This is a genomic window from Clostridium chromiireducens (assembly GCF_003575225.1).
GTDB classification, from domain to species: Bacteria; Bacillota; Clostridia; order Clostridiales; family Clostridiaceae; genus Clostridium; species Clostridium chromiireducens.
In genome coordinates this window covers 309353-770725 of sequence record NZ_QXDJ01000001.1, presented here as the reverse complement: position 1 = coordinate 770725, position 461373 = coordinate 309353, and the positions used below count along the sequence as shown (strand labels likewise).

Here is a 461373-nt window from a genome sequence, read left to right as displayed (position 1 = left end):
TTATGGTTTGTTTATTCAGTGATTGATGGATTATTCCAAATGTTTGTATACCTATTAAATGTAAGAGTATGTGCAACTAATGGAATATTAGATTTTCTAGTAATAAACTTGCCAGCGGGTATAGGCAAAACTCATTGGCCTGTGTATATATTAGTGGGATTAGTTGAAATAGTTGTGATTTTCCTAGTGTTCAAATTTATGATTGAGAAGATGAATTTAAGAACACCTGGAAGAGAAGAGAATGGTACAGATGCTGTAATTGATTTAAATGAAAATGCAGCAAAAGTTAAGCAAGATATGAAATCGGAAAATAAAAATAATAGTAAAGCTAATAACGATGATGAAAAAGCACTAACAATAATTAAAGCATTAGGTGGAAAAGCAAATATAGTAACAGTAGAAAATTGTTTTTCAAGGCTTAGAGTAGATGTTGTAGATAATAGCCTAATTGATGAAGAAGCTTTAAAAGGAACAGGTGCAGCAGGTGTTGTGAAAAAAGGAAATAATATACAAGTTGTATATGGCCTTTCAATTAATAAAATTAGAACAATAGTAGATGAAGCATTAGACAGAGTAGAATAAAATCAAGGAGGAATCATTAAAATGAAAAAATTTAAATTAGTAATAGTAGGTGGAGGAAGCACATATACACCAGGGATTGTAAAGAGTTTACTTTCAAAGAAAGAGGAGTTTAAAATATCAGAATTAAGATTATATGATATAAATGCGGAACGTCAAAATAAAGTAGGAGTGATAGTAAAGAAAGTAGTAGAAATGTTTGATCCAGAGGTAAAACTTGTTCTTGCAACTGATCCAGAAGAAGGATTTAAAGATGCAGATTTTGTTTTTGCTCAAATGCGTGTTGGATTATATAAAATGAGAGAACAAGACGAAAAAATTCCACTAAAATATGATGTGGTTGGTCAAGAAACATGTGGTCCTGGAGGACTAGCGTATGGATTAAGAACAATATATCCCATGGTGGAAATGATAGATTTTTGTGAAAAATATGCAAATAAAAATTATTGGATTGTTAATTATTCTAATCCAGCAGCTATTGTAGCAAAAGCTATGTATAAGTTAAGACCAAATGCAAGGATTTTAAATATCTGTGATATGCCAGTTGCAATTATGAGAAATATGGCTAATATCTTAGATTGTGATAGACATGATATAGAGGCAGATTATTTTGGATTAAATCACTTTGGGTGGTTTACAAAAATTAGAGTTAGTGGTGAAGATAAAACTGAGGAATTAAAAGCATATGTAAAGGAATATGGTTATATTCCTCCAGATTCAAGAAGTGAAGTAAGACATAATGATGCATCATGGCTTCATACATTTGAGAATGCTAAACATATAATGCAAATGTTCCCTAAATATCTTCCAAATACGTATATGCAATATTATCTTTTAGGAGATAGAATTGTAAAAGAAGCAGATAAAAATCATACTAGAGCTAATGAAGTAATGGAAGGAAGAGAGAAGAAGATATTTGATGCTGTAGATCAATATAATGCTACAGGGCAAATTGATCTTACACAATTCTTTACTGGAGTGCATGGAGAATTTATCGTTGAAGTTGCTATGAGCTTAGCTTTTGATTCAAGAAAGAGACATTTAGTTATGGTAGAAAACAATGGGGCAATAAAAAACTTACCTGACGATGCTATGGTAGAAGTACCTGCATATATAACTAAAGATGGACCAGAACCAATACGTGTAGGAGAAATACCAACTTTCTATAAAGGAATAATTGAACAACAAGAAGCATCAGAAAAACTGGTAGTTGAGGCGGCTATTGAAGGCTCATATGAAAAAGCACTTATGGCATTTACTATGAACAAAACAATTCCATCTGCATTTGTAGCAAAACAGATTTTAGATGATATGATTGAGGCTAATAAAGAATATTGGCCAGATTTAAAATAGGAGAATGTATGTTTAATATATTTAGTAAAAAAAAGAATAAAAGGTTGTATGCATTTGCTAATGGTGTAAGTGTAGATTTAAAAGATGTAAAGGATGAAGTATTTTCACAGAAGATGATGGGGGATGGTATAGCAATTAAGCCCAATGACAATAAAATTTTTTCACCATGTGATGGAGATATAGTTACGATAATGAAAGAAAGTAAGCATGCAATAGGAATTAAAACAGATGATAATATGGAAATTCTCATACATGTTGGACTTGATACAGTACATTTAAAAGGGGAAGGATTCATTTTGCACTGTGAAGAAGAAAAACGAGTAAAAAAGGGAGACCTTCTTCTAGAGTTTAACAAGGAGTCACTAAAAGAAAAATCAATAGATGATATTACGATGCTTATCATCACGAACTCCAATGAACATGAAGTCTTAAACTCTCATATTGGAAAAGTTATGAAAGTAGAAGAAAGTATTTTACTAGAATATAAGTAGTTAATTAATAAGCAAGCTCTTCTTTTTTGGGGGGCTTGTTTTTATAAATAGATTTTACATTATATTATTATGTAAAAGTTAAGTTAAAACCTATTAATAGTACGATTAAAGTATTTTAAATAATTTATTTTTTAGCACAAGCAACATAAGCAATAGGTTATATAAGATTGGAGACTATGAAAAATTAACTTTAATTTGCGAAAATAAAACAAGTGAACTTAATTCAAGAAAAAACCATTATAAAAATAATTTCAATATATAAAAAAACAGAAAATATTGAAATAGTTAATAACAATATAGCAAATGATATACAAGAGACGAGTGCAGCATCAGAAAAAATAAGTGCTCCAGCACAAGAGGTAGATCCTGGTATAAACGTATTATCTAATAAAGCATTAGAAGGAAGGAATGTTGCAAGTAAATCAAAGGAAAGAGCCATAGAAGTTAGAAATAAAGGAATTACATGAACAGATGAAACAAAAAAACTATATAGTGAGGAAAAAGAAAAAGGATTAAAATCAATTTAAGATGGAAAGATAATAAATAACATAAAAGTAATAGCTGATACTATTTTTAGAGCGAACTAATCTGTTAGTTCTTAATGCAGCTATTGATGTAGCTAAAGCTGGAGAAAAATATTATGAAGATGCAGATTGTGTTACAAAGATATCTGATGAAATAGCATCTATGACAGAAGAACTTACAGCAACAATGACACAAGTAAGTGAAGCAGTTCAAAATACTGCAGAGACAGCACAAAAGTTTTCTGAGAATACTGAGACAATTAGAGAAAGAATCTGTTAAACAACAAGATCTATAGAGCAAGTATCAAAAATTGCATGAAATCAATCTGAAATTGCTAAGCAGCTAAATCACATTGTAAATAGGTTTAGAATCTAAGAAGATAGTAAATTATTAAAATGTTTTTGTGAAAAATTTAACCTGTTTATGCTAAAAAGATGTATAATATTTTCATGTGGATTAATTATACTAGGAGGGATTTTAGATGGAAATATTGGAGCTAAAAAAGAATCTATACTGGACAGGGGTATTAGATGCTAATTTAAGAGTTTTTGACATTATAATGGAAACAGAATTTGGGACTTCTTATAATTCATATTTACTTAAAACAAGTGAAAAGACAGTGCTATTTGAAACAGCAAAGGTAAAATTCTTTGATGGATATTTAAAAGCGTTAAGTCAATTAGTTGATGTCAAAGATATTGATTATATTGTGGTAAATCATACTGAGCCAGATCATGCAGGAAGCATAGAAAAGCTTATTGAAATAAATCCTAATATCGAGATTATTGGAAGTCAAGTTGCTATAGGATTCTTAAAGAATATAGTAAATAGAGATTTTAAAAACAGAATAGTAAAAGAAAATGAAACATTAGATTTAGGTGATAGGACTTTACGTTTCATGTCAGTACCAAATTTACACTGGCCTGATACAATGTATACATACATAGAAGAAGATAAAACTTTAGTTACGTGTGACTCTTTCGGTTCTCACTATAGTTTTGATGGAATTTTATTAAGTAAGCTTGAAGATAATGATGGATATTTAAGAGCTCTTAAGTATTACTTTGATTGCATTATTGGGCCGTTCAAAAATCCATTTATGATTAAAGCTTTAGATAGAATTAAAGATTTAGAAATTAATATGATTTGTACAGGACACGGTCCAGTAGTTGACTGCAGAATAGATGAAATAATAGAATACTATAAGAAATGGTCTAACGTTCCTAATCCAAATCCAAGAAAAACTGTTATCATCCCATATGTAAGCGCTTATGGATATACGAAGGAATTAGCATTCAAGATAGCTGAAGGAATTAAGGCTAGTGGAGATGTAGATGTTAGACTTTACGATATGGTAGAGTCTGATCAAGAAAAAGTACTTGAAGAACTTGAATTTGCAGATGGTATTTTATTTGGTACTCCAACAATAGTAGGTGAAGCATTAAAGCCAATTTGGGATTTAACTACTTCCATCTTTGCAAGAACTCATGCTAATAAACTTGCAAGTGCTTTTGGAAGCTATGGATGGAGCGGAGAAGGTGTTCCTCATATTATAGAAAGACTAAAACAACTTAGAATGAAGGTTGTTGATGAAGGATTCAGAGTTAAATTTAAACCAAGTGATAATGAATTAACAGAGGCTTATGAGTATGGTTATAATTTTGGATTCTTACTTCTAAATAAGGAGAATCTGAGTAAAAATTAATAGTGATTGCTATTTATGTTAGGACTTATTATATAAGTCCTAATTTTAATTGTGGTAAAATTAAAAAAATATAGAGGTGAAGTTATGTTTGAAATATCATTTCCAGTAAATTATTCTGAAATTGAAACTGTATTAGATAAGCTTATAACAATAGGTTTAGTCTCAACTTATTATGATGCACCTTATCAGGTAACTGTTGATTCTAATGGTTATGGGTTTTATGAAAAAGAAAATGAATTTGTAGACTTAAAGGTTTATCCAGAAATCGAAAGTATAGATGAATGTAATAGATGTATTGATAAAATTAGAGAAGTCCTAGATATAGAAGAAAATATAACTTTATCTGAGTTAAAAGAAGATAATTGGCAGCAGCCTTTTGAGCCTGTTGATTTAAATAATGGATGGATAATTGCTGAACCTAATGAAATTGTTGATGATAATAAGATGAAAATTAATTTTGAGTCTCAAGGGTCCTTTGGTACAGGGTTACATGAAACAACACAGGATTTACTTAGATATATATTAGAAAAAGACTTTTCAGGTAAGACCATACTTGATTTAGGTACAGGATCAGGGATATTAAGTATAGCTGCTGGATTAAAGAATTCAGAACATATAGTAGCGCTGGACATAAGAGATGTGGCTGCTGAGGTTTTACATAATGCACGCCTTAATAATATTGACAATATAGAAGTTGTTGTAGCAGATGTTACTTCCAAGAATTCAGGTGTTAATGATAAATTCGACGTAGTATTTATTAATATTGGTGGAGAGGAAACATTATCATCTATGGAGCTAATTAATAATGTTATAAAAGATAGTGGGACGTTATTTGTATCTGGATTAGTGGAATGGAGCAGTGACAAGGTGCTTCATGAACTTGAAGTTCAAGGATATAATCTTTTAAAGAGTACTAAAACGAATGAATGGGTAACTATGATTCTAAAAAAAGGAGCTTAAAAATGAGTATAGGATACGCATGTTTAACAATTGGAGTTCCAGGTACAAACTTAAAAAGCTGTACCGCTAAAAATGTAACAGAAGAAAAGTTATTAGAAATAATATCATATAATTTAAAATCTATTGAAAATATCATTGATTATAATATTCAAAATAATATAAAACTTTTTAGGATTACTTCTGACTTAATACCATTTGGATCTAGCCCATTAAACAAATTATCTTGGTGGGAAATATTTTCACAAGAATTTTTGGCTATAGGAAAGAAAATTAGAGAGAATAACATAAGGGTATCGATGCATCCAGGTCAATATACAGTTCTTAATTCTCCGAGTGAAGAAGTTGTGAGTAGAGCAATTGAAGATTTGAATTATCATACCAAGGTTTTAGATAGCCTTGGAGTTGAGGGAGAGCATAAAATTATATTACATATTGGTGGAGTCTATAACGATAAAGAACAAGCGGTAAATAGATTTGTTGATAATTATAAGCAGTTAGATGACGCCGTAAAGCAAAGACTTGTTATTGAAAATGATGATAAGTCCTATAATATAAACGATGTTCTTAAAATAGGAACGAAATTAAACATCCCAGTCGTTTTTGATAATCTTCATAATGAAATAAATTGTTATGATAAAGAAAAAAGCGATTTATATTTGATAAATGAATGCAAAAAGACTTGGAAAGAAAAAGATGGGAATCAGAAAATGCACTACTCTCAGCAAGATCCGTTAAAGAAAGCTGGTTCCCATTCAAATACAATAAGAATAAGTAAATTTCTAGATTTCTATGAAAGTATAGAAAGACAAGATATAGATATAATGCTTGAAGTTAAAGATAAAAATCTTTCAGCAGTAAAATGTATAAATTCTGTTAATAAAAATAATAAGATAATAAAACTTGAAGAAGAATGGGGAAGATATAAGTATAAAGTTCTAGAGGATTCTCCTTCACATTATTTAGAGATAAGAAATTTACTTAAAAATAAAAATAAATATCCTGTAGTTCAGTTTTATAATTGTGTTGAGGATGCGATGGAAACTGAAACTAAAGTTGGCAACTCAATAAATGCGGCATTGCATATTTGGGGATATTTTAAAAATGTAGCAGATAATAAGGAAAAAAATAGTTTCTTAAAGAGTATCGAAGATCATAAGCAAGGTAAAGTTTCTATAAATTCAATAAAAAATAAATTATTTAAGATGGCTGTAAAATATAATGAACAATATCTTTTAGATTCTTATTACTTTTTTCTTTAAACAATAATTAAAGTTCTTAGTTATGCGATAACTTACCGAAATTATAAACATTTTTGCTCCGAAAAACTATGAAAATATTTATAATTTCTAGTGAAGATATTAACTTTAAGCTTTAGCAAATTTGTAAATATGCTTATATAATAAAATGATTATTTTTTCTAGCAACCGAGTAACAGAGCACCTTCTCTTTCTGTAAGTTACACATAAGTCTAAGTTACATGCTGTTTATTTAGAATAAAACAATGTATAATATTTTCATATAGATGAAAATTATAGGGAGGAATTTTATATGGAGATATTAGAATTAAAAAAGAGTTTCTATTGGACAGGAGTATTAGATCCAGATTTAAAAGTATTTGATATAGTTATGGAAACAGAATTTGGAACATCATATAATTCTTATTTACTTAAGACAAGTGAAAAAACTGTATTATTTGAAACTGCAAAGGTTAAATTCTTTGATGGATATTTGAAAGCATTAAATAAATTAGTTGATATTAAAGAGATTGACTATATTATAGTAAATCATACAGAACCTGACCATGCAGGAAGTATAGAAAAACTAATCGAAATAAACCCTAATATCAAAATTGTTGGAACTCAAGTTGCTATAGGCTTCTTAAAGAATATTGTTAATCGTGATTTTTATAGTATAGCGGTAAAAGAAAACGATATTTTGGAATTAGGTGACAAAACTTTACGTTTTATGCTTTTACCAAATTTACATTGGCCTGATACAATGTATACATATATTGAGGAAGATAAAACCTTAGTTACTTGTGATTCTTTTGGTTCTCATTATAGTTTTGATGAAGTTTTGTTGAGTAAAGTGACAGATAACGAAGGATATTTAAGAGCAACTAAGTACTATTTTGATTGTATTATAGGGCCTTTTAAGAATCCGTTTATGACTAAGGCTTTAGATAGAATTAAAGATTTAGATATAAATATGATATGTACAGGGCATGGTCCAGTTATAGACTGTAGGATAGATGAAATCATAGAGCTTTATAAGAAATGGTGTACTGTAGTTAATCCAAATCCAAGAAAAACAGTAATTATACCTTATGTAAGTGCCTATGGGTATACAAAGGAATTAGCAAATAAGATAACCGAAGGGATTAAAGACAGTGGAGATATAGATGTAAGATCTTATGATTTAGTTGAAGAAGATAAAGCAAAAGTTATTGAGGAATTAGCATTTGCAGATGGTATCTTATTTGGTACTCCTACTATTGTAGGGGAAGCGTTAGAACCAATTTGGGACTTGACTATAAAAATGTTTGCAAGAACCCATGGCGGAAAACTTGCTAGTGCGTTTGGAAGCTATGGTTGGAGTGGAGAAGGTGTTCCTCATATTATAGAAAGATTAAAACAACTTAAATTGAAGGTCGTTGATGATGGATTCCGTATTAAATTTAAGCCTAGTAACAGTGAATTAAGTGAGGCTTATGATTATGGATATAATTTTGGATGCGTTTTGCAAAATAAAGAAAATGCAAAGAAGAAATCTGCAAAAAGAACATTAGTTAAATGTTTAGTATGTGGTGAAATATTTGATTCTAGTCTTGAAATATGTCCAGTTTGTGGTGTTGGAAAGGAAAATTTCATACCAGTAGAAGTAGATGATTCAGATTACAAGAAAAATACAAATGAAATATATTTGATTCTTGGAAACGGTGCAGCTGGTATTAGTGCCGCAACAGCTATAAGGGAAAGAAATGAGACATGCTCAATAGTTTTAGTTTCAAATGAAAATGTCCTTGGATATAACCGTCCAATGTTAACAAAATCAATGATAGCCAAATTTAATTCTAAGCAAATAGCAGTACATGATGAAGAGTGGTATAAAGAAAATAATATTACAAATGTACTTGATAGAGAATTAATTAAGATTAATACAAGGGAAAAAGAAGCACTTTTTAAAGATGGAATTAGATTAAAATATGATAAATGTATTTATGCATTAGGTGCAGAATGTTTTGTTCCACCAATTCCAGGAAAAGACAAAAAAGAGGTTATAGCAATCCGAAGGATTTCTGATACAGATAAAATTACAGAATTGCTACCAAAAGTAAAAAATGCAGTTATAATAGGTGGAGGAGTTCTTGGGCTTGAAGCTGCATGGGAGTTAGCAAAAGCAAAATGTAAAGTAACAGTGTTAGAATTAGCAGATAAATTAATGGGTCGCCAATTAGATTATGAAGGTGGAAAATTCTTAGAGCAAATAATTAAAGATGCTGGAATTGACGTAAGATTAAATGTGAAAATCGATGAAATAGAAGGTGAAAATTCAGTTACCGGAGTTAGAATTAATGGTGGAGAAGTTATTGCTGCAGATTTAGTTGTTGTATCTTGCGGAATTACGCCTAACTCTAGGATAGCTCAAGAAGCAGGAATTAATATTAATAGAGCGATAGTTGTAAATGAAAATATGGAAACTAATGTATCAGACATCTATGCATGTGGAGACTGTGCAGAGTATAATGGAATAAATTATGGAATATGGCCGCAAGCTTTGGAAATGGGAAAAGTAGCTGGCGCTAATGCAACAGGTGATTCATTAGTTTATGAAACAGTAGATGCAGCATTAACATTTAATGGAGCTAATACTTCATTGTATGCAATTGGTGATAGTGGTAAAAACCCAGAAATTCAATATAAAACAGTAGAACTTAAAGATCCAGTTAAAAAGACATATACAAAATACTATTTTGCAAATAATCGTTTATGTGGAGCTATCTTGATTGGAGATACTAGCAATATTGCTAAGATAACACAAGACGTAAAAGAGAATAGATTATTCAAGGAAATGTTTTAAGTTAAACTTATATAACTAAAAATAAATATATTAAAATAAAGATTAGGGTTTAATTCACAAACCCTAATCTTTATTTTAATATGACATAATGTTGTCTAGTTATATAGATTATAATATATATAAAACAATAAATTATATAAAAAGGAGAAATTTATGGCGGATGCTTTAAAGGATATATATAGTAAAGAATTTTTAGAGAGTTTTGCAGGGAAGGTGCAATCGACTTACAATATTTTTGATGAAAAAGGGTTTGTAGATGATGTTATAGATAATAAATGGCAGGAACTTAAACTGAAAGAAAGAATTAGAAGAATTTCTGAAATACTCGGGAGATATTTGCCAGAAAAATATGGGGATGCTTTAGAAGTATTATTTTCAATTGATGAAGAGTGTATCGGATTTCCTTATCTGTTCTTTCCTGATTTTGTAGTGGTATATGGCAGTAAATTTGAACATTGGGAACTTTCAATGAAAGCAATAGAACGTTTTACAATGAGATCTTCTTCCGAATTTGCGGTTAGACCATTTATAATATCTGATCCAGAATTTATGATGCAGCAAATGCTTAGATGGTCTAAAAGTGATAATGAACACGTAAGAAGATTGGCAAGCGAGGGATGTCGCCCACGACTTCCATGGGGAGAAGGAATTCCAGTATTTAAAAAAGATCCAAAACCAGTGATTTCTGTTTTAGAACAATTAAAAGAAGATCAATCAGTTTATGTTCGGAAGAGTGTCGCTAATAATTTAAATGATATTTCTAAAGATAATCCAGAAACAATTATAGAAATAATAAAAAAATGGAAAGGTAAAAATTCTTATACAGATTGGATATTAAGACATGGAGCTAGGACATTAATTCGTAAGGCTGATCCAGAAGTTATGAGATTATTTGGATATGGAGATGTTCAAGGTAACTCCATTGTAACTAGTGCTAATTTATCCGTAGATCTAAAAACAGTAAAAATAGGAGAAAATTCTACTTTTACATACGAAGTTTATGTTCGTAATGGGGAGCGTGTACATATTAGGATTGAGTATGGAATTGATTTTGTGAAGGCGAGAGGAAATGTTTCGCGTAAATTATTTTTATTGTCTGATAAGACGGTACTAGGTGGCGAGCATATTACTGGAGCTAGAACTCATAGTTGGAAGAATCTCACTACACGCCGTCATTATGAAGGAGAGCATAAAATTGTACTGTTAGTAAATGGCTGTGAAGTTTCTAACACTATCATTAACCTCGAAAAGTAGAGAAAAGTAGCACAAAGTACATTGGCAGCGTATTAGAATCTCAGGCCTCGTTATGCTACGAATCTGTAGACTAATATTATAGACCTATAATTTCGTCTTTTATGGAATCATAAATTTATTAAAAAATAACATAACGATTTTAGAAACCTGCTATTAGTTGCAATAGCAGGTTTCTTTAACGTTTACTAAGTAAATAAGATAAAAATGTAGTAGTATTTGTTTTAGATAATATATTGACTACATGGTCAGTAGGGAGCATAATAACAATATATTGACCTGATGGTCAAAAGTGTAGAGTGGGGGGATTTTAATGAAAGATCCTATTGTTATAGTAAAAGATGTTACAAAGGAATATAACATGGGAGAGGTGACTGTAAAGGCATCTGATGAAATGAATTTTGAAATTTTTGAAGGAGAATTTGTTGTTGTACTAGGGCCCAGTGGATCAGGGAAAAGTACTGTTTTAAATATGGTTGGAGGCATGGACAGGCCGACTTCGGGTGAAGTAATTATAGATGGAGAAAATATAACAAAGTATTCTGATAATGAACTTACTATGTACAGACGAAAAAAAGTAGGTTTTGTGTTTCAATTTTATAACTTAATGTCAAATCTCACAGCTCTTGAAAATGTAGAATTAGTAAGATCTCTTAGTGATAATCCTTTAAATGCTAATGATATTATGAGGGATGTTGGATTAAGTGACAGAGCTCATAATTTTCCAGCGCAGCTATCAGGTGGTGAGCAGCAAAGAGTGGCTATAGCAAGAGCTTTAGTAAAGAATCCACTTCTGCTTTTATGTGATGAACCTACTGGAGCTTTAGACTATGTTACAGGAAAGTTGATTTTAAAATTACTCTATGATATTAATAAAAATTCTAATAAGACAATAGTAGTTATTACTCATAATGCAGCTATAGCTGCGATGGCTGACAGGGTTATAAAAGTAAAAAGTGGTACTGTTGAGTCAATTACAATTAATGAAAACCCTGAGTCACCTGAAAGGATAGAATGGTAATGAAAATTTTATTTAGAAATTTACTTAGAGATTTAAAAAAATCAAAAGGCCAGTTTATTTCTATTTTAATAATTGTTATTCTAGGAGTTGCATTTTATACATCATTAAATTCTGTATTCAAAAATCTATCTAATTCAAGTACTCAATATTACGAGGAATATAGATTAGCTGATATTTGGGTGGATCTTTATAAAGCACCAGCAAGTGCAAAAGACAAGATAGAAATTTTACCATATGTAAAGATGAGTACTGAAAGAATTATTAATGATGCCAGCATAAGCTTATCAGAAGAAAATGCAACCTTGAGGTTTATAACTCTTCCAGATGCAAAGAGAGAGATTGTAAATGATATTGTAATAAAATCAGGAAGATATTTTTCAGAAGAAGATAATAACCAATGTATTCTAGACGAAGATTTTCTAAAGGCTAATAACTTAAATTTAGGAGAATATATTTATCCGGTCATTAATGGAAATAAGGTAAAACTTAAAATTGTTGGTTCAGCCAAAAGTCCTGAATTTGTATATACATTAAAGGATTCAAGCGAGATAATGGTGGATAATAAGAAGTTCGGAATAATTTATATAAAGCAATCTTTTGGAGAAGCAATTTTTGATTCTAAGGGATTTATAAATAATATTTCTATTAATCTTTCTAATGGGACTAGCATAGAAACAGCTAAAGATGACATAAGGAAGATTTTAAAGAATTATGGTGTGAAAAGTGTTATGGATAGAGATGAGCAAATAAGCAGTAAGATGATAAGTGAAGAAATAAAGCAATTGAAGTCTACGGGAGGTAGTTTCCCTATTGTATTTTTTTTGGTTTCTTCAATTATTATATATATTATGATGGGAAGAATGGTAGAAAATCAAAGAGTGCAGATTGGAGTATTAAAGGCTTTGGGATTCACCAATGTTCAAGTACTTACCTATTATATGAGCTTTTCTATGATTATTGCTGTTATTGGCAGCTTAATAGGATCGGTAGTAGGAACATACATGGGGGTAGGGTTAACAAAAATGTATAACCAATATTTCAGTTTACCCCTTAGTGAAATTAGGATTTATGGAGAATTCGTAATTCCAGCCTTCGTATTGACATTAGCTTTTAGTTTGTTTGCTGGGTATAATTCTTGCAAGGTCATTTTTAAAATTATGCCTAGCGAAGCCATGAGAGAGAAATCCCCTGAAGTTGGTAAGAAAATACTTTTTGAGAAAATAGAATTTATATGGAGCAATATCAGTAATTTGGGAAAGATTATACTTCGAAACTTATTTAGATATAAAAGAAGAGCATTATTAACTTCACTAGGAATTATTTTTTCGTCAGCATTACTTTTAGTTGCTTTAAGTATGAGTGATTCCATGAACTTTATGATAGAAGAACAATATGGAAATATTCAAAATTATGATATCAAGGTAAAGTTCCCTAAAATAATGAGTGTAGAGGAATTAAGCAGCGTTAAAAATATTGAGCACGTAACGGAATTAGAGCCAGTATTAGAAACAGGTGTTGAAATATCAAATGGATGGAGAAGTAAAGATGTTGGTTTTACAGCACTTATAGAAGAACCACAAATATATCGAGTTGAAGATACTAGTGGTAATAAAATAAATCTTCCGAACAATGGAATACTTATATCTGAAAAACTTGCCAATGTGCTTGGAGTAAAAGTAAATGATAAAGTTAATATTAAGTTTTTCTTCCCAGGAAAAGAAAAACGGGAAGCAGTTGTTAAGGGAATTATAGTTCAATATATAGGTTTGAGTGCCTATACTTCTATGGATGGATTAAATAATATGCTTGGTGAAGGAATGATTGCAAGTTCTGCTGTATTAAAGCTTGATAATAGTAAATTTGAAAATGAGGTTGAAAATAAACTTAAAGATATGCCTGGAATTACATCTGTAGAATCAAAATCAGATTCACTTAATGCTCTTTTAAAGAATATGGGAGCCATGAAATCGTCCGTGGGAGCAATGATTGTGCTTGCAGCAATTTTGCTTATAGCAGTTTTATATAATATTGCCACAATCAATATATTTGAAAGACAAAGAGAATTAGCTACTTTAAAAGTATTGGGGTTTACAAATAATGAAATTAAAAAACTAATTTTTAATGAAAATTATATAATCTCAACATTTGGTATCATTATTGGCTTACCATTTGGAAAGTGGCTTGGCAGTGCTATGATGGCAAATAGTAGCACAGATTCTTACAGTATACCTTATGTTGTAGAATTTAGGAGTTATATTATAACTGTAATACTTACTCTTATTTTTACGCTTGTAACTAATTTAATGTTAATGAGAAAAATTAAGTTAATTGATATGTTAGAAGTTTTGAAGAATAAAGAATAGAAAGCTGATTGATAAATCTATCTAAGATTTTATAGAGGAGATGTATTATATATGAAAAAGAAGAAATTACTTTGGATAGGAATTATAGCAGTAATAAGCACAATAAGTATATCTGGATACATAGTTACGCAACAGGGACAAGCAGTGGAGACTTCAATAGTTGAAAAGGGAGAAATAAAACAATTTATTGAAGACACAGCTACAGTTCAAAGTACTAAGAAGCAGACAGTCTATGTTGAGGGGACAGGAAAAATCGATAGCATAAAAGTTAAGGTAGGTGACACTGTAAAAAAAGATGATATCTTGCTTACAATGGATAAGAAAGACTTAGAATTAAAACTCCAAGATGCGAATTCTAAAATTAAAGCAGCTCAATCACAGCTTTCAGGTACTGATATCTCTAACTATGTAAATAAGATTGAAATTTCAGAGGCAGAGGTTGATAAGGCTAAAGTTTCCTATGAATCAGCATCAAGAAGTTTGAATAATTCAAAAGTACTCTATGAATCCGGTGCCATAAGTAAACAGGAACTAGATAATGTGGAAGATACTTATAAAAATGCAGAAGCTGTTTTGAAATCTTCAAGTAATCAATTAGAAGAGATAAAAAAGGGAACACCTGATTACGTTAAAAATGGTTATGAAGCTGGTGTTGAACAAGCTGTGATTTTAAGGAACAGTATAATGAGAGAGATTGATAAGCAGCAAGTATTATCACCAATTGATGGAATTGTTGTTGAGAATCTTTTGGAGGAAAATGCTATAGTAGTGCCAGGTACAACAGCATTTCTAATAGATAATACTAAAAATTTAGAATTAGAAGCTAACATATTGTCGGATGATATTTATAAGGTTAAAATAGGTAATGAAGTTGAAGTGAGCGGAAAGGCAATAGGAAACTCACTATTAAAAGGCAAAATTATAAAAATAGCACCAGAGGCTAAAAATATAACTTCTTCTTTAGGTGTAAATCAAAAGCGAGTAATGGTCACTATTGAAATTAATGATGATACAGATTTATTAAAGCCTGGCTATGATTTAGACATTAAAATTATCACTGAAATAAAAAGTGATACTTTAGTAATACCTGATAGTTCTGTATTTGATTATAAAGGAGATCCTTGTGTATTTGCTGTAGTTGACGGAAAAACTGTTATAAGGCAAATCAAAAAAGGTATAGAAAGTGAGAAGACAATTGAAGTATTAGGTGGTTTAGAAGAAGGTGAAAGGATAGTATTAAAACCTGATAACAATACAAAAGAGGGAATGAAAGTCAGGGGTTAGAGAGCTATTATTTTAAAGAAAGTGAGGAACATTAGAGTTGTGATAGATAAGTTTGAAAATTTACCAGAAGATAAGAAAAAAAGAATATTAGATTCTGCCATTGAAGAATTTGCAGTGAATGGATATGATAAAGCATCTACAAATTCCATTGTGAAAAAAGCTGATATTTCCAAGGGAATACTATTTCATTATTTTGGGAGCAAGAAGAATCTATTTTTATATCTCTTTGATTATTGTATAAATACTTTGATTGACAAGTATTATTTACTAGATGATATTGAAGCGGAGGATATATTTGAAAGATTCATGAGAGTGAGCATAAAAAAGATGAAAGTAATTCAAGATGAACCTCTTATGAATAAATTAGTATTTTCAGCTATTACTAATATGCCTAAAGATTTAAAGGAAGAGCTTACAGTGAGACATAATAATTATACTTCTAAATACTTACCAGAGTTTTTTGAGAAGGTAGATACAACAAACTTTAAAGAAGGAATTGATTCACAGAAAGCTATAGAGTTAATGATGATGTGTATGGATGGGCTTTCTAGCAAATACATACAGAGGTATAAGGATGTCTCAATGGATGAGGTTATGAATAATTACGATGAGATTATGGAAGACTTTAATAAGTATCTAGATATTTTGAAATTTGGAATTTATAAAAGCGGCGAATCTAAATAATAATTATTAAACGAAGCTTAATATAACTTATTCTTATTAAAGGAATTATTATAATTTATTTTATGACTGGATGGTAAAAATGAAGATTAATGTTAAGGAACTTATATTATTTGGAATATTAGGAGGATTTATTGCAGCGTCTCAGTTTGCGCTAAGTTTTCTTCCTAATATCGAAGTTGTAAGTCTATTCATTATAGTATTTTCATTAATATATAGGAAAAGAACTCTTTATATTGTTTATACTTATGTAGCCATTATGGGAGTCATTTATGGGTTTGGGCTTTGGTGGTTGGGCTATGCAATAATATGGCCACTTCTTAGTGTAATAACTTTTACTTTTATAAATTTCTTTATGGAAAAATATTTAGCGCTAGCTATTTATTCGGGAATTTTTGGATTATCATTTGGATTATTTTTTGCTATTCCTTATGTGATTTTTAGTGGAGTGAATTCTGGGGTGGCATATTGGACAGCAGGACTTCAATTTGACTTAATTCATGGAATAGGAAATTATTTTATTATGATAATTTTAGGGAAAAAGATATATAATTTATTAAATATGTTAAATCACAAATATTTTTTTACATATGTATAGAAAACTTATTGGACTATAAGTACTCAAGGATGGAAACGGAATGGTAAATGTTTATGAATAATTTGATAATATCTTTTAATGTAATAATGCCTTTATTTATTAATATAATATTAGGATATTTTATAAGGAAAATTGGACATTTTCATGGTGATACTGTAAAGAAAATGAATAATGTTACATTCAAAACATTTTTCCCCATATTATTATTCAATAACGTGTATAGTACAAGCTTTAAAGGAACATTTAATTCTAGGCTGATGATTTTTGCAATTAGTATTGTATTAATAAGTTGCGTTTCTCTATGCATCATTATTCCGTTAATCGAGAAAGATAATAGGAAACGAGGAGTTATAATTCAAACAATATTTAGAAGTAATTTTATTCTATTCGCATTACCAATTACTATATCTTTATTTGGAGAGGAAAGTTCTGGTGTTGCAGCATTATTAATTGCAGTAATAATTCCACTATTTAATTTTTTAGCAGTAGTTGTTTTAGAAATTTTTAGAGGTGGAGATATAAATATTAGAAAGATTATCGTGAGTATAATAACTAATCCTCTTATACTAGGATGTTTCGCGGGGATAATTGCAATGGTTATAGGAATCAAATTACCACAAGTACTGGAAAAAACAATTGATGATCTTTCTAAAGTAGCAACTCCGCTAGCACTTATCATTTTAGGTGCATCGTTTAGATTAAATAAAATTAAGAAATATACAAGACAATTACTAATCGGCGCTATAGGAAGATTAATTTTAATCCCAGGTATATTTTTACCTATTGCAATAGGATTAGGTTTTAGAAACGTAGAACTAGCTAATATAATGGTTTTAGTTTCGGCGCCAACGGCTACATCAGCATTTATAATGGCTGAAGAAATGGGAGGGGATGGTGAATTAGCTGGGCAGCTCATCGTATTTACATCTGCATTTTCAATGCTCACCATGTTTTTATGGATATTTCTAATAAAAGAATGTGGCTACATATAATTTAGTTTCAGAATTTAATTATAGTTCCGATTTTACATAAAATAATGATGTGGTAAATATTACTTTATGGTGTTTTTTTATTTGCCACAGTTATTATAGAAAATACATATAAAATGTTTTTATATAAAAGTTTAAAATTATGAAAAGGATAGAAATCCGACTCAATGTTTCCAAGAGAAATATACTTGACATTAAATTATTATGTGATTTAATATGAAGTAAGCATCGTTAGATATGTGGTATACAGTTATTATTAGATTTAATATTTGAAGGTCATAGAAATATGAAAGGTTACTTGAATACGATATTGTTCACGTTAACAATGATGGGAGTTTGAATATTTAAGGTTAAAAGAATATTTAAAAAGCTATAGTGAAAAATATTATTAATATCAATACTTTATTGTTAAATATAAGGTGTTTTATGAGCAAGAATTTATGTTATGGAGGATGAATAATATGTTTTTATTAGATGAAGCAAATAAATGCTTTTTATGCAAAAATTCAAAGTGCAAGGCGAATTGTCCTATTAGTACTCCAATTCCAGAAATTATAGCACTCTATAAAGATGGAAAACTTAAAGAAGCAGGGGAAATATTATTTAATAATAATCCTCTTTCAGTTGTATGTTCAATAGTTTGTCCTCACGAAAATCAATGCGCAGGAAATTGCATAAGAGGGATAAAGCAAGAACCTGTAAAATTTTATGAGATTGAAAAAGAAGTATCAGAAGCATACTTGGATTCAATAAAATTTGAGAATTTACCAAAGAATAAAGATAGAATTGCTATTATAGGTGGTGGACCAGCGGGAATAACAATTGCTTTTTTATTAGCTAAAAGAGGTTTTAAAATAACAATTTTTGATTCCAATGAAAAAATTGGAGGAGTATTAAGGTATGGAATTCCTGAATATAGATTACCTAAGTATTTAATAGATAAGTTGGAAGACAAGCTTATAGAACTAGGAGTAATGATTAGACCTAATACTTTAATAGGACCTGTTGTTAGTATTGATAGATTATTCGAAGAAGGCTATAAGTCAATATTTATTGGAACAGGAGTATGGAACCCTAAAACTTTAAATATCAAAGGGGAGACCTTAGGAAATGCCCATTTCGCTATAGATTATCTTAAATCGCCAGGCGTGTATAGGTTAGGCAAAAGAGTTGCAGTAATAGGTGCAGGAAATGTTGCCATGGACGCAGCTAGAACAGCAAAAAGAAATGGTTGTGAAGAAGTTACAATTATCTATAGAGGTGACTTTGAAAAGATGAGTGCTACCAATAAAGAAATCGAAGAAGCTAGGGAAGACGGAATTAAGTTTAAGTTGTTTAGGTCTCCAATTGAAATAATAGAAAATGGAGTGAAATTAATTAATAAAGAAGAGCAGAGTGAGGGTGTTGAAGAATTTTTTGAGTGCGATTCTACTATTGTTGCAATAAGTCAAACACCTAAAACAAATATAGTTTCTAATACAACAAAACTTGAAACTAATAACTCAGGACTTATCATTGCCGATGAAAGAGGCAATACTACAAGAGCAGGAGTATTTAGTTCTGGAGATGTAGTTACAGGAGCTAAGACTGTGGTTGAAGCAGTAGCATATGCTAAGATAGTTGCTGATGCTATGGAAGAGTATTGTGAGTCACAAAATTCATAGTTTACTACAATAAGGTATTGAGAAGAACCAGAAATACCTTTGATAATATTTAATTAGGTTATCCATGAAATACTTAAAGTGTCATCAATACAAAGAAAGAGAATACATATATGTGGAGCAGGCATTGAAAAATAAGCTGCTACATATCTTAACAGAAAGTTGTTCCACTTTCGCTTGTCCTGTGCTTGTCACAGGAACATGCAGAAGTGGGCGCAACTTTCTGTTTAGATATGTTCAGCGAAATTTTTCACAGTCCTGAGGAACATATATGCATTCTCTTTCGTTTGCTTATTGCCTCACTTTAAGTTCTTCGCAATACATTTATATAGCTAAATGGACTTATACATATGAAAATTTAAGGAAAAATTAATATTGTTTGCATAATCATTAAATTGTAATTATAAACAAATATTGCTAAAATATAGAATGGAAGGAAGGGATAGTTATTATGTATATTAAAAAGAAGCTTACTACCTTTATTTTTTCTATAGTAATAGTATTGAGTTTATTTACAACTTTAGGTGTACAAGCAGCAACTGATGACATAAGAATAGTATCAGATAGTCAAGTCACTGCAAAGCAAGCTAAAGAGTGGGCAAAGTCTAAGGGATCAACAGAACAATTTGTTGATTTAGCAGATCTTTATTTTAAATATTACTCTAGCCATGGAGGGATTAACCCTGCAATTGCTTATGTGCAAGCAGCGAAAGAGACATGCTATGGTAAATTTGGTGGAGTATTAGATGAAAGCTTTCATAACCCTTGCGGGCTAAAGATAGCAACTGGAGGTTCAGATACTGATAAGAGTGCTCATAAAAAATTTAATAGCTGGGATGAAGGTGTAAAAGCACATTTAGATCATCTAGCATTATATGCAGGAGTTAGCGGATACCCAACAAGTAATTCTTATGATGAAAGGCAATTTATAACTATTAAAGGTAAAGCTGAAACAGTAAACTCATTAGGTGGAAACTGGGCACCAAGTCCAACCTATGGTGAAGAGGTAAATCAGTTATATAATGATTTACTTTCATATTCTGGTATAAAAAGTGCAATTGATGCAACAACACAAAATTCTGTAGCTAATAATTCAGGAAAGACAAGTTCAAGTAACACATCCAATGCAAACCCAGGAGTGCCTGAAGTTAAACCAAGTGCATTGAATGCAATTAAAGCTATTGAAGTAAATAGTGCTGACAATAATACAGTAAATATTATGTCAAACATTGGTTGGAAGAATCAAAATGGAGAATGGTATTATTATAGATCAGATAATACAAAGGCTACTGGATGGATAAAACCTGATAATAATTGGTATTATTTAAAGGATAATGGTTCAATGGCTACAGGTTGGATAAATGATAATGGAACATGGTATTATCTAAATGACTCAGGAGCAATTACTAAGGGATGGCTAAGAACAAATAATGATTGTTATTTCCTTCAAGGTGATGGAAGTATGGTTACTGGTCTTGAAGTAATAGACAACAGAATATATTCATTCAATAATAATGGTAATATGGAAAAGGGATGGAAAAGTATCAATGGACATTCATATTATTTTAGCTTAGATGGAAGTATGGCTACTGGCTGGATAAATGATAGTGGTAATAAGTATTATTTGTATGATACAGGAGCTATGGCTAGAGGTTGGGTTAATCTTGATAGCGCATGGTATTATTTTAAGGAAAGCGGAATTATGGCAACTGGATGGATAACATCTGGAAAGGATACATACTATCTTGATATATCAACTGGAAAAATGCTTACTAGTACCACAATAGAAGGCTATAAGATCGGAGCTGACGGGAAGAGGCAAACCTCGTCTAATCAAAATGATAAATATGATCCAAAATCTAATGGTTCAACAAATAATAATTCGTCAGATGACAAAATAACAATAACAGTAGATGCAGGGCACGATTATGGTACTCATAGTGATGGTGGAACTGTAACTACAATAGACGGAATAACATATAGTGAATCAGATTTAGATATTCAGGTGGCAGTTAAGTTAAAAAATGAACTTAAAAAGAGAGGATATAATGTCGTAATGACAAGGGAAAAAGGAGAGAAACCTGATTATGGTTCGATAAATAATAGCCTTGCTCACAGAGTAGAGGTTGCGAATAAGTCAAATTCAAGTTTCTTTATCAGCATACATCATAATGCAGTAGATGGTATACCAACAGTAAAAGGGGTTGAAACTTATTATAGTGTGAAATCTAAAGATACCGAATATGGTGGAGGCATAGATTATGAGAGATTAGAGAAATCTAAAAAAATGGCTAAGGCAATAAATGACAGTATTGCTGAAAAGATTGATACAAATAATAGAGGAGCTAAAAGTGATGAAAGCTCTGCAGTTGGAACTTTGTTTGTACTTAGAAATACTAATATGCCAGCTGTTTTAGTTGAAACAGGATTTATAACAAATGAAGAGGAAGCAAAAAGATGTGCATCTTCTGATGAACAACAAAAGGTGGCAGAAGCTATCGCAGAAGCTATAGAAAGTAACCTTTCATAAAAAATAGTTTAAATCAATAAAACAGTGGTTAGTTCTTATATTTTAAGAATTAAACCGCTGTTTTGTGTTTAAGATTTCAAACTTGTGGTATATACTATATATTAGAAACGAACTTATAGTAATTTTGTTATTACATAAAAGAAAGGTATTTTAGTATGGATAATAAACAGAAGATATTTTATGTTTTAAAAAAATATTATGGTTTTGATACTTTAAGAAGAGGTCAATTTGAGATTATAAATAGTATTTTAAGTGGCTTAGATACATTTTGCCTTATGCCAACAGGTGCCGGAAAATCTATTTGTTATCAAGTACCGGCTATAATTATGCAAGGTGTAACCATAGTAATATCACCTCTAATATCTCTTATGAAAGATCAAGTGGACAATCTACTTGGAGTTGGAATTAAGGCAGCATACATTAACAGTACTCAAAATATGGATACAATTAAAAATATATTAATGGAAGCCTCTTTAGGGGAATATAAGATAATTTATATTTCACCCGAGCGACTTGAGTCTAGAATATTTAAAGATATGATTAAGGATCTTCATATATGTCAAATTGCAATTGATGAGGCACATTGTGTATCACAGTGGGGTCATGATTTTAGGCAAAGTTATTTAGAAATTTCAAGTTTTTATAAAAGTCTAAAGAACAAGCCGGTGATATCAGCATTTACTGCAACAGCTACAAGTGAGGTTAGAGAAGATTCTATAAAGCTTTTAGGCTTAGAAAATCCATATGTATATAGAGGAGATATTAATAGAGACAATTTAAATATTAATATACTCAAGGAAGTGGATAAGCTTGAAACTCTTAAGGATATAATAAGGGAAAATGAAGGGCAGTCAGGAATAGTCTACTGTGCATCACGAAAAGAAGTGGATTATTTACATTACCATTTAAAAGATTTAGGATATAACGTTGGAAAATATCATGGTGGACTTAAAGACGATGAAAAGGAAAAATTCCAGGAAGAATTTTTATACGAAAATTTAGATATAATAATTGCAACTAATGCTTTTGGCATGGGAATAGATAAGTCTAATATTAGGTTTATTATTCATTTTACTTTTCCTCAAAATATAGAATCTTATTACCAAGAAATAGGTAGAGGTGGCAGAGATGGAGAAAAGTGCGATTGTTATTTATTTTATAGTGAATCTGATATAAGTAGGGTCGAATATATAATTAACAAGAGTTCAACGATGAGTAGAAGAGAAATTCAACTTAGGAAATTTCAACTCATGATTGATTATTGCAACTTAAAAGAGTGTTATAGAAAATATATATTAAATTATTTTGGAAATGACAGGAGATTGAGCTATTGCAATAATTGCAGTAATTGTTTGAATGACGATGAATTAAAAGATTTTACTAAGGAAAGCCAGATGATATTATCTACAGTTTTTAGAACAAAGGAGCAATATGGTGTATCAGTTCTTGTGGATATTCTAAAGGGATTTAAGGGGCCAAAGATAATACAAAATAATCTAGATAAGATAACAACTTACGGACTAATGAAAGAATATGGGAATAACTTCATAAAAGATTTAATCAAAAGCTTATTAAATGAAGGATATGTTGACTTAAAAGAAGGTACTTATTCAATGTTAAAGCTAAATGCTAGGTCAATGAGAGTACTGAAAAGTAAAGAAACAGTATTATTTAAAATATTAGATAGCAGAGAGGATATTTTAAATAAAGAGCTATTTGAAGCACTAAAATCATGGAGAAAAGACAAGGCATATAAAGAAAGAATAAAACCATATATAATATTCTCTGATACAAGTTTAATTTCTATCTCCAATAGCAAGCCAAAAACTTTAGATGAATTATTAGAAATCAGAGGAGTTGGAACTAAAAAGATCGAAGCTTATGGAAAAGAATTATTAAGCATAATAAAAAAATGGTGAAAAGGAAGTTAAGCAGTAAAATGTTTAACTTCCTTTTTATTTTATCTTTAAACAATATCGATATTGTGTTCTAAAACCATGTCTACTTAATTAACTACATCACACTATTTAGTTATATTTAATAAGAGAAATAACAATACAACAACTTGTTATTTTTAATTTAATAAAAAATAAATTACGCTAATATTTTGTGAAATTTGTATTAATTTTAATATAATATAAATAATTTTAATTTATATTAAAATAAAATATTGATAAAAATATACGATCAGTATATAATTTAATCATAAAACATAGGTGTATATAAGGAAATAATGAAAAAATTTGTGGGTTTTATTAGATTAAAGAATTTTGTTAAATTAAGCATACATGATTTTGTTTATGAATTACTAAAATATATAAGGAATTATTATTTATATTATTTTTAGATAAGGAGTTTTTTTATGGCAGAAAAAGGTTATATAAATCCAATAGTTATTCAAAGAGCAGATCCATTTGTACATAAACATACTGATGGATATTATTATTTCACGGCATCAGTTCCAGAATATGATCGCATTGAAATAAGAAGATCAAAAACTTTACAAGGCTTAGGAGATGCAGAAGTTTTTACAGCTTGGACTAAACATAACGAAGGTGAAATGAGTCATTTAATATGGGCGCCAGAAATTCATTTTATTAAAGGTAAGTGGTATATATACTTTGCAGCTGCAGGAAATGGAGAAGTTACTGGAATTACATTTAATCATCGTATGTATGTAATTGAAAATGATAATGCTGACCCATTTACTTATAATTGGGTAGAAAAGGGACAGGTTAAGACTGGTTGGGAAACTTTTTCTCTTGATGCAACAACATTTGAACATAAAGACAAGCTATATTATGTATGGGCGCAAGAAGAAGCAGAAGTAGAACCCAAGTCACATTCTAATTTGTATATTGCTGAAATGGAAAATCCATGGACATTAAAGACAAAACCTGTACTTTTGTCAAGACCAGAATTAGAGTGGGAAATAGCAAGATTTTGGGTTAATGAAGGTCCGGCTATATTAAAGAAAAGTGGGAAGATATTTTTAACTTATTCTGCAAGTGCAACTGATGAAAATTATTGTATGGGAATGCTTACGGCATATGAAAACAGCAATCTACTAGATGCTTCCTCTTGGGCAAAGAACCAAGAACCAGTATTTAAAACAGCTTGGGAAAATGGTCAATATGGGCCAGGCCATAATTGTTTTACAGTTTCAGAAGATGGGACTGAAGATATTATAGTATATCATGCTAGAAACTACACTGAAATTGTAGGTGATCCATTGTATGATCCTAATAGACATGCAAGAGTTGAAGTGATTAAGTGGAATGAAGATGGAACACCAAACTTTGGAGTTCCATCAAAAGATGAAAATATTTCAGAACTTCAAAAGATAACTTGCAGAGAAATGAGTCTAGTATAAATATAAAGGTACTGTGTATCACTGAAATATAAAAATACTTGCAGTAAGAGATTAATTTAAGTTTATTTCTAAAAAACGAAATGGAATAAATGTGTTTGCTTCGGTTCCTTGAAGATTTTGCTGGGTGATTCTAATACCACAAGTTGTACCCAAAATGCTTCCCTCAAAACAAGTTCTGAACAAGCATATTTGGAACAACTTATGGTATAAGAATCACAGCCAGCGAAATCTTCTAATGAACACTCCGCAAAAACATTTATTCCATTTCTTTGTTTAGTGTAACTTTAAAACATATCATACTTAAGCAAATATTTTTATATTTCTCTAGTTAGCAATACTTTTAGTGAAGGGATATTCAGGATACTTAATACAATATACATGTAATTTTTAGGCGGATATCTGTGAAATACTTAAAGTTGTAGCAAAACAAAGAAATAGAATACATATATGTATTCTATTTCGTTTGTTGATTGCCTCACTTTAAGTTCTTAGAAATACCTTTAAAGTTAGTATAAATAAAATAAAAAATGTGATAAAATAGTTACTGTTGTATTCAAAATGGTTTATAATAAACATGTAAAGTGGTAGTCAATACTTAAGTTAACTTAATATTGACTATATTTTATGCTAAAATGCATGAATAATTTTTAGTTTTTATTTAAAGAATTTATGTGATAAGTAAAAGGAGTATACAGTTAATGAAATATTTCAATGAGGATATAGAGTCAGTTCTAAAAAAATTAGATGTTAATTTAGATGATGGCTTAAAAGATTCAACAATTAAAGAGAGAACTGAAAAGTATGGAAAAAATGAGTTTACACATAAAAAAGAGGAAAGTATCTTTGTTAATATAAAGAATGCTTTGTTAGAGCCAATGATGCTTATACTTTTAATTGCCGCTTTGGTTAGTGCAATTATTGGAGAATACTATGATGCTATTGGGATTGTATGTGCAGTAGCAATTGGGATAACAATTGGAATAATTACAGAGGGAAAGTCTAAAAAAGCAGCTGAAGCCTTAGCTAAGATGACAGAAGATATCGTTGTAAAAGTTCTAAGAAATGGTACTGTAACTCAAGTTAGTAAAAGTGATTTAGTTCCGGGAGACGTTGTTTATCTAGAAACAGGAGATATGATACCAGCTGATGGAAGATTTATAGAAACAACAGATTTAAAAGTTAGAGAAGACATGCTAACAGGTGAATCTGATGATGTTAAAAAGGATGCTGAAATCATAGTTAACTTAGAAGAAATACAGATTAGTGAAGGCAAAATGGTTCAAGAGCCAATCCCAGCAAAACAAATTAATATGGGATTTGGAGGAACATTAATTGCTTATGGTAAAGCTGTAATGGTCGTAACAGGTATTGGTGATGATACAGAAATGGGAAAAATAGCCCAAACACTTCAAGTTGAGGAAGAAGAAACCCCTCTTCAAAGAAAATTAGGAGACCTAGGTAAAACAATTACTAAAATATCCAGTGTTATAGCAGGTTTACTGTTCATTTTCATGGTAATGAAAATGGTTTTTTCCAATGAATTAGACATAAATACATCAGGAATAATTTCGTTCTTAAATTCTATAGATCCTATTAAAACGGCGTTTGTTGTTTGTATTGCATTAATAGTGGCGGCTGTACCAGAAGGTTTGCCAACTATGATTAATATGACGTTAGCAATTACAATGCAGAAGATGGCCAAAATCAATGCTTTGGTAACCAAAAAGGAAGCCTGTGAAACTATCGGCTCTGTAAGCGTAATTTGTTCAGATAAAACTGGAACTCTAACACAAAATAGAATGACTGTTGAGAATCTATACTTAAATGGAAAATTCTTTGATGACAAGCAAGACATAGATGACTATTTTATAAAGAATTGTCTTGTAAATTCAACAGCTCACATAAGTTTTGAAGAAGATAAGTGGACCTATCTAGGTAATTCAACAGAATGTGCTTTGCTTTCCTATTTGGAAGAATATGATTATAAACAAGAAAGAAAAGAGAGTGAAGTCATCCATCAAATACCTTTTAACTCTAAGAATAAGTTTATGGCAACTATTATGAAAATTAAAGGTATGAATGTAGTGCTGGTAAAGGGGGCTCCAGAGATTCTTTTATCTAATGCTGCCAGTGAAGTTATAAATGAAAAATTTATTCCTTTAGAAGAGAGTAGAAAAAAGGAAATAATGAAAGAAATACAAAAACTGCAAGCTAAGTCTATGAGAATTCTTGGGTTTGGATTTAGAATAATTGATGAAATAGAAGCGGAAGTGGCAATTACAAGTGAAGTGAGTATCTTAGGATCAAATTCATTAAATAGTGATAATAGTTTTGTGTTTAGTGGATTTGTTGCTATAAGGGATCCATTAAGACCGGATGTGGCTAAGGCTATCAATACAGCTAAAATAGCTGGAATTGAAACGAAGATGCTGACCGGAGATAATATTAATACTGCAATTGCAATAGGTGACGAACTAGGAATGTTGAAGAATGGAAAGAAAGCAGTAGAAGCAACGTATATTGATGGATTAAGCGATGACCAATTGAAAAAGGAAATAAAAGATATAGCTATTGTTGCTAGAAGTAAGCCAGAAACAAAGATGAGAATAGTTGAGGCCCTTCAAAGGAATGGAGAAGTAGTTGGAGTAACCGGTGATGGAATAAATGATGCACCTGCATTGACTAAAGCTGATGTGGGAATTGCAATGGGAATATCGGGGTCAGAAGTTTCTAAAAATGCTGCTGATATAATATTAACAGATGATAATTTTACTACGATTATTCATGGAATTAAATGGGGTAGAGGAGTATATCAAAATTTCCAAAGGTTTATACAGTTCCAAATTACAGTAAATATAGTCGCATTTTTAGTTGCAATAATATCTCAAATATTGAATTTTGAAATGCCGTTTACTACAATTCAGTTATTATGGATTAACATAATTATGGATGGGCCTCCAGCATTAGTTTTAGGTTTAGAACCAATTAGGAATAATGTATTTAATAAAAAACCAGTGGACAGAAACTCAAGTATAATTACAAAAACTATGATAACATCCATAATTTTAAATGCTATATACATAACTTTAATTCTGCTTTTACAAATGAAATTCAATATTTTAGGAGCTTCAACAGAAAAAGTAGGAACAGCTAGTGAAATGGAAACTGTCCTATTCGGATTGTTTGCGTTCAGTGCATTATTTAACGCTTTTAATTGCAGAGAATTTGGTATAGATAGCATGTTGCCTAATTTCTTTAAAAATACAATAGCAATAAAGGTGATAATAATAACAGGTTTAGCACAAATATTATTTACACAAATGTTTACTACTTTTTTCAACTCAGTAGCATTATCACCACTAATGTGGGGGAAGGTATTGGGATTAGCTTTTATAATAATAATAATAAATGAAATTGTAAAATTTGTGTTGAGACTAATAAATAAATAATAAAGATCGTAAAAGTATGATATGCTCCCTTCTAGGTAGACAGTTGAAATAATAAAACTGTTTTACTTAGAAGGGAGTAATTTTATGTCTAGAAATATCTTACCTAAAGAAAAACTTCAGGCAGTAAAAGAACATTTAGATGGAAAAGGTAGCTATGATTCTATTGCAAAGAAATATGGGGTGACCAGCGCACCTTTTAGAAAGTGGATTGCTAAATATCGGACTTTCGGAGAAAGCGCATTTATCCGAACTGGACATAATGCATGCTATAGCTCAGCCTTTAAACATAAGGTTGTTAATGCTTATATTTGTGGAGAAGGTTCATTGCAAGAATTAGCCGTAAAATACAAAATTCCATCAAATGATACTATATCTAAATGGGTTTTGAAGTATAATGGTCATGAGAAGCTGAAAGCTTATGGAGCAGGAGGGAAAACGATCATGATCAAAGGAAGAAAAACCACATTTGAAGAACGAGTTGAAATTGTACAATACTGCATTGCACATGAACATAATTATAAAGAAACATCAGAAAAATACCAGATTTCATATCAACAGGCTAGAGGCTATACTGTGAAATATGAAAAGGTTGGAATAGATGGCCTTCAAGACAGGCGCGGGAAGTGTAAACCCGAAGCTGAGATGAATGAATTGGAAAAATTGCGAGCAGAGAACAAGATTTTACGTGCTGAAAAGGAACGAGCTGAAATGGAGGTTTCCTTCTTAAAAAAACTCGAGGAGATAGAAAGGAGGCGGGGCTAAGCCGAGTTCGCCATGAATATATTTATCAGGCAATCAAAGAAGAAAATGCAAAATATAATTATCCTGTGCAAGCCTTATGCAAACTTGGTCGGGTTTCAAGAGCTGGTTACTATAAGTGGCTAAAAAGAGATGTTACCTTGAATGAAAGTGAAAATAGGCTCATTGCTGACAAGATTGAAAAGATTCACGAGAAGAGTCCAGACAAAGGGTATCGACGAATTCGAGATGACCTAGAACGCTATCATGATATCAAAGTGAATGATAAGCGTGTATTGCGTATTTGTCGTAAACTAGATATTCAATCTACCATAAAATATAAGAATAACGGTTGTACTAGACAGGCTAAGAATCCTCAATATATTGCGGAGAACCTTTTAAATCGAGAATTCAGTGCTTCCGCTCCGAATGAAAAATGGCTTACTGATGTAACAGAATTCAAGTATTATGTTCATGGTGAGAAGCGTAAAGTTTACTTAAGTGCTATTTTGGATCTTTATGATCGCCGAATCGTATCTTATGTTATTCGAGATACTAACAATAACTCATTGGTATTTGATACTATAGATGATGCTATTGCGAAAGAACCGAAGGCTCATCCCCTTTTTCATAGTGACAGGGGTTTTCAATATACCAACCGTGTATTTCATCAAAAGCTTACAGATGCAGGAATGACACAAAGTATGTCAAGAGTTGGAAAATGTATTGATAACGGACCGATGGAAGGTTTTTGGGGAATTATCAAGAGAGAGCGATACTACGGAAAACAATTTACAGATAAGATGTCTTTAGTAAAGATGATTGAAGAATATATCGATTATTACAACAATATACGCTTGCAGAGAAATCTTGGTGTATTAACACCGATGGAAAAGCATGAAATATATTTACATGCAGCATAAAAACTGCCAGCAGGTTAGACCCACTGGCAGAAAATTTTTTTATTTTTTTAATTGTCTACTTGACGGGAAGCAGTTCAGTAGAGGTGTTCTTTTTATGTGATGATGCATAAAAGAACACCTTTATTATTGAAGTCAGGAGTTTTCTAAGAAAAAAGTAATAGGCTAATATAAAAGCCATGTTGATTAATAGAATAAATAAGATATAATATAATTGATAATGATTTTCAGTGCAAGTTTAATTAGGTAATTTTAATATAAATAAGTAATAAGAACTAGAAGTTAGAACTAATTCTAGCTAAAATTAAAAGTGAAAACAGTTTTTAAAAACATTATTTCGTGGAGGGGTAAAAGATGAGTAATATATTTAATAGGGATATTTATCATGACATAATAGAAAGTATGACTGCTGCACTTGATGCAAAAGATATTTATACAGCAGGTCATTCAACTAGGGTCGGAAATATGGCTCATAAGTTAGGAGAATTCCTAGGAATAAAATATGAAAAATTGGAAATATTACATATATCAGGACATTTACATGATATCGGAAAAATTGGAGTTCCTGATAATGTTTTAAATAAAACTGGAAAACTTGATTTAGAAGAGTGGGAACTTATGAAGAAACATCCTGAAATTGGGTATAATATCTTAAGTAAGGTAAAAAGTTTGGAGGATATATCTCAAATAGTGTTACATCATCATGAAAAGTGGAATGGAGAAGGTTATCCTGCTGGGTTAAAAAAAGAAGAGATACCAATGTGTTCTAGAATAATATCTGTTTGTGATTCCATAGATGCAATGAGAAGCGATAGACCTTATAGAAAATTAATAAGTGATAGAGATTGCCGTGGCGAAATTATTAAAAATAGTGGAATAATGTATGACCCTAATATAGTTGATTGTATTATTGAGAATTGGGATAGGATAGTAGTAGTACATTATCCAATGGATGTTCAATATTAAATTAAAAAAACGTTAAGTCAGTGATTAGTTAAAATGATAAATTTAAATACTTATATATTTAATACAAGTAAGATATTAAAATCAGTTTAATTTTAATTAATAGTTGTTTAAACAGTATTGAGATTATGGTAATATATGAAATAAGAAACACAAAATAAGTCAATTAGAGGGTGAAAAGAGATGCTTGAAGAAAAAAATAATGATATACGTAGGGAAATTATAAATAGCATGTTTGCTAAATTGGAAGCAAAGGATCTTTATACATATGGTCATTCTACTAGAGTAGGAGATATGGCGTATAATCTTGGAAAAGTTTTGGGAGTAAAAGAAAGAGATTTAAACATAATTCATATTGCAGGCGACTTGCATGATATAGGAAAGATAGGAATTCCAGATAATGTTTTAAATAAACCAGATAGGTTAGAATCCGATGAATGGGAAATGATGAAAAAACATTCTGATATTGGATATGATATTTTAAGCAAGACAAACGCTTTTGAAATTATATCTAAAATAGTTTTATATCATCATGAAAGATGGGATGGAAAGGGATATCCAGAGGGATTAAAGGAAGAAGAGATACCTTTTGCATCAAGAATATTATTAATTTGCGACTCCATAGATGCAATGAAAAGCGATAGGCCTTATCGAAAATCGATTAATGATGAAATATGCATAGAAGAAATAAGAAAAAACAAAGGAATAATGTATGACGCTAAGATAGCGGAATGTATACTCGAAAATTGGGATAGTATAGTAACGAAGCATTATAATTAGAATTGTAGCTATATATAGATTTATCTATAGTATAGTTACAATTTTTTTTATATTAATTTATTTAATATAATAGATTTTTAAGTTATAATCAAATTATTAAATGTTAAAATTTTGAAGTGTGTATTTATATAATCAAAATACTTTATTTAAATATTAAGAGAGAGGATGAGGGAATTATATGATTGAATTTAAAAAAGAAATAATAAATGGTTCATTTATTAAAATCAATAAGCCAAGCAAAAATAATGACTGCATAAATGTGAAAATTAGGTCAAATGATAAAAATGTTAATATAAAATGTACAGGTAAGGGGATTTGGGCGGCTGGAATTATTGTAGCAGTACCGACTGTTGCATGTGTATTGTGTGCTACGGCATCGGTATATCTAGTAGCCCAAATGATATCAAAAAAGAAAAAAGACAAAGAGGAAGATCAAAGTTTAATTAAATAACTTGGTTATCTTATATTATTAGATATATATTTACAAGATAGTAACAAAGATAATTAGGTTTTACAGGGACTTATAATATTTATTATCACGTAAATATATATCTAATTTTAGTATCATAACTTGAGAAATAATCTTTATACATGTAATAAGTTCCCTTGAACCAAGAAATTTAATATTTCTTGTTCGTTTAGAAATATATCACCTATCATTCCGTGAGCTCTGAAAGGTTCGCTGCAACTATGAAAGTCTGAACCAGCCGTGTAAATCCAATTTCTATTTCTAGCCACTTCTAAGAAGTATTCTGTATCTTCATCTGTATTACTGAAATATTTTGCTTCTAAACCATCAAAATTTAATTTTACTATTTCTTGAAAATGATTTTTAGTTAAAAGGACAGGATGTGCTAATATGACCGTAGCTCCAAAAAACTTTAAAATTTCAATTCCAGTTTCCACAGATAACACATCCTTTTTAGATTCAAAATTTATAGATTTTCCTAATAAGCGTTTGATAGATGAGATTTTGTGCCTCTTAACATTTCTTAATATCTCTATGAGAAGTTCATTTTTATAACTATCATCCTTAAAATATCCTAAAACATGTACTCGAGAGTCATTATATCTAGTAGAAAGTTCTACTCCAGGAATGACTTTTATTCCAAGTTGTTTTCCAGATGAAATAGCTTCGTCTATACCATCAGTATTATTATGATCGGTCAACGCAATAATATCCACATTCCTTTTTTTAGATAACATTACTATTTCTTTAGGATTATGTCCTCCATCTGAGAAAGTGGAGTGGATATGAAAATCACCTTTTTTATACATTATAACTCCTATTCAATATTATCTACCCTTCAGTATATGGATTTTTATATTAATTGTTAAACTATATATTTAGTAGATCTAATTTATTATAGAAATAAAAAACAGTTCGGTTTTTTTGAGATAGGGGGAGGCTAATATAGGATAGTAAATGAGGGAAATAGCATAGGATTTCAGAGAAAAGTATAGTTAATTTAAACTATTACATTGTGAAAAGTGGAAGTGAAGTTGTAAAATGTCGAAAATGTGCTAAAATTGTTATAGGGATAAATGTTATAAGTCTTTTAGAATGTGAAAACAATTTTGAAAGGCAACCTTGAATTAAAACTGTAAAAAAGAATTAAATAACAAGGTAAAGGGGATAAACTAATGAAAAAAGCTTTTTTAACGAAGACAATGAGTGCAATTATTGTTGCTACAATTACTACTATATTACCGTTAGGAGTATCGGCCGAATGGAAACAAAACATTGATAAAACGTGGAGCTATACTGAGAGAAATACAATAGCAAAAGGCTGGAGATATATTTCAGGTGAATGGTATTACTTTAATTCAGATGGAAATATGAAGACAGGATGGACTTATGACAGAGGACAATGGTACTATTTAGATAGTTCAGGTGCAATGGAAGAAGGCTGGGTTAATATTAAAGGCACTTGGTATTATTTTGATAGTACTGGTGCAATGAAGACCGGGTGGATTAAGGAAAATGGATACTGGTATTACTTGGATTATCAGGATGGAATGAAAACAGGGACTGTTGAGCTTGGTAGCAGAACATATTATTTTGATAACTCAGGTAGACTACGAAATTATGCTACTGTAAGTGAAGTAACAACATCAACTACTTCAGGCAGCAATCAGCAGACTACACAAACTAGTAATTCTACTAGTTCAGGAGCGACAATATCAGTAAGTGGATTACCGAATTTACCTAAAAATTATTCAGTAAGTGTACAAGCAGCAGCTGAAAATAAAATTCTTGAATTAATGAATCAAAAAAGGACTGAAGCGGGATTGAAAGCATTAGTTATGGATAATACCTTATTACAGGTTGCGAGGTATAAGAGTAATCACATGATACAGTATAACTATTTTGATCATACAACTCCGCAGGGGAATAACTGGACAAGCTGGTTACAAGCAATTGGGTATAAATATACTGCAACTGGAGAAAATATTGCATACAATACTTATGATGCGGTTTATCTATTTACACAATGGTGGAATTCAACAGGCCATAGAGCAAATATGATGAATCCTTCTTACAATAGAGTGGGTATAGGAGTTTTAAATGGAAATGGTAAGTACATGGGAACACAAACTTTTTCAAATTAAGTATTAAGCAGAATAATACATATAATAAATATAATTAAAAAGGTTTGAGTGAGAGTGAAAACTGCTAATTTTTTAAATTAGCAGTTTTTAATTACTCAAAATATAGTATAAAAAATTAAAATAAATAAAGCAAATCTAAACATTTACAAAAGGGGGAGAGGTATTATATAATGAATTCATGCCAATCAATTCATTATGTGTTTCTAGGAGGGATATGTTATGTTAACAATAAGATTATTTTGTGCAGCAGGAATGTCTACAAGCCTTTTGGTTAGTAAAATGAAAGAGGCTGCAAAAAATAAGGGGATTGAAGTTGATATTGAGGCTTTTCCAGAAAGCCAAATGGATAAACATTTAGATAATGTAGATGTTGCATTATTAGGACCACAGGTTGGATACACAATTGCAAAAGCAAGAAGAGTATGTGAACCTAAAGGAATCCCAGTAGATATTATACCAATGGTTGATTACGGAATGATGAATGGTGCGAAAGTACTAGATTTTGCATTAAAATTAGCTAACAAATAGAAAATAAGAAGAGAAAATTAAAAGCATTATTCAAAACACTTTATGAAGAATTTGCATAATTAATAAGAATTATTGTGCAAGATTCCATGTGGTTATAAAGGTAGTAGTATCAAAACCACATGGAAGATTGTAGCTTAAAAAAATAAAATGAAAATGTTAACCCAATATTTCCAAATGATTTTTGCGAAATATTGGGTTTATTAATACAAAAGTAATATATAACAATGTATATCAAATATTAAGTATTGTTGTTTGTTAGTCAAATGCCTCAGGGACTAGATTTATGATTTTTAGTGAATATATTACCTCAAAGCTTTAGCAGATTTGACAATATGTATGTCTATTAAATTAAATATTTATATTGGTTATATTTCTTTATGAAAAAATTATATAAGTTCTTTAATTAACCAACTTTAAAGGTTGACAATTAAAGTATGAAGTGGTAAATTATAAAACAATATAAAGTGAAATTGAATAATTAATATATTAGAGGATATAAAAAGATAGATATAACTAAATACATTATTTTAAATCGTTGAAAAGGAGATAAAACTATATGCGCACTTACAGAGAATCGACGGTGCTGAAAAGTTGATAGAAAGCGGTATAGTAAAAGTAGCCTTTGAGAGTGTGGGTAAAAGGAATTCATAATGATTTTTCTGAGCAAAATTTTTTGTGTAATGGATAAATATTATTTGAAGTTCTCAGTAATTCACAACGTTTGGATTGCGTTATAAATCCGGAATGTGTTTGCATTCTTATAAAGTGGGTGTATTTTCATCAATTAAGGTGGTACCGCAGGAATTAGAATCCTGTCCTTTGCATTAATCAGAGGACAGGATTCTTTATTTTATAAAAATTAAGGAGGGGAAAATTATGAATTTTAATTATGCTGAAAGAATGTCTAATTTAAAGGCTTCAGAAATTAGAGAAATATTAAAGGTTACTCAAAGACCAGAGGTGATATCTTTTGCCGGAGGTCTTCCAGCACCAGAGTTATTTCCTATTGATGAAATAAAGGAAGTTAATAGAATTGTTCTTGAAGAAGATGGAGAAAGTGTTCTTCAATATACAACAACGGAAGGGTATAATCCTTTAAGAGAATGGTGCGCTGATAGAATGAATAAAAGATTGGGGACAAATTTTGAATATGACCACATATTAATTACCCATGGTTCTCAGCAGGCTTTAGACCTTTCGGGAAAAGTATTTCTAAACAAAGGAGATATCGTTTTATGTGAGAGCCCAACATATCTTGCAGCAATAAGTGCATTTAAAGCTTATGAATGTAATTTTATAGAAGTTCCAACAGATGATGATGGCATGATTATCAGTGAATTAGAAGATTTATTAAAAACTACTAAAAATGTTAAAATGATTTATGTTATTCCGGAATTCCAAAACCCAACAGGTAGAACGTGGAGTATTGCAAGAAGAAAAGCCATTGCTGAACTTGTATCAAAATATAATGTAATTGTCCTTGAAGATAATCCGTATGGAGAATTAAGATTTGAAGGAAAAACTCTACCGTCTATAAAATCTTTTGACAATAGTGGACAAGTATTGTGTATGGGAACATTTTCTAAGATATTCTGTCCAGGATATAGGATTGGATGGATTGCAGGGCATAAAGAATTAATACAAAAATATATACTAGTAAAACAATGCACTGATCTTCAATGCAATACTATAGCTCAAAGAGATATAGCTAAATATCTTGAACTTTATGATATTGATAAACATATAGAAAAAATCCGTGAAGTTTATAGGGAACGATGTGATTTGGCATTTAATACAATGGAAAGAGAATTTCCTAAAGAAGTTAAATTTAAAAAGCCTCAAGGTGGATTATTTATGTGGATTGAGCTTCCAAATAAAATAAATGCGAGAGATGTACTTGAAAAGTGTCTTGAAAGGAATGTTGCTTTTGTTCCGGGAGGTTCATTCTTTCCAAATGGTGGGCATGAAAATACTTTCAGAATTAATTTTTCTAATATGCCTAATGAAAGAATTGTTGAAGGAATAAAATGTATTGGAGAAGTTTTGAAAGAGTATATTTAATTTTATAAATATTTATAGTCTATCTTATTAGGAATCATCTTTAGATAAATTTATAGAACATATTAAGGGTATACTAAATATTGTGTAGCGGTTAAATTTATCTAAATTTAAGACTTACTTATAGTCAGTATAACAAGAAAAGATGTTTTATATATAAGCTTATGTAGGATAATGATTGTATATAAGTATATAAGTATATAAGTATAGAAAATAGAGGTTTTATAATAATGAAAGATTGATATTAAGACTAACTTAGCATTATTGGTTTAATTTTGCTATAATAGATAGTATGGGAAGTTTAATAAAAAAGATCAAGGGGATGATTCCAGATGATAAAACTTATCGCATCAGATATGGATGGGACATTGTTAAATGAAAAACATAAAATAGATAAGGAAACAGTTGAAGCTATAAGGAAGGCAGAAGAGTCAGGCATAGTTTTTGCTATTTCTACAGGAAGAGAATATGATACTGTTGAACCGCTTTTAAAAGAGAATAATATAAGATGCCAATGTGTTCTTATGAATGGTGCTGAGTATAGGGATGAAGATGGTAATATATTAGAAGATATAAATATAGAGCTTGAAACTGCGACTAAAATAATAGGAATACTTCAAAAAGAAAAAGTTTCAGCAAGAATATTTACTAATAAAGGAATATATACTACAGATACTAAAGAAGAAGCATTAAAAGAAATGGTATATAGGACATTATCTTTTGAGCCTAATCTTACTTACGAAGAAGCAGAGAAAATTGCCAAAACTCAGCCATATTTTGTACAGCTTAAGTATATTTCGAATTTGGATGAGTTTTTAAAGAGTGGTATGGAAATTAGAAAATTCGTAGCTTTTCATAAAGATGTAGAACTTATAAATAAGATGAAAAAGGTAATAGGACAAATAGAAAGAATTGCTGTATCATCTTCTTTCAGGGATAATATAGAGGTAACTCATATTACTGCACAAAAGGGAATAATACTTGCTAAAGTATCTGAAAAAATGGGATTTAAAAGAGATGAAGTATTAGTACTAGGGGATAGTTTTAATGACTATTCGATGTTTACAGAATTTACGGAATCAGTGGCCATGGGTAATGCAATCCCAGAAATAAAAGAAATTGCAAAGTACATTACTGATACTAATGATAACCTTGGAGTAGCAAAGGCTATCTACAGAGTTTTAGAGGAACAGAAATAAAAAATATACATTTCACTTAAGCGATAATTAATTTATACTTTATAAAATAGATTATTCAAGGCAACAGATTCTATAGGTTAAATCTGTTGCCTTAATATAGTTACATTTTGTAAGATAAGAATTTGGTGTCAATACCTTTTAAATTTATACTTATCCATTTCGCTTTCTATAAGCTGAGTTTGAGATACCAATTCTTCAGTGGATGCTGCTAGTTCCTCCGCTGTTGCTGAATTTGTTTGAACTACTTGAGATATTTGATCAACTCCAGAAGTCATTTCAGTTATTGCTTCAGTTTGATTTTCGGAGGCTATAGTTATTTGTCTTACTAATTCAGCTGTATCATCAACATTTTTAACTATTGTGTCCAGAGAGGCAGCAGTTTCTTCAGCTAGTTTTTCACCACTAGATATTAGCGATAACGAGCTTTCTATTATCTTTGTAGTATTATATACAGCTTGAGAGGATTGTTCAGCAAGATGTCTTACTTCTTCTGCAACAACTGCAAAACCTTTTCCGGCTTCGCCGGCTCTAGCAGCTTCTATAGCAGCATTTAATGCCAGTAAATTAGTTTGTTCAGAAATTTCCTCGATTGCACTAATAATTTCATAAATTTGCTTTGACGATATACTTATCTGTTTCATAGAACTCATTAGTTCTTGCATCTTACTATTTCCATTTTCTACGATTGATTTTGTGTTTTTTGAAAATTCATTAGCTTTCTCAGCATTTATTGTATTTTTCTTAACTTGACTAAGTATTTCTTTAAAATTCATTAAAAGTTCTTCAACTGTTTCGGCCTGGTCGTTAGAACCCTGAGAAAGTATTTGTGTGGTTAAAGATATTTGTTCTGAGCCGTTAGAGATTGAGGAAATTGATTCGTTCATATTATAAAATATAGAGTTTAAAGAATATATTATATTTTTTATAGATTTTTGAATAGGAGCAAAGTCCCCAACATATTCAATAGATGTATCTAAGTTTACATCAAGAATGCCACTTGATAATTTTTCTAGGGTATTTGTTATGTCGCATATATAAGAAACTAGCATTTCTATAGAGTTAGTCAAATCGTTAGACATCTCTCCCATTTCATCATCTGAGTTGTATGAAGTATCTATTTTGAGATTTCCTGAAGCTATATTTTTAGCTATATCTTTAACATGATTAATACCCTCGAGTAATACATCACTTAATGTTCTAGTTAAGAAAAGTGATATAACAATTAAAAGAAGCATAATAATAATAATAAATACTAATGAAATATTTTTATAAGAGTTTGAACTGGTAACAAAAGATTTAGCATTTTCCTGAGATGCCTTAAAAAGCTTAAGTATACTGTCTTCAGATTGCTTTATTTGTGAAGAATAGGTATCTTGACTTACTTTCATTACTGACTGATTAGTCTTAGATTTAAGCAATTCGCTTAATTTTGCTCTTTTTTCTTCTGAATTTTTCACACTTGATAGAAATTCATCTAATAACCCAGTATCACCCTTATAGATTTCTTTTAAGATTTCTATATTTTTAGTGAGACTTACAGATTCAGTATCGGCTTGTTCTAAATAAACAATTTTTATTTGTGAATCTGTTTCAGTAATAGATCTAAACATGTCCATTTTTATTGATTGTAGATTAACTCTAATATTAGAAATAGTTTCAGAAACTTTATATGGTCCATCATATAGTGAATTTGTACGTGATGAAATAAAAAATATAACACAAATGGCAACTGTCATAAGAAAAAAAGTAAGTCCTAAAATTGATGCAAATGTAATTTTTAATTTATTACGAATTGAACAATTCCTGATAATCTTTGCGAATTTATTATACATATACTCCCTCCTTCGATAGAAAATACCAATGATCGATAAGGCTGTTAAGCTCAAATAGCACTTAAACGTTTTCTTGAATTTAAATATTATAACAATTTAAAAATATGTATAAATTGATACAGTTAACATTTGTTGTTAACTACCAAATTTGTCTTAAAAATATTTTAAAGCAAATTTGGTAGTTGTTTTAAATATCAATCACTAATATTTAAAATATAATAGATATTAGTACATTAAAAGTATATCTTCACTTTTAAATATATAAAGGCTATAAAATAGAGAATTTATAAACTGTTTTGTGATTATATTCTTCACCGGCCTTAAGTATTGGAGATTCAAATTTATCACAATTTATAGAATTCGGGAAATATTGAGTTTCGAGGCAGAAGCCATTTCTAATATTATAGATAGCGCTGTTTTTACCTGCACCTAATCCATCAAGAAAATTTCCGCTATAAAATTGTATACCAGGAGTACTAGTAAATACATCCATTACAATACCTGAATTTTCATCTATTGCTTGAGCAGCTTTTACTTCAAGTGAGCCATTAGCATTTAATACCCAGTTATGATCATAGCCTTTTCCAAAGATAATTTGATCATAGTCGCTATTTATATTTTTACCAATAGGAGTTAATGTTTTAAAGTCCATAGGTGTTCCTGAAACTTCTTTTATTTCTCCCGTAGGAATTGAGTACTGATCATTTACTGTAAATTTATCAGCATTTATCATTAATTTTTGATTAAGAACATCTCCGGAAGAATGTCCAGAAAGGTTAAAATAAGCATGATTTGTAAGGTTTACAACCGTATCTTTATCGGAAGTTGCATTGTAATTTATTTCAATTGCATTATCTTCAGTAAGAACATATGTAACCTTAACATTAAGATTACCAGGATATCCTTCTTCACCATCTTTACTAAAATAAGAAAGTTGTAATTCATTCGAAGAAGCATTAGATATTTCCGCTTCCCATACTACTTTATCAAAACCTTTTATTCCACCATGAAGATGATTTTCACCATCGTTTTGTGCTACAGTATACTCTTGTCCATTAAGAGTGAATTTACCATTTTGTATTCTATTTCCGAAACGGCCTATTAATGCGCCAAAAAACTTATCGCCCTTTAAATAGCCTTCTAAATTATCATATCCTAGCATTACATCAATAAATTCACCATTTTTACTCGGAACTAGTGATGTGACAATTATACCGCCGTAATTAGTGATATCAACTGTCATTCCATTATTATTTTTTAGAGTATAAATATAAATTTCTTTCCCATCAGGCATTGTTCCAAAAACTTTTTTTTCTATTGCCATACTAAACACCTCCAAATTAAATCAAACAATGTCTTATTATTAAGTATACATTTACATATGATTGACATTGTTTTCATGTATGCACAAGTATATTATAATACAATGACGTTGTACATACAATTATTTTGAAAAATAATTCCGAAATATATTGAAATAATATAAATATGTAACTAATATAGTATTATTAGGAAAAGTAACGAATTAAAACATTGGAGATATCACTGAAAGCTAATAAGTATAAAAAATGGAGGGTTTTATGTGGAAATTGGTTGTTGCTGATGATGAACCTAAAATTAGACGAGGAATCGAGAAAGTTTTGGAATGGAGTGGATTTAATATTGAGATTGTAGGAGAGGCAGAAGATGGAGAAATTGCATTAGAAATAATACAGAAGAAAAATCCAGATATTATTTTGTTAGATATAAATATGCCATTTCTAAATGGGCTGAATCTTTTACAGAAATTAAAGGAAATTAACAATAAAAGCATTGTTATAATAATAAGTGGGTATGATGATTTTTCCTATGCACAGAAAGCATTGCAATTTAATGTCTTTGATTACATCTTAAAACCAGTAAGTAAAAAAAATATTGAAGAAGTAATAATCAAAGCAGTTTACAAACTTAATGAAAGAGAAAAGGAAGATAATTATTTAGAATGGGTTAAAGAACAGCTAACTGAAAATAAAGATATGCTTCAAAAGACTTTTTTTAGTGAATGGTTTAATAATAAATTATCTGATGAACAGGTTTTAAAAGAGATAAAGTTTTTCGGTATTGAATTCGGAAAGAACGTTGGAATTATAGTTATAAAGCTTATGGAAAAACTAAATATCGAGAGTATAGGAGAGAAATGGGACTCAGAATTATTGGAATTTGCAATTGCGAATCTATTAAAAGATAAATTCAAAGAATTAAATTCAAATTTTATTTTTTCTGATGAAAAACATAATATAGTACTAATAAGCAAAATAAACGATATGTTGGAATGGGTTGCTGTAAGCAGTAGTATAGAAGCAGATATATCAAAATATTTAAAGTGTAATGTTATAATTGAACAAGCCAATGTCTCTGAGGGTGTATTAAAAATAAAAGCGGAATATATAAAGATTAGAAATAGCGTAAGTGAAAAAAAGAAATGTACTCCTATTGTGTTACTAACAATCAAGCATATAGAAGATAGTTATTATTCTAATGATATAAACATCAACGATATATCAGAAAAATTGGAAGTAACTTCATCATATTTAAGTAAGTTATTAAAAAAAGAAACAGGATTATCTTTTATTGATTATTTAACAAATATAAGAATAAAGAAAGCAATGTATATCATGGAAGATCCAACAATAAAAATTTATGATGTAGCTGAATTAGTTGGGTATAGTAACCAACATTATTTCTGTAGAGCCTTTAAAAAAGTAGTTGGAATATCACCGACAGATTATAAGAGGGGAAAATAGAATGAAAAATAGAAGAAAAACTTTCTATATATCTGTAATTATAATTTTTATATTTATATTAATGTTTTTTTCAGTTTACTTATATAAGACAAGCACTGAAAAGAAGGATACGTTTATAATCGGAATGTCTCAAGCTAATCTATACGAGCCTTGGAGAATATATATGAATAAGGAGATACAAGAGGAGGCTAAAAAACATAGTAATATAAAAATAATTTTCAAAGATGCAGGCGGAGATGTAGAAAAACAGAAAAAGGATATCGAGGATCTAATAAATTTTGGTGCAGATCTACTTATTGTCTCAATTAATGACTCCAAAGAGTTAACATCTACAGTAAGAAAGGCATATAAATCCATTCCGGTAATATTGTTAGATAGGGCGGTAGATGGATACGATTACAGCTTGTATATAGGTGCTGATACAAAATCTATTGGCGTTCAAGCCGGGGAGTTCATAGGAGAATTATCGGGAAATGATAAAGTTAATGTTATTGAAGTTCAGGGAATACTAGATTCAAGTACGGATAAGGAAATAACTAGCGGTTTTAAAGAGGCAATTAGTAAATATAAAAATATTTCTATAGATAGGACTATTGTTGGAAATTGGAAGAAGAATGAGACTCAGGATAAGTTAGAAGAAATTCTGAAGGAAGATAAAAGTGTAAATATAATTTTTGCTCATAGTGATTACATGGCACTTGGAGCATATTATGCAATAGTGAGTACTAACTCAAAGGATATTAAGATAATTGGAGTGGATGGACTTGAAGGACCACAGGGCGGAATAGAATTAGTTAAGAACGGGGTATTACAAGGAACATTTACATGTAGAACTGGAGGGAAAGAGGCAATAGAATATGCCCTAAAAATGTTGAATAAGGAAGACGATATTCCTAAGAAGATAATATTAGAATGTAATAAAATAGTCAAAGATACCTTGAGTAATTAAAAAAAGAATTTCCAAAATTCGTAAAAGTATAAAAAAGTGCTGATTAATGCAAATACAATTTTAAACTGAGGATATATAATGAACTCATGAAAACGAAATCATAAAATACAGGGGGAATTAATTATGAAGTTAAAAAAGATGATCGCATTAATGGCAAGTACAGTTATATGTATTGGAATGCTTGCAGGATGTGGAGGTTCAGCAGGCGGAAATGGATCAGCACAGACATCAAATGAAAAATCTTCAGGTAAAAAGGTAATCGGATTTGCACAAGTTGGTGCAGAAAGTGGTTGGAGAACAGCAGAAACTGATTCCATAAAATCAATTCCAACTTTAGATTCAAATTTTGATTTGAAATTCTCAGATGGTCAACAAAAGCAAGAAAATCAAATAAAAGCAATAAGATCATTTATTGCTCAAAAAGTAGATTTAATAGCTTTAGACCCAGTTGTTGAAACAGGTTGGGATACTGTACTTAAAGAAGCTAAGGATGCTAAAATTCCAGTAGTAATTGTTGATAGAAAAGTTACAGTTTCAGATGATTCACTCTATAAATGTTTCTTAGGTTCAGATATGGTTGCAGAAGGTAAAAAGGCTGCACAAATACTAATAGATCAATTCGGTAAAGATGCAAAGCTTAATATAGCAGAGCTTCAAGGAACAGTTGGATCAACTGCAATGGTTGGAAGACAACAAGGATTTAATGATGCAATAAAAGATTGTCCTAATTATAAGATAATAAAATCACAAACTGGTGACTTTACTCGTGCAAAAGGTAAAGAAGTTATGGAAGCTTTCTTAAAATCTGACGGAGATAAGATAAATGTATTATGGTCTCATAATGATGATATGGCAATGGGAGCTATTCAAGCAATTGAAGAATATGGTAAGAAACCAGGAAAAGATATATTTATACTATCAGTTGATGGAATTAAGGATATATTCCAAGCAATGGTTGATGGAAAAGCTAATGCAACAGTTGAATGTAACCCACTACTAGGACCACAATTGTTAGAAGTTGCTAAAAACATATTAGATGGAAAAGAAGTAGAAAGAACTATAAACTCAAAAGAAAGCCAATTCTTACAAAAGGATGCAGCTGCAGAATTACCAAATAGAAAATACTAGTAGTAACAAACATAAGAGCTTGGTTTTAGTCCATGCTCTTATGTTAAAAAAAAGGTAGTACGTACATGTTTGGAGTTGTGTGAAAACAAGAGGAGTGATATAAATGAGCGATTCTAATATAGTTTTAGAAATGAAAAATATTAGTAAATTCTTTCCTGGTGTTAGAGCTCTCTCAAAGGTTGATTTTACTCTTAGAAAGGGTGAAATTCATACACTGATGGGAGAAAATGGAGCAGGAAAATCAACATTAATAAAAGTACTTACGGGTGTTTATGAAGTAGATGAGGGTACAATTACATTGAGAGGTAAAGACATAAAGATTTCATCTACGCAGGAAGCTCAAAATCATGGTATTAGTACAGTATATCAGGAAGTAAACTTATGTCCCAATTTAACTGTTGCAGAGAACATATATATTGGACGTGAACCTAAGAAAAATGGCGGTATTGATTGGAAAAAGATGAATAGTGATGCAGAAAAGTTATTGGAAGAAAGGTTAAATTTAAAAGTTGATGTAAAAAAAGCTTTAAATAATTATTCAGTCGCAGTTCAACAAATGGTAGCTATTGCACGTGCGGTGGATATCTCACAAGGTATACTAATCCTTGATGAACCTACATCAAGCTTAGATGATAAAGAAGTAAAGCAATTATTTAAAATTATGAAAAAGTTTAGAGAAGAAGGAATGTCAATAATATTTGTTACTCACTTTTTAGATCAGGTATATGAGGTTTCAGATAAACTTACAGTACTTAGAAATGGAGAATTGGTTGGAACATATGATGCTGATAAGCTTTCAAGAATTGAATTGGTTTCTAAAATGATAGGTAAAGATTATGGTGAAATAGAAAAAAGCACTAGAATTAAAAAAGAAACATCTAAGGTAAAGAGAGTAAATTTTATATCCACAAATAAATTCGGTAGATCTGGAACTATTAGTCCGTTTAACATAGAAATTAAAAAGGGCGAAATTCTTGGTTTTGCTGGACTTCTTGGATCTGGAAGAAGTGAATGTGCAAGAGCAATATTTGGCATAGATAAATCTACAAGTGGAAATATAACTATAAATGGAAAGACATATTCATATATTTATCCTAAAAAAGCAATAGAAGAAGGACTGGGGTTCTGCCCTGAAGATAGAAAGATTGAGGGAATAGTTGGAGATTTAACCATAAGAGAGAATATAATATTGGCTCTTCAAGCAAACAAAGGTGTATTTAAATATTTGCCAATGAAAAAACAACAAGAAATCTCACAAAAATATATTGATTTGCTTAGAATTAAAACACCAAGTATGGAGCAGAAAATTAGTAATCTGAGTGGAGGCAATCAACAAAAAGTAATACTATCAAGATGGCTGGCTACAGAACCTGAATTATTAATATTAGATGAACCAACAAGAGGTATTGATATAGGAGCAAAAGGTGAAATAACAGAATTAATTTTAGCTTTAGCTAAGCAAGGTATGACCATTTTATTTATTTCATCTGAACTTCCAGAGGTAGTTAAATGCTGCGATAGAGTAATAGTACTTAGAGATAGAAATGTTATTGGAGAATTAGTTGGAGATGAAATAGAGGAGTCAAATATTATGAAAACTATAGCGGGAGGTGCTAGGTAGTATGGAAAATAGAAAAGAAATAAGTATTTTTCATAAAATTTATAACGCTAAAATATTTTGGCCATTAACAAGCTTAATTATATTGCTGTTATTTAATTTTATAATGACACCAAGCTTCTTAAGCGTAAGTATGAAAGATGGACATTTATTTGGTAATACTATTGATATATTAAATCGTGCAGCACCATTAATCTTAATATCACTTGGAATGACTCTTGTAATAGCAACTCAAGGTATAGATATTTCTGTTGGATCTATAATTGCAATAAGTGCAGCTCTATCAGCAACTGTAATAGTTGATGGAGGCTCTGTTCCATTAGCAGTTGCGATAGGTATAGTTAGTGGATTAGCTTGTGGAATATGGAATGGTTTTTTGGTTTCATATATAGGCGTTCAGCCAATGGTTGGAACACTAATTCTTTATATAGTTGGAAGAGGAATCGCTCAACTTATAACAGGAGGGCAAATACTAACTTTTAATAATAAAGATTTTATTTTTATAGGAACTGGATATATACTACTTCCAGTAGCTATATTCATTGCACTAATAGTAGCTCTTATTATGTATGTTTTAATTAGAAGAACTGCATTAGGATTATTTATTGAGTCAATCGGAGTTAATAATAATTCATGTAGGTTTGCAGGTATTCAGTCAAGGAAAGTTGTATTTTCACTTTATGTTATATGTGGAGTACTTGCTGGAATAGCAGGAATAATATTATGCTCAAATATTAAGAGCGCTGATGCTAATAACGTAGGATTATGGTTAGAGCTTGATGCAATACTTGCAACTGTTATTGGAGGAACTTCTATGTCTGGAGGCAGGTTCTATCTTTCAGGAACTGTTGTTGGAGCGTTATTTATTCAAACATTAACAACAACTATATATAGTTTAGGAGTTGCGCCAGAAATTACACTAGTTGTAAAAGCAATTGTTGTTATTGTTGTATGCATTATTCAATCTCCAGAATTCAGAAAAATGCTGAAAGTAAAGAAAACTGCAAAAGCTCCGGTAAATGAAAAAGAGGTGATTAGAGCATGAATAAATCCATAGAAAAAAAGAATATATTTAAATTAAACAAAGATTATATTGCAATTTATGCGACAATCGCATTGTTTATAGGATTATTTCTGATTGGTTCAGTTTTATATAGAGGATTTTTATCACCTCAAGTATTTACTAACCTATTTATTGATAATGCGTATTTAATAGTAGTAGCAATTGGTGAGGCAGTAGCAATATTAACTGGTGGAATTGATCTTTCAGTGGGCTCCATGATTGCTTTTATAAGCATGATTACTGCAAGTTTACTGCAAAAAGGAGTAAATCCAGTTCTTGTAATCTTAATAGCGCTTTTTGTAGGAATAATTTTTGGAACAGTACAAGGCCTTTTGATTCAAAAGTTTAAGTTACATCCATGGATTGTAACCCTTGCGGGGATGTTTTTTGCAAGAGGAGCAAGTTATATTATAAGCATTGATACAATTACAATTGATAATCCTTTTTTCACGGCCATTTCATCATATAGAATTGCAATATTACCAGATGCATTTATTTCAATTAATGTTGTTGTAAGTCTAATAGTTGTAGCAGCAGCATTTTATATGCTAAAGTTCACAAGATTTGGAAGGACAGTATATGCAATTGGTGGTAATGAAAATTCTGCAAAGTTAATGGGACTACCTGTAGAAAGAACAAAAGTACTTGTATATACATTTTCTGGATTTTGTTCGTCTTTAGGTGGATTGTTATTTACAATATACACGCTTTCAGGTTATGGGCTTCATTGCAACGGAATGGAGATGGATGCTATAGCAGCATGCGTAATTGGCGGGATATTGTTAACTGGAGGATACGGAAGTATCATAGGGCCATTATTTGGAGTACTTACAACAGGAATAATTCAAAGCCTTATAATGTTCGATGGGACATTAAATTCCTGGTGGACTAAAATAGCTGTTGGAATGCTATTATTCCTGTTTATTGTGTTACAAAGGATTATAGTTATTAGAGATGAAAGACGTAAAAGTGTAATATCATAAATATGCAATTTATGGTTTTGGTAGAGTATAGAGTTCCGCAATGAGAACTTGAAGTATGCTTAATCTAGAAATTGGATATATATTTGTGAAATAGGCCTTTAAAATAGGCTAATTAGGTTCTTGATGGATGGTTGTTCCATTTACTGCTTGCCACAATGAAATTGGGAGCATGCAGAAATGGAATAACCATACATTTAGAACCTTTTATCATTATTGCTTTTAAAGTGACTCTTAGAAAGTTTTTATTTAACGGTAAGATCATACAAATTACACTTAACTACTTAATAATCGAGAAATGTAAAATAAACCACATAAAATGACAAAAATTATGAAAAAAATAATTTATTATGTTGATGTAGTGTTAAAATAATGTTAAAATTAAACTATAATTTAATATATTGATAAAAATTAAAAGCCCATTATGTAAATGAAGCTTGAATTACTAAGTTTATGTGTTATCAACATGTGTTTTAGTAAAATTGTAGAGTATATTCATGCGTGTTTAGATGATATTTGTAAGTTACATTAAAAAAGGGCTTTTTTTTTGTTTTTACATGTATTTTAGGAGGAGATTTTTATGGAGAAGAAACTTGCAAAACCAACTACAACGCTTAATAAGGAAGCTAAAAGTGAAAGGGCAGGATCAGTAACTACAAGGAGCAGCACAAAAAGAACTTCACTGGAACATAGTGCTGATGCCATGGAAAAGAAAAGAGAGATAGCAAGAAAGCAAGCTCAAGAAAAGATGAGATCAAGAACTTTGGCAAAACAACAACAAATGGCTGAAAGGATATCAACTGCAACAGAGCAATTGGCAGCAGGTATTGAAGAAGCAAGTGCAGCATCTAGGGAACTTGGAGCTACAATGACTCAAATAGCTGCTGGAGCAGTCCAAGCATCATCAGCTGCAGAAGAATCAAGGGCAGCGGTAAATCAGATAGATAAGGCTTCTATTATAGCTATGGAAAGAGCAAAAGAATCATTGGATAAAATGAATGAGGCTCAGACATTAATAAGAGCAACGGCAAAGGATACAGAACAGCTTATATTAGGGATTAGAGAAGCAGCTAAGACAAATCTTGAATCTGTCAAGTTAATTAATGAGCTTGAAAAACAATCTGATGAGATAGGTAATATTGTACAAGCAGTGGTACGAATAGCTGATCAGACAAATTTACTTGCCCTGAATGCAGCAATTGAGGCAGCAAGAGCAGGGGAACATGGAAGAGGTTTTGCAGTAGTAGCAGATGAAGTGAGAAATTTAGCAGAAATATCTGAAAAATCTGCTCGTAATATAACAGAACTAGTAAACGAAATACAAAAAAATGTTAAAGTTGTTGTAATTGATATAGAAGCTTCAGGAAAGGCAGCAAATGAAGAAGTAGAAAAAGCTAAAAAAATTACTGAGGATTTAGTGAAAGTTGAAGAAGATGTTATTGTAGTACAAAGTGGCATAAATGAAATAGAAGAAAATTCTGCAGATGCAAATAAGGGAGCTTCAGAATTTTTAGAAATATCTGAACAAATAGCTGCAGCAGCAGAAGAGCAAACCAGTGCAGCAGAAGAAGTGGAAAGGTCAATAGAAGAACAAAATAGAGCGTTTGAAGAATTAAATATAGCGTCTTCTGAACTTTCCCAGTTATCAGAAGAATTAAAAGTGTCAACGGATACACAAAAATCATCAGAAATACTTGCATCTACTGCTGAAGAGCTATCTTCAAATGTCGAAGAGGCAAATTCGGTCGCGACAGAGATAATGAGAGCCATTGAGCAAGTTGCAATAGGAGCAGAAGCACAGGCAAACTTGACAGATAAAGCAGCAGCAATTAGTGAAAGATTAGCAGCTGGAGCAACACAGATGAATTCAAGATCAATTGAATCAGCAGAAAAAGTTACAGAACTTCAGAATTTACTTGATGAAAATAAACAAGGAATAGATGTAATGATAGAAGGAATTAGTTCCTCTGCTGAAGCTAGTACTTTAGCTGCAAAGAATATCAAAAATTTAGAGGAAACTACTAGAAAAATTGATAAAATTGTAGATGCCATTGTAAATGTGACAATTCAAACTAATATGTTAGCAGTTAATGGATCAATAGAAGCAGCTAGAGCAGGTGAATTTGGAAGAGGTTTCTCAGTAGTAGCGGGAGATATAAGAACATTAGCAAATGAATCAGCTGAAAATACAGATAAGATAAAAGACCTAGTGAGAGGAATTCAAAGTCAGATCACAAGAGTTGCTACAGACATAGAATTATCTAGTAAGACCTCTTTTGCGGAAGTTGAAAAAGCAAAAACAATAACAGATAATTTAAATTTAATTCAAGATGGAATGAATGTTATTTTAACTGGGACAAACGATATTTCTAGAGGGTCTGAAGAAACTATGGTTGCACTTGAACAAGCTAAAAAGGGAGTTGAACAAATTTCATCTGCAGCTCAAGAAACTTCTGCAGCTACAGAAGAAGCGAGCAATGTGGCAACAGAACAATCTAAAGGAATGCAAGAACTTGCAGAAGCTATAGAGGAGATAGCAGGGCTTGCAGATGAATTACAAAATATGTAATAAATGGAGGGATAGCAAATGGCTCTTATAGAAAACAATTTGAGTTTAGCAGAAAGACAGTTGGTAACCTTCCACCTTGGAAATGATGAGTTCGGAGCAGATATAATGAATGTAAAAGAAATAGTCAGAGTTTTCGAAATTACAAAAGTACCTAATGTACCATTCTATGTAGAAGGTGTATGCAATCTTAGAGGAAATGTACTTCCAATTATAGATGGCAGAACAAGATTTAACATGGAAAAAAAGGACAAAGATGAGAATAGCAGAGTACTTGTAATTGATATAAATGGCAGGGCTACAGGTGTAATAGTAGACAGAGTGTCAGAAGTGATGAGAATAAATTCTTCAGAAATTGAAGCTACTCCAAGTATAATGAGAACAGAAAATATGGATTATTTAAGCGGAGTATTGAAACTTGATAATGGTAATCGTATCATATTACTTTTAGATTTATTAAAAGTTCTAAATGCTCCGGAAGTTCAAAATATTGATCTAAACGATTTTGGTGGAGATTTAGAAAAGTTTGATAATTTAATAGAAAAAGAAAAAATAAATGAGGAACAGCTAGTTTCTTTTATGGTGGATAAAGAAGAATATGCAATAAATATAATGCAAGTAAAAGAAATAATAAGAGTAATTGAAATAGCAAAAGTTCCGAGTACTGAAGATTACATTGAAGGTGTAGTATCTATAAGAAATAATCTGTTACCAATTTTAAATTTACGAAAATATTTTGGATTAGAGGTTTCAGAAATCAATGATCATACTAGAATTTTGATAGTTGATATGGGGAAAATAACTTGTGGAATAATGGTGGACAAAGTTTCTGAGGTGAAAAGAGTTCCAGAAAGCATTATACAGCCACCGCCAAGCATTTTTTCTAATGAAGAAGAGCCTCTTAAGGGTGTAGCTAAATTAGATGATGGAAAAAGACTTGTTATGATTTTAGAACCAACCAAGTTAATAGCTCTAGAAAAACTTGAAAAAATTTCAGGGATAGATACAAACAAAGAAGAAAATTTTAAAACTATCGAAAAACAATTGCTAGATGAAGAACAATTAGTAACTTTTAAAATAGATCGAGAAGAATATGCCATAAAAATAAATTTCGTTCAAGAAATAACACGAATGACAGAAATAACAAGAATTCCAAGAGCTCCATATTTTATTGATGGAATTGTAAATCTAAGAGGAAATATAATACCAGCACTAGATTTAAGAAAATTATTTGAAATGGATGAAAAACAAGTAACAGATTCTACACGAATTATTATTGTAGATCTAAATAATAAAAAAACAGGAATAATTGTTGATGAAGTTTCTGAAGTATTAAGATTTGAAAAGAATCTTATAGAAAGTTCACCAGATATATTAAGTCAGGGTAAAACCAATAAATATATTGATGGGGTTGGAAAGATAGATAATGGAAATAGAATGGTTATAATACTAAAATTGGATCAGATACTGAATTTTAATAATATATAAATTATAAATAGTTCCATTTAGGTGACTCACAGTTCAAAATCTAAATGGAACTTTATAGAATAATTAATTAAGTATTAATTTAATATCTAAAAAGGTGATTATAATGGTGCAAAAAATAAGAGTATTAATAGTTGATGATTCTGCTTTAATGAGAAGAGTAATAAAAGAAATTTTACTTACAGACGACAAATTAGAAGTTGTTGGAATAGCCAAGGATGGAGAAGATGCCATAGAAAAAGTAAGATTATTAAATCCAGATGTAGTAACAATGGATATTAATATGCCTGTAATGGATGGGTTAACTTCTATGCAGTATATTTTAGAAGAATTTTCTGAAGTGGCTGTTCTTATTTTGAGTTCTCTTACACAAGAAGGTGCATTAAAGACATTTGAGGCACTTGAGTTAGGTGCTTTTGATTATGTTAGTAAACCATCTGGAACGGTATCTTCAAACTTGTATATAGTCGGAAAAGAAATAATAGAAAAAGTGAAGGCAGCTTATAAATATATTCAAAAAAGAAATAGACGTAAAAGAATTATGAATAATAATTCTACAGCTATTGGTGAAAGAAGTCAGAGTTTTTATAAAAAATCTGATGTTAATGAAAGAAATATTGTGATGAGTGATAATCTTTCAAAAGTTGTAGTTATTGGGATATCAACGGGAGGGCCAAGTACACTTATGGAGGTACTTCCACAAATACCGAGAAATTTAAAAGCATCTATAATAGTGGTCCAGCATATGCCTCCATCATTTACAAACCAATTTGCTAAAAGAATTGATTCAGCAACTGAAATTAATTTTAAGGAAGCTGAAGCTGGTGACATCATTACTGATGGAAGAGGATTTTTAGCGCCGGGAGGTTATCAGCTTTTAGTAAGAAGCAGCAGTATAAGGGGTGGCAATTTAATAAGATTAACTAAGCAGCCGCAAACTCTTTTTATGCCTTCTGTTAATATAACAATGGAATCAGTGCTTGAATGTTTCGGTCCTAAAAGAACCATAGGAGTCCTAATGACTGGAATGGGAGATGATGGAGCAGATGCAATGGTTAAAATAAAAAAAGCAGGCGGAATAACTATAGCTGAAGATGAATCTACTGCAATTGTATATGGCATGCCAAGAGAAGCTATAGAAAGAGGCGGAGCTGATATAGTAGTTCCTTCACATAATATAGCGAGGGAAATAATAAAAGCAGTAAATATAAGAAAATAATCCAATCCTATTTTTCTAGAAAGGTGCTGATTGAGATAGATTTTTATGAACTTCAAGAAATGGATGAAAGTAATGTTGAGTATCTTATAAGTAAACTTCAAAATGAAAAAGATAAATACACTCAAGAAATGATCGCAAATAGGATTGGGCAATTTAAAACTGAATATACTGCAAATTTAGTAGGAAAAATGCTTGAAATAGATGACACTCGCATCCGAAATATCGCTATAGAAATATTACAAGATATGGGTGAAGTATGTATTAATACTATAAGTAAAATGGTTTATCATGAGGATAAAAATATAAGGAAATTCATATTAGATATAGCAAAGGAAATTAGAACTGAGAAAAGCAGTTTGATTGCTGTAGCAGCTTTGAATGATGTGGAGGACAATATAGTTCAGATAGCTATAGAAATACTAAATTATCATAAATACATTCCTGCTGCTCCTAAGTTATTAAACATTTTAAAAGCATCTAACAATATATGGATAATTGTAGCTTTAATCAATACATTTGCATCCCTTGGGGAAGCCTCTGCTGCGGAGAATATTGAAGATAAATTTAATGAAACTAACTTATCAATATTAGAGAAAAATATTATTATTAATTCTTATATTAAAGCTTTAGGCGATATTGGTTTAATTTCTCATTTAGAGAAAGTTATTACAGTATATAGAATTGGGTTTCAAATTGATGAGAATAATTTAAACTACTGTATTAATGGGATAATTGCTAGAAATGAAGTGAATACGTTATGTACAGAAGTGAAAAACTTGCTTAAAAATTATTATGAAGAAAAAATTGGTTCTAAAAATTTCAAGTCGGATTTAGATAGTATTAGAACAGCAGTAAAATTAGGAGTTATATTTTCAATAAATGATATAGAGCTTTTAAATAAATTAATAATAAATTCTCAAGATGAAGAGTATTTTGAAGATTTATTTGAAATAGTAGTAAATCAAAAGGATATATCGAAAGAGATTATTTCAGAAATTATAAAAGATAATAATATTAAGATAAATATATTTGTTTTACGAATTATTAGAAGAAGGCAGATTTTGGGATTTAACGAATATGTTAATGGTTTTTTATATGGTGAAACAGAGAATACGATAAGAGTAGAAGCACTAAGGATTATTGCAGAAATTGAAAGTTATTATGATAAAAATATTTTAAATCAATTTATAAACTCTAATAACCATGAATTAAGTGAGATTGCAATACAGGGGATAAAACTTGAAAATAATAATGATATCAAGCCTCTGATAAAAATATTTAGAGACCCTAATATTAATTTGAGGAAAATTATTGCACAAAAGTTTATGGAAAATAGTAAATTTATAGATACTAATAATATTATAGAAATAATTAGAGAAGCGAAAGATTTTGTCATAGTAGAAGCATTAGAAATTTTGTTTTACTTAGATAGTAAAAAAGCAGAAGAAATTATTGGTGAAACTTTAGATAATGAAGATAAAGAAGTAAGAAAAGAAATAGTTAAAATAATGAAATTAATTAAAAATGATGATAAATTCTATAGATATATGTATATTATGGCTCAAGATTGCGAGGCAGAAGTAAGAAGAATCGTTATAAGAGAAATATGTAAAGAAAATAAATATGAAGAATTCCTTTTTCTTAAGGGACTTTTAGAAAGCGAAAATGAATTACAAAATAAATATGAAATTATATGCAGTCTTTATAAGTATAAATTTGAGGATTGTTATAAATTAATAGTCCAAAATTTAGATAGCACTACCCTTCTTTTAAAAGTTGCAGCTATTACAAGTTTAGGAGCATACGGTGATAAACGAGCAATAGAGAATTTGAATAAGCTAATTAAGGATATAAATCCTGATGTTAGAGAGTGTGCACAAGAGGCCCTTTATAGATTGGAAGTGGTTAAGTGATATTATCTGAGAGTTTATATGAAAAGTTCACAGAATTAGTTTATAGGAAAACGGGATTATATTATGAACTGAATAAGAAATATTTTGTAGAAAAAAGACTTGAAAGTCGCATTATTGAATTAGGTTTTTCAGACTATAAAGAATATTATAATCTTATAAAGTTTTCTGTTGATGAAACCGAATTTTATAAATTTATTAATGATTTAACAGTAAATGAAACTTATTTTTTTCGTGATTTTCCACAACTTCAGAATTTTGCGGAAGAGGTTTTACCACTTATAGTAAAGGAAAAGGAACAAAACAATGATTATACCTTAAATATATGGAGTGCAGCGTGTTCTAGAGGGGACGAGCCATATACGTTATCTATAATATTATATGAGATGCTAGATGAACCAGAAAAATGGGATATTAAGATAACTGCATCCGATATTAATAATGAAGTTCTTAATTATGCCAAGATAGGAGTATATGACAACAGGTCAGTAAAGGATGTGCCGCCGGAGTATCTTAGCAAATATTTCGTGAAGAGAAATGAGAAATATTTAGTAAATTTAAAGCTTAGAAAGCCATTAGAATTTAAAAAATTAAACTTTTTTGATTTTAATGAAATGAAAAAGATGATAAATTATGATGTTATTTTTTGCAGAAACGCTCTAATTTACTTTAATGACCAATCTAGAAAGACAGTAATAGATAGTTTTTACTATAGCTTAAATCCAGGAGGATTCATATTTCTTGGTCATTCAGAGTCTATAGGGAGAATAAGTTCTGCTTTCAAAGCTCAAAGAATTGGAGGCAGCATAGTTTATTCAAAACCTTTTAGAAAGGATTTGTAAGTATGAAAAAGATATTGATTGTTGATGATTCAGAAATGGTTAGAAATTTTTACAGCTATATTTTAAAAGTTTTTTCTTTTGAATCAGATACGGCAGAAAATGGCTTAGTGGCTTATGAAAAAATATTAAATAATGAGTTCAGTATTATTATTACTGATATAAATATGCCAAAGATGAACGGTTATGAATTAATAGAAGAAATAAGAAAGCTAGGAATAAAGACTCCTATAATAGTAGTATCAACTCAGGATGAGCAAAAAGAAATATCAAAAGGAATGAAAGCTGGCGCAGATATATTTCTCATTAAACCTACAGAACCTGATAAATTTATACTCATAGTTAAAGAAATCCTTAGAAAAGAGAGTGTGTAGATATGAGCTATACGTTTGAAAGTCAAGATTTAGAAATATTAAATTTATTTATAGAAGAAGCTGTTGAGTCTTCAAATCAAGTTGAAAAGGAAATATTGAAGCTTGAAACAAATGCAGAGAAAAGTGAATTAATTAATGATGTTTTTAGAGCTATTCATAGTATAAAAGGTGGTTCATCATTTTTAGGTCTTGTAGGAATTACAAAATTAAGTCACAGTCTGGAGACTGCATTAGATAGTTTAAGGAAAGAAAAAATTGAGATAAGTACTGAATTTGTGGATTGTTTTATAGAAGGCTTAGATTTGTTAAGCAGCTTTATATATGATATACAAGATAAAGTTAATATTATTAATTCTGAAGGAATAGATGGAAAATTTGAAATAGAGTTAAAAGATGAAGATAAAGTTGAAGAAATTCTGGTTAAAGTCCAAAATATTATAGGTAATGAAGAGAAGAAGATTGAAGAAGAAGCAAAAGATAATGAAAATCAAGATGAGTTCTTTTTTGAAATTGATCCTAAAGTTTTAGGTGAATTTAAAGAACAATTTATAACTGAATCGTTAGAACATATAGAAAGAGTAGAGAACGAGTATTTAGTTAAACTAGATAAAAACGGAAATGATGTATCTACAATAAATGAGCTATTTAGAAGTTTCCATAGTATAAAAGGTGTTGCAGGAGTATTACTAGGAGTATTAAAAGAAGATGATCATTGCTTGGCTTGTGCAAAAGACATATCATTAGTATCTCACTCTTTTGAGACGTTATTATCAATTCTTAGAGATAAAAATATAAATTTTAATAAGGAAAATATTGACTTAAGTTATGAAATTGTAGATTATTTAAAAGCTTGTATAAGTGTAATTAGTGGAATTAGTGAAGTCATTATACCTGCTCAGGCAATTCGTGAAAAAATTAATAAAGAAATTGAAAGTTTATCAAATGATTTATTATATAGTGTAAAAGAATGTTCAGAAACGAGAAATATAAAAAGTGACAGTAAACCTGATGTTAATAATGAAATATTAAAGGAAGCACTAAAAAAAGAAACTCAATTGCAGAGCATACGAGTAAACCAAGAAAAATTAGATAAGATGATGAATACTATTGCTGAACTCATGGTGACAAAGAATGCTTTTATGCATGTTGCTAAGAGATTGAGCTTAGAGTATGATATTCCAGATCTTGCGAAAGAAGTAAAGGAAATTGGTGCATCAGTAAATAGAATTTCAGACGAACTTCAAAATTCTATGATGTCTATACGAATGGTAGAAGTAAAAACAGTATTTCAAAAAATGCCAAGAATTATAAGAGATGTATCTCAAATTACTAATAAAAAAGTCAATTTAATAATTGAGGGAGAAAGTACTGAAATAGATAAAACCATAATAGAGAGAATTAGTGATCCATTGGTACATATAATAAGAAATGCTGTAGATCATGGAATTGAGGATCCTAAGACTAGAATTAAAAAAGGTAAAAATGAAATTGGTACAATATATTTGCGTGCTTATAATAAAAATAAAAATGTATATATTGAAGTTCAGGATGATGGTAAAGGCATTGACAGTGAAGAAATAAGAAAAAAAGTTATAGATAAGGGTTTTATAGATCCTGGAATGTTAAATAGTATGAGCAAGAAACAGATATTAAATTTAATTTTTCTACCTGGTTTTAGTACCGCTAAAAAGATAACAGAAGTATCAGGCCGTGGCGTGGGCATGGATATAGTTAAAAGTAACATAAACAAAATAAATGGGATTGTTGATATTGATAGTGAGGTTAATAAAGGCACAAAAATGACAATTCAACTACCTCTTACTTTAGCCGTATCAAGAGGTTTGTTAGTCAAGAGTGTGGAAGAAAATTATATTATACCAATAGATAATATAATTGAAACTGTGAAGATTCCTAAAGATAATGTTTATGAATTTAACAATAAACATTTTGCTCATTTAAGAGGAGAAATAATAGGCATAGAATGGTTAAGTAAATTTTTATTAATAGACAGGTTGGAAAATAATATATCAAAAGCAGAAGAATTAAATATAGTCACAATTACTAACGGAGTTGAAAAGTTAGGATTAGTAGTGGACAAACTATTAAATGAACAAGAATTTGTAATTAAAGCATTAAGTGATTCTCTTGGAGAAATACCTGGAATATCTGGGTCCACTTTGCTTGGAGATGGGAAAGTGGTTTTGATATTAAATTCTGGAGATATAATAAAAATGACAAAGAGATAAAGTTAAGAGTTTTAATTTGAGATAAGTACATAATGAATTAGAATGATTTAGAAGGAAGGGAAAATTATGAATAATATGAATCAGAATGCTAAAATTATAGAAAGTAGAGAAAAAATTTTAGAAAAATGGCTACATGAATTAAATTCGCACAAACTCATAGGCAATGGAATTTTTAGAGAAAAAGAAATAGAAGAAATGGGAAGAAAGATTTTTAATACTTTTCTGACAATGCTGCAGTTAAATAGTGAGATAAACTGGGAGAATGGAGAACTTATGGAAGCGAGTCGGATAGTTGAAGAATTTTCTAAAAAAATGGCTACAAGAGGACAGACTCCAACTGTAGCAACTAATTTTATTTATTCTTTAAAGAGGATTGTATTCGAATTTCTTCAAGACTGCTATAAGGATTCTCAAGACTTATTAAACAAAGAAATTCTTAGGGTATCGGATATATTAGATAAGATTGGTTTGCACTCATTCAATTATTTTGTGCATGAAAGAGAAGAAATTATTAAAGTGCAACAAGAAGATATGATGGAGTTATCTACCCCTGTAATAAAAATATGGGATGGAATATTAGCAGTACCACTTATAGGAACACTAGATAGTAAGAGGACACAGCTAGTAATGGAGAAATTACTAGAAACTATAGTTAATACATCTTCAAAAGTAGCCATTGTTGATATTACAGGTGTTGGAACTGTGGATACGTTAGTTGCAAATCATCTAATAAAAACAGCGGCAGCCACAAAGCTTATTGGTGCAGAGATAATAATTACAGGAATTAGCCCTGTAATAGCTCAAACTGTAGTACATTTAGGTGTTGATTTATCAGGAATTATAACAAGGGCAATTATGGAAGATGGAATAAAACTAGCGATGGAAATGTGTAGTTATAAAGTTGTTAAAGAAATAAATAGTATTTAAATGGAGAGTAGTCATGGGAAAAATTCCAATTATAAAAATAAAAAAATTTTTAATTGTGTCACTTGATAGTGATTTAACAGATAAATCAGCTATTGAACTACAATCTGATATACTTAATAAGGTTTACGAAAATAAAGTGGGGGGTGTTTTAATAGACATCTCAGTATTAGATATGGTGGATTCGTATCTAGGCAAAATTATAGCTGATATGTCAGCTATGATTAGATTATTAGGTGCAGAAACAGTCCTTGTAGGCATGAAGCCCAACGTGGCTATAACTCTTGTAGAGATGGGATTTAATATAGATGGAATTACTACTTCAATGAATGTTGAAACTGGAATAGAGATGTTAGAGAATATAATAAAATCAAATGCAATTCAGGAAGTTTTTAAAGATGAATTGATGAAAGTGAGAAATGATGATATGTAGTGAAATTTCTATTGAGTATGAAAATGATATAGTCATTGCTAGGCAAAAGGCAAGAGAAGTATCCAAACTTCTAGAATTCGGAATTGTAGATCAAACAAGAATTATTACTGCTGTTAGTGAACTCGCAAGAAATATATTTCTATATGCACAAAAAGGGAATGTTTTATTTGAAGAAATTTTTGAAGGAAGAAAACATGGACTGAAAATTTCTTTTAGAGACAATGGACCTGGAATTGAAGATGTAGAATTTGCAATGCAGGGTGGATATTCTAAAGGCCGAAGTATGGGGCTTGGAATGTCAGGAAGTAAAAGGCTGATGGATGAATTTTACGTAACTTCAATATTAGGGAAGGGAACAGAAATCATAATAAAAAAATGGTTATGATATTTATTTGATTTCGCATGGTGAAATATTTAGATGGAGATATTTGAAATAAGAAACGATTGGGATATAGGTCAAGTTAGAAGATACATAGCAGAAAAAAGCAAAGAAATTGGATTTTCTAGTATTGAAATAGGTGAGATATCTATTGTAGTTAATGAACTTTGTACAAATTTAATAAAGCATCATTCAATTGAAGGTAAGATAATATTTAAGAAAATAGAGATGAACGGAAAGAATGGAATTGAAATTATATCTGAGGATAAAGGACCAGGTATTATTAATGTAGATGAAGTTATAAAAGATGGAATATCTACAAAGGGTACAATGGGAGGAGGCCTTGGAGCAATTAAAAGATTAATGGATAGTTTTGAAATTTATTCTAGAACAGGCATTAATTTAGGAAAGCATATCGGATATGGGCATTTGCTTGAAAATAATGGCATTGGAACTATAGTAGTAACGCATAAATGGCTTAAAAGCAGTTTAGATATAGGTAATAAAGAAGTGAAAATAAGTGTGATGAGTAGACCTTATATTGGATGTAAGGTAAATGGAGATTTATATTACATTAAAGAATTTAATAATAAAGTTATTCTTGCACTTATAGATGGGTTAGGACACGGAACAGAGGCTAATAAAGCTGCAATTAAAGCAAAGGAACTTTTGGAGGAAAACAATTATAAACCATTAAAAGAATTACTTTATAGTATTGATTCGGGAATGAAATATACAAGAGGAGCAGTAATTGGTATATGTATAATTGATAAAGAGAGAAAAACATTTGAATATGGAAGTATTGGTAATGTTCAGCTAAGATACATTATAAACAACAAAGACAAAAAATTTATAGCTACTAATGGTACTTTAGGAGTTTCTTTTAATACGAAAGTTAATGTGCAGCAAAGCTCATATGAAAATGGAGGAATTATAGTCATGAACACAGATGGTATATCTAACAAATGGGAATATGATGAGTACTCATGTATACCAACACATAATCCAGCGGTGCTTTCTAATATGATTTTTAGGGATTTTGCAAAAGATAATGATGATGCGACTGTCTTGGTGGCAGTTATTTAGAGGATGTTATATGAGTGAAGAGAAAGAATATTTAATTAGAAGAAACATTGAGTTAGAGGAACAAGTTGGGAATTTGACAAAGGAACTTATTGAGACCAATCACGAAGTACTAAATATTTTACAAGCTTTTGAAGATTTAAATAAAGATATGCTGATTAATGATAAAGAGAAAAATGATTTTTTGGCCAAACTTAAGAGTTCTAACAAAGAACAATTAGAAAAAATTAAAATGCAGGAAAATGCGCTTATTCAAGCTGATAAATTAGCATCCCTAGGCCAGCTTATTGCAGGAATAGCTCATGAAATCAATAATCCTAATACATATATAAGAGCAAATATAGAGCTTTTACAAAAATATTGGAGATTATTAGAAAAGAAAATAAGTGTAGATGAAGGAAATTTTTATGCATCTATTGTAAGTGATATTCCGAGTGTTATGAATTCAATGTACAAAGGAACAGAAAGAATTATGGAAATAATAAGTGCACTTAAGGCTTTTGCGAAGGAAGAAAAGTTATTTTATGAGAAAATAAATATAAATGAATGTATAGAAGAAGCTTACAAATTAGTTAAGGTTGAACTAACAAAGAATAAGATAATATTTCTGAATAAAGTTTCGCAAGTAGGATACGAAATTAATGCATCAAAGCAGAAAGTAGAGCAAGTTCTAATTAACTTATTTTTAAATTCAATTAAAGCAATAAAATTTAAAAGAGAAGAAAATGGTCAAATTGTTATATTTACATCAGAAGATAAAGATAATTTTAATATTTCCATAAAGGACAATGGTTGTGGAATAAAAAAGGAACATTTAGATATGATTTTTAATCCATTTTTCACTACTCATCAAGAGGAGGGGGGAACAGGACTCGGATTATCTATAGTGCATGGAATTATGAAAGAGCATGGGGGAAGTATTAAAGTAATGAGTACTGAAAATGAGGGGACAGAGTTCACACTTGTATTTCCTAAGGGGAGATGATAAAAATATGAATCAAAATGAATTGTTAGAAGTTTATTTTGAAGAAACTAGTGAAAATTTAGAAGAAGCAGAAAGATGTATGATAAGTTTAGAAAAGTCATTTTCGATGGAAGAACTTAACACCCTTTTTAGATGTATTCATACAATTAAAGGTAGTTCAGCAGCTGTAGAATTTAATGAGATTTCAAGTCTAGCTCATAAATTAGAAGATATTTTAAACCATGTGCGTGATGGAAATTTAGAATTTAATACGGACAATTCTAACCTTTGCTTTAATTCTATAGACAAGCTTGTAGAATTATTTCGTTTTCGCAGGCAACATAAAAATAATGATATGGATTATGACATAATAAACAATACTTTAGATATTGAAGTAAACATGGATGAACTAATAAATAGTTTAAAGAAAAATTTTGAAGATATAAAGGAAGAGCAACCAAGTATTGTAGTAAACACGCATAAGGAGGATAATGGTGAATTTTCACAGACATATTTTATAAATATAGTATTTGATGTTGAAGATATAATGCAATCAATAACAAGATTTATGATTATTAATTCAATGAATGAAAGTGGAAATATATGTTACTCGTATCCAAATGTGGATTTTATGATATCAATGGATGTTGCGGATCCGGTTTATGAATATGAATGTTTATTTAAAACAAATCTTGATAGTGAACAATTGTTTAATAAATTAGATATTCCATTTGTTAAAAAAATTAAGGTTACTAATGTGACTAATGAAATATCATCCAAACAAGAATTAAAAGACTGTGTTGAAAAGATAGATGTTTTATTTGAGTTAATAAACAGTTTTTTATCAATAGAAAAATATTATAGGAATGTTTCTTGGAGTCAAGAAGCAAAGAATAATGTAAATAACTTAACTAGAAAAATTGAAAATATTTTAGAATTCGACGAGATTAGCGAAGAGGTATTATTACTGATTAAAGAAATGAGTGGATTTCTAAATGTTCAGGTATCCATGATAGATAATAATGTGCCTATAGAATTATTTCATAGCACTCATAGTTTATATGAATGTTTAATTTATAATATATATTATAATTTTAAGAATAAAATAATTTTTAAATACCTTGAACTTCAAATAGATAAAGAAAATATAGAGAGATTAGATAATATATCTAGTAAACTCAATAAAAAAATCTTTAGATATGTATTTCTTGATGTAAGTAAAGTAGAAATACTCGAAAGTGATGAAATTAAAAAAATTATTAAAGTTAATAATTTCTTGAAAGAAGAAGGTGTTGAGCTGATTATTATCAACGGCGGAAAATATAAAAAAAGATTGTACAATATATTTGAAGCAATAAGAGACTTTAATAATATCAAGCAATGTAATGATGAAATAAACGCAGCTTTACTTCTAAAAAAATAATAAGGAGAGGTATATAAAGTTATGAAGAAAGAATATAAAATACTAATAATAGATGATGAAGAAGAGATTTTATTATCATTAAAAAAGAATCTTATACTTGAAGGATATAATGTAGAGACGTGCAATGATTCAGTAGAAGCACTAGAAATGATAAAAAACAATAAGTTGCATATTGTAATTACTGATATTGTAATGCCTAATATGAATGGTATAGATCTTTTGAAAGCAGCTAAAGCTTATGATGCATTGACACAAGTAATAATGATGACTGGATATTCAACAATGGAAATAACAATACAATCTTTAGAATTTGGAGCAAATGATTATATTCTTAAACCTTTTAAAAGCATTGAATATATTATTGAAATTATAGATTATTCTATACAGAAGTTAGAAAGATGGAGAGAGTCCATAAGAGGTCTTGTATCAAAATAGAATAATAAAAAAATAAAAATCAATTGCAGAGCATAAAGGAGAAGAAATATGACTCAGTTTGATGATGAAGATTTATTAAAATTATTAAAAACTAGTGATACAGAAATGTATACATTGGCAGAAATTCATAAAATAGTATTACAAAACGATATTAAATGCAGGATAGAAGAAATTAGAAAAAGAATTCATACTTTGCTGTGCGATGGATATTTAGGTGTTGAGTTAACAGGTGATGGTATTCAAATGTATTTTATGATTTTTTATCCGGAATATTAATTTTAATAAGTATATTTTTGCAAGGAGGTTATTATGGTTAATGAACCTTTAAAATATGCTGTACTCAATAATAAAGGCGGCGTAGGGAAAAGTACAATTTCTGTACATATTGCACATGGACTTGCCCTTTTAGGGAATAAAGTATTATTAATAGATTTGGATGGACAAAATGATTCGAGTTTATTTCTCGGAATTTATGATCAAGACTATAAAAAGACATTTTATGATTTAATCAATAAGAGAGAGTGTATAGAACTTTCAGAGTGTATTATTAATGCAAGAGAGAATTTGGATTTACTTCCATCAAGGCGCATAGATATTATAAATACAGAATTTTATAGGGAAGCAAGAATTGATTTGATCTTAAAAGAGAGACTAAAAGGAATAGATAATATGAATTATAACTATGTTATCATTGATTGTGGTCCTCAGCGAAGCAAGGTTAATGATGCTGTTTTATGTTTTATTGATAAAATTATAGTTCCGGTTCAAGTAGAATCAGCATCTGTTAGAGCCATTGGAAATATATATGAGTATCTATCTGATTTAAGATTGGATCCAGAGATGATAGAGTTAATAGTGCCTAATATGTATGATCAAAGAACAAGTGAATCTAGGGAGAATATGGAGTTGCTTGAGGAATTGTTTTTAGAAAATAACTCTATGACTGATCCAATCAACAGGAGAGTGAAGATCACAGAAGCTGGAAAATTAGGGAAGACCGTATATGAATATGATAAAGATTCTGCAAAACAATTTTTTAAGATAGTTGAAAGGTTGGTAAGCAGAAATGCCTAGAAGCAAAGTGAATAAAGAGGTAATAAATAGTATTGATAAAATAAAACATGAAATCAATCAAAAAAAACAAAAGGCAATAAAAATGCATAATTCTAAAAAGCTTATATCTGAAAAAGATAAAGATATTAGTGAAGAAAATTTAAGTGACGTAATTGAAAGATTTGATAAAAGTGAAATTGATGAAACTATTAATAAAGCTAAGTATATCGTTTTTATGCTTAACAATGAGGAATACGCAATAGAATTAATCAACGTAAAAGAGATAATTAGGGTGCCAGAAGTTAAGAAAGTACCAAATTCTATGCATATTGAAGGTTTATGTAATCTAAGAGGAGAGCTTGTCACCATAATTGATATTCATAAGAGATACAACATATCTCAAAGTGAACATAACGATAATAGCAGAATTATAGTTATGGAGTTTAATGGGTGTGTTGTAGGAATAATTGTTGATAAAGTTTTACAAGTTTTAGATATCCATAAATCATATATAAAATTAATATGTGAAAATAGTAATGATACTAAAGAAGGATGCATTGATGGCTTTATAATGATTGAAAACGGAAAAAGGCTAATTATGATTATGGATGCACAAAGCATTGTAAATATAAATGGCCTTGGAGGAAGTTTAACAAGTGTACATAAACAAGAACATCGAAAAATATCAGCTTTTATCACTGAGAATGAGGAAAGTACTCAACTGATAATTTTCAGTATAAATGGTGTTGAGTATGCATTTCATATATCTGAAGTCAAAGAAATTATCAGAATTCCAAAGATTGCAAAACCACCAAATGTTTCTAGCTGTATAGAAGGTGTTATTTCATTAAGAGATGAACTCATAGGAGTAATAAATCTTTCTAAAATTATAAATATGAATAGTGAAAGAATAAACGAGGATGGAAGTATTCTAATAGTTGATATAGGAACTTTAGCTTATGGGGTAATCGTTGATAAAGTCTCAGAAGTAAAACTGATCTATAAAAAAGATTTATTAAAGCCCTCACAAGTTGTTGGAAATATTGCTGTGGAAATAGTGAAAGAGTTTGCAAATATAGATAATGGTAAAAGGGTAGTTACAGTATTAGATCCAAATAATCTTATGGATTTAAAGGAATTGCAATGCAATTTCAAGGTTAATAATAAAGAAGAGGTTTTAAATAACCTTGATAAAGACCTGTCGGTTTCTAAAAAAACAACAGAAAGTATTGTGATTTTCAAAATAGAAAATGAAGAATATGGAATTAGAATTGATTTTGTTGAAGAAATAAATACAATCAGTAAAATCACGGGCTTTCCAAATGAAGAAAATTTCGTTGAAGGATTGGTAAATTTAAGAGGAGATATGATTCCAATGATAAATCTGAGAAGATTTTTCGGTTTGGATTTCCAGGATAACGATTCTAATTGTAAAATTTTAATAGTTAGAATAAAGAATAAAAAAGCGGGAATTCGCATTGATTCCGCATCAGAAGTTTTGAGTCTTTCAAAGGATATATTTCAAAAGTATCCTGATGGTTTAAATTCCGAGAATAATAAAAGATGTATAGATGGAATCATAAACCTTAATGATGGCAGCCGAATTGTCCTTTATTTAAATTTGGATGAAATTTTTAATTTCATGTAAAATGGTATAAACTTTATTTATATAGTATTAATTTTAAATTAAAAAAGTATTTTTATTAAAGGGGAAAAATGAAATGAAAAAGGTTTTAATTGTTGATGATGCAGTATATATGAGACTTTCTTTAAAGGAGATTCTTGAAAGAAATGGATTTGAAGTTATAGGTGATGCTGAAAATGGAATTGAAGCGATTAATAAATATAAGATGTTATCACCAGATATAGTAACTATGGATATTACAATGCCAGAAATGGATGGTGTTCAAGCATTAACAGAAATAAAAAAAATAGATTCAAATGCTAAGGTTGTTATGATATCAGCAATGGGTCAAGAATCTATTGTTAGAGAATCAATAATGAATGGCGCTAAAGGTTTTATAGTGAAACCTTTTAAAGAAGAAAATGTTATTAAATCATTAAGTAAGATATAAGATTTTAAGTGCGAAGATAACTAATAAATGCCATTGTATATAGAATTAAAGACTACTATATATAACATATAAATATATTTTTGTATCGTAAGAAAATATATTTATACTAAACAGTTACATAAAATCTGACTATGTCTATTAATTGAAAATAAGCAAGATGTAAAGTGTATGAAATTGGATAGAGGGAAACAGAATGAGAAAAGAAAAGATGGAAATATTTAAGTGCAAACCAGGTATGCTTTTAGCTGAGGATGTAATATGCAATGGTTCTAAATTAGTTTCAAAGAATACAGTATTGAATTCGTATATTATTGATAAGTTAATTAGTTTAGGGGAATATAGCATTTACATATTTGTTTTAGAGAACAATGATTATCTAAATAGGTATGATAATACTAGAGAAAATTTCAAAACTGATTATAAGTTAAATATTAATATGATTAAAAAATTAATAAACAAATTAACTTCTACAAATGAAGTTATGCAGATATCAGAGTCTATAGTTAAGTATTTAGATGAACCTAATGTTATAATAGAATGTCTTAATTCTTTAAAAAAATCAGACGAATATACTTATACACACTGCATAAATGTAGGAATATATTCAATGCTTATAGCAAAGTGGATGAATTTATCTTTGGACTTAATAAGAGAAGCTATTCAATCTGGACTTCTTCATGATATTGGAAAGATAAAAATAGATCTTGAGATTTTAAATAAGCCAGGCAAATTGACAAATGAAGAATTTTATGAAATTAAAAAGCATACTATTTGGGGATATGATTTAGTTAATCAGAATAATAATTTGAGTAAAAATATAAAAGACGCAGTACTTATGCATCACGAAAGAGCTGATGGATCTGGATATCCATTTGGTGTAAATGGAACGGATATTACATTAATCGCAAAGATTGTTTCAGTAGCAGATACATTTGATGCTATGACTTCAAATAGGGTTTATAAAAAAGGCACAACCCCATTTAAAGCTTTCGAAATGTTTATGGTTGAAGGTGTAAAACAATATGATGTTTCTATCATTTTTAGCCTTTTAGAAAATATATATCCATATTATATAGGGATGAATGCAATGCTTGAAGATGGTAGAATAGGTGAAATTGTATATATATCGCCTAATGATTTGATGAATCCTATAATAAAAGTTAATAATGAACTTATTGATATGTCAAAAGAGAACAATTTAAGTATAGTAAATATTTTTGTTTAATTTAAACATAAAAAAATAAATGGATAGATAAATGTAAACTAAATATTGAATAAGCCCTTGATCTTCAACTTTTATAAGTTTGAGAATTGAGGGCTTTGTGATAATATATGCCTATACTTGTTGTGATGTATAGGAATGGAGATTTTAGATTTGGTAGATCAACTTGATAAAAAACAAAATTATTGATTTTATAAGAGTAGAATATATATTTGATTAATAGTAAAATAAAAGTATAAATATAGACAGGCAATACTATATTTGGTTTATATTAGGGAAAATACACTTGTAAAAATTTCTTAAAAACTGGAATAAAAGAATGATTAGTATTTCGGTGAGTGTAATGTCGTAATATTTTACATTATAAGTTTAGCGAGTTCATTGGGGGGAGATCTAATTGAAGAACATAAAGAGATATTTTATGAATAAGAGTATAGGGGACAAGCTTATATTTTATTTTTTTGGAGTAATTTTGGTTGTGACTATCACAATAACTACTCTAGGAAATTTATTATATAAAAATTCAATTAATTTCTCACAAAATGAAAATACAAATCAAATAATAAAGCAAATAAATAGCAATATAGAATCTTATGTTAAAATTACTGAGAATATTATTAATTACATGTCATGTGATCCTAGAATAATAAAGTTCTTAAATGATAATAAGCCAGAAAATAATGATATGGAAGATGAAGCATATAAGTCAATTTATAATTTTATAAAATTTAATCCGGAAATAGCTGGGATAATGGTAGTGAATAATAACGGTGGTTATATAAGCGATGTTATGAATAAAGTATCAAGAGATTCCTTAACTAACGAAGACTGGTATTCTAAGGCATGCAATAAGCCGGAGAATATACACCTATTTACTAAACCGATAGGACGGAATATTGATAACATTTTTAGGTATTCAGCAGATGAAGTTTTCTCAGTATCTAAGGCAGTTATTGATCAATCTACTGGGGAAACAAAAGGCGTGATTCTCATTGATATAAAATTAGATGCTATTAAAAACATTATTGAAAATTCAAAACCGGGAACAGCAGGATTTATTTATATTATGGATAATAATAAAGAAATAGTATACACGCCTGTAAATAATATAGTGTATAAGATTAAAACAGAATGGATTGAAAATAACAATGATGAAAAAATTATAAAAAATATAAATGGAGAAAATTATCAGTTAACAAAGGTAGATTCACAATATACAGGGTGGGAAACTGTTGGGGTGTTCCCAGAAAGTGAAAGCTTACAGGTAATTAAGTATACAAGATACTATTCGCTTGCCGTAGCGATTTTAGCATTAGTAATAGCTCAAATTTTAGTTATTATTTTTACAAGATCTATAGTCAATCCAATTCGAAAATTAAAAAAACTTATGAGGAAAGCTCAAGAAGGTGAGTTGACAGTTTCGTTTAATGCAAAATATAATGATGAAATTGGTGAGCTTGGTAATTCATTTAATACAATGGTAAAAGAAATAGATAACCTAATAAACTTAGTTCAAATAGAAGAAAAAAATAAGCGGATTGCAGAAATGAATGTTCTGCAAGCACAAATAAAACCACACTTTATGTATAATACACTCGATACAATAAGATGGATGGCAGAAGAACACAAGGAAGATAATATAGTAGAAATAATTGAAGCATTTACTAATCTATTAAGGATAAGTTTGAGTAAGGGAAAGGAAATAATAAGCGTTAAAGAAGAGCTAAGCCATGTGCAAAGCTACCTTACAATTCAAAAGATAAGATATGAAGATAAGTTAGATTATGAAATTAACTTTGATGAAAATATGTTAAATTATAAGTTGATAAAACTGATATTACAGCCTTTGGTAGAAAATGCAATTTATCACGGAATAAAAGAAAAAAGGGGAAATGGAAAAATTTTTATTACAGGTAAAATTGAGAATAATTCATTATGTTTTACTGTAGTTGATAATGGAAAGGGAATAGAGGAAGAAAAATTAAATAAAATAAATTGTATGTTGAAAAGTGGATTCGAAAAGAAAAATGAAATAGGTTACGGGATTTTTAATGTAAATGCAAGAATAAAGCTTATTTATGGTGAGGAATATGGATTGACCTATAAAAGTATTTATGAGGAAGGTACAATTGTTGAGCTTAAGCATCCAATAGTTGAGTTTAGCTAAAAATTTAACGCCTATATAAATATTGTTGTGAAAAAAAGATAAAGTCTGGGGAGCAGACTTTATCTTTTTTATTTTAATTAATGAGGGGGAATAGTAAATCTTAGAATTAATAGTGAGGATACTTGTTTTTAGAAATATAACGATTTGCATATTCTAAAATTAATAACTAAGATTTACTATTATATCTATATAAATAAGTTATAAGCATTTAACAATTATTTCCAAGCAGTGCTAGAAAATTTTAATTCATTTTTAAATGTTGAAAGTTTAGTATCATTATTTATTACTACACATTCGATTCCAACCAGATCAGCCCAATCTAATAATTGTTCTTCATCAACTATGAATGAGAAACTAGTATGGTGAGCTCCACCAGCCATGATCCATGCTTTAGCGCCTTCTTTTAATGATGGTTGTGGTTTCCAAAGAACGCTTGCTACTGGTAAGTTTGGCATATCTTCAGTCACTTCAACACAATCAACACTATTAACTATTAAACGGAATCTGTTACCCATATCTATTAATGAAGCAGCAACAGCAGGACCGGAAGCACCTTTAAATACTAAACGAGCTGGATCTTCTTTATCTCCAATTCCAAGTGGGTGCACTTCAATTACTGGTTTTGTTGCAGCAAGTGTTGGGCATATTTCAAGCATATGTGCTCCAAGAATTAATCCATTTTCTGAATCCATATTATAAGTGTAATCTTCCATTAAACCAGTGCCTTTTCCGCCTGCCATGATTTTCATAGCTCTAAGAAGTGCAGCAGTCTTCCAATCTCCTTCAGCACCAAAGCCATAACCTTCAGCCATTAAATGTTGAGCAGCAAGACCAGGAAGTTGTTTCATTCCATGAAGTGCTTGGAAGTTAGTTGTGAAAGCTGTATATCCTTTTGCATCTAAGAAAGTTCTTAGCCCAATTTCGATTTTAGCTTGTTCACGGATAGAGTCTATAGGAGCTTTAGGATCTATATCATATAATTTAGAATATTCAGCCATAAGTTCATCGATTTGACCTTCAGTAACTTTCTCCATTGATTTAACTAGGTCACCAACTCCATAATAATCAACTGTCCAACCAAACTTAATTTGAGCTTCAATTCTATCACCATCAGTAACGGCAACATCTCTCATGTTATCTCCGAAACGAGCCACTTTAATGCTACGTCCTTCGGTAAATGCTACTGCAGGAGCCATCCATTTAGCTATATCAGCAGCAACAGAAGAATCTGTCCAGTGACCAACTACTATTTTACGAGCTATATCAAGTCTAGCTCCAATATATCCAAATTCTCTATCTCCATGAGCTGCTTGGTTTAAGTTCATGAAGTCCATATCAATTGTTCCCCAAGGAATTTCTTTGTTAAATTGAGTATGAAGATGAAGTAATGGCTTTCTAAGTTCAGTTAAACCATGAATCCACATTTTTGCTGGTGAGAATGTATGCATCCAAGTAATTATACCAGCACAGTTCTCATCGTTATTAGCATCATTACATACTTTTCTGATTGAAGGAGAATCAGTAGCAACTGTTTTAAATACAATTTTATAAGGTAGATCTTTGGTATTTAATCCTTCAACGATTATCTTTGAGTTATCAGATACTTGATCTATTACTTCAGGACCATATAGAGGTTGACTTCCTGTAACAAACCAAAATTCATAATTTTTTACTTTTAACATTTAACATTCCTCCTAATATATAAAGTGAAACCTTTTGGGTGGAGTTTTAGCTCCAGCTAAATTTAGTTGAACTTATCCATGAGCGTGCAGCCGTTATCTTCCAGTTCATCTATTGTGGAATGCTACGAATGCTAGCTATCGGATAAATAAAAATACTTATCTAATTTCAGTATACCTTTTCATGAGTACAAACAAGCCTTATTGTATGTACAAGCTTATTATAATACAATAACGTTGTACATACAAGATGTAAAATTAAAAAAAATTAATATTTTTTTTTCCAGACAAATATTATTATGTCCTAAATTAGGTAAGGACACGTTTACAGTAAAATTATCATTTAGGATTAAGATAAAAATTATGAAAGTAGATGATGTGCATTAAGTTTAAAACCTAAATAAATTTAGAAAAAACTATTGATATATATAAGGAATAGATATATAATCAAATCATCAAGTGCGTACAACCCTTAAGAGATTATTTTAGAAGAATTAATTTGTAGATTATTCTTAAGAAGTTGTTGCATAGTAATTTGATGAAAGTAGTTGAGAAAGATGAAAGAAGCTGAAACAAAGCATGAACTAATTGAAAATTATTATATCAGCCTGATAGAAGAAAACAAGGTTTCAGCAGGAGACCAATTACCTTCTGAAAATGAAATAGCCAACTTATTCAATGTAAGTAGGCATACAGTAAGACAAGCTCTTACTTATTTGGTGCAAGAAGGCTGGATATATAAAGAAAGAGGAAAAGGAAGTTTTTACTCTAATAAAAAAGGTAATGAAATTAAAAAAAATGTTGCCGTTCTTACAACTTATATATCAGACTATATTTTTCCTAAAATTATATCAGGTATAGAGGAAGAATTAAGACGCAAGGGATATAATTTATTATTATTTAATAGTAATAACGACATTCAAAACGAAAGAAAATGTTTTGAGGATATCATAAACCAAGATATAGCAGGATTAATAGTTGAACCTGCACAAAGTACAATAAATAATCTGCATCATGACAGCATTAAGAAACTAGAAAAGAACAATATAAAATATATTGCAATAAATGCCAACTGTGATGAAGAAAATTCTGCATATATTGTAGTTGATGATGAACAAGGCGGATATAAGTTGACAAATTACTTATTAGAACTTGGTCATAGGAATATAGCTGCATTATTTAAAGCAGATGATTTACAAGGGGAAAAAAGGAGAAGAGGCTATATAAAGGCTCTTAAAGAATATGATTTGAGTTTTAACAAAAGCATAGTAGGGGAATACATAACTGATAATCAAGAAATGTATATAGATCAGTTTACAAAGAAGATTTTAAATCTTGAAGAAAAACCAACTGCAATTGTTTGCTATAATGATAAAGTTGCCTTGAAGGTAATAGATAATTGCAGAAGAGAAAATATAAAAATACCAAAAGATTTATCAATAGTAAGTTTCGATGATTCTAGTTTAGCAGTTTCATCAGATATTAAACTTACAACAATAAAGCATCCAAAAGAAGACATGGGAATAAGAGCTGCTAAATGTATTATAGATATGATTGAGGGAAGAATAGATAAACCTCAATATACATACAATGCAGAACTTATAGTTAGGGATTCTTGCTATAGAGTTTAAATTTTATCTTTGCTTTAGTGACTTGATTTGAAGTAACTGAAGCAAAGATGAATTTTAATGATATATACAATAAAGTATTTTTTTTATGTGCGCTTGTACGTACATATATACAACAAGGAAGTAGGGGTGTTTAAATGTTAGAGAAATTAAAAGAAAAAGTTTATGAAGCTAATATGGAACTTCAAAGAAAAGGTCTTGTAATCTATACTTGGGGAAATGTTAGTGAGATCGATAGAGAAACTGGATTAGTAGTCATAAAACCAAGTGGTGTTGATTATGATACTATGAAACCAGAAGACATGGTAGTTGTAGACTTAGAAGGAAATGTTGTAGAAGGAAAGTATAAACCTTCAACAGATACTCCAACTCATTTAGTTATGTATAAAACCTACCCTAATGTTGGAGGCGTTGTTCATACTCATTCAGATTGGGCAACAACTTTTGCTCAAGCAGGAATGTCTGTACCAGCTTTTGGTACAACTCATGCAGATTATTTTTATGGGGATATTCCTTGTACTCGTGACTTAACAGATGAAGAAATTAGCGGAGAATATGAAAAAGAAACAGGAAATGTAATAGTTGAAACTATTGGAGAAAAAGATCCATTAGAAATTCCGGCTATTGTTGTTAAAAATCATGGTCCTTTCGCTTGGGGAAAAGATGCTAATTCAGCAGTTTACAACGCAGTAGTACTAGATAAAGTTGCTGAAATGGCATATAAGACAATAACTTTAAATAAAGATGTAAAGGGTGTCAAGCAGCATCTTTTAGATAAACACTATCTTAGAAAACATGGTGCGAATGCATATTATGGTCAATAAGATAGTATGGTATAAACCTATTATATTTTGGAGGAGAATTTCAAAATTATGATTGGAACTCCTATTTTGAAATTCTCTTAAGTGCAAGCAATAGTTTGTTATATAATGACAAACAAAATATATAAAGAGGAGATGTTAAGGAAATGAGATTTTTTTTAGACACAGCAAACGTAGAACACATTAAAGAAGCAAATGAAATGGGAGTTATCTGTGGTGTTACAACTAACCCATCACTAGTAGCAAAAGAAGGAAGAGACTTCAATGAAGTTATTAAAGAAATAACAGAAATAGTTGATGGACCAATAAGTGGAGAAGTTGTAAGTGAAGATGCTGAAGGAATGATTAAAGAAGGAAGAGAAATAGCAGCAATTCATAAAAACATGATAGTAAAAATCCCAATGACAGTTGAAGGCTTAAAAGCTACAAAAGTTTTAGCTAGTGAAGGAATCAAAACAAACGTGACTTTAATATTCTCAGCAACACAAGCATTACTTGCAGCAAATGCAGGAGCAACATATGTAAGCCCATTCCTTGGAAGAGTAGATGATATTTCAATGATAGGTATGGATTTAGTTAGAGATATAGCAGAAATATTTGAAATTCATGGATTAGAAACAGAAATAATAGCAGCAAGCGTAAGAAATCCAATCCATGTAATTGAAGCAGCAAAAGCAGGAGCTCACATATCAACAGTTCCTCATAGCTTAATATTACAAATGGTAAAACATCCATTAACAGATCAAGGACTTGAAAAATTCAAAGCTGACTGGGCAGCAGCATTTGGAAAGTAGAAATAAATATAAAACTATTTAGATATGAAACTAGATAAAAATAAATCCAGGAAACGAGGAAGAAAATGAGTAGAGAATTAGATAAATTATCTATTAATGCAATAAGAGTATTATCAGCAGATGCTATCCAAAAATCAAATTCAGGACATCCAGGGTTACCTCTTGGTTCAGCTACTATGGCATTTACATTATGGTCAAAAATGAATCATAATGGAAAAAATCCAGAGTGGGATAACAGAGATAGATTTGTATTATCAGCAGGACATGGTTCGATGCTTGAATATTCATTATTACACTTATTCGGTTATGGAGTTACTGTTGAAGATATTAAAAACTTCAGACAAATCGGAAGTTTAACACCAGGACATCCAGAGTATGGCCACACTAAAGGTGTTGAAATTACAACAGGACCACTTGGACAAGGTATCTGTAATGCAGTAGGTTTTGCTATGGCAGAAGCGCATCTTGCAGAAAAATTTAACAAGCCAGATTACAGCGTAGTTGACCACTATACATATGCTATAGTTGGAGATGGATGTCTTATGGAAGGTATTTCAGGAGAAGCATCATCCCTTGCTGGAACTTTAGGTCTTGGTAAGTTAGTTGTATTATACGATTCAAATAACATTTCAATTGAAGGGCATACAGATATAGCATTTAGAGAAGATGTAGGAAGAAGATACGAAGCTTATGGATGGCAAGTATTAAATATAGCAGATGGAAATGATATAGATGCAATAGAAGCTGCAATAGAAGCTGCTAAAGCAGAAACTACAAAACCATCTATCATAATAGTTAAAAATCAAATTGGTTTTGGATGTCCTGCAAAACAAGGAAAAGCTTCAGCTCATGGTGAGCCTCTAGGAGCTGAAAATGTACTTGCTATGAAAGAAAACTTAGGTTGGAAAACAGAACCAGCATTCTACGTACCAGACGAAGTGTACACAAATATGGATACACATATAGAAAGTGGTATGGGTAAAGAAGCAGCTTGGAATGAATTATTTAGTAGCTATGAAAAATCTTATCCAGAATTAGCATCAGAATATGCTAAATGGATGAGCGGTGAAATTGATAAAGAAGCATTATTAAATAATGAAGAACTTTGGAGCTTTGACAAAGAAATGGCTACAAGAGATTCTTCAGGAATGATGATAAACAGATTAGCTGCACTTATTCCAAACTTTATTGGAGGATCAGCTGACCTTGCTCCTTCAAATAAAACTTACATGGCTGGAAAAGGAGATTTCTCAGCAGAAGACAGAAGTGGACAAAACCTTCACTTTGGAGTTAGAGAACATGCTATGGCAGCTATAGCCAATGCAATGTATGCTCACGGTGGACTTAAAGTATTCTGTGCAACATTCTTTGTATTCAGCGATTACATGAAAGGTGCCATGAGATTATCAGCTCTTATGAATCTTCCAATAGCTTATGTATTAACACATGACAGTATTGGTGTAGGAGAAGACGGTCCAACTCACCAACCAATAGAACAATTAGCAGCACTTAGAAGTATGCCAAACATGACAGTATTTAGACCAGCAGATTCAAAAGAAACTGCAGCAGCTTGGTATTATGCTGTAACTAACGGAACTACTCCAACATCATTAGTATTAACAAGACAAAAGTTACCACTATATGACGGATGCGCTAAGAGAGCTTTAAAGGGTGGGTATATCCTTAAAGATTCTAAGAAAGAAACTCCAGATGTACTTTTAATGGCATCAGGTTCAGAAGTGGAATTAATCTACAAAGCAGCTGATGAACTAGCAGCTAAAGGAATAGATGCAAGAGTTATAAGTATGCCTGCATTCGAATTATTCGAAGCTCAAGACGAAGCTTACAAAGAATCAGTAATGCCAAAATCAGTTAGAGCTAGAGTTGCAGTTGAAGCATTAACAAGCTTTGGATGGCACAAATATGTAGGTCTTGATGGAGAAGTTATATCATTAGATACTTTTGGAGCATCAGGAAATGCAGAAACATTATTTAAACAATTTGGATTCACAGTAGAAAATGTGGTAGAAAAAGCAGTTAAAGTTGCAGGAAAGTAGTTTAAATAAAAAAAACTAATAAATATAGCGAAGCGGATAATAATAATATAAACTAAGAAAAAGTGTGTGTGTAATAAAGAGAAGATAATATAATTATGAGGGCAAGTTTTGCATTTATTTAAATCATTTGCATGACTTGCTCTCATTAAAAAGTAGATTAATTTATTATTTAGTAAGTAAACGATTTAAAAAGTAGATATATTAATGGAGGTTTTTTTATGAATATAGAAATAAATGATATAAAAGATGCTATCATCAATGGTAAAACAGTGCTTGGGATTGAACTAGGTTCAACTAGAATTAAAGCGGTTTTAATCGATGAGGATAATACACCAATCGCTTCAGGAAGCCATGATTGGGAGAATCAATATATTAATAATATTTGGACTTATAGTTTAGATGATGTCTGGACTGGTGTTCAAGATAGTTACAAGAAGATGGCTGAGGATGTTAAAGAAAAATATGGAGTTACTATTCAAGCAATAGGTGCGATTGGGTTCAGCGCTATGATGCACGGATATATGGCTTTTAATAAAGACGGAGAGCTTTTAGTACCATTCCGTACATGGCGTAACACTATTACTGAAAAAGCATCCGAAGAATTAACAAAATTGTTTAACTACCATATTCCGCAAAGATGGAGTATTGCGCACCTTTATCAAGCTATTTTAAATGGAGAAGAACATGTAACTGATATAGACTTTCAAACAACTTTGGAAGGATATATACATTGGAAATTAACAGGTGAAAAGGTTATAGGTGTTGGAGAAGCATCTGGAATGTTCCCTATTGATATAGATACAAAGAACTATAATGCACATATGATTGAGCAGTTTGATGAATTGGTCGCTTCTAAGAATTTTTCATGGAAACTTGGAGATATTTTACCAAAGGTATTGTTAGCGGGAGAAAATGCAGGAGTACTTACTGAAGAAGGTGCAAAACTTTTAGATGTTACAGGACAATTAAAACCAGGCATTCCATTCTGCCCACCAGAAGGTGATGCAGGAACAGGAATGGTTGCAACTAACAGTATTGCAAAGCGTACTGGTAATGTATCAGCAGGAACATCTGTATTTGCAATGATCGTACTTGAAAAAGACTTGTCAAAAGCGTATGAAGAAATAGATTTAGTTACAACTCCTACTGGTAATCTAGTAGCTATGGTTCACTGTAATAATTGTACTTCTGACCTTAATGCTTGGGTTGGTTTATTTAAAGAATTTGCAGAGTCATTTGGCGTAGAAGTTGATATGAATAAGTTATTTGCAACTTTATATAATAAGGCACTTGAAGGAGATTCAGATTGTGGCGGCTTATTAGCCTATAATTACTTCTCAGGTGAGCATATAACAGGTTTTGAGGAAGGACGTCCACTATTTGTACGTACACCAGAAAGTAAATTTAACTTAGCTAATTTCATGCGTGTGCATTTATTTACATCATTAGGCGCGCTAAAAACAGGTTTAGATCTTCTTCTTAAAGAGGAAGGCGTTAAGGTTGATGAAATGTTAGGTCATGGCGGTTTGTTTAAAACTAAGGGTGTAGGACAAAAGATTATGGCAGCAGCTATAGATGCGCCAGTTTCTGTTATGGAAACAGCAGGAGAAGGCGGAGCATGGGGGATTGCGGTACTTGCGTCTTATATGATAAACAAAGTTGAAAATGAAACATTAGATGATTATCTTACAAATAAAGTATTTGCAGGAAAGATGGGTACAAGAATAGATCCAGATACAAAGGATGTTGAAGGATTTAATGAATTTATCAAACGTTATACTAAGGGACTTGCAATTGAAAGAGCAGCGGTGGATAGCCTTAGATAGAAAGTGTACCCAGGAAGATTGAGTCCGATAAAAAGGACTCAACTTCATTATTTATTTTCCATGAAAAAGGATGTTATAATGATTTTGATTAATATAAATACAAATTGTTATTAGATGTATGCACAACCATGATGAGATGTAACGGTATTGTACATACTATATAATAATAATTGCACATGTAGTACAAAAAAAAACGAAAAACTATAGATATTTTCACAAAAACTATTGATATTTTAATGAAAACGATATATAATAAAAACATCAAGTACGTACAACAAATTAACAAGTGTTATCTAGTAAAGATATAATTCATTAAGAGTTTACAATGATGCTTATGAAATACAAATTAAAAAAACAAGTTATCGCTTAACTTGTACAAGCAGATTAGATATATAAAGAAGGAGCTGGGAGGTTTTCGTGAGGTAAGAAAGAAGAATATTGATGTACTTACAAGATATATATCATAGAGCATATATAGAGAAAATGTATTTTCTATGATATATATTCGGATAATGCGAATATATATCAATTCGATATGAAACAATAATATCTATTAGGATGGGGGGAAGGATTTAATGAATGAAAAGAACATTACTTTATGTAACAAATTATTATATTATCTTATAGCTCCTGGCTTATTATTATATTTTATTTCCATTGATTCTGGGATAATTACTTCATCTTTTGGTGTACTGGCTATATTTGGATTAGCAATTTTGCTAGGGTTTGGAATACCAGCGGTTTATAAGAAGAAAAATCCGGATTATAAGTTCAATATTAGTAGTAAATATGCTAATGCTATGGCTATACTAGTTATTCTTGAATTAACTTATAATATGTCAAAATAAATATGAATGTAACTGAATTTGATGAAAACGTATTAATGAAGTTGGATTCGCGGTGATAAATATATGAACAAAGCTATATTGTCTTCAGTAATTTAGAATATTAGCTTTTAATCGAATTTAATTTATCAGAAGTGATAATTATTTAGTAGGTTAAAAGAAAATATAAATTAATAAAATGGGAAGTTGAAGGGAGAAAATATTATGAAGAAAAAATTAATGGCAATGTTATTATCAATGGCATTAGTAGGTTCCATAGCTGGATGTGGTGTAACAACTACTGCTCCAGGTGGAGATTCAGATGCTTCTAAAACAGAGTCACAAGGCAAAACTGATGGGGGATCAGGAAGCGGAAAAACAATTGGTATTTTAATGCCAACTAAATCATCTGAACGTTGGATAAATGATGGAAATGACATGGTAAAGAGCTTAAAGGAACTTGGATATAATACAGATCTTCAATATGCAGAAGACGTTGTAGAAACTCAAGTATCACAAGCTGAAAACTTAATTACAAAAGGTGTTAGTGGTTTAGTAATTGCAAATATCGACGGTGAATCTTTAACTGATGTTTGTCAAAAAGCTAAAGATGCAGGAATTCCTGTTATAGCTTATGACCGTTTAATTAAAAATACTGCAAATGTAGACTACTATATTTCTTTCGATAATAAACTTGTAGGAAACCAAATGGGTCAATATATAGAAAAGAAATTAGATTTAAAAAATGCACAAAAATCATATAACGTAGAATTATTTGCTGGGTCTCCAGATGACAATAATGCGCATATGTTCTTTGAAGGTGCAATGGAAGTACTTCAACCATATATAGACTCTAAGAAATTAACTGTAGTTTCAGGTCAAACTAAATTTGATGAAATCTGTACATTAAGATGGGATGGTGCTTTAGCACAAGCAAGAATGGAAAATATATTAACTGCTAACTACTCAGGTGGTAAAAAAGTTGATGCTGTATTATCTCCATATGATGGTATAAGCCGTGGTATTGTAGAAGCATTAAGAAGTGTTGGATATGGTTCGGGAGATCTTCCATGGCCAGTAATTACAGGTCAAGATGCCGAAACAGCTTCTATTAAATCTATAATTGCAGGTGAGCAAACATCAACAATCTTTAAAGATACAAGAAAACTATCAGCTCAAGCTGTTAAAACAATTGATGCAGCAATTAAAGGTCAAAAAGCTGAAGTTAATGATGAGAAAACTTACAACAATGGAGTAAAAGTTGTACCATCTTACTTATGTCAACCAGTATCTGTAGATAAATCAAATTACAAAGAAGTCCTAATTGATTCAGGATATTTAAAAGAAGAAAATCTTTCTAAATAAGACTAGTTACAGTAATGATAGTGGGCATACTGTCCGCTATCATTCAAATAAGGAGGGGCGTGGCGTATGTTAAAAGATAATGATATTATCCTTGAAATGATAAATATAACAAAGACATTTCCAGGTGTAAAAGCACTAGATAATGTTAATTTAAGAGTGCAATCAGGAGAAATTCATTCTCTTTGTGGAGAAAACGGAGCAGGTAAATCAACTTTAATGAAAGTACTAAGTGGAATATATCCTCATGGATCATACGAAGGTGCAATTCTATATAATGGGAAGGCATGTAAATACAAAGGCATAAAAGACAGTGAAGCTGATGGAATAGTTATTATACATCAAGAATTGGCTTTAAGTCCATATCTTAGCATAGGAGAAAATATATTTATAGGAAATGAACTTGCAAGTCATGGAGTTATTGACTGGCAAGAAGTAAGAATTAGGACTAAAGAATTACTTAAAAAAGTTGGATTAGATGAAGATCCAGATACTATTGTTAACACACTAGGTGTTGGTAAACAGCAATTAATTGAAATCGCAAAGGCATTATCAAAAAACGTAAAATTATTAATTCTAGACGAACCGACTGCCTCATTAAATGAGGACGATAGTGAGAATTTATTGAAATTAATGTTGGAGTTAAAATCACAAGGAATTACATGTATTTTGATTTCACATAAATTAAATGAGGTTTCAAGAGTATGTGACTCTATAACAGTACTACGTGATGGAGCTACCATTGAAACATTAGATGCCTCTGGAGGGCAAATATCAGAGGATAGAATTGTTAAAGGGATGGTTGGTCGTGAACTTACAGACCGTTATCCAAAAAGAACTCCTAAAATCGGAGATGTGATGTTTGAAATAAAGGATTGGAATGTATATCATCCAGATTATCCAGATAGAAAAATGGTTGATAATGTAAATATAAAAGTTAGAAAAGGCGAAGTACTTGGAATTGCTGGACTTATGGGTGCAGGAAGAACTGAACTTGCAATGAGCATTTTCGGTAGAACATATGGACAAAAGATTTCTGGTAGCATTTTAAAAGAAGGTAAAGAAATTCATCTTAAAACAGTTAAAGATGCTATTAATGCAGGTATTGCTTACGTAACTGAAGATAGAAAAGAAGCAGGTTTAAACCTAATTGATGATATACGTCATAATATTTCGATAGCTTCATTAGGTAAAATATCTAATAATGGTGTTATTAATGAACAAGTTGAGATTTTGGCGGCAGAAGAATTCAGAAAATCAATGAAAATCAAAACTCCGAGTATATTACAGCTTACTGGAAACTTAAGTGGTGGTAATCAACAAAAAGTAGTACTTTCAAGATGGGTTTATGCTGAACCAGATTTATTAATTCTTGATGAACCTACTAGAGGAATTGACGTTGGAGCAAAATATGAAATATATACAATTATAAATGATTTGGTAGCTCAAGGAAAAGCTGTTATTGTAATTTCATCTGAATTACCAGAGGTTCTTGGACTAAGTGACAGAATTTATGTTATGAATGAAGGGAAAATAATTGGAGAACTAGATAAAGAAAATGCAACTCAAGAAGTTATCATGAGTAAAATTGTTGCATCAAAATAGGGGGTAGTAAAATGAGTGAAGCAAAAGTTGTAGCAAACAATAACAACCAAGAAAAGGCAAAAGGTGAAAAAAGTACATTTAACAAATTTATGAAGGACAATGGTATGCTTGTTGCATTATTGGTAGTAGTACTTATATTTTCAGTCTTAACTAAGGGAATTATGTTAAAACCACTTAATATTACAAACCTAATTCAGCAAAATGGTTATGTACTTATTCTTGCTGTAGGTATGCTTTTAGTAGTTATCGTAGGTACTGTTGATCTTGCAGTTGGTTCGGTCTGTGCCTTTGTTGGAGCAATAGCAGGAGTTCTTATGGTTAATAAGGGAATGAATCCTGTGGTATCTGTTGTTTTATCACTTTTAGTAGGTGTAGCTGTTGGTGCAGTACAAGGATATTGGATTTCATATAAAGCAATTCCGGGATTTGTTGTAACATTAGCGGGACAATTAATCTTTAGAGGATTTTCAATGATAATGCTAAATGGTAAGACAATTGCACCATTTCCAAATGAATTTGCAAATCTAGGATCTGGATTTATACCGCCACTATTCTACTTTAAAATGGGAGACGTTTATTTAGTAGGATCAGCAATAATCGTTGGTGTGATACTATCAGTTATAATGGTATTTAACAATATACAAGGAAGAAAGAAACTTCAAAAGTATAATTTTAGTGTTGATAATAACTCAATGTTTTATGCTAAAAATATAATATCAGTTATAGTAATCATGGGTGGAACTTTCGTGCTAGCATCGTATAAAGGTATACCAAATATATTAATAATAGCAGGAATATTAATAGCAATTTACTCATTCATCACTACTAAAACAGTATTTGGTAGACAAGTGTATGCAGTTGGTGGTAATAAAAAAGCAGCAGCTTTATCAGGTGTAAATGTTGATAAAATTACATTCTTAGTATTTGTAAATATGGGATTAATGGCAGCATTAGCTGGATTAGCTTATGCAGCTCGTGTTAACTCAGCACAACCTAAAGCGGGTGTTAACTTCGAATTAGATGCTTTAGCAGCTTGTTACATCGGTGGAGCATCTACAGCAGGTGGTACTGGAAGAATTTTAGGAGCTGTTGTTGGGGGACTTGTAATGGGAGTACTTAATAATGGTATGTCATTAATGGGAGTTGATAATAACTGGCAACAAGCTATTAAAGGATTTGTATTATTATTCGCTGTAGTATTTGACTTATATTCAAAGAAAAAGAAATAACTCATAGTTTAGCTATAACTGCTTACATGCAGCTATAGGATAAGGGTGAAATTAAAACACAATACTTTGAATAATGATGTAAATTAATTAAGACAAGTTCTGTGCTATATAATTTATATATAGCACAGAACTTGTCTTTTATTATATAATATTTCGATATTCTGAATTAGAGGAATAGTTAGGTGTAAATATTAAATAGTGCTATAGTAATTAATTCTAGATGTGCATAGATTAATAAAAAAGAACTATTAATAATAGTAAAATTAATATATAATTTAGTGGATAATTATAATTAACTTAAATAAGTATTGTTAATTGAATAAACTGATAGATAAAATATTAAAACTACAAATGAAATAATATGGGGGAATAAAATGAATACTAGAATAATAGTAGACAGCTGTGTTGATTTTAATACTGAAGTTTTTGGAAATGAAGAGTATATGGAGAGAATTCCTTTCAAAATTATAATTGATGATGAAGAAATCATAGACCGAGAATTAGAGAGAAGCATATTACTTCAGAAAATGAAAAATAGCAAAAATAAGATAAAAACAGCTTGCCCATCTCCATACGATTTTTTAGAAGCTTTAAAAAGGTGTGAAAATAATTTTATAGTTACTATTTCAGGGAAACTAAGTGGTTCTTACAATAGTGCTATGATTGCTAAGGAAATGTTAGAAGAAGAGTTTACAGGTAGATTTGTTCATGTGTTTGACTGTAAGACAGCAGTATCTGGAGCGGATTTAGTTGTTTTAAAAGTAAAACAACTAATTGAAGAAAAAGTGCATAATACTCAAATTGTAGAGCAAGTTACTCAATACATAGAGAATATGAAGACGTTATTTGTTTTAGAAAAGTTGGACAATCTGGTTAAGAACGGAAGGATAAGCAGTGCTAAAGCACTAATGGGATCACTTCTGCAAATTGTTCCAATTATGACTGCAAAGGATGGTGAAATTATTCTCAAGGAACAAGTAAGAGGAAAGAAAAAAGCATTCAATAGGTTGATAGAAATAATAGGTGAAGAAGGTACTGATTTCAAAAATAAAATTCTTGGGATAGGGCATGTAAATGCAAAAGAAAAAGCAGAAAAGCTCAAAGATGAAATAGGAAGTAAGTATAACTTTAAAGATATTATTATCTTTGAAGGGGGCGGACTTAGTACAGTATATGCTGATGATGGCGGGATTGTAGTCTGCTATTAATTTTAATGGTAAAATAGCTGAGTTTATATAAAATAAAATTAGCTATTTTTATTTTTAAAGTAAAAATGATGCCTCACTCTAGATCATCAATTTCGCATCATTTAAAGATGTTAAAACAAGTTGGGATAGTAATTCACATTGATAATTTAAAGTATCATGGTTGTAATAACTATGATACTTTAAATTTTATGACTATTCTAAATAATCTTATTTTTTTGTAGGACGTTGAGAAAGCTTTGCTAAAGCATACCTTTGTGTTAAAATAAAATTATAGTCTGACTTTGAGGAGAATTCCAAGGAGAAAGACTTCAAAGAAATAATCGTTCTGAAATACATGAGGGTTCGTCCCAAATGACAAGGCGGTATTATAAGATAGAGATACACTATCCCTGCGCCTTTTTGGATGCAGGTTTTTATTTTTTCTATAACAATTAGATAGCAATAATTGTTAATTAGTACGTCAAAAACTAGAGATATTTTGTTCTTGAAAGGAATAATTAGCATGGAGACAAGAATTGCATTGATAGGGATTATAGTAGAAGATATGAATTCAACAGATAAGATTAATAGTATTTTGCATGAATATTCACAGTATATGGTTGGAAGAATGGGAATCCCTTATCGAGAGAAGAATGTGGGAATAATAAGTGTCGTAATAGATGCTACAAATGATGTGATCAGTTCATTATCAGGTAAGTTAGGCATGATTCCAGGTATAAATGTGAAAACAATGTATTCAAAAACTGGAAAGTAAAGTTTAGTCCTTGTCTAAGGCATAATGAAAAAAATAACAAGTCAATATTCTAGTCTATTTTGGAGTTGTTATTTTCTTTCATATGCCTAAATTGGATAAATAATCAGAACGAATCAAAATCCAATTAAAGAAAGAAGAGTTGAAAATGTATAATGTTAAGTCAAAAGTAGCAACAGAGTTTATTGATGATGGAGAAATATTAGAAAGTCTTGAATATGCTAAACAAAATAAGAATAATAAGAAACTAATTAATGAAATTTTAGAGAAAGCTAAAGAGTTTAAAGGCCTTTCTCATAGAGAAGCAGCAGTTTTACTTGAATGTGAACTAGATGAGGAAAACGAAAAAATATATAAGCTCGCTAAAGAAATTAAGCAAAAGTTTTATGGAAATAGAATAGTAATGTTTGCTCCTTTATATCTTTCAAATTACTGTGTAAATGGATGTACTTACTGTCCATACCACCATAAGAATAAGCATATAACAAGAAAAAAACTTACTCAGGAAGAAATTGAAAGGGAAGTTATTGCCCTTCAAGATCTTGGTCACAAAAGACTTGCATTAGAAGCAGGAGAAGATCCAGTAAATAATCCACTTGAGTATGTATTAGAAAGTATAAAGACAATTTATAGCATAAAACATAAAAATGGTGCCATACGACGCGTTAATGTAAATATAGCAGCCACAACTGTTGAGAATTATAGAAAACTAAAGGAAGCAGAGATTGGAACATACATCTTATTCCAAGAAACTTATCACAAAAAGACATATGAAGAACTTCACCCAACAGGGCCAAAGCACGATTATGCTTACCATACAGAAGCTATGGATAGAGCTATGGAAGGCGGAATTGATGATGTTGGACTTGGCGTATTGTATGGATTAAATATGTACAGATATGATTTTGTTGGTCTTTTAATGCATGCAGAGCATTTAGAAGCGGCTATGGGGGTTGGACCACATACTATAAGTGTGCCAAGAATAAGGCCAGCTGATGATATAAATCCAGATGAATTTACTAATGCAATTTCAGATGAGATATTTGCTAAAATAGTTGCAGTACTTAGAATTACAGTTCCATATACGGGCCTTATTGTTTCAACAAGAGAATCTCAAAAAACAAGAGAAAAAGTACTTGAATTAGGAGTTTCTCAAATAAGTGGAGGATCATCTACAAGTGTTGGAGGATATGCGGAAAAAGAAAAGGAAGAAGAGAATTCAGCCCAATTTGATGTAAGTGATACTAGAACTTTAGATGAAATAGTAAATTGGCTGCTTGAAAAGGGACATATCCCAAGTTTCTGCACTGCTTGCTACAGAGAAGGAAGAACTGGTGATAGATTTATGCAGCTTGTAAAGTCAGGCCAAATAGCAAACTGTTGTCAGCCTAATGCACTTATGACTTTAAAAGAGTACTTAGAGGATTATGCTTCGGAAGATACAAAGAAAAAAGGCGAAGAAGTAATTAAAAATGAAATCCCTAATATTCCAAATGAAAAAGTTAAAAAGATTGTAATAGAAAATCTTGAAAATTTAAATGAAGGAAAACGTGATTTTAGATTCTAATTTAGAATTTCCTTATCTTAATAAAGACAAGATTATTATAATAATTAGCTAAGAGATTGATTCATTTTTACATAATCACAAGAGTTATGCAAAAATGAATACAATCTCTTTCTTTTTAATTTTATTCATATTCTTAATTTGTATAATACTATCAGGTATGCGAAATACAGTACAATTATATATTGACAAATATATAAACTAAACACCAAAATATTAAGTAGAGTATTATTAAGTTACAATTTATATATAATTTATTCAGGTATATTATGAATTGATTTACACGTATTAATATATATAATATAATGAAATTATATATATTATTCGATTTAATTTTAATAAATGAAAAGTGCTTTTGGAGAAAATAGGCTAAATAATATTTAGTTTATAAAGTTAAATTACTAGGGAGAAGGTTGACAGAAATGAGCTTAAGAAAAAGTGTAAAGCTAAAAATAATCTTATCATTTTTAACTGTCGCAGTAGTTATCTGGATAGTTGGAAGTGTTGGATGTTTATCATTAAAAAAGGTAAATATTAGTGCTGAGGGAATGTATAGTAATAATTTACAAAGTGTTAGACAAAACTTATCCATAAAAGCAAATATGTCTGAAATCAAAGCGCAGATTTTAACTATAATGTATGAAGATGATAAAGCAAAAGTAGAACAGGCGAAGAAAACTGTTAATATATTGGTAGAAGAAGATAATAAGTATATAGAAGAATATGGAAAATTGGCGTCGACACCTGAGGAAGAGAGTGCTCTTTCACAATTTAAAAGTAATGTGGCCAAATACAGAGCAGCTAGAGACGGGATAATAAGGGCTGTAGATATTGATGATTTTAAAGAAGCCCAAAATCAATTTGTTGCAATGCAGCCAATAGAAGATGAGATGATGAATAGCCTTGATAAAATTATAGGGATAAATTTGACGGCGGCAGATGTAGCTAATAATGATATTTATTTAATATATCAAAATTCTAATACAACTATGACAATATTAACAATAGCAGGATTTGCAATTGCAATAGTACTTGGAATGTTTATATCAAAGAATATAACTGTGCCCCTTAATAAAATGAAGGAATATGCAGATAGATTAGCTAAATATGATTTTTCAATGCCAATAATGATTGCTAGAAAAGACGAATTTGGACAAACCGGTATTTCTTTAAATAAAGCTCAAGAAAATGTAAATATATTAGTTAAGGAAATTATGGAAAATTCACAGGATATAAGTGCATCAAGTGAAGAACTTTCAGCTACGGCAGAAGAATTAGCTTCTAAAGCTGTAAGTATAGATGGAGCTATAAATAAAATTGCAGCAGGTATGCAGGAATCAAGTGCGGCATCAGAAGAAATGAGTGCATCAGTGGAAGAAATAAACGCAAGTATAGTTGAACTATCAGAAAGAGCAGTGGAAGGCAGTGGCAATGCCAATAAATCTAAGGAAAAAGCCACTGAGGTTCAGATAGAGAGTAATAAGGCTTTACAACAAACAAAAGAATTATATGCTGAAAAAGAAAATAAGATGTTGCAAGTTATTGAAAATGGAAAAGTAGTAGATAGCATTAAAATCATGGCTGATACTATAGGTGGGATAGCAGAGCAAACTAATTTATTGGCCTTAAACGCTGCTATCGAGGCGGCTAGGGCAGGAGAACAAGGTAAAGGGTTTGCCGTTGTTGCTGAAGAAGTAAGAAAACTGGCAGAACAATCATCGCAAGCAGTTACTGCTATTCAAGAAACAATTGCAAAAGTTCAGGATGCGTTTAATAATAGTATTGACACTGGAAATGATATATTAAGATTTATAAATAATGAAGTTAATGAGCAATTTAATGCTTATAAGGAAACCGGAAATCAATATTATAATGATTCTAGCTTTGTTAGCACAATGTCAGAAGAAATTGCATCTATGTCAGAAGAAATTACGGCAACCATAGGGCAAGTTAGTGAAGTTGTACAGGAAGTTGCTGTTACAGCGCAAAAATCTAATGAACAAGTAGATACTATAAAAGAAAGTATGGATGAGACGACTAAGGGAATAGAGCAAGTGGCAGAAACAGCACATGCTCAAGCGGAACTTGCGCAAAGGCTTAATGAAATGGTACAGAAGTTTAAAGTTTAATAATAAAGATAATTTGAAGTATGAAGTTATCTTTTAAAATAAATATATATAATTATTGAAGAAAATATTGTGCTTTTTTAATTAAGAAAAACGTGATTTTTAGATTTCATATTTTCATATGAACATAATTATAGTTAAATGAATTCGAGACATATTTAGTTCTAAATATGTCTCGAATTCATTTAACTGTATTTGTGAAATTATACCATTTCGCTTTTGCCCTCAAGTTTAGCATACATTCTGTCCTGCTGTTTTGTAGTGAATTGAAAGTATATTTCTGTATTAGATACGGATTTATGTCCAAGCCACCATTGCAGTTCTTTAATATCCATATCGCATTCTGCAAGATGTACGGCTGTAGTGTGTTTTATAGCATGAAAATGATGTTTTGACCTGTCTTCTATTTGAGCCAATGAACAGTATTTTTTAGTAAGATAATCTAGTGTTTGTCGTGAGATTGGATTATCTTTTTGACTTTTAAAAATAGTTTGTGATTCAGACTTAATATTGGATTCATCTATATATTTATCTAAGGCGTTTTTTGTTCTTTTATCAAGTCTTATAGTATTATTTTTACTACCTTTTAATCTTTGGCAGTATATTTCTCCTTTAGGAGTATTGTAATTTTCTAATTTTAATAATGAAATTTCGGAAGCTCTAAGGCCACATCTATAAGCTAATCTAAATATTGCTAAATCACGTGTTGAATGTAGACTACCAGAAGTTTCTATTGCATTAAATAATGATATTGCTTCCTTTTGTGTTAAATATTTTATTTTAGTTTCGTTAGATGATCTCATTTATATTCCCCTTTGAAAAACAATAATACATTATAAATATTTTGTCCAATTTTATTATAATATACATTGCAAGATATGTAAATAATGTATAAAAAAGCGGAACTCGAATGTATGTTGTTAAATAAAGTCATATTTTAACGCTAAAAATGAGTGTAAATATGTCAGTTATGGTTAAAAGAGGAGAAAATCAAGTAGTTAAATTATACAAAATATTTATTATGTTCCAATAATTATTATAGTTGATTAATATAGAGAATCAAGAGGAAAAAAATTACATCAAACGTAGTCTGTTTTACTATTGTGAAATAAATAATATAAGTAAAATGAGGTGATGATTTTAGAACAGCGTACGTGATAATCTTAAATTAAAAGAGGAATTTATTTATGAATAGGGTCAAAGTATTAAATTTAAACAAACAGTATGGTTTTGAGCGAAATAAGGAAATCCTTTGTAAAACAAAAGGGAGAATAAATAATGAAAAAAGTAATATAGAGATAAAATATATTAACATGCTTAATAAATATGATGTACTTACCAAGCTTCCAAATAGCATGTATTTTTTTGAGAAGCTTAATTTAGCGTTAGAGAAGAATAAAATCAACCACAAAAAAGGAGCAGTTATCTACATTGATATTGATAATTGTAAAGTTATTAACGACAATTGGGGGTACAATGTAGGTGACGCAATCTTAAAGCTATTTTCTGAATTACTTTATAATTGCATTGGAAAAGAATCGGATTTAGCAAGACTAAATGGTGATGAGTTCGCGATTATAGTTTATGAATACAATTCAGAAGTAGAAATAGAGAACTTATGCCGAAGAATTTATAGAGAGTTAAAGAAGCCATTCAAAATACTCAATGAAAAAATACAGATTACTGTAAGTATGGGAATAGCAATATTTCCTAATAATAGTTTGAATGCTGATGAACTGCTAAAATTCTGCGATTTTGCAATGTACAAGTCCAAAAATATGGGAAAGTCTACGTATACTTTTTTTAGTAATGAAACATTAGATAGTTATTATAGAGAAGTATTAATAAAGAATGAATTAGAAAATGCAATTAATAAAGGAGAATTAGATATTTTTTACCAACCACAAATTAACATAGTAAGCAATGAGATCATAGGGATAGAAGCACTCTTAAGGTGGAATAATAAAAAACTTGGATCTGTTTCACCAGCAGAGTTTATCCCTATTGCTGAAGAGACCGGATACATAATTAAAATTGGTGATTGGGTAATAGATAAAGCATTGGAACAAGCATCTAAATGGAGAGAGAAAGGTTATAAATTTAATAATATTTCCGTTAATATATCGCCAATTCAAATGAGAGAAATAGATTTTAAAGATACTTTACTAAACTATTGTTTTAAACATAATATTCATCCTAACTTATTTGAAATAGAGATAACAGAAGGAACTTTGATAGATGTCTGCAAAGAAAGAGTACAGGTCTTAGATGAACTTATGAATAGTGGGGTTAATATAGCAATTGACGATTTTGGAACAGGATACTCTTCACTAAGTTACTTAGTTGATATTCCAATTAACACACTAAAAATAGATAAAACATTTATTGACAATATTGAGAACTATAAAAATAAAGTTTTGATAAAAAATATTGTTAACTTATCTAAAGATTTAAAGTATAAGATAATTACTGAAGGTGTGGAAACACGAGAGCAGATGAAGTTATTATTTGAGTTAGGATGCAACATATTTCAAGGGTTTTATTTTAGTAAACCACTTCCCTGGCAGCAAATGGAGGATTTATTGAAAAACCACAATAACTATATAAAGCGATATAGATAACAATTTCAACTAAAGGAGGAAATATTAGATGAACTTATTTAACAAAGTTAAAACTAAACTAGTTTTATCATTTCTAGTAGTAGCTGTGATTATTGGGATAGTGGGTTTAGTTGGAGGAATTTCATTAGGAAAGGTACATAATAATGCTGAAAGTATGTATAGTGATAACTTACAAAGTATTAGACAAAACTTATCTATAAAATCAAATATGTCTGAAATTAAGTCACAAATATTAACTATAATGTATGGAAAGGATAAGAATATAGTATCAGAAGCAGAAAAAAAAATTGCTAAAATGGTAGAGGACGATAATAAATATATCGCTGAGTATGAAAATTTGGCTACTACAGAGGATGAAAAAAAGGTTTTTACAGAATTCAGAAATAATGTGACAAAATATAGAGATGTAAGGCAAAAAATAATAAATGCAGCTAAGTCCAACGATTTTAATGAGGCACAAAACCAATTTGCAAAATTTCAACCAATAGAAAATGAGATGATGAACAGCCTTGATAAAATTATAGAAGCAAATTTTAATTTAGCAGATGAAGCTAATAATAATATTGACTCAATATATGAAAATTCAAGCACAACTATCCTAATATTAACCATATTAGGATTCATAATTGCAATGATGCTTGGTGTGTATATGTCAAGGCATATAAATGCACCTCTTAATAAGATAAAGGAATATGCAGAAAGACTAGCTAAATATGATTTTTCAACCTCAATCATTATTACAAGGAAAGATGAATTCGGACAAACTGGTGTATCTCTAAATAAAGCACAAGAAAATGTAAATATATTAGTTAAAGAAATAATGGGGAATTCACAGGATATAAGTGCATCAAGTGAAGAGCTATCAGCTACAGCAGAAGAACTGGCGTCTAAAGCCGTAAGCATAGATGATGCTATAAACCAAATTGCAGCAGGTATGCAGGAATCAAGCGCGGCATCAGAAGAAATGAGTGCATCAGTAGAAGAAATTAATGCAAGTATTATTGAGCTTTCAGAAAGAGCTATGGAAGGCAGCGGTAGTGCAAATAAATCTAAGGAAAGAGCTACGCAGGTTCAGTTAAAGAGCAAGAATGCACTAGAACAGACAAAAGAGCTATACTCTGAAAAAGAAAATAAGATGATGCAAGTTATTGAAAATGGAAAAGTTGTAGAAAGCATTAAAATTATGGCAGATACTATAGGTGGAATAGCTGAACAAACAAATTTATTAGCCTTAAACGCGGCTATTGAAGCTGCAAGAGCAGGAGAACAAGGTAAAGGCTTTGCGGTAGTTGCTGAAGAAGTAAGAAAACTAGCAGAACAGTCATCTCAGGCGGTAACTGCTATTCAAGAAACAATCGTAAAAGTTAGAGAGACGTTCAATAATAGTATTGATACTGGAAATGATATCTTAAGATTTATAAATAATGAAGTTAACGAGCAATTTAATGCTTATAGAGAGACTGGAAGCCAATACTATAATGATTCAAACTTTGTGAGCACTATGTCTGAAGAGATTGCATCTATGTCAGAAGAAATAACAGCGACTGTGGGGCAAGTTAGTGAAGTTGTACAAGAAGTTGCTACCGCAGCACAAAAATCTAACGAGCAAGCAGATAAAATAAAGGAAAGTATGGATGAAGCTACTATGGCAATAGGACAGGTAGCAGAGACAGCTCATAGCCAGGCTGAACTCGCGCAAAGACTTAATGAAATGGTACAAAAATTTAAAATATAAAGAATAAATTAAGAATAATGGTTAGAGATTTATATAGAGTTACTGAAGAAAGTATGAGCTTCTTAGCTTATGCTTTCTTCTAGGTTTTTAGAATATTTTAATAATTAATTGCTGGATAAAGAGAGGTTATTGGGATGTTTAATTTTAAGGAATTGATAAATATTGCTTCTATAAGAAAAATTGCTGAAAATATTTACGCAGTTGCAGGAATTCCAATAGGTATAATTGGGATAGATGGAAATATTGAAGTTGCAGTAGGATGGCAGGATATATGCACTAAATATCATATGGCACATAAAATAACTTGTAAAAATTGTGCTATTAGTAACGACTATATTAGATCACACATTAATAAAAATGATCATATAGCTTATAAATGTTTGAATAATATGTGGGATATAGCAATACCTATTATTTTATCAGATGTACATATAGCAACACTTTTCTTTGGACAATTTTTTTACGATGATGAAGTTATAAATAAAGAATATTTTCGCAAACAAGCACAAAAATACGGATTTAACGAAGAAGAATACCTAGATGCACTGAGTAGAGTTCCAACTTTTTCAAGAGAAAAAGTTGAACATATAATTGAGTATTATAAAGGACTTATTATGACTATGGTTGAAAGTGGGATGAGGCAACTAGAGTACGAAAATTCTCAAAAAAAGCTTCAAAAGAGTAAGAAATATTTAGATACAATATTTAATTTAGTTAATGATGCAATATATATTGGTGATTTAAATGGAAATATATTAGATGTAAATGAAACTGCCGTATCTATGTCTAGCTACAGCAAAGAAGAATTGCTAAATATAAATGTGGGACAAATTATTTGTTTTCAAGAGTCATGTAATTATGCTAATGTAAGTGAGATAGTTGCTGAGGTTAAGAAATTAGATAAATTGATTTTAGAAGTAATTTGTAGAAGAAAAGATGGCAGCAAATTGTGGGTAGAAGCAAGCGTTAGAGTAATAAATATAGATGGAGATGAGAGGATTTTAGGAACTGTTCGCAATATTACAGAAAGAAAGCAAGCAGAATTGACATTAAAAAATGAAGCTATAGAGCTTGAGAGAATAAGAACAGAATTTTTTGCGAATATTTCTCATGAATTAAAAACACCATTAAATCTCTTGCTTTGTACAACAAAAGTTATTAATATGAATGTACAAGAAAAAGTGATCAATAAGGAGAAAATAACCAATAATCTTAATATTCAAACTCAAAATTGTTATAGATTAATAAGATTAATTAATAATCTTATTGATTTTACGAAGTTGGATTCAGGGTTTCTTGAGATTAATATGGTAAATTGCAATATTATAAATGTAATAGAAGAAATAGTTCTATCTGTAGCAGAATATACGGAGTGTAATAACATAAATATCACATTTGATACTAATATAGAGGAAAAGGTAATAGCCTGTGATTTAGATAAAGTTGAAAGGATAATGCTTAATATTCTATCAAATGCTACAAAATTTACAGAACCTGGTGGGAGTATATTTGTACGCATAAAGGATGGTAAAGAATATATAACAATCTCAGTTGAAGATACTGGAATAGGTATACCACAAGATAAGGTAGACATAATATTTGACAGGTTTAGGCAGGTAGATAAATCATTTACAAGAAATCAGGAGGGAAGTGGAATAGGATTATCTCTTGCAAAATCATTATTAGAGATGCAAGGGGGGAGCATTTCGGCCGAAAGTAAGTACGGGATTGGAACTAAATTTATTTTGAAATTTCCAGTTAATGTTGTAGATAGTAGTAATAGTAGAGAAAATTTAAAATTAATTGATAATAATTTAAGTAATTATATTGAAAAGATAAGAATTGAATTTTCAGATATATATGCAAATTAGAAGAGAAAATAATACTGTTTGATTTTTTTGTTAGATTTCACTACAAATACATAAAATTATAGTTTAAAAGCTGTGGGGTTAGTACCATAGCTTTTTTTATTTATGCATTAGCGTTTAGAAAACCACCTGCTAAGCGCAAGATCATAAATTTAAAGAGATTCGGGGCGTTGTTCTCTTTGTACAAAAAATGTTTAATCCTTAATATATAAAGAGAATTTTAAAATAAGTAGTGTAAATACTTTGCACTAACATAATAAGTTAGGAGGTAATGATATGAGTAATGTAAAATTTATGGTACCTGAAATGTTTGCAGGAATACTTTTGCTATCAGTACTAGGAGTAGTTCTTAATTACTTTTGGTGTGGATTCAAAGGAGAGTAACTTATTGGAAAGGTGATGTTGACAATGCCATCAATGGTTTATTAACAAAGTATATGAAGAACAAGGCAAATAACTTGTAAGAAATAAACTTTTTCATAAATTAGCGAAGATGTTATTATAATTATAGTATATAAAGCATAATAAAAAGTAAGACCATGTAAGACTAGATTTACTAGTGTATATGGTCTTACTTTTTGTAAACACAATGCAACTATGCTTCAATTATAATATAGGTTTTATTAAATTAATTAGGTCAATATATGACATTATTTATATTTAACTATGTGAAAATATATATGTTAGTGTATATGAATTGACATTATGCACTGACCATCATAGAATTATATCATAGCAAACAGATATGAATAATGGATTATACTATTGCCTATTAATAATTAATTTTAAAGTTAATAAATAACGTTTAGAAATATCAGTAGGTTGACCAGAAAGGCTGGAGACTAATTATAAGATAAATAATAAATGCAATTCCGAAGATTTGCATAATAAGAATATTTTGTAATTAGTCTTTTTATTATCTCAAAATGAAAGGAAGATTTAAAATGAAAAAACTATTTACATCAGAATCGGTAACAGAAGGGCATCCAGATAAAATATGCGATCAAGTATCAGATGCTATTTTAGATGCTATTTTATCAGAAGATTCAGAAGGAAGAGTAGCTTGCGAAACATCAACTGGGACAGGCTTCATACATGTGTTTGGGGAAATTTCAACAAAAAGTTATGTAGATATTCCAAAGATAGTAAGAGAGACAATTAAGGAAATAGGATATACAAGTGGAGAATATGGATTTGATTATAAAACTTGTGCAGTTCAAACATCAATAGATGAACAATCAAGTGATATAGCAGTTGGAGTTGATACTGCAAAGGAAGTTAGAGATGGAGAAGATGATACTCTTTCATTAACAGGAGCCGGAGACCAAGGAATGATGTTTGGTTTTGCAACTAATGAAACAGATGAATACTTACCACTTCCAATAACACTCGCACAAAAGCTTGCAAGAAGACTTGCAGAAGTTAGAAAAAATGGTGAATTAGAATATTTAAGACCAGATGGTAAAACACAAGTAACTATAGAATATGAAGATGATAAGCCAGTAAGAGTTGATACGATTGTTATTTCGACACAACATGCACCAGAAGCTACTAATGATCAAATACACAATGACTTAATAGAAAAAGTAGTTAAAGCAGTTGTTCCATCAGAACTATTAGATGAAAATACAAAGTATTTTATTAATCCGACGGGAAGATTTGTTATAGGTGGACCACAAGGGGATGCTGGATTAACTGGTAGGAAGATAATTGTTGATACCTACGGTGGGTATTCAAGACACGGTGGAGGAGCTTTCTCAGGAAAAGATCCAACAAAGGTAGATAGATCAGGAGCTTATGTTTCAAGGTGGATTGCTAAAAATTTAGTTGCAGCAGGAGTTGCCAATAAGTTAGAAATACAAATTTCTTATGCAATTGGAGTTGCAAAGCCAGTATCAATAACTGTAGACACATTTGGAACCGGTAAGATTGACGAAGAAAAGATAGCAGAAATTATAGATAAAGAATTTGATTTAAGACCAGCTGCAATAATTAAGACATTAGATTTAAAGAGACCAATATATAAGCAAACAGCTGCTTATGGACATTTTGGAAGAACAGATCTTGATTTACCTTGGGAAAAATTGAATAAGGTTGATGATATAAAAAAGTATTTATAATTAAAAACTGACTAGATAGCTAGAGGTTTTAAGAAATAAAAAATTATTTCTTAAAGCCTTTTATATTAAGAAAAAGTATTAATAAAAAAGAGGAGGAATTATAATGCCAAATAAAAATAAGGAAATAAGTGAATATTTAGAAAGCAGTAAAACAGCTGTATTAGCAACAGTAGATTCTAATAATAATCCAAATATAAGAACAATTGGAGGCTTTGGTGTAAATGATATTACAATTTATTTTTCAACAGCTAAGAAAAGTAATAAAGTAGAAGAAATTGAAGGCAATAACAATGTGTCACTTTTATTTGAACATGAGAACCAAGAAAGATCTAAATTTGTAAATATTGAAGTAAAAGGAATAGCAGAAGAAGTTAAAGGTGAAGATCAATTTGATGAAGGACTTAAATATATTGCAAAGAGAAGACCTCAATTAAAGTTAGAAGGAGATACTCATAATATTTACAGAGTAGTACCTAAAGAGATAAAAGTTTTAGATTTTTCTAAAGAAAAACCAGAAGAAAGAATACAAAAGATTGAATTTTAGATTATACAAGGAGGTGTTAGTAATGAAAAAAAGACTACTTGGTGTTATTGCTATATTAGGAATATTTACATTGAATATTATAGCATGTGGAAGTAATAAAAAAGCAGAAGTAAAGGAAAAAAGTAGTGTTAATACGGTAAAATTTGGGTTCGTTGATGCTACTGGCACAGGGCAAATAACCGGTACTTTAGGTATTGCAAAAGATAAAGGTTATATTGATGAGGAGTTAAGTAAAATAAATGTAAAAGCAGAATTTGTTCCTATGACAGGTGCAGGACCAGCAATAAATGAATCACTAGCGGGTGGAAACTTAGATGTCGCAAATTTAGGAGATGTGCCAGCTGTTATTGGGAAAGCCGCAGGCATAGATACAGAACTAATAGCTACATCAGGACTTCGTAATGCTGCATCACTTATAGTCCCTAAAAATTCTAATATTAATTCAGTTAAAGATGTGAAAGGTAAGAAAATCGCAACTCAAAAGGGAGCATATATGCACGAGGTATTGCTAAATATATTGCAAAATGATGGACTTACAATAAATGATATTCAGTTTGTGAACATGAATTCTCAAAATTCAGCAGATGCATTAACGTCAGGAAATGTTGATGGAATTGTTATTGGTGGAGTATCTTTAGGAAAATTAGTGTTAAGTGGTTATGCTAAAGAAATAGTAGATTACAGACAAAATCCTCAATGGAATACTTCTTCTTATTATGTTGCAAGAACAGAATTTGCAAAGCAGAATCCAGAAATAATTAAAGCCATATTAAAAGGGTTAGTAAGAGCGAAGAAACTTTCTGAAGAAGATGAGCAAGCAAATTTGCAACAATGGGTTAAAGCTGGAAATTCAGAAGAAACTTATAAGTATTTGTATCCTAAAAATGATTATGTAGATGACATCACTATAAGTGATGAAGTTATTAATAGTGGAAAGTCTACTGTAGAGTTTTTAAAGAAAAATGATTTGATTAAGAATGATATAGATATAAATAAATGGATTAATACTAGTTATTATGATGCAGTAAAAAATAATTAATTATAAATTTAAATAATTTTTTAGATAATGAAGGAGGAAAAAATAAATGAGTAATATTAAAGAAATTCTTTATAAAGAATTAGAGCTTAAGGCAAAAGTAAATGTAGAAGGTGTTAATGCAAATCCAGCTATTTTTAAACATCTTGATTTAGGAGGGGAATATCAAGAGCAGATTCATTCACTTTTTGAAATGGATCATCATGATCATGTTGGAATTAGTTTTCCATGCGGATTTACATCACCAAATGGGTTGAGATATAACTTTAATTGGGATGTTAATTCTAGACTTTCAATTAAATATCATGATGACAAATATTATCTAGCAGAAAATGATAAGGAATTATTCCCAATAGAATTTGATAAAAGGCCTAATTACTATAAATTAAATACTTCTGATGGAACAGAGATGTCGCATGTTGCAAGCTTTACTCCAGGGGGAACTGTAGGTGTGGCTTATAGTAATGAATGTTCACTCAAGGAAAAGGGATTAGATTGCCTATTTTGTAATGCAAATGCAACAAAAGATACCTATGCAGAAAAAGAAAATATAAAATGGAAAAATCCGAAGCAAATAGGAGAAACAGTAGCAGCTGCATATAAGTATGATGGTGGGAAGCATGTTAATATTACAGGTGGATTTATACCTGAGAGAAGAGAAGTTGAATATTATATTGATGTCGCAGAAGCAATTCAAGAACATACAGGATTAGTAGATTTTAATGGTACAGCTGTAATAGGAGCTCCAGATGATTTTAGTGTTATAGATAAATATAAAGAAGCTGGGTATAGAACTATAGCTATCCAATTAGAAATATGGGATAAAAATATTTTTAAAACAATTTGTCCTGGTAAGGAAAAAGAATGCGGTGGATGGCAACATTGGGTAGACTTACTAGAATATGCAGTAAAAGTTTTTGGTTTTGGTAGGGTTAGAACAGGTTTTGTAACGGGAATAGAGCCAAAAGAAAAAACTCTTGAAGGAGTAGAATATTTGGCATCAAAAGGAATTATAAGTTTAACAAATCCTTGGAATCCAAATCCAGGATCTAAATTAGAAGGGCATAGAACACCAACTCCAGAATGGCATCTAGATATGGCTAAAAAAACTTATGCAATATTAAAGAAAGCTGGATTTACTTATGAGCAGTACTTTGATGCTTCACCTTCGCCTGATTTTTTTGTTCATGACATATATAGAATAGAAGAAGAGCGTCTGCCTATATTCAAGAAAAAGAATGATTAGAGAAATATTTTGTGATGATGTGAAAGCAAGAAAGTTATCAATAGATAAGAAATATATATTATTTGGATTTGTAACAATAAATATTTTAACAGGAATGTGCTGTGGGATAATTTCTATGGTATTACCTCTTTTTGCAATAAGTATGGGCGCAAGTACTAGTCAGGTTGGAATTATTAAAGGAATGTCAGGTATAGGTGCTTTGATAATGGTATTACCTTCAGGACTTTTAGTAGATAATTATGGCGCTAAGAGGTTATATGTTTTTGGAAGTATATTTAGTACTCTGACAACATTTATGTTAGCATTATCAACATCGCCAGAGGTAATAATTATTGCTATGGCACTTCAAGGATTCTCAAACTCTTTAAGATTTACATCACTAAATGCAGCATTTTTTAATAAATTAAATGAAATAGGTATTGAAAAATCAGGATGGTATAGGGGTGCAATGTCAATAGGTTTGACGTTTATTGGTCCTTTAGCAGGAGGATATTTAATAAGCATATTTAGTTACATCAACGTATTTAATATAACTGCAATATTAACTTTATTACCTATGATCCCATTATTGTTTTTTATATTTATGGAAAATAATAATGAAAAGAGTGTAAAAATTAAATTTAATATTGTAGAGCAGTTAAAGGAATTTAAGGAACTGTTAAAAGATAGTATTTTGAGGCAAACTGTAATAATTGAGGGTGTAAGTACTGCATGTTTCTCATCATTTGCAACTTTTATAGTTGTATATTTGGTTAATATATTAAATGTAAAAATTCAATATGCTTCATGGTTTTTGATAACAGAAGGAATTGCTTATGTAATAGTAGTATTTCTTGGTGGAGGATTATTATATAGATATAGTAGGAAGAATCTATATTTAACCAGTATTACTATAATGATGTTGGGATTATTAATAATAGCTGTTTACAAAAGTGTTTGGATAATAATATTTGGAACAAGCATACTTGGAGCAGGAACCGGATTATTAAATATAATAACCTATTCTAGCCTAGGGAGTGTTAAAGGTAAAAAGGGGAAAGTGTCAAGTGCGTTATCAGCTTGCACTGGAATGGGGTCAACCTTTGGTCCAATGTTTGGTGGATTTATAGGAGAGATTTTTAGTTATAGTGCAATATTTTTAGGGTATATACCAATACTTCTTATAGTTGGGATATATATATATATTAATATGGATAATAGAGTGTCTGACAATAAGTAAGTTGGTTTATTTATAAAATATTTGTTAGAACCAGCCATGTAATTATATCACAGATAATATTATTTTGAAGGAGGAGGTATCTATTGGAGATGACAAGAGTTTCACAATCGGCAAGGGCACTTTATAAAGAGTTTACCATGTTGGCAATTCCACTTGTGCTTACACGAGTAGTGGATACTTCTGTCAATCTCATCGCTGGTATCTTGGTGGGACAGCTTGGCGAAAAAGCAATTGCTGCGGTAACTTTATGCAACAACTTTTACTTTATGTTCTGTTTGCTTACATTTGGGATTTGCAATGGAACGGCGATTTTTACTGCACAGTATTGGGGAAAAAAGGATTTTAACGGTATCAGGCGAATGCTTTGTCTCAATATTCTTATTGGAGGCTGCATTGGAGTAATTTTTGCTGTTTTTTGTTTACTGTTACCCAAAAGTGTTATGCTTATGTTCACTGATGATAGTGCTGTTATCGATTTGGGGGTGCAGTATTTAAATGCCACGGCTATCAATTACATATTCTCAAGTGCAATATTTACATTTAGCAGCTTGCTCAAAAGTGTGGAACGGTCAAAATTCTCGCTTGTTGCATCCGTTGTATCTATTGGCATCAACATATTCCTTAATTTGGGTTTGATTTATGGTAAATTCGGTATGCCTGTGTTAGGTGTATATGGCTCAGGTATTGCAACAACAATTGCGCGAGGCATCGAGCTTTTACTACTGGTTATTCTCATGTTTGGAAGAATATCGTTTTTGCGTCATAGTTTTGAGGGGTATTTCAGCTGGGAAATTGGATTTATGAAGCATTATCTGAAAACTGTTCTTCCGGTGACTTTCAATCAAGGACTTTATGGTATTGGAACGATGCTGTATAGCACAATTTATGGGCGGATGGGCACATCAGCCGTTGCTGTGGTCAGCATCGTGTCTATAGTACAAAAATGTTCAAATGTATTTATGACGGGAGCTGCGGCATCAGCTAGCGTATTGACGGGTAGGGAAATCGGTGCAGGCAATATGGAGGGTACTTATCATAATTCCCGCAGACTGCACAGAATTGCACCGTTGGTAGGTATTCTTTGCAGTCTTATATTTTTGCTACTTACCCCTGTCATAATAAACTACTACAACGTTGATAATTACGTGAAGGTACAAGCATTCCATCTTACAATATTACTAGCAATATCAATCGTGTTTGAAGCGTGCAATCATATCGGCATCGTTGGAATATTAAACAGTGGTGGTGACACGCTCTACTGTTTTATGCTGGATACTATTGGTGTATGGTTAATTTCACTGCCGCTGCTTTTTATTTCTGGCATCATTTTGCATACAGGGATTGAGGTTGCTTTCGGGCTAACTCTTGTGGAGATAATTATAAAAAGCTTTTTTGTACGGTGGCGGATTAACAAATATGCATGGGCAAAAAATATTGTAAATAAAGTTCAGAAGGCATAAAGATATTATCAATAATATAAAATTTAAGATGAAGGAGAATTTATATGATAAAAATAGCATTAGTTGCCGCAATGGAACAAGAGATTATTCCATTATTCGAACAATTTGCTACGGACAGCGCATGGTATCAAAAAGATGAAAAAATATTTATAAATGATACATTGGGTATTTCTGTTTATGGAAGTGTCTTGGGAGTTGGAAAAGTAAACGCTGCATATCATACGGCTGAGATTTTGCTAGAATTTTCACCAAAGCTAGTTATTAATATTGGTTTTGCAGGTGGTATGCAGCATGGGGTATCAAGGGGAGATATCGTTATAGGAAACGACTATCGTCAAGTCGATTTTCAGGGATTTAATATGGGTAATGAAGCAGGTATAATACCAAAGTCAAAGCCATATGTTATTCCAGAAATTTTTATTAAGATACTTGTAGAAAAGAGTAAGGAATTGGGATATCCATGTCATGTTGGAAGGATTACTACAGGAGATTTTTTCCTGAGTGACAGTAAAAAAAAGCAGGAGATCAATGATAAATTTACACCTGTAGCTTTTGATATGGAGTCGGCAGCAGTAGCACATGTATGTGCTGAAAAGGGAGTTGCATTTGTTGCGGTGCGTACGCTTTCAGACCTTGCGGATGATCAAGCTGAGGCGACTATCAAGACTTCCAGTGATAATATTGAGCAGCGTCCAGTTAAGCTTGTGCTCAATACCCTAACTAGATCTTTAGCATCTATATGAGCAGGAGATACGTAAAAAAGTGTCATAAAATAAAAAACAAGACCATATACACCTATATTTTATTAGAGTATATGGTCCTACTTTTTATTGACACAATGCAATCAAGTCTCAATTAGAAAATTGGATTTTAATAAATATACATTGCTCACCATAAAATAATATAATATGAAACAGATAAGATTAAGAGCATATTATGAAATTATTTATATTTAACCATGTGAAAATATAGGTGTTAACGTATTGTAATTGACATCATAAATTAGTAATTATATGATTAAATCACACTAAACATATATGAATAATAAAATATGTATTTTAACTACTATTTAATTAAATGTTAAGTTAATTTTTTATATAACATTCAAAATAAATCTATAGGAAATAGTCAAAATGATAATACCCCAAAATGGGGTGCTAATGAAATATATATAATACACAAAATTATATTCGAGAGGAAGATTATTATGGGAAAGATAGGAAAACATATAGCGATTTATGGAAAAGGTGGTATTGGTAAATCAACTACTACATCAAATATAAGTGCAGCACTTGCAGAAGCAGGATATAGAGTTATTCAAATAGGATGTGATCCAAAGAGTGATTCAACTAACACACTTAGAGGAAATAGTTATTTGCCAACAGTTTTAGATAGTATGAGAGAAGGTAAAAAAGTTCATTTATCAGATGTATCTGCAACTGGATTTGGAGGAGTGCTTTGTATTGAATCAGGTGGACCAGTGCCAGGAGTAGGATGTGCAGGAAGAGGTATAAATGCAGCAGTAAATTTACTTCAAGATTTAAATCTTTTTGAAGAATATAAACCAGATTATGTTTTATATGATGTTTTAGGAGACGTAGTTTGTGGAGGATTTGCAGTTCCTATAAGAGATGGAATTACAGACAGAGCTTATGTTGTAAGTTCTTCTGACTTTATGGCAATCTATGCAGCAAATAATTTATTTAAAGCAATTAATAAATATGCACCATCAGGAGGAGCGAAGCTTGGGGGAATAATTGCTAATGGATTAACAGCAGGATATTCACAAGCAATAGTTGATGATTTTACATCAAGAACAGGAACTAAGGCAGTTGGATATGTGCCACGTTCATTAGTAGTATCTCAAAGTGAATTATTTGGTAAAACAGTTATAGAAGCAAATCCAACATCTGGGCATGCAGATATATATAGAGAGTTAGCAAAATATATTGCTGAAAGTGAAGATTTAGTTGTACCAAATCCATTAGGAGTAAGTGAACTTAGAGATTGGGCAAGAGAATGGGGAGATAGAATATACGATACTGAAACAGGAGTTGTTCAAGAAAGTCTTGGAATATAGGAAGGAGAGTTTTAATGGGAGCATTTGATGGTATTAAACTTCAGGGGAGAGAAAAGAGATTAAGCACTTTAAGTGCATATTTAGGAACGGCACATAATTTAGCTACAGAAGATCAAGACAGACAAAATATAAGAACATATTCTGAAGCTACATTTGATGAAGTAATATATGCTTTAAAAGCAGTTGGAGATATAGAGGATTCTATCACAGTAGTTCACAGTCCTTTGGGCTGTGGAAATGCGAAACTTCGTTTTTGGGCAGATGGAAGTAAATCAAGTTGGTACACTACTAATTTAAATGAAAGAGACACTATTTTAGGTGGAGATGATAAATTAAGAGAAACAATTCTAGAGGCTTATAAAAAACATGAACCCAAAATAATATTTGTAGTAGCAACGCCAGTTGTAGCAATTAATAATGATGATATAAGCGCGGTAGTATCAGAATTAGAAGAAGAGCTAAATACTAAAATAGTTCCTATTTTTACAGATGGTTTCAAATCCAAAGCTGCAATAAATGGATATGATTTAGTACTTCATGCTATAGGAAGATATTTAGTTAAAGGCGATGCAGAGGAAGAAAAGAGTAATGTTTTAAATTTGATTTCTTTATCAGAAAATAATGAAGATATAAAAGAGATTCTTTTGTTACTTAACGAATTAGAAATAAAAACTAATATTATTCCGAAGTTTGGTACTTATGAAGATATAAAGAATTCTTCAAAGGCAAAAGTATCTATTGCATTAAATCATGATGAAGGGTTTTTCTTAGGAAGAGGATTAGAAGAAAGTTATAATGTTCCATATATAAAAACTAATGTTCCAATAGGAAGTAAAAACACAGCTGAGTGGCTTCAACTAGTAGCAGAAGTATTTAATGTACAAGATAAAGCTGAGAAAATAATAGAAAGAGAAAATTTTAAGAAAAGAAAATTAATTGACAAATCACCTCTTTCAGGATTAAAGATATATATTGATTTAAAAACTTCTAAAGCAACTAGTTTGGTATCTTTGATAAAAAATCTAGGTGGAGAAGTTATAGGGATTACAATAGATGAAGTGGACAAAGTTAATAAAAATAAATTGGAAGAATTAAAATACGATCTTCCAGTTCATGTAGGAAGTGGACAGATATTTGAAATTGCAAATATTTTAAATAAATTAAAGCCAGACATCTATATTGGAGAAGCAAAAAAGACAGCATGGGTATCAAAGCTTGGAATTATACCAATATCTATAGGAAATGTGGCTCTTTATGGTTTTGATGGAGGCAAAAAATTAGTCGATTTAATTAATAAATCTATAAAAAATAGAGAACTAATTGATAGTGTTGCTGCAAATAGTGATTTACAGTATAAAGATGCTTGGTTAAAAAAGAGTACGAATTGGTACATAAAACAGGAGGTGAAATAATATGGCACAAGGAGTAGAAAAATCTCGTAATAGTTGCGCGCTTCAAGGAGCTATTAGTACTATATCAGAAATAAACAGAGTAGTGCCAATAGTTCATTCAACAGCAGGTTGTACAATTCAACAAGCTATGGTAAATAGTGTAAGTGGTTATAATGGCTTTGATATTCCTTCAACTAATGTAGCAGAAAAACATGTTATTTTTGGTGGAGGATCAAGATTAAGAGAACAAATAAAGAATACAGTTAAGGTTGTAGATGGAGACTTATATGTAGCATTAAGTGGATGTGCTCCAGAACTTGTTGGAGATGATGTAATCACAATGACTAATGAGGCTCAGGAACAAGGTGAACCTGTTATATATTATAAGGCACCAGGATTTAAAGGAAGATTTCACTTAGGGTATGAAGGTGTTGTAAATGCAATAATAAATCAACTTTCAACAATAACAGCTGTAAATACATCAAAACAAAATGATTTAGTAAACATATTTGGAATAATTCCTAATCAAGATGTACATTGGAGAGGTAACTTAGAAGAATTAAGAAGAATACTTGAAGGAATCGGATTAAAAGTTAATACTCTATTTGGATTTGGACAAGGAATAGAAGCGTGGAAGGATATTCCTTCAGCAGCACTAAATATAGTATTTTCAAAATGGGGAGTTAGTATTGCGGAAAATTTAAAAAATAAATATGAAACTCCGTTTTTAAACTTAGAATCTATTCCAGTAGGAGCTAAAGATACAACTAGTTTTATTAAAAAAGTTACTAACCTTTTAGTAATTGATTCAGAAGAGATAGAAGAATATATTAATGAAGAAAAAGAGAAAGAAAATTATTATCTTAATAATTTATTAAATTTATATGTTGATTATAATTTTCAAAAGAACTTTGGAATAGTTGGAGATGAAAGCACTGTTAATGGCATAAGTAGCTTTTTATCTAAAACATTTGGATTAATTTCAAAAGTGAATATTTATACAGATCCAATACAAGAAGAAGATGAGGTTCTTGGAGAAAATGTATATCGTACAGATGATTTAAATGAAATTCAAGAAATATTAAAAGACAATAAAGTTGAATTAATTTTAGGAAGTTCATTAGAAAAGGAAGTTTCAGAAGAATTAAATATTCCGCTACAAGTTATTTCATTCCCAGAAGTGGATAAAGTTATTTTAAATAAAAGTTATTTAGGATTTAATGGGGGAATTAATATACTTGAAGACTTAAGTACAGTGCTCTTAAATTATGAAAGAAAACTACAACAAAAAATTAGTGATGATATAAAGTCATTATTAGCAAAATAAGAACTACTAGAAAACTAGAGGTTTTAGGAAACAATTTTTCTTGTTTCTTAAGACCTTATTTATAGCGTTGAAGATGGTGGATATTCCAGCCTTTGAACTAATAATATTTTAGATACAAAGGTAGATGAGATCATTTGTAACCCCATAAAGAAATAAATTCATCAGTTTAATTACAAGTCATTTTAGCCTGTTTTAAATATTAAAAATAAATTGGTGGCCTCAGAATCGAAACAACCACTCTGTTTTTAGTGCCTAAATATATGAAATTATTTAGATATAACCATGTCAAAATATAGGCATTACTATATTTTAATTGACACCAAACAGTTAATAACATATCATGATATCATAGTAAACAGGTAGGGATAATTGGTTATGATTTTATGCAGAAACTAATATGATGAAGCTCGTAATAATATATGTCTAGTTTTTGAGTGATTAAGGTTATAAATTGCCACATCAAGTAAAGTTATAACAATCAACAAATTAAGTGAGGGGGAGTGTAAGATGGAAAAGGTGCAAGAAGGATTAGAGGTAAGAATTAAAAGTGAAAAATCACAAAAAAAGAATATTATTAATATAGGTGGTGAAGGAATAATTAATTATATTAATATTTCAATTTTACCAATATTAATATTAATACTTTGGATTGTAGCCACAAATCTAGAATTATTCTCAGCAGCAATATTACCATCTATATCTACAGTGTTTGATTCTTTAAAAAGTCAATTAAATTCGGGTCAGCTTTGGAAAGATATAAGTATTAGTTTAGTAAGAGTTTTGGAGGGATATTTAATTGCTGCAACTTTAGGAATTACGCTTGGAGTTCTTATGGGTATTAGTGAAAGAATAAATAAATTCTTTTTCTTAACTTTTACGTCTATAAGACAAATACCAATGCTAGCTTGGATTCCATTAATAGTTTTATGGTTTGGAATAGGAGAAAGTTCTAAAATAATAGTAATAGTTATTGCAGCTTATTTTCCAATTTTATTAAATACTATGAATGGAATAAAAAGAACTGATGCAAAATTAATAGAAGTAGGTAATATGTATAAGTTAAGTAAATGGAAGCTATTCACTAAAATATATTTTCCATCAGCATTGCCTTCAATATTTGTTGGATTAAAGCTTGGTCTTGGTATATCATGGATGGCAGTTGTAGGTGCAGAAATAATAGCTTCAAGTTCTGGAATAGGATATAGAATGAATGATGCAAGAAGCTTGATGCAACCAGAAGTTGTGTTTGTTGGAATGTTTGCAATTGCACTTATTGGAATTATAATGGATCAGATTTTATCTAGAATTTCTAAAAAAATTACTCCATGGGAAAATAATAAATAAGGAGGTCTGGTAATATGGGAGAACAAAAATTAACAATTGAACATCTTAATAAGAACTTCGAAGTAGATGGAAAAAGTGTAAATATATTAAATGATATTAATTTAAATATAAATGAAGGAGAATTCGTAGCAATTGTAGGGCACAGTGGATGTGGAAAGAGCACTTTGCTTAAGATTATTGCAGGACTTCTGGATTATGAGGAAGGAAGCGTTATTTTAGATAATAAAAAAATTACTAAACCAGATATTGATAGAGGTATGGTATTTCAAGAGCACAGATTGTTTCCATGGCTTACAATTAAAGAAAATTTAGCTATAGGTTTAGACCAATTAGATAAAAAAGAGAAAGAAGAAATTATATCTGACCATTTAAAGCTAGTTGATTTAGAAGACTTTGGAAATGTATATCCTCATCAGTTATCAGGAGGAATGTCCCAAAGAGCAGCTATAGCAAGAGCACTTGTAAATGCACCTAAGGTATTACTTTTGGATGAACCTTTTGGAGCGCTTGACGCCCTTACTAAGATTACATTGCAGGATGAAATATTAAAAATATGGGAAAAAGAAAAGACAACAATGATTATGGTTACTCATGATATAGAAGAAGCTGTATATTTAGCAGATAGAATTGTGGTCATGTCAGCAAGACCAGGTAGAATTAAAGAAATAGTTAATGTTAATTTAGGAAGAAGCAGAGACAGAGGTAGTGTTGATTTTGCTAGAATAAAAAAGAGAATTTTAGTGCATTTCTTTGAAGATAAAAGTCTTACATTAGAGTACAATATTTAGATAATTTATCGGTATTAATTTTTGTTTGTTTTCCTAGTATTTCGATAATAGAACTGAATAAAATGAATTTATAAATTTGAATTGGAGGGATTTACTTATGAAAAAGAAATTATTGTCAATGTTTTTAGCAGCAACCACGGTGTTTATGTTAGTTGGATGCGGAAATAGTAAACAAGCAGAAAATACAAAGAGCACTGAAAAGGTGGAAAAGGTAGTCAGAATTGGTTTTCCAGGAACTCAAAATTTTATCGGTGGAGTAGCTGGTGTAGCACAAGAAAAGAAGTATATAGATGATGAACTTAGCAAGGCAGGTTATAAAGTTGAGTACAAACCTTTTGCGGCGGCGGGTCCAGCTGTAAATGAAGCATTGACAGCAAAAGAAGTTGATATTGCAATATATGCAGATTTTCCAGGAATTTTAAGTAAATCAAAGGGGGTAGAAACTTCGTTAATAGGGATAGCGGATAATTATATAACTTCTGCAATTATTGTAAAAGCGGATTCAACTATAAGCTCGGTTAAAGATTTAAAAGGTAAAAAAATAGGATTTGCTAAGGGAACTTATATGCAAAAATATTTATATCAGATATTAGATGCTAATGGTATTGCACAAAGTGATGTTGAATTGATTAACACTACTGATTTTGATTCGGCACTTTACGGAGGTGCTATAGATGCATTGGTTGTAACGGATACTCAAGAAGCAATACAAGTTTTAAGTAAAAAGACAGCTAGAACAATTGATACTTCGAAAAATCATCCTGATATTACTGCACAGTCAGTAGTAATAGGAAATAGCAAATTTTTAGCGGAAAATAAGGAGGCAGCAGTCGCATTATTTAAAGCATTAAAAGAAGCTAAAACTTTAATGAAAGAAAATACAGGTGAAGCATATGACGTTTTGACTAAATCAGGCTTAGATAAAGAAGCAACAAAATCACTTTATGGCAAAGACAATGGAAAATTTGATTATGTTTCATTAAAGGTAGATGATGCAGCTAAAAAGAAGATTAATGATAGTAAAAAGTTTATGTTAGATAATAATTTAATTTCAAAGGATTATGATACAGATAAATGGGTAGATAATTCATTTTATGAAGAAGCAAATAAATAAAAGACAAAACAGCTAAGTTTAAAAAGCGTTAATAAATAAAAATATGAAGATATTTTAAGGAGGAAATTATTATGGGACATCCAACTATTTATCCAACAGGAGCAACACTTTATAATCCAAAGAAGGCTTGGAGTGGTTATACTATTTTTCAAGTAAAAGGACTAGGTGCATTATTAATCAATATGAATGGAAAGGAAGTTAAGCTATGGAAAGGCCTTCAAGGCTTTCCTAATAAAATACTTCCGGGTGGTTATGTTTTAGGAAGTACTGGTGAAAGAAATCCTAAATATGGAATGCAGGATATGATTGATTTGGTGCAAGTAGATTGGGACGGAAACATCGTTTGGAAATTTGATCATAACGAATTTATATCTGATGATGGTGAAGAACCTCAATGGATGGCAAGACAACATCATGATTATCAAAGGGAAGGCAGTACTACAGGTTATTATACACCAGGCTCAGAACCATTAGTAGATAAGGGAAATACTTTCATACTTACCCATGAAAATGTTAAAAATTCTAAAATAACTGAAAAATTACTTTTAGATGATAAGATTGTTGAAGTTACCTGGGATGGAAAGATTGTTTGGGAGTGGAGACCTAATGAGCATTTTGATGAACTTGGCTTTGATGAAAGTGCTAAAAATATACTTTATAGAGATCCTAATATGAGACCAGCAGGGGGTGGAATGGGAGATTGGCTCCATATAAATTCTATGTCACTGCTTGGGCCTAATAAGTGGTACGAGAGTGGCGATGAGAGATTTAATCCAGAAAATATTATTTGGGACAGCCGCGAAGCAAATATTTTAGCGATTATAGAAAAGAAGAGTGGCAAAATTGTTTGGAAGGTTGGTCCGTATTATGATCAAAGTGAAGAACTCAAGAAGTTAGACTGGATAATTGGACAACATCATGTACATATGATTCCAAAAGGTTTGCCAGGAGAAGGTAATATATTAATTTTTGATAATGGTGGATGGGCAGGATATGGAAGTCCAAATCCAGTAGCTCCAACAGGAAGACAAAATGCTCATAGAGATTATTCAAGAATATTAGAAATTAATCCAATTACCCTAGAAATAGTATGGCAATATACTCCAAAGGAAGCTGGCCTTATTGAGCCATTAGATTCAAGCAGATTTTATAGTCCATTTGTAAGTAGTGCTCAAAGATTACCAAACGGAAATACTTTAATAACAGAAGGTTCAGATGGTCGAATATTTGAAGTGACAGTAGATCATGAAATAGTTTGGGAATATATAAATCCATATAAAGGTGAGACTGAGATACCAAGTATGAATATGGTTTATAGGGCTTATAGAGTTCCTTATGAATGGATACCACAATTGGAGAAGCAGACTGAAGTTGAAATACAAAAAATTGATGTAAAGAATTTTAGAGTTAATGGATCAGAACCTATAGGAGCAGTAGAGGAAACAGAGGTTAAAGGGGCAAAAGGATATAATCAAAATGATGCTTTTTGCGTTATTTCTAATAGAGAATCACAATAGGTAAGTAAAAATTTAATTAAATTAACTTTAAGTACAAACTTAATTTGCATTTAAAGTTAGTTTTTTCATTAAGTTATTAATATATAGGTCACAATTTGAAATGCACATTTGACAACTCACGTATATCATTTTTAGTCAGTTCTGCTTCTTTTAGTGGACCTGACTATACCAAGTTCTTTAGCAGTTTTCATACTGGTCTATAATTTCCTGTATCATCAATATTTGAACCATCAAACACATAATTAATACCATTATCTAAGGCAATGGTATTAATCTTTGTGTATAGTTCTTTTTTGCAATAATAGCATCTATTTTTAGGATTGGCAGCAAAACCTTCGATTTCTAATCCTTCTGAAGAAATTATTATATGTTTTATTTTTTACAGATGATATTTTAGTCTCAATAGAGGTTATAACTTATTCAATCTTTTCATATTTTTCTCTAATAGCTATAGCAAGCTGATCAGTACAAGATGTACCCTTACTATTACAATTGATTCCTTTGAAGTTTTCTTCAATTTCTTCAACTGTCATTCCTTCAACGATTTTGCAGATAGCTTTAAGATTACCATTGCAGCCGCCTCCAATAAAAGTAACATTGTGAACAACATTATTATCTAAATCAAAGGATATTATTTTAGGACAAATACCGTTTGTTATATATTGATTAGACATATTAAGCCCTCCTAGCTCGTATAATTTAACATGAATATTAATTTTTTATTGAAAATAAGGATGTCTTTAAAATGATTTTTAATCATTTTAAGGCATCCATTTAAAATATAGAAGTGAATTACTTAGTTGTTTCCTCCACCCATATAGTAAAGAAATTCAACAGTATCGCCATCCTTTATAATATGTGTTCCATAATTAGCACTAGGGATGATATCTTCGTTGACTTGGACTGTTACATATTCTTGCATTTCAACGTATTCTTTTTGTAAAAGCTCGTTTACTGATACCTCGTTTTCCAAAACCGTTTCTTTTCCATTAATAATTATTTTCATAATAAATATGTCCTCCTAGAATTATTTCTTTGATTGTGCCTTAATGTACATAAAATAAATAATAGACAAGCATGCTGGCCTATTATTTTTTAATTTCGACTAAAATGTATTTCAATTTAGCCACAAACATTTAACTCATAATCAATTAATTTATTAATAGTTGGTGCTTCACCGCAAATTGCACAATTTTTATCATGATGAATATTAATTGTTCTAAAATTCATTTTTTTTGCATCAAATGTTAGCAGTTTTCCAGCTAATAAATCACCAACACCTGTAATATATTTCAAAGCTTCACTTGCTTGGATAGAACCAATTATACCACCCATAACTCCAAGAACCCCTGCTTGCTGGCAAGTTGGTACTACGTCTGGTGGCGGTGGGGTTTGGAAAACACAACGGTAGCAAGGACCTTGTCCTGGAACGTAGGTCATGGTTTGTCCTTGAAATCTAATGATTCCAGCATGTGAAAATGGTTTTTGAAGCATAACGCAAGCATCATTGATTAAAAATTTAACGGGAAAGTTATCTGTTCCGTCAATAATAAAATCATAATCTTTATCTTTTATAATATCTAAAATATTTGAAGCTGTAGCGCGTTCTTGATATGTAACCACATTAACATCTGGATTTATTGCATTAATAGTTTCTTTTCCAGAAATAACTTTTGGTTTTCCAACATCCTGAGTTGAATGAATAATTTGTCTTTGAAGATTAGATAAATCAACAGTATCAGCATCAACAAGTCCAATAGTTCCAACTCCAGCAGCTCCAAGATACATTGCAGCAGGTGCACCAAGTCCACCTGTACCAATGATTAGAACCTTACTATTTAATATTTTTTCTTGGCCTTTAACACTGACATCATCTAAAATGATTTGCCTTGAATATCTTTCAAGTTGTTCATTAGTAAAATTCATAGTTTACCACTCCTTGTAAATTTTTTACCTTGCTATAATGTTTCTGACTAAAATAGCAAGTTGATGTAAGTTTTCTTTTAAAAGATATGCACAACATCTGTTTTTCATTGCAAATTTAATACTTTCTGGTGAAACATCTTCTGACACAATGATAAAAGGTGTTTTAGGAGAAAGTTCATTTCTTATAAAAAGAGCTTGAATAGCATTAAAGTGAGGTGTTGAATTATCAGATAGAATAATATCAAATTTATTTTCTTTTAATGCATTCCTCATAGCTTCTTCACAGTATATATGCTGGCTATAAACCTCAAATCCCCCTCGTTTTAGTTCAAGAACATTTAAGTCAGCAATATATTTAAATTCTTCAATAATTAGAACACGTATATTTTTCATTATAATCTCCTTTTAGCATTTGAAAGAAAATAACTAGTCAAAGGTATCATGATATTGACTTGCTATTTTTAAATATGCCTTAACTAAATTTTACTGATTGTATTTTCAAAATCAGTAATTAAATCCTCAATATCCTCAAGTCCAACACTAATTCTAATTAAATCATCAAAAACTCCAGTATTTTCTTTGGCCATAGCTCTTATGGTTAAAATTGCACCAAAGTATCCATTAAATTGTTCAAGAGCTAAGCCATTTAAAAATTCATTAAAGGGAATAAGACAGGAACCTAGATTCTTAAATAATCCGCCTCTAAGCTTTGAATGGTAGGAAAACCTGCCAAATTTCTTCGATGTTGCTAAATTAGGATAGTGCTCAAAATCCCATTTGAAATTTCCACTATCAATAATAACTCCGCTAATTGAAATCCCACTTCCATTAATACATTTAGATGAGGAGTGAATTACTATATCAGCTCCTAATTCAGTTGGTCTAATAATAAATGGAGTTGCAAAAGTATTATCAACAATTAAAGGAATATTATAAGAATGGGCAATACGTGCAATTGCATTTATATCTACAACATTAAGTTTTGGATTACCTATGGTTTCAATAAAGATTGTTTTAGTATTTTCATTTATGAATTCTTCAAAATCCTGAAACAAAGCAATTGTTCCACCCAAAATTGCACTGCTTTAAATTATTTCATCGTCACTTTTTAGAATATTTAAATGTAAAAGAGCAGTATTATACTTCAAGCAAGCCACCCTTTACAACTGCAATGGTATATGTTCCATCTTCATTTTTATCTACACTCAAAATTTTATGTTTTTCATTTTTTAAGCTTCGAGGTACATTTTGAATTGGTTCTCCATCATTTAATTTTATTTCAAGAACTTGACCATTATTAAGATCTTCAAGTGCAACTTTTGCTTTTACAAAAGTTACAGGGCAGACTACATCAGTAATATCAACAAAGGAATCAGTTTTTATTTCACTCATTTTATAACCCCCTCTAGTTTTGCTTTAAGTTTGTCTATACCAACTCGGTCTAAAGTAAATTTAAATCTTTCACTTGCATTTCCATTTTCTTTGAAAAATTCCACGGTGGTATCAACAACTTTAAATAAAGTTTCCTTATCTGTGATTAAAGGGAGCAGGCTTTTTCCAGAAGCTATGTTATTTCCAAATAATCCACCAAATGAAATAATATATCCGATTTCTCCATTCCAAGCATCTGTAGGACAAGATTTAACGCATTTTCCGCAATATATACATTTATTTTCATCAAATTTAAGCTCGTTAGTTTCCTTATTAATTTCTATAGCCGTTGCAGGACATACAGCCTTACAAACCCCACAATATGTACAGGAATTTGTATCCCATTTAGGCTTTAATCCACCTTTTATACCTAGATCATTTTCTTCAGCTTTTAAGCAGTTATTTCTACAACCTGTAATGCCGATTTTAAATTTGTGAGGTAAATCCTTAGCAAAATATTTTTCATCAAGTTCCTTTGCTAAATTACTTGTTTCAATTAATCCACTTCCACAAATTGCATTACCTTGGCATGCCGTAATTGTTCGGACACGAGGACCACAAGCCCCTGGCTCTAAATTAACAGTGGCAAGTTCTGCTTTTACAGAATTAATATCCTTAAAATCTATGAATGGGATTTCAATACCTTGTCTTGATGTAAGATGAATGTAACCTTGACCATATTTATCAGCAATTTCACTTACTTTTTGAAGTTGGTTTGCATTAATTTGTCCTCCTACGCTTCGAAGTCTCAAGGAAAACTTTTCATTTTGCACTTGTCTCATAAAGCCGCCTTTTTTTAGTTCCTTATATATCAATTCGTCCATTTCGCTCCTCCTGAAATATTATCTTAGGCTTATGAATGAAAACAATAAGTCTATGATTTTATGAAGACTTATTATTTTTTTATGTGCCTAGTATACTACCAATTATAGAATGTAATAACTTTTAATTACAATAAGACTAAGTTTAGTATTATATTGGAATTTGTTTGGGAATGGATTTTTCTCAATTGACTTTAAATGGTCCTATGGTAAAATCTAATCAAATATTATAGAAAAACACTCACTAATGAACTTTGCACAAAAAAATGTAAGTTTTAGTAAAGAGTTTTTGACTAATAGAATAAATTGGTATATACTAAATTCATAGTAATCCTATTAGATTAATATGAATAAATTCAAAACAAATAATGGGAGGACGTAATTATGATTATATTTTCAAAGGATCAATTTAATGAGATTAGAGAGCATTGCATTAAAGTTTTGCCAAATGAAGCGTGTGGACTTTTGGCGGGAACTATTGATAATAGTAATAATAAAATTATTCAGAAAGTATATTTATTAAGAAATATTGATGAGAGTCCAGAACACTTTTCAATGGATATTAAAGAACAGTTTAAAGTAATAGCTGATATTAGAAGAAACGAATGGAGTTTAATTGGAAATTTTCACAGCCATCCTAAAACACCTTCAAGGCCATCAGAAGAGGATATTAGGTTAGCATTTGATCCAAATTTAAGTTATGCAATATTATCCTTAGCAGATAAAGAAGAAATTATTTTTAACAGTTTTATTATAAAAGATAATATAGTCTCAAAGGAGAAGTTAATAGTAATGGGGGGATAGCTATTAATACATCAAGCAAATCAAATAATATAGATGAGATTAAGGAAAAAACAAAACTACTTGAAAATGCAAATAATGAATTGATAGCTTTTAATTATACAATTTCACATGAGATAAAGGCTCCTGTACGTGCTATAGATGGTTATGCAAGAATTTTCATTGAGGATTATGGAAAAGAAGTTGATAGAGATGGAATTGAATTAATAAAAAGCATCAGACATATTTGTGGTGATACATTGCTGCTCATTAATAAACTTTTAGAATATATAAAGTTTGCAGATATGGAACCTAATAAAGAAACAATAGATTTAGAACAGTTGATACAATCTACCTTCAATGAATTGGTTGTTGGATATAAGGATAAGAAGAATATTCAATTAAAATTTGAGAGTAAGCTGCCAATTATATTAGGTGATAGCATATTAATGAAGCAGGTAATAATTAATTTAATTTCGAACTCACTAAAGTTTACTAGTAACAAGGATTCTGCAATTATTACGGTGGGGTATGATTTAGAAAATAACGAGAATGTATTTTATATTAATGATAATGGAGTTGGGTTTGATATGAAGTTTTCAGAAAATCTTTTTGGAATGTTTAAAAGGATGCATTCTGAAAGCGAGTTTGAAGGCAGTGGAGTTGGACTTGCTATTGTGAAGAAAATAATTCAAAAATTTGGCGGGAGAGTTTGGATTACAGGAGAAGTTGGGAAAGGTGCCTGCACATACTTTACCATCGGTGAAGAAAGCATTTTAAAATAAAATTATTAAGGCACATGAAAATAAATAACAAGTCCAAAGCTACTATGCATATTTTTCATCAGGCAAGGAAGCAAAGTGACATCATAGCAGATCTATTATGACATTTTGCTGACGCAGGATGATGGAAAATAGGCTAGCAGATAGACTTGTTATTTATTTGATTGTGCCTAAGGTAGGAGGTAAATATAAGTTGTATAAAATTCTTGCAGTTGATGATAGAGAAATATTTTTGACAGAATTAAAAAGACTTAAACTATGGGGTGAAAAAGCTGAATTTAAAATTATAGATACGGCTTCAAATGGTAAAGAAGCTCTTGAGTTATTACGTAGGAATTCATATGACCTAGTGCTTACTGATATCAGAATGCCAGTAATTGATGGATTGCAGTTACTTAGGGAAATTCAGAAAGATAAATTATGTCCATGTGTAGTGATTTTAAGTGAATATAGTGAATTTAATTATGCTAGGCAGGGTATTGTATTGGGTGCATTTGATTATCTTGTAAAGCCTGCAAATGAAGAAACTATGACTGAATTGCTTGAACGAACAAAAATATTCTTAGATAATACTAGAAATGAGACACAAAAATCATTAAGAAATATAAGAGATACGGCTGATTTAACAAAAGATAATTCAGAATGGATGTATTTAGCAGCTGATGAGAAGCAAATTATTAAGAAATTAATTAATAAAGAAGATTATGCTCTAAAATTATTTAGCATAACCACAGAAAATATTTATAAAGCTTTATCTAATAATATAATTAAAGCCGATATCATTATAAAAAAAATGTATCACAATATTATTGCAGGAGTATATGAAAATTTTAATTGGTTGAATGATTACATAGGTATTGAATATTTTGAAACAATAGATTATGTAAATGAAGAAGATTCAAGTAATTTTATAGAATTCTATTGCACAAAGATAACATATCTTTTAGATTTCTTAAAAAAATTTTATCTTGAAGCATCTGATGAATTAATAAAAAACATTTGTGAATATATATTAAAAAATCATAACGCAGATTTAAAGCTAAAAGTTATAGCTGAAAAATTTTATATAAATAATACTTATTTAAGTAATAATTTTGCTACAAAAACAGGCACACGATTTAATGATTATGTGACTATGGTTAAGATGGCAAGAGCCAGGTATTTGTTAATTAACACCCAGCTAAAGACTTATGAGGTTGGATATCAGCTTGGTTATCATGATATTAATTATTTCTCAAAATTATTTAAAAAATATTATGGAGAAAATCCATCAGAATATAGAGTTAATCTGAAAGATAAGGAAAATTAAGATAAGGACTAAAATAAGATTATAAGAATATAAATCTTATTTAGTCCTTATTTCTTCAGAAATAATACTAGCATATTAATACAATAAGATAAAATTACTGCTCTTCTAATTTGATTGTGGAAACAAATATCACCAATAATAAAAATGAAGGAATACATTGAAGTAAATCTTCATTTATTGTATTTAGAATACCACCCATTAGAACCAACATCATGAATTTAACCAGATCTGATATAGTTTTCAATGTTTCTAAGATTTTTCTACTAATTTATCCCTATTACTTAAGAAATTCGATAAAAGAGTGAAGAATTTCGTATGGAGACTCTTTAATAAAGTCTTTATAATTAATCATGTAAACGAAAAACAAATAAATCAATTAAATAATCTATTGATTTATTGATATTTGTTTAAGAGGATTTATATGAAATATGGAGGGGTAAAGATGAAAAGGTTTAAAAAATTATTACCAATAGTTATGTCAGTGGTAGTTGTAGCAGCTACAATGGCAGGATGTGGAGCAAGTAAAAGTGGTGGTTCTGGAGCTGATACAAGCAAAAAAGCAGACAGCTCAAAAGTTTTAGTTGGTTCTGCAATCTATAAGTTTGATGATACATTCATGACAGGTGTTCGTACTTCAATGGAAGGACAAGCAAAAGAAAAAGGGTCAACTATTGAATTAGTGGATTCACAAAATAAGCAACCTACTCAAAATGAGCAAGTTGATACATTTATTACAAAAGGTGTAAACGCTTTAGCTATAAATCCAGTTGATAGAACTGCAGCAGGTCCAATTATAGAAAAAGCTAAAGCTAAGAAACTTCCAGTGGTATTCTTAAACCGTGAACCAGAAAAGGCTGATATGGATAGCTATGATAAAGTTTGGTATGTAGGTGCTAAAGCTGAACAATCAGGAACTCAATCAGGTGAAATTATATCTGATTATTTCAAAGCACATCCAGAAGCTGATAAAAATAAAGATGGAGTAGTACAATATGTAATGCTTCAAGGTGAACCAGGACATCAAGATGCAACTCTTCGTACAGAATATTCTATAAAAGCTATAGAAGCTGCTGGACTTAAGACACAAAAGCTTGCAGCAGATACAGCAATGTGGGACAAAGCAAAAGCAACTGACCTTATGAAAGCATTTATTACAGGTCAGGGTATTGATAAGATAGAAGCTGTTCTTTGTAACAACGACGATATGGCTCTTGGAGCAGTAGAAGCTTTAAAAGCTGAAGGATATAATAAAGGTGATGCAGCTAAATACATCCCAGTAGTTGGAGTAGATGCAACAGCACCAGCATTACAAGCTATGAAAGAAGGATCACTTCTTGGAACAGTTTTAAATGATGCAGAAAACCAAGGTAAGGCTACTGTAAATATTGCTATAGCAGCAGCTCAAGGTAAAGAAATTAATAAAGAAAACATTGGTTATGATGTAACTGATGGAAAATATGTATGGATCAACTATGTAAAAGTTACTCAAGAAAACTACAAAAACTATATGAAATAAGCTATACCCAACATTAAAACTATATAGGGATGTGAAATTTTTAAAATTCTCATCCCTAATTTATTATTTGTAAAGGAGGATGGTTGTATGGGGGAATATGTACTGGAGATGAATAATATAACCAAGGTATTTCCAGGCGTAAAAGCATTAGATGGTGTTTCATTAAAAGTTCGTAAAGGTAGTGTCCATGCACTAATGGGAGAAAATGGTGCTGGAAAATCAACCTTAATGAAATGTCTTTTTGGTATTTATCATGAAGATGGTGGAGAGATCATATTAGACGGAAATAAAATGGAGATAAATAGTTCAAAACAGGCATTAGATTTAGGAGTATCAATGATACATCAAGAATTGCACCCAATTCGTTTCCGTCCAGTTATGGAAAACATTTGGCTAGGTAGATTTCCTATGAAGGGAATTGCAGTAGATAAGAAAACAATGATTAAAAAAACAAAGGAATTATTTAAGGAAATAGAACTTGATATTAATCCAGAAGTATTAGCTGGAACACTTTCATCATCAAGTCTTCAATTAGTTGAAATAGCTAAAGCTGTTAGTTATAATTCAAAAATTATTATTATGGATGAGCCAACCTCATCATTAACTGAAAATGAAACTAAGCATTTATTCAAGATAATAAAGCAATTACAAAATAAGGGATGTGCAATTATATATATATCCCATAAGATGGAAGAAATTCTTAAGATATCAGATGAAGTAACAATTATGAGAGATGGTCAATATGTGGGAACTTGGCCAGCCAAGGAACTTACAACGGACTTAATTATAAATCGTATGGTTGGTCGTGATATGACAAATAGATTTCCACCAAGAACATATACACCAAGTAAGGATGTAGTGCTAAAGGTAAAAGATCTTAGTTCTCCAGCTCCTAAATCCTTTCAAGATGTAAATTTTGAATTATGCAAAGGTGAGATATTGGGAATAGGTGGACTTGTTGGTGCGCAACGTACAGAATTAGTAGAAGCGTTATTCGGGCTTCGTGAAATACAATCCGGAACCATAGAGAAGGACGGAAAAATAATTAAAATTAAGACTCCAAGGGATGCAAAGGAAAATGGTTTAGCACTGTTAACTGAAGAAAGACGTGCAACTGGAATATTTGGAATACTTTCAGTATTAGATAATACCGTAATTGCAAGCCAAAAAGATTATGCAAAAGCGGGTGTACTGCAAGATAGTCCAAGGTACAAGGCAGCTAAAAAGTCTAATGAAGAATTAAGAACTAAAACACCAAGTATGGAACAATTAATTAAGAATCTTTCAGGAGGAAACCAACAAAAGGTTTTAATTGCACGTTGGCTTCTTACAAATCCAGATATTCTTATATTAGATGAGCCAACTAGAGGAATAGACGTTGGAGCTAAGTATGAAATTTATTCTATCATGCATGAATTGGTTAAGAAGGGTAAGTCGATTATAATGATTTCTTCTGAAATGCCTGAATTACTTGGAATGTCAGATAGAGTTATGGTTATGTGCGAAGGAAAGGTTACTGGAATTCTAAATCAAAGTGAAGCAGATTCAGTAAAGGTTATGAATCTTGCAACAAAATTTATGCAATAAAAGTTATCTCCTTTATCAAGTGAAGCTTGATTCAGGTGGGGAACCCACGGCTGAATCTTAGTTGAACTTATACCCTCAAGGGGTACAATGTACAGGAGCGTGCGGCTGTTAACGACTGCTTAAAGAAGTAGGAATATTACGGATGCTAGCAATCGGATCAATAGATTGTAGTAACAAATGATTTTTAGTAGGAGAAAGAAAGTGAGGTATATAATATGAATGGGGAAAAGATAGTTTCGCGAAAAGACTTTGGAAAAATATTTTTAGGTATTGGTGCTCTTTTTGTGGCTTTAGGAATTGTATTTAATTTTATTTTAGATCCAGATGTATTTTATGATTTACCAATTTACATAGATGGAATTGGTATAGCATTGCTTATATATGGAGGAAAACAGTTTTTGGATAAGAATAATGCAGATATGGAGGTTATTTTTTCTAATAAAACTGTAAAGAACTTTTTAACAGATAATGCAATTATTATAGCATTATTGCTACTAGTAGTGGTAATTATGGTAATCCAACCACGTTTTATGCAATATGCTGTATTTCTTGATATTTTAACACAATCATCAACAAGAATGATTGTTGCTCTTGGTATCTGTTTCACACTACTTATTGCAGGTACTGACTTATCAGCAGGACGTATGGTTGGACTCGCAGCTGTAGTATCAACTTCAATGTTACAAAACCCAGACTATGCTAATAGATTCTTCCCTGATATGCCACAATTAGCAGTTATTATCCCTATATTAATAGCAATAGCTGCATGTGCTATATTTGGAATACTTAATGGTTTCTTAGTTGCTAAATACGATATGCATCCATTTATAGCAACATTGGCATCGCAAGTTATAGTATATGGTGTGACTTCTTTATACTTCGATTTACCTCCAAATAAGTCACAACCTATTGGTGGTATCCGTCAAGATTTTATTGACATTGGACAAACAAAGTTATTTCAAATAGGAAGTTTTCCAGGAATATCAATTCTAGTTCCAATTGCGGTTGTATTCATAATTTTGGTTTGGTTTATTCTAAATAAAACTGTTTTTGGTAAGAATGTATATGCAATCGGAGGTAATCGTGAAGCAGCTGTAGTTTCTGGTGTTAATGTATTCGTAACTATCATGGGAATATTCATCTTTGCATCACTTTTATATGGTGTAGCAGGTGTACTTGAAGCAGCTAGAACGGCCGGTGCAACGAACAACTATGGTAATGGTTATGAACTTGATGCAATTGCAGCCTGCGTAGTTGGTGGTGTTTCACTAAATGGTGGTGTTGGTAAAGTAGGCGGAATCGTGGTCGGAGTATTAATCTTCACTGTTATTCAATATGGATTACAATTTATTGCAGTAAGTCCTATGTGGCAACAAGTTATCAAAGGTGTAATAATCGCAGTTGCAGTTGCAATTGACCTTGCAAAATATAGAAGAAAATAAAATTTAGAAATGTTTATATAAAGTACAGATAAATCTATGTGTTTAAAAGCAGAAGATTTGTCTGTATTTTTATTGTTTAAAATTAGCAAATGGAAATGTTTGCAATTACACTAGAAATAATATAATACTTAATGTATAATAGTATCTGAATCTTGTAAGATATTACTAATAATTTTGGTTATTATTATATTATAAAGTAAAACTTTTCGGGTAGAGTTTTGCACTCCAGCCGAATTTAGTCGAGTTTATGCCCTCAGAGGGTATCACATCTAGAAGCATGCAACCGTTATCTACCACTTAAGCAGATAAGTGAAAGTCCAAATTTATGATTTGATGATGGTCGTTTACTCTGTGAGTACTCATCTGACTTTAGTAAGAGGCGTTACATATATAGAGGGAATTCTTGGGTGACAAGTATTGAATAAAGGTAAAATCCTTACACAGCTAGTTTAGGTGATAATTATATTTATAATAGTTAATTCATCTATTTGGAGGAGATTAAATGAGCTTATATAGAATTATGATAGTAGATGATGAAGAAGAAATTAGACTTGGAATTATAAAAAAAATTGATTGGGAATCTAACGGATTTATAGTAGTTGGAGATGCAGAAAATGGACAAGATGCTCTCGAAAAAGCAGAGAAACTTCAGCCTGATGTTATAATGACTGACATAAAAATGCCTTTTATGGATGGCTTGGAACTAGGGAAGAAACTTGTAGAGTTAATGCCTTCTACAAAGATAATTGTATTTTCAGGGTGTGATGATTTCGAGTATGCACATAAAGCCATAAAAATTAATGTAGTAGAATATGTTCTGAAACCGATTAACTCCATTGAACTTACTGAAGTATTAGTAAGATTAAAAGAACAATTAGATCGTGAATATAATGAAAAAAGAAATCTCGAGACACTTTATAAGTATTATGTTAAAAGTTTGCCGGTAATTAGGGAGCAATTTCTAGTTGGGGCAATAGAAGGAAAAATAAATGAAGGCCAATGGAATGAACAGGCTGAAAATTTGGGGATAGATTTTAAGTATGAAAATTTTGCTGTAGCATTAATCCATGCTGATGGCAAAATAAATATTGAAGAAAGTGAAAGTAATATGTCAATTCAAAATGAATTAACATTAACACCTATTTCAATAAAAAAAATTATTGATGAGAATATGGACAAATACTGTAAGTTTGTCAGTTTCCTCTATTCTAATATGGTTGTAGTTATAGGGAATTTGCAAAATAAGGAAGATATATTGCTATTTATAAAAGGAATTAATGAAGTTTGTAAAATATATAAGCGTATTATGAATTTAACTATATCATCTGGAATAGGATACGTTTATAATAACACTTCAGAAATACGTTACTCCTATAGAAGTGCCCAAAGTGCTTTAGATTATAGGTTTGTTCTTGGCACAGGAAAAGCTATATATATTGATGATGTCGAGCCAGATAATTCGATTCAGCTTCAATTTGATGAGCAAGAAGAGCGAGCGATGCTAAATGCTATTAAGATATCCTCTGAGGATGAAATAGCAATAACAATCGAGAATTTATTTAAGAAGATAGAAGATTTGCTCTTACCATTTAATCAATATAGAATTTATTTTATGGAGATAATCACCTCTATTCTGAAACTTGTTCAAACATATAATTTAGATGTTGAAGAACTTTTTGGCAAGAATTTTGATTGTTACAGTTTCTTGGAAGGGTTTAATTCTATAAATGAAGTAAGAGAGTGGTTTGTCCAAAAAGCTGTTAAGGTGAATATTTATATAAAGAGAGAACGTATAAATTCATCAATGCTGCTTATTGAAAAGGCAAAGCAATATATAAAAGATAATTATAGTGATTATGATGTTTCAGTAGAGAAACTTTGTTCAGAGCTTCATGTTAGTCCAACGTATTTTTCCACAATATTTAAACGTGAAACAGGAATGAATTTTGTAAATTACCTCACGACGCTTCGTTTAGAAGAAGCAGTAAAACTTTTAAATACTACTGATGATAAAACATATATGATAGCGGAGAAAGTGGGATACCCAGAGGCTAACTATTTTAGTTATGTTTTTAAAAAGAAATTTGGAGTATCGCCATCAAAGTATAGAAAGAATTGAGTTGATTTACTATGCTTAAATTAATAAGAGCAAGTGTACAAAGGATTGTTGGATATTTTAAAAACGCAAGTATACAGCATATAATATCAATCTCATTTACAGGGATTGCAGTTATAGGAATGATTGTTGTTGGGGGGGCGCTATATTTACGTTTTATTAATTCTACTGAAGATATGGTATCAGAGAATAATAAGTCCATGTTGGATCAAGTGAACTTGAATTTAGATAACTATTTAAGAAATATGATGAAGGTATCAGATGCAACTTACTATAATGCAATAAAGAAGAAAGATTTGGCGTCTGATAGTATAGATAAAGAATTGGACTTATTGTATGAAACCAATAAAGATTCGCTTATCAGCATATGTGTTTTTTCACAAAATGGTGAAGTTGTAGCAGCATCTCCTGTTGGTCAGCTTAAAACCTCGGTTGATCCGAGGGAAAATGATTGGTTTACTATAGCAGGAAATAAGAAAGAAAATTTGCATTTTTCAACACCCCATGTCCAAAACCTATTTCAGGATCCAGACTCCAAGTATCGGTGGGTTGTATCGTTAAGCCGTGCGGTTGAGCTTACAAATAATAAGAAGACTACATCTGGTGTTTTATTAGTTGATATGAATTTTAGCGGAATTGAACAGATTTGCAAAAATGTAAATATGGGCAAGTCTGGATACGTATATTTAATTGATAGAGAAGGGGAAATAATATATCATCCTAGGCAACAGCTAATTTATTCTAATTTGATTGAAGAGAATAATAAAGCTGAGGCGGATTATGAGGATGGAAATCATGTAGAGACATTTCAAGGAGAAAAAAGGCTAGTTACAGTAAAAACTGTTGGTTATACAGGGTGGAGAATTGTAGGGATTACTCCGATGCTAGATATCACTTCAGATTATTCTCAGATGAGCATATTTGCAGTGTTTATTATGACTTTTGCTATTTTCATTCTTGTGTTTCTTAATATGTTTGTTTCTTCTCGTATTGCAAATCCTATAAGATCATTAGAGAAATGCGTGAAAAAACTTGAAAATGGTGTGAAAGATGTAGATATATCGGTTAGAGGTTCGTATGAAGTTCAACACTTGGGGAAAGCAATAAAATCTATGGTGAACCAGATGCATATACTTATGGAAAATATAATGATTCAACAAGAATCAAAAAGGAAAAGTGAACTGAATGCACTTCAAGCACAAATTAATCCACATTTTTTGTATAACACACTAGACTCTATTATATGGATGATAGAAAATGAAAATTATGATGGAGCTATTACAATGGTAACAGCTTTAGCTAAGCTTTTTAGAATAAGCTTAAGTAAAGGAAAAAATATAATAACAGTAAGAGATGAAATTGAACATGCCCGTAATTACTTAACAATTCAAAATATACGTTATAAAAATAAATTCACATATAGCATTGAGGTAGAGGAAGAGACTCTTGATTTGGCAAGTATTAAGTTGATAATTCAACCATTAATCGAAAATGCTATTTATCATGGAATGGAGTTTATGGGAGGCGATGGAGAAATTTTAATAAAAGCATATGCTAAGGAAGATAATCTATATATAGATGTAATAGATAATGGACTTGGTATGTTGCAGGAAGTAGCCGATACTCTTTTGACTAATGAAAGTAGGATCGAAAAGAAAAGTTCAGGTATTGGACTAAAGAATGTTCATGAAAGAATACAGTTATATTTTGGGACGAGCTATGGCCTTGAAATATACAGCGAACCAGATGAAGGCACAACAATTCGTATTCATATGCCAGTTAAGGAGTATAGTAAAATTAAAAAAGAGGAGGAATTAAGATAGTGAGAAAGAGAAGAAAGCAAACATTTTTTGTTGTGTTATTATTACTAATGCTATCATTCCTGCTCCTTTTAAGTGATACATTATGGCATGAAAAGGATAAAAAAATTTATAATATCTCAGTTGTAACTAGAGGGAAAAATAGTGAAAGTTTAATGATAATGAAACAAGGCATAGATCAAGCTGCTTCGGAGATGAATGTAAATATAAGTTTTATTACTCTATCAGAAGAAAATAGCACCCTTGAACAAACTGAACTTATTTCTCGGGAAATTAAAAATAAAGCAGATGCCATAATTATATCACCAGTAGATTATGAAAAAATGGCGGAACCTATAGAAGAGGCAATGAAGAAGGTACCAGTTATATTATTTGAATCATCTGTTAAATCGGACCAGATATTACCAAGCATTTCTTGTGATAATTATAAACTTGGAGTTAGTTTAGGTGAGGAAGTAACAAGGAATGGAAATGGCATTAGTACTATTGCTATCGTAAAAAATAATTTAGAGTGTAGCAGTATAAAGGAGCGATATGATGGATTTATGAGTGTCATGCAAAGAACAAAAAACAATTGTATGTTATGGGAAATATCTAATGATAAACAGCAGAACTATTATACTGGAGCTAAAAAATTATTAGAAGACAATAAGGTTGATGTAGTGGTGGCATTTGATACAGGTATATTAGAAAGTATTTCTCAAGTAAAAAAGGATTTAGCAAATACAAATAAAGAAAAGGCGAATATTGAAATCTATGGAACAGGAAGTACGAGTAAAATTATATCGTTTTTAGAAGATAGAGTGATTAATGCGACTGCTATTCAAAATGAATTTAATGTGGGGTATTTGAGCGTAAAAACGGCAGTAAATAAAATTAATGGAAATAAAATAGATAAAAATACTATTTCTTCTACCGTAATTAATAGGAATAATATGTATTCTGAAGAAAATCAAAGATTACTGTTCCCATTTGTTAGATAGATATTACTTCAAAGACTAATATTTTACCTTAATGTTTTAAATTTTGGTACCTAACAAGATCATATGGCGGGGGGATTTTGAGTGAAATTGATTAAGAGGTTATGTGGAATTTTGACAACGACATTAATTGTTAATTCATTAGCAGCATGTAATGTAAATGTAAATGTTGGAAATAAGAATACCTATATTAAAGAGATAAAAATAGGTGTAACGTTATATAAGCAGGATGATGTTTTTGTATCAACAATTACTAAAAATCTTGAGGAGATAGCAAAGGAAAAAGAGAATGAGGGGAAATATAAAATAATAATTAATATTGTAGATGCAAAGGGAAGCTTGATTAATCAAAGTAACCAAGTAGATAAATTTGTAGCGCAAAACTATGATGTTATTTGTGTTAATATGGTTGACAGAACGGCAGCCTCCATGATTATTGATAAAGCAAAGTCAGCAAACATTCCAGTTGTTTTTTTTAACAGAGAACCTGTGGAAGAAGACATGGAAAGGTGGAATAAGCTTTATTATGTTGGAGCTCAGGCAGAACAATCAGGTGAGTTACAAGCAGGAATAATAATGAATGCATATGAAAAAGATAATAGAATTGTAGATAAAAATGGAGATGGAAAAATTCAATACGTAATGCTTGAAGGAGAACCGGGTCATCAAGATGCTCTAATTAGAACAGAGTATTGTATAAAAACTTTAACTCAAAAGGGAATTGAGTTAGAAAAACTAGCTGATGACACAGCAAATTGGCAGAATGCTCAGGCAAATACAAAAATGACACAATGGATTAAAAATTTTGGTAATAAAATAGAAGTTGTTTTTTGTAATAACGACGATATGGCCCTTGGAGCTATACAGGCATTAGAAAATTCAGGTTTGACAGAAAAGCCGCTTGTTGTAGGAATTGATGGATTGCCTAAAGCGTTGGAAGCAGTGAAAAATGGATTAATGATTGGTACTATTATTAATGATTCGAAAAAACAGGCAAGTGCAATTTTTAATATTGCTTATACACTGGCTACCAATGGAGATGTGAATTCTGTAGAAGGATTAGAAAAAGGAAAATATATTAAAACCCCACATACTCAGGTTACAAGTGAAAATGTAGATTTATACTTAGAAAATAAGAAATAACTATAGATAAACAATACGAGACTTAGATTTATGAGGTAATTTGCCGAAAGGGAGTAGACTCTGTTATTCAATAGATTGAACGTCTGATTTTCCATATCTTGATGTATAAAAAAGAATTTATCACATCCTTCTATATATGTAGAAAGTTAAATAACGAACGATGATATCTAAATATAGAATTATACCTAGTTATTAAAGTTAAGGTTATATGAAATTTTTAAAATTTGTATAACTTTTACTTTTGGATTAGCGTATAGTTCTATTTTTTGGTTATGAGACTTAAATACTTGAGTCATTAGATAAACATGTCTGAAAATTTACGAAAACTTTAAATTGATATCTTAACTAAGAATTGTGCAATCTATTGGAATTTAGTATTAATGATAAGTATAAACTTATATATTAGATGCATAATAAAATTATAAGTAATTTAGAGAATCATAATACATGAGTTTAATAATTTATCCTAGTAAAAGAAGAAAATATGACTTATTCTGATCAAGTATATTTGACGAGACAGGAGTTTAAATTCGGATTCCTCATAAGGAGTATATGATAACTAATTAAATAATTAAATTCAAATCGCAAGATTTCGATTGAAAGATACTGGAGGGTAAGAATGAAGAAATTTATAAGAGTTTTAACATTCACTATATTTTTTATAATAATAACTAATATAACTAGTCATTATAAAATGACATATGGTAGCGTAAATGAGGAAAAGCCTGTTAGAATAAGTATATTAATACGTACTTTAGAGGATCCATACTCTGTATTGCTTAAACAAAGCTTTGAAGAAATTCAAAAGAAAAACGAAGGTAAAGTTGAAATGACTTTTTATGACTGTAAAGACAATCAAGCAATACAAAATCGAAACCTTGATTTAGTACTTAAAAGCGATAGTGCAGATTTAATACTATTAAATTTAGCAGATTCTAAAGGATCGCAATATATCATAGACAAGGCGAAGCAAAGCAATATGCCAATAGGTTTATTTAATATAGAGCCGCCTAGCATAGATGCTGTAAGATCTTATAACAAAGCTTATTTTGTGGGAACAAATTCAGCAGAAGCGGGAATACTTCAGGGAAAGATCCTTGTTAATGAATGGAATAAACGTAAAAAAGATATAGATAAAAACGGTGATAATATATTGCAATATGTTATGTTAACTGGACCTCGTGATAATTTGGAGGCAATTGGTAGAACCAAATATTCTGTTTTAACTTTAAATGATGCAGGTATAAGAACACAAGAAATTGCTTTAAGAGTATGTGATTGGAAGGAAGATTTAGCTAGAGATGCTATGGAACAAGTATTTTTACAAAATGGTGATAAAATTGAAGCGATAATAGCTAATAACGATGCGATGGCAATTGGTGCAATTGAAGTGTTACAAAAGTATGGTTATAATAAAGGCGGTAACAGTAAGATGATACCGGTTGTAGGTGTAGATGCTATTCCGGAAGCTCGTGAGTTAATTAAACAAGGTGTTATGACAGGCACTGTTTTGCAGGATGCTAATGAAATGGCTCAAGCGACTTATGATATTGGATTAAATCTAGTTTTTGGCAGACCACCACTTGAGGGCACTAAATATACATTTGATGAGACAGGAGTTGCAGTTCGTATACCTTATAAAGAATATATAGCGAGTAGTTAAAATATTATTAAGAATAATTATAGTAAAATTTTAAAATCATGTTTAGAAAAGTAAGGAGGGATTGAAGGAAGATGTTTAAAAAGGTATTAAAGTTTATTGGACTTTTCGTTATTATGGTTACAATAATGTTAAGCTATAGTGAAAATTTAGCGGAGGCTGATATGCGACTTACTGAGGGGAAAATTATTAATGTAGGAGTATTATTATATAGATTTGACGATGATTATATTTCTTTTGTGCGTCAAAGCCTAGAAAAAATTCAAAAGGAAAATGAAGGTAAAGTCCAATTTACTTTTTTTGATGGAAAAAATCAACAATCAATTCAAAATAAAACTCTTGATGTATTACTTGAAAAAAACAATATGGATCTTTTATTGGTAAACTTAGTAGATACTAATAGTACACGAGATGTAATAAATAAAATTAAAGAGAAAAATATTCCTGGAATTTTGTTTAACAGGGAACCAGTTTCTATAGAAGCTATTAAATCCTATAATAAATCGTACTACATAGGAACAGAAGTAGCTGAAGCTGGTGTGCTTCAAGGAAAAGTTATTACGAATGCTTGGAATAGCAACGAGCCACCAATAGATAAAAATAATGATGGAATATTACAATATATTATGTTGATGGGAGAAAGTGATAATCTTGAAGCAGTTACAAGGACAAAATATTCTATATTATCAATTAATAATTCAGGAATAAAAACACAAGAACTTGCTTTAAAGGTTTGTAATTGGAATAAAGATGAAGCTAAAAGTGCTACAAAAGCATTACTCTCACAACTTGGAAATAAAGTTGAAGCAATAATTGCGAATAATGATTCTATGGCAATAGGTGCAATTGAAGCGTTGCAAGAGTATGGTTATAACAAAGGGGATAAAACTCAAACAATAACAGTGGTTGGAGTGGATGCGATACCAGAAGCCCAAAAATTAATAAAGGAAGGGATTATGGCAGGTTCTGTACTTCAAGATCCTGATGCTTTAGCTAAAGCACTTTATAAAGTTGGAACTAATCTAGTTTATAATAGAAATTCTCTTTATGATACAGAATATAAATTTGATGAAACAGGAGTTTCAATCCGTCTTCCATATAAAAAATATATGCCTCAATAATTGTTTTTGTATAAAATGTAAAATAATTAGCTTTACAATATCATAAAGTTAAATTAGTATATAAATTAATAAAATATTCACAAATAAAAAGAGCAGCTATGCTGCAATCAAGAACTTTTCATAAATAAAATTATAAGGATGTGGGGCTAAAAATGAGTAAATTAGAACAAATAATTACGTATAACAAAAACTTTATACATAATAAAGAATATGAAGAATACGTAACAACTAAAATACCAAAAAAGAAAATGGTAATATTATCTTGCATGGATACTAGACTAACAGAATTATTACCAAAGGCAATGAACATTAAGAATGGTGATGCTAAAATCATCAAAGATGCAGGAGCGACTGTTATGCATCCATTTGGAGGGGTAATGAGAAGTATATTAGTTGCAGTGTATGAATTTGGAACAGAAGATGTTTTTGTAGTAGGACATCATGGTTGTGGAATGAGTAATTTAGACACAAAAAGTCTAGTTAATAAAATGATAGACAGGGGCATACAAGAAGAAACCATATCAACGTTAAACAATGCAGGTATAAATGTTGAAGGATGGCTTCATGGATTTGAATCAGTTGAAGAATCTATAAAAGAAAGTGTTAAGATGATTAAAAATCACCCATTAATGCCAAAGGATGTGAAAGTCCATGGTTTGATTATATCTCCAGATACAGGAGAATTAGAAATAATAATAAATGGTAGTGAGATTAAATAAAGTATTAAATGCCCTTAGATAATCTAAGGGCATTAATAATTAAATTTTAAGTTTCCAAGATGTGTTTCCAATATCTTTTAGGCATCATTCTAGACTGAAGTTTTAAATTTTTCCGTTCCTCAATAGTTGTTGATTTAAAGTAAGTTTTCCAAAGCGTTGAATATTCATCACTATGAGATTTAAGTTCCTCATAGCTTTGATTATCCATATGAATTATTTCATAGGAGGACTTATTGTATATTAAAGCCTTCTCTCTTGAAATATCATGAATTATAAAATATTCTTCTGGATATCTACTTTTAAAGTGGTCGCCAAGAAGTTCTAGAATGTCATTATCAGGCTCGATTGAAGAATATAAAAACTTATCATCTATATAATTAAATCTAACAAAGCCCTCAAATCTATGGCTTTCCAATGAAACTCGTCTATTTATATTATCTACGTGTCTTATTATATCTATATTAAGAAAACTATGAACATCATGCCCGAGTTTAAATGCTGCTTTCAAATATTTAAAAATAATCATAGCTTTTTCTTCAGTGCTACTTAAATATACTAGATATATCTTTTTTAAAGCTAGAAAATCTATTTTGTTTATTATTGCATCTTTTACTTTCTTAAATTTGTCTTTTTCAGTAGATATATCGATAATATTCCCAAGCAAAAGGGGAGTGTTCGATTCATTTCTTCCATAGATAGATGTAGGACTATCTTTAGAATAAAAACCATAATATATTGAAGTCAATAAACCTTCGAAAGTATCATCATATATGTAGATATTCATAATTAAAACTCTCCGCTTATAGAAGTAAATTTATCATTTATTAGTGAAATATTATGCTCAGGTAACAACAGATTAGGCTTATTAGATATATTATTTAATTTATCTAATGAAGTATTAATTTCTTTAGGAATTATAATGCCTGATGGCATAGTTTTTTCTTCTAAAGGATACATATCGAAAAAAGACAATTGATTAGGATTTAAATTTACACCTTTAGGAACATTTTGCTCTAGAAGTTTATTTTTTATTTTGATATCATCGAATAAAACATCACCATAATATTTCCCACTGCAAGTAATAAAGTATTTTGCTCTTTTGAGAGTCACTCGTATATTTCTCAAATCTTCAAAAGTTAAATTGTGAACTCTTCTGATTTTTAGAATCTTTTTGGCAGAAGTTACTCCTATACCAGGTATACGTAATAATTTTTCGTAGGAAGCTTTATTAATTTCTATTGGAAATTCGGTTAAATTTGACAAAGCCCAATGGGTTTTAGGATCAAAATTTAAATCAAAATTATCATTTTCGTTCTTTAAAAGTTCATCAGCTTTAAAACCATAATATCTAAGCAGCCAATCTGCTTGATATAATCTATGTTCTCGAAGCATAGGAGGATGAGTTATGTCAGGAAGAAGTTTATTATCTTTTATAACAGGAACGTAAGCAGAGTAATAAACCCTTTTTAAACTAAAGTTATTATAAAGAGCTTCAGAAAGCTTTATTATTTTTCTGTCACTTTCAGGAGTAGCTCCTACAATTAGTTGGGTGCTTTGACCGCCAGGAACAAACAAGGGAGTACTTTTTATACTTTTTTTCATCTCACCATAGTTAATTATGGAATTTTTAATAGTCTTCATGGGACTTAGAATTTTATCCTTACTTTTTTGAGGAGCTAAAAGTTTCAGGCTGTCACTTGATGGAAGCTCTATATTTACACTCATTCTATCTACATATGTACCAGCCTTTTCAATTAATACCTCATCTGCACCTGGAATCGCTTTAAGATGAATATATCCATTAAACTTTTTTTCTTCGCGCAGCTTTCTAACAGTTTGTAGTAAAAGTTCCATTGTATGATTGGGATTATTAACAATGGCAGAGCTTAAAAACAACCCTTCAATATAATTACGTTTATAAAAATTAACTGTAAGATCGCAAACTTCATCTGGGGTGAAACTGACTCTTAAGAAATCATGTGATAATCCGTTGATACAGTATTTGCAATCAAAAACGCAGTCGTTTGAAAGTAATATTTTAAGCAAAGAAATACAGCGTCCATCAGGGGTAAAGCTATGACAGATGCCGCTTTCAGATGCATTCCCAATTCCATTATTAGAATTTTTTCTCTTTGATCCAGAAGAAGAACAAGAGACATCATATTTCGCTGCATTAGATAAAATTTTTAATTTGCTCATTAAATCCATACATTACACTTCCTTGAAATAAAAAATATATAAGTTTTAAGGAATAGTATCCTCGAACATATATTCGTAATAATATTATATACGAATATATGTTCTAGTGCAACGGGGTATTAATATTTTGTGAAACTTTTAATAAAACTTAAGTGGTGTAAGACTTTTTTATTAAGACGCAAAATAAAATTAGATACATGCTTGCACAATAACATGTATCTAATTTATTTTGGTTCATACGTAAAATTAAGTTACGATAATTTATATTTATTTTAAGCAGGACCTACAGTATCACGCTCAATCAAGGAGTTCATAAGTATTATTCGCTTACTGTATGAATTGTCATACTCTATTTTTTCTATTAACAACATTGCGGCATTTGTTCCAAGAAGAAACATGTTTTGATCAATTGTAGTCAGTTTCGGTTCTACAAATTTACTTAAGTCAATATTATCAAATCCAATGATTGATAATTTTGAAGGCACGTCTAAATTCAATTTCTTACAAGCATTGAGAACACCAACAGCCATAAGATCATTACAGGCAAAAACTGCAGTTGCAGATGTAGTTTTTAGGATATCTAAGAACATATTAAGAGTATTATCCACAGTCTCGCTGCTATTACCATTGCCGATGTTGATAATATTTTCGGGTTTATAATTATTTAATTCTTGCATTATTTCTCTATAAACTTTTTCTTTTACATCGTAAGAATAACTATCTTTTCCTCTAACAAATAGGATGTCTTTGTGATTGTTATCTATGAGATGATTCAAAGCCATATTTGCACCCATAGCTTCATCATTAATCACTGATGAAATATTATTAGATACTGAGTACCCATTTACAAATACAAGGGGAGTTTGCTTTGAAATATTATGATAAAATTTAGATTTTACATTTTCTGTATTAGGGTCTATAACAATTATTCCAGATACATTCCTAGATAATAAATTATTTATACATGTTTGTTCATCATCTTTATCATTATTACTACAAGCTAAAACTAAAGACAAAGAGTTGAGTTTTAAGCTATTTTCAATGCCATTAATAACCTCAGGGAAAAACATATTATTAATACTAGGAACTACAACACCTATAGTAGCTGACTTTTGCTGCGTAAGTTCACGTGCCTGCATATTAGGAATATATTTTAGTTCATCTATTACTTCTAATACCTTTTTTTTGGTTTCTTCCTTTACAGGGTAGTTTCCATTCATTACTCTTGAAACTGTTGCCACAGATACGTTTGCTTTTTTAGCCACATCTACTATAGTTATCTTCATAATTATTCCACCTTACAATATATTTATAAATTTATCAAAAGCAGCTAATCCTAATTCATTCCTTTTGAAAACACCTGCATGACATAATACTTCCAAGAATTTTAAGCCGACTTCTTCTTTTAATAATTCATCAACATTTTCCTTGGATATGTTAACATGCTTTTGTAAAAGGTATTTATACCAATCAGAATGTTTTGCTACCATTTCATCATCTGAAATATCAGCTTTTCTATTAATTAAATAATCCTTTAGGGAATTTAATTCCTCCTTAAGTCTTGCAGGAAGAACTGCAAGCCCCATAACTTCTATTAATCCTATATTTTCTTTCTTAATATGATGTACTTCATCATGAGGATGGAAAATACCAAGAGGATGTTCATCGCTAGTTCTATTATTTCTTAAAACTAAATCAAGTTCATACTTACCATCTCTTTTTCTTGCAATAGGAGTTATAGTGTTATGTGGTTCTTCGTTTGAATGGCTCATTATATCTACAGATTCATCAGAATAACCTCTCCAAGAAGACAAAATATGTCCTGCTAAATCTAGTATTTTATCTTTATTAGTACCTGAAATTCTAACAACAGACATAGGCCACTTAACTCTTCCGACTTCAATATCTTCGTAATTTTTTATAGTATATGTCTTTTCTATAGGGGCTTCTTCCATGGCAAAAGTATAATGACCACCTTGGTAATGGTCGTGAGATAGTATTGAACCGCCCACAATAGGTAAATCAGCATTGGAACCAGCAAAATAATGAGGTAGTATATCAGTAAATACTAATAAATTCTTAAAAGTATCTTTGTTGATTTTCATAGGTATATGTTCGCTATTAAATATAATACAATGCTCATTATAATAAGTATAAGGGGAATACTGCAAGAAATATTTTTTTGTATCAAAATCCAGCGGTATAATCCTGTGAGTTTGTCTTGCGGGATGATTTATATGTCCATAAAACCCTTCATTTTCTTTACATAGTAAGCATTTTGGATATGAACTGGATTTTACTAATTTTGCTTTTGCAATATCTCTTGGATCTTTTTCAGGTTTTGATAAATTAATTGTGATATCTAGGTCTCCATATTCTGTAGGAGCTTTCCAAACTACGTTTTTATCAATTCTATCTTTTCTTATATAGTTTGAAGCAATGCTTAAAGCGTAGTAGTATTCAGTAGCTTTTTGTGGAGATTCTTTATATAATTCGTTGTATTTGCTAATAACTTCAGAAGGCCTTGGCATAACGCAATTCATTATAGCGGTATCAAATAAGTCTCTTTCAGTTACTGTATCTTCAATTAATTTATTTTCACAAGCATAATCTAAAATATTTTCTAAAATAGGAGTTGGAGTTTCAAGGTTGTCATTAACATTAGAAACTTCATACTCGTTTATATTTAAAGTGCCAAGTAACATATTTGTAGAATATATTACGTCATCAGTATTTATCAGTTCTTTTTTCAATGCAAAATTTATAAGTCTGCTTATCTCATGATTTATATTTATCATGTTAAAACCCCCGTAATTCTTAATGACAAGTAGCAAGTGAAAAGTGATAAGTTTAATGATGAAATCACTTCTGGTGATTTCTAAAAAAGTTCTTGAAAAAGTCAGTGGCTTTTATTTTTAAACTTATCACTTATAATTTTTAATTTGTCACTAAACTTTTATTTATCTTCATAGCCGTTTGGATTATTTTTATGCCATGTCCAAGCTGTTTTTATAATAGCTTTAACATCTGTATATTTAGGTGTCCATCCTAGAAGTTTTCGAGCTTTTTCATTTGAAGCTATTAACCTTGCAGGATCTCCAGCACGCCTTTCACCTACAACAACATTAATTTCTTCATTAGTAGTTTCTCTTGCTGAATCAATCATTTCTTTAACACTAAATCCAAATCCGTTACCTAGGTTGAAGATGTTACTTTCATTACCTTTTTGTAAATACTCAACAGCCTTTATATGTGCATCTGCTAAATCAAGTACATGAATATAATCTCTTATACAAGTACCGTCTGGAGTATCATAATCTTCCCCGAAAACAGTTATAGCATCTCTTTTTCCGAGTGGAACTTGAAGGATTAGTGGAATTAAGTGGCTTTCAGGTGAATGGTCTTCACCGATGCTTCCATCTTCTAGTGCACCAGCAGCATTAAAATATCTTAAAGAAACATAATTTATTCCGTTAGCTTTGTTAACCCATTTCATCATTTTTTCCATAGTTAGCTTTGTTTCACCATAAGTATTTGTTGGATTGGTTTCATCACCTTCAGAAATTGGAATTCTCTTTGGTTCTCCGTAAACTGCTGCTGTTGAAGAGAAAACTATATACTTAATATCATGTTTAACCATGCTTTCAAGTAATATCTGCATTCCATATACATTATTATTGAAGTAAAGCAGAGGTTTAACCATACTTTCACCAACTAAAGAATTAGCAGCAAAATGTATGATAGCTTCAACATTATTTTCAGAAAAAACTTTATCTAAGAATTCTGAATCACGGATATCACCTTTATAAAATTTTGCTTTTGGATGAACAGCCTTCAAATGGCCTGATTGTAGATTATCAACAATTATAACGTCTTTATTTTGTTTTATAAGCTCATGTACTGTATGTGAACCAATGTATCCAGCACCACCACAAACTAATATTGACATATTAACATCTCCTTCATTTAAAGAATATATATTCTAAAATTTGATTAGCTAAATCTATTTTTTAGTTCATAGCTATAAAAGCATTTCTATATATTAAAGTTTGAAAGTTTTAGAATACATTTATTATGATAAACTTAATTTGGTATAATTCCAATTAGTTTCTAAATAATTTTTCTAGTTCCATCTGAAATGCTAACTACATAGAAACTAGGTTCATGACCAATCTTATTAGTATATTCAGCTTTTACTTTTTCGATGAATGAGTCTATACAGTCTTCTTTTACAATATTAACTGTGCATCCTCCAAAACCAGCACCTGTCATACGAGCGCCAATTACTCCTTCGCTTTCCCAAGCAAGAGCAACTAAAGTATCTAATTCTAATCCAGTAACTTCGTAATCATCTCTTAGAGATACATGAGAGTCATTCATAAGTTTTCCAAATAGAGCTAAATCATTTTCTTCTAGAGCTTTTACAGCTTTCAAAGTTCTTCTGTTCTCGTATACTGCGTGTTTAGCTCTTTTTGCTTTAATAGGATCTGAAATACAAGATTTTATTTCTTCAAATTCTTCTTCCGTAAGTTCACCTAAAGCATTTATGTTTTTAACTTTTTGGATTTCAGCTAATGCAGTTTCGCATTCACTACGTCTTTCGTTGTATTTAGAATCAGCGAGTCCACGCTTCTTGTTTGTATTTGCAATTACTATTTTATATCCGTCCATAGCTAGCTTACTATAAGAATATTTTAAAGTGTTGCAATCTAAAAGAATTGCACAGTTTTCTTTTCCCATGCCAATAGCAAATTGATCCATAATACCACAATTTACTCCGATGAATTTATTTTCAGCTTCTTGGCACATTTTTACTATATCTACCATATTAATATTTAAATTGAATAAATCATTCAATATTGCACCAGTTAAAACTTCTATTGAAGCAGAAGAAGATAAACCAGAACCGTTAGGAATATTTCCATAGAATAGTATTTCAAAACCGTTAGGAATTTTATATCCATGATTCTCAAAAGTTTTAATTACACCCTTAGGATAATTAGCCCAATCATGCTGTTTTTCATATACCATATCTTCTAGATCAAATTCTAAGATGCCTAATTCTTTGAAATTTAAAGAGCTAACTAATACTTTTTTATCATCTCTTTGTTTTACCAAAGCATAAGTCCCTATAGTAAGAGCACAAGGAAAAACATTACCTCCATTATAATCAGTATGTTCACCAATTAAGTTAACTCTACCAGGCGAGAAGAAAACATTTTCAGAGTCCTTCTTAAATAGTTCACTAAAATTACCTTTTAATATATTGATATCTTCCATATTTCATTCCTCCTTCTTATATTTATAGTAAGCGATTACTATAAAAAAGTAAAGGGGGAATTTTATAAAATCATAATGATATTTTATGAATTTTCAGGGTGTAAAACATGAGTATTGCTGGAATGTATAAGGAGATGCTTGGTTTTAGCGGGTTTGAGGAAAATATGAAAAATTATCCTGTTCCTTCATAGAATTAAATTTTGTAGGAATGTACAAAAGATAATATAGAAAAGGCTTACTATAATCAAAGCACTAAGATTACTATAGATATTGAATCTATATGTCGATCTATTTATACAAAATTTAATAGGCAGCTTAATTTATAAGCTACCTATTTGGCATCCTTTTTACTTTTTTGAATGGCGAGAATTTCTGCCCATGTTATTCATATTATTCATGTTATTTGCATTACTATTCATGTTATTCATTCCCATGTTGTTTTGGTTGCCCATTAGCATGCTTAAAAGGGAATTAATATCATTCATATTATTTCCGGCATTACCATTATTGTTCATATTATTCATTGGATTATTATTGGCATTATTCATATTGTTCATTGGGTTATTATTAGGATTACCCATGTTACCCATGCCCATATTGCCCATTAGCATATTCATTAATGGATTACCATTCATATTACCCATACCGCCACCCATTGATCCCATGAGCATATTTAATAAAGGATTGCCACCCATCATATTGGGGTTCATACCGCCTGGGCTGTTGCCGCCATTTGGGTTAGGCATCATAGGATTGCCTCTCATGCCTCCACCCATACCGTTAAAAAATGAAGCTAGTAGCATATTTATTAATGGATTCATTTTAACCACCTTGCTATAAATTGTTTTAATATAGTTTATTGCAGTTAGGCATAAAAGGATACAAAAAAGAATAATTAACTATTATAAATATTATATAAAGTATCTTTAATGACAATAAACAAAGAATAAAAGAAAGAAAAATGAATAAAATAAATATAGAATCTAAGGCTGAGAAATATAACCTTAGTTCTTTTTTATTTTTTTGATTGCACATTAATGGAGAATAAAGAAAACTAGAGAATATAAGGTAAAAAACTTAGGAGAACTTTATGAGAATAGGAGAATTAGAATTAGCAATAATCGATATAATTACATTTATAGGTTTATTAATTACATTTTTAACTGGGGTATTAAACTTATTTCAAAATAAAAAGACACTTTATATAAATAATATTACAAGATTCAGAGTAATATGGATAACTACACTTAGAACCCATATTTCAAGTCTTAAGGAGTTAAGTAACATAACGAATTTATATGTAAGAACTAGAGATGGAAGAAATAAGATAGAATTTAGAAGGGAATTAGAAAGGGTTGTTTCTTTAATAAAGATGCAATTGAATTTTACAGGGACCCTTGATTGTCAGTTAATATGTAAGGTGGATGCATTAAAGGCAGCACTAAATAGTTATTTGTTAGCATACTATTGCAAGAACACTGTTAACAAGGCAGAAAATGATAATGAAGTCATTGATAAATTTAAAGAAGTTATTGATGTTATTACTGAAAAGAAGTTACTAGAGCAGCTTCTAAATATAGCCATAAGCAATAAAAAAATTGAAGCAATTAATAAGGCAGAAACTCCAAGTTTATTAGAATTAAAAAATGAAGTTAAGCTGGCTTACATGGGCGATTCAATATTAATTAAGCAAATGATTAAAGAAATTGACTATATGATAATAAATTATGAAAGTGAAATTGAATGTTTAAATTGTGATATAGATAAAATTGTACAGATATACTTAAAAGCCGAGTGGGTTAGATGTAAGATAGAAACTAAAATGTGGCCTTATAACAGGTATGATGAAGACAAGGTAATTAAAAGATTGCAAAAAGAATATGAAGATCATTGGAAATAAATGCAGGTTGTATGTTTAAATAAACCTGCATTTAGTTGTTAAATTAGTTGAATTTTTATACTTGATATGCCTTAACATAGAAAGGGTAAGTGAATTTACCAAAATGGATATTGATTGGAAAATACTATAGTGATATTATTTTATTTAAATAGGATATATAAAAACATAACTAGATATATCTTAAGGAGGTAATATATAATGGAAGAAAAAATAGATAGAGAAAAAGCGTGGGATCTTCTTTGTAAATATAATAAAAGTGATGCACTTAGAAAACATGGCTTAGCAGTAGAGGGAGCAATGAGACATTTTGCAAAACTTTATGGTGAAGATGAAAAGTTATGGGGAGTGATAGGACTTTTACATGATATTGATTATGAAATGTATCCAGATCAACATTGTGTTAAATCTCAGGAAATAATGAGAGAAGAAAATTTGCCGGAAAGTTATATTAGGGCAGTGGCATCACATGGATACAATATAGTTGTGGACATTAAGCCTGAAAGCAATGCAGAGAAGGTGCTATATACTATAGATGAACTTACAGGACTTATAAGTGCAGCAGCACTAATGAGACCTTCAAAAAGTGTTATGGATTTAGAAGTTAAATCAGTAAAAAAGAAGTTTAAGACAAAAGGATTTGCAGCAGGTGTAGATAGGGATGTTATTTTGAATGGATGCAAAATGATTGATATGGAGTTAGATAAAGTCATAGAGAATACTATTTTAGGAATGAGAGATGTAGCTGAATCAATAGGTCTTTAATTCAAACTTTGATATAGAGATTATTATTGGTATGGATAAATTGTTGTTAATTTAGAAGTGAGATAAATACTAGATTTTGAACATAAAAATTAGAAAGATGCCGATATTTAATGAGAAGGGTAAATGGGGGAGAACATGATTAAGAATATAATATTTGATATAGGAAATGTAATGTTAGAGTTTGATCCAAAAACATATGTTAAATCCAAAATTGGTGAAGATAAATTAGAAGAAATATATAAATGTATTTTTCAAAGCGAAGAATGGCCAATGCTTGATAGAGGAGTAATCACAGAAAAAGAAGCTATAAAGAACATAGTTTCTAGAAATTTTGAAAATGAAAATTTATTAAACATGGTGTTAGAAAATTGGTATGAAATGTTGATACAAATAGAAACCAGTGTGGATATCTTAAGAAAATTAAAGGAAAAAAAGTATAACGTTTATTACTTATCTAATTTTCACTTAGCGGCATTTGAATATATAAATAAGAAGTATGGTTTATTTGAATTGTTTAACGGTGGTGTAGTTTCATATAAAGAAAAGTTGCTAAAGCCAGAAAAAGAAATATATGAAAAAATTATAAAAAAGTATAAATTAGAAATAGATTCAACAGTTTTTGTTGATGATATGGAAGAAAATGTTGAAGCAGCTATTAAACTTGGATTAAAAGGAATTGTGTTAAAAAATCCAGTAGATCTACAAATAGAATTGGAAAAATTAAATATTAGTATTTAGATATAAGGCACAAGAAGATTAATCATGTATTAAAGTATATTTATTGGATAACATAATGTATAATATATGTTCCAATAAGGATTAAGTTTATAATGAATATTTTATTAGAAACTCGTATCATAATGATATGAGTTTTTTTCTAAAAGTGTTAAAATAATAAAGTAAGCATAAATAATGAATATATATGTTTATAGGAAAAAAATAAAATTTATACGAACTTAATCGATGTAAGGAGATGTATTAATGAGTGATTTACGTGACCTAAAGGAATTGACGAAAGCGAAAGCAGACCAAGAGATGCAAGAATTGAAAGATAAAATTATAGAAAGATTAAGCTCAATTAAAAGAGATGGAATAGATGAATTAATAAAATACCTTGTGGAAAGAACAGATTATTTTACAGCACCAGCATCTACAAAATTTCATTCGAATTATGATGGAGGCCTCGCATATCATTCCGATAATGTAGTTGAATTACTAATCCAAAAAAATAAACAGTATAAGATAGGATTAAGTAATGATACGATGTATTTAACAGGATATTTACATGATCTTTGTAAATGTAACCTTTATGAAAAAACTATGAGGTTAAAAAAAGATGAGATGACAGGAAAATGGATAGGGTATGCATCTTATGAGTTTGATGATAAGATCCCTCTAGGGCATGGAGAAAAAAGTGTAATTTTACTTCAGCAATTTGTTAAGTTATCATTAGAAGAATGTTTAATGATAAGATGGCATATGGGAGCGTATGTACCTAAGGATGAATATAGAGATTATAATAAAGCTATAGAAATGTATAAATCAGTTTTAGCTTTTAGCAATGCTGATGCTGAAGCTTCGCATTTCTTAGAAGAAGTTAGAGAGCCAGAAATTTATTCTATAGAAGAATATAATCAATATGTAAAAGAAAGAGCAATGAGAAAAAATAGTTAATGATATATTGATTTATTTGCAAAGGAAATCAGAGGAATTTAAAATAAAACAGAGTATAATCGAGTTTAAATAAATTTATTAAAGCTATTAAAGAAATATTGTCATAAACAGTAGCATTTTTAAAGATAATATAGTAAAATGTCAATGTTGTATGATAAATAGAACTTAATTTATGCCAGAAAGGTTGTGATGTTAGGGTTGGAAAACAAGCTGAAGTTATACGGCTTTAACAACCTCACAAAAACACTTAGCTTTAACATCTATGATGTATGCTATGCAAAAAGTGAGCGCGAGCAAAAGGACTATATTGCTTATATTGATGAGCAATACAATTCAGAAAGACTTACTAGAATTCTGTGTGATGTAACGGAAAGTATTGGCGCACATGTACTTAATATTTCAAAACAAGACTATGATCCTCAGGGAGCAAGTGTAACTATTCTAGTATCAGAGCAGACTCTAGCAGTCAAAGAAATAGATGCATCTTGTAATAAAGGTGAAATTGACATTTTGAATACTAGGGATACTGTTGTAGGTCACTTAGATAAGAGTCATGTTACTGTGCATACTTACCCAGAGTATCATCCAGATAACTCAATTGCTACTTTTCGTGTTGATATTGATGTAGCCACTTGTGGAGAGGTTTCTCCTTTAAATGCATTAAACTATCTTATAGGAAGTTTTGATTCAGACATCATAACAATAGATTATCGTGTAAGAGGCTTTACTCGAGATGTTGATGGTAAGAAACTGTTTATTGATCACAAAATAACATCAATACAAGATTATATTGATGAAGGCACTTTGAAGAAATACGATGCAATGGATATAAATGTATATCAATCGAATATATTTCATACTAAAATGTTAATTAAAGAAATTGAACTTCAAAATTATCTTTTTAATAGAGATGTTTATGAAATTAGGCCAAAACAAAGGCTTGAAATTGAAAACAACTTAAGGAAAGAGATGATTGAGATTTTTAGTGGAACTAATATATATTAATGGGGGGATGAATGGAAATGAAGAATAAAGAATCCCACTCAAGAGCACCAATTTATGAAGCGTTAGTAGAATATAAAAAGGCTAGGGTGGTTCCATTTGATGTACCAGGACATAAGCAAGGACGAGGAAATGATATGCTTAGGGAATTTCTGGGGGAACAATGTCTATCAGTAGATGTAAATTCAATGAAACCACTTGATAACCTTATTCACCCGGTATCAGTTATAAGAGAGGCTGAAGAGCTTGCAGCTGATGCATTTGGTTCAAAACACGCATTCTTAATGGTAAATGGAACAAGTTCAGCAGTTCAGGCAATGGTTATGAGTGTATGTAAAAAAGGCGAAAAGATTATAATGCCTCGTAATGTGCATAGAAGTGCTATAAATGCTTTAATAATTAGCGGAGCAATTCCAGTTTATATAAATCCAGGTACAAATAAGCAGCTTGGAATACCACTTGGTATGTCAGTTGAAGATGTAAAAAGAGCAATTAAAGAAAACCCAGATGCAAAAGCGATATTCGTTAATAATCCGACTTATTATGGGATCTGCTCAAATTTAAAAGAAATAACAAAACTAGCTCATGAAAATGGAATGTATGTACTAGTAGATGAGGCGCATGGGACGCATTTTTATTTTGGAGAAGACATGCCAATGTCAGCTGTTGCTGCAGGAGCGGATATGGCAGCAGTTAGCATGCATAAAACTGGTGGTTCTTTGACTCAAAGTTCTTTTTTATTGCTTAATTGTGACCTGCAAATTGGATATGTTCGTCAAATAATTAATTTGACTCAAACTACAAGCGGTTCGTATCTTTTAATGTCATCACTTGACTTGGCAAGAAGAGATCTTGTGCTTCATGGTAAAGAAATTTTCAAAAAGGTGAAGGAAATTTCTGAATATGCTAGAGGTGAAATTAATAAAATTGGTGGTTATTATGCTTTTTCTAAGGAACTAATTGATAATGACGCGGTTTATGACTTTGACACAACAAAGTTATCTGTATTTACTAGAGAAATAGGTCTTGCTGGAATAGAAGTATATGACCTATTAAGAGATGAATATGGTATACAAATTGAACTAGGGGATATTGCTAATATTTTAGCAATAATTTCTGTTGGAGATCGTAGCCTTGCGATCGAAAGATTGATATCTTCGTTATCTGAGATTAAGAGATTACATTCAACAGATAAAATGGGAATGTTTGATCATGAGTATATAGACCCAGAAGTTATACTAACTCCTCAGGAGGCTTTTTATTCGCAAAAAACTTCAGTTCCATTAAATGAAAGCAATGATAAAATATGTGCTGAGTTTGTTATGTGTTATCCACCAGGAATACCGATTCTTGCTCCGGGAGAAAAGATAACAAAGGAAATATTGGATTATATAAGTTATGCAAAAGAAAAAGGCTGTTTTTTAACTGGAACGGAAGATACTAAAATTGAAAATATTAATATTGTGGAGGACAAGTAAATGGAGTTATGGTATACAGAACAACATACAGAAAATGTAAGATTTTCAATTAAAGTTGAAAAGGAAATACATACTGAAAAAACTGAATTCCAAAGAATAGATGTACTTGAAGCTAAGGAATTCGGAAGGTTTTTCACACTAGATGGATTAATGATGGTAACTGAAAAAGATGAATTTATTTACCATGATATGATAGTTCATGTACCAATGGCGACTAATCCAAATATTAAAAATGTTTTAGTTATAGGTGCTGGTGACGGTGGAACAATAAGAGAACTTGCAAGATATGACTCAGTTGAAAAAATAGACATGGTTGAAATTGATGAGAGAGTTGTTGATGTTTGTAGGGAATACTTTCCACTAACTGCATGTATGCTTGACGATAAAAGAGTAAATAAATTTTATGAAGATGGCTTGAAATTTATAAGAGATAAGGAAAACGAATATGATTTAATCATAGTAGATTCTACAGATCCTTTTGGACCAGGGGAAGGATTATTTACTAAGGAGTTCTATGGGAATTGCTATAAAGCATTAAAAGAAGATGGAATTTTAGTTAATCAACATGAAAGTCCATACTATGATAATGATGCAGCTGCAATGAAAGAAGCTCACGAAAAAATAACAAAATTCTTTCCAATCATTAGGGTATATCAAGCTCATATTCCAACATATCCATCAGGACATTGGTTATTTGGATTTGCTTCAAAAAAATACCATCCTATTAAGGATTTAAATGCAGAGGCGTGGAATAAATTAGGAATAAAAACAAAATACTATAATACAGATCTTCATGTAGGCTGCTTTGCATTGCCAACTTACGTTAAAGATATGTTAAGTGGACTTACTGATTAGAATAATTATTATATAATAGAATTAGATTGTTTGCTAAATTCAGTTGGAATATAAGTTTCAACTGAAAAGTTTCACTTTATAGAAAATGGAGGAATCAAAATGGGAAAAGCTTTAATTATTGGTGCTGGTGGTGTTGCTAGCGTTGCTATTCATAAATGTTGTCAAAACTCAGAGGTATTCGAGGAAATTTGTATAGCTAGTAGAACATTATCAAAATGTGATGCTATAAAGGCTTCATTAGAAGGAAAGACTAAAACTATAATACATACAGCTCAAGTAGATGCTGATAATGTGCCAGAATTAGTAGCTCTTATAAATAAATTTAAACCAGAAGTAGTAATAAACCTTGCACTTCCATATCAAGATTTAACAATCATGGATGCTTGTTTAGAAACAAAAGTTCATTATGTAGATACAGCTAATTATGAACCACTTGATACAGCTAAGTTTGAATATAAGTGGCAATGGGCATATAGAGAAAAATTTGAAAAAGCAGGTTTAACTGCATTACTTGGAAGCGGATTCGATCCAGGTGTTACTGGGGTATTCAGTGCTTATGCTCAAAAACATTATTTTGATGAAATAAATTATATTGATATATTAGATGCTAATGCTGGTGACCATGGATATCCATTTGCAACTAACTTTAACCCAGAAATAAATATTCGTGAAATCACGGCTCCAGGTAGTTATTGGGAAGAAGGTAAATGGATAGAAACAGAACCTCTTGAAATAAAGAAAGTTTATGATTTCCCAGAAATAGGACCAAAGGACATGTATTTATTACATCATGAAGAATTAGAATCTTTAGGAATAAATATTAAAGGAATTAAGAGAATTAGATTCTGGATGACATTCTCTCAAAAGTATATAACGCATTTAAATGTACTTGAAAATGTTGGTATGACTTCAATTGAACCAATTGAATTTGAAGGAAAGCAAATAGTACCATTACAATTCCTAAAAGCAGTTTTACCAGATCCAGCATCACTTGGACCAAGAACAAAAGGTAAAACTAATATAGGATGTATTTTCCAAGGTAAAAAAGATGGAAAAGACAAAACTTATTATGTTTACAATGTTTGTGATCATGAAGAGTGTTATAAAGAAGTTGGATCTCAAGCAATTTCTTATACAACTGGAGTTCCAGCTATGATAGGTGCAAGCTTAATCCTAAGAGGCTTATGGAAGAAACCAGGAGTATATAATGTAGAAGAATTTGATCCAGATCCATTTATGGAAGAATTAAATAAATGGGGATTACCATGGAAAGAAGATTTTGCTCCAACTTTAGTTAAATAAACTTGCGAAACTTCTTAATTATGTGATAACTAAGCGAAATCAAATACATTTGTATTCCACAGGACTAATGAAAATTTTGCTGAAGGTTCTAAATGCCAGGTTGTACCCATTCCTGCCTGTTCCAAATGTTAATTGTGACAGGCAGAGAATGGAACAACCTGGCTTAAGAACCTTAAACAGCTCATTTTCAAATGTATTTGATTTCTATTATAGGTACGCACATAAGTTTAGCAAATCCATGTGAATTTTACCTAATGAAAAGTAATATTAAGTAAAAAGTTTCTAGAGATAAAATTATAAATTATAGAATAAGAAAAAGGTGTTGGAAAATTTTTGAGAGATTATTGGCACGACTTATTGTTGTCATTTATATAGATAACATACTATGAATTATATTTATACTTTTAAATATATCTTAACTAGAAATGAGTAACATACTTTTGTGGAATGTTTCATAAGGAATTTTTATGGTTGTGATTCTTAGATTAAAAGTTGTTCCAAATATGCTAGTTCAAAGCTTGTCTTTGAAGCTAGCATTTTGGGTACAACTTTTGGTCTTAGAATCACCCATCAAATTCCTTAGAAACTGGAATAAAAGTATGTTACTCATTTCGATAAGTCATATGTTAAAGTGAAATTATCATTTTTGTTATCTATAAAACATAATTAAAAAGGTTTGGTGATTTGATGAAAGATATAGATTTAAGTAAGTTACCATCACCATGTTATGTGGTTGATGAAAGGCTTATTAAAAAGAATTTGGAAGCGTTAGATTATGTGCAAAAGGAAACTGGTGCAAATATTATACTTGCAACAAAGGCGTTCTCGATGTTTTCAACTTTCCCTTTAATAGGAAAATATTTAAAAGGTGTTACATCAAGTTCGTTACATGAAGCTAGACTTGGATATGAAGAAATGGGTAAGGAAGTACATATTTACGCACCTGCATATAGGGAAGATGAATTTGATGAAATAATGAAATATAGTGATCATATAGTATTTAATTCATTTAGCCAGTGGAAAAAATATAAAGATAAGGTTAAGAACTATGAAGGAAAGAAAATTGAATGTGCTATTCGGATTAATCCTGAGTATTCTGAGATAGAGACAGATATATACAATCCATGTTTTGAGAATTCAAGAATGGGAGTTACGTTAGCTAACTTTGAAGAAGATGAACTTGATGGAATAGATGGATTACATTTTCATACAATGTGTGAGCAGAATTCTGATACCCTTGAACGTACAATAAAAGTGGTAGATGAGAAATTTGGAAAGTACATTAAGAAAATGAAATGGATTAACTTTGGTGGAGGTCATCATATTACTAGAGAAGATTATGATTTAGAGACTCTAATAAGATCTATTAACTTCATAAAAGATAAGTATGGGGTAGAAGTGTATCTTGAACCAGGTGAAGCCATTGCTTTAAATACAGGCTTTTTAGTAGCGACGGTTTTAGATACGATGAAAAATGGAATGGATATAGCAATATTAGATACATCGGCTGAATGTCATATGCCAGATGTACTTGCAATGCCTTATAGGCCTAATATTATAGATTCTGGGAAACCAAATGAATTTGAATTTACTTATAGATTTGCAGGGCCAACTTGCCTTGCAGGTGATATTATAGGGGATTATTCATTTAAGGAACCATTAAAGCCAGGAGATAAGCTTGTATTTTGTGATATGGCTATTTATTCAATGGTTAAAAATAATACCTTTAATGGAGTTAATCTTCCTGCAATTGTAAAGTATAGCGAGGAAAAAGGTGTTGAAGTAATAAAAGAATTCGGATATGAAGATTTTAAATCTAGATTATCGTAATCTTATACAATCAAAGAGTAAGAAGTGTGAGATAAATCCATGATTTGGAAAAATGCAAATTGTTTTATAATAATATTCTAAAAGACGAAAATGAATCAATTGTTCAATGGATAATAAGATGTCGAGTAGTTTCAAAAATGAGAGAGTATATATTTCTAATAAAAGAGATATATACTCTTTTATTATGTGAAAATTTACAATTATTATTTTACACAAAAAAATATTAAAGGAAAGAATATTTTAAAAATAAAAAATCTCATAAAATTTAATTGTAGTGAGATTTATTGTTAAGAAAAATTTAATATTACTTATATTGAAGCTAATTATGATATAATATGATAAATATTTATAAATAAGATCAAAAAAAGTCAAATCATTAGGGGAAATTTTAATTATTTTTTTGTTGCAATGTTGGAGAATTTAACTAAAAAACAAGGGGGTAGATTTTATGAAAAGAAATATTTTACTAGTATCATTAGTGGTTTTGATCGCACTTTTAATTGTTGGAGGATATAAAATTTTTAATGGTAAAAAAGAACCGTTAAATCCATCGCGGCCTATAACTATAACAGTTTGGCACTATTATAATGGCAATACTAAAGATAAATTTGATGCACTGATAAATAAATTTAATGAAACTATTGGGGTAGAGCGTGGAATTGTTGTCGAGGCAAAGAGTCATGGAGATGTTAATCAGTTAGCGAATGCCGTGTATGATGCTGCAAATAAAACTATAGGTTCACAGGTGATGCCAGATATTTTTGCTGCATATCCTGATAATGCGTATAGAACCAATAAGCTCTGTGGGCTTGTGGAGTTAGAACAATATTTTTCACAAGATGAACTAAAGGAATTTCGTAAGGAGTTTTTAGAAGAAGGTAGATTTGGGGCAGATCAAAAATTAAGAATACTTCCTATAGCAAAATCCACTGAAATATTATATTTAAATAAAACTTATTGGGATAAATTTTCAGAAGAAACTGGAGCAAACCTTGATGATCTTAATAATTGGGAAGGCGTTGTTAGAACTTCTGAAAAATATAAAAATTATAGTGGAAGAGCTTTTTTGAGCATTGATGGAAATGCTAATTATATGTTGTCTGCTTCCATGCAGTTAGGAACAGAGTTTTATACTTATTCTGGGGATAGAGCAAAGCTCAATTTTAGCAAAGACATAGCCCATAAAATATGGGAAAATTATTACATACCTTATTTAAAAGGATATTTCATAAAAAGTGGAAGATTTAGTTCAGATGATGCTAAAACTGGAACTGTTTTAGCATATACAGGTTCAACAGCTGGGGCAGCATATTTTCCAAAACAGGTTGCTTTTAGTGAGAAAGAAGTATATCCAATAGATATTATTACATTGCCATATCCACACTTTGAAAATGGAAAACCTTATGCTATACAACAAGGAGCAGGAATGTGTATTACTAAAAGCGATAAAGCACATGAATATGCTTCAGCATTATTTCTAAAGTGGTTCACAGAACCAGAACAAAACATTGATTTTGCTGTTTCTACCTCATATTTTCCAGTAAAAAATGAATCTCTTGTAAAAAATAAGATATTACCATTGGTTGATAAAACAGAAGTTTCAAATGAAGCTATTAAAAAATCTATTAATACAACTCTTGATATGCTTGATACTCATATTCTATATGGAAATAGACCTTTTGATGGAAGTTATGATATGCGTGCATTATTAGAGAATAATCTATTTAATTTTGTACAAAAAGACTTAGAAAAATTAGAAGCAAGAGTAGCGACGGGTGAAGAACGCTCAAAAGTTATAGAATCATTAATTTCAGAGGAAAATTTTAATAGATGGTATCAGCAGTTTAGTCAAGAAGTAGAAAAGATTATGTCTAAATAAAGAAAGGCTTGAGGAAAATGAATTTTACGAGGTTTGATAAGAAATCAATAATATTTAAATTAACCTCTTTCGTTATAGTGATTATTATATTTCAGGCTATCTTGTTAATTGCCACAATTGTTCTTGGTGGTGTATTAAGTCAGGGAAAAGATATAGCTTATAGTTCGTTATCTGATAAAGTAAGTAATAGAAAAGATTATATGCAGAGAGAAATGAGCAATCGTTGGATAAATATGGATGCATATGTGTCGGAAATATCGAAATCTATATCTAAAAATGGCAATAATGAGATATTCTTTAGTGATGCAGCTAAATATTTGATTTCAATGTTAAGGACAACACAAACTACAGGAGTATTTCTCATTTTAAATGATGAGAATAACAAAGGGGAACATTCTGCTCTCTATTTAAGAGATTATGATCCTTTATTCAATGATTATAATAATAAAGATTTATATTTTCTAATAGGACCTTATGAATTGGCAAAGGAGATTAATGTACCTCTAGATGAAGACTGGAATTACAGAATGAAATTAACAGAAGATAATGAAGATTTTTATAGAAAGCCTTATGAAAAAGCTTATTTATCAAACGATTCTAAATTATTAAGTTACTGGAGTGTACCATTTAAGTTGTTCCCAAAGGATCAACAAATAATCACTTATTCGGAACCATTCTTTGATAAAGATAACAACTTAAGAGGTGTCATAGGTGTTGAAATTTCGGTAAGTTATCTTACGCAGGCTTTACCTGCAACAGATTTACAGCAAAAAGATTCATTAGGATACCTAATTGGATATAAAAGAAAAAATGAAGATGAAATAACACCTGTAATAATGACTGGTGCTCTTCAAAAACGAATGATTGATTCGGATAAAAAAATTTCACTAACCCATATAAGTCCAGAGAAAGATATTTATAGAATTGAAAATAGTAATAGCAAGGATGATATTTATGGATGTATAGAAAAGATTGGATTATATAAAAGTAATACTCCATTTGAGGAGGAAGAGTGGTATCTTGTAGGAATGATGACAGAACACTCATTATTTAGCCATGTTTTAAAAATTAAAAATATATTATGGATATCTTTATCGATTTCTATTTTAATTGGAATAATAGGTGGTTACATAATCAGTTACAAATTTACAAAACCAATTATAAAATTAGCTAAGCAAGTACGAGAAAGTGATAAAAGTAAAGCCATAAGGCTTGAAGCTACTGGATTGTCGGAGGTTGACGAACTATCGAGCACAATACAGTTTGCAAACAATGCTCTTCTAGAATCAACAGTAAAGATGTCTCAGATAATAGATTTGGTTGGAGTTCCTATAGGTGCTTATGAATATAAGGAAGAAAGAGATCGAGTTTTTGTTACAGATCAGTTAAAAGTACTACTTTCGATTGATGATAGTGAAATGATAAAGATAGTTTCTGATAAAGCTCTATTTATAGAAAAAATAAATAAAATTTTAAGCCGTCAACAAGAAGATGGTGTTTATATAGTAAGTGAAGCCCCAGATAAGTATGTAAAATTCAAGACCGTCAAAAATTCTGATAGCACTATAGGAGTTGTATTAGATGTTACAGAAGAAATTATAGAAAAAAATATGATTAAAGAAGAAAGAGATTATGATCCTCTTACAAAGATTTATAATAGAAAAGCCATTCAAATACGTATTCAAGAAATGCTTTCTAATATTGAAACTTTAGGGACTTGTGGAATTTTAATGTTTGACTTAGATAATTTAAAGACTATGAATGATACATATGGGCATAAATGGGGAGATATCTATATCAAAGCAGCTGTAGAACAGTTAAAAACCATTGGGAATGATAAAAAAGTACTGGGAAGAAGATCTGGTGATGAATTTGTTTTATTCTTATATGGATTTTCAAATAAGGAAGAGCTAAAGGCTTTGATTGATAATTTTTACATGAATCTAGAAAATTATCCACTAATCTTACCAGATGGTAAAGTTAAAACTGTTACTATTTCAGCAGGGTTAATGTGGGTTGAGAGTGCAGAGCTAACTTACGATGAACTGCTTCATTATGCAGATGAAGCCTTATATAAAGCAAAGAAGTCTTATAAAGGTACTTGCTGTATACATGAATCACTATAATTTGAAAATTAAGAAAAATATATCTTGAAAGAATGATTAGCCTACATAAAATATTCTTTTCAAGAGATAATAATAATTAATTAGGGATGACAAAAAATTATATGTGGGAATAAAAAATAAGGTGGTCGTGAATTGAATCACCTTGTTTTTGCTTAAATTTATATAATGAGAGGAGAAGAACGAAATTTATTTTAATGAACATAATATTTTATAAATTTCCATACTCAATTTTGTATTTGTGATATAATATTATTAGGTGAGTTTTACGAAACTTTGTAAAATAATATTACGTTATGGAAAATAGTTAACGTTAACAATAAAGTTGTGATAAAAATTTTTATGATTTTTAATAATAAAAAATCTAAAGAGGAATAATCTTAATACTGTACACTAAAGAATATGAAGAGGAGAAAAAACATGAAAAAAGATAAGAATTATCTATCAACAATTCTAATTATAGCAGCTGCAGGTTTTAGCTTATATATTATTGCACAAAATTTTATGTCAAAAGCTGATCAAGGTGAAACTAAAGCAGCTTTACCATTAATTATTCCAGCATTAGTCTTACTTATACCTTTAGCTATAGCGCTTATAATAATAATTTCAAGAGAAGTGAAGTATAAAAGAGCACTAGCAAATGGAGTAAAAAGTGTAGGATTCATTAGAAAAGTAAAAGAAACGGGAAATCACTCGGGAAGAAAGGCAGAAGTAAAAATAGAACTTGATATCTTGGGCGAGAATTATAAAAAATTTTACGGAGATGTAACAACAATTGTTCGTTCGGCAGAATTAGAGTTCCTAAAAAAAGGAGAGCCGGTTCCGGTTATTTATAAACTAAATAATAATAAAGAAATATCAATAGATAGAAAACCAAATGTAAACGAACTTAAGGATAAAATTGAGAGTTACAAGGTACAGAATAATGTTAAATAATTAAAATTAATAAATATTAAAGAAAATAACAAGATCAAAATACCATGATGAAAAATAGGGATTGGTAGAAAGACTTGTTATTTTTTGTTATGTCTAAATTTAGGTATATATATTATAAGCTTTAGCAAATACTAAACATATATAAACAAACACGCAAAATAATAAAGAGAGGAGTCAAAACTAATTATAGATATCCAAATAAAGCATTTGACTTATGTGATAAACATATTTACAAATTTGCTAAAACTTTAAGTTATCTCATAAGTTTTAGTTTGTTTATCTATATGCTGGTTTTTAAATAAGATATGTTTGTACCTAAAAGAATTATATTTGAAAAAGATTCATTAGATTATGACACTGGTAAAGAAATTTTAAATAAATTTAAGGATAAAGATGATGTTGAAATTATAAATGTAACTTCAAATAAATTAAAACAGCATATCCCGGGAGAAGACTTTTATGCTCAATATAGGGAAGGAAAAAAGACTTTAGTAGTTGGAGCAAAGAAGAGTTTGAAATTTCAATCCTGTAAACCTTCGGCACATTATCAGCTGCCACTAATATCAGGATGTATGGGACAGTGTGAATACTGTTATTTAAATACAAAACTCGGAGACAAACCTTTTGTCAAAGTTCATGTAAATATCGATGAGATCTTAGCGCAGGCTAAAAAATATATAGATGAGAGATTACCTGAAATAACTATATTTGAAGGGGCGGCTACATCTGATCCTATACCTGTAGAGCCTTACACACATTCTCTTGAGAAGGCTATAGTATTCTTTGGAAAGAACCAAAATGCCAGATTTAGGTTTGTAACAAAGTATAACGATGTAGATACTTTACTGGATTTAGAACATAATGGTCATACTGAAATAAGATTTAGTATTAATACATCTTCAGTTATAGATAAATATGAACATGCAACAGCTTCTAGAGATCTAAGAATAGAGGCGAGTATAAAAGCGGCTAAAGCAGGGTATCCAATAGGTTTTTTGGTTGCGCCTGTATTTCTTTATCCAAATTGGAAAGAAGAGTATCATGATTTATTACTAAGTTTAAGTAGTAAATTACCAAAAGATTTAAAAACACCAGTAACTTTTGAGATAATATCTCATCGCTATACCTCAACAGCTAAAAATATAATACTTCAAGTATTTCCTGAAAGTGAACTACCAATGAACGATGAAGAACGCAAATTTAAATATGGTCAGTTCGGATATGGAAAGTATGTATATCAAAAAGAAAATATAGATGAAATTAAACAATTTTTTATAGAAGAAATAGAAAAGCTATTTGAAAATAATGAAGTTAAATATGTTATATGATCCAAAGTCATATTTATCAAATACAATATCTCATCGCAGTATATTAAAAAATGGCGGACTTACATAAGCTCCGCCATTTGTTAATAATTCTAATATTATTAGAATTATAGAATTTGAATATGGAAATTTGTGTAAGATAATAATTTTATGTGCATTTAATTTGTGTGGAACTGATACCTTGTGAAAATTTGAAATTATATTTTGAATATAATACTTTGGAAATATTGAAATTTAACGGGATAGGAAGGACTAGATAATACTTATAATTTAGCCTGTTAGGTTTGGTATGAGAAAAACTTATATGCAATAAGTTATTTGTTTATAAAAAGGACTTGACACAATCTGTATGGAACTGATATCATAAATGTGAAAACGATTTTAAATAATATGACGAAGAAGAAAAGATAAAACAATATATAATTTAAAAATGATATTAATATAAGGCAAAAAAATGTATATGTTAACAGGTTAACATATACATTCAGGATTCGAGTGTAAAAAATGTTTGAAGTTTATTTAGTAGTATTAGGTTGTTTGACCTTGAGATAGCATTACAGGCAATTTTATGTCACTAGGAACTATAGTGCTATCGTTATTAATTAGATATAGCAGAGTCGACACTGCGGAATTTGCTATATCTCTTATAGGTTGTTTGATTGTAGTGAGAATCGGAGCAATGATGCTTCCGATAGCAATTCCATCATAGCCTATAATTTTTACATCACTAGGTACTTTTAAGTTGCGGAAGGATAATTCTTTTATTACTGCAAATGCTATGGTATCAACAGCAAATATGCCATCAACGTTTGGATTAGCATCTAATGCTGTTTTTATAAAAGGTAGATAGTTTTCGAATGAAAAGAAATTTACTGGAAATTCTATATTTACACAATTAATATTATTATTTTTCATTATTTCAGAGAATGTAGAGTTCTTTTCATTTGCAGGTGTAGCTACTTGAGTGTTCCCTATAAATTGAATGACATTTTTGCAGCCGAGGCGTATAAACTCGTTTGCAGCTAAGGAACCGCCTTGAGTGTGATCGGCAGATATTACAGGTATATCTTTTCCAAGGAATCTGTCCAAAGCAATAATTGGAAGCTTTAACTTTGTGTATTCTTCTAATTTTAAAGTGTGGCTCCCGATAATTATTCCATCAACTTGATTTCTTTGTAACATAGCGATATATTCTTTTTCACGAATGCAGTTATTACTTGCATTACATAAGAGCAGTTTGTAACCATTCATGTATAAAGCTTCTTCGATATGTTTTGCTTCTTCAGCGTAAAATGGAATGCTTACATCAGGTAATATTAATCCAATTAAATTAGATTTTTTTGTATATAAACTTTTAGCCATTTCATTTGGGTGGTAATTTAATTCTTCCATGGCATCATATACTTTCTTTCTTGTGCTTTCGGATATGTAGCCTCTATTATTCATGATTCTAGATACTGTCGTTACTGAAACACCAGCACGATTAGCAACGTCTTTTATGTTAGGCAAAAGATCACTTCCTTACGTATTAAAAAATTACTATATTAAATATAACTTGAAAAGAGAAAAAAATCTATAGCAATATGTTAACATGAGTTGACATATAAAAAAAGAAAAGTTTATGTTTATAGTAATTCTTGTTGGGGCATAACGATTTAACTACAAGCACTTGGAATAGGCTGAATGATGAAAGAAATATTACAAAAAGGTTCATGCACGGGATTTGTGAATTGAATGGATGAAATCGCTTTAGAGTGCGTAAAGTCAGTGTATATAAAGAATTGTCAGCCTTTAGTTACTTTTAGTGAAAGTATATTTTTTCTATGAATCCTTATGAAAAAGATAGTGAAGTGTAAAAAAAGATTTGTTATACAAAAAAGAGTTAATTGTTATATGGGTATAAAAAATCAAGGAATTTTTTTAAAAATGTATGACAACCCGTTGACATGTTGTTAACGTGGATATATAATAAATTCAAATAGTAAATGTTTTCAAGAGTGAATTGATATTTATAACGATATTTATAATTTAATCCATTCCTAGGGTTTTAGGATCGGAAAAAGTTATTTATATATAATTTCAAATTAAAGGATTAAATCAAAGGATATTATAACTTTTGGTTAATCAATATTAAACGGGGGGAATATTATGAAAAAGTCAAAATTGGTATCTATTTTAACAACAGCAGTGTTAACAGTTTCTTTATTAGCTGGTTGTGGTTCCAGTGGTGGAAGTTCAACTGGTGATAAAGGTTCATCAGGAAAAAATGTTAAAATAACGTTTCTTAACACAAAAGGGGAGATTGCAACTCAACTAGAAGATGCAACAAAATCTTTTACAAAAGAAAATCCTAATATCACAGTAGATATTGTTCAAGCTGGTGCTGGAGAATCACCATTCCAAAAGGTGTCTTCAATGTATGCAGCTGGAAATGCACCATCTTTAAGTATGCTTGACCCTAATGACATTCCTAAGTTTGCAGATAAATTTGCAGATCTTTCATCAGAAAAATGGGCTAAAGATGCATCAGAAGGAGCTTTAGATGCAGCTAAAATAGATGGAAAGCAAGTGGGATTCCCATTATCTATTGAAGGATTTGGATTAATATATAACAAAACAGTATTAGATAAAGCTGGAGTAGATCCAACTACTATCAAAACTACTAAGGATTTAGAAGCAGCATTCCAAAAAATACAAGGTATTGGAGTGTCACCAATGGTTCTTTCACCAATGGATTGGTCATTAGGAGCACATTTCTTACCAATAGCATATTTAGATCAATCAAAAGAAGCTGGAGCAGCAGATAAATTTGTACAAGATATAAAGGCTGGAAAAGTTGATTTAAGCAGTAATGCTGTATTTAACGGAGTAATGACAACTTTTGATGTTTTAAAAGCAAATAATATAGATAAATCAGCTCCACTGGCTGGAACTTATGAAAAAGCACCTGAATATTTAGGTACCGGTAAGGCAGCTTTCTGGTTTATGGGTAACTGGGCATGGCCACAAATTAAAGAATTTGACCAAGCTAATGGGCAATATGGATTTATACCAGTTCCAGTAAGTAACAACGCAGATGATTATGGTAATTCACAAATATACGCAGGACCAGCTAAATTTATTGGTGTAGATACTAAAAACAATGATGCTGATCAACAAGCAGCAGCAAAGAAATTTTTAGAATGGTTAGTATACAGCGATAATGGACAAGATTTCTTGGTTAATAAAGCTAGTTTAATTCCAGCCTTCTCAAATGTTAAATTAGAAATAGCTGATCCTCTTGGAAAATCTATCAAGAAATACGTGGAAAGCAAAAAAGTTATAGCTCCTATGACAACATTACCTGGAGATCATTGGGCACAAGTTGGAGGTTCAATGCAAAAATATCTTGATGGTAAGAGTGATAAAGCAGCTTTAGCTACTGATATTCAAAATTACTGGAAGAACGTTAAATAATAATATAAAAGAAATAAGTGAAACTTGATTCAGGTGGAGTTTGATCTCTATCTGAATCTTAGTTGAACTTATACCCTCAAGGGGCACCTAGTCCAGGAACGTGCAGCCGTTATATCCAGATTAAATGGAGTGTTACGGATGCATGCTATTGGATAAAATAACGGATAGGCGTGTTTACGAATATCCGTTATTCAATATAAGGATATAAAATTTCCATAGGAGGAGTAGTGAATATGAGAAACGAAAAAGGGTTTCTTGGTAAATTAAAAACTTATCTCGTATATGCAGGACCAGGTACTTTCGCATTTTTTACAGTTATGATTGTTCCATTTATATATGGTATTTATTTAACTTTCACAAATTGGAATGGTGTATCAGATGCTCATGATTTTATTGGATTTCAAAATTATACAGAAGTATTTAAAGATGGAGTGTTTTGGAACTCGTTGTGGTTAACTTTTAAGTATGCAATTGCAGCTGTAATACTTATGAATATAATAGCGTTTTTACTTGCATATGCATTAACAAGTGGCATGAAAGGTCAAAATTTTTATAGAGCAGGATTCTTTACACCTAATCTTATTGGTGGGATAATTCTTGGATTCATTTGGCAGTTTTTATTTTCAAATATATTAGTTTATATAGGTAATAATTTTAATATTCCGATTTTTTCTAGTTCGTGGCTTGCAGATCCGACTAAAGCACTTTGGACTTTAATAATTGTAACTGTTTGGCAATATTCAGGATATTTAATGATTATATATGTAGCTGGTTTTATGAATGTTCCGAGTGATATTTTAGAAGCAGCAAGTATAGATGGGGCTAATGGTTTTAGAAAACTCATAAGTATAACACTTCCTATGATGATTCCATCTTTCACAGTTTGTTTGTTTTTGAGCTTGCAAAGAAGTTTTATGGTTTACGATGTAAATCTTTCACTTACTAAGGGTGGACCTTATCAGGCTACTGAAATGATATCAATGCATGTTTATAATAAGGCGTTTTTATCACAACAATATGGCGTTGGACAAGCGGAGGCCTTCGTTTTGTTTTTAATAGTCGCAGCAATATCATTATTCCAAGTTTATACAACTAAGAAGATGGAGGTAGAAGCATAATGAAAAATAAGAAATTAATAGCCAATATTATAAAATATATAGTTATATCAGGACTTCTACTTTTATATATAGTGCCATTTGTTTTTGTATTAATAAATTCCTTTAAAGCTAGAAAAGATGTAATTTCTAATCCATTAGCTCTACCAAGTACTTTTAAATTTTCTAATTATGCCGATGCTTTTGAAAAGATGAACTATGGTCATGCGTTTATTAATACACTAATTATAACTGCTTTAAGTGTGCTTATAATAATTATATTTTCTTCAATGACTGCTTATATATTAGTGAGAAAGGATTGGAAGTTCAATAAATTTATATTTTTTGCAATGGTTTTATCTATGATTATACCATTTCAAGGAATAATGATACCTTTAGTATCAATTTATGGATCAATGGGGATGCTCAATACTAAATGGGCACTTATTTATATGTATCTAGGCTTTGGAATGTCTCTAGCAGTATTTATGTATCATGGATTTATTAAAAGCATACCAGTGGAATTGGAAGAAGCTGCTATGATAGATGGGGCCACAAGATTTCAAACCTTTTGGCAAATTGTATTTCCTATTATGAAACCTATAACTATGACAATAACTACTTTAGATGTGTTATGGATATGGAATGATTTCTTACTACCATCATTAATATTAATAGCGCCAAATGAAAGAACACTACAATTATCAACATATGCTTTCAATGGTACTTATACTACAGATTACGGATTATCAATGTCAGCATTGATGTTATCAATACTTCCAGTATTAATAATTTACTTGTTCTTACAAAAGAGCATTATAGGAGGAGTTTTACAAGGGTCTATAAAATAAAGTGAAACTTTTCAGTTGGAGTTTTCTAGGTGCCCCTTGAGGGTAAACTACAGATGAATTTAGTTGAACTTATCCCCTAAAGGGGTAACTAGTCGAGGGTTGTGCTAATGTTATCTACAACTTAAAGAAGTTGGAGCGCTACAGTGGCTAGACATCAGATAAAAATGTGTGTTTTGCGGGAGATTAAAAAATGTATAACAGTAAAAAAAGAGAGGCAGACCGATATATCAAGAACAATAAATATAAAATAAATAATCAATATAGACTTAACTATCATTTGATGGGTGAATATGGATGGATTAATGATCCTAATGGCTTCATTCAATATAAGGATAATTATCATTTGTTTTATCAACATAATCCATACGAAGCAGTTTGGGGGCCTATGCACTGGGGACATGCAGTAAGTAAGGACTTAATAAAGTGGGATTACCTGCCCATAGCTTTAGCACCTGATGAGGATTTTGATAGAAATGGGTGTTTTTCAGGAAGCGCAATAGAAAAGGATGAAAAACTATATCTTACTTATACTGGGCATGTAAGTACTGGAACAAATGAAAAAGAGGAGTATAGGCAAGTTCAGTGTTTAGCGTATTCAGAAGATGGAATTGATTTTGCGAAATATAAATGTAATCCAGTAATAGACACAAATCAAGTTCCTAATAACTCATCATCAAAAGATATTCGAGATCCTAAAACATATAAAGTGGGAGATTCCTATTATACTTTTCTAGGTTCTAATGATAAATGTGAAAATGGACAAGTTTTGATGTACAAATCAAACGACTTAATAAATTGGGAATTTGTTAATGTTGTAGCTAAAAGTCGTGGAGAGCTAGGTGAGAACTGGGAGTGTCCAGATTTATTTTCGCTGCAAGACAAAGATGTTCTTATCGTATCACCACAATATTTTAAAGTCTCAAGTAATGATTTTACAAATATATATTCATGTGTCTATATGGTTGGTAGTTTAGACTATAATTTAGGAGAATTTAAATATGACAATTTTTTCCCACTCGATTATGGATTCAACTTTTATGCACCTCAAACAACGATGGATAGCAAAGGTAGAAGAATCATGATTGGTTGGATGACTATGTGGGAAAAAGAATATCCGACATACAGTAAGGGTCATAACTGGGCTGGAGCTATGACGATTCCAAGGGAAGTGATTCTAAAAGATAGTAGGCTATATTTTAAACCAGTTGAAGAGATTGAGAAGTATAGAATCAATGAAGTTGTTTTAAAGGATATTGAGATAAATAAAGAAGAAAAACTTGATATTAATGGCGATAGTTATGAACTTGAAATAAGTTATGATGCTAAGGAAGCCGATGAATTTGGTTTAAAGTTAAGAGTAAATGACTATGAAGAAACAGTTTTGTCATATATAAAAAAAGATAAACAATTTATATTTAATATTGATAATTCTGGTGTTGGACAAAAGGGTCAAAGAAGAACAGAAGTTGATTTAATTAATAACAAGTTAAAACTTCGTATATTTGTTGATAAATGTTCAGTAGAAGTATTCATTAATGACGGAGAAAAAGTAATGACGGGTCTTATATATCCAAGTGAAGATGCTATAGGGATTAAAGCATTTTCAAAGGGGAAATCAAATATAGAAATTCTGAAAAAATGGGATATAAAATGAGTTACTGATTTACATTGTAAAAAGGAGATGAATAAATATGGAAAAATTCATGAGGCTCCTTAATAAAAGAGAAAAAACAAGATTTAAAATATCAGCAACTATAAAAGCTAAATTAATGGTTACCTTTTTGGCAATAGCAATATTGCCAATACTTATAGTTGGAAGTTTTTCATATATTGTGGCTGAAAATGCAGTAGAAAAGAAAGTAGCTAATTTTTCGGAACAATTATTAAGTCAGATCAGTATGAATGTTACATCGTTTTCCAATGAATATGTTAATAAGACGACCTTAGTTATAACAAATTCAAGCTTAGCTGATTTAATGAAGGATATAAGTAAAAATAGTTATTCCTATGAAAGTATGCAGAAAAGCAAAGAAGCTGAAGGAATACTTAAGTCTATAGTAAACTCTGATAAAAGTATTTCAACTTTCTGTATCCTTCAGCAGGATGGAAAAATATTAGGAATAATGGATTCTCATTCTCAGAACTATATTAAAAATAAATTGAAAGATTCTCAATTATATAATGAGATAAGAGAAAATGAAGATAAAATATATTGGATTACAGGAGTTAATGATAACACAGAAATATTCTTAATCAGAGAATACAGGGACACAATCAGAAAAAGTGATAATGGTATATTAATAATGTCCATAAAAGTGAATGCTTTTAAAGATCTTTTTGAAAAAATGAACTTGAATGAAAATAATCATGTTCAAATAGTAGATGAAAATAAAAATATTATTTTTAATACTGATGACAAAGATGCTAATAGTAGCACTTTAAGTAATATTATAGAGGATGTATATAAAAAAGATTCGTATGGGAACTTTATAGAAGATAATAACTTAATTACATTTAGCTCTTGTAATAATGGGTGGAAGATCATATCTGAAGTTCCTATGAATTCGCTTGTCAATGATATTAGGTTATCTGGATTATTTACATTAATAATAGGAGTAATATGTGGAATTATAGCAATAGTGATTGGTTTATATATAGAACGCAGCATAATTAAGCCACTCAACAGCATAATGAAGTTAATGAAAAAAGCAGAAGATGGAGATTTAACAGTAATATTAGATTATAAAAAACTTGATGAAATAGGAAATTTAAGTAGTAGTTTTAATATAATGATTCAAAAAATAAAAGAACTCATGGGGGAAGTAAGCCAGGTATCTAATAAGGTTTTAAAAAATGTTGAAGAAGTAGCTGAAATTTCAATGGAATCAGCCGAAGCAACAAAACAAATATCTATGGCAATTGGAGAAATAGCAACAGGTTCTACAGAACAAGCAAAAAGTTCTAGTGAAGCAATAGATCAAATAAGAATTTTAGCTCAAAAAATAGACACAGTTATGGAAAATACAAGAAGGGTTAAAGATATTTCAAATGAAACAAAAGAAATTGGAAATTCATCTATTGTAGTAGTTAGAGAATTGAATGAAAGAACGAGACAATCAGTATCAATGGTACAAGAAATAAATGAAGACATATATGATTTAAATAATAATTCTAAGGAAATAGAAAAAATAATTGAAGTTATAAAATCAATTAGTGAACAGACAAGCCTTTTGTCATTAAATGCTTCTATTGAAGCAGCAAGAGTCGGTGAAGTAGGTAAAGGTTTTGCTGTAGTTGCAAATGAAATAAAAAAATTATCAGATCGATCAAAAGAAGCAACTATGATGATAGCTAATATTATTAATAACATTCAAAATAAGACTAAAAATACTGTTAATTTAGTTAAACAAGCAAATATGATATTTAATGAACAAGAAAAATCTGTAAGGAATACAGATTATGCTTTTAGAAATATTGTGGAATCCACAGAAAAAATATCATTACAGGTAGAAAATGTTACGCTCGTAATGAATGATATATATAGTTTTAAAGAAAAAACAATTGAAACTGTAGAGAATATATCTGTTCTTGCTGAGGAATCATCTGCAGCAACACAAGAAGTTTTAGCTTCAGTTGAAGAAGAAAATTTATCAGTTCAAGAATTAGCTTCTTTATCCAGTGAATTACATGAAGCTGTCCAAAATCTTAATAAATCTATTAATATGTTTAAAATGTAATGTTTAAAGATAATTTATATATTTATTTGATGTCTAGCCACTGCAACTGTAATATTTTTAGAAGGTTATAATTGTGTAAATTAAAGAGTAAGTTGATTAAGTTATGTAACTCTAATAGGAAAATTTATATGTAAGAAGGAGAAATAGAAATGGATAAAATAAAAAATGAAATAATGCTTATAACTTATGCAGATAGTTTAGGAAACAATCTAAAGGATTTAAAAGAGGTAATAGATGAATATTATTCTGGTGCCATCGGAGGGGTTCATATACTTCCTTTCTTTCCATCATCAGGGGATCGAGGCTTTGCTCCTATGAGATATTATGTAGTGGATGAAGCTTTTGGAACTATGGAGGATGTTAAAGAAATAAGTAAGGACAGCTATTTAATGTATGATTTTATGGTAAATCATATTTCAAGACAATCTGAGTTCTTTAAAGATTTTCAAGAAAAGAAAGATGAGTCAAAGTACAAAGATTTCTTTATAAGATATAAAGATTTTTGGGAAAATGGAGAACCAACTGATGAGCAAGTAGATGCTATTTATAAAAGAAAACCAAGAGCACCTTATTATGAAGTTGAGTTCAAAGATGGAAGCACAGAAAAAGTTTGGTGTACTTTTGCAGAAGAACAAATTGATTTAAACATGGATTCAAAAGTTGCAAGAGATTTTATTAAAGATACATTAGTATCAATGTGTGAAAATGGAGCATCAATAATTCGTTTAGATGCCTTTGCGTATGCTATAAAAAAAGCAGGGACAAGCTGCTTCTTCATAGAACCAGAAATGTGGGAACTGCTTTATGAAATTCAAGATATAGTTAAGGAATATGGCGTAGATATATTACCAGAAATTCATGAGCACTATACAATACAACATAAGATTGCAGAAAAAGGATTTTGGATTTATGATTTTGCATTACCGGTCTTAGTATTACATGCATTATATTCAGGTAAAGGTGAAAATTTAAAAAGATGGATTGATATGAGTCCAATGAAGCAATTTACTACTTTAGATACACATGATGGCATTGGTATTGTTGATGTAAAAGACTTAATGACTGATGAAGAAATTGATGAAACAAAAGAAGCTATGTTTACAAAAGGTGCGAATGTTAAGAAGATATACAATACAGCAGCTTATAACAATTTAGATATATACCAAGTAAACTGTACTTATTATTCAGCTCTTGGAAATAACGATAAGGCTTATTTGTTAGCACGTGCAATCCAATTCTTTGCACCAGGTATACCTCAAGTTTATTATGTGGGAATGCTTGCAGGTGAAAATGATATTGAATTAATGGAATCAACTAAGAATGGCAGAGATATTAATCGTCATTATTATTCAAAAGAGGAAATTAAAGAAAACTTTGAAAATAGAAAAATAGTAAATGATATTAAAGATTTAATGAAGTTCCGCAACAGTGATCCAGCCTTTGGACTAGAAGGGGAATGTATTACAGAAGTTAAAGGTAGTGAAATAACAATAACTAGAAAGTGTGGCGAATGCACTGCAGTATTAAAAGCTGATTTAAAAACTCATGATTTTACTATTGAATCACAATCTAAAAAATATGTATTTAGCTAAAACCAGATGATTATGCAGATATTATGAAATATAAGGGGAGAATAACTATGAGGGAAGAATGGTGGAAAGAGAGTGTAGTTTATCAAGTATATCCAAGAAGTTTTAAGGATTCAAACGGAGATGGGATTGGGGATTTAAGAGGAATTATTGAAAAGTTAGATTACTTAAAGGAGTTGGGGATAGATGTAATATGGCTATCTCCAGTATATAAATCACCAAATGACGATAATGGATATGATATAAGTAATTATGAAGATATAATGGATGACTTTGGCACAATGGAAGATATGGATGAGCTTATCATGGAAGGAAACAATAGAGGAATAAAAATTCTGATGGATTTAGTTGTTAATCATACTTCTGATGAGCATAACTGGTTCATTGAGGCTAAAAAGTCAAAGGATAACCCATATAGGGATTATTATATATGGAGAGATCCTGTAAATGGATCAGTCCCCAATGATTTGACTTCTGCATTTGGTGGCAGTGCATGGGAATATGATCAAGAGTCTGGGCAATATTACTTACACTTTTTTAGTAAAAAGCAGCCAGATTTAAATTGGGAAAACGAAGAAGTGCGTAATAGAGTTTATGATATGATGAATTTCTGGATAAATAAAGGTGTTGGCGGGTTCAGAATGGACGTAATTGATCTTATAGGAAAGATTCCTGATAAAAAGATAAAAGAAAATGGCCCAAAGCTTCATGAATATATTAAAGAAATGAATAAGAAAACCTTTTGGAATAAGGATTTGTTAACGGTTGGAGAAACTTGGGGATGCACTTCAGAAATAGCTAAACAATATTCAAATCCAGATGGCAGTGAGCTTAGTATGATATTTCAATTCGATCACATCTTATTAGATCAACAGCCAGGTAAAGAAAAGTGGGATTTGAAACCATTAGAATTACTAGACTTAAAGAAAGCATTATCAAGATGGCAAATTGAATTAGATGATGCAGGATGGAACAGTTTATTTTGGAATAATCATGACTTACCAAGAATAGTTTCAAGGTGGGGAAATGATGAAGAATACAGAGTAGAAAGTGCAAAAATGTTAGCTACATTACTTCATGGAATGAAGGGGACTCCATATATATATCAAGGCGAAGAGCTTGGTATGACGAATGTAAGCTTTGAAAATCTTAAAGATTACAAAGATATAGAATCACTTAATATGTACAAAGAAAGAAAAGAAAAGGGCTATAGTCATGAAGAAATAATGGAGTCTATTTATACAAAGGGAAGAGATAATGCACGTACTCCAATGCAGTGGAATGATAGTGAAAATGCAGGTTTCACAAGTGGAGAACCATGGATGAAGGTAAATCCTAATTACAAAGAAATAAATGCAGAATTACAACTAGATGATGAAAACTCTATATTTAATTTTTATAAGAAACTAATTAAAATTAGAAAAGAAAATCCAGTTGCTGTGTATGGAAAATATGATTTGATATTAGATGATAACAAAGAAATATTTGCATATACAAGGACTTTAAAAAACGAACAGTTACTAATTATATGTAACTTTGCAGCAAGAAAAACAGAATTTAAATGTGAAGAGATAATTAAGTTTAAGCATAAAGAACTTTTATTATCAAACTATGAGATCAATGAAAATGAATCAATAAATAACATAGAACTTAGACCATATGAGTGTAGATTTTATAAGCTTTTAATGTAAAACTTATAAGTAAAAATATTTATAATTAAACACTAACAAATTTATAAGGCTGTTAAAATTTAAATAAAATATCCTAGAATACTAACAAATATTTTAGGATATTTTTATTACGTCCTGAAGAATGCTCCACGTCCTTTAGGAGTTTATGCATAAATTTCTGGTAATATATACCTAAACTTGTTTGGACAAGTTATGTATTTAAATTTAAAAGAAAATGAAATATAATTATAAAAGCGTTTAATATTTCAATGGAATATATAATCATAGCTTATAAGTAGTAGAGGTGGAGTTAAAAGTGTTAAAAAATAATTTTGGAAATGATGAATTAAATAGTATTTACAATTCTATTAAATATATAGAAGCTTTCTTTGATAATGATATAGAAATTATGTTAACTGATAGAGAAAAGGTATTATATTATAAAGGGAGTAATGAGATAGATTTTAAAATAAAAGAAGGAGATGTTGCTGGAGATTTTGTGAAAAATGCTATGAAGAAAGGAAAACCAGTGGTTGAAGTGATTCCAAAAGAATTCTTAGGAGTGGCCTTTAAATCATATATGATTCCAATCAAAGACGATACTGATGGTATTATAGGTTCAATTGCAATAGGAAAAAGCTTAACTAAGAAAAATTCAGTAACTGATATTACAGATAATTTAATTCAGTCAGTGTCACAAATATCAACAGGAATAAACGATATTTCAGCCAGCTTTCAGGAGTTAGCAAGCATGAATTCAGAAATATTGATTAAAACAAATATTGCTAACGAAATGGCTTCTAACACTGATGAGATTGTTGGATTCATAAAAGGTATTTCTTCCCAAACAAATCTTTTGGGATTAAATGCAGCTATAGAGGCAGCAAGAGCAGGAGAACATGGGAAAGGGTTTAATGTTGTTGCAAAGGAAATTAGAAAATTATCTAATGAATCTCATAAATCTATAGGAACAATAGAAATGGTTATAAAAGATATATCAGATGCAATAAAAAAGATAAATGAGAAAGTATCGGATGTTGATAGTGTATCAGATAAACAATTAACAGCATTAGAAAAAATAACAGAGTCAATTGAAAACTTAAATTCCACTGCAAAGCTATTAGGGAAATTATCAGAAGAATTATAATGTATTTATATTAATAAAAATTGAGCCATCACTGCATGTTTTTGATGCAAGCTTGTGACAAGCAATGATGGATCAACTTTTTATGAAGAAATGCCAGCAATTATTTTAAATTGCTTTTAATACCCAAGTAATACTTTGATAATCACCGTATAAATCAGGAATAGTTATACCGCCATACATTAGTTCATCTCCGCCAAACACTCCATCTATATCAGAGATTGAATAATTTTTATCTGGATCTAATCCTCTTAAGCATAATCTTCTTATTGGCTCATTAGGAATTGCAAGAACTCTAAAATATGTTGCAAACGCTTCAGTTTTATCTTCAGATACAATTATCCAAGATGCTTCATTACTGTTAAATGGATTAAGCAGTCTATACATATCTCCAAATTGAATAAGTTCACGTAATTCCTTATATTCTTCTACTTGCTTTTTAACAGTTTCTTTTTCTTCTTTAGTAAACTTAGTAAGATCAAGTTCATATCCAAAGTTACCTGACATGGCAACATCGCCTCTCATTTTTAGAGAAGTGTTTCTGTGAACTTGATGATTTGGAACAGCCGATACATGTGATCCCATAGTACTTATAGGATAAACTAGACTTGTTCCATATTGAATTTTTAATCTTTCTACAGCATCGGTATCATCACTTGTCCAGATTTGAGGCATATAGTATAAAATGCCTGCATCAAATCTGCCGCCACCGCCAGAACAGCCTTCAAATAATATGTTTGGAAAATCTGTTGTAAGTTTCTCGTATATTTTGTACAATCCTAACATATATCTATGAGCAGTTTCTCTTTGTCTTTCTGGAGGAAGACATGGTGAACCTATTTCAGTCATATTTCTATTCATATCCCATTTTACATAACTAATATTAACAGTGCTCAAAATATTTGATAAGGAATTTATAATATAATCACATACCTCATCTCTCGAAAGATCTAATATTAATTGGTGTCTTCCTTGAGTTCGAGATCTATCAGGAACATGCAGGCACCAATCAGGATGTTTTCTATATAAGTCACTATCAGGGGATACCATTTCAGGTTCAAACCACAAACCGAATTGTAAACCTAAATTATTTATACGACTAGCCAAATATTCTAATCCATTAGGAAGTTTCTTTTTATCAACTCCCCAATCGCCTAACGAACAATTATCATTATCCCTTTTTCCAAACCAGCCGTCATCAAGAACAAAAAGTTCAATTCCAAGTTCTTGTGCAGCTTTTCCGATATCTTCAATTTTTTCAGCATTGAAATCAAAGTAAGTTGCTTCCCAGTTATTCACAAGAATAGGTCTTGTTTTATCTCTATATGCTCCCCTACATAGTCTTTTTCTGTATAGTTTATGGTAAGTTCTTGACATTTCACCTAAACCTTTTGAAGAATAAACCATTACAACTTCAGGTGTTTGAAAGCTTTCATTTGGACTAAGCAACCAAGAAAAATCAAATGGATTTATACCCATTGAAACTCTCGTGGTATTATATTGGTCAACTTCTGCTTGCGCTAAGAAATTACCACTATAGACTAGATTAAAACCATATACATCACCATATTCTTCATTTGCATCTTTGCTAAGCAGCGCAATAAATGGATTTTGATTATGACTGCTTGATCCACGTCTACTTTCCACAGATTGAGTCCCAATTATTAAAGGTGTTCTTTCAATATGTCTTTCTCTTGCCCAAGAACCATGAAGGTGTAGAAAATCATAATCAGAGTTGTTAAAATCTATACTCATACTTAGAACTCTTAGTAATTTTAAATTTTCACTACCGCAGTTTATAAAACGTACATTTCTTGTTACAGCATCATAATTTTCATAAGCTGTGTAAGATAAAATAACCTTCAATCCAATTAAAGAATCAAATAATGTTATTTCTAAAGTTTGGGCTTCAGCCTCATCTTCAACATAAGTTGCTGGAAGACCTTTTAATTCTGGTTTTCCATTTATGATTTTGTGTGACTCATATCTAAGATCAGTTATAGTTGACCCGTTTTCAAGCCGAATTGAATAAGCTGGAGTACGAAAATCACTAGTTCCATAAGAAGGGTATTCTTGTGGAAGGCTATCAAGGGAAAGCTTTAAGTCGCTAGGATTAGGGTTTGGAGAGAAGGAGCATCTTTCTTTTAGTGGTAATAAATTATTACAATTAAAATTTCTAAGCTTTCTTCCAAAGTAAAGATGTGATAGATATCCGTCTTCTTGAACCTTAAGTATATAGCTAGTATTTTTAGTTGTTAGGTGAAAGGATTTTGCATTGTTATCATATATAATACTCATATTAATTCCTCCGGTTTAATAACAAATTTAATATTTGAAAAAGGTTTTCATCTAACTATAAGTATAGAGTTATTAGAAGAAAATGAAATGGAATAATCTAAGATTGTTATGGTATAATCTAAGAAATTAATTTCAGTGGTTAAAGAAAGTGGAGGGGATTTTAATGAATGAAGATATAAATATGACTGTACTTCCAACAGAAAATAGAGATGGACTTGATCTGGTAGTATACCAATACGGTATGGAAAAATGTAAGTCAGCGCATTCATTTGGGCCTGCAGTTAGGGATCACTATTTAATACATTTTATTATTAGTGGAAGTGGTGTATTTTATGTCAATGGAAAATCCTATAGTATAAAAGAAAATCAAGGATTTCTGATTTGTCCTGATGTTATTACATATTATGAAGCTGATGATGAAAAGCCCTGGACGTATGCATGGGTTGGATTTAAGGGCATAAAGGCTGAAAGCTATTTGAAATTAGCTGATCTTAGCCAAGAGAATCCCATTTTTATATGTGAGAACGGAGAATTTGCAAAGAAATGTTTTGAAGATATGATAAAAGCAACAGAACTTAAATACGCAAGAGAAATTAGACTTCAAGGACTACTAGAAGTATTTTTATCAGAACTCATTGAGGAAGCGGGAAAACATATTGATATAAGTAGTAATTACAAAGAATTATATATAAAAAAGAGTCTGCAGTTCGTTGAGACAAATTATTCAAGAAAATTCAGCATAGCTGAAATGGCTGATAACATAGGGCTTAACAAAAATTATTTTAGTTCCATTTTTAAAGAAAATATAGGAGTAACGCCTCAGCAGTATGTAATAAATTTTAGAATAAATAAAGCTTGTGAACTCATGAATAATTATTCATTAACCATAAGTGATATTTCTCGTTCAGTTGGATATGATGATACTTTGGGATTTTCTAAAATATTTAAAAAGGAAAAAGGAGTATCTCCTATAAATTATAGAAAAAAATCTAATTAACCAGTATTTAACACTTTATTTACATTAATTTACCCAATGGTAAAACTCTGTTAACTAAGAGCTAATATACTTAATTTGGTAATTAAAATGTAAATAAACATGAAGTTGATTAAAGATTGCTCTTCTGTTTATAAAAATGTCTATAAGTTTAAGCAGTTATAAATAAATTTAAGGGGTGTAATTAATGAACAAGACGGTGAAAAGAATATTAGGTTCAATGTTAGCATTAGCAATAGTATTAGGTACAGGTTATACAGTAAATAGCCAAATAAAACCTCAAGAAGTAAAAGCAGCATCAAGTTCAAGTTGGAATGGTAAAACTCCAAAGTATATTTTTATGTTTATTGGAGATGGTATGAGTTTCCCACAAATACAGGCCGCGCAATATTATAAAGGTGTTCAGGCTCATGGCGCAATAGATGTAAAGAAAGGTAATTATCCAAATCCAGAAAAGTTGTCATTTATGAATTTCCCAGTAGCAGGAACAGTAACTACTTATGATTCAACATCAGTTTGTCCAGATTCAGCTTCAACAGCAACGTCACTTTCAACTGGTAAGAAAACATTAAGCAGTGTTATTAACATGGATGAAACGAAAACAAAGACCTATGAAACTATAACTGAAAAATTGAAAAAGCAGCTAGGATATAAAATTGGTATAGTATCATCAGTAAATATAGATCATGCAACTCCGGGGGCATATTATGCACATGTTCCATCAAGAGGAGATTATTACAATATGGGACTTCAACTTGTAGATTCAAACTTTGATTTTTTTGCAGGTGGAAAGTTCTTATCAGATGATTCAAAGGAAGTAAAAGAACAAGGGAAGACTAAAGTAGGGGAATTGGCTAAGGCAAAGGGGTATAAAGTAGTTAATACTAAAGCAGATATAGAAGCTTTAAAAAATGGTGAGAAAGCAATAGCTGTTTGTCCTGATGATGAAGTTGAGAAAGAAAGTGGAGCATTAAAATATAGTATAGATAGAACTGGAGATGAACTTTCACTTGCAGATTATACTAAAAAAGCTATAGATGTACTTAATAATGATAAAGGGTTTTTTATGATGGTTGAAGGAGGAAAGATTGACTGGGCTGGTCATGCTAATGATGCGGGATCAAATATTAATGATACACAAGCTTTTAGTGATTCAGTACAACAAGCAATTAATTTCTACAATGCGCATCCAGATGAAACCTTAATTTTAGTAACTGGAGACCATGAAACCGGTGGACTTACAATTGGATTTGCAGGAACTAATTACGATACTTATTTACAAAACTTATCAAATCAAAAAGAATCATATACTTCATTTGATAGAAAGATTGCAGAATACAGAGAAAAGAAGACCTCTTTTGATGATGCAATGAAAGACGTTGAAAAAAGCTTTGGGCTTAAAAGAGCAGGTTCAAGTGGAGAGTCAACAAAAGGTGGAATGGTATTAACTCAAGCAGAAGAAGCGAGAATAAAAGCTGCATATGACAAGAGCATGCTTCCAAAGGAAAGCAGAAAGCTAGATGAAAATGAAAATGTGCTATATGGAACATATGAACCATTTTCAGTAACATTAACTCACATATTAAATAATAAATCAGGAATTTCGTTTAGTTCATATTCACATACAGGTTTACCAGTAGCTATGATGGCAAAAGGATTAGGACAAGATTTGTTTAGTGGATATTATGACAATACAAATGTATTTGATAAGCTTAAAGCAATAACAAAAATACAATAATTTGTTATACGAATATAAGGGAATTGAGTAAATGAGGGTTTTTAAAGCTATAAACAGGGTATCACAGAGAATTGTATAATATGAGAAACATGGGTTGTATAGAGGATAAGCATTTAGTATGGCTTATTCTCTATATGTTGTTTATTTACATAAATATAAAGAGGAGGATTAAATGTTTAAGGATTTTAATAGACAAAATACGATTCCAATAATAATAACTTTAATAGGAATAATTTTTCTTTTGTTATTACCAAATCAATTTCCTGAAAATAAATATGAAAATACAGAAAGAGTAGCGGCAAAGGTTTTAAGTACTGATGAGAGTTTTATTAAAGAGACTGGTCTTATAAAAGTAGGGGAGCAGTTGTGTGATATAGAAATTCTTGAAGGGAAATTTAAAGGAAAGACTACTAGAGGAACTAATAGACTAGATGGATCCCTTGAACAAGACAAAATATTTCAAGCAGGAGATAAGATATTAGTTACCCTTGACTATACAGGTGATGAAATTAGAGTGGCTACACTTGTAGATCACTATAGACTTAACTATGAAATTTTGCTTGCTGCAATTTTTATAGTTGTACTTGTTGGATTTGCAGGAATAGTTGGAATAAAATCAATTCTATCATTTATATTCACAATTTTAGCAATCTGGAAAGTGCTGATTCCATCATTTTTGATGGGATATAATCCAGTAATAGTAGGGGGAATAACTACTACTATATTAATAATTACTATAATAGGATTAGTCTATGGAATAGATAAAAAATCTTTAGCTGCAATAATTGGGTCATTATCTGGAGCTTTTGTTACTTGCTTTATGGCACTATTTTTTGTGAGCAAATTCAAGATTCATGGTGCAGTAATGTCATATTCAGAATCTCTTTTGTATTCAGGATATGAGAATCTAAATCTTACACAAATATTTATAGCTAGTATATTTATAGCATCATGCGGGGCAGTTATGGATGTAGCAGTAGATATCACATCAGCAGTGGCTGAAGTAATAGAAAAAAAGCCTGATATTACAAGACTTGAAGCTATTAAATCTGGAGTTAATGTTGGAAGATCAATTATGGGAACAATGATGACAACACTTTTACTTGCATATTCAGGTGGATTTATTGGATTACTTATGGTATTTATGGCCCAAGGGACACCTATAATTAACATACTAAATTTAAAATACGTATCTTCTGAAATACTTCATACCTTAATAGGAAGCTTTGGTCTTGTAACGGTAGCTCCATTTACCGCAATAGCAAGCGGGATTTTATTAACTACAAAGATTGATGAGTGTGAAATTGTTGAGAGTACCGCAGAGGTTATAGAGAGTTAAATGATATCTAATAAAAACAGACATATTTTCAAACTGGAAGTAACGGAAAATAAATAGTATTATATTATTAGTATCAAATATATTAGGAGGATGTTATCATGAATGAGATTTTGCAGAACATAGTATCAAGAAGAAGTGTAAGAGACTTTAAAGAAGAACAAATAAAAGATGAAGAATTGAGGCTAATATTAGAAGCTGGAACATATGCACCAAGTGGTATGAATAAACAAAGCTGGCAATTCACTGTTGTTCAAAATAAGGAGAAAATAGAATTGCTTGCAAAGGTGATTAGGGAAGCTTTAGGAAGAGATGCAGGATATAATTTTTATGCACCTCCAACTTTAATTATGTTATCCAATGATAAGGATAATACAAATGGACTTGCAGATTGTGCGTGCGCTCTAGAAAATATATTTTTAATGGCAAATTCCTTAGGAATAGGGTCATGCTGGATTAACCAATTAAAGACTATTTGTGACAAAGAAGAAGTAAGAGAAGTGTTAACAGGCTTCGATATCCCAGAAAATCATATTGTTTGGGGAATGGCAGCAATCGGATATCCTAATAGTGCACCTAAGATTCATGAAAGAAAAGAGGGAGTTATCAAATTCATTAAATAAGTATAGAAATAAACAGGTATCGAAAATTGAACGATATCTGTTTATTTTTTCATAAGTAAAGCAACAATAATTAATTTATGAATAATTTCGTTTTGAATTGAAAAATATAAATTTAAATGCGATAGGATTTTGTATATTACTAAGACTAGATAATGTGGATAATAGCATTAGAAAGATACATAAAAATATTTAAATTAAGTCTGTAAAAGAAAATTAAAAATTAAACAAAAGTTTTTTAGAAATATACAAAAAAGTGTTGACTATATAGTAATAGAAGAATATACTAATAACATAGTAAACAGATAAGAATTATAAGAGAAGGTTGAGGAGTGGTTACAATGTCAAAGATATATAAGAATTTAGCAGAATTAGTAGGTAGAACACCATTATTAGAGGTAGCAAACTATAGCGAAGGAAAAGATTTAAAAGCTACGGTATTAGCTAAATTAGAATATTTTAATCCAGCTGGAAGCGTTAAAGATAGAATTGCAAAAGCTATGATTGAAGATGCAGAAGCAAGAGGAGAATTAAAGCCTGGATCAGTAATAATCGAACCAACTAGTGGTAATACAGGAATAGGTATTGCATCTATTGGAACTGCAAAAGGATATAAGGTTATAATTGTTATGCCAGAAACAATGAGTGTAGAAAGACGTAGTCTTATAAAAGCTTATGGAGCTGAAATAGTTTTAACTGAAGGTGCTAAAGGAATGAAGGGAGCAATAGCTAAAGCAACTGAATTAGCTGAAGAAACTCCAAATTCATTTATACCTGGACAATTTGTTAACCCTGCTAATCCAGAAGTACACAGAAGTACAACTGGGCCTGAAATTTGGGAAGATACAGAAGGAAAAGTAGATATATTTGTAGCTGGTGTTGGTACTGGTGGAACTGTTACAGGAGTTGGAGAATACCTAAAATCTAAAAATCCAGACGTTAAAATTGTTGCAGTAGAACCAGCGGATTCTCCAGTATTATCAGAAGGTAAAGCAGGCCCACATAAAATACAAGGAATTGGTGCGGGATTTGTGCCAGACGTTTTAAATACAAAAGTTTATGATGAAATCATAAAGATTAAAACTGAAGAAGCATTCGGAGCAGCTAGAGAATTATCTAAAACAGAAGGATTACTTGTAGGTATTTCATCAGGAGCAGCAGCATACGCAGCAACAGAACTAGCAAAACGCCCAGAAAATGCAGGAAAAACAATAGTAGCACTATTACCAGACACAGGTGAACGTTACTTATCAACTGCATTATTTGAAGATAAATAAAAATATTGAAATAAAAATTATGAACTCGACTCACATAATTAAATTGTGAGCCGAGTTCTTTTTATGCTCAATATAAAGTAAAATTAATAAATTCAAGTATCAGTTAGTCCATAAGAGTGAATAGATTATCTCTAAATTAGAGAAGGTGGAATGTTACGGTTGTTACAGATCTGATAAAATAATATCTACTTAATTAATATCGTTCAAGGTTTAATTGGGTGGTTATAGATAAACGAAACATGAATAGGAATCAAATTTTATCATAATAGAAAGAGAGTGTACTCTTTTACGCAGTGTTTCATTGAGAAACCTGCTAATGAAAGTCAATACTTTTTATAGCAGGTTTTTTAATTATTTTTTATATTTTATTGCATACTAATTAGACCAGCTATTTTTCTGGTCCAAGCTTCCGATTATTAAATTAGATTCTATTTATATACTTCTTTTATTCTAGCATAATATATTCTTAAAAATTTATTTAATCCAGCAATTTTTGCTACTTTTGAAGCTTTTCCTTCCGCCTCTTTTTTTAGTATAAATAAATATACTGAATTACTCTCAGGTTTATTAATTTTTAAATATTTCATTATTTCAAATCCAGTTTTTCTTAATGTAGCAGAACCTCTCTTAGATATTCTCCTTCGCGTTCCGTTAAATTGCCCTGATTGATATGGTGGCGCATCAATGCCTGCATATGCTATTAAAGCTTTTCCGCTATGAAATCTTCTGATATCGCCTATTTCTGCTATTAGTCTTGGTGCAATAATGTCACCTACTCCACCCATTTCACGAACAACAGCATACTCCTTTAGAGACTTTGCTAATTCTTGCATTTGTGATAAAATCAATGCAAGAGTTTTATCTACTTCACGAAGAACTCTAACAGCTTCCAATACTAACATTTTGGTCGATGGGGCATTGGAAGATAGAGTAGGGATTCCTTGTTGAGCCAAGTCATATATCTTTATGGCTTTCGCTTCGCTTTGTTGGTATCCCTTCTTTTTTGCCCAATTTTTATAACTATTAATAAACTGTTCCTTACTTTTTACTGCAATGTTATCATAGTGCCAGTATTCTTCAACGAAATCATTTAATTTATCTTTTTCGGGTTTATCAGATCGATTTTGTAGCATTTTTTTAATTCCTGGCATTGTATGGTCAAGCATTGAAGTTAATGATAATTTACTTTCTACCCTGAGTTTTATGTAGTGACTGTATTGTCTTCCAAGAAGACGTAGTTCATTATAAACATCTTCACTTGATTCATAGTTAACTAAATGAAACCAGTTATCTATTCCATAGCTAGCAATCTTTATAGCATCTAACTTATCTGTTTTTCCTTTTCTAAGAACTATACTTGCATATTTTTTCATTACTAGTGGATTAATAATAGTTACAAAAATACCATGCTCTTTAAGAAAACTAAGTACTGGCAAATGATAAGTTCCTGTCGCTTCCATTACGACTCTTACTTCTTCATTAAAACATTTTATCAATGATGTTAATTCCAATAGATGATTTTCTGTATGAGTAACCTCATATGGAGATTTAACAATCTCGCCGCATGGTTTCAATATACATACTGTACTTTTTTCTTTTGATACATCAATTCCTACACTTATCATAAGTGACCTCCAGATATATTTTTTTCGTAATTGTACCCATCTACACTTATTAGAATTCATTTTGGTTAGTTACACGAAAGCCTCTAAGGTTTCAACCTGCTTAATCGAATTTTTATAATAAAGGATGGCTGACAGTTTCTCAAACGGATGTTATTAATCCAAAATAGCTGTCGTCAGACCAATTACTCCCTTAATTATAAATAAAATAAGTGCAAATACTAACCTTATTTCTTGGGTAGTATTTACACTATATACAGTACCAATATAGCTGTAGGTATTTCTTCAGTAAAAGTTGTTCCATTCTTGCTTGTCCTGAGCTTTGCCTCAGGAGCAAGCGGGAATGGCGACAACTTTTACTGTTAGAAATACACAGCTGTATTCTCCAGAAACCGAGTAACAGAGTACACTCTCTTTCTGTTGGTTATGAGTTATTTAATCATTATATATAACCCGTTTTCTTCTTTAGTAATCCTTGATTCTATTGATTTTAAAATTTTCTTTGTTTCAAGGACAAATTTATCAATTCCTTCAGATAAAATTTTACTTTTAGTATTAAAACCGTTTTTATAATCTGTAAATATTTCTGAAATATCACCCATCTCATTGATATATGAGTTAGCTAGATTTTTAAGTTTATCATCACTACTACTAAGTAACCTAGGGTATAGAAATTTATCTTCTGAGCCTAAATGAATTTTCAATTTACCAGCAAGCTTATTTATATGACTAGTTATATCTAAAAGATTTGACTCAATATTATTCTTATATATTAAATCAGTTATATATTCAATTTCTTCAAAAATACCTTTATGTTCTCTCATTAAATTATCTATATTCATAATTAACACCTCATTCATATATATCTTGATTATAGTATAAAAGTTATCAAACTAGATGTATGTAACAATAGTTACAATAAATGCTTAATTAAACAAATATAATTATTTGTGCATTTAGCAGGAATTATAATTTCCTAATATACACTATGCACCAAATTATTGTGAAAAGCGCTCATATTATTTACTTTATTAGTATGATACTATTTATATAAAAAAGGGGGATATTTATGAAGAAGTTAGAAACAAAAAAATCAAAGGATTTATTTGAAGAAACTAAGAAATACTTAGTAGATGGTGTTGCTAGTTCATTTCAAAAATCTAAGTATGAAGAATATCCTATTTGCTTGGAACGAGGAAAAGGATCAAAGGTATATGATGTAGATGGAAATGAATATATTGACTATATTGGTGCTTTTGGACCTGCACTTTTGGGGTATAGTCCTAATGTTATAAATAAGGCGGTTAGTGAACAGCTAGAAAAAGGTTCACATTTTGCAGCAACTACTCTTGATTTGTGCAGGCTGTCAAAAAAACTTACAGAAATTATACCATGTGCAGAGAAAGTATCGTTTCAAAGCTCAGGAACAGAAGCTAATATGCATGCCTTTAGAATTGCAAGAGCATATACAGGAAAGAATAAAATTATTAAATTTGAGGGACAATATCACGGGTGGTCTGATGAGGAAAAAGTAACAATAGATGCAGATTACATAAATGAACTTGGACCAAGGGAAAATCCAAAAAAAATTCTACATTCTAAAGGTCAAAGAGGAGAAGCAGTTGATGACATAATAATTCTACCATGGAATGACCTAGAAATATTGGAGGAGGTACTTAAAAGTAATTCTTCTGAAATTGCAGCAATAATTACAGAACCGATTATGTGTGATTCAGGTCCTATTTTACCTAAGAAAGGATATTTACAGGGAATTAGAGAATTATCAAAAAAATATAATGTTGTGTTAATTTTCGATGAGGTGATAACTGGCTTTAGAGTAGCTCTTGGTGGTGCACAAGAATATTATAGGATCACTCCAGACATTGCAGTATTTGCAAAAGCAGTAGCTTCAGGTTATCCATTATCAGTGGTTGCAGGGACAAAAGAAATCATGGAGTCTGGTGTACATGCATCAGGTACATTTAATGCTAATCCAATATCAGTAGCTGCAGCTCTGGCTACAATAGAAACCTTGGAGAATAATGAAATTTATGATAGGTTCGATATATTGGGAAGAAAATTCACTGAAGGTTTAAGAGAATTAGGTGAAAAATATAATGTTAAATTATTTTCTGATAGTATAAGATCGATATGTATGCTGATATTTGGAATGAATTCTTCACCTAAGGACTTTAGAGATTACATTGAAAATGCAGATATAGAACTATATGAGAAATTTGTAAACAAAGCTAAAGAATATGGAGTTAGATTTACATCAAGAAGAGGTAGAATTTATCTCTCAACAGAACATAACGAAGATGATATTATAAGAACTTTAAAGGTTGTTGAACAAGTCTTCTCTGAATTGTTCATAGTGCACTAAATTATTGTTTGATTCAATCATAGAATATATTTTTTTGATATGATACTATAGTTTTGACAAAGATGTCTTTATTATCAATAAAGGCATTTTTTTATTCTCATTATTAATTTTGGGAGTAAAGAAATGATGAGTAAAAAATCATATAATTTTTAATTGATATTTAACTAATAAGGAGGAATTAATAATGATATTTAATTATAATTTACCAATAAATCTGTTGTTCGGAAGAGGAAGAAGCAATGAAATAGGATCTGAAGTGGCTAAGTATGGAAAGAAAGCACTCATTGTAACTGGAAGAGGCAGTACAAAAAAAAGCGGATTACTTGATAAGACCATAAACTTATTAACCGAAGCAAAAGTCGAGTACGAAGTTTTTGATAAAGTCGAACAAAATCCACTTACAACAACGGTATATGAAGGTGTTGATATTATAAAAGAAACAGGATGTGATGTGGTTCTAGGACTTGGCGGTGGAAGTATTATGGATGCAGCTAAGAGTATAGCATTTTCAGCCAAAAATCCTGGAGATATATCAGAATATATCTTTGGAATAAAACAAGGAGGTGAGGCACTACCTATAGTTTTAGTTCCAACAACATGTGGAACAGGAAGTGAGGGAAACTGTTTCTCAGTTCTTACTAATCCTGAAACTAAAGATAAGAAATCTCTTAGGACCAATGTGATTATTGCAAAGGCGTCAATTATTGATCCAGAGCTTATGACTACAATGCCTAAAAGTATACTTGCATCTGTTGGGTTTGATGCATTAGCTCATAATATGGAAGCTTACGTATCTAAAATAGGACAACCATTAACGAGTATGCAATCTTTTTATGGAATAAAATTATTATCGGAGAATTTAATTAAAGTGTACAATGATCCAACAAATTTAGAGGCATGGGAAAATGTATCTTTAGCAAGTACCTTAGGGGGAATGGTAATAGGGGTAGCAGGAGTGACAGCACCACATGGTCTTGAGCATCCAGCAAGTGGACTTCATGATATTGTTCACGGAAAAGGTCTTGCAGCACTTACACCAATAATTGTTGAAGAATCTTGGCAAAGCGATATAGAAAAGTATAGTGATATCTCAAAATTATTAGGAGGTACTGATGCAAAGGATTGTGCAGATGCTATAAGAAGTTTCCTAGAAAAAATAGATTTAAAAGTAACTTTAGGTGAACTTGGTGTTAAGGAAAATGACATTAATTGGATGGCGGAAAATTGTATGAAGGTATCAAAACCAAGCATAGCAAATCATCCGAAGGAGTTTACTTTAGAAGAAATTAAAGATATTTATTACAAATCTTTATAAACATAAGATAGCCCAATTTATATAAGGGGTGGTTGAGCATGAGTGAATTTAGAGAATACAAGGTAAAAATAGTTGTAAAAAGCTCAAAATGTCATTTATATGAAGCAGGAGATGAAATATATTTAGATGGAGCTGTACTTAATAAAGAAAAATCAGCAAATGTATGTTTAACAGCAATAAGTGCTTTTTATCCATTTATATATGCAGCTAGAAAACGGGTGACAGCTGAGCAAATGGGATTTAATGAGTTGACATTTCAATGTCCAGATTGTCCGGAAACAGTGGAGTTTACTATAGTACAATATGAAGATGAATAATGTAGTTAGGTAGATTTTAATAAAATTAATCCACATATTAATAGAATAATATTTGATGCAATGGTGCACTGAAATGAAAATCAGTGCGCCTTTTTGTTTTGTTTAGTCTAGAAAAATATTTTATTTGGGAGGAATCACAATGAGTAAATCAAGTTTAAAAAAAGACAATTTAAGTATTATTGAAACAGTGGCATTATCAGTTGCTATTATAGCACCAACAGCAGCCATGGCATTAAACGTATCTTTAATGGCTCAAACAAGTGCATTTTCTGTACCACTTGTATTTCTAATTTCAACTATAGTGGTAGGATTGGTATCATATTCAATTATAAAATTTAATCATTATATATCAGCATCAGGTTCGCTTTATGCATTTACAAAAAAGTCACTAGGAGATAAAATGGGATTTACAGCAGGATGGGCACTATTGCTTGCATACATTACATTGGCAGGAGGTACCGCAGCTGGTTTTGGTAATTTCTTCTCTGGATTTTTAGCTGTATTTGGAATAAGCGTTAACTGGTTACCGATTTCGGTAGTAGCTTCAATTGCCATGATCATTTTAGGTATAATTGACGCAAAAATATGCAATAGAATTATTCTCGTAATAGAAGGTTTGTCAATATTTCTTATATTAGTTTTATCAGTTGTTATATTATTCAAGGTAGGTACTACAACAGGATTAAGCGTAGTTCCATTTAAGACAAATGGTGTTGGGATATCGGCACTCGCATCAACTTCAGTATTTGCATTTCTTTCTTTCATAGGTTTCGAAAGTGCTTCAAGCTTAGGAGAAGAAACAAAGAACCCTAAAAAGTTTATACCAATAGCAATAATAAGTGCGGTATTTTTATCAGGGATATTTTATTTAGTGTGTAGCTATGCACAAGTTATTGGGTTTGGAGTTGATTCGCAAGGTCTTGAACAACTATCTTCAACTACTTTACCTCTAGCTGATTTATCTACTAAATATATGACAACAGGTTATGGAACAATATTAATTTTAGTAGCTGCATTTTCAAATTTCTCTTGTGCGCTTGGATCTTATTGTGCTGGATCAAGAATGTTATTTGCCCTTGGACGAGATGGAATAATGCCTAAGGCTATGATGAAACTTCATTCAAAGCATGATACTCCATATTTCGCGTTAATATTAATAATAATTATTTCAGATATAGTTCAAATTTCACTATATAAAAATGATGGGATTGAAGTGTTTGGATATTTGGCAACTATAGGATCTTTAGCTATACTTGTTTCATATATATTTACAAGTGTAGGAGCTATGGTTTACTTTACTAAAAATAAAATTTGGAGTAAAGTACATTTAATAGTACCAATAGTATCAATTGCAGCGTTGTTATATGTACTTTATTCAAATATATATCCTATTCCAGCATTTCCAAGCAACTTGTTCCCATATATAGTGTTAGGATGGATAGTTATAGGTTTTGTGATTAGTAATATATTTGGAAAAAGAGTAAAGGAAATTAGTGAAGAAAATATTAAAGATACTAATGAAGGAATCGTTGAAGAAAGTCCAAATTACGTATTAGAATAGAGGGATATATAATGAAAATAAAAGTATCGTGCGTTCAAATGGAACCTAAATTAGGTGATGTTAAATATAATTTAGAGAAGATGGTAAGTTTTATTACTGAAGTTATGGAAAAAGATAATGAAACAGATTTAATAGTATTTCCTGAGTTAATAACCTCTGGATATGAATGTGGCAGCGAGTTTCAAAATTTAGCGGAAACAGTAGAGGATAGCCAGAGCATAAAAGTAATAAGTGAGCTGGCTAGGAAATTCAATACTAACATAGCATATGGATTCCCAGAAAGGGATGCTGTTTTAACAGATATTCTTTATAATTCATCTGTTTGTATCGATAATAAAGGAAATATAGCAGGAGTATATAGAAAAGTACACCTTTTTGATACTGAGAAAACGTACTTTAGGGCTGGGTGTGAGTTTCCGATTTTTAATACATCATTTGGAAAAGTTGGTGTAATGATTTGTTGGGATACAGCATTTCCAGAGGTTGCAAGAACTTATTGTTTAAAAGGAGCCGAACTTCTTATTGTCAGCACTAATTGGGAAAAGCCTTATTCTGATGATTGGGATTTAGTAACAAGATCAAGAGCTTTTGATAACTGTATGTATTTAGTGGCAGCAAATAGAGTTGGACATGATAAAGAATTGGGATTCTTTGGACATAGTAAAATTATAGATCCTGTTGGAAGGCCCATAAGAGAATTAAATGAAGAGAAAGAAGGTATAATTTCAGCTGAAATAGATTTAGAACTACCGAAAAAGATGAAATCTGATTATTATACAATGTTTAAAGATAGAAGACCAGAATTATATGGTGAGATAGTAAAGAACTATTAATCTATATAGGAAAATATGAAGTTTAGTTAACGCGTCTCATAAGTGTTTATGAGACGTTTGTTATTTATTGTTAATGAAGGTATGTCTGTAGTGGGAAATTTTGAAAAGAGGTTATAGTTGCGAAGTGTAGTTGCTTTCATAGAACATAATAATAGTGAGGAATATTTTCATAATAAATAACTTGTGCACAGTGCACTTAAATATTGTTATTAAAGATAATAGACTTATAGATTAAAATGTGATAATATACATACAAGTAAAGAAGTTCTTCAAGTGGCATAGATATTTGATTTAGTCAAACAGATTTTAATTTTATGAAATCAATGAAGAGGAATAAAACTTAAGATTAAATATTATGCAGACTGCACAAAAAAAATGTTACTTGTGATCATAGAAAGTACCAAAATTTCATGATAAGATAATTCTAACATAAAACAAAATAATAAGATTATAGTAAATGCAAAGGCGCACTGAAATTAAAACAGTGCGCTTTTTTATATTTCAATTTAATAGGAATTAGGAGTTGAGAGTATGTATAAAGTTTCTGGATTGTCAAAGAAATATGGAGAGCTAGAAGTATTAAAAGATATCAGCGTAGATATAAAAGAAGGCGAAGTAGTTTGTATTATAGGACCATCTGGTTCTGGAAAAAGTACTTTTCTAAGGTGTTTAAATTTATTTGAAACCCCAACTGGTGGAGAAATGTATTATAACGGGAGAGTTGTCACAGATAAGAGTACAGATATTAGATCACTTAGAGAAGAAGTGGGTATGGTATTTCAAAAGTTTAATTTATTTCCACTACATACAGTAATAGAAAATGTCATGTTAGCACCTATTCTTACAAAAAAGAAAAATAGGAAAGAGGCAGAAGAAATAGCATATGAACTTCTTAAAAAGGTTGGCCTGCATGAAAAAGCAGACGTATATCCTAAGACCTTATCAGGGGGTCAGCAACAAAGGGTTGCTATAGCAAGAGCACTAGCAATGGAACCTAAAATGCTTTTGTTTGATGAACCAACATCAGCTTTAGATCCAGAATTAGTTGGAGATGTATTGGATGTTATGAAGCAATTAGCAAAGGATGGCATGACAATGATAGTTGTAACTCATGAAATGGGGTTTGCTAGAGATGTATCAGATAGAGTTATATTTATGGACAAGGGATACATTGTTGAAGAAGGAGCACCAAAAGAGATTTTTTCAAATCCTAAGAATGAAAGAACAAAAGAATTCTTATCTAGAGTTCTAAATTAAATATTAATGGTAATAAGCTTAGGCTTCAAAAGAAAGAATAAATAATTATGAAAAGGGGAATGTAATATGAAAAAAATATGTAAAAAACTATTAGCTTTAATGATTGTCGTAATAAGTTGTGTTGGATTTATGATGGGATGCGGTTCTGGGGGATCTAGTAGTACTTCAGCAGCGCCAAGTGGTGATAAAGCAAAGGATACATTAGCAGCAGCTAAGGAAAAAGGGGTATTAACAGTTGCTTCATCAAATGATGCTCCATTTGCTTTTATAGACGCTAAAACAAATGAATTTACTGGAATTGATGCAGAAATAATAACAGAAGTTGCAAAAAGACTTGGAATTAATAAAGTTGAAATGAAACAAATACCATTTGAAAACTTATTAGTTGAATTAAACAACAATAGCGTAGATATGGTAACAGACGGAATGTATGTTAAAGATGAACGTAAAAAATTAGCATTATTTACAAACATATGGTACAAAGAAGGCGAGGCTGTTGTTATACCTAAGAACTCTAAGATTGCTAGCAAAGATGACTTAAAGGATGCAGTAATAGGTGGACAAAAAGGAACAGCGTTCTTAGAAACTGCACAAAAATGGCAACAAGCAGGATTAGTTAAAGATGTTAAAGTATTTGGAAGTCAATCTGAATTAATGTTAGCAGTAAATACAGGTAAAGTAGACGCATGTATAACTGACGGTATGGTTGCAGGGTATACATTATCTCAAGACAGCAGTCTTAGCTTAAAAATCCTATCTCCATATAAAGCTGAAGCATCTGGAATGGTAGCAGCTGCTGTTAGAAAGAATGATAAGGCTTTAGCAGATGCAGTTAATGAGAAACTTGATGAGATGAAAAAAGATGGAACAATTCTTAAGCTTCTTCAAAAGTATGGAATGAATGAAGACTATGTTGTTTCAGTAGAAGATGGTCATATTTCAGATAAATAATATAATCTACTAAAAAGAATCCTTACGGATTCTTTTTAGAAAAGGAGGAAGAAGTATATGGACATATTATCTAACTTAGATTTCAGTACTGCATTTAAGTTTTTAGTACCTTCACTAGAAGCTGGTCTTTGGGTTGTAATACAGGCGACAGTTTTTGGTTTTTTATTAGCAATAGTTTTAGGATTGTTTATTGCAATTGGACGTATTAGTAAAATAAAAGCTCTAAGAGGGATTTTAGTAGTATTTTTAGAATTTATTAGAGGGACACCTCTACTAGTTCAATTGGTGTATATGTATTATGTAGTACCACTTATATTGTCAATGATAATACAAATTTGGAATCCAGGATATCAGTTTAAAATAAGTTCATTAGTTGCAGGAACAATAGGTCTTGGAGTTAATTATGGCTGTTATATTTCGGAAGTAATCCGTTCATCAATATTATCAATAGAAGGTGGACAAACAGAAGCAGCTTTAGCACTTGGACTTACAAATAAACAAGCTTTATTTAGAATAGTAATACCTCAAGCATTACGTAATGTAATACCTGTGTTCGGAAACTATTTAGTAATGATGTTAAAAGATACATCACTACTTGCATACGTATCAGTTAGTGAATTGTTATTACGTACTCAAAGTTATGCGTCACAATCATTTTTAACTATTGAATCATACACAATTCTAGCAGGATTTTATTTAATATTAAGTTTACCACTTGCTCAATTAGTGAAACTAGTAGAAAAGAAAATGCTTAAATTCAGCTAGTTAAGTTGAATTTTAGTGTAATAAGTTAAATGGTATTTGATAAATTATTATCTTTCGCAGATATTATTGAAAATATATAATTAGAAATTTACTGATTTGATGAAAACTTTTGCTAGTACTTCTTGATAAGAAATGAACATACATCTATTTTGGATTTGTTATCACAAAAAATAACCAATTCACTACATGGCCTATTAAACAAACATATTTACAAATTTGCTAAAAATTTATGTTGATATCTTCACTAGAAATTATAAATATTTATGTAGCAACGAGGGGAACTCATCGAGTAGTAGCTTATTGGACAAGAATATTTATAATTTCGGCAAGTTATCATATAAGATTAAGTTACATGTTGTTTATTTATTATTTTTACAGAGTTAAAAATAATTCTTTTTTTATAACAAGATATATGATAAAAATATAGTAAGCAAACGCAAATTCTTAAATAAACTAAGTGTAAAGGTGGATGTTATGTCAATTTCAGTAAAAGATATACTTAAATTAGATTCCTTAAAAAAAATCAATCTGGTTGGAGGAGAGAACGGTTTAGAAAAGTGTATAGAATGGATATATGTAGCAGAGTGTTTCGAGAATCCACTAGAAGGAATTAAATGGCTTCAAGGTGGAGAAATTATTTTTATAACTGGTGTTGGAATTAAGGACAATACAAGTTTATTATTAGATCTTATTAGAGGAATCAATGAAAAAAATGGAGCCGGCTTAATAGTGAATATAGGACCATATATAAAAAGTATATCTGACGAAGCAATTAAACTTGCAGATGAACTTGAAATTCCACTATTCACATTACCATGGGAAGTTAAATTGGTTGAGGTTTCAAGAGAAATTAGTAATGCTATTGTTTTGTCACGTATTGAAGAAAATTCTCTAACCCACTTCTTAAGCAATATTCTCTTTGGAGATGGAGAATTAGAAGGCGATGCTATTCAAAAAGCAGCATATTTTGGATATAACCTATCAGGTGAATGCTGTATTTGTGTCATAGATATAGATGGGTTTGAAAGGTACCTGAAGTTTAAGCATTTAGATGATGAAATAAGTATATCTAAAATTAAGATTACTTTTAGAAAAATTGTACAGGATATATTAGAAAAACATGCACTTAAAGTACCTATCATTGACAAAGATGATGCAGTTATTTTCTTTACAAGATCAGAAGAAAATTGTATGACTAGAGTTGACAAGGCGTTAAAAGAAATACAAGAAGTTATAAAAAAACGTATGGACGGTCTTTCTGTAAGTATCGGTGTAGGTAATTCTTATAAGGATTTGAAAATGATGAAGCAATCATTTAATGAAGCTGAATTAGCTATAGATAGTGCTAAGTGCCAAGGCCTAGATGATACAATCACTAGATATAAAGATATAGGAATTTATGGACTTATTTTTAGTATAAAAAATAGAAGCACCCTAGAAAATTATTTTTTTGATGTTTTAGGACCAATAATTAATAATGATAATAAAAGTAAAGATAGTAATTTAGTTGAGATATTAGATACGTATTTAAATGAGAATTGTAATATTACTGCAACAGCAGAAAAGTTATTTTTACATAGAAATACTCTTAAATACAAAATTAAGAAAATAGAAGAACTTCTAGATTGTGATCTTCATAATTTTAATGATTGCATTAAAGTAAAAATGGCTTTGTATATTAATACAGTCATAAAGTAGGACTAAATAAGAAATAGACAACGTAGTCTATCACATTTTATGTGATAGGCTTTTTTATTATATAAGGGATAGGAGGGAATGATATGTCAATTTTAGTAAAAGATATTTTAAAATTAAGCACTCTTAAAAATATGGAACTAATAGCAGGAGATTCGGGTATAGAAAAATGTATAGAATGGATATACGTATCAGAGTGCCTTGAAGATCCCTTAGAAGGTATAAAATGGCTGCAAGGTGGAGAAATAGTCATTATTACTGGAGTAGGAATAAGGAAAGATATTAGCGTTTTAACAAAACTCATTGAAGGAATAAGTGAAAAAAATGGAGTAGGTCTTATTATAAATATCGGAAAATATATAAAAGAAGTACCTAGCCAAGCTATTGAGATTGCAGATAGATTAGGTATGCCTCTATTTACATTGCCGTGGGAAGTAAAATTGGTTGAAGTTTCAAAAGAGATAAGCAATGCTGTTATATTAGCACGTATTGAAGAAAAATTTATGAATGATTTTCTAAATAATATATTATTTAGTCAGATGGATTTCGCAGTAGATATTAAAGCTAAAGCTAATTACTTTGGCTATAATTTACAAGGAAAGTGCTATATATGTATTATAAAGATTGATGGAATTAAGAAAATTCAACAATCAAAAAATGTATATGATGAAATAAGCATATCGCGAACAAAATTAAAACTTAGAAAAATAGTTCAAGATATTTTAGAAAAGTATTCATTAAAAGTTCCCATTATTGATAATGATAATGAGATTATATTTCTCAACAGATCTGAAGAAAACTCTGCGAATAGATTAGAGAAAGCACTAAGAGAAGTGCAAGAAATAATCATAAAACGTATAGATGGAATATCGGTAAATATAGGTATTGGAAATAGCTATGAAGATTTAAGTATGATGAGGCAATCATTTAGCGAGGCTAAAATGGTCATCGAAAGCCTAAAATATGAGGAAAGTAATAATGAAATTAGAAAATATAATGATATTGGAGTATATGGTTTAATATTTAGTATTCAAAACAAAGATGTACTGAGCAATTACTATAAACAAATATTAGGCCCAATTATAGAGAAGCCTAAAAAAGATAAAGAAATTAGTTCTATAAGAATCTTAGATACGTACTTAAGTGAAAATTGTAATTTATCTGTAGCAGCAGAAAAATTGTATTTGCATAGAAATACGCTGACATATCGCATAAAAAAGATAGAAGAATCATTAAAGTGTGATCTTCATAACTTTGAAGATTGCCTTAAAATAAAGATGGCATTATATATTGGTAATGTACTATGAACAAAAAGTTGGTCATTGTGAACAAAAATGGAGTAAGCCTTTAAAATAGAGAGTTAAAGGGATACTCTATTTTTGTTTGTATGAATATGTTATGTTAAAATAATTAATTCTAGAATGAATTTAATTTGTAATTTTACGGAATATGCCTGTTTAATGAGATTTGAGGTCTTATAAAAAGTGATTTGAAATTAAAAACTGTTAAGGTTTTGGTCAAAATAGACAAAAATATTATAGTGCTTGGACATAGAAAAGAAAAGTGGAAAGTATTATCATATAAATAAGTCAGAAGCACACACAACAATAGATTAAGACAATGGAGTCTATCATGTATTAACTTGATATGGCTCTGTTTTTATGAGTTAAATAATCCAAAGTGTAATTATTAATAAAATTATTATTAGATATCTTAATTAGGAGGCAGGAATTATGATAGAAGAATCAAATGTAAAGTTAGTAACTTCAATACCAGGACCTAAATCAAAGGAAATTATTGAAGAAAGAAAAAAATATGTAGCAAATGGAGTATCTGTATCAACAGACATCGCCATAGCAGAAGCAAAGGGAGCTTTAATTAAGGACGTTGACGGAAATGTATTTTTAGATTTCGCAGCTGGAATTGGTGTTCAAAATGTTGGACATTGTGATGAGGAAATAGTTAATGCTATAAATGAACAAACCCAAAAATATATTCATCCTGGATATAATGTAGTGACATATGAATCATATGGGGCTTTGGCTAAGAAGCTAACTGAAATAGCAGTTGGTGACTTTGAAAAGAAAGTTATGTTCGCTAACAGTGGAGCAGAGGCAGTAGAAAATGCTATAAAAATAGCTAGAACTTATACAAAGAAGACAGGAGTTCTTTCAGCAACAGGGTCTTTCCATGGACGTACAAATATGACTATGTCAATAACAAGTAAATACAAGCCTTATAAAAATGGTTTTGGACCATTTGCACCAGAAACGTATAAATTTGATTTTCCATATGCATACAGAGCACCACTAGGAGTTTCAGAAGAAGAGTATGCAGATGAATGTATTGAAAGATTAAGAACTATGCTTAGAACAACACTTTCTCCAGATATGATAGCATGTTTAATCGTTGAACCACTACAAGGTGAAGGTGGATTTGTTGTACCATCTGCAAAATATATGCAAGAATTACAAAAGATTTGTAATGAAAATAATATAGTGTTTATAGTAGATGAAATCCAAGCAGGATTCGCAAGAACTGGTAAAATGTTTGCCCATGAGCATTATGGAATAGAACCAGACGTTGTTACATTATCAAAATCTATAGCAGCAGGTGTTCCATTGAGTGCCGTAGTTGCTAAAAAAGAAATAATGGATTCTGCGTGTGTCGGCGGTATCGGTGGAACATATAGTGGAAGCCCTCTTGCGTGTGTAGCCGCACTTAAAGTTATAGAAAAGATAGAAAAAGAAAACTTATGTGAAAAATCTGAAAAGCTTGGAGCATATATTGTTGAAAGATTAAATGAAATGAAAGAAAAATATAATGTTATAGGTCAAGTAAGAGGATTGGGTTCCATGGTAGGTTTAGAATTAGTAAAAGATAGAACTACAAAGGAGCCAGCAGCTGACTTAGTGAAAACTGTAATTCAAAAATGTTACCAAAAAGGTGTTATATTCTTGAATGCCGGAATACTTGGAAATGTAATTCGTTTCTTACCTCCATTAGTGATGACCGACGAGCAAGTTAAATATGGAATGGATGTTTTAGATGAATCAATTAAGGAATGTATGTAGCTGTATGGGAAAATTATTTATATAAGTAATTTAATTTCATGTGTAAAAGAATTGACAATAAATTTATCAAGTAGTAATATTAGATTAAAGCAAAGAAGCCCACAAAGTGAGATTCTTTGCTTATTTTTTTATACAATAATTTTAGAATAGTATATTATTAATTTAGATGTTGTGTAAATATATATACAAAGAAAATTTTTTTACAAATATAATAATAAACTAGACAGTTTTTACAATAGCAAGATGAATGAAAAAACTATACGTTTTGGCATTTTAGTAAAGACAATAAGTTGTTAAGTGTATGGAGGGTAATATGGTAGAAACAATAGTATCTTTAGAATTAGCAGTTGATGAGAGGTTAATAATTAAGAAAAATAGACTTGCACCAGCCAATATTAGTGGAAAAGAAAAGAGAATATGCATTGTCACTGGGCTTCATGGAGATGAGCTTGAAGGTCAATATGTATGCTATAAGTTAATTAAAGAAATACAGGAAAATATTGAATATCTCAACGGAATCGTTGATATATATCCATCACTTAATCCGCTTGGAATAGATTCCATTCATAGAGGAATGCCGACTTTTGATTTAGATATGAATAGAATTTTTCCGGGATCGGAAAGTGGAGCTATGGCAGAACATGTTGCAGCAAAGATTATTGAAGATATAGATGGGGCAGATATGTGTATAGATCTGCATGCAAGTAATATATTTTTAAGAGAGGTGCCTCAGGTTAGAATAAGTGAGAACATAAAAGATAAATTAGTGCCTTATGCTAAATTACTAAATATGGATTTTATATGGGTACATCCTGAAACGACAGTTTTAGAGTCTACACTTACTTATAGTTTAAATAATAAGAATATACCTGCTTTACTAGTTGAAATGGGAGTTGGAATGAGGATAACAAAAGAATATGGTGATCAACTAGTTGAGGGGATATTTAATTTAATGAAAGAATTAAATATATGGACAGGCACAGTAGCTTCGGTAAGGCAACCTATTATATCTACTGAAAAAGAAGTGAACTTTATAAATGCTAAGGCGTCAGGAATATTTATGCCTAGCGTGAAACATTTAAGCGAGATAAAAAAAGGTGAACGAGTTGGGGAAATTTTTAGTTCATTAACTGGAGTGGTTGAGGAACAGGTGATTTCACCATGTGATGGTGTTGTATTTACATTAAGAGAATACCCTGTAGTGTATGAAGGTTCTCTTATTGCAAGGGTATTAGGAGGTGCAAAATGAGAAAAGAAATATTATACACGTTGAAATCACCTCATAGGGATGATATGAGGGTTACAGGATATAAATTTGGAAAAGGTGAAAAGACTGCATGTATAGTTGGAGCAATTAGGGGTAATGAAATACAGCAATTATATACTTGTTCTCAACTTATTAAAACATTAACTAAGTTAGAACAAAAAGGTGCAATCTCAAGAGATCGTGAAATACTTGTTATCCCTTGTGTAAATCCTCACTCTATGAATATAGGGAAAAGATTTTGGACAATGGATAATACTGATATAAATAGAATGTTTCCAGGTGAGAAAAATGGAGAAACAACCCAGAGAATTGCGAGTGGTGTTTTTGAACAAGTAAAAGATTATCCATTTGGAATTCAATTTACTAGTTTTTATATGCCGGGAGATTTTATACCTCACATAAGAATGATGGAAACAGGATATCAAAGTCCAAGCCTTGCGAATTTATTTGGTTTGCAATATGTATTAATTCGTAAGCCAAAGCCATATGATACAATGACACTTAATTATAATTGGCAAATGTGGGAGGCTAGTGCCTTCTCACTATATACTAATGCAACAGATCAAATAGATGAAGTTTCAGCAAAGCATGCAGTAGTTGCAGTTTTAAGATTTTTAACAAGAATGGGAGTAATAAAATACAATAGTCATAGTGGATACATAGCAAGTGTACTAAAAGAGGACGATTTGCTTTCAGTTAAAACAACTACAGGTGGAATATATAGACCATTAAAGAATCCGGGGGATGGAGTAGAAAGAGGAGATGTACTAGGGGAAATAATTCATCCATATGAAGGAACAGTTAAGGAGAAAATTATATCTCCAACAGATGGTATAATATTTTTTGCTCACAAGTCTCCACTTGTAATGGAAAATGTGGTTGTATATAAAATAATCAGAAGACTTCACGAATAAAAATGTTTGAGCTTGGGAAATCTAATATAATAATTAATAAAAATAACTACTATAAAATAGATTTTTGAAAATTAAGATCTATTATTATAGTAGTTATTTTTATGTTCGATTTTATGATAATTTTTAAGAAAATGCTAATAAAGATAAACAAATTAACAAAAGGTATATGTTTTCAAAAAAAATATATACAATTATTTAATGTTGACATATAAACTCTGAATTGATAATATAAAAACATACCAATCTTATAGGAATTATCAGAATAATAGGAGGATATTTATGGATAGTACATTTTTTACTAAATTTATTATGATTACTAGTTTCCAGCCAATTATATTTATAGCAGTTTTAATTGGATTATTTTTTGGAATTTATAAATTAGAGAAAGCAGGAGTAAATTTTTCAAAACGTATGCTTTTATCAACAGGAATAGGGTTGCTGCTTGGTGTAATCATACAGTTCATAGCTGGGTTTCCAGGTAGTACAGATGATGTTAAATGGATAGGAGAAGTTACTAAATGGTATGGATTAGTAGGTGGTGGATTTATGGATCTGTTAAAGATGCTAGTAGTACCGCTAGTTTTTCTATCAATGCTAAGAGTTATAATAAGTATGAATGAAAATCAAAGTTTGGGGAAATTAACATCAAGATCTATATTTGTTCTACTTGGAACTACAGCAATCGCATCAATAGTTGCAATAATAGTAGGAAATATGTTTAAGCTTGGAATTGGAGTGGAAGCAGTTCAAAGTAAAGTAGAAATGAAAGAAATTACCTCTTTAGTAGACACAGTAAGAGGGCTTTTACCTGCAAATCCGATAAAAGCAGCGGCAGATGCAAATATAGTAGCAGTTGTTATATTTGCTGCATTCCTTGGGATTGCAATAAGAAAATTAAATAAAGCTCATGAAGAGGTTATAAAGCCTGCAATAGATGTAATTGAAGCGTTTTATAAAATAATGACTAGTGTCGCTCAAACAGTTATTAGATTTATGCCTTATGCAGTATTACCATTACTTGCAAATACAGTTGCATCAAAAGGTGTAACGGCAATAATTAATGTGGTCAATTTTATTGTTGCATTATATGTAAGTGTACTTATTGTTTTTGTAATTCATCTTGTAATAATATCACTAAATGGATTGAATCCAATTCAATATTTAAAAAATGTTATTGAACCATTAGTTTTAGCATTTACTTCTCGTTCAAGTCTTGGAACGCTGCCGGTTACAATTGAAACTTTAAATAAAAAAGTTGGAGTTGATAAAGGGATTGCAACTTTTGCCGGAAGTTTAGGTGCCAATATGGCTATGAATGGATGTGCAGCTATATATCCTGCGCTTATGGCAATAACAATCGCAAATATGTCTGGAACACCAATGGATTTTAGCTTTTATGCTATGCTAGTAGTTATTATAATTGTAAGTTCTTTTGGTATAGCGGGTTTACCAGGAACAGCAATAATGTCAGTGTCGGTAGTAATATCGGGTATGGGAATGGGAAGCTTCTTCCCACTTGCAGGAGCGATACTTGCAATAGATCCAATTTTAGATATGGCACGTACAATGCTTAATGTTGATGGAGCTATGGTAACAGCAGTAACTGTGGCTAAAGGTTTTAACGAATTAGATAAGGAAGTTTATAATAGCAATAGTAGTAATAAGATTGCTATAGAAGGAAACTAGAATAATATTTAATTAATGATGGTATAATAAACTAAAATTAGGGAGCCTTTAGATGATATAAAATTGTCTAAAGGCTTTTTTTGCTTTTCAGTTTAATAATTATAAATGTCTGAAGAGAGTAAGAGGCTAGAAAATTAAATTAGTATTACTAGGCAGTGCGATGAAAGCAAAGAAAAGTCTATTAAACTTAAGTGATTAAAATAAAGGTATTGACAAAACTGTTTATACTGTATATATTGTATATATACAGTATAAACACAAAGGAGGCGAAGTGATAGTTTGAAAATATTACTTTCTAATAAATCGGATTTGCCAATTTACGAGCAGATAAAAACTCAAATCAAGGAACAGATTTTATCAGGAGCCATTGCCGAAAATGAATTTTTACCATCTATAAGGCAGCTGGCAAAAGATTTGGGTATAAGTGTTATTACAACGACGAGAGCTTATTCAGATCTCGAAAATGAGGGGTTTATAGCTACTCTTAGAGGAAAAGGCAGTTATGTGCTTCCAAAGGATAGCGAGTTAGTAAGAGAACAGTATTTAAAGAAAATTGAAGAAGCATTGATGCTTGCTATTGAGAATGGGAAATTAGCTAATATTTCTAATGATGAACTTATCGTAATTTTAAAAGCGCTACTAGATGAACAAATATAATACAGTCATTTAAAGCAACTATAGAGAATTCTGATTATAGATGTAATATCTAATTTATAAATATAATAACTAAAAGTATGATTTAGGAGTAGATAGATATGGATGCACTTGAAATAAAAAATTTAAATAGAACTTTTGATGGATTTAATATAAATAATATAAATCTAAGTTTATCTAAAGGATATATATTAGGATACATTGGTCAAAATGGAGCAGGTAAAACCACTACAATAAAATTAATAATGAATCAGATTAAGAAAGATAGTGGAGAAATAAGAATATTCGGAAAAGAATATAATGAGGATGAAGCTGGATATAAGAATATGATTGGATTCATTGGAGATGAATGTTATTTCCCAACCTGTTTTACATTAAAGGATGTAATAGCGACTATGAAAGATTTTTATATTTCATTTAACGAAGATAAATTTAGAGAATATGTTGAGAGATGGCAGCTTCCTTACAAGAAAAAAATTAAGGAGTTTTCAAAGGGTATGAAAGTAAAACTATCTTTTGCGAGTGTTTTATCTAGAGATACAAAATTACTTTTATTAGATGAGCCAACAAGTGGCCTTGACCCTGTAATTAGAAGTGAAATTTTAGAAATATTACAAGAGTATATAGCAGATGGTGAAAGAAGCGTATTATTTTCTACTCACATAACAAGTGATTTAGAAAAAATAACTGACTATTTATTCTTTATTAATAAGGGAGAAAAAGTATTTTATGACACCACTGAAAATATATTAGAGAGTCATTTATTAGTTAAAGGTGGAATAGAAGATCTTACAGAAGAATTAAGAGAAAAATTAATAGGACATAAGAGTTCTAGCTACGGCTTTGAGGGATTGATTAGCTCAAAAGATAAGCAATATATTAATGAAAACTTATTACTAGAAAAACCATCTATGGATGAAATTATAGTATTTTATATTAGTGGAATGAGGAGGAATTGAAACAATGAATAATGTGATAAGTTACTTTAAGTTTGATTTGAGATTAATTAAAGAGAGTATAAAGTTTTATGTGCTTGCACCAGCAATATTTTGTGCATTATTTATGTTTTCGGGGAGTATATATATGGGACTTTCATATTTATTTTTCTTTCTAATTATTTTTGCAACTATTCCATTTAGTACGCAAAGTAACGAAAAGAGTACCCAAATGTACTATATGTTTCCATGCAAGGTTTCAGAAATGGTGTGTGGAAGATTTCTATACTTAATAAGTATAGCTGCAGTATTATTCCTAATAGATGGAGTTATTATAGCATATCTATACACGGTACAAAAGTTTCACGGCTTCGAAGTTATAGTGATGTCTTTTTGTGGGATTTTAAGTCTAATAACTTGCTTTATCCAATATCCAATATACTATAAGTTTGGAATGGAAAAAGGAAAAGCAATATCTATATTAGTATATCTCTTGCCAGCATTTTTGATTTTCGGATTACCGTCATTTTTATTTGAAAGTGGTAGTTTTAGTATAGAAAATTTTATAAATTCGCTAAATTATATATTCAGTAATAGTGTTGAATTGATTCTTATAGCTGCTCTAATTCTTTGTGTTGCAGGGTACTTGTCTTACTTAATTTCATATAAAATCTGTAAGTCAAAAGAGATATGATATAATAAATACTAGTAGATAAATTAAATTATAAAAACTTAAGTATAAATTAAGATTAATTTAATATTTATACTAGTATTTATTAATAAAAAATATGTATAATAAGAGTATGATATAAAGTAAATTATTAACATGTATTGTATTTTTATCATAAATAAGAATTATTTTCAGGAGGAACTCAAAATGAAATTAAAAAAAGCTTTAGCATTTATGATGACAGCAGCGTTAACTGTTGGAACAATGGCAGGATGTAGCCAAGCTACTCTTAACTATTCAAGAGAATTTTCCAATGTAGCAAAATGGGAAGCAACAACATCGAGTATTGAAGGTACAGTTAATGTTGATGCACAAGGAATAAAGGAACAAATAAATATCACTGCGAATGGGTATACAGCAGGGAAGCAATCATATGTAGACATTAAATTTACTGATCCAGCCGGTAAATTTAATATTCCTGAACTTAAAGGATATTCAGATGGAACTACTAGCTATATAAATAAGAGTTTTTATGAAGGAATATATACACTAACTGGACAAGCTGTACCTACTGGATTAACTAATATAAAAGAAGATTATATTGGTATTGATGCTGGATCTACAGGAATTGATGTTGATAAAATAAAATCATTAACAACCCAGCCAGATTCAATGGTTCAATTAGGAAAATTAATATTTGGAGAAAATAGCGATTTAGATATTCCTTTTGTTCAAAATGGAAGATCATATACTATTGATCTTGATGCAGATAAAACTGTAGACTTAGTTGGAAAGGTTGCAAAATCTGCAGGAAATAACATAGATAATATTAATACTACTTTTAAGTTAGGATTACCAGCTGAAAGCCTTACACAAATTAAAGCGTCAGTTAATGATGCACAATTTAATACAAGTTTAACTGAGCTTAAGACAGTATTAGCTGGATCTACTGTTAATTCAAAAGAAGTATTTACAGATACTAGCTACACTTCAAATTTTAATATGAATTTAAAAATTAAAGATGTAGGAAATATTTCGTTAGTTTTAAATACTTCAGATACTAAGAGTGAAGTTAAAGCAATAACTTTCCCAACTAGTTTATTTAAAACTACACAACAGGATTTTAATAAATTATTAATGCCAACAGACACAGCTATAACTACAACAACAAATACGGTAGTAAAATAATAAAATAAAAATTAAATTAATTATAAGCTATATCAAAATGATTATTGAATCTTTTGATATAGCTTTTTTTGTTAAATTAGAAAAAGTTTTTTTAAAAGGGATTTAAAGTAATAAAAATACATTTCTGAAAGTTAGTAAAATTTTAACATGAACATATTGTTTTGAACAATGAAAACTGATATTATAACATTGTTCATAAAATGAACTTTGCAAGAAGTTAATCATTAGTATTTTAAATGTGATTTTAAGAATTGAATTATAAAATTAGTTTTTAGTAATTAGGAAGGAGCGTAAATTCATGAGTAAAGTAAAAACAGCTGTAATTTTAGCTGCTGGAATGGGATCAAGATTGCAGGATATCACTAATGATATGTTGCCAAAAGGATTGATAAATATAAACGGAAAAAGCTTAGTTGAAAGATCAATTGAAAAGTTAAGAAGTTTGGGTATAGAAAAAATTTATATTGTGACAGGTCATTTACATGGGGTTTATGATGAATTTGCAAAAGAAAAAAACTATATAATTACAAAAAGGAATAGGAAGTATAAGGCAACGGGGAGTATGACATCTCTTGCAATATTAGAAGACGAATTAAAAGAGGATTTTTTATTGCTTGAAAGTGATCTTATATATGAAGTGTATGGATTAATTAAGACGATTAATTATGAAAAGGATGATTGTGTACTGCTAAGTGGTAAAACTAATTCTGGCGATGAATGCTATGTAGAAGTTAGAGAAAATAATCTTTATAAAATATCAAAAAATAAAGAAGAAATAAAAAATGTATACGGAGAATTAGTTGGAATTTCAAAAATATCATTAGAGTTGTATAAAGAGATGTTAAAGCAATATAAAAATTTTAGTAATAAAATATATGATCACAAAGACAGTTATTTTTTAAAAGAAGAAAACAATAAGGCTAAAAAATATGATTACGAAAGTGCAATTTTTGATGCTGCTAAGAATAGAAAAGTCGGGTACTTAAGAATTGATAACTTAGTATGGGGAGAAGTTGATGATAAAAATCATCTTGAAAGGATAAAAAGCATTATTATCCCTAAATTAGAAAAGAGTATGGAAGAAAAAATAGGTTAATTAGATGGATTTCAAAAAACAATAATTATGAAAGTTCAGGAGAGTGTAAAAATATGAAAACAGTTTATGTTGCAATGAGTGCTGATATAATTCATCAGGGACATTTAAATGTATTAAATGAGGCTAGAAAACTTGGAGATATAATAGTAGGATTACATACTGATGATGTTATACGTGGCTATTGGAGAAATCCTATAATGAAATATGAGGAAAGAAAAGAAGTAGTTAGTAATATCAAGGGGGTTGTGTCTGTAATCCCACAGGATAGTTTAAATCAAGTTGGAAATCTAAGAAAACTTAAGCCAGATTATGTGGTACATGGTGATGATTGGATGGAAGGTGCTCAAAAGGAATTCAGGGAAAAGGTTATAGCTTCAATAAAGGAATGGGGAGGAGAACTTGTTGAAGTTCCATATACTAAAGGGGTTTCAATTTCAAAGTTAGATGAAGAACTTGCACGAATTGGTATAACACCTCAAATGAGAATGAAAAGCTTAAAGGAATTAATTTACTCAAAGAAACCAGTAAGAATACTTGAATCCCATAATGGATTAACAGGATTAATTGTTGAGAAAACTAAAGTAGAGAAAGATGGGAAAATAAAAGAGTTTGATGGTATGTGGATTAGTTCCTTATGTGACTCGACAGCGAAAGGAAAACCAGATATCGAATTAGTAGATCTAACATCAAGATTAAATACAATAAATGACATTTTAGAAGTTACGACAAAACCGATTATTGTTGATGGTGACACAGGCGGACAAATTGAACATTTTGTTTATACAGTTAAAACTTTAGAAAGACTTGGAGTGTCGGCAATAATAATTGAAGATAAGACGGGGCTTAAGAAGAATTCATTGTTTGGAACTGAAGTAGAACAAACACAAGACACTATAGAACATTTTTGCGATAAGATAAGAGCTGGAAGGGAAGCTAGAGTTACTGCTGATTTTATGATAGTTTCAAGAATTGAAAGCTTAATTGCGGGTGCGGGAATGGATGATGCTTTAAAAAGAGCAAAGGCTTATATTGAAGCCGGAACAGATGGAATAATGATTCACAGCAAAGAGAAGGACGGAAAAGAGATAACTGAGTTTTGTAGAAAATACAATGAATTTGAAAATAGAGTGCCTTTAGTAGTAGTTCCAACTTCATATAATTTTATGAAAGAGGATGAATTAGTTGAGTTAGGGATTAATGTGATTATATATGCTAATCATTTAATAAGAAGTGCATATCCTGCTATGGTAAATACAGCAAAGAGTATTCTAGAAAATGGTAGATCGAAAGAGGCATCTATAAATTGTATGCCAATAAAAGAAATACTAACTTTAATTCCTGGTGGAATGTGATAGATGTAATTAAGAATGAATGATTATTGATGAACAATTAAGGAGGAAATTCCAGGGGAATTTCCACTATGATCATTCATCATTAATTATTAATTAGATAAAATAGGGGTTGAATTAAATGATTGATGTTAAAGATTTTTATGATGAATTATTGAATAATGATATAGATTTCTTTACTGGAGTTCCTGATTCGTTGTTGAAATATTTCTGCGCGTATATTAAGGATAATGTAATTAGTGAGAAAAATATTGTTTCGGCTAATGAAGGGAATGCTATAGGGTTAGCATGCGGATATTATCTTGCAACGAAGAAAATTGGGCTTGTATATATGCAGAATTCTGGTATTGGAAATGCTTTAAATCCTATTGTTTCCCTTGCTGATAAACTGGTATATAGTATACCAATGCTTTTATTGATTGGCTGGAGAGGTGAGCCAAATGTAAAAGATGAACCTCAGCATAAGAAACAAGGGTTAATAACAACTCAAACTCTTGAAATATTGAATATTAAATACGATATTTTAGATGAAACTATGAGCAGTGATGAAATGAAATCGAGAATAGAAAAAGCATGTATTTATATGAAGGAAAATAGTGAACCATATGCATTGGTAGTTAAAAATAACACTTTTAGTGAGTATAAGCTTAAGAATAATACGATTTCTAATTTTAATATGACTAGGGAAAAAGCTATAGAAATATTAATATCTAAAATTGACAAAAGTTCAGTAGTTGTATCAACTACAGGAATGACATCTAGAGAACTTTTTGAATTAAGGGAAAAACATGGACATAATCATAGTAAGGATTTTTTAACAGTAGGTTCTATGGGACATGCATCTCAAATTGCTTTAGGAATTGCATTAAGTAAAAAAGAGAAGGAAATTTACTGCATTGATGGAGATGGAGCTTTATTAATGCATCTTGGGGGATTAGCCATAATAGGAAATCAAAAGCTTAGGAATTTCAGACATATACTGATAAATAATGGGGCTCATGATTCAGTAGGAGGTCAAGATACTGTAGGGTTTGAAGTAGATACTTTAGCTATAGCAAAGGCTTGTGGATACAAGAAATGCTACTCATGCAGCTCAGAAGCAGATTTGCTAAATTTGGCTGAAGAAATAGTTGATATAGAAGGTCCTATATTTTTAGAAATAAAGGTGAAAAAAGGTGCAAGAAAAGATTTAGGAAGACCGACTACAACGCCAATTGAAAATAAAGAAATGTTTATGAAATTTTTAGAGGGTTAGGAGAGGGTTTAACTTGGAGATTAAAAGAAATATATTATTAAATCCTGGACCAGCGACTACTTCAGATACAGTAAAGCTTGCTCAAGTTGTACCTGATATTTGCCCAAGAGAAAAAGAGTTTGGAGATATTATGGAATTTGTATCTAAAGAACTTACAAGTTTTGTTGGATCAAATGATGAATATACAACTGTTTTATTTGGTGGTTCAGGAACAGCAGCAGTTGAAGCAATTATAAGTTCAGTTGTAGGTGATAATACAATATTGATAATTAATAATGGGGCTTATGGCAAAAGAATTGTTGAAATGGCAGAAATATATAATTTGAATTATAGAGAATATAATAGCTCACCTACAGAGGAAATTAACTTAAGTGTGCTAGAAGACCTTATAAAAGCACATAACTCATCAAATGAAAAGACTCATATAAGTCATCTAGCTGTAATTCATCATGAAACTACAACTGGAATATTAAATGATATAAAGTCAATTGGTGAAATTTGCAATAAATATGATATAGAAATGATAGTAGATGCTATGAGTTCTTTTGCCGGAATTCCTATAAATATGCATAAAATGAACATTACCTATTTAGCATCAAGTTCAAATAAATGTATTCAGGGAATGGCAGGAATAAGCTTTGTAATAGCTAATAAAGAGTCATTAGAAAAGACCAATAGTATAAAGCCAAGAAATCTCTACCTTAATATATATAAACAGTACCTATATTTTAAAGATAATTATCAAATGAGATTTACTCCGCCGGTACAGGTATTGTATGCCTTAAAGCAGGCCATAATAGAAGCAAAAAAGGAAACGATTGAAAAGCGATATGAAAGATATGAGGCTTGCTGCAAAATCTTATGGAATGGATTAGATAAACTTAATTTAAAACGATTAGTAAGTGAAAAAGCATCATCTATGCTCTTAACTTCAATAATTGAACCTAAGATTGAAGGTTATAGTTTTGATAGTCTGCATGATTATTTATATAATAAAGGATTTACAATCTACCCAGGAAAAATAAATTCAGAAGATACATTTAGAATAGCAAACATAGGTCAAATATATCCCGAAAATATGGTTAAATTTGTAGAAATACTAGAAGAATATTTTATAGCTATTGTGAAGTATCAAAAGTGAATCGTGAACAACCGAAAGAGAATACATATATGTTCCTCAGGACTATGAAAAATCTCGCTGAGCATATCTAAAGGTCAAGTTGTACCCACGTCTGCATGTTCCTGCGACAAGCGCATGACAAGCAGACATGGAACAACTTCCCCTTAAGATATGCAGCAGCTTATTTTTCGATGCCTGCTCCACATATATGTATTCTCTTTCTTTGTTTTACCATTACTTTAAGTACTCACAGATATCTCCTCAAAGATTATATATTTGTTGTACTATGAGGATATAAAATGCATTAAAGATTGCAAATATACTTCATTTAAGGTACTGCTAACTCGAGAAATATAAATATACTTGCATTAGTATATTCTTATTTTAATTCACTACTAAACAAAGAAAGGGAATATATGTTTTTGCGCAGTGTTCATTAAAATCTTCCAAGAACCGAAGCAAACACATATATTCCCTTTCGGTTGTTTTGTAGTAAACTTAAATTACCCTCATACTGCAAGTAGTTTTATACTTCGAGTTCTTCGCAATGCCTGTATTTTAAGAATTTTCATAGTTAAAGAATCTTTTAAAAGTTAATGTTAACAGCAATATTATGACAGAAGTTAAAGCTATCGTACCACCAGGTGCGCTATTTATGTAGTACGAAAGTACAAGGCCGATCATAACATCTAAGAAACCAAAGATAATAGCGAATATTAAGGTTTTGGTAAATCCTTTTTTTAGTTGCATAGCAGTTGCTACAGGCACTACTATTATTGAAGAAACAACAAGGATTCCCATTACACGAATTGAAATAGTAATTGTTGCGCCAACAAGTAATGTAAAAATGTAATTTATTAATTTAACATTAATACCAGCAGTCTTCGCTGCATTTTCATCAAAAGTTACATAAATTAGTTTATTATAAATAAACAATAGGATAATAAGGCAGATTCCGCCAACAATAGCTATAAGAACAATGTCTGAAACTGTTACAGTTAGAATACTACCAAATAAAAATGAATCAACCTTGGCAGCAGCTTTACCACTACTTATTAAAATAATTGCTATTCCCAAACTTAATGTCAAAACAATGGACATCACAAGTTCAGCATATTTTTTGTAGTAGGTTCTTAAATATTCAATTACAAGAGCGCAACCACTAGTAAATAGGAACGCAGTTAAAATTGGATCAGTTCCAACTAGTAGACCTATGGCAACCCCAGCAAAAGAAGAGTGAGATAACGTATCCCCAATCATTGAATAACGTCTAAGCACAATAAAAAGCCCTATAAATGGGCACAATAAAGATACAATAAAACCTGCAATAAATGCATTTTGCATAAAACCTAATTCGAACATAAGTGTTACCCTTCCTAAATCAAAGCTTAAATATTTAGGCACATGAAAGAAAATAGTGGACCAAAGATGCGACGCATATTTGACGTCAGACAATGAAGTAAATCCTGCGCATAGCGGTCTATTATTTTCTTGATTGTGCCTTAAATTATGTTAGAAAATGAATTTTCAGATTCTAAGTGTTTCCTGAAATTTTCTTTTGTGTATAATTTCATAGTAGAATTTTCTATTTTTAAAATATGCGTTGAGTATTTTAATGCGACATTTGTATTATGTTCAACAGAAATAATAGTTTTCCCAAATTCTTTGTTTAAATTTTGGAGTAATGGATAAATCTCACTTTGACTCTTTTCATCTATTCCGGTTGAAGGTTCATCTAGTATTATTAAATCTGGATTTCCAATTAAAGCTCTTGCTATAAAAATTCTCTGTTGTTGTCCACCTGAAAGATTCCCAATTAAGTTATTGCTAAATTCAAGCATATTAACTTTTTTTAAAGAATCATGAATACATTTTGATGTTTTTGCACCAACTATTTTCGCATGGCAGGAAAGTACTTCCTTAACTGTTATTGGAAAATCAGCGTTAAAGTTATCAAGTCGTTGTGAAACGTAAGAAATTTTATTAGAATCTAAAATTATTGAGCCGTTATCAGGTTTCAAAAGACCTAATATAAGTTTTATTAATGTACTTTTACAACTACCATTTTCACCAAGGATAGATAAATAAATTCCTTTGGGTATATTAAGATTAATATCTTTTAGTAAATCAGTTCCTTTTGTATATGAAAACGATAAATTATTTATAGTAATCAAATCATCAACTCCTTAAAACATTATTATATTATACACTTTATTGCAAATGATTTGCAATAGTGTATAATATAATAATTTTAAGAGAGGTTTTTTTCTAAATACCAGCTTTTATTTTCATCTTTTTTGAAGCTTCCTTTTAATGAAGTATTTTTATGAGGTGGAGCTTTAGAAAGTCCAGAAGCTTCAACAATAGCGGTCTCACCATCATAATATATTAGAGACATCTTTTGTACTCTTAGAAGTTTGTTATCTGAGAAGAAACCAGTGGTAAAGTTATATTCAACTGCAAATCCTAAATCTTTTGAACTTTTGCTTAAATAGATGTTGTTTGTTATCAGAAATGCAGACACTATTATTAATGTTAAAGAAGTAGATAAAAATAAAATACGCTTTCTTTTAGTCCGCTCAACAATATGTCTTTTGAGTCTTCGTTTCCTTTTATAAATAAATGAATCCAATTCATAGGATTCTGCTTCAATTGGTATATTACTTAGCATAATTATTGTCTCCTTTATTATTATAGAATGTTTAAAGAATTTTTGGAGAGATTATTTAATATAATAAGAAGTTATATTAAAATAATCATAAGAAAATATTACCATATTTTTACAAGAGATAAAATTAAAACTAATTGACAAAGAAAAGGCATAAATATAATTATTTGAGTAAATTCTAGTTATATAGCATATTATGGATTGTAATTTGCCAACTTTTATTTATATGGTTATAAAATGTCTTTTTTGATATAATTTTATATAAAGAAATTACCGAAGCATATAATAAGCATCAGTATCTAATAATATTGTCATATTTAATCCAAGGTGGTTGATATGAAAATTATCGAAACTTATATGTGTTTTATAATTTGCAAAAAATAAAAAAAGATATAAACAATAGGATGGTGAAATTATGGATTTTTCAAGTTTAGTATTAATAGAAAAAGATAAGGAAACAGGATTCATAAAAAGAGAGTTAGGGAGCTTTGAAGTAAATGAGGGAGCTTTATTTGTTAAAAAATTATATGTATTAGATGAAACAGTACATATGTATTTTGATACAAATAAAAATGTAGAAGAATGGGAATACTCAGCAATATATGATTTATTTAATACTGAAGCATTTACAGAAAAAGGTTATGTGTTAGAGGAAGACTTAGAAGAATATAATCCAACATATATAATAAAATTTAAATATGAAGATGATTACGACCCTATGAAAAAAAAGATACAGGAGGTCGTATCATTAATCGAAAGAGAAATGAATTTAGTATTTGAAGCTATTCAAGGTAAGGAAGCTGAATATCAAGAATAATAGAAGATTAATAATTAACAATTAATTCTCACTAAGCATGAAGAGTAGAGAAAATAAAGTTTTAAATGTTACGAATCGAATGTTATTGTGAATTATTAACTAAAAAGAAAGGTGTGTTAAGATGAGTGAATTAAAGAAAAGAGAAGAAATTGAAGACAAGTTTAAGTGGAATATTGATAAAGTATATAAAAATATAGAAGATTGGGAAAATGATTTTGAAGAGCTAAAGAAAGAAGCGGTCAAATTAAGAGAGTTTTCAGGAAAGCTAACAAATGGAGAAAGTATCTTGGAATACTTTGCATTGAATGAAAAGATATCTAGAAAAGCAGAAACTTTATATGTTTATGCTCACCTAAAGTATGATGAGGATACTTCAAATTCAACATATCAAAGCTTAATGAGTAAAGTAGATATATATATGGCTGAACTTGCAAGTTATACAGCATTTTTTGTTCCAGAAATTTTAAGCTTAGATGATAAGTTTATTGAGGATGAAATAAATAGAGTAGAAGGATTAAAACCTTTTAAATTTTTAATTGAAGATATATTAAAGGAAAAGCCACACATATTATCAAAAGAAATGGAAGAACTATTAGCAGCAGCTTCTGATTGTTTAGATGCGCCTTCAGCAATACACAGTATTTTAACAAATGCAGATATGACATTTGGAAAAATAGAAGATGAGGATGGTAATGAGGTTGAATTAACAGAAGGAAATTATTCTTCGTTTATAAGAAGTAAAAATAAAGATGTAAGAAAAGCTGCATTTGAAAGACTATTCGGAGAATATGAAAAATTGAAGAATACTTTAGCAACATCACTAACTGCATCAATAAAAACATTCAACTTTAGTAGTAAAGTAAGAAAATATAATAGTGCATTAGAAGCTTCGCTAAAACCTAATAACATACCTTTAGAGGTTTATAAAAATGCAGTCAAGGTAATTAACGATAATTTAAATTCTCTTCATAGATATGTTCAGATTAAAAAGAAATTACTTGGACTAGATGAAATTCATATGTATGATTTATATGTTCCTGTAATTGAGATTCCAAAAGAAAAAATAGAATTTAATGAAGGTGTAAATATTGTATTAGATGCATTAAAGCCGCTAGGAACAGAATATCTAGATATTTTTAAGAGCGGAGTTAATGATGGATGGATAGATATATATGAAAATAAGGGCAAAAGAGGTGGAGCATATTCATGGGGAGGATATGATACTATGCCTTATGTGTTACTAAATTATAATAATGAATTAGGCGATGTATCAACATTGGCTCATGAAATGGGTCACTCAATTCACTCATACTATTCAAGAAAAGAACAGTCATATTATTATGCGAATTACACACTTTTCTGTGCAGAAGTTGCATCAACAACAAATGAATCATTACTTATTCATTATTTAATCGAAAAAGAGACTGATCAAAAGAAAAAGCTTTATTTAATAAATCAGGAATTAGAGCAAATAAGAACAACAGTATTTAGACAATTAATGTTTGCAGAATTTGAGCTTTATACTCATGAAACATTAGAACAAGGAATTCCATTAACAGCAGAAGATTATAATAAAGCATGGCATGACTTAAATGTTAAATATTTTGGAAATGAAATAGTAATTGATAAAGAAATAGATGTTGAGTGGTCAAGAATACCTCATTTTTATTCAGATTTTTATGTTTATCAATATGCTACAGGTTATGCGGCAGCATCAGCATTTTCAAAAGATATTTTAGAAGGAAAGGAAGGGGCTGTTGAGAAATATAAAGGTTTCTTAAAAGCAGGTGGCAGTGACTATCCAATCAATATTTTGAAAAATGCAGGAGTAGATATGACTACGAATGTGCCAATAGAGGCAACTATTAAAAGATTTAATGAACTTTTAGATATGATAGAAAAATAATTAAGAGTTACTAAGAATATATCTATTACGTTAAAAAATATAATTAATAAAAATCTATAACACGTTGTGCTATGTTAATATAATGCAGTAAAAATGCATTTTAAACTTTAGTACAACGTGTAAATATAATATTAATAAATAACATATTAATATCTCAAAGAGTAGGTAGGCAAAGATGATTAGGATTAAAAGAGATGAAATTTATAAAATTTTATTAGATAGAGAAAATTTCTATATGAAACAATATTATAGTAATTTTCACAAAAAGGAAATATTTCTTGCAATTAAGGAATTAAAAGATGGTATCTACTGTATTTTGATATGTGATGAAGAAAATGAACAAATAGATTGTTTAGAAGCAGTTCAATATATAAAAACTTTAGGAAAAGCATTTTCTTTAAATATGATAATTTTATCTGATAAAGAGGAATATACACATGCAGATAATTCACCTATGGCAAATAAACTTGTTATAAATAGGAATAGATCTAGCGTTATTTATTGTGATAATTCATGTATTCCAATAAGGCATATATTCGAAAATGCTAATCATGAGAAAAATGTTAGAGGAGAAGAAAAATTTTTTAAGGACAAATCACTAACGTTAATATTAATGGGGATAAATATAATAGTATTCTTACTAACAGCGTTTTTGTCAGGTAATTTCATAGACATAGATTCAAAAGTGTTATTATACTTTGGTGCTAAATATAATATATTAATTCAACAAGGGCAGTTTTGGAGGTTATTAACTTGTGCCTTTTTGCACTCAGGACTAATACATATAGCTTGTAATATGTATTCACTATATATAATAGGACCTCAAATTCAGCAAGTTTATGGAACCTACAGATATTTCATAGTGTATATTTTTTCATGCATAGCGGCATCGATATTAAGTTATATTATGAGTCCGAATAGCTTGTCGGTAGGGGCTTCCGGTGGAATATTTGGTCTTATTGGAGCACTTTTAGCTTTTGCAATTATAGAAAGAAATAGAATAAATAAGAATTATATATCAAGTCTAATTCAAATAATAATAATAAACCTCTTTATAGGGTTAAGTATAAAGAATATCGATAACTTTGCTCATGTTGGAGGGCTTATTGGAGGTATAACAGCAGGTTACATTACTTATAGAACTATGAGAAAATATAATGAATAATCGAAAACTTAAATTCAAGAATATATTTTGAAAAAGTTATAAAGATAAGAAAGAATAATAACAATATATTAAATAATGAGATTTTGATTAAAGTATATTATGGTTTGATTGTTAAAAAGTTCAATATATTCAATTTGCATATATTTTCTGAAATGACGGTGAGTAAAAAAATATAAAGAAGAAAACAAGGATTTGAAAAATAAATCCGGCAAATATTAATCTTATCTTAATAAATATGGGGTTGATTTTTTATTTCTGTTGAAATATTATTAAATGGGTATAGTACGAAGTAAATATATAAATAATAAATGGGAATAGGTCTCATTAAATATTAGGAGTGAATGTAATGGGAAAATATATTTTTACCATAACAGCATTTTTTCAAATTTTTGTTTTTGCAATAATATGTTATTATTTAGTTTTAGGGTTTATAGGATTATTTAGAAGAAAAGAAAAAAAGAATTATACACCTAAAAACAAATTTGCATTGTTAATTGCGGCACATAATGAAGAAGTTGTAATTGGTAGTCTTATTGAGAGCATGTTAAAGTTAGATTATCCTAAGGACATGTATGATGTTTTCGTTATTGCAGATAATTGTACAGATAATACAGCTAAAATAGCTAAAGGCTATGGTGTTAATGTTTGTGAACGATTTGCAAAAGACAAAAGAGGTAAAGGTTATGCATTAGAGTGGATGTTTTCAAAATTGTTTGCTATGGAAAAACAATATGATGCTATAGCAATATTTGATGCAGATAATTTAGTACATAAAGATTTCTTAAAGGAAATTAACTCTAAAATGGGAGAAGGATATAAAGTTGTACAGGGTTATATAGATAGTAAAAATCCAGAAGATTCTTGGATTGCAGCATCGTACTCAATAGCTTTTTGGACTCAAAACAGAATGTATCAATTAGCCAGAGCAAATGTGGGACTTTCAAACCAAATTGGAGGAACAGGATTTGCGATAGAAACAGCTACATTAAAGAAATTGGGCTGGGGTGCTACATGTTTAACAGAAGATTTAGAGTTTACGTGTAAACTTGTTTTAAATGGAGAAAAAGTAGGTTGGGCTCATGATGCTATAATATATGATGAAAAACCACTAAAATTAAAGCAGTCATGGTCACAAAGAAAGAGATGGATGCAAGGTTTTGCAGATGTTGCTTCAAGATATTTCTTTAAATTGCTTATGAAATCAATAGTTCAAAGAAAATTTTATATGTTTGATTGCGCAATATATGTGCTACAGCCTTTTGTTACATTACTAATTGGTATATCAACAATATTAACATTGATACAGGCGAATACTAGTGGTGTAAACATATTTATTATAAATTATTTATTTAGTGATTTTGGATTTAAAGCATTTGCAGTTATTCAATTTTTACTTACTCCACTGACACTGGCGATTGATAGAAAAATTACTAAACCATTTATGATAATGATGGTTTTATATTCAAGCAATGTTTTTTTAGTTCCGTATTTAACTACTAGTATTCAAAATTGGATGCTTGCATGGGTAATAGGATTTGGATATAACATAGTATTTTTAATATTAACAGGAATATTGCTCGGAAAGAAAGAATTAATTTTATTCTTTAGATTTTGGCTATATAGTTTCTATACACTAACATGGTTCCCAATAACAATTCAAGGTATTTTAAATAAAAACAATAAGGAATGGAGCCATACTAAGCATGTTAGAAAGATAGAAATATGTGATGTATAGTTTTTTGAAAATTGTAGTTTCTAAGTAATATTTTAGTTTCTGAGTTATATTTACAAAGAAGTTATTAATGAAATTTAATAAATTTGTATTTTTAAGAGTGTATTATTGAGTTTGATAGTACACTCTTTATTAGTTTGAGAGATAATAATATTAATATTATTTAGGAATTTGAATAAAATAAGAGTAATAACTTTTGGGATTCTCACTTATCTGCCTAAGTTTCTTTTGACAATGAAGCAGAAAGGAAGTATATTCTTAAGAGTAGAAGAATTTTTAATAAAATACGAACTGGTGTTCAAGATGGAGGAATTTTATGGAATTAAAGAATACTAATGCTTATGATGTAACAGATCTAACATCACTTGAAAAATTAGAACCTGTAAGAATAAGACCAGGTATGTACATTGGTTCTACTGGAAGTAAGGGATTACATCATTGTATATGGGAAATAATTGATAACTCCATAGATGAAATAGCAAATGGATATGGAAATAAAGTTACTATAATTTTAAATGAAGATAAAAGTATTACAGTGGTTGATAATGGTAGAGGTATACCTACTGGAATACATCCAATTAAAAAGAAATCTGGAGTGGAAATGGTATTTACTGAGTTGCACACAGGAGGAAAGTTTGATAATAAAAACTATAAAACTTCTGGTGGACTTCATGGAGTTGGAGCAGCTGTTGTGAATGCATTATCAAAATGGTTAGAAGTTGAAGTATATCAAAATGGTAATATATATAGACAAAGATTTGAATATGCCTTTGACAAAGAATTAAAAAGGGATATGCCAGGAACAGCAGTCGGAGGCTTAAAGATAATTGGAAAGACAGATAAGGTTGGGACTAGGATAACATTTAAACCAGATGCCGAAGTTTTTTCAACAACTGAATTTAAATTTGACATAATAGACAGCAGGTTACAAGAGCTGGCATTTCAAAATAAAGGAATAACATTAGAATTAATAGATAAAAGAAAAGGACAAGAAATCACTAAAGAGTATTATTCAGAAAATGGACTTTTAGATTTCATTAATTATCTAAATGAGAGTAAGACACCAATTCATGAAACGCCTATAATATTTGATGGCGAGAGAACAGTTGGAAATATTCAAATGTATGGGGAAGTTTGTATTCAATTTACTGACTCTACAACTGAGACTATTGCAAGTTATGTTAATAATATTCCGACAACTGAAGCTGGAACTCATGAAACAGGGTTTAAAACAGGAATGACGAGAGCTTTTAAGGAATGGGCCAAAAAACTTGGGTTAGTTAAAGAGAAGGATAAAGAGTTTGAAGGTGATGACTTAAGAGAAGGAATGACGGCTATAGTAAGAATAAAAATTACTAATCCTGTTTTTGAAGGTCAGACTAAGACTAAGCTTGGTAATAATGAAGCGTATACTATGATGAATGATTTGGTTTTTACAAAATTTTCTGAATGGATTGAGGATAATAAAACCTTAGCAACAAGTATAATAAATAATGCTTTAGAGGCTGCTAAAAGAAGAGACAAAATTAAAAAGATAAATGAAGCAGAAAAGAAGAAAATTGGTAAGGGAACTGCACCGCTAGCAGGTAAGGTTGCAGTATGTACTATGAGGGATAAAACTGTAAATGAATTTATAGTTGTTGAGGGAGATTCAGCAGGAGGTTCCGCGAAACAAGCGAGGGACAGAAGATTCCAAACTATAATGCCCTCAAAAGGTAAGATAATGAATACAGAAAAGCAAAAACTTGAAAATGTTTTAGCATCAGAGGAATTAAAGATATTTAATACTGCGATTGGAACTGGAACTCTAGATAATTATAGAGAAGAAGATTTGAAGTACGACAAGATAATAATAATGAGTGATGCTGACGTAGATGGATATCATATCAGGACACTTTGGATGACCTATGTTTATAGATATATGAGGCCATTAATAGCAAATGGGCATTTGTATTTAGCTCAACCTCCTTTATATAAAGTGTATAAAGAAACAAAAGGAAAAACTATAGCTAAGTATGCATATAGCGATGATGACCTAGAAAGTGTAAAAAAACAAGTTGGTAAAGGAGCATTAATCCAAAGATACAAAGGACTTGGAGAAATGAATCCTGATCAATTGTGGGATACAACATTAAATCCAGAAAGTAGAACATTGCTTCAAGTTACTATTGATGATGCAGCAAAAGCTGAAAAAATGGTTTCACTTTTAATGGGTGATATTGTTGAACCTAGAAAGAATTATATGTATAAATACGGAGAATTTTAATTTATAAACTAAAAAGGAGAAAAACTATGGCAAAAAAAAATGAACCCCTTATTCCAAGGGATAATAATATAATTGGCATACCGTTAGAGGAAGCAATGCCAGAAAATTATTTACCATATGCGATAGAAGTTGCTAAAGATAGAGCGCTTCCAGATGTTAGAGATGGTCTTAAACCTGTTCATAGAAGAATTTTATACGGTTCATATATGCTGAAGGCTTTTCCGGATAGACCTTACTATAAGTCTGCAAGAATTGTTGGAGATATATTAGGTAAATACCATCCTCATGGAGACTCATCAGTGTACGAGTCCATGGTAATCTTAGCGCAAGAGTTTTCAACAAGAGCACCTTTAATAGAGGGTCATGGAAACTGGGGTTCTATTGATGGTGATGGAGCTGCAGCAATGAGGTATACGGAAGCAAGGCTTTCGCCTATAGCTATGGAAATGCTTCGTGATATTGAAAAAGATACTGTTGATATGGTTCTAAACTATTCAGATAGTGAGATGGAACCAAAAGTTTTGCCAAGCAGATATCCTAATCTTTTGGTAAATGGTACGTTTGGTATAGCGGTTGGTCTTGCAACTAATATACCACCACATAATTTAGGAGAAGTAACTAATGGGGTTTTAGCTTATATAGATAATAATGATATAACTACGGCAGAGCTCATGGACCATATAAAAGGGCCAGATCTGCCTACAGGTGGTATCTTAATTGGTGAAAAATCAATATTGTCTGCTTATGAAACAGGCGAAGGAAAAGTGGCATATAGAGCTAAAACAAATATTGAAAAATTAGAGAATGGAAGATTAGGTATTGTAATAACTGAGTTTCCATACAGAAGAAACAAGGCTAGGATACTTCAGACCATATCTGAAATGACTGGAGATAAAAGGCATGCAAAGGCATTAGAATCTATAACAGATATAAGAGACGAATCTGATAGAAATGGAATAAGAGCTGTAGTAGAACTGAAGAAAAACGTTGATGAAGATATAGCCGATAAGGTGCTGAAATATTTATTTAAGAAAACAGATTTACAATGTAATATAAGCTTTAATATGGTTGCTCTTGCTAATGGAAAACCAGAAACTATGAGCTTAAAAGCTATAATAAGATATTATGTTGAACATCAAAAAGAAATAATTACAAGAAGAACACAAAAAGAGCTTGATGTAGCTAAAAAGAGGCATCATATTGTTGAAGGATTCATTAAGGCTATAAGCATACTAGATGAAGTTATAGCAACTATTAGAGCATCAAAATCAAAGAAAGATGCATCAGATAATTTGATAAGTAAATTTAAATTTTCAGAAGCACAGGCACAGGCAATATTAGAACTTATGTTATATAGACTGACAGGTCTTGAAATAGAGATATTCGAAAAAGAATATGCTCAGCTTGAAAAACTAATAAAGAAACTTGAGAAAATATTATCAAGCGAAAAGGAACTATTAAGAGTAGTTAAAAGCGAATTGCAAGAAGTAAGTGATAAATATTCAGATAAAAGAAGAACTGAAATAATACACGATGACAATGAAAGTAAAATTGATATTGAAGAGCTGATAATAGTAGAAGACGTTATGATTACTGTATCGAAAGACGGATTTGCTAAGAGAATACCTCTTAAAAATTACAATAGGTCAAGTTCAAATCCGGAAGATATTGAATATAGAGAGGGAGATTCACTTAAATATTTAATAAGCTCAAATACAAAAGATACGGTTCTTATATTTACAGATAAAGGATTTATGTATCAAACTAAGGGGATTAATATTCCGGAATTAAAGTGGAAAGAAAAGGGCCAAAGATTAGATGAAATTATTAAGACTTTGAATCTTGAAAACGAGAAGATAGTTTCGGTTATATCTTTAGAAAATTTCAACCCCAATAAAGCATTTAGATTTATAACAAAACATGGTGGAATTAAATTAAGTTCACTGGATAAATTCCAAACCGCTTATGCAAAGCTGCAAGCTTTAAAGCTTAGGGATGAGGATGATTTAGTTGATGTGTCAATTAGATCGATTGAAGATGAAAATAAGTTCTTAAAGGTTAAAAGTAAACAAGGGTTGGAGTTTACTCTTGAAGTAAAAGCTCTTGAAGATACACCTAGAAATATACTACCTGTTCAACTATTCAACTTCTCACAAAATGATGAAATAGTAAATATAGAAGATAGCGATGAGATCCAATACTTTGAATTAAGTCTGGGGATTACAGATAAAAATAAACTTAAATCTTTTGAAAGAATTAAAGAAGATTCTCTAAAAGTTAAAACTAACTCACTAAAAGAATTATTGATGTTTAGTAACAAAGGATATGTATATAAAGTTCCGGTATTTCTAATGAAGAATGTTTTAAATGAAGAAATTTCAGTAGAATCATTTTTAGGTAAGTTAGAAAAAGGTGAAAAGATTATTAGTTTAGTTTCTATTGATATTTATGATGATGAGTCAGGTATATATACTTTTACTAAAAAGGGTATGGTGAAAAAGACTCAATTAAAGGAATTTGAAGGTGACTTCTTTAGACAAGTATTCTATAAATTTAAATTTGATGATGATGAAGTTGTCTCAGTAGAAATAAATAAAATGAAATTTGGTCATCTTATAATGATAACTAAAAAAGGAATGGCTATAAAATTCCCAGTTGAAAATGTTAGTGTTATGGGAAAAGTGGCTTCAGGAGTTACAGGAATAAGCTTGAGAGACGAGGATGCAGTCATTTTTGGAAAATATCATAGTAAATACACAAGCAATGAAGAAAATAGTATCACTTTATCGTCTGATAGTACTCAAGTACTTCTAACTTCTAAGTCCAAGGTGAAATCAGTGGTTAAAATAGATGATGTTAAATTACAAAATAGAGCCGGTAGAGGTACGAACATAATGATGATTGTACTTGATGATGAGATAAAAGATGTGACACTAAACTAATTATAAATTATAACTTTTAACTTGTATGTGCTGGTGGTATAATGTAAGTATAATTAGAGAAATTATAGAATGAGGATGTTCTAAAGATGATTTAGAATATCCTTTTTATTTAAATTAAAGGAGGAATTTTCATGAAGAAAGTATGCGTATTATTAGCAGAAGGTTTTGAAGAAATTGAGGCTTTAACTGTATCAGATATAATGAGAAGAGCAGATGTGACTTGTGATTTAGTATCGATTGGAGAAGAAAAAGTGGTAAAATCAAGTCATGAGTTATCAGTTCAGGCAGATAAAATTTTTGATGAAGATATGGAGTATGATTTGGTTGTAATTCCAGGAGGAGTGCCTGGAGCAACTAACTTAAGAGATGATGAGAGAGTAATAAGATTTATTAAAAAACAAAATAAAGAAGGTAAGTTAATAGGAGCAATTTGTGCAGGACCAATAGTTCTTGGGAGAGCAGGAATCACAGAAGGTATTAATTTAACATCTTATCCAGGATACGAGGATGAATTACCAAATTGTGAATATTTAGAAGATGCAGTAGTAGTTGATAAAAATATTATAACTAGCAGGGGGCCGGCAACAGCAATGGCATTCTCATATAAATTACTAGAAGTTCTAGGATATGATCATAAAGTAGAAGGAATTTCATCTGGAATGTTATATAAAATGTTCATGAAATAAATGTATTGTGCAGAACTTAAAGTGAAGTGGTAATCAACCGAAATAAAATACATATATGTTCCGCAGGGCTGTGAAAAATTTCGCTGGGAATATCTAAATGGAAAGTTGCACCACTTCTGCATGCTCCTGTGACAAGCGCAGGACAAGCAAAAGTGGAACAACTTGCCATTAAGATATTCCATCAGCTTATATTTCAATGCCTGACTTCACATATATGTATTTTATTTCTTTGTATCCAATTTACTTTAGGTACTACACAAATACCTAGCACAGAAAATTGAGAATGCACATTAATGAAGAGGTATTGCTTACAAAAGAAATATAAAAATACTTGCTTGAATAAAAGGATCTACTTTAAATTTACAATAAACAAAGAAATTGAATATATGTTTTTGCACAGTGTTTATAGAAGATTTTGCTGGTCGTGATTCTTAGAATATAAGTTGTTCCAAATGTGCTTGTTCAAAGCTGTGTCTTTGAAGCAAGCACTTTGGGCACAACTTATATTCTTAGAATCATCCAGCAAAATCTTCAGGGAACCGGAGCAAACACATATATTCAATTTCGGTTGTTTAGATGTAACTATAAATTATACTCATACTGCAAGTATTTTTATATTTCGCGGCTACGCAAAATTAAAGGGGGAAAACATGGCGGAAAGATGGTTTGTAAAGAATATAAAAGCTGATTATAAACATATGTCTAAAAAATACGCACTGACAGAATTGGTGTGTAAACTTATAGTGAATAGAAATATTATAGATGATGAAATGATAAAAAGTTACATAAATCCAGACTTTGATAAGTTCCACAATCCGAGAGGAATGAAAGATTTAGAAAGAGCAGTAGATATACTTAAAGAGAAAATAGATCAAAATAGCAAAATTAGGATTGTTGGTGACTATGATGTAGATGGCGTAATAAGTATTTACATTTTATATAAAGCGCTGAAAAGGTGTAATGCAAATGTAGATTACGAAATTCCAGATAGAATAAAAGATGGATACGGAATCAATATAGATATAATAAAACAGGCTAAGGAAGATGGTGTTGATACTATTCTTACCTGCGATAACGGAATATCAGCTATTGAACAAATAAAGTATGCTAAAGATTTAGGAATTACCGTGATAGTTACAGATCATCACGATATACCATTCGTTGAAAATGAAAACAATGTTAGAGAATTTGTCAGTTTAAGTGCTGATGCAGTAGTGAATCCAAAGCAAAGTGAATGCTGTTATTCCTTTAAGCAATTATGTGGGGCAGGAGTGGCATTTAAACTTGTAGAAGTTCTTTATGAAACGCTTAATATAGATAAAAGAGAATGTTATAAATTTATAGAATTTTTAGCTATAGCTACAGTATGTGATGTTGTAGACTTAGTTGATGAAAATAGAGTGTTTGTAAAAAAAGGGTTAGAGTTTATAAATAAAACAACTAACTTAGGCTTGCAAGAGCTGATAAGAGAATGTGAACTTACTGATAAAACACTAACAGTATATCACTTGGGGTTTATTATTGGACCTTGTATAAATGCATCAGGAAGGTTAGATTCAGCCAAGAGGGGATTAGAACTATTGCTTTCAGAGGATGAAGAAAATGCAGTAAGGCTTGCTAAGGAATTGGTTAAGTTAAATGCAGAACGTAAAGAAATGACTATGAATGGTGTTGAAACTGCAATAGAAATTATAGAGAAGAATGGAATGATACAGGATAAAGTTTTCGTTATATATATTCCAGATATACATGAAAGTTTAGCAGGAATTATAGCAGGTAGAATAAAAGAAAAGTATAATGTTCCAACTTTAATAATTACAAAAGCAGAACATGGAGCAAAGGGTTCAGGCAGATCAATAGAGGAATATAACATGTTTGAAGAACTGATTAAATGTAAGGATCTCCTTGAAAAATTTGGTGGTCATCCTATGGCAGCAGGATTTTCGTTAAAGGAAGAGAACATAGATGAGTTTAGAAAAAGATTAAATGAAAATACGACATTAAGTGATGAAGAATTATTAAGAAAAGTTACTATTGACTGTGTGTTACCATTGGATGAAATAAATTATCAGTTAATTGATGATTTAGGTAGGCTTGAGCCGTTTGGTAGGTCAAATTCTAAACCTTTATTTGCAGAAAAAAATATCAATATACTAAAAGCAACAGTACTTGGCAAGAATAGAAATGTATTGAAGTTAAAGTTAAAAACTAAATTAAATAAGGCTTTAGATGCTATTTATTTTGGTGATATCAATGAATTTGAAGATGGAATAGGTAGTAAGTACGGAAAAGGGGAATTGCAGAAACTTTACGATGGTGCGTATAATGATGTGGTAATGGATTTAGTATTTTATCCGAGTATCAATGAATATAATGGTAATACTAGTATTCAAGTTGTAATTCAAAATTATAGATAGAGGAAAAGTGCAAAGCACTTTTCGATGAATAATGAAAAATGAATGTAAAAAGCTCAAAGAGAAAGTTCGAGAACCTAAATATAAAATTTGGACTCTCACTTTTCCTTAGGGAATTTTTATATTTAAAGGTGCTTTGCACCTAATGATTTTAAATTTTGCAGAGTAAAATCTCCTTAATCATTCATTATTAATCATTAATTATTCATTTATTTAAGAAGGGGTGGTTTTTTGTCTAAATATAAAATAATAATGACAGGAGGGGGGACAGCAGGGCATGTTACTCCAAATCTTGCATTAATACCTAAATTAAAGGAAGAAGGCTTTGAAATTAAATACATCGGAAGTTTTGATGGCATAGAAAATGAAATAATAACAAAAAATAATATACCTTTCTTCGGGATTTCATGTGGAAAATTACGAAGATATTTTGATGTGAAGAATTTTACTGATCCGTTTAAAATCTTAAAAGGTATTACTCAGGCCTTAAGAATATTATCTAAAGAAAAACCAGATGTTATTTTTTCAAAAGGAGGGTTTGTAGCAGTACCAGTTGTTATAGCAGCATCATTAAAAAAAATACCAGTAATCGCTCATGAATCAGATATGACGCCGGGTCTTGCTAATAAATTATCCGCTCCTTTTTGTGATAAGTTATGTGTGACTTTTAGAGAAAGTCTAAAATATATAAAAGATAGTAAGGGAGTACTTACAGGCAGTCCTATTAGAGAAGAAATACTTCATGGTGATAAAAATGAAGGGAAAAGAATATGTGGATTTAAAGATAGTAAAGAAATATTGCTTATAATGGGAGGAAGTCTAGGGTCAAAGCTCATAAACGAAGAGATAAGAAAAAATTTAGATAAATTATCGAAAGATTTTAACATAATTCATATCTGCGGTAAAGGAAATATAGACAAAGATTATGTAAATATGAGTGAATATAAGCAGTTTGAATATGTAAGTGAAGAATTGCCGGATTTAATAAAGGCGGCAGATTATATAATTTCGAGGGCTGGAGCAAATTCAATATTTGAATTCTTAGCGTTGAAAAAGCCAACGTTATTAATACCGCTTTCAAGAAAAGCGAGTAGGGGAGATCAAATTCTAAACTCAAGGTCTTTTGCAAAAGAAGGTTATTCGTTAATGCTGGAAGAGGAAGAAATTAATGGAGATATATTATACAAGAAAGTTATGGAACTTAAGGAAAATAGAATATCTTTAATTAAGAGTATGGAAAAAAGTGAAGCTAAAAACGGAGTTGATGCAATAGTAAATATACTATTAGCGAGCATAAGAAGGTAGATTACTAAAAAGTAGATTTATTAGTTAAAAAAAAACAATTTGTGCAATCAAATCTTGCAAAAAAAAATATGTGAGATATAATAAAAGGGTAAGTTCTTTTTAGTGAAAACATAAGTTAATTATTTAACAAGAAGATGAGGTGCTATTTCAATGAAAAAAGTTTCAATCATTTATTGGAGTTGTGGAGGAAATATAGAGGCTCTTGCAAATACTATGGCAGATGGTGCTAGAGAGCAAGGTGCAGAAGTGCGTATAAAGCACGTTGCGGATGCTACGATAGAAGATGTTTTAGAAGCTGATTCTGTTGCATTTGGAAGTCCTGCAGTAGATGCCGCTAAAATAGAACAATTAGAAATGAAACCATTTCTGGAACAGTTGAAGGATTACAGTAAAGATAATAAGAAGAAAAACTGTATTTTATTTGCAACCTATGGATGGATTGAAGACACTTTTATGAAAATATGGAAAGATGAAATGACATCTTATGGCTTTAATGTAATTGGAGATTTAGCAGTTAAAGATTCACCAACTAAAAAACAGACAAACCTTATTAAGAAATTAGGAAAAGATTTAGCTAACTAGTGATTGGCTAAATTATGTAAGGTTAAATTAGTTTTTGTGTGTAAAGTTGGAATGTAGCTTTGATTAGCTAATATTTTGTGTGTTTATTAGGTGGTCTTATAGACTTACTTATATAAAAAAATTTAAATTATTCAAAATTTAAGTTTTAAATTAGAAAGAGGGGTCAACGCGATGAGAAAAATGAAAACTATGGATGGTAATACTGCAGCAGCTCATATATCTTATGCATTTACTGAAGTTTCTGCAATATTCCCAATTACACCATCATCACCTATGGCAGAACATGTAGATGAATGGGTAGCACAAGGAAGAAAAAATATATTTGGACAACCTGTTAAAGTTATGGAAATGCAATCAGAAGCTGGAGCAGCTGGTGCAGTTCACGGATCTTTACAAGCTGGAGCATTAACTACTACTTATACAGCTTCACAAGGTTTATTATTAATGATACCAAACATGTACAAAATTTCTGGTGAAATGTTACCAGGAGTATTCCATGTATCAGCTAGAGCATTAGCTACTTCTGCATTAAACATATTTGGAGATCACCAAGACGTTATGGCAGCAAGACAAACTGGTTTTGCAATGCTTGCAGAAGGTTCAGTTCAAGAAGTTATGGACTTAGCAGCAGTTGCTCATTTAACTGCTATTAAAACAAGAATTCCATTCTTAAACTTCTTTGATGGATTCAGAACTTCTCACGAAGTTCAAAAAATTGAAGTTTTAGAATATGATGAATTAGCAAGTTTACTTGATTGGGATTCAGTTAAAGCTTTCAGAGAAAGAGCATTAAACCCAAATCATCCTGTAACTAGAGGAACTGCTCAAAATGCAGATATCTATTTCCAAGAAAGAGAATCTGTAAATAAATTCTACGATGAATTACCAGAAACAGTTGAAAGTTATATGGCTGAAATCACTAAATTAACAGGTAGAGAATACCACTGTTTCGATTACTATGGAGCACCAGATGCTGATAGAGTAATCATAGCTATGGGTTCAGCTACTGACGTTTGTGAAGAAACTATAGATTACTTAAATGCTAACGGACAAAAAGTTGGTGTTGTTAAAGTAAGATTATTCAGACCATTCTCAAATGAAAGATTATTAGCTGCTATTCCAAAGACAGCTAAGAAAATCGCTGTTTTAGATAGAACTAAGGAACCAGGATCTGCTGGAGAACCATTATACTTAGATGTAAGAAATGCATTCTTCGGTCAAGCTGATGTACCAGTGATTGTTGGTGGTAGATTCGGTTTAGGTTCAAAAGATCCAAATCCAGGACATATAGCTGCAGTTTATGCTAACTTAGCACAAGATGCACCAAAAAATGGATTTACATTAGGAATCAATGATGACGTTACAAATACTTCATTAGAAGTAACTGAAGATATAGATGCTACTCCAGAAGGAACTACATCTTGTAAGTTCTGGGGATTAGGATCAGATGGTACTGTTGGAGCTAACAAGAGTGCAATCAAGATTATTGGAGATAATACAGACATGTATGCTCAAGCATACTTCTTCTATGATTCAAAGAAATCAGGAGGAATTACAGTATCTCACTTAAGATTTGGTAAGAAAGCAATTAAGTCACCATACTTAATAAACAAAGCAGACTTTGTTTCATGTTCTAACCAATCATACATCCACAAATACAATGTACTTGATGGATTAAAACCAGGTTCAACTTTCTTATTAAATACTATCTGGACTCCAGAAGAGTTAGAAGAAAAATTACCTTCAGCATATAAGAGATTCTTAGCAAACAACGACATTAAGTTCTATATTTTAAATGCAGTAGGAATTGCTCAAGAAATAGGTCTTGGTGGAAGAATCAACATGATAATGCAATCAGCTTTCTTTAAGCTTGCTAACGTTATTCCAGTTGAAGATGCTATTAAGCACTTAAAAGATTCAGTTGTATCTTCTTATGGTAAGAAGGGTGAAAAAGTTGTTAACATGAACAATGCTGCTATAGATAAGGGTGTTGAATCAATTGTTGCAATAAATATTCCAGAAGCTTGGAAGACAGCTCAAGATGAAGAAGAAGTAGAAATTAAACATGCTACTAAATTCGTTAAAGATATAGTTATTCCAATGAACAGACAAGAAGGAGATCAACTTCCAGTTTCAGCATTTGCAGGTATGGAAGATGGTACTTTTGAAAATGGTACTGCAGCTTTCGAAAAGAGAGGAATTGCAGTAAATGTTCCTGAATGGGATGCAGAAAAATGTATTCAATGTAACCAATGTTCAATGGTATGTCCACATGCTGCTATAAGACCATTCTTATTAACTGAAGCAGAAAAGAATGCTGCTCCAGATGCTGCTAAAATTGTAGCTGCTAAGGGATTAAAGACTGAAGAACCATTATTATACACTATGGGTATAACACCACTTGATTGTTCAGGTTGTGGAAACTGTGCTCAAATATGTCCAGCACCAGGAAAAGCACTAGTTATGAAACCACAAGAATCTCAACATGACCAAGTAGAAGTTTTTGATTACTTATTCTATGAAGTGTCAACTAAGAAGAACCCAATGAATAAGAAGACAGTTAAAGGTAGCCAATTTGAACAACCATTACTTGAGTTCTCAGGAGCTTGTGCAGGTTGTGGAGAAACTCCATATGTTAAAGCTATAACTCAATTAGTTGGTGATAGAATGATGGTTGCTAATGCAACTGGATGTACATCAATCTGGGGAGGATCTGCTCCTTCAACTCCATACACTAAGAATAAATGTGGACACGGTCCAGCTTGGGCTAACTCATTATTCGAAGATAATGCTGAATATGGATTAGGTATGTTCTTAGGAGTTAAGGCTATAAGAGAAAGAATTGCAGAAAAAGCTAAAGCTGCTATAGCTGCAGGAGATGCTGCAAGCGCTGAATTACAAGAATGGTTAGATAACGTTGATGAAGGTGAAGGAACTAGAGAAAGAGCTGATAAATTAACAGCTGCTTTAGAAGCTTCTAACACTGAATTAGCTAACGAAATATTAGCAGAAAAAGACTACTTCGTTAAGAGATCACAATGGATCTTCGGAGGAGACGGATGGGCTTACGATATCGGATACGGTGGAGTTGACCATGTATTAGCTTCAGGAGAAGATGTAAATATATTAGTAGTAGATACAGAAGTTTACTCAAACACAGGAGGTCAATCATCTAAATCTACTCCAACTGCTGCAATCGCTAAGTTTGCTGCAAGTGGTAAGAAGACTAAGAAGAAAGATCTTGGTATGATGGCTATGAGTTATGGTTATGTATATGTAGCTCAAATTAACATGGGTGCTGATAAGAACCAAGTTATGAAAGCTCTTGCAGAAGCTGAAGCATACAAAGGACCATCATTAATAATAGCTTATGCTCCATGTATCAACCATGGATTAAGAATTGGTATGGGTAACAGCCAAGAAGAAGCTAAGAGAGCTACCGCATGTGGATACTGGCAAATGTACAGATTCAACCCAGAATTAAAAGAAGCTGGAAAGAATCCATTTGTATTAGATTCTAAAGAACCAACAGCAGACTTTAAGGAATTCTTAATGGGAGAAGTTAGATACTCTTCACTTGCTAAGGCATTCCCAGAAGCAGCAGACGCTTTATTTGAAAAGACTAAACAAGATGCTATGGAAAGATTAGAAGGATACAAGAAATTAGCTAATCAACAATAGTAATTAAAAAATATAAATAACTAAATTTGCGCAAAAAGAAAGAAGTCACTACGGTGGCTTCTTTTTTTGATGAATGATGAACGAAAAAACTTCTATAGAGTTTTGAATAGTATATTTTTATTATGTATATAATTAATGAAAAATACTAAAACTTTCATTGAAGGATTAGATAATGAAGCTAATTATGCAACAGTAAGGTTGATTTTATTGCTAAAATGTATATTGCATTAAAAGAGGCGGCTGAAACAGAATACTGGATAATACTTTTAGAAAAACCAGGATACATAGAAGTAAATAAATGTGATATAAAAAATAAGTGTCTATCATTAAAACTTGTAAAAGAAATGAATGATTAATGATGAAGGAGGAAATTACTCCGTAATTTCTTAAAGTATATATTTTTTAGAAATCTTCCTTGAAGATTTCATCATTAATCATTCATTCAATAAAATTACATTGTAATTTTATTATTTTAAGGTTAAAATTAATTATGAACCAAAAGGAGGTTGAAAAATGGAAAAAGATTTAGACAAATGTGGATGTAATAGTGAAGAAGAAAGCTGCGGATGTGGTGGACATAATCATGGTGAAGGTCATGAATGTGGCTGCGGACATGATCATGATGGTGATCATGAATGTGGATGTGGATGCAATGAAGAGGAAAACTTCGTTATAGATTTAGAAGATGAAAATGGAAATGTAGTTACATGTCCAATAATTGATGAGTTTGAATATGAAGAAAAAGTATATTATTTAGCTCAAAATCCAGCAGAGGATTCAGTTTATCTTTTTAGATTAGATGATGAAGAACTTGTAGTTCCAGATGAAGAGGAATTTGATAGAGTATCAGCTTACTATCAAGATGAATTAGTAGGTGAAGAATAAAAATGAAAGACTTTAGTAATTAATTACTAAAGTCTTTTTTTCGCATGTCTTATGTGTTCGCGTTGTTTACAATTCAATATATTAATGATATATTTTTATTATGTGACAAGAATATACAATTGTATCAAAGCATCTTAGAAATAACAATAATAATATGGTATTTATTTTTTAGGCATACTATGTTGATAAGTGAATTAATTCTGATATTGTTAGAACTAAACATTGTCTCCTTGGATGAATAAAAGGTATTGTAAATCTTTTAATAAGTTATTTTGAAGATGTCTAAACTGGAGGGAATAAAGCAATGAAGTTATCTAAAAAAGCGGGGAATATCAGTCCATCAATCACTTTGGCAATTACAGCTAAAGCAAATGAGTTGAAGAGTCAAGGTGTTGATGTAGTAAGTTTTGGCGCGGGGGAGCCAGATTTTAACACACCAGAAAATATAATTCAAGCAGCTATAAAAGCAATGCATGATGGAAAAACTAAGTATACTCCAGCAGGAGGATTGTTAGAGTTAAAGCAAACTATATGTAAGAAATTTGAGGCAGATAATGGGTTAGAATATAAACCAAGCCAAATAACAGTTTCAACAGGTGCTAAGCAAAGTTTAGCAAATGTTTTTATGGCCACTTTAAATCCGGGTGATGAAGTATTAGTTCCAGTACCATATTGGGTTAGTTACCCAGAGTTAGTAAAGCTAGCAGATGGAGTTCCGGTATTTGTAGAAACATCAAAAGAAAATAGTTATAAATATACTGTATCAGATTTGGAAAAAGCTTTAACTAGCAATACAAAAGCACTATTATTAAATAGTCCTAATAATCCAACAGGAACAATTTATCACGAAGAAGAATTGTTGGAAATAGCTAATTTTGCTAAAAAACATGATCTTTTAATTATATCAGATGAAATTTATGAAAAATTAATATATGATGGAGAAAATCATATAAGCATAGCAGCTTTAAATGAAGATGCTTATAACAGAACAATAGTAATAAATGGTGTATCTAAAACATATGCCATGACAGGTTGGAGATTAGGATATGCTGCAGCGAGTGAGGAGATAACAAAACTAATGACTAGTATTCAAAGTCATATGACATCGAATGTGAATACTATAGCACAATATGCAGCAATAGAAGCATTAAATGGTCCAGTGGAAGAATTAAATAATATGATTAAGGAATTCGAAAATAGAAGAAACTTCATGATATACAAATTGGAAAAATTAAATGAAGTATCAATTATAAGACCAAGCGGTGCATTCTATGTTATGGTTAATATATCAGCATATTTAAATACAACATTTAAAGATCAAGATATTAACAATTCAGTAGATTTTGCAAGAGTATTATTAGAGGAAGAGAAAGTTGCAGTGATACCTGGAGCAGGTTTTGGTTTAGATGATTATATAAGATTATCATATGCAACATCAATGGATATAATAGAAAATGGAATAGATAGAATCTCAACATTCTTAAGTAAAATTAAATAGTAAATATGTATGATTACCGAAAGGCATTAGACTCTGTTATTTCGGTTGCTATAGAATATTGATGTGGATTTCTATAATTAGAAGTTGCACCATTTATGCATGTTCCTTAGGCAAGCTAATGACAAGCATAAACGGAACAACTTCTAATTAAGAAATCCTACATCTATATTCTAAATGCAACACTGCATAAAAGAGTCTAATCCCTTTCTGGTATAGTATATAGTTTGAAGAATAATTATAATTGCTGTTGTAGTTATAAGCATGGATATTTAAAGTCAGAATAGAACTTATGCGTATATAATTTCTATTTAATATAAACACTAAATAGTAGAAGATGTTAAATATACTATCCTATATTTAAATGTTTTTGGATTAAGTATATATAAATTTACATATTTCAAATAAAGAATATTTAGCTCTAAGCACTTAATAATTTAAAAGAAATGGCAAATAATATAGTTAGTTAGAGATATAGGAAATAGAAAGTTAATTTTTAATTTGAATAACTTTCTATAGATTTTAAGTTTGAGTGTATTACTATACTAGAAATAAGTATCATATTGTTTGCAGAATTCCTAGAAACCGAAACACAATATGTTACTTATTTCGGTAAGTTATACATAAATCTAAGTAATAAGTGTTAAGAATTAAATATTAAAAGGTAGGTATTGCGTTTTGAAGAAACTTGCTATATTTGATATAGATTATACTATCACAAAAAAAGAGACATTAATGGAACTATTTAAATATGTAATAAAGAATGATAAGAGGAATGTTAGATTTTTACCAAGAGCAGTATTCTCTGGACTTATGTATAGTATAAAAATATATGATGAGAAAAAGGTAAAAGAGACATTTCTGAAGTTTATAGATAAAATTCATGAGAAAGACTTGGCGGAACTTGTTAAAAAGTTTTATGATGAAAAGTTGCAGACAATATTATACGAAGATGCATTAACAATGATGAAAAAACTTAAGAGTGAGGGGTATGATATTTATTTAATATCAGCATCTCCTGAATTTTATATTAATGAATTTTATAAGATAAAAGAAGTAGATAAAATAATAGGTACTAAGTTTACTTTTAAAGAAGGCATTTTTACTAGGAAAATGGAAGGGGAAAATTGTAAAGGGCAAGAAAAGGTAAGGAGGCTAATGGAAGTTATTAAAAATGAAAAAATAGAAGTGGATTTTAAAGAATCGTATATGTTTTCAGATTCCTTATCAGATAAGCCTTTATTAGACCTGGTAGGAAAGCCGTATTTAATAAATTATAAAAAAAATCATCAGATTGAGATATTAAAGTGGAAATAACATATCAAAATTAACAAGATAAATTTATTGAAAAGTGAGTTAGTAATAATTTTATTTAAAGGTTAAAAAGGTGGCGAGGTTCATATGGAGGACAAAATAATTTATGAGGTATTGAGAGTTATAAATGGTATACCTATATTTCTAGAAGCTCATTTACAAAGAATGAAAAATTCTTTCAAATTAATTAATGAAGAGTTTCCGTTAAGTTATGAAGAAATTAGTACGAAAATACAAAATGTTATAAAAGATGAGAATAAATATAATGGCAATATTAAAATAACCTATGGAATTAATGAAAAAAAACTAAAGGTATTTTTTATAGAACATTTTTATCCTACAGATGAAATGTACAAAAATGGAGTGGACACGATACTATACTTTGGAGAAAGAGAAAATCCTAATGCAAAAATAGTTAATGATAGTTTTAGGGAAAAAGTGAATAAAGAAATAAAAGATAATAATGCTTATGAAGTTATATTGATTGATAATAATGGGAACGTAACAGAAGGTAGTAAATCTAATATATTTATGATAAAGAATAATATACTTATGACATCACCTACCAAGGCAGTTTTGCCAGGAGTTACTAGAGGAGAAATTATAGAATTAGCCCAAAAGCTTGGAATTCAAATTCAAGAAGTAGAGTATAAGTATACAGATATTGATAAGTTGGATGGAATGTTTATTTCAGGTACATCTCCAAAGGTATTGCCTATAAAAACGGTAAATAGCATAAAATTAGATCCGGTTAATAAAATTATTAGAAGCTTAATGGAGGAATATGACAGAGAAATTATGAATTATATAGAGGAAAGTAAAAAATAAAGAAAATTGTATTTTCATGTAAAAGTATATATATTTATATAAATAATTCATATAAAATTAAACCGTGCTGTGGTATACTTAAAGGTAAGAAGTATCGGTTAGGGGGAGTATTTATGAGTTTGAAATTTTCTGCAACTTCTGTAGATGAATGCCTTGAAAAAGCATCTCTTGAATTGAACATTCCTAAAGAAGATCTAAAATATAAAGTGACAAAGGAAGAAAAAAGGTTTTTTAAAAGGAAAATTGAAATAGAAGTTTTGGAAAGTAATGAGAATAAAATAGAACCTAATGAAAAAGAAGTGGTCAATAACCTAAAAGATTCAGAAGTGGAAAAGGAAGTATTTGGTGCAAAAGTAGAGAATGGAAAGATAATAATAACGGAACCTAAAAATAAGGATGATATTATCACAATAAAAACAAGTCCCGGAATAATTTTATTAATTAATGGTCAGAAGTGCGATCAAATAACTCCAGTAACAGTAGAAGATAAGATAGAATATAAGTTCGAAGAAATAGAACCTGTTAGAAGTGTGGATATATCGATTACAAATGACAGAATGGAAGCATATATTAACATAAAAACTACCCCTAAACATATATACGAGTTGGCAGATCAGGAGTATCACAAGAATTTAATTCTTGTAAAGAGAAAAATTGAAGATAAGTATCCGCCTCAATATACTCCAAAAGAGTTAAAAGAATTGTTGAAAAGTAAGGGTGTTGTATATGGAATAATTGAAGAGGAAATCGAAGTGATTTGTGGTCAACATAATGCTGAAAATGTACTAATAGCGAAAGGGTTATCAGTTCAAAACGATATACCGGATGAAATTGAATTACTATTTAAGGAATCACACAAATTAAATTATGATGAGTCCGTTGGAAAAGTTGATTATAGGAATACATTTTTAATTGCCAATGTCAAGAGTGGTGATATAATTGCTCAAATAGTCCCGGGTAAATCAGGTAATGATGGAAAAGATATACTTGGGATGGTTATAGCCAAAAAAACGGCAAAAAAGCTGACATTGAAAATTGGAGAGGGATGTAAACTTGAGAATGATAAGGTTATAGCTACTGCTGAAGGTAAACCGGATTTTAAAGGTAATACATTTACTGTGAACAAGCTATATAAGGTTGATCAAGTTGACTTGAAAAGTGGGAATATAGATTTTGTAGGAAATGTTGAAATTGTAGGTGTAGTTTCAGAAGCGATGGAAGTTAGAGCGGGAAATGAATTGTATGTTGGCAAAAATGTAGAATCCGCTATACTAAGAGCTTCGGGTCAAATAACTATTCTCGGAAATGTATTAAATTCAACTGTGACTGCCGGAAGTGAAAATGTTGAAAGAAGGCTGTACTTAAATTATTTACAGAATGTTAAAAGTATTATTAATGATTTAACCTCTTCGACTGAACAAGTTAAAGATAATAATTTATTAGGTCAAAGACATGATGGAGAAATAATTAAAATATTAATTGAAAATAAATTTAAATCACTTCCTGATATTGCAAGACATATTTTAAGTTATAATATGTCTCGGGGAATTCAACACAGTGAAGTAACAACATTTATAATAAATAAGTTATTGGGACTTGGACCTTTGAAAATTAAAGATTATAAAGAACTAGTAGAATTTGACGAAATTTTGAAAGAGGAAATAGATGAAATTGAAACACTGATAGTAATTCCAACTGATGTTTATGTAGGATATACACAAGGTTCAACTATCGAAGCATCAGGAAGTGTTTTTATAACAGGAAAAGGTCAATATACATCTGAAATAACTGCATTGAATAATATAGAATTTTTAAGTGATAATGCAGTGTGTAGAGGCGGGGTATTAGCTGCAGGCTCTGAGATAAAGTTAAAAACTGTGGGAAGTACTGCAGGAGTTAATACTATGTTAAAAGTATCTAAAAAAGGTCGTATTAAAGCTGATATAGCTTATAATAATACAATTTTTTGCTTTGGTGAAAAGCAGGTTATGTTGGAAGTTTCATCAAAGAATGTAGAAGCATATGTAGATAAAACTGGGGAAATAGTAATAGACAAGTTTATTTTATAGGAGGTTTAAAAAGGTAATGGCTAGCAATGAAATTAAAATGTTAATATTCGGATTGAATGGAGAGCATTATGCTACAGATATAAAAGAAGTGGAAAGAATTTTAGGTTATCAAGAACCAACGGTTCTTCCTGATGTTCCAGCTTTTGTAAAGGGAGTGATAAACTATGAGCAAAGTATACTTCCAATAATAAGTTTATCAAAAAAATTCAACTTTGGAGAAGATAAGCAAAGTGAAAATAGAAAAATAATAGTTGTAAAAAGAGATGAGAATAAATTCGGGATTATAGTTGAAAATGTTTATGAAGTAAGAGATGTTAATAGTGAGTTAATGGAATCAGCACCTCCAATAACATCAACAATAGATAAAAGATATATAGCAGGATTGATTAAATTAGAAGATAATATTGTTATTTTATTAGATTTAGTAAAGATATTATCATCAGAGGATGAAAAGAATATCTTTTAGGGGGTAAAAATGGTAAGCACAGAAATAAAAGTTGGAATAGCTGATCTGAACTTGGTACTAGATCCCGGATCAATAATGACAATAGGATTAGGATCGTGTGTTGGAATTGCTTTATATGACAGGACGGTTAAGGTCGCAGGATTAGCCCATATAATGCTTCCTGATAGTACTCAATTTAAAAGTAATTCAAACCCCATGAAATTTGCAGATTTAGCTATTCCGATGTTAATCGAAAAAATGGAGCAGCAAGGATGTAAAAAGAGAAACCTCATAGCAAAAATTGCGGGAGGAGCTTCTATGTTTAACTTTTCTGACAAAAGCATAATAAGTGATATAGGTAAGAGAAACAGTGAGGCGGTTAAAAAAGCGTTGAAAGAACAATCTATCCCAATAGTTGCTGAAGAAATAGGCGGAAATAAGGGAAGAACGATGATTGGCTATGCAAGTGATGGTAAAGTAGTACTTAAGGTTGTGGGTTGTGGTATCATAGAATTATAATATTATAGAAGTATAAAGAGAGGTGTGATTAGGTGGAAAAAATAAAAATTATAGTTGTTGATGACTCTGCATTTATGAGAAAAGCAATTTCAGACATGATTGAGTCAGAAAGCAATTTTGAAGTTGTAGCTAAATTTAGAGATGGAAGAGAGTTAATTGAAAAGGTAGATAAATACGCTCCAGACCTTATCACATTGGATGTACATATGAGGGACTTAGATGGGCTCGCAACGCTGAAAGAATTAAAGAAGCTTGGAAAAAGTTATCCGATAATAATGCTTAGCAGTGCAACGACAGAAGGATCGGAAGTGACTTTAGAATGTCTTGATAACGGAGCAATCAGTTTTATAACTAAGCCTTCAGGCGCTATATCATTAGATATAGCGAAAGTTCAGTATAATTTAATAGAACAGATAAAAAGTATAACTAGTAATGTGCGTTCGAGAAAAAGAAGCATTAGTATAGATAGCCCTAAAGCCTATACAACAAATAATTTAAGTCCAGAAAGAAATACAAAGGTAATTTTGAATAGTCCAGTGTCTGTGCCGAAAAATAAAAAAATAGATGCTGTTGTTATTGGTGCATCTACTGGAGGGCCTAAGGCATTACAGGAAGTGTTAACTAAATTACCCGCTAATTTAGGAGTACCGGTGTTTGTGGTTCAACACATGCCGGAAGGATTTACAAAAGTTTTTTCTGAGAGATTAGACAAAATCTGTAATATGAAGGTAATTGAAGCAGCGGAAGGTATGAAAATAAGCAATGATACAATATACATTGCAAAGGGTGGTCAGCATATGACTGTTGGTTCAAATAATACAATACATCTAAATGAAGAGCCACCTATTTGGGGGGTAAGGCCAGCTGTAGATAAGTTATTCAATTCTGCAATAAAAGTATATAGAGGTAATTTGGTTTCGGCAATCTTAACTGGAATGGGAAGAGATGGAGCTGATGGAACTGCCAATATAAAAGATTATGGCGGTATAACAATATCTGAAGATAAATCGACTTGCACAATTTATGGTATGCCAAAGGCTGCATTTGAAACTGGAAAAGTAGATTTGGTAGTTCCGTTAAACGAAATTGCTCATAATATAATACGAATAGTAAAAGGGGTATAGGAGGAAACATGGATTTTAATGAATTTCATAGATGGGTTCATAAGGAACTAGGGATAAATTTATCAGCGTATAAACCAGAGCAGCTTAATAGAAGAATTAATAGTTTAATGACAAGAGTTGGAATAAAATCATTAGAGGAATATACGAAAGTAATAAAAACTAACCCTGAACAAAAACAAAAGTTTTTGGATTTTATTACAATAAATGTAACGGAATTTTTTAGAAACCCTGAGTTATTTGCTGATCTAGAAAAACAAATAGTAAAGGAATTATTACCAAATAATAATAGCGTAAAAGTATGGAGTGCCGCATGTTCAATAGGGTGTGAGCCATATACACTGGGAATAATACTTGATAAAATATCGCCTAATGGAAGACATAATATAGTAGCAACTGACATAGATGATACTATACTTTCAAGAGCAAAACTTGGTGAATATTCGCAAAATGAAATGAAAGGCGTAAATAATTCAGATTTGAGTAAATATTTTAAAATAAAGGACGATAAATATTATATCGAATCTAAAGTCAAGAATATGGTAACATTTAAGAAACATGATTTAATTTTAGATAGATACGAAAATAACTTTGATTTAATTGTGTGTAGAAATGTTGTTATTTATTTTAACAATGATGTAAAGCAAGATATTTACAAAAGATTTAGCGATTCATTAAAAAAAGGTGGACTTTTATTTGTAGGAGCTACAGAAAGCATTTATAATTATAGAGATTATGGCTTTGAAAAAGCATCGACCTTTATTTATAAAAAAGTATAAAGGAGGAACAAAGATGGATACATCTCAATATATGTCAATGTTTTTAGAGGAATCATTAGAAAATCTACAAACGTTGAATGCATCACTATTAGATTTAGAACAAAATCCAGATGATACAGATAAGGTAAATGAAATATTTAGAGTTGCCCATACAATTAAGGGGATGGCAGCAACAATGGGATTTACAGACCTTGCTGAACTTACACATAAAATGGAGGATGTACTAGCTGAATTTAGAGAAGGAAAACTAAAAGTAACTCAAGGGGTAGTAACAGTATTATTTGATTGTCTTGATACCTTAGAGAAGATGGTAGATAACGTTCAAGAAGGATCAGAAGAAAAAGTCGAAATAGATAATATTATTAGAGCATTGGCTGATATAAAAAACAATGGTAATCAAAATGATGTACAAGAAGAAACTCAAGTTAAAATAAAAGATAGTAGTAATTTAATCGCTAAGGATGATTTTGATTTAGATTTAAATCAATATGATGCATCTGTGATTAAACAAGCAAAAGAAAAAGGATTTAACTCTATTGAAATTAAAGTCACACTAAGTGAAAATACTCTATTAAAATCAGCAAGAGCATTCTTGATTGTTAAGGATCTTGAAGATCATGGAGAAATATTAAAATCAGAACCATCAACTCAGGAAATTGAGAATGAAGAATTCGATTTTGAGTTGAAATTTGTATTAGTAACTAAGAATACTGTAGATGAAATATTATCTGTTGTAAATGGTATTTCTGAAGTATCAAAAGTTGAAGCTGCATTGATTGAATTTGAAAATGTCGATTTGGCACCAAAGGAAGTAGAACAAAATCCAGTGGTAATTAAACAAGCAGAACTTAAGATAGAAGAAAAAATTGAGCCTAAAGTTTCAGTAGAAGCTCCAGTGGTTCCAAAAGTTGAACCTAAACAAGAACAAGCTAAGAAAACAACTCAAAAGAAAGAAGTTAAAAAAGCACATCAATCTGTAAGGGTTGATTTGGAAAGAATAGATAATTTAATGAACATGGTTTCTGAGCTTGTAATATATAGGACAAGACTAGAGCAAATTGTAAATGTTCAAAAATCGCAAGAATTAAATGAAACATTAGAACAAGTTGGAAGAACAACATCAGATCTTCAAGATTTAGTTATGAAGATTAGAATGTTACCATTAGATACTGTATTTAACAGATTCCCAAGAATGATAAGAGATATATCGGTAGAATTAAATAAAGAAATCAACTTTGTCATTGAGGGTGCTGATACAGAATTAGATAGAACAGTTATTGATGAAATTGGAGAACCATTAATACACTTACTTAGAAATGCAGCAGACCATGGTATAGAATCTGTTGAAAAGAGAGTTGCTCAAGGTAAGTCTCCAGTTGGAACAATTAGATTAGTTGCATATCAAGAAGGAACAAAAGCTTTAATAAAAGTAATAGATGATGGTGCAGGAATTAATGTAGAAAGAGTAAAGGCAAAAGCTGAACAAAAAGGAATTAATACAGATGGAATGTCAGAAAGTGATATTAAGAATCTAATTTTTGCCCAAGGCTTTAGCACAAACGAAGTAGTAACAGATATATCAGGTAGAGGAGTTGGAATGGATGTTGTTAAGACAAAAATTGCAGCACTTGGTGGTACTGTTGAGGTAATAAGTGAGGAAGGAAAAGGTTCATCATTTGTAATTAAGCTTCCACTTACACTACAAATAATACAAGCCTTACTTGTTAAAGTTGGAGAAGAAACACTTGCAATATCTTTAGGTTTTATTGATAGAGTTATAGATTATAGGGAAGAAAATATTAAGAAGAGTAATGGTAAAGAAGTCATAGTTTACCGAGAAAATGTAATTCCGCTAATAAGATTAAATGAATCTTTAGATATAGAGGCTAGCGAAACTGATAAGAAATTTGTTATAATAGTAAATGTAGGTGATAAAACTATAGGTTTATTAGTCGATTCATTACTAGGACAACAAGAAATCGTAATTAAGCCTCTTGGTAAAACGCTTAAGAATTTAGATCAATATATTGGTGCAACTATACTTGGAAATGGTTTAGTAACACTAATATTAGATATAGGAGCATTATTATAGCGTGAATTTTTTAGAACAAGGTGTTATAATTAGTTGAAATGAGTCGAAATTACCTTCTTAAGGGGAACTCGCACCAATGAGCTGAATATAGTCTAAAAAATGTCATATGTTTAAAATTGTAAAATAATAGAAAGTTGACATTATGTTAGGTACCCATTTGGGTATAAAATTTGAAGGAGGGTTATAAGTGGAGTATTCTAATTTAAGCGCTTTACAATTAGATGCACTTAAAGAAGTCTCTAACATAGGTGCAGGAAATGCAGCAACTGCTCTTTCCATGATGATAGGGAAAAAAGTGGACATGACAGTACCAGCGGTAAATGTCATAAAGTTAGAAGATATTGTTGAAGAAAATGGAGAAACTGAAGTTGCTGGTACAGTTGTACGAGTACTTGGAGATATCTCAGGAAATATTCTTCTTGTATTTGAAAAGCCCATAGCAGAAAATATGATAGAGAAATTGGTGGGAAGTAAACAATCGCCAGAAAGTGAAATGGGGAGTTCTGTATTATGCGAGGTAGCAAATATAATATCGGCATCTTATATGAATTCTATATCACAACTAACTAATCTCGCTATGGCACCATCAGTACCAGCTACTTCATATGATATGTTAGGCGCAATACTCACAACGACATTTATAGAATCTAATCAATATGATGAGTATATATTAGATATAGAAACTGTTTTTCTAGATGATGATACAGAAGAAAATATAGGGGGACATTTTTATTATATCCCTATGCCAGGATCATTAGAAAAAATATTGAAATCTATAGGAATAAATTAAATTTTGGAGGTAAACGAATAATGGCTAGAGTTTTAATTGTAGATGATGCAGCATTTATGAGAATGATGATAAAGGATATTTTAGAAAAGAATGACTTTGAAATAGTTGGGGAAGCAAATAATGGAATAGTAGCAGTAGACATGTATAAAAAAGAGAAACCAGATGTTGTTACAATGGATATAACAATGCCTGATATGGATGGTATTGAGGCTGTTAAGCAAATAAAGGCTTTCGATCCAGACGCTAAAGTGATTATGTGCTCAGCAATGGGGCAACAATCAATGGTTATGGATGCAATAAGAGCAGGAGCAAAAGATTTTATAGTAAAACCGTTCCAAGCAGATAGAGTTTTGGAAGCTATAAAGAAAGTTGTAGGTTAACCAGTAAGGAGGTTAAGAAATGCAAATAGTAGTATTCAAATTAGGGGAAGAACATTTTGCTGTAGAAACTGAGAAGGTTCAAAGCATCAATGATACAATGGGAATTACTAAAGTTCCAAAAGCTCCAAGTTATATTAAAGGATTAATAAATTTACGTGGAAGCATTAAGTCTCTTGTTGATATAAATCTGTTATTAGATGTAACTCCTGGTATGGAACAAAACAACATAATTATTTTGACAGTTGAGGATGAAGAAATAGGAATATCAGTAGATGAAGTGGAAGAAGTTTTAGATATTGACGAGAAGAATATTCAAAAAGTTGATAAAAATACTAATAAGGTGCAACCTTATATAAAAGGTATATTTAATTATGATGATAAACTTCTTACGATAATAGATATAGATAAATTATTGAATTAAATTATTGAAATGAGGGAGAGAATATATGGCAGATGTCTTATCGCAAAGTGAAATAGATGCCTTGTTATCCGCCCTATCTACAGGTGAATTAGAGTCAGATGAAGTTAATAAAGAGGAAGAAAAACATAAAATAAAACTTTATGATTTTAGAAGTCCTCAAAAATTCTCAAAAGAGCATATAAGAACTTTAGAATTGATTCATGATAATTATGCAAGAGTTATTTCTAATTACTTAACTGGTCAAACAAGACAAAATGTTAAGGTAAAAATAGAAACTGTAGAGCAGATAACTTATGAGGAATTCATTCATTCAGTACAAAATCCTACTATAATGACAATATTTAAAATGGCACCATTAGTAGGTACTATAATACTTGAAACTAATCCCCAATTTTCACTTCAAATAATTGATGTTTTACTTGGTGGAAAAGGTGATAGGAAAGTTTTAACGAAAGAATTCACCGATATAGATAAGAATATAATGCGTCAAATTACAACTGGAATGATAAATAACCTAAAGTTAGCTTGGGATTCTATTTTAGAGGTTGAGCCTGAAGTTGAGACCATAGAAACTAATCCGGCAATTAATCAGACATTAGCACCTAATGACCCTGTAGCTTTAATAACATTTTCAGTAGAAATGAATAAGCGTAGCACTTTTATTAATATGTGTATTCCATATTTAAGTATAGAAAAAATATTGGATAAATTAGTAGTGCAGTATGCCTTCAGAAATGATGATGAAGCTTTAATGGCTGAATCAAGAGAAAAAATAGAAAAAGGAATTACCAAAGTTGATGTTGAGGTTATAGCAGAGCTTGGAAATGCGAGTATAACTGTAGATGATTTCTTAAAATTAACAATAGGTGATGTAATAAAGCTTGATAATAAGAGTTCATCCCCAATAAAAGTGTATGTAGGTAATGAAGAATGTTACTATGCTAAACCAGGTGTAGTAGGAAAAAATATGGGCGTTATGATTTTAGATATAACAGATAAGGAAGTGAATGGGTATGAGCAATAACTTTTTGTCACAAGAAGAAATAAACGCACTATTAGCTGGGGAGGATCTGGCTTCTGAGGAAAGTGGAAATACATTATCTGATGAAGTTAAATCAGCAGCGGAAAGTATAACTGAAATTGACAAGGACTTACTTGGAGAAATTGGAAATATATCAATGGGTTCAGCTTCGACTGCATTATATCAACTTATAAATCAACAAGTTAACATAACTACTCCAGTAGTAAGTGTTACAACGTTGAGGGAGATAAAAGAAGGGTTTGAAACTCCTAATATTGTTTTAGATATTGAATATATTGCTGGAATAATAGGAAGAAATATTTTAATTATAAAAATTATAGATGGGCTAGTAATTTCAAACCTTATGATGGGTGGAGATGGAAAAGTTACTGAAACTCACGACTTATCAGAGATAGAAATTAGTGCAGTATCAGAAGCCATGAACCAAATGATAGGTTCAGCGGCTACTTCTATGGCTACAATGTTTGGAAGAAAAGTTGATATATCTCCACCAACTTCAAAATTAGTTACAGATGCATCTATGCCGATTTCAGATTCTATACCAGAAGATCAACCAATAGTTAAAGTATCGTTTAGAATGACTATTGGAGATATAGTGGATAGTAATATAATGCAAATATTCCCGCTCGAAACAGCTAAAAATATTGTTGCGATAATGACAGGGGAAGATAAAGTAGCAGAAGCGCCTAAGAAGGCAGAACCTCCTAAAGCGGCTGCGCCAAAAGAACAAATTATGAACAAAGAAATTAGCTATGAGTCTGTTAATAATAACTTTAATCCTGAACCACAGTATAATTATCAACAGCAGCAGCAATATGAAGCACCACCACAAAGAATGCAACAGCCGGTAGAAGTCCATTCGGCTGCATTTGAACCGTTAGTGCCTCAAAATAGTGTTCCGCCTATAAAGAATATAGATTTAATACTAGATGTTCCTCTAGATATATCTGTTGTTTTAGGTAGAACTAAAAAGAGCATACAGGATATCTTGAATTTGGGAACTGGTTCTTTAATAGAATTAGATAAACTTGCAGAGGAACCTGTAGAAATACTAGTAAATGGAAAACAAATAGCACTTGGAGAAGTTGTTGTCGTAGATGAAAACTTTGGAATAAGAATTACTAATATAGTAAGCAGTGTTGAAAGAATAAAGAGATTAAAATAAAAAAACTTGCAATATGTGGGTAATTTAAGTTTACTCCTAAACAACCGAACGGGAATATATGTGTTTACTCCGGTTCCTAGAAGATTTTGCTGGGTTATTCTAAGATTATAAGTTGCATCCAAAGTGCTTGCTTCAAAGACTGCGCTTTTGAACAAGCACATTTGGAACAACTTATAATCTAGAATAACAGCCAGCAAAATCTTCTTATGAACACTCCGTAAAAACATATATCCCCGTTCTTTGTTTAGTGGTGAGCTAATTATGCAATATAGAAAAGGATTAAGAATGGCTTAGTGTTAGGTGACGCTGAGCTTTTTTGTGTCTAAATAAATAATTGTGAATTGTTATGGAATATAAAAAGTAGTATAACGGATATATTTATAAATACCTTATTTTTTCTTTCAACTATAATAGTATATAATAAAAGTAACAATGTTGGAGAGTATAATTAAAAAGGGAAGTGAGTTTGATGAAACTTATTGTATATCATGGAAGTGATAAAATTATAGATAATCCTTCGCATACTGGAGGAAGAAAATTTAGTGATTTTGGACTAGGTTTTTATATAACTACTAACATAGAGATGGCAAAGAGTTGGGCTAGTCGTAAAAAAGAAAAAGCATCATATATTTTGATGAGTTAGAAGAAGGTGATTTGAATGGATGAGCAGGTGATGGCTTGTAGGCATTTAGCTCAATTTTTTCAATTGGCAGTAGAATAATATGGATGAGATAGATTTTACTTTAAAGGCATTAAATAGTGAATATAAAGAGGGTATAGAAATATTTCAGCCACAGTGGTATTCACAAAGTCAATATTATTATTTTGAAGAATTCATGGAAGAAAATAAAGTTAAAAGTAGAATTTATGGAAAAGATGAAATAGAGTATGAAAAGGAAAGAATGTATTGGTTAGGATACTGTCTTCAGGCATGGAGCAATAGAACTAATTTATCTGGAAAAGAAATTTCTCAATTATTAGGTGAAATAGGAGTCGAACATTTACTTAGAAATTACAAGATATATCATACTGTAGATCCTATGTATGTTTTTGAAGATTGTGAAGATTGCCTAAATATAAAAAGAAAATAGTTTTAATATTAGTTTGTTCTGCAATGAAGGTATTGTGTATGACTGAAATATAAAAATACTTGTATCGTGATGAATTTAAAGTTACTGCTAAGCAACCGAAAGGTAGTAAGATTAAAATAACGATATATTTAAGCAAGTATTTTTATATTTTTCTGGGTACATAGTATATTCAATGAAGGGTATTTATAGTTTTAAAAGAAATTTATATACTTTCAATACACGAAACATAATAAATAGGAAAAGGTATCTGTGAAAATCTTAACATGATAACAAAACTAGAAATAGAATACATATATGCGAATCAGGCATTAAAAAATAAACTGCTCTAAATATTTTAATGGAAAGTTGCTCCACTTTTACTTGTCTGTACTCGTCACAGGAGCATGCAGAAGTGGTGCAACTTATATTCTCAGCGAAATTTTTCACAGCTCTGCGGAACGTATATGTATTCTATTTAGGTTGTTTACCACATAGCTTTAAGTTCTTCGCTATAAAAGTTAAAGTATGTCTTATTTTGTTGGAAAAAAATTTTTGGTAAAGTCTTTATAAATTTCTTTTTTTACATATATATTAAATAGAAGGATAAAATTTTAAGATTGTTAAAGGGGATTGATAGATATGAGAGAAAGAAGATATGTAAAATTCCGAATAGATATGTATGAGGACACAAAATTTAAAATAATAGATAGAATGCCTAAAAGAGATCTTATTCATTATGTTTGGAGTAGAATCGTTGTTTTGGCTGGGAAGATAAATCAAGAGGGGGATTTATATCTTTCGAGAAATATTCAATACACAGTGGAGACGTTAGCGATAGAATTTAATAGAGAAATAGACGAAATAAAAGCTACATTAGATATATTGATGGAGTTAGAAATGATAGAACTTGCAGAAAATAAGGTGTATAGAGTAAAAAACTTTGCGAAGCACCAAAATATTAAAGTTAAAGAAAAGGTTGAAATTAGGAAGAATGAAGATGAAGAAAAACATACTGAAAATGATATACAGAAAGATGAAGTTCAAGTAGAAGATAGTTTAGGTGAAATGATGAGTAGGGCTCATAAGAATACAATTAGTAGTAATGTCGCAAATTATTATATAGTACAAACTAAGGAAAATGTTATAACTAAACTAGAAGATGTGAATAAAAAGTCTAACCCAAGTAACAAGGATTCAGATAAACAAAATAGTGATATTACTCAACATAATAATATAGAGGTAAATTGTGAGAAGGAAAAAAATAAAAAGAGAAATAAGAAAACAGCCAGAAAGAAAAATGAAGAAGGAATTATTGAGACTAATGTGGTTGTTACTGATTGTATAAGAGGAGGAACAAACGATGACTTGATTGGTTGGTTTAGTGAGGGGGACATATTGTTAGCAGAAGGTGAAAGGAAAATAGAAGAATGGATTTTTAGTTAATTAAGAACATGTGTAGAGGCAACCTTGTAAAGTATAACTAATTATAATTTAAAGTATTGCAAACAATTAATTTGATATAACTAATTTTCTTTACTTTTTCTATAAACTTATATGGGAAAAGTACGATAATTATAATAGTAGAAGAATAAGAAATGGAGAAATGCACTATGAGTATCGATAGAATAAATAGATCACCATATATAAATACTTATAAATCAAATAGCCCTAAAGTGGCTGGCAAGGTAGAGAAAAATAAAAACGTAGATACAATTGAAATCTCAGAGTTAGGAAAAAGTCTTAAAGATTATTCATTTAGCGAAAGCATTACAGATGCAAAAAGAGTAGCGGAAATTAAAAGTAAAATAGATAGTGGAACATATAGTGTTGATGCAAGACTTACAGCAAAAAGTTTATTAAATGCAATGAAGGAGAGTAATTCATAAAGATGATAAATGAACTTATTAAATTAATACAAAGCCAAGAAGAAGAGTTAGAGAAACTTCAAGAATTGCTAGAAACTCAGTATGAGATGATAATGGGTAAAGATGTATTTGGTTTAGAAGGATTAGTTGATAAGATTAATGAATGTGGTAAGAAAATTGCAAAGCAGGAAATAGAAAGAAGAAATATATTAGGGGATAGCAGCATAACGGAAGTTGTGAATAATTCAGATAACGAAGAATTGAAGGAAAGCTATGCTAAGATAAGAGACACATTAAATAAAGTTACAGCTCAAAAAGAAACAAATGATATGCTGTTAAAACAACAGATAATATTTAATAATAAAATGTTAGAAATAATAAATCCTAGAAGAGAAATAAAAACTTATAATTCCTACGGGAATTTATCGAGATAAATAATGTTTTTTTATTCTTAACGGGGTTCATATTAATAGGTAAGTGGTAATAAGGACGTTACAATACACATACGACATGGAAGTTGGAATTATTGAAAGGTAGGAAGAAAAACAATGGCAGGACTATTTGATACGTTTACCATCGCCAAAAGAGGGTTGAATGTACAACAAAGTGCAATAAACACAACATCTCATAACATAGCTAATGCAAATACAACTGGATATTCAAGACAAAGGTCAGTAGCTGAAGCTACAAAACCTTTCGGTGGAATGTCAAGATTTGATGCAGTAATTACTGGACAGGTTGGAACAGGTGCAGAAATAACATCTATTCAAAGAATTAGGGATTATTTTATCGATTATCAAGTAAGAAGTGAATCAGGAACATCAGGATATTATACTCAAGCAAGTGAGACTTTGTCTAAAGTTGAAGATGTATTTGGGGAACCTTCAGATACAGGAATACAAGAGCTTATAAATAAATTTTTTAATTCATTTCAAGAAGTATCCAAAAGCCCTGATAAATCGGATGTAAAAACGGTGGCTCTTCAAAATGCATCATCTTTAGCAGATGCGCTAAATTATACTTATAACCAACTGAAAAAAAGCTGTGAGGATAGTCAATCACTGCTTAAAGCTAATGTTACAGATGTTAATAGTTATTTAAATCAGATAAATGAGTTAAATAAACAAATAAGAAGTATATCTGCGGTTGGACAAACTCCAAATGATCTTATGGATAAAAGAGATAATCTTTTGGATGAATTGAGTTATAAATTTGGAGTGAAAGTTGATAGGGATAGTCTTGAAACAATTAACCTTTCATCAACAGAATATCCGGATTCACCTTTAGTTAAATCAAATCCAAATGATACAGATTATTATAGACTTTCATATATAAAGAATGCAACTTTTGATAAAACTACAGGGAATGTAAAAGTGGATTATTATCCATTAGGAAATGAAAATTCTGAAGTTAAGAGTTTCACAATAACAGGTGGAAATCAAGAGATAGCTGATAAATTAAATGAATCTAAAATATTAATTGGAGATAAGGATGGAATAGTAGGAACAACCGTAACTACTACAGATACAGTAACCGGAAAAACCACAACTACTACAACTCCATTTACAACAACTTCAGCTTCTGAGGTAAGTAAAAAACTATTTCAAACTTATAAACATGAAAATGATGACTCTGGAAAAGCAATTAATAACGTAGATAATAACAATGTAAAAGGAGAAATAGCTGCTAATCAATCAGTACAAAATAAAATTGAAAAATATATGGACAGCCTAGATAGACTTGCAGCAGGACTGGCTTATTCAGTTAATGCGATTCAAACAGGAAGTTTAGATGATTCAAAGTCAACCCAAGGACTTTCAAATAATCTTATATTTGTAACTTTCGATGAAAGCAGCCAATCAAATACAGATAGTGATAAAGGTATTACAGCAAAGAATATAAGAATTAATAGTAAGTTACTAAAAGATCCAACTTTGCTAAACTGTAATACAACATCAACCAGTGGAGAGGGAGACGGAAAGAGAGCTATTGCAATTGCTAATCTAAGCTCTGTTAAAATGAACCTAAGCAGTATAGAGGATTCAGAAGATTTAACTAAAATGGATAGAGCAACTTTTTTAAGCAAGGTTGGTATCTCGGGATTTAAAGATGGTACTTCATTAGAGCTTAATGCAAAAACTGACGGTTCAACAGTAGATACTTACTATAAAAGTATAATTAACAATCTTTCGGTTGAAATTCAAGAAGCTAATAGACAAGTGAATAACCAAGCATCAGTATTATCAAACTTACAGGACCAGAAAGCATCAGTTTCAGGAGTATCATTAGATGAAGAAATGACAAACCTAATACAATTTCAACATGCATATCAGGCAAATGCAAAAATTATATCTACAGTAAATGAATTACTAGATGTAGTTATAAACGGATTAAAGAGATAAGATGGGGTTGAATTTAGGAAATAGGAGGATTTTATTATATGTCATCAAGAATAACAAATAGTATGCTAAGTACTAATTATTTAAGAAATATGAATAGAAATATGAGTAATATGAAAATGTTGCAAAACCAGCTTGCATCAGGGAAAGAAATAAATAAGGCATCTGATAATCCTTATAAAGCAGGAAGAAGCATGCAGCTTCATACCGAAATTTCTTATAATAAACAATTTAATGAGAATATAAAAGATACATCAAATTGGCTTGATACCACAGATACTGCATTATCACAAATGGGAGATGTTTTTGGAAGAATAGAAACACTCCTTGTAAATGCAGGAAATGGAGCTTATGGAAATGATGAAAAGGCTGCTATCCAAGATGAAATAAAAGAAAAAGTTAATGAATTATCTCAAATTCTAAATACAAGTTTTGACGGTTCATATATATTTGGAGGGACTAAGACAGGGTCTAAGCCTACTACTGTGGTAGATGGAGCTTTACAATATGCAGATAAAGACGGAAATGGAATGGGAAATAGTGGTGATGTTACAGCGTATAAAAAGGTAGATGGTACTATTACAATAGTAAATAACTTAAAGAATACTGGGTATACTTTAACGTCAGATGATATAATAAATCTTACAGATGAACTGAATACTTCAACAGATGATGCAAGAAAAACTGAGATTGGTGAATTAATAGCGGCAGGAGAAAATGCAAGTGTATATAAAAAAGAAGATGGAACTATTACAACTTCGGCTACATCAGATAATAAAGAGTATACTTTAAATGATACTGATTTAGAAAGTTTAAAAACTGAACTAGAAACTGCAGTTGAGCCAAGGAAAACTGAGATTGGTAGGTTATTAGGAAAATCCGACGCCTTAAACCAAATAAAATCAGACTTAAAAGTTGATATATCTCAGGGGATTAAAAGTGTATACAATAAAACAGCAGTTGATGTATTAGAGTTTAAAGATAAAGCAGGGAAAAGCATAAATGTTTCAAAGCTTTTATCAAATATAGTTAATGATTTAGGAACAAATGGAAATACTAATAACTTAACTACCACGCATTTAAAAGATATACAATCTGTAACAGCAAATTTGCTGCAAAAGAGATCAGAAGTTGGAACCATGCAAAATAGAATGGATTCAGCAGAGACAAATAATGAAACACAAAATTATAATATGACAGATATATTATCAAAGACGGAAGATATAGATTTTGCAGAAAAAACTATGGAATATTCAATGATGCAAACAGTATATACAGCTGCACTTCAAACTAGTGCAAAAATATTACCAATGACCATATTAAGTTATTTATAGTTAGGAGAAGATGAATATGAAATTTATTTCTAAAGTTCATGGTGAAATGAAATATGAAGAAAATGACATAGTTACTTTTAATAAAGGTATTCCTGGATTTAATGATCTAAAAAAATTTATTCTTTTAGATTTAGATGAATATGAACCGTTTAAATTACTTCAATCTTTAGAAGATGATGAGATTTCATTAATATTAACTTCACCATATGAGTTTTTTAACGATTATGAGATTAAATTAAGTGAAGACACAATTGAGAATTTAGAGATACAATCTTCAGAGCAAGTAATGATTTTAACTACGGTAACGTTAAATTCAGATGTAAAGAAAATTACCACTAATTTACAAGGCCCTATAGTTATAAATACTTCTAATAATATTGGGGAACAAATAATATTAGATAATGCTAAATACAAAGTTAAAAGTCCTTTAATATAGGGAGGTAAAAAATGCTTATTATAACTAGAAAAAAAGGTGAATCTCTTATGATTGGAGATGATATAGAGATTATTATAAGTAAAATAGATGATGGAAGTGTAAAAGTCGGAATAAAGGCTCCAAAAAATATTGAAATATTAAGAAAAGAACTATATGAAGAAGTTGAGAAGGAAAATAAAGAAGCAACAAAAATTGATATTAATATGTTAAACAGTATAAAGAAAAAATAGATATCAACATTTAAGCATTAATTAAACAAGGAGGTAGCATAAACATGGATGTTAATGGCATAGGGCAAAATATAATTAATACGAAGGCGTATAGTCCAAATTCAAATGTATCAGAATATGTAGAAACTAATACTGAGGTATCAATTCCACAAGTTGAGAAAGTTGAAACTGAATCATCGACAAAGAATGAAACTAAAAATAAGGAATATAGTAAAAAAGATTTGGATAATGCATTAAAAAAAATCAATAATTTTTTAAAAGGTGAGCATACACATGCAGAATATTCTTATCATAAAGAGATGAAAACAATGATGATAAAGATAATAGATGAGAATACTAAGCAGGTTATATTAGAAGTTCCACCTGAAAAGATTTTAGATATGGTTGCTAGTATGTGCAGACAAGTTGGTTTATTTGATAGAAAAGCTTAACATAAAATTAAGTCTAGGAGGAGGCAATTTTAGTTGGAGTTTAAATTAAATAAGATTGACACTGATATTAGAAAAAAGATGCAAGAAGAAATTAAAGAAGATAAAGTTCATTCCGGCAAAAGCATAAATGTAAAAAAAGATATAAAAGATGAAAAAAAAGAAGAATTTAAGAAAGATACTGAAGAAGAAAATGAAAGAAGATATATTACAATAGATGGAATTCTATGTGGTGGGAATAATATAAGTATAAAAGCAGAAAAGTTTGAAGAAATAACTAATGAAAATTCCAAAGGGAGAATTTTGGATAAGAAAAAATAGGAGGATGTATTAATGAATGCAAATGGATATAATGTTTATAAAAACAATACTGTAAATTATGCATCAAAAGAGCAGTTACTTCTGATGTTAGTTGAAGGTGCAGTTAAGTTTTGTAAGATAGCAAGACAAGCTATAGTAGATCAAGATATAAAGAAAGCGAATGATTCTCTAATAAGAACTCAAGAGATATTTTCAGAACTTATGGTAAGTTTAGATACAACACAAGGTGAATGGGCAGTTCAGTTATATAATATATATGCTTTTATTAAACAAAGGTTATTTGAAGCTAATATGAAGAAAAGCTTAGAAATTGTTGAGGAGGTTCTTCCTCTTGTAGAAGATATAAATGAAACTTGGAAAGAAGCATATAAAAGAGCTAAAAAGTAAAATTTAATATATAAAGAGAGGTGTTAAATATGAGTACAGTTAGTAGTACTTCGTCAAGCACAAATGTGCTTAGAATAACAGGTATGGCAACAGGTCTTGATGTAGATAGTATGGTAGAAAAATTGATGGCGGCTGAGAAGACTAAAGTAGATAAAGTAAAACAAGAGCAACAAATAATTGAATGGAAACAAGAGGCATATCAAGATATTATAAAGGATATAAAGGATTTACAAAGCTCCTTCTATGATGTTACAAGTTCAGATAAAAATATATTGTCATCATCAAATTTTGCGGGATTTAATGTGACTGGTGGAAATAATGCTGTAGCAAATATAACTGCTGGAACTGGGGCAAAGGTTGGGAACTATACTGTAAAAGTTACAGCTCTTGCTAGCGGAGCTGGAATTAGTAATACATTAAGTGGAAAAGCTCTTTCGACTAAACTAACAGATATAGATACACTTGATAACACAGATTTGACAGGTAGTATTACATTAAATTTAAAAGTTAATGGAGGATCTGATGTCATACCTATAACGTTAGATAATTCATCAGGAGATAAGACAATAGGTGATTTGGTTACTGCTATAAATAGTCAAGGTAGTGGAAATGTAAAGGCATCTTTTAGTGAGCTTACAGGTAAGTTTTCATTAACTACCACAACTACCGGAAATACTGCAAGTCTTACTATTGATTCTGGAACATCAACAGATCTTAGTAAGGTTATTGGATTTGATCCAGCTGGGCCATTCCCTTGGAGCGTGACGAATAGCTCTTCAGGTGCTGTTATAGGTAGTGCTACAGCTGTAAAAAGTGCAAATGCAGATGTTACTATAACACCACCAGGAGAAACAGTTGGAATTCCAGTTACCAATCAAACAACAAATGTTTTTACTATAGATGGAATGAACTATAATCTATCAGGGGTTGGAACTTCTACTATAACTGTAGGTGCAGATAATGATAAGGTTTATGACAAAATAAAAGGTTTTATAGATAAATATAATGCTATAGTGGATAAAATACAAACAAAGCTAACAGAGAAAAAAAATCTTTCTTATAAACCTTTAACAGATACACAAAAAGAAGCTATGAAAGATACTGAAATTACTAATTGGGAAACAAAAGCAAAACAAGGTATACTTAGAGATGATGACAATTTGAAAAAGATGCTCAATGATTTAAGATCTGCATTTACTACACCTGTGGATGGTACTAGTTTTAGCATGGTTAAGTATGGAAGTAATAGTATAGGGCTAGATTTTGGTAGTGATCGTACGAAACCTCAGCATATAGATATAACGGATTCTTCTAAATTAAAAGCAGCTATAGCTACAAAAGGAGATGAGATTTTAAAATTTTTTACAAATGTATCTACATCTTCAGATGCAACTACTGCAAATAGTGAAAATGGAATTCTGACTAGGATTAAAAGTGTCTTAGAGAATAATGTGGGTAAAACTGGTATTAGTTATAATAATGCTGTATTAACAAAATATGCCAATAAGCAAGACGATTTTAGTATTAATGGTACTTCAGGAAGCAACACATTACCAAATCAAATATATCAAAAACAACAATTAATAGATACATTAAATAAATCTTTAAGTAAGAAGCAAGAAAGCTATTATCAAAAATTTGCAAAACTTGAAAGTGCTATGAACACTTTAAATTCTCAACAGGCATCATTATCACAGCTTAGTGGTTCTTAAAAATTTAACTTTAGTTTGATTGGGGATAATTATGAATGAAAAATTAAAAAGTTATCTAGAAGATTTTAAAAAATGCACAATAGAAATGATTGAGGATTTAGAGAAAGATGACTTAGATAATTTCGAAGCAGGTTTAAATAGAAGACAACAAATTATTGAAAAAATAAGTGAGTTAAACTTTGATAAAAATGAATTTAAAGAAATATGCAAACAATTAGATGTGGAAACATTTGATAATGAATTAAACAAAAGAACAAAAGATGAAAAAGACAAGCTAAGGCAAAAAATTCTAAACCTAAAGAAATCTCAAAGTGCAAATACTGTATATCAATCAAATACAAATAAAATTAATATATTTAGTAAAAAAGTTTAATAAAAAAATATAAAGTATTTGAATTTAATTACGATAAAATAAATATAAGATTTAATTAAAGATTTCGTAGTCTTAAAGTTGTAAATTTAAAAAATACAAATGATTAAATTAAAAGATAATAAATGCAATAGTAAATAGGTAAGTTTAGCAGGAATAATTTAGAAAATGAAAAAACACTAAATATGCTAGTAGGCTTAAAGAGCTTAGCTATAAATAAAATGGTGCAAAAGGATGTGCACTTAAAAAATCAAGGAGGAATTTATTATGATAATAAATCACAATATGAACGCGATGAATGCACAAAGAAATTCAGCCATGAACACTTCAGCCGCAGGTAAATCTATGGAAAAGCTTTCGTCAGGCTTAAGAATTAATAGAGCTGGTGACGACGCAGCAGGACTATCAATATCAGAAAAAATGAGAAGTCAAATTCGTGGACTTGACCAAGCAGCAAGAAATGCACAAGATGGTATTTCAAGAATACAAACTGCTGAAGGAGCATTAAATGAAGTAAGTGATATGTTAGTTAGAATGAAAGAACTAGCTGTCCAAAAAGCTAATACTGGTACTTATAGTTCAACAGATATAACTAATGTTGATTCTGAAATGACTGCTTTAGCAGCAGAGATTACAAATATTAACAGCAATACTCAATTTAACGGTAAACAAGCAACATTAGCAGCAACAATAGTAATAGACGATAGAGGAACTACATTGGCTATTGGAGCAGCAACTTTGACGAAAACACTTCTTGTCGGTTCAGGTAGTGCAGCTACAACAATTGATAAAGCAATTGATGAACTTAATACAGCAAGAGCAAAATATGGTGCATCACAAAATAGGTTAGAACATATTGTTAACAACTTAGGTACTACAACAGAAAACTTACAAGCTTCAGAATCACGTATTAGAGACGTAGATATGGCAAAAGAAATGATGAAGTTTTCAAAGAATAATATTCTATCGCAAGCAGCACAAGCGATGCTTGCTCAAGCTAATCAGCAGCCACAAGGAGTTCTTCAATTATTAAGATAATTAGGGGATTGAATCCAATATATAATTATGAGTATATAGGCTATTAATTCTTAAGAATTGATATAATAACAAAAAAATTGGACAGGGAAGTCCAAAACTTAAAATCAAGGAGGAATTTATTATGATAATTAATCACAATATGAACGCAATGAATGCACAAAGAAATTCAGCTATGAACACTGTAGCAGCAGGTAAATCTATGGAGAAACTTTCATCGGGGTTAAGAATTAACAGAGCTGGTGATGATGCAGCAGGATTGTCAATATCTGAAAAAATGAGAAGTCAAATTCGTGGACTTGATCAAGCAGCAAGAAATGCACAAGATGGTATTTCACTAATACAAACTGCTGAAGGCGGATTAAATGAAGTAAGTGACATGCTAGTTAGAATGAAAGAACTAGCTGTTCAAAAAGCTAATACTGGTACCTATAGTACTGCGGATATAGCTAATGTTAATTCAGAAATGAATGCTTTATCATCAGAAATAAACAATATTTTTACTAACACTATGTTTAATGGTGCTCAAGCAATGTCAGCAGCAACAATAGTGATAGATGATAGAGGAACTACTTTAACTATTGCAGCAGCAACCTTAACAAAGGCTTTAGCGGCAACTGCTAGTACTGCAGCTACAGCAATTGATACAGCAATTGATGGTGTTAATACACAAAGAGCATCTTATGGTGCATTACAAAACAGGCTAGAGCATATTGTTAACAACTTAGGTACTACAACAGAAAACTTACAAGCATCAGAATCACGTATTAGAGACGTAGATATGGCAAAAGAAATGATGAAGTTCTCAAAGAATAATATTTTATCTCAAGCAGCACAGGCAATGCTTGCTCAAGCTAATCAACAACCACAAGGAGTTCTTCAATTATTAAGATAATTATATAATTATTAAATATAATATATAGATTATAAACTATTAAAAGTTATATTATAACAAATTAAAGTTTAGACATGGAAGTCTAAAACTTAAAAATCAAGGAGGAATTTATTATGATAATTAATCACAATATGAATGCAATGAATGCACAAAGAAATTCAGCTATGAACACTGCAGCAGCAGGTAAGTCTATGGAAAAACTTTCATCAGGTTTAAGGATTAACAGAGCTGGTGATGATGCGGCAGGACTATCAATATCAGAAAAAATGAGAAGTCAAATTCGTGGACTAGACCAAGCAGCAAGAAATGCACAAGATGGTATTTCAAGAATACAAACTGCTGAAGGTGGATTAAATGAAGTAAGCGATATGCTAGTTAGAATGAAAGAACTTGCTGTCCAAAAGGCTAACACTGGTACCTATAGTACAGCAGATATAGCTAATGTTGATTCAGAAATGACTGCTTTAGCATCAGAAATAGATAATATAACTGATAATACTATGTTTAATGGTGCTACAGCAATGAAATCAGGAACAATAGTAATAGATGATAGAGGAACTACATTAACTATTGGAGCAGCAACATTAACAAAATCTAAAGCGGTAGGTTCTACTAGTGCAGCTACAACAATTGATTTAGCAATTGATGAAGTTAATACAGTAAGAGCAAAATATGGTGCTTTACAAAATAGATTAGAGCATATTGTTAACAACTTAGGAACTACAACAGAAAACTTACAAGCATCAGAATCGCGTATTAGAGACGTAGATATGGCAAAAGAAATGATGAAGTTCTCAAAGAACAATATTCTATCACAAGCAGCACAAGCTATGCTTGCTCAAGCTAATCAGCAACCACAAGGAGTTCTTCAATTATTAAGATAGTTTAATGTAATTAAATCTAAGCATAGTAATATTTAATAGCTTATAAACTATCAAATATTACTATGTTAACAAATAAAAATTGGACATGGAAGTCCAAAACTTAAATATCAAGGAGGAATTTATTATGATAATTAATCACAATATGAATGCAATGAATGCACAAAGAAATTCAAGTATGAATACCGTAGCCGCAGGTAAATCGATGGAAAAACTTTCGTCAGGATTGAGAATTAACAGAGCTGGTGATGATGCAGCAGGACTATCAATATCAGAAAAAATGAGAAGCCAAATTCGTGGGCTTGACCAAGCAGCAAGAAATGCACAAGATGGTATTTCAAGAATACAAACTGCTGAAGGCGGATTGAATGAAGTAAGTGATATGCTAGTTAGAATGAAAGAATTAGCTGTTCAAAAAGCTAATACTGGTACGTATAGTACAGCAGATATAGCTAATGTAAATTCAGAAATGAATGCTTTAGCATCAGAAATAACAAATATAACTACTAAGACTATGTTTAATGGTTCTTCAGCAATGAAAGCAGCAACAATAGTAATAGATGATAGAGGAACTACATTAACTATTGCAGCGGCAACATTAACAAATGCTAAAGCAGTGACTTCTGGTACATCAGCTACAGCAATTGATACAGCAATTGATGGTGTTAACACACAAAGAGCAGCTTATGGTGCATTACAAAACAGGCTAGAGCATATTGTTAATAATTTAGGAACTACAACAGAAAACTTACAAGCATCAGAATCACGTATTAGAGACGTAGATATGGCAAAAGAAATGATGAAGTTCTCAAAGAATAATATTCTATCACAAGCAGCGCAAGCGATGCTTGCTCAAGCTAACCAACAACCACAAGGAGTTCTTCAATTATTAAGATAATATTGTAATTAAAATGAGGTGGAATAATTCTACCTCATTTTAATCATATTATTTTTATAAAGAATTTATCGAATTTTGTATAAAAATAATATAAAAATCATAGGAGGAATAACATTTGATGCTAAGCATAGGAATGATGGTAAAGAATGAATCAAAATATCTTAGGCAGTGTCTAGAAAGTTTACAGCCAATTAGAAATGCAATCGATTCAGAGTTAATTATTGTTGATACAGGATCTACAGATAATACTGTTGAAATTGCAAAGGAATTTACAGATAAAGTATATTATCATGAATGGACGAATAATTTTTCAGAGATGAGAAATGTTACAATTAGTTATTCTAAGGGAGAATGGTTTTTAGTTGTTGATGGAGATGAAGTCATAAGTAACCCTAATGGAATAATAGAATTTTTTAAAGCTAAGAAATATAAAAAATATAATGCGGCCTGTATATCTGTAAAGAATTTTTCTTCTGCAGATAATGAAAATAATTATTCAGTGTTATTATCGCCAAGGCTTTTTAAAAATGATGCTGATTTTCGATATGAAGGAGCAGTTCATAATCAACCAAAATTTAAACAGCCTGTTTTAGAGTTAAAGTCCGAATTGGTACATTATGGATATGTTTTAAATGATAAGGACTTGATGGAAAGAAAATATAAAAGAACGGCAACTATATTACAAAATGAACTGAAAAATGATCCGGAAAATATATATTATCTTTTCCAATTATCTGTTTCTTATGCTATGCATGGAGATTTTGAAGAAGCATTAGAGCCTATTTATAATGCTTATAATATAATAAAAAGGAAAAAAATAAATTTTAGAGATTATTTATATGTATATGGACAATTAGCTAAAACTTATTTTACGAATGGTAAATATAAAGAAGTAGAAGATACTTGTCTTGAAGCAATTAACGAAGATAATATATATATAGATTTACATTTTTATCTTGCTAAAGCTCAATTTATGATGAATAAAAATGAATATGCAATTAGAAATTATAAAATATATTTAGAAAAAGTAAAAAACTTTGATCTTTCTCAAATAACTAGAGATATTACAATAATTAACGATACCCTTGGAAATTATGAAAATGCTTATTTAGATTTGAGCATTCTTTATAATAGAATAGGAGAGTTTGAAACTGCTTTAGAATTTGCAAAAAAAATATTATCAAAGGATATTTTGGTTGATGCATTTAATTTAATAATTTTGTTGTACATTAAATTGAATAAATTTAATGAATTAAGTGATTACTATGAAAATGAGATTTTGATAAAACATATTGAATTAAAAGATAAGTTCTTAGGTTCTTTAGAGCAATATTTGCTACAAAACAATTCTAAAACAAGAGAAAAGATTTATAAAACTTTTTCAGAAGGAAATTCGGAATATTCTATATTAAATAGATTGAGGGCTAGTAATGAAGAGTTGGGCAAAGACCTAATAAAAAAAATAGAGGAATTTGATTTTAATAATCTTCCAAATTATTATGGAGATTTGATATATTACTTGTTATGTAATAAGGTGGAAATAGAAAATATTTTAAGTAAAACAAATGAGTTTAGAATAAAATTTTATTTTAACTTTTTGTTAAGTAAATATGAATGTTTAGGTATAAAAATATATGAGTATCTTAGAGCTTTTAAGAATTCAAGCATGACATTTAATTCTATTAGAATAAGGAAAATATTATCTACATGTGTATTTAAATCAAATAACATAAATGATGAACAGTATAAGGAAATATTTGATGATTATTTAGAAAGTGGTTACTACTATTTAGAACAAGTTTATAGTGGTAATATAATAGAAAATAAATTAGTATATAGCATGAAAGATGAAGAAGATTTATTTATAATGTATATGCATTTAGCAAAAAAATATAAAGAAGATAAAGCTCAATATTTAAAGAATTTGAGAATGGCTTTAAATGCATGTCCGTATATGAAAAAGGGAATACAAATGTTAGGAGAAGAAGTGTCTCAACATTTAGTTCAAAACTCTGATGAAATGGCAGGCTATAAGAAAAGGGTTAAAGAATCTATAACTGAAATGATAAATAATAATAATTTAGTTGATGCTAAAAAGTGTATAGCTGAATATGAACAGATTATTAAAGAGGATTCGGAGATTTATTCCATGAAAGCTGTTATAGCTATTATGGAAAATAGATTAAATGATGCAGAGCTTATATTAATTGAAGCATTAGTCAAATATAGTGATTGTTTCGACTTGAATTATAATCTTGCATATGTATATGAGCAAATGACAAATGATCAAATGGCATTATCCTATTATAGCAAGGCATGTAATTTAGCATCAGATGAGGGATTACGTGATGAGATAAATAGTAAAATTGAAAGCTTTGAAAAACACACTAATCGTATTCGATGAATTTATTTTAAATAATATGGTTATAAGTCACTTTGAAAAGTACAATATGATGAGATTTTGAAATATATACAAAGTTTAATAATCATTGAAAATTTGAAGAATCACTAGAAACATATAAATGTCGGTAAGAACAGCAAAAGAATTTATGACAATATTTGTATTATTTTTTAAATAATACAGGTATCAATTATTTAAATGAATCTGGTTTTGAAATTTTAAAGATAAGTAATTTAGCTGAGTGAGGGATTGAGAGAATAAAGTTTTATTGCAGAAAGGCAAATCTATGTACAGTTAGAGTGTGAATAGCAGAAACTACAGAAAAAGGTGTTACAGTTTCTTTTCATAGTTTAAAGAAAAATGATATGATAAAATACTTACAAATAAGAAGTTTAACAGTTTGAAAAGGAAATTTCATCAATATGTATTAGCTAGAATTCAACATAAATTAAGGAGTGTAAAATGGATATAACACTATGCATGATAGTTAAAAATGAAGAAAAATATATAAAAGATTGTTTAGATAGTGCATTTAAATTGGTAAATTCTGCTGTGATTATAGATACGGGCTCCACTGATAAAACGAAAGAAATAATTAAGGAATTTGGTGAAAAAGTTAAATTGATGGAATATGCTTGGAATAATGATTTTGCAAAAGCTAGAAATGAGTCATTAAAGTATGCGGATGGAGAGTGGATACTCGTTTTAGATGCAGATGAGATATTGAACATTGATAAAGATAATGTTATTAATACTATTAATACAACTATAGCAGAAGCGTTTAATATTCCATTAACCAATGTTTTAAGTGAAAGGAATAAGCAAAATTCTTACGTATATATGAGGCTGTTTAAAAATAAGGGATACAAGTATTATAGGCCTGTTCATGAACAAATTAATATATCCATAGACAAATCAGAAAATTTAAATAGAAAAGATATTGAGATAATACATTACGGATATATGCAAAAATGTATAGATGAAAAAAATAAGATAGAAAGAAATTTAGATATACTTTTTAATGAATTAAGTAAAGAACCAGAAGATTCATTTATAAATTACCACATAGCATCTACTTATTCAGCGAATATGGATTACTCTAAAGCACTTCAATTTTATGTAAAAAGTTATGAATGTGGCTTAAAATATGGGTTTGGAAAATATTATTATATATTGGTTAAAAAAATGTGCCAATGTATCTATGTTTTAGGTGATTATAATCTCTGCATACAATTTACTAATAATCTACTTCTTGATTCAAGATTAAAAGAGTTTGTAGATTTATATTTTTTAATAGCAGAATGTTATTTTAAACTTAAGAAGTATGGTAAAGCTATAGAGTATGCTAAAAAATGTTTAGAGATAGGAGAAAGAGATGACTACCCTACTTTAAATGGGAGGGGGAGCTTTTTAGTAGAAGTTTTGTTAAGTGATATACATAAAGAAATGAATAAATAATGTCAAGATAATAACTGAAAAAGACTTTGGATTTGATAATAGATTATTTTCCATGTATAATTCTCATTATGTAGCTAAATATAAGAAGAAAACAAATTTTTATAATATTTTTCAATATAATCTTTGGTGAACTATATTGAATTATTTATATACTAAGCTGTATCATTCTTTTGGAGTACTTTTAATTTATTATGTTGAGGAAATTAAATTTTTTAAGTCAAAAGCAGTCCATTATACAGTATTCTGTAAATGTACTATATAAATAATAGGAATGTAGAGGAACTAAGGTTCTAACAAATTAATAAAAAATAATTTCTAACTATATAGAAATTTATTTCATAAATGTAATTGTTACAATAATGCGAAGTAGATTTAGAAAAAACAGAACAACTAATTAATAAAAAGATATTTGAAATACTTAAGAATTATTATTAGAATATAATCCTAGCAAAATGAAAAAGTGTTAGATAAAGTAATGTTATTTGCTAAAAAGGGGTTTTATAGAATTATGAATAATATAAAAAATTAGATGATTTTAATAACTTTTTAGAGGAATTTTGATAAATATATGGCATAAATTTCACACGCATATGTATAAAATTTCTCATGTATGCAGTGGAAAAAAATTATAAGTAGGATAATAGAGATTCAAGGGGGATATATTATGTGTGGAATATTAGGTTTAATATCAAAAACGAGTCAAAAGTTAAATAATGAAGATGTTATTTTAATGCGTGACAAAATGGAACATAGAGGACCAGATGATGCAGGATTATTAATGTCAAGGAATGATAGAGTTGCATTGGCACATAGAAGGTTATCAATCTTGGATTTAAGTGCAGCAGGACATCAACCTATGAAATCTATGAACGGAAATTATATTTGCTTCAACGGAGAAATATACAATTATATGGAACTTCTCAATGAATTTTTAAGTGATGAAAAGATTAAATCAAAGACTGATACAGAAGTTCTTTTGAAAATTATGGAGAAATATGGCACTGATTGTTTAAATGAATTGAATGGTATGTGGAGTTTCATTTATTATGATGTAAAAAATGAGCAGCTAATAATTTCAAGGGATAGATTTGGTGTGAAACCACTATACTATTATGAAGATGATAAAATATTTATTGTTTCATCAGAGATAAAGCCTATATTAGATTCTCCATACTATGAGAAAAAACTAAACGAAAATTCAGCAAATATATTTTTACAAACGGGTTTAGTTGATGGGATTGAAGATACATTTTTTGAAGGAATAAAAAGATTTCCGTCTTCACATTATATGATATATTCATTAAAAGATAATAATCGAAAATTAGTACGATATTATAACTTAAAAGAATCAATATATGATGTTAGTGATAATTATGAAGAAAATGTAAAAAAATTCAGAGAGTTATTTATTGATAGTGTAAGATTAAGGCTTAGAAGCGATGTTCCAGTAGGAAATTGCTTAAGTGGTGGATTAGATTCAAGTTCTATATATTCAGTAGTTTCTAATATTTCTGATGGTGAAGTTCATTCTTTTTCATCAAAATACGAAGAAGAAGAATGTGATGAAAGCTATTTTTATAATTCTGTAATTACAATGTATCCTGGAATAAATCATGAAACAATTCCATCATATGATAATTTTGAAGAAAAATTAAAAAAAATAATGTATTACATTGAAGAGCCGTGTAAGGCATATGGAATAATTTCAATGTGGAATGTTATTGAGCTGGCGAAACCTCACGTAAAAGTTCTTTTGGATGGACAAGGTGGAGATGAAGTATTAGCAGGATACGATTTTTATTTATGGTATTATATTCTGGATTTGCTGGATGGTGGTATTGAAGATTATGAATTATCAGATGAATTGCAAAAGATAGAAGATAAAAAGGGATATGAATTTATTAATTCTATTAGTACTAGTTTGAAATCAATAACATCAAACGGTATACAAAAATTTAATAATTCATATGTAAACGAAAAATTATTTGAGGATCTTACTACATATATGATACCTGCATTTTTGAGATATGAAGATAAAATAGGAATGGCATTTTCTATTGAAGCTAGGTTCCCATTCCTTGATTATAGATTGGTAAACTTTATTTTTTCTTTAGCATCTACCAGCAAAATTAAGAATGGTTGGTCAAAGGCCATACTAAGAGATGCAATGAAAGATATTTTGCATGAAGAAGTTTGTTGGAGAAAAGATAAAAAAGGATATCCTACACCTATAAAAAATATATTGGAAGCTAATCCTTCGATGAAAAAGTATATTCCTAATAATATTCCAGATGATGAATGGATTAAATGGAGATTTATTTCATTTAATGTATGGAGAAGTGTTTATAATTTATGATCCAGTATTAATTATTTATATTTTATAAAAGAAAACTTATATACAATAATTATTTTTTGATATAGGGAGAAGGTAGAGCATGGAAGAAAATTTTGATTCTATGAAAAAGCAAATAAAAAATAAGGTTGCAATGTTAATTGATGATAATAAAATTGATGAAGCTTATGCTGTAATTAGAGAATACTTAGAAATAGTTCCAAATGATGTAGAAGCATTCTCTATGGAAGCAGTTATTTTAATGATGAATGCTCAATTCGATAAGGCGGAGTTAGTATTAAAAAACGGATTACAAATAGATAATAATTATTTTGATTTAAATTACAATTTGGCTTTTCTTTATGAAAATTTAAATAAATATAATGAATCGGTATTATATTATGAAAGAGCTTTAGACATAACAAATGATGAAAGTACAATAAATGAAATAAATGAAAAAATCTCGATTATTACCAAAGATCATAGAGTTGATTTAAATTTAATTCAGCAAAGTAAAAACAAATCTGGAATTATTCGAAAAGTTTTATTTATTCAGAGTGTGCCATGTATAAGGACAAATAAAGTTGCAAAGGCATTAAGTCAAAAAGGGATACAAGTAGATATTTTATATTCATCTGTGCATCCTTCACAAGTATATAAGAATCTGAAATTACCATATAAGAATATCTATCAATTACAGAATGTAAATGAAATGATAGATTTTATCAATGATAGTGATTATGATATTTTATATAGTTCTAATGAACCTGATTATTTGACTGTATTATTTACAGCTACCAATAAGCCTATTATTCATGATACGCATGATATGATGTCTTTAAGATCAGATATAACTAATGAACAAATAGTTCTAGAGTATATAGCAAATGTAAAAAGTGCAGGTAATATATATGTAAACCCTATGATAAGAGATATAGCTGTAAATAAATTTAATTTAAAAAATAAACCTATTTTATCATTACATAGCTATATTGAAGAAGAACAATTGCCTTTAAAATATTATGAGAAATTAAGCAATATAGATGGACAAATTCATTGTGTTTTTGAAGGAGGACTTCATGGAACGATAGGTCATCATAGATATTTGGAGCCTATTTTTCTAAAACTTGCAGAAAATAACATTCATGTTCATTTGCATTGTCCTGTAGACGAAAATTATATTAATAAATTATTAAAAAAGTCTAAATATATACATTATGAGGGTGTTACTTCACCGCAAAATTTAATTGTTGAAATGACAAAATATGATATTGGACTGGCAATATTTAATTTAACAGAAAGAAATAAAACATTTTTAGATACGGCCTTTCCTAATAAAATTTGGGACTATTTAGCTGCTAGTTTACCTATAATGTTTGCGGATTTAATCTCTTTTAAACAATTTGCAGAAGAGAATGGTGTAGGAAAAGTTTTAAATTTAGATGGAGATATAAAACAACAATTTAAAGATGTAATGGATATAAAAATAGATAAAAATTTTCTAATAAATAAAAAATGGACCATGAATAGAGCGGCGGCTAATATCATTAAATTTCTTGTTTGTGTAAAAAATGAGTATTATCTTGATAAAGAACAAGTTATTAATTCTAATAAAGGTGAAATTAAAAAAAATAAATATGAGAGAATTATACAGGATATCAGAAAAACATATGATAATTTTAAATTAGCTAACAGAAAAAAGGTTGTGTTAATTGGAACTACAGATTGTATTAAGAAGAATATGGATTCATTTTCTGCATTTATAATTAGTAAGACATATATGTTAGATAAAGTAGATACTATTGAATTAAATGATATAAATAGTGTTAATTATGATTACATAATTATAGATACTGGTAATAATTTAATATCAGATGAAATAAAAAGAAATCTTATTAATTCTGGAATACCCACACATAAAATTATTTTATGGGAAAGTATAATTTTTGGATTATCAAATATAGAAGGTTTCAATTTTAAATTAAATAAATATATGGAGGAGAAAAATTTTGAAACAATCATAACAGGTTTATCGTACGCGGAATCAGGAATTGATATCGATTATTTAGATAAATCAACTTTTAATTTTGCTCTTTCTGGTCAGGATTTATATTATGATTATAAAATATTAAAATACATTATTGAAAAAAGAACTAATGATAGTTTAAGACATGTTGTAATCAATTTGGCTTATTATAGTTTTGGATATGATTTGTCAAAAAGTAATAATAAATTTAGGGTCCAAAGATATTATGATATTTTTAAAGATACACATAATAATCCTAATATTAATGAAGTGAAATTATTAAGTAAAATGTATTTAAAATGTGAGAACAATTTGAAATATGAAAGCTATTGTAAGGAATTATTTAATGGTATTGTAGAAAAGAATATGTATAATAATGTATTTGATGAGATAAAAAAACAATCAAACATGATGTATTCAGAAACTATAAAAGAAAATATAAATATTTTTGAGAGAATTTTAGAAATGCTTAATTATAATAATATTAAAGCTACTATAGTTATTTTACCAGTTACTAAATATTATCAGAATGCTTATGAATATAAACAGAGAGATATATTTTATGATATTTTGAATAGTTTCAAAAATAAATATATATTTGAAGTTATGGACTATTTTCAAAATAATGATTTTGAAGATAATGAATTTTATGATTTTTCACACCTTAATTTAAGAGGTGCAAAAAAATTTACTATTTTATTAAATGAGCATTTAAATAAAAAATAACTAACTTTTCTAAAAGAAAGTGAGTCTCTTATGCACACTAGAGCAAAATCGGCTATTTATCTTCACCATATTACCTAATATCTATAGAAAAATATATTAATATAATAATTAGAATAAGTGGGGAAATAAAGAAACCATTGATACATAATATATTATGTATTCAGAAGAATATTAAACAAGTATGAAGGAATAAAGATTAAAGTATATAGTTTAAAGGAAGTGATTTGATGGATCTATCTACAATGTCAATAGGTATGCATCAAGCATCTTTACAAAATGCAGTTTCAATATCAGTTATGAAGATGGTAATGAATAGTAGAACTGAAATAGCAACTCAGATGACAGAAATGATGAGTAATATGGCTGTAGATACAAGCAAAGGGATTAATATAGATGTAAGAGTGTGAGTTTATGGATATTTTTAAATATATCTTATAGCAATAAAGAACAAAAGGAGGTTTTATAAAATGAGACTTACTCATAATATGTTTTCTTTAAGTATACATAAAACATACATAGGTAGAATTGCTGATGAATCCAAAGCACTAAATAATATAAGCACTGGAAGCAAGTTGAATTCGGCTAAAGATAATCCTAATAGAATAGGAAAAAATGAAACGTTAAAGATACAAATATTAACCAATGATGCGGCAAGTAGAAATATTCAAGATACCAATTCTATGATTCAAACTTTTGATGGTGTTCTACAAGAAATGAACAATAGTTTATCTAGAATGAAGGAGTTAACGGTTAACGCTGGTTCTGGATCTTTAACGGATGTAGATAAAAAAATTATTCAAAATGAAATTGATAGTATTAAGGCAGAATTAGATAATTTTGCTAACAGTACAGAGTTTAATGGCATAAAATTATCTGATTCTAGTGTAAGTGGTGACAATACAAAGTCAATAAAAACTGCTATAGGAACTATGGATGGTGAAAGCATGGATATACCATTTTTTAATGTGAGTGCATCAAATTTAGGTGTTGGCAGCCTGGATATAAGTGATATTAAATCATCTCTTGAATCTGTAGATAAAGCTATTGAAATGGTTAGCAAAGTTAGAGTTAGATATGGTTCGATTCAAAATAGATTAGAGGGAACAGCTGATTATTTAAGTAGCAAAGATATCTCCATTCAAACATCTCAAAGTAGAATTGGAGATGCTGATGTTGCAGAAGAAATGATGAATTATTCAAAAAGTCAATTGTTGGTTAATTCATCAATTGGATTATTAGCGCAAAGCAATAATTTTCCTAAAGATTGTTTGAATATTCTAGCTAATGTTAAATAAGACAGAGTAATATTATATTTTAAGAAATAAACTAATAGTAGTTTTATAGAATTTACTATTAGTTTATTTTATTGCCCTGACTTATCAAGTAAAACTTGATTTTGGAGTGGGGTGATCCACATCTAAATCTTAGTTGAACTTTATACCCTCAAGGGGTATCCATTCTAGGGTCCGTGCCACTGTTCTCTTCACATTGAAGAGAATGGGAGAGTCAATGTGGCTAAACATTAGATAAATATTTATGAGATATATATGTATATTAAGTTATAATTATACGAATTTTATCGAAAATATAAAAATAATTGTGGTAAAAATTTACTAAATGCCTTATAATAAAATGAATGAATTATGAACTATAAATTATAAATGATACTAGCACACTTATTGAAAAGTAAGGCCGCAAAGCTATGAGTCTAAGGGAAAGCTTATTTCCTATGATTGTCAGGTTGCCAAAGTATAATTATTATGATAAATTTTATATTTATTAAGTTTTTCTGTATTTTGGTGACTATGTATTAATAGTCATTTTTTATTTTAAAAAGATGACGTGCCTTTAATATTTTATTTATGTGCATACAGGAAATAAAGTTTAGGAATATGTTGTCATGTCATATTTGATAGAATCAAGGAATAAAATTACAAACGATGTATAAATAACATATAATAGTAAATAGTTTGGAGAGGATTTGAAAAAAAATTATAGATAAAATGTCTTAATTATTTTATAATTAAATTATTAATGAGTTATTTGTAAAATAATTAAATTATAATATAACTTCTAAACAAATAATTGAGGTTATGATTTTGGATATAAGGTTAATGTCTTAGTTAGAGTTTTAAAATTTTATTATATTAAATGAGAATAAATAAGGATGTGAATTTATGAGTATACAATCTATTAATTTTGATTCTACATATGATTTGATTAAATCAGGAATTAAAGCATCAAATATTAGAGCTAAGACAATTGCTAATAACATGGCAAATGTTAATACTAAGGATTATAAGAGATTTAATGTTGTGTTTGAAGAAAATTTAAAGAATGAAAATTCCTCAGCGTTAGAATTAAAAAGGACAAACCCCCTACATTTTTCTAGCACAAATTCAGAAAATGAAAATATATCAATTGAGCAAGATAAAAGCACTAGTATGAGAAGTGATGGGAACAATGTTGATTTAGATATAGAAAAAGTAAATCAAGCGGCGAATACTCTTAAATATAATGCGCTAATAACAGAGATTAATAGTAAGTTTAATAATTTAAAAACTGTTATGAAGTAAACGTACAGGGATTAAACCATAAAGATTTTCAAAATTGATAAGTTAAAGAGACAGTTAAGTAGTTCTATCAGATATACGAGGAGGGATATAAATGAACGCATTTAGTTCGATGCAGATAAGTGCAACAGGGCTTTCAGCAGAAAGGCTAAGAATGGATACGATAACCGCAAACATGGCGAATGCAAGTACTACAAGAAGTGCTGACGGAAGCGGCCCATATGTGAGAAAGGTAGCTGTATTCCAAGAGGCACTTGACGCGAATAAAGAAATGGCCGGAGTAAAAGCAGTAAAGATTGAAAAGGATTCATCACCTTTAAGAAAAATATACGACCCAACTCATCCTGATGCAGATGCAAATGGATATGTTACTATGCCTAATGTAAATGTATTAAATGAAATGGCGGATATGATGGTAGCAACAAGATCTTATGAAGCTAATGTAGATACATTTAATGCTTTAAAAGGTATGTTTTCGAAGGCATTAGAAATTGGGAAATAGGAGTGATTTATAAATGAGAATAGAAGATAGATTTGCACAAAACGAGATTTTATTTAATAAAAAGTTTGAAAATATAAATGATAATAAAGCTAAAAGTGAAAATATGAGCGCCGTTAGTTTTGGAGATGTTCTAAAAAAGACTATAGATGATACCAATGATAAAATGGTAAATGCTGATACGACTTCAACGAAATTTATTAGGGGAGAGGATGTAAGTATCGATGAAGTAATGGTTAAGAACCAAGAAGCTAGTTTGAGTTTACAATTTTTGGCTCAAACTAGAGATAAGTTATTGGAGGGATATAACCAATTATCAAAGATGCAATTGTAGTAAGGTGAGGAGAGCTAAATAATGAAAAAACTTTTAGAAAAAGTTAAGGGGCTTTTGGAAAAGTTTAAATCCCAAAGTAAGAAAATAAAGATTGTTGTTATAATTGCAGTTTTAACAGTTATTATCGCAATAATAAGTTCATTTTTTTATTCATCTTCTAATAAATATCAGGTATTATTCTCTAACCTTGATCCTACAGATGCTCAAACGGTAGTAAATACTTTAAATGAAAAGAAAGTTGATACAAAGATCGATAGTGCAAATAATACAATTTGGGTTTCAAAAGATCAGGTAGATGCATTAAGATTAGAATTGGCACCAACTTTGACATCTGGAAGTAAGGGTTATGAACTTATGGATAATGCTAGTTCATTTGGAATGACAGATGAGGAATTTAAGATAAAAAAGGTTAGAATGCAGCAAGGTGAATTAGAGAAAACTATAAAAAGTTTTCCGCAAGTGGAAGATGCAAGAGTACATATAACTGAAGCTCAAGATTCTGTTTTTGTTAAGGACAAGGAGCCAGGTAAAGCCTCGGTTTATTTAAAGATAAAAAAGGGCGCAACACTTAATGAAGAGCAAGTTAAATCAATAGTTGCATTGGTGTCAGGTGCTACGCAGAATATTCCAAAAGAAAATATTGATGTAGTAGATGACAATATGAAATTACTTACAAAAGACATTAATTCTAGTGAGACGGATAAAGTAAGTTCAGAAGAAATTGCAAAACAACAAGATGCAGAAAAAGTATATGAAGATAAATTAAAAAAAGAAATAGTAAATTTATTAGAGCCAGTTGTAGGTAAAGGTAAAGTAAGGGCAACTGTTAATGTGGATTTGGATTTTGATTCGAAGCAAAAGACACAAACAGTGGTAGATCCGAATAAAGTAATTGTAAGTCAAGAAAATTCGAAAGAATCAAATAATTCAACAACAGGAACAAATAGCCAAAGTCCTGTAGATAATAATATGAGTAATCAGGCAACGGCAAATAACAATAATAATTCGGTTTCAACTAAAGAAGATCAAAAGACGAATTATGAAGTTGGTAAAAGCGAGTCAAAGGTCATAAGTGCACCAGGGGAAGTAAAAAGACTTACAGCTTCAGTTGTAGTTGATGGAAGCTTGGATGATGCAACTAAACAAACCCTTGAAAACGCGATTGGAAATGCAATTGGTTTAAACAAGCTTAGAGGAGATGAAGTTTCGTTACTTGGAATGGCGTTTGATACAACTGAGCAACAAGCAGCTAAAGCAGAAATAGATTCCATGAATGCAGATGCAGCTACAGCAAGCAAAAATCAAATGATAATAATTGGAAGTATTCTGGGAGTATTACTACTCGGAATAATTATATTCTTAATAACTAGAAGAAGAAGGAAGAAGAAGGTTGAGAATGAACAATTATTAAATACATTAATTGACGATAGTATAATACCAAAAGAGCCAGAGAATTTTGACCCAATAGAATTTGAAGTTAAGACTCAAAAGTCTCATTTAGAAGAAGAAATTAAGAAATATGCAAAAGAAAAACCAGAACAAGTTGTAGAAATAATTAAGTCATGGTTGACTGAAAATGAGAGGTGATAGCTATGGCAAAAGAACACCAACAATTAACAGGAGTTCATAAGGCGGCAATTTTATTTATAACCCTTGGACCAGAAGTTTCATCAGGTATATTAAAAAGATTACCTGAAGCTGAAATTCAAAAGATAACTTATGAAATTGCTAATATTACTTCTGTTACACCAGAGCAAAGAGAAGAAATATTAAATGAGTTTTTACAAATAAATAAAGCTAGAGATTATATAATTGAAGGTGGAATGGACTATGCTAAGGTATTATTATCAAAGGCATTAGGAAGTCAAAGAGCGGGGGAGATATTGGAAAAGGTATCAGAAGCTACAGCTCAATACAGACCGTTTTCAATTGCTAGAAAAGCAGATTCTCATCAATTGTTAAATGTAATTATATCAGAGCAGCCACAAACTATAGCTTTAATTTTATGTTATCTTCAACCAGATAAAGCGGCTCAAGTTATGGCAGAATTGCCAGAAGAAACACAGAGTGAAGTTGCATATAGAATTGCGACCATGAATAATACATCTCCTATGGTAATTAAAGAAATAGAAGCTGTATTAGAAAATAAGTTATCTTCAGTAGTAAGAACAGAGATGACAAGTTTAGGTGGAGTGGAAACATTAGTTAGTATACTAAATGCTGTTGATAGAACTACTGAAAAGAACATTACTGAAGGTTTAGAGAGAGAAGATGCAGAACTTGCTGATAAAGTTAAGAGTTCGATGTTTGTATTTGAGGATATTGTTTCACTTGATGACGTATCTATTCAAAGAATTCTTAGGGAAGTGGAAGCTGGAGATCTTGCTCTTGCACTTAAAGGATGTTCTGATGAAGTGGCTAACAGTATTTATAGAAACCAATCAAAGAGAGCTGCTGCTTCATTAAAAGAAGATATGGAATTCTTAGGACCAGTAAGAATTACGGATGTTGAAAAAGCTCAGCAGAAGATTGTTGCTGTTATTAGAAGGCTAGATGATGCAAATGAAATCATCATTGCAAGAGGTGGAGAAGATGCAATCATCGTATAACTTAATTAAAAAAGCCTCGGCGAAACAAGGGGAAAGTAAAATTATTTCGACTAAATATAATATTAAAATGCCAGTATTTGAAGAAATTGAGGTAGTTAGGGAAGAAGAAGTAGTAGTAAAGGAACCAGAAGTCGATCCAGAAGAACTTTTAAAGCGCTATGAAGATATTGGTCAAAGAATTATACAAGACGCAAAACAGGAAAAACAAATGATTGCGTTAAGAGCTCAAATGGATGCGAATGCTGCAGAAAAGAAAGCCTATGAAAAAGGTTATGCTCAGGGCCTTGAAAATGGATATGATGATGGTTATAAGAAAGCATATGATGAAACAATTGAAACAGCAAAGGCAGAAGCGGCAGAAATTGTAAGCAAAGCAGAGATACTTTTAAGATCAGCTCATGAAAACTATGAAAAGTATTTAGAGAATAAAAAGTCAGATGTATTAAAATTAGCATTAGACATAGCTGAAAGTATTTTACAAAAATCACTAAGTAAAGAAGAGTCATTAAATTTAATTGTTGAAGAAGCTTTTAAAATATCAAAAGGAGAAGACAATGTTATTTTAAGGGTAAATTCCATTCATGCTGAAGAGTTAAAAACTCAAGTAGAGAAATGGAAAATAGCATACAGTATAAAAAATGAAATATTCATATTAGTCGATGACTTTATGGAGCCAGGAAATGCTGTTTTAGAAAAAGGTAGTGGGATAGTTAAAGTTGGTATTGAAACTGGAATGGAACAAATGCGGAAGGCAATACTTGGATAAGTGTAAAAAAATAAAGGAGTAGTTCTATATGCTAGATTTAAACTTGGATTTTGACAAGTTGATTAAAAAGGTGAATAATACCTCTACAATATATAGTGAAGGTGTTGTTAAAAAGGTAATAGGGCTAACTATAGAAGTACAGGGGATTAAAGCATTTATAGGTGAACTTTGCATTATATATAATCAGAAAAATATTCCGATAAATTGCGAAGTCGTGGGATTTAGAGATGAATTTGTTATTCTAATGCCTCTTGATGAACTTATAGGTATTTCTCCGGGGTGCAGAGTGGTACCACAACATAAACCTTTAAGTGTTAAATGCTCAGATAAGCTGCTAGGACATATTATTGATGGTCTGGGGAAGCCTATAGACTGTGAGGACCTTTTTATAGATGGAGAGGAATACCCACTAGAAAATGATGCTCCAGATCCTTTAAGAAGGAAAAGAATTAAAGAGATAATGCCTACAGGAGTTCGAGCGATAGATGGATTCTTAACCTGCGGAGACGGCCAAAGAATAGGAATTTTCGCAGGTAGTGGAGTTGGTAAGAGTACCACACTTGGTATGATAGCAAGGGAAGCTGAGGCAGATGTAAATGTTATTGCATTGATTGGGGAAAGAGGAAGAGAAGTTCTAGAGTTCATAGAGAAAGACTTAGGACCAGAAGGGATGAAAAAATCTGTTGTAGTATGTGCTACATCAGATAAACCTGCCCTAATAAGGATTAAAGGAGCATTAACAGCTACAGCAATTGCTGAATACTTTAGAGATAATGGTAAGAAAGTAATCCTTATGATGGATTCTGTAACAAGATTTGCGATGGCTCAAAGAGAGGTTGGACTTGCTATTGGAGAACCTCCAGCAACAAAAGGATATACACCTTCTGTATTTGCAAAACTTCCTAAGCTTATGGAAAGATCGGGAACATCGTCACATGGATCAATTACAGCTTTTTACACGGTTCTGGTTGATGGGGACGATTTTAATGAACCTATAGCTGATGCTGTTAGAGGTATATTAGATGGGCATATAGTGTTATCAAGAAGTTTAGCTCATAAGAATCACTATCCGGCTATTGATATATTAAATAGTGTTAGTAGACTTATGAATCAGATCGCACCCAAGGAGCTTAAAGAAGCTGCATCACTCGCAAGAGACCTTTTAGCAACTTATAAAGATTCAGAGGATTTAATTAATATTGGTGCTTATGTTAAAGGAAGTAACAAAAAAATAGATATGGCAATTAGTTATAATGATGCGCTAAATAAATTTTTACGTCAGGGAATTGATGAGAAATCAAGTTACAAAGAAACAGAAAATACTTTAATGTCAATGTTTAGATAAAAATTATATAGCTTTAGCTAGTAAACAGCTAAAACTAATTATAATTGGAAGTGTCTTGTAGTCGGAATTGGCAAAGGGAGGTTTAGTTTTGGCTGAAAGATTCAAATTTGGATTAGAAAAGCTTCTTGAAATGAGAGTCTCTAATGAAGAAGAGAGCAAGAGATTATTTACTGAAAGCCAGAGAGAAAAAAAGAAGGTAGAAGAAAAATTAGAAGAACTTAACTCAAGTTATAATAAGTATAAAGGGATAACGCCTAATGAGGATATAGTGTACCAAAAATTAAAGAGATATTATATTCAAGGTGTTCAAAATGGAATTAAGACGGCTGAGAAAGACTTAATTATTAAAAATCAAGAAGTTGACCAAAGAAGAAAAGATTTAACAGCAAAACAAATGGAAAGAAAAACTGTACAAACACTAAAGGAAAAAAAGTATTCTGAATATATTAAGGAGCAAGATAGACTAGAACAGATAAATCTAGATGAATTAGCTCTTTATGCATATGTAAGAAATCAAAACAAGTAAAAGAATCAAAGAGTATATAGTTGATTTTTTTATAGTTATATTACGTGAAAGGAGGTGAAAATAATGATTATAAATGCAAAAAGCAGTGCTGATAATTTATTAAAATCATTCGACACAAGTTCAAATAATAAATCTATCTCAGAATTTTATAAAGTTGATAGCAAAAAAAATATTTATTCGAGCAGCGATTTTAAAAAAGTATTAAGTTCAAGATCTAATCAGAAAGAACATAATAAAAATATAGATAATGCGAATAATAATAAAACAATAGATCGGGTTAATGAGACTAATACTAATAGAGTTGATGATGACAAGGAAAAACTGGAAGAATTGGAAAAGGAAAGTGAAGCGTCATCTAAAGAAAAGGCAAGTGACATATTAGCAGAATTGTTGAATTTACTTACTAGATTAGGTATTAAGAAAGAAGATTTAGAATCAAATGGAGATATTAATACTAATGATTTGAAAGCTTTAATTGGAAATATTGATAATAAATCATCGAATGGTATGAGTAATATCATGGAAAAGATAATGGAACTATTAAAAGATGATTCAGTGAAAGATAAGTTAGATGCTAACTCATTAAAAACTATGGAGAAGATTTTAGGTAATTTAAGCGCTAAGCTTGGGGATAGTGATATAAATTCTACAAAAGGTATTAAAAGTTTAATGTCCGAAATATCTAATATATTAAATGGTAGAGATAACAAAATATTAAATATTGAAGATGCGTTAGGTAAGAATTACTCACAAGAAAATAGTGGAGGTTCAACCAATAGTAATAATTCTGAAACTTCAAAGGCAAAAGAGGAGAAGTTTTTAAATTCTTTAGTTGGTGACAATAAAGATGATTCATTGAATAAAATAAATTTATTTGGAACACGAACTTCAACTATTCAGAATCAGGGAGCAGACAATGTTAGAGGGCTTACAATAAACAAAGCGACCTTTGTAGATGATTTGGTTAAAGATGTTAAGTTTATGAGTAATAATTCACTAAAGGAATTAATAGTAAAAGTTAATCCGGGAAATTTAGGCGAGATAACCATTAAACTAGTTCAAGAAGATGGTTTGATGAAAGCTAACTTAAAAGTTAATTCAAAGGAAACAGCTGCTTTACTTACTCAAAATTTAAATGATATAAAAAAGCAGTTAGGTGAACAAAATTTAAGGATCACAGATATTAACATTGAACTTTACCAAGATGACACAACTTTCTTTAGAGGACAAGGTTTTGGCGGGCAACTTTCTGAAGAGCAGGAAAGAAGGAATAGTAATAGTAACGACAGTGTAAGTGGTATAAATAATGTAAGTATCTCTGAAGAAGAGATGGTTGAAAACACTATTGATAACGATAGTAACTTAGACTTTTTTGTATAGGAGGTGAATTTTATGGCAGTTGAAACACAATTGAACCATACGTATATTAGTGGAGCTGATGCAATAACAAATGCTAAAAATGCCAAAGCTGCACAAACAGTAGGAAAAACAACAACAGATAGAGGAACGCTTATAACAAAATCGACTACTGATTTTGATAAAAATTCGTTTCTTAAGATTCTTTCTGCTCAGCTTAGTAACTTAGATCCGACTCAGAATCAGGATTCAAGTGCATATGTGGCACAAATGGCTCAATTTGCGTCGATGGAACAAATGCAGAATTTAAATACAACTATGTCAGATTATGCGTACCAACAAATGATTGGAAAAAAAGCAATAATAAATGAGAAGTATGATGATGGCACAAATGTTGAAGGTTATGTAACTAAGATAACAAAAAAGTCTAACGGGACTTATGCAACAATGACAATTGATGGAAAAGAAGAGGAAATAGATGTTTCAAAGATAATAGGAAGTGTACAAACAACTGATAGCAATACAACTGCAAATAACAGAGCAGCTCTTAATTCGGATTTTTTGGCAGCTTCGGCTTTAGCAGATAAGCAGCAAAATATTGTTATAGCAACTGTAGATGACAAGAATAAAACTGTTCTTATAAAAGGAAAAGTCGTAGGTGCTTATATTGATACTGTTAGCAGTGCAACAGTAAAAATAAAGGTTGATGTTTTGGATAATGATGGAAAGCCAACTGGTAAAACTAAAACCTATGACTATGGAGACATAGTAAGAGCTGGTGATTTAACTGATGAGGATATGAACGTAAGTTTAAATACTACGAAAACAACTGGAACAACTACGAGTGATTCCACAAATACTGCAAACAATACTTCAACATCTACAGAAGTAGCTGAATCAAATGAAACAGTAAATACTATTTCGAGTACAACTAACGATAATATAGCTGCAGAAAATGCAACTTTGTCTAAAATAGCAGGTGTATAAATGAGTTATAGAATTATTAATGGTCAAGCATACTCTGTAGGAAATATCGGTCAAATTGCTAATCCTCGAGATACTAGAAGTAGTAAAGGCAGTAACAATGAAGAGACAAGCTTTCGAAATGTTTTTGATAATATAAAAAACAAAAGTGAAGGCTTTACAGTATCTAAACATGCTGCTTTAAGATTGGATGAAATTAATTTTACGGAAGAAGATATGAAGCAAATTGAAAAGGGTTTTGAGATAGCAAAGGATAAAAATTCAAGAAATACAGTTATGTTATATAAAGATGTGGCACTAATTGCTAGTGTTGAAAACAAAACTTTAATAACAGCTGTTGAAAAGGATAGAGCAAAAGATAATATATTTACCAATGTAGACAGTGTAGTGATTTTATAGGCTGGACCTTAAAAGGAAGCCTTAACTTGTTGAACGATGGAGACAAGTAAAATAAAAAATATGATTGGGAGGTACGTTTATGTTAAGATGTATGTATGCTGGAATAAGCGGAATGAAGGTTAATCAAACCAAGTTGGATGTTATTGGTAACAATATAGCAAATGTAGGAACTACATCATTTAAAGCTTCGAGTGCAAGATTCAGGGATATGTTGTACCAAAATACAGGAGAAGCAACTTCTGTTACTGCAACAAAAGGTGGTACAAATGCAAAGCAAGTAGGACTTGGAGCTCAAGTGTCAAGTATAAATAAAGTAATGGGTCAAGGAAATGCTCTATCAACTGGAAGGTCTCTTGATGTTTGTATAGATGGTGACGGATATTTATTAACAGGTTCAGGATTTGTAGATTATAGTGGTGGTAATAATATTGATGAAACTACTAACTCTATAACACCAGCTACTGGTGCAGACAAAGGCGTGATGGATATACTATATACTAGAGATGGAAATTTGACTTTAGACTCTCAGGGTAATTTATTAACAGCTGATGGGCGTAGAGTTATGGGATATGCAGTAACTGATGGGACTCAAACAACAAGTATTGATCCAACTTCAGGAAAAATTTTAAGTGTTAACGCTGATGCCGTAGATAAAACAACTGGAAAATCATCAGTAGCAATTGTTGGAGCAAATGGAACAGATACAAAGTTAGTGCCGCTTAAAGTTCCAGATACTGTATATGGAAGCGCAAGTGATACTGCGGGTCAGCCTGTTAAGAAATTCGAAATAGGAAAAGATGGATTAATTACTGTTATACTTGGGGATGGATCAAGAGCAGCAGTTGGGCAAATAGCGCTAGCTTCATTTAAAAATCCGGAAGGATTAATTTCAGTTGGAGGAAATTTGCTTCAAAAGTCTGCAAACTCAGGACCAGAAATAATTAGAAATGGAGTAGGAACTGATGGGACTACGGATAACAGTAAAGGATTCGGAGATTTTATACAAGGAGCTCTTGAAGGTTCAAATGTTGATTTAACAGAACAATTTACAGATATGATTACAGCAACTAGAAGTTTCCAAGCTGCATCAAAGATGGTAACTACTGGTGATGAAATTCTTCAAACAATTACAGGATTAATGAGATAGTTTAAAATATTAAATAATTACAATGATGTGTAAGTTGAGGGGAATCTCAACTTACAATCATTAGTAAGCAAAATATACAATTATAGTTTTTGTAATGCACAATACACAATGCATAATTAGATAATTGTTGTATTATTTTCAAATAATTAAATCTTTCAAAAATTAAGCATATGTAATATGATAATATTATGTATTGTGAATTGTACATAATTTTAAAGGGGTGAGAGTTTATGATAGATGTAACAGGGATGAACCATGAGCACTTTATTTTAAATGCAGATCATATAGAAAAAATAGAAGAAGTGCCTGAAACTATAATTACTTTGGTTAATGGAAGAAAATATATAGTTTTAGAAAGTATAGAAGAGGTAAGGAGATTAGTTATAGAATATAAGAATAAGATATTTACATACAAAATTTAGATAAATTAAATTTAATAGTTAATATCTGAATTGAACTCAAAGTATAAAAATCGATATTTTAATTGTTGCAAGTAATGAGGAGTGATAGTAATGGCATTTGGAAAAGGGAAAAATAAAGAAAAAGGTGAGAATTCAGGCAAAGGTGGTAAAGGATCTATGATAGTCCTATTCATATTAGGATTATTAGTGCTTGGGGCAGCAACTTTTGGTGGAGTATATTTATTTATGAAAACTAAAAATACAGTAGAGGCTCAAGAAGTAGTAGTTGAAAATGCGTATATAGATTTACAAGAGTTCACCGTTAATCTAGCTGATGAAGGTGGAAAAAGATATTTTAAAGGAGAGATAGCTATAGGCTATGATAAAAGCAAAACCAAACTTCTTGAAGAGCTAACATCTAATCAAGTCGTTGTTAGAGATAATATTATTTTTTTCTTTAAAAGTCAGAAAGCAGATTATTTAAATAATGTTGTTAATAGAGATGCTATAAAGAAGCAATTAATTGATGCTATTAATAAGGATTTAACTAAGGGCAAAATTACCGATATAAGATTTAAAAGCATGATAGTACAGTAGGTAAGAAAAATGGATTTTGGATTTTTTGGAATGATTATGCAGCTCGTATTCGCACTAGGAGTTACAATAGGATTAATGTTTTTAAGTTTTAGGTTAATGGGATCAAAATTTAATATGATTAACAATAATAAATATATTAAGGTTATTGAGAGGGTACAAATAACTAAAGAAAATGCCATATTAATAGTTAAAATAGGGGAACAAGGATATGTAATGACTAGTAGTGCAGGACATATGGAAAAACTGTCGGAACTATCAAAAGAAGAAATATCTATAATTGAACAAGATAAGAAAAAAGCAGCAGAAGAAATTACAAATTATTATAAGGACTTATTAATAAAATCAGAAAAAAATTTTTCTAAGATAGTAAAGAATATAAAATCAAAGGGAGAGAAGCATGAAAAGAAATAAGAAAATGATTGTATTTACGCTCATGATGGCTCTAGGAATTATGATGTTTCATACAGTAAATGCATATGCTGCTCCAAGTAGTACAAATTTACCGCAATTAAATATCTCCCTTGGAGATAATAATGGTGCACCGCAGGATTATGTAAGTAGTATTAGGATCTTAATATTTTTTACTATAATAGCGTTGCTGCCATCAATTATAATAATGATGACAGCTTTTACCAGAATAGTTGTTGTATTCTCATTTCTTAAAAGTGCAATAGGGGTACAGCAAGCTATTCCGAATCAGATTTTAACTGGACTGGCTATATTCTTAACTTTATTTATTATGACACCAGTTTACAATGAAATGAATAAAAATGGAATTCAACCTTATTTAGAAAATAAAATAAATCAGGAACAAGCATTTGAAGAAGTTTCGAAACCATTAAAAACATTTATGCTTAAGCAAACAAGAGAAAAAGATTTAGAACTATTTGTTGAAATAGGAAAAGCAGATAAAGAGAATTTAACAAAAGAAAATATTTCATTTACTACATTAATTCCAGCTTTCGCAATTAGCGAACTTAAGACAGCATTTCAAATAGGGTTTTTAATATACTTGCCATTTTTAGTAATTGATATGGTTATCTCGAGTGTTTTAATGTCCATGGGTATGTTTATGCTGCCTCCTACTATGGTATCTTTACCGTTTAAATTAATATTATTTGTAATGGTAGATGGATGGTACCTATTGGTGAAATCATTGATACAGAGTTTTATGTGAGGTGAAATAGTATGACACAAACTATGCTTAATGCGGTAGTAAAAGATACGATTGTTACAGCTGCAAAGGTTTCGGCGCCAATATTAATAGTAGTTCTTGTACTAGGTTTAGTTATAAGTATTCTACAAGCAACTACTCAAATTCAAGAGCAGACACTAACTTTTGTTCCCAAATTGATAGCAGCTGCAGTTGTAGGAATATTTTTAGGAAGTTGGATGTTAGAAACAATTATGTCGTTTACTAATAGAATATTTGATTTAATCTCAAAAGTTGTTACATAAGGAGGTAAGGAGCTATGGTAGATGTAGCCTACTTTCTTGCATTATTCTTAATTTTTTTAAGAATAACTTCATATTTTATAGCAGTTGAAATATTTTTTCCAGCTGGAACGCCTCAAATAATGCAGGGGGCATTTTCTCTTATATTATCTTTTGGAATTATGTCAGGAATAGATTATTCAACATTGAATGCTATGAACAGTGGTTATTTGTTAGCTTTTTATGCAGTAAGCGAAATAATGACTGGATTGATATTAGGTTACATAACTAATTTAGTTTTTCAAATAGTGAAACTGGCGGGTGAATGGATGGATATTCATGCAGGATTTGCTATGATATCTATACTGGATCCTGCAACACATACATCATCCACATTATTGGGAAATCTATCATATTTTATTTCACTTGCATTCTTTTTTATTGTAGATGGCCACCATGTGGTTATAAATATGTTGGTAGAAAGTACAAATGTGGTACCGATAGGTAAGACTATAGTATATCAAGAGACACTAATGGGTGTTATGCAAAATATTTTTAACTTTTTTGCTTTAGGGATAAAAATAGCTATACCATTAGTATTGATAATAGTTATAACCGATGTATGTTTGGGATTAATTTCGAGGACAGTACCAACAATTCCAATTATGATTTTTGGCGTACCTATTAAAAATTTACTAGGACTTATTACATATATCATATTGATGCCATTAATTTTAAAATTAGTCGGAACTGCTATATATAATCTGCCGAACATTTTCCGGGAAATAATAAACTTGGTACCGGCAGTTCCTGTAGCATTAATTTTTGCAGGTGATGATAAAACAGAAGAAGCTACTCCTAAGAAAAAATCAGATTCCAGAAATAAAGGACAAATAGCGAGAAGTAAAGATGTATCAGTTGCCATTACAATGGTAGTTTGTACATTGCTTATTAGCTCACTTTGGGGAATGTTAACTAATGGTTTTAAAGATATAATTATTTATTTTCTATCATTACCTATGTTAGCTGAATTCAATCAAGCAACGGTTTCAAACTTAGTGATTACGGTACTCATAAAAATAGCAAGTTACCTTTTTCCTTTTGCTATTCCTATAATGATTGGTGGAATTGTTGCTAGTTTACTTCAAACAGGATTTTTGATAACAAAAGAGCCTTTAAAGCCGTCATTTGGAAAGTTGAACCCGATATCTGGAATGAAAAATATATTTTCAAAGAGAAGCGTAGTAGATTTACTAAAAAATCTAATGGTAATAACTATTGTATCGGTAATAGCATATAAATATATTTCATCTAATTATCAAAATATATTAGGTATTTCTAATCTATATTTACCTTCATTGAGTAATGAAGTAAAAGATTTAGTAGTAGGGATTTTTAAGCAAATATGTATAGTTCTTGTAATTATTGCTGCAACAGATTATTTTATTCAAATTAGAATGCATAATAAAGATATGAGGATGACAAAACAGGAAATTAAGGATGAATATAAACAATCAGAAGGAGATCCTCAATTAAAAGGAAAAATAAAGCAGAGACAAAGAGAAATGGGGATGAAAAGAATGATGAAATCTGTAGCAGATGCTACAGTTGTTATAACAAATCCAACCCATTTAGCAATAGCTATAAAATATGAAGAAGGGACCAATATGGAAGCTCCAAAAGTTGTCGCTAAAGGAGCCGATTATATAGCTCTTAAAATAAAAAGTATTGCAAAAGAAAATGATGTTCCTGTGATTGAAAATAAACCTCTTGCAAGGTTAATGTATGATAGGGTAGAAATTGATGAAGACATACCACAAGACTTATATCAAGCAGTTGCTGAAATTTTGGTAATTGTAATGAAACTTAAAAAGGATAAATAGTTCAATCAAGAAACAGACATCATATTCAATTGATTAGTAAATTATCCTCCAAGATAGAGAAGATAATTTAAGAATGGGAGGTTTATTGTTTTGGAATTTGGTAATAGAAAACTAGATATAAAAAATAACTTTGATGTAATGGTGGCATTTGGTGTAATAACTATAGTTCTTATGATAATAATCCCCCTGCCAAAGCTTTTACTTGACTTGCTTCTAGCGCTAAATATAACAATTTCTATAATTATTATTTTAATAACCATGTTCACAACAAATGTATTACAGCTATCAGTCTTCCCGACTTTACTGCTTGTTACTACTTTGTTTAGATTGGCACTTAATATATCATCAACAAGATTAATACTTACAGAGGCAGATGCTGGAACCATTATAACAGCATTTGGTAATTTTGTTATTGGTGGGAATTATGTAGTTGGTATTATTATATTTTTAATTATAGTGGTAATACAATTTATGGTAATCACAAACGGTGCAGGAAGAGTTGCAGAAGTATCTGCTAGATTTACACTTGATGCAATGCCAGGTAAACAAATGAGTATCGACGCGGATTTAAATTCTGGTATGATTGATGAAGCAGTTGCCAAAAAAAGAAGATTGGACTTACAGTCAGAAGCAGATTTCTATGGAGCTATGGATGGTGCATCTAAGTTCGTTAAAGGGGATGCTATAGCGGGTATTATCATAACTATTATTAATGTAATAGGAGGCATAATAATAGGAGTGCTTCAGAAAAACATGAGTGCGGCTCAGGCAGCTCAGACCTATGTTATACTTACCGTTGGTGATGGACTAGTGAGTCAAGTTCCAGCGTTACTTATATCAACAGCTTCAGGTATTTTAGTTACTCGTTCAGGAAGTTCAGAAAACTTAGGAAATACTTTAACTCAACAATTGACAGCTTTCCCGGTGGCAACAGGAATTGCAAGTGCCGTAATGTTATTCTTGGGAATTATACCAAGTATGCCTAAAATTCCATTCTTCGCTGCATCTATATCAATGGGAACATTAACGTATCTGCTCTATAAAGATGCTGCAGCTAAAGAAATACAGGAGTTTGTCTCAGAAGAAGAAGAAATTATTCAGGCAGAACGAAAAGAACCAGAAAATGTTATGAATCTGATATCTGTAGAACCAATGGAGGTTGAGATTGGATATGGTCTTATACCACTTGCAGATGAAGCCTCAGGAGGAGATTTATTACAAAGAATAGCATCTGTTAGAAGACAATGCGCTATAGAGATGGGGATTGTAGTGCAACCTATAAGAATTAGGGATAATCTTCAACTTAAAACCAATGAATATATAGTAAAAATTAGAGGAACAATGATTGTATCATCAGAATTAATGCCAAGCATGTTACTTTGCATGGATCCAACTGGAGAAAATTCGGATATACCAGGAATAAAAACAATGGAACCAACATTCGGCCTTCCAGCTGTTTGGATTAATAAGGATCAAAGAGAAGAGGCAGAAATTAAGGGATTAACAGTAGTTGACCCAACAACAGTTATGGTAACGCATTTAACTGAAACGATAAAAACTCACTCATATGAATTACTTGGAAGACAAGAAGTTAAACTTATTGTTGATAATGCAAGAGAGAAATATAGTGCAGTTGTTGAAGAACTAATACCTGACCTTTTAAGCATTGGAGAACTTCAAAAAGTATTACAGAATTTGCTTAGAGAAAAAGTTCCAATTAAAGATATTGTAACTATAATGGAATCTCTAGCTGATAATTCCAAAAATACAAGAGATATAGAATTATTAACTGAGTATGTTAGATTTGCATTGGCTAGGACTATTTGCAATCAAGTAGTGGATGAAAATAGGACAATTACAGTAGTAACCTTGGATCCAGATATTGAAGAAATAATTGCAAATAATACTCAAAAATCTGCGCAAGGCTCGTTCCCTACAGTAAATCCAGACACAACTACAAGAATACTTACTGGTATTAAAAATACAGTGGAATCAGTTTATTTTTACAATAATCAGCCTATTATATTAGTTTCTCCAAATATAAGGCCTGTATTTAGGAAATTAATTGAAATGGTATTTCCTCATATTATGGTAATTTCATTAAATGAAATTCCAAATGATGTTCAAATTAATAGTGAAGGAGTCGTAAGAATATAGATGGTTATTAAGAAATATCTTGTGAAAAACATGAATGAAGGTTTGACTCGTATTAGATATGAACTAGGAAAAGATGCTATTATAATTAATCAAAGAAAAGTAAGGAAACCAGGAGTTAAGGGATTTTTCTCGAAAAAAGTGATTGAAGTTACAGCTGCTGTTGAAAATTTAACAAGTCCAGATAGAGAGCGTGATAATTCTGAAAGAAGATATCACCAAAAGAATGATGAATTTCAAAATTCTTTGGAAAGTATCAAAAAGCTTATGCAAGATGAAATATTAATTACTAGGGAATCAGTTCATAATGAAGACATTGAAAAGGCTGACACCATAAGAGATAGGATAAGAGAGCATAATGCAAATGTTGAAAAAGAAACAGCGAAGTATAGTTCAGTAAGGGAAGAATTTATACCAAGTAAACTACTACAAGAAAATATATCAGTAAAAACCGAAAGAGAAGATTCAAATATACAATCTATACATAAAGAAATGAATGAATTAAAAAACTTATTAAATAAGGTAATAAAGAATAATTCTTCTGACGAAAGTGGTTCTGAAAGCTATATAAAAGAAAGACTAAAGAGTTTGGAAGTAGATGAAGAGCTTCAAGATGAAATTGTGCAATCAATAAGTTCAAATTCTGAAGAAGAGTTAAATGAAACAGAGTTACTAAGAGATATTTTTGAAAGAGATATCTTAGTATCTAGAAAAAGTATAAGTGGCAGGGTAGTATTGGTGGGCCCAACTGGGGTGGGTAAAACAACTACAATAGCAAAGCTTGCAGGAAGACTTGCTCTTATCGAAAAGAAAAGAGTTGGACTAATTACAGTAGATACATATAGAATTGGTGCAATAGAGCAGCTTAAAACATATGCAGAGATAATGAATATTCCATTTAAAGTAGTAATTACAATGAAGGAAATGGAAGATGCAATTGAATATATGAAAGAATGTGATGTAATTCTTATAGATACAACAGGAAGAAGTAGTAAGAATGCGATGCAAATTTCTGAACTTAGAGCTTTTGTTCAAAAAGCAAATCCTGACCATGTAAATATGGTAATAAGTGCAACTACAAAAAATAGTGACATAAAAAGTATTTTAAAAGGTTATGCAGAACTTGAATACGATAATATTATAATTACGAAGCTTGATGAAACTTCAGTGTATGGATCACTATATAACATAGCGAGAATTGCTAATAAACCAATTAGTTTTATAACGACAGGGCAAAATGTACCAGATGACATAATAGTACCTACAAAAGAAGAAATTGCAAGTTTCATCCTAGGGGAGGAAATTTTATGCTAGACCAGGCAGAATCATTAAGAAAATTAATTAATCAAGAAGAAGATAAGAAAAAGCATGCCAAAATAATAACAGTAACATCTGGAAAAGGTGGAGTTGGTAAAAGTAATTTTGTTGTGAATTTAGCTATAACTCTTCAAGATAAAGGTAATAAAGTTTTAATATTTGACGCTGATTTAGGGATGGGGAATGATGATGTATTAATGGGGTTATATCCCAAGCATAATATATTTGATATTGTATTTACTGACTTAGAAATACAGGATATAATTATAGAAGGAACAAATGGGGTACACTTAGTTCCAGCAGGTTCAGCTTTAAGCAAGACTCAAGAATTAAGTGAAGAAGAAAAAGAGTTATTTCTAGGAAAACTTGAAACACTAGATGAGTATGATTATATATTAATGGATACAGGGGCTGGAGTTAATAAAGATATTTTATCATTTATTGGAGCATCCGAAGATTTAATTATTGTCATTACTCCGGAGCCGACTTCACTTACAGATGGTTATAGTTTGATTAAAGCAACAGACCATTATAAACTAAAGTCAGAAGCAAAAATAATTGTTAATAAAGCATTTACTGAAGAAGAAGGTCAAGATACGTTTAACAAGTTTAATAGAGCTGTGAGCAAATTTCTTAAAATGAATGTAGAATATTTAGGGTGCATATTAGAAGATAAAAAGTTAGTACAAAGTGTAAGGCAGCAAAAACCATTTGTAGTATTGTATCCAAATTGCGATGCGGCTAAAAATATTGACAATATTGCCATGAAAATTATGGGACAAGATGTGAGTTCATCAAATGGAGCAAAAGGACTATTTAAGCGTTTATTTAATATTTTTTCATAGGGGGATTTCAGGTGAAGGGTTTTACCTTAAAAGTTAATGATAGAATAGAAGTTGTTGTAAATGAAAAACCATATAAAGCTCTAATTATGGATGTGGAAGATGATTCCATGAGGATAAATTTACCTGTTTACGAGGGTGACTACTTAATGTTGCATTCAGGAGAAAAGATTGAAATGAACTCTTACTTAGATGAGGGTGGATGTTTCAATTTTTATTCAACGGTAATTTCTAGGGGAAAAGAAGGAAGCATAATATATTATAAAGTTTCACTTCCTTTTGACATAAAAAAAATACAAAGAAGGAACTTTTTTAGAGTTAGTGTATTAGATACAGTTGAATATAAAATAATTACTGATATAGATGAAGAAGATTTTGATAATATACCTTACGAAGAAGGTACAATGGTTAATTTAAGCGGTGGTGGATTAAAGCTTAAACTCAAGCGTGACATTAAAGAAAGTGATTTGATTCTTATTAATCTAAGGCTAAGTAAGATTCAAGCTGAAATAAAATGTGATATTGTGAGGATTGAAAACACTGCGGATAAAGAAAAGTTATGTGGGTTGAGATTTATTGATATTACTCCAGCTCAAAGCGAGAAAATAATCCAGGAATTATTTGAAATATCTAGAAGACAAAGGACAAATTTATAGATTTAGTAAAAGATTGTCAAGAAGAATTGAGAATAAGGATTTATAAGTAGACTATGATATAAAAGTAAACAAAAATATTTATTGTCTATCGGTTCTTATATACTTAAACTTTGGTAGTAGAGCATATAAGAACATAGATAAATGATAAGTTGATGAAATGCAGGGGGTAATAAGGGTATGCAAGCAGTGAAAAGTGTAGATGGAAAAGAGCAAATAATACAAGAATATATTCCGCTAGTTAAATATATTGCCTCTAGGGTTATGTTTGGAAAAAACAAATATATGGAATATGAGGATTTAGTGAGCTATGGAATGATTGGACTTATGGATGCCTTAAATAAATTTGACCAGACAAAGGGAATGAAGTTTTCATCTTATGCGTCTATAAGAATTAAGGGGACGATGATAGATGAATTGAGGAAAAATAGACCTATATCTAAAGGGGCGATGGACAAACTGAATAGATATAATAAGGCTATTGATACCTTACAGTTGAAGTTATTAAGAGAACCTACAAATGATGAAATAGCAAAATATTTAGAAATTTCTTTGAATGAAGTTGGAGAAATTGAGAATTACATAAATTATATTTCAATGGTATCATTAGAAAGTGTTATTTTTTCAGATGATGAGGATGTAAATCTTATTGGGATTTTAGAGGATAAGAGTAGTCCAAGTCCGGATACATATGTTCAAGACAAAGAGCAATTAGAAATATTAACAGACGCCATAAACTTACTTAAAGAGAAAGACAGGACTATATTAAATCTGTATTACTATGAAGGGTTAACACTAAAGGAAATTGGAGCAGTATTGAGTGTATCTGAGTCTAGAGTTTGCCAATTACATAGTAGAGCTATTAGTAGCTTAAGAGATTGTATGAAAAAATTACACTATATTGATTAATCATTCACTAATTTTGCGTAGCAAAATTCTAGAAGAGGTGTTTTATGCCATTAATATTATTAATTATAGGGTTGGTCCTAATAGTTTATAGTTATCGTGCTATAAAGCTTGAAGATAAGAAAGAACAATATGATGATAGTGTAAAGATATCATTTAGAAGTGTCTTAGAAGACAATAAAGAAGAATTAAACGATTATAAGATGGAGATTGGTATATTAAGAAGAGATATAGCTGAGAGTTTAACTGAATTGCAGGAAGAAATATTAGATATGAAAATCAACATGAATTTAATTAAAAAAAGTGAAGAGACATACGAAAATAGAGAAGATATAGAAAGTATCAATTATTTAAATGAAACAGAAAATAATATTATTAATATAAATAGTGAAGAAAATAATTATGAAATTGAGAAGAGTGAAGAAGAAAATAATATTACAGATAATGTAGATGAAAATTTATCTTTAGATTTAAGTATAAAAGATGGCATAATATCCGAAATTGATTTTTCGAGAAAAATGGATAGTAATAAAACACAGAAAATTAAAGAACTTATAAATCAAGGGTTAACAGAAGAGGAAATATGTCATAAATTATCTGTTAGTAAGGGGGAAGTACTATTAGTAAAAGGTTTATTCAAAAAATAAAAGATATTATTGTATTTCTCAGTAACAAAAGGATTTTATTGGGAATCGGAATAGGTTTAGTTTTAGGCGTTATCTGTATGTTTGGATATAAATATACTGCTAGTCTTTCTGATAGTCAAATAGAAGAAAAAGCTAGGGGATTAGGAATGATTTATGAGAGTGAACGTAAATCTATTTTAAAAGGAGAGGATTAGGTTGATTAGAGGATTCTATACTTCAGTTTCAGGTTTGATTGCACTTCAAAATGAACAAGAAGTAACTACAAATAATATTGCCAATGTAAATAATACAGGCTATAAAAAAAGAGAACTCACTAAAAGCAGCTTTGAAGATGTTATGATATCTAATAGACAGAAGCTTGTGGGAGATAAGTATGTTAAAAACAATATCGGAAACTTAAATATGGGTGTAAAAGTTAATGATGTAGAAACAGTTTTTACACAAGGTACTTTTAAGGCTACAGATAGTATGACTGATTTTGCAATAGATGGAAGAGGATTTTTTGTTGCTAGAAACCCTAACGGTCAAGAAGTTTATACAAGAGATGGAAATTTTAAGATTAATGAACAAGGGTATTTAATAACTAATGACAGATGTGAAGTGTTAGGAATAAATAGTGCTACTGGTGCAAGGGAGCCTATATATATAGGCAATTCAAAGTTTTCTGTAGATGCAGAGAATAATGTGAATATTGATGGTATAGGTGTGACGCATAAAATGCTGACAGCTGATTTTAGCGATTATAATGCAATGGAGCCACTCGGAGATAACTATATCACTCAGCAAAATCCGATCTATAATTCTACGGTTAATGTAAGACAAAATTTCCTTGAAGGATCAAATGTTGACCCGTCAGCAGAACTAGTTAAACTTATGGAGATAAAGAGACAGTTTGAAACAAATCAGAAATTTGTAAAGATGCAAGACGAAACTGTTCAAAAAGCTGCGAGTGAATTAGGGCGTGTATAAACTAAAGCTTAGAGGAGGAGATAATTATGTTCAATATTTTCGCTACAGGGAAAAGTGGACTAACTGCATATCAAGAAAAGTTAGACTATCTATCTAATGATTTAGTAAATAGTACAACGACGGGATATAAAAGTACAGATGTAGGATTTAAAGACCTATTGACAGAATCTTTAAATAGGAATGGTACGCCACTTGTGGACAAAAGTTCAGTAACGGGTACAGGAGTTAAACTAGGTGTAAATTATGCAACAAATGAACAAGGAAATCTTTTAATAACAGGACAAAAAACAGATTTAGCGATAGATGGAAAGGGATATTTTGCACTTACTCAAGCTAGTGGAAATATAGTATATACTAGAGATGGTAGTTTTAAAATTGATTCAAGCGGAAGTCTAGTAGATACTAATGGAGCAAAGGTATATGTTGAATATGAAAATGGGTTTTCAGAAGGAAATCCTGCGTTAGATAGCAAAAATATATCTATAGACAAAGATGGTGGAATATCAACGCAAGTTGATGGAGAAGAGGTTAAAATTGGTAAGATTCCTATTTTTACAGCTATAGGAGATAAGAGTTTTAATCCTCTAGGAAATAGTTATTTCACTCCAGCTTCAGATGCACAGGTAACGCTAAGCAATGATTATAATGTTGTACAAGGAGCTTTAGAAGGATCAAATGTAAATACAGCAGAGGTATTTTCGGATGTTATACTTACTCAAAGAGCTTTCCAATTAAGTTCCAAAGCAATTACAACAGCTGATGATCTTTGGAGTATGATAAATAGTATGAGATAAACAGCCGAAAGAAATGGTATTCTGTTGCTCGGTTGCTAGAGAAAAAGACTATGGAAAGAGAGGAAACTCGACTCGCATTCACTCGCTGAGTAAGTTCGAGTTGCCAAATACAAGATTTGGACTCTCTCACTTAGCAGTAAAAGTTGTACCCACTCCTGCATGTTCCTGAGCTAAGCTCAGGACGAGCAAGAATGGAACAACTTTTACTGAAGAAATCCTATAGCCTTTTTCTCAATGCAACACTGCGCAAAAGAATACCATTTCTTTCTGTTTTTTTATATATTTAAAAGTATAAATCAAATATTTGATCTTATAATTAGAATAACTATCCATACTTATTAAGTTTGAGTGTAGAACTTTAATAGAAATAAGTAACATATTGTTTGCAGTGTTTCATTGGAATTTTGATGGTAATGATTCTTGATTAGAGGTTGTTCCACTATGCTTGTTCAACACTTGTTGTTGAGGCAAGCATTGTGGTGCAACCTCTAATCGTAGAATCATCCAGCAAAATTCCTAGAAACCGAAACACAATATGTTACTTATTTCGGTAAGTTATACATTGTTTATCTACAGTGTTTTTTGTAAACAGAATTAAGTCTTTACATAATTTGAGTTTATAAGTAAAATGAATATGTATGATTTATTTAAGGCGCATTCAAAAAATAACAATTCTATTTGCTAACCTATTTTCATGTGCCTAAATAAAAGAAAAAATTGTAGGAGGAATTATTTTGGAAAATGTAGTTTATGTAACTGGACATAAAAATCCTGATTCAGACTCTATTTGTGCTGCGTATGGATATGCGGCATTTAAAAATAAGATTAGTAACCTTCCAGCTATACCTGTAAGGTTAGGAAATGTAAATGCTGAAACACAATTTATTTTAGATTACTTTAAGGTTGAAGCTCCAAGATTATTAAAAACAGTAAGACTTAGATTGGAAGATTTAGATATTGATACAATAAATCCAATAACATCAAATATTTCATTGAAAATGGCTTGGAATATTATGAGAGATAATCACATTAAGTCTCTACCAGTAGTTGATAATCACGGAAGATTGGCAGGGATTCTTTCAATTTCAAATTTAACATCTTCGTACATGGATATATGGGATAATAATATATTAGCGAAAAGTAAAACATCTATTGGGAATATATTGGATACACTTTCAGCTAACAGTATATACATAAATAAAGATTGCAAAATATTTAAAGGTAAAATTGCTGTTACAGCAATGCAGCCAGATAGTTTAAAAGAATTCGTTGATGAGGGCGATATCGCAATTGTTGGAGATAGACACGATGTACAAGAAGCTTTAATTGATATAAAAACATCATTAATAATAATTACTGGTTCACATGAGCTTGCACCAGATTTATTTTCTAAAGCTAAAGAAAATGGTGTTACTGTAATAAGTACACCTCATGATTCCTTTACAGCATCAAGATTATTGATTCAAAGTATACCAGTAGGATATGTTATGGCTACTGATAATTTAATATCATTTTCAAAGTATGATTTAATTGACGATATTAAGGACATCATGGCTGAAACTAGATATCATAGTTATCCAGTAATTGATGAAGATGAAAGAGTTATTGGAACTGTTTCAAGATATCATCTTATTTCAAATCATAAGAAAAAGGTTATCCAAGTAGATCATAATGAAAGAGGTCAATCTGTTGATGGATTAGAAGAGGCAGAGGTTCTTGAAATTATAGATCACCATAGAGTTGCAGATATACAAACAAGTAATCCTATATTTTTCAGAAATGAACCATTAGGAAGTTCTTCAACTATAGTTGGTAAATGCTATTTTGAGCATAATATAACTCCATCTAAAGAAGTTGCCGGTTTGTTATGTGGAGCTATAATTTCAGATACTTTATTATTTAAAAGCCCAACTTGCACAGAACAAGATAGGGTAACATGTAAAAAATTAGCTGAAATTGCGGGAATAGAAAGCCTTGAAGAATTTGCTAAGGAAATGTTTAAAGCAGGAACTTCTTTAAAAGGAAAGAGCGTATCTCAAATATTTAATCAAGACTTTAAACCATTTTCTATGGGAGAAGTAAAGGTTGGAGTAGCTCAAGTTAATACTATGGATATTGATGGATTTATGCCATTAAAAGATGAAATGCTAAGTTTCATGCAAAGTGAAGCAGATAGCAAGGGTTATAATGTAGTTATGCTTCTTTTAACGGACATACTTAAAGAAGGATCACAAGTATTAGTAGCAGGTGAAAGACATGATTTTGTTGAAAAAACATTCAATGTTGAATTAAATGATTCAATGGCATTTTTACCTGGAGTATTATCAAGAAAGAAACAAGTAATACCACCACTTACAAATGTAGTTAATTCTATGAAATAATTTATTCAAAAAAAGTATTACCAAAAACGCGAAATATAAAAATACTTGCAAATTGGAGATACTTTAAAATTACTTCTAAACAATCGAAAGAGAATATATGTGTTTACTCCGGTTCACTGAAGATTTTACTGGGTGATTCTAAGAATATAAGTTGCACCCAAAATGCTGGCCTCAAAAATAAATTTGAACTAGCATATTTGGAACAACTTATATTCTAAGAATCACGACCAGTAAAATCTTCTGATGAACACTCCGTAAAAACATATATTCTCTTTCTAGTTTAGTGTAAATTTAAAGTAAATGATATTTAGGCAAGTATTTTTATATTCCTGCGATTAGTTAGTGATACCTTAATGAATTCTGTTTTCCATTATTAAATAAAGTGGCTTTAGTTAGAGAAATATGTAAAGTGACGGAAAAACAAAGAAATAGAATACATATATGTGGAGCAGGCATTGAAAAATGAGCTGCTGGAATATCTTAATGGGAAGTTGTTCCACTTTTGCTTGTCCTGTGCTTGTCACAGGGGCATGCAGAAGTGGTGCAACTTTACATTTAGATATTCCTAGCGAGATTTTTCATAGTCCTGAGGAACATATATGTATTCTATTTCGGTTGTTTATCTGATCACTTTAAGTTCTTCACAATATTTTTTAAAAGGTGCATAACTTTTCTAAAGGTAAATATATATAGAATATAAAGTTCGATATTAGGAGGAAAAGTTGTGATACAAGAAAAAGAGTTGACATCTGGTCTTAGCACTAAGGAAGCAGAGAAGAGAATTAAGAACTTTGGACTTAATGAATTGAAGCACCATAATAAGGCATCAGCACTTAAGATATTCTTATCTCAGTTCAATGATTTTATAGTGTGGGTGCTAATAGCATCAACGATAATTTCAGGGGTTATTGGAGATAAGGCAGATGCAATTACTATACTAATAATAGTTGTTATTAATGCAATATTAGGATTTGTACAAGAATTTAGAACTGAAAAATCATTAGAAGCATTAAAAGAATTAGCAGCACCGACTTGCAAGGTTTTAAGGGATTCTAGTATAAAAATAATAAACTCAATTTATTTGACAATTGGAGATGCTGTTATTCTAGAAGCTGGAGATAGAATACCGGCTGATGGATTTTTTGTTGAAAGTTCTGGCGTTGTTGTAGATGAATCGTTATTAACTGGAGAATCAGTTGGCGTAAATAAAGAATCTTGTAATTATAAAATTGATAGGAAAAAATTAAAAGTTGAAGGCGGAAAAAAGGAATCAAAGAAAAATAATGAAGGATTTATGGGAACTACAGTTGTAAAAGGTAAAGGATTATTTAAGGTTGACTGTATTGGAATGAATACCGAAATGGGTAAAATAGCAGATTTAATTCAAAATATTGAAGAGGAAAAGTCTCCTTTAAATAAAAGATTAGATTCTTTAGGTAAAATCTTAGTTGTTATTTGTCTTATAATATGTGCAGCAGTTACTGCAATGGGAATTATAAGAGGGAATGATGTAACAGAGATGTTTTTGCTAGGAGTGAGCCTTGCGGTTGCGGCAATTCCTGAGGGCTTAGCTGCAATTGTGACAGTTTCATTAGCACTTGGAGTATCAAGAATGCTCAAAAAAAATGCACTTGTAAGGAAGCTGCCAGCAGTGGAAACTCTAGGGTGCACTTCAGTAATATGTTCAGATAAAACGGGAACTTTAACACAAAACAAAATGACAGTAAAAGAGGTATATTTAAATGGAAGAATCCATGAGTTAGAAAAAGAGAAATTAACTGACTATGGAAAGCTTATGAAAACACTTGTTTACTGCAATGATTGCAATTACGACTTTACTAAAAATAAAATGAGTGAAGCACTTCATGGAGATCCAACTGAGACAGCATTAATAAATATGTTTTTTAATGATGTCAAAGGACTTGAAGGCTTTGTTAACAGTGCTAATAGAACATTTGATATCCCATTTGATTCTAACAGAAAAATGATGTCAGTTATAATTAAAGAGGGGAATAAAGATACTTGCTATGTAAAAGGTGCTCCTGAAAGAATAATCGAGAGATGCGATTTTATACTAGAAAATAATAAAATTAAGCCTTTGACATATCAAAAGAAAAAGCAAGTAATTGATTTTGTTACTGCAATGTCTTCAAGAGCACTAAGGTGTATTGCAGCAGCATATAAAGAGGAGAATATAACAAAGGGAGATAAATTAGAACAAAACCTAATTTTTATAGGTGTAGCAGGTAGTATAGACCCTCCTAGAGAAGAAGCTAGGGATGCAGTGCTAAAATGTAAGCTCGCAGGAATAAAGCCTATAATGATAACAGGAGATCATCAGAATACGGCTCTTGCTATAGCTAAATCTTTAAACATTTGCAGTACAGCAGATCAGGTTATGACAGGAGAGGAAATAGAAGAAATAAGCGATCTAGAGTTAGAGGGAAAAATAAAGAAAATAAGAGTTTTTGCGAGGGTTTCACCCAATCATAAGTTAAGAATTGTTAGAGCCTTCAAGAAAAAGGGAAATATTGTTGCTATGACTGGAGATGGTGTAAATGATGCACCTGCTATTAAAGAGTCAGATATAGGAATTGCAATGGGAATTTCAGGTACTGATGTAACTAAGGAAGCATCATCAATGATTCTTATGGATGATAATTTTTCAACTATAGTTGCGGCAGTAGAAGAAGGAAGAATAATTTACGATAATATAAGAAAATTCATAAGGTATTTACTATCCTGCAACCTCGGAGAAGTATTAACAATGTTTTTGGCCACATTATTTTACTTGCCAAATCCATTAAGTCCAATACAAATTCTCCTTGTAAATTTAGCAACTGATGGACTTCCAGCAATTGCGCTTGGTGTTGATCCACCAGAACAGGATATTATGAGACAACCTCCAAGAGAGAAAAAGGAAAGCATATTTGCAAGAGGATTAGTAGAAAAAATAGTAATTAGAGGATCATTGATAGGTCTATGTACCTTATTATCATTTATGGTAGGAAGATATTATAAAATGAATTTGGAAACATGTAGAACTCTAGCACTTTGCACATTAGTTATGTCTCAATTAATACATGTATTTGAATGTAGATCAGAAAGACATTCTATTTTCCAAATTAAATTATTCACAAATCCATATTTAGTTGGTGCTGTTGCAATATCTATATCATTAATGTGCTCAGTATTATATGTACCATTTTTACAAAATGTATTCCATACAGTTGCGCTTTCATTAAATCAGTGGCTTATTGTAATGTTCTTCTCTGGAATAATTGCATTTATTAATAGTGTATATCTATTAATTAAATCTAAATATTAAGGTATTGTGAAGAAAACGAAATATAGAAATACTTGCAGTTCTATGAAATTTTAAGTTTACTGCCAATCAACCTAAAGTGAATATATGTGTTTGCTCCGGTTCTTAGAAGATTTGGCTGGGTGATTCTAAGATTATAAGTTGTACCCAAAGTGCTTGCTTCAAGGACTACGCCTTGAACAAGCACCTTTGGAACAACTTATAATCTAGAATCACAGCCAGCCAAATCTTCTTATGAACACTGCACAAAAACATATATTCACTTTCTTTGTTTAGTAATAAGTCTAAAATAAGAATATATTAATGTAAGTGTTTTTTTATGTCCGCAATGTCAATGCCTTTAAAGATGAGTTATATTTGTAATTTCCGATAAACATATATTTTATATTTCTAGACTAGGTATTGATAAAAGATTTAAAGCTATAGCAAAACAAAGAAAAAGAATACATATATGTGGAGCAGGCATTGAAAAATAAGCTGTTGGAATACCTTAATGGGAAGTTGTTCCACTTTTGCTTGTCCTGTGCTCGTCACAGGAGCATGCAGAAGTGGTGCAACTTTCCATTTAGATATTCCCAGCGAGATTTTTCATAGTCCTGAGGAACATATATGTATTCTCTTTCGGTTGTTTAATGCACCACTTTAAGTATTACACAATACCCTTATTATCTTCTCGTCATGCCATTTGCTTGTTGACGTGATTTTTTTATTTGGCTATGGTCAATTGGGATTAGATCTTTCTTTGTTGTAAGATTTAATAGATTCATAATTTGAACTTCTTGAGAATTTTCTTTTTTACTGTTTTTATCACCTGTAACGCCCATGACTATAACTTTATTGCCTTGCTTTACTTGTATAAATTCAGGTTTTTTAAACCATCTATTCTTTTTATACCAGCACTTAACAACTTTCTTACCAACTTCAGGCTTAATAACCATTTCAACCATTAATCTATTGAAGATAATGTAACTCTTTTCGATAAGCTTTACAGACAAGACAGTTCCAGAAATACTTGTTATTCTATCACCATATTTTTCAATATAAGCATTTTGAAAATAGTTACCAAATTTACTGCTTATTTTTTCTTTAAAACCCATAATAATTACTCCTTTACATAATAATATCGCTAATAACGCTATTATACTTAAAATACTTTATTATTATACCATATGTCAAATGAAATTAGGTAATTTTTTAATAAGTATAAAGTAAATTACCTAATAAAAGCAAGATTGAGTACAAAACCTTATATAAATTATAAATTTACGCAATAAAAGATAGATGCAATGATTTCTTTGAAGGTGTAAGTTATATAACTTACACTCTGTTTAGGCTATAATATATTATAGAAATTGTGATCATAATGAGGTGGTTATTTTAATGGAAAATCAAATACTGCATGTAGATATGGATGCTTTTTTTGCATCAGTTGAACAAAGAGATAATCCAGAACTTAGAGGAAAGCCTGTTATTGTGGGCGGGGTAAGTGAGAGAGGTGTTGTGTCTACATGTTCATATGAAGCAAGAAAATTTGGAATACATTCAGCTATGCCAATATTCATGGCCAGAGAAAAATGTCCTAATGGAATATTTGTTTCGGGGAGGTATGGTAAGTACACCAAGGTTTCGCAGGAAATATTTAGGGTATTTAATGATGTGACATCTCTAGTTGAACCTGTATCTATAGATGAAGGATTCCTAGACTTGTCTCAAGGGCATATTAAAAATGGTATGGAGGCTGCAAGATATATTAAAAATAAAGTTTTTAGAGAGGTAGGATTAACATTATCTATTGGTATATCTTATAATAAATTCCTAGCAAAACTAGCATCAGACTGGAATAAGCCAAATGGGATTAAGGAGATAAAAAAAGAAATGGTTCCAGATATTCTTTTTCCACTTCCTATATCAAAGATCCATGGTTTAGGTAAGGTATCAGTAGCTAAATTCAATAATATGGGGATATACTACATAAAAGATTTATATAATATGCCAAAGGAATTTTATATTGAATACCTGGGCAAGAATGGAATTGAAATATTTGAACGAATTAGAGGCATCGATAACAGGAAAGTTGAGAATATACGTGAAAGAAAGTCTGTGGGAAAAGAGAAGACATTAAAGTTTGACACTAAAAATAAAGAAGAGCTGCGTGAATATATTAAAGAATTTTCTTATGAAATAGAAGATGTATTGAATAGAAAAAATGTTCTTGGGAAAACAGTGACTTTAAAATTTAAAACAAAAGATTTTGAAAATCACACAAGAAGCAAAACCCTAATCAATTATATTGGAGCACAAGAAGAAATATTTAAAGTCGCGGAAGAATTACTAGAAAGCGAAGCACTTAATGAAGAAGTAAGACTTATTGGAGTAAGCATATCCTCATTTAAAGAACCAGAAGTAGAGCAGATGAGTTTATTATAGTTATTGTATAAATGTACTTAGAGATTCTCTTATTTATAGATAACAAAACTATAACATATACTTATGCGTATACCTCACCGAAATGAGTAATATACTTTTGTTCCAGTTTCTTGGTAATTTTGTTGGGTGATTTTAAGGCTATAAGTTGCACCCAAAGTGCTAGCCTCAAAGAACAAGCGCTCACAGAGAAAGTTCGAAGAACGAAATATAAAATTTCGATTCTCACTTTTTGAACTAGCACATTTGGAACAACTTATAGCCAAAAATCACATCCATCAAAATTACCAATGAAACATTCCACAAAAGTATATTACTCATTTCTGGTTGGGAGATATTTCATAGTTTAAGTGTAATTTATGATTGTGTCATCTATAACAAATAAATAAGACACGTGTTTGTGAAATAGGCATGTGAAAATAAGCTGATGAAAACACTTAAGTAGAGAGCCCAAATCTATGATTTGGTGTGAATCACTTACTCAGGGAGCGAATGTGAGTCGAGTTTTCTCTAGAGGTTGTACCACTTTTGCTTGTTCCAATGAATATTAGGAGCAAACAGAAGCGGGTACAACCTCTTTTAGTGTTCTCCAGCAAAATTTTCACTAGTCCTACAGAATAAACATGTTTCTTATTTCGGTATATTATATAGAATTAAGTATAGTTTAAAGTGCATATTCAAGTATTGCCCTTAAAACTCCGTGCTCTTCATTACTTGCAGCTATGTATTTTCCATATTGTTTCATGTCTTCTGGAGCATTTTCCATTACAAAGCTGTATTCAGCCTCAGCAAGCATTTCTATATCATTGTAATAATCTCCAAGAACCATAGTTTCTTCTTTTGATATATTATCAGTTTCCATAAGTTGTTTTAAAGCAACTCCTTTGTTAACGCCTTTATTTGAAATATCAGTCCAAATGTCAGCGGTAGCTACTATGTTAAGAGTGTCTTTTAATGAACTATTTACTATATCATTAGTACCTTCTATATTACAGATACTAATCTTAATTATATCATCTTCAACTTCACTTAAATCATCTACAATATTTATGACACTGTAGTATTTCTTTATTTCAGTTAAGTATTCTTCTGAATAATTTTCAATATATGCACAATTAGGTGCGCATACAACTAAAGCATTATCTTTGACTTTTTTTGCTTCAGTAATTATACTTTGAACAATATTCTTTTCAATAACATTTTTATAAATTATTTGGTTATTATCAACAACTAGAGCTCCGTTTTCGCAGATGAAAGATAAATGTCTTCCTATTGGACCAAAATTAGTTTGTAAAGTGTAGTAAGGTCTACCGCTCGCTGCTACTAATTTTATATTTTTTTCTCTTACACGGTCTAAAATATCAACAAAACCATCTGGCAAATGACCATTTTCATCTAAAAGAGTTCCATCCATATCTGTTGCAATTAATTTAATCATAAAATCTCCTTTCAGTACTCTAAATTTGAAATTCATACATTTTTAATAATAACACATATTTGAAATACGAGAAAGGTAATAGAAATTTTTATTGACAGTAAATGTTTACTATAAACTGCTATAGTTTAATTACTAAGTTGAGTATGATAATATGATAATAGGAAATATAATTAATATATTAAAATGTTGATTTAAGTTTATAAAACGAATAAAAGAGGTGATTTTATGAAATATGCATTAGATGTGCATACTCATACTTTAGCAAGTGGGCATGCTTATTCAACCTTAATGGAAAATGCAAAAGCTGCATCAGAGAAGGGAATAAAAGTACTCGGAACAACAGAACATGGGATTACCATGCCGAATTCTCCGCATATTTGGTACTTTCATAACTACAGAGTACTACCAAGAGAAATGTATGGAGTTACCATGCTTTATGGAACAGAGGCTAATATAATTGATTATGATGGAAATTTAGATATGGATGATTTTACATTAGATAAGATGGATATTGTAATTGGAAGCATACATGATGAAGTCTATAAAGTAGGTAGTGTAGAAGAAAACACGAGAGCTTTCATAAATGTAATAGAAAGTGGAAGAGTTGATATAATAGGACATCTTGGCAATCCAGGAGTTCCTGTTAATTTTGATGAAATAGTTAAGTGTGCCATTAAAAATGATATTCTAATTGAAATTAATAATAGCTCTTTTACAACATCAAGAGTGGGGAGTCATGGAAATTGTAAGGAAATAGCATTATTATGTAAAAAATATGGCGCTAAGCTGATAATAAATAGTGACGCACATTTCTGTACATTAATAGGAGAGTTTACAGCAGCAGTTAACATGTTAGAATCAATAGAGTTTCCAGAAGAACTTATAATTAATAGAGAGCCAAATGAATTAATACTAAGATTAAAGAAAAAAGGTAAATTAAAAGATTTATAGATAAACAAAATATAGCTTAGACTTAAGTGATAACTTACCGAAATTATAAATATTTTTATTCCGAAAAACTATGAAAATATCGCTGAAGTTTCTAAGTTGCAGGTTGCATCCACTTTAGCATGTTCCTACTTTCAGTATGACAAGCTAAAGTGGAACAACCTGCAACTTAGAACCTTTGACAGCTCATTTTCGAATGTTTTCTCCACAAAAATATTTATAATTTCTAGAAAAGATAATAGCTTAAGTTTGAGCAAATTTGTAAATATGTTTATCTAATAAGTAGAACTCTTGAAGGAGATATCTATAGATTGTGAGAATTAATATTTTATTTTAAACTTCTTTTCATCAGGTATTAATGGAAGACTGCTTAAATTTATATCATCAACCCTTGAGAAGTTATTACCAACCTTAATAGCGGAAATAAAAGAATTAATATCTTTTTCTATTCCTTGGACTTCAATTTGGACATTACCGTCCATAAGATTTTTACACCAACCTGTTAAGTTTAGCCTACAAGCTGTAAGCTGAACAAAATATCTAAAGCCTACGCCTTGTACTCTACCACTAACAGTTATTGAATATCTAATCATATGTTATCCTCCCTATTTTATTGAATTCAATGTTAGAAGCTGATATATAAATAATTAGTGAATTATTCACAATAGTTTATTTTAATAAAAAATTTAAGAAATATTATTAATCAAGATTATATCACAATATGATTATTATGAAATAAAATTATAAAAGTATTTATAATTTTCTGAAAATTTAGTATAATATTCATATAGAGGGGAATAATATGAATTGATTACATGATATGGAGGACTATACATGATTGAAAAAAGTGTAGTATTAATTAAACCAGATGGAGTGGAAAGAAATATAATAGGGAATATTTTAAGCTGTTATGAAGATAATGGACTAAAAATAGTAGCATTGAAACTTATGAAAGCTACAAGGGAAATTGCTGAAAAGCATTATAGTCAACATAAAGGGAAAGATTTCTATGAAGAACTTATAACATTTATTACAAGGAATCCATTATGTGCAGTAATTATACAAGGAGAAGATGCGGTGGCAAGAATAAGAAGCATTAATGGAGCCACTAGTCCTACAGATGCAGCTGAAGGAACGATAAGACATAGATATGCAAGAAGCAAAACAGAAAATTGTGTTCACGCATCTGATACTGTTGAAAGTGCAAAAGAAGAAATTGCATTATGGTTTCCAGAAGTTGAAAATAACTAATCAGTGATTAGCATAGTAGAAGATTATACGTATTAAAAATATATATGTAAATTTATGAAAGGCTTATACTTAGAATATATTATTCCTAAGAATAAGTCTTTTCATTTTGTCTGTAGTTTATCATATTGAATAAAGCTAAAATATAAGATATGCAACACAAAAAATATGATATAATATAAAGTAAATAAGAAATATCAATTGAATAAAGGAGGTCATGGATGAAGTTAAGAAAAGCAAGTGTTCTAGGGGGGACAACTTTAATTTGCCTTATTGTAATTATAGTCGTAATATTATATAACTTTTTAGGACCAGGTGCGAAAGATATTAAAGCAGCTAAAAATTTTATGACTAAGTTATATTCGATAGATGCAATAAATACTGAACAAAATTTAGAATCCATAAAATATGAAAGAAGCAGAATATTAAATAGTCAGAATGAGCTGGTTCATAGAAGTATAGTGACTCAAAGTTTTGGTATAGATTTAGATAAAAATAATAATGTTATAGGCTTTGCAAAGAAAGAAATTCAATCTAATACAACTAAGATTAACTTGCAAAATGCAAGAACTTTAGCAGAGGGATATTTGAAAAATGTTTATGATGGAGAAGTAGTACTAAAGAGTGCAAATGATAATGAGGGGGTAAAAAGTTTACCGTATTATTCATTTATATATACTAGGCAGGAAAATGGATATCCTTTTTATTTTGATGAAATAAAGTTAAATATTAATAAAGAAAACGGTTTTCTAGATGGGTATTCTAATTCAACAATGCATAGGGAATGTAAAGAACCTGTAATAAATATATCTGAGCAAGAAGCAGAAAATATAGCTTTAGAAGATTTTCAAAAGTTCAATAAGGAAGCTACTGTTAGAAAAGAATTATATTTAGTTTATGCAGATAATAGAATTGATAAGGATGCAAGTCAAATTTATGAAGTTTGTTATCTTGTAACAATAGATGGAAAAAATGATAAGGATGCTAATGTTGTTTGGAAGATTTTTGTGAGTTCGGAAAATGGTAATATATTAAATGTATTAAAAGATGGTGCTGAAAAAGAAGTCGTAGCAAAATAAACTGAAAATAGAGGATAATCAATTTTGATTATCCTCTATTTCTATCTTAATCTACATTCTACACAAGCATTTTTAGTTACCAGGTACAATTGGAGATAGAGCTCCTGAATTTGAGTTACCGGGACCTACTGGATTATGAGTGTTGTTACCATTATTTTTAGTATTTCCATTAGCATTTTTGTTTGACGGTGTAGAAAACTCATTTACAATAGGCGGAGCTGTTGCATTATTAGAATCAGCTACTGGAGGTACAGCTTCATTAGTGTTACCTGCAGGAGGAGTTTCAGTTGCAGAATCGTAAGTTGACGGTAATACCATAAAATAGTCTGCTGTAGCAGGGTTTGGATTATCTTTCTTTATAAATATGCTGCTTCTAGTTAATATAGAAGGGGTTAATGGACTAGCAAGTTTATTGGTAAATCTATTCACATTAGCAGCTACATGAGTATCACATGTTGAATCAGGTTCTGTTCCATCAATAAATAATTCCTCATATACTCTATTTCCGCGTGGATCCTGACTGCATAATGAACTTGGAGATAAACCGGAGTCTTTACAAACACTAGCTCTTATAATTCCATTTGGTTCATCTATATCTTTTACTTCAAAATCTTTATTAGCTTCTTGCATTAATTTTCCCCATATTACAGCACATCCACTTGAACTTCCAAGAAGTTTTGTTGGTTTGTCGTAACCAACCCATACGGCACCGGATAGGTAAGGAGAAAGTCCAGCAAACCATAAATCAGTTGAGTTGGTAGTAGTACCAGTCTTACCAGCAACTGGCATATTTCCCCATTTAGCTCCAGTAGCATTGTATTCATTTACTGGACCTTTCAGCATATCATATAAAATATAAGCTGCTTGAGGTGAGAAAACTTTACTTTGCTTTGGTTTAGATGTATCGAGCAGAACTTTACCTGTTGAATCAACAACTTTCGTATATAATACAGGTTTTGTATATATACCATTGTTACCAAAGGTGCCAAATGCTCCAGCCAAAATAAAGGAGTTACCACCGTCTCTATCATTAGGATTGTTATTAAATTGACCTAAAGCAACAGAAGCTATAGAAGATTTAGAAGCAGAGTTATACTTTAAACCTAACTTTTCACCATAAGAAATACCAGTTTTTAATCCAATCATATCTTCAAATAGTACAGCACCAGTATTTTTAGAATGAGTAAGAGATTCTCTAGCGGTTATAAGTCCTGCATACTCGTTTGGAGAGTTTAAAGGATTAAAGTATTTACCATTATCTAATTTATTATCAGGTAGTGGAGCATCATCAATTGTTGTAGCAGCTGTTATGATTTTTTGATCAATTCCTGGTCCATATACAGTTAATGGCTTTGTTGAAGAACCAATAGGTCTTAAATCATTATAAGCTCTATTGGTGGATTGAGGCTGCTGTTTACCACGACCTCCAACCATTGCAAGAACATGACCATTTCTATAATCTACAATTGTGGCAGATGCCTGCAATAAAGGAATACCATCTTTATCATATGTTTCTCCATTACTGATTCCTAGATTCTTGTAATCATCTAAAGTAGTTTGGGTAAAATCCTGAAGATGTTTATCCATTGTTGTATAAATCTTAAGTCCGCCATTTACCATTAATTTCGAAGCTTCTTCATCAGTATAATTATATTTTTCTTTTAGGTCTTCTTTAACTTGAGACACAGCTGGATATACAAACCATTCATAGTTTAATCTGTAATCCTTCTTGCTTGATTTAAATACTAATCCACCATTTTTTACGTCGCTCACAGCTTTCTCATAGTCAGCGTCATTAATATATTGAAGCTTATGCATCATGCCTAATACTGTAAGAGTTCTATTTATATAAGGCGATGGATCCTTAACATTATTTTCATTATAAGCACTATAATAACTTGGTGCTTGTGTTATACCAGCAATGTACGCACATTCAATTAGTGAGAGATCAGATGCACTTTTACTAAAGTACTCTAGTGCAGCAGCCTCTACACCATATATGTGCCCGCCTAAAGGTATTGTATTTAAGTATGCTGTTAATATTTGATCCTTAGTTAGTTTGTCTTCTAAACTAATAGCTAAATACGCTTCTTTAATTTTTCTTTCCATAGAAACATCATTAGTTAGAATTGTGTTTTTAAGTAATTGCTGAGTTAATGTAGATGCCCCATGTAATCCTTTTTGTCCGGTGACTAATTTCTTTACATCTAGGTAAGCCGCACCTACAATTCTTTGAAGATCTATTCCTTTGTGCTTATAGAATCTTTCATCTTCAATGGATACAAAAGCATTCTTCAAATTAGCAGGTATCTTACCGGAATCTATAACATAACGTTCCTCATCTGTATGAAGATTATCCATAAATACCTCAGAACTATCATATAGGCTTGAAGGTTGATTTAATGATAATACAGCATCAACATTTAGAGGAGGTGTTGTTTTTATGAGTGCAAAAGTATAGCCAGCGCCTACTACAACAATTGCTAGAAAACAAAATAGTAAACCAAAACATATGCCTTTAAATATTTTTTTAGATTTCTTTTGTTTATTTTTTATTGGCTTTTTTCGTCGTGGAGCACTATCTGCTTTATGTGATTTATCGTTAACTGCCATTTTATCCTCCTAAAATAATAAGGTTAATAATTTAATAATATTCTATAACATTATAGCATAATTATAGTATTATTAAATCAATAACTCAATATAAAGGTGTTTATAATGCAGTATTATACAAGGCGTAAAAACCACAAATACATATCATTTCTCGTCATTTTAATCTTTATAATTGTTGTATTAAATATAATAATTGTATTTTTTGACAAAAGAGTTATGCCAGCAATAACGGAAATGGCTGGTATAATGGCGAAATCACAAACGTTAAATATTATTAATGAGAAAAGTGTAGAAATTTTATCAAAAGAATTCGATTATGATCAAATGATAAAAATCCAAAAAAATAACGAAGGAAACATAATTTTGGTTCAAGCAGATACAATAAAATTAAATTATTTAGCGGCAAAGTTATCTACTGAATGTAATAAAGAGTTAAGCGATATGAAAAATTCTGAGGTTAAAGTTCCATTAGGGTGGTTAAGCGATAAAAGTATTTTTTATAATTTGGGACCCAAAATAACAATAGGAATTGAACCTATGGGAAATATGAGTACAAGTTATGAGTCAAAATTTGAAAGTGCTGGGATCAATCAAACTAGACATAAGATTTACTTAAATGTTAATGCTAAAATAAGACTAAAGCTGCCTATGAGAAATCAAGATATTGAAGTAACCACACAAGTTCCAGTTTCAGAAACCATAATAGTTGGAAAAACACCTAATAACACTTTAGGATTTCCCACCAATGACAATAGCAAAAGCCAAAATACAAATTGATTATAATTCACAAATGCTACATTTCAGGATTTCTAGAAATTTAATGTAATACCATATATTTAAGTTACGTGTTGTTTATTTATATAGAGTTCCGCAACGATAATAGAACCTAATCAGCCTATTTCATATTATGACCCTTAAGGTTACAAACATGTATCTAATTTCTAGGTTGAGCATACTTTAAGTTCTTAGCGAGGAACCCTATATAGATAAAGCAATTAAGATTTAAACTTATACTTTAAAAAATATCTCAACTAGAACTAAGCAACACACTTTTGTGGAATGTTTCATTGGAAATTTTGATGGATGTAATTCTTAGGCTATAAGTTGTTCCAAATGTGATAGTTCAAAAAGTGAGAATCGAAATTTTATATTTCGTTCTTCGAACTTTCTCTGTGAGCGCTTGTTCTTTGAGGCTAGCACTTTGGGCACAACTTATAGACTTAGAATTACCCATCAAAATTTCCTAGAAACTGGAACAAAAGTATGTTGCTTAGTTCGGTGAGTTATATTCATAAGTTTAAGTTATATTTTCGTTATCCATATTTAAAATTTAAATTGGCTAAAGCTTTCAGTTAATTCATTTGATGAAGTACTTACTTTTTTAGCTGAATTTGCAACTTCAGCACTTGATAAATTTAGTTCTTCGGATGAAGAATAAATTTCTTGGGTAGTTGCTGAAATCTGCTCTGATGATAAAGAAATTTCAGAAATATTATTTAATAATGAATCTTTTTCAGCATTTAATGATACAAAATCCTTAGCAATAGAATACATTTGAGGAATCATTTCTTCAATAGCTGAAGAAATTTCTTTAAATACTGATATTGTATTATTAACAATAAGAGTTTGATTTTTAACATCATGAGCAATATTATCTGTACTAATTACGATATCATCAGTATTTTTAAGGACTTTTGATACAATAGAATAAATTCTTTGAGCTGAATTTTTACTCATTTCAGCTAGCTTTCTTATTTCATCTGCAACAACAGCAAATCCTTTTCCGGCATCACCAGCTCTAGCTGCTTCAATTGCAGCATTAAGAGCAAGTAGATTGGTTTGTTCTGCTATGCCATTAATTATGTTAGTCATTTCAGTTACTTCATGTATATCAGTTGACATTAAAGTTAATGAGGAACCAAATGTATCAAAGTTCTTATTAAGAAGATCTATTGATGTAATTAATGTTTTAAGATCGTGGTTACTTTTTTCAGCGCGTTCTCCAATATTAGAGGAAGTGATGGTGACGTCATTAACTTTGTTTGTAAGAATTTCAATTTTGTTTCCGAATTGATTTAAATTATCGTTACTACTGGATAATTTATTAGCTTGGCTAAGAGTTCCTTCGGATATAGTACTAATGGCTTTAACTATATTTTCTATAAGTGATGACAGCTCTTCTGATATTAATAAGAGACCATTTGATTCTTCAGTAAGATGTGATGAGTTTAATTGAATAGTATCAATGTTTTTATTAAGAGCACATTGTATTTCTATTAACGACCTGCACATGATACCAGTTTCGGATTTTTTCTTTAAATACTTCTCATCTATTGTTCTAGAGAAATCACCCTTAGCAAAACTTTTCATTATATCTACAACATATAAAATATTTTTGGAAATTTTAGACATTACAAATATTAATGTTAAGGATATCAATATTAAGCTCCCAATTCCAGTAACAATATTTATTATTTTCAAACTATTAAAAGAGCTTAATAAATCTGTTTTGTCAGCAGTAGCTATAATGCACCACCCTGTAGCTGGAACTATAGAATAAGACAATACTTGTTCTATACCCTCACAAATTACATCTTGAGAACCACTTTGGCCTAAAGAGATAGAAGTAACTAAATCATCAACACTTGTCCCATCTGTGTTTGTCAATAAATCAGTAATTGTTTTCTCGTTTTGAACATAAGAATTATTAGAATAGCCTAATAGCTTACCACTTGAATTGACTACAAAGGCCTTACCTGAATTAAGAAATGATATTTTCTTACTAAGATTAGATATATCATCACCAGATTTAAAAGCAACAAGTACGTTAATGTGATTGTTACTATCTTCAATAGGTGCAGATATCGCAATAATATAATTTTTATTTATGTTGCTGTTTGAGTTATTAACAAAAGGTTCTGAAACATAAGAAATTCCATTAGATGCAGATTTGAAATAGTCAGAATCCTTTATATCTATTACTTCACCGTTAACAAGTGTCAATTTTCCATCGGGAGTCGCAATTCCCATATTAAGATATTGCTTAAATTCTTTTTCTTTTAATAAAATTTTCATTTTATCTTCTAATGGTGTATCAGCACTTGTGATAAAAGGATTATGTGCCAAGCTTTCAACAGATTTTATTTGATTTGCCATAATATCATTTATGTCTTGCGCAGTAATCTTACTTATTTGATTAATAAAATCCTTACTATTAGAATAAAGAACTCTTTGTCCTAAATAATATGTACAAGTTGTAAGTGTTAATAATGTTACGACAACAACAGGCAATACTCTGGCAAGCACTCTAAAACTAATTGAATCCTTATTAAAACTAAAGGAATTATTTTTAGATTTAATAAATTTATTATTACGTTTATTAAGGTTGGTTTCTTTTTTCAAAAATTTCATTTTTATAGCCCCCTTTTAGAAATAAATTTAGATAAAAGAAATAGATTTATAGATTAGTGTGTTCTTATTGCAAAATTATCAAAAAATACAATTATCTTTCTGCAAATATGATAATTTTTTATTATATTTTACTGAGTAGAAAAAGTATATGGTCAGATAGCACTTAAATGTTGTTGAAGGTGACGAAAAAGAAAGGGGGCAGATTTGATATTAAAAATAAATAAAAAAAGAAACCCGAAGGTTTCTTTTACTCCCAATTAAACACATAAGGTACATTTCTATAGAAATCACCGTAGTTTAAGCCATACCCAACTACAAATACATCTTCAATTTCAAAGCAGCAGTAGTCTGGTTTTATATCTATTTTTCTTCTTGATGGTTTATCAAGAAGAACACAAGTTTTAACTGAATTAGGGTTTAGTTTCTTTATATGTTCAACAACAAAATCCATAGTAATTCCAGTATCTACAATATCATCAACTATAAGAACGTCCCATCCCTCAATATTATCAGCAATATCATGAACTACTTGAACAGTACCAGATGATGTTTCATCATGACCATAACTTGATGTAGTCATAAAACCTATCTTTGTGTTTAAATCTATAGCTCTAACTAAATCAGCAGCATATACAAAACTTCCACGAAGTAAAGATAAAACATAAAGATTTTTACCTTCATAATTTTCAGTAATGATTTTTCCTAATTCTTCTATTCTAGAATTAATTTGTTCCTTAGAAAAAAGAATGTTGCGTTTCTTATCTTCCATTTTTGTTAAAACTCCTTTTATTCTTAATTTTAATTCGTACAGTTTTTTAGGCACATGAAAATAAATAATAAGTTTAAAATTTTCATGAAGGTTCTTTTTTATGTACCTTAAATCATAATAATAATAATTTACTAAACACAATTAAGGATAATTCATTAAAAGAATTATCAAAATAATAATATATTTTTGACGTTTTTCAACAGTTTATTCCAAAAATGTGAATTGTACATTGTCAATTATGAATTATATAAGTTATAATTAGGCATATGAAAGAAAATAATAAGTCTATGATGCAATGTATATTTTTCGTTAGCCAAGGAAGTATATTTGCCTCATAGCGGGCTATTAGGCGAATATGCTGACGAAGTATAACGGAAAATATACTAGCATGCTGACTTATTATTTTTTTTATATGCCTTAATGAATTAATAGTATAAAATTATATGAAAGTTGTCAAGATAGGGATATGAGGGAAAATAGACGGACATACTGACTTTTTATTTTGTTGAATATCCCTTGGGATATGTGAGGTGTTTTTTATGATATACGGAAATATTGAAGGAATAAGAAAATCTATAATAGATGAATTAGAGAGTATCTACTCTATAAGGAACTTAAAAGATGAAGTTTGTGATGTGGAAATTTTGAATATTATTGCGAGAATTTCTAGTCAAATTGAAAGAGAAGTAAGTGTAGGAATTAATAGAAAAGGAAATGTTACTTCTGTTGCAATTGGTGATTCTACATCTGTTGAAGTTCCATTAATAGATATAGAAGAAAAAAGATTATCAGGAGTTAGAGTAATTCATACTCATCCAAATGGCTATTGCAATCTGTCAGCTTTAGACTTAACAGCATTGTTAAAATTAAAATTAGATGCCATTGTATCAGTGGCTATAATAGATGGAAAGATAATCGATTTCTCATTAGGAATGCTTACATTATACAATAGTAAGCTAGAAACAGATGAAAAAATGAATCTATCACTAGAAGAAATACTGTCTATACATATTTTGGATAAAATAAGATTTATAGAAAATCAAATTAAAACAAATGATGTAATAGAGGATACAGAAGAAAAGGCCATATTGGTTGGATCAGACACAAAGGAAAGTCTGGAGGAGTTAAGAGATTTAACAGAAGCATGTGATATACCTGTCTTAAAAACTGTATTTCAAAGTAGAAATAAAGTAGATGCTGCTTATTTTATTGGTAGAGGTAAAGTTTTAGAGATTGCATCTATGAGACAAGTAGAAAGAGCTAATGTAATTATATTTGATGACGAACTATCAGGATCTCAAGTAAGAAATTTAGAGGCAGCTTTAGGAGCTAAGGTAATAGATAGAACTACTTTAATATTAGAAATATTTGCAACAAGAGCAAAGAGTAAAGAAGCTAAAATACAAGTAGAGTTGGCTCAGCTTAAATATAGATTAAGTAGATTGCAAGGCTTAGGTACTATATTATCTAGAACTGGTGGAGGAATAGGGACTAGAGGTCCTGGTGAAAAGAAATTAGAAACTGACAGAAGACATATAATGGAAACAGTATATGATTTAAAAGATGAATTAAAGAAAATCAAGAAGACTAGAGATGTACAAAGAGAAAAAAGAAACAAGGAAAATATCCCTAAGGTATCTTTAGTTGGATATACTAATGCGGGAAAATCCACTTTAAGAAATGTTCTATGTGATATAGCAGCTAATAAAGAAAATAAAATTAAAGAAAAAGTATTTGAAGCAAATATGCTTTTTGCTACACTTGATACTACAACTAGAGCATTGACTTTAAGTAAGAAAGGCGTGATAACTCTTACAGACACAGTTGGATTCGTAAGAAAATTGCCACATGATTTAGTTGAAGCATTTAAATCAACATTGGAAGAAGTTATATTCTCAGATCTTTTATGCCACGTAATAGATTCATCCTCAGATGCATCAGTAGAGCAATACGAAGCAGTAAATGAAGTATTAAAGGAATTAGGGGTAATAAATAAAGAGACAATCTTAGTTTTAAATAAAATAGATCAGGCAACAGAAGAACAGATTGCAAAAATTAAAGAAGCAATAGGTGATAATGAAGTAATAGAAATTTCAGCTAGGGAAAAAATCAACTTAGACGAATTGTTGAATTTGGTAGAAGAAAAATTACCTTATAATTATAGAAAAGTAGAATATTTAATACCGTATGAAAAAGGTGATATTCAATCATTCTTACATAGAAATGCAAGAATACTTGAAGAAGAATATAAAGATGATGGAACTTATATGGTAGCTGAAGTAGATGATGAGGTATTAAATAAAACTAAAGAGTATGTACAAACAAATGTAATGGTAACTAATTAATTGATAATAAATATAGTCTTTTTATAATATACTTAAAATGAGTATATTATGGGGGACTATATTTTATGGAAACAAGTGGACCATTTAATCCAAACGACCCGAGAAGTGCAAGATCACTTAGAAGTGCTCAGAGAGTAATAAATCAAGGGGCTACAGAAGGGGCAAATGCAACTGAAAGTCCTGGTAACGCAGCTGATACAAGTAATGCAGGAAATCAAGGGACGGCTACATCAAGTGATCAAATGGCAGTGTTGCAGAATAGGGTATTAGATCAGCTGAACAGAATGAGTGAGGCAATAGCGGCAATAAGCACAGCTCAAACTAATGTTGCTTCAATTAGAATTGAGCAATTTAGTATAACTTATTTTACTAGAGAGGTGCGTCCTTTGCTTGATGCGCTATATTTTATATCTATTTCATCTCTAAATATAGCAGGGGTAGCTCAAGCATTACAAAATAATACCTTTGGAGAGAGAAAAGAGCTAAGGGAATCGTTGGAATTAGTTTATACAATGAACCATGAGCTTGAAGGAATATTAGAGTCTTTAAGCAGGCGAATGAAGATTTACATACATCAGATAAAGAAAATGGATAAAAATTGTCCTCCTTTTGTAAAAGCGGATGATAATTGCCCTCCATTCGATAGTAGGACAGAAGATTCTTAGATGTTTTTATTTAAGAATCTTTTTTTATTAAGTTTTATAGATTTTATTATCCTAAGAAGTGGTGCCTTTAAATAAATACTTGTTTAAGTTATAATAGTAATAAGATTGTTTTTTATAAAGTACATAATGCTTTAGGCAAAAGAAGGTGAGATAAGGTGTCAAAATCCATTTTGGATTATCAAAAATCCTCTGAAAAATTAATAAATATATTAAAGACTAATAAAAAGGTTCTGGCTATATTTGCATTTGGAAGTATAATTAGCGGAGATCTTTGGGAAGAGTCTGATATAGATTTATTTGTTGTTTATAAAGATATATTTGAAGATGTTAGAGATATATATACGGAAATGCTTAATATACCAGTTCACATGAAAATATTAAGTAAAGAAAAGTTTTTAGCGTTATACGAGAGCTATGGGAAAAAAGGCCTTATAAGAAATTTACTTATATCCTCTAAAATAATATTTTCAAGAGATGAAGAAATAGAAAGTATTTTTAATAAAGCTAAGTATAGTTTAGATAAATATAAGGAAACATGGAATTTAGTATATCTAGGCAATATCATAAAAGATATTGGAGTAACTAAGAAATATTTACAAAATGATAGCATATTTACATCCTATGAGGTTTTAATTAGAGCTTTAGATAGTTTCGCTAAATTGTATTTAAACCTAAACGGTTATACTGTAAGCAAAGATGCAGTAAAGATGGTAACGAACTTTGATAATAGGTTTAGCATAATAATAGAAGAGTTATTTAATGGTAAGTTTATAAAACAAAATATACAAGATACTGTAAATTATATTGAACAGTTTTTAAATGAGAATATTAATGAGGCATCAAAGCTTATATTAGATTATCTATATGAAAAGAATAAATTCTTAAGTTCATATGAAATAAAAAATAGTGAACTATTTAAGGAATTTGATATAAAAATTGAGGATATCTTAAAGGAATTGTACAAAAGAAAATTGATAATTAAAAATACAAAGAACTTAGATTTACCATCTAATGAAAAGTTGATAAGTGAAAATGTATATTCATATAAGGTTTATAACTAGATGTATTCTGATAATAAAGGGGAAATGTTATGGATATATACAAAGATTTTAAATTCGAGAATAACGAAACACCGAAGTATGTTCAACTAGCTAACTATATAAAGAATATGATTGATAAAAGAAAAATAAAAGAAGGAGATAAACTTCCGACTATTAGAGATTTATCAAAAAGATTAGGTGTAAATAATGTTACTATAGTTAGTGCATATAATAAATTGAAATTAGAAGGATATGCTTATCAAAAAGTTGGAAGTGGAAGTTATGCAAAGAGAAAAGAGGTTGCTTCAAATTTTAGAAAAGAATATTCAAATGCATTAAAGAAGTTATCTATGGAGATTTTACCTGAGGCAGTTGATTTTACAGGGGAAACCACTGCAGAAGTATTATTCCCTATTGATGACTTAAAGAATATTATTAATGAAGTGCTAGAAAGAGATGGGGCCAATGCTCTGCTTTCTGACAATAGAAATGGGTATACAAATCTTATATATACCATAAATAAAGTATTCTGGGATAATAAGCTTAATAATGAAGATATAATAATTGTTTCAGGAGCGCAGCAAGGAATTGATATAGCATCAAAGGGTATATTAAATATTAATGATAATATTATAGTAGAAAAGCCAACATATGTTGGTGCACTATCAGTATTTAAATGGAGAAAAGTAAATTTATTTGAAGTTCCAATAGAGGAAGATGGAATAAATTTGGATAAATTTGAAAAAATACTTCAAAAGAATGAAATAAAATGTTTTTATACTATGAGTTATTTTCAAAACCCAACAGGTATAAGTTATAGTATAGAAAAGAAAAAAAGAATTTTGGATCTTGCAGAAATTTATGATTTTTACATAATCGAAGATGATTATTTATCGGAACTTATATATGAAAATTCTTTAGAATATGTTCCTTTTAAATGGCTTGATAAGAGAGATAGGGTTATATATATAAAAAGTTTTTCTAAAATATTTTTACCTGGAATAAGACTAGGGTACTTAGTGGCTCCAGAAATATTTAGAGAAACATTACAGAATTCAAAACATAATACAGATATTACAACGTCAAGTTTAATGCAGAGGGCATTGGAGTCATATATTTCAGGACAAAAGTGGAAAAAGAATATAAAAGATTTAAATGATGAATACATTCAAAGATATACACAAATGAAAAGTATACTAGATAAAGAGTTTAGCGATATATTAACATATATAGACCCAAGAGGTGGACTAAATTTTTATTTAACCTTAAAAGATGACTATAGAGTAAATACAAAAGAACTCTTTATGAGCCTAAAAAAAAGGAATGTGTATATTACTCCAGGGGTTATGTTTTTCACGTCACAAAATGATGGACAAGATTCCTTTAGATTATCATTTTATCAAACTGATAAAGAGAGAATAGAAAAAGGTATGAAAATACTTAAAGAGGAAATTATTTCGATAGTAAATAATCAAAGAGGATATTAAGACTTAGAAAGGAGCTAGATAAGAATGTCCTACATTACAATAAAAGATTTTGGTGAAGATAGATTTGAAGAAAAGAAATCTGAGTTTATTGGATATGCAAAAAGAGTTGAAAGTGAAGAAGAAGCTAAAGCTTTTATTAATGAAATAAAAAGCAAGAATAAGCAAGCTACTCATAATTGTTCTGCATATATTATTGGGCAAAATATGAATATTCAGAGGTATTCTGATGATGGAGAGCCGCAAGGAACAGCTGGAATACCTATTCTCGAAGTAATGAAGAAAAGTAGAATAACTGATTGTGCTGTTGTAGTAACTAGATATTTTGGAGGAATCCTTCTTGGTGCAGGAGGATTAACGAGAGCGTATACTAAGGGAGCAAGTATAGCTATAAAATCTGCAGGAGTTGTTGAAAAGGTTGACGGCTTAAAATTAAGTTTTGAAATGGAATACGATTTGTTTGGAAAGGTTCAGCACTTATGTGGACAAAATTCATGGTATATAGAGGATACAGAATACAGTGATAAGGTTGTTGTTAATATATTGGCAGAAAAAGCAATATCAGAAGATATGGAAAACGAAATTATAGAAGCAACTAATGGGAAAATTATAGTTAGAAAAAGCGAAGAGGGAATTTATTTCAAGGAAGGAAACAGACTATATACAAGAATTTAAAACTCATATGTTAAAATATAGATTATTACATGGTAAGGGGGAGAGTAATGAGCAGATATCCAGAGTTAGATGAGCATATCAAGTTGTTGAAACAAGATGAAAATCATATGAAGTATTTCAGACAGTTTGCATTGGAAAATATTAATTCTGATCCCAAATATGTTAAAAAGGTATTTGAGCATTTACTTGAACTAGTAAAAGAGTGGAATTACAAGTCAGCCGAGCATTGGTGCTTAGTTTACATTGGATGGTGTGAAAATTTTACTAATAATTTTCTAGAAGCGTCCACTACTCACTTAATCGCAAATGAGTTTTTTGAAAAGGAACAAGACGTTGAGGGAATAATAACAACATGCAACGCACTTCTTTCGGATTATTTAAATCTAGGTGAAATAGAGCTGGCGATAAGAAACGGTATAAGAGGGATTGAATTAGCTAATGAGGTGAAAGATGAATGTAATTTAATTGCATTACTTCTTAACACGGCAGAAACTTATATTGAAAGTGAAAATTATGATGAGGCATTGGCATTAGTAGAAAGACTGAGAAGTTATAATTACACCATTAAAGTTACAGACGAAGTTATAATACTAGGAATATTATCAAAAATTTCGTTAAATGATAATAAGCTTAAAGAGGCTTATGAGTATTGTAATAAAGCTCTAGAGATTATGGAGAAAAACCATGATATTATTGATAGAGAAGAACTTATGGGAACAAGAGCTGAAATTAATTATAGGATTGGAAATTATGACGAAGCAGTAAGAGAATTTGAAGAAATAATTGAGATGACCGGAAGAAATAATGATCCATATTTTAAAATTAAAACTTTAATTAGATGGGCCAAATGTTACTATAATTTAGGTCAATATAATTTTTCAAAAGCAAAGCTGCTTTTGGTAATCAATAGTGAAAGATTAAATGATTATATTAGAATAAGAGTAAAGGCATATGAGCTTTTGAAGGATATTTATATTAAATTAGGTGAATATGAAAAGGCGCTTGAAGCGTTTAAAAAATATGATGAGTATAAGGATAAATCCAATATAAATCATAGTAATTTATGGTTATCGGTTTTAAAATATAAAAGCGCAGCGAATGAAGCAAAAGCTTATAAATCCTTATATAAAAAAATCGATCTTATTTCTGAGATTGGAAGGAAAATAACATCAAGTCTGGATCTTGAAGAAATACTGAAATCAATTCATGAGGAAATTGAAAAAATAGTTGATACGGATATACTAGGTATTGCTTTGTATAACAAAGAGAAGAATATGTTAAACTATGATTTCTTTATTAAAGATGGGAAGAGATTTCAAAAAAGTGAAAAGGCAATTAATGATAATACAAGTTTTGGAGCATACTGCTTTAATAGTAAAAAAGAAATATTGATTAATGATATAGTTAATGAATATTGGAAATATATAGACAAATCAGGTATTAGTGAAGAAAAATTAAGGAGACTCTCTACCTCGGTAATATATTTACCAATATTAATGAATGATGAACCCATAGCACTTTTGACAGTACAAAGTGATAAAAAAAATGCTTATACAAGGCATGATATATCAGGTTTAAAAATTTTAGCCTCTTATATTGCAATTGCAATTGAAAATGGAAAGCTATTTAATGAGGTTAATTATTTTGCTAACAATGATGTCTTAACAGGGGTCTTAAACAGAAATGGAATAATTAGAAATGGCGAAGAAATGCTGATAAACAATAGAAATTGCAGCAATTCAATAATAATGATGGATATTGATTACTTTAAAACAATTAATGATACATGGGGGCATCATGCCGGGGATATTGTACTTAAAAGCGTAGCAGAAATTGCTAGTGACAAAATTAAAGAGTATGGTAGTATAGGCAGATACGGTGGAGAAGAATTTTTAATTATACTTCCAAATAGTGATTTGGCTAAAGCTAAGAAAATTGGAGAATCAATTAGAAAAGCAATAGAACAACATAATTACCCTATAGATAATAATAAATATGGAAAGATTACTGCCAGCTTTGGAATATATGAGTTTGTGAATATACATGAATCCTTACTTGATGGATTAAAGAAAGCAGACCAGGCCCTTTATAAAGCAAAAGCTTCTGGTAAAAATATGTGCATTAGCTATGTAGAAGAATTTAATTAAAGGGAAATTAAGTATATACGTACATTGTGAATTAAAAAGAAGTGTGTTATAATTTCAATGGATTTTACAAGATTAAAAGGAAAAGTAAGGAGGAAAACACATGTCAGGACACTCAAAGTGGCATAATATTCAAGCAAAAAAGGGCAAAACAGATGCAAAAAGAGGGAAAATTTTTACTAAGATAGGTAAAGAAATCGTTATGGCGGTTAAAAATGGTGGTGCTAGTCAAGAGATAAATGCAAAATTAAGAGATGTAATTGCTAAAGCTAAGGCAGCAAACATGCCTAATGACACCATTTCAAAAGCAATTAAGAAAGCATCTGGGGAATTATCATCAGTTAATTACGAAAATATAGTTTATGAAGGTTATGGCCCTAGTGGAGTGGCTGTAATAGTTGAAACTCTTACTGATAATAAAAATAGATCAGCAGGAAATGTAAGAAGTGCCTTTACAAAAGGTGGCGGAAACATGGGAACATCAGGTTGTGTAGCGTTCATGTTCCAAGAAAAAGGAGAAATTGTCATTGAAAAAGAGGATAAAGATGAAGATGAATTGATGATGATAGCCCTAGATGCAGGAGCGGAAGATTTCTCAAGTGATGAGGATGAAGTGTTTGTAGTAACTACTTCACCAGAAGATTTTGGAGCAGTCAGAGAAGCCTTAGAAGCACAAGGAATTGAATTCTTAGAAGCAGCTGTAAAGAAGATTCCAGATACATATACAGCAATAGATGAAGCTGATGCTAAGAAGTTCCAAAAGATGCTAGACTTACTTGAAGATGATGACGACGTCCAAGAAGTTTACCACAACGCTGAATTCCCTGAAGGATGGGATGAATAGAACACGTAATAGTTAGTATTACTAATGTTAAGTGAGTTGTGAAAAATTGTAAAGACTAATATTGATTATGATGTACATTCAATTTTACATGATTTGATTGATGTGTGTAGTATTTTAGAAACCATTTTCTATCTTAATTAGATAGGAGGTGGTTTTTTTGCTGTTAAAGGATATATTAGAGGAATTTATACTGGAATTAGAGATACAAAATTATAGTCCACGAACTTTGAAAAGTTATAGAAACAATAATTTACTAATGTTTACTTTTATAGAAAAGGAGTTTGGGATAAAAGAAATTGAAGAAGGGAAGCCAATACATATAAAAGCTTATATAAAATTTTTACAGAGGAATAAAAGAAAGATAATATTTGATGGCTTATAGGTAAAATAATTATTTCAAAAATAACTGACAAATTCCCAAACAATATAACTTACTTCAGGTAAAGTCAAGCGTTGATTTTAAATATATCAAAATGAACTATATGGTTATAATTCAAAAATATGTTATCATAAATATATAATAGATTATACACAAGGGGGATATATTTGTGGAAGGAACAGTATCTTTATTTGCAGCGGTTGCCTTTATAATACCTTTAACTTTAGGATGTTTGGGGATATATGTACTTATTTTATTAATTAAAGCATTAAAAATATATATAAATAAGAATTCTTAAATTAATAAATTAGAAATTGAGCTATTTAATTAATATATTTTGATATAAAAGTTGACCTTAAGCGAAAATAGATATTTATGTCCATTATAAAAATGTTAGGAGATAATAATTAGTATGAGCAAAGAATTTTATGTTGGATTTGGAACTCTGGCTTTGATTAATGCAGGAATTGCACAAGGAAAAAATAGGTCTGGGTTCAATTGGTTTTTATTATCATTATTTCTTGGACCGATAGCAACCTTATGCTTAGTATTATGTGATAAAAAATAGAGGTTTCAAAATAATTGAATTAAATATTAACATAATATTTTTAATAGTTTGTAACAATCAAAAAATGTAGCTGTTGTACTAATGAAAATAATAATGAGACAATTGTAAGTTATCAAATACAGTTTGAAAGACGGGAAAAAGATGAGAAAAAATAATTGGTTAATGTATTCTATATATTCAATTGTATTGCTATGTTACATTATATTTAGTAGTAAGATTTTAATATATGAAAAAGAACAATTTCAGAGAACATTTAATAATGTGCCTTTAATTATATGGTCAATTGTAATATTTATAGTATTAGGATTGCTACTTGGATTAGAAAAGTTCTTATCAGAGAAGAAAAAAGACGGAAGGTGGAAAGTTAATTTATCTAGGTTGGTTTTATTAGGAATCCCTTCTCTTTATTTTTCGTTAGGAATAATGATATTATCTATTCCAATAACTTTTGTTAGATATCCAATTTTATACTTATTAAAATATGAGGATATTTTATCAATTTTTCAAGTGATTTTAGGTTATATAATAATTACAAGTTTTATTAAAGAAAAGGAATAACTATTTTTATTTATAATCTACAAAGTGGTATCAATCAAAAATTTGTAGCTATTGAAAATAAAATTTATGACCATTAAAAGAGGAGAAGATATGAAGCGATTACCTATATTGGGAATTATGATTTTTTTACTTATTTCTAATATAATATTTATTAGTACTACTATGCGTTATAAAAATATAATTGATAAGCAAATCTTTAAAGTTTATTCATTTGAGGGGGAAAATAATAATATAAAAATAAGTGATGGAATTATTGTTATTTATCCTAATAAACAGATATTAAACGGTGGAAAAATACAGTACACAGGGAGTAAGCAGGGAAATATAACATCGTACTCTAAAAAAATTTATATGAACGAACGAGGACATAATAAAGATGTTTTATTTAATTCTGTATCATCTGGGGGAAGCGGTAATGGAATAAAATTTCCTGATGAATTTATATTAAATAAAGGTGTATGGGAAATAAGTTCAGAGGAATTGTTTAGTGAAGAAGATATGAGTAGTATTAAGGATAATCTTTATTTTAGTCTTAATTATTCAGTAAATGAGCGAGAAACAGAGGGTACTATAATAAAATTGAACGTGAAAGAATTTGATATGAAAGAAGATAAATAATAGCTAATTATATAGTAGTAAATTATAATGTAGTAATTGAATGGAGGATAATTTATTAATAAAAAAATAGTTTTTGTATTATTTTTATGTTTAGTAATGGCATGTGGTTGCACAAATATTTCAAAAGTAAAAACAGAAAAAGAAAACAGCCAACAAGAATTAACTATATCAAATAATGATGATTGACCAATTTTTACAGATAAAGAAATTGAAGCGGCTAAAGAGGTTGTAAAATTACATTATAAGCATATTAAATTACCACATGCAATTGAAAGTATAGACTATAATATGAGTAATGATGAAAAGGATAAGATATATAAGTGGTTTATAGGAAATGATACCTCAAAGTATAAGAATATCAATTCAATTTTCTTTTTAGTTCATACTAAAGATGAGGATGGCTACGACCAGAAAAGGTTAATTTTGTTAACACGAGAAAGCAAGGATAGTAAGTGGAAAGTAATTAATGAAGGCCTTTAAATACGGTTGTTACACTTAATTTATTGTCCGCATAATATTTATAAACTGTAAAGGAATGATTATTTATACATCATTTAAAATTGGAGCATTTTTGCAAGTTTTATTAGAATATCATAATATTTCGGCAGAAACAATTGCATTGATGTCTGGAGTTAGTGAAAAAGAAGTTAATGATTTAGTAGAAAATTCTAAATTAGTTTCTTTAGAAAGTAAATATAAAATATCTAAAACAGTGATGTCATTACGTTTTTTTCTTGAAAGAATTAGAACCATAAATTCCAATTTCGTACTATATAAGTGTAGACATTAAGTGAGATATCACTTAACTATCTACACTTATTTCTTTATTGCTCTATTATTTTTATTTTTTGTCATAAAATAATGTTTTGCTCCAAAAATTATTATTTTTTTATATCTTAAGCTTAAATGAAATTTAACGATAATTAAATAAAAGTGTAGAAAAATGTAATAAGAATAATAATTAAATAATTTTAGGGGGTATTTTTTTGAGACTGTTTGAAAATTTAAAGACTATACAAAAGTTAATATCTGCATTTATCTTAGTGTCTCTATTTATAGCTGTGGTTGGATTTATTGGAATTAATAATATGGAGGCAATCAATTCTAATGCAACTTCAATGCATGACTATAATCTTGAATCAATAAAGAAATTAACAACAATAAGGCAAAATACTAGTGATATACGATTTAATGTATTAAAAATTGATTCCCAAAGAAATTTGAATAACCAAAATGAGTCACTTGAAAATGAAATAAAGCAATTATATGATGAAACAAATGCAATAATATTAGATTATGAAAAATCAATATTATCTGATGAGGAAAAGCCAACATTTAATAAGCTTAAAGATGACTTAAATGAGTATAAAAGAGCATATGATTTGGTAATACAACGGGCAAATGAAAATAATTATACCGATGCCGATGCAAATTATACTAAATTAACGCCAATAAGGACGAAAATATATAATGAAATAGGTGAATTAATAAAGATAAACGTTAATCAAGCAGATAATTCATATCAAGAGAATAATTCAATGTATAAAAGCTCTTTATATAAAATAGTTGCAATAGTTTCTTTTGCTTTAATTATTGCAATCATTTTAGGAATTTCTATATCAATTTGGATTTCAAAGCAATTAAAGAAAGTATTAATTTTTGCTGAAGCTATTGGAAGTGGAGATTTAACTCAATCAATAATGATTGATACAAACGATGAAATTGGAAGTCTTGCTAAAGCACTGAACCAAGCTAGTCAAAACATAAAAAATTTAGTCGGTGAAATAATTAATAGTGCTAGTGATATAAGTTCAACTAGTGAGGAATTATCAGCAACTGCTGAAGAGGTTTCATCAAAAATGGAAGTAGTAAATGAATCAATAGAACAAATAGCTAGAGGGGTTCAAGATTTAAGCGCAACTACTGAAGAAGTAAGTGCTTCAACAGAGGAAATAAGTGCTAGTACTAATGAGCTTACAAATAGAGCGAATGAGGCAGAGGTATCAGTAGGTGAGATAAAAAAACGTGCACTAGACATAAAAACTAAAGCCTCAAAAAATATAGAAGAAGGTACTGTTATATATACAAAAAATCGTACTAATATTTTAACGGCTATAGAAGAGGCTAGGGTTGTAGAAGAGATAAAAGTTATGGCTGATTCTATTGGAACTATAGCAGAGCAGACTAATTTACTTGCATTAAATGCAGCCATTGAAGCAGCAAGAGCTGGGGAACAAGGAAAAGGGTTTGCTGTTGTTGCTGATGAAGTAAGAAAGCTTGCAGAACAATCTGCTGAGGCGGTTATGAATATTAAAGGGATGGTTACACAAGTACAAGTTGCAGTTGCTAAACTTTCACAAAGCGGGGAAGATGTACTTGAATTTATGGAGAATGATGTAAAACCAAACTATGAATTCCTTCATAACACAGGAATTCAGTATGAAAAGGATTCGGAATTTGTTAATAATATTACTGAAGAGATTTCGGTTTCTTCAAGGCAAATGAGTGAAGTAGTTGAGCAAATAAGTTTTGCTATACAGAATGTTTCAGCAACAGCAGAGGAGTCAGCAGCAAGTTCTGAAGAAATATCTAATAGTGTTAATGAAATAACTATTGCTATTAATGATGTTGCAAAATCTGCACAAGGTCAGGCGGATTTAGCACAAAGATTAACTGATATGGTACAGAAGTTTAAGGTGTAAAATATATTAATTATAAAAAAATTATAGAACATTTAGAAGAGTTAAGAAAGCCCTGAATGATGGTATATCCATTAAGATAATAACACTTTCAATATTGATATGCATAGCTATCAATATTGAAAGTGTTTTTTCTTAAAAGTATAAGGAAAAATAGAGATAATGTTTTCGCAGTTTAGCATAAGTTGGTTTGTTTCAAAATTGATGTTAATCATACATCAACATTTTCATTATCCATGTAATATTATTACTAAAATTATATTACCAAAGTTAAGCGATAATGTGGTAGAATTATATGATATTTATAAATACTGAGAAATTTGTAATATATTTTTTGTGAGTTTTTATATATAGATTATATTTAGACATTTTTATTTATTATTATGTATTATTTAATTTGCTAGTTGGATGTGATTGTTTTAAATATAAATTTATACAATACGGTGTATGGCGAGAATTAAATATAATTATAAAAAGGAGAAAAAAATTCCTTTTGTGGTAATGAGTTTTGACGGAAAACTATCATTTTTTAGTATTAAATTAAATATTTAGAGAATTTTATAAAAAATTGAGGTGACAGTACTATTTTAGTAATGATATAATAATTTTATAAAATATTCTAATTTTTATGCGGAGGATACAGAACGTGGCTAAAATAGATAAATTATTAGATACCGTTGATATAAGTAGTACATCTGATATACATATTACTTCTGAACAAGTTCCTAAGGTAAGAATAGATGGGGTATTAGTTAAGATACAAGAAGATATAATTTCTCATGAAGAAGTTGGAGAATATATTCAGGATTTAGCTCCTGATAAATTTAGCGAATTTTTAGAAGATGGAGAAATTGATTTTAAATATAATAGACCTGGAATGGGGAATTTCAGAGTCAATGCATATAAGTGTAAAGGAAGTTATGCAATATGTCTGAGAGTAATTAAAGAGGCTATACCTAAACTTAAAGATTTGGCAACCGCACAAGCACTAAAATCGTTTACTGAATTAAGTGATGGTTTGGTACTAGTTACAGGGCCAACGGGTTCAGGTAAAAGTACAACGCTTGCAGCTATGGTAAATGAAATAAATTTAACTAAGGATAAGCACATAATTACTCTTGAGGAGCCAATAGAATATATATACGAAAACCATAAGTCTATGGTAAATCAAAGAGAGATTGGACAAGATACTAAAAGTTATGCAATGGGTTTGAGAGCTGCACTTAGACAAGATCCAGATGTTATATTACTTGGAGAAATGAGAGATCCAGAAACTATTGAAATAGCATTAAGAGCAGCACAAACAGGTCACTTGGTTTTTTCTACATTACATAACTTGGGTGCTGCAAATAGTATATACAGAATTATTAATTCATTTGAGTCTAGTCATCAAAATGAAGTAAAGATTCAGCTATCGTCTTTATTGAGAGGTGTTGTATCACAAGTTCTGATTCCAAAAGCTTCAGGGCAAGGTAGAACAGCAGCAATGGAGATAATGGTATGTACTCCAGGTATAAAAAATCTAATTAGAGAAGGTAACTTTGAGCAAATAGATAGTTTTATACAAATGGGATCCAAATTTGGAATGCAGACAATGGATATGGACTTAAGAAATTTAGTTATGAGTAATATAATTACAAGACAAGAGTATGAAAAATGGATACAAACTAATAGATAGAAATTATATTATAAGGTTTTTCATACTTATGAGGAAATATATATTTGAATTGTAGACTATTAAGATGTTATGTGATAAAATTCAAATATATGTAATAGATGGTATGTTTTTGTATAAGGTATAATCAAAATTGAATAGAAATAGCATTTATATGTTATAGGGAACGATGATTCATATATTTATTTGGGCACTTTATATGTGATGAGTTAATAGTGCAACCGACCTTTATAGTTATAGTATCTTAGGTGGGTTTTTTTGCATACTTTTCAGAAGCAAAAATAACTGCCTGAAGTATAAGGAATTATTAAAAGGTTCTTAAAAATAACTTGAATTATATTACCTGAGAATTTAAAAGAAATATTTCTACAGAGGTATTGGAGAGAGTAAATTGGATTATGGATTAATAATTGTATTGGGATTAGTTATAGGAAGTTTTTTAAATGTATGTATACATAGAATTCCTAGGGAAGAATCGATAGCATTTCCCCCGTCACATTGTACCAGCTGTAAACACAAATTGAGTTATCTAGATTTGGTGCCTGTAATTAGTTATATATTTCTCAGGGGAAAATGTAGATATTGTGGTGAAAAGATTTCCATAAGATATCCGCTCATTGAGTGTCTTAATGGGATATTCTACTTATTAATATACTTGAAATTTGGCATAACTCTAATTACTATAAAATATTGTTTATTCGTATCGTTTCTAATAGTAATTTCCATGATAGATTTTGATACTCAATATGTGTTTACCAGCACTACAATTTTGAGTGGAATAGTTGGGATTGTATTTATATTAACGCAATATTTTATGCATGAAAATGGAGTCCTTAATTTAATTTTAGGAGGATTAATAGGCGGAGGAATTATAGGATTAATTGTATTTCTGACTAAAGGAATGGGAGAAGGAGATATTGAAATTGCTGTTGTTTGTGGGTTGTTTCTAGGTACAAAAGCAATTATGCTGGGATTATTTTTAGCCATAATCTTAGGAGGTATAATAGGAATAATAATTGTTTTATTAAAATTAAAAAAACTAAAAGAAAAGATGGCTTTTGGACCATTTATAGCAGTAGGGAGTATAATTTCTATGTTTTATAGTACAGAAATTTTAAGAATATATTTCGAATTATTAACATAAAGGTGTATATATATATTTATCTTTTACAATGTTTTTACTTGTATAATTTTCATGCTGAATTTACACTAATATTGAAGACACAATACTTATTTCATTTATAACAAATAAAAGGGGTTAAACATATAATGGCGACTGAAAAAAGAAGGTTAGGGAACATTCTTGTAAATGCGGGCAAAATTACGGGATATCAATTGCAAGATGCATTAAGGTCCCAAAAAGTGCTTGGTAAAAAGCTTGGAGAAATATTACTTGAAAGTAAAATTATAACTGAAGAAGATATAATTGAAGCTATAGAGCAGCAAACTGGAATAAAAAAAGTAGACTTAAATACAATAAATTTTGATAGAAAAGCAATAACTTTGATACCTCAGAATTTGTGTGAAAAATATATGTTAATTCCATTTGGTTTTGATAACAATAAGATTAAAGTTGCTCTTGCAGATCCATTAAATATTTTTGCCATTGATGATGTTGCAATATCTACTGGATTTGAGATAGAGTCATTTATATCTAAAAAAGATGATATTAAAAAATTTATAGGAATATATTATAGCAGTCAGCAAGTTAATAATGCAGCAATACAGCTGGCAAAAGAAAGCTTGAAAGCAGTTAAGCAGTCCCAAACTAGTTCGGCTGAAGATATAAATGAGGTTAATAGCGCACCTGCTGTTAAAATGGTTGATTATATGTTTAAGAATTCTGTAGAGTTAAAGGCATCAGATATTCATATAGAACCTTTTGAATATGAAATCAGAATTAGATATAGAATAGATGGAAAGTTAAAAACAATTAATACTCTCGGAATAGAAAGCTTAGGACCGTTAGTAACAAGAATAAAGATTATGGCTGGTTTAAACATAGCAGAAAAACGAATACCTCAGGATGGAAGAATAATGACAAATGTGGACGGGAAAGATATAGATTTAAGAGTATCTGTACTTCCAGTAGTTAACGGTGAAAAAATAGTTATAAGAATTCTTAATACTGGCGGTTCAGTATTAAGTAAGAATAGACTTGGAATGAGTGAGGACAATATTAAAAGATTAGATAGGATAATAGCTAATCCTCATGGAATAGTTTTAGTTACCGGACCTACAGGAAGCGGTAAATCTACTACTTTGTACTCAGTGCTTAAAGAATTGAACTCTAGTGATGTAAATATTATTACTGTAGAAGACCCGGTTGAATTTACTATGAATGGAGTTAATCAAGTAAATGTAAATGAAAAAGCTGGTTTGACTTTTGCAAGTGGTCTTAGAAGTATCTTGAGACAAGACCCGGATATAGTAATGGTAGGGGAAATAAGAGATGAGGAAACAGCAGAAATTGCGACTCGTGCCGCTATTACAGGACATTTGGTTTTAAGTACTCTTCATACTAATGATGCTCCTTCATCTATAGTAAGACTTGTTGATATGGGGATTAAGCCTTATTTAGTTTCAACGTCTGTTATGGGCGTGGTAGCGCAAAGACTAGTTAGAAGAATATGTGATAAATGCAAAGTGCCATATGAAGCAAATCTATATGAAAAAGAACTTTTAGGACAAGAAATAGACAAGCCACTCATTCTTTATAAAGGAAGTGGCTGTGGATATTGTAATGAAACAGGATATACAGGAAGAATTGGTATTTATGAAATTATGGAAATGACTAGAAAGCATAGGGAAGCTATAAATTCAGGTGGAAATTCTGATGTGATCAGAGATATTTCCATAGCTAATGGAATGAAGACATTGGAAAGCGAATGTAAAGAATTTGTTTTAAGAGGAATAACCACTATTGAAGAGCTTTCAACAATTGCAATGGTTAAAAAATAAACTTCTAGGAGGTGATTTTATATGGGAAAATTTAAATATAGAGTTATGAACTCAGATGGGGAGAAAATTGAGGGGCATTATGAAGCAAATTCGAAAGAAGAAGTTATGGATTTTGTTTCGGGTAACGGATATTATCCTTTAATGATAGAAGAGATATCAGAAAGTGCTAATATTGAACTTAAGTTTAATAGTAAAGTGAAACTTAAAGATATATCAATATTTTGTAGACAGTTTTATACTATGTTAAATGCAGGAGTTCCGATTTTAACCTGTCTAGAAATATTGTCAAATCAAATTGAAAATAAAAAACTAAGAGAAGCAACAGGAGATATAAACGAAGAAGTTGCAAAAGGTGGAGTTTTATCAGATGCAATGAGAAAGTATAAGGATGTATTTCCAGAACTTTTAATATCCTTAGTGGCTTCAGGTGAAGCAAGTGGTAACTTAGATTCAATAATGCTTAGAATGGCGACCCATTATGAAAAGGAAAATAAGGTTAATAATAAGGTTAAAAGTGCTATGGTTTATCCAATCGTACTTGGAATGGTGTCTATAGGAGCAATTGTATTTATATTAACATCTGTAATGCCTACTTTCACAGAAATATTCAAGGAAAGTGGAACAGTTCTGCCTTGGTCTACTAGATTTTTACTGGGACTTAGCGATATGATTGGGAATAATTGGATGTTTGTTATCATTTTAATAGGTGCATGTGGATTTGGATTAAATATTTTCCTTAAAACAGAAGAAGGGAAATTAACATCAAGTAAAGTTAAGTTAAAATTACCAGTACTTAAGAAACTTAATCAAATGATGATAGTATCGAGATTTACAAGAACACTATCTACACTTATAGCAAGTGGACTACCCTTGGTAGAAGCTTTAAAAATTGTTTCGGAGGTTACAGGAAATAAAGTTTCTGAGAAGGTATTGTTAAAAATAAGGGATAATGTAATGAGGGGAGAAAGTTTATATGTTTCAATGAGAGAAAGTGAGATTTTTCCTGCAATGCTCTATTCAATGATAAAAATAGGTGAAGAGACAGGTTCTTTAGATGATATATTAAATAAAACAGCAGATTTTTATGATGAAGAGCTTGAATCGATAATTCAAACTTCCGTAGCCCTTATAGAACCAATTTTAATAGTAGTAATGGGACTTGTAATTGGATTTATGATAGTATCCATAATGCTTCCATTATTTAATTCATACACTCAGATATAATAAAAATAGTAATTAGTGCGCTAGGCAAAAGCCAAAGGGCATTAAGATATAAAAATAAAAAATTAGGAGGTTTTATAATGATTAACTTATCAATCAGAAAAAAGAATGAATTGACTAAGAAAAAGAAGAAAGGATTTACGTTAATTGAATTAATTATCGTTATTGCAATTATTGCAATATTAGCAGCAATAGCTATACCTAGATTTGGAGCAATAAGAGAAAGTGGTAATGTAAAGTCAGATATAGCAACAGCTAAAAATATTCAAACGGCGGTATCAACTGCTATTTCAAATGGAGATATTACTTTAGATAGTAGTGGTGATAACAGTAGTTTTAGTCTTGCAACTATAATGGATGGCAATATACCAAAAGCAAAGGCTCAGGGGTTTGCTGGACAATCTTTTACAGCTACTGTTGATAATAATCAGGTAATAGTAAAAATAGGTAGTACTGAAATTTTACCAGTGCCGGCAAGCAGTACTTATTCATCAGTTTTATCGTAAGAATAGTAATTAAGAAGTAATATTTATAAGTACTTTTGTTACTTATAAATATTATCTTCAGTTAATTTGATTTTTATGATTAGTAAGTTACAATTAATAGAATTTGTGAAGTAAAGTTAATGTATTATGTAAAGTTAATAAAAGAAAGAAGCTAATATTAATGAAATTTTAACTATTAATATTTAAAATATTAATTTTACATTGTACATTAAAATAGACAAACTAAATGGAGAATAATAGAGGAGAAATAAGGTATGGGGATAATGAAGAAGAAAAATAGTAATTCTGAATTAGACAAAAATAATGCAGATATTGAGACTAAAGAAAAGAGAAAATCCATTGACTTTAAAGCTTTAGCAAATATGGATGTAGGAACCTTAAAGGTTAAATTGTCAAAAAACTTAAAAAAAATAAATAAATTAAGTACGCCAGAGAAAAAAAGAAGAGTTGTTGCCTTTGACATTGGTAGTTCTATGATAAAAATAGTTGAGGGAATGTATTATAAAAAGGAAATAGTTATATACAAATATATATCTATTCCAACTCCAAAAGATGCAATTATAGATGGAGAAATAAAAAAAGCAGAAGAGCTATATGAAAAGTTGAATCAAGCACTAAAGCAAAGCGGAATAAAGGCTAAAGATGCTATATGTACAACTAATTCTACGCTGATTATAAATAGAGAAATTTTAATTCCAAAAGTAGAAGCTGAAGAAATGGATACGGTTGTCAGATATGAAATTCAGCAATATTTACCTATAAATTTAGAGGATTATATATTGCAAGTAACTATCTTAGGTGAAGAAGAAGTGAATGGAAATGCAAGACTTAATGTTCGTGTTATTGCATATCCTGAAAAAATAGCAAGAGGATATTATAACCTTTTGCAAAAACTAAATTTAAAGCCATATGTTTTAGATGTAAATTACAATGCGGTAAATAAATTCATTAATTATACAGGTATAAACAGTGAGTTTGAACATAAATCAAAAGAAGCAGTCGCAGTTATTGATATTGGGGCAAGCTTTATTGATGTTAATATATATAAAGATGGTCAGTTAGATTTTACTAGAATAATAAAAGATGGTGGGAATAATATTGATGAAATATTATTAGACCAGATTGGTGCAGTTAGTGAAGCAACAAGTTTTAAACAGAAAAATTTGAATTTAAAAGATGAATTAGAACCAATAAATATGCAAGTCAAATATGTAGTAGATGAGTGGATGGATAAGATAGAAAAAATAATCCAATTTTATAAAAATAGAAATATTGGAAATCAAGTAAATAAAATAATTATTTTTGGAGGTAGTTCTAAGATAAAAGGAATGGAAGAATATATGACGGAAAAACTTGGAATTAAAACAAAAATAAACGAAATAACTAAGGTAGCCTTTAAATCAAAAGATGATGGCAATCCTATTGATGATTTTATAAATGTAATAGGTTCAGTCATAAGAGTTGAATAGGAGGTGGAATTGTGAAAGATTTGAATTTTTTTAAACCATATATAGGGCAAAATAAAGAAAAAATTAATTATCAAATATATGTATATGGAATGATGATAATAGTTGGGCTTGCTATAGCAGTAAGTTTTGGCATTAATATGACCCAAATGATGTTCTTAAATAAAAGTATAAGTGAATATAATGAAAAATTATCAGCTCCAGAGATACAAGCACAATTAAAGGAAGCGGAAAATGTAAATAAACAAATAGATTTATTAAAAAAATATGATAAAGCATTAAATGATGTTGCTATTTCCGTTACGGGTAGAGAAAATGTCTCAGAATCATTGTTAAAAGATATAAGTTCAACGCTGCCGAATGAAGTTTTATTTAAGAACTTAGATGTGGTAGAAAATAATATAGCTATAAAAGGTACATCAACTACCAGGGAAGCAGTAGCAGAACTAGAACGCAAGCTAAGAGAATTACCAATAATGTCTGATGTTTATGTAAATTCAATAAACGTTCAAAGTTCAGTAGAGGGAGAGTACTCCTTTGATATAAAATGTGTGTTAAAGGATGTTAGATAGTATGAAAATAAGTAATAAAGAGAAAACAATGTTATGTGTATTAGGAAGTATAATAGTAGGCTTTTTATATTATCAATTTATTTATTTATCACAAGTAGACCAGCTTCAGCAAAAGGTTAGTGAAGAAAATGAACTTAAGCAAAAATATGATACGGTAATGAATACAATAAAATCAATGGAAGATAAAAAAAGTGACGTGAAAATCTTAAACGCTAAAATAGGTGATGAAGCCCTACCCTTTTATCCAACAATAAATCAAGAAAAAATAATAATAGAATTAGATGAATTATTAGAAGATAATAGTTTAAAGGGGAGTGTAACTTTTCAACCAATAGTCTCGAATAGTGTAGAGAATTCAAAAAAAGATGAAAAGTCTTTAGCTGAGAGTTCATTGCAAGCTATAGTTGATCAATATAATCATGCATTTGGAGATGCTGAAAAAACACAACAAAGCGATGATAAAACCGTAACTAATTCTACAAAGAGTGATACTAATAACAAGGATTCCAATAATAATGGAGCAAGCAATACAAATGATTCAAACAATTCCAAAGAAAGCGGTAACAAAGACTCAAAAGATGCCAAGAAAAATACGGTCCAGTATCTTAAATGTGAAGTGAATTTTGAAGGTAAGTATGAAGATTTAGATAAGTTTTTAAATGCAATTGCTCAAAATAAAAAGAAAATTGTAGTAAATTCTATAAATGTAAATTCAGATACTTTAGATGGAGTAAAAGGAAAAATAAATTTAGAATTCTATTCAATTCCGAAGATTAATGACGAATTAGAGGGTTATTTAAAGTTAGATTTAAATGAGAACTATGGAAAGAGTGTTCCGTTTGGCGCAGGAACAGCAGGTGATACATCAGTAAGCAAAACAGCATCAAGCGGACAGGAAGAGAAAGAGCCAAGTGATTTTATAGCTTTAGTTAAGCCTACAGCTTCTGATCTTCCAACTATAACTATTGGTAAGGCAAAGGATGATTTAAGAACATCTTATGTTTATGCAGATAGCAATTCAGTAGAAAATGTTGAAATGCTATTAACACAAGATGGAGACAAATATTATTATAAATATAAAACATCAAAAGGAACGTTCCCAGCTAATTATGATGGCCTAGGAGCAGAATTTGTGCCAACATCTAAAAATATGGTTTTAGATATTTTAAGTAGAAGCAGATTAGATGCAAATGATAATTCAGGAATGAAGCTTAAAATTGTTAATAAAACAGACAAGCTGTTAAAGGTAAATATAACTGGAGAAGATTCTAACAGCCCACGAGTTACAGTTGAAGGTGATTTGAATAATGTAAGTGTTAGTAATAAGTAGGTGAGGATTGTGAAGAATAATTCTAAAAAATATGAAGGGTTTACGCTAATAGAAGTAGTAATAAGTATGGCAATATTATCAATAATCTCCATTGCTGTATATAATGGATTTGTAATTATTACAAATCAAATTAAGGCTGGGCAGGTAAAACAATCAGTAACATTAGAAGGAAAGAACTTAATTGAGAAAATGAAAGCCACAGATTTTGTGGTTCCAAGTGTCACTACAGATGCTGCCCTTAAGATTGGTGATCAAATAGAACTACAAAAAGAGGAAAATGATGATGGAGATATTTTTTATACTAGGTATCTAAAGGAAGACTTTTCGGTGTGTCCTAAAGAAGTAAGCAAGTATGTTGAAAAAGTAACATTGACTCCTACAAATGTAACGCTAAATGATGAGCAAATAAGAGATGAATTAAAAAACGCAAATAATATTAATTATAAAGTTTATATAGGAAGAGGGTCAAATGCTACAGGAGTAGAAGATTATATTAAGCATGAAATTACGGACATACCTAAAGTTTTAGAAAGTGACTCAAATAAAATAGTAATTTATGTTTATTTTGAAACTTCACCTAGTTTAGCAAATGAGAGAACTATAACAATCAAGGATTCTAAGGGAACTACACTATTAGAAACAACTGAAACTTTAGCGGATACAACTTCCTCAAATCCTTCAAAAGTAAATTTATGTATGAATTTCGATTACTATAAGAAAATAGATGATTCGAATTTAAATGGTGTAGAAGCATATGTTTATAATAGAACTGGAAGTGCCGCAAATATATATTTGCAAAAAGATAGTACTGTGAGAGCGAATGTAACAGTATGTAAAGGCGAAATAAATATATATGATAATCGTGCTGAAGATTCAGATGAAGATAAGATGGGAACTTTATATGATATTAAACTTGAAATAAGTGATTATTTAAAATATAAAAATGGTGGAATCCATGAAGATAAAGATAACCTATTCACAGGATATTCCAAGAAAAATACACACTAATAAAAAAAGCAGCTATGCTGCAATTAAGAACTTAAATAAAAAAAGCAGCTATGCTGCAATTAAGAACTTAAATAAAAAAGCAGCTATGCTGCAATTAAGAACTTAAAGCATATCGTCAAAGTTTGTAGAAAGGGGTGAAATTTTGAAAAGAAAAAAGCAAGGTGCTGGTTTGATTACAGTAGTAATTGCATTCATGTTTGTGTTTACAGTAGCAACAGCTATGCTATCAATGGTAGCAAGTAATTATAAGGCAAGGGTTGTAGAAAGCAAACGAATAGAAAATCTATATGCTTCAGATTCGGGATTAGATGTTGCATACAATATAATTGGAAAAACTTTTGATGCTGCAACTAAATATGCAAATTTAAAGGTGCAGAAGATGCAAAGTTTAACTGAGACTAGTACAGATGATGGAACGAGCATATATAATCAAGATTATATAGAAATAGAAAAGGATATTGCAACATTATCAAACTGGAATACAAACCACCCTGATCAACAAAAAACACAAAGTGAATTAACGAGATTAAAAAACGAAGATAAAAATCTTCAAGAGATTCTCTGTAATGAAGAATTCAAAAGAGCTTTTAAGAATTTTATAGCAGCACCAGTATCTCAATCTGAGTTAGGAGAGCATGAGAGTCCGCCCGATAAACTCAGACAATCTATAGATGGATATGGAGACCCTAAAAGACCTGGATATGTTAGTGAAGTTAAATTGAATACTAATACAAATGATATTGATTTTACGGATGAAAAGGTAAATTTCGGAATGCAAAATAATAAGTCACCAGAACTTACAGCAGAGGTTGGTGAGCTTACTAAGATTTCTAATGATGATCCACCTCTTGCAATTAGTAATGATCACTCAACATCAGTAAAAAATTTAAGAATTATTAGAACGGGACAAGAAGCATATAATAATTTAACTGTAACGTCAGTTTTTTATAGCGAAAAAAAAGGAGAAAAAGAAATTAATAAAAGACAACTTAAAGCAGCTTATAAAATTATAGTGCCTAACTATAAAGATATATATTTTCAAAGTGCTAATGAGGGGTTAAATGATCTAGCTACTAAAGATAGAGCACTAACAATTTATGGAGATATGAAAGTAAATCATGTAAATGAATTAACTGTTAATGGGGAAGTATTTGTTCAAGGTAGTCCTGATACTGATGAAATATCAAAAGATAGAGTATATGGAAAGTACTTTGGTGGAATAACGGTGACAAATAGTGATGAAGTTAAATTTGAAAAAAATGTTATTACAAGAGGAACCTTTAATGTTCAAACACCTACAATAAAAGAAGATGACGAAATTCGAAAAACAAGGATTTATGAAAGTTTATATGCTAAGAATATATACGTAGGTAATATTAATGGTGCCGAAATTCCAAAGCAAAACAGTCGATTGACCATAAAGAATGGTATAATAAACAATGATTTGACATTAAATGCGAATAATGCAGAGATAACTATAAATAATTTATATGGAATCAATGATATAGATCTTAGCAAAAAAGCAGAATCATCAAGTAGTATAATAGTCAATGGTGATAGTAGTAGTAATTCATCAATTAAGATTTCAGATTCAGTATATCTTATGGGGACCGCACATATTGCTGCTACTAATGAAAGAGGAGAAGATTATCAAACAGCAGAGTCTGGAGCAGTTAAAGGGAATTATATAGCTTATGCTATTCCTTTAAATGAGGCTGAAAAATTTGCGTATTATGATCCACTGCAGTTATTGGAACCATCGCTATATACAACAGGATCAGCACTTACTGTGAAGAAAAATCACTTTATTGATTATTGGAATGAATCAAGTAGGAATCCATCTACAGGGGCTATCACTTGGCCAGAAAATAATATATATTCCATTGGTGTTATAGTTTGCGAAAAAACTGATGAAAATGGAGAAAAAAGAAATGAAGTAATACAGGGTAAGAGTACTGAAGATTCTGAAGTAAATGGTACAGTAAATTCAAAAAGAGAAGAATTTGCGAAGTATGATTATAAATTTGGACAAGATGCAAGTTTGTCAGATTATACGAATTCAAATATAACGAGTTTTGATTCATTAATTGATACTAATAAAATTCCATCAAAATATAATTTGACGGATGGAGAATATGCAATTTTTAATGGGAGTACAAGTAAAGAAATAAAAATCACAAAATCTGCTAATAATGATACGTCAATAGACTCCACTACTGACTCTAGTGTAATAAATATACGAGTGGGACATAACAAAGATCTAAACGCCATTATAGCTACAGCAGGAAAGGTTTCTATTGAATCTGGAGTTACTATTAATGGATGCATTATTGCTAAAGGTGATTTGGATATTAATGGAAGCAATGTGAACATAAATTATGATCCTGATGTTATAGAAAGAGTTCAATCACGGAACTTTAATGATTTTAAATATATCTTTGGTGAAAATGTAGATATTACTTCTACTACTGGTGGTAGCGCATCAGATGCGAATGGTTCGGCTAATTACGATTTGAAAAACTTTTTAGAAAGTAAATTATGGAAAATGATCAATTAAGAAGGTGGATGTTTAACAATGGAAAAGAAAAAGCCAGGTTTCACATTGATAGAAATGATAATTGCATTAGCATTAACAGTAACTATATTAGGAATTGCAGGTTCAATGCTTGTTACTGGAAATAAGGTTTTTTCTGATTCAGATATTAGATCAACGCTGCAAATAGAAGGACAAGCGATTCAAGAGAAAATAAGTGATATTGGGATGCAGGCTTTTAGTGTAGAGTCGTGTAAGTATGGGAGCCTAGATATAAAAAATAAAAATTATAACAGTGACGATATTGTATCTAAATTAGTAAACATTAAAGGCGAATTTTCTGAAAACAGAGAATGGATAGATGTATCACAAATATCATTCAAGTCATCTAGAAATAACAGCGAATATGATAGTAGTACTGATGCTATAACAAATACTGAAACAATCCCTATTAGTTACGACAAAAATTTAAAGAAATTATCTATAGATTCAGAAGTCATATCAGAAAAAGTAGAAAGTATAAGAATACGTCCTGGAAATATAAATGATGGAAATTCAACTATAAATGAAGCTGATTCAATAGAGTTTAATATTGTATTAAGTAAGAAAAAAGCTTTTAGTAATGTTACTTACCCAATTGATTTTACAATTAAATTTAGAAATAAATGAGAAGGGGGATGATGGTATGAATATAATAATAAAATTAAACAAAAAGTTCATAAGTTTCTTTTTAGTTGCAATGATGATTAGCACAATGATATTTACGGGACAAAAAGCAGTAGCGTCAACTACTGGATTAACTGTAAGTGTTAATGATTCATCTAACCAGAGCATACCTCAATATACAAATGGTGGAGGTACAAATAGTAACAAAATATTTAGTAGTCCTGTAAGATTGGCAGCAAATGCAATGGCTAAAATTTCATATAATTTTACTAATGCAACCATGGCAAAATACAAATTTGTAAATGCAAGTGATGTAACTAATATTCCACAGTTTCCTCAGGATTCAACAATGACAAATATAAATTTGCCAGCGCCTAATAGTCATGATGCTTATGCAAATGATATAGGTGATAAAGGAACTATTAGTACTATGCAATATGTGTATGCTGGAAACCCAAGTTCAGCTAGTAGTTCTGCACAGTTGACTAGAGATGTTAGCTTTGGGACACCACTTAGTTCGACTATGCTTGTACAAAAAGCTATACAAGGAAGTGACATACCAAGCTATAACCTTTCAGGAAGTACGGCTTTTTTACCTGACACAGCAGTTTATACTGGGTCCTCAAAAAGTAAAACTTCTACGTATTATGTATGGAATCCTTTTAATAAATATTATATGAAGTCTAATAAGAATGCGGCATGGAAAGCAATGAAATTCTGGGGATATTTTTCACCAGAGAAGACCGGTTATTATAAACTAGGTGCAAAGTCTGATGATGGAGCTTATGGATATGTTATAGTAAATGGGCAAACAAAAGAATTTGTTAATGATTGGTCGATTAATTCTGCTTTTGATAGATCTAATAATAATCCTATATATCTTTCAGCTAATTCTTATTATCCAATATATATGGAGTGGTATGAAGGATGTCCTACCAATGCAGCGTTTGTTCCAAGGTATGAATATAGCAGTAATAGTAGTACTAGTGGATTTAGTAGCTGGGCAGATATACCACAAAACTATTTTTATTCGAGTAAAACAACAACCCCTGGAACTATTCCAGGAGCATATTTTGGAGATGTTTCGGGAATTCCATTCCCTACTCAAGATGGAATATATTATATTGCTACTAAATTCGTAAGTGGTGAAGGTACAACTTCAGGTTTATATGGTCCTTTTATAATTGATAAAACTCCACCTACAATAAGTAATTTGTCTGTTGTATCTGATTATCCTAGTAATAATAAAAAAGCAGGGCTGGGAAATACGCTAACTATAACTTTCAAAGCTAGTGAACCATTGCAAGCAAATCCACAAATACTAATTGGTGGATATGTTGCTAGTGTAATATCATACACAAAGGACTCTAATGAGAATTATACTGCAACTGTTAAAATAGGATCGGATGGTTCAATTAATTCTAGTGGTGATAAGATAACTCAGACAGGATCAATTAATGTACAAATTGCTAATTATTCTGATCTGTCAGGAAATGTAGGACTTCCTGTTCAGGATAGTTCAGTTACATTTATTAATGCAACTGGAATAACATTGACATTAACTCAAAACACTACAGCATTGACAAATGGAAATATAACAATAACAGCGAATGCTACTGCATCAGGTTCTGGAAATAGTATTAAAACAATAAAATGGGCAGCTGGAAGTCAATCAGTAAATTATTTCACCGCTGGTGGTACAAGTATATATGATTCTAGTATTAGCGGGAATAAATCAACAGCGCAGTCCACTTTTAATGTAAATACTAACGGAGTTTACACCGTATATTCCACAGATAGTAACGGAAATATAGCTGTACAGACAATAGATATTGAAAATATTTTTGTGGCGAAACCAGTAATAACATCGCCAACAAATGGAACAGTAACAAATAATAATACACCAACAATAACAGGGACAGCGGTAGCTAATTCAACAGTAAAAGTGTATGATGGAGCAACATTAATAGGAACAGCAAATGCAGATGTAAGTGGAAACTGGACACTTATACCGACGACAGCGTTATCAGATGGAGCTCATACAATAACAGCAACAGCAACAAGTGGAACAGGGAATGTGAGTTCACCATCTGATGCAGTAAATATAACAATAGATAAGACTCCGCCGGTATTGACCTTAAGCCAAGGCTCAACAGCTTCGACAAACGGAACAGTAACAATAACAGCAACAGCAACTGATAACGTAGCAGTGGCAAGTATAACAAAACCAGATAATATAGTAGCTACAGGAAGTTCAACAACATACACTGTGAGTACTAATGGGACTTATACATTTACAGCAACTGATACAGCTGGAAATGTGACTACACAAAGTATCAATATAAACAATATTGTGATTTCAGGTACAAATGATACCTCATTTCCTAATATAAGTGCATCGTTGAACTCAGTTAGTCCAAATCCAGCAAAATCATCAGATGAGATAACTGTAAAATATGGTATTAAAGCAGATGATTTTTCATTATTAAGTGGAAAGATTGATGAAGCTGAAGTTTTAGTAGATATGTCTCAAGCAATGAAAAGTAATCCAGGGCAAAGATTTTCAGAACTTCAAAATGGCTTTGTAAATCAGGTTATAAATGATAGTAATTTATCTGGTATAAAGTTAGGAGTAGTTGGCTACAATGATTCTGTGTATATAGGTACCAGAAGTAATTATAGTGATCCTAAAAGTTCTGTTATGAAGCAGACTAATGAAAATCTAAGTGATATAGACAAAACTAACTTTTTACCTTTATATAATTTGAATGATGCTAATACAAAAGATGGATACAGGCAATTTTATCAAGAAGATAAAAATATTAAGAATAATATTTCAAATAATGACGAAAGACAATTTGGAAGTGCGTTAAAAGTGGCAGATAATATACTGACAAATTACGGAACTTCTGGTGCTAAAAAAGCAATCATAATAGTAAGTTCAGGAAATTTATCGTATTCTGATGATCAAATAAAAAGTATAATAGGCAAGGGATATAAGATAATTGTGCTAGATATAAGTAATTCAGACAATACAAATATAAAAAATACCTATATGAAATTATGTGGAAATGATTTTGGTATTAATGGTAATTACTATAAAGGTACATTTAATGATGGGACTAATTATAACTCTGTAGATGCCGATATGAAAAATGTTGATGCAAGCTTAAAGGGAATAACAGGGGTTACTACCTTAAGTATTAATGATGCAAAATTAAATATTGATTTGGGAGATAATTTTAAAGCTGTAGCTAATGGAGGTCTAGATGGAAGTGGGAAGGTATGTACAGTAACCATTCCTCAAATAAACTTCACATATGATAGTACAGATGGTAAATGGAAACAAAATGGAACTGTTGAAGTGACTTTTAAAGTAAAGTCTGAAAGTGGAAAATATGGACAATTAGGTTTTGGTTTATATAAAAATACAGATAATACAACCAGAACTAGTAGTAGTACCATATCGTATACGAATTTTTACAATATTTCGGTAAGTAAAATAATAGGAACACCGACTATAAATATAACATCTTCAGCCCCAGAAATAACAGGACCAGCAGATGGAACCATAACAAAAAACAATAGACCGACGATAACTGGAACAGCGGATGCTAATTCAATAGTAAATGTGTATGATGGAACAACATTAATAGGAACAGTAACCGCAGATGCAAGTGGAAATTGGACACTTACACCTACAACAGCGTTATCAGATGGAAGACATGGAATAACAGCAGCAGTAACAGATGCGGCAGGGAATGTTATAAGCCCAGTATCTAATAATGTAAATATAACAATAGATACTACAGCGCCGACATTAACATTAGTAGCAAATACAACAAATGGAAAAGTAACGATAACCGCAGAAACAACAGATAGTGGATCGGGAGTAGCGTCAATTACAAATGTGACTGCTACGGATGAAAAGCCACAAGGAACAGTTACGAATCCAACTAATAGTGTTATAAATGCAAATAATGGAAAGGTTACAAATTCTGATGGAACATTAATTTTTGATAGTATTATAACCTATACAGTAAGTACAAATGGAACATATGAATTTACTGCTAAGGATAATGCTGGTAATACAATAACACAAAGTATACCTATAGCTAATATAGATACAACAGCGCCAGAAGCACCTGTGATAACAACACCAACAAATAATACAGTAACAAATGATAATACACCAACAATAAGCGGAACAGCAGAAGCAAACTCAACAGTGAAAGTGTATGACGGAACAACGCTTATAGGAACAGTAACAGCAGACGGAAATGGAAACTGGACACTTATACCATCAACAGGTTTAGCAGATGGAAACCATGCAATAACAGCAACAGCAACAGATGCAGCAGGAAATGTAAGTCCGGCATCAAGTGCAGTAAATATAACAATAGATACGACAGCTCCAACATTAACATTATCAGCAAGTCCAATAACTGCGACAAATGGAATGGTAACAATAAATGCTGAAACAACAGATGGTGGATCTGGGGTAGGCTCAATTACTAATGTAACTGCAACAAATGGAAAAGCAGAAGGAACAGTTACGAACCCAACAAATAGTGTTACCAATAATGGTATAGTTACAAATTCTGATGGAACATTAATTTCAGATAGTACTATAACTTATACAGTAAGTGCAAATGGAAGATATGAATTTACTGCGACAGATAATGCGGGTAATACAACTACTCAAAGTATAGATGTAAATAATATTAATGCTACAGTACAAGGTACAGTAATAGATTCAACAACAAAAAATCCAATAAGTGGTGCTACAGTAAGGGTTAAAAATGCAAATGGAGAAATAATTTCGTCAGGAACTACAGGTTCAGATGGGAAATATACATTGAACAATATAGCAGCACCAGCATCAGGAGTTCGAGTAACGATTGAAGCAACAGCCAATGATTATGGTACTCAAGATTTTACGCAAACATTAGTTGGTAAAGTAGATGCATATACACAAAATTTTTCATTAAATCGATATAATTTACCAAGCATAAGCCTTAGTCAATCTCCGGATGCAGCAACTTATACAAATAGATCTGTAGTAATAACGGCAACTGGATCTGGCGGCACAAATCCGGTAAAAGATATAATCTTACCAAATGGTACAAGTGTAAGTGGAGCTTCAGCACAATATGAAGTTACAAGCAATGGAGATTACACATTTACAGTTGAAGATACAGAAGGAAGAAGAGCTCAAGCAACAATTACAATAAATAATATATATGCAACAGTGCAGGGAACAGTAAGAGATGCTTCAACTAATAATATAATAAGTGGTGCTACAGTAAGTGTTAAAAATGCAAATGGAGATACACTTTTTTCTATGAGAACTGGTTCAGATGGAACGTATACTTTCAATAGCATAGTAGCACCAGCAGCAGGTATACAAGTAACTATTGAAGCAATAGCGAATGATTATAGTGCTCAAAGTTTTTCAAAAATATTAGTAGGTAGAGTGAATGGATATGAACAAAATTTCTCGCTAACTAGTACTTTTCAGTCAAGCATTATTGAAGCACATGGCATATATGGAGGAAATGGAGCTGTTATAGCAGGTGGAAGTAAAGCTACTAAAGACATACCTGTAACAATGGCTATGATAGTTAATGCGGAATCATCACATCCAGTAATAAATTGGAGTGTAGATGATAACTCAAAAATTACAGTAGATAATAATTCATTTAAAGGCTATGAGATTTTAGCAGATAATACAATTGGAAGCGCAACATCATTAACTATTGATGGAAATGGAAACATTACAGGAATTGCAATGCAAAAGGATAAGAAATATTTAATAGTATATACCATTACGCCAAGTGTGACAGGAACGATTACTTTAACAGCAACGGCAGATGGAACTTCTAGATTTCCTGTAGCTTTAAATGTAGTTAATAGACCTGATTTATTTTAAATAAAAATAGTGGAATTAGCAAAGTGGGATTTTTTATTCCCGCTTTGCGACTTCTATTTAGCAGCTGTATAGAGAAATAATATATTAATAATATTGATATAACTAAGGATATTTAGGAGTTATTTTATATGAATAAAAAAGCAATTATTAATGAATTTATTAGATACATTTTTGTTGGAGGAGCTGCCTTCTGCATAGATATATTAACTTTATATTTTTTTAAAACGCAAATATTTTTTGGTTTAGGATATATAGGTATTTATATATCTACCGCATTAGGGTTCTTGGCAGGATTAATTTTTAATTATATCTGTTCATTAATTTTTGTTTTTAAAAATGCTAAAGAGCAGGGAAAAGGAAGAAATATATTTTCTTTCTTTTTATTTTCCCTAATAGGTATAATGGGGTTGCTTCTAACTGAAATTGGAATGTATTTGGGAGTGGATTTATTTCATATCAATTATTTACTCACAAAAGTTATAGTTGCAGCAATAGTACTAAAATGGAATTATGCTGCAAGAAGAATACTAATATTTGCATAGTTTATTATTTTATAAGGTTAGGAATTGGGGGAAGAGGACGTTTGGAAAAGGTTATTATAGTTGGTGCAGGGCCAGCAGGACTTACTGCAGCATATCAGTTATTAAAAAATACTGAAGTTAAACCAATAATTATTGAAGAATCAGAATTTATTGGAGGCATTTCAAGAACAGCTGTTTATAATGATAATCGTATGGATCTTGGAGGACATAGGTTTTTCACTAAAAATAAACAGGTAATGAATATATGGAAAGAATTGATGCCTATTCAAGGGTATCCTTCTATAGATGATATTCTACTAAATAGGAAACTAGAGCTAGAAGAAAATGGACCAGATCCTGAAGAGGGTGAAAAAGTTTTATTAAAAAGAAGTAGGACTTCGAGAATATTTTATCTTAGAAATTTCTTTAATTATCCTATTACCTTAAGCTTTGAAACTTTTTATAATATGGGAATTATACGTACGATTAAAGCTGGTATTGGATATATTAAAGCTTGTTTAGTAAAGAGAAAAGAAAATTCATTAGAGGATTTCTATATTAATAGATTTGGACAACCGTTATATGAAATGTTTTTTGAAGATTATACAGAAAAATTGTGGGGTGTTCATCCGTCTAAAATTGCACCAGACTGGGGGGCTCAAAGGGTTAAGGGATTATCATTGTTTAAAGTTATTTTATCTGTATTGACCAAGCCTTTTAAAGGTTTAAAAGAATGTGAAACCTCATTAATAGAAGAATTTTATTATCCTAAAAAGGGACCAGGGCAGCTTTGGGAAGCTATGGCTGATGAGATAATTGAAATGGGTGGAGAAATTATCTTTAATTCAAAAGTTAATGCAATTGATATTAAAGATAATAAAATAGTAAAGCTTAAGGCAAAAGATATTGAAGGGAATATACTGGAATATAATAATGTTAAAACTGTATTTTCTTCAATGCCTATTAAGGATTTAGTTAAATCTTTTGAAAATTTGCCAAGTCAAGAAATAAGAAATATTGCTGAAAATCTTCCGTATAGAGATTTTATTACAGTAGGCTTGCTTTTAAATAAATTACAATTAGAAAATAAAACAAAAATCAAAACTGTTTCAGATATAGTTCCCGATTGTTGGATATACATACAAGAAAGAGATGTTAAAATTGGAAGATTACAAATTTTTAATAACTGGTCACCATATTTAGTTAATGATTTAGAAAATACTGTTTGGATAGGTCTTGAATATTTTTGCAATGAAAATGATGAAATGTGGAATATGGATGAAGAAGCATTTATTAATTTTGCTATAGATGAGTTATGTAAAATTAACATAATAAGTAAAGATGATGTTTTAGATTCCACAATTATAAAAGTAAAAAAGGCTTATCCTGCATATTTTGGGAGTTATAAAAATTTTGATTCTATAAAAGACTATATAAATTCTATTGATAATCTATATTGTATAGGAAGAAATGGCCAGCATAGGTACAACAATATGGATCATTCAATGTTAACAGCAATAGAAGCAGTTGATTCGTATGTAAATAATGGAATTAATAAACACAAAATTTGGGATGTTAACGCTGAAGAAGAATATCATGAAACTAAAAATAGTTAGCAGGGGGAGAAAAGGGTGAATAACAAAAGGATTAATAAATATATACCAGAAATTTTGGCTTTAATACTTTATATGGTATGTATGATAATAATTATGTATTTTCATGAACCATGGTTTGATGAAGCGCAGGCATGGTTAATTGCAAGAGATGCTTCTTTAAAAGAAATATTATTTGTGTTGCCACATTATGAAGGGCATCCGCCTATTTGGCATTTAGTACTTCTACCTTTTGCTAAATTGGGTGCACCCTTTGAATTTAGTATTAAGTTAGTATCTCTTACCTTTTGTTCTATAGCTATGGGATTATTTATTTTTAAAGCACCTTTTAAAAGAATAGTTAAGTTGACAATACCTTTTACTTATTTCTTTTTTTATCAATATGGTGTAATAAGTAGGCCATATTGCATATTAATGCTAGGATTTATTCTTTGCTCAATGTTCTATAGAACAAAAGACGTTAAACCATTCAAATTTATTATTTCCTTAGGAATACTCTGTAGTGCAAGTGCTTATGGAATAATACTTTCTGCTGGAATTGCAATAGCTTGGTTAATTGAGATATTTTATAAGGATTTTTCAATAAATAGCATAAAGAAATTTTGTTATGATAAACGTTTTTTTGCCTTATTAATATTATTAATATTAAACTTAATGTTAGTAATAAGTATTATTCCCAAACCTGATACTTATGCGGTGGCTAATGTAGTGAAAAACAATGATTACATAAATAGATTTATTTACATGTTTTTTGTGCTGCCAGGAGATGCAACTTATTTAGATATATGCAATTATTTTACAACAAAGCTTGCATTGAATATTGACGCTGCTATAGGGATTGCTGGAAGCGGTATAATTAGTTTTCTATTAATTGCATTTACAAAAAGAAATAATAAATTATTAGTATTATTGTTACCATATAGTTTTATCGGGGTTTTTTCTACATTTGTATATTTTAATCCACATCATGTTGGTATTATTACAGAATTTTTTTTATTTATAGTCTGGATTTGTCATGAAGAGAAAAAAGAGAAAAATATCAACTTTCAATTTTTAAATAAATTAATTAGAGAAGAATCAGATATTCGATTATTAAATGGGATTCCAGCAGCTTTTTTTGGAATTATAATTTGCATATCAGTTATTTGGACAATAATGTCATCTGTAAATGAGATATATGTTCCATATGGATTAGGTAGAGATTTAGAAACGTTTATTAAAGAAAACAATCTAGATAAATATAATATTATGGCACAATGGAAACAGTATACTAATAATGAAACTAAAAAAATAGTAGTGGATACAAATTTAATTGGTGGTACAGACGCATTACCATACTTCGATAAAAATATATATTATGATTTAAATAATAATATACCTAATAAGTGTTTTGTAACTCATATGGTGGCAAATAATGATGAAAACATTGAGGAGTGGAAAAAGGTTGGCTTTCCGGATGTTATAATAGGATCACCCGATTTACGAATTGTATTTGGGAATTCACTTAGTTACAAAGATTATGTCTGCGTGCATGATGCAAAGGGAAACTATATTTGGAAATGGGGTGTAACTGATTATGACTATTTGGTTTATATTAGAAAAGATATTATTGATCGATTTCCGAATTTGAAAGAAATAAAGCCCTAATGTTTTAGGGTAAGCACTTATTGTATATAAAATTGAAAAAGGAGAAATGAACATTGATTATATCAAGTAAGGAAGGAATGGTTAAGAAAAGTTTTTGGGGCTCAGATACTTTTATGTTCATGCTAATAATAATTTTATCGATAGTTATCTTAAGTATTATTACATTCGCAAATCCAAATGTTTTTTTGGTGGATGATAATATACTTCAATGGGAACCAATTATTAATAAAAGTTTTGAAAATCTTTTCTCAAAGGGATATATTCCTTTTATAGACTTTTATCAGTATAAAATGTTTAACATTTTAGATCCAGGGTATTATTCATTAAATAATCCGATTATGCTGATTTCATATGTTTTGAGACGATTTATCTTTTCTTCGCACATAGGATCAATCAGTATATATATTTATATTATGTTTATGCTGGGAAATTCAGTTATGTATTTACTATTGAGACGGCTGAATATTTCAAAAATAAATACATGTATTGCGGTACTAGTATATAGTTCAGTTTCGCATTTTATCCATTATGGATTTTACTATTTTACTTTTAATAACTATTTTTTCATACCTTTTCTGATTTTGGTTATTTCGAGTTTTAATAAAAATAAGCTTAGTTATTTTGCTACTGGTATTTGTCTTGCATTCAGTTTGCTTTTAGGACATATTCAATATACATTTTACTATTATATGGTATATGCAATTATTATGATCTTTATGGCGTTTACATATAATAGGCGTTATATTATAATCATGCTGACTAATGTAATTGTCGGAATTATTCTTTCATCACCACAGCTTCTAGCTCTAGTATTAATATCGGGTAATCGTTCAGATGTAATACAAACGACAAGTGATTTTTTAAAAATTCCAATACTTTGGGATAATCTGATTATATTTTTTGCAATGCCTTTGTATCTATTTAGAGATGGTTATCAAATGATTTCTTCAGGAGGAGCTTTGCGTGACCAGTTAGACTATTTATCAGTTGTTTTTGGTTACTTTGGTGCTTTAGTACCTCTTTATGGTGTATTCATTTCAAATTATTTTAAGAAAATACAATGTTTTATTTATGAGAGTTTAAGGACTAATATGCTAAAACTAAGTGATAAACTTGTGAGAGGAAATATTTTTTTTGAATTTTTATGCTATATAAGTATATGTTTTTTGATGATATGGATTGTGGGGATAGCTAACATTGATGTTGTAAATAAATTAACTTTTTCTGCAGCTGTTTTAATCATTGCATTTGCTTTAGTTTTTATGAGGATTTCAAAAAGAACTGAAATAGAGAAGTGGGAAAAAGTGATTATTGCTTTCTTAATGATATATTATCCATTTGTTACTGCTGTAATTGCAATATACTATTTTATAAAAGATAAAATATGCGTGGGTAATGCTTTCCCTCTATTTGATGATCATAATGAAGATAAAAAAGCTGAAATCTTTAATAATCATATTATAATAGCGTGTGCAGTTGCTTCAATTTTTTTTATTCTTTTTTCTATAGGAAAATCAGGCATCATTGCAATTGTTTTATCAAAAATTCCTATAATAAATACATTTAGATTTCTTTATAAATGTGTGTTCATTTCTATTCCTCTTATGGTAATGCCAGCAGCTTTTGCACTAAATAATATTAAGAAAAAGAGAAAGAGTATTATTGCTTTTATAGTTGCACTTTCAATTATCGGAATTTCAAATTCATCCTATTTGATTAATAGTGGTATTCATACATACTTTAACAATGAAAGATATCCTTATAATAATGGGACAGATTATGCTAAAAATGTGCTTTCGAGGATTGATGAAATAGGTGCAGATAAAAACAACTATAGGTTTTTAGCAATAACTGAGGGCAACGAATCATTCGCAGAAAATTCATACATAGAAAGTTCTTCAGTGGACTTCTGCGATAAAATGACGAAAAACATGAGCACTATGGTCGGAGTATTTACTTTAGCGGGTTATGATAATACTTTCGCTAAGACGAGTTACAATCAAAGTAACTTAATACTAAGTGACATTAACCTTAATAATATGTACACAAATGCAGTGAATGGTCATGAAACATTTAGTAAATTCACCGATCTTGCCGACAATGATCCTAAGCTTAGAAAATTTTATTATCAGTTAAGGGATAATGCGGTAAAGTATTATTTATTTGATAAAGATGCAACGAATAGTTTAAATGCATTTAAGCGCTTATGTGATAAACTCCCAGAAGTAAGGATTATTCAGGAAGTTGATTTTGTGAATAATACAATTCTTATAGAAATCGATGGAGTTGATTCACTATGTAAAACAAATGGTAGTAAAAGTATTCCTTTGAACAGTGAGATGGATGAGCTTAATTTTGATCTTGGCAACGAACCAGCGGAATATGTTACGCTTTCGTTTACTTATAGCAAAAATTATAGAGCCATATTTACAGCTCCGGATGGTAATAAGAAAAAACTTAATGTGGTAGATGACGATTCTGGTTATACAAAAGTGATTACAGAAAATGTTGGAAAAGGGACAGTAACCTTGTATTATAATAATCAATTAGATAATCTGGTAATGTTTTTTTCAATAGTAATTTGTATTTTATTATTATGTATTATCATAATAATGCTTGTTGCTCAAACAGTGAATGAAAATAACAAGTTAACTAATTTTTCTAAAGGTTGAGTTAATATAAAGGAGTAAAATTTTAATTAATAGGAAGGGTATTTGGATTAAGGATGAGTATAAGAAAGCTACTTATGCAAATAAGTAAATTTTTGATTATTTCAGGCACAGGATGGCTAATAGATTTTTTGATTTATTTGTTGCTAGCAATAAAATTAAATTTCTATGTAGGATATTCTAATTTTATTAGTGGAATACCTGCACTAACTTTTGTATTCATGGTTTCCACAAGAAAAATTTTTGAATGTAATACTGATGGACTTAGTTTGAAAAGAAAGTATATTATATATTTTCTCTATCAAATGATTCTTATTATAATCATATCGTTATTTGGTCAAATTTTATATTCAATTATTAGTATTAGTAGTTTTAATAAAATAGTTATTATAAAAGAATACTCGAAAATTATCACAAAATTGATAATAACTCCAATAACAATGGTATTAAATTTTTGTGTAATGAAAATTTTATCTGAAAAATATTAAAATATATTCTACAGGAAAGGATAAAACGATGAAAGAAAAAATATTATTATTTATTCCAGGATATAATTGTGAAAAGCAAATTGTTCGTGTTTTAAATCAAGTTAATCATAGGATTCTGCAATATGTACATGAAATTATAATGGTTAATAATTTAAGTACAGATAATACAGAGCAAAAAGTAATAGAGTTCATTGAGCAACATCCGGAGATTCCTTTAAAACTTTTTAGAAATGACCATAATTATGGATTAGGAGGTTCACATAAAACGGCATTTAACTATGCTATAGATAATAAATTTGATTATGTAATTGTGCTACATGGAGATGATCAAGGCAATATTTATGATTTAGTTCCAATTTTGGAAAATGAAACTTATAAGAAATATGATTGCTGTTTAGGTTCTAGATTTATGAAGGGATCTAAATTGGAGGGATACTCTAAAATTAGAATTTATGGAAATATAGTTTTCAATTTCTTATTTTCATTAGTTGTTAGAAAAAGGATATACGATTTAGGTTCTGGTTTAAACATGTATAGTATTAGTATGCTTCGTAGCAAGTTCTATGTAAGATTTCCAGATAATTTAATATTTAATGATTGCATGATTTTGGCATCAGATTACTATAAACACAATGTGGTATTTTTTCCGATTTCATGGAGAGAGGAGGATCAAGTATCTAATGTAAAGATGATTGGATTATGCGTTGGTCTTTTAAATATGGCGATTAAGTATTTTATAAAGAAACGAGAATTTATAAAATCTGAGATGAGAGAAGAAGTAAGGGAGGAATATAAAGCAAAAGTTATTTATGAAGGAAGAGAAGAAGTAAAACTTTAATAAGTTAGTATATTTAGGGGGGAAATAACTATGAGCAAAATATTGATTACAGGGGCAGCAGGATTTATTGGTTCCCAATTGGCATATAGATTATGGAAAGAGGGAAATGAATTGATACTTATTGATAACTTTTCATATGGTTCAAAAGATAACTTGATTTTTTTAGATCATGATTTTACGAATGAAGTTATTAATATGGACATCCGTGATAAAGAGGGGATGAGGAAAATTTTATCAAAGGAAAGTGTTGAGTATATATATCATATAGCCGGAATTGCTCCATTGCCAGATTGTCAAACTGATCCTCAGGAAGCCATTGATGTTAATGTTGGTGGAACTGTAAATATATTGGAAAGTGCTAGGAGATTCGGAGCTAAAAAGATTATATTTGCAAGTACAAATGCTATATATGAAAATGTAAAAGACTTCCCAACTAATGAGAATAAATTTGATTTACCAACATTAATATACCCAAATACGAAATATGTTGCTGAACGTTTTTGTGAATCTTATTGCAATACATATGGAATGAACATTACTTGCCTTAGATTTGCTAATGTCTATGGACCCCATATTGATTGTGTAAGGAAACAGCCACCTTTTATAGGTTATATGATAAGAGAATTATTTTATGATAGGGTGCCAGTCTTTCACTCGGATGGTAAACAAAGAAGGGACTATATATATGTTGAAGATTTAATAGATTTAGCTTTATCAGTACAAAAAAGTGATGGATTCGACTGTGTAAATGTATCATCAAATCAAAACTATTCTGTAAATGAATTATATAATATTGCATGTAAACTTATGAATAAAAATATTAAAGCTAAATATATGACTTCTGGTGAGTATTGGAGAAAATATCCGGAATTATATGAAGGCGCTTATCCAATTAAAAATGAGATATTAGAGCATGAAGTAAATAAATATTCGTTGTGTGATAACTCTTATGCTAAAGAAAAATATAATTGGGAACCAAAGGTTTCTATTGAGGAAGGTCTAAAAAATTCTATTGAGTATGAAATTGATTTATTATTAAAGTTAGTATAAATTAAATTTTGGGGTATAGGAGAGTTGGAAGTGAATAATCGAATAAATCTAATTATGCCAATGGCAGGTAAGGGGTCGCGTTTTAGTAAGAACGGCTTTGAATTTCCGAAACCATTAATTGAAATTAATGGAAAACCGTTTTTTTATTGGGCTACTCAATCAATAAGAAAATTTATTGAATTGAAAAGCATAATTTTTGTTGTCTTAGAAGAACATATTGAAAGATTTAGTATTGATAAAGAGATAATGAGGTATTTTCCGGAAGCAAAAATTAAAGTTATACCTGAAGTTTTAAATGGAGCAGTACTTACATGTATTGAAGGCATTAAAGATATTAATAATGGATATCCAATAATATTTAATGACTGTGATCATCTATTTATTAGTCAATCTTTTTATGATTATTGTAATAAGGGTGGGTTATCTAAAGTAGATGGAGCGTTACTAACATTTAAATCTAATGAGTCTAAATTTAGCTATTTAGAATGTGATAGACATGGACATGTAATTAGAACTGTTGAAAAAGTAGTAATTAGTAATGATGCTATTTGTGGAACTTATTGTTTCAAAAATAAAAGTATATTTATGGATTCAGCACAAGAATATTTAAGAGTGTGCAATTATAATGAATACTTTGTAAGTGGGATATATAATGTTATGGCTGAAAGAGGAAAAATAGTTAATATGTTCACTGTAGATAAGCATTTATCATTTGGAACACCAGAAGAATATAATATTGCATTAGATTCAAAGGATTTTGAGGTACTTTTATAATGAAGTATTTTATTTTGATTCTGGCAATTTCAATGTTACTCTTAGGGCATTATTTTAAAATGTTAAGGTGGAGACAATTTGTTCAGATATATGAAAAACCACAAAATGATGTTTTATTAAAGTCTTTAACAATTGGATATATGGTGAATTTTTGTTTACCATTTCGAATTGGAGATTTAATTAGAAGTATCTATGCAGGAAGAAAAATGAAAAATGGAATCTGCTTCTCTATAGCAACAGTAATTGTCGATAAATATTTAGATATTATTGCCGTGGGATTTTTATTTCTAATATTCTATTTGGGGAGTTTCCCAAAAGTTACTTTATTGTATTCTTTATTATTTTATATTGGATTGTCTGTGATCGTATTATTTTTTTCTATATTAGCGATAAAGTATAGTAAGCATTTAAAAATTTTCACTAAAAAAATTAGTTCGATTTTTGATGATGAAATAGAATTAAATTTACTGTATTTTTCATGGTCGATTATTTCTGTATTTAAAGATATGTATAAAAAGGTTAATAGGAAGAAGTTAATTTATAATACAGTTTTAATGTGGCTATGGTACATTACCTCATATTATTTATTTGCTGTATTTTTGTCAACTTTTCAAAGTGCTGTAAAATTAATAGATATTTTTAATTTATTGTTTAATAGTAATAATATTTTTATGTCTACAATAAGAATTTCACATGTATCAAGTAATTTGATATTACAATTTCCTTTAATTATGGGGTTGTATATTTTAACTCCTTTGATTATTTTATACATAATCTCTATCTATAAAACTAAAGTTAGTGGTACATTAGCAGAGAATAATGATGAACAATTGGATGTGAAATATTTGAAAATTTTGCCACATGTTAATAAAAATGAGAAATTGGAATTTTTAGAAGCCTATTTTTCGGGATTGGATAGAGAGTATTTCAAAAAGTATATGGAAATCAATAGAGATATATCTATAATAAACGATTATTCAGCGGGTTCAAATGCCACTACAATGCTTTGTACAAACGGTAAACAAAGCTTTTTTAGAAAATATGCATTTGGCGATGCTGGAGAAAAATTATATGAGCAGATTAGATGGCTACATGAACATGAGAATTTCTTATCACTTCCTAAAATTATTTCTGAGGGTAGAGGAAAAGGGTATTGCTATTATGATATGCTATATGATAATTCATATGTTGGATTTTTTAACTATGTTCATTCGATGTCAATAGAAGATAGTTGGAGCATTATGAAGAAGACCTTGAATGAGTTGGAAAAAAAATTGTATTATCTTAATAATAGAAGAGCTGATAAGGATACAATAAAAAAATATATAGACACTAAAGTTATACAAAATATTGAGAAAATAAAAAGAACAAAGTTATTGAAAACTTTAATTGAGTATGATGAATTGATTATAAATGGTACAAGATATAAAAACTTAAACTATTTTTCTAAGTATCTCACATTTGAATATTTATATGATGTTTTTAAGGAAGATATATACTCTGATATTCATGGGGATTTAACAATTGAAAATCTAATTTGTAGGAGGAATGGTGTTTACAAAGAAGATTTTTATATAATTGATCCTAATACAGGAAATTTACATGATTCATCTAATTTAGATTATTCAAAGTTACTACAATCTTTGCATGGTGGATATGAATTCTTAATGAATACTAGGAATGTTGATATTACCAAGAATAATATTAACTACTTATATATAAAATCTTCTGCATATAATGAATTATATGAAAGGTATAAAAAATTTTTAAACAAGAAGTTTACCTATAATAAGGTTAAAAGTATATTTTTTCATGAAATAATACATTGGTTGAGACTTATGCCATATAAGATTGAAATTGATAGTAAAAGGGCATCTGTATTCTATGCAGGTTTAATTATAGTTATAAATGAAGTGATAAAAATGTATGAGGAGAATTAATTAGTATGAAAAAAAAGTTGGCGATATTTGATTTAGATGGGACACTATTTGATACAAAGGATGTGAATTTTTCATCATATAAGTATGCATTGGAAAAATATAATTATAATCTAGAATATGAATACTTTTGCAAAGAATGTTACGGAATGAGTTACGAGAGGTTTTTGCCTGAAATACTAAAAGATGATAAAGTTTCAATACATGATATACATAAACTGAAAAAGGCGTTATATCCATCTAATCTAGGACAGGCTAAAATTAATGAACACTTATTTAATATTATAGAATTGCTTAAAGAAAAATATTTTTTGGCTATTGTTACAACAGCTTCTAGAAAAAACTGTATAGAGATATTAAAATATTTCAGAAAGCATGATTTATTTGATTTAATTATATCTTATGATGATGTGGTACATGTAAAGCCTAATCCAGAAGGCTTTATAAAAGCAATGAAATTTTTTAATATTGAACCTGGACAAACTATAATTTTTGAGGATTCCTCAGTTGGGATAGAAGCAGCTGAAAAAAGTGGAGCTGGTGTTTTCGTTGTAAATAAATTCTAAAAATAGGAATTTTGTTTAGTGTTACTGTAATTCAATTGACTTATTTAAATAAGTAGGAGTTTATAAATATCTAAAATTATAATTAGTGATGTATATTAATAAACAATAATAGTATTATGTTAGAAGGTGTATGAATTTGGATGACTTTAAGGTTAAGTACCATATTAATCAGAATAATCCTAGAGAGGATTATATGGATATTGTAAAATCATTAGGTATTATACTTGTTGTTATGGCACATGTACAATCACCTGGTAAAAATATGATTTTCTTATTTCATATGCCTTTATTTTTCTTTGTGTCCGGATATTTTTATAAAGATAAGTATTCAGATAATCTAGAACTTTTAATTAAAAAGAGATTTAAATTGCTTTATATTCCATTTGTTAAATATGAGTTGATATTTTTAGTTCTACATAATGCATTTGTAAATTTGGGTCTTTATAATAGTTATGAAAATGAAGCTATTAAAATGTATTCTAGCACTGATTTTATAATAAATATATTTAAAGTTCTTACATTCAATGGGACAGAAGTACTAATAATTCCTTTGTGGTTTTTACCGGTTTTGTTTTTCACAAACATAATCTTTTGTTTAATTAACCGGTATTTTAAATCAAAATGGATTAGGTGTTTGATAATAGCAACCCTTTTTATTTTAGGAGTTAAATTAAAGTATTGGGATACAAATATGAAATTTAATAATTTTTGTCCAGAAACAATTAATATATCGCTTGTTGCTTTGACATTTTTCTATATTGGATATTTATATAATAAATATAAAAAATACATAAATCTTAATTTTTTTATTGCATTACTGTCATTTGCTGTGTTGGTGATAAGTGGGAAAAATAATATTACTGTTGATATGAGATTAAATTCATATACAAATCCAATCATGCTAATTCCGGATGCTTTATGTGGAGTCTATTTGCTAATATTTATATCAAAAAAAATATGTGATTTAAATATAAATATATCATTGCTAAAATATATTGGAAGAAATACAATTCCTATTTTAGCTTTACAATATATCAGTTTTAAATTAATAAATTTAATACAAATCATAATGTACGGGTTACCAAGAATTAGGTTAGGAGACTTGGGGCCAATAAATCCTAGTAGTTTTTGGTGGCTTATTTTTACTATTATTGGGATGTTAGTGCCTATTATAATTTTCTATATTAGCAATTTATTTAAGGGAGCGCTTTATTTTTTACATAGATCATTACATATTTAGAAGTAGATATAGATTTGTGAGTAAATAACTTGTTAATCAGTGGGGGATTTTGAAAAGTAAGAGATATTTTTGCATTCATGTTAATATATCGTTAAAAATAGTAATATTCATAGTCATTCAATAGTTTAAAGGAAAAATCGCTTTTGCAAAAATAGAATGTATGTAGATAGATAGACTAAATTAAAATAATTTAGCTATACTTTTTAAATGATATTTTTAATAAAATCTTAATTTTACTTTGTCGATTAATAATGTATAATAACCATATATGATTAAGTTTCACTTATCCAGGAGCGTGCAGCCGTTATCTCCCACTTAAGCAGACATCTCAAATCTGTGATTTGATGATGGTCCCTTACTCTGTGAGTACTCATCTGACTTTAGGAAGAGGAGTTTCATATATTGTGGGAGTGTTACGGATGCTAGCTATCGGATTAAGATATTAGCGTAATAATTTATATATGGGAGGAAACAAATGAGTACACTTAGTTATCTAATAGATATATTTTTACACCTTGATAGGTACTTAGGCATGGTGATAAATAATTATGGCACTGAAACGTATTTAATACTGTTTGCGATAATTTTTTTGGAAACAGGTCTAGTAGTAACACCATTTTTGCCAGGAGATTCTTTAATATTTGCTGCTGCGGCTTTCGCTGCTATGGGTATGCTTAACATATACATATTAATTGGGATTTTGATTGTAGCAGCAATTTTAGGAGATACGGCAAACTATGAAATAGGAAGAATTTTTGGAGAAAAACTTATTAAGCTGCGTGGTGGGAAACTAATAAAGAAAGAACACCTTGATAAAACTAATAGGTTCTATGAAAAGCATGGTGGAAAGACAATAATCTTTGCGAGATTTATTCCAATAGTTCGTACCCTGGCACCATTTGTAGCTGGAATAGGAAAGATGCAATATAGACACTTTATTTCCTTCAATGCAATCGGTGGAATTGTGTGGGTATTAGGAGTATCTGCCTTAGGATATTTCTTTGGAGCTATTCCAATAATTAAAAATAATTTTGAATTTGTAATTATAGCAATAATATTAATCTCGGTATTGCCAGTAGTTATTGAATTCTTAAAAAGTAAAACAAAAAAAGCTGATCAAACAGTTTAAAAAAAAGGCCTAATTAGGGAGTGGAAAGACTCTTTAATTAGGCTTTTAACTTAAAATGGATTGGATTGTATGATATTTATTTATGTTAAAAAGTAAATGTGGAAATATATTACATAATCTAACTAAAAGCTGAATATAATGATTTTTATATGACAATACTTCTAAGAATAATAAAATATTACTGGAGGTAATCATATAATGACTAAAAAACTAATGCCATTAATAGTAATACTGTGTATATTTGCAGCTTTGCTATTGCCTGCCACATTTTACAAAATCGAAAAATCAACAACTTCATCAACTGAAAGTAAAAACAAAAATATTAATACTGATATTTCCACAGAATCTGCTGATACCACTAGGCAAATAAAGACAGATTCTAAAAATGAAAGTTCAAATAAGAGTGTACCAAATATGGTAGCAAATGACACGCAAGTTGTTAAGGAGCAAAAGACTAACAGTGAAATTAGAAAAACTGATATTGATACATCTAACTATTTGAGAAGCTTACGGTGCATTAGTTATAAATTGAAATCAGGAGAAACTTTAACAGATATTGCTAGAAAATATGAAAGTACTTGCAATTTAAACAGTACAATTAAGATGATAAAATCAATTAATAAAATTGAAGATGCAAATACTATAGATTCCAAAACTGTTTTGAATATACCAGAAAGCACAATTAAAACTGGAAAAATGTATACTGTAGTTGAAGGTGATACGTGGTATAAAGTAGCTAATGAAAATTATCCCCAATATACAGCTGAATCCGTAATGAAGCTCTTGGTATATATAAATAATTTGCCAAATAATGATCTACCTCTAGGAGGAAGAATTTTTTTACCAGCTATATAGAAAAGAACATTTTTTGTTAATACTAAGGTATGTAACATAAATTTTAAGATATTGGTTAGGTCTAAATGCTATATAGTTATAGATTAACAATCATATCTTAAAATTATACATTATCAGAAAGAAGGATACATTTTTGTGAAGCGTTGCGATGAAAATATCACTATAGGAATTTCTTCATTAGAAGCTGTTCAATTTCTACTTGTAACACAAGTGAAAGGCCAAATATTTCATAAGGATATGGATATTTACTAAAAATTTTCTGTATTTTCTGCAAGCGGTATTGCTAACCGAAAATATAGAAAAATACTTGCATTAATATTACATTATTTTAAGCTTACCACTAAACTAGAAAGGGACCATATGTTTTTGCGTAGTGTTCATCTGAAGATTTTGTTGGCTGTGATTCTAGATTATAAGTTGTTCCAAATGTGCTTGTTCAAAGCTTAGTCTTTGAAGCAAGCACTTTGGATGCAACTTATAATCATAGAATTACCCATCAAAATCTTCAGAGAACCGTAGCAAACACATATAGTCCCTTTCGGTTGTTTATAAGTAACTTTAAAATATCACAACACTGCAAGTATTGAGTTATTTTACTAGTTAAATGCGTTATATATTGCAGCTATTCCTTTTTCAAAGTCATCATTTTCAACACCAACTAAAATATTCATTTCACTAGAACCTTGATCGATCATTCTAATGTTGATTTCAGCAGTTGAAAGAGCTGTAAATATCTTAGCAGCAGTTCCTCTTTGTTTAGCCATTCCACGTCCAACAGTTGCTATCATAGCCATGTTTGGATGAATTTCTATACTGTCAGGATTGCATGCTCTTTTTATTTCTTCAACAACAACTTCTTTTTTATTCTTTAATTGTGAGTCTTGAATTACAAAACATACAGTATCTATTCCAGAAGGCATATTTTCAAATGAAATATTATGCTGTTCAAGTATTGATAAAATTTTTCTACAGAAACCAAGTTCTGAATTCATTGATGCTTTAGCTATTGAGATTACTGTGAAATCTTTTTTACCAGCTATACCTGTTACAGTTGTTGGCTTCATTGAACCATCTGTATCTTTCACGATGAAAGTACCTTCATCCTGAGGTCTGTTTGTATTTTTTATATTTATTGGAATTCCAACTTCTCTTACTGGGAATATTGCATCTTCATGTAATACAGAAGCACCCATATAAGAAAGTTCTCTAAGTTCTGTATAAGTTATTTTGCTTATTGGTTTTGGATTATCAATTATTCTAGGATCTGCCATTAAAAATCCTGAAACGTCAGTCCAATTTTCATAAAGATCAGCATTGATGCTTGCAGCAACTAAAGCTCCTGTTACGTCAGAACCACCTCTTGAGAATGTGATTATATTACCGTCTTTATCTGCTCCATAAAATCCTGGAATTACTGCTTTAGATATCTTAGATAATTTAAAGTGTAGAGCTGAATTTGTTGCAGCAGTATCTAAAGAACTATCAGCATTAAAGATCATAACATCTTTAGCATCTATAAATTCGAAACCTAAATAGTTTGCAAGGATTAGTCCGTTTAGGTATTCACCTCTACTTGCAGCGTAGTCACTTGAAGCCCCTTCTTCAAGATCTTTTTTTATGATATCTAAGTGTTCACTAATATCAAAGTCTAAATTTAAGTCATTAACAATACTGCAATATCTATCTCTTATATGATTAAAAACATCATCAAAAGATATCCCAGTAGAAACATGGGCGTGACAGAGGTATAATAAGTCTGTTATTTTGGAATCTTTAGAATTTCTTTTTCCAGGTGCAGAAGGAACTACATATCTTCTTTCTTCATTAGAAAATATTATTTCCTTTACCTTTCTAAATTGACTAGCATCTGCTAGTGAGCTTCCACCAAATTTTGTTACAATAGTATTCATAATAATAGCCCCCATATTTTCATATATTTTATAAAGTGAATCTTAGTTAAACTTATCTAGGGTCGTACCAATGTCACAGTGGCTTGACATCAGATAAATTTTACATCTTAGATTGTAGCAATTTATCAAAAAATGTTCAAGAGAATTATTGATAATAGAAATAATTAGTATTATTATTTCTAAAATATAGTATATTAAATATGTATAAATTGTGAAAGTTATGGGATAAGCACCAGAGAGAAATTATTGACACTAAAAGTATTAATATATATAATTAATGTAAGGATTTAATAATTTATGACGATGAAGTCACAAAAAATGATTTTTTGTGACTTCATTTTTTTTATATTATTGCAGTAATTTTTTATATGTATAATGTAAAATATATATTTAAAGATTACTTTGGTAATAATAAATTATGATTTTAACAATAATAATTTATTGTAATATTAATCAAAAAAGAAACATAAAATACATGTTGTAAAGAAAAAATGACAATAAATGTTTCTAAAACAATACGCGTTTGTAAAAAAATGCCACAACACTTTAGATTATAAGTAATGTGGTATCATTTACTTTAGAATTTAAAGTTTCGATAGCGATAATATTTATTTTTTAAGAAAAATCACTTGATTTCTTAAAAATAGTATTATATAATTTCATTAGTAAATGAATTGAGCAAAGGCGTTCAATAGATGGTATACCTCTCTATTGTGCGCCTTTTTTTAAAAGAAAAAGGGGGGAATTGTTAAATGGCAAAGTACACAAAGGAAGATATTATTAATTTAGTAAAGGAAAATGGAGTTAAATTCATTAGACTACAATTTACTGATATCTTTGGAACTTTAAAAAATGTAGCAATTACAGATAAGCAATTGGAAAAAGCACTAAATAATGAATGTATGTTTGATGGATCATCTATTGATGGTTTTGTAAGAATTGAAGAATCAGACATGAATTTAAGACCAAACTTAGATAGTTTTGTGATTTTCCCATGGAGACCACAACAAGGTAAGGTTGCAAGATTAATTTGTGACGTTTATAACCCAGATGGAACGCCATTTGAAGGTGATCCAAGATATGTTCTAAAGAGAGCTATTAAGGATGCAGCTGAATTAGGATATACAATGAATGTTGGTCCAGAATGTGAATTCTTCTTATTTGAAACTGACGAAAATGGTAATCCAACAACTAATACTCAAGACAAAGGTGGATATTTTGACTTAGCACCTACAGATTTAGGAGAAAATGCAAGAAGAGATATGACTTTAGCTTTAGAGGATATGGGATTTGAGATTGAAGCTTCTCATCATGAAGTAGCTGAAGGTCAAAATGAAATAGATTTTAAATATGGTGATGCGTTAACTACAGCGGATAATATCATGACATTTAAGCTAGTTGTTAAATCAATAGCTCAAAGACATGGATTGCATGCATCATTTATGCCTAAGCCGATTTTTGGAATAAACGGTTCGGGTATGCACGTAAATATGTCATTATATAAAGACGGAAAGAATGCTTTCGTTGATGAAAATGATAAGAATGGATTAAGTGATGTAGCTTATAAATTTATTGCTGGATTATTGAAGCATGTTAAGGGCGTTGCTGCAGTAACTAATCCTTTAGTAAATTCATATAAGAGACTAGTTCCAGGATATGAAGCACCAGTTTACTTAGCTTGGTCATGTAAGAATAGAACAGCATTAATTAGAGTGCCAGCAGCTAGAGGAGCAGGAACTAGAGTAGAATTAAGGTGTCCAGATCCAAGTGCTAATCCATACTTAGTATTATCAGTGTTGCTACAAGCTGGTTTAGATGGTATTAAGAATAACTTAACACCACCAGCAGAGGTTGAAGCAAACATTTTCGCAATGACTGAAGATGAAAGAAGAACTAATGGAATTGATAATCTACCAAATAACTTATATGAAGCAGTTCAATTTATGAAAGATAGTGAATTAGCTAAAGTTGCATTAGGTGATCATGTATATGAAAATTATCTTTCAGGAAAAGCAGCTGAGTGGGATGATTATAGAACTAAAGTTCATGACTGGGAAATAGAAAACTATCTTAATAGATATTAATCTGTAATACCAATTAATATTAATTAAGGTGGGGATTGCAATGGCTCAAAATGGAAGAATTATAATAGCATTAAGCAATATTGAGACTGCGACAAAATTGAAGAGTTTACTAGTGCAAGAGGGCTATGAAATATTAGCATTGTGTACTTCAGGAAATGAATTGATTAGATTAGTTATGCAATATTCCCCAGACCTAGTCTTAGTTGGATATAAATTTAAAGATATGAGTTTATTAGATGTCTATGAAACTTTAGTAGACCAAACTAGTTTTTTAGCTATAGTAAATGAACCTTATAAATCATTTATAGAGGAAGATACTGATATATACTGTATTGGTACTAAAATCTCTAATGTGCTTTTGACTAATGCAATTGATTTAATCTTTCAAAGTAAAAAGAGAATTACAAAGTTAAGAGCGCAGGTTGAAAAATTAGAGCATACTTTAGAAGATAGAAAGCTTATAGAAAAGGCTAAGGGGCAGCTTATGTCAACTTCAGGGCTTACTGAAAATGAAGCATTTAGATATATGCAGAAGATAAGTATGGATTCTGGGAAAAGAATGAAAGATATTGCTAGCTTAATATTAAGTGAAGTAGAGTAATTAATAATAAAGTAAATATACGAGTAATTATACCAAAAAAAGAGGTATTTTTACTCGTAATTTTGCTACGAATGGGTAAATCTCGATATATTAGGAAATAGACAAGTACCTAATCTTTAATTTGGATAAGGTACATATCAATATATTATTATTTCAAGGGGGAATTTTAAATGGAAAACAATAATCCGAATGCACAAGGGCTATATAATCCGTGTTTTGAACATGATGCTTGTGGAATTGGGACTATAGTAAACATTGATGGCAAAAAATCACATGAAATTTTATCAGACTGTTTAACTATCTTAGAGAAGCTAGAACATAGAGGTGGTACAGGAGCTGATGAAAATACTGGAGATGGAGCTGGAATATTATTTAACATACCTCATAAATTCTTTGAAGAAGAATTAAAATCAAAGGGAATGGCACTTGAAAATGAGGGTGATTATGCAGTTGCTATGGTGTTCTTACCACAAGAAGAAAAGGCAAGAAAAGAAGCTATGCGCCTTTTTGAAGATATATCAAAAGAGGAAAATCTTGAACTGATTGGGTGGAGAGAAGTTCAAACTAATCCTTCAATACTTGGAAAAGCATCTTTAGAAGCTATGCCTGCTATAATGCAAGCTTTTGTAAAGAGACCTAATGGCATAAAACAAGGAAAAGAATTTGAAAGACATTTATATATAGTTAGAAGAAACATAGAAAAAAGAGCAGGATGGATAAGCAAATTCTTAAATGAAACTTTCTACATAGCATCTTTTTCATCTAAAACAATTGTGTACAAAGGAATGCTTTTATCTACACAATTAAGAGAGTTTTATAAAGACTTAGAGGATGAAAGAGTAGAAACATCTTTAGCGTTAGTTCATTCAAGATATAGTACTAACACATTCCCAAGCTGGGAAAGAGCACATCCAAATAGATTTATGATCCATAATGGTGAAATTAATACACTTCGTGGAAATGTAAATAAAGTTTATTCTAGAGAAACAAACGTAAAATCTAGAGTACTTGGTAAAGAGTTAAATAGAGTATTACCTATTATAAATAAAGAAGGATCAGACTCTGCGATCTTTGACAATAATTTAGAATTCTTATATATGAATGGTATGGACTTAACTAGAGCAGTTATGATGGCAATTCCAGAACCATGGTATAAGAGCAAAACTATGAGCAAAGAAAAGAGAGCTTTTTATGAATATAATGCTACACTAATGGAACCATGGGATGGTCCAGCTGCTATCGTATTTACAGATGGTGAAAAAGTTGGTGCAGTTTTAGATAGAAATGGTTTAAGACCGTCAAGATATTATATAACTAAAGATAGAAGATTAATCCTTTCTTCAGAAGTTGGTGCTTTAGATATACCAGCTGAAATTGTTGAAAAGAAAGATAGATTAATGCCAGGTAGAATGCTGCTTGTTGATACAGTTAAAAAAGAAGTTATAGATGATGAAGAATTAAAGCATTCTTATGCAACAGAGCATCCATATGAAGAATGGCTTAAAGAAAATTTAGTTACTTTAGATAAATTAAAAGATAGTAAAAAATTCAGAATTGAATATGATAAGGAAACAAGAAAGAGATTAGAAAAAACTTTTGGATATACTTACGAAGAAGTTAAGACAACAATGCTTCCAATGGCTAAAACAGCAGCAGAACCACTTGCAGCAATGGGTGTTGACGTTCCAGTAGCAGTATTATCTAAAGAAGCTCAGCCGCTATTTAATTACTTTAAGCAATTATTTGCGCAAGTAACTAATCCGCCTATAGATGCAATCAGAGAAGAAATAGTTACAGCTTCTAATGTTTACATAGGACCAGAAGGTAATATATTGGAGGATAGACCAGGCAATTGTGAATTGCTTAAGCTTGATTCTCCTATAATTAATGATGAAGAGTTTGCTAAAATAAAGTCACTTAATAGTGGAAACTTAAAATCAAAAGTTATTGATATAGTATTTGATAAAGGTGGTTCTTTAGAAGCGGCATTAGATGAATTATTTGAAAAAGCACAAGATGCATATGAAAAAGGATATACTGTATTAATATTATCAGATAGAAATGTATGTGAAACTAAAGTTCCAATTCCATCATTACTTGCAGTATCAGCACTTCATCAATACTTAGTTAAAAAAGGAACAAGAACATCAGTTGGACTAGTTTTAGAAAGTGGAGAACCAAGAGAAGTTCATCATTTTGCAACTTTAATCGGATTTGGTGCATCTGCTGTAAATCCATATATGGCTTATGAAGCATTAAGAGGCTTAATTGAAGAGGGGTTACTTGATGTAGATTATAATAAGGCTGTATATAATTACAATAAAGCAGTTACTAAAGGAATAATTAAAATACTTTCTAAGATGGGTATTTCTACAATTCAATCTTACCAAGGAGCTCAAATATTTGAAGCTATTGGTATTGGTACAGAAGTTATAGATAAATACTTCACTAATACTGTAAGTAGAATTGGTGGACTTGGATTAAAGGAAATGCAAAAGGAAGCAGAAATAAATCATACAAATGGATTTAGAGATAAAACTTATGCTGCTGATTTCACATTAGACTCACCTGGATATGAAAAGCTTAGATCTGGTGAAGGAAATGAAGAAAAGCATTTATATAATCCATTAACTATTCATAGACTTCAAGAAGCAACAAGAACAGGTAATTATGAGTTATTTAAGGAATGTACTTCTTTAATTGATGCTGAAGACTCAGAAATAACATTAAGAGGTTTATTGGAGTTTAACTTGAATTCTAATTCAATTCCATTAGAAGAAGTTGAGTCAGTATCAGAGATAGTTAAGAGATTTAAAACAGGAGCGATGTCTTATGGATCAATATCTAAGGAAGCTCATGAAGCATTAGCTATCGCTATGAACAGAATCGGTGGTAGATCAAACACTGGTGAAGGTGGAGAAGATCCAGATAGATGGATTGTTGATGAGAATGGAGATTCAAGAAGATCTTCAATTAAGCAAGTTGCATCTGGTAGATTTGGAGTAACTTCAGAGTATTTAGTAAATGCTGATGAACTTCAAATAAAATTAGCACAAGGAGCAAAACCAGGTGAAGGTGGACAATTACCAGGAACTAAGGTTTATCCATGGGTCGCTAAAACTAGACATTCAACTACAGGGGTTGGACTTATATCACCACCACCACATCATGATATTTATTCAATAGAAGATTTAGCACAATTAATTTACGATTTAAAAAATGCAAATACTGGTGCTAGAGTATCTGTTAAGTTAGTTTCAGAATGTGGAGTTGGTACTATTGCAGCTGGTGTTGCTAAGGGTGGAGCCGAAGTTATATTAATTTCCGGATATGATGGAGGAACTGGTGCATCACCAAAGAACTCTATCAAAAATGCAGGACTTCCTTGGGAACTTGGACTTGCAGAAACTCACCAAACTTTATTACTTAATGATTTAAGAGAAAGAGTTAGAGTTGAAGTTGACGGTAAGCTTATGAGCGGTCGTGACGTTGCTATAGCTGCACTTCTTGGAGCAGAAGAATTTGGATTTGCAACTGCACCACTTGTAGCGCTTGGTTGTGTTATGATGAGGGTTTGTAATCTAGATACTTGTCCAGTTGGAGTTGCAACTCAAAATGAAGAATTAAGAAAGAGATTTAAAGGAAAGCCAGAATATGTTGTTAACTTTATGTACTTCATAGCAGAAGAACTTAGAGAAATCATGGCTAAGCTAGGGTTTAGAAAACTTGATGAAATGATCGGTAGAGTAGATAGACTTAAACAAAAAGAAAATATTCATGGCTGGAAAGCTCAAAATATCGATTTAAGTTCGGTGCTATACACTCCTGATAAATATAAAGGTAAAGTAGTTAAATTTGATGAAACTAAGAAATATGACTTTAAACTAAACAAAGTGTTAGATGAAAAGTTATTCTTAGATAAATGCAAAGAAGCTATAGATAGTGGTGAAAAGATAAGCATAGAAGTTGACGTAACTAATACTGATAGAACACTTGGAACTATCTTAGGATCAGAGATAACTAAGGTAAATGGTGGAAAAGGGCTTCCAGAAGATACAATAAATATAAAATGTAATGGAGCCGCTGGTCAAAGTTTCGGTTCATTCATTCCAAAGGGATTAACTTTTGAAGTTGAAGGAGATGCTAATGACTACTTAGGTAAGGGATTATCAGGTGGTAAGATTATAGTTTATCCTCCAAAGAAATCAACATTTGTAGCTGAAGAAAATATCTTAATAGGAAATGTTGCTTTATACGGAGCAACTTCAGGAAAAGTATTTATAAATGGTATTGCAGGTGAAAGATTCTGCGTTAGAAATTCAGGAGCAACTGCTGTTGTTGAAGGTGTTGGAGCTCATGGATTAGAATACATGACTGGTGGTAAAGTTGTTGTTTTAGGTAAAACAGGAATTAACTTTGCAGCAGGTATGAGTGGAGGAATTGCTTACCTTTATGAAGAAGATCCAAACTTCAGAATAAATTTAAATGAAGAAATGGTTCTATTAGAGGAGTTAAGCTTAGAAGATGAAGAAGAATTAAGAAACTTAATTGAAGAACATGTAAAAGTTACAGGCTCTCCTAAAGGAAATAAAATATTGTACAACTTTGAAACAGAAAAATCTAAATTCCATAAGATAATTCCTAAGGATTATAAGAGAGTAATAGAAACTGTTGAAAAGTATAAGAATCTTGGATGTAATGAGGACGAAGCATTAATTAAAACTTTCCAAGAAATTAAAGGAAATTAGGAGGGTTAGACAAATGGGAAAACCAACGGGATTTTTAGAGTATGATAGAGAAGTAGGTAAAAATAGAGAACCTAAAGAAAGATTAAAAGACTATAAAGAATTTCATTTAAGTCTTCCAGCAGATAAGCAAAGCATTCAAGGTGCAAGATGTATGGATTGTGGAGTTCCGTTCTGTCAATCAGGAGTATTAATTTCTGGAATGGTATCAGGATGTCCACTTCATAACTTAATTCCTGAATGGAATGATTTAGTATATAGAGGAAAATGGGATTTAGCTTATGAAAGATTAAATAAAACTAATCCATTCCCTGAATTTACAGGAAGAGTATGTCCAGCTCCATGTGAAGCTGGGTGTACAGCTGGATTAAATGGCCCTTCAGTTACTATAAAAGAAAATGAAAGAGCTATAATTGATACTGCTTTTGAAAATGGAATAGTTAAAGCTAATCCTCCAGCTAAGAGAACTGGAAAAACTGTTGCTGTAATTGGATCAGGTCCAGCAGGACTTGCTACAGCAGATACATTAAACAAATGTGGTCATAAAGTTACTGTATTTGAAAGAAGTGACAGACCAGGCGGACTATTAATGTATGGTATTCCTAACATGAAGCTAGATAAAGAAGTTATCTTGAGAAGAGTGCACATTATGGCAGAGGAAGGCGTTAAATTCGTAAATAATGCAGATATTGGTAACAATTATGATGCAAATGAAATTTTAGATGAATTTGATGCAGTAATCCTTGCTACAGGAGCTTCTGAACCTAGAGATCTTCAAGCTAAAGGAAGAGACGAAGTTAAGGGAGTTCACTTTGCTGTAGATTTCTTAAAGGCTAATACAAAGAGTTTATTAGATTCAAACCACGCAGATAATAACTATATTTCTGCAAAGGATAAGAATGTAATTGTAATTGGTGGTGGAGATACAGGTACAGACTGTGTTGGAACTTCACTTAGACATGGATGTAAGTCATTAGTTCAATTTGAAATAATGGGTGAACCTGCTAAGGAAAGAGCTGAAAACAATCCATGGCCAGAATGGCCTAAAGTTCTTAAGGTTGATTACGGACAAGAAGAATTTATAGACGTTTATGGCAAAGATCCAAGAGAGTATTTAACTACAGTTACAGCTCTTAATGCTGATAAAGATGGAAATCTTGAAAGTGTTGACACTGTTAAAGTAGAATGGAAGAAGGACGAAAATGGAAGATTCGGTCCAGTTCCAGTTAAAGGCTCAGAAAAAACTTACCAGGCTGAATTAGTGTTACTTGCAATGGGATTCACAGGATCACAAAGTTACATTAAAGAAGCTTTTGGAGTAGAATCAGATGCAAGAACTAATATAAAAACTGGAGAAGACTTTAAGACTAATGTTCCTAAGGTATTTGCTACAGGGGATGCTAGACGTGGTCAGTCATTAGTTGTAACAGCTATTAATGAAGGAATTAGAGTTGGTATTACAGTTAATGAATTCTTAAGAAAATAAACACCTATAAAAAGAGTGGCTATGCCACAATGCGGAACATTTCACAGATAAAAAGAGCAGCTATGCTGCAATTCGGATCATTTCACAGATAAAAAGAGCAGCTATGCTGCATATAAGATTATTTCACAAAAACAATACCTCTAGAAGATGTTCTAGAGGTATTGTTTTTTATTTGCAACCAAATAAATAGCGACTATATTTAGGAAAGGGTAATAAAGTATTGTTTTGATAAATAAATTATATATGTAAAATATATTTATTTATGAAAGTGAGGTAAAAAAGATAGTGAAAATTTTTAGAAATAATAAAAGCATAATAATATCTTTACTGAAAATAGGAATTTTATATTTAGTATCTACTACAACGTCAAATGCAGTTTCAGATATTTTTTTCAAAATCTATGATGTATTTATTCAAAAAATAAATCCTCAATTAGTAGTTGGTTCAGAGGAATATATAAAATATTTAGATGAACAATTATCTAACATGAATAGTTTTCCAGCAACTTCAATAATATTAATTGAATGTATATGCTCAATACTTTGTGTTGTCATACTTTGGAGGATATATGAAAAAAGAAAACTCAGAGATATGGGGCTTACTAACATCTATGTCAGCCTTAATGATTTATTATTTGGATTAATAATTGGGGCACTGTCTTTTACATTAGTAGCATTTACTTTACTATGTACTAAATCTGTAGAACTACAAAATAGTTTTAGTAAGCCACACTTTTCATATGTATTAATTATTCAACTAATTGTTTTTATCTTTGTTGGAGTTAGTGAAGAACTTTTTTCAAGGGGATACTGCATGAATATTTTAAAGCAGCCTAAAAAATCTTGGGTTATTCCCATAGTGATATCATCCATAATCTTTGCATTATTACATTCTAATAATCCAGGAATAAGTACACTAGCTTATATTAATTTATTTTTGTTCGCAGTTTTTATGGGAATTGTATGTATTAAGACTAAAAACTTATGGATGGCGATAGGATATCATATAACATGGAATTATTTTCAAGGCAATGTTTTTGGATTTTTAGTAAGTGGAATTGATACTACTCCCATATATAAAGTTAAAGTAATAAGTCCGAATATAATAAATGGTGGGGATTTTGGGCCGGAAGGTGGAATCATAGTTACAGTGTTACTCGTAGTAAGTATATTAACAGCATACAAATTTTTACCAAGCAGGAAAATGTCTTTATAGAAATTTAAAATTTACATTAAGATAAATTTAAGTATATTTTAATATATTCGTATTGATTTCAAGCTATAATAAATTATACATCAAAATGTTTAAGAGTTTTATAAAAGAAGACTAATAAGGGGGATTAGAGAAATTAATGAGAATCTTTAAGAATACTAATAATCAAATTAGGTCTGGATGGAAAATATTAATTGTATTTATATCATTTTTCGTTACAACCTTTGCATCATCATTTATTTTTAGTGCTTTATATGGCATAATTATTTTTATTGTGAAGCCAGAATTATTATCTCAAGGTGATGGGGGCGCAAAATATATTTCCGAACAATTTACAAGTATGTCTTCTATTCCAGGTGCATTTATAAGTTTACTTCAATGTTTATTGATGATATTTTTTGTTATTCTATTCTGGAAGATATGGGATAAAAGAAAAGTGGCAGACATGGGATTAACAAGTATAAAAAATAGTTGGAAAGATTTGTGCATTGGTTTATTAAGTGGTGCTATATCTTTTTCATTAGTTGCAATTATATTATTATGTACAAAATCTGTTGAAATGGTAAATAGTATTAACAAACCAAACTTTTCATGGGGGTTAATTATAGAATTAATTATTTTCATTTTTGTTGGAATTAATGAGGAGCTTTTTGCAAGAGGATACTGCATGACAGTTTTAAAGCAAACTAAAAAAGCATATGTTCCGATTATTGTATCATCAATAATCTTCGCATTAATGCATTCATTAAATCAAGGAATAAGTTTAATTGCATATCTTAACTTATTCTTATTTGGACTTTCTATGGGATATGTATTTATAAAAACTAAAAATATATGGATAAGCATTGGATATCATATAACATGGAATTATTTTCAGGGAGACATTTTTGGATTTTTAGTAAGTGGAAATTCTACAAATTCCATATATAACATAAAAACAGTTACTCCTAATTTAATTAATGGCGGCAGTTTTGGACCAGAAGGTGGATTAGTGGTTACTGCATTACTTATAGCTACAATATTTATAATATATAAATATTTGCCTGAAAGGAAGTATATATGAGCAGTGAACCTTTCTTTCGGGTATATAATATGCAACAAAGTTTAGGTTAAGGTGATTTATATGTGATATAATTTACATTATAATATTGTAAGTAGTATTATGTTGATATATAATATTAAATAAAGTAACTTAAAATGTTACTTATTTCGGTAAGTTATCACATAATTATAAGTACAGTTACACATTGGATATGTATAATTACTATAGGATAAATTTAAGGAATGTAGAGGTTAAGTGTGATGAGTGGAGATATTAAAAAGTATATATATATTATTGGAGGAATAGGCATAGTTTTTATAGTTGGAACTATAATATTAAATCTTCTTCCATGGCTTTTATTAATTGGATTAATATCGTACATTGGAGTAAAGATTGCCGGTTTCATTAAAAAGAAAAAAGCAAAAAAAACTGCAAATAATTTTAATGATTCAGATGATTATCAAAGTTATAAAATAGAAACTGATGATTACACTACAGGAGAGATTATCGATGTTGAGTATGAAGATGTGGATAGCAAGAAAAAATAATACTTGATTTTATTGAAAAACTCAGTTCATGAACTGGGTTTTATTTAAATTACTTATAAAAGCGCAAAGTTGATAAATTCTCTCTGCAGACAAAATTACTTAAAACTATATTTCAGTTGAAAAGATACCGAAAATAATATTCGCATACTTATGCAAAAAGTTAGCTGTATTTGGGTTAATCACATGAATTATTTATTGTTAATTGATAAAAATGTAGCAATAATGTATAATTATCTTTATGAAGTAAGGCATCTAAAAGAAGACAACAGGTGAATAAAATAGTCACTTACTTATTTCTTTTTAAAGATACTTAGTGATAATATAAGCAATATAGGAGGCAATAAATATGGAAAAGATTAAAATGTTAACTCCATTAGTTGAAATGGATGGAGATGAAATGACTAGAATTATTTGGGGCGCAATAAAAGAGGAGTTATTAAATCCTTTTATTGAATTAAATACAGAATACTATGATCTTGGATTAGAATATAGAAATGAGACTGATGATCAAGTTACTGTAGATGCTGCAGAAGCTATCAAAAAATATAAGGTAGGGGTAAAGTGTGCAACTATTACGCCAAATGCAGCAAGAGTTAAAGAATATGATTTAAAAGAAATGTGGAAAAGTCCTAATGGTACTATAAGAGCAATTTTAGATGGAACAGTATTTAGAGCACCAATTATAGTAGAACCAGTAAAACCATACGTTAGAACATGGAAAAAGCCTATAACTATAGCAAGACATGCTTATGGAGATGTATATAGAGATGTAGAAATGAAGATAGAAGGAAAAGGTAAGTGTGAACTTGTATTTACTTCAGAAACTGGTGAAGAAAAAAGAGAGTTAGTACATAACTTTGCAGGTGATGGAGTAGTTCTTGGTATGCATAACCTTAATGAGTCTATTGAAAGTTTTGCAAGAGCTTGCTTCGGTTTCGCGCTAGATACTAAGCAAGACTTATGGTTTGCAACTAAGGATACAATTTCAAAGAAATATGACCATACATTTAAAGATATATTCCAAGAAATATTTGATGCAGAATATAAAGCTAAGTTTGATGAAGCAGGAATTGAGTATTTCTACACATTAATAGATGATGTTGTAGCTAGAGTAGTTAAGTCAGAAGGCGGAATAATATGGGCGTGCAAGAATTACGATGGAGATGTAATGAGTGACATGGTTGCTACAGCTTTTGGTTCACTTGCAATGATGACATCAGTATTAGTTTCACCAGAAGGAAACTATGAATATGAAGCAGCTCATGGTACTGTTCAAAGACATTACTATAAGCACTTAAAAGGTGAAGAAACATCAACAAATTCAATTGCAACTATATTTGCATGGTCTGGAGCGTTAAAGAAAAGAGGAGAATTAGATAATAATTCAGCTTTAGTGGATTTTGCAGATAAATTAGAAAAGGCTTCAATAAAGACAATTGAAGATGGAATAATGACTAAGGATTTAGCATCACTTGCAGAGCATGACAATATTCAGACTCTAAATACTTTTGATTTCATAAAAGCAATTAGAAAAACATTAGAAGAAATAATATAATTTTAATTAAGATAATTATAAAGATAAGCTGTATCAAAATAAAAAGTAATTTTTATTTTGATACAGCTTACTTTTTTATGGATAAAAGGCATTACGTAATGATTTATTATAATCATTAAATTATGATATTAAATATTTATGATTATATTAGTTTTTAATGAAAGTATATAATTTTAAAAAAATTTTCAAAGATTTAGGTATCGCTTAAAAAAATTTTAAATTACCCTAAATTTAAGCTATATATCATGAGACGGTGTAAAAAAATGTAGATTTTTTGTATGAATTATTATATTATGTTAATGTATAATTGTTTCTGTAAAAATATAATATTTGCAAGCAATTATTGGGTTTAATGTAAGTATATAATTAAACTTATCATTTAGCAAAAGTTTCATATCTATAAATAGAAGGTGGATTAAGTGAATACTATTAATAATAACAGATACAGAAATATACTTGGAACCATTTCTATCGCAAAATTTGGAGTATTATTGATTATTTCAATAATAAGTATAAACGAATTATTGAAAAGTCCAAATTACTTAAGTCAGATCCCGTTAAACAATTATGTCATTTTATTTATCCCAGCATTTTTAATAATTACTATTTTATTATGGTCATTTTCATATATACATATATTTAAATATAAAAATATTAAAAATGTTCAAATAGTTGAAGATTGTGTTTTTACTTTTATGTTGTGTATATTGATATTTTTATCGAATACATATCAAAGTCAGTATAAGTATTTGTTTTTATTTAGCATTATTTCATCAACAATATCATTAGGTAAAAAATATGGTTTAATAGTTGCAACATTATCATCATTTATCATATTTTTTATAGACTTATTTTTTGCTCCAAATTCAAGAGTTAATATATATTTTGAAAATGATTTGATGCTAGCATTAGGATTTATTATGGTTGCATGGGTTTTAGGGGAATATAAAAAATTTGAAAGTGACCAAAGAGAATTGTTAGAGTCGGAGCTAAAAGAACAGCTAAGGCAACATGATTATATCGAAGAAATGTTATTAAAAAATGAAGATTGTTATAATTTACTAATTAAATATTCTTACTATTCAATTATGATTCACGATAGTGAGAAAATATTATATTTAAATAAAAAAGCTATAGAATTGTTTGGAATAAACTCATTAGAAGAAATGAAAAAAAAATCTCTCACTGCTTTTTACAATACAGATGATTATAAAAAAATAAAGGGAAAATATCTAGATATAATAAATAATAAAAAGTCAGCGGTATCCTTTGAAGAAAAAATTATAAATAACAAAGGCAAGAAGATCAATGTTCATAATATCTCTACATATTGCGTTTATGGAAAAATGCCTGTAATACTAACTATCATGAGAGATATTACACCAGAAAAACAAGTACAAAAATTAAAAGACGAAGTAAAGGAAAATATTAAGTTATTAAATGAAACCCAGCAACAGAACAGATTTATAACTGAATTTTTTTCTAATATATCGCATGAATTAAAGACGCCTTTAAATGTGATATTTTCTTCACTTCAATTATTGAATGTATATGATGATGAAGAATTTATCAAAAATAGAAAGAAATATTTAGATGTAATGAAACAAAATTGCTATAGGTTAATTAAATTAGTTAATAATTTATTAGATATAGTAAAATATGATTCTGGATTTATTATTCCAAATATGCAGAATGAAGATATTGTTTATGTGGTTGAAACCATTGCTATGTCTATAGTTCCATATGCTGAAGACAAAGGGATAGAATTGGTATTTGATACTGATATTGAAGAGAAAATTATTGCTTTTGATGTGGACAAAATGGAAAGAATAATTTTAAATTTACTTTCAAACGCCTTGAAGTTTACAGATAGGGGCGGATATATATATATAAGCATAAAAGATAAAAATGAAAAAGTCGAGATATCTGTTAAAGATACAGGAATAGGAATAGCTGTTGATAAAAAGGAATTTATATTTGGTAGATTCACTCAAGTGAACAAGAGTTTAAAAAGAAATCATGAAGGAACTGGTATAGGACTTTCGCTTGTAAAATCTTTCGTAGAATTACATAATGGTGAAATTAAACTCGAAAGTAAATTAGGTCATGGAAGTGAATTTACTGTTGTGTTACCTTCAAGGCAATCCGAGGAAACGAAGGTTGAAACAGAGATAAAAGACAATGTGATTGAAAGAGTTAGCATGGAATTATCTGACATATAGTCACGTGAATTTGAAAATAGTTTGTCGATAAGATGGGAGAGATGTAAGTTGTTTGAAATGTCACTAATATATTTGATTGGAATATCAGTCCCTGAAAGTTTGCTTTTTGTTTGGGCATTTTATACTTTGTCACAAACCCCAATAAATATTAAGAGGTTCTTTTTGTCTGTTATAGTGAATTTTACTTTGGTTTGTGGAGTAAGACTCTTACCTATAGACTTTGGGATACATACTTTGCTATTAATAGCAGCATATATATTTACTAATATTTTAATAAATAAAATTAACCTAATAACATCAATATTAGTAACTATTAGTGTGATCATAATACAGTTCATAAGTGAATTTATAGATTTATTTATTATTGGACATATATTGAAATATAATATGGAATACATATTGAGCAATCATGTAGCGAAAGTACTGTCTGGACTTCCTGCTTTTATATTTTTTGCATTTTTTGTTGTCTTGGCAAAAATGGCAATAAGTAAAGTACAAAGTAAAAATTATAATAAATAAAGATATATAATAAAGTTCCTATATATAATGATTGGATTGTCTATCATTATATATAGGAACTCTTTTTTACGTAAAATATTATAAAGTTAAATAGATAATATAGATTATGTAGTTAGATTAGAAATATGTATGTACTCTATCTTTAATAAATTATAAATATTACTGCGAAATAAAATTAATAGTGCAAAATAAAAACGTTATCATATGAAATTTGATATTATTTAAATAAATACAATGAAAATCATTTTCAATAAATGAAAAAAGTGCTATTATAATTATAGTGATTAATTAAAATCATTATCAATTGAATGTGATTTTAATTAAAAGGAATTATTTAATTTATACTTAATAGAACGGGTTTCAAGAATTAAAAAGTGTCTAGCTTATAATGGATTGCATCGTCAGCAATTAGTAAAACTAGCATGACCCAAAAAAATATATAAATTTATGAGAATTATTTTGAGGAGGAATCAGATATGCCATTAATATTAGCTGCTAAAGGAAACGAAATGAATATTAAAAAGATTACAGGAAATGATGAAACAAAAAGATTTCTTAATAGTTTAGGACTTGTGGCAGGTGAGAAAGTTAAAATTATTTCTGAGCTTGGAGGGAACCTTATAATAAATGTGAAGGACAGTAGAGTAGCGTTGGACAAAGGTATGGCAAGCAGAATAATAGTTTAGGAGGATTATGTAATGAGCACATTAAAAGAAATAAAATGTGGACAAACTGTTAAAGTTAAAAAAGTCGATGGATTAGGAGCGATTCGTAGACGTATTATGGATATGGGAATTACAAGGGGCTGTGAAGTTTATGTACGAAAGGTGGCTCCATTAGGAGATCCTATAGAAGTAACCGTTCGTGGATATGAGTTATCTCTACGTAAAGCTGATGCAGAAATGATAATCGTGGAATAATCCGTGAAAGAGAATATATGAAACCCAATATTATTGAAAAAGAGAGATTAGTGACAAGGAGGAATGAAAATGTCAATTAAAATAGGTCTTGCAGGAAATCCAAACTGTGGAAAGACTACTATGTTCAACGAACTTACTGGTTCATCACAATACGTTGGAAATTGGCCAGGAGTAACAGTTGAAAAAAAGGGTGGTAAGTTAAAAGGAAATAAAGATGTGGAAATTGTGGATTTGCCGGGTGTTTATTCTTTATCTCCATACACTCTTGAAGAAGTTGTGACACGTAATTTTATGATAAATGATAAACCAGATGCTGTAATTAATATAGTAGATGCATCAAATATTGAAAGAAATTTATATTTAACAACTCAAATCTTAGAGTTAGGAATTCCAACAGTTGTAGCTCTTAACATGATGGATATTGTTGAAAAGAATGGAGATAAAGTAGACGTTAATAAACTATCAAAAGTTCTAGGATGTCCAGTGGTTGAAACTTCTGCACTAAAAGGTAATGGAGTAAAGGTTGCAGCAGAGAAAGCTGTGGAACTTGCAAAGTTAAAAGCGAAGCCAAATTTTGTATTAGCTTTTTCAGATGAAGCCAAACATGCTTTTGAAGAAATTGAAAAAGTAGTAAAAAATGATATCACTAATAAAGAGTTTGAAAGTCATTGGCTTGCAATCAAGCTTTTTGAACGTGATCAAAATATTTTAGAAAAGTTAAAACTTTCAGAAACTATTTTGAGTAAAATAGAACAGATAATAAAGAAATACGAAGATGAGCTTGATGATGATAGCGAAAGTATTGTTACAGGTGACAGATATGCATTTATAGGTGATGTTGTTTCAAGTGCAATTAAAAAGAACAATAATAGTGGGGAAACAACATCTGATAAAATAGATAAAATTGTTACAAACCGTTTCTTAGCGCTTCCTATATTTGCTGCCATTATGTTTGGTGTATATTACATAGCAGTAAGTTCTATTGGAACAATAATGACAGATTGGACTAATGACGTATTAGTAGGAGAAATAGTACAAGGTAATGTATCAAATTGGCTTGCATCAGTAAATGTTGCAGACTGGTTACAAGGATTAATAATAGATGGTATTATTGGTGGAGTTGGAGCTGTAATTGGTTTTGTTCCACAAATCATGGTTTTATTCTTTTTACTATCAATTCTTGAGGACTGTGGATATATGTCTCGTGTAGCCTTTATTATGGATAGAATTTTCCGTAAGTTTGGATTATCAGGTAAATCATTTATTCCTATGTTAATTGCATCAGGATGTGGAGTTCCAGGAATAATGTCAAGCCGTACGATGGAGAATGATAGAGATAGAAAGATGACAATTATGTTAACTACATTCATTCCTTGTAGTGCTAAATTACCGATAATTGCATTAATTGCGGGTGCATTATTTGGAGGAGCATCTTGGGTTGCACCTTCAGCATACTTTTTGGGAATAGCAATGGTTATTATTTGTGGGGTTGTATTAAAGCAAACTAAATTATTTGCAGGAGATCCTTCGCCGTTTGTTATGGAACTTCCACAATATCATATTCCAAGTTTAAAAAGTGTTTTGATGCATATGTGGGATAGAGGAAAATCATTTATTTATAAAGCAGGTACAATTATATTTGCTGCTTGTGTAACAATATGGTTTTTACAATCATTCAATTGGTCATTTGAGATGGTTGATGCAGGAGATAGTATATTAGCAAGTTTAGGTAATATAATAGCACCTATTTTTGCACCGTTAGGATTTGGAAATTGGCAATCAGCTGTTGCTACAGTTACTGGTCTTATTGCAAAAGAAAATGTTGTTGGAACATTTGGAGTTCTATTTGGTATAGCTGATGCAGTGGAAGATGATCCAGCGCTTGTTGGAAATGTTGCAAGTATGTTTACAGCAGCAAGTGCGTTCGCGTTTATGGCATTTAATTTACTTTGCGCTCCTTGCTTTGCAGCAATAGGTGCAATAAGACGTGAAATGGGTTCGTGGAAATGGACATGGATTACTTTAGGATTCCAAACATTTACTGCCTATATAGTTGCACTTATCATTAATCAAGTTGGTAGCTATATTTTGGGAATTGGAAGTCTGACTGGAGCTATAACATCAGTAGTAATAGCGATTTTAGTAATTACTATAGTTATATTAACAGGAAGAAGTTCAAAGGAAAAACAAGTTGGTGGACAATTAAGTTATACAGAATACAAGTAAAAATCAAGTGGGTAAGTTTAATCATAACTACCTACTTGAATTTTAAAATAAGGAGTGATATTCATGATAGCAACAATTATCTTAGGTGGTATTATATTTGGCCTTACAGCACTTATAATAGCAAAACAAATTAAGAAAGCTAAAAGTGGAGAAAGTAGTTGTGGATGTGGATGTTCAGGATGTTCTTCAGCTAGTTCATGTCACGGAATAAAAATACAACAAAAATAGAATACTTAAAAATTTAATAGAAGCATATATACCAAGTAAATTATTTTAAATAATTGCTTGGTTTTTTATATTATTAAGGCTAGAAAATTTTAAGAATATAAAGAATTTAATTAAGCCAATAATATTATGGAATAAATGTATTGACAATGTGAATAATATAAATTATAGTATAATTCATATAAAACATATAGAATTAGTAAGGAATTAAAGAATTGGAAAGAAATAAGTTATAGAAAATAATTTTAATTAGAAGTGTATTCGTTATAAAATTATTATCAAATTTAGTTAAGATATTATTAATGTAAAACCTACTAAACATATATGGTAAATAATAAAAGAGAGGGGCAAATATAATGAAAAAGACAAGAATATTAAGTGTAATGCTATCAGCTACTTTAATTATGGGGGCATTTGTTGGGTGTGGTAAGCAAGAAGCTAAGAGCGAAAATGCAAATGATAGTAAAAAGCCAGTAGAATTACTCAATGTATCATATGATCCAACAAGAGAATTGTATACAAAGTTTAATGAAAGTTTTGTTAAGTACTGGAAGGATAAAACCGGACAAGATGTAACAATAAATCAATCACATGGGGGATCTGGTGCACAGGCACAATCAGTTATTGGAGGATTGGATGCTGATGTTGTGACTCTAGCATTAGGATATGATATTGATGCTATAAGCAAGGAAGGTCTAGTAAATAGTGATTGGCAAAGTAAATTTAAAGACAATAGTTCACCATATACATCAACAATTGTATTTCTTGTCAGAAAAGGAAACCCAAAGAATATAAAAGATTGGGATGATCTTACTAAAGATGGAGTTTCTATAGTGACACCGAACCCAAAAACTTCTGGTGGGGCTAGATGGAATTATTTAGCTGCATGGGCATATGCTTCAAAAAAATATAATGGAGATGAAAAAGCTATAAAGGATTTTATGTCTAAGTTATATTCAAATGTTGCTGTACTTGATTCAGGAGCTAGAGGAGCAACAACAAGCTTTGTTGAAAGAGGATTAGGAGATGTGCTTATAGCATGGGAAAACGAAGCAATTTTATCACTTAATGAACTTGGAAAAGATCAATATGAAATAGTTGCTCCTTCCTTAAGTATATTAACTGAACCACCAGTTGCAGTAGTGGATAAGATAGTTGATAGAAAAGGAACAAGAGAAGTTGCACAAGCTTATTTAGAGTATTTATATACAAAAGAAGGGCAAGAACTAATAGCACAAAATTACTATAGACCTATAGATAAGGAAGTTGCTGAAAAATATAAAAATACATTTCCAGAGCTTAAATTAGTTACAGTAAATGATGAATTTGGGGGATGGGCAAAAGCACAATCAACACACTTTGCTGATGGAGGAACATTTGACCAAATTTATGTTCCAAAGAAATAATATTTTCTGGGTAAAAATGGACTTCTTATTAGTATTGTTGTAAGCATTTCCTAAATAATATGCATTAGATGTGATGTAATACTATAAAATAATTCATAAACCTGAGAATAAAAGAAATAACTTTTATTCTCAGGTTTTATTTGGTCTAATTATAATATTTTTCGAGCAAATTTATTGACAAAATGGTGAAATTACCTTATAGTATATTTCATATAAAGTTTATAAAATTAGTAGGAAATGGAACGATGGTTTTATATTATTGACCAAGAATATAATTAACTCATAGATTGGGGTATAATTTCTCTTAAGATTATAGTGAAGAGCTTATATGGAAATATGATTAAGTATTCTTGGTATATTTATTACCACAAACCCTACTAAACATATATGAATATTAAAAATTACTATAAAAGATAGGGGCGGACATTGTGAAAAAAAGTCGAATCTTAAGTTTAATGCTTTCAGCTGCTATAGTTATTGGGGTTTTTGCAGGATGTGGAAGGCAAGAGGCTAGCAATGGAATAAAACCAGTGGAACTCTTGAACGTGTCGTATGATCCAACAAGAGAATTGTACACGAAGTATAATGAAAGTTTTGTGAAGTATTGGAAAGAAAAAACTGGACAAGATGTAACAATTGATCAATCTCATGCAGGATCAGGCTCACAGGCTCAAGCAGTAATCGGAGGATTAGACGCTGATATTGTGACTCTGGCACTAGGATATGATATTGATGCTATTAGTAAGTCAGGTCTCATAGACAATGATTGGCAAAGTAGATTTAAGGAAAATAGCGCACCATATACATCAACTATTGTTTTTCTTGTTAGAAAAGGAAATCCTCAAAATATAAGGGATTGGGATGATTTAACAAGAGATGGTATTTCAATTGTAACACCAAACCCAAAAACTTCAGGAGGAGCTAGATGGAATTACTTGGCGGCATGGGCATATGCATCAAAAAAATATAATGGAGATGAAAAGTCTATAAAAGATTTTATGTCAAAGTTATATTCAAATGTAGTAGTGCTGGATTCTGGTGCAAGGGGAGCAACAACTAGTTTTGTTAGAAGAGGATTAGGAGATGTACTGATAGCCTGGGAAAATGAAGCTATGTTATCATTACAGCAGCTTGGAAAGGATAATTATGAAGTAGTTACTCCATCATTGAGTATTTTAACAGAACCATCAGTTGCAGTAGTAAATAAAGTTACTGATCGAAGGGGAACTAAAGATGTTGCAGAAGCATATCTAGGATATTTATATACTAAAGAAGGACAAGAATTAGTAGCTGAAAACTATTTTAGACCAAGAGATAAAGAAGTTGCAGAGAAGTACAAGGATATATTTCCAAAGTTAGATCTTGTAACTATAGATGATCCTTTATTTGGTGGATGGAAAAAGGCTCAATCAACACATTTTTCCGATGGTGGAACATTTGATCAAATCTATATTCCAAAAGGCTAAGGATAAGTAGATAAGAAATTTTGAAAGGTATTAATTATTTTGTTAGAATGGGGGATGAATATGAGCAAGTCAAAAAGAGTTATTCCTGGATTTAGATTAACTATGGGATTTTCTCTTGTTTACTTAAGTCTTATTGTCCTAATTCCTTTATCAGCTTTGGTTATAAAGTCAGGGGGAATGGGATTAGATAAGTTTTTTAGTACAGTATTAAATTCTAGAGTATTACATGCATACTTAGTTAGTTTTGGAGCAGCGTTCATAGCAGCAATAATAAATAGTATATTTGGTGTGATTTTAGCCTGGGTTTTAGTAAGATATGATTTTCCGTTTAAAAGATTTATAGATGGTATTATTGATTTACCATTTGCACTGCCAACAGCGGTTGCAGGTATCTCGCTTACTACTTTATATTCTGAAAATGGATGGGTAGGAAAAATATTTTATTCGTTTGGAATAAAATCATCTTTCTCCATTTTAGGGATCGTCATTGCATTGATATTTATTGGAATTCCGTTCGTTGTAAGGACAATTCAACCAGTTCTTGAGGATTTAGATAGTCAATATGAGGAAGCAGCAGCAATGCTTGGAGCTAGTAGAGCAAGGACTTTTTTTAAAGTAATATTTCCAGAAATATCAGCACCATTATTAACAGGCTTTGGATTAGCTTTCGCTAGAGGTGTTGGTGAATATGGTAGTGTAGTTTTCATAGCAGGAAATCTTCCTATGAAAACAGAGATAGCACCTCTTTTAATTATGTCAAAATTAGAACAATACGACTATAGCGGTGCTACAGCAATAGCATTGGTTATGTTGGGAGCTTCATTTTTAATATTATTTGTTATAAATGGAATCCAACTATATAATAGTAAATTAAAGAAGATATGAGGTGAGTAGTAAGTGAAGAAGACATCAATGCATAGAAGTGAAAATAAATTCATGAAGTATGGTTTAATAAGCATAAGTGTATTATTTCTTGTATTAATGCTTATTATTCCACTAATATCGATAATTTCGGAAGCTTTGGCTAAAGGATTTAATGCATATTTAAAAGCCGTTTCAGATGGATACACTCTTAAAGCTATGAACCTCACATTAATAGCTACGTTAATCGCAACAATTATGAATACCATATTTGGGATATGTGTTGCATGGGCTATTACAAAATTTCAGTTTAGAGGGAAGAACCTATTAGGAACTTTAATTGACTTACCTTTTGCAATTTCTCCAGTTATTGCGGGGTTAATATTTGTATTAACTTTTGGAAAAGGTAGTTTTTTAGAAAATATCTTAGTTGAAAATAATATGAAAATTGTTTTTGCTGTGCCAGGAATAATACTAGCAACAATATTTGTTACATTCCCATTTGTTGCAAGAGAAATAATACCTCTAATGAATGCACAAGGAACTGATGAAGAAGAGGCAGCAGCAATGATGGGAGCTAGTGGGTTTAATATATTTAGAAAAATAACTCTTCCTAATATTAAATGGGGACTCATATATGGAGTAATACTGTGTGCAGCAAGAGCAATGGGAGAATTTGGAGCAGTATCAGTAGTATCTGGTCATATTAGAGGAAAGACAAATACTCTTCCATTACACATTGAAATTTTATATAATGAATATCAATTTTCAGCAGCTTTTGCAGTTGCTTCAATATTAGTTATTATTGCAATTATAGTTTTAGTATTACGTAACATTGTGGAATGGAAAAGTAAGAAGGGGGTCTAGAATATGTATGTGGAACTAAAGAATATTAACAAAAGGTTTGGAGATTATAAAGCATCTGATAATGTTAACTTTAGAATAGAGCAAGGAAAATTGATTGGTCTTTTAGGTCCTAGTGGAAGTGGTAAGACTACAATCCTTAGAATGATAGCAGGCCTTGAAACTCCAGATGAAGGAGATATCATTATTAATGGGGTTAAAGTTAATGATATAGAAGCAGGAAAAAGAGGAATAGGGTTTGTTTTTCAAAATTATGCTTTATTTCGTCATATGACAGTTTATGATAATATAGCTTTTGGTCTTGTAGTACAAAAAGCTAAAAAAGATTTTATATATGAAAGAGTTATGGAACTTATAGAACTTATTGGTCTTAAAGGTCTTGAAAAAAGATATCCGGGTCAATTATCCGGAGGACAGAGGCAACGTGTGGCCTTTGCTAGAGCACTTGCACCAAATCCACAGCTACTCTTATTGGATGAGCCTTTTGCAGCTATAGATGCGAAGGTAAGAAAAGAACTTAGAAGATGGCTTAGAGAGACTATATCCAAATTAGGGATAACAAGTATCTTCGTAACTCATGATCAAGATGAAGCTGTTGAAGTAGCAGATGAAATAATAATAACTAATAAAGGTAGAATTGAGCAAAAAGGAAGCCCAGTTGAGATATATAAAAATCCAAAGACTCCTTTTGTAGCACAATTTATTGGTGAATCAAATCTAATAGAAGATTATACAAAGTTAAAGGGATTTGAAGTTGTAGATCCTAAAGAAACGAAAGCAATTGTACGTCCTGAATTTATACAAATTGCTAAAAATGATAAAGAAATATTAACTCCTCTTGCAGCAGAAAAAGGAATAGTTAAAGATATTGCTTTTAGAGGAAATAACCTTGAAATAGATGTTCAGGTTGGAAATCAAATACTTTATGCATATCGTAGCTTAGAGGACGAAGAACTAAAAATTGGTGAAGAAGTTTTAGTTTTAATTCATAGAGTTTATGCATTTAATGAAAATAGTGCAAATGTTGTAGAAAATAAGATTAAAACAGAAGAAATATCTGTAGTTATATAAATATTCTTTAATAAATAAGAAAAAACGTGAAAACTTAATGACTTCAAATTTGAAGAAAATAAAAATTAGTACTTAAAAATGCAGAAGTTAAAAACTATAACTCTGTGTTTATTTAGTAAATATTGACCTTAAAAAAAGGAGATATGCTATGAGTAAGAACGTTCAAGTAAAACAACTAGAGACAGATATATTGATTATTGGAGGAGGTACTGCTGGGTGTTATGCAGCACTAACAATAAGGGAAGAAAATTCTGATGCATCCGTACTTATCCTTGAAAAAGCCAATATTAAGAGAAGCGGCTGTTTGGCAGCTGGGGTAAATGCAATCAATGCATATATAGTAAAAGGAAGAACTCCGGAAGACTATGTAGATTATGCTAAAAAGGATGCAGATAATATTGTAAGAGAAGATTTATTACTTACAATGTCACAAGGTTTAAATAAGGTAACAAAGAAACTAGAAGATTTAGGTCTTGTTATTTTAAAGGATGAAAATGGCGAATATGTAGCTAGAGGAAATAGAAATATTAAAATTAATGGTGAGAATATTAAGCCTATTTTAGCAGATGCAGTTAAGAAACTTCCAGATGTAACAGTTATGAATCAAGTTAATGTTATTGATTATATTGTAAAAGATAATAATATACTTGGCGCATTTGCAGTTGATGTTGAAGAAGAAATTCTATATGAAATTAAAGCTAAAAAGGTAATATGTGCGACTGGTGGAGCGGCAGGTTTATATAAGCCTAACAATCCAGGCTTTTCAAGACATAAAATGTGGTATCCTCCATTTAATACTGGGGCAGGATATGCCATGGGTATAAAATCAGGAGCTGAAATGACTACTTTTGAAATGAGATTCATTGCTCTAAGATGCAAAGATACAATTGCACCTACAGGCACAATTGCACAAGGGGTAGGGGCAAAGCAAGTAAATTCAAAAGGTGAAGTATATGAAACAAAATATGGATTAACTACATCTGAAAGAGTTTATGGTACAGTAAAGGAAAACCAAGAAGGTAGAGGACCTTGTTATTTAAGAACAGAAGGTATTAGCTCTGCTCAAGATGAGGAATTAAAGAAAGCATATTTAAATATGGCACCTAGCCAAACATTAAAATGGATAGAATCAGGAAGAAATCCAAGTGAGCAAAATGTGGAAATTGAAGGAACAGAACCATACATAGTAGGTGGTCATACTGCTAGCGGATATTGGGTTGATACTAAAAGAGAAACAACAATAAAAGGTCTTTATGCGGCTGGTGATGTGGCTGGTGGATGCCCACAAAAATATGTTACTGGTGCATTAGTAGAAGGTGAAATTGCAGCTAAGGCAGCAGTAGAAGCAATAAGTGGTGATGGAAATAATAATATTACTTTATCAAAAGCTGAAGAAGTTTCACTTATAGAGAAAAAGAAAGCAAAAGTAGAAAAAGTATTAAATTCTGAAAATCAGGTATTTAATGTAGAACAGCTTGAAGAAGCAATGCAAAAGGTAATGGATACCTATGCAGGTGGTATTGGAAGCAGTTATCAATTTAATGAGAAACAGCTTGAACTTGCTGCTGAGAAAATTGAGCAAATTGAGAAATTAAGCGAGAATCTGCATGCGGAAGATATGCATGAATTGATGTTTGTATATGAGCTTAAAGAGAGACTTATTATTTGTAAATCAGTAATTGCTCACTTAAAGACAAGAAAAGAAACTAGATGGCATAGCTTTGCAGAAAATCTTGATTATCCAGAAAAAAGCAATGAATGGCTTAAGTATGTTAACTCAAAGCTTATAGATGGTAAACTTACAATGTTATATAGAGATTTAGTGGGAAGAGGTGAAACATATGAGCATAGCAATTAATAAAAATAAATGCATAGGATGCAAAAGATGTTTAGCTGTGTGTCCAGGAAGTCTTATAAAATCAACTGACGATGGAAAGAAAGTATATATAAAATATCCTAAGGATTGTTGGGGATGCTCTTCTTGTATAAAAGAATGCCCTACAGGTTCAATTTCATTATATCTAGGAGCAGATATGGGTGGAAGAGGAAGCAGACTTACAGTTGAATTAAAAGATGATATTGCAGACTGGAAGATTGAAGAAATTGATGGAAAAGAGCATTCAATTAAGATAAATCGTAAAGATTCAAATCAATATTAATAAAAAACATATGAAAAAATAATATTACTTTTTCATGTATTTTAGATAAATTCTTAGAATTTTAATTAAGATAATAGGGGGACTAATATATGAGTGAATTATCACATCTTGATAAATTAGAAGCAGAAGCAATTTATATTATTAGAGAAGTAGCTGCAGAATGCGAAAAGCCAGTAATGTTATATTCTATTGGTAAAGACAGTTCAGTTATGCTGCATCTTGCAATGAAGGCATTTTATCCTGAAAAGCCGCCATTCCCTTTCATGCATATTGATACAACATGGAAGTTTAAAGAAATGGTAGAATTCCGTGATAGAAAAGCAAAAGAATTAGGAATAGAAATGATTGTCCATTCAAATGAGGAGGGTATTAAGCAAGGAATTAATCCTCTTGAGCATGGTTCAGCGTATACTGATATTATGAAGACGCAAGCTTTAAAACAAGGTTTGAGTAAATATGGATTTACAGCAGCCTTTGGTGGTGGACGTCGTGATGAAGAAAAATCTCGTGCGAAAGAAAGAATTTTCTCTTTCAGAAATGAAGCACAAGCATGGGATCCTAAAAATCAAAGACCAGAAATGTGGAAACTTTATAATACTAAAATAAATAAAGGCGAAAGTATGAGAGTTTTCCCAATCTCAAATTGGACTGAAAATGATATATGGCAATATATAAAACGTGAAAATATTGATATCGTGCCTTTATATTTTGCAAAAGAAAGACCGTGCATTGAGCGTGATGGCAATATTATCATGGTGGATGATGATAGATTAAAGCTATTACCAGGAGAAAAGGTTGAACATAAAATAATAAGATTTAGAACACTTGGATGTTATCCATTAACAGGTGGTTTTGAATCAGATGCAGTTACTTTAGATGCGATTATTGAGGAAACCCTTAGTGCCGTATCATCTGAAAGAACAACTAGAGTTATAGATAGTGAAGCAGCAGGTAGTATGGAAAGAAGAAAGAGAGAGGGGTATTTCTAAGATGAAGAGCTTATTAAAGTTTATAACATGTGGTAGCGTAGATGACGGAAAGTCTACTCTTATTGGGCATATTTTGTATGATTCGAAGCTTTTATACGCAGATCAAGAAAAAGCTTTAGAATTGGATAGTAAGGTTGGTAGCAGAGGAGGAGCAATAGACTATTCTCTACTATTAGATGGTTTAATGGCGGAGCGTGAGCAAGGAATTACAATAGACGTTGCATACCGTTATTTTACAACTGATAACAGAAGTTTTATAGTAGCAGATACTCCAGGGCATGAAGAATATACTAGAAACATGGCAGTAGGAGCATCCTTTGCAGAGCTTGCTATTATATTATTAGATGCAAAGCAAGGTGTACTTGTTCAAACAAGAAGACATGCAAGAATTTGTTCTTTAATGGGCGTAAAACATTTTGTATTTGCAGTTAATAAAATAGATTTAGTAGATTATAATCATGAAAGATTTCTAGAAATCGAAGAGCAAATTAAAGAATTAGTAAAAGAACTTTCGTTAGAAAATGTTCATATAATTCCAGTATCAGCTACAGAAGGGGATAATGTTACAAAGAAGTCAGCAAATACTCCATGGTATAGTGGGGAAGCACTTTTAACACATCTAGAAAATGTAGAGATTGATAATAAATCAGAAGAAGGTTTCTATATGCCAGTTCAAAGGGTATGTAGACCAAATCATACTTTTAGAGGGTTCCAAGGGGAAATTGAAGCTGGAAGTATTGCAGTAGGAGATGAAATCACAACACTTCCTAGCAATGAGAAAGCATTAGTAAAAAGTATTCATGTTACTGATAAGGAATCACAAAGTGCTGGGCAAGGGCAGGCTGTCACAATACAGCTTAATAAAGAAGTAGATGTATCAAGAGGCTGTGTACTTACAAAAGGAACTAGCATTGCTCCAAGCAAACTACTTAGTGCAAAAATTCTTTGGATGGATGATTCAGAATTAACAGCAGGTAAAGAGTACTTTGTAAAAGTAGGAACTAAGATGTTAACTGGTGTTGTTACAGATGTAAAGTATAAAATTGATGTTAACACAGGGGAGCATTTACCAACTGGTTATTTAACAAAAAATGAAATAGCAGCATGTGATATTTTACTTTCAGAAAAAATAGTTGTTGATGAGTTCGATGCACATAAAACTTTAGGAGAACTTATTTTAATAGATCGTATTACTAACATGACATCAGCTTGTGGTGTTATAGAAGATGTTCATAATAATGATGCTAAAAATGGAAAGTTTGCTTTTGAATATAATGAATTAAAAGCAAGAGGAGATATTTTTGAAGAATTCTATTATGATACAGAAACTTTATCTATCTTCAAATATAAACCAGAAGAAAAAACTTACACTGTAGGTGATGAACTTCCAGTAGAAGGTGATAGCTATAAATATCCAGAGAACTTTGATTTACTAGTTCTTCGTGATGGAGTAGCAATTGAAGTACGTGATAAGAAAATTGCTAACATTAAATCAATCGATGATTATAAGTATCAAGAAGTTCCAGTTATAAATGGTAGAGGATTTGAAGTTAAGGTAAATTCTAATGAGGAAGTTACAACATTCTTAAATGAATATAAAGAAACTAACGAAAAAACTCTAGGTGATTTCTTGAATAAGTGGGTTAAGTTTGAAACTTATAGAAAAGTAGTTTTTCATAGCACTAACTAAAAGATATAATAACTTAAAATAAAAAAGTATTAATGGGTTTTTAACCTATTAATACTTTTTATTTTTAGTGAAAATCTATGTAATAAAATAATTGATGCATACATGACAATTCAAATTTAGTTTAAGAATGTGCCAATTTTTTTGTTGTAATCAGAATTTACAAAAGATTGAGGGTGAGTTTGAACCTATGATAGAATGTATGCCTATCAAAAATTAATCGATACATTAGTATATTAAAATAATCTTAGGTTCTAATTTAAAATATACCTATAAATAATTCAAGAGCTTGAAACAAATATGATCAGTTGTGGTAAAATAAACATAGATAAACTAATTAAATAGTTAATTTACTAGATAAACACAAATACAAATTTACTAAAACTTTAAATCGATATATTCACTAGAAATTATAAATATTTTTGTGAAGAAAACATTTGAAAATGAGCTGTTAAAGGTTCTTAGTTGTAGGTTGTTCCACTTTAGCTTGTCAAACTGAAAGTTGGAACATGCTAAAGTGGATGCAACCTGCAACTTAGAACCTTAAGCGATATTTTCATAGTTTTTCGGAACAAAAATATTTATAATTTCGGTGAGTCTAGCGCATTAGTTTAAGCTATATTTTGTTTACGTATAGGGAATTTTTTACGAAAGGATAAAATGTTATGGAGATTATTACTACAATAGTTGGGCAAGTAGGCATTATGTATGTATTAATGGCTATTGGATTTATTGTCTACAGAAAAGAATTAATTAATGAAGAAGGAGCTAAACAAATATCGAATTTGTTGGTTTGGGTGATTAATCCACTAATAATGCTGACTCGTTATCAGATGGAATTTTCAATAGATAAATTAAAGGAGCTTGGGATTTCCTTTATAGTTTCTTTATTTGCAATGCTTTTGGGATTTTTAATTGGAAGGATTATTTTTAAGAGAGAGCAACGAATCGATAAATTTGCCATTGGATTTGCTAATGCAGGATTCATTGGGATACCATTGGTAACCAGTATAATGGGGATAGATAAAGTTTTCTTCTTATCAGCATACCTGGTTTGTTTTAATATATTAAGTTATACATATGGGATATACATGGTATCAAATAATAAGAATCTAGTTACGGTAAAGAGTGTATTATTAAATCCAGGAATTATTGCTGTAGAACTCGGTTTATTAGTTTTTATTTCTCCAATAAAAATTCCAAAACTTATATATGATGCATTTAATTTAGTAGGGGAAACTAATACACCTATAGCTATGATTTTGCTTGGTACGTATATCGCAAGATCTAAAATTATTACGCTATTTAACGATGGACATGCTTATTTTGTTGCATCTGTAAAATTGATAATAATTCCAATAATAATGATTATATTATTTAAGTTTTTACCTTCATCTTTATCGGAAATAAAAAAAGTAGTATTGATAGCTATGTCTACACCAGTAGGGCTCACTGTACCAATGTTTTCTCAGATGTATGGTGGAGATTATGAATACGGAGCAAAGTTAGTGGGACTAAGCACGTTATTGTCATTAGTTACAATACCAATAATTTTATACATTGCTAATATTGTTTGGTGAAAAAAAGTAAGTTTAAGTGAAGTGGATTATTGGATATATAAAGATAAGTCTAAGACGAAATTATCCTAATAAGATGAATAATTAATAGAATAAGATTTACAATTTTAAATATATACAGACCAGAAAGATACGCTTCTTTTTCTGGTCTGTATTGCATTAAAAATAATTATATACTAGTTTGTTCTTCTTCTTTTTAACAGTGTTGTAATTATAGCTGGAGATATTGAAATTAAAACAATTAATATAATCACAATTTCAAAGTTATTCGCAACAATAGGTATATTACCGAAAAAATAACCGCCAATAATAAATAAAGCTACCCAAGGGATGCTACCTATCATGTTGTATATTATAAAGTTGCTAAATTGTACACCAGCTGTGCCAGCAATAAAAGGTATGAAAGTTCGTACTAGGGGAATAAACTTAGCAATAATTATTGTTTTACCTCCATAAGTATCATAAAAGGTTTGAGCTTTTTCTATATGCTTTTTATTAAAGATTATAGAATTATTGTTTTTAAAAATTTTTGTCCCAAAGCGTTTTCCAATATAGTAATTTACGCATTCTCCTATAATATTTGAGATGACTAATACAAAAGTTATTTTTTCAATGTCTAATGCTCCTTTTGACGCTAAAGTTCCTGTAACAAATAATAGTGATTCTTCAGGAAGAAAAGGTGCCATAAATAGGCCAGTTTCACAAAATACAATAGTAGACAAAAACAGGTAAGTATAATTATTGTAATTTCTTACGAATTCTGTTAGAAAAGTATCAATAGATAGTGAAAGGGGTAAACTGTAAAAAAACATTATCATAGAACTCCTTTTTATTTTACTTTAGTGATTTAATTCAAAAATATAAGTAGTCATAAACAAGATAAGGAAAATGTAGAATTATAATTTATATTGTCATTATATATGAACATACAATATAATATAGATTATACAGGATAGTTTACTGATATTCTACTATGTGGTCTATACTATTTTTAGATAAAATTTAATGAGGACTATATATTTTTCAAAAGATTATTTTTGGGAGGGACTATGAAATATAAAAAATACCATATTGTTTCTTTTATTATATTAATGTTTACTTTAATTATAAAAGAAATATTAGATTTACTAAATTCTGCTGACAATTTTGGTAAATCATCGAGCTTTAATTATATATATATATTAAATTGTTTTTTGTTAGGAGTGTGCTTTTTATTTCTCATAAAAGGTTTATTGCAAAGATTGAGAGCCGCCTTGGTTATTAGTGTATTTATTATATCATTATTTATCATATCCAATTTCTTTGAGATTGTATATTTTGAGTTTAATGTATTTTTATTAAGTTACATACTATTATCTTTAGTAATTCAAAATAACTGGTTTAAAGCAAAAGCTAACCCAGTAAAATTAAAGGTGGGGATTATATTATCATGCCTTTTAGTGTTTATTAATGCTATTGTGAGCTTAACCTCAATAAATATTTTTAATCATATAAATGTACTTGTAAATTTAAGTGTATTATTGGTAAATATAAAACTAATTTTAGAGCCAAATACTTTCAAAGAAGCGCATTCATATGAGGATAAGCTTAAAGTTCAAGAGATGCTAAGAAAATTTGCAACAAATCCTGTATCGGCCATTATTTTAGAAGATGACAAGCAGTATTTCTTTCCTGAATTTTGTGAAGGCGTTATAGGTTATACTGTAATTAACAATATAGCAATTGTAGCTGGAGAGCCTATATGCAGCGATAAGGATATGAATAATATTTTACTAGAATTCAAAAGTTTTTGCTCAGATAATTCATTATCGATATGCTTTTGCCAAGTTTCTGAAAAGTATATTAATGTTCTGAAGAACGCTGATTTTATAGTGCAAGAATATGGAAAAGAAGCTATTATTCATTTAGATACCTATACCATAAGTGGTTCTAAGACTTCAAAAATTAGATGGGCAAACAATAAGATGGATAAGTTAGGTATTAAAGTAACCGAATATAAACCTCTTATTGAAAGAAATCAGAAAATTGAAGAGCAGATAGTTAATGTTTCTAATGAGTGGTTAACAATGAAGAAAAGTAGTGAACTTTCTTTTATGTTAGGGACTATATCTTTGGACAAACCTTTCGATAGAAGGTATTTTATAGCATCAAATCCAGAGGGGGAGCTATTAGGATTTATAGTATGCTTTCCATATGAATCACACAAAGGATATTTTATTGATATAACAAGAAGAAGCAAAGATGCTCCACTCGGAATTATGGAAAAACTAACTATAGAAATATGTAAAGTTTTAAAAGAAGATGAAGTTAAAGAAGTTAGTTTAGGACTAGCTCCGTTGGCAGATATTCAAAGTAGTAATAGTATAGAGGGAATTACGGTCTATAAGTTTTTTAAATTCATGTATAAATATATGAATTCATTTTATGGATTTAAAGCGTTATATGATTATAAGAAGAAGTATAATCCATCAGTTTGGGAATCAAAATTTATAGCATTTTCAGCTGAGGCATCTATTTTATCTATAGGGTATGCTATGATAAAGGCAAAGCACCCCCAAGGGATAAGAAGGCTTTTATTTGAAAGATTATTAGCAGTTCTTAAACCAAATAGTAATTAATTAAAGCCATTTGAACCATATCATCACCCAAATTAGAATAAGAATGGGGCTTAGAAGAATCAAATACTATGGAATCTCCAGGATTTAAAATATAATTTGTGTTGTCAACAGTTAATGACAATTGCCCCCTGTAAAGTATTATATATTCTTGAGTCTTTTCACCATGGGAATTAGATTCATAGGAACTATTTCCATCTAACTCTACAGTGAAAAGTTCAAAGTTTCTATTTACATTACTAGTAAAATGACAGTAAACTCTATATTTTTTATCAGGAGATTCTTGTTTAGTGGAATCTTCTTTTTTTATTAAAATATCTGTTTTTATTGGTTCATCGATAAGAGAAGTATAGGGGATTTTTAATCCACTAGCAATCTTCCATATTGTGTTTATGGTTGGATTAGATTCACCTCGCTCAATTTGTCCAAGCATTACTTTACTAACACCGCATATCTCAGAAAGTTTTCCTAGGCTTAGCTGCCTTTCAGTCCTTAGTCTTTTTAGATTACTAGCAATAATATTATTTAAATTCATATTTTCACTCCTTGACAAATATAAAGTACAAAAGTAAGATATAACATATGATAAGATATAACGTACTATTTATATAATATATCTTACGATTTTATATATAAATTATCAAGGGGGCATTTTATGGAATTGGGGAAAATACCAGATAATCCGTTAGAAAAAGAGGGGGAAAGTAATTTAAGGTACTTTATTCAAGGAATAAAAGATTGTATTCCGACTATTTTTGGGTACATAAGTTTAGGAATTGCTTGCGGAGTTTTGGGTAAATCTTGTGGATTGACAATTTGGGAAGCAATGGGTATGAGTGCGTTTGTTTATGGAGGATCATCTCAGTTTATAGCATCAAGTATGATTTTATCAGTGGCATCTGTACCAAGTATAATATTCACTATTTTCTTTGTTAACTTTAGACATTTGTTTATGAGTGCGGCAATTGCTCCATACTTTAAGAATAATTCGTTTCTAAAAAATCTTTTTATAGGCACACTATTAACGGATGAAACTTTTGTTGTTGCATCTGTCGAGGGTTATAAGAAAAAGAAGATTAATAACTTTTGGATGGCAGGCTTAAATATTACAGCATATATCAATTGGATTTTAGCTACAGGTATTGGAGTTTTTATTGGAGGGTTTATACCAGATTATAAAGTTTTTGGATTAGATTTTGCATTAACTGCGATGTTTATAGGCTTATTGATTATAGCCATAAAGGGGAATTTAAAGATTAAAAAGGCTGGTATAATAGTTGTTACCAGTTCAATAGTTTTGATAATAAGCACCATACTCGTGTCTACTAGTGTTGGCGTTATTATCTCAGCAATTATTGGGGCATTAATTGGGGTGGTGATTAAAGAGTGAATTTCTATGTATGGAGTGTAATTATAGGAGGGTGCATTGTGACTGTACTTCCGAGAGTATTACCAATCACTATATTATCAAAGGTAAAACTAAATAAAAAAGTAGAAGAATTTTTAACATATATTCCAATATCAATATTAGCTTCATTAATAGCTGTGGAGCTTTTTACAGTAAATAATAAATTTACATTTCAAGATAACTCTTTAGAATTACTAGCAGCAATTCCAACAATATTAGTTGCGATGAAAAAGAATAATTTATTATTAACAGTGGTTGTTGGAGTGGTATCAATAGCAATTTTAAGGTTTGTATTTTAGAAATAATCAATAAATTAAGGGCATTACAGAAATGAAGATGTCTTTTTTTATTGACTTGATAATTATATCAGTGTATCATCATCTATAAGTAAAATTAAGGATAATAATGAGTATGTTAGAGTTAAAAGGATAAGTATAATGAAAGATAAAATGAAGTTAACATCAAGAACTAAGGTTTGCCTAATAAATAGCATATTATTTTCTATTGTAATTAGTATTTTTGCACAGATATACATATATCCATTTAACAGTAAATTTGTTTTAGGAATTGGAGTTGTCGTAATTGGTTTTGTATTTGCCGCAACTGAAAATATATATCCATTTATAGTAGGGGTTACAGCTGGAATTTTAACTGCATTTATAAGAGGCATGGGTTTACTAATATCTTCACATAATTATTCAAATGATATTATACTACAATTTGCTCCAGCGGCTATTTTTTATATCTTTTATGGAATATTCGGAACTATATTTTCACTGAGTAAGAAAAATGAATCTATAATACGTTTATATATGGCATTAGTATGTTTTGATGTAGCCTGCAATATTATAGAAATATTAGTTAGAAATATGTTTTCGGTATCAACACTAAAAGTGATTATTGTTACAGGACTTATTCGGGCATTTATTCAATGTGCTGCATTTCTAATATACAATTACCAGAAGTTATATATTAAAAAGTCAGAACATCAAAAGCGTTATGCCGAATTAAACTTGATGGTTTCTAAAATATACGCGGAAGCCTTCTATTTGCAAAAATCCACAGATGATTTAAACAATGTAATGAAGGAAGCATATTACTTGTATGAAATGAATAAAAGTAAATCAGAATTTTCAACTAAGGCATTAGCTATTGCACAAAATGCGCATGAGATTCGTAAAAATAATGATCGTGTGCTTAGGGGAATCAACGAGCTAGTAAAAAATGTTGAGAAAGCAGAATACATGACTATTTCAGAAATTTTTTCTATAATATCAGATAGTACTAAGAGATTAATAGATAATATTAACGCTCAAATTTATATAAAATTTAAAGTGGAAAATGATTATTCTATTAAAAGGTATTATGATATATTTGCTATTTTAAACAATCTAATTATTAATGCGATTGAAGCATGTAAAGAAAATAATATAATTAATGTGACTGGGGAGATTTCAGAAAAAATATTATTAATTAGTGTTTCAGATGATGGGACAGGCGTGGAAGAAGATATATTACCATACATATTTAATATTGGTTTTTCCACTAAATTTGATGAGAATACTGGTGCAATGTCTACAGGAATAGGATTATGCCATGTTAAAAATCTACTAGATGATTTACAAGGGATAATAGAAGTTAATAGTGATACAAGAAAAGGAACTAAATTTACAGTTAGTATACCGCTAACTAGTCTATCCGATAGCTAGCATCCGTAACACTTCCTCGCACTGTGTGAAAGCGACTATGCCAAATTAAAAGCTCACAGAGAAAGTTTTGCTAACCAAAAATAAAATGCCCACAAGGGGAAAGTTCGAGAAACCAAATGTAAAATTTGGACTCTCACTTTTGGAGCATCACTTTTTGGAATATCTGCTTTTCTCAAAGTGGGAGCTAACGGCTGCACGCTCCTGGATAAGTTCAACTAAATTCAGCTGGAGTATAAAACTCTACCTGAAAAGTTTCATAATAAGGGGGGCTATTTATGGAAACAACATTTGTCATTATTGATGATGACATAGCAATATGCAAGATTTTGGAACAAGCAATTAAGAAGAACAATTTAGGCAAGGTCATATCAATACTTACAACGGGAAGAGAGGCAAAAGAGGCTATTTTAAAATTAAATCCAGATATTGTCTTAATAGATTTGTTACTGCCTGAGGTAGATGGAATAGAAATTGTAAAAAGGACTTTTGACAATGGTTATACTGGCAAAATTATAATGTTATCTCAAGTTGAAGAAGGAGAAATGATTTCAAATGCTTATAAAAGTGGAATAATTTTTTACATCAATAAACCTATTAATATGATTGAAACCATCAGTGTTATTAATAATGTGAAAAAACAAGTTGAGTTAGAGAAATCCATGTTAATGATTAAAAGTGTAATATTTCCGGAAAACATTGCGAAGCATAAGGAAATTAAAAATGCAGCAGATAATCTTTCTGCGGAGGATAAACTAGCACGTATATTTTCAGATATAAATATTATTGGCAGCGCTGGAGTAGAGGAATTGAGGCTTGTAATATTACATATAATTAATAAAAAGAAACTGAATCCATCTAAATCCTATCAGCTTAAAGAAATCTATATGGAAGTTGCTAAAGAATTATATGGTGATACACTGGCAGTTATAAATTTTAAAGCAATGGAACAGCGGATTAGAAGAACTATTACTAAGGCAATGACTTCTGTAGCTAGCTTGGGGATTGAAGATGTGGATAATAATATTTATAAAGAATATTCATCTTCTCTTTTTGAGATAAAGCAAGTAAAACAAGAAATGAAACATTTAAAGCAGTCATCATTTAATCAAGGTAAGATAAATACTAAAAAATTTATTGAAGGTGTGTTAATTAAAATTTTAAATTAGGAAAATGAAAATATGCTGGAAAGTGGATTTGTTATTTTATTGAATGTGTATAAAGATATAAACTTCAAAAAACTACAGAAAACACAGAATGTTAAAATCCATTGACTATATTTATATTAAATTATATAATCAGTTCAAGATTTAAGAAAAAGCGATGGAGCTTTGGTATACATGCCAAGGCTCTTTTTTTATTGCATAAAAGTTTAAGTAAGAATATTTTTTGAAATGGAGATATGAACTATGGATGGTAAGAGTAATGAATTAGGACAAGTAAGTTTAAATACAGCTCAATTGCTAGTTAAATGCCTAGAAGAAGAGGGGGTTAAATATATATTTGGTATTCCAGGAGAAGAAAATCTTGAAGTTATGAATGCAATATATGATTCGACCATTGAATTCATTACTACCAGACATGAACAAGGAGCAGCATTCATGGCTGATATATATGGCAGGTTAACCGGTAAGGCAGGAGTTTGTCTAGCTACACTAGGGCCGGGAGCAACAAATTTAGTAACAGGAGTTGCGGATGCACACAGTGATGGAGCACCACTTGTTGCTATTACTGGACAAGTAGGAACAGAGAGGATGCATATTACTTCTCATCAGTTTCTAGACTTATGTAAAATGTTTGAACCAATTACGAAGAAGACAAAGATGATAGTACGACCTAATACAGTAAATGAAATTGTAAGAATTGCATTTAAGTATGCTGAAAGCGAAAAGCCTGGAGCCTGTCATATAGACTTGCCTGTAAATATAGCTAAGATGCCTGTTGATTCATGCGAAAAACCTTTATTAAAAAAAGTGCAGCCTAAAGAGTTTGCTGAACTTGAAACAATTGAAGAGGCAGCAGCTGAAATATTTAAAGCTAAGAATCCTGTAATACTTGCTGGAAGCAGTGCTGTAAGAGCTCAAGCAAGTGAAGCATTAACTAAATTTGCTACAGATTTAAAAATTCCAGTTATCGTAACAATGATGTCAAAGGGAATTATTCCTTGTAATAATCCTTATTTTATATCTACTATTGGTATTCCGCAAAAAGATTATGTAAATAAGGTAATTGAAAATGCTGATCTTGTTATTGCAGTTGGTTATGATATTGTTGAATATGCTCCAGCAAAGTGGAATCCAAATGGGAGCATAGAAATCATACACATTGATAGTAGTCAAGCTCATATTAACAAATTGTATCAACCCAAGGTTGAAGTTGTTGGTGATATTTCAGATTCATTATTAAAAGTTGCTCTAAGGACCTCAAGAAAGAATGAACCTGTATGTGCACTAGGGATAAAGGAAGAAATAGAAAAAGAGCATGAAAGTTATTCGGGTGATTTATCATTTCCTATGAAGCCACAAAAGATCTTAAATGATGTAAGAAAGGTTATGGGACCAGATGATATTATAGTTTCAGATGTGGGAGCACATAAAATGTGGATTGCACGTCACTATAATTGTTACAAACCCAACACGTGTATAATATCTAATGGTTTTGCCACAATGGGAATAGGTGTACCAGGAGCAATCGCAGCAAAATTAATAAATCCAGATAAAAAAGTATTAACAATTACTGGGGATGGTGGCTTTATGATGAATTCCCAAGAGATTGAGACTGCTATTAGAATCGGAACTCCATTTGTGACGCTTGTATTCAATGATAATAATTATGGTCTTATTAAGTGGAAGCAGGAAGAACAATATGGAAAGAGCTGTTATGTGGAGTTTACAAATCCAGACTTTGTTAAATTAGCGGAAGGAATGAATGCTAAAGGATACAGAATAGAAAAGGCAGAAGACTTAATTCCAACTTTAGAGGAAGCTTTTAAGCAAACAGTTCCTGTTATCATAGATTGTCCTGTTGATTATGATGAGAATTTAAGATTAACTGAACAATTAAAGAAAATTTATAAAGGATAAAAATCAGAGGGGGGTAATAAATGATTAAGTTAGAGAATATAGTTAAGAATTTTGGCGATGTTCATGTTTTGAAAAATGTAAATTTATTAGTTAAAGAAGGAGAAAAATTAGTAGTAATAGGACCAAGTGGTTCAGGAAAATCTACTCTTATTAGATGTATGAATTATTTAGAAGAACCTACGTCTGGAAAAGTAACAATAGATGAGTACGATTTAAGCCTAAAAAAAGATTTGGCTAAAGTTAGGCAATCTACTGCAATGGTTTTTCAACAGTTTAATTTATATCCGCATATGACTGTGCTTGAAAATCTTACTTTAGCTCCAATAAAACTTCAAAATGTAAGTAAAAAAGAAGCAGAAGAATCAGGATTAAAGTATTTAGAACGAGTAGGCTTAAAAGAGAAGGCAGATGCTTATCCAAACCAATTATCTGGTGGACAACAGCAAAGAGTAGCTATTGCAAGGGCTCTTAATATGCATCCTAAAATAATGTTATTTGATGAACCAACATCGGCATTAGACCCAGAAATGATTCAGGAAGTATTAGATGTTTTAGTAGGATTGTCCAAGGAAAATATAACAATGGTTGTTGTAACTCATGAAATGGGATTTGCAAAGCAAGTAGCAGACAGGGTTATTTTCATGGATGGAGGTCAAATAATTGAAGAAGCTCCACCAGAGGAATTTTTTTCTAGTCCAAAGAATGAAAGAACTAAGGCATTTTTAAATAAAGTTATAAGATAAGGCACAATCAAAAAATAAATTCAAATAAAAATAAAGAAAGATAGTGTAAAGTAAACTATGAAAAAATAGAAGTAAAAATCAATCTACACTATTAAGTAAAAATGTTTAATTTTACAATTTATCATTTGATTTTGTGTATGACAAAAGACCTCCGTCGCCGAAGGCAAAAACTGTAAAATGTATTAAGTTTATCTTTATTTTAGGAGAGTTGATTTTCTTGCATATGAAGTATAGTTTGCTGACCAAGACTAATAAGTATTTGCCATTTAGCAGGCATGTTATCAGCTTGTTTTAATTGATCAATCTCATTTAGAGGCCGCCAATAATTATAAGGATGTGGGCGCAGAAAGTTGTAATATGCAACCCAAAGAGAGACTCCGTAAAGGGCACCGTCTTCACTCCCATAACCACAAGTAACACGGTATGATGATTTGAAAGTACGATTTAAGCGTTCAACTACTTGTTTAATCCAACGGTATTCTTTAGAAACCGAATCATCATTTGTAAGTCCTATTACTTGAGTAAGATCAAAAATTTTATTTTCTTCTAGCTCAAACTGTTGCTTAGCAAGTGGATAAGCGCTATAACCATCAGCAATAAACTTTAACATTTTACCAGGAAAGCTTTGAAATTTATCAAAAGCCATCCGCATCGCAAGTATGCATGGACCAACAGCTCTTGTGTCAGATACCTGATAGCCAAGAATGGACTTTTTACAAGCATCCATAACAATCCAAACATAATGCCTGATACCTTTTACTCTTATATAAGTTTCATCAGCAGAAAGGATATTAGAAGGTTTGTAATCAAAAGTATCTACAAATGGTTTAATTACAGTAGCTGCAGTTAATGCATAGTTAGCAACCATAGTATGTGATATTTTTATACTATGTATCTCCGCTAAAGCGTGAGCGGTTTGTCTAGTTGAAAGCTTAAGATTAACATGGTAGGTCAGACATAAACCCATAATGTGAGGATTAAACTTTTTAAAACTGAAGTTGATAGCACGCTTAGAAAGTGTATGTAAATTCATCTTAAAGAAATCAAAAGTAAATTCTCTATAAATATAGTGAAGCTTATATTTATATTTCTCAGAAGATTTTATATCACTATGAAGTCTTTTAAGACCAGCTAAGCAATATGAACACTTAGGATTTATACATTTATGAATGCGAAAATGCTTACGGTTTTTCTTTTGAGTAAGAGTATGGCCACAATGAGGGCACACAAGTACTATAGGCTTAGTAACATAATTGCTTTCGTTGAAATTTTGACCACAAACCTTGCATTGGAACTGACCTCGATTGCCGTTATTATCGTAGATATAATGGTGAGGTGCACCACACTTTGGGCAAATAGTTTCACTAGGAATAGACTTGCCGTTCCGTCGTTGGACGGGTTTCACTACCTTGTTATATTTGTGCTTGTAATAAGCTAAAAGAAATTGATAGTCAACTTTTTCAAAACGAATAATTTTAGGAAGTTTGTCTACTTTAAATTTTTGATATTCTGGGCTGTTAGAATCGTCGAATGCCCATTGATTTAATGGTATATTCTTTGAAATAAACAAAACAAGTTTATAAATAGTTTTAACTAAATATTGATTATATAAAAGTAAATAAGTTATAATTGAATCCATGACAATGACCTTTCTTTTGATGTTGTTTTGGTGTTGCGGAACTCGATTATAACATGAAATTAGGGGGGCATTGTTTTTTTGTACAAAAAAACGCTCGAACCCTTGATATATAAAGAAAAAATTTAAAAGAGTAGTGTAAATACTTTACACTAACTAAAGAAAATAGGGGGAAAATATATGAAATTAAGAAAAGTATTTTTAGCATTAGGATTAGGTATATGTGTGATGATGGCGGGATGTAGTTCCGCATCTACTTCAAGCAGTGCAACAGGAGGTAATACTGTTGAAGCAAAAGAAATACAAGCTATAAAAGATAGAGGGGTATTAAAAGTTGGAGTAAAAGTTGACGTACCTAAATACGGATATAAGAATCCTAAAACAGGTGAAATTGAAGGCTTTGAGATTGATTTGTCTAAGGCAATAGCAAAGAAAATATTGGGAGATGAAAGTAAGGTAGAGTTTCAAGGGGTAACAGCTAAAACTAGAGGTCCACTTCTTGATAATGGAGAAATCGATATGGTTGCAGCTACTTTTACAATAACAGATGAAAGAAAAAAGAGCTATAATTTCTCTGATCCATATATGAAGGATGGTATCGGATTGCTTGTTAAAAAGAGTCTTGGTGCATCATCTCTAAAAGATCTAGATGGAAAGACCATTGGAGTAGCACAAAGTGCAACAACCAAGAAAGCATTAGAAGAAGAGGCAAGTAAGCAAGGAATTACTCTTAAATTCTCAGAACTTGGTGGCTACCCTGAAATTAAAGCAGCACTTGATTCAGGCAGAGTAGATTGCTTTGCAGTTGATGCAGCTATTTTAAATGGATATGTTGATGATTCAACAGTAATATTAAATGATAGATATAATCCTCAAGAATATGGTATTGCAAGTAAAAAAGACAATACTGAACTTGCTAAAGTAATAAATGAAGTAGTAAGTGAAATGAAGACTTCAGGTGAAATAGATAAATTAATTAAAAAGTGGGAAATTAAATAATGAATAGTCCTTTTTCATTATTTAAATGGGAGGCCGTTTTTAAAGACTTTAGCGTATTTTTTGAGGGATTTATAACAACACTTGAAGTTTCAATATTAGGACTTACTCTTGCATTAGTATTAGGAATTATATTTGGAGTTCTTTCTACAAGCAAAATTAAGATTTTTAAAGTTATAAGCAGGATATATGTAGAGATAATTCAAAATACACCGCTAGTAATTCAAATATTCTTTTTATTCAACGGACTTCCTTATATAAAGATTGTCTTACCAGTATTTTTAATTGGAGTACTTGGAGTTGGAGTTTACCATGGGGCATATATAGCAGAAGTTGTGAGAACAGGTATTACGTCAATACCCAAAGGTCAATTTGAAGCAGCGAAGTCACAAGGATTTTCTCATACTAAAACCATGAGATATATAATTTTGCCTCAGACAGTAAAGATAATAATACCACCACTTGCAAATCAATTGGTAAATCTAATAAAAAATACTTCTGTATTAGCAATGATAGCAGGTGGGGACTTAATGTATAGAGCAGACTCGTGGTCAAGTTCAAATATGTATTATGGTCCTGCATATGTTATAACTGGGGTTCTTTACTTTATACTTTGTTACCCATTAGCAGTATTATCAAGAAAACTTGAATTAAAAGAAAAGAGAAAAATATCAATTAATATTGAGGATTCTATAAAGACTCAAACTGTTGCTGCAGAAGGGGGGCTATAATAATGTCAAGTGTATTTAATCAAGCAAATATAGAATTTCTTTTACAGGGAATAAAATTGACTTTAACAATAGCTTTTATATCAATTATTCTAAGTATGTTTTTTGGAACAATTCTTGCAGTGTTAAGAAATTATTCAAAAGGAATTTTAGGAAAAATTGCAACAATATATATAGAAATTTATAGAAATACACCAAACTTATTATGGATATTAGCTATCAGGTTTTTAGTTCCAATAAAGCCTATGTATTCAGGGATTTTATCTTTTACATTGTTTACTTCTGCTGTTATGGCGGAAATATTTAGGGGGGGAATGAATTCTGTTAGTACAGGGCAATATGAGGCAGCTTATTCTCAAGGATTTTCAAAATTTCAGACTTTGAGATATATAATTTTGCCTCAAAGCTTTAGGAGATGTATTCCAACATTTTTGTCTCAATCGGTTACTGTAATAAAAGACACCTCTTTCTTATGGGCAGTGGGTATTGAGGAATTTACAGGAAAAGGTATGATTCTTATGGGAAGTTTTGTTTCATCATTTCAGATATTCTTATTATTTGGAGCTATAGCCGCAACGTATTTTATTATGAATTTTGCAATATCATGTTGTGTTAGAACAATTAGGACCGAGTACTAAGATTAAGCAAGAACTAGAATATTTATTATATGAAAATCGAGTAGAGTTAAAGCGAATGGTTTAACTTCTACTCGATTTAAATATTTATACAATATGATATTAGACAGATTCCTCATTAAAGTTCTACTCTTCCATCTAAGTTACATAGTGTATATCTATCTCACTAATTATCTGAATTTTTCAGGGAATTGTTTTATAATTGCGTCTGAAATTATATCAGAAAAATGAATCATGTGATTCTCACCTGTATCATAAGCCTCAATATCTGCAGGCCAGAGTTTATTTATTCTGGCTACGGCTTGATCTGTAACTAATTCTAAATGTTTATGTAACATGTTTTTTAATTCAGTGTTTTGTAGGTTAGGATTTGCTTTTGATAAAAAGTCAGCGATTTCATCAGCATTTTTGTACCATAATGTATTATACTTATCTAATTCAGCCTTTTTGTTGTTTTTAGCTGCGTCAACAACTTGACCTGCAATTGAAATATGTTCCCTTAAAAGCTCAGAAAGCTTATTTCCTGCTTCTTCACCGTAGTATGGGCTAATTGAATTTCCAATGTCATCTTGATTTTTAAGTAATCTTTGTAATATAAAATCTTCATCGGGAAGAGAAGATAAATCGCTAATAATAAAATTCCTAGTCCATAAAACATGATCAATCCAGAGTTTTCTTTCATCTGATTTTAAAGTGACTGAAGAAGTGGTCAGGATATTTTTATTATCAATGCTATATACCTCTATCGGTGTTATTAGTGTATTAAGTAAAATAAATAGTATAAAAGTAGAAAAGAATTTTTTCATTATAATTTAACACTCCTTTGCGATAATACTGATTTCATTTTTTCCTAATGTTTTAATAATATACTAGTAATAGAAAAGAAGCTTTAAGCAAGGGAAAATAAGTAAAACTAATATCCATGCATTTTTATAATCTATCTTCTGGTTGTAGCTCCACTTAGAATATTAGAACAAGAAAAATAAATTCCTAGGAGGATAAAGATTAGACTAATAATATGGATAGGTAATATTTTTTCTCTTAATACTATACTAGAGAGCAAAATACAGCTGATTGGCATAACTCCTGAAAATACAGCAGCATTATTCGCATCCACTTTTCTAATTCCTTTGAACCACAATATATAAGAAATTACAGAAACAAATACTCCGTTATATCCTATTGATAGGTATATTGTAGTATTTAAGTTAGTAAAATCAAAGGATAGAAGATCATGTAGAGCAAAGGGAATGAAACATAAGGTTGAAAATATTGTAATTATGGTTGTTCGGTATATTGGTGGAATTTGAATGTCATTTTTCTTACTCAATATAGAGAAAAGAGCTTCGCATAATACCGCTAAAAAAACTAACAGAGTTCCTTTAATAAAATTTACATTACTTGAAGGTAATATGAATAAGCTATAAATATTTATTAATAAGATTCCAAAGACAACAAATACAATTCCTAAGATTCTATTTAAATATAGCTTTTCTTTTAATATAAAGAAGGCTAATATCCCAATTATAGCTGGTGAAGTGCTTGTTATTAAGCCACTTTCAGATGCAGAGGTGAATTTTAATCCGAAAAAAAGCAGAATTCTAAATAAGAAAACTCCGGTAGTGGATTGAAAAAATAACATAAGCATTGTTCTCTTATCAATTTTAGGGAGCTCTTTTTTTATTCTGAAAGTCAAAGGTATTAATACAATCAATGCTGTTATAAGGCTTAATTCTGATGTTAAGAAAATAGGCAAGGTTTGAACTAATAATTTACTTACTACAACTGAGCTGCCAGCAATAAACATTGCTAATGTTAGTTCTAGATAAGCACTAAATTTATTTTTCATTTTGGATTCTCCTTCTATCATTGTAAGTTTATAGTATTTATTTTATAATAGTAGCACCTATAAAGTGGTTTATGTAGTTCCACTTAATATGGTTTTTTCTAGTACCACTTTTATTAGGAGATGATTAAGTAATGTGGTTAAGTATATATAAAAATAGTGATGTATCACTTATAAGACAGATTTATGGACAAATAAAATTACTTATATTGCAAGGTAAATTAGTTGAGGGAAGTAAGCTACCATCAACAAGGTGGCTTTCAGAAGATTTAAAAATATCTAGAAATGTTATTTTGGAAGCTTATGAACAGCTTATGGCCGAAGGTTATATTGAAAGTAGGCATGGGTCAGGTACAGTTGTTTCAAAAGGCACTTATTTTAAAAGAGAGACAATAAAGAAAAATCAAGTTATTTCAAGCAAGATTTTAAAAGAATATGACAATAATATAATTGATTTTCGATCTGGAATACCAGAATTAGGTATGTTTCCTAGAAGGGAATGGGGAAATTTATTTAATAAAATCTGTACTAATAGTTCATATTCAATATTTAGATATTGCAGTCCTGAAGGCGTAATGGAATTAAGACAAGAACTTTCAGAGTACTTATTTAGAACAAGAGGAATACAGTGTAGTCCGGAACAAATAGTGATTACTTCAGGTTCTACACAAGGACTATCTTTGATAGCAAAAATTCTATATAATCCTAATTCTGAAGTTGTTACAGAGGACCCTATTCATTATGGGCTATTAAATGTTATTTTATCTTGTGGATATTCAATAAATGCTGTTCCAGTTGATGATAAAGGATTAAAAACGGATATGATAAATCCAACAGGCAAAGTCGAATTCATATATGTAACACCATCTCATCAATTTCCATTAGGTGGAGTTATGCCAATACAGAGACGTATAGAACTTGTTAAATTTGCAGAAAAGAATAATTGTTATATTATTGAGGACGATTATGATAGTGAGTTTCGCTATGAGGGGCAACCAATAAGTTCACTCTATGAATTGGAGCCAAATAGAGTAATATATATTGGATCTTTTAGTAAGATTTTGGCTCCAGCATTGAGATTAGGTTATATGTTATTACCTAAAGAATTATTACACAGATATAGGAATTTAAAAATGTACACAGATGTACATACTGAATCTATTTCACAGCTTGTTTTGGCAAAGTTTATAAGCGAAGGAAAGTTAGAAAAGCATATATGGAAAATGAGAAAAGAATATAGTAAGAAACGACAGGAATTAATTAAAAATTTAGATGTTAATTTTCCTAACAAGTATATCATAAAAGGACAAGCAGCTGGTTTGCATTTGGTGGTTGAGTTCGAAGATATAACTTTTACAGAAGAAGTATTGAATAAAATTACAAGAGAAAGAGTGAAAGTATATCCAGTTGAAAGTTATGCAATACATAAAGGATATCATCAAAATGAAATTATTTTAGGATATGGACATTTGAGTGTTGAAGAAATAGAAAAAGGAATTATGAGGATTGGGAAGGTTTTAAAGAAGGATATATATAGAAATTAGTTATATTAACTAATTTAAAAAATTTGAACCAATTTGAGTTTTCACATTGACTTAAAGCGCGCTTTAAGTGATATTATTTTTTTTGTAGGAGGAAGTATATGTTAGAATTTGAAATAAGTGAGGTATCGAAAATAACCAAATTAAAAGCTCACACCTTACGGTACTACGAAAGTATTGGATTAATTAAAGATATTAAAAGAAATTCAGCGGGAAAAAGAATTTATACTGAACAAGATTTGAAATGGCTTGAAGTGATAAATAGACTTAGGGACACTGGAATGAATATAAGCAAGATGAAAGAATATGCAAGATTAAGACATATGGGAGATGATACAATCTCAGAAAGAAAAAATATGATGGAAAATCATTTGGAATCAATAAATAGAGAAATTAAAAAATTATTGGAAGCAAAAGACTATGTAGAAAATAAAATCAAGATTTATAATGAAATGGAGGAAAAGATTAATGAAAGAGGAAAGCAGATTTGAAAGAGGATATAGAAAATTACTTGAGATAGATGGAAAAGCTGGTCAAGAGGTAGAAAATGGTTTGAAGGATATATCTCCTGACTTGGGCAGATATATCATAGAGTACAGCTTTGGTGATATTTATTCAAGAGATGGACTTGATTTAAAGTCAAAAGAAATTGCAGTAGTTGCAGCATTAACAGCATTAGGAAATGCGCAGCCGCAGTTAAAAGTTCATATAAATGGAGCTCTAAATGTTGGGTGTACAATTAATGAGATTAAAGAAGTGATAATTCAAATGTCAGGATATTCTGGTTTTCCAACATCTATAAATGCAATGAATGCATTAAAAGACGTGATTAATGAACGAAAAATGGAAGGTATGAATGATATTGTTGGAGACGAACCTACAAATGAAATACTGCCATCAGAGAGGTATGAAGTTGGGGTGAAGGAGCTCTCAGAATTAGATAGTAATCAAGTGAAAGTTCTTGAAGAAGCGTATAATGATTTTGCACCAGACTTAGTTAAGCTTGTAGTAAATAGCTATGCAGATATTATTGGCAGAAATAATTTGAGTAAAAGATATAGGCAGATTGCTACAATTGCAGCGTTAACAGCCTTGGGAAATGCTAAACCACAATTGAAGTTTCATATAAATGCAGGACTGAATATTGGGTTAACAATAGATGAGGTAAATGAAATCATGCTTTTGATGACTGTGTTTGCGGGATTTCCAGCAGCAATAAATGGGACAAATACTTTAAAAGAAGTTGTGAATGAAAGATAAAATAAGTCCATCATAGATAAACAACATATAACTTAGACTTATGTATATAACTCAACGAAATAAGAAACATACGTTTGTTCCAGTTTCTAGGGAATTTTTATGGGCAATTCTAAGGCTATAAGTTGTGCCCAAAGTGCTAGCATCAAAGAACAAGCTCTGAACTAGCACATTTGGAACAACTTATAGCCTAAGAATTACATCCATCAAAATTCCCAATGAAACATTCCACAAAAGTATGTTTCTTATTTCTAGTTGAGATATTTTTCAAAGTATAAGTTTAAGTCTTAATTTGTTTATCTATATAGATATCTAACATATAACTTACCGAAATTATAAATATTTTTATTCCGAAAAACTATGAAAATATTTATAATTTTTAGTGAAAATAGTAACAAAAGTTTTACCGAGATTTTAAAAATATTTATTTATAAGTAGAATACTAATTTGAATATCTATGAACAAGCACGTAACCTAGACTTATGCTATAATCCGCCATAAAGTAGAAATATTGTTGCATCCTAAAGGGCATGATAATTTCGGAGGATTATGAATAAATCGACGAAAATGCTAAATGTAATTGGTAAATATGGTATATAATTAGTATATTATATAAGTGATTTAATAAGAGTAATATTGGGGGAGAGAAATGACTGGGATACGATATTCTTTTAATAGTAATAATAGAAATATTGAAATAAAAAGATGTAATAACGCTATACATTCATCAAAGACTCACTTTCATGAAGAAGTTTCTATAGGATTAATTGAAAGTGGGAGTTCTAAAACTGAAATAGAAGGAAATATCTACGACCTTACAAAGAATACATTTCTAATAATACCTCCCAATATTTCTCATAGATGTAATCCAGAAAACTATGAAAATTGGAATTTTAAAATGTTATATATTAATACAGAATGGTTTAAATCAGGATTCAATACTAATAGTAAAGATATAGGATTTGATTATATGAAAATAAATGAAAAGATATTTTTAGATGTAGTTAAATTAATTGATGATATTGAAAAGGGAAATGATACTATAGAAAATGAATCAAAATTATTAAATTACATTTCTCTTTTACTCAACAATGACAAATTGTATCTGGATGAAAATGTATCAGAAAATATCAATTCAAATATTAGAAAGATTAAGGAATATGTAGACTTAAACTATTTGGAGGATATAAGACTTGAAGATTTGTCTAATATAATAAATATAAGTAAATTTTATTTAATCAGAAAATTTAATGATTATTATGGTTTATCTCCACATCAATATATAACTAATTTGAGAATAAATCATGCTAAGAGATTATTACAAACTAATAAAGATTTTGTTAGTGTAGCTATTGAAAGTGGCTTTTATGATCAGAGTCATTTTATAAAGAATTTTAAGGAGTATACTGGGGTAACACCAATGATATATAAAAGAAATATCTAAGTCGGTTCAATTTTTTACAATACTAATTTTAAAATTAAATTTATAATTACTTAGGTTCATAGCAGGACTAAATAATAATTAATTACTCTAATAGGTAATTAATTAAAAAGCTAAAGGAGTAATTATAAATGAAAAGTAAGATTATTTTTGCAAATTTAATGGCTATTTTGACTATACTTATCTGGGGGACAACTTTTATTTCAACTAAAATATTGTTAACCGAGCTTTCGCCAGAAGAAATTTTGGCTTATCGCTTTTTTATAGCATTTCTTATTTTAATTGTTATTTGTCCTAAAAATTTTAAATTTCTACCGTTAAAAGAGGAAATGCTATTTGTTCTTCTAGGAGCTAGTGGAATATCTTTATACTATTGGACTGAAAATTTAGCACTAAAATATACGTATGCATCAAATGTTGGTCTTATATCTTCTTCTATACCTATTTTTACAGCATTAATCTCTCATTTTATATTTAATAATGAAAAATTCACAGTTAATATGTTATTTGGATTTATTATAGCATTTATAGGAATATCTATTGTTATATATAATGGAAAAGTATTAAGATTAAACCCAAGGGGAGATTTTATGGCAATAATTTCTGCAATTTTATTTTCTATATATTCAGTTTTAATAAAAAAGGTAGATAATAAATATGATCAGCTTTTAATAGTGAAAAAGACATTCTTTTATGGTGTTATAACTATGCTGCCTATTTTATTTATCACAAAGGTTAATATAACAAAGGTGCCAAATTTGAGGACAGATATTATTTTGAATTTATTGTTTCTTTCAATATTTGCATCAGTACTTTGTTTTCTAATGTGGAATAAAGCGGTAAAGGTTATAGGAGCAGTAAAAACTACAAATTATATATATTTTGTGCCGATAATCACAATGATATCATCTAGCATTGTTTTGGGTGAAAAAATCAGCGGATTAATGATACTTGGAGGAATGTTAATATTTTGTGGTGTTTATGTAAGCCAGGGTAAATGGGGGAATAATATACTTAACTTCAAAATTAATAAAGCCGATAATATAAGCGGATCTTAAGATTTGCATTTGTATAAAAAGGGAGAATAATTCATATGTCTAAAATTATGATAGTAGAAGATAATGAAAATATGAAAAAAGAACTTATTGAATTTTTAACACGTTATGGATACGATGCTTATTCACCAAGCGATTATGAAAATATAGTAAAGATAGCCTTAGATGACGAACCTAATTTGATTTTACTTGATATAAATCTTCCTTACTATGATGGATATTATATATGCAGGGAAATTAGAAAAGAAAAAGATATACCTATAATAATTGTAACGAGCAGAGATAGTGAGATGGATGAAATTATGAGTATGAATCTTGGAGCGGATGATTTTATAACAAAACCATATAATACTCAAATATTACTTGCCAGAATAGCAGCCGTATTAAGGCGTGTTTCTGGCAATAATTCAATCCAAGAAATAGTCGAACATAAAGGATTAAAACTGAATGTTACTAACGGAAGTGTGAGTTTTAATGGAAATAACATTGACCTTACTAAAAATGAGTTAAAGATACTACTCTGTTTGCTAAAAAACAAGGGAGGTATAGTGAGTAGAGAAGACTTAATGGATTATTTGTGGAATTCAGATCTTTACGTTGATGATAATACCTTATCCGTAAATGTGACTAGGATTAGAAAGAAATTATGTGAAATAGGTTTTAACGATGGAATAGAAACAAAGAGAGGACTCGGATATATACTATTATGAAAATAAAAGACTATTTTGCTTCAAAAGTTCCATATCTCATAATGAATCTGATAATATACCTATTAACGTTGGTTATAATGAGTGTAGTAAAAACACCAAGTGTAATAATGTTTGTGATTTTTCTTATTTGGTTTTGTCCATTAATCATATATATTCTGATTGATTTTTTTGCTAAGAAGAAATTTTATGATGATATTATTGGAATCCTTGATAAGTTAGATAAAAAATACCTTTTACCGGAAGTCATAAGATCTCCTAATTATTATGAAGGAAAAATTATTTATGAAGTTTTGAGTGATTGTAATAGAAATATGCATGAGCACGTTAATTTTTATAAGCATCTTCAAAACGAATATAGAGAGTATATTGAAACTTGGGTTCATGAAATCAAAACACCAATATCTTCTTCTAAATTGATTATTGAAAATAGTGAAGGTAAAGAGAAAAATGCTCTAGGAGATGAAATTAGAAAGATTGAAGAATACATAAATCAAGCTTTATATTATTCTAGAAGCACAGATGTCAATAATGATTATATAGTAAGGGAATTTGAGATAAAAGAAGCAGTTAAAGAGGCCATTAGAAATAATAGACGCGATTTTATAAACAAAAAGATATCTGTTGATATTGAAAAAGTATCAGGGACAGTTATTACAGATATTAAATGGGTGAAATTTATTATAAACCAAATTATAATTAATTCTATAAAATATAGTAGAAGTGAAAATGCAATGGTAAGAGTAAGTACAACACTTGGAAAAGATAACTTAATATTGGCTATTGAGGATAATGGAATAGGGATTCCACAAAGTGATGTTAATAGAGTTTTTGATAAAGGATTTACAGGGGAAAATGGGAGAAAGTATGGAAAATCTACAGGAATAGGACTTTATTTGTGTAAAAAGCTTAGTGATAAATTGAGTATTGGAATAAATCTAAGTTCAGTTAAAGGTGAGGGAACCAGAGTTAATGTAATTTTTCCGATTGGTGACTTTACAAATATACGGTAATATTTAATACATTTGTTTTTGAATATAAAGTTAATTTATTAAGTTGAGGCCTATATACTGGGATATTAGATTTAGGGAGGAATTTTAGAATGTATCGGATGAGCAGGAAATTTATTTGTTTAATATTATTTGCAGCAGTAATTACTGCAAGCTGCGTTTCAACCAATGCTTATGCATTATGGGAGGAAGATAATTATCAATGGAAATATATTGGGGATTATGGATATGTAACAGGATGGCAGGAAATAGATAATAGGTGGTATTATTTTAACCCAGAAGATGGGACCATGAAGAGAGGATGGTTTTACGACACTCAATACAATAAGTGGTATTATTTAAGTGCTGATGGTGATATGGTCCATTCTAAAACAACATCGAACTATCCACAAGAATTGAATAATATTTATGAGAAAATAAAGCAATATGTAAATGAAGAAATAACCTATAAATGGACGAATAATATCGATGGAAATATATTTATGTGTTTCATAAGTAAGAATAACGGGGGCACTAGACAGTTCTATTATCACGTATTAACTGGCAACGTATATGAAATGAAGAATGGTAATCTTACAAACCTTGCAACTCATGAAGTATTTAATATTTTCACTGAAGAGCAAGCTGTCCAGGTGATAAAGGATTATCTTTCAAAAGGTTATAAATATATCCCACAAATAATTAAAGTAGATTCTGATGATGGAGAATCGTATTTGGTTCATTGCTATGATGATAAGGGATACTATTATGAATCTAATAGCTGGTATTATGTAAATAAGACTACTAGAGAAGTTAGACCTATGATATAAAATGTAGAGATTACAAGCAGAGTAAGGGAAGAGTATAATTCCTTACTCTTTTATTATGTCTAGTAATAGATTATTTGATATACTTTGAGTTAGGAAAATTAACTTACAAAATTGTAAGTTAGTTGAAAGGTACTTCAATATGAAATAGATACAGTTAGTTTTAAAATATATTCATGGAGCAAATAAGAAGATAATAAAATTGGATTATATCTGCTTATTAATTAACCAATTAGGAGGAGCATTATGGAAAATATTTTAAATGTACAGAATGTAGAAAAATATTATGGAAATAAAGAGAATGTGACAAAGGCGCTTGATAATATAAGTTTCAAGGTTGAGAAGGGAGAATTTGTAGGAATAATGGGCCCTTCAGGTAGTGGTAAGACGACCCTTTTAAATTGTATATCTACTATAGATAAAATTACAACTGGAGCTATTGTAATTGATGAAGATGATATCACGAGGTTAAAGAATAAAAAATTAGAAAAATTCAGAAGAGATAAGTTAGGCTTTATATTTCAAGATTTTAATTTATTAGATACATTGACTGCATATGAAAATATAGCATTAGCATTAACTATAGCGGGAAAAAAGGGAAATGAAGTTGATGAACTGGTTAAGAAATCATCTAAGAGTTTAGATATATTGGATGTGTTAAATAAATATCCATATCAAATGTCAGGAGGGCAAAAACAAAGAGTAGCTGCGGCGAGAGCAATAGTTAATAACCCTAAATTAATTTTAGCAGATGAACCTACTGGTGCATTAGATTCTAAATCAGCAAAATTATTACTAAATTCTATTGAAAGATTAAATCACGAGTTGGATGCAACCATTTTGATGGTAACTCATGATGCTTTTACAGCAAGTTATGCTCATAGAATATTATTTATAAAGGACGGTAAAATTTTTAACGAAATTGTAAGAGGCGAAGATTCAAGAAAAGAATTTTTTAACAAGATAATAGATATTGTTACACTTCTTGGAGGTGACTCAAAAGATGTATTTTAAAATAGCCTTAAATAATGTTAAAAAAAGTTTTAAGGATTATACTATCTACTTTTTAACTTTAACTTTTGCAGTATGTATATTTTATAGTTTTAATTCAATTGGATCTCAATCTGTAATGGCAGATATGAACGCAGGACAAACTGAGTATGTTAAAACTATGGAAAGGCTTATTTCTGTTATATCAGTTGGAGTTTCAGTCATATTAGGTGGGTTAATAATATATGCTACTAAATTTTTGATTAGTAAGAGAAAAAAAGAGTTTGGCATTTATATGGTTTTAGGCATGGGAAAAAGGAAAATGTCAAAGATATTATTTTTTGAAACTTTATTTATTGGGATAATATCGTTAATTGCAGGACTATTACTTGGAATGTTATTTGCCCAAATACTTTCAATATTTACAGCGAAACTTTTTGCTATACAAATGACTAAATATAGTTTTGTTATCTCTACGAGTGCGATACTTAAAACCGTTTTATATTTTGGAATAATGTATCTATTAGTTATGATATTTAATGTAATCATTGTTTCAAGATATAAATTAATTGATTTAATATGCGCAGACAGAAAAAATGAAAGAGTAAAAATAAGAAATACTTATATTGCAGCAACTATGTTGATTTTATCATTAGCTATTTTAGGATACGCATATTACTTGGTTAATCTTGCGGGCTTAGATTTTTATGATACCAGATTTAAAGCCTCAATAGTACTTGGAATCGTAGGTACAGCATTTTTCTTTTATGGAATAGCTTCAGTTATGTTTCTGCTGCTTCAAAGGAATAAAAGCTTATATCTAAATGGATTGAATATTTTTAGTATAAGACAAATCTCAAGTAAGTTTAATACTAATTTCATTTCTATGACTATAATTTGTTTAATGCTATTTGTTACTATAGGGACATTATCAACTGGATTAGGAGTAAAGAATTCTTTAGAAGGTACATTAAAAAATCAAACTCCATTTGATGCATCGTTTCAAGCAGTTGATGATAATAATAAGAAAGTCTCAATAATGGACGCCTTGAAACAGTTAGATTATAATTTAGAAGGTAACGCTGAGTATGTTATATTTGAGCAATATCAATATAATATGAGCACTAAAAATTTATTAGATGAATATGCCACAACTAATGAGGATAAACAAATCATAAACTTAAAAGTATTTGAGAAAACTAATATGATTAAGCTGTCAGAATATAATGACATAAGAAAATTAAAAGGAAAGCCAAGTGTGAATTTGCAATATAATGAAATAATTGTATCTTCAAACTATGAGCCGCTAAAAGGCATACTTAAATCATTTGTTGAAAAAGAAAAGACAATAAATATAGCGGACAAAGAATATAAAATAAAAGACGGAGAAATAGAAACGGAAGCTCTAACAACATCGCCTACAAGTGATAACATATTTAATTTAATAGTACCAGATGATTTAGTAAAAGGATTAGAAGTATCTGATGAAACAATTAACTTGAATTTTGTCGGTGATAATAGAGAAGAATCTAAAAAAGAGTTGACCGCTATTTTAAGTAATTTTGCATTTGATAATAATTCTGCGTATAAAAACTTAAACTTTATAATTCATGGATGTACTAGAGAAATGGCATATGATATGAGCAGAGGATTATCTGCAATGATATTGTTTATAGCTATTTATATGGGAATTGTATTCTTATTATCAAGTGCAGCAGTTCTTGCAATTCAGCAATTATCGCAATGTAATGATTCGTTAGAAAGGTATAGATCATTAAGAAAAATTGGTGCAACAAGAAGTATGATTAATAGAAGTATTTTTAAGCAAGTGTCTATATTCTTTATCTTACCATTAGCACTTTCGATAGTTCACTCATATGTTGGGATCAAAGTAGTGAATCAATATTTAGTTGCACTAGGTGCTGGAAATAAGCTTGAACCAATTATTATAACGGCCTTAATGATGGTTGTTGTATATGGTGGATATTTATATGCAACATATGTATCATATAGAAATATAACTGATAGTGAATATAATTAACTTTAAGTATATAAAGCTTATAAACTGATTTAAATTAGGATTTGTAACTTATATATATTTAAAACATACTCAATACTAGAAAAAGAGGGTATTCTTTTGCAGAGCGTTGTATTTTATAGCAACAAGGCAACAGGGTACCTTTTTTCATGTAATTATGCCCACTTAATCCTAGCTTTTGCATTGGAAATCTATAATATTTGTGGTTGCTTTTATAGACATTTATGTTATGAGAGGGTAAAATTGAATTTAAGTAACATAACTAATAAAGGGGAACACCAGAGTATGGATGAAAAGTGTTTAGGGAAGATATATAGATCATTTCTAAATTACATACCTTGGCCAGTATGGATTGAAGAAATTGATTCTACCATAATATTTTTTAATAAGCGTTATGAAGAAATGTATAATGTAAGATTAGAAGATGTTATAGGGAAGAAAAATGAAGAGGCTTTTCCGATAGAAAAAGCAAAAATATATAATGAGCAAATAAAGGAATGCCTTGATAATCTCGAATTGAATGTTGTGGAAGGAATAGTAAATGGAGCAGTTGTTGAGTGCTTTATCTTTCCAATATTAAATGAGGAGAGCAAGCCTTACGCGGTTGCAGGAATAATAGTAGATATAAATGATAGAAAATTAAGAGAGGCTGAGGTTGAAGAACAAAAAAATATATTAAGAACAATAATAGATGCAGTTCCAGAATCAATCTTTTATAAAGATAAGGAAAGCAGGTTTATAGGATATAATAAAAAGTTCGAAGAGTTTTACAATAAAAGAGGTGTAACCGATATAATCGGTAAGACGGATTTAGAAATATATAATGATAAAGAAGTGGCCTCAAAGTTCATTGAACAAGATGAGAAGATTATGAATACTAAGAAGGCAACTTATTTTGAACAGAGGATAAAAAATGAAAATGGCAGGGAAGTTGTAGAAGAGAATGTAAAGATACCTGTTATAGATAAGAGGGGAGACGTATGGGGATTAGTTGGCTTGTCTAGAGATATAACTGACAGAAAAATTATGGAGGAGAAGCTTCGATACCTTAGCGAAACAGATATACTTACAGGATTATATAATAGATATAGTTTTGAAGAGAAAGTTAAGGAATTAAACTATAATGAATATCTTCCGCTAGGAATAATAATGGGAGATGTTAATGGACTAAAATTAGTTAATGATGCATTAGGACATTTAGACGGAGATAATTTATTAAGAAGCATAGCACAAATACTCAAGGATATATGCCAGCCGGATGGATATGTATTTAGATGGGGTGGAGATGAATTTATAATACTTCTTCCAAACTGCAATGAATTAAAGTGTGAGCAGATTATTCGAGACATTACTAAAGAATGTGAACAAGCTGAACATAAATTTATGCAATTAAGTATTGCATTAGGAGAAGCTATTAAACATTCTTTAGAGGATAATATATATGATTGTATCACTAAGGTAGAGGAAAAAGTATATCGCCAGAAGCTGTTAGAAAAGAAAAGTATTAGAAGCTCAATAATGGAATCGCTAAAAAAAAGCTTGGAAGAAAAAAATATGGAAACAAATGAGCATACTGAAAGAGTATCTCAATATGCGCTTGCTATAGGGAAAAAACTTCAGTTAAAAATATCAGATTTAGATGAATTAGCGCTGGTCGCCAGCTTACACGACATAGGAAAAATAGGAGTTAATGAAGATATATTATTAAAACCTGGAAAATTAACCGAAGAAGAATTTGAGATAATGAAAACTCACACAGAAAAAGGGTATAGAATCATTAATGCATCAAGTGAGCTTGGTAATATAGCGAAATGCGTGCTAACACATCATGAAAAATGGAATGGTACAGGATATCCTTTAGGTCTAAAAGAAGAAGAAATACCTTTAATAGCAAGAATAATAAATGTTGCTGATTCTTACGATGTAATGACTAATGATAGAGTGTATAAAAAGGCTATGAGTAAAGAGGAGGCTGTTAAGGAATTAATAAGATGTTCAGGGACACAATTTGATCCTAAAATAGTTGAATGTTTTATAGATAGTTTAAATATTGAAGATAGTTTAACTAATGTATATTGAAATTTTATTTTAATTTTGAGTTTGTTTAAAAAGATGTTTCGAAATGATTACACCAATTTCGAAACATCTTTTTATTACAAAATTATGATTATAAGAGGTGAAAATGAGCCGGATTTAAAAATCAAAGTTTATAAATTAAATGCTTATACTAAAAAATTATTTGTAGAATATATGAAAGAACAAAGAAAACAAAGAAAAGGATTTAAATTTAGAAAAGTTGGCAAGGATTTACTAAAGGGGTCATTTAAATAAATTATAAGAAAAGATATAAGAAGCCACTAAATAATTAAAGGATCCTGAAACTTTTTAAAATAGATATGTGTATCAGTTATTGGAATAAATCATAAATTTGGGAGGAAGTAACAATGGAGAATAATGCTTTGAAAGAAAATTTAGAGTCATTATTTAGTAATTTAGGAAGGTTTATAAAAACAGAAACAGTTGTAGGAGAACCTATTACTGTAGGAGAAGTGACTCTTGTACCAATCGTAAGTGTTATGTTTGGAATTGGTACAGGTGAAGGTATTAAAGGAATGAATGGAACAGGTTCTGGAGGAGGCGGGGGGGCTGTAATATCACCAAACGCTATTTTAGTGATTAAAAAAGATGAGGTTACAATGTTACCTATAAATGAAAATAATAATCTTGATAATCTTCGAAATATGGTACCCGATATAATTTCAAAAATTAACGTGAAAAAATATAAAGAAAATGATAAGAAAATAGAAGAGCAATAGTATTAGATTTGTACATTTTAATGATTTAATTAATTTGAACACACCAGAATATAAAATTTTTAGTGTGTTTTTCATCGAAATATTGTAAATTATATATTGTGTAATCATTATTTAGTTTAAACATTAGGAGGGAATAAAATGTACGATAAAATAATGGAATCAGTAAATTATATTCAAGGAAAAATAAATAGAAATCCTAAAATTGCAATAATACTTGGGTCTGGATTAGGTGATTTAGTTAACGAAGTTAGTGAAATAGAAGATATACCTTATGAAAGTATACCAAATTTCCCAGTGTCAACTGTAAAAGGGCATGAAGGGAAATTGGTGTTTGGTAAAATAAATAATATAGAAGTTCTTCTAATGCAAGGAAGATTTCATTATTATGAGGGATACACAATGAAGGAAGTTACGTATCCTGTATATGTAATGAAAAAATTGGGCATTGAAAAAATTATTTTAACTAATGCATGCGGCGGTATAAATAAGAGCTTTAAACCAGGAACACTAATGCTTATTAACGATTTTATAAATCTGTTTGGAGATAACCCTTTGATTGGTGTAAATGATGACAGGTTAGGACCAAGATTCCCAGATATGTCAGAACCATATAAGTTAGAGCTTATAGAAAAAGCAAAAGAAGTTGGAGATAGATTGGGAATAGAATATGCTGAAGGTATTTATGCAGGATTTATGGGGCCTTACTATGAAACAGCAGCGGAAATTGTGATGATTGGAAGGCATGGAGCTGATGCAGTTGGAATGTCAACAGTACCAGAAACAATAGTAGCTAATTATTTAGGCATGGATGTACTTGGGATAGCATGTATTACTAATATGGCTACAGGCATACAAAAAGTAAAGCATTCACATGAAAGAGTAGTGGAAACAGCTAAGAAGGTTTCTGTTGATTTATGTAGATGGGTATCAGAACTTATAAAAGAGATTTAATTTTATTTGTAATCTTAAGGTAGTTTGATAAATTCATTCAATTTTAAAGATCTTATTATATTTAGTAATAATAAACAACAGTCCAATTTATATAATATTATGTAAATTGGGCTGTTGTTCGTATTAAAATTTATAAATTATGAGCGTAAAAGGAATATAATTGAAAATGTTTTTACTAATTATGTAAAACGGACAAAAACATTATGTTTATATTAATATTTTTAAGGTATAATGGAAGAGTAATAATAAAAATAGGAGAATAAAAATATTTATGTTGATTAAAAATAAAATTTTATCGCGTTTATTGAAGAATAATTATTCCTTAAAGTGTGAAAATATTAAAATATGCTCAATATATGCATTAATTAGTTTGGTATGGGCTTTTTGTTCGAATTCAATCATTAAGCTAATCATAAATGACCAAGATAATGTATTAAAATTTAGCATCTATAAAGATTTTTTATTTGTGATTTTAACTACAAGTGTTCTTTATATATTAATAAATAGGGGGTTAAAAAAGATACATAGTACAAAGCAACAGTTTAGAAATAGCTATAAAGAGTTAGAAGTATATGTTCAACAATTGAGTGATTATGAAGATGAATTGAAAATTCAATATGAAAAAATACGCGAAGATGAATTAAAAATAAAGGAAATCGGAGAAAAAAGTAAAGCAATTATTGAAGCTATACCAGATGTTTTATTTACTTTTGACGTGAACGGTGTTTTTATAGATACCGAAGCTAAGGATGAGGATATATTGATGATGCCAAAGGAAAAGTTTATGGGTAAGACAATATCAGAAGTTATGCCTAAAGAGATTGCCGAATTAGCTTATGAGAAATTAAATTTAGTTTTTGAAACAGGTGAGCTACATAGTTTTGAGTACAAGCTATTAGATAGTTATTGTGAGATTAGAATGGTTAAAAGTGGAGAAAACCATGTTTTAGCGGTATTAAGAGATATTACTATTAGAAAGAAATTAGAAGAGCGACTAGAATATTTGTCCTATAATGATCAACTAACGGGATTATATAATAGAAGATTTTATGATGAGGAATTAAAACGTTTAGATGTAAAAGAAAATTATCCTTTAACTATTGTGTTAGGTGATGTGAATGGGCTGAAGTTGATTAATGATTCATTTGGGCATGTGGTAGGTGATGAGCTGATTAAAAAATCAGCACAAATAATAAAAAATGGATGCAGATCCCAAGATGTTGTTATTAGACTTGGTGGAGATGAATTTATTATTTTAATGCCTAAAACAGATACTTATGAAGCTGAGAAAATTATTAAAAATATTAACAATCTAGCTAAAAAAGAAGAAATACAAAATCTAGATATATCCATTTCTTTTGGTTATGAAACCAAATGTCATGAAGAGGAAATGATCCAAGAAATATTCATAAAAGCTGAAGATTACATGTATAAGAGAAAACTTTTTGAAAGTTCAAATATGAGAGGAAAAACAATTGATACAATAATAAATACTCTAAATGAGAAGAATAAGAGGGAAGAAGAACATTCTGTTAGAGTCTCTGAGTTGTGTGAACTTATGGGAAAGAATATTGGATTGCCTGAAAGAAAAATTCAAGAATTAGAGAATGCTGGATTGTTACATGATATAGGTAAAATAGCAATAGAAGAAAGTATTCTTAATAAGCCAGGCATGCTTACAGAGGACGAGTATAATGAAATCAAACGTCACCCTGAAATAGGATATAGGATATTAAGTACGGTAAATGAAATGTCAGAAATTGCGAAGTATGTGCTTTCTCATCATGAAATGTGGAACGGAAAAGGGTATCCGAAAGGTATTAAAGGTTTGGATATACCTATTGAATCAAGAATTATAGCTATAGTAGATGCATTTGATGCTATGACTAGTGAGCGATCTTATCGGAAAGCATTATCAGAAGAATTTGCTATAGCAGAATTAAGAAGAAATTCAGGAATTCAATTTGATCCTGAATTAGTAAATGTGTTTATTGAAAAAGTATTGACTCAGTAAAAAAATTGCATAGTTAACAAGTTAAGAAGATTGTAATAACAATTATTAAAATATAGATCATTGTATAGTAATTTCTTTAGGCTGTCGACAAAGTCGACAGCCATTAATTAGATTTTGAATAATATTGCCACTGATATATTTGCGTGTATAAACTTATTATTTCATTCCAGTGTATATAAAAATAGCATCCCTTAGAAAGGCAGAAAGACCAGGTTGATATTTATCATAATAGGCAGTAAATCTTTCATCATCTACATACATTTGAGCAAGACCTGCATGGGCTTCCTTTGAGTATTCACTCCAAGAATAAGTTAACCATTGGCGATGTAAATCTGCAGCCTTTTGGGCAAGTTCGCTGGAGGGGTCATTAGTTGCGAAAGCATCTTTTAAGGTATCTATAACTTTAGCTCCCAATTGTTCCAATTCTTCATATTGTTCTTTACTCATATTTTTGAATTTTTTATTTGATTCATTCACTGCATTATCACCATATTTAGATCTTATTTCTTTACCATACTTTTTTTCATTTTTATCTATCATATTTTGTTTAAATCCCTCAAATTTTTCTTTATCACTCATTATAATACTCCCCTCAGTTGAAGCTATTGTTTTATCAACATTAGCTATTAATATATCTAGTTGTTGTCTTTTCGCAAGAAGCTTTTCACGATGCTCTTTTAGTGCATTGCTATTATTAAAGGAAGGTGATAATAATATTTTTTTGATACTATCTAAATCAACACCCAATTCCTTGTAAAATAATATTTGCTGCAATCTATTTACTTCTTTTTGACTATAAATTCGATATCCAGATGAATTAATTCTTGCCGGCTTAAGAATTTCTATTTCATCATAATATCTAATGGTACGAGTACTGATACCTGTTAATTTGCTTAGTTTCTGCACTGTGTATTCCATGTGATTACCTCCTTACAAGATTACTTTACACCTTTACGTAGCGTTAATGTCAATGATATTTTTATAAATTTAAAAAGAAGTTTTTAGAGGCTTTGGAATTTAATATAATAAAGAAATAATGTATGCACTAATAGTTAAAATGTGTTATTATATTGATATTGAGTATCAATTAATAAAAAAGAAAGTGGTGAAAATCATGAAATGGTTTAATGATTTAAAAATAAGAACTAGGCTAATGCTTAGCTTTGGGATAGTAGCACTATTTATAGCTGTTGTTGGAGGATTAGCTGTATTCAATATAAATAAAGTGAGTTCAAATTCTAACATATTATATGAAGAGGGAGTTAAAGAATTAGAAGCCCTTCAGCAATTTAATTCAAATACTTTACATACAAGAATTGAAATTCTGAATCTTATAAATAACGGAGATATATCTAAAATTGAAGAAGCTAAATCTAAAATAAGTGATTTTAGAAAACAAAATGATGAAATACTCAAAAGTTATGATCGAGCTGTTTTAAATGATAATGAAAAGCAAATTTACAACGACATAAAAAAAGAGTTAACTCAATATAGAAGTGAGTCTGATAAGATAATAAAATTGGTATCTGAGCAAAATTATGATGAGGCAACTAAGCTAAGTAATGAGAGTGCAAAAACAAGAGAAAATCTGACAAATAGTATTGATAAGTTAGTAGAACATGTTGAAACAAACGCAAATGAAATAAATACCTCGAATGATAATATAAAAAGTAAATTCATTAAATATATGTTTATGGATATTTTTTTAGGCTTTGCTATAGCAATAATTCTAGGAGTTTTTGTAACTACAATTACTACTAATAGGCTGAAAAAAGTTTTAGAATACGCAAAGTTTTTAGAAAATGGGGATTTAACTCATAAAATAAATATTAACTCTAAGGATGAAATTGGAATATTGGCAAAAGCTTTAGATAACGCAAATGATAACTTAAGAAATTTGATAGGAGAAATAATAAAAGGTGCAAATATGATAAATTCTTCTGGGGAAGAATTATCAGCCACAACACAAGAAGTTTCAGCTAAAATGGAAGAAATAAATGAAGCAACTCAACAGATTTCAAATGGAGCTCAAGATTTAAGCACAGCTACAGAAGAAGTAAGTGCGTCGGCTGAAGAAATTGGAGCAACTACAAGTGAAATTGCTAATAGAGCTAATGATGCAGCTACTTCAGTGAATGAAATTAAAAAACGTTCGCTACAAATAAAAGAAAAAGCAACAGAAAATATAGGAGAAGGAAATAGAATTTATGAGGAAAAGAAATTAAATATACTTAAAGCAATTGAAGATGGAAGAATCGTAAATAAAGTGAAATCAATGGCAGAAGCTATAGGGGATATAGCATCACAGACCAATCTTCTTGCACTTAATGCTGCAATAGAGGCTGCAAGGGCTGGTGAAAATGGAAAAGGCTTTGCAGTAGTGGCAGATGAGGTGAGAAATCTTGCAGAGGAGTCTTCGCAAGCGGTTTTGAGTATACAAGAAATGGTATTACAAGTACAGTCAGCTTTTGAAAATTTATCTCAGAGTGGAGAAGATATACTTAATTATATTGGACAACATGTAAAGCCAAGTTATGAATTGCTAATGAATACAGGAATTCAATACGAAAAAGACGCAGAATTTGTTGATAATATAACAAAGGAATTTGCATATTCTTCTAAACAGATAAATGAAGTTATAGATCAGATAAATAATGCAATACAAAGTGTATCAACAACAGCAGCAGAAGCTGAAACAGGTTCGGAGGATGTATTAAATAGCATTGGCAAAATAAATGAAGCTGTTAATGATATAGCTAAATCTGCACATAGCCAAGCTGAACTTTCAGAAAGACTTAATGATATGGTACAAAAGTTTAAATTATAATAATGATTATATATCGAATTTAGTAGTTTGAACTTATTAGAGTATTATATTGGAAGTGGACTATATTCAGAAATAAGAAGAATTTGACAATAAATAATCTTTGCATTAAAATATTTTTTAGAAAAAATAACAGGAGGTAATATTATGATTAAAGAAAATGGTAACATATCAATTGACACAGAAAACATATTTCCTATTATTAAGAAATGGCTATACTCTGATAAAGACATATTCATCAGAGAAGTTATAAGCAATGCATGTGATGCGATTAGTAAATTTCAAAGGTTAGTTTCTCTAGGAGAAGCAACAATAAACGGAGACGAGCAATATAAAGTTGTTGTATCAATAAATAAAGAAAAGAAGACTCTTAAATTCAGTGATAATGGTATTGGAATGACTGAGGAAGAGGTTAAGAAGTATATCAATCAAGTTGCGTTTTCAGGTGCAACCGACTTTATGGAAAAATATAAAGATAAGATGGATGAAGGTAAAGATATAATTGGTCACTTTGGACTTGGATTTTATTCAACTTTTATGGTAGCTACTAAGGTGGAAATTAATACTTTATCCTTTAGAGAAGGGGCAGAAGCAGTAAAATGGGAATGCTCTGGTGGTACCGAATATGAGATTGGATCTTCTGATGAAAGAACAACAAGAGGTACAACAGTAACATTATATATTGATGATGAAAGTACAGAGTTTTTAGAAGAGTATAAGGTTAGAGAAATAATAAAGAAATATTGTTCGTTCTTACCTACAGAAATATATTTAGAAGATGAAAATAAACCAAAAGAAGAACCTAAATATGAAACTAAGAAAAATGAAGATGGAACTGAATATCAAGAACTAGTAGAGCCAGAAGCAGAAAAACCTTTAAATGATACACATCCTTTATGGGTTAAAGCACCTAAGGATTGTACTGACGAGGAATATAAGGATTTCTATAGAAAAGTATTTATGGATTTTAATGAGCCGTTATTTTGGATTCATTTAAATGTAGATTATCCATTTAATTTAAAAGGAATATTATATTTTCCTAAATTAACTCATGAATTTGAAGCGACAGAAGGTCAAGTTAAGTTATACAATAACCAAGTCTTTGTTGCGGATAATATTAAAGAAGTAATACCTGAATTCTTGTTATTATTAAAAGGTACTATTGATTGTCCAGATTTACCTTTAAATGTATCAAGAAGTTTCCTTCAAAATGATAAGGAAGTTTCAAAAATTTCTAATCATATAGTTAAAAAGGTAGCTGATAAATTAGTCAATTTATTTAAAAATAATAGAGAAGAATTTAATAAGTTCTGGCCAGATATACAAATATTTATTAAATATGGATGCTTAAGAGATCCGAAATTCTATGATAAGATTAAAGAAATAGTAATCTTTAAGAATTTAAAGGGTGAATTCGTAACATTAAAGGATTATCTTGAAGCTAATAAAGAAAAGCATGAAAATAAAGTATTTTATGCTAATGACGAAAAGCAACAATCTCAATATATAAAGATGTTTAAAGATTATGATTTAGATGCTGTTATATTAGATTGTTCACTAGATGATCACTTTATTTCATTCTTAGAGATGCATGAGTCAGGCGTTAAGTTTAATAGAATAGATTCAGATATTTCAGATACATTAGGAAGTAAAAATGATGAAAATGATGAAACTGTAAAAGCGCTAAATAAAGAAATAGAAGATTTGTTTAAGGATTCACTTGGAGACAAAATAAAGAATTTATCTATTAAAGGATTAAAAAATGAAGAGACTCCAGCACTTATTTTAGTTTCAGAAGAGTCAAGAAGAATGGCTCAAATGAGTAAAATGTACGCAAAATCAGGAATGAGCTTCCCAGGTATGTTTGATGAAGAAAAGACTTTAGTTGTAAATAATAAGAATGCAATTATTAAAAAACTTTTAGAAGTTTATAAAGATGAAACTAAGAAAGAAGATGTTAAATTTATTTGTGAACACATTTTAGATTTAGCTAAGATTGCAAATAAAGAATTAGATGCTGCTGAAATGGATGAATTCATAAAGAGAAATAACATGCTTTTAACTAAAGTTGTTGCACTATAAAGTTATTGTGAAGCACTTAAAGTGAAGCGAGAACAAACGAAATAGAATACATATATGTTCCTCAGGACTATGAAAAATCTCGCTGGGAATATCTAAATTAAAAGTTGCACCACTTCTGCATGCTCCTGTGACAGGCACAGGACAAGCAAAAGCGGAACAACTTCCCATCAAGATATTCTAGCAGCTTATTTTTCAATGCCTGACTCCACATATATGTATTCTATTTCTTTGTTTTGCTATCACTATAATTATTTCACATATACATACCAAAGAATATATAAGTATTGTATTATAAATATATAAACTGTATGAAAAGTCTTGAATATCCATTCATTAAAGGTATTGTAACCATATATATAAATACTTTTAGGTGATAAACAATACCTTTATATTGTTTATCTACGTAGTGGAAGAAGTAGTAAGTTTTTGGGAATTTAATTCTTAATTTGAATTGCATATCTACATTGTAAATTGTTAGCTGTAATGTTATAATACTTAAGGATATCTTTTAAATGGAGGAGTTTTTATTTATGAAACATATAAAAACAATAAACAAACCAAATATTAAGAATAGTTTATGTAAGCCAGGATGCAAAGAATGTGCAAACTCATGTCAATCAGCTTGTAAGACATCTTGTACAGTTGCAAACTTAGAATGTGAAAACTAAATTTAGGCATATGAAATAAAATAATAGACCAAAGATGTAACGTATATTTCGTGCTAGACAAGGAAGTAAAGTTTGCTCATAGTGAGCTTATTAGCAAACTTTACTGACGCAGTATGACACGAAATATACAGGCATACTGGTCTATTATTTTCTTGATAGTGCCTCAGGCAGTAACTATATAGTTACTGCTTACTTTATATGTTTAGGAGGAAATCGATTTGTCTTTAATACATAAATTTAAGCAAGGTGAAAACTATTTTGTTTTAGATGTAAATACAGGTGCAGTGCATGTTGTTGATGAAATGGTTTATGATATATTAGATGATAATAAATTAGGAAATAAGAAGGAAATTTTAGATAAGCTGAACAGTAAGTATAACGAAGAAGAACTTTCAGAAGCTTATGATGAAATTCAAGAATTAGCGGAGGAAGGTATTCTTTATTCAGAAGACCAATATGAAGAAATAGCACATAGTTCTATGGATGATAGAGATTATATAAAAGCTATTTGTTTAAATGTAATTCATGGATGTAACTTAAGATGCAAATATTGTTTTGCAGATGAGGGTGAATATCATGGACACGGTGGTGTCATGAGTGCTGATACGGCGAAAAAAGCAATTGATTATGTTATTAAAAGAAGCGGCCCAAGAAAAAACATAGAAATTGATTTGTTTGGTGGAGAGCCAACTCTAATAATGGATACCATAAAGGAAATAATTCAATACGCAAGAGACAATGAAGAAAAGTGGAAGAAGAATGTTAGATTTACTATGACTACAAACGCTACTCTTCTAACTCCAGAAATGATGGATTTTATGGACAAGGAAATGGGGAATATTATATTATCATTAGATGGAAGACAGGATGTTAATGATAATGTTAGAATTAAGGCTGATGGTAGCGGCTCATATAATGATATAATTCCTAATATCAAAGAAATGATCAAAAGAAGAACTAAGGGCAAAACTTATTATGTAAGAGGTACTTTTACAAGACAAAATACTGATTTTTATGAAGATGTAATGGCTATGGTAAATGAAGGGTTCAGAGAATTATCGATAGAGCCAGTTGTTTTAGAAAATGGTCATCCGCTTGCACTTAGAGAGGAAGATATAGATACAATTTTTGATAATTATGATAAATTGTATGAAGAAATGGCAAGAAGAAAAAGAGAAAGCAAAGATGAATTTAAGTTTTACCATTTTAATATAGATCTTCAAGGCGGCCCATGTGTTTATAAGAGAATTTCAGGATGTGGTGCGGGATTTGAATATGTGGCTATAACTCCTCAAGGTGAGGTATACCCATGTCATCAATTTGTTGGAAAAGAAGAATTTAAATTAGGAAGTATCTATGATGATACATACAATACCGATTTAGCTAAGAAATTCAAGACAGCTCATATATATAACAAGCCTAAGTGTAGAGATTGTTGGGCTAAATTCTATTGTAGTGGCGGCTGCCAAGCAAATAACTTTAATTTCAACGGGGATATGAATATTCCATATGAAATTGGATGTAAAATGCAAAAGAAGAGAATTGAATGTGCAATCGCACTAAAAGCTGAGGAAAATTAATTTATATAACACGTAGACTAAGCGTATGTAAACCGAAATCAGATACATTGTTCTTCCATAGGACTAATGAAAATTTCGTTGTAAGTTTCTAAATGGCAGGTTGCACCCATCTTTGCTTGCTCCGAATATTCATTCGGACAAGCAAAGATGGAACAACCTGCCATTAAGAAACTTAATTAACTTATTTTCATATGCCTATTTCAGAAAAATGTATCTGATTTCTAGGTGGATGTACGCTTAAGTTTGTATAGATGTAATATGAATTTTAATCAGATAAATATTTAAGATCATCATATATTAAAATAGAAAATTCATTTATCAGTTAATAAATATACAAATATAGATTGAAAATTTAGTTGAGTGTTTTTTGCGCGTAAGTATTATGGAAATTATGTTGAAAATTCATGATGTAAAAATAGAAAATACTAATTTTATATTTTATAATCATATTTAGTGTATGATAAATGAAATAGTTATTTTATTAAAGCATGTTACTATCAATTGAAATATGCAAGGAGAAATATTGATTGGAAGAGTATATTTTTGAGAATAATTTAAAGTTGATATATAAGAATACAGATTCTGAACTTACATCAATTTGTATATCCTTAAATGCAGGTGCTGGAGTTGAGACAGAGAAATATGGGATTGCTCATGCAACTGAACATATGGTATACAAGGGAACTAAAAATAGAACTGAAAAAGATATTAATGAAGAATTAAGCAATCTTTTTGGATTTAATAATGCAATGACTAATTACCCTTATGTAATATATTATGGAACTTTGCTAAAAGATGATTTAGAAAAAGGTGTAGAACTATTAAGTGATATAATTTGTAATCCTAGCTTTAATGAAAACGGATTTAGAGAAGAAATGGATGTAATTAAAGAAGAGCTTGACGAATGGGACGAAGAATTAGAACAATATTGCGAGGATAAGTTGTTTTTTAATTGTTTTAGGGATAGAAGAATAAAGTATCCTATTATAGGCACAAAGGTTAGTCTGGAAAATATAACAATGGAGGATATAAAGAAGTTTTATAATAAATATTATTTCCCGGAAAATACATCTATTGTTATTATATCATCAAAGGCATTTGAGCAAGTTAAAGATATTATATGTAGTTATTTCGGAAATTGGGAGAAGTCTTGTTATCAAAAAATAAATAACGAAGAAGTGAATACTGAAAGTATTGAATATGAAAAGCCAAAAGTGCAGATATTTAACAATAAAAGAACTGGCATAAAGTCGTGTAAAATTGAGATGCTATGTCCTATAGATGGTTTAAGTAACAAAGAAATTAAATGTCTGAGAATTTTTAATCAATATTTTGGAGATGGTGTTAATTCAATTCTTTATGATACTTTAAGAACTCAAAATGGATTAATATATGATGTGATTACTAAAATTGCACATGAAAGTTATATAAAGCTATATAAAATTACTTTTAGCACTTCAAAGGAGAATGTAAGTAAATCAATATCTTTAATCAAGGAGTGCATAAGGAATTTAAAATTGCTGAAATTAGGCGTCAATACGGATGAATTAGGAAAGCTGATTAAAAACTTTAAATTAAAAAGGTTATTTAGAGAAGAACAAAGTATAGTTTTAGCAAAGGAACTAGCAACTTATAATTCAATGTTTGGAAATTATAAAATATACACTGATGAGGTTGAAGAATTAGAAAAGTTAACTGTTAATGATATTTTTGAAGTAGGTACAAAAGTATTAGAAAAGCTGACAATACAAATAATTGAGACGGAATAGATGGAGGTAAGATATGTATAGTTTTAAAAATGATTATAGTGAAGGTGCACACGAAAGAATATTAAATGCATTAATTAAAACAAACTACGAGCAAACAGATGGATATAGCACAGATGAATACACAGAAAATGCTAAAGCATTATTAAAAAAGAAAATGTGCAGAGAAGATGCAGATATTCACTTGTTAGTAGGTGGAACACAAGTGAATCTTACTGCGATATCAGCTTTTTTAAGACCACATCAAGCAGCGATAGGAGCTGATACAAGTCATATTAACTGTCACGAAACTGGAGCAATTGAGGCAACTGGACATAAAGTTATTACAACAAAAACTGATGATGGAAAGCTTACTAAGGAATTAATTCAAAGAGTATTAGATTCTCATGAAAGTGAACATATGGTTCAACCTAAATTAGTGTATATATCAAATTCTACAGAATTAGGAACATTATATACAAAATCAGAGTTAGTTGAGTTACATAGATGCTGCACAGAAAATAACTTATTATTATTCTTAGATGGTGCACGTCTTGGATCTGCTCTTGTATCTGAAGAAAATGATTTGACTTTAGAAGATATAGCTAATTTAACTGATGCTTTTTATATTGGGGGAACAAAAAATGGTGCTCTTTTTGGAGAAGCACTTGTAATTTGTAACGATGCATTAAAAGAAGATTTTAGATACTACATAAAACAAAAAGGTGGATTACTTGCAAAAGGAAGACTACTTGGAATACAATTTGAAGAACTATTTAAAGATGATTTATATTTTGAGCTTGCAAGGCATGCTAATGAAATGGCTATTCTTTTAAAAAATGCTTTAAGAGAAAAAGGATATAAATTTTTAACTAATTCGAGTACAAATCAACAGTTCCCTATTTTACCTAATAATGTTGTTAAAATGATAAGTGAGAAGTACTCATTTAATATTGAGAGAATAATTGATGAGGATACTACTGCAATTAGATTAGTTACATCTTGGGCAACAAAAAAAGAAAATGTAATAGAATTTATAGAATACTTAAAATGTATTTAGTGTTTGTTTAAATAAGGATATTATATAGAAAGCTTTGTATCATTTTAGCGGTGATATGAGGCTTTTTAAGAATTTGGATGGGAGGGAAAGTTTTGAAAATACCACTGTTGGAGCAATTGCTAAAATACCATGATGAAAAAAATATGCCACTTTCTATGCCAGGAAATAAATCAGGTGCAGGTTTTTTAAACGATGAGCTAGGAGAACAATTTGTAGGCAGATTAGGTTTTTTAGATATAACTGAGGTAGAACCTTTAGATAATTTACACTATCCAGAAGGAGTAATAAAAGAAGCGCAAGAATTATTAGCGAAAACCTATGGAGTGAAAAAGGCCTATTTCTTAGTAAATGGAAGCTCGTCAGGGAATATGGCAGCCATGTTCTCGGCATTTGATGAGGGGGATGAAGTTCTAGTTGAAAGGAATTGTCATAAGTCAATTTATAACGGGTTAATTATGAGGAAGTTAAAGGTTATATATATTGAGCCGGTTATAGATGAAAAAAATGGTGTGTTTTTACCTCCAGACAAGGAGAATATTTATAAGGCGCTATATAAATGCTTAAATCCTAAGGGTATAATTTTGACTTATCCTAATTATTTTGGAATTACCTATGATATTGATGAGATTGTAATAGATTTAAAATTAAAAGGAATGAAAGTTGTTATAGACTGTGCCCATGGAGCACATTTTGGTATAAATGACAGGTTGCCTAAGTCTATTGCTAAGCTAGTAGATTATACAATTTTAAGCGCCCATAAAACCTTGCCAGCTTTGACCCAAGGGGCATATCTTTTGGCAAATGAGGAAAATGAGCAATTAGAATTTTATTTGAAGGCTTTTACAACAACATCACCTTCGTATTTAATTATGGCATCCTTAGATTATGCTAGACATTATCTAGATAATTATGGTGAAAGAGAATATGAGGAGTTAATAAATAATGCTGAAAGATGGAAAGAAAAAATAAATAAATTAAATAAAGTACATATATTAAGCAAAAATGATTTAAATAGAGAGCATAGATATAAAATGATAAAAAAAGTTGAAGATCACTCCAAAGAATATGATATTGATTTGACTCGATATATATTAATTCTTCCTCAGGGATATAGCGGACATAAGCTCTTTGAATATTTAAGAAAAGAAAAGATACAAGCAGAAATGAGTTTTTCTAGAGGCGTTGTTTTAATTTTGTCTCCATTTAATAATGAAGAAGATTTTAAAACAATATATGGTAGTATTTTAAGGTTAGAGCTAAATGATATTTGTGGAGAAAGTGAATCAAAGTATTCATCTGAAATTCCAGAAAAAGTTTTGGAGCCATATCAGGTATTCAAGTTAAGTGGTGAATGGATAGAAATTGAAAAATGCGAGAATTGTATTGCCAAAGAAGCTATTATTCCATATCCACCTGGAATACCATTAGTGTGCTCTGGTGAAAGAATATCTGCAAGCTCCATAAAAATAATAAAAGAATACATCATCAATAAGAAAACAATAATAGGAATCAAAAACGGAAAGACTCAGATTGTCAACTTGAAATAAAGAAAATTTATTATGTTGATATGGATTTTTATATTGTGTTAAAATATATCTATTTAGAATAATATATATTGTGATGCGATGAAGGAGGGATTGGAGATTATATTATGGAGACAAATGTTGTAACCAAACAAAAAGATAAGGTTAAAGTCAAGAAACCTAAAAATTATAAAGTTGTTATGTACAATGATGATTATACTACAATGGAGTTTGTTATTAATATATTAGTAAGTGTGTTTAATAAAAAGTTAATAGAGGCTGAGAAGATAATGCTGGATGTACATGAAAAAGGCAGGGGGGTAGCCGGAATATATAGCTATGATATTGCAATAACGAAGGTTGGAACTGCAATGTCTATGGCTAAGGAACAAGGCTTTCCATTTAAGCTTACTGTGGAGGAGGCGTAAAATATGAAGATTACTAATGAGGTTAATTTGATATTACTTAGAGCATATGAAGAAGCTAAAGAGAAGAATTGTGAGTACATTACTCCAGAGCATCTTCTATACGCAGCAACATTTGATAAAAATGTTGAATATGCTATTAAAGAATGTGGCGGCAGTTTAGAAAGCTTAAGATATAACTTAAGTACTTATGTAAAGACATATATAAATAAAGTTGGGCAAGGAGAACCACAAGAAAGTATTGAATTTCAAAGAGTTATCCTATCAGCGAATGAACAAATTAGATATAGTAGTAAAGATGCTATAGACGTAGATCATATATTATCAGCTATTTTTAATTTAGAAGATAGCTATGCTCGTTATTACCTAGAACAAGAGGGTGTTACAAAGAGAGATTTGCTATTTAGTTTATGCCATAGCATAGGAGGAGATAGTATTCATAACTCTTATGATGAATATATAGAAGATGATAGTCAGAAGAATATAGACGACTCTATAGAACCAATAGATCAAGAGAATTCCGCAAAGAGAAAAGAAGATGCTTTTCTTAATAAGTTTACAGTAGATCTTATTAAAAAAGTTACAGAGGAAAATAATGATCCATTAGTAGGAAGAGAAGATATTTTAGATAGAAGCATTCAAATTCTCTGTAGAAGAATAAAAAATAATCCTATCCATGTAGGAGAATCAGGCGTTGGTAAGACGGCTATTACTTTAGGGCTTGCAAAACTTATAAGTGAAAATAAAGTTCCAGAAAAATTAAAAGGAAGTTCGATGTTTTCTTTAGATATAGGGTCGGTGATTGCAGGAACTAAGTACAGGGGAGATTTTGAAGAAAGAATAAAGAGGATCCTTGATTTAATTGGGAAACAGGATAAACCCATAGTATATATCGATGAAATTCATAATATAGTTGGTGCTGGAGCATTAAATGGAGGAGCTCTAGATGCTTCAAACTTATTAAAACCTTATTTAACAGAGGGGAAGATTAGATTTATTGGAGCTACTACTTTTGATGAATATAAAAAGTTTTTTGAAAAGGATAAGGCGTTAAGCAGAAGGTTTCAAAAGATAGATGTTAAGGAACCATCTATTAGTGAAGCGATAGAGATATTAAGTGGACTAAAGGGGACTTATGAAGAATACCATAATGTAACTTATACAGATGATGCAATAAGTGATGCCGTAACTCTAAGTGATAAGTACATTAATGATAAATATCTGCCAGATAAGGCTGTAGATATTATAGATGAGGCAGGAGCGTTTGTGCGAATGCATAATGAAAATCTAGAAGAAAAGATCACGGTTGATAGTAAAATTATTGAGGAAATAATATCAAAGGTTTGCAGTATTCCAAAGCAGACAGTAGAAAGCAGTGAGATAAGTTCGCTAAAAAATCTTGAAGCTAACTTAAAAGAGAATATTTTTTCGCAAGATAAGGCTATTGAAGAAGTAGTTAGATGCATAAAGATGTCTAGATCAGGATTAAATGAAGAAGATAAGCCAGTAGCGTCTATGCTTTTTGTAGGACCAACTGGAGTAGGGAAAACCGAAATAGCGAGATGCCTTTCTAAAACTCTAGGCATAGAGCTAGTTAGATTTGACATGAGTGAATATGCTGAAAAGCATGCGGCTTCAAAGCTTATAGGATCGCCTCCAGGATATGTAGGATATGAAGAAGGCGGATTACTTACTGATGCTATAAGAAAAACTCCCCATTGTGTTTTATTGCTAGATGAAATAGAAAAAGCACATGAAGATATTCTAAGTGTGTTACTTCAAGTTATGGATTATGCAACGCTTACTGATAATAAAGGTAGAAAAGCTGATTTTAAAAATGCTATTATAATAATGACTTCTAATGCTGGAGCAAGGAATATAGGCAAAAAACTTATAGGGTTTGGGGATAGAGAAGTTAAAGGTGAAGCAATAATGGAGGAAGTAAAGAAATTCTTTACTCCTGAGTTTAGAAATAGACTAGATAAAATAGTAGTATTTAATAGTATGAGTGATTTAATGGCAATTAATATTGCTAAAAAGCAACTTAATAATTTTAAAGCTAAATTAAAATCTAAAAATATTGAGATTGATTTTAGTGAAGAATGTATTACTTATGTTGCTAAAGTAGGAACTTCACAAGAATTTGGTGCTAGAGAAGTTGTTAGAATTGTTAACTCTAAGATAAAGCCACTATTTGTTGATGAAATATTATTTGGAAAATTGAGTAATGGTGGAAATTGTGCTATTAATGTTATTAATGATGAGTTTAAGTTGGAAATTAAATAAATAAAGGAAAATATTAAGTATTAATACATTTTATTAATATTTAATATTTTTTTGCTTCTTATCTCATAAAGCCCATAATAGATTTTAAATCACAATAGTATTGTTTTTTTGAATAAAAAATACAAATCAAGAAATAATAAATGTGAAAAGAAAATTTCGAAACTAGAAGAGGAGGTGAACTATTGTAAAGTTATTATAACTTTACAATGGGACATTAGAATGGAAGACAAGAAATTAATATGTAAAGATTGCGGACAAGAATTTATTTTTACAGTAGGAGAACAAGAATTTTATAAAGAAAAAGGCTTTGAAAATGAGCCTGTAAGGTGTGCTGACTGTAGAAGATCTAGAAAGCAACAAAGCAATAGAAGATAATTAATTCTATTGATGAAGTAAAGAGCCATAAAAAATAATATTTTATGGCTCTTTTTATTATGCACATTTAAAAAATAATAAAGTGATACATTTTAGGCAAAATAATTAAAGAATAGATATATTATAGAGTAATTATTAAAAAAATATTTAATTTCTATTGAATTTTTTATACTTTTGCTAGTATAATATAAAGAAAGATTTATGTAAGAGATAAATGAAAAAAATTATTCATTTAATTTTACATTTAAAAATTTTATTAGAATGTACATGAAATAAATTTTTAGAAGTATATTTTTAAAGATAGTGATAAGGAATAGTATATATTAGTTAACTTTTAAGAGAGCTAGAAGTTGGTGGAATCTAGTAAGTGAGCTTTATAGAAGCAGCCTTTGAATTTTATAGCTGAAAAATAAAGATTATAATTAACATAATTTTTAATTAGGCTATGACGCGTTCCTCGCGTTATAGAGGAAGAGCATGTATGTGCTCTAGCTGAGTGAACAATACTTGTATTGTTTATTAGGGTGGTACCGCGAAGTAGTTCCTTCGTCCCTTGTTGGGATGAGGGATTTTTTATTTTACAGAAATTTATTAAAATTTTAAAAACTTTAGGGTTTATTAAATTAAATGTTAGCAAATCAATAATGAATGATGAAAAATGAATAATGAATGATGAGAGAGGAAATTCCAAAGGAATTTCTATAAATATATAAAATTTAAGAAATCACGAAGTGATGTCAACTTTAATCATTAATTATTTATCATTCATCTTTCATTTGCAAAAATAAGGAGGTTATTTTTAATGGAAGAGATACTTGAAATTTTAGAAAAAAACAGTAGATATAGCGATGAGCAAATTGCTATTATGACTGGCAAAACGGTTGAGGAAGTTAGAGATGCAATAAGAGATTATGAGGAAAAAAGCATAATAGCTGGTTATACAGCACTTATAAATTGGGAGAACACTGGAAGTGAAACTGTTACAGCATTAATTGAAGTTAAGATAACTCCACAAAGAGGAGTTGGATTTGATAAAGTTGCAGAAAGAATATATCAATTCTCAGAAGTAAAAGCATGTTACTTAATGTCTGGTGGATTTGATTTAACTGTTATTGTTGAAGGAAAAACAATGAAGGAAGTTGCGCTTTTCGTATCAGAAAAACTAGCAGTTCAACAATATGTATTGAGTACAGGAACACATTTTGTATTAAAGAAGTATAAAGACCACGGAAAAATATTCAAGGAAAAGAAATTAGAAGATAGGGAGACAATATTCATATGATATTAGAAGATATGATTTTAGATAATGTTAAAAATATGCCTCCATCAGGTATAAGAAAATATTTTGATATAGTGAATGAAATGGAAGGCGTAATTTCACTTGGTGTTGGAGAACCAGATTTTGTAACTCCATGGAATGTAAGAGAAGCTGGAATTTATTCATTGGAACAGGGGCACACTCATTATTCATCTAATGCTGGATTTATTGAATTGCGTACTGAAATATCCAAGTATCTTTATAGAAGATTTAATCTTAGTTATGATCCAGCCAATGAAATAATAGTTACCGTTGGAGGAAGTGAGGGGATTGATGTTGCGCTTAGAGCATTAGTTGGACCTGGGGATGAAGTAATAGTGCCAGAACCGAGCTTTGTTGCATATAAAGGGTGTACAGCATTTACAGGTGCAACTGCGAAGGTGTTAAATCTTCAAGCGAAAGATGAGTTTAAGCTTACACCTGAAGCGTTAGAAAATGCGATTACGCCTAGAACTAAGGTTGTTATAATACCTTTTCCAAATAATCCGACGGGTGCAATAATGACTAAAGAAGAGCTTGCGGGTATTGTTGAAGTTCTTAAGGATAAAAATATTATTGCAATTTCAGATGAAATATATTCAGAACTTTGTTATGGAGAGAAACATGTTTCAATAGCATCATTCCCAGAGATGAGAGATAAGACTTTGGTAATAAACGGATTCTCTAAATCTTATGCTATGACTGGCTGGAGATTAGGATATATTTGCGGTCATCCAGTGCTAATAGATGCTATGAAAAAGATACATCAATATGCACTTATGTGTTCACCTACAACAGCTCAATATGCTGCAATAGAGGCTTTAAAAAGTGGTGATAAAAATGTGGAAGAGATGTGTAGAGAATATAATAGGAGAAGAAGAGTATTAATAAATGGATTCAGAAAAATGGGATTGGAATGCTTCGAGGCTCTTGGTGCATTTTACTTATTTCCAAGCATTAAATCTACAGGCATTACATCAGATGAGTTTTGTGAACAGTTACTCTTAAGCGAGAAAGTATTGGTTGTTCCAGGCAATGCTTTTGGAGAATGTGGAGAAGGATTTATAAGGGTATGTTATGCTTCATCTATGGATGATATTCTTGAAGCATTAAAGAGAATAGAGAGATTTGTTAATAAAATAAGAGAAAAATAAGAAAGGTGGAATAATCTATACATATATTGTTTGGGTTATTCCATTTTTATTTTCAAAGTAATGAAAGAAAAATATATTTGTAGATTATTTTTGAAAAATTAGACGTCATATATAATAAAAAAAGTATATAAGATTCCCCTCAAATGTAGATATATGCTACATAATAATTAAAAATAAAATTAATTTTTATAATAAAAATAGGGAATACTAAGATTATTGACATAGAGTTCCTAATATATTATGATAAATGTGGAAGCGATACCATAAAGCTAAACTTTTTATGTGTAGTTTTATACTCCACATAAATTTAGTTCAAATAATGCCCTAAAGGGGTATATCGTCCAAGAGCGTGCAGCCATTATCTGTCAGATGAAGAGAGTTAAGGATGCTAGATATCGGAAAAATTAAGTTTGCAATGAGGTGGATTTTCATGCCAGTAACTATAAGCGATATTGCAAAAAGAGCAAAAGTATCTCCGGCAACTGTTTCAAGAGTTCTTAATAATTCAGGATACGTGAAGGAAGATACTAAACTTAGAATATTATCGGCAATAAAAGAGATGAATTATACTCCAAGTGCGATTGCTAGAAGTTTATCAAAAAGTGAAACTAATACAATTGGAGTTGTAGTTCCGGACATAACTAATTCCTATTTTGGAGAAATTATTAAAGGAATAAGTGAAATTGCTGAAAAGAATAATTTAAATATTATTTTATTTAATACAGACAATTATTTAGAAAAAGAAATTCGTGCTTTAAATTTATTAAAGGAACAAAGAATTAAAGGGATTATAATGACGCCAGGTTTTGGTGCAGAGCAATTTAATGATACATATATAAAAACAATAAATAATTTAAATATTCCTATAATTCTAGTTTCTGCGGATGTAAAATTTAAAAAATTAAATGGGGTATTTGTAGATAACGTAAAAGGTGGTTTTGATGCAACAAACCTGTTAGTTAAAGAGGGACATACTAAAATAGGAATAATGACAGGATTACTAAGCTCAGAACCAGTTATGGATATGCTGGAAGGGTATAAAAAGGCATTAAAAGAAAGTAATATACAATTTGTAAATAAATATGTTTTCTATGGTGATTTCAAATTAGATAAGGCATATGAAGTAACTAAAAAATTTCTAAAAGAAAAAGATCCTCCAACAGCAGTGGTTGTTTGCAGCAATATGATGACAATGGGAGTAATAAAAGCAATAAAAGAGCAAAATAAAGATATTCCTGAAGATTTAGCCATTGTTGGAGTTAATAAAATTGATTTTTTAGATGTAGTTGGCCTAAATATTACATATATGGAAGACTCCCCAATTGAACTTGGGAAAGCTGCTATGGATATGCTCAGAGATGTTATTAATAATACTGATGATACAGAGGTTAGAAGATTAGTAATTGCACCTCAAATAGTAGCCAAGGGTTCAGAGAAAAAATATAGATAAGATGCACAAATGGGTATAACATAAGTAATATTTAGCATAATAAATTTGACATATTATAAATATAAATAAGTAATATTAATAATAACTACTTTATTAGATTTAAGTCATGAAAACTTCATGAGTTTAAATATTAAATATTATATTTAGGAGGAAGGTTAATGAAAAAGAGATTATTATCATTATTAGCAGTTTCAGCAATAACAGTGACATTATTTGCTGGATGCGGAAGTTCATCATCAGGTAATGGTGCAGGCGGAGGAGATAAAGCCGCAAAAGAAGAGAAAATTAAAGTTGGTATGGTAACTGATTCAGGAACAATTGACGATAAGTCATTTAACCAAGGTACTTGGGAAGGCTTAAAGAAGACTGAAACTGACTTTAGTACAGAAACTAAATATTTAAAACCAACTGGAGAAACAGAAGCAGATTACTTAAAGAATATCGGAGATCTTTACGATTCAGGATTTAAGTTTATAGCAACTCCAGGTTTCAAATTTGAAACAGCTATTTTTAAAGCTCAAGATAAATATAAAGATGCACATTTTGTTCTTATAGATGGTACTCCAAATGATGGAGCTCAACCAGCAAATTATAAAGTAGGAGATAATTCAGTTTCTATCTTATTTGCAGAACATCAATCAGGATTTATTGCAGGTGTTGCTACATCAGTTCAACTTAAAGAAGGTGAACTAGGATTTATTGGTGGTATGGAAATACCAGCGGTTCAAAAGTTCAACTGGGGATTCCAACAAGGTGTTGCTTATGCTAATAAAAATTTAGGAACAAAAATGTCATTAAAAGCAGAAAATGTAGTATACCAAGGAACATTTAATGATGCGGCAGCAGGACAACAACTTGCAGCTCAAATGTACGATAGAGGTGTTAAAGCTGTATTCTGTGCAGCAGGTGGTGTTGGTACAGGTGCTATAACTGAAGCAAAAGCAAGAGCAGCAGCTGGAAAAGCAGTTTGGGTTGTTGGTGTTGACGTAGACCAATATCAAGAAGGTGTAGGTTCAGACGGTAAATCAATAATTCTTACTTCAGCAGTTAAGAAAGTGGATTCAGCAAGCTATAACATGGTTAAAGCATTAAAAGAAGGAAACTTCCCAGGTGGTCAAACTTTAACATTTGATATCACAAAGGATGCTGTTGGTATTCCAGAGAAAAATCCTAATTTAAATGATGAAACAATGAAAGCTGTTCAAGATGTGACAGCAAAACTTAAAGATGGATCAGTAAAAGTTAATGATAAGAATGATGGATCATTAATAAAATAATTCAAATTAAATTCCTAAAACAATGTAGTTAGGATTCTATAAAATAGCAATGGGGATGCATTTCTACAGGTTTTATAATCTTAAGCGATTTAAATCTGATAGAAAAGTCATCCTCTATTGTTCACTATAAACATATTTTATCCGATAGCTAGCATCCATAATACTCCATCTTCTTTAAAAGAGAGATAACGGCTGCACGCTCCTGGATAAGTTCAACTAAGATTCAGATGGGGAATAAAATCCCACCCGAAGCAAGTTTCACTTGATAAATTGTAATTTAAATAAGGAGGAGTCTGATTATGGAATATGTAGTTGAGATGCTAAATATTCGTAAAGAGTTCCCAGGTATAGTGGCAAATGATAACATTACTCTTAGACTAAAAAAAGGTGAAATTCATGCACTACTTGGTGAAAATGGTGCAGGTAAATCGACATTAATGTCAGTACTTTTTGGAATGTATCAGCCAGAAGTGGGAAGCATAAAGATAAGAGGTAAAGAAGTAAAAATATCCAATCCTAATGTTGCAAATGATTTAGGAATAGGAATGGTTCATCAACATTTTAAATTAGTAGAAAATTTTACTGTAACTGAAAATATAATCTTAGGATACGAGCCTAAAAAGGGTCTAGTAGTAGATATAAAAAGTGCAGCTAAAAAGATAGAAGAATTATCAAAAAAATATGAATTAAGAGTTGACCCTTATGCAAAAATAGAAGATATATCAGTGGGAATGCAGCAAAGAGTCGAAATTCTAAAAATGCTTTACAGAGATGCTGAAGTGTTAATTTTTGATGAACCTACAGCAGTGCTTACTCCACAAGAAATTGAAGAACTTATGAAAATTATGAAAAATCTCATTAATGAAGGAAAATCAATCATACTAATAACTCATAAACTTAAAGAGATAAAAGCAGTTGCAGATTACTGTACAGTTATTAGGCGTGGAAAATATATAGGAAGTGTAGAGGTTAAAGCTACTTCTGAACAAAAAATGGCTGAAATGATGGTTGGAAGACCTGTCAGCTTTAAGGTTGACAAAAAAGAAAAAGAACCTGGCGATACAGTTTTAAAAATAGAAGATCTTTCGGTTTTGAATAATAAGAAAGTTCTTGGAGTAAAGAATTTTTCATTAGAAGTAAAAGCAGGAGAGATTCTTGGTATAGCAGGCGTTGAAGGTAATGGGCAAACTGAATTAGTTGAAGCTATTACTGGTATGAGAGCTGTAAAATCAGGAAAAATATATTTTAAAAACGAAGATATAAGTAATATATCAATACGTAGGCGTATAAACAAAGGAATAGCTCATATTCCAGAAGATCGTCATAAAAGAGGGTTAGTTTTAGATTATACTATCGAAAATAATATGGTTTTAGAAATTTATGATAGAGAACCATTTTCAAAGCATGGCTTATTAAAAAAGAATGCTATACACAATTATGCAGAAAAAATAATAAAAGAATTTGATGTAAGATCAGGCCAAGGGGGAGCATCTCTTGCAAGAACGATGTCAGGAGGAAACCAACAAAAGGCGATAATAGGACGCGAAGTTGAATTAAATCCGGAATTATTAATAGCAGTTCAACCTACTAGAGGTCTTGATGTAGGATCAATAGAATACATTCATAAAAGACTTGTAGAACAAAGAGATGCAGGAAAGGCAGTACTTCTTATATCTTTAGAATTAAGTGAAGTAATGAATTTATCAGATAGGATTGCAATTATTAATAGTGGAGAATTAATAGGAATAGTAAATGCTTCTGAAACAAATGAAAATGAAATCGGCTTAATGATGGCTGGAATTCAAAAAGGAGGAAAGTCGCATGAATAAAAAAGAAGCTTTAAATTCAATACTTGCAGTTGTTCTAGGATTGATTGCAGGAGCAGTTTTAATGTTCGCTATTGGAGATAATGCTATAGACGGATATTCATATTTATTTCAAGGCGGATTGAAAAATATATCTAGAATTGGAGATACTTTAGCAACTGCGACTCCTTTGATACTTACAGGGCTTTCAGTAGGATTTGCATTTAAAACAGGACTATTTAATATTGGAACACCTGGGCAAATGCTTTTTGGTGGATTTTGTGCAACAACTATAGCATTAACATATAATGCAAGTATGCCGAGGCCAGTATTATTATTAGTTATGATAATCGTTGGAGCTTTAGCTGGTGCTTTATGGGCATTTGTGCCGGGATTATTAAAAGCTAAATTTAATGTAAATGAAGTTGTATCTGCCATTATGATGAATTGGATTTGTTATTGGATAGTGTATTATGCTATACCAACTTATTTTAAGGGTTCAACTGAAACAGAATCTAAGAATATTCCAGAAATAGCATCATTAAGAACTACTTGGTTTTCAGATTTATTTTCAGGTTCTTATATTAACTTAGGAATACTTATCGCAATTATAGCTGTTATTATTATTGGATTCATTTTGAATAAAACAGTTTTAGGATATGAATTGAAGGCGGTTGGATTTAATAGGGATGCTGCTGAATATGCAGGAATGTCAGTAAATAAAAATATTATTATTGCAATGATGATATCTGGAGGACTTTCAGGACTTGCAGGAGTGGCTCAATATGTTGGAAATGCATCTAATATTCAAATAGGAATAATGCCATCACAAGGGTTTGATGGAATAGCTGTATCATTACTAGGAGCTAATAATCCAATAGGTATTCTTGTATCAGCCATTTTCTTTGGACTTTTATATTCAGGAAAAGGATTTATGAATGCTAACACAAGCATACCTCCAGAAATAGCAGATACAATAATTGCCATTATAATATACTTCGCAGCTATAAGTGCAGCGGTGCCAATAGTAGTTAATAAAATTAAACATAGAAGAGCCATGGCAGCTGCAAATAAAGCTGGTAATACTGGCGGGACTGGTATATTACCAAATGAAAATGCAAGTAATGAGTCAACATTAAGTAGTGATGAAGAAGTGGATGATTCAGAAAAACTTGGTGATACAGAAGAAGTAAATAATAAGGGGGAGAAGTAATATGTGGGACATAGTACAGCAAATTTTTCCATATGCTATAGCATATACAATTCCTTTACTTATGACTGCGCTTGGAGCATTATATTGCGAAAGAAGTGGAGTAATTAATATAGGACTTGATGGGTTTATGATTATAGGCTCATTTTCTGGAGCTTTAACAATAACAAAGTTACAAGATGTTTTTCCAGGCAGCAATCTCCCTCTTTGGATAGGATTGATTGTAGCTCTAATAGTTGGAATGTTATTTTCACTTTTACATGCATTTGCCAGTATAAACTTAAATGCTAACCAAGTAATTAGTGGTACAGCTATAAATATGATAGCAGGAGCATTAACTATATTTTTGGCAAGAACTATTTCAGGAAGTGGACGTATAAGGATTAGAACTGGATTTTTTCAAAGTGATATTCCTGGGCTTTCTCAAATACCTGTACTCGGTAAGTTGCTTTTTGCAAAATCATATGCTACTACTTGGCTTGCATTAGCAATATTACTACTAAGTATATTTTTAATATATAAAACAAGATTTGGATTAAGATTAAGGTCTTGTGGAGAGTATCCTCAAGCAGCTGATGCTGCAGGAATAAATGTATATCGCATGCGTTATATAGGGGTATTACTTTCAGGAGGTTTATCTTCACTATCAGGAGCAATAATACTCGTGACATATTCGGGTGAATTTAATGGAAGTGTTGCAGGTCTAGGATTTTTGGCACTTGCAGCTTTAATTTTTGGGCAATGGAAACCACTTGGTATCCTTGCAGCAACAGCCTTTTTTGGATTTGCAACAACAATTGCTAACGTATCACAAGTTATTCCTGCTCTAGGTTCTATACCATCAGTAGTACTTAAGATTTTTCCTTACGTAGCTACTTTGATTGCCCTTGTGATATTCTCTAAATCGTCACAAGCGCCTAAATCAGCGGGTGAACCTTTTGATTCAGGAAAAAGATAATATTTACTTTTAATAATTATAATGCACAATTTAGTAATAAGCCTTTAGTATAAGATTATGTTAAAGAGCTAAACATTAAAGTAAGAGTTTTGTTCTAGGTTGTGCATTTAAAGATATATAAAAGTATACTAAAATAAATACTTTATATTATATATGAAAGAGGAGAGATACAAAATGGATATAGCTAAATATATAGATCATACAATACTTAAGCCAGAGGCTACTGTGGAAGAGGTAAAGAAACTTTGCAAAGAAGCAAAAGAATATGGTTTTGCATCTGTCTGCGTAAATGCATGTTATGCAAAATTAGTTAGCAATGAACTTTCAGGAACCGATGTGAAGACTTGTGTAGTAGTTGGTTTTCCATTAGGTGCAATGACTAAAGAATCCAAAGCATTTGAAACAGCTCAAGCTATTGAAAATGGTGCAACTGAAATAGATATGGTTATTAATGTAGGCGCATTGAAGGACAAAAATTATTCACTTCTTAAAGAGGATATAGAAGCAGTAGTAAATGCGGCTAAAGAAAAGGCGCTAGTTAAAGTAATTATAGAAACTTGTTTATTAACAAACGAAGAAAAAATTAAAGCGTGTGAAATATCAAAAGAAGCTAAAGCAGATTTTGTTAAGACATCAACAGGATTCGGAGCAGGTGGAGCTACAAAAGAAGATATAGCTCTAATGAGAAAGACTGTTGGACCAGAATTAGGCGTTAAAGCATCTGGGGGAGTTAGAGATTTTAAAACCGCTATGGAAATGATAAATGCTGGTGCAAGTAGGATAGGAGCTAGTGCTAGTATAGCAATAGTTAGTGAAAGTAAATAATTTTTAAGTTTAGAATCTAAATGAAAAAAATTAATTATTAGAAGTTAAGTGGTGAAAAGGGTGATTTTATGAAGATGACTGATATTATAAGTAAAAAAAGAGAAGGTATGGAACTTACTACGGAAGAAATTAATTTTTTTGTTGAAAATTATACAAAAGGTAGTATTCCAGACTATCAAGTTTCAGCATTACTTATGGCAATTTGTTTTCAAAAAATGAATATGAGAGAAACTTCGGATCTTACCATGGCAATGGTTAATTCAGGAGATATTCTTGATTTATCAAATATAGAAGGAATAAAAGTAGATAAACATAGTACGGGTGGAGTTGGCGATACTACGACACTTGTATTAACTCCAATGGTTGCTGCCCTTGGGATTCCAGTTGCTAAGATGTCTGGAAGAGGTCTTGGTCATACAGGAGGTACAATAGATAAATTAGAATCATTTGAAGGATTTTCAGTTGAAATAAGCGAAGAACAATTTATGAGTAATGTTAATAATAATAAAATTGCTATTATGGGTCAAACAGCAGATTTGGCGCCGGCAGATAAAAAATTATATGCTTTAAGAGATGTTACCGCTACAGTTGAAAATATATCCCTTATATCATCAAGCATAATGAGTAAAAAAATAGCAGCTGGGGCTAACGCTATTGTTTTAGATGTTAAAATTGGCGATGGAGCTTTTATGAAATCTTTTGAAAGTGCTAAAGAACTTGCAGAAGCTATGGTTAGTATCGGTAAAAATGTTAACAGAAATACTGTGGCTGTAATATCTGACATGGATCAACCATTAGGATTAGCAGTTGGAAATGCATTAGAAATAAAAGAAGCCATTGATACTTTGAATGGAGCTGGACCAAAAGATTTATTGGAACTATGCTTAACTCTTGGAAGCAATATGGTGGTTTTAGCGAGGAAAGCTGAAACAGTCGAAGATGCTAGACAAATGCTTCTTAAAGTTATAGAAGATAAATCTGCGCTAAATAAACTAAAGGAATTTGTTGCATCTCAAGGAGGAAATCCAGAACAAGTTGAGAATACAGAACTTTTACCAAAGGCAAAATATGTTGTAGAAGTTAAAAGCGAAGAAGAAGGATATGTATCTAAAATAGATTCTGAGCATATAGGCCTAATAGCAATGGAACTTGGAGCAGGCAGAGCAACGAAGGAAGATACTATAGATTTAGCTGTTGGTATAGTTTTGAATAAAAAAAGAGGCGATAAAGTATCAAAAGGTGAAACTTTAGCTTATATACACGCAAATGATGAAAGTAAAATAAAGAGAGCGGAAAAGAGCATAATTGAAAGTTATCATATAGCAAAAGAGAAGTCTGAAGATATACCATTAATTTATGGCGTTATAAAATAACTCCAAATTAGTTAAGAAGAAAAATTTGAGGATTCAACAGGAAAAGTCATTGGAAACAAACCAGCGTTAGGTACGGCTATATTAGATGAACTTTGGGAAGAGCAAATGAAAAATTGCAGTATTATTTTAGGAACCAGAAATTCTTTTGTAGACATGGGGCAGACAGTAGCTGAAATCTCAAATATAGAAAAGATAAAAATCGGATCATTGGACCTATAAAATTATATATATTTTTAGAATAAGAGGGGGGATATTTATGGATTACAAAAATCTTATTAAAATAGCATTAGATTATAGGGAGAGGGCTTATTCGCCTTATTCAGAGTTCAAGGTTGGGGCAGCTATTCTTTTTGATAGTGGAGAAATATATGGAGGATGCAATATAGAAAATGCATCTTTTGGAGCAACAAACTGTGCAGAAAGAACTGGGATATTTAGAGGAATATCTGAGGGGGAAAAAAGAATAAAAGCTGTAGCAGTAGTAGGTAGTTTAGAGGAATACACATTTCCATGTGGAATATGTCGCCAAGTAATTGTTGAATTTGGCGATGAAGACGTTAAAATAATAATAGCTAAAAATGAAGATGATTATATAGTAAAGGACATGAATGATATTTTGCCTGGAGCTTTTAAGAAAGAAGCGTTAGGAAAATAAAGAGAACAACGAATCGGAGGTAACAAAATGAGTGTTCATATTAATGCACCAGATGGTGCTATAGCAGAAAGTGTATTATTACCAGGAGATCCATTAAGAGCAAAATTTATTGCAGAAACATTTTTAGAAAATGCGGTATGCTACAATGAAGTTAGAGGAATGTATGGATTTACAGGAACATATAAAGGAAAGAAGATTTCAGTTCAAGGAACAGGAATGGGAATACCATCAATATCAATCTATGTTAATGAGTTGATTCAAAGTTATGGAGCTAAAAACTTAATCAGAGTAGGAACTTGTGGGGGATATAGTGAAAAAGTTAAGGTTAGAGATCTTATTATAGCTATGTCAGCTTCAACTGATTCAAATCTTAATCTAGTGAGGTTCCAAGGAAGAACATATGCACCAACAGCAAGCTTTGAATTATTAAAGCCAGCATATGATATCGCAGTAGAAAAAGGATTTGATCCTAAAGTAGGAAGTATATATAGTTCTGACGTATTTTACGGTGATGATAGTGAAGATTGGAAGAAATGGGCTAAGTTTGGCTGTTTAGGAGTAGAAATGGAAGCAGCAGCGTTATATACAATTGCAGCAAAATTTGGTGTTAATGCGTTGGCATTACTAACAGTAAGTGATCACTTTGTAACAGGAGAAGTTACAAGTGCAGAGGAAAGACAAAAAACATTTACTAATATGATGGAAGTTGCTTTAGATACGATTGTAAAATTAGATAAATAAATTTTGATTAATAAAAGAGTTGAGGAGTATACTTCAACTCTTTTAAAAGTATTTTGATTATTTTTTTATAGTATCTAAGGAGGGGGAGATCTTATGAATATACAGATATTTGGAACAAAGAAATGCTTTGATACTAAAAAAGCAGAACGCTTCTTTAAGGAGAGAAATATAAAATTTCAGTTTATTGACTTAAATGAAAAGTCTATGAGTAAAGGCGAATTAAATAGTGTATTAAATTCAGTTAAACTTAATGAATTAATAAATACAAAGAGCAAAGAATATACAAAATTAAATTTTAGCAATATACGAAGTGCGGATATAAAAATTGAATTGTTATTAAAAAATCAAAAAGTTATGAATACTCCTGTGGTTAGAAATGGGAAGGAAGCAACAGTTGGAGAGAAAACTGATATCTGGAATGAATGGATAAACAAGAGTTGATGTATCTTCGATAAAAGGTAAAATTATTCCCATAGTTTCAGTAAAAGTCAGGTATATAATATAATAGTTTTTAGAATACTAAATTTGAGATAATTTCAAATATATATATAAATATCTAAGTAGAAATGAGTCTAAGGTTTGTATTAATTATATGTGAGTACCTTAGATATGAAACTACTCTTTTATTTATTATTCTATATGTTATAGAAAGGGTGAAAATAGTTATGGCGAAAGCAGGAATGAGAAGACCAGATCCGAGTGAACCACATGGAACAGAAAGTAATCATATAACACATTATAAAAAAAATGATGTAAGAAATGTTCCGCAAGAAATACAAGGCAAAGCCAAAACAGGAAATAAAAAAGCGTCACCAATAGAATAAGATTGCAGTTATGTGTGATTAACTGTAAAAAGGGCAAGGGTTTTATTAATCCTTGCCCTTTTTATAATATAAATTATAGATGTTTCACTAGAATAACTAATATTTTAAGAATTTGAATAAAGGTACAGAATATTTAATGTAGCATGTGGGTAGAAGTGTGTAATATGGATATAATAAGAAAAATAATAACACATATATTTCCTGAGAAATTTAATAACTACATTATAAAAAAACATAAAACTTCTTTTGACAAAAGTTAAAAAATATAGAATAATATAAATAAATAAGTACATTTTAATAAATAATTGGCTTAAAAAACTTTATAAATAAATTTTTCACTTTTAGATATTAGTATTTAGTTTAATTAAATTTATTTTTGTATAAGTTGTTATCTATAAAATTTCAAATTGTTTAAAATTATAGGTATGATTGGTGTGAGTATTGTGGAAAAGAAGACAAAGATAGTGAACTTTAATGAGTTAGTAGAAGGTATGGTAGTAGCTAAAAATGTAGAAGAAAATGGGAGTGTGCTCCTTAAAAAAGATTTGTGTATAAATAGCCAAATGATAAAGAAGCTGAGAAGTTTATTATTTATAGGCAAAGTGGAAATATATGAAGAGAGCGTTGAAAAAAAGCCAAGTAATATAGAAAATAAAAAAGAAGAACAGCACAGGAAGATAGAAGAAGAGTTTAAAGAAATATCATTAAAATTGCAAAAAACATTTAGACAATTGGCAAATGAAAATGGAATAGCAATGAATGAAATTAGAGAGTTTTCAAAAAAGATTCAGAATGAGTTAAATCCAAGTAGCGTAGTTATAAAGAACATTGTGCTTTATGGAAGTGGAGCAGATTCGATATATAGGCATGGAGTAAATGTTGCGGCATTGAGTGCGATCATAGGGAAATGGTTGGGTTTTGAAAGTTCAAAATTAAACTTACTCGTATACGCAGCAATACTTCACGACTTTGGAAAGACAAAGATAGATAGAGATTTACTTAAGAAGGAAGAAGCTTTAACAAGAAATGAATTTAACAATATAAAAACTCATGCTCAGGTAGGCTATCAATTTATAAAAGACATATCGTTTCTGGATAAGTCAGTTAGTTATGGAGTATTAATGCACCATGAAAGGTTAGATGGGTCAGGATATCCGCTAGGGTTGAAAGATGAGGCAATACATCCTTTTGCTAAAATAATTGCTATTGCAGATGTATTTGATGCAATTAATTCAGATAGAGGATATAAAAGAAAGAAACTCCCATTTGAAGCGTTGCAAATAGTTAAAAATGAAAGCCTAGGGAAATTAGATTATGAATATTCAAAAATGTTTTTAGAGCATATTTCAGGGTACTATATTGGTGAAGAGGTATTACTAAATACTAATCAGAAATGTAAAGTAATACAAATGAACCTAAATAATCTAGAAAAACCCCTTGTTTTAAAAGATGGAGAGTTTATAGATTTATCAAGAGAAACAGATTTGTATGTGAAAGAAATGTTGTTATAACTTTTGTGTTATTATATAGGAGAAGACTTAGTATTAAGTACAGGTGAGAAAGCTAAAATAATTTATTATCAAAACAAAGGCTTTCAATATTAAATAATAGAAATTAGCTGTCTTAGAAAAAATTTATTTCTGATAAATTTAGATTAAGAGAGCTGTTTTTTTGTGTGTTAATAATTGTAAATTGAGTTATTTTTAACCTAAAGTTATAATAGATTTAAAGAAACTATTGTATATTAAATCTAAGTAATTGAATAAATTATAAATCATAGAAATAATTGTTGCAAATAAGGAGGATTGTTTATGAGTAATAATGCCGCTCTAAAAATTACTTCAGATCTAGATTATATAATTACAGGTAAGGGAAAATATGTTTCACAAAAGAACTATAAAGAAGAGATGTTGGATAAAGTAGAACCATATATAAAGAAAAATTTAAAAAGTGGGTATATTATTGGAGAAAATAATTTAAAATTATATTACGAAAAATTTATGGTAAAAAACCCAAAGGCTAATATTGTTATATGTCATGGTTTTGGAGAATTTACGGAAAAATATTATGAATTAATTTACTATCTAATGAAAGAAAATTATTCTGTTTTTATTATGGAGCATAGAGGGCATGGTCGTTCTCCAAGACTAGGTATAGATAGTAGCCAAATAAGCGTTGAAAAGTTTGATTATTATACTGAGGATTTCAAAAGATTTATAGATGAAATTGTTATTCCTAATAGTAGTAATAAAAACTTATTTTTGTTTGCTCACTCTATGGGAGGTGGGATTGGTACGCTTTTCCTAGAACAATATACGAATTATTTTACCGCTGCTGTATTAAGCTCACCAATGCATGAAATAAATACAGGAAAGGCACCAAAAATCTTTGCAAATATTGTTTCTAGAAGTCTAAGAATTTTGGGAAGAGGGATAAATTATTTACCTGGCCAAGTTCCGTATGCTAAGAAAAAGGCATCGCCTACTAGATCTACTAGTTGCAAAGAGAGATATGAGTACTTACATGAAAAAATTAAAAAACATGATGAATATCAGTGCGGGGGATCGTCAGCACTATGGTACATCGAAGGTGTGAAAGCAACTAGAAAACTTATAAAAAAAGAAAATGCCTCAAAGGTTAAAATACCTGTATTGCTACTCCAAGCAGAATATGATACACATGTTATTCCAGAGGCACAAAAAAAGTTTGCACAATATGCTACGAACTGCGAGTTGGTCAAAGTAGATGGATCAAAGCATGAATCATATTATGAGCGAGATGAGATAGCATTTAGTGTCTTTGATAAGATCATTTCTTTTTACACTAAGAATGTTTAAAATAAATTTACAAATAAAAAGAACAAAGTTTGAACTGCTTCCCGTCAAGTAGACAATTAAAAAAATAAAAAAATTTTCTGCCAGTGGGTCTAACCTGCTGGCAGTTTTTATGCTGCATGTAAATATATTTCATGCTTTTCCATCGGTGTTAATACACCAAGATTTCT

Annotated in this window: 385 protein-coding genes, 2 pseudogenes, 2 riboswitches and 1 other annotated feature (1 of these 390 running past the window's edge); of the genes and pseudogenes, 347 read left to right on the top strand and 40 right to left on the bottom strand. The window is 30.2% G+C overall.

What is annotated here, in order from left to right; genetic code table 11:
* The 25 genes from D2A34_RS03190 to D2A34_RS03070 form a co-directional block, all read left to right on the top strand.
* Nucleotides 1–582: the 3' portion of a PTS transporter subunit EIIC gene (locus tag D2A34_RS03190; RefSeq protein ID WP_079439348.1), read on the top strand. 1014 nt of this gene lie to the left of the window's left edge; the window shows 582 of its 1596 coding nt (coding positions 1015–1596); its start codon lies off the left edge, out of view; its stop codon occupies nucleotides 580–582.
* A gap of 21 nt (nucleotides 583–603) precedes the next feature.
* Nucleotides 604–1932 carry a 6-phospho-alpha-glucosidase gene (locus D2A34_RS03185; RefSeq protein ID WP_119365692.1) on the top strand — a complete coding sequence of 443 codons (1329 nt, stop codon included), beginning with the start codon at nucleotides 604–606 and terminating at the stop codon, nucleotides 1930–1932.
* Nucleotides 1933–1940: 8 nt separating this feature from the next.
* Nucleotides 1941–2423, top strand: a complete 483-nt coding sequence (locus tag D2A34_RS03180; RefSeq protein ID WP_079439346.1) for a PTS sugar transporter subunit IIA — start codon at nucleotides 1941–1943, stop codon at nucleotides 2421–2423.
* Nucleotides 2424–2635: 212 nt separating this feature from the next.
* The gene (locus D2A34_RS03175) at nucleotides 2636–2890 is read left to right on the top strand and encodes a hypothetical protein (protein ID WP_119365691.1); all 255 of its coding nucleotides are present in this window, start codon (nucleotides 2636–2638) and stop codon (nucleotides 2888–2890) included.
* Nucleotides 2891–3429: 539 nt separating this feature from the next.
* Nucleotides 3430–4653 (top strand): FprA family A-type flavoprotein, encoded by a 1224-nt coding sequence (locus tag D2A34_RS03170; protein ID WP_119365690.1) that lies wholly within the window; start codon nucleotides 3430–3432, stop codon nucleotides 4651–4653.
* A gap of 84 nt (nucleotides 4654–4737) precedes the next feature.
* Nucleotides 4738–5613, top strand: coding sequence for a 50S ribosomal protein L11 methyltransferase (locus D2A34_RS03165; protein WP_119365689.1), 876 nt, complete (start codon nucleotides 4738–4740; stop codon nucleotides 5611–5613).
* A gap of 2 nt (nucleotides 5614–5615) precedes the next feature.
* Nucleotides 5616–6872, top strand: a complete 1257-nt coding sequence (uvsE, locus tag D2A34_RS03160) for a UV DNA damage repair endonuclease UvsE (RefSeq protein WP_079439342.1) — start codon at nucleotides 5616–5618, stop codon at nucleotides 6870–6872.
* Nucleotides 6873–7161: 289 nt separating this feature from the next.
* Nucleotides 7162–9693 carry an FAD-dependent oxidoreductase gene (locus tag D2A34_RS03155; protein WP_119365688.1) on the top strand — a complete coding sequence of 844 codons (2532 nt, stop codon included), beginning with the start codon at nucleotides 7162–7164 and terminating at the stop codon, nucleotides 9691–9693.
* A 153-nt stretch (nucleotides 9694–9846) separates the two neighbouring features.
* Nucleotides 9847–10947 (top strand): DNA alkylation repair protein, encoded by a 1101-nt coding sequence (locus tag D2A34_RS03150; RefSeq protein ID WP_119365687.1) that lies wholly within the window; start codon nucleotides 9847–9849, stop codon nucleotides 10945–10947.
* Nucleotides 10948–11257: 310 nt separating this feature from the next.
* Nucleotides 11258–11965 (top strand): ABC transporter ATP-binding protein, encoded by a 708-nt coding sequence (locus D2A34_RS03145; RefSeq protein ID WP_079439339.1) that lies wholly within the window; start codon nucleotides 11258–11260, stop codon nucleotides 11963–11965.
* A complete protein-coding gene (locus D2A34_RS03140; RefSeq protein WP_119365686.1) occupies nucleotides 11965–14328 on the top strand; it encodes an ABC transporter permease in 2364 nt (787 codons plus the stop codon). The genes D2A34_RS03145 and D2A34_RS03140 overlap by 1 nt, the downstream gene beginning before the upstream one ends.
* Nucleotides 14329–14379: 51 nt before the next feature.
* On the top strand, nucleotides 14380–15612 hold the full coding sequence (locus tag D2A34_RS03135) for an efflux RND transporter periplasmic adaptor subunit (protein WP_119365685.1): 1233 nt from the start codon (nucleotides 14380–14382) through the stop codon (nucleotides 15610–15612).
* 21 nt (nucleotides 15613–15633) lie between these two features.
* Nucleotides 15634–16296, top strand: a complete 663-nt coding sequence (locus tag D2A34_RS03130; protein ID WP_243128218.1) for a TetR/AcrR family transcriptional regulator — start codon at nucleotides 15634–15636, stop codon at nucleotides 16294–16296.
* A 79-nt stretch (nucleotides 16297–16375) separates the two neighbouring features.
* Nucleotides 16376–16891: a hypothetical protein gene (locus tag D2A34_RS03125; protein WP_079439336.1), complete on the top strand. Its 516-nt coding sequence runs from the start codon at nucleotides 16376–16378 to the stop codon at nucleotides 16889–16891.
* A 53-nt stretch (nucleotides 16892–16944) separates the two neighbouring features.
* On the top strand, nucleotides 16945–17883 hold the full coding sequence (locus tag D2A34_RS03120; protein WP_119365955.1) for an AEC family transporter: 939 nt from the start codon (nucleotides 16945–16947) through the stop codon (nucleotides 17881–17883).
* 458 nt (nucleotides 17884–18341) lie between these two features.
* The gene (locus D2A34_RS03115) at nucleotides 18342–19544 is read left to right on the top strand and encodes an NAD(P)-dependent oxidoreductase (protein ID WP_182629300.1); all 1203 of its coding nucleotides are present in this window, start codon (nucleotides 18342–18344) and stop codon (nucleotides 19542–19544) included.
* A gap of 448 nt (nucleotides 19545–19992) precedes the next feature.
* Complete coding sequence (locus tag D2A34_RS03110) at nucleotides 19993–22071, top strand: N-acetylmuramoyl-L-alanine amidase (protein WP_119365683.1); 2079 nt, start codon at nucleotides 19993–19995, stop codon at nucleotides 22069–22071.
* A gap of 155 nt (nucleotides 22072–22226) precedes the next feature.
* Nucleotides 22227–23990 carry a DNA helicase RecQ gene (gene recQ, locus D2A34_RS03105; protein WP_119365682.1) on the top strand — a complete coding sequence of 588 codons (1764 nt, stop codon included), beginning with the start codon at nucleotides 22227–22229 and terminating at the stop codon, nucleotides 23988–23990.
* A gap of 443 nt (nucleotides 23991–24433) precedes the next feature.
* Complete coding sequence (locus D2A34_RS03100; protein WP_079442419.1) at nucleotides 24434–25444, top strand: glycoside hydrolase family 43 protein; 1011 nt, start codon at nucleotides 24434–24436, stop codon at nucleotides 25442–25444.
* Between the two features lie 698 nt (nucleotides 25445–26142).
* Nucleotides 26143–28893 (top strand): calcium-translocating P-type ATPase, PMCA-type, encoded by a 2751-nt coding sequence (locus D2A34_RS03095; RefSeq protein ID WP_079442418.1) that lies wholly within the window; start codon nucleotides 26143–26145, stop codon nucleotides 28891–28893.
* A gap of 84 nt (nucleotides 28894–28977) precedes the next feature.
* Nucleotides 28978–29655: a helix-turn-helix domain-containing protein gene (locus D2A34_RS03090; RefSeq protein ID WP_119365407.1), complete on the top strand. Its 678-nt coding sequence runs from the start codon at nucleotides 28978–28980 to the stop codon at nucleotides 29653–29655.
* A 20-nt stretch (nucleotides 29656–29675) separates the two neighbouring features.
* Entirely contained in the window at nucleotides 29676–30554 is an 879-nt protein-coding gene (locus D2A34_RS03085) for an IS3 family transposase (RefSeq protein WP_119365406.1), read from the top strand.
* Between the two features lie 351 nt (nucleotides 30555–30905).
* Nucleotides 30906–31517 (top strand): HD-GYP domain-containing protein, encoded by a 612-nt coding sequence (locus D2A34_RS03080; protein WP_079442476.1) that lies wholly within the window; start codon nucleotides 30906–30908, stop codon nucleotides 31515–31517.
* 180 nt (nucleotides 31518–31697) lie between these two features.
* The gene (locus D2A34_RS03075) at nucleotides 31698–32294 is read left to right on the top strand and encodes an HD-GYP domain-containing protein (protein WP_079442477.1); all 597 of its coding nucleotides are present in this window, start codon (nucleotides 31698–31700) and stop codon (nucleotides 32292–32294) included.
* Between the two features lie 178 nt (nucleotides 32295–32472).
* On the top strand, nucleotides 32473–32745 hold the full coding sequence (locus D2A34_RS03070; protein WP_079442478.1) for a hypothetical protein: 273 nt from the start codon (nucleotides 32473–32475) through the stop codon (nucleotides 32743–32745).
* Between the two features lie 134 nt (nucleotides 32746–32879).
* Here D2A34_RS03070 and D2A34_RS03065 read toward each other — a convergent pair whose 3' ends face one another.
* Entirely contained in the window at nucleotides 32880–33572 is a 693-nt protein-coding gene (locus D2A34_RS03065; RefSeq protein ID WP_079441592.1) for a PHP domain-containing protein, read from the bottom strand.
* A gap of 366 nt (nucleotides 33573–33938) precedes the next feature.
* Between D2A34_RS03065 and D2A34_RS03060 the strand changes: the two genes are divergently transcribed.
* From D2A34_RS03060 to D2A34_RS03045, 4 genes are all read left to right on the top strand, one after another.
* Nucleotides 33939–34907 (top strand): CAP domain-containing protein, encoded by a 969-nt coding sequence (locus D2A34_RS03060; RefSeq protein WP_079441593.1) that lies wholly within the window; start codon nucleotides 33939–33941, stop codon nucleotides 34905–34907.
* 219 nt (nucleotides 34908–35126) lie between these two features.
* Nucleotides 35127–35435, top strand: coding sequence for a PTS sugar transporter subunit IIB (locus D2A34_RS03055; RefSeq protein ID WP_079441594.1), 309 nt, complete (start codon nucleotides 35127–35129; stop codon nucleotides 35433–35435).
* A gap of 876 nt (nucleotides 35436–36311) precedes the next feature.
* Complete coding sequence (locus D2A34_RS03050; protein ID WP_119365681.1) at nucleotides 36312–37496, top strand: aminotransferase-like domain-containing protein; 1185 nt, start codon at nucleotides 36312–36314, stop codon at nucleotides 37494–37496.
* Nucleotides 37497–37825: 329 nt separating this feature from the next.
* The gene (locus D2A34_RS03045) at nucleotides 37826–38692 is read left to right on the top strand and encodes a Cof-type HAD-IIB family hydrolase (protein WP_079441596.1); all 867 of its coding nucleotides are present in this window, start codon (nucleotides 37826–37828) and stop codon (nucleotides 38690–38692) included.
* 128 nt (nucleotides 38693–38820) lie between these two features.
* On the opposite strand, the gene D2A34_RS03040 is transcribed toward D2A34_RS03045, so the two are convergent.
* Entirely contained in the window at nucleotides 38821–40524 is a 1704-nt protein-coding gene (locus tag D2A34_RS03040; RefSeq protein WP_079441597.1) for a methyl-accepting chemotaxis protein, read from the bottom strand.
* A gap of 268 nt (nucleotides 40525–40792) precedes the next feature.
* On the bottom strand, nucleotides 40793–41848 hold the full coding sequence (locus tag D2A34_RS03035; RefSeq protein ID WP_079441598.1) for an aldose epimerase family protein: 1056 nt from the start codon (nucleotides 41846–41848) through the stop codon (nucleotides 40793–40795).
* A gap of 256 nt (nucleotides 41849–42104) precedes the next feature.
* Here D2A34_RS03035 and D2A34_RS03030 point away from each other — a divergent pair, with 256 nt between their 5' ends.
* The 26 genes from D2A34_RS03030 (at nucleotide 42105) to D2A34_RS02905 (ending at nucleotide 71842) form a co-directional block, all read left to right on the top strand.
* A complete protein-coding gene (locus D2A34_RS03030; protein WP_079441599.1) occupies nucleotides 42105–43307 on the top strand; it encodes a response regulator transcription factor in 1203 nt (400 codons plus the stop codon).
* Nucleotide 43308: 1 nt separating this feature from the next.
* Complete coding sequence (locus tag D2A34_RS03025) at nucleotides 43309–44256, top strand: substrate-binding domain-containing protein (protein ID WP_119365680.1); 948 nt, start codon at nucleotides 43309–43311, stop codon at nucleotides 44254–44256.
* Between the two features lie 123 nt (nucleotides 44257–44379).
* Complete coding sequence (locus tag D2A34_RS03020; protein WP_079441601.1) at nucleotides 44380–45384, top strand: ABC transporter substrate-binding protein; 1005 nt, start codon at nucleotides 44380–44382, stop codon at nucleotides 45382–45384.
* A gap of 103 nt (nucleotides 45385–45487) precedes the next feature.
* Nucleotides 45488–47005 carry a sugar ABC transporter ATP-binding protein gene (locus tag D2A34_RS03015; protein ID WP_119365679.1) on the top strand — a complete coding sequence of 506 codons (1518 nt, stop codon included), beginning with the start codon at nucleotides 45488–45490 and terminating at the stop codon, nucleotides 47003–47005.
* A gap of 1 nt (nucleotide 47006) precedes the next feature.
* Nucleotides 47007–48047: an ABC transporter permease gene (locus D2A34_RS03010; RefSeq protein WP_119365678.1), complete on the top strand. Its 1041-nt coding sequence runs from the start codon at nucleotides 47007–47009 to the stop codon at nucleotides 48045–48047.
* Nucleotides 48044–49048 carry a galactofuranose ABC transporter, permease protein YjfF gene (gene yjfF, locus D2A34_RS03005; RefSeq protein ID WP_119365677.1) on the top strand — a complete coding sequence of 335 codons (1005 nt, stop codon included), beginning with the start codon at nucleotides 48044–48046 and terminating at the stop codon, nucleotides 49046–49048. Before D2A34_RS03010 ends, yjfF begins: the two co-directional genes overlap by 4 nt.
* Nucleotides 49049–49625: 577 nt before the next feature.
* Entirely contained in the window at nucleotides 49626–51614 is a 1989-nt protein-coding gene (locus D2A34_RS03000) for a methyl-accepting chemotaxis protein (RefSeq protein WP_119365676.1), read from the top strand.
* Between the two features lie 18 nt (nucleotides 51615–51632).
* Entirely contained in the window at nucleotides 51633–53099 is a 1467-nt protein-coding gene (locus D2A34_RS02995; protein ID WP_119365675.1) for a chemotaxis protein CheW, read from the top strand.
* A gap of 103 nt (nucleotides 53100–53202) precedes the next feature.
* On the top strand, nucleotides 53203–54315 hold the full coding sequence (locus D2A34_RS02990; protein ID WP_119365674.1) for a protein-glutamate methylesterase/protein-glutamine glutaminase: 1113 nt from the start codon (nucleotides 53203–53205) through the stop codon (nucleotides 54313–54315).
* Nucleotides 54316–54374: 59 nt separating this feature from the next.
* Nucleotides 54375–56228 (top strand): HEAT repeat domain-containing protein, encoded by a 1854-nt coding sequence (locus D2A34_RS02985; RefSeq protein WP_119365673.1) that lies wholly within the window; start codon nucleotides 54375–54377, stop codon nucleotides 56226–56228.
* Entirely contained in the window at nucleotides 56225–57067 is an 843-nt protein-coding gene (locus D2A34_RS02980) for a CheR family methyltransferase (protein ID WP_119365672.1), read from the top strand. The genes D2A34_RS02985 and D2A34_RS02980 overlap by 4 nt, the downstream gene beginning before the upstream one ends.
* A 2-nt stretch (nucleotides 57068–57069) precedes the next feature.
* Nucleotides 57070–57438 (top strand): response regulator transcription factor, encoded by a 369-nt coding sequence (locus D2A34_RS02975; protein WP_119365671.1) that lies wholly within the window; start codon nucleotides 57070–57072, stop codon nucleotides 57436–57438.
* A gap of 2 nt (nucleotides 57439–57440) precedes the next feature.
* Nucleotides 57441–59684: a chemotaxis protein CheA gene (locus tag D2A34_RS02970; protein WP_119365670.1), complete on the top strand. Its 2244-nt coding sequence runs from the start codon at nucleotides 57441–57443 to the stop codon at nucleotides 59682–59684.
* 66 nt (nucleotides 59685–59750) lie between these two features.
* A complete protein-coding gene (locus tag D2A34_RS02965) occupies nucleotides 59751–60611 on the top strand; it encodes an STAS domain-containing protein (RefSeq protein ID WP_119365669.1) in 861 nt (286 codons plus the stop codon).
* Nucleotides 60612–60624: 13 nt separating this feature from the next.
* On the top strand, nucleotides 60625–61041 hold the full coding sequence (locus D2A34_RS02960; protein WP_119365668.1) for an STAS domain-containing protein: 417 nt from the start codon (nucleotides 60625–60627) through the stop codon (nucleotides 61039–61041).
* Nucleotides 61028–61426 carry an anti-sigma regulatory factor gene (locus D2A34_RS02955; RefSeq protein WP_119365667.1) on the top strand — a complete coding sequence of 133 codons (399 nt, stop codon included), beginning with the start codon at nucleotides 61028–61030 and terminating at the stop codon, nucleotides 61424–61426. The genes D2A34_RS02960 and D2A34_RS02955 overlap by 14 nt, the downstream gene beginning before the upstream one ends.
* 33 nt (nucleotides 61427–61459) lie before the next feature.
* Nucleotides 61460–62506 carry an ATP-binding SpoIIE family protein phosphatase gene (locus tag D2A34_RS02950; RefSeq protein WP_119365666.1) on the top strand — a complete coding sequence of 349 codons (1047 nt, stop codon included), beginning with the start codon at nucleotides 61460–61462 and terminating at the stop codon, nucleotides 62504–62506.
* Nucleotides 62507–62516: 10 nt separating this feature from the next.
* The gene (locus D2A34_RS02945) at nucleotides 62517–63488 is read left to right on the top strand and encodes a sensor histidine kinase (protein ID WP_182629299.1); all 972 of its coding nucleotides are present in this window, start codon (nucleotides 62517–62519) and stop codon (nucleotides 63486–63488) included.
* Between the two features lie 7 nt (nucleotides 63489–63495).
* Nucleotides 63496–64890, top strand: a complete 1395-nt coding sequence (locus D2A34_RS02940) for an Hpt domain-containing protein (RefSeq protein WP_182629298.1) — start codon at nucleotides 63496–63498, stop codon at nucleotides 64888–64890.
* Between the two features lie 21 nt (nucleotides 64891–64911).
* Nucleotides 64912–65325 carry a response regulator gene (locus D2A34_RS02935; protein ID WP_119365663.1) on the top strand — a complete coding sequence of 138 codons (414 nt, stop codon included), beginning with the start codon at nucleotides 64912–64914 and terminating at the stop codon, nucleotides 65323–65325.
* A 48-nt stretch (nucleotides 65326–65373) separates the two neighbouring features.
* The gene (locus D2A34_RS02930) at nucleotides 65374–65601 is read left to right on the top strand and encodes a hypothetical protein (protein ID WP_023973177.1); all 228 of its coding nucleotides are present in this window, start codon (nucleotides 65374–65376) and stop codon (nucleotides 65599–65601) included.
* Between the two features lie 33 nt (nucleotides 65602–65634).
* Nucleotides 65635–66399, top strand: a complete 765-nt coding sequence (locus D2A34_RS02925) for a ParA family protein (RefSeq protein WP_119365662.1) — start codon at nucleotides 65635–65637, stop codon at nucleotides 66397–66399.
* A complete protein-coding gene (locus D2A34_RS02920; RefSeq protein WP_119365661.1) occupies nucleotides 66392–68026 on the top strand; it encodes a chemotaxis protein CheW in 1635 nt (544 codons plus the stop codon). The genes D2A34_RS02925 and D2A34_RS02920 overlap by 8 nt, the downstream gene beginning before the upstream one ends.
* Before the next feature lie 73 nt (nucleotides 68027–68099).
* The gene (locus tag D2A34_RS02915; RefSeq protein WP_119365660.1) at nucleotides 68100–68453 is read left to right on the top strand and encodes a response regulator; all 354 of its coding nucleotides are present in this window, start codon (nucleotides 68100–68102) and stop codon (nucleotides 68451–68453) included.
* 193 nt (nucleotides 68454–68646) lie between these two features.
* Complete coding sequence (locus D2A34_RS02910; protein ID WP_119365659.1) at nucleotides 68647–69678, top strand: HD-GYP domain-containing protein; 1032 nt, start codon at nucleotides 68647–68649, stop codon at nucleotides 69676–69678.
* A gap of 418 nt (nucleotides 69679–70096) precedes the next feature.
* A complete protein-coding gene (locus tag D2A34_RS02905) occupies nucleotides 70097–71842 on the top strand; it encodes a cache domain-containing sensor histidine kinase (protein WP_376747023.1) in 1746 nt (581 codons plus the stop codon).
* A gap of 215 nt (nucleotides 71843–72057) precedes the next feature.
* Here D2A34_RS02905 and araA read toward each other — a convergent pair whose 3' ends face one another.
* Nucleotides 72058–73524 carry an L-arabinose isomerase gene (araA, locus tag D2A34_RS02900; RefSeq protein WP_079441606.1) on the bottom strand — a complete coding sequence of 489 codons (1467 nt, stop codon included), beginning with the start codon at nucleotides 73522–73524 and terminating at the stop codon, nucleotides 72058–72060.
* 554 nt (nucleotides 73525–74078) lie between these two features.
* On the opposite strand from araA, the gene D2A34_RS02895 reads away from it, so the two are divergent.
* From D2A34_RS02895 to D2A34_RS02830, 14 genes are all read left to right on the top strand, one after another.
* Nucleotides 74079–75152 carry a GntR family transcriptional regulator gene (locus D2A34_RS02895; protein ID WP_079441607.1) on the top strand — a complete coding sequence of 358 codons (1074 nt, stop codon included), beginning with the start codon at nucleotides 74079–74081 and terminating at the stop codon, nucleotides 75150–75152.
* Nucleotides 75153–75286: 134 nt separating this feature from the next.
* Nucleotides 75287–75973 carry an L-ribulose-5-phosphate 4-epimerase gene (locus tag D2A34_RS02890; RefSeq protein WP_079441608.1) on the top strand — a complete coding sequence of 229 codons (687 nt, stop codon included), beginning with the start codon at nucleotides 75287–75289 and terminating at the stop codon, nucleotides 75971–75973.
* Nucleotides 75974–76116: 143 nt separating this feature from the next.
* Entirely contained in the window at nucleotides 76117–76764 is a 648-nt protein-coding gene (gene fsa / locus D2A34_RS02885) for a fructose-6-phosphate aldolase (protein WP_079441609.1), read from the top strand.
* Nucleotides 76765–76829: 65 nt separating this feature from the next.
* Nucleotides 76830–78821, top strand: a complete 1992-nt coding sequence (tkt, locus tag D2A34_RS02880) for a transketolase (RefSeq protein WP_119365658.1) — start codon at nucleotides 76830–76832, stop codon at nucleotides 78819–78821.
* A 218-nt stretch (nucleotides 78822–79039) separates the two neighbouring features.
* Nucleotides 79040–80647, top strand: a complete 1608-nt coding sequence (locus D2A34_RS02875; RefSeq protein WP_119365657.1) for a xylulokinase — start codon at nucleotides 79040–79042, stop codon at nucleotides 80645–80647.
* Nucleotides 80648–81222: 575 nt separating this feature from the next.
* Nucleotides 81223–81495 (top strand): hypothetical protein, encoded by a 273-nt coding sequence (locus D2A34_RS02870; RefSeq protein WP_079441864.1) that lies wholly within the window; start codon nucleotides 81223–81225, stop codon nucleotides 81493–81495.
* Between the two features lie 201 nt (nucleotides 81496–81696).
* Nucleotides 81697–82836, top strand: coding sequence for a multiple monosaccharide ABC transporter substrate-binding protein (gene chvE / locus D2A34_RS02865; RefSeq protein ID WP_079441863.1), 1140 nt, complete (start codon nucleotides 81697–81699; stop codon nucleotides 82834–82836).
* Between the two features lie 66 nt (nucleotides 82837–82902).
* A complete protein-coding gene (mmsA, locus tag D2A34_RS02860; protein WP_079441862.1) occupies nucleotides 82903–84438 on the top strand; it encodes a multiple monosaccharide ABC transporter ATP-binding protein in 1536 nt (511 codons plus the stop codon).
* Between the two features lie 11 nt (nucleotides 84439–84449).
* A complete protein-coding gene (mmsB, locus tag D2A34_RS02855; RefSeq protein WP_079441861.1) occupies nucleotides 84450–85667 on the top strand; it encodes a multiple monosaccharide ABC transporter permease in 1218 nt (405 codons plus the stop codon).
* Nucleotides 85668–86041: 374 nt separating this feature from the next.
* A complete protein-coding gene (locus D2A34_RS02850) occupies nucleotides 86042–86875 on the top strand; it encodes a DegV family protein (protein ID WP_119365656.1) in 834 nt (277 codons plus the stop codon).
* Between the two features lie 65 nt (nucleotides 86876–86940).
* Nucleotides 86941–87096: an ArsR family transcriptional regulator gene (locus D2A34_RS27625; RefSeq protein ID WP_119365655.1), complete on the top strand. Its 156-nt coding sequence runs from the start codon at nucleotides 86941–86943 to the stop codon at nucleotides 87094–87096.
* A 281-nt stretch (nucleotides 87097–87377) separates the two neighbouring features.
* The gene (locus D2A34_RS02840; protein WP_079441867.1) at nucleotides 87378–87629 is read left to right on the top strand and encodes a TM1266 family iron-only hydrogenase system putative regulator; all 252 of its coding nucleotides are present in this window, start codon (nucleotides 87378–87380) and stop codon (nucleotides 87627–87629) included.
* Nucleotides 87630–87774: 145 nt separating this feature from the next.
* Nucleotides 87775–89193, top strand: coding sequence for a [FeFe] hydrogenase H-cluster radical SAM maturase HydG (hydG, locus tag D2A34_RS02835; RefSeq protein ID WP_079441855.1), 1419 nt, complete (start codon nucleotides 87775–87777; stop codon nucleotides 89191–89193).
* A gap of 419 nt (nucleotides 89194–89612) precedes the next feature.
* Nucleotides 89613–91319 (top strand): methyl-accepting chemotaxis protein, encoded by a 1707-nt coding sequence (locus D2A34_RS02830; protein WP_119365654.1) that lies wholly within the window; start codon nucleotides 89613–89615, stop codon nucleotides 91317–91319.
* Nucleotides 91320–91519: 200 nt separating this feature from the next.
* On the opposite strand, the gene D2A34_RS02825 is transcribed toward D2A34_RS02830, so the two are convergent.
* Nucleotides 91520–92119 carry a tyrosine-type recombinase/integrase gene (locus tag D2A34_RS02825; RefSeq protein WP_079441852.1) on the bottom strand — a complete coding sequence of 200 codons (600 nt, stop codon included), beginning with the start codon at nucleotides 92117–92119 and terminating at the stop codon, nucleotides 91520–91522.
* 384 nt (nucleotides 92120–92503) lie between these two features.
* Between D2A34_RS02825 and D2A34_RS02820 the strand changes: the two genes are divergently transcribed.
* From D2A34_RS02820 to D2A34_RS02740, 17 genes are all read left to right on the top strand, one after another.
* On the top strand, nucleotides 92504–93937 hold the full coding sequence (locus D2A34_RS02820) for a putative bifunctional diguanylate cyclase/phosphodiesterase (protein ID WP_119365653.1): 1434 nt from the start codon (nucleotides 92504–92506) through the stop codon (nucleotides 93935–93937).
* 28 nt (nucleotides 93938–93965) lie between these two features.
* A complete protein-coding gene (locus D2A34_RS02815) occupies nucleotides 93966–95672 on the top strand; it encodes a methyl-accepting chemotaxis protein (protein ID WP_119365652.1) in 1707 nt (568 codons plus the stop codon).
* A gap of 134 nt (nucleotides 95673–95806) precedes the next feature.
* The gene (locus tag D2A34_RS02810; protein ID WP_119365651.1) at nucleotides 95807–97543 is read left to right on the top strand and encodes a PocR ligand-binding domain-containing protein; all 1737 of its coding nucleotides are present in this window, start codon (nucleotides 95807–95809) and stop codon (nucleotides 97541–97543) included.
* Nucleotides 97544–98484: 941 nt separating this feature from the next.
* Nucleotides 98485–99660 carry a methionine adenosyltransferase gene (gene metK / locus D2A34_RS02805; protein WP_119365650.1) on the top strand — a complete coding sequence of 392 codons (1176 nt, stop codon included), beginning with the start codon at nucleotides 98485–98487 and terminating at the stop codon, nucleotides 99658–99660.
* Nucleotides 99661–99763: 103 nt separating this feature from the next.
* Nucleotides 99764–100204 carry a pyridoxamine 5'-phosphate oxidase family protein gene (locus D2A34_RS02800; RefSeq protein WP_119365649.1) on the top strand — a complete coding sequence of 147 codons (441 nt, stop codon included), beginning with the start codon at nucleotides 99764–99766 and terminating at the stop codon, nucleotides 100202–100204.
* 22 nt (nucleotides 100205–100226) lie between these two features.
* A complete protein-coding gene (locus D2A34_RS02795) occupies nucleotides 100227–101243 on the top strand; it encodes an aliphatic sulfonate ABC transporter substrate-binding protein (RefSeq protein WP_119365648.1) in 1017 nt (338 codons plus the stop codon).
* Between the two features lie 46 nt (nucleotides 101244–101289).
* Entirely contained in the window at nucleotides 101290–102486 is a 1197-nt protein-coding gene (locus tag D2A34_RS02790; RefSeq protein ID WP_119365647.1) for a radical SAM protein, read from the top strand.
* On the top strand, nucleotides 102479–103705 hold the full coding sequence (locus D2A34_RS02785) for an MFS transporter (RefSeq protein WP_079440388.1): 1227 nt from the start codon (nucleotides 102479–102481) through the stop codon (nucleotides 103703–103705). The genes D2A34_RS02790 and D2A34_RS02785 overlap by 8 nt, the downstream gene beginning before the upstream one ends.
* Before the next feature lie 89 nt (nucleotides 103706–103794).
* Nucleotides 103795–105165, top strand: coding sequence for an MATE family efflux transporter (locus tag D2A34_RS02780; RefSeq protein ID WP_242966055.1), 1371 nt, complete (start codon nucleotides 103795–103797; stop codon nucleotides 105163–105165).
* A gap of 44 nt (nucleotides 105166–105209) precedes the next feature.
* Nucleotides 105210–105908 carry a 5'-methylthioadenosine/S-adenosylhomocysteine nucleosidase gene (mtnN, locus tag D2A34_RS02775; protein WP_119365646.1) on the top strand — a complete coding sequence of 233 codons (699 nt, stop codon included), beginning with the start codon at nucleotides 105210–105212 and terminating at the stop codon, nucleotides 105906–105908.
* Nucleotides 105909–106372: 464 nt separating this feature from the next.
* A complete protein-coding gene (locus D2A34_RS02770; protein ID WP_079440385.1) occupies nucleotides 106373–107245 on the top strand; it encodes a nucleotide-binding protein in 873 nt (290 codons plus the stop codon).
* A 14-nt stretch (nucleotides 107246–107259) separates the two neighbouring features.
* Nucleotides 107260–108657 (top strand): nitrogenase component 1, encoded by a 1398-nt coding sequence (locus tag D2A34_RS02765; protein ID WP_079440384.1) that lies wholly within the window; start codon nucleotides 107260–107262, stop codon nucleotides 108655–108657.
* A gap of 1 nt (nucleotide 108658) precedes the next feature.
* Nucleotides 108659–109963, top strand: a complete 1305-nt coding sequence (locus D2A34_RS02760) for a nitrogenase component 1 (protein ID WP_079440383.1) — start codon at nucleotides 108659–108661, stop codon at nucleotides 109961–109963.
* A gap of 507 nt (nucleotides 109964–110470) precedes the next feature.
* The gene (locus tag D2A34_RS02755; protein WP_079440382.1) at nucleotides 110471–111307 is read left to right on the top strand and encodes an ABC transporter permease; all 837 of its coding nucleotides are present in this window, start codon (nucleotides 110471–110473) and stop codon (nucleotides 111305–111307) included.
* 14 nt (nucleotides 111308–111321) lie between these two features.
* Nucleotides 111322–112095: an ABC transporter ATP-binding protein gene (locus D2A34_RS02750; RefSeq protein ID WP_079440381.1), complete on the top strand. Its 774-nt coding sequence runs from the start codon at nucleotides 111322–111324 to the stop codon at nucleotides 112093–112095.
* Between the two features lie 97 nt (nucleotides 112096–112192).
* Complete coding sequence (locus tag D2A34_RS02745) at nucleotides 112193–113209, top strand: ABC transporter substrate-binding protein (RefSeq protein WP_079440380.1); 1017 nt, start codon at nucleotides 112193–112195, stop codon at nucleotides 113207–113209.
* 71 nt (nucleotides 113210–113280) lie between these two features.
* Nucleotides 113281–114726 carry an aryl-sulfate sulfotransferase gene (locus D2A34_RS02740; protein WP_119365645.1) on the top strand — a complete coding sequence of 482 codons (1446 nt, stop codon included), beginning with the start codon at nucleotides 113281–113283 and terminating at the stop codon, nucleotides 114724–114726.
* A 109-nt stretch (nucleotides 114727–114835) separates the two neighbouring features.
* Here the strand turns inward: D2A34_RS02740 and D2A34_RS27100 are convergent.
* From D2A34_RS27100 to D2A34_RS02700, 8 genes and pseudogenes are all read right to left on the bottom strand, one after another.
* Nucleotides 114836–115102, bottom strand: a pseudogene (locus D2A34_RS27100) (ATP-dependent sacrificial sulfur transferase LarE); the annotation flags it as partial.
* A 40-nt stretch (nucleotides 115103–115142) separates the two neighbouring features.
* On the bottom strand, nucleotides 115143–115400 hold the full coding sequence (locus D2A34_RS02730) for a TIGR03905 family TSCPD domain-containing protein (protein WP_079440378.1): 258 nt from the start codon (nucleotides 115398–115400) through the stop codon (nucleotides 115143–115145).
* Between the two features lie 122 nt (nucleotides 115401–115522).
* Entirely contained in the window at nucleotides 115523–115732 is a 210-nt protein-coding gene (gene thiS, locus D2A34_RS02725; protein ID WP_079440377.1) for a sulfur carrier protein ThiS, read from the bottom strand.
* Nucleotides 115733–115848: 116 nt separating this feature from the next.
* Entirely contained in the window at nucleotides 115849–116652 is an 804-nt protein-coding gene (locus D2A34_RS02720) for a HesA/MoeB/ThiF family protein (RefSeq protein WP_079440376.1), read from the bottom strand.
* A gap of 24 nt (nucleotides 116653–116676) precedes the next feature.
* Nucleotides 116677–117045 (bottom strand): DNA-binding transcriptional response regulator, encoded by a 369-nt coding sequence (locus tag D2A34_RS02715; RefSeq protein WP_079440375.1) that lies wholly within the window; start codon nucleotides 117043–117045, stop codon nucleotides 116677–116679.
* Between the two features lie 83 nt (nucleotides 117046–117128).
* Complete coding sequence (locus D2A34_RS02710; protein WP_243128216.1) at nucleotides 117129–117725, bottom strand: aminotransferase class V-fold PLP-dependent enzyme; 597 nt, start codon at nucleotides 117723–117725, stop codon at nucleotides 117129–117131.
* Between the two features lie 64 nt (nucleotides 117726–117789).
* Entirely contained in the window at nucleotides 117790–118044 is a 255-nt protein-coding gene (locus D2A34_RS02705) for a sulfurtransferase TusA family protein (protein ID WP_119365644.1), read from the bottom strand.
* Nucleotides 118041–118907, bottom strand: coding sequence for a 4Fe-4S binding protein (locus D2A34_RS02700; RefSeq protein ID WP_079440373.1), 867 nt, complete (start codon nucleotides 118905–118907; stop codon nucleotides 118041–118043). The genes D2A34_RS02705 and D2A34_RS02700 overlap by 4 nt, the downstream gene beginning before the upstream one ends.
* A gap of 381 nt (nucleotides 118908–119288) precedes the next feature.
* On the opposite strand from D2A34_RS02700, the gene D2A34_RS02695 reads away from it, so the two are divergent.
* The 13 genes from D2A34_RS02695 to D2A34_RS02635 all read left to right on the top strand — a co-directional run bounded on the left by D2A34_RS02695 (nucleotide 119289) and on the right by D2A34_RS02635 (nucleotide 135879).
* Nucleotides 119289–119708, top strand: a complete 420-nt coding sequence (locus D2A34_RS02695) for a M67 family metallopeptidase (protein ID WP_079440372.1) — start codon at nucleotides 119289–119291, stop codon at nucleotides 119706–119708.
* 80 nt (nucleotides 119709–119788) lie between these two features.
* Nucleotides 119789–120469 (top strand): sensor histidine kinase, encoded by a 681-nt coding sequence (locus tag D2A34_RS02690; protein WP_242966046.1) that lies wholly within the window; start codon nucleotides 119789–119791, stop codon nucleotides 120467–120469.
* Nucleotides 120470–120659: 190 nt separating this feature from the next.
* Complete coding sequence (locus D2A34_RS02685) at nucleotides 120660–121775, top strand: response regulator transcription factor (RefSeq protein WP_119365954.1); 1116 nt, start codon at nucleotides 120660–120662, stop codon at nucleotides 121773–121775.
* Nucleotides 121776–122217: 442 nt separating this feature from the next.
* Entirely contained in the window at nucleotides 122218–123291 is a 1074-nt protein-coding gene (locus D2A34_RS02680; RefSeq protein ID WP_079440393.1) for a galactose ABC transporter substrate-binding protein, read from the top strand.
* An 87-nt stretch (nucleotides 123292–123378) separates the two neighbouring features.
* A complete protein-coding gene (locus tag D2A34_RS02675) occupies nucleotides 123379–124878 on the top strand; it encodes a sugar ABC transporter ATP-binding protein (protein ID WP_079440370.1) in 1500 nt (499 codons plus the stop codon).
* Nucleotides 124879–125093: 215 nt separating this feature from the next.
* On the top strand, nucleotides 125094–126320 hold the full coding sequence (mglC, locus tag D2A34_RS02670; RefSeq protein WP_079440369.1) for a galactose/methyl galactoside ABC transporter permease MglC: 1227 nt from the start codon (nucleotides 125094–125096) through the stop codon (nucleotides 126318–126320).
* A gap of 502 nt (nucleotides 126321–126822) precedes the next feature.
* The gene (locus D2A34_RS02665) at nucleotides 126823–128439 is read left to right on the top strand and encodes a response regulator (RefSeq protein WP_079440368.1); all 1617 of its coding nucleotides are present in this window, start codon (nucleotides 126823–126825) and stop codon (nucleotides 128437–128439) included.
* An 11-nt stretch (nucleotides 128440–128450) separates the two neighbouring features.
* The gene (locus tag D2A34_RS02660; RefSeq protein WP_119365643.1) at nucleotides 128451–130259 is read left to right on the top strand and encodes a sensor histidine kinase; all 1809 of its coding nucleotides are present in this window, start codon (nucleotides 128451–128453) and stop codon (nucleotides 130257–130259) included.
* Nucleotides 130259–131239 (top strand): substrate-binding domain-containing protein, encoded by a 981-nt coding sequence (locus D2A34_RS02655; protein WP_119365642.1) that lies wholly within the window; start codon nucleotides 130259–130261, stop codon nucleotides 131237–131239. Before D2A34_RS02660 ends, D2A34_RS02655 begins: the two co-directional genes overlap by 1 nt.
* Nucleotides 131240–131320: 81 nt before the next feature.
* Nucleotides 131321–132379, top strand: coding sequence for a galactose ABC transporter substrate-binding protein (locus D2A34_RS02650; protein ID WP_079440365.1), 1059 nt, complete (start codon nucleotides 131321–131323; stop codon nucleotides 132377–132379).
* Nucleotides 132380–132998: 619 nt separating this feature from the next.
* Nucleotides 132999–134042, top strand: a complete 1044-nt coding sequence (locus D2A34_RS02645; protein ID WP_079440364.1) for a galactose ABC transporter substrate-binding protein — start codon at nucleotides 132999–133001, stop codon at nucleotides 134040–134042.
* A 71-nt stretch (nucleotides 134043–134113) separates the two neighbouring features.
* Entirely contained in the window at nucleotides 134114–135160 is a 1047-nt protein-coding gene (locus D2A34_RS02640) for a galactose ABC transporter substrate-binding protein (protein ID WP_079440363.1), read from the top strand.
* Nucleotides 135161–135312: 152 nt separating this feature from the next.
* Entirely contained in the window at nucleotides 135313–135879 is a 567-nt protein-coding gene (locus tag D2A34_RS02635; RefSeq protein ID WP_079440362.1) for a beta-class carbonic anhydrase, read from the top strand.
* Nucleotides 135880–135925: 46 nt separating this feature from the next.
* Here D2A34_RS02635 and D2A34_RS02630 read toward each other — a convergent pair whose 3' ends face one another.
* From D2A34_RS02630 to D2A34_RS02600, 7 genes are all read right to left on the bottom strand, one after another.
* On the bottom strand, nucleotides 135926–136663 hold the full coding sequence (locus D2A34_RS02630; protein ID WP_079440361.1) for a TIGR03915 family putative DNA repair protein: 738 nt from the start codon (nucleotides 136661–136663) through the stop codon (nucleotides 135926–135928).
* A 2-nt stretch (nucleotides 136664–136665) separates the two neighbouring features.
* Nucleotides 136666–138087 (bottom strand): putative DNA modification/repair radical SAM protein, encoded by a 1422-nt coding sequence (locus tag D2A34_RS02625; protein WP_079440360.1) that lies wholly within the window; start codon nucleotides 138085–138087, stop codon nucleotides 136666–136668.
* A 263-nt stretch (nucleotides 138088–138350) separates the two neighbouring features.
* Nucleotides 138351–139364: a LacI family DNA-binding transcriptional regulator gene (locus tag D2A34_RS02620; RefSeq protein WP_079440359.1), complete on the bottom strand. Its 1014-nt coding sequence runs from the start codon at nucleotides 139362–139364 to the stop codon at nucleotides 138351–138353.
* A gap of 12 nt (nucleotides 139365–139376) precedes the next feature.
* Nucleotides 139377–140876 (bottom strand): UDP-glucose--hexose-1-phosphate uridylyltransferase, encoded by a 1500-nt coding sequence (gene galT / locus D2A34_RS02615; RefSeq protein ID WP_079440358.1) that lies wholly within the window; start codon nucleotides 140874–140876, stop codon nucleotides 139377–139379.
* 158 nt (nucleotides 140877–141034) lie between these two features.
* On the bottom strand, nucleotides 141035–142027 hold the full coding sequence (gene galE / locus D2A34_RS02610; protein ID WP_079440357.1) for a UDP-glucose 4-epimerase GalE: 993 nt from the start codon (nucleotides 142025–142027) through the stop codon (nucleotides 141035–141037).
* Between the two features lie 161 nt (nucleotides 142028–142188).
* Complete coding sequence (locus tag D2A34_RS02605) at nucleotides 142189–143358, bottom strand: galactokinase (protein ID WP_079440356.1); 1170 nt, start codon at nucleotides 143356–143358, stop codon at nucleotides 142189–142191.
* 347 nt (nucleotides 143359–143705) lie between these two features.
* Nucleotides 143706–144179, bottom strand: coding sequence for an RNA-binding protein (locus D2A34_RS02600; protein ID WP_119365641.1), 474 nt, complete (start codon nucleotides 144177–144179; stop codon nucleotides 143706–143708).
* Between the two features lie 269 nt (nucleotides 144180–144448).
* On the opposite strand from D2A34_RS02600, the gene D2A34_RS02595 reads away from it, so the two are divergent.
* The 13 genes from D2A34_RS02595 (at nucleotide 144449) to splB (ending at nucleotide 160427) form a co-directional block, all read left to right on the top strand.
* Nucleotides 144449–145258: a hypothetical protein gene (locus tag D2A34_RS02595; RefSeq protein WP_079440354.1), complete on the top strand. Its 810-nt coding sequence runs from the start codon at nucleotides 144449–144451 to the stop codon at nucleotides 145256–145258.
* 198 nt (nucleotides 145259–145456) lie between these two features.
* Complete coding sequence (locus tag D2A34_RS02590; RefSeq protein ID WP_119365640.1) at nucleotides 145457–146020, top strand: HDIG domain-containing metalloprotein; 564 nt, start codon at nucleotides 145457–145459, stop codon at nucleotides 146018–146020.
* Nucleotides 146021–146155: 135 nt separating this feature from the next.
* Nucleotides 146156–146758 (top strand): HAD family hydrolase, encoded by a 603-nt coding sequence (locus tag D2A34_RS02585; RefSeq protein WP_079440352.1) that lies wholly within the window; start codon nucleotides 146156–146158, stop codon nucleotides 146756–146758.
* A 243-nt stretch (nucleotides 146759–147001) separates the two neighbouring features.
* Nucleotides 147002–147694, top strand: coding sequence for a hypothetical protein (locus D2A34_RS02580; RefSeq protein ID WP_079440351.1), 693 nt, complete (start codon nucleotides 147002–147004; stop codon nucleotides 147692–147694).
* 186 nt (nucleotides 147695–147880) lie between these two features.
* Nucleotides 147881–148699 carry an adenosylmethionine decarboxylase gene (gene speD / locus D2A34_RS02575; RefSeq protein WP_182629296.1) on the top strand — a complete coding sequence of 273 codons (819 nt, stop codon included), beginning with the start codon at nucleotides 147881–147883 and terminating at the stop codon, nucleotides 148697–148699.
* Nucleotides 148700–148716: 17 nt separating this feature from the next.
* On the top strand, nucleotides 148717–150174 hold the full coding sequence (locus D2A34_RS02570) for an aminotransferase class I/II-fold pyridoxal phosphate-dependent enzyme (protein ID WP_079440392.1): 1458 nt from the start codon (nucleotides 148717–148719) through the stop codon (nucleotides 150172–150174).
* Nucleotides 150175–151029: a polyamine aminopropyltransferase gene (speE, locus tag D2A34_RS02565; RefSeq protein ID WP_079440349.1), complete on the top strand. Its 855-nt coding sequence runs from the start codon at nucleotides 150175–150177 to the stop codon at nucleotides 151027–151029.
* A gap of 99 nt (nucleotides 151030–151128) precedes the next feature.
* Nucleotides 151129–152331, top strand: coding sequence for a saccharopine dehydrogenase family protein (locus D2A34_RS02560; protein ID WP_079440348.1), 1203 nt, complete (start codon nucleotides 151129–151131; stop codon nucleotides 152329–152331).
* Nucleotides 152332–153018: 687 nt separating this feature from the next.
* Nucleotides 153019–154161, top strand: coding sequence for a carboxynorspermidine decarboxylase (gene nspC, locus D2A34_RS02555; protein WP_119365639.1), 1143 nt, complete (start codon nucleotides 153019–153021; stop codon nucleotides 154159–154161).
* A gap of 448 nt (nucleotides 154162–154609) precedes the next feature.
* Nucleotides 154610–156040 (top strand): extracellular solute-binding protein, encoded by a 1431-nt coding sequence (locus D2A34_RS02550; protein ID WP_119365638.1) that lies wholly within the window; start codon nucleotides 154610–154612, stop codon nucleotides 156038–156040.
* Between the two features lie 17 nt (nucleotides 156041–156057).
* Nucleotides 156058–158166 carry a sensor domain-containing diguanylate cyclase gene (locus tag D2A34_RS02545; RefSeq protein ID WP_079440345.1) on the top strand — a complete coding sequence of 703 codons (2109 nt, stop codon included), beginning with the start codon at nucleotides 156058–156060 and terminating at the stop codon, nucleotides 158164–158166.
* Nucleotides 158167–158583: 417 nt separating this feature from the next.
* Nucleotides 158584–159099, top strand: a complete 516-nt coding sequence (locus D2A34_RS02540; RefSeq protein ID WP_079440344.1) for a hypothetical protein — start codon at nucleotides 158584–158586, stop codon at nucleotides 159097–159099.
* Nucleotides 159100–159404: 305 nt separating this feature from the next.
* Nucleotides 159405–160427: a spore photoproduct lyase gene (gene splB, locus D2A34_RS02535; protein ID WP_079440343.1), complete on the top strand. Its 1023-nt coding sequence runs from the start codon at nucleotides 159405–159407 to the stop codon at nucleotides 160425–160427.
* Nucleotides 160428–160952: 525 nt separating this feature from the next.
* Here splB and D2A34_RS02530 read toward each other — a convergent pair.
* Nucleotides 160953–161933 (bottom strand): LacI family DNA-binding transcriptional regulator, encoded by a 981-nt coding sequence (locus tag D2A34_RS02530; protein ID WP_119365637.1) that lies wholly within the window; start codon nucleotides 161931–161933, stop codon nucleotides 160953–160955.
* 639 nt (nucleotides 161934–162572) lie between these two features.
* On the opposite strand from D2A34_RS02530, the gene D2A34_RS02525 reads away from it, so the two are divergent.
* From D2A34_RS02525 to D2A34_RS02490, 8 genes are all read left to right on the top strand, one after another.
* On the top strand, nucleotides 162573–163880 hold the full coding sequence (locus D2A34_RS02525; RefSeq protein WP_079440341.1) for an ABC transporter substrate-binding protein: 1308 nt from the start codon (nucleotides 162573–162575) through the stop codon (nucleotides 163878–163880).
* Nucleotides 163881–164113: 233 nt separating this feature from the next.
* The gene (locus D2A34_RS02520; RefSeq protein ID WP_079440340.1) at nucleotides 164114–164998 is read left to right on the top strand and encodes a carbohydrate ABC transporter permease; all 885 of its coding nucleotides are present in this window, start codon (nucleotides 164114–164116) and stop codon (nucleotides 164996–164998) included.
* Nucleotides 164998–165825 carry a carbohydrate ABC transporter permease gene (locus D2A34_RS02515; RefSeq protein ID WP_119365636.1) on the top strand — a complete coding sequence of 276 codons (828 nt, stop codon included), beginning with the start codon at nucleotides 164998–165000 and terminating at the stop codon, nucleotides 165823–165825. Before D2A34_RS02520 ends, D2A34_RS02515 begins: the two co-directional genes overlap by 1 nt.
* A 190-nt stretch (nucleotides 165826–166015) precedes the next feature.
* Complete coding sequence (locus D2A34_RS02510; protein WP_119365635.1) at nucleotides 166016–167479, top strand: glycoside hydrolase family 32 protein; 1464 nt, start codon at nucleotides 166016–166018, stop codon at nucleotides 167477–167479.
* A gap of 37 nt (nucleotides 167480–167516) precedes the next feature.
* Entirely contained in the window at nucleotides 167517–169562 is a 2046-nt protein-coding gene (locus tag D2A34_RS02505) for a methyl-accepting chemotaxis protein (protein WP_119365634.1), read from the top strand.
* A gap of 149 nt (nucleotides 169563–169711) precedes the next feature.
* Nucleotides 169712–171154 carry a sucrose phosphorylase gene (gene gtfA, locus D2A34_RS02500; protein ID WP_119365633.1) on the top strand — a complete coding sequence of 481 codons (1443 nt, stop codon included), beginning with the start codon at nucleotides 169712–169714 and terminating at the stop codon, nucleotides 171152–171154.
* 47 nt (nucleotides 171155–171201) lie between these two features.
* Nucleotides 171202–172842, top strand: a complete 1641-nt coding sequence (locus D2A34_RS02495) for a glycoside hydrolase family 13 protein (RefSeq protein ID WP_119365632.1) — start codon at nucleotides 171202–171204, stop codon at nucleotides 172840–172842.
* A gap of 295 nt (nucleotides 172843–173137) precedes the next feature.
* Nucleotides 173138–173968, top strand: a complete 831-nt coding sequence (locus tag D2A34_RS02490) for a methyl-accepting chemotaxis protein (RefSeq protein WP_119365631.1) — start codon at nucleotides 173138–173140, stop codon at nucleotides 173966–173968.
* A 105-nt stretch (nucleotides 173969–174073) separates the two neighbouring features.
* On the opposite strand, the gene D2A34_RS02485 is transcribed toward D2A34_RS02490, so the two are convergent.
* Complete coding sequence (locus D2A34_RS02485) at nucleotides 174074–176263, bottom strand: alpha-galactosidase (protein WP_119365630.1); 2190 nt, start codon at nucleotides 176261–176263, stop codon at nucleotides 174074–174076.
* A gap of 163 nt (nucleotides 176264–176426) precedes the next feature.
* Here D2A34_RS02485 and D2A34_RS02480 point away from each other — a divergent pair, with 163 nt between their 5' ends.
* The 5 genes from D2A34_RS02480 (at nucleotide 176427) to cysK (ending at nucleotide 182228) form a co-directional block, all read left to right on the top strand.
* Nucleotides 176427–177260 (top strand): AraC family transcriptional regulator, encoded by an 834-nt coding sequence (locus D2A34_RS02480; protein ID WP_119365629.1) that lies wholly within the window; start codon nucleotides 176427–176429, stop codon nucleotides 177258–177260.
* A 184-nt stretch (nucleotides 177261–177444) separates the two neighbouring features.
* Entirely contained in the window at nucleotides 177445–178995 is a 1551-nt protein-coding gene (locus D2A34_RS02475) for an alkaline phosphatase (protein ID WP_119365628.1), read from the top strand.
* Between the two features lie 172 nt (nucleotides 178996–179167).
* On the top strand, nucleotides 179168–180334 hold the full coding sequence (locus D2A34_RS02470) for a YibE/F family protein (protein WP_119365627.1): 1167 nt from the start codon (nucleotides 179168–179170) through the stop codon (nucleotides 180332–180334).
* A 98-nt stretch (nucleotides 180335–180432) separates the two neighbouring features.
* Nucleotides 180433–180954: a nitroreductase family protein gene (locus D2A34_RS02465; protein WP_079440329.1), complete on the top strand. Its 522-nt coding sequence runs from the start codon at nucleotides 180433–180435 to the stop codon at nucleotides 180952–180954.
* Between the two features lie 338 nt (nucleotides 180955–181292).
* A complete protein-coding gene (cysK, locus tag D2A34_RS02460) occupies nucleotides 181293–182228 on the top strand; it encodes a cysteine synthase A (RefSeq protein WP_079440328.1) in 936 nt (311 codons plus the stop codon).
* A gap of 428 nt (nucleotides 182229–182656) precedes the next feature.
* Here the strand turns inward: cysK and D2A34_RS02455 are convergent, their stop codons facing one another.
* Both D2A34_RS02455 and D2A34_RS02450 read right to left on the bottom strand, forming a co-directional pair.
* Nucleotides 182657–183853 (bottom strand): IS110 family RNA-guided transposase, encoded by a 1197-nt coding sequence (locus D2A34_RS02455; RefSeq protein WP_119365626.1) that lies wholly within the window; start codon nucleotides 183851–183853, stop codon nucleotides 182657–182659.
* A gap of 428 nt (nucleotides 183854–184281) precedes the next feature.
* Nucleotides 184282–184692 (bottom strand): hemerythrin domain-containing protein, encoded by a 411-nt coding sequence (locus D2A34_RS02450; RefSeq protein ID WP_119365625.1) that lies wholly within the window; start codon nucleotides 184690–184692, stop codon nucleotides 184282–184284.
* Between the two features lie 227 nt (nucleotides 184693–184919).
* Here D2A34_RS02450 and D2A34_RS02445 point away from each other — a divergent pair, with 227 nt between their 5' ends.
* The 22 genes from D2A34_RS02445 to D2A34_RS02340 all read left to right on the top strand — a co-directional run bounded on the left by D2A34_RS02445 (nucleotide 184920) and on the right by D2A34_RS02340 (nucleotide 210156).
* Entirely contained in the window at nucleotides 184920–186233 is a 1314-nt protein-coding gene (locus tag D2A34_RS02445) for an aspartate aminotransferase family protein (RefSeq protein WP_119365624.1), read from the top strand.
* 184 nt (nucleotides 186234–186417) lie between these two features.
* Nucleotides 186418–187548 (top strand): iron-containing alcohol dehydrogenase, encoded by a 1131-nt coding sequence (locus D2A34_RS02440; RefSeq protein ID WP_079440326.1) that lies wholly within the window; start codon nucleotides 186418–186420, stop codon nucleotides 187546–187548.
* Nucleotides 187549–187586: 38 nt separating this feature from the next.
* Nucleotides 187587–187865: a TIGR04076 family protein gene (locus D2A34_RS02435; RefSeq protein WP_079440325.1), complete on the top strand. Its 279-nt coding sequence runs from the start codon at nucleotides 187587–187589 to the stop codon at nucleotides 187863–187865.
* A 139-nt stretch (nucleotides 187866–188004) separates the two neighbouring features.
* Nucleotides 188005–189426 (top strand): APC family permease, encoded by a 1422-nt coding sequence (locus tag D2A34_RS02430; protein ID WP_119365623.1) that lies wholly within the window; start codon nucleotides 188005–188007, stop codon nucleotides 189424–189426.
* Between the two features lie 11 nt (nucleotides 189427–189437).
* Complete coding sequence (locus tag D2A34_RS02425; RefSeq protein ID WP_119365622.1) at nucleotides 189438–190259, top strand: carbon-nitrogen hydrolase family protein; 822 nt, start codon at nucleotides 189438–189440, stop codon at nucleotides 190257–190259.
* Between the two features lie 531 nt (nucleotides 190260–190790).
* Nucleotides 190791–191516 (top strand): amino acid ABC transporter ATP-binding protein, encoded by a 726-nt coding sequence (locus tag D2A34_RS02420; protein WP_079440322.1) that lies wholly within the window; start codon nucleotides 190791–190793, stop codon nucleotides 191514–191516.
* 66 nt (nucleotides 191517–191582) lie between these two features.
* Nucleotides 191583–192467 (top strand): substrate-binding periplasmic protein, encoded by an 885-nt coding sequence (locus tag D2A34_RS02415; RefSeq protein WP_079440321.1) that lies wholly within the window; start codon nucleotides 191583–191585, stop codon nucleotides 192465–192467.
* Nucleotides 192468–192524: 57 nt separating this feature from the next.
* Complete coding sequence (locus D2A34_RS02410) at nucleotides 192525–193232, top strand: amino acid ABC transporter permease (RefSeq protein ID WP_079440320.1); 708 nt, start codon at nucleotides 192525–192527, stop codon at nucleotides 193230–193232.
* A 474-nt stretch (nucleotides 193233–193706) separates the two neighbouring features.
* Nucleotides 193707–194930 (top strand): PucR family transcriptional regulator, encoded by a 1224-nt coding sequence (locus D2A34_RS02405; protein ID WP_079440319.1) that lies wholly within the window; start codon nucleotides 193707–193709, stop codon nucleotides 194928–194930.
* Between the two features lie 83 nt (nucleotides 194931–195013).
* Nucleotides 195014–196234 carry a PucR family transcriptional regulator gene (locus D2A34_RS02400; RefSeq protein ID WP_119365621.1) on the top strand — a complete coding sequence of 407 codons (1221 nt, stop codon included), beginning with the start codon at nucleotides 195014–195016 and terminating at the stop codon, nucleotides 196232–196234.
* Between the two features lie 426 nt (nucleotides 196235–196660).
* Nucleotides 196661–198001: a 4-aminobutyrate--2-oxoglutarate transaminase gene (gabT, locus tag D2A34_RS02395; RefSeq protein WP_079440317.1), complete on the top strand. Its 1341-nt coding sequence runs from the start codon at nucleotides 196661–196663 to the stop codon at nucleotides 197999–198001.
* Nucleotides 198002–198314: 313 nt separating this feature from the next.
* A complete protein-coding gene (locus D2A34_RS02390) occupies nucleotides 198315–199250 on the top strand; it encodes a M14 family metallopeptidase (protein WP_119365620.1) in 936 nt (311 codons plus the stop codon).
* The gene (locus D2A34_RS02385; protein ID WP_079440315.1) at nucleotides 199247–200182 is read left to right on the top strand and encodes a M14 family metallopeptidase; all 936 of its coding nucleotides are present in this window, start codon (nucleotides 199247–199249) and stop codon (nucleotides 200180–200182) included. Before D2A34_RS02390 ends, D2A34_RS02385 begins: the two co-directional genes overlap by 4 nt.
* A gap of 279 nt (nucleotides 200183–200461) precedes the next feature.
* Nucleotides 200462–201868, top strand: coding sequence for a cation:dicarboxylate symporter family transporter (locus D2A34_RS02380; protein WP_119365619.1), 1407 nt, complete (start codon nucleotides 200462–200464; stop codon nucleotides 201866–201868).
* 279 nt (nucleotides 201869–202147) lie between these two features.
* Nucleotides 202148–202525 (top strand): GntR family transcriptional regulator, encoded by a 378-nt coding sequence (locus D2A34_RS02375; RefSeq protein ID WP_119365618.1) that lies wholly within the window; start codon nucleotides 202148–202150, stop codon nucleotides 202523–202525.
* Between the two features lie 98 nt (nucleotides 202526–202623).
* Nucleotides 202624–203481, top strand: coding sequence for an ABC transporter ATP-binding protein (locus tag D2A34_RS02370; RefSeq protein WP_119365617.1), 858 nt, complete (start codon nucleotides 202624–202626; stop codon nucleotides 203479–203481).
* Nucleotides 203482–203485: 4 nt separating this feature from the next.
* Nucleotides 203486–204151: an ABC-2 transporter permease gene (locus tag D2A34_RS02365; RefSeq protein ID WP_079440311.1), complete on the top strand. Its 666-nt coding sequence runs from the start codon at nucleotides 203486–203488 to the stop codon at nucleotides 204149–204151.
* Between the two features lie 183 nt (nucleotides 204152–204334).
* The gene (locus D2A34_RS02360) at nucleotides 204335–205315 is read left to right on the top strand and encodes a hypothetical protein (RefSeq protein WP_079440310.1); all 981 of its coding nucleotides are present in this window, start codon (nucleotides 204335–204337) and stop codon (nucleotides 205313–205315) included.
* A 298-nt stretch (nucleotides 205316–205613) separates the two neighbouring features.
* A complete protein-coding gene (locus tag D2A34_RS02355; RefSeq protein ID WP_079440309.1) occupies nucleotides 205614–206411 on the top strand; it encodes a phosphocholine cytidylyltransferase family protein in 798 nt (265 codons plus the stop codon).
* A 53-nt stretch (nucleotides 206412–206464) separates the two neighbouring features.
* Nucleotides 206465–207763, top strand: coding sequence for a phosphoenolpyruvate mutase (aepX, locus tag D2A34_RS02350; RefSeq protein WP_079440308.1), 1299 nt, complete (start codon nucleotides 206465–206467; stop codon nucleotides 207761–207763).
* Between the two features lie 118 nt (nucleotides 207764–207881).
* Nucleotides 207882–209015, top strand: coding sequence for a phosphonopyruvate decarboxylase (gene aepY / locus D2A34_RS02345; RefSeq protein ID WP_119365616.1), 1134 nt, complete (start codon nucleotides 207882–207884; stop codon nucleotides 209013–209015).
* Nucleotides 209016–209028: 13 nt separating this feature from the next.
* Complete coding sequence (locus tag D2A34_RS02340; RefSeq protein ID WP_119365615.1) at nucleotides 209029–210156, top strand: 2-aminoethylphosphonate aminotransferase; 1128 nt, start codon at nucleotides 209029–209031, stop codon at nucleotides 210154–210156.
* A gap of 537 nt (nucleotides 210157–210693) precedes the next feature.
* Here D2A34_RS02340 and D2A34_RS02335 read toward each other — a convergent pair.
* From D2A34_RS02335 to D2A34_RS02325, 3 genes are all read right to left on the bottom strand, one after another.
* Nucleotides 210694–211497, bottom strand: coding sequence for a metal ABC transporter permease (locus tag D2A34_RS02335; RefSeq protein ID WP_079440305.1), 804 nt, complete (start codon nucleotides 211495–211497; stop codon nucleotides 210694–210696).
* A gap of 140 nt (nucleotides 211498–211637) precedes the next feature.
* On the bottom strand, nucleotides 211638–212309 hold the full coding sequence (locus D2A34_RS02330; protein WP_079440304.1) for a metal ABC transporter ATP-binding protein: 672 nt from the start codon (nucleotides 212307–212309) through the stop codon (nucleotides 211638–211640).
* Nucleotides 212310–212386: 77 nt separating this feature from the next.
* Nucleotides 212387–212806 (bottom strand): hypothetical protein, encoded by a 420-nt coding sequence (locus D2A34_RS02325; protein ID WP_079440303.1) that lies wholly within the window; start codon nucleotides 212804–212806, stop codon nucleotides 212387–212389.
* Between the two features lie 412 nt (nucleotides 212807–213218).
* Here D2A34_RS02325 and D2A34_RS02320 point away from each other — a divergent pair, with 412 nt between their 5' ends.
* The 80 genes and pseudogenes from D2A34_RS02320 (at nucleotide 213219) to D2A34_RS01930 (ending at nucleotide 301692) form a co-directional block, all read left to right on the top strand.
* The gene (locus tag D2A34_RS02320; RefSeq protein WP_079438792.1) at nucleotides 213219–213620 is read left to right on the top strand and encodes a DUF6762 family protein; all 402 of its coding nucleotides are present in this window, start codon (nucleotides 213219–213221) and stop codon (nucleotides 213618–213620) included.
* Nucleotides 213621–213741: 121 nt separating this feature from the next.
* Nucleotides 213742–215526: an oligoendopeptidase F gene (gene pepF / locus D2A34_RS02315; protein ID WP_119365614.1), complete on the top strand. Its 1785-nt coding sequence runs from the start codon at nucleotides 213742–213744 to the stop codon at nucleotides 215524–215526.
* 175 nt (nucleotides 215527–215701) lie between these two features.
* Nucleotides 215702–216691, top strand: coding sequence for a rhomboid family intramembrane serine protease (locus D2A34_RS02310; protein WP_119365613.1), 990 nt, complete (start codon nucleotides 215702–215704; stop codon nucleotides 216689–216691).
* Between the two features lie 346 nt (nucleotides 216692–217037).
* Nucleotides 217038–218426 (top strand): glycosyltransferase family 2 protein, encoded by a 1389-nt coding sequence (locus tag D2A34_RS02305; protein ID WP_079438789.1) that lies wholly within the window; start codon nucleotides 217038–217040, stop codon nucleotides 218424–218426.
* A 313-nt stretch (nucleotides 218427–218739) separates the two neighbouring features.
* The gene (locus tag D2A34_RS02300) at nucleotides 218740–220689 is read left to right on the top strand and encodes a DNA gyrase/topoisomerase IV subunit B (RefSeq protein WP_079438788.1); all 1950 of its coding nucleotides are present in this window, start codon (nucleotides 218740–218742) and stop codon (nucleotides 220687–220689) included.
* A gap of 26 nt (nucleotides 220690–220715) precedes the next feature.
* A complete protein-coding gene (locus tag D2A34_RS02295) occupies nucleotides 220716–223631 on the top strand; it encodes a DNA topoisomerase IV subunit A (protein WP_119365612.1) in 2916 nt (971 codons plus the stop codon).
* A gap of 131 nt (nucleotides 223632–223762) precedes the next feature.
* Nucleotides 223763–224317, top strand: a complete 555-nt coding sequence (locus D2A34_RS02290) for a DJ-1 family glyoxalase III (RefSeq protein ID WP_119365611.1) — start codon at nucleotides 223763–223765, stop codon at nucleotides 224315–224317.
* Nucleotides 224318–224967: 650 nt separating this feature from the next.
* Nucleotides 224968–226734, top strand: a complete 1767-nt coding sequence (recJ, locus tag D2A34_RS02285; RefSeq protein ID WP_079438785.1) for a single-stranded-DNA-specific exonuclease RecJ — start codon at nucleotides 224968–224970, stop codon at nucleotides 226732–226734.
* Between the two features lie 228 nt (nucleotides 226735–226962).
* On the top strand, nucleotides 226963–228036 hold the full coding sequence (locus tag D2A34_RS02280; RefSeq protein WP_119365610.1) for an undecaprenyldiphospho-muramoylpentapeptide beta-N-acetylglucosaminyltransferase: 1074 nt from the start codon (nucleotides 226963–226965) through the stop codon (nucleotides 228034–228036).
* A 150-nt stretch (nucleotides 228037–228186) separates the two neighbouring features.
* Nucleotides 228187–228618 carry a flavodoxin domain-containing protein gene (locus D2A34_RS02275; protein ID WP_119365609.1) on the top strand — a complete coding sequence of 144 codons (432 nt, stop codon included), beginning with the start codon at nucleotides 228187–228189 and terminating at the stop codon, nucleotides 228616–228618.
* Nucleotides 228619–228789: 171 nt separating this feature from the next.
* Nucleotides 228790–232299 (top strand): pyruvate:ferredoxin (flavodoxin) oxidoreductase, encoded by a 3510-nt coding sequence (gene nifJ, locus D2A34_RS02270; RefSeq protein WP_119365608.1) that lies wholly within the window; start codon nucleotides 228790–228792, stop codon nucleotides 232297–232299.
* A 200-nt stretch (nucleotides 232300–232499) separates the two neighbouring features.
* Nucleotides 232500–232655: pseudogene (locus tag D2A34_RS02265) on the top strand (four helix bundle protein); the annotation flags it as partial.
* A 157-nt stretch (nucleotides 232656–232812) separates the two neighbouring features.
* A complete protein-coding gene (locus D2A34_RS02260; RefSeq protein WP_079438780.1) occupies nucleotides 232813–233184 on the top strand; it encodes a DUF1292 domain-containing protein in 372 nt (123 codons plus the stop codon).
* A 304-nt stretch (nucleotides 233185–233488) separates the two neighbouring features.
* Nucleotides 233489–234682, top strand: a complete 1194-nt coding sequence (locus tag D2A34_RS02255) for a pyridoxal phosphate-dependent aminotransferase (RefSeq protein ID WP_119365606.1) — start codon at nucleotides 233489–233491, stop codon at nucleotides 234680–234682.
* Between the two features lie 675 nt (nucleotides 234683–235357).
* Nucleotides 235358–235996 carry an HAD-IB family hydrolase gene (locus D2A34_RS02250; RefSeq protein WP_079438778.1) on the top strand — a complete coding sequence of 213 codons (639 nt, stop codon included), beginning with the start codon at nucleotides 235358–235360 and terminating at the stop codon, nucleotides 235994–235996.
* 84 nt (nucleotides 235997–236080) lie between these two features.
* On the top strand, nucleotides 236081–236821 hold the full coding sequence (locus D2A34_RS02245) for an aminotransferase class IV (RefSeq protein WP_119365605.1): 741 nt from the start codon (nucleotides 236081–236083) through the stop codon (nucleotides 236819–236821).
* Nucleotides 236822–236934: 113 nt separating this feature from the next.
* Nucleotides 236935–238890 carry a FapA family protein gene (locus D2A34_RS02240; RefSeq protein ID WP_119365604.1) on the top strand — a complete coding sequence of 652 codons (1956 nt, stop codon included), beginning with the start codon at nucleotides 236935–236937 and terminating at the stop codon, nucleotides 238888–238890.
* Between the two features lie 16 nt (nucleotides 238891–238906).
* Nucleotides 238907–239356 carry a chemotaxis protein CheW gene (locus tag D2A34_RS02235; protein WP_079438775.1) on the top strand — a complete coding sequence of 150 codons (450 nt, stop codon included), beginning with the start codon at nucleotides 238907–238909 and terminating at the stop codon, nucleotides 239354–239356.
* Between the two features lie 9 nt (nucleotides 239357–239365).
* The gene (locus D2A34_RS02230; protein ID WP_079438774.1) at nucleotides 239366–239854 is read left to right on the top strand and encodes a chemotaxis protein CheD; all 489 of its coding nucleotides are present in this window, start codon (nucleotides 239366–239368) and stop codon (nucleotides 239852–239854) included.
* A gap of 32 nt (nucleotides 239855–239886) precedes the next feature.
* Nucleotides 239887–240978 carry a protein-glutamate methylesterase/protein-glutamine glutaminase gene (locus tag D2A34_RS02225; RefSeq protein WP_079438773.1) on the top strand — a complete coding sequence of 364 codons (1092 nt, stop codon included), beginning with the start codon at nucleotides 239887–239889 and terminating at the stop codon, nucleotides 240976–240978.
* A gap of 8 nt (nucleotides 240979–240986) precedes the next feature.
* The gene (locus tag D2A34_RS02220; protein WP_079438772.1) at nucleotides 240987–241754 is read left to right on the top strand and encodes a CheR family methyltransferase; all 768 of its coding nucleotides are present in this window, start codon (nucleotides 240987–240989) and stop codon (nucleotides 241752–241754) included.
* A gap of 13 nt (nucleotides 241755–241767) precedes the next feature.
* The gene (locus D2A34_RS02215; RefSeq protein WP_119365603.1) at nucleotides 241768–243846 is read left to right on the top strand and encodes a chemotaxis protein CheA; all 2079 of its coding nucleotides are present in this window, start codon (nucleotides 241768–241770) and stop codon (nucleotides 243844–243846) included.
* Nucleotides 243847–244033: 187 nt separating this feature from the next.
* Complete coding sequence (locus tag D2A34_RS02210; protein ID WP_079438770.1) at nucleotides 244034–244636, top strand: chemotaxis protein CheC; 603 nt, start codon at nucleotides 244034–244036, stop codon at nucleotides 244634–244636.
* Between the two features lie 20 nt (nucleotides 244637–244656).
* Nucleotides 244657–245016: a response regulator gene (locus D2A34_RS02205; protein WP_079438769.1), complete on the top strand. Its 360-nt coding sequence runs from the start codon at nucleotides 244657–244659 to the stop codon at nucleotides 245014–245016.
* A gap of 19 nt (nucleotides 245017–245035) precedes the next feature.
* Entirely contained in the window at nucleotides 245036–245437 is a 402-nt protein-coding gene (locus tag D2A34_RS02200) for a chemotaxis protein CheW (RefSeq protein WP_079438768.1), read from the top strand.
* Between the two features lie 25 nt (nucleotides 245438–245462).
* Nucleotides 245463–246461, top strand: a complete 999-nt coding sequence (fliM, locus tag D2A34_RS02195; RefSeq protein WP_079438767.1) for a flagellar motor switch protein FliM — start codon at nucleotides 245463–245465, stop codon at nucleotides 246459–246461.
* The gene (gene fliY, locus D2A34_RS02190) at nucleotides 246445–247644 is read left to right on the top strand and encodes a flagellar motor switch phosphatase FliY (protein WP_182629295.1); all 1200 of its coding nucleotides are present in this window, start codon (nucleotides 246445–246447) and stop codon (nucleotides 247642–247644) included. Before fliM ends, fliY begins: the two co-directional genes overlap by 17 nt.
* A gap of 469 nt (nucleotides 247645–248113) precedes the next feature.
* On the top strand, nucleotides 248114–248287 hold the full coding sequence (locus D2A34_RS02185; RefSeq protein WP_243128214.1) for a DUF3990 domain-containing protein: 174 nt from the start codon (nucleotides 248114–248116) through the stop codon (nucleotides 248285–248287).
* Between the two features lie 79 nt (nucleotides 248288–248366).
* The gene (locus tag D2A34_RS02180) at nucleotides 248367–248735 is read left to right on the top strand and encodes a DUF3791 domain-containing protein (RefSeq protein WP_119365600.1); all 369 of its coding nucleotides are present in this window, start codon (nucleotides 248367–248369) and stop codon (nucleotides 248733–248735) included.
* A gap of 618 nt (nucleotides 248736–249353) precedes the next feature.
* On the top strand, nucleotides 249354–250157 hold the full coding sequence (locus D2A34_RS02175; RefSeq protein WP_119365599.1) for a phage replisome organizer N-terminal domain-containing protein: 804 nt from the start codon (nucleotides 249354–249356) through the stop codon (nucleotides 250155–250157).
* Nucleotides 250158–250324: 167 nt separating this feature from the next.
* A complete protein-coding gene (flgM, locus tag D2A34_RS02170) occupies nucleotides 250325–250600 on the top strand; it encodes a flagellar biosynthesis anti-sigma factor FlgM (protein WP_119365598.1) in 276 nt (91 codons plus the stop codon).
* Between the two features lie 2 nt (nucleotides 250601–250602).
* Nucleotides 250603–251013 carry a flagellar protein FlgN gene (locus tag D2A34_RS02165; RefSeq protein ID WP_119365597.1) on the top strand — a complete coding sequence of 137 codons (411 nt, stop codon included), beginning with the start codon at nucleotides 250603–250605 and terminating at the stop codon, nucleotides 251011–251013.
* A gap of 114 nt (nucleotides 251014–251127) precedes the next feature.
* Nucleotides 251128–252981 carry a flagellar hook-associated protein FlgK gene (gene flgK / locus D2A34_RS02160; protein ID WP_119365596.1) on the top strand — a complete coding sequence of 618 codons (1854 nt, stop codon included), beginning with the start codon at nucleotides 251128–251130 and terminating at the stop codon, nucleotides 252979–252981.
* Between the two features lie 38 nt (nucleotides 252982–253019).
* Nucleotides 253020–254312: a flagellar hook-associated protein FlgL gene (gene flgL, locus D2A34_RS02155; protein ID WP_119365595.1), complete on the top strand. Its 1293-nt coding sequence runs from the start codon at nucleotides 253020–253022 to the stop codon at nucleotides 254310–254312.
* A 16-nt stretch (nucleotides 254313–254328) separates the two neighbouring features.
* On the top strand, nucleotides 254329–254748 hold the full coding sequence (gene fliW, locus D2A34_RS02150; RefSeq protein ID WP_119365594.1) for a flagellar assembly protein FliW: 420 nt from the start codon (nucleotides 254329–254331) through the stop codon (nucleotides 254746–254748).
* Between the two features lie 11 nt (nucleotides 254749–254759).
* Nucleotides 254760–254978 (top strand): carbon storage regulator CsrA, encoded by a 219-nt coding sequence (gene csrA, locus D2A34_RS02145; RefSeq protein ID WP_119365593.1) that lies wholly within the window; start codon nucleotides 254760–254762, stop codon nucleotides 254976–254978.
* A 44-nt stretch (nucleotides 254979–255022) separates the two neighbouring features.
* Nucleotides 255023–255409 carry a flagellar protein FlaG gene (locus tag D2A34_RS02140; protein WP_119365592.1) on the top strand — a complete coding sequence of 129 codons (387 nt, stop codon included), beginning with the start codon at nucleotides 255023–255025 and terminating at the stop codon, nucleotides 255407–255409.
* Between the two features lie 33 nt (nucleotides 255410–255442).
* Nucleotides 255443–255727, top strand: coding sequence for a hypothetical protein (locus D2A34_RS02135; RefSeq protein ID WP_119365591.1), 285 nt, complete (start codon nucleotides 255443–255445; stop codon nucleotides 255725–255727).
* A gap of 12 nt (nucleotides 255728–255739) precedes the next feature.
* On the top strand, nucleotides 255740–256114 hold the full coding sequence (gene fliS, locus D2A34_RS02130; RefSeq protein WP_119365590.1) for a flagellar export chaperone FliS: 375 nt from the start codon (nucleotides 255740–255742) through the stop codon (nucleotides 256112–256114).
* 29 nt (nucleotides 256115–256143) lie between these two features.
* Nucleotides 256144–257826, top strand: a complete 1683-nt coding sequence (gene fliD, locus D2A34_RS02125) for a flagellar filament capping protein FliD (RefSeq protein WP_119365589.1) — start codon at nucleotides 256144–256146, stop codon at nucleotides 257824–257826.
* Between the two features lie 31 nt (nucleotides 257827–257857).
* Nucleotides 257858–258199 carry a flagellar protein FliT gene (locus tag D2A34_RS02120; RefSeq protein WP_119365588.1) on the top strand — a complete coding sequence of 114 codons (342 nt, stop codon included), beginning with the start codon at nucleotides 257858–257860 and terminating at the stop codon, nucleotides 258197–258199.
* Nucleotides 258200–258463: 264 nt separating this feature from the next.
* A complete protein-coding gene (locus D2A34_RS02115; protein WP_119365587.1) occupies nucleotides 258464–259234 on the top strand; it encodes a flagellin N-terminal helical domain-containing protein in 771 nt (256 codons plus the stop codon).
* A gap of 121 nt (nucleotides 259235–259355) precedes the next feature.
* Complete coding sequence (locus tag D2A34_RS02110) at nucleotides 259356–260126, top strand: flagellin N-terminal helical domain-containing protein (RefSeq protein WP_119365586.1); 771 nt, start codon at nucleotides 259356–259358, stop codon at nucleotides 260124–260126.
* Between the two features lie 113 nt (nucleotides 260127–260239).
* Nucleotides 260240–261010 carry a flagellin N-terminal helical domain-containing protein gene (locus D2A34_RS02105; RefSeq protein WP_119365585.1) on the top strand — a complete coding sequence of 257 codons (771 nt, stop codon included), beginning with the start codon at nucleotides 260240–260242 and terminating at the stop codon, nucleotides 261008–261010.
* A gap of 124 nt (nucleotides 261011–261134) precedes the next feature.
* On the top strand, nucleotides 261135–261905 hold the full coding sequence (locus D2A34_RS02100; RefSeq protein ID WP_119365584.1) for a flagellin N-terminal helical domain-containing protein: 771 nt from the start codon (nucleotides 261135–261137) through the stop codon (nucleotides 261903–261905).
* 118 nt (nucleotides 261906–262023) lie between these two features.
* Nucleotides 262024–264309 carry a glycosyltransferase gene (locus D2A34_RS02095; RefSeq protein ID WP_119365583.1) on the top strand — a complete coding sequence of 762 codons (2286 nt, stop codon included), beginning with the start codon at nucleotides 262024–262026 and terminating at the stop codon, nucleotides 264307–264309.
* A gap of 459 nt (nucleotides 264310–264768) precedes the next feature.
* Nucleotides 264769–265764, top strand: a complete 996-nt coding sequence (locus D2A34_RS02090; protein ID WP_119365582.1) for a glycosyltransferase — start codon at nucleotides 264769–264771, stop codon at nucleotides 265762–265764.
* 664 nt (nucleotides 265765–266428) lie between these two features.
* The gene (asnB, locus tag D2A34_RS02085) at nucleotides 266429–268120 is read left to right on the top strand and encodes an asparagine synthase (glutamine-hydrolyzing) (protein ID WP_182629294.1); all 1692 of its coding nucleotides are present in this window, start codon (nucleotides 266429–266431) and stop codon (nucleotides 268118–268120) included.
* A gap of 79 nt (nucleotides 268121–268199) precedes the next feature.
* Nucleotides 268200–270848: a tetratricopeptide repeat-containing glycosyltransferase family protein gene (locus D2A34_RS02080; protein ID WP_119365580.1), complete on the top strand. Its 2649-nt coding sequence runs from the start codon at nucleotides 268200–268202 to the stop codon at nucleotides 270846–270848.
* Between the two features lie 227 nt (nucleotides 270849–271075).
* A complete protein-coding gene (locus D2A34_RS02075; protein ID WP_119365579.1) occupies nucleotides 271076–271255 on the top strand; it encodes a YjfB family protein in 180 nt (59 codons plus the stop codon).
* Nucleotides 271256–271315: 60 nt separating this feature from the next.
* The gene (locus tag D2A34_RS02070) at nucleotides 271316–272143 is read left to right on the top strand and encodes a flagellin (protein ID WP_119365578.1); all 828 of its coding nucleotides are present in this window, start codon (nucleotides 271316–271318) and stop codon (nucleotides 272141–272143) included.
* 364 nt (nucleotides 272144–272507) lie between these two features.
* Nucleotides 272508–272597, top strand: a riboswitch (cyclic di-GMP riboswitch).
* Between the two features lie 428 nt (nucleotides 272598–273025).
* Nucleotides 273026–273424, top strand: a complete 399-nt coding sequence (gene flgB, locus D2A34_RS02065; protein ID WP_119365577.1) for a flagellar basal body rod protein FlgB — start codon at nucleotides 273026–273028, stop codon at nucleotides 273422–273424.
* A gap of 91 nt (nucleotides 273425–273515) precedes the next feature.
* Nucleotides 273516–273923, top strand: coding sequence for a flagellar basal body rod protein FlgC (flgC, locus tag D2A34_RS02060; RefSeq protein ID WP_119365576.1), 408 nt, complete (start codon nucleotides 273516–273518; stop codon nucleotides 273921–273923).
* Nucleotides 273924–273936: 13 nt separating this feature from the next.
* Complete coding sequence (gene fliE, locus D2A34_RS02055; protein ID WP_119365575.1) at nucleotides 273937–274254, top strand: flagellar hook-basal body complex protein FliE; 318 nt, start codon at nucleotides 273937–273939, stop codon at nucleotides 274252–274254.
* Between the two features lie 21 nt (nucleotides 274255–274275).
* Entirely contained in the window at nucleotides 274276–275841 is a 1566-nt protein-coding gene (gene fliF / locus D2A34_RS02050) for a flagellar basal-body MS-ring/collar protein FliF (RefSeq protein ID WP_119365574.1), read from the top strand.
* 5 nt (nucleotides 275842–275846) lie between these two features.
* Entirely contained in the window at nucleotides 275847–276863 is a 1017-nt protein-coding gene (gene fliG / locus D2A34_RS02045) for a flagellar motor switch protein FliG (protein WP_119365573.1), read from the top strand.
* On the top strand, nucleotides 276847–277629 hold the full coding sequence (locus tag D2A34_RS02040; protein WP_119365572.1) for a FliH/SctL family protein: 783 nt from the start codon (nucleotides 276847–276849) through the stop codon (nucleotides 277627–277629). The genes fliG and D2A34_RS02040 overlap by 17 nt, the downstream gene beginning before the upstream one ends.
* A 28-nt stretch (nucleotides 277630–277657) precedes the next feature.
* Nucleotides 277658–278974, top strand: coding sequence for a flagellar protein export ATPase FliI (gene fliI / locus D2A34_RS02035; RefSeq protein ID WP_119365571.1), 1317 nt, complete (start codon nucleotides 277658–277660; stop codon nucleotides 278972–278974).
* 88 nt (nucleotides 278975–279062) lie between these two features.
* The gene (fliJ, locus tag D2A34_RS02030) at nucleotides 279063–279500 is read left to right on the top strand and encodes a flagellar export protein FliJ (RefSeq protein WP_119365570.1); all 438 of its coding nucleotides are present in this window, start codon (nucleotides 279063–279065) and stop codon (nucleotides 279498–279500) included.
* A 63-nt stretch (nucleotides 279501–279563) separates the two neighbouring features.
* Nucleotides 279564–280880 (top strand): flagellar hook-length control protein FliK, encoded by a 1317-nt coding sequence (locus tag D2A34_RS02025; protein WP_119365569.1) that lies wholly within the window; start codon nucleotides 279564–279566, stop codon nucleotides 280878–280880.
* A gap of 12 nt (nucleotides 280881–280892) precedes the next feature.
* The gene (locus D2A34_RS02020; protein ID WP_119365568.1) at nucleotides 280893–281843 is read left to right on the top strand and encodes a flagellar hook capping FlgD N-terminal domain-containing protein; all 951 of its coding nucleotides are present in this window, start codon (nucleotides 280893–280895) and stop codon (nucleotides 281841–281843) included.
* On the top strand, nucleotides 281844–282239 hold the full coding sequence (locus tag D2A34_RS02015; protein ID WP_119365567.1) for a TIGR02530 family flagellar biosynthesis protein: 396 nt from the start codon (nucleotides 281844–281846) through the stop codon (nucleotides 282237–282239).
* 79 nt (nucleotides 282240–282318) lie between these two features.
* Nucleotides 282319–283386 carry a flagellar hook-basal body complex protein gene (locus D2A34_RS02010; RefSeq protein ID WP_119365566.1) on the top strand — a complete coding sequence of 356 codons (1068 nt, stop codon included), beginning with the start codon at nucleotides 282319–282321 and terminating at the stop codon, nucleotides 283384–283386.
* A 230-nt stretch (nucleotides 283387–283616) separates the two neighbouring features.
* On the top strand, nucleotides 283617–283808 hold the full coding sequence (locus D2A34_RS02005) for a flagellar FlbD family protein (RefSeq protein ID WP_079438728.1): 192 nt from the start codon (nucleotides 283617–283619) through the stop codon (nucleotides 283806–283808).
* A 90-nt stretch (nucleotides 283809–283898) separates the two neighbouring features.
* A complete protein-coding gene (locus D2A34_RS02000) occupies nucleotides 283899–284384 on the top strand; it encodes a flagellar basal body-associated FliL family protein (RefSeq protein ID WP_119365565.1) in 486 nt (161 codons plus the stop codon).
* A gap of 9 nt (nucleotides 284385–284393) precedes the next feature.
* Nucleotides 284394–284795, top strand: a complete 402-nt coding sequence (locus tag D2A34_RS01995; protein ID WP_119365564.1) for a FliO/MopB family protein — start codon at nucleotides 284394–284396, stop codon at nucleotides 284793–284795.
* Nucleotides 284782–285561: a flagellar type III secretion system pore protein FliP gene (fliP, locus tag D2A34_RS01990; protein ID WP_119365563.1), complete on the top strand. Its 780-nt coding sequence runs from the start codon at nucleotides 284782–284784 to the stop codon at nucleotides 285559–285561. Before D2A34_RS01995 ends, fliP begins: the two co-directional genes overlap by 14 nt.
* An 11-nt stretch (nucleotides 285562–285572) precedes the next feature.
* Complete coding sequence (gene fliQ, locus D2A34_RS01985) at nucleotides 285573–285842, top strand: flagellar biosynthesis protein FliQ (RefSeq protein ID WP_079438724.1); 270 nt, start codon at nucleotides 285573–285575, stop codon at nucleotides 285840–285842.
* 14 nt (nucleotides 285843–285856) lie between these two features.
* The gene (locus tag D2A34_RS01980) at nucleotides 285857–287701 is read left to right on the top strand and encodes a fused FliR family export protein/FlhB family type III secretion system protein (RefSeq protein WP_119365562.1); all 1845 of its coding nucleotides are present in this window, start codon (nucleotides 285857–285859) and stop codon (nucleotides 287699–287701) included.
* Between the two features lie 90 nt (nucleotides 287702–287791).
* Nucleotides 287792–289858, top strand: coding sequence for a flagellar biosynthesis protein FlhA (flhA, locus tag D2A34_RS01975; RefSeq protein WP_119365561.1), 2067 nt, complete (start codon nucleotides 287792–287794; stop codon nucleotides 289856–289858).
* Complete coding sequence (flhF, locus tag D2A34_RS01970; RefSeq protein WP_119365560.1) at nucleotides 289859–291169, top strand: flagellar biosynthesis GTPase FlhF; 1311 nt, start codon at nucleotides 289859–289861, stop codon at nucleotides 291167–291169.
* The gene (locus D2A34_RS01965; protein ID WP_079438720.1) at nucleotides 291163–292017 is read left to right on the top strand and encodes a MinD/ParA family protein; all 855 of its coding nucleotides are present in this window, start codon (nucleotides 291163–291165) and stop codon (nucleotides 292015–292017) included. Before flhF ends, D2A34_RS01965 begins: the two co-directional genes overlap by 7 nt.
* An 11-nt stretch (nucleotides 292018–292028) precedes the next feature.
* Nucleotides 292029–292670 carry a flagellar brake protein gene (locus tag D2A34_RS01960; RefSeq protein WP_119365559.1) on the top strand — a complete coding sequence of 214 codons (642 nt, stop codon included), beginning with the start codon at nucleotides 292029–292031 and terminating at the stop codon, nucleotides 292668–292670.
* A gap of 177 nt (nucleotides 292671–292847) precedes the next feature.
* On the top strand, nucleotides 292848–293576 hold the full coding sequence (locus tag D2A34_RS01955; RefSeq protein ID WP_119365558.1) for a FliA/WhiG family RNA polymerase sigma factor: 729 nt from the start codon (nucleotides 292848–292850) through the stop codon (nucleotides 293574–293576).
* Between the two features lie 44 nt (nucleotides 293577–293620).
* A complete protein-coding gene (locus D2A34_RS01950) occupies nucleotides 293621–294220 on the top strand; it encodes a hypothetical protein (RefSeq protein ID WP_119365557.1) in 600 nt (199 codons plus the stop codon).
* 38 nt (nucleotides 294221–294258) lie between these two features.
* A complete protein-coding gene (locus D2A34_RS27005) occupies nucleotides 294259–294414 on the top strand; it encodes a hypothetical protein (protein WP_207669013.1) in 156 nt (51 codons plus the stop codon).
* Nucleotide 294415: 1 nt separating this feature from the next.
* Nucleotides 294416–295189: a flagellar basal-body rod protein FlgG gene (locus tag D2A34_RS01945; RefSeq protein ID WP_119365556.1), complete on the top strand. Its 774-nt coding sequence runs from the start codon at nucleotides 294416–294418 to the stop codon at nucleotides 295187–295189.
* A gap of 26 nt (nucleotides 295190–295215) precedes the next feature.
* On the top strand, nucleotides 295216–295983 hold the full coding sequence (locus D2A34_RS01940) for a flagellar hook-basal body complex protein (protein ID WP_119365555.1): 768 nt from the start codon (nucleotides 295216–295218) through the stop codon (nucleotides 295981–295983).
* Nucleotides 295984–296717: 734 nt separating this feature from the next.
* Nucleotides 296718–298364, top strand: coding sequence for a putative manganese-dependent inorganic diphosphatase (locus D2A34_RS01935; protein WP_079438715.1), 1647 nt, complete (start codon nucleotides 296718–296720; stop codon nucleotides 298362–298364).
* Between the two features lie 724 nt (nucleotides 298365–299088).
* Nucleotides 299089–301692, top strand: coding sequence for a calcium-translocating P-type ATPase, SERCA-type (locus tag D2A34_RS01930; RefSeq protein WP_119365554.1), 2604 nt, complete (start codon nucleotides 299089–299091; stop codon nucleotides 301690–301692).
* A gap of 662 nt (nucleotides 301693–302354) precedes the next feature.
* On the opposite strand, the gene D2A34_RS01925 is transcribed toward D2A34_RS01930, so the two are convergent.
* Nucleotides 302355–302786, bottom strand: coding sequence for a hypothetical protein (locus tag D2A34_RS01925; protein WP_119365553.1), 432 nt, complete (start codon nucleotides 302784–302786; stop codon nucleotides 302355–302357).
* 283 nt (nucleotides 302787–303069) lie between these two features.
* On the opposite strand from D2A34_RS01925, the gene D2A34_RS01920 reads away from it, so the two are divergent.
* Nucleotides 303070–304116 carry a DNA polymerase IV gene (locus tag D2A34_RS01920; protein ID WP_079438712.1) on the top strand — a complete coding sequence of 349 codons (1047 nt, stop codon included), beginning with the start codon at nucleotides 303070–303072 and terminating at the stop codon, nucleotides 304114–304116.
* A gap of 661 nt (nucleotides 304117–304777) precedes the next feature.
* Here D2A34_RS01920 and D2A34_RS01915 read toward each other — a convergent pair.
* Nucleotides 304778–305551, bottom strand: coding sequence for an HAD family hydrolase (locus D2A34_RS01915; RefSeq protein ID WP_119365552.1), 774 nt, complete (start codon nucleotides 305549–305551; stop codon nucleotides 304778–304780).
* Between the two features lie 225 nt (nucleotides 305552–305776).
* On the opposite strand from D2A34_RS01915, the gene D2A34_RS01910 reads away from it, so the two are divergent.
* Complete coding sequence (locus tag D2A34_RS01910) at nucleotides 305777–306502, top strand: phosphatase (RefSeq protein ID WP_119365551.1); 726 nt, start codon at nucleotides 305777–305779, stop codon at nucleotides 306500–306502.
* 317 nt (nucleotides 306503–306819) lie between these two features.
* Here the strand turns inward: D2A34_RS01910 and D2A34_RS01905 are convergent, their stop codons facing one another.
* Complete coding sequence (locus D2A34_RS01905; protein WP_119365550.1) at nucleotides 306820–307092, bottom strand: acylphosphatase; 273 nt, start codon at nucleotides 307090–307092, stop codon at nucleotides 306820–306822.
* A 241-nt stretch (nucleotides 307093–307333) separates the two neighbouring features.
* Between D2A34_RS01905 and ndk the strand changes: the two genes are divergently transcribed.
* Nucleotides 307334–307750 carry a nucleoside-diphosphate kinase gene (ndk, locus tag D2A34_RS01900; RefSeq protein WP_079442271.1) on the top strand — a complete coding sequence of 139 codons (417 nt, stop codon included), beginning with the start codon at nucleotides 307334–307336 and terminating at the stop codon, nucleotides 307748–307750.
* A 218-nt stretch (nucleotides 307751–307968) separates the two neighbouring features.
* Nucleotides 307969–308826 (top strand): YcdB/YcdC domain-containing protein, encoded by an 858-nt coding sequence (locus tag D2A34_RS01895; RefSeq protein ID WP_119365549.1) that lies wholly within the window; start codon nucleotides 307969–307971, stop codon nucleotides 308824–308826.
* Nucleotides 308827–308898: 72 nt separating this feature from the next.
* On the opposite strand, the gene D2A34_RS01890 is transcribed toward D2A34_RS01895, so the two are convergent.
* On the bottom strand, nucleotides 308899–311439 hold the full coding sequence (locus D2A34_RS01890) for a transglycosylase domain-containing protein (RefSeq protein WP_119365548.1): 2541 nt from the start codon (nucleotides 311437–311439) through the stop codon (nucleotides 308899–308901).
* A 105-nt stretch (nucleotides 311440–311544) separates the two neighbouring features.
* Between D2A34_RS01890 and yunB the strand changes: the two genes are divergently transcribed.
* Complete coding sequence (gene yunB / locus D2A34_RS01885; RefSeq protein ID WP_119365547.1) at nucleotides 311545–312216, top strand: sporulation protein YunB; 672 nt, start codon at nucleotides 311545–311547, stop codon at nucleotides 312214–312216.
* A gap of 546 nt (nucleotides 312217–312762) precedes the next feature.
* Here yunB and D2A34_RS01880 read toward each other — a convergent pair.
* Both D2A34_RS01880 and hpt read right to left on the bottom strand, forming a co-directional pair.
* Nucleotides 312763–314850 carry a methyl-accepting chemotaxis protein gene (locus tag D2A34_RS01880; RefSeq protein WP_119365546.1) on the bottom strand — a complete coding sequence of 696 codons (2088 nt, stop codon included), beginning with the start codon at nucleotides 314848–314850 and terminating at the stop codon, nucleotides 312763–312765.
* Between the two features lie 247 nt (nucleotides 314851–315097).
* Nucleotides 315098–315619 carry a hypoxanthine phosphoribosyltransferase gene (hpt, locus tag D2A34_RS01875; protein WP_119365545.1) on the bottom strand — a complete coding sequence of 174 codons (522 nt, stop codon included), beginning with the start codon at nucleotides 315617–315619 and terminating at the stop codon, nucleotides 315098–315100.
* A 539-nt stretch (nucleotides 315620–316158) separates the two neighbouring features.
* On the opposite strand from hpt, the gene hflX reads away from it, so the two are divergent.
* The 41 genes from hflX (at nucleotide 316159) to D2A34_RS01685 (ending at nucleotide 364835) form a co-directional block, all read left to right on the top strand.
* Nucleotides 316159–317964: a GTPase HflX gene (gene hflX, locus D2A34_RS01870; RefSeq protein WP_119365544.1), complete on the top strand. Its 1806-nt coding sequence runs from the start codon at nucleotides 316159–316161 to the stop codon at nucleotides 317962–317964.
* A gap of 65 nt (nucleotides 317965–318029) precedes the next feature.
* Nucleotides 318030–318629, top strand: coding sequence for a hypothetical protein (locus D2A34_RS01865; RefSeq protein WP_119365543.1), 600 nt, complete (start codon nucleotides 318030–318032; stop codon nucleotides 318627–318629).
* A 155-nt stretch (nucleotides 318630–318784) separates the two neighbouring features.
* Entirely contained in the window at nucleotides 318785–319690 is a 906-nt protein-coding gene (locus D2A34_RS01860; RefSeq protein WP_119365542.1) for a nucleotidyltransferase domain-containing protein, read from the top strand.
* A 29-nt stretch (nucleotides 319691–319719) separates the two neighbouring features.
* A complete protein-coding gene (locus D2A34_RS01855) occupies nucleotides 319720–321156 on the top strand; it encodes an aminotransferase-like domain-containing protein (RefSeq protein WP_119365541.1) in 1437 nt (478 codons plus the stop codon).
* 24 nt (nucleotides 321157–321180) lie between these two features.
* Nucleotides 321181–321828 (top strand): YigZ family protein, encoded by a 648-nt coding sequence (locus D2A34_RS01850; RefSeq protein ID WP_119365540.1) that lies wholly within the window; start codon nucleotides 321181–321183, stop codon nucleotides 321826–321828.
* 47 nt (nucleotides 321829–321875) lie between these two features.
* Complete coding sequence (locus D2A34_RS01845; RefSeq protein WP_119365539.1) at nucleotides 321876–323975, top strand: sensor domain-containing diguanylate cyclase; 2100 nt, start codon at nucleotides 321876–321878, stop codon at nucleotides 323973–323975.
* 100 nt (nucleotides 323976–324075) lie between these two features.
* Complete coding sequence (locus D2A34_RS01840) at nucleotides 324076–324816, top strand: YebC/PmpR family DNA-binding transcriptional regulator (RefSeq protein ID WP_079440746.1); 741 nt, start codon at nucleotides 324076–324078, stop codon at nucleotides 324814–324816.
* Between the two features lie 157 nt (nucleotides 324817–324973).
* Complete coding sequence (locus tag D2A34_RS01835) at nucleotides 324974–325198, top strand: site-specific integrase (protein ID WP_243128212.1); 225 nt, start codon at nucleotides 324974–324976, stop codon at nucleotides 325196–325198.
* Between the two features lie 166 nt (nucleotides 325199–325364).
* Nucleotides 325365–325493, top strand: coding sequence for a hypothetical protein (locus D2A34_RS27385; protein WP_279221600.1), 129 nt, complete (start codon nucleotides 325365–325367; stop codon nucleotides 325491–325493).
* A 114-nt stretch (nucleotides 325494–325607) separates the two neighbouring features.
* The gene (locus D2A34_RS26560) at nucleotides 325608–325763 is read left to right on the top strand and encodes a hypothetical protein (protein WP_182629293.1); all 156 of its coding nucleotides are present in this window, start codon (nucleotides 325608–325610) and stop codon (nucleotides 325761–325763) included.
* Nucleotides 325764–325904: 141 nt separating this feature from the next.
* Entirely contained in the window at nucleotides 325905–326321 is a 417-nt protein-coding gene (locus D2A34_RS01830) for a hypothetical protein (protein ID WP_119365538.1), read from the top strand.
* A gap of 90 nt (nucleotides 326322–326411) precedes the next feature.
* Nucleotides 326412–326939: a hypothetical protein gene (locus D2A34_RS01825; RefSeq protein WP_119365537.1), complete on the top strand. Its 528-nt coding sequence runs from the start codon at nucleotides 326412–326414 to the stop codon at nucleotides 326937–326939.
* A 288-nt stretch (nucleotides 326940–327227) separates the two neighbouring features.
* The gene (locus tag D2A34_RS01820; RefSeq protein ID WP_119365536.1) at nucleotides 327228–327419 is read left to right on the top strand and encodes a hypothetical protein; all 192 of its coding nucleotides are present in this window, start codon (nucleotides 327228–327230) and stop codon (nucleotides 327417–327419) included.
* 55 nt (nucleotides 327420–327474) lie between these two features.
* Complete coding sequence (locus D2A34_RS01815; protein ID WP_147357732.1) at nucleotides 327475–327729, top strand: HTH domain-containing protein; 255 nt, start codon at nucleotides 327475–327477, stop codon at nucleotides 327727–327729.
* 196 nt (nucleotides 327730–327925) lie between these two features.
* Nucleotides 327926–329641 carry a methyl-accepting chemotaxis protein gene (locus D2A34_RS01810; RefSeq protein ID WP_119365534.1) on the top strand — a complete coding sequence of 572 codons (1716 nt, stop codon included), beginning with the start codon at nucleotides 327926–327928 and terminating at the stop codon, nucleotides 329639–329641.
* A gap of 643 nt (nucleotides 329642–330284) precedes the next feature.
* A complete protein-coding gene (locus tag D2A34_RS01805; RefSeq protein ID WP_119365533.1) occupies nucleotides 330285–331316 on the top strand; it encodes a type IV pilus twitching motility protein PilT in 1032 nt (343 codons plus the stop codon).
* Between the two features lie 150 nt (nucleotides 331317–331466).
* Nucleotides 331467–331549: riboswitch (cyclic di-GMP riboswitch) on the top strand.
* 155 nt (nucleotides 331550–331704) lie between these two features.
* On the top strand, nucleotides 331705–332457 hold the full coding sequence (locus tag D2A34_RS01800; protein WP_119365532.1) for a prepilin peptidase: 753 nt from the start codon (nucleotides 331705–331707) through the stop codon (nucleotides 332455–332457).
* Between the two features lie 125 nt (nucleotides 332458–332582).
* Entirely contained in the window at nucleotides 332583–334274 is a 1692-nt protein-coding gene (locus D2A34_RS01795; RefSeq protein WP_119365531.1) for a GspE/PulE family protein, read from the top strand.
* A gap of 21 nt (nucleotides 334275–334295) precedes the next feature.
* Nucleotides 334296–335498, top strand: coding sequence for a type II secretion system F family protein (locus D2A34_RS01790; protein ID WP_119365530.1), 1203 nt, complete (start codon nucleotides 334296–334298; stop codon nucleotides 335496–335498).
* Nucleotides 335499–335575: 77 nt separating this feature from the next.
* Complete coding sequence (locus tag D2A34_RS27380) at nucleotides 335576–336001, top strand: prepilin-type N-terminal cleavage/methylation domain-containing protein (RefSeq protein ID WP_119365529.1); 426 nt, start codon at nucleotides 335576–335578, stop codon at nucleotides 335999–336001.
* 263 nt (nucleotides 336002–336264) lie between these two features.
* Nucleotides 336265–337470, top strand: coding sequence for a type IV pilus assembly protein PilM (pilM, locus tag D2A34_RS01780; protein ID WP_119365953.1), 1206 nt, complete (start codon nucleotides 336265–336267; stop codon nucleotides 337468–337470).
* 11 nt (nucleotides 337471–337481) lie between these two features.
* Nucleotides 337482–338039 carry a PilN domain-containing protein gene (locus D2A34_RS01775; protein WP_119365528.1) on the top strand — a complete coding sequence of 186 codons (558 nt, stop codon included), beginning with the start codon at nucleotides 337482–337484 and terminating at the stop codon, nucleotides 338037–338039.
* 1 nt (nucleotide 338040) lies between these two features.
* Nucleotides 338041–339369 (top strand): pilus assembly protein PilO, encoded by a 1329-nt coding sequence (locus D2A34_RS01770; RefSeq protein ID WP_119365527.1) that lies wholly within the window; start codon nucleotides 338041–338043, stop codon nucleotides 339367–339369.
* A gap of 9 nt (nucleotides 339370–339378) precedes the next feature.
* Nucleotides 339379–340377, top strand: a complete 999-nt coding sequence (locus D2A34_RS01765; RefSeq protein ID WP_182629292.1) for a PulJ/GspJ family protein — start codon at nucleotides 339379–339381, stop codon at nucleotides 340375–340377.
* Nucleotides 340325–340483 (top strand): hypothetical protein, encoded by a 159-nt coding sequence (locus tag D2A34_RS26555; protein ID WP_182629291.1) that lies wholly within the window; start codon nucleotides 340325–340327, stop codon nucleotides 340481–340483. The genes D2A34_RS01765 and D2A34_RS26555 overlap by 53 nt, the downstream gene beginning before the upstream one ends.
* Before the next feature lie 36 nt (nucleotides 340484–340519).
* On the top strand, nucleotides 340520–342934 hold the full coding sequence (locus D2A34_RS01760; RefSeq protein ID WP_119365525.1) for a hypothetical protein: 2415 nt from the start codon (nucleotides 340520–340522) through the stop codon (nucleotides 342932–342934).
* 18 nt (nucleotides 342935–342952) lie between these two features.
* Nucleotides 342953–343579, top strand: coding sequence for a PilW family protein (locus D2A34_RS01755; protein ID WP_119365524.1), 627 nt, complete (start codon nucleotides 342953–342955; stop codon nucleotides 343577–343579).
* A 16-nt stretch (nucleotides 343580–343595) separates the two neighbouring features.
* A complete protein-coding gene (locus tag D2A34_RS01750; protein ID WP_182629290.1) occupies nucleotides 343596–349508 on the top strand; it encodes an Ig-like domain-containing protein in 5913 nt (1970 codons plus the stop codon).
* 128 nt (nucleotides 349509–349636) lie between these two features.
* A complete protein-coding gene (locus D2A34_RS01745; RefSeq protein WP_119365522.1) occupies nucleotides 349637–350050 on the top strand; it encodes a GtrA family protein in 414 nt (137 codons plus the stop codon).
* 41 nt (nucleotides 350051–350091) lie between these two features.
* A complete protein-coding gene (locus tag D2A34_RS01740; RefSeq protein ID WP_119365521.1) occupies nucleotides 350092–351645 on the top strand; it encodes an NAD(P)/FAD-dependent oxidoreductase in 1554 nt (517 codons plus the stop codon).
* A 15-nt stretch (nucleotides 351646–351660) separates the two neighbouring features.
* A complete protein-coding gene (locus D2A34_RS01735) occupies nucleotides 351661–353289 on the top strand; it encodes a hypothetical protein (protein WP_119365520.1) in 1629 nt (542 codons plus the stop codon).
* Between the two features lie 53 nt (nucleotides 353290–353342).
* Nucleotides 353343–355961, top strand: coding sequence for a hypothetical protein (locus D2A34_RS01730; protein ID WP_119365519.1), 2619 nt, complete (start codon nucleotides 353343–353345; stop codon nucleotides 355959–355961).
* A 74-nt stretch (nucleotides 355962–356035) separates the two neighbouring features.
* Complete coding sequence (locus D2A34_RS01725) at nucleotides 356036–356446, top strand: GtrA family protein (RefSeq protein ID WP_207669008.1); 411 nt, start codon at nucleotides 356036–356038, stop codon at nucleotides 356444–356446.
* A 28-nt stretch (nucleotides 356447–356474) separates the two neighbouring features.
* A complete protein-coding gene (locus tag D2A34_RS01720) occupies nucleotides 356475–357284 on the top strand; it encodes a glycosyltransferase family 2 protein (RefSeq protein ID WP_119365518.1) in 810 nt (269 codons plus the stop codon).
* Between the two features lie 30 nt (nucleotides 357285–357314).
* Nucleotides 357315–358334, top strand: coding sequence for an NAD-dependent epimerase/dehydratase family protein (locus D2A34_RS01715; protein ID WP_119365517.1), 1020 nt, complete (start codon nucleotides 357315–357317; stop codon nucleotides 358332–358334).
* A 30-nt stretch (nucleotides 358335–358364) separates the two neighbouring features.
* On the top strand, nucleotides 358365–359108 hold the full coding sequence (locus D2A34_RS01710; RefSeq protein ID WP_243128210.1) for a sugar phosphate nucleotidyltransferase: 744 nt from the start codon (nucleotides 358365–358367) through the stop codon (nucleotides 359106–359108).
* A complete protein-coding gene (locus D2A34_RS01705) occupies nucleotides 359108–361048 on the top strand; it encodes a lysylphosphatidylglycerol synthase transmembrane domain-containing protein (protein WP_243128208.1) in 1941 nt (646 codons plus the stop codon). Before D2A34_RS01710 ends, D2A34_RS01705 begins: the two co-directional genes overlap by 1 nt.
* A gap of 5 nt (nucleotides 361049–361053) precedes the next feature.
* Entirely contained in the window at nucleotides 361054–361611 is a 558-nt protein-coding gene (locus D2A34_RS01700) for an HAD family hydrolase (RefSeq protein ID WP_119365516.1), read from the top strand.
* 136 nt (nucleotides 361612–361747) lie between these two features.
* On the top strand, nucleotides 361748–362851 hold the full coding sequence (locus D2A34_RS01695; protein ID WP_182629289.1) for an acyltransferase family protein: 1104 nt from the start codon (nucleotides 361748–361750) through the stop codon (nucleotides 362849–362851).
* A 475-nt stretch (nucleotides 362852–363326) separates the two neighbouring features.
* The gene (locus D2A34_RS01690; protein ID WP_119365514.1) at nucleotides 363327–363980 is read left to right on the top strand and encodes a DedA family protein; all 654 of its coding nucleotides are present in this window, start codon (nucleotides 363327–363329) and stop codon (nucleotides 363978–363980) included.
* 198 nt (nucleotides 363981–364178) lie between these two features.
* On the top strand, nucleotides 364179–364835 hold the full coding sequence (locus tag D2A34_RS01685) for a LysM peptidoglycan-binding domain-containing protein (protein WP_119365513.1): 657 nt from the start codon (nucleotides 364179–364181) through the stop codon (nucleotides 364833–364835).
* 596 nt (nucleotides 364836–365431) lie between these two features.
* Here D2A34_RS01685 and D2A34_RS01680 read toward each other — a convergent pair.
* Complete coding sequence (locus D2A34_RS01680) at nucleotides 365432–366745, bottom strand: aspartate kinase (RefSeq protein WP_119365512.1); 1314 nt, start codon at nucleotides 366743–366745, stop codon at nucleotides 365432–365434.
* Nucleotides 366746–367497: 752 nt separating this feature from the next.
* On the opposite strand from D2A34_RS01680, the gene glnA reads away from it, so the two are divergent.
* The 24 genes from glnA to D2A34_RS01560 all read left to right on the top strand — a co-directional run bounded on the left by glnA (nucleotide 367498) and on the right by D2A34_RS01560 (nucleotide 398213).
* Nucleotides 367498–368829, top strand: a complete 1332-nt coding sequence (gene glnA, locus D2A34_RS01675) for a type I glutamate--ammonia ligase (protein WP_079440765.1) — start codon at nucleotides 367498–367500, stop codon at nucleotides 368827–368829.
* A 40-nt stretch (nucleotides 368830–368869) separates the two neighbouring features.
* Entirely contained in the window at nucleotides 368870–369430 is a 561-nt protein-coding gene (locus D2A34_RS01670; protein ID WP_079440766.1) for an ANTAR domain-containing response regulator, read from the top strand.
* A 170-nt stretch (nucleotides 369431–369600) separates the two neighbouring features.
* Nucleotides 369601–374178 (top strand): glutamate synthase large subunit, encoded by a 4578-nt coding sequence (gene gltB / locus D2A34_RS01665; protein ID WP_119365511.1) that lies wholly within the window; start codon nucleotides 369601–369603, stop codon nucleotides 374176–374178.
* A 13-nt stretch (nucleotides 374179–374191) separates the two neighbouring features.
* Nucleotides 374192–375661: a glutamate synthase subunit beta gene (locus tag D2A34_RS01660; RefSeq protein ID WP_119365510.1), complete on the top strand. Its 1470-nt coding sequence runs from the start codon at nucleotides 374192–374194 to the stop codon at nucleotides 375659–375661.
* 285 nt (nucleotides 375662–375946) lie between these two features.
* Nucleotides 375947–376876 (top strand): CPBP family intramembrane glutamic endopeptidase, encoded by a 930-nt coding sequence (locus D2A34_RS01655; protein ID WP_119365509.1) that lies wholly within the window; start codon nucleotides 375947–375949, stop codon nucleotides 376874–376876.
* Between the two features lie 136 nt (nucleotides 376877–377012).
* Nucleotides 377013–377936, top strand: coding sequence for a CPBP family intramembrane glutamic endopeptidase (locus D2A34_RS01650; RefSeq protein WP_119365508.1), 924 nt, complete (start codon nucleotides 377013–377015; stop codon nucleotides 377934–377936).
* A 239-nt stretch (nucleotides 377937–378175) separates the two neighbouring features.
* Nucleotides 378176–378463 (top strand): hypothetical protein, encoded by a 288-nt coding sequence (locus D2A34_RS01645; protein WP_079440771.1) that lies wholly within the window; start codon nucleotides 378176–378178, stop codon nucleotides 378461–378463.
* Nucleotides 378464–378809: 346 nt separating this feature from the next.
* Nucleotides 378810–380018, top strand: a complete 1209-nt coding sequence (locus tag D2A34_RS01640) for an NADP-dependent isocitrate dehydrogenase (protein ID WP_079440772.1) — start codon at nucleotides 378810–378812, stop codon at nucleotides 380016–380018.
* A gap of 419 nt (nucleotides 380019–380437) precedes the next feature.
* On the top strand, nucleotides 380438–382240 hold the full coding sequence (locus D2A34_RS01635; RefSeq protein WP_119365507.1) for a sensor histidine kinase: 1803 nt from the start codon (nucleotides 380438–380440) through the stop codon (nucleotides 382238–382240).
* A 48-nt stretch (nucleotides 382241–382288) separates the two neighbouring features.
* Nucleotides 382289–382759 carry a hypothetical protein gene (locus tag D2A34_RS01630; protein ID WP_119365506.1) on the top strand — a complete coding sequence of 157 codons (471 nt, stop codon included), beginning with the start codon at nucleotides 382289–382291 and terminating at the stop codon, nucleotides 382757–382759.
* A 476-nt stretch (nucleotides 382760–383235) separates the two neighbouring features.
* Complete coding sequence (locus D2A34_RS01625) at nucleotides 383236–383445, top strand: FeoA family protein (protein ID WP_079440164.1); 210 nt, start codon at nucleotides 383236–383238, stop codon at nucleotides 383443–383445.
* A 12-nt stretch (nucleotides 383446–383457) separates the two neighbouring features.
* The gene (locus D2A34_RS01620; RefSeq protein ID WP_079440165.1) at nucleotides 383458–383679 is read left to right on the top strand and encodes a FeoA family protein; all 222 of its coding nucleotides are present in this window, start codon (nucleotides 383458–383460) and stop codon (nucleotides 383677–383679) included.
* Nucleotides 383680–383748: 69 nt separating this feature from the next.
* On the top strand, nucleotides 383749–385905 hold the full coding sequence (gene feoB / locus D2A34_RS01615; RefSeq protein ID WP_119365505.1) for a ferrous iron transport protein B: 2157 nt from the start codon (nucleotides 383749–383751) through the stop codon (nucleotides 385903–385905).
* Between the two features lie 63 nt (nucleotides 385906–385968).
* The gene (locus tag D2A34_RS01610; RefSeq protein ID WP_079440167.1) at nucleotides 385969–386133 is read left to right on the top strand and encodes a FeoB-associated Cys-rich membrane protein; all 165 of its coding nucleotides are present in this window, start codon (nucleotides 385969–385971) and stop codon (nucleotides 386131–386133) included.
* Between the two features lie 353 nt (nucleotides 386134–386486).
* Nucleotides 386487–387536 carry a sulfate ABC transporter substrate-binding protein gene (locus tag D2A34_RS01605; RefSeq protein ID WP_119365504.1) on the top strand — a complete coding sequence of 350 codons (1050 nt, stop codon included), beginning with the start codon at nucleotides 386487–386489 and terminating at the stop codon, nucleotides 387534–387536.
* A 428-nt stretch (nucleotides 387537–387964) separates the two neighbouring features.
* Nucleotides 387965–389002 (top strand): sulfate ABC transporter substrate-binding protein, encoded by a 1038-nt coding sequence (locus D2A34_RS01600; protein ID WP_079440169.1) that lies wholly within the window; start codon nucleotides 387965–387967, stop codon nucleotides 389000–389002.
* Nucleotides 389003–389062: 60 nt separating this feature from the next.
* Nucleotides 389063–389887, top strand: a complete 825-nt coding sequence (gene cysT, locus D2A34_RS01595; protein WP_079440170.1) for a sulfate ABC transporter permease subunit CysT — start codon at nucleotides 389063–389065, stop codon at nucleotides 389885–389887.
* Between the two features lie 27 nt (nucleotides 389888–389914).
* A complete protein-coding gene (gene cysW / locus D2A34_RS01590; RefSeq protein ID WP_182629313.1) occupies nucleotides 389915–390730 on the top strand; it encodes a sulfate ABC transporter permease subunit CysW in 816 nt (271 codons plus the stop codon).
* A 3-nt stretch (nucleotides 390731–390733) separates the two neighbouring features.
* Entirely contained in the window at nucleotides 390734–391798 is a 1065-nt protein-coding gene (locus tag D2A34_RS01585) for a sulfate/molybdate ABC transporter ATP-binding protein (protein WP_079440172.1), read from the top strand.
* A 148-nt stretch (nucleotides 391799–391946) separates the two neighbouring features.
* The gene (locus D2A34_RS01580; RefSeq protein ID WP_119365502.1) at nucleotides 391947–393656 is read left to right on the top strand and encodes an adenylyl-sulfate reductase subunit alpha; all 1710 of its coding nucleotides are present in this window, start codon (nucleotides 391947–391949) and stop codon (nucleotides 393654–393656) included.
* On the top strand, nucleotides 393640–393957 hold the full coding sequence (locus tag D2A34_RS01575; RefSeq protein WP_079440174.1) for a 4Fe-4S dicluster domain-containing protein: 318 nt from the start codon (nucleotides 393640–393642) through the stop codon (nucleotides 393955–393957). The genes D2A34_RS01580 and D2A34_RS01575 overlap by 17 nt, the downstream gene beginning before the upstream one ends.
* A gap of 89 nt (nucleotides 393958–394046) precedes the next feature.
* Entirely contained in the window at nucleotides 394047–394946 is a 900-nt protein-coding gene (gene cysD, locus D2A34_RS01570) for a sulfate adenylyltransferase subunit CysD (RefSeq protein WP_079440175.1), read from the top strand.
* 1 nt (nucleotide 394947) lies between these two features.
* On the top strand, nucleotides 394948–396636 hold the full coding sequence (locus tag D2A34_RS01565) for a sulfate adenylyltransferase subunit 1 (protein ID WP_119365501.1): 1689 nt from the start codon (nucleotides 394948–394950) through the stop codon (nucleotides 396634–396636).
* 662 nt (nucleotides 396637–397298) lie between these two features.
* Nucleotides 397299–398213 carry an AEC family transporter gene (locus D2A34_RS01560; RefSeq protein ID WP_119365500.1) on the top strand — a complete coding sequence of 305 codons (915 nt, stop codon included), beginning with the start codon at nucleotides 397299–397301 and terminating at the stop codon, nucleotides 398211–398213.
* 173 nt (nucleotides 398214–398386) lie between these two features.
* Here D2A34_RS01560 and D2A34_RS01555 read toward each other — a convergent pair whose 3' ends face one another.
* A complete protein-coding gene (locus tag D2A34_RS01555) occupies nucleotides 398387–399022 on the bottom strand; it encodes a VTT domain-containing protein (RefSeq protein WP_243128206.1) in 636 nt (211 codons plus the stop codon).
* Nucleotides 399023–399259: 237 nt separating this feature from the next.
* On the opposite strand from D2A34_RS01555, the gene D2A34_RS01550 reads away from it, so the two are divergent.
* On the top strand, nucleotides 399260–400828 hold the full coding sequence (locus tag D2A34_RS01550; protein ID WP_119365498.1) for a bifunctional lysylphosphatidylglycerol flippase/synthetase MprF: 1569 nt from the start codon (nucleotides 399260–399262) through the stop codon (nucleotides 400826–400828).
* Here D2A34_RS01550 and D2A34_RS01545 read toward each other — a convergent pair.
* Nucleotides 400809–401360: a helix-turn-helix domain-containing protein gene (locus D2A34_RS01545; RefSeq protein WP_119365497.1), complete on the bottom strand. Its 552-nt coding sequence runs from the start codon at nucleotides 401358–401360 to the stop codon at nucleotides 400809–400811. The genes D2A34_RS01550 and D2A34_RS01545 overlap by 20 nt on opposite strands.
* Nucleotides 401361–401480: 120 nt before the next feature.
* Between D2A34_RS01545 and D2A34_RS01540 the strand changes: the two genes are divergently transcribed.
* The 6 genes from D2A34_RS01540 to D2A34_RS01515 all read left to right on the top strand — a co-directional run bounded on the left by D2A34_RS01540 (nucleotide 401481) and on the right by D2A34_RS01515 (nucleotide 407765).
* On the top strand, nucleotides 401481–402215 hold the full coding sequence (locus D2A34_RS01540) for an AzlC family ABC transporter permease (protein WP_119365496.1): 735 nt from the start codon (nucleotides 401481–401483) through the stop codon (nucleotides 402213–402215).
* The gene (locus D2A34_RS01535) at nucleotides 402212–402532 is read left to right on the top strand and encodes an AzlD domain-containing protein (RefSeq protein WP_079440182.1); all 321 of its coding nucleotides are present in this window, start codon (nucleotides 402212–402214) and stop codon (nucleotides 402530–402532) included. The genes D2A34_RS01540 and D2A34_RS01535 overlap by 4 nt, the downstream gene beginning before the upstream one ends.
* Nucleotides 402533–402670: 138 nt before the next feature.
* Nucleotides 402671–403942, top strand: coding sequence for a sensor histidine kinase (locus tag D2A34_RS01530; RefSeq protein ID WP_119365495.1), 1272 nt, complete (start codon nucleotides 402671–402673; stop codon nucleotides 403940–403942).
* 275 nt (nucleotides 403943–404217) lie between these two features.
* Nucleotides 404218–405108, top strand: coding sequence for a response regulator (locus tag D2A34_RS01525; protein ID WP_079440184.1), 891 nt, complete (start codon nucleotides 404218–404220; stop codon nucleotides 405106–405108).
* 240 nt (nucleotides 405109–405348) lie between these two features.
* On the top strand, nucleotides 405349–407022 hold the full coding sequence (locus D2A34_RS01520; RefSeq protein ID WP_079440185.1) for an acetolactate synthase large subunit: 1674 nt from the start codon (nucleotides 405349–405351) through the stop codon (nucleotides 407020–407022).
* 20 nt (nucleotides 407023–407042) lie between these two features.
* Complete coding sequence (locus D2A34_RS01515; protein ID WP_079440186.1) at nucleotides 407043–407765, top strand: amino acid ABC transporter ATP-binding protein; 723 nt, start codon at nucleotides 407043–407045, stop codon at nucleotides 407763–407765.
* 199 nt (nucleotides 407766–407964) lie between these two features.
* Here the strand turns inward: D2A34_RS01515 and D2A34_RS01510 are convergent, their stop codons facing one another.
* Nucleotides 407965–409404: a DDE-type integrase/transposase/recombinase gene (locus D2A34_RS01510; RefSeq protein ID WP_119365494.1), complete on the bottom strand. Its 1440-nt coding sequence runs from the start codon at nucleotides 409402–409404 to the stop codon at nucleotides 407965–407967.
* A gap of 177 nt (nucleotides 409405–409581) precedes the next feature.
* Here D2A34_RS01510 and D2A34_RS01505 point away from each other — a divergent pair, with 177 nt between their 5' ends.
* The 3 genes from D2A34_RS01505 to D2A34_RS01495 are packed head-to-tail and all read left to right on the top strand — an operon-like array spanning nucleotide 409582 to nucleotide 411763.
* Nucleotides 409582–410400: a transporter substrate-binding domain-containing protein gene (locus D2A34_RS01505; RefSeq protein ID WP_119365493.1), complete on the top strand. Its 819-nt coding sequence runs from the start codon at nucleotides 409582–409584 to the stop codon at nucleotides 410398–410400.
* The gene (locus tag D2A34_RS01500; protein WP_079440188.1) at nucleotides 410400–411128 is read left to right on the top strand and encodes an amino acid ABC transporter permease; all 729 of its coding nucleotides are present in this window, start codon (nucleotides 410400–410402) and stop codon (nucleotides 411126–411128) included. Before D2A34_RS01505 ends, D2A34_RS01500 begins: the two co-directional genes overlap by 1 nt.
* 2 nt (nucleotides 411129–411130) lie before the next feature.
* Complete coding sequence (locus D2A34_RS01495; RefSeq protein WP_079440189.1) at nucleotides 411131–411763, top strand: amino acid ABC transporter permease; 633 nt, start codon at nucleotides 411131–411133, stop codon at nucleotides 411761–411763.
* Nucleotides 411764–411930: 167 nt separating this feature from the next.
* Here the strand turns inward: D2A34_RS01495 and D2A34_RS01490 are convergent, their stop codons facing one another.
* The gene (locus D2A34_RS01490) at nucleotides 411931–412566 is read right to left on the bottom strand and encodes a glycosyltransferase (protein WP_079440190.1); all 636 of its coding nucleotides are present in this window, start codon (nucleotides 412564–412566) and stop codon (nucleotides 411931–411933) included.
* Nucleotides 412567–412697: 131 nt separating this feature from the next.
* Nucleotides 412698–413609, bottom strand: coding sequence for a DMT family transporter (locus D2A34_RS01485; protein WP_160357988.1), 912 nt, complete (start codon nucleotides 413607–413609; stop codon nucleotides 412698–412700).
* Between the two features lie 131 nt (nucleotides 413610–413740).
* Between D2A34_RS01485 and pdxR the strand changes: the two genes are divergently transcribed.
* The 15 genes from pdxR (at nucleotide 413741) to D2A34_RS01410 (ending at nucleotide 430232) form a co-directional block, all read left to right on the top strand.
* Entirely contained in the window at nucleotides 413741–415150 is a 1410-nt protein-coding gene (gene pdxR / locus D2A34_RS01480; protein WP_079440192.1) for a MocR-like pyridoxine biosynthesis transcription factor PdxR, read from the top strand.
* 98 nt (nucleotides 415151–415248) lie between these two features.
* Nucleotides 415249–415638, top strand: coding sequence for a MerR family transcriptional regulator (locus tag D2A34_RS01475; protein ID WP_119365492.1), 390 nt, complete (start codon nucleotides 415249–415251; stop codon nucleotides 415636–415638).
* Nucleotides 415616–416407, top strand: coding sequence for a carboxymuconolactone decarboxylase family protein (locus D2A34_RS01470; protein WP_119365491.1), 792 nt, complete (start codon nucleotides 415616–415618; stop codon nucleotides 416405–416407). The genes D2A34_RS01475 and D2A34_RS01470 overlap by 23 nt, the downstream gene beginning before the upstream one ends.
* Nucleotides 416408–417053: 646 nt before the next feature.
* Complete coding sequence (locus D2A34_RS01465) at nucleotides 417054–417848, top strand: AraC family transcriptional regulator (RefSeq protein ID WP_119365490.1); 795 nt, start codon at nucleotides 417054–417056, stop codon at nucleotides 417846–417848.
* A gap of 128 nt (nucleotides 417849–417976) precedes the next feature.
* Complete coding sequence (locus D2A34_RS01460; RefSeq protein ID WP_079440196.1) at nucleotides 417977–418903, top strand: DMT family transporter; 927 nt, start codon at nucleotides 417977–417979, stop codon at nucleotides 418901–418903.
* A gap of 35 nt (nucleotides 418904–418938) precedes the next feature.
* Nucleotides 418939–419610 carry a response regulator transcription factor gene (locus D2A34_RS01455; protein WP_119365489.1) on the top strand — a complete coding sequence of 224 codons (672 nt, stop codon included), beginning with the start codon at nucleotides 418939–418941 and terminating at the stop codon, nucleotides 419608–419610.
* Nucleotides 419607–420620: a sensor histidine kinase gene (locus D2A34_RS01450; protein WP_079440198.1), complete on the top strand. Its 1014-nt coding sequence runs from the start codon at nucleotides 419607–419609 to the stop codon at nucleotides 420618–420620. The genes D2A34_RS01455 and D2A34_RS01450 overlap by 4 nt, the downstream gene beginning before the upstream one ends.
* 98 nt (nucleotides 420621–420718) lie before the next feature.
* Nucleotides 420719–421426, top strand: a complete 708-nt coding sequence (locus D2A34_RS01445; protein WP_243128203.1) for a cell wall-binding protein — start codon at nucleotides 420719–420721, stop codon at nucleotides 421424–421426.
* Nucleotides 421427–421669: 243 nt separating this feature from the next.
* Nucleotides 421670–422437: an ABC transporter ATP-binding protein gene (locus D2A34_RS01440; RefSeq protein ID WP_079440200.1), complete on the top strand. Its 768-nt coding sequence runs from the start codon at nucleotides 421670–421672 to the stop codon at nucleotides 422435–422437.
* The gene (locus tag D2A34_RS01435) at nucleotides 422427–424454 is read left to right on the top strand and encodes an ABC transporter permease (RefSeq protein WP_119365488.1); all 2028 of its coding nucleotides are present in this window, start codon (nucleotides 422427–422429) and stop codon (nucleotides 424452–424454) included. The genes D2A34_RS01440 and D2A34_RS01435 overlap by 11 nt, the downstream gene beginning before the upstream one ends.
* A gap of 282 nt (nucleotides 424455–424736) precedes the next feature.
* A complete protein-coding gene (locus D2A34_RS01430; protein ID WP_119365487.1) occupies nucleotides 424737–426530 on the top strand; it encodes a sensor domain-containing diguanylate cyclase/phosphohydrolase in 1794 nt (597 codons plus the stop codon).
* Nucleotides 426531–426614: 84 nt separating this feature from the next.
* Nucleotides 426615–426782, top strand: a complete 168-nt coding sequence (locus D2A34_RS26550) for a hypothetical protein (protein WP_169896792.1) — start codon at nucleotides 426615–426617, stop codon at nucleotides 426780–426782.
* A gap of 113 nt (nucleotides 426783–426895) precedes the next feature.
* Nucleotides 426896–427267, top strand: coding sequence for a GerW family sporulation protein (locus tag D2A34_RS01420; protein WP_079440204.1), 372 nt, complete (start codon nucleotides 426896–426898; stop codon nucleotides 427265–427267).
* Nucleotides 427268–427405: 138 nt separating this feature from the next.
* The gene (locus D2A34_RS01415; protein WP_119365486.1) at nucleotides 427406–428218 is read left to right on the top strand and encodes a purine-nucleoside phosphorylase; all 813 of its coding nucleotides are present in this window, start codon (nucleotides 427406–427408) and stop codon (nucleotides 428216–428218) included.
* Between the two features lie 271 nt (nucleotides 428219–428489).
* The gene (locus tag D2A34_RS01410) at nucleotides 428490–430232 is read left to right on the top strand and encodes an HD domain-containing phosphohydrolase (protein WP_182629288.1); all 1743 of its coding nucleotides are present in this window, start codon (nucleotides 428490–428492) and stop codon (nucleotides 430230–430232) included.
* A 156-nt stretch (nucleotides 430233–430388) separates the two neighbouring features.
* Here the strand turns inward: D2A34_RS01410 and D2A34_RS01405 are convergent, their stop codons facing one another.
* Nucleotides 430389–431150 carry a MerR family transcriptional regulator gene (locus D2A34_RS01405; protein WP_119365484.1) on the bottom strand — a complete coding sequence of 254 codons (762 nt, stop codon included), beginning with the start codon at nucleotides 431148–431150 and terminating at the stop codon, nucleotides 430389–430391.
* Nucleotides 431151–431346: 196 nt separating this feature from the next.
* Here D2A34_RS01405 and D2A34_RS01400 point away from each other — a divergent pair, with 196 nt between their 5' ends.
* The 25 genes from D2A34_RS01400 (at nucleotide 431347) to D2A34_RS01280 (ending at nucleotide 461206) form a co-directional block, all read left to right on the top strand.
* Nucleotides 431347–433059, top strand: a complete 1713-nt coding sequence (locus D2A34_RS01400; protein WP_119365483.1) for a methyl-accepting chemotaxis protein — start codon at nucleotides 431347–431349, stop codon at nucleotides 433057–433059.
* A gap of 144 nt (nucleotides 433060–433203) precedes the next feature.
* Nucleotides 433204–435138, top strand: coding sequence for a molecular chaperone HtpG (gene htpG / locus D2A34_RS01395; RefSeq protein ID WP_119365482.1), 1935 nt, complete (start codon nucleotides 433204–433206; stop codon nucleotides 435136–435138).
* Between the two features lie 530 nt (nucleotides 435139–435668).
* Nucleotides 435669–435806 carry a six-cysteine ranthipeptide SCIFF gene (gene scfA / locus D2A34_RS01390; protein WP_009172015.1) on the top strand — a complete coding sequence of 46 codons (138 nt, stop codon included), beginning with the start codon at nucleotides 435669–435671 and terminating at the stop codon, nucleotides 435804–435806.
* 218 nt (nucleotides 435807–436024) lie between these two features.
* A complete protein-coding gene (gene scfB, locus D2A34_RS01385) occupies nucleotides 436025–437386 on the top strand; it encodes a thioether cross-link-forming SCIFF peptide maturase (RefSeq protein ID WP_079440210.1) in 1362 nt (453 codons plus the stop codon).
* A gap of 527 nt (nucleotides 437387–437913) precedes the next feature.
* Nucleotides 437914–439155 carry a M16 family metallopeptidase gene (locus tag D2A34_RS01380; RefSeq protein WP_119365481.1) on the top strand — a complete coding sequence of 414 codons (1242 nt, stop codon included), beginning with the start codon at nucleotides 437914–437916 and terminating at the stop codon, nucleotides 439153–439155.
* A gap of 13 nt (nucleotides 439156–439168) precedes the next feature.
* Nucleotides 439169–440191 carry a threonine aldolase family protein gene (locus tag D2A34_RS01375; protein WP_079440212.1) on the top strand — a complete coding sequence of 341 codons (1023 nt, stop codon included), beginning with the start codon at nucleotides 439169–439171 and terminating at the stop codon, nucleotides 440189–440191.
* Nucleotides 440192–440283: 92 nt separating this feature from the next.
* Nucleotides 440284–441738, top strand: coding sequence for an aminotransferase class I/II-fold pyridoxal phosphate-dependent enzyme (locus D2A34_RS01370; RefSeq protein ID WP_243128201.1), 1455 nt, complete (start codon nucleotides 440284–440286; stop codon nucleotides 441736–441738).
* A 104-nt stretch (nucleotides 441739–441842) separates the two neighbouring features.
* A complete protein-coding gene (locus tag D2A34_RS01365) occupies nucleotides 441843–442142 on the top strand; it encodes an ATP-dependent Clp protease adaptor ClpS (protein ID WP_079440214.1) in 300 nt (99 codons plus the stop codon).
* Between the two features lie 3 nt (nucleotides 442143–442145).
* Nucleotides 442146–444425, top strand: coding sequence for an ATP-dependent Clp protease ATP-binding subunit ClpA (gene clpA / locus D2A34_RS01360; protein ID WP_119365479.1), 2280 nt, complete (start codon nucleotides 442146–442148; stop codon nucleotides 444423–444425).
* A 219-nt stretch (nucleotides 444426–444644) separates the two neighbouring features.
* Entirely contained in the window at nucleotides 444645–444800 is a 156-nt protein-coding gene (locus D2A34_RS01355; RefSeq protein WP_079440216.1) for a zinc-ribbon domain-containing protein, read from the top strand.
* Between the two features lie 294 nt (nucleotides 444801–445094).
* Nucleotides 445095–445357 (top strand) — a binding site (T-box leader).
* 245 nt (nucleotides 445358–445602) lie between these two features.
* Complete coding sequence (locus tag D2A34_RS01350; protein WP_079441503.1) at nucleotides 445603–446082, top strand: Lrp/AsnC family transcriptional regulator; 480 nt, start codon at nucleotides 445603–445605, stop codon at nucleotides 446080–446082.
* Nucleotides 446079–447251, top strand: coding sequence for an aminotransferase class I/II-fold pyridoxal phosphate-dependent enzyme (locus D2A34_RS01345; protein ID WP_079441504.1), 1173 nt, complete (start codon nucleotides 446079–446081; stop codon nucleotides 447249–447251). The genes D2A34_RS01350 and D2A34_RS01345 overlap by 4 nt, the downstream gene beginning before the upstream one ends.
* Before the next feature lie 430 nt (nucleotides 447252–447681).
* Nucleotides 447682–448701, top strand: coding sequence for a LacI family DNA-binding transcriptional regulator (locus tag D2A34_RS01340; protein ID WP_079441505.1), 1020 nt, complete (start codon nucleotides 447682–447684; stop codon nucleotides 448699–448701).
* A 158-nt stretch (nucleotides 448702–448859) separates the two neighbouring features.
* Nucleotides 448860–449978, top strand: a complete 1119-nt coding sequence (locus tag D2A34_RS01335) for a BMP family lipoprotein (protein ID WP_079441506.1) — start codon at nucleotides 448860–448862, stop codon at nucleotides 449976–449978.
* Between the two features lie 299 nt (nucleotides 449979–450277).
* A complete protein-coding gene (locus D2A34_RS01330; protein ID WP_079441507.1) occupies nucleotides 450278–451807 on the top strand; it encodes an ABC transporter ATP-binding protein in 1530 nt (509 codons plus the stop codon).
* Entirely contained in the window at nucleotides 451800–452996 is a 1197-nt protein-coding gene (locus tag D2A34_RS01325) for an ABC transporter permease (RefSeq protein ID WP_079441508.1), read from the top strand. The genes D2A34_RS01330 and D2A34_RS01325 overlap by 8 nt, the downstream gene beginning before the upstream one ends.
* 1 nt (nucleotide 452997) lies before the next feature.
* A complete protein-coding gene (locus D2A34_RS01320; protein ID WP_079441509.1) occupies nucleotides 452998–453951 on the top strand; it encodes an ABC transporter permease in 954 nt (317 codons plus the stop codon).
* A gap of 174 nt (nucleotides 453952–454125) precedes the next feature.
* Complete coding sequence (gene deoC / locus D2A34_RS01315) at nucleotides 454126–454776, top strand: deoxyribose-phosphate aldolase (protein WP_079441510.1); 651 nt, start codon at nucleotides 454126–454128, stop codon at nucleotides 454774–454776.
* A gap of 68 nt (nucleotides 454777–454844) precedes the next feature.
* On the top strand, nucleotides 454845–456149 hold the full coding sequence (locus tag D2A34_RS01310) for a pyrimidine-nucleoside phosphorylase (RefSeq protein ID WP_119365478.1): 1305 nt from the start codon (nucleotides 454845–454847) through the stop codon (nucleotides 456147–456149).
* Nucleotides 456150–456405: 256 nt separating this feature from the next.
* Nucleotides 456406–456804, top strand: a complete 399-nt coding sequence (locus D2A34_RS01300; RefSeq protein WP_079441512.1) for a cytidine deaminase — start codon at nucleotides 456406–456408, stop codon at nucleotides 456802–456804.
* Nucleotides 456805–456831: 27 nt separating this feature from the next.
* The gene (gene deoD / locus D2A34_RS01295; RefSeq protein WP_079441513.1) at nucleotides 456832–457545 is read left to right on the top strand and encodes a purine-nucleoside phosphorylase; all 714 of its coding nucleotides are present in this window, start codon (nucleotides 456832–456834) and stop codon (nucleotides 457543–457545) included.
* Between the two features lie 93 nt (nucleotides 457546–457638).
* Entirely contained in the window at nucleotides 457639–457986 is a 348-nt protein-coding gene (locus tag D2A34_RS01290) for an arsenate reductase family protein (protein WP_079441514.1), read from the top strand.
* A 224-nt stretch (nucleotides 457987–458210) separates the two neighbouring features.
* Nucleotides 458211–458369, top strand: coding sequence for a hypothetical protein (locus D2A34_RS26545; RefSeq protein ID WP_169896849.1), 159 nt, complete (start codon nucleotides 458211–458213; stop codon nucleotides 458367–458369).
* A gap of 443 nt (nucleotides 458370–458812) precedes the next feature.
* Nucleotides 458813–459880: an HD-GYP domain-containing protein gene (locus D2A34_RS01285; protein ID WP_079441515.1), complete on the top strand. Its 1068-nt coding sequence runs from the start codon at nucleotides 458813–458815 to the stop codon at nucleotides 459878–459880.
* 300 nt (nucleotides 459881–460180) lie between these two features.
* Nucleotides 460181–461206 (top strand): alpha/beta fold hydrolase, encoded by a 1026-nt coding sequence (locus tag D2A34_RS01280; protein WP_079441516.1) that lies wholly within the window; start codon nucleotides 460181–460183, stop codon nucleotides 461204–461206.
* The last annotated feature ends 167 nt before the right edge of the window (nucleotides 461207–461373 follow it).

Coding starts and splice junctions, on each gene's coding strand:
- D2A34_RS03185 (WP_119365692.1), top strand. CDS start 604: ATGAAAAAATTTAAATTAGTAATAGTAGGTGGAGGAAGCACATATACA.
- D2A34_RS03180 (WP_079439346.1), top strand. CDS start 1,941: ATGTTTAATATATTTAGTAAAAAAAAGAATAAAAGGTTGTATGCATTT.
- D2A34_RS03170 (WP_119365690.1), top strand. CDS start 3,430: ATGGAAATATTGGAGCTAAAAAAGAATCTATACTGGACAGGGGTATTA.
- D2A34_RS03165 (WP_119365689.1), top strand. CDS start 4,738: ATGTTTGAAATATCATTTCCAGTAAATTATTCTGAAATTGAAACTGTA.
- uvsE (WP_079439342.1), top strand. CDS start 5,616: ATGAGTATAGGATACGCATGTTTAACAATTGGAGTTCCAGGTACAAAC.
- D2A34_RS03155 (WP_119365688.1), top strand. CDS start 7,162: ATGGAGATATTAGAATTAAAAAAGAGTTTCTATTGGACAGGAGTATTA.
- D2A34_RS03150 (WP_119365687.1), top strand. CDS start 9,847: ATGGCGGATGCTTTAAAGGATATATATAGTAAAGAATTTTTAGAGAGT.
- D2A34_RS03145 (WP_079439339.1), top strand. CDS start 11,258: ATGAAAGATCCTATTGTTATAGTAAAAGATGTTACAAAGGAATATAAC.
- D2A34_RS03140 (WP_119365686.1), top strand. CDS start 11,965: ATGAAAATTTTATTTAGAAATTTACTTAGAGATTTAAAAAAATCAAAA.
- D2A34_RS03135 (WP_119365685.1), top strand. CDS start 14,380: ATGAAAAAGAAGAAATTACTTTGGATAGGAATTATAGCAGTAATAAGC.
- D2A34_RS03125 (WP_079439336.1), top strand. CDS start 16,376: ATGAAGATTAATGTTAAGGAACTTATATTATTTGGAATATTAGGAGGA.
- D2A34_RS03120 (WP_119365955.1), top strand. CDS start 16,945: ATGAATAATTTGATAATATCTTTTAATGTAATAATGCCTTTATTTATT.
- D2A34_RS03115 (WP_182629300.1), top strand. CDS start 18,342: ATGTTTTTATTAGATGAAGCAAATAAATGCTTTTTATGCAAAAATTCA.
- D2A34_RS03110 (WP_119365683.1), top strand. CDS start 19,993: ATGTATATTAAAAAGAAGCTTACTACCTTTATTTTTTCTATAGTAATA.
- recQ (WP_119365682.1), top strand. CDS start 22,227: ATGGATAATAAACAGAAGATATTTTATGTTTTAAAAAAATATTATGGT.
- D2A34_RS03100 (WP_079442419.1), top strand. CDS start 24,434: ATGGCAGAAAAAGGTTATATAAATCCAATAGTTATTCAAAGAGCAGAT.
- D2A34_RS03095 (WP_079442418.1), top strand. CDS start 26,143: ATGAAATATTTCAATGAGGATATAGAGTCAGTTCTAAAAAAATTAGAT.
- D2A34_RS03090 (WP_119365407.1), top strand. CDS start 28,978: ATGTCTAGAAATATCTTACCTAAAGAAAAACTTCAGGCAGTAAAAGAA.
- D2A34_RS03080 (WP_079442476.1), top strand. CDS start 30,906: ATGAGTAATATATTTAATAGGGATATTTATCATGACATAATAGAAAGT.
- D2A34_RS03075 (WP_079442477.1), top strand. CDS start 31,698: ATGCTTGAAGAAAAAAATAATGATATACGTAGGGAAATTATAAATAGC.
- D2A34_RS03070 (WP_079442478.1), top strand. CDS start 32,473: ATGATTGAATTTAAAAAAGAAATAATAAATGGTTCATTTATTAAAATC.
- D2A34_RS03065 (WP_079441592.1), bottom strand. CDS start 33,572: ATGTATAAAAAAGGTGATTTTCATATCCACTCCACTTTCTCAGATGGA.
- D2A34_RS03060 (WP_079441593.1), top strand. CDS start 33,939: ATGAAAAAAGCTTTTTTAACGAAGACAATGAGTGCAATTATTGTTGCT.
- D2A34_RS03055 (WP_079441594.1), top strand. CDS start 35,127: ATGTTAACAATAAGATTATTTTGTGCAGCAGGAATGTCTACAAGCCTT.
- D2A34_RS03050 (WP_119365681.1), top strand. CDS start 36,312: ATGAATTTTAATTATGCTGAAAGAATGTCTAATTTAAAGGCTTCAGAA.
- D2A34_RS03045 (WP_079441596.1), top strand. CDS start 37,826: ATGATAAAACTTATCGCATCAGATATGGATGGGACATTGTTAAATGAA.
- D2A34_RS03040 (WP_079441597.1), bottom strand. CDS start 40,524: ATGTATAATAAATTCGCAAAGATTATCAGGAATTGTTCAATTCGTAAT.
- D2A34_RS03035 (WP_079441598.1), bottom strand. CDS start 41,848: ATGGCAATAGAAAAAAAAGTTTTTGGAACAATGCCTGATGGGAAAGAA.
- D2A34_RS03030 (WP_079441599.1), top strand. CDS start 42,105: ATGTGGAAATTGGTTGTTGCTGATGATGAACCTAAAATTAGACGAGGA.
- D2A34_RS03025 (WP_119365680.1), top strand. CDS start 43,309: ATGAAAAATAGAAGAAAAACTTTCTATATATCTGTAATTATAATTTTT.
- D2A34_RS03020 (WP_079441601.1), top strand. CDS start 44,380: ATGAAGTTAAAAAAGATGATCGCATTAATGGCAAGTACAGTTATATGT.
- D2A34_RS03015 (WP_119365679.1), top strand. CDS start 45,488: ATGAGCGATTCTAATATAGTTTTAGAAATGAAAAATATTAGTAAATTC.
- D2A34_RS03010 (WP_119365678.1), top strand. CDS start 47,007: ATGGAAAATAGAAAAGAAATAAGTATTTTTCATAAAATTTATAACGCT.
- yjfF (WP_119365677.1), top strand. CDS start 48,044: ATGAATAAATCCATAGAAAAAAAGAATATATTTAAATTAAACAAAGAT.
- D2A34_RS03000 (WP_119365676.1), top strand. CDS start 49,626: ATGGAGAAGAAACTTGCAAAACCAACTACAACGCTTAATAAGGAAGCT.
- D2A34_RS02995 (WP_119365675.1), top strand. CDS start 51,633: ATGGCTCTTATAGAAAACAATTTGAGTTTAGCAGAAAGACAGTTGGTA.
- D2A34_RS02990 (WP_119365674.1), top strand. CDS start 53,203: ATGGTGCAAAAAATAAGAGTATTAATAGTTGATGATTCTGCTTTAATG.
- D2A34_RS02985 (WP_119365673.1), top strand. CDS start 54,375: ATGGATGAAAGTAATGTTGAGTATCTTATAAGTAAACTTCAAAATGAA.
- D2A34_RS02975 (WP_119365671.1), top strand. CDS start 57,070: ATGAAAAAGATATTGATTGTTGATGATTCAGAAATGGTTAGAAATTTT.
- D2A34_RS02970 (WP_119365670.1), top strand. CDS start 57,441: ATGAGCTATACGTTTGAAAGTCAAGATTTAGAAATATTAAATTTATTT.
- D2A34_RS02965 (WP_119365669.1), top strand. CDS start 59,751: ATGAATAATATGAATCAGAATGCTAAAATTATAGAAAGTAGAGAAAAA.
- D2A34_RS02960 (WP_119365668.1), top strand. CDS start 60,625: ATGGGAAAAATTCCAATTATAAAAATAAAAAAATTTTTAATTGTGTCA.
- D2A34_RS02955 (WP_119365667.1), top strand. CDS start 61,028: ATGATGATATGTAGTGAAATTTCTATTGAGTATGAAAATGATATAGTC.
- D2A34_RS02950 (WP_119365666.1), top strand. CDS start 61,460: ATGGAGATATTTGAAATAAGAAACGATTGGGATATAGGTCAAGTTAGA.
- D2A34_RS02945 (WP_182629299.1), top strand. CDS start 62,517: ATGAGTGAAGAGAAAGAATATTTAATTAGAAGAAACATTGAGTTAGAG.
- D2A34_RS02940 (WP_182629298.1), top strand. CDS start 63,496: ATGAATCAAAATGAATTGTTAGAAGTTTATTTTGAAGAAACTAGTGAA.
- D2A34_RS02935 (WP_119365663.1), top strand. CDS start 64,912: ATGAAGAAAGAATATAAAATACTAATAATAGATGATGAAGAAGAGATT.
- D2A34_RS02930 (WP_023973177.1), top strand. CDS start 65,374: ATGACTCAGTTTGATGATGAAGATTTATTAAAATTATTAAAAACTAGT.
- D2A34_RS02925 (WP_119365662.1), top strand. CDS start 65,635: ATGGTTAATGAACCTTTAAAATATGCTGTACTCAATAATAAAGGCGGC.
- D2A34_RS02920 (WP_119365661.1), top strand. CDS start 66,392: ATGCCTAGAAGCAAAGTGAATAAAGAGGTAATAAATAGTATTGATAAA.
- D2A34_RS02915 (WP_119365660.1), top strand. CDS start 68,100: ATGAAAAAGGTTTTAATTGTTGATGATGCAGTATATATGAGACTTTCT.
- D2A34_RS02910 (WP_119365659.1), top strand. CDS start 68,647: ATGAGAAAAGAAAAGATGGAAATATTTAAGTGCAAACCAGGTATGCTT.
- D2A34_RS02905 (WP_376747023.1), top strand. CDS start 70,097: ATGAATAAGAGTATAGGGGACAAGCTTATATTTTATTTTTTTGGAGTA.
- araA (WP_079441606.1), bottom strand. CDS start 73,524: ATGTTAAAAGTAAAAAATTATGAATTTTGGTTTGTTACAGGAAGTCAA.
- D2A34_RS02895 (WP_079441607.1), top strand. CDS start 74,079: ATGAAAGAAGCTGAAACAAAGCATGAACTAATTGAAAATTATTATATC.
- D2A34_RS02890 (WP_079441608.1), top strand. CDS start 75,287: ATGTTAGAGAAATTAAAAGAAAAAGTTTATGAAGCTAATATGGAACTT.
- fsa (WP_079441609.1), top strand. CDS start 76,117: ATGAGATTTTTTTTAGACACAGCAAACGTAGAACACATTAAAGAAGCA.
- tkt (WP_119365658.1), top strand. CDS start 76,830: ATGAGTAGAGAATTAGATAAATTATCTATTAATGCAATAAGAGTATTA.
- D2A34_RS02875 (WP_119365657.1), top strand. CDS start 79,040: ATGAATATAGAAATAAATGATATAAAAGATGCTATCATCAATGGTAAA.
- D2A34_RS02870 (WP_079441864.1), top strand. CDS start 81,223: ATGAATGAAAAGAACATTACTTTATGTAACAAATTATTATATTATCTT.
- chvE (WP_079441863.1), top strand. CDS start 81,697: ATGAAGAAAAAATTAATGGCAATGTTATTATCAATGGCATTAGTAGGT.
- mmsA (WP_079441862.1), top strand. CDS start 82,903: ATGTTAAAAGATAATGATATTATCCTTGAAATGATAAATATAACAAAG.
- mmsB (WP_079441861.1), top strand. CDS start 84,450: ATGAGTGAAGCAAAAGTTGTAGCAAACAATAACAACCAAGAAAAGGCA.
- D2A34_RS02850 (WP_119365656.1), top strand. CDS start 86,042: ATGAATACTAGAATAATAGTAGACAGCTGTGTTGATTTTAATACTGAA.
- D2A34_RS27625 (WP_119365655.1), top strand. CDS start 86,941: ATGATGCCTCACTCTAGATCATCAATTTCGCATCATTTAAAGATGTTA.
- D2A34_RS02840 (WP_079441867.1), top strand. CDS start 87,378: ATGGAGACAAGAATTGCATTGATAGGGATTATAGTAGAAGATATGAAT.
- hydG (WP_079441855.1), top strand. CDS start 87,775: ATGTATAATGTTAAGTCAAAAGTAGCAACAGAGTTTATTGATGATGGA.
- D2A34_RS02830 (WP_119365654.1), top strand. CDS start 89,613: ATGAGCTTAAGAAAAAGTGTAAAGCTAAAAATAATCTTATCATTTTTA.
- D2A34_RS02825 (WP_079441852.1), bottom strand. CDS start 92,119: ATGAGATCATCTAACGAAACTAAAATAAAATATTTAACACAAAAGGAA.
- D2A34_RS02820 (WP_119365653.1), top strand. CDS start 92,504: ATGAATAGGGTCAAAGTATTAAATTTAAACAAACAGTATGGTTTTGAG.
- D2A34_RS02815 (WP_119365652.1), top strand. CDS start 93,966: ATGAACTTATTTAACAAAGTTAAAACTAAACTAGTTTTATCATTTCTA.
- D2A34_RS02810 (WP_119365651.1), top strand. CDS start 95,807: ATGTTTAATTTTAAGGAATTGATAAATATTGCTTCTATAAGAAAAATT.
- metK (WP_119365650.1), top strand. CDS start 98,485: ATGAAAAAACTATTTACATCAGAATCGGTAACAGAAGGGCATCCAGAT.
- D2A34_RS02800 (WP_119365649.1), top strand. CDS start 99,764: ATGCCAAATAAAAATAAGGAAATAAGTGAATATTTAGAAAGCAGTAAA.
- D2A34_RS02795 (WP_119365648.1), top strand. CDS start 100,227: ATGAAAAAAAGACTACTTGGTGTTATTGCTATATTAGGAATATTTACA.
- D2A34_RS02790 (WP_119365647.1), top strand. CDS start 101,290: ATGAGTAATATTAAAGAAATTCTTTATAAAGAATTAGAGCTTAAGGCA.
- D2A34_RS02785 (WP_079440388.1), top strand. CDS start 102,479: ATGATTAGAGAAATATTTTGTGATGATGTGAAAGCAAGAAAGTTATCA.
- D2A34_RS02780 (WP_242966055.1), top strand. CDS start 103,795: ATGACAAGAGTTTCACAATCGGCAAGGGCACTTTATAAAGAGTTTACC.
- mtnN (WP_119365646.1), top strand. CDS start 105,210: ATGATAAAAATAGCATTAGTTGCCGCAATGGAACAAGAGATTATTCCA.
- D2A34_RS02770 (WP_079440385.1), top strand. CDS start 106,373: ATGGGAAAGATAGGAAAACATATAGCGATTTATGGAAAAGGTGGTATT.
- D2A34_RS02765 (WP_079440384.1), top strand. CDS start 107,260: ATGGGAGCATTTGATGGTATTAAACTTCAGGGGAGAGAAAAGAGATTA.
- D2A34_RS02760 (WP_079440383.1), top strand. CDS start 108,659: ATGGCACAAGGAGTAGAAAAATCTCGTAATAGTTGCGCGCTTCAAGGA.
- D2A34_RS02755 (WP_079440382.1), top strand. CDS start 110,471: ATGGAAAAGGTGCAAGAAGGATTAGAGGTAAGAATTAAAAGTGAAAAA.
- D2A34_RS02750 (WP_079440381.1), top strand. CDS start 111,322: ATGGGAGAACAAAAATTAACAATTGAACATCTTAATAAGAACTTCGAA.
- D2A34_RS02745 (WP_079440380.1), top strand. CDS start 112,193: ATGAAAAAGAAATTATTGTCAATGTTTTTAGCAGCAACCACGGTGTTT.
- D2A34_RS02740 (WP_119365645.1), top strand. CDS start 113,281: ATGGGACATCCAACTATTTATCCAACAGGAGCAACACTTTATAATCCA.
- D2A34_RS02730 (WP_079440378.1), bottom strand. CDS start 115,400: ATGTCTAATCAATATATAACAAACGGTATTTGTCCTAAAATAATATCC.
- thiS (WP_079440377.1), bottom strand. CDS start 115,732: ATGAAAATAATTATTAATGGAAAAGAAACGGTTTTGGAAAACGAGGTA.
- D2A34_RS02720 (WP_079440376.1), bottom strand. CDS start 116,652: ATGAATTTTACTAATGAACAACTTGAAAGATATTCAAGGCAAATCATT.
- D2A34_RS02715 (WP_079440375.1), bottom strand. CDS start 117,045: ATGAAAAATATACGTGTTCTAATTATTGAAGAATTTAAATATATTGCT.
- D2A34_RS02705 (WP_119365644.1), bottom strand. CDS start 118,044: ATGAGTGAAATAAAAACTGATTCCTTTGTTGATATTACTGATGTAGTC.
- D2A34_RS02700 (WP_079440373.1), bottom strand. CDS start 118,907: ATGGACGAATTGATATATAAGGAACTAAAAAAAGGCGGCTTTATGAGA.
- D2A34_RS02695 (WP_079440372.1), top strand. CDS start 119,289: ATGATTATATTTTCAAAGGATCAATTTAATGAGATTAGAGAGCATTGC.
- D2A34_RS02680 (WP_079440393.1), top strand. CDS start 122,218: ATGAAAAGGTTTAAAAAATTATTACCAATAGTTATGTCAGTGGTAGTT.
- D2A34_RS02675 (WP_079440370.1), top strand. CDS start 123,379: ATGGGGGAATATGTACTGGAGATGAATAATATAACCAAGGTATTTCCA.
- mglC (WP_079440369.1), top strand. CDS start 125,094: ATGAATGGGGAAAAGATAGTTTCGCGAAAAGACTTTGGAAAAATATTT.
- D2A34_RS02665 (WP_079440368.1), top strand. CDS start 126,823: ATGAGCTTATATAGAATTATGATAGTAGATGATGAAGAAGAAATTAGA.
- D2A34_RS02660 (WP_119365643.1), top strand. CDS start 128,451: ATGCTTAAATTAATAAGAGCAAGTGTACAAAGGATTGTTGGATATTTT.
- D2A34_RS02645 (WP_079440364.1), top strand. CDS start 132,999: ATGAAGAAATTTATAAGAGTTTTAACATTCACTATATTTTTTATAATA.
- D2A34_RS02640 (WP_079440363.1), top strand. CDS start 134,114: ATGTTTAAAAAGGTATTAAAGTTTATTGGACTTTTCGTTATTATGGTT.
- D2A34_RS02635 (WP_079440362.1), top strand. CDS start 135,313: ATGAGTAAATTAGAACAAATAATTACGTATAACAAAAACTTTATACAT.
- D2A34_RS02630 (WP_079440361.1), bottom strand. CDS start 136,663: ATGAATATCTACATATATGATGATACTTTCGAAGGTTTATTGACTTCA.
- D2A34_RS02625 (WP_079440360.1), bottom strand. CDS start 138,087: ATGGATTTAATGAGCAAATTAAAAATTTTATCTAATGCAGCGAAATAT.
- D2A34_RS02620 (WP_079440359.1), bottom strand. CDS start 139,364: ATGAAGATAACTATAGTAGATGTGGCTAAAAAAGCAAACGTATCTGTG.
- galT (WP_079440358.1), bottom strand. CDS start 140,876: ATGATAAATATAAATCATGAGATAAGCAGACTTATAAATTTTGCATTG.
- galE (WP_079440357.1), bottom strand. CDS start 142,027: ATGTCAATATTAGTTTGTGGTGGTGCTGGATACATTGGTTCACATACA.
- D2A34_RS02605 (WP_079440356.1), bottom strand. CDS start 143,358: ATGGAAGATATCAATATATTAAAAGGTAATTTTAGTGAACTATTTAAG.
- D2A34_RS02600 (WP_119365641.1), bottom strand. CDS start 144,179: ATGAATCCATTAATAAATATGCTACTAGCTTCATTTTTTAACGGTATG.
- D2A34_RS02595 (WP_079440354.1), top strand. CDS start 144,449: ATGAGAATAGGAGAATTAGAATTAGCAATAATCGATATAATTACATTT.
- D2A34_RS02590 (WP_119365640.1), top strand. CDS start 145,457: ATGGAAGAAAAAATAGATAGAGAAAAAGCGTGGGATCTTCTTTGTAAA.
- D2A34_RS02585 (WP_079440352.1), top strand. CDS start 146,156: ATGATTAAGAATATAATATTTGATATAGGAAATGTAATGTTAGAGTTT.
- D2A34_RS02580 (WP_079440351.1), top strand. CDS start 147,002: ATGAGTGATTTACGTGACCTAAAGGAATTGACGAAAGCGAAAGCAGAC.
- D2A34_RS02570 (WP_079440392.1), top strand. CDS start 148,717: ATGAAGAATAAAGAATCCCACTCAAGAGCACCAATTTATGAAGCGTTA.
- speE (WP_079440349.1), top strand. CDS start 150,175: ATGGAGTTATGGTATACAGAACAACATACAGAAAATGTAAGATTTTCA.
- D2A34_RS02560 (WP_079440348.1), top strand. CDS start 151,129: ATGGGAAAAGCTTTAATTATTGGTGCTGGTGGTGTTGCTAGCGTTGCT.
- nspC (WP_119365639.1), top strand. CDS start 153,019: ATGAAAGATATAGATTTAAGTAAGTTACCATCACCATGTTATGTGGTT.
- D2A34_RS02550 (WP_119365638.1), top strand. CDS start 154,610: ATGAAAAGAAATATTTTACTAGTATCATTAGTGGTTTTGATCGCACTT.
- D2A34_RS02545 (WP_079440345.1), top strand. CDS start 156,058: ATGAATTTTACGAGGTTTGATAAGAAATCAATAATATTTAAATTAACC.
- D2A34_RS02540 (WP_079440344.1), top strand. CDS start 158,584: ATGAAAAAAGATAAGAATTATCTATCAACAATTCTAATTATAGCAGCT.
- splB (WP_079440343.1), top strand. CDS start 159,405: ATGTTTGTACCTAAAAGAATTATATTTGAAAAAGATTCATTAGATTAT.
- D2A34_RS02525 (WP_079440341.1), top strand. CDS start 162,573: ATGAAAAAGTCAAAATTGGTATCTATTTTAACAACAGCAGTGTTAACA.
- D2A34_RS02520 (WP_079440340.1), top strand. CDS start 164,114: ATGAGAAACGAAAAAGGGTTTCTTGGTAAATTAAAAACTTATCTCGTA.
- D2A34_RS02515 (WP_119365636.1), top strand. CDS start 164,998: ATGAAAAATAAGAAATTAATAGCCAATATTATAAAATATATAGTTATA.
- D2A34_RS02510 (WP_119365635.1), top strand. CDS start 166,016: ATGTATAACAGTAAAAAAAGAGAGGCAGACCGATATATCAAGAACAAT.
- D2A34_RS02505 (WP_119365634.1), top strand. CDS start 167,517: ATGGAAAAATTCATGAGGCTCCTTAATAAAAGAGAAAAAACAAGATTT.
- gtfA (WP_119365633.1), top strand. CDS start 169,712: ATGGATAAAATAAAAAATGAAATAATGCTTATAACTTATGCAGATAGT.
- D2A34_RS02495 (WP_119365632.1), top strand. CDS start 171,202: ATGAGGGAAGAATGGTGGAAAGAGAGTGTAGTTTATCAAGTATATCCA.
- D2A34_RS02485 (WP_119365630.1), bottom strand. CDS start 176,263: ATGAGTATTATATATGATAACAATGCAAAATCCTTTCACCTAACAACT.
- D2A34_RS02480 (WP_119365629.1), top strand. CDS start 176,427: ATGAATGAAGATATAAATATGACTGTACTTCCAACAGAAAATAGAGAT.
- D2A34_RS02475 (WP_119365628.1), top strand. CDS start 177,445: ATGAACAAGACGGTGAAAAGAATATTAGGTTCAATGTTAGCATTAGCA.
- D2A34_RS02470 (WP_119365627.1), top strand. CDS start 179,168: ATGTTTAAGGATTTTAATAGACAAAATACGATTCCAATAATAATAACT.
- D2A34_RS02465 (WP_079440329.1), top strand. CDS start 180,433: ATGAATGAGATTTTGCAGAACATAGTATCAAGAAGAAGTGTAAGAGAC.
- cysK (WP_079440328.1), top strand. CDS start 181,293: ATGTCAAAGATATATAAGAATTTAGCAGAATTAGTAGGTAGAACACCA.
- D2A34_RS02455 (WP_119365626.1), bottom strand. CDS start 183,853: ATGATAAGTGTAGGAATTGATGTATCAAAAGAAAAAAGTACAGTATGT.
- D2A34_RS02450 (WP_119365625.1), bottom strand. CDS start 184,692: ATGAATATAGATAATTTAATGAGAGAACATAAAGGTATTTTTGAAGAA.
- D2A34_RS02445 (WP_119365624.1), top strand. CDS start 184,920: ATGAAGAAGTTAGAAACAAAAAAATCAAAGGATTTATTTGAAGAAACT.
- D2A34_RS02440 (WP_079440326.1), top strand. CDS start 186,418: ATGATATTTAATTATAATTTACCAATAAATCTGTTGTTCGGAAGAGGA.
- D2A34_RS02435 (WP_079440325.1), top strand. CDS start 187,587: ATGAGTGAATTTAGAGAATACAAGGTAAAAATAGTTGTAAAAAGCTCA.
- D2A34_RS02430 (WP_119365623.1), top strand. CDS start 188,005: ATGAGTAAATCAAGTTTAAAAAAAGACAATTTAAGTATTATTGAAACA.
- D2A34_RS02425 (WP_119365622.1), top strand. CDS start 189,438: ATGAAAATAAAAGTATCGTGCGTTCAAATGGAACCTAAATTAGGTGAT.
- D2A34_RS02420 (WP_079440322.1), top strand. CDS start 190,791: ATGTATAAAGTTTCTGGATTGTCAAAGAAATATGGAGAGCTAGAAGTA.
- D2A34_RS02415 (WP_079440321.1), top strand. CDS start 191,583: ATGAAAAAAATATGTAAAAAACTATTAGCTTTAATGATTGTCGTAATA.
- D2A34_RS02410 (WP_079440320.1), top strand. CDS start 192,525: ATGGACATATTATCTAACTTAGATTTCAGTACTGCATTTAAGTTTTTA.
- D2A34_RS02405 (WP_079440319.1), top strand. CDS start 193,707: ATGTCAATTTCAGTAAAAGATATACTTAAATTAGATTCCTTAAAAAAA.
- D2A34_RS02400 (WP_119365621.1), top strand. CDS start 195,014: ATGTCAATTTTAGTAAAAGATATTTTAAAATTAAGCACTCTTAAAAAT.
- gabT (WP_079440317.1), top strand. CDS start 196,661: ATGATAGAAGAATCAAATGTAAAGTTAGTAACTTCAATACCAGGACCT.
- D2A34_RS02390 (WP_119365620.1), top strand. CDS start 198,315: ATGGTAGAAACAATAGTATCTTTAGAATTAGCAGTTGATGAGAGGTTA.
- D2A34_RS02385 (WP_079440315.1), top strand. CDS start 199,247: ATGAGAAAAGAAATATTATACACGTTGAAATCACCTCATAGGGATGAT.
- D2A34_RS02380 (WP_119365619.1), top strand. CDS start 200,462: ATGGATAGTACATTTTTTACTAAATTTATTATGATTACTAGTTTCCAG.
- D2A34_RS02370 (WP_119365617.1), top strand. CDS start 202,624: ATGGATGCACTTGAAATAAAAAATTTAAATAGAACTTTTGATGGATTT.
- D2A34_RS02365 (WP_079440311.1), top strand. CDS start 203,486: ATGAATAATGTGATAAGTTACTTTAAGTTTGATTTGAGATTAATTAAA.
- D2A34_RS02360 (WP_079440310.1), top strand. CDS start 204,335: ATGAAATTAAAAAAAGCTTTAGCATTTATGATGACAGCAGCGTTAACT.
- D2A34_RS02355 (WP_079440309.1), top strand. CDS start 205,614: ATGAGTAAAGTAAAAACAGCTGTAATTTTAGCTGCTGGAATGGGATCA.
- aepX (WP_079440308.1), top strand. CDS start 206,465: ATGAAAACAGTTTATGTTGCAATGAGTGCTGATATAATTCATCAGGGA.
- aepY (WP_119365616.1), top strand. CDS start 207,882: ATGATTGATGTTAAAGATTTTTATGATGAATTATTGAATAATGATATA.
- D2A34_RS02335 (WP_079440305.1), bottom strand. CDS start 211,497: ATGTTCGAATTAGGTTTTATGCAAAATGCATTTATTGCAGGTTTTATT.
- D2A34_RS02325 (WP_079440303.1), bottom strand. CDS start 212,806: ATGCTAAGTAATATACCAATTGAAGCAGAATCCTATGAATTGGATTCA.
- D2A34_RS02320 (WP_079438792.1), top strand. CDS start 213,219: ATGGATTTTTCAAGTTTAGTATTAATAGAAAAAGATAAGGAAACAGGA.
- pepF (WP_119365614.1), top strand. CDS start 213,742: ATGAGTGAATTAAAGAAAAGAGAAGAAATTGAAGACAAGTTTAAGTGG.
- D2A34_RS02310 (WP_119365613.1), top strand. CDS start 215,702: ATGATTAGGATTAAAAGAGATGAAATTTATAAAATTTTATTAGATAGA.
- D2A34_RS02305 (WP_079438789.1), top strand. CDS start 217,038: ATGGGAAAATATATTTTTACCATAACAGCATTTTTTCAAATTTTTGTT.
- D2A34_RS02300 (WP_079438788.1), top strand. CDS start 218,740: ATGGAATTAAAGAATACTAATGCTTATGATGTAACAGATCTAACATCA.
- D2A34_RS02295 (WP_119365612.1), top strand. CDS start 220,716: ATGGCAAAAAAAAATGAACCCCTTATTCCAAGGGATAATAATATAATT.
- D2A34_RS02290 (WP_119365611.1), top strand. CDS start 223,763: ATGAAGAAAGTATGCGTATTATTAGCAGAAGGTTTTGAAGAAATTGAG.
- recJ (WP_079438785.1), top strand. CDS start 224,968: ATGGCGGAAAGATGGTTTGTAAAGAATATAAAAGCTGATTATAAACAT.
- D2A34_RS02275 (WP_119365609.1), top strand. CDS start 228,187: ATGAAAAAAGTTTCAATCATTTATTGGAGTTGTGGAGGAAATATAGAG.
- nifJ (WP_119365608.1), top strand. CDS start 228,790: ATGAGAAAAATGAAAACTATGGATGGTAATACTGCAGCAGCTCATATA.
- D2A34_RS02260 (WP_079438780.1), top strand. CDS start 232,813: ATGGAAAAAGATTTAGACAAATGTGGATGTAATAGTGAAGAAGAAAGC.
- D2A34_RS02255 (WP_119365606.1), top strand. CDS start 233,489: ATGAAGTTATCTAAAAAAGCGGGGAATATCAGTCCATCAATCACTTTG.
- D2A34_RS02245 (WP_119365605.1), top strand. CDS start 236,081: ATGGAGGACAAAATAATTTATGAGGTATTGAGAGTTATAAATGGTATA.
- D2A34_RS02240 (WP_119365604.1), top strand. CDS start 236,935: ATGAGTTTGAAATTTTCTGCAACTTCTGTAGATGAATGCCTTGAAAAA.
- D2A34_RS02235 (WP_079438775.1), top strand. CDS start 238,907: ATGGCTAGCAATGAAATTAAAATGTTAATATTCGGATTGAATGGAGAG.
- D2A34_RS02230 (WP_079438774.1), top strand. CDS start 239,366: ATGGTAAGCACAGAAATAAAAGTTGGAATAGCTGATCTGAACTTGGTA.
- D2A34_RS02220 (WP_079438772.1), top strand. CDS start 240,987: ATGGATTTTAATGAATTTCATAGATGGGTTCATAAGGAACTAGGGATA.
- D2A34_RS02215 (WP_119365603.1), top strand. CDS start 241,768: ATGGATACATCTCAATATATGTCAATGTTTTTAGAGGAATCATTAGAA.
- D2A34_RS02205 (WP_079438769.1), top strand. CDS start 244,657: ATGGCTAGAGTTTTAATTGTAGATGATGCAGCATTTATGAGAATGATG.
- D2A34_RS02200 (WP_079438768.1), top strand. CDS start 245,036: ATGCAAATAGTAGTATTCAAATTAGGGGAAGAACATTTTGCTGTAGAA.
- fliM (WP_079438767.1), top strand. CDS start 245,463: ATGGCAGATGTCTTATCGCAAAGTGAAATAGATGCCTTGTTATCCGCC.
- fliY (WP_182629295.1), top strand. CDS start 246,445: ATGGGTATGAGCAATAACTTTTTGTCACAAGAAGAAATAAACGCACTA.
- D2A34_RS02185 (WP_243128214.1), top strand. CDS start 248,114: ATGAAACTTATTGTATATCATGGAAGTGATAAAATTATAGATAATCCT.
- D2A34_RS02180 (WP_119365600.1), top strand. CDS start 248,367: ATGGATGAGATAGATTTTACTTTAAAGGCATTAAATAGTGAATATAAA.
- D2A34_RS02175 (WP_119365599.1), top strand. CDS start 249,354: ATGAGAGAAAGAAGATATGTAAAATTCCGAATAGATATGTATGAGGAC.
- flgM (WP_119365598.1), top strand. CDS start 250,325: ATGAGTATCGATAGAATAAATAGATCACCATATATAAATACTTATAAA.
- D2A34_RS02165 (WP_119365597.1), top strand. CDS start 250,603: ATGATAAATGAACTTATTAAATTAATACAAAGCCAAGAAGAAGAGTTA.
- flgK (WP_119365596.1), top strand. CDS start 251,128: ATGGCAGGACTATTTGATACGTTTACCATCGCCAAAAGAGGGTTGAAT.
- flgL (WP_119365595.1), top strand. CDS start 253,020: ATGTCATCAAGAATAACAAATAGTATGCTAAGTACTAATTATTTAAGA.
- fliW (WP_119365594.1), top strand. CDS start 254,329: ATGAAATTTATTTCTAAAGTTCATGGTGAAATGAAATATGAAGAAAAT.
- csrA (WP_119365593.1), top strand. CDS start 254,760: ATGCTTATTATAACTAGAAAAAAAGGTGAATCTCTTATGATTGGAGAT.
- D2A34_RS02140 (WP_119365592.1), top strand. CDS start 255,023: ATGGATGTTAATGGCATAGGGCAAAATATAATTAATACGAAGGCGTAT.
- fliS (WP_119365590.1), top strand. CDS start 255,740: ATGAATGCAAATGGATATAATGTTTATAAAAACAATACTGTAAATTAT.
- fliD (WP_119365589.1), top strand. CDS start 256,144: ATGAGTACAGTTAGTAGTACTTCGTCAAGCACAAATGTGCTTAGAATA.
- D2A34_RS02120 (WP_119365588.1), top strand. CDS start 257,858: ATGAATGAAAAATTAAAAAGTTATCTAGAAGATTTTAAAAAATGCACA.
- D2A34_RS02115 (WP_119365587.1), top strand. CDS start 258,464: ATGATAATAAATCACAATATGAACGCGATGAATGCACAAAGAAATTCA.
- D2A34_RS02110 (WP_119365586.1), top strand. CDS start 259,356: ATGATAATTAATCACAATATGAACGCAATGAATGCACAAAGAAATTCA.
- D2A34_RS02105 (WP_119365585.1), top strand. CDS start 260,240: ATGATAATTAATCACAATATGAATGCAATGAATGCACAAAGAAATTCA.
- D2A34_RS02100 (WP_119365584.1), top strand. CDS start 261,135: ATGATAATTAATCACAATATGAATGCAATGAATGCACAAAGAAATTCA.
- D2A34_RS02095 (WP_119365583.1), top strand. CDS start 262,024: ATGCTAAGCATAGGAATGATGGTAAAGAATGAATCAAAATATCTTAGG.
- D2A34_RS02090 (WP_119365582.1), top strand. CDS start 264,769: ATGGATATAACACTATGCATGATAGTTAAAAATGAAGAAAAATATATA.
- asnB (WP_182629294.1), top strand. CDS start 266,429: ATGTGTGGAATATTAGGTTTAATATCAAAAACGAGTCAAAAGTTAAAT.
- D2A34_RS02080 (WP_119365580.1), top strand. CDS start 268,200: ATGGAAGAAAATTTTGATTCTATGAAAAAGCAAATAAAAAATAAGGTT.
- D2A34_RS02075 (WP_119365579.1), top strand. CDS start 271,076: ATGGATCTATCTACAATGTCAATAGGTATGCATCAAGCATCTTTACAA.
- D2A34_RS02070 (WP_119365578.1), top strand. CDS start 271,316: ATGAGACTTACTCATAATATGTTTTCTTTAAGTATACATAAAACATAC.
- flgB (WP_119365577.1), top strand. CDS start 273,026: ATGAGTATACAATCTATTAATTTTGATTCTACATATGATTTGATTAAA.
- flgC (WP_119365576.1), top strand. CDS start 273,516: ATGAACGCATTTAGTTCGATGCAGATAAGTGCAACAGGGCTTTCAGCA.
- fliE (WP_119365575.1), top strand. CDS start 273,937: ATGAGAATAGAAGATAGATTTGCACAAAACGAGATTTTATTTAATAAA.
- fliF (WP_119365574.1), top strand. CDS start 274,276: ATGAAAAAACTTTTAGAAAAAGTTAAGGGGCTTTTGGAAAAGTTTAAA.
- fliG (WP_119365573.1), top strand. CDS start 275,847: ATGGCAAAAGAACACCAACAATTAACAGGAGTTCATAAGGCGGCAATT.
- D2A34_RS02040 (WP_119365572.1), top strand. CDS start 276,847: ATGCAATCATCGTATAACTTAATTAAAAAAGCCTCGGCGAAACAAGGG.
- fliI (WP_119365571.1), top strand. CDS start 277,658: ATGCTAGATTTAAACTTGGATTTTGACAAGTTGATTAAAAAGGTGAAT.
- D2A34_RS02025 (WP_119365569.1), top strand. CDS start 279,564: ATGATTATAAATGCAAAAAGCAGTGCTGATAATTTATTAAAATCATTC.
- D2A34_RS02020 (WP_119365568.1), top strand. CDS start 280,893: ATGGCAGTTGAAACACAATTGAACCATACGTATATTAGTGGAGCTGAT.
- D2A34_RS02015 (WP_119365567.1), top strand. CDS start 281,844: ATGAGTTATAGAATTATTAATGGTCAAGCATACTCTGTAGGAAATATC.
- D2A34_RS02010 (WP_119365566.1), top strand. CDS start 282,319: ATGTTAAGATGTATGTATGCTGGAATAAGCGGAATGAAGGTTAATCAA.
- D2A34_RS02005 (WP_079438728.1), top strand. CDS start 283,617: ATGATAGATGTAACAGGGATGAACCATGAGCACTTTATTTTAAATGCA.
- D2A34_RS02000 (WP_119365565.1), top strand. CDS start 283,899: ATGGCATTTGGAAAAGGGAAAAATAAAGAAAAAGGTGAGAATTCAGGC.
- D2A34_RS01995 (WP_119365564.1), top strand. CDS start 284,394: ATGGATTTTGGATTTTTTGGAATGATTATGCAGCTCGTATTCGCACTA.
- fliP (WP_119365563.1), top strand. CDS start 284,782: ATGAAAAGAAATAAGAAAATGATTGTATTTACGCTCATGATGGCTCTA.
- fliQ (WP_079438724.1), top strand. CDS start 285,573: ATGACACAAACTATGCTTAATGCGGTAGTAAAAGATACGATTGTTACA.
- D2A34_RS01980 (WP_119365562.1), top strand. CDS start 285,857: ATGGTAGATGTAGCCTACTTTCTTGCATTATTCTTAATTTTTTTAAGA.
- flhF (WP_119365560.1), top strand. CDS start 289,859: ATGGTTATTAAGAAATATCTTGTGAAAAACATGAATGAAGGTTTGACT.
- D2A34_RS01965 (WP_079438720.1), top strand. CDS start 291,163: ATGCTAGACCAGGCAGAATCATTAAGAAAATTAATTAATCAAGAAGAA.
- D2A34_RS01955 (WP_119365558.1), top strand. CDS start 292,848: ATGCAAGCAGTGAAAAGTGTAGATGGAAAAGAGCAAATAATACAAGAA.
- D2A34_RS01950 (WP_119365557.1), top strand. CDS start 293,621: ATGCCATTAATATTATTAATTATAGGGTTGGTCCTAATAGTTTATAGT.
- D2A34_RS01940 (WP_119365555.1), top strand. CDS start 295,216: ATGTTCAATATTTTCGCTACAGGGAAAAGTGGACTAACTGCATATCAA.
- D2A34_RS01925 (WP_119365553.1), bottom strand. CDS start 302,786: ATGGGTTTTAAAGAAAAAATAAGCAGTAAATTTGGTAACTATTTTCAA.
- D2A34_RS01920 (WP_079438712.1), top strand. CDS start 303,070: ATGGAAAATCAAATACTGCATGTAGATATGGATGCTTTTTTTGCATCA.
- D2A34_RS01915 (WP_119365552.1), bottom strand. CDS start 305,551: ATGATTAAATTAATTGCAACAGATATGGATGGAACTCTTTTAGATGAA.
- D2A34_RS01910 (WP_119365551.1), top strand. CDS start 305,777: ATGAAATATGCATTAGATGTGCATACTCATACTTTAGCAAGTGGGCAT.
- D2A34_RS01905 (WP_119365550.1), bottom strand. CDS start 307,092: ATGATTAGATATTCAATAACTGTTAGTGGTAGAGTACAAGGCGTAGGC.
- ndk (WP_079442271.1), top strand. CDS start 307,334: ATGATTGAAAAAAGTGTAGTATTAATTAAACCAGATGGAGTGGAAAGA.
- D2A34_RS01895 (WP_119365549.1), top strand. CDS start 307,969: ATGAAGTTAAGAAAAGCAAGTGTTCTAGGGGGGACAACTTTAATTTGC.
- D2A34_RS01890 (WP_119365548.1), bottom strand. CDS start 311,439: ATGGCAGTTAACGATAAATCACATAAAGCAGATAGTGCTCCACGACGA.
- yunB (WP_119365547.1), top strand. CDS start 311,545: ATGCAGTATTATACAAGGCGTAAAAACCACAAATACATATCATTTCTC.
- D2A34_RS01880 (WP_119365546.1), bottom strand. CDS start 314,850: ATGAAATTTTTGAAAAAAGAAACCAACCTTAATAAACGTAATAATAAA.
- hpt (WP_119365545.1), bottom strand. CDS start 315,619: ATGGAAGATAAGAAACGCAACATTCTTTTTTCTAAGGAACAAATTAAT.
- hflX (WP_119365544.1), top strand. CDS start 316,159: ATGATATACGGAAATATTGAAGGAATAAGAAAATCTATAATAGATGAA.
- D2A34_RS01865 (WP_119365543.1), top strand. CDS start 318,030: ATGGAAACAAGTGGACCATTTAATCCAAACGACCCGAGAAGTGCAAGA.
- D2A34_RS01855 (WP_119365541.1), top strand. CDS start 319,720: ATGGATATATACAAAGATTTTAAATTCGAGAATAACGAAACACCGAAG.
- D2A34_RS01850 (WP_119365540.1), top strand. CDS start 321,181: ATGTCCTACATTACAATAAAAGATTTTGGTGAAGATAGATTTGAAGAA.
- D2A34_RS01845 (WP_119365539.1), top strand. CDS start 321,876: ATGAGCAGATATCCAGAGTTAGATGAGCATATCAAGTTGTTGAAACAA.
- D2A34_RS01840 (WP_079440746.1), top strand. CDS start 324,076: ATGTCAGGACACTCAAAGTGGCATAATATTCAAGCAAAAAAGGGCAAA.
- D2A34_RS26560 (WP_182629293.1), top strand. CDS start 325,608: ATGAGCAAAGAATTTTATGTTGGATTTGGAACTCTGGCTTTGATTAAT.
- D2A34_RS01830 (WP_119365538.1), top strand. CDS start 325,905: ATGAGAAAAAATAATTGGTTAATGTATTCTATATATTCAATTGTATTG.
- D2A34_RS01825 (WP_119365537.1), top strand. CDS start 326,412: ATGAAGCGATTACCTATATTGGGAATTATGATTTTTTTACTTATTTCT.
- D2A34_RS01820 (WP_119365536.1), top strand. CDS start 327,228: ATGAGTAATGATGAAAAGGATAAGATATATAAGTGGTTTATAGGAAAT.
- D2A34_RS01815 (WP_147357732.1), top strand. CDS start 327,475: ATGATTATTTATACATCATTTAAAATTGGAGCATTTTTGCAAGTTTTA.
- D2A34_RS01795 (WP_119365531.1), top strand. CDS start 332,583: ATGGCGACTGAAAAAAGAAGGTTAGGGAACATTCTTGTAAATGCGGGC.
- D2A34_RS01790 (WP_119365530.1), top strand. CDS start 334,296: ATGGGAAAATTTAAATATAGAGTTATGAACTCAGATGGGGAGAAAATT.
- D2A34_RS27380 (WP_119365529.1), top strand. CDS start 335,576: ATGATTAACTTATCAATCAGAAAAAAGAATGAATTGACTAAGAAAAAG.
- pilM (WP_119365953.1), top strand. CDS start 336,265: ATGAAGAAGAAAAATAGTAATTCTGAATTAGACAAAAATAATGCAGAT.
- D2A34_RS01770 (WP_119365527.1), top strand. CDS start 338,041: ATGAAAATAAGTAATAAAGAGAAAACAATGTTATGTGTATTAGGAAGT.
- D2A34_RS26555 (WP_182629291.1), top strand. CDS start 340,325: ATGAAGATAAAGATAACCTATTCACAGGATATTCCAAGAAAAATACAC.
- D2A34_RS01755 (WP_119365524.1), top strand. CDS start 342,953: ATGGAAAAGAAAAAGCCAGGTTTCACATTGATAGAAATGATAATTGCA.
- D2A34_RS01750 (WP_182629290.1), top strand. CDS start 343,596: ATGAATATAATAATAAAATTAAACAAAAAGTTCATAAGTTTCTTTTTA.
- D2A34_RS01745 (WP_119365522.1), top strand. CDS start 349,637: ATGAATAAAAAAGCAATTATTAATGAATTTATTAGATACATTTTTGTT.
- D2A34_RS01725 (WP_207669008.1), top strand. CDS start 356,036: ATGCAAATAAGTAAATTTTTGATTATTTCAGGCACAGGATGGCTAATA.
- D2A34_RS01720 (WP_119365518.1), top strand. CDS start 356,475: ATGAAAGAAAAAATATTATTATTTATTCCAGGATATAATTGTGAAAAG.
- D2A34_RS01715 (WP_119365517.1), top strand. CDS start 357,315: ATGAGCAAAATATTGATTACAGGGGCAGCAGGATTTATTGGTTCCCAA.
- D2A34_RS01705 (WP_243128208.1), top strand. CDS start 359,108: ATGAAGTATTTTATTTTGATTCTGGCAATTTCAATGTTACTCTTAGGG.
- D2A34_RS01700 (WP_119365516.1), top strand. CDS start 361,054: ATGAAAAAAAAGTTGGCGATATTTGATTTAGATGGGACACTATTTGAT.
- D2A34_RS01690 (WP_119365514.1), top strand. CDS start 363,327: ATGAGTACACTTAGTTATCTAATAGATATATTTTTACACCTTGATAGG.
- D2A34_RS01685 (WP_119365513.1), top strand. CDS start 364,179: ATGACTAAAAAACTAATGCCATTAATAGTAATACTGTGTATATTTGCA.
- D2A34_RS01680 (WP_119365512.1), bottom strand. CDS start 366,745: ATGAATACTATTGTAACAAAATTTGGTGGAAGCTCACTAGCAGATGCT.
- glnA (WP_079440765.1), top strand. CDS start 367,498: ATGGCAAAGTACACAAAGGAAGATATTATTAATTTAGTAAAGGAAAAT.
- D2A34_RS01670 (WP_079440766.1), top strand. CDS start 368,870: ATGGCTCAAAATGGAAGAATTATAATAGCATTAAGCAATATTGAGACT.
- gltB (WP_119365511.1), top strand. CDS start 369,601: ATGGAAAACAATAATCCGAATGCACAAGGGCTATATAATCCGTGTTTT.
- D2A34_RS01660 (WP_119365510.1), top strand. CDS start 374,192: ATGGGAAAACCAACGGGATTTTTAGAGTATGATAGAGAAGTAGGTAAA.
- D2A34_RS01650 (WP_119365508.1), top strand. CDS start 377,013: ATGAGAATCTTTAAGAATACTAATAATCAAATTAGGTCTGGATGGAAA.
- D2A34_RS01645 (WP_079440771.1), top strand. CDS start 378,176: ATGAGTGGAGATATTAAAAAGTATATATATATTATTGGAGGAATAGGC.
- D2A34_RS01640 (WP_079440772.1), top strand. CDS start 378,810: ATGGAAAAGATTAAAATGTTAACTCCATTAGTTGAAATGGATGGAGAT.
- D2A34_RS01625 (WP_079440164.1), top strand. CDS start 383,236: ATGCCATTAATATTAGCTGCTAAAGGAAACGAAATGAATATTAAAAAG.
- D2A34_RS01620 (WP_079440165.1), top strand. CDS start 383,458: ATGAGCACATTAAAAGAAATAAAATGTGGACAAACTGTTAAAGTTAAA.
- feoB (WP_119365505.1), top strand. CDS start 383,749: ATGTCAATTAAAATAGGTCTTGCAGGAAATCCAAACTGTGGAAAGACT.
- D2A34_RS01610 (WP_079440167.1), top strand. CDS start 385,969: ATGATAGCAACAATTATCTTAGGTGGTATTATATTTGGCCTTACAGCA.
- D2A34_RS01605 (WP_119365504.1), top strand. CDS start 386,487: ATGAAAAAGACAAGAATATTAAGTGTAATGCTATCAGCTACTTTAATT.
- cysT (WP_079440170.1), top strand. CDS start 389,063: ATGAGCAAGTCAAAAAGAGTTATTCCTGGATTTAGATTAACTATGGGA.
- cysW (WP_182629313.1), top strand. CDS start 389,915: ATGCATAGAAGTGAAAATAAATTCATGAAGTATGGTTTAATAAGCATA.
- D2A34_RS01585 (WP_079440172.1), top strand. CDS start 390,734: ATGTATGTGGAACTAAAGAATATTAACAAAAGGTTTGGAGATTATAAA.
- D2A34_RS01580 (WP_119365502.1), top strand. CDS start 391,947: ATGAGTAAGAACGTTCAAGTAAAACAACTAGAGACAGATATATTGATT.
- D2A34_RS01575 (WP_079440174.1), top strand. CDS start 393,640: ATGAGCATAGCAATTAATAAAAATAAATGCATAGGATGCAAAAGATGT.
- cysD (WP_079440175.1), top strand. CDS start 394,047: ATGAGTGAATTATCACATCTTGATAAATTAGAAGCAGAAGCAATTTAT.
- D2A34_RS01565 (WP_119365501.1), top strand. CDS start 394,948: ATGAAGAGCTTATTAAAGTTTATAACATGTGGTAGCGTAGATGACGGA.
- D2A34_RS01560 (WP_119365500.1), top strand. CDS start 397,299: ATGGAGATTATTACTACAATAGTTGGGCAAGTAGGCATTATGTATGTA.
- D2A34_RS01555 (WP_243128206.1), bottom strand. CDS start 399,022: ATGTTTTTTTACAGTTTACCCCTTTCACTATCTATTGATACTTTTCTA.
- D2A34_RS01550 (WP_119365498.1), top strand. CDS start 399,260: ATGAAATATAAAAAATACCATATTGTTTCTTTTATTATATTAATGTTT.
- D2A34_RS01545 (WP_119365497.1), bottom strand. CDS start 401,360: ATGAATTTAAATAATATTATTGCTAGTAATCTAAAAAGACTAAGGACT.
- D2A34_RS01540 (WP_119365496.1), top strand. CDS start 401,481: ATGGAATTGGGGAAAATACCAGATAATCCGTTAGAAAAAGAGGGGGAA.
- D2A34_RS01530 (WP_119365495.1), top strand. CDS start 402,671: ATGAAAGATAAAATGAAGTTAACATCAAGAACTAAGGTTTGCCTAATA.
- D2A34_RS01525 (WP_079440184.1), top strand. CDS start 404,218: ATGGAAACAACATTTGTCATTATTGATGATGACATAGCAATATGCAAG.
- D2A34_RS01520 (WP_079440185.1), top strand. CDS start 405,349: ATGGATGGTAAGAGTAATGAATTAGGACAAGTAAGTTTAAATACAGCT.
- D2A34_RS01515 (WP_079440186.1), top strand. CDS start 407,043: ATGATTAAGTTAGAGAATATAGTTAAGAATTTTGGCGATGTTCATGTT.
- D2A34_RS01510 (WP_119365494.1), bottom strand. CDS start 409,404: ATGGATTCAATTATAACTTATTTACTTTTATATAATCAATATTTAGTT.
- D2A34_RS01505 (WP_119365493.1), top strand. CDS start 409,582: ATGAAATTAAGAAAAGTATTTTTAGCATTAGGATTAGGTATATGTGTG.
- D2A34_RS01500 (WP_079440188.1), top strand. CDS start 410,400: ATGAATAGTCCTTTTTCATTATTTAAATGGGAGGCCGTTTTTAAAGAC.
- D2A34_RS01495 (WP_079440189.1), top strand. CDS start 411,131: ATGTCAAGTGTATTTAATCAAGCAAATATAGAATTTCTTTTACAGGGA.
- D2A34_RS01490 (WP_079440190.1), bottom strand. CDS start 412,566: ATGAAAAAATTCTTTTCTACTTTTATACTATTTATTTTACTTAATACA.
- D2A34_RS01485 (WP_160357988.1), bottom strand. CDS start 413,609: ATGAAAAATAAATTTAGTGCTTATCTAGAACTAACATTAGCAATGTTT.
- pdxR (WP_079440192.1), top strand. CDS start 413,741: ATGTGGTTAAGTATATATAAAAATAGTGATGTATCACTTATAAGACAG.
- D2A34_RS01475 (WP_119365492.1), top strand. CDS start 415,249: ATGTTAGAATTTGAAATAAGTGAGGTATCGAAAATAACCAAATTAAAA.
- D2A34_RS01470 (WP_119365491.1), top strand. CDS start 415,616: ATGAAAGAGGAAAGCAGATTTGAAAGAGGATATAGAAAATTACTTGAG.
- D2A34_RS01465 (WP_119365490.1), top strand. CDS start 417,054: ATGACTGGGATACGATATTCTTTTAATAGTAATAATAGAAATATTGAA.
- D2A34_RS01460 (WP_079440196.1), top strand. CDS start 417,977: ATGAAAAGTAAGATTATTTTTGCAAATTTAATGGCTATTTTGACTATA.
- D2A34_RS01455 (WP_119365489.1), top strand. CDS start 418,939: ATGTCTAAAATTATGATAGTAGAAGATAATGAAAATATGAAAAAAGAA.
- D2A34_RS01450 (WP_079440198.1), top strand. CDS start 419,607: ATGAAAATAAAAGACTATTTTGCTTCAAAAGTTCCATATCTCATAATG.
- D2A34_RS01445 (WP_243128203.1), top strand. CDS start 420,719: ATGAGCAGGAAATTTATTTGTTTAATATTATTTGCAGCAGTAATTACT.
- D2A34_RS01440 (WP_079440200.1), top strand. CDS start 421,670: ATGGAAAATATTTTAAATGTACAGAATGTAGAAAAATATTATGGAAAT.
- D2A34_RS01435 (WP_119365488.1), top strand. CDS start 422,427: ATGTATTTTAAAATAGCCTTAAATAATGTTAAAAAAAGTTTTAAGGAT.
- D2A34_RS01430 (WP_119365487.1), top strand. CDS start 424,737: ATGGATGAAAAGTGTTTAGGGAAGATATATAGATCATTTCTAAATTAC.
- D2A34_RS26550 (WP_169896792.1), top strand. CDS start 426,615: ATGATTATAAGAGGTGAAAATGAGCCGGATTTAAAAATCAAAGTTTAT.
- D2A34_RS01420 (WP_079440204.1), top strand. CDS start 426,896: ATGGAGAATAATGCTTTGAAAGAAAATTTAGAGTCATTATTTAGTAAT.
- D2A34_RS01415 (WP_119365486.1), top strand. CDS start 427,406: ATGTACGATAAAATAATGGAATCAGTAAATTATATTCAAGGAAAAATA.
- D2A34_RS01410 (WP_182629288.1), top strand. CDS start 428,490: ATGTTGATTAAAAATAAAATTTTATCGCGTTTATTGAAGAATAATTAT.
- D2A34_RS01405 (WP_119365484.1), bottom strand. CDS start 431,150: ATGGAATACACAGTGCAGAAACTAAGCAAATTAACAGGTATCAGTACT.
- D2A34_RS01400 (WP_119365483.1), top strand. CDS start 431,347: ATGAAATGGTTTAATGATTTAAAAATAAGAACTAGGCTAATGCTTAGC.
- htpG (WP_119365482.1), top strand. CDS start 433,204: ATGATTAAAGAAAATGGTAACATATCAATTGACACAGAAAACATATTT.
- scfA (WP_009172015.1), top strand. CDS start 435,669: ATGAAACATATAAAAACAATAAACAAACCAAATATTAAGAATAGTTTA.
- D2A34_RS01375 (WP_079440212.1), top strand. CDS start 439,169: ATGTATAGTTTTAAAAATGATTATAGTGAAGGTGCACACGAAAGAATA.
- D2A34_RS01365 (WP_079440214.1), top strand. CDS start 441,843: ATGGAGACAAATGTTGTAACCAAACAAAAAGATAAGGTTAAAGTCAAG.
- clpA (WP_119365479.1), top strand. CDS start 442,146: ATGAAGATTACTAATGAGGTTAATTTGATATTACTTAGAGCATATGAA.
- D2A34_RS01355 (WP_079440216.1), top strand. CDS start 444,645: ATGGAAGACAAGAAATTAATATGTAAAGATTGCGGACAAGAATTTATT.
- D2A34_RS01350 (WP_079441503.1), top strand. CDS start 445,603: ATGGAAGAGATACTTGAAATTTTAGAAAAAAACAGTAGATATAGCGAT.
- D2A34_RS01345 (WP_079441504.1), top strand. CDS start 446,079: ATGATATTAGAAGATATGATTTTAGATAATGTTAAAAATATGCCTCCA.
- D2A34_RS01340 (WP_079441505.1), top strand. CDS start 447,682: ATGCCAGTAACTATAAGCGATATTGCAAAAAGAGCAAAAGTATCTCCG.
- D2A34_RS01335 (WP_079441506.1), top strand. CDS start 448,860: ATGAAAAAGAGATTATTATCATTATTAGCAGTTTCAGCAATAACAGTG.
- D2A34_RS01330 (WP_079441507.1), top strand. CDS start 450,278: ATGGAATATGTAGTTGAGATGCTAAATATTCGTAAAGAGTTCCCAGGT.
- D2A34_RS01325 (WP_079441508.1), top strand. CDS start 451,800: ATGAATAAAAAAGAAGCTTTAAATTCAATACTTGCAGTTGTTCTAGGA.
- D2A34_RS01320 (WP_079441509.1), top strand. CDS start 452,998: ATGTGGGACATAGTACAGCAAATTTTTCCATATGCTATAGCATATACA.
- deoC (WP_079441510.1), top strand. CDS start 454,126: ATGGATATAGCTAAATATATAGATCATACAATACTTAAGCCAGAGGCT.
- D2A34_RS01310 (WP_119365478.1), top strand. CDS start 454,845: ATGAAGATGACTGATATTATAAGTAAAAAAAGAGAAGGTATGGAACTT.
- D2A34_RS01300 (WP_079441512.1), top strand. CDS start 456,406: ATGGATTACAAAAATCTTATTAAAATAGCATTAGATTATAGGGAGAGG.
- deoD (WP_079441513.1), top strand. CDS start 456,832: ATGAGTGTTCATATTAATGCACCAGATGGTGCTATAGCAGAAAGTGTA.
- D2A34_RS01290 (WP_079441514.1), top strand. CDS start 457,639: ATGAATATACAGATATTTGGAACAAAGAAATGCTTTGATACTAAAAAA.
- D2A34_RS26545 (WP_169896849.1), top strand. CDS start 458,211: ATGGCGAAAGCAGGAATGAGAAGACCAGATCCGAGTGAACCACATGGA.
- D2A34_RS01280 (WP_079441516.1), top strand. CDS start 460,181: ATGAGTAATAATGCCGCTCTAAAAATTACTTCAGATCTAGATTATATA.